Source organism: Cellulomonas sp. JH27-2, from assembly GCF_014837175.1.
In the GTDB taxonomy this organism is placed as follows: domain Bacteria; phylum Actinomycetota; class Actinomycetes; order Actinomycetales; family Cellulomonadaceae; genus Cellulomonas.
In genome coordinates this window covers 57,672-518,077 of the sequence record NZ_JACYFR010000003.1, presented here as the reverse complement: position 1 = coordinate 518,077, position 460,406 = coordinate 57,672, and the positions used below count along the sequence as shown (strand labels likewise).

The window sequence follows — 460,406 nt, the reverse complement described above, 5'->3', positions numbered from 1 at the left end:
GTCCGCACCGGCCTCGAGCAGGCCCAGCGTCAGCGAACCCAGGCCAGGACCGACCTCGACGACCCGGTCGCCGGGCTCCACGTCGCCCTGCCGGACGATCTTGCGCACGGTCCCGGCGTCGAGCACGAAGTTCTGCCCGAGCGTCTTGGTGGGGCGGATGCCGGCGGCGGCGGCGAGCTCGCGGATCTCCGCGGGACCCAGCAGGGCGGTCGTCGACATGGGCCGAGCCTATGCGAGACACGACGACGCCCGCCGCGAGGGGGTGCGGCGGGCGTCGTCGGGCTTGCGGATCAGGTCAGCGGAAGAGGTTCTTCCCGCAGACGGGCCACTGGCCCGCACCCGAGCGGTTGTAGAGCATCTTCGCGCGCGCGGTCTGCTCGGACGACGACGCGTTGGACGGGAGCCCGGCGCCGCCGACGGCGTGCCACGTGCCCACCGAGAACTGGTACAGGCCGTGGTACAGGCCGTTCGACGAGACGATGTGGGGGTTGCCGCCCGACTCGCACTTGGCCAGCGCGGCCCAGTTCAGCGAGTCCGCCTTGCCGCCGGCCTTGATCTTGCTGCCGGTGGACGACGACTTCGACGAGGACGACGACTTCGAGGACGACGTGCTCGTCGTCTCCTTCTTCACGACCGGACGCTCCTTGGTGCCCACCGTCGTGACCTGGTCGACCGCCTTCTTGGTGACCTTGTCGGACAGCTTCACCGTGTCGGTGACCTTGCCGTCCACCGTGGTGACGCGCTTGACGATCGTGCGCTCACCCTTCTTGCCCTCGGTGGTGACGGTGCTGGTGCCGACGTAGCTGTCGTCGGACTTCACGGTCTTCTTGTCGTAGCCGACCTTCTTGTGGCTCGTCTTCTCCTCGACCGCGACACGGTTGACGACCACCTGGACGCGCCCCTCGTCACTCTGCCCCACGGAGACGCGGTCCAGCGGCGCGAGCGTGATGTCGAGATCACCCAGCACGTCGCCGAGGGACGCGTCCGCGTCCGGCGCGTTCTTGGTCTCGCCGTCGGCGACCACGTCGACCGACCCGTGCAGGGCCAGGTCCAGCGGCAGCTCCGCGCGACCGGCCGAGCTGCGCGACGCCACGAGCGTGACGTTCTTGTCGCGAGCGGCGAGCGTGTCGAGGGCCTCGTCGGCCGTCAGCGCGGTGGTCCAGACGTCGTGGTGGACGCCGTCGGATGCGACCGTGATCTGGTGGGCGTGGCGGACCACGACGTCCTGGCCCTCGCGCAGGCCACCGGTGGCGGAGACGTCGTCGCGGGCACCGACCTTGACGCCCTGGTCGGCCAGGAGCTGGTCCACCGAGCCGGTGAACGTGCTGACGTCGCGGACCTGGCCGTCGACGTCGAGCGTCACGGTCTTGTGGACCCCCGCGTACGCGGCGGTGCCGCCGGCGAGGACGAGGACTGCGGCGCCCGCCACGATGGGCAGCGCACGACGACCGGATCGACGGTCCTCCTGCGGGGCGTCGGTGGATCGCTTGCGCGACGAAGGACCAAGGATGCGGGTCGTGAACTGCACGGGGCTCCAGCCGTCGAGGTGCCCGGGCACGGGGGCGGAGCGCGCACCGGTCCCGGCACACCCGGCGGTGGTCGCTGCCCGCGACCGCTGGTCACCTGGAGGGAGGTGGCCCCGTCGGTTCCCGGATCCCCGATCCGGCCGTCTCGGCGCCCGGGACTGCTCCCGGCGCCGGTCGCTCGTTAGCTCAACCAGGGAAGGTCGGGCCGAAGCGACACGCGACCGTAACCGAATCGTGACCGGTTTGCCAACCCCTGCGAGGGTGAGCCTGGTAGGCGGATCAGTACCAGCCCGACGACTGGGAGTGCGCCCAGGCGCCACACGGGGTCTTGTAGCGCGACTTGATGTAGCCCAGACCCCACGTGATCTGCGTGACCGGGTTGGTGCGCCAGTCCGCTCCGACGCTCGCCATCTTGGAGCCGGGCAGCGCCTGGGGGATGCCGTACGCGCCCGACGGGTTCGCGGCGCTCACCCGCCAGCCGCTCTCACGGTTCCACAGCGAGACGAGGCACGCGAACTGGTCGTCGCCCCAGCCGCGGTCGGCCGCGAGGCCCTTCGCGATGGCCTTCGCCGACCCGGGCGCGACCGTGATGCTGCTCGGGTCGGGCATCTCCATGGTCCCGATGTGCACCACCTGCGTGACCGGCTCGGTGGTGACGACCGACGACAGGACCGTGCGGTCGGTCACGACACCGCCCACCGAGTCGAGCTGGTACGTCGTGGTCCGGACGCCGGCCTTGCCCTTCGTGACGACGACCTTCTGCCCCTTGGTCAGGCCCGGGTCGTCGACCTCGTCCGTGTCGAACTTGACCGCCTCGGTCTTCGTCTGGGCGTCGGTCTGCGCCCTCGTGACGAGCACGACGAGGCCGTCGACCGCCGTCGCGTCGAGCGGCACCGAGACCTGGTCGCCCTCGTTGAGCACGAGCCCGACGTCCTTGAGCGCGTCGCGCACGTCGCCCGCGCTGCTCACGCCGTCGATCATCTGGCCGTCGACGACCAGGTGGATCGTCTTCTGCGTCGACACCCGCAACGCGTCCCGACCGAGCGGTGCGCTGCGCGACGCCGACAGGCGCACGTCCCCGTCGCGCAGGCCCATGCCGTCGATGGCCTCGCCCACGGTCAGCGCGGTCGTCCAGACCTTGTCCGGCTTGCCGTCGACGACGACGTCGAGGTCGCGACCGTGCCGCACGACGATCTGCTCGCCCTGCGTGACCGGGTCGTTCAGCGTCGGCGCGACGAGGTCACCGTCCCCGACCTTGATCTTCGCGCCCGCGAGGACCGCGCCGACCGTCCGGCCGAAGCCCTCGACCTGCACGGTCCTGCCGTCGACGTCGACCGTCACCTGCTTGTGCATGACGGCGAACGCGCTGGTCGCAGCCGCGACGACAGCCAGGACGGCGGCCTGCGAGACGATCTTGACCGCGCGCCGCGGGGACCGGCCCGCGGGCACGTCGGAGCGCTCCTGCGCGCTCGCGTCGTCCCGCACGTGGGTCCTTCCGCCGTCGTCGGCCCGGTTCGGGCTCGTCAGACCGTAACCGATCCGTGACCGACGCCGAAACCCGGGATCGGACAGGTCGGGCGTCCAGTTCGTCGGCCCGGCGTGTCGCACGGCGTGTCGCCGGCTGGTCGGCGCGGACTCACCACCCGCCGTAGACCGACTCCGCGGTGCGCGACAGGTCGGCGCAGACATCGACGAGCGGTCGGCCGGTCACCTCGGCGATCGCGCGGACCGTGCCGGGCAGGAGGTACGGCGCGTTGGGTCGGCCGCGGTACGGGTGCACCGTCAGGTACGGCGCGTCGGTCTCGACCATCACCAGCTCCGGCGGCAGCTCGCGCAGCGCCTCGCGCAGGCCCTCGTTGGCGGGGAAGCTCACCGGACCCGCGAACGAGCAGAACCAGCCGTTCTCGCGCGCCACCTGCGCCAGCGAGGTGTCGCCCGAGAAGCAGTGGAAGACCGTCCGCTCCGGGGCACCGTCGTTCAGCAGGATCTGCACCACCTCCGCGTGCGCGTCGCGGTCGTGGATCTGCAGCGCCAGCCCCAGCTCCTTGGCCAGTGCGATGTGCGCACGGAACGAGTCCCGCTGCACTCCCCGGCCCCGCGGGCCTGCCCGGAAGTGGTCCAGGCCCGTCTCGCCGATGGCGCGGATGCGGGGGTTGGCGCGCGCGATCAGCATGACCGTGTCGATCGCGTCGTCGAGCGACACCGCGTGCCGGGGCTGCGGGTCGGGGTCGAGCCCGTCGGGCGCGACCTCGTGGACCCCCGCGTGCAGCACCGCCTCGTTGGGGTGGATCGCGACCGCCCCCAGCAGCTGCGGGTGCTCGCGGACAGCACGATCGGTCCAGCGCGCCGCGTCGAGGTCGCAGCCCACCTGCACCATCCGCGTGACCCCGACGCTCGCCGCGCGCGCGAGGTGCTCGTCGACCCCGACCCGCCGTCCGGCGCCGGCCGGCGGGTCGGCGGGCCAACCGTCCGCGAGCCACTCCGCCACCGACTCCAGGTGCGTGTGGTTGTCGACCACCGGGAGGGGGAGCGGGTCCGGTGCCGGCGGCCACCCGCGCTCGCGCGTGCGTGCCACGTCAGGCCCTTCCGACCGGCACGACCGCGGCGACGGTCGTCGGGGCCTTCGTCGTGCTCACGCCTTGGTCGCGCGCTCGATCTCCTGCTCGACGACGTCGTCGTCGAGCTTGGTGAACACGGGCGTCGGCTTGCCGACGGCCGTGCCCGCGACGACGGGGACGGACTCGAAGCGCGCGGTCTGCGAGTAGTCGCCCGTGATGATCGGGTACGAGCGCGACGCGTCGTCCAGGTCCGTGACCTCCTCGATGCGCGGCTGCGGCGCGAAGGTCCCGGTGCCACCGAACGTCTCGTGCACCTTCTGCGCCGCGAACGGCAGGAACGGTGCCAGCAGCGTGTTCGCGTCGCAGACCGCCTGCGCGGCCGTGTTCAGCACCGTGCCCAGCCGCTCGCGGTCGCCCGTCAGCTTCCACGGCTCGGTCTCGGAGATGTAGCGGTTGGCCTCCTGGACCACGCGCATCGCCTCGCCGATCGCGGCCCGGTTGCGGTGCTCGCCCAGCAGCGAGCCGACGGTCCCGAAGGCCTCGCCGCTCGTCGCCAGCAGCGCGCTGTCGACCGGCTGCCGCTCGCCCGCCGCCGGGATCTCGCCGAAGTTCTTGGCGATCATGCTGGCCGTGCGGTTGACCAGGTTGCCCCAGCCCGCGACGAGCTCGTCGTTGGTGCGGCGCTTGAACTCGGCCCACGTGAAGTCGACGTCCTGCGTCTCCGGGCCGGCCACCGACAGGTAGTACCGCAGCGCGTCCGGCTGGTAACGGCTCAGCATGTCGCGGACGTAGATGACGACACCGCGCGACGAGCTGAACTGCTGACCGCCGACGTTCAGGTACTCGCTGGAGACCACCTCGGTGGGCAGCTGCAGCGTGCCGTACGGGCCGGGCGTGCCGCCCTTGTCGCCGCGACCGTCGTAGCCCATGAGCTCTGCCGGCCAGATCTGGGAGTGGAACGTGATGTTGTCCTTGCCCATGAAGTAGTAGCTCAGGGCCTGCGGGTCGTTCCAGAACGGACGCCACGCGTCGTCGTCGCCCGTGCGGCGCGCCCACTCGATGCTCGCCGACAGGTAGCCGATCACCGCGTCGAACCACACGTACAGGCGCTTGTTGGGGTTGTCCTCCCAGCCCTCGAGCGGGACGGGGATGCCCCAGTCGATGTCCCGCGTCATGGCGCGGGGGCGCATGTCGTCGATGAGGTTGAGGGAGAACTTCAGCACGTTGGGGCGCCAGCCCTGACGCGTCGACAGCCAGGCCTCGAGCGCGCTCGCGAACGCCGGCAGGTCCAGGAAGAAGTGCGTCGACTCGACGAACTTCGGCTTCTCGCCGTTGATCCGGCTGTGCGGGTTGATCAGGTCGATCGCGTCGAGCTGGTTGCCGCAGTTGTCGCACTGGTCGCCGCGAGCGCCGTCGTAGCCGCAGATGGGGCACGTGCCCTCGATGTAGCGGTCCGGCAGCGTGCGGCCCGTGCTGGGGCTGATCGCGCCCATGGTCGACTGCTCGACCATGTACCCGTTCTTGTGCACCGTGCGGAACATCTCCTGCACGGTGGCGTAGTGGTTGCGCGTGGTGGTGCGGGTGAACAGGTCGTAGGACAGGCCCAGCTGGGTCAGGTCCTCCACGATGACGCGGTTGTAGCGGTCCGCGAGCTCCTGCGGGCTCACACCCTCCTGCTCCGCCTGGACCAGGATCGGCGTGCCGTGCTCGTCGGTGCCCGAGACCATGAGCACGTCGTGCCCCGCCATGCGCATGTACCGGGAGAAGACGTCCGACGGGACGCCGAAGCCGGCGACGTGACCGATGTGGCGGGGGCCGTTCGCGTAGGGCCACGCGACGGCAGACAGGATGCGGGACATGAGCCCGATCCTAGGTGCCCGCACCACCGCCCTGCCGCGCCGCCCGGCTCAGCCCACGTCACCGGTTGCTCGGGAACGGAGGGGCGCCCGCGATTCGGCTGACCTCTGAATACCGCACGACCTGTGAACGACGGGTGCTCGAGGGACGCGCGCCAGCCCCGCTGCCGCACTTCTGTCACAAGTCGTGCGGGATTGCCCTGCTCACACCCGCCTGGGCGCAGGCACACGCCACGGCGGCGACCAGCTCGTCGGTGCGGTACAAGACATCCTCGGCGGCGAACCGGAGGACCAGGTAGCCCTCGGCCACCAGTGCACGATCCCTGCGGCGGTCCTCCCGGAACTGTGCTCTCGACCGGTGGAACTCGAACCCGTCCAGCTCGACCACGACACGGCCACCGACGACGAGGTCGACGTAGCCGACACCCGTGATGAACCGACCTGCGTCGACCTCGAAGCCCGCGGCCACGAGCGCCACGCGCGCCACGGTCTCGAGCGGCGACTGGCTGCGACCGTCGGCGCGGGAAAGGACGATGCGGGCGAGGGCCGGCGCATTGCTCGGCAGCGCTGCGGTGATGCGTGCGGCGGTGGTCCGGCGCTTGTTGAGGCCGCTGTCGATCGACACCAGCGCGGCCACGGGGTCGCAGCAGACCAGCATCCGGGCGAGTGCGTCGTCCACGGACGCCACCGCGACCCCGACCGCACGCCCACCGCGAACCCGACGCTCCTTGTGCACCACGGCTGGCATCGCCGTCCGCACCCCCGATGCCCGGCGTCCACGATCGAACGGAACCGAGACGTGCGGGATCCTCGACGGTCGCAGCACCGCGAGGCCGCTCAGCTCGACCGCCGACGTGCAACCGACCATCCCACCGTGAACCGCTGCGGCCACGACGGAGTCGACGGTGCCGGGCAGGGCATAGACGCCGCGTGTGGGACGCGTGATCGACCCACGCCTGAGCGCAGCCTGCACGGCAGCGGCGCTGCCGATGTCTTGCTGCCGCGCGGCGCCACCGAGCTCTTCGATGCGGTGCGAGATGCGGTCGAACACGGCCCCATCACCCCACGGCTGGGACACCGAACGGAGTGCTCGAGCCGATCCTGTGGATCGCGGTGCCACGCACAGGACGCGACGCAGCTTCGGCGGCGCACGAATGCCGCACGTGCTGTGACGGAAGTGGCGAGGGTGACAGCTTGGGGCGCCCGTCATCGCCCACCTGCCTCAGGACGTGCGGGATTCGTCGACCACCCTGCCTGGATCGCCGTCTCCGAGCGGCGAGGACATGGACAGCTCAGGAGATGTCGACGCGGGCGATGCGGTCGTCGCCGGCGCGCGGGGTGCCGCGGCCGTCCGTGTTGTTGGTCAGGACCCACAGCGATCCGTCGGGCGCCGGGGCCACGGCTCGCAGGCGGCCCAGCTCCCCGACCAGCAGCGCCTGCGGCTCACCGACACCGTCGGGATTGAGCGGGACGCGCCACAGCCGCTCGCCGCGCAGCGCCGCGAGGTAGACGGCGTCATCGGTCACCGCGAGCCCGCTGGGCGATGCGTCGGACGTCGCCCATTGCCGCAGCGGGTCGACGAAGCCGTCGGTGCCGGCCTGCCCCTCCACGTCGGGCCAGCCGTAGTTGGAGCCGGGCTCGATCAGGTTGAGCTCGTCCCACGTGTTCTGTCCGAACTCGGCCGCGAACATCCGCCCGTCCGGCGCCCAGCCGATCCCCTGGACGTTGCGGTGGCCGAGCGTCCAGACCGCCGTGCCGAACGGGTTGCCCGGCGCGGGATCGCCGTCGAAGGTCAGGCGCAGGATCTTGCCGTTGAGGGAGTCCTCGTCCTGGGCGTCGGCCCCGTGGCCCGCGTCGCCGGTGGTGACGTAGAGGAACCCGTCCGGACCGACGGCCACCTGGCCGCCATCGTGGTTGCCGGCCTTGCGGATGCCGGTCAGGATCGGCCGCACCGTGCCGAGCGACGTGCCGGAGAGCGTCGCGCGCAGCACGCGGTTGTCGTCCGCCGTGGTCGCGTAGAGCGCGATGTCCGCCTCGTCGCCCGTCGCGTCCAGGACCGCGACCCCCAGCAGACCGCCCTCGCCGCCCGGCTCCACCAGGTCGACGAGCTGGTCGGCGCCCGGTCCGTCGACCTTCCGGATCTTGCCGTCGGCGTTCACCAGAACCAGCCGCTTCTGGTCGCGGAGCGTGACGACCGCGTCGCCCGACGGAAGGAAAGCGATGCCCCACGGCGCGTCGAGCCCGGTCACGACGTCGGTGAGGGAGCGGGTCGCCACACCGGTCGAGGAAGCAGTGGCACCCGGGCTCGCGGGCCGGGTGCCCGTCGCCATCGCAGACGACGAGGTCGTCGGGCTGCTCGTGCCGTCGGACGTCGCCGTGCAACCCGCGAGCAGCCCGAGCGCGAGCACACACCCCGCGGAGGCGACCTTCCGCACGACGGCTCTGGGTACGACGACCATGCTCCAGCCCACCACCGCCGCGCCCCGCCCGCCACCGCGCGGCCCGGGCCGTCCGTCGCGCCGGGACGGCCGCCTGGTGCGAGGCTGGGCGCATGACCGATCGCCGCGCCCTGATCGTCGTCGACGTCCAGCCCACGTTCTGCGAGGGCGGTGCGCTGCCCGTCGAGGGCGGCAACGACGTCGCCCGGGCGATCGCCGAGCACGCCGCCGCGCACCGCGCGGAGTACGACCTGGTGGTGACGACGCAGGACTGGCACGTCGACCCGGGCGCCCACTTCAGCGACACCCCGGACTTCGTGGACACCTGGCCGCCGCACGGCGTCGCCGGCACCGAGGAGGCCGAGCTGCACCCGGCCCTCGCGGCGCTGGCGCCTGACGCCAGCGTCAAGAAGGGCGCCTACGAGGCGGCGTACTCGGGCTTCGAGGGGGTCGACGCCGACGGGCGCCCGCTCGCCGCGATCCTGCAGGAGTCCGGCATCGGCGCGGTCGACGTCGTCGGGATCGCCGAGTCGCACTGCGTGCGTGCGACCGCGCTCGACGCCCACGCCCTGGGCCTGCGGACACGCGTGCTGACCGACCTCACGGTCCCCGTCACGCCCGAGCTGGGCGCCGCCGCCCGCGACGAGATGTCCGCGGCCGGCATCGTGCTGACCCGCTCGAACCCGACCGCGTAGGACTCAGGCCGTGATCGGGCCGGCGGCGAGGCGCTCCAGCTCGGCGTAGGCGCCGTCGGCGGCCATGAGCTCGGTGTACGACCCGATCTCCACGAGCCGGCCGGCGCGCATCACCGCGATGCGGTCGGCGCCGCGGATGGTGGACAGGCGGTGCGCGACGACGAAGGTCGTGCGGCCCTGCATCAGCCGTCCAAGCGCCTCCTGGACCAGGCGCTCGGAGGCGTTGTCGAGCGCGGACGTCGCCTCGTCGAGCACCAGCACCCGCGGGTCGCGCACCAGCGCGCGGGCGATCGCGAGGCGCTGGCGCTGGCCCCCGGAGAGCCGGGCGCCCCGCTCCCCGATCACCGCGTCGAGCCCGCCCATCTGCGTCACGAAGTCCATCGCGTTGGCGTCCCGGAGCGCGTCCAGCACGTCGGCGTCGGACAGGTCCGGGTTCCCGTAGGTGACGTTGTCGCGGATGGACCCCTCGAACAGCAGCGACTCCTGCGGCACGACCGCGAGGAACCGGCGGTAGGTCCGCAGGTCGAGCTCGGCCATGTCCTTCCCGTCGAGCAGCAGGCGACCGCCGGTGGGCGCGAGGTACCCGATCACCATGTTGAGCACGGTGGACTTCCCGGAGCCGGACGGTCCGACGAGGGCCACGGTCTCCCCCGGCCGCACGTGCAGGTCGAGGCCGTCGATCGCGATCTCGTCGGGCGCGTCGGCGTACGCGTACCGGACCCCCTCGAACGACACCTCGCCGTGCACGGCCGAGACCGTCGCCTTGCCCGCGTTGCGCTCCACGTCGCCCTCGCTGAGCACCTCGCTCATCGACTTCACGGACTCCAGGCCCTTGGTGATGATGGGCGTCAGGCTCATGATCGCGGTGACGGCGCCGGTCAGTGCGACGAAGTACGACGACAGCATGGTCACGTCACCGGCCGTCAGCCCGAACTTCCCCGACCACGCGACCCACGCGGCGCCGATGAGGCACCCCACCGACAGCAGCTGCATGAGGATCCAGGACAGCGACCCGAACCAGCCGTTGGTCTTGTCGAGCCGGATCCCGGCGTCGCGCACGCCGACAAGTGTCGCGCCCATCCGCTCGAGCTCGCTGCGCTCGAGCGCGTGCGCGCGCGTGATGGGAATGAGGTGGGTCATCTCCGAGACGCGGGCGGACATGTTCTCCACCTCCGCGCGGAAGGCGGCGTTGCGCACGGACATGCGCCGGCGCATGGAGACGACGAGCGCCGCGGCGGCCGGGACCGCGACGGCGTACACCGGGAGGAACTCCGGGACCTTGAAGGCGGTGATGACGATGGCGCCGACGAGCGTCGTGATGGCGGCCATGCCCGAGTCGAAGGCCTGCCGCGAGCTCTCGACGACGTTCTCGACGTCGCGCACGATCTTGGCCTGCAGCACGCCCGCACTCACCCGGCGGTGGTAGCCGATGGACAGCTCCTGCAGGCGCCGGGACAGCGTCATGCGCAGGTTGGTCTCGACCGTGCGGACGGACACGGACAGCATCCGGATGTAGAGCTGGTGCAGCGGGAGGTTCTGCGCGATGAGCACGGCCATGATCACGGCGTTGACCCACAGCTCGTGCAGCGGCTTGTGCTGCACGACGATGTCGATCACGTTGGCCGTCAGCAGCGGGATGATCCAGATCGGGGAGTGCTTGACCGCGAACGCGACGGTCGCCACCGACAGCTTGCCGCCCTGGCCCCGGAACATGCGTGCCAGCGTGCGCACGGGGTGCGCGCGGTCGTAGATCTCCTCGGGACGGTGCGTCACGGCACCATCGTAACGATTCGATGTCCGACGTCGTCAGTCCCTCGCGCCGACGACCGCGGACGAGTCAGCGGGACCGGGCGGCGAGGGCGGCGGCGTACAGGTCGCGCTTGGGGACGCCGGCGGTGGTCGCGACGTCGGCGACGGCCTCCTTGAGCCGCTCGCCCGCGTCGGCGCGGGCCAGGACCTCCGCGACGAGGTCGGCGGTCGAGGCCGTCGGCGCCCGGTCCGCGCCGGCGACGACGACGACGATCTCCCCGCGCACCTCGCCGCCGCGCGCCCAGGCCACCAGCTCGCCGAGGCCACCGCGGAGCACCTCCTCGTACGTCTTGGTCAGCTCGCGGCACACGGCCGCCGGCCGCTCGTCGCCGAACGCCGCGGCCATGGCCTCGAGCAGGTCGCCGAGACGGTGCGGCGCCTCGAAGAACACCATCGTGCGGCGCTCGTCGGTCAGCTCCGCGAGCGCGCGCGCCCGCTCGCCCGCCTTGCGCGGGGGGAACCCCTCGAAGCAGAAGCGGTCCGTCGGAAGGCCGGACAGCGCGAGCGCGGTCAGCACGGCGCTCGGCCCGGGTGCCGCGGTCACGACGACGCCCGCGCCGACGGCCGCCGCGACCAGCCGGAACCCGGGGTCGGACACGGCCGGCATGCCCGCGTCCGTCACGACGACGACGGTTCCGCCGCCCCGGACCACCTCGAGCAGCTCGTCGGCCCGTGCCGTCTCGTTGTGCTCGTAGTAGCTGACCACCCGGCCTCCGACGGTCACGCCCAGCCGCGCCGCGAGCGCACGCAGGCGCCGCGTGTCCTCGGCCGCGACGACGTCCGCCGTCTCGAGCAGCCGCCGCAGGTGCGCCGACGCGTCCTCCGCGTTGCCGATGGGGGTCGCCGCGAGCACGAGCCGTCCGGTCTGGTCCACGCCCCCAGCCTGCCACCTGGCGGCCACCGCCCGGGTCCGGCCGGGATCAGCCCGGGACAGGCCGGCGGTCGCCACCGAATCGGCACACCGGATTCTGGGCCACGAGCCAGGGCCGACCCCTACGATGACCGTCGTGCCGCCTGCCACCGACGACGACGTCCCCGCCACGCCCTACCCGCCCCGCGGGGACGCGGCCGTCGACATCCCCGCACCCGAGCCCGCGACGACGGACGACCCGAAGATCGAGGGACCGGTCGACGACCCCGGGGCAGCCGACGCACCGGACGAGGCACCCCGCGCGGGAGCCGCGGCCGACGACGGGCCGGCCGACGACGAGCCGACCGACCCGCTCCCGACGCGCGACCGGCTGCTGCAGCGCCTGCTCGGCGAGGCGACGCTCACGATCGACGCGACGCGCCGCTCACGCGTGCTGGGCTGGGCGCTGCCGCTGGCGGTGATGCTCTTCGGCGGCATCCTGCGCTTCCTCCACCTCGGCACGCCGCACCAGCTGGTGTTCGACGAGACGTACTACGTCAAGGACGCGTACTCGCTGCTGCAGAACGGCTACGAGGCGAACTGGGACGACAACTCGAACCCCGCGTTCGAGAGCGGCGACGGGTCCGGGCTGCGCACGGACGCCGAGTACGTGGTGCACCCACTGGTCGGCAAGTGGCTGATCGCGCTGGGCATGCACCTGGGCGGCGGCATGGACAGCTCGGTGGCGTGGCGGCTGTCGGCGGCGGTGTTCGGCACGCTGGCCGTGCTGATGACGGCGCGCATCGGCCGCCGGCTGTTCGCGTCGACGGCCTGGGGCACCGTCGCGGGCCTGTTCGTCGCGGTCGACGGGCAGGCCATCGTGATGTCGCGCGTGAGCCTGCTCGACGGGTTCCTCATGTTCTTCTGCCTGGCGGCGTTCGGCTGCCTGCTGCTGGACCGCGACCAGGCCCGTCGACGCCTCGCGGACCGCATCTCGCCGTGGATCGACGAGGGCCGCGACCTGGCCGGCGGCCCCGGGCTGGGCATGCGCTGGTGGCGGCTGGCCGCCGCCGTGATGCTGGGCCTGGCCTGCGGCACCAAGTGGTCGGGCCTGTACTTCGTCGCCGTGTTCGGCCTGATGACGGTCGCGTGGGACATGGCGGCGCGCAAGATCGTCGGCGTGCGCGGTTGGGTGAGCGCCGCGGTCGTCAAGGACGGGCTCGTCGCGTTCGTCGTCATGGTGGGCGGCACGTTCGTCGTCTACCTCGCGACGTGGACGACGTGGTTCACGCACTCCGGCGGCTGGAACCGCCAGTGGGCGGCCCAGAACCCGGGCCAGGGCGTGCAGTGGCTGCCCGAGTCGCTGCGGTCGCTGTGGAAGTACCACCAGGACATGTGGGCGTTCCACACAGGCCTGGACACGCCGCACTCGTACGCGGCGCACCCGCTGGGCTGGATCGTGCAGTGGCGGCCGACGTCCATGTACTACCCGACCGAGATCTCCGGTCTGACCGGCCAGCAGGCGCAGGACGCGTGCGGCTCGACCGCGTGCTCGCAGCCGATCGTCGCGCTGGGCAACCCGCTGCTGTGGTGGGCCGCCGCCGCGGCCATCCTCGTGGCCGTCGTCTGGCTGCTGCGCTACCGCGACTGGCGCGCGTTCGCGGTGCTGTCCGGGATCCTGGCGGGCTGGGTGCCGTGGTTCCAGTACCCGCACCGCACGATCTTCACGTTCTACTCCGTGGCGTTCGTGCCGTGGATCGCACTGACGCTGGCGTACGTGCTCTCGCTCATCGTCGGGCCGCCGGACACCGACCCGCGCGGACGACGACGCGCGATCATCGCCGTCACCGCCGTCGTGACGCTCATCGTCGCCGCGGGCCTGTGGTTCTACCCCGTCTGGGCCGGCTGGATCATCCCGTACGACCAGTGGCACGCCCGCATGTGGCTGCAGTCCTGGGTCTGACGACCCCGACGGCTACGCGTGCTCCCAGTCCACCTGGGGGCTCGCGTGGTAGGCGAGGCCGAGGCGCTCCCACATGGGCGACTGCGACGCGACGCGGGCCCGGAAGTCGTCCCAGTCACGCAGCTCGGCGGCCGTCCAGGCCACCTCGGCGACCGCCGCGAGGCGCGGCAGCAGCATCGACAGCAGCTCGGGCAGGTCGCGCAGGGTCTCGGTCCAGACGGCCGCCTCGACGCCGATGACGGACTCGGGCGGCAGCCCCTCGATGACGGTGGTCGGCTCCCAGTCGTAGGAGTCGCGCAGCTCGATGTGCCCAGCCCACTCCAGGCCCAGCTTGGTGTCGCGGTCGTACTTCATGTCGAGGTACGCCTTGGAGCCGGGCGACATGAGGAACTTGGCGCCGGCCTTCGCGGCGGCGACGAACGGCGCCGGGTCGGGCCGCGGGTCCCAGAACTGCACGATCGTGCCGGGCGCGAGCGGCGTGTGGGCGATCTCCTGCCAGCCCACGACCTGGCGCCCCGTGGCGCGGACGGCCGCGGACGCGGTGGCGACCAGCGCCGCGTACTCGTCCGGGTCCATGGTCAGGACCTCGTCGCCGCCGATGTGGATGTAGGCGTCCGGGGAGACGGCCGCGACGTCGGCGAACACGTCCTGCAGGAACGGCGTGGTGGCCGGCAGGTCGGCGTGCAGGCGGCTGAAGCCGACCTCGATGCCCGTGTACTCGTCGGTCGGCTCGCCCGACGGCGTCAGCTCGCCGTACGCGTGCAGCGCCGCGTTGACGTGCCCGGGCACGTCGATCTCCGGGACCACGCGCACGCCGCGCGCGGCGGCGTAGTGCACGAGCGTCGTGAAGTCCGACGACGAGTAGAACCCGCCCGGGTCGCCGTCGACGGCGCTCGCCGCCGACAGGCGCGTGAGGTTGGGCCGCGACGGGATCTGCAGCCGCCAGCCCTGGTCGTCGGTCAGGTGCAGGTGCAGGACGTTGAGCTTGTAGTGGGCCATCAGCCCGATGACGACCTTGAGGTCGTCGACCCGGAAGAAGTGCCGCGCGACGTCGATCGACAGGCCCCGCCACGCGTACCGCGGCGCGTCCTCGACGCGGACCGCGGGCGCGCTCGTGACGCGCTGACGGTCGGTGGTCAGCAGCTGGCGCAGCGTGATGATCCCGTGGACCAGGCCGGCGATCGAGCGGGCCTCGAGGTCCACGCGGTCCGCCCGCACGACGAGGCGGTAGGCCTCGTCGCCACCGTCGAGCTGGTCGTCGATGCGCAGCATGACGACCCCGCGCTCGCCGGCGTCGCGGTAGCGCACCTGCACCGCCTGGTCACCGACGCGTCCCAGCAGGTCAGCGGCCAGGACGGCCACCTGGATGAGCTCGGGTCGGGGCTCGACGACGACGGTCGTCGCCTGGTCGAGCACGAACGGGGCGGCATCCAGCACCTCGACCGAGCGAGGGCGAGGGACCAGGGCGATCTGCGGCACGACGGGGTCCTTTGTGAGGGTTCCGAACGAATCGTGGACGAGGTTACTCGACGCGCGCGGACAACCGACGCGCCACGACCGCGCAGGTCGCGAGCTGGATCTGGTGGAAGGCGATCACCGGCAGCGCGACGCTCGCCGCGACCGCGGGTGTGAACAGCACGGCCGCCATGGGCAGGCCCGTGGCCAGGCTCTTCTTGGACCCGACCATGAGCAGCGCGATGCGGTCCGGCATGGCCAGACCCAGCCGTCGGCCGCCCCTCCACGTCAGGGTCAGCATGACCGCGAGCAGCACCGCGCACACGACCAGCAGCGCCACCAGCGCGCCGGCGGTCACGTGGTCCCAGGCCCCCGACGTCTGCGCCTCGCTGACCGCCGTGTACGCGACCAGCAGGATCGTCGCACGGTCGGTGAACCGCGTCAGCGCCGCGTGCCGCCGCACCCACGGCCCCACCCACCGCTGCACCGTCTGCCCCACCACGAACGGGAGCAGCAGCTGGAGCAGGATCCCGTCGAGCGACCCGCCCGCGCCGCCGCTGCCGCCCAGCACCAGCGCCACCAGCAACGGCGTCAGCACCACCCCGGCGACGTTCGAGATGGTCGCGCCCGTGATCGCGCCGGCCACGTTGCCGCGCGCGATCGACGTGAACACCACCGACGACTGCACGGTCGACGGCAGCAGCGACAGGTACAGCACGCCCTGGCGGAGCTCCGGCGCGAGCAGCGCGTCGGGCAGCAGCTGGGTGGCCAGTCCCAGCAGCGGGAAGACGACGTACGTCGAGGCCAACATCGAGCCCTGCAGACGCCAGCTGCGCAGCCCGTCGACGACCTCCGACGTGCGCATCTTCGCGCCGTAGAAGAAGAACAGGACGACGATCGCGGCCGTCCGCACGTCGTCGAGCACGTCGGCCGTCGTCCCCGACGCGGGAAGCACGAGGCCCAGGACCAGGACGGACAGGATGCCGACCACGAGCGGGTCGACCCACCCCCGGACCGCGGCCATCATCCCCCGACGGAACGGATCGGGTCTGGCCGGCACGGGGCCATCCTCCCATCCACCGTTCAGCGCGCGGAGCGGACGAATCACCCCTAGTGTCCGTCTGCAGCCACACGACCCCTCACCCCAAGGAGCCCCTCCCGTGACCGCAGACGGCATCATCAGCGCCATCATCATCGGCGCCGTCATCGGCGTCCTCGCCCGCATCATCCTGCCCGGCCGACAGAGGATCTCCGTCCTCGTCACGATCATCGTCGGCATCGTCGCCGCCTTGCTGGGCACCTGGCTCGCCGACATCCTCGGCGTCAAGACGACCGACGGCATCGACTGGATCGAGATCCTCATCCAGGTCGTCCTCGCCTGCGTCGGCGTCGCGCTCGTGGCGGGCCGCGGCCGCCGCTGACCGCCAGCACGGACGGCCGCGCCGCGGCTCCTGCACCTCGCGCCCGGGAGCCGCGGCGCAGCTGCGTGGACAGCCGAGGACGGCGGCAGGACGCGGTTGGTAGCCTCGGCCGCGCACCGGACAAGACGGACCCCAGGGGGCGACGTGGCACGGCTGGACCAGGTCAGGCAGCGGATCGAGCTGACGGACGACGAGCTCGAGACGATCCGACTCCTGCACAACGGCGAGCCCGTGAACGCCGCCACCCTCGAGGTCTTGCGCGCGGCGGGTGTGGTCGACGACGACGGCACGATCGACGCGCTGCTCCTGGACCTGGTCCAGACGGTGTCCGACCCCATGATCGAGTGCGCGATCGAGACGGCGGGGCCCCAGGGCCCCGCCCACGCCCTGCTCGCTGTCCGCGAGGAGACCGTCTGGTACACCGACCCGTGGCCGCAGGAGGGCCCGGGGGACCCGGTCGCCTACCACCGCGACGAGCTCCCGCAGCTGCTCTGGATCCTGGCGCGACTCGTCGGCCTGCGCCGTCACGACGTTCCACGTGCGGCGAGGCCGTTCACCGTCCCACTGAGCGCGATCGATGCGGTCGTGCAGACGATGGGCCTCACCGACGACAGCTGGGAGCCGGCCAAGGTCGTCGCGACGACGCAGATCGCCAGCCTGTTCTCGACCGTGCCGGAGCCCGACCGGGTCATGCTCATGGCCACGCTGTCGCACCTGGTCGCCACCACGCGCGTGACTCTCGTGTGGGGCCCCGACGTGACGACCGACGCGCGCGCACTCGCGCTGTGGAACTGCGGTGACGGCGGCTACTGGGTCCGCACGGCGCCGCCGGAACCCCTGCGCGGTGAGGACATCACACCCGACGCGACCGCGACGTTCCGGCCCGTCTCGGCCGGTCAGGTCTGGCGCGAGCTGGCGGACCTGCTGCCCTCGTCGGCGGAGCTCACCGCGTTGGTCGAGCGAGTGGCAGCCCACCCATGACGGTCAAGGTCGACAAGGACGTCCTGGCCGCGACCGTTGTCGCCCTGGACAACCTCGAGGCGCAGCTTCCCAGCCTGTTCTCCCGCGCGGCGAACCTCGACGCGCGGATCGACATGGCCGGGCTCAACGGTGCCGAGGCGTGGGCCGCCGAGACGTCGAAGGACCTGCGGGGCCGGATCGGCGTGCTCGAGCAGCTGGCACAGGCGCAGCCCACGTTCGGCGGCGTCCGGATGAACGCCGCGCAGGCGATCGAGATCGCCGGTCAGAAGATGCACGTGGAGGACGCGCTCCTCGCCCTGCGGGCCACGGGCACGGCAGCGGACGCCTGGGACAACGAGGACCCGGCGAACCTCAGCGAGTGGTTCGACCAGCTCGAGGCCGAGGCTCTCGACAAGCTCGCGCAGATGAACGACTCCGAGCAGGCGCAAGCGCTGGTCGACGGCTACCACGACATCCAGAACCTCATCAGCGCCAGCAACGCCGCCGTCGTGACGACCACCCAGATCCTGCTCAAGGGCGGTCCCGCGCTCGTGCGCTGGCTCGGCGAGCACCATGTGACGGCCGCCCTCGAACGCCTTGCACAGAGCAACCCCAAGCTGGCGAACTGGTTGTCGGGCGCGCTGCAGATGGCCGACACCCAGATCCTGCGCGCCAAGACGACGTTCACCTACCCGGGCGCCTTCGTGCCCAACCTGACGCAGAAGATGCTGCTCAAGGCCGCGCCCGTCGCGGAGAACTTCGACGAGTGGGTCGCGCGCATGGCGGCGCGCACCAAGCCGTTCGAGGTCATGGTGAACGGCGTGCCCGTCGAGCAGCCGACGTTGCTGGCCAAGCTCCTGCAGGGGCAGTCGGGCACCAAGGTGACGGCCTGGGTGTCGGACGTGCTCAAGACGACCAACCTCGGTCAGCTCACGACGACCGCCGCCCGGTGGGGGAACAACGTCTTCGGGCGAGCGTGGACCAACCCGACGACCGGCGCGACGTTCGGCCGCGGCGCGGGCAACCTGCTCACGATGGCCAACGAGTCCGGGCTGCGCACGATGGCGTCGAGCGCGGGAGCGTTGCGGATCCTCGGGGTCGCGGGAAGTGCGTTCGCGACGGCCGACGGCGTCGTGGGCCTGGTCAACAACTTCGACGAGAACAACAAGCTCTGGTCAGAGGGTGGGACGAAGGGCAAGGCGCACGTCGTCGGCGAGTACGCCGAGACCGCCTTCAACGCCTCCATGACCGCCGCACTCATCGCGCCCAACCCCGTGACGATCGGACTCGTGGCGGTGACCGGCGTGGTGTGGGCAGGTGCGGAGGTCGTCGAGCACTGGGACGACATCACGCACGCCGCCGACGAGGCCGTGGACTGGGCGGGAGATCGCGTCGACGACGCCAAGGACTGGGCGGAGGACCGCCTGGACGACATCAAGGACTCCAAGGTCAACCCCATGAACTGGTTCTAGGGAGGGCGACGATGACCTCGGCAGACCTGTACGAGAAGGCACGACTCCTGGACGCGCTCGCGGCCGACGTCGAGGACTGCGTCGACCCCGCCAAGACCGTCGCGAGCTCGCCCGACTGGGACTGCGCGAACGCCGACGACGTCCGCGCGGCGCTGAGCCACTGGCGCGGCAAGGCGCACGGCGCGGCGCGCAACCTGCGCGACGAGGCGGCGCGGGTGCGCAGCCAGGCCCACAAGGCGGCCGACCGCGAGGAGGAGCAGCGGGAACAGGACGCGCGAGACAGGCGAGCGCAGTGAGCGCGGTGAGCGCAGCCACCCACGCAGGACGACCGTGCGTCCCGTTCGTCCCCGTTAGTATCCCCCGGTGATCCGCTACCAGGAACGTTCCCCGTCCCGCCGGTCGTGGCTGGTGCTGCTGACGATCTGCGTCGTCGCCTGGGTCGGGCTCGCACTGAAGAGCTGGGTCCTGGCGACCATCCTCGTCGGGATGCTGGGGGGCATCGCCGCGATCACCATGTGGAGCACCGGGTTCTACGGCAACATCCGTCTGACGGACTCCGACCTGCGCGTCGGTCGGGCCAGGATCAAGCTCGCCGACCTCTATCCCTGGGGCGTCTCGCAGCCCGGCGAGAAGATCGAGGGCCGCATCATCGGCGGCGCCTACGGCTCGACGCTCGGCTCGCACGTCATCGGGCTGAGCCCGCGCCAGGGCGCCCCGATGCTCGTCCAGACCAAGGACCCGGACGCCCTGCGGGCGGCGCTGGAGAAGGCGCTGGCCCCGTACCGCGACGCGTCGTGACGCCGGACGCACAGGCCCTGTGGCGCCCGCTCGGGTCCGCGGGAGGCACACCGGTCGTCGACACCATGAGCCGGCAGGACTACGTGCACCTGCCGAAGCAGACGCCGCGGGCCCAGCGCTGCGATCTCGACGTGCAGGGCCTGCGCGTCAACCTGAGCTGGCGCGAGCGGGTGCTGGTGGCCGCCCTCGTCGACGACGACGGCACCGAGCACGACGTCGCCCGGTGCCGCGACGTGGACCAGGCCGGGCGCTGGTCCGTCGTCTGGCACTACGCCCTGCTCCCCCTGCAGGTGCTCGACGACCCGATCGACGTCGCACGCGAGCCGAGCGGCCGCGACCGGTGGGCCTGGGCGGTCGGCGGACCCGATGGCCGCGCCTGGCAGTGGCGCCCCGCAGGCCGGATCCTGGCCGACCGGATGGAGCTGACCCGCTCGGGAGAGAGCAGGCCGGCGGTCACCCACCAGCTCCGCCCCGTTCCGGCCCACCCCCGCTCGCCCGCCGGACCGCCCACGGTCTCCTGGGACGAGCGCGCGAGCCTCGCCGAGATCCTGCTGCCCGTGATGTGGGTCCTCCAGCACGCCTACGAGGACCTGCTGCCCAAGCAGCAGCGCGTCCTGCGCGCCGACTTCCTCTGATACCCCGGATCGGACTCGTCACCGTTGCGGCCGTGCCCTGGCCGTGCCGCCCAGAGACAGACCGGCGGCGCGCTGCGAGAATCGGGCTCATGGTCGACTTCGAGGTCACGGTCGCGGCCGGCACCCTGCGCAGCACGTCGGCCGAGGCGGTGAACTTCGCACACCGCTGGACCGACGCGGGCGTGACTGTCGAGGCACCTTTCACGGGAGGTCACCTGTGGGTTCTCGCCCCCGCCGGCTGCCTGCTCAACGACGTCTACCGCGAGGCGCGGGGACGTGACGTGGTGGTCGACGGCGTGCGCGTGAGAGCCGCCGGCGGGCTCGACGAGACCACGTGGGCGCCCACCGGGATCCGCTACTCGATCGAGGTCGACAGCCCCGCCGCCGACGAGACCGTCGCGGAGCTGCTGCGGCTGGTCGAATCCGTCGCCGAGATCCCCCAGGCGATGCGTCACGGTACGACGGTCCAACGGGAGTAGTCCCTGTACCTGAACCGGCAGCCCAGGACGCGCGCGGGCTCTGGTGTGGCGCGGTGCTCACCCACGTCCACGCACTCCGCGCACCGGTGCTCGAGGCTGTCCTGCCGGGAGCGACCGGCGTGGTCGGGCCGACCTCCGACGAAGGCTGGACGGTTTCGTCTTCGTGGTGCTCGCCGTGTTCAACGCACGGGCTGCTCGCCGGATGTTCCGCACGGGGCGCTTCTTCTGATTGGCACCGCCCGGTCCGACAACGCAACAGGCCGGACCCTGCGGGTCCGGCCTGTCGATCGGTGGAGCTAGGGGGATTCGAACCCCCGACCTTCTCATTGCGAACGAGACGCGCTACCAACTGCGCCATAGCCCCTCAAGCGGGGATCAGATTAGCACCCCGCGGCGGTGGAACCGAAACCGCCTACTCCCCCGACGCCCGGCGCTTGGCCAGGACGGCGTCGAGGTCGATGGAGCCGGTGGTCTCGACAGGCGCCTCGAGCGGCGCGGGCACGACGACGTCGGCCGGGCGGGCCGTCGTCGAGGCCTCGACCTCGCCCAGCGGGGCGGGCTCGCGGCGGGGCGCCGGAGCCTTCATCGTGTACGTCGGGCGGGGCACGGGGACGGGCGACCACGCCTCGGCGTCGGGCGCGGCGACGGCCTCGAACATCTGCGTGTCGGTGTTGGACGGACGCACCGCGCGGCCGAGGGCCGCGGAGCGGGGTTCGCGCTGGGCCGAGCGCGGCTCGCGGGCCTCGGCGACGGCGGACGTGCCGACGACGGGGGTCGCGGGACGGTGCGCGGCGCGACGCTGCTCGGCCTGGCGCTCCTGGGTGCGGCGCTGCTCGTAGGCGGCGTCAGCGGCGCGACCGGCCAGGACCGCTCGTCGGCCCAGCACGACGACCGTGCCCAGCAGGACGGAGGGCACGGCGCCGACCAGCCAGGACGCGGCGGGGGCGACGCCCACGACGACCCAGCCGACGACGGTGGCGAGGGTGAGCAGACCCGCGAGCATGCCGCGTCGACGCGCGGCGGCACCACGGCGCGCGGCGGCGGCCGCGTGGGCGGCGTGCGCCTGCGCGGAGCGGCGGGACGCCTCGGTGGCGATGCGGTCCTGGGTCGCGGTGGGTCGGTCCACGGTCGTGCCTCCTTCGTCGGGCACCGGTCGTCGCACCGGGACCCCTGCGCCCGGGGTCAGCAACCCCGAGGTACTGCGCGCCGCCGGGCGGGGCGCCTGCGCGGCGGTGCGGGCCGACCGGCCGTGCCGATCGCTCACCGCGACCACGCGGAGCGCCTCCGAGTACCGGTCGTCGGTCCGGGACTCGAGCAGCTGTTGGCGGTGTCGCAGCTTGTGCGGCACCAGGTACGCCACCCACAGGACCACCAGCGCGAGCGCGACGGGTCCTGCGAGATCTGTCACGGACCGACGGTAGGACGCGCGGGGCCCCGCCGGGCGGAGCCTGGCGGCGTGTCGCCCGACGAGCAGGTCAGACGCCGCTGCGCGAGGCCTTCCACCGGGCCAGCAGCCCGTCCGGGACCTCTTCGGTGGTGATGGCGAACGTCCGGTGGTCGCACCACTCGTCGCCGATGTGCAGGAAGCGCTCGCGCAGCCCCTCGTCGCGCAGCCCGAGCTTGCGGACGACCCGCAGCGACGGCGTGTTCTCGGGGCGGATGTTGATCTCGATGCGGTGCAGGCCCAGCTCGGTGAAGCAGTGGTCGGTCGCCAGGGCGACGGCCGTCGGGATGATCCCCCTGCCGGCCACGTGCTGCGAGACCCAGTACCCGACGCTCGCCGAGCGCAGCGAGCCGTACGTGATGGAGGAGACGGTGAGCTGCCCGACGAGGTTGCCGCGGTATTCCACCGCGAACGGGAGCGACGTCCCCGCGCGCGCCTGGCCGGCAAGGATGCGCACGAACGACGAGAACGACGGGCGCGGCCCCTCCTGCGGGACCGGGCTCGTGGCGTCCCACGGCTCGAGCCACGCGGCGTTGGTGGCGCGCAGCAGCATCCACGCGTTCTGGTCGCGCCGGTGGAGGGGACGCAGGCGGACGTCGCCGTCGACGAGCGTCGCGGGCCAACCGGGCGCCATCAGCCCTCCAGCACCAGGCAGTGGACGGTCTGGCCGGCGCGCACGGCCAGGTCCTGCTCGCCGACGACGGCCAGCGCGTTGGCCTGCGCGAGCGCGCTGATGCCCGGCGCGGCGGGGTCGCCGACGGGCGTCACGCGGTAACCCTCGTCGGGCGTCCCGAGGACGAGCGCGGGCACGAACTGCCGCAGCCCGGGGGGCGAGGACCAGCCCGCCGTCGCCTGCGCCGCGACCGACGGACGGAACACGTCCGCGTGGCCGGCCATGGACCGCAGCGCCGGACGGACGAACACCTCGAACGACACCTGCGCCGCCACGGGGTGGCCCTGCAGCGCGAAGATCGGCACCTCGCGGTCGCGGCCCAGGTCGGAGCCGACGGTGCCGAACCCGTGCCGTGTGCCCGGCGTCATGGCGACCTGGTCGAGGCGCACCGTGCCGAGCGGGGCCAGGACGTCCTTCACCGTGTCGTGCACCAGCTCGGACAGTCCGCCGCAGATGACGACGAGGTCGGCGCGCACCAGCTGGTCCTCGAGCGCCTCGCGCAGCAGGACGCGGTCGTCGCCCTGGATCGCCACCCGCACGGCCTGGGCGCCGGCGTCGCGGACGGCGGCCTCGAGCGCGTGCCCGTCCGCCTCGAACACCGCACCCTCGTCGGCCCCGCGGGCACCGGGCTCGACGAGCTCGTCACCGACGGAGATCAGCACGACGCGCGGCGTCGGGTGCACGTGCAGCCGGCCGAAGCCGAGCGACGCCGCGATCGCGAGCTGGCGGGCGCCCAGGCGGGTGCCCGACGCGAGCACGACGTCACCGGCGGCGACGTCGGAACCCGCCGCGCGGACGTGCTGACCGGCAACCGCCGCCCGCTGCAGCGTGACGCGGGCCGTGCCGCGGTCCGTCTCCTCCACGGGCACGACGGCGTCCGCACCCAGCGGGACGGGCGCTCCTGACGCGACCCGGACCGACTGTCCCGGGACCAGCCGCAGCGGGCCGCCCTGGCCGGGGCGGACGTCGTGCGCGACGGGCAGGGTCGTCTCGGCCGTCGTCGCCTGGTACGCCGTCTCGTGGGCCGCGACCGCGTAGCCGTCCCGCGTCGCGACCGCCACCCGCGGCAGGTCGTGCGGCGCCACCAGGTCGTGGGCGAGGATGCAGCCCGACGCGTCCCTCAGCGCGACGTCGATGGGCGCCACCGGGCCGACGGCGGCCAGCACGGTCGCCAGGTGGTCCTGCACCGATCTCATGCGCGCATTGTGCCCCGCCCGGCCCCCCGGCACGGAACCGGCCGCGCCGGGACGGGCGCCCATGCCCGACCTGCGCGGACCGTCGGGTCCGAAACCTCCCGGTCCGTCCGGTCAGCGGGGATCGGTCAGGCGATGCCGTCCGGGCCGACGGTCGCACCGTCGGGCACCTGTGCCGCCTCGCCGGGGTCGTCGAGCACGGCATCGCCCGTGACCTCGACGTCGGCGCCGAACGTCCAGTCGCCCCGCACGCGCAGCGACGACGCGCCGACGAGCGACGGCGTGGCGGGCACACGCTCGTCGAACGCGGCGATCGTCTTGTAGTGCTCGTCATCCAGGTCGACGAAGGGCGCGTCCACCTGCGCGGTCAGCCGGCCGTCGTCGTCGAGCCGGTACACGTCCGAGCGCAGCACCAGCAGGTCGTTGGTCGTCTTGACCGGCAGGAACCGCGACCGGTCGATCTCCAGGACCGCGGCCCCCTCGAACACCTCGATCGCGGCACCCATCGCCGACTCGATCTGGATCACCTTGGTCGACGACCTGTCGCTCGGGTCGACCGTCTTGTCGTTGCGGATGAGCGGCAGCTCCAGGACGCCGTCGGTGCGCGCGAGCTCGTCGGCCACCGCCCGCAGGTCGAGCCACAGGTTGTTGGTGTTGAAGTACAGGTGCCGGCTGATGTCGGAGGCCGCGTCGGCGTCCTGCGGCAGCGTCTGCGCCGTCTCGCGGAGCACGATCCGGCCGTCCGAGCGGCGCACCACCAGGTGGCCGCCCTTGCGGTCCGACGGGGTCCGGCGCGCGACCTCGGCCCCGAACGGGGCGCCGGAGGCGGCGAACCAGCCGGCGATCCGCGCGTCGGGCGCGGCACCGAGGTTGTCGGAGTTGGAGACCGTCGCGTACCGGAAGCCGGCGTCGAGCAGCGCCTGCAGCACACCCGACGCGTGCAGCGCCGTGTAGAGGTCGCCGTGACCGGGCGGGCACCACTCGAGGTCGGGGTCGGCCGGCCACTCGACCGGCGTCAGGTCGTCGGCCCGCAGCTTGGGCTCGCGGTTCTGCACGAAGTCGAGCGGCAGCCCCTCGACCGCCAGGTCCGGGTAGGCCTCGAGCGCGGACAGCGTGTCGTCGCGCGTGCGGAAGCTGTTCATGAGGACGAGCGGGAGCCGGGCGCCCGTCGCTCCGCGGGCCGCGAGCACCTGCTGGGCGATGACGTCCAGGAACGTCTTGTCGTCGCGCACCCGCAGCAGCGACTTGGCGCGGTCCATGCCCATGGACGTGCCCAGGCCGCCGTTGAGCTTGATCACCGCGGTCGCGGCGAGCGCATCGCGGGCGTCGTCGTCGGGCACGTCCACGTCGTCCAGGTGGGTCACGTCCGTCAGCGGCGAGACGTCACCCTCCGGGATGACCCCCGTCTCTCCGGACTCCAGGAGCCCGTAGAAGCGGGAGAACACGTCGACGGCGGTGGGGTGGACACCCCCGTCGATCATCTTGCGTCGGGCCTGTGCGAGTCCGTCGGCGCTCATGAGCCGATGCTAGGTGCGGGCCGCGGCCCGCGGGCTGTGGTGTGGGTCACGCGACGAGGCGGCGGCGCATCTGCGCAGGTCAGGACGTCGCCCGACGAGCGGAAGGCGGCAAATGGTCACGAACCGTTCACGATGGGCCACCGTCGCCCCGCCCGCGGTCCGAACTTTGCGACACTGGACCCATGAGCAGCGCCGCCCAGCCGTATCCGCACGCCTCCGAGGGCGACGAGGTCGAGGACGTCAAGGACCGGCTGCGCAAGGCCATCCGCGCGGCCCGCAGCACGCGCTCGCACCGGCTGCGCGACGAGGCCGCGGAGCACCTGGCCGACGTCGTGACCTCCATCCCGGCCGTCGCCGAGGCCCGCTGCGTGTCCGTCTACGCGGCCCGGCCCGCCGAGCCCGGCACCACGGTCCTGCTCGACCGGCTCGCGGAGCGCGGCGTCCGCCTGCTCCTGCCCGTGCTGGGCTCCGGCCTGCAGCGCGACTGGGCCGAGTACGGCGGGGCCGACGACCTGCGCGAACGCGCCCCGGGCCGGCCGCCCGAGCCCGGCGGGCCCACCCTGGGCGCCGAGGCGCTGGCGGAGGCCGACGTGATCGTCGCACCGGCCCTCGCCGTCGACACCGCGGGCGCCCGGCTCGGCCAGGGCGGCGGCTGGTACGACCGCGCGCTCGAGCACGCCCGGCCCGGCGCACCCGTCGTCGCCGTCGTGTTCCCCGAGGAGCTCTACGACGCGACCGTCCACCCGCTGCCGCGCGAGCCGCACGACCGGACCGTGGACATCGTCGCGACGCCCGAGGGCTGGCAGCCGATCGCGGGCTGACCTTCGTCAGCCCGTCGGGCGCCGTCAGGGCGTCAGCGTCAGCCGGTCGTGCGCGTCGGCAGCGACGCCCGCCGCGCTGAACGGCCAGGGGAACGTGGTCCCGTGCGCCCACGCGGAGAACTGGTCCGTGTAGTGCTTGCTGCCCGGGTGGCCCGACGAGCCCGTGAGGTTGACCCACGTCGACGAGTCCAGGTCCCCCAGGTCCACGACCATCCGCATGGACGGTGCGGACGTCACGTCGTAGCTGTCTTCGCTCGCGTCCCACGCGGTGGCGTCGACGTGCGACGACCCGCCGCCCACCGCGATCGGTGCGGGGTTGACCAGCTCACGCACCAGGGCAGGCACCGAGTCACCGCCGAGCACGGCGTGCTCGGGCGCGGCGTCGTGCAGCTTGCCCCACGACCAGTCCTGCGGGTTGCGCCCCAGGGTCGCAGTGAGCTGGCGGCGCGCGGAGATCATGGCGCGCGTGAGGATCTCGTCGCGCCCCTCCACCAGGCCCGGTGTGGTGCGGTCGTCCCACCACGGCGAGCTCGGCTCGTCGAGCATGGTGCGGACGACCTCGAGCCAGCGGGAGTCTCCGGTGGGCGACTCGCTGTCCGGCAGGTCGTCGTCGAACGTCGTGCGCAGGATGTTCCGCCAGACCGCGGCGAAGTACGCAGCGGCCGGGGAATCGGCGTCCGAGCTGCGGTCCCACGTGCGCAGCAGCCGCTGGCCGTCGGCGTCGAACGCGTCGGGGATGTTCTGCTTGAGCAGCTCCGGGACGAGGACGTCCGCGTACGGGTTGTGCTTGTCGTTCTGGAGCGCACCCATGTCGGCGACGTCGAGCTTGCCGCCGTCCTTCGTCCTGGCGGCCAGCAGGTCGGCGATTCGCTGGCTGCGGTAGCCGTAGTCCCAGTCCGACGTCAGGAAAGGGCCGGTCCCGCGCGGCGTGACCTGCTGGTTCGCGGCGACGATGATGCCGTCGTCGGGGTCGAGCGCGTGCGGCATGTCGCTCGGGTCGACGTACCCCTGCCAGTCGTACGAGCTGTCCCAGCCCGGCCGCGGCCACGTCCCGTCCGATGGCACCGCGCCCTGGATCTTGGCCCGCACCGGGATGCGACCGGGGGCCTGGTAGCCGATGTGCCCGTCCGTCGTCGCGAACACGATGTTCTGCGACGGCACCTCCAGGAGGCGCCCCACACGGGCGATGTCCGACGCGCTGTGCGCCACGTCGATCGCGAGCAGGGCGTCCGCCGTGTGGCCCGGCGCCAGCGCGGTCCAGGCGAGCGACACGGCGTAGGCGTGGGAGTAGGTCCCGTCGGGCCCGGGGGCGTCACCGAGCGCGGAGACGTCGTCCATGACATCCGAGATGATCGGGCCGTGCCGGGTCGCACGCACGGTGATGGTGACGTCGGCGCCGCCGTTGACCTTGATCGTCTCGGACCTGACCGTCATCGGTTCCGTGCCGTCGTCGCGCTGGACCACGTCACCGTTGGTCCGCTCCATGAAGAAGTCCGTGACGTCGGCGCCCAGGTTGGTCAGGCCCCACGCGAGCTCGTCGTTGTGCCCGATGACGACGCCGGGCATGGCCGCGAAGGAGAACCCGCTCACGTCGTAGGGGCACGCCTCGCTCACCTGTGCGCACCGCAGGCCGATCTGCTGCCAGATGCCGGGCGCCGAGATGGACAGGTGCGGGTCGTTCGCGAGCAGCGGCTTGCCGGACGTCGTGTGCGCACCGGCGACCACCCACGAGTTGGACCCGACGCCCTCCCCGTCGCCGACCAGGTGCGGGACCGCGTCGAGCGCCTTGTTGGCCGAGTCGATGGCACGCTGCAGGTCCGCGTCCTTCAGGTCGAGCGGCAGCTCGGCGGCGGTCGCCGTCGCGCTCGGGCTCGCCTCGGCCTTGCTCAGGATGGGGGCGTTCAGGTCCTGCGGGTAGGGCGGGAACAGCTCGTCGACCTTGTCCACGTCGCCCACCGACGTGAACGTCCGGGCGCGCGAGAGCTCGTCGTCGTAGTTGCCGCGCAGGTCCCAGGCCATCGCCTTGAGCCACGCGAGCGAGTCCACCGGGTCCCACGGCTCGGGCGCGTCGACGTCCACCTGCAGGCCCAGGACCGTGTACTCGACGGCGATCTGCGAGGGCGCCTTGCCCGCCAGGTACGCGTTGACGCCGTCGGCGTACGCCTGCAGCGCCGCCTTCGTCTCGGGCGCGATGATCGACCACTCCTGCTGCGCGACCCGCCGCCAGCCGAACGTGCGGATCACCTTGTCCGCCTCGAGCGCGTCCTCGTTCTTGCCCACCAGCTCCGAGAGCCGCCCCGCCGTCACGTGCCGGCGGTAGTCCATCTCGAAGAAGCGGTCCTGCGCGGCGACGTAGCCCTGCGCGCGGAACAGGTCCGCGCTGGTCGTCGCGGTGATCGTCGGGACCCCGCGGGCGTCGCGCGTCACGACGACGGGCGCGCTCAACCCGTCCAGGTGCAGCGTGCCGCTCGTCTGCGGCAGCGGGCGGCGCACGACGACGACCGCCGCGACCACCGACGCGACCAGAGCGACGACGAGGACGATGGCGACGGACAGGAGCGTGAGGCGGACTGCGCGGCGAGACACCCTGCGAGGGTAGTTCGTCGGCGCCTGCCCGCGGGCGATCCGTGCAGGTGGTGGGCGCCGGAACAACCACCGACGCTGTGCCGTTACGCTTGGCACTCGGAACTCGCGAGTGCCAGTCGGTTCCACCGGCAGCACCCGTTCCACCGTCAGTGCCCGCGGCCCCGGCCGCGTCCCCCGTCCTGGAGATCGCCCGTGCCTACCTATTCCTACGCGTGCACCGCCTGCGGCCACGCGTTCGACATCCAGCAGTCGTTCAGCGACGACTCCCTGACGGTCTGCCCCGAGTGCGAGGGCCGGCTGCGCAAGGTGTTCTCGTCCGTGGGCGTCGTGTTCAAGGGCTCGGGCTTCTACCGCAACGACGCGCGCGCCGGATCCGGGTCGGGGAAGTCGTCGTCGATCCCCGCCGAGTCGAGCTCGTCGGCTTCGTCGAGCTCGTCGGACACGTCGACGACGTCCGGGTCGACCTCGTCCACCTCCGCGACGCCCGCCCCCGCCCCCGCGGCGAGCAGCACCCCCGCCGCAGCCCCGGCCGCCTCCGCCTGACGGCCCGCGGGCTGTCGGGCGGCGGGCTCTCAGCGCGACGCGACCACAGCCACACCCCGGGCGCACGCTCGTCCACAGATCCGCCCACCCGGCCGCTGCGGCCTCGCCACGGCGCCTAGCGTCGCCGTCATGAGCACCTTCGCGGGCGGCGCACCGCCGCCCCTCGAACGCCGGCGCGCACCCCTGGGGATCACCGTGCGCGCCGTCCTGTGGCGCACGAGGTTCCTGGTCGCCGCGCTGTTCGTCGGCGTCGCCGCGTCCGTGGCGGCCGACGCCGCGCGCCCCGCACCCCCGCCGACCGTGCCGGTGGCGGTCGCCGCTCACGTGCTGGCAGCGGGTTCCGTGCTGCGGGCCGACGACGTCGCCGTCGTCCGGATGCCCGTCGCTCTCGTCCCCGACGGCGCCCCCACCAGCGCCGCCGCGGTGGTCGGAGGGTCCATCGCCGTCCCGGTGGCAGCCGGCTTGCCGCTGGCCACCGGGGTCCTGATACCCGACGACCTCGCCGGGCCGGACGGGACCGTGGTCGCCGCGGTCAGGCTCGCCGATCCGGCCGTGGCCTCGCTGCTCGGCACCGGCATGCGGGTCGACGTGCTGGCCGCGACGGCCGAGGGTGGTCGGGGCAAGGTCGTCGCCGAACGTGCCCTGGTGCTGCCCGCGCCCGCCGCGCGCGGTAGGGATGGCGCGACCACGGTGGGCGGGATCACCGGCGTCACCGGGTCTGCCTCCGACGACGACAGGCCCGTCCTGCTCGCCGTCCGGCCCGGCGAGGTCGCGGACCTCGCCGCTGCGTCTGCTGGGGCGCTGCTCTCGGCCGTCGTCGTGCCATGAGGGAGGCGAGTCAGGTGAGCCGAGCGGGGGTGGAGGTGCTCTGCGCCCTCGTGCCGCCGGAAGGGCCGTGCCATGATCGGGACGCATCAGCAGAGCCACCGAGGAGGCGCACGTGACGAAGTCGATCGATACCACCGCCGTCGGCGCGCGACTCAGCGGCGTGAGCAAGGTGCTACAGGGCTTCAAGGACTTCATCGCGCGGGGAAACGTCGTCGACCTCGCCGTCGGCGTGGTGATCGGTGCCGCGTTCGGCAAGGTCGTCACCGCGTTCGTCGAGGCGGTGCTCAACCCACTGATCGGCTGGATCTTCGGGCAACCCAACCTCAACAACATCTGGAACATCGGGCCCTACACGTGGGACGACGACGCCAAGGGCGTTCAGGCCATCCAGGTCGGCGTCGTCCTCACGCAGCTCCTGAACTTCGTCCTGACTGCGGCCGCCATCTACTTCTTCATCGTGCTCCCGCTCAACGCGCTCGCGGCGCGCCGCAAGCAGGGTGAGGAGCCCGAGCCCGCGGCTCCCGCCGAGGACATCCTGCTGCTGCAGGAGATCCGCGACCTGCTGGCCGCACGTCCCAACGCGGCGGTCGCCAACGACACCGGCGGCCCGACTGCCCCGCCGACCATCCCGCCGACCACACCGCCGGTGCCGCCGAGCTGAGTGGCCGATCGCCGTCCGCGCCGTCGTACGCAGCGCGGATCCCTGACTGATCCCGTGACGACCCGTGCGCTACCAGTGCGGGGGCTTGTCGCGGCGGAGTCGTTCGTCGTTGCCGTCGGTCGACTCGCCCCACCCGAGGTCGCTGTCGTCCGCGCTCCGGATCGGCAGCGCCGGTTCGTGTGCGTCCTCGACCTGGCCGCGCCGCACGGTCGGCTCCTCAGGCGTCGGCGCGGCCGCGTGCGTCGAGCGCAGGATCGCGTCGTCGGTGCCCACCGTGCCCGCGGGCCTGACGGCGCGCCGACTCGCACGTCGTGGGCTGGTCATCCTCCGATGATCCCACCGCTCTCGTCGAGCACCGAACCCGCGCAGGCGTCGCGGCCGGGATCAGGCGTCGGTGGCCACGCCCCGAGACACCGCACCGCGGATCGCCGTGTCGACGCGGTAGGACCGACGGGTGATCCCCAGCTCGTCGCGCAGCGCAGCCGCGAGCTGGTCGCGCGAGCGCTCCTGCCCGTCGGACCGCAGCCACGTGACCAGCTCGTCCAGCTGGTCGTCCGAGTAGGCGCCGATCGGCAGGCCGCGCCGGACGTCGGGCCGCTCCCGGGTCGGGACCGCGAGGGCGAGCTGCAACGGGCGTGACGTCACGGCCGGCTCGGGCGCGTGGGACGTGCTCGCTGTCGACTCCGCCGTCTCCACCTGCTCAGCGCCGTCGGTCGCCGGCCCGGCGGTGTCGACCGGCTGGGCGGCGGTGAGGTCGGCGCCGCCCGCGTCGTCGGCGGGCTGGGCATCGGCAGGCTCAGTTCCCGCAGGCTCGGCTTCAGCGGCCACGGCGCCGGCGGACCCGACGTCGCCCGCGTGCGCGGCGGGCTGGTCGTCCAGGTCGGCGTCGACGACGATCGCCGGGAGGCTCTGCGTGACGGGCCGGCGGACGTCGCCCGCGTCGGTCGGGACCAGCGCGTGGACGGCTCGGCGGATCCGGTCCACCTCGGCCTGCGGGTCGAGGAACGCGGCGGCGGACCACACCCGCAGCACCGACCAGCCCAGGTCGACGAGCCGGTCGGGGACCAGCCGCTCGCGGACACGGATGCTGGGCTCGGCGACGTAGGCCTCGTCGTCGGTCAGGACGGCCAGGAGCATGCGGTCCGGCAGGTCGGGGTGGCCGACGACCATCGGGATGCGGGCCCCACCGGGGATGCCGTAGTCGACCTCGACGGTGAGACCGTGGTGCCACAGGCGCTCGGCCAGGTCCAGCAGCAGGCGGTCGGGCTCGGGTCGGGCGTCGTCGGTCCGGACGTCGTCGGTCCCGGCGTCGTCAGTCAGCGCGCCGTCCCCCGGCTCGACCGCATCCACCGCGTCGACGCCGCGAGCACCGGCAGCGGGCTCGTCGCCGGACTCGTCCGCGGGTGCGTCTTCACGGGCGTCGGCCGACTCGCCGTCCGGCACGACGATCCCGGCGTCCGAGTCCCCGGGCCGCGGCGCGAACAGGTGCTCGGGCTCGTCGGGCTCCCACGACGCCCCCAGCTCGGTCCCGCCCGCGGCACGCGAACCGGCGAACGCGAGCAGGTCGCGCAGCAGGCGAGGTCCGGGGCCGCGCAGGCGGGCGGCGTCGAGGTCGTCGGCCGCGAACGACGAGACGACCGTGAGCCGGCGCGCGGTGGACCCGAGCGCGTCGAGCAGCAGGGCGTCGCCGCCGGGGCTGCTGATCGCGCCGAACGTGTGCAGCACGCGCCGGTGCGGCGTGCGACCGAGCCCGAGGCTGAGGACGACGGCGTCGCGACGCAGGCCACCGCCGTTGCTCAGGTCGGTCACGACGAACGGGTCGGCACGGCCGGCGTCGAAGAACGCGGCCAGCGCGGGGTTGGTGCGCACCTCGGCCAGGACGGCCTCGCGGACCGCCTCGGCGTGCTGGGGCGTCACGGTCACGACGGCCAGCGACTCGTCCGCGCGCATCACCGCGTGATCGAGCACCCGCTCGACGACGCGCTCCACCTCGGCGTTCGTCGTCGCGACCATGCCCGAGTCCGGGTCCGGCATTCCGGTGCCGTCGACGAGCTCGAAGCCGACCAGCGGCGCCTGCTCCGGCAGCGGCAGCGCGGCGAGGACGCCGTCGTAGCCGTGCCGGGCCAGGAACGCGGTCAGGTACGGGTCGCGGCGGGACGCGCGTGCGTGCAGGGCGACGCTCGGCAGCACGCCGGCGAGCTCGCGGACGGCGGACCCGGACGCGCAGCGGGCGTCGCCGACGACCACGATCTGCCGGCCACGCGCCACGGCGGCGAGCGCGACCTCGACGGGCAGGTGCGCGGCGGAGTCGATGACCACGAGGTCGACGGTCCGCGACGGCGGCAGCACCTGCGGGACCAGCATCGGGCTTGCGGCGATCACCGGGCGCAGGCGTCGGGCGACGTCGGGGTGGCGGCCGAACGTGTCGCGCAGCGAGGTGAGGCGCTCCTCGACGAGCTCCGCGAACAGGTCCTCGGCCTGCGCACGGTGCTGGCGCAGCACGGTGCTCACGTGCGCGACGGCACCGGCCAGCACCGGGCCGGACAGCCGGTCGATGTGCTCGCGGTCGAGGCGCGCGTACTGGGCGGCGAGCGCGCCGAGCGTGGACCCGTCGTAGCCGGCGAGCGTGGGCTCGGCCGTGAGGATCTGCTCGATGACGGTGCTCCACCACGCCAGGTCCAGCTCGGCGGAGGCGAGCGCGGGGTCGACCCGGCGCTGGGCCAGGTCGTCGACGAGGGCCTCCAGGCCGGCCTCGCGCAGCGTGTGCAGCAGCCCGGTCCGGTCCGGCAGCGTCTCGAGCGCGTCGGTCGTCGTGCGCAGACGCGTCAGCCGTTCGACGAGCGCGTCGATCGTCAGCCCGCGCAGCCCGGCGCCGTCGGGCGTCCCCGCGAGCACCTGCTCGAGCGCGTCGAGGTCCGCCAGCAACGGGCCCAGCTCGTCCTCGATCTGCTCGAGGCCGTCGGGCAGGCGCGGCCACCCGCCGCCCGGGCAGTGGTCGTGCCAGATCTGGCGCTGGCGTGCGACCTCGACGAGCGCCGCGTGCAGGTCGGGTACCGGACGTCCGGGCCGCACCATGTCCTTGGCCTGCTTGGCCAGCCGACGACGCACGCGCCCGCTCATCTCGACGCCGTGCTCGTCGCGCCACTGCGCGGTGGCGGTCGCGGCGACGAGGTCGTCGGCGGTGCGCTCGAAGACGACGGGCAGGAACTCGTCGAGGGCGCCCCGAACGCCGTCGAGCATCGCGAGCTGTTCGGTCCAGGCCGCGAGCGTCGCCGCGCGGTTGAGCCCGGTCTCGGTGGCGACCTGCTCGGTGCGGGCCGACAGGGTCGGCAGCGCCTCGTCGAGCAGCCGCTCGATGCGCCGCACCGTGTCGTCCGCGTCCGCACGTGTGCGCAGGTCTGCGCCGTACCAGGGCGTGTCGCCGGGCCGCACGGAGAACGCACCGAGCTCGCCCGCGCGCGTCAGCAGCGCGGCCAGCTCGTCGCGCCGGGTGCCGTCGATCGCGCGGGTCGCGGCGGCGCCCAGGCGGACCGTGGTCCGCGGGGTCGGACGCGTGGAGGTCAGTCGCGCCAGCTGCTGCAGCGCGTCGTAGGCGGACACGCCCCAGGGCTCACGGGCCGCGTGCAGCGCGACGACGTAGCTGCGCAGCTGCTCGCGGTGCGCCACGAGCTCCGCGCGCAGGGCGTGCGTTCCGTGTGCGTCGACCGTCGGCGCCTCGAACGTCATCGCCCCGAGCAGGCGACGCGCGGCGGCCGTCCGCCAGCCCGCCTCCGGCGCGACGTCGAGCAGCAGCGCGTCGAGGCCCAGGCGCCCGAGCCGCTCCCCGAGCGCCACCGCGGCACGGCGGTGCCCGGGCACGTACAGGACGGTCCGGCCCGACGCGGCGGCGTCCGCGACCAGTGCTGCCAGCGTGCCGGTGACGTCGGACCCCGTCGGCGCGTCGACGAACAGGTGCGTGCCGGTGGCGACGACGTCCAGCACGTGCTGCTGCGTCGGGTCCAGGTCGCCGACCCCGCGCTCGAGCGCCGGGTCGCGGTCCCCGCGTTCCGGCGCCGGCAGCTCCCGGGCGGCCAGCTCGTCGGCGCCCACGCCCGCGAGCGCGGCGACCACCTCGTGCCGGTCCAGCGTCCCGGCGAGCTGGTCGAGGTCGTCGACCAGCACCTGCCCGGGGTGGACGAACGCGCCGACGACCACGCGCTCCGCGAGCGTGAAGTCCTCCAGGACGGCCTCGCCCAGCGACGCGAGCCGCTGCAGGGCCGCACGCGGGTCGAAGCCGGACGGCGTGAACGCACCGCGCGCCACGGCCGCCGGGTCCAGCAGTGCTCCGCGCGAGCGCAGCGCACGCGCCAGGACCGGGTTCACCTCGAGCGACGGCTCGAGCGCGAGCTCGTAGTCGGCCTCGCCCGTCCCGCGTGCGTGCAACGTGACGGGTCGCAGCAGGACGGGCGCGCGGACCGTGCGGGGCTCGGGCGGTGCGACCTCGTCGTCGCGGGTGCGCTGCCTCGTGACCGAGGCGAGCGCAGCGACGTCGTCCTGGGCGACCTGGCCGGCGCCACGCTCGGTCCACGTCGCGACGCCGATCGCGAGCGACGTCGGGGCGATGCCGTACTGCTGGGCGTACGCGGCCGACCGCGCGCCGACCGCACGGGCGCGTCGTCGGGCGGTCGAGAGCGCCGTGCCCTCGCGCACGAGGTTGGACAGGCGGGTCTCCCGGCCTGCGAACAGCTGGGCCATGCCGGACGGGTGCGCGGCCGAGAGGTCGAGCGCGGCCTCGCCCAGCAGCTCGACGTCCGCGAGCGTGGACCCGCCGGCCGCCTCGACGAGCGCCGCCCGCCAGGTGGCGACGGCACCTTCCATCAGCTCGGCGGGCGACGGGGGTTCGACGAGGACGACGGGCGCGCTGTCACCTGCAGGCGCCGCCAGGGCGCCCGAGGGCGCGGCGCGAGGGTCGTCGGAGTCTGCTCCGGGAACCTGCACCTGGCCTGGTGTGGCTCCCGTGCCGGGCACGCGTGCGGGAACGGTCACCCATCGACGGTAACCGCGGCCCCGACGAACACGCGGAAGCCGCGCCGACGGCCTCCACCCGGGTCACCCGCGAGCATCTGCACCTCACCGCCGGACGTCGTCGGGGGAACGACGAAGGGCGGGACCCGGAGGTCCCGCCCTTCGTGAAGCAACGACGGTGCGCACCGCGCAGGGGGCAGGCGATGCGCACCGTCAGGTAAGAGTGTGCGGCACGAAACCCCTGTTGGTCAAACGTCCAGAGCAAACTTCTCTGCCTTCACCCGTCTCCTGCCACGTTCTCGCAGGACGAGTCGGACAACTGTCCGATTCGGACCCGCTCGCCGTCCTGCGGGCACCTGTTCGTCGCCCGTCCGACGACTGCCGTCCGTCGGCGCGCGGGACGGTCCAGTCGGTCGCAGAAGGCGGCCACGGCGCGAGCGTGCTCGCACGACGGTCAGGAGCAGCAGTGAGCGCCACCAGCGCGAGCACCGACGTCCCACGGCGGCTGGGCACGCGCAGGTCGTGGAGCGACCGCGCGTTCCGCGGCACGCTGGTCGCCGGCGGTGCCGCGGTCCTGGCGATCATGGGCCTGGTCGGGGTGTTCCTGCTCATCCGCGCCTGGAGCGCGCTGCACCGCGCCGGCTGGTCGTTCTTCACGACCGCCGCGTGGGAGCCCGACTCGGGCAACTTCGGCATCGCCGCGATCCTGGTGGGCACCATCCTCATCGCCACGGTGGCGGTGAGCGTCGCCGTGCCGCTGGCTCTCGGCGTCGCGCTCTACATCAGCGAGTACGCACCCGTCCGGCTGCGCCAGCCGCTCGTGAGCGTCGTCGACCTCATGGCCGCCATCCCCTCGGTCGTGTTCGGCCTGTGGGGCTTCTTCTTCCTGCAGGGCCACGTGACAGGGCTCGCGCGCTGGCTCTCGACGACCTTCGGCTGGTTCCCGCCGTTCTCCGTGCCCGGCTCGGACCCGCACGACCCGCTCGCGACCGCCACCGTCTACACGTCGTCGACCTTCATCGCCGGACTGGTGGTGGCGATGATGATCGCGCCCGTCGTCGCGTCCATCATGCGCGAGGTCTTCATGCAGGCCCCGGTCGGCGAGCGGGAGGGTGCGCTCGCGCTGGGGTCCACGCGCTGGGGCGTGATCCGCCGGGTGGTCCTGCCGTACGGCAAGGGCGGCATCATCGGCGGGACGATGCTCGGCCTGGGCCGTGCGCTGGGCGAGACGATCGCCGTCTACATGATCATCTCGCCGGTGTTCGCCGTGCAGTGGCACGTGCTCGCCAACGGCGGCAGCTCCGTGTCCTCGCTCATCGCGCTGCGGTACGGCGAGTCCACGCCGTTCGGCACCTCCGCGCTGATGGCCGCCGGGCTCGCGCTGTTCCTCATGACGCTCGTCGTCAACTTCGCCGCGTCGTCCGTCGTGGCCCGGTCGCGGTCGGGGGCGAGCAGCTGATGGCCGTCGTCGAGGTGACTCCTCCGATCGTGGGCACGACGACGCCCGCGGGCCACCCGAACGTCCCCGGCGGCCCCGTGGGCCCCGTGCCCGACGCGCCGGCCGTACCTGCCGCGCAGCCCGCCCCGCGGCGCGAGGTGCGCCGCCAGCTCAGCGGTGTGCGCGTCTCGGACCTGCTCAACGTCTGCGGGGCGGGAGTCGCGGCGTTCGCGCTCGCCACGCTCGTGTGCACCGTGCTGGCCCCGGTCACGAGCCCGCTGGGCTTCACCGCGATCACGGTAGGCCTGTTCCTCGCGCTGTACGCGTTGCTCGTGTCGCTCACGGAGAGCGGCGTCTCGGTCCGCGACAAGCTTGTGACCGTCGTCGTGCACGGCGCCGCCTTCACGCTGCTGGCCGGCCTCGTGTTCGTCGTCGTCTTCACGTTCTCCCGCGGTGCGGCCGCACTGCCGCACGTCAACTTCTTCACGCAGGACATGGCGCTCGCCGGCCCGCTCGATCCCCTGAGCGACGGCGGCATCCGGCACGCGATCGTCGGGACGCTGATCCAGATCTCGATCGCGCTGGTCATCACCATCCCGCTGGGCCTGCTCACCGCGGTGTTCCTCTCGGAGATCCCGGGCCGGTTCGCGCGGCTGGTCCGCACGGTCGTCGAAGCCATGACGGCGCTGCCGTCCATCGTCGCGGGACTGTTCGTCTACGCGACGCTCATCCTGGCCCTCGGCATCCCCAAGTCGGGCGTCGCGGCCGCCACGGCCATCAGCATCATGATGCTGCCGATCATGGTGCGGTCCGCCGACGTGGTGCTGCGCCTGGTGCCCGGGACGCTCAAGGAGGCGTCCTACGCGCTCGGCGCCAGCCAGTTCCGCACGGTCTGGCAGGTGGTCCTGCCGACGTCGCGCTCCGGCCTGACGACGGCCGTCATCCTGGCCACCGCGCGCGGCATCGGCGAGACGTCACCCGTGCTGCTGACCTCGGGCTTCACCGCCGCGATGAACAGCGACCCGACGAGCGGCCCGATGGTCAGCCTGCCGCTCGCGATCTTCCAGTTCGTGAAGTCCCCGGAGCCGACGATGGTCGCGCGCGGGTTCGGCGCCGCCGCGGTCCTGATGCTGCTGGTGCTGACCCTGTTCGTGCTGGCCCGGGTCGTCGGCGGCTCGTCGCCGCTGAAGAAGGACGCCCGCCGGCGCGCCCGGGAGCAGGCGCGCACCGAGCGACGGCGACGAGCCGCGGCGCGCGGCCCCCGCGGCCGCCGCCCCACCCCCACCCGCACCCCCCACCCGACCCACCGGCCCGACCAGGAGCAGTCATGAGACGCGTCCTCGCCCCGCTGATCGCCGCCGTGATCACCCCGCTGATCGCCGCGGGCGCGCTGCTCGCGACGGGTTCCGCCGCGAGCGCGGACTCCTACGTGCCGGTCAGCGGCGCCGGCTCGTCGTGGAGCTCGAACGCCGTGGACCAGTGGCGGCGCAACGTCGAGCAGTACGGCATGCGGATCAACTACGCCAACACCGGGTCGTCGGACGGCCGCAACCAGTTCAAGGCCGGGACGGTGGACTTCGCGATCACCGAGATCCCGTACGGCCTCAAGGACGGCGGCGTCGTGGACACCCCGCCCAGCCGCGGGTACGTCTACATGCCGATCGTCGCGGGTGGTACGGCCTTCATGTACAACCTGACCGTCGGCGGCCGGAAGGTCACCAACCTGCGGCTGTCAGGCGACGTCATCACGGGCATCTTCACCGGCACGATCACGAGCTGGGACGACCCCGCGATCGCCGCCGACAACCCGTCGCTCACGCTCCCCCAGCGCAAGATCGTGCCGGTGGTCCGCTCGGACGGGTCCGGGTCGACCGCGCAGCTCACCACGTGGATGGCGCAGCGCCACCAGAAGGCGTGGGACGCGTACTGCCAGGCCGCGGGCCGCTCGACCCCGTGCGGCGTGACGTCCAACTACCCGACGATCCCGGGCAAGGGCTTCGTCGCGCAGCCCAACTCCCAGGGCGTGTCCGGGTACGTCGCCCAGCGCGGGAACGAGGGCACCATCACGTACGTCGAGTACTCCTACGCGCTCAAGACCGGCTACCCCGTGGCCAAGGTCCTCAACGACGCCGGCTACTACGTGGAGCCGACCGCCTCCAACGTGGCCGTCGGGCTGCTCGGCGCCACCATCAACACGGACAAGGGCTCGGCGCAGTACCTCACGCAGAACCTCACGGGCGTGTACGGCAACACGGACAAGCGCGCCTACCCGCTGTCCTCCTACAGCTACATCGTGGTGCCGACCAGCACGCAGAACGGGTTCACGGACGCCAAGGGGCACACGCTCGGGGCCTTCGCCAACTACTTCCTGTGCGAGGGGCAGCAGCAGGCCGAGGTGCTCGGCTACTCCCCGCTGCCCATCAACCTGGTGCAGGCGGGCCTGGACCAGGTGAGCAAGATCCCGGGGGCGCAGGACCAGGACGTCGACATCAAGAAGTGCAACAACCCCACCTTCTCCGCCGACGGCAGCAACACGCTGGCCAAGAACGCCCCGCAGCCGTCCGAGTGCGACCACAAGGGCGACACGCAGTGCGACAGGCCGACGGGTGGCGCCGCGGGGTCGCCGGCCAACGGCGGTGGGAACGGACCGGGCACCACGACGTCCGGGGGCACCCCGACGAAGAGCGGCAGCAAGCCGGGATCCACGAGCGCGCCCACCACCGGCACGACGACGAAGGGCGGCGGGAAACCCGGGAGCAGCGCGCCCGGCGCGGACGGCTCGACCGGCACGACGGCCGACGACGGCGGCAGCACGGACCCCACGGGCACGGGGACCGGCGTCGGCACCGGGACGACCGTCGGCACGGTCGCCGCACCGAGCACGGGCGGCGGCCCGGTGGTGTGCGACGACGAGACGGGGACCTGCTCGAACGTCGTCGCGATGCCCGTCGAGACCGAGGAGACCGGCGGGAGCGGGATCGGTCCCTGGGCCGTCGTCGCCGCCTGCCTCCTCGCGGTCGCGCTGGTGGTCGCGCCGCCGCTCGTCGCGCGGGCGGCCGGCGGGAGCGCGCGTGCCGGGCAGGCGGGCCGCACGCGCCGGGCCGGCCGCGCCGGCCCGTCGGCAGCTCGACGGGCGCAGCGGTGAACGCCGCACGCCTGCGCCGCACGGGCGCGTGGCTGACGGTCGTCGGGCTCGCGGCGACCTCGCTGGGGGCGACGCTGCTGGTCGCCACGGGAGCGGCGTCCGAGGCGGCCGAGCGTGCGTCGTCGGCCGTCGTGCAGAGCGTCGCGGGCGACTCCCCTTCGACGCAGGCCTGGTCGGACCCGTCGCTCGTCGGCGACCGCGACCCGCACGACCCGGACTACGCGGCCTTCTCGCGCCTCGAGGTCACGGTCAGCCAGACGCGCAACCTGTCCCACCAGAGCGTCACGGTGGACTGGAAGGGCGGGCGGCCCACGTCGGCCGGCCAGTTCTCGTACGACTACCTGCAGATCATGCAGTGCTGGGGCGACGACGCGTCCGGCCCGACGCCCGATCAGTGCCAGTGGGGTGCACCCAACCCGGGCCTGAACAACCTGGTGGGCGAGCGCACCGCGCAGCGCGGCCTCAAGCGCGGCGAGGACCCGCAGCAGGCGTACGACGCCGCGCACCTCGTGCCCCCGCCGCTGACGAACCCGAACCTCAAGGCGTACACGGTCCCGTTCACGCCGGTCGGCGGGAGCCCCGTGACCGACGTGGCCGACTACTTCACGTCCGCCTCGACCAACGAGATCACCGCGGCCCGCACCGGCACGGACGGCACGGGTACCGCGAACATGGAGATCCAGACCTCCCTCGAGGCGCCGCACCTGGGCTGCGGCGAGGCGCTCGCGTCGGGCGCGCCGCGCTCGTGCTGGCTCGTCGTCGTGCCGCGCGGTGAGACCAACGCCAACGGGACGCTCGCCGAGCAGTCCCCCGGCGGCTCGATCGTCGGGTCGCCGCTGTCGGCGACGGCGTGGTCGCACCGCATGGTGTTCCCGCTGCAGTTCGCGGCCATCGGCTCGTCGTGCGCGCTCGGCAACGCCGAGCAGCGGCTGGTGGGCAACGAGCTGTTCTCCGACGCGATGACCTCCTGGCAGTCCGCGCTGTGCGGCACGGGGACGACGTACGGGTACTCGCAGATCGGCGACGACGAGGCCCGGTCGCAGCTCACGAGCACGGTGAGCGGCGCGTCGCGGTTGGCGGTGGTCAACGCCCCGCTGGACCCGGCCCCCGACGAGCCGGTCCGGTACGCACCCGTGGTGCAGACCGCCCTGGTCATCGCCTACACGATCGATCGGCAGTACAAGCTGGGCAGCTCGCTGAGCGAGCGCGACGGCACGGCGCTGGACGACCTGGTGCTGAACCCGCGTCTCGTGGCCAAGCTGCTCACGCAGTCCTACCGCGCGGACGTCCCGGGCGGCGGCTCCGGAAAGCCGCTCACCGACAATCCGCGCAGCATCGTCAACGACCCGGAATTCATCGCACTGAATCCCGAGCTCGAACAATTCGTGCACACCGCCGGGCCGGACGGCCTGATGGTCGGGCTGGGCACCTCCGACGCCTACGCACAATTGTGGCACTGGGTCATTGCGGACCCGTTCGCGCGCGCATTCCTGCAGGGCGAGCCCGACGAGTACGGCATGACGGTCAACCCCGTCTACGCCGACCTCGACCTGACGCACGACCCGAACCTCGACAGCTTCCCCAAGGCCGACCTGAGCACCTACCGGCAGGACGACAGCGTGCCCGCCCCCGGGTACGGCACGCTCGACCTGCGCCCCTACACGAACGACATGGCCGACGCCGCCAGCCGCACGCAGAAGGCCAACGCGGGCGCCAAGATCGTCTGGGACGTGAACAAGCTGCCCCCGGGCTTCACGTCGTCGGGCGCACAGCTGCCCGGCAGCCGCTTCTCGATGGCACTGACCGACCTGGCGTCCGCGCAGCGCTACGGCCTGCGCACCGCACGCCTGGTGAACGCCGCGGGCCAGGCCCTGGCGGCCGACGACGACACGATGCAGGCGGCCGTCGACGCGATGGTCAGGGTCGACGGCGTCCGCGTCACCGACGCCGACACGCGCGTGCGCGGGGCCTACCCGCTCACGCTCGTCGACTACGCGGCCGTCCCGGTCTGCTCCGCCAGTGCTGACCAGCGCAGCGACTACGCGACGTTCCTTCGGTACGCGGGCTCGACGGGTCAGGTGCCCGGTGAGAGCAAGGGGGCGCTCCCGCGCGGCTACCTGCCGCTCGGCGCCTCGCAGCGGGACGACCTGACGGCCGTGGCGGACCTGCTCGACGACCCGGCGGCGGTCGCGAAGCTGTGCCCGCCCGCGGCGACCGCGAGACCCACCGCGACCCCGTCGCCGACGCCGACCGCGACGGCCGCCGCGACGCCCGACCCGACACCGACATCGACCCCGACCGCGCCCGCGGCGGCGCCCGGCTCGCAGGACCCCGGCTCCGACCCGGCGCCCGTCCCCGTACCCACGACGCCCTCCGGGCCAACCTCGGCCTCGACCCCCGCACCCGACCCCGACACCGGCGAGAGCACGGCGGGCGACCCCATCCGCACCGGCGGCACCGACGTGGGCACCGCGCGGCTGGGCCTGGTGGGCTCGACCGGGCTGGGTGCCGCGTGCGCGGTGGCCGGGCCCGTCCTGATGCGCCGGGCGCGCGTCCAGGCATTGCGTGAGGGCGAATTCGAAACTGATTTCTCGTGACCGGCGGCCGGTGTTGTTCCGGTAGTCGTCGACTGTTTTCCCAGCCGTCCTAGATTCGGCCCTGCCGCGGGTCCCGCGCGCAATCTTTTCCTGCCTCGAGAGGAACAGTCAGATGAAGGTCACAGCCTTCGCGAAGGCCGGCCTGTGCGCCGGTCTCGCCGCGCTCGCGCTCGGCAGCATCGTCGCGCCCGCCAGCGCGGACCCGGCCACGGGGTCCTTCGGGACGCTCGCCGGCCTCGGCTCGGACACCACGCAGAGCGTCGTCGGCGGTCTCGCCACGGCCATCGGCGGCGGCGTCATCGCGTCCTACGACGCGACCGGCAGCGCCTCGGTGACGACGCGCACGGGCGGCACGGCCGTCCCCCGCGCCAACAACTCGGGCGGCGGCCGCGACCTGCTGCGCGTCGCCATCGGCCAGACGGAGACGGCCAACATCCCCGTCTTCAACAGCGCCGCGGTGCCTGTCACGACCTCCGCGATCGCCGGTCAGGTCCAGTTCGCCCGCAGCTCGGGCGGTCCCGGCGCGGCTGACGTGGCCCAGGACGGCGTGCTCACCTACGTGCCGTTCGCGCTCGACGCCGTGTCGTACGCCACCGCACCCAACAGCGTGATCCCGGCCAACCTGAGCAAGGCGCAGATCACCTCGATCTTCAAGGGCGAGCTGACCAAGGTCGTCGTCAACGGCGACAGCACGACGCTGCAGGGTCCGTCCTACGTGGCCGCGACCGGCGACGTCGTCACGGACATCACGACGTTCATCCCGGCAGCCGGCTCCGGCACGCGCAGCTTCTGGCTGGGCAAGGTCGGCGTCACCGAGTCGGACATCTCCGCCGGCACCTACGCCAACCTCAAGGACAAGGACTTCACCGGCACCGCCGTCCAGGAGCACCAGGGTGGCGCGCTCGTCAGCGGTACGGCCGCGCAGGACGCCGGCGCGATCGCGCCGTTCTCCATCGCGCAGTGGGTGGCCCAGGCCAACGGCGAGACGACGGACCTGCGTGACTCCGTCCGCATCAACGCGGTCGACGGCAACGTCGCCACCACCGGCTCGGGCACCTCGTACGCCCTGAACCCCGGGTTCAACGCGTACACGCGCCCGGTCTACAACATCGTCCCCTCGGTCCTGGCCGACGACCCGACCTCGGAGATCGCCAAGACGTTCGTCGGGACGGGTTCGCGGGTCTGCCAGCAGAGCGCGACCATCACGGCGTTCGGCTTCGGCCTGCTGGGCGACGGCTGCGGCGACGACTCGCTGCGCGCCTACAAGGCATCGGCCTCGGAGACCGGCCTGACGCTCGGCGCCAGCTCGGTCGCCGCCGGCAAGTCCGTCACGGCCACCGTGACCACGTCGTCCTACGGCCAGGGCGGCGGCACGGTCCGCATCTACACGGGCTCCACGCTCCTCGCGTCGGGCGCCGTGGCCGCCGGCAGCAGCACGGGCACGGTCCAGGTCCCGACGAAGACCGCGGGCTCGCTGCCGCTGTCGGCCGTCTTCCTGCCGAACCTGGCCGGTGTGGGCGCGTCGACCTCGCCGGTCGTGGACCTCACGGTCACGGCGCCGGTCACCCCGACCCCGACGCCCACCGCCACGACCAAGCCCGTCGTCGCGGTCGCGTCGACCACCAAGGCCACGGTCAGCGCGAAGCCCGTCGTCGGCAGGTCCTTCACGGTCACGGCCACCGTGTCCGCGAGCAAGACGCACGCCGGCTCGGTCGCGTTCTACGACGGCAGCAAGAAGCTCGGCACGATCAAGGTCGCGTCCGCCAAGGCGAAGCTGACCTGGAAGGCCACCAAGACCTTGTACGCGGTCAAGGCCGTCTTCACGTCCTCGAGCCCGTCGACGGTGAAGAGCAGCACCAGCTCGGTCGTGACGGTGAGGGTCGCCAAGGCGACCCCCAGCGTCTCGGTCGTCGCACCGAAGTCCGTGGCCAAGGGCAAGTACGCGACGCTGAAGGTCAAGGTCTCCGCGACCGGCGTCACGGCGACCGGCAAGGTCACCGTCAAGGACGGCAAGAAGTCGGTGAAGACGGTCACGCTCAGGAACGGCAAGGCCACGGTGAAACTGCCCAAGCTCAAGGCCGGCAAGCACAAGCTCGTCGTGACCTACTCGGGCTCCTCCACGGTCGCGGGCAAGTCGTCCGCCGCCAAGACCGTCACGCAGAAGCGCTGACATGACGACCACGATGCCCAGCCTGGACGCCGCGATCCGGCCCGTCCCCGCCAGCGAGCGCTCTCGCCTGGTGGGCACCAGCCTGCTGATCGTCGCGGCTCTGGCGCTGGGCGTCGTGGCGTATGCGCTGGTCCTCTCCCCGCTGCGCTACGAGCGGGACCAGCACGTGGCCGGCTGGGCATTCCGCGCCCAGCTGGCCGCGGGCACCGCACCCGTCGGCCAGGTCACCCCGGCCGACCACCTGATCGAACCGGGCGCGCCGGTCGCGACCGTCTCCATCCCGCGGCTCGACCTGGACGACGTGGTCCTCGAGGGGACGACGTCGACGATCCTGCAGTCCGGGCCCGGCCACCGGCGCGACACCGTGCTGCCCGGCCAGGCCGGCGCCGTGGTGCTGATGGGACGGCACGGAGCGTACGGCGGGGTGTTCGGCAGGATCGGCGAGCTCCGAGTGGGCGACGTCATCACCACGGTCACCGGCCAGGGCACCGCGACCTACGCCGTCGCGGGCCTGCGGCGCGCGGGCGACCCGCTGCCCGACGTGCTGCCCGCGGGCGCCGGGCGTCTGACGCTCGTCGGCGCGACCGGCCCGCGCTGGGCCCCCACGGGCGTGCTGCGGGTCGACGCGACACTCGTCGGCGAGGCCTTCCCCACCCCGCGCGCCGTCCTGTCGCGGACCGTCCTGGGCGACGACGAGGCCGCCTTCGCCGGCGACGCCGGCGCGTGGCCCCTGCTCGTTCTCGCGCTCGCCGCCCTGACCGCGAGCGCCGTGCTCGTCACGTTCCTGTCCCGCTGGTGGGGGCGGTGGCAGGCGTGGGTCGTCGGCGTCCCGCTCGTCCTCGTCTGCGCCACCCTCGTCGCCCAGCAGGTCTTCGTCGTCCTGCCCAACCTGGTGTGAAGGCCAACCGATGCCCGCTGTTCACCCTGACGCCACGTCCGTGCGTCATCGTGCGTCCATGACCGTGGACTCGTTCGTCGCCGTCGCCCCCGAGGCGCCCGCGCTGCCCGACGACGCGACGCAGCTGCTGCCCCCCGTCCCGACGGGCGTCCCCACGCCGACCGGCCTCGGGACCCGCGTGGCGCTCGACGCGCGATCGATCTCGGCGTGGTTCGGGACGCACAAGGTGCTCGAGCGCGTGTCGCTCGCCATGCCCGCGGGGCACGTCACCGCGCTGATCGGCCCGTCGGGGTGCGGCAAGTCGACGTTCCTGCGGATCCTCAACCGGATGCACGAGCTGGTGCCGTCCGCGTCGCTCGCCGGTGAGGTGCTCCTCGACGGGCAGGACATCTACGACCCCGCGCGCCGCGTCACCGACGCCCGACGCAGCATCGGCATGGTCTTCCAGAAGCCCAACCCCTTCCCCGCCATGTCGATCCAGGACAACGTCACCGCGGGGCTCGCGCTCACCGGCGTCCGGGTCTCCGCGGCCGACCGGGCCGCGCTCGTCGAGGAGTCGTTGACCCGCGCCGGCCTGTGGTCGGAGGTCAAGGACCGGCTCCGCTCCCCCGGTGGTGGCCTGTCCGGCGGGCAGCAGCAGCGCCTGTGCATCGCGCGCTCGCTCGCCGTGCGCCCCCAGGTGCTGCTCATGGACGAGCCGTGCTCGGCCCTGGACCCGACCTCCACCCGCCGGGTCGAGGAGACGATCGGTGCGTTGCGCGGCGAGGTGACGATCGTGATCGTCACGCACAACATGCAGCAGGCCGCCCGCGTCTCCGACCAGTGCGCGTTCTTCCTCGCCGAGCAGGGCACACCCGGCGGCATCGTCGAGCACGGCCCCACGGCGCAGATGTTCGGCTCCCCCGCCGACCCGCGCACCGAGGACTACGTCAACGGCCGGTTCGGCTGAGCATCAGCCCTTCGCGTCGGCGTACGAGCGGACGACGGCGAGGCTGAGGGGAAAGTCCACAGGGTAGTCGCGGAACAGCAGCCGGCCGGCGGCGACGGCCGCCTCGCGCACCTCGACCGCGACCGCGTCCGCGAGCTGCTCGGGCGCGTGGACCACCAGCTCGTCGTGCAGGAAGTAGACCAGGTGCGGACGGCGAGCGAAGGGAGCCGGCGCCCGGCTCGGCTCCCCCGCCTCACCGAGCGCCCACAACCTGCGGCGCACCTCGGCGATCCAGCACAGCGCCCACTCGGCCGCGGTGCCCTGAACGACGAAGTTGCGGGTGAACCGGCCCCACGCGCGGGACTGGGCGCGGGCCCTGGCCTCCTGGCCGGCCGGGTCGGCGGACCCTGCGGCCGCGGGACCGGCATCGTCGTCGCCCGGCGCTCCCCCGAGCGCTGCGGCCTGCACCTGCGCCCAGCCCACGCCCGGCCGGGGGGAGGTGCGGCCCAGCAGGGTGGTGACGGCCTCGCCGCGCTCCCCCGCACGAGCAGCGGCCTCGACGTGGCCGAGCGCGGCGGGGAACGCGCGCGTCAACCGCGGCAGGACCGCGGCCGACGAGCCCGTCGTCCCGCCGTACAGCGCGCCGAGCATCCCGACCTTCGCCTGGTCCCGGGACGCGACGACGCCCGCGTCGACCATCCCCTGGTACAGATCCCGGCCGTGGCCCGCCTCGGCCATCCGGTCGTCGCGCGCCAGCCCGGCCAGCACGCGCGGCTCGAGCTGCGCCGCGTCGGCCACCACCAGGCGCCACCCGTCGTCGGCACGGACGGCCCGGCGCACCTGCTTCGGGAGCTGCTGGGCGCCGCCGCCGCTGGAGCCCCACCGGCCGGTGACGACGCCGGCCACCACGTAGTCGGGACGGAAGCGTCCGTCCGGCACCCACCGGTCCAGCCACGCCCAGCCGTTGGCGGTGTGCAGGCGGGACAGCTTCTTGTAGGCGAGCAGGGGCTCGACCACCGGGTGGTCCACGCCTGCGAGCTCCCACTTGCTGGTGGAGGTGACGGGCAGGCCGTTGCGGCGCAGCTCGCGCAGCACGTCGGGCATCGAGTCGGGGTTGAGGCGCGGCGCGCCGAGCTCGGCACGGATCCGGGCGGCGAGCTCCTCCATCCGCGGCGGGCGCGCGTCACCCTGCCGCGGTCCGAGCGCGTCGGTCAGGAGCCGGTCGTGCACCTCCCGGTCCCACGGCAGGCCGGCGTGCCGCATCTCCGCGGCCGCGAGCGCGCCCGCCGACTCCGCGGCGACCAGCAGCCGCAGCCGCGCGTGGGCGGGGCCGACGTCGGGACCGGCGCCCCGGCCGGCGGCAGCCGCGCGCACGTCCGGTCCCGGTCCCGCGAGCGCGGCGTCCTGGTCCGCGACCTCCGCGAGCAGCGCGGCCTCGTCGGGCCGCTCACGCGGCGCGCGCACCTCGAACAGCGCGACCGGCGCGTCGGGCCCGGCGAGCGCGTCGCCCTGCTCGGCCGGGGCGTCGAACGGCCCGGACGCTCGCCGGGCCAGCACGGAGCCGGCCGACGTGAGCGAGTCGCGCAGCACGCGGTGCGCGAGCCGCAGGTCCAGGCAGCGCTCCACCCGGACGCCGTCGGCCAGCAGGCGCGAGTACCAGTGCGCGGTGTCGTCCCACACCCACCGCACGGACCGGTCCTCCCCGACCACACCGTGCGGCGCGACGTCCTGCCCGACGCGCCGGACGCCGACGAGGGGCGTCGCGTCGTCCGCGTCACCGCCCGCCGACGACGCTCCGGGCACGACGACGATCAGCACGCCCCCACCTTCCCCCATCCCACCCACAGCGGAACGTCAGAGGCGACTCCGTGGAGGCATGGCTAGGCTCGTGGAGCGATCCAGCTCGGCGTCCGTGCGCCGCGGCACGAAGGGGACCCGCATGGGTAAGGCCCACGGATGGCGCCGAGCACTCATCGTCGCCGTCGCCTACACGCTGACCTATCCGCTCATCCTCACACTGCTCCACACGCTCGACTCCGACCTTCTCCCATGGCTCATCTGGGTGGCGGCGATGGCACTGCTGGTCGCTGCAGGGAACTGGGCCGAACGTCGTCTGTGGCCGCCGACGCCCATCGACCATCTGCCCGACGCCGACGACAACGCCCTGGGACGCGTCACGCTCGTCGGTCTTGGGCCCGCGCCCGCGCGGGTCGCCCGAGCACTGCGCGCCCGCGGAGTCACCCGCGAGCTCGCCGAGCAGGTGACCGACGGGTCGCGGGCGCTGCCCGTACGCATCGCCACCGCACTGACCGACACCGAGGCGTCGGAGTGGCGCGCCGATCTCGAGCGGGCGCGCGCCGTCGTGACCGTCGAGCTCTGACACCTCGACGCCCGTCCGTGCGCGTCGCTCGACCCTCAGCCAACCCCGCTCCCCGCGATCCTCCAGCGGCCTTCCTCACCCCGCTCGAGGCCGTTGGCCTACGGTTGCCGCAGCCCGCGCGGCCCCCCAGAGCCAGGAAGGCCCCCCCCCCCGTGACCACACCACTCGAACCGCGTCACGCCGACGAGGTGCCTGGTTGGGCGCTCGCCAGCGCGCTCGCGGCGCCCGTCGCGATGATCGGAGGCTGGACGGTCGCCGCCTCCCGGCAACCGTCCTTCGACGCCGTCCGCGAGACCATCAGCGACCTGGCCGCGACGTCCGCGCACCAACCCGGGATCATGACCGCCGGCCTCGCCGTGACCGGGGCCGCGCACCTGGTCACGGCGGCGGGCCTACGACCCGTGCCGACCAGCGGGCGGCTGCTCCACGGGCTCGGCGGCGCCGCGACGCTGGCGGTGGCCCTCCTGCCCGTCGACGCGCACCCGCGGGCGCACGGGATCGCGGCCGCCGTGGGCTTCGGCGCGCTCGCGCTGTGGCCGGCGGCGTCGGCGCGGCGCGGGCAGCGCGGGATCCTGCACCCGGCGGTCGGTGCGGCGGCGTCGGCGGCGCTCGTCGGCCTGCTGGCGGTCTTTGTCGTCGAGCTGCAGACGGAGGGAACCGCCGTGGGGCTCACCGAGCGGGTCGTCGCGGGTGCGCAGGCGCTCTGGCCCCTCGCCGTCGTCGTCGCGCTACGCGGGGCCGGTCGACGGTCCACGCGCCGGAACCGACAGCCGACCGACCTCAGCCGGCCGTGACGCGCGGCTGCGACGCGCGCGCGACCGTGGTTCCCGTCGCGAGCACCAGGAACAGCAGGGTCGAGACCCCCGCCAGCGCCCCGGCCGCATCGGAGCCCAGTGCCCCCCACACGGCGGCGCTCGCCAGCAGGGAGACCACGGCGGCCAGCAGGCCGCGCCGGCTCGTCGGCCGGTCGAGCGTCAGGAACTGCACCACCGCACCCACCAGGGCGACGGCCCATGCGAGCAGCGCGAGCAACGAGCTCGACGTGGCCGCGCCGGCGGACGTCGCCGTCAGCAGACCGGCAGTGAGCATGGCGGCCGTCGCGGCCGTGAGCGCCGGCACCCGACCGGCACGCATGACGTCATTCATGTGGAGCCCCCTCCTGCAGCGACGCCCGCGTCGCCTCCCCGGAGACCTTTCGTACCAGCAACGAGAGGCGGTACGTCACCCTTGCGGGTGAATCGTGACCATTCCGCGACCTGAGACCGCCCGTCCGGCGGTCGGCACGGCGCCCCCGCCCGACCGCCTACGCTGGGACCGCGGGCGCGCAGCCCGGCCGACGACCGACCGAGGGACCCAGCCATGACGGGCGCACCACCGCCAGCGGGCGGTGCGCGCGCACCGGTCGGCGCCGCGCTCGTGTACGCGGCCGCGGTCACGGCCTACTTCGTCGGCGTCACGCACCGCAGCGCGCTGGGCGTTGCCGGCGTCGAGGCGATCGACCGGTTCTCGCTGTCCGCGACGGGCCTGGCCGCGTTCTCCGTGGTGCAGCTGACCGTCTACGCGGGCCTGCAGATCCCCGCCGGGCGACTCCTCGACCGGTTCGGGGCGCGGGCGCTGATCACGGTGGGCTCGTTCGTGATGGCTGTCGGGCAGATGGTGCTCGCGGTCGCGCACGACGTCCCGACGGCGCTCGTCGCGCGCGTGCTGCTGGGCGCGGGCGACGCCGCGATCTTCATCAGCGCGATCCGCCTGGTCGCCCAGTGGTTCCCGCCGCGTCGCGTGCCGGTGCTGGTGCAGGTCACGGGCCTGATCGGGCAGAGCGGCCAGCTCGCGTCGGCCATCCCCGTCGCGCTCGTCCTGCACAGGTACGGGTGGACCGCGGCCTTCGGGTCGCTGGCCGTGGTCGGGTTGGCCGCGACGGTCTTCGCGTTCGCATGCGTCCGCCCCGGACCGCTCGGCGGACGCACCGAGGAGGCGCCCGCACGGTTCCGACAGGCGGTGCGCGCGTCCGCCGAGCCAGCAGGGACCCGGCTGGGCTGGTGGTCGCACTTCGTCACGCCGTTCAGCGCCAACGTCATCGGGCTGCTGTGGGGCGTGCCGTTCTTCGTCACGGCCCAGCACCGCAGCAAGGCCGAGGCGAGCACGCTGCTGCTGGCGCTGACCCTCACCGCGATGGTCACCGGGCCGCTCGTCGGGCGTTTCACCGCGCGCCACCCGCTGCGCAGGTCCTGGTCGGTGCTGGCCAGCTGCGTGGCGACGCTCGTCGCGTGGATCGCACTGCTGGTGCCCTCGACGCCGCGACCCATATGGCAGCTGCTCGTGTTCGTCGTGGTGGTGGGGGCGGGCGGGCCCGTCTCCCTGGTCGGGATGGACTTCGCGCGGTCGTGGTCGCCGCCGCACCTGCAGGGCACGGCGACGGGCTTCGTGAACACGGGAGGGTTCACGTCGACCATCGGCGCGGTCCTGGCCATCGGGCTGGTCCTGCAGCTCGCGTCCCCCGCCGGAGCGACGTCCTACTCCCTGGACGCCTACCGGCTCGCGTTCTCGGTGCTGCTGGTGCCGTGGGTGCTCGGCGTCGCCGGCGTGCTGCGCAACCGCCGCCGCACCCGGGCGGACCTCCTCACCGTCGGCGTGACCGTCCCGCCGCTGCGTGACGTGTGGCGGCGCCGGTCGTCGTGAGCCGGTTCGTCGGGACGCGGCCTTTGCGTCCCGCGACGCAGGTCGTGGGACCTTCCGGCAGCGCGCACACGGATTCGAGGCATAGCGTGTGCCCATGAGCAAAACCCTCGCGGGTCGTCGCGTGCTGACCATCGTGTCCAACTACGGCGTGGAGCACGACGAGCTCGTCGTCCCCCTCGCGCACCTGCGGAGCTCGGGGGCCGCGGTGACGCTGGCCGCCGTCAAGAAGAAGAAGGTCCAGACGCTCGTCGGTGACAAGGAGCTGGGCGACCGGTTCAAGCCCGACGTCACGCTCGACGACGTCGACCCGGCGAAGTACGACCTGCTGCTCATCCCGGGCGGCACGCTCAACGCCGACGCGCTGCGGCTGTCGGAGCGGGCGATGAAGATCGTGCGGTCGTTCACGTCGTCGGGCCGACCGGTGGCGGCCATCTGCCACGGCCCGTGGGCACTGGTCACCGCCGACGCCGTCAACGGCAAGACGCTGACGTCCTACGCCTCCCTGCAGACCGACATCCTCAACGCCGGTGCCGCAGGCTGGAAGGACGAGCCGGTGGTGGTCGACGACGCCGGCGGGTACACCCTCATCACGTCGCGCGACCCCGACGACCTCGACGAGTTCCTGGGCGCGATCGACACCGTCCTGGGCTGACCGCCGGACGTCCCGGCGACACGATCGGAGCCACCATGGGCCGCCTGCACATCGACCTGTTCACCACCCTCGACCTCGTCGCCCAGGCGCCGGGCGGGCCCGACGAGGACACGTCGGGCGGCTTCCCGTTCGGCGGCTGGCAGGCGCCGTTCGCCGACGAGGCCATCGGCGCGCAGGTGGGTGCGGGCATCGCGGCGATGGACGCGCTGCTGCTGGGACGCCGCACGTACGACATCTTCGCGGCCTACTGGCCCCAGCACGAGACCGGGCAGGACGGGGAGATCGGCGCGAAGTTCGCCGACATCCCCAAGTACGTCGCGAGCCGCGGCACGCCCGAGCTCGGTTGGCGCGGATCGTCCCAGCTGGGGCCCGACCTGCTCTCCGAGGTGCGGGCCGTGCGCGAGCGGCACGAGAACGTGCACGTCATCGGCAGCGTGGACCTGGTCCAGACGCTGCTCGCGGCCGACCTGTTCGACGTGCTCACGTTGTGGGTGCACCCGATCGTGCTGGGGCAGGGAAAGAAGGTGTTCCCCGACGGCGCCGTTCCCGCCGCGCTGCGGCTGCTCGAGCCGGCCCTGACCGGCGACGCCGGCGTCGTCCAGCTCCGCCTGGGTCCCACCGGCTCGGCGCCCGTCACGGGCGACATGACCCGCCCGGACCGCGGGGTCGAGTAGCTACCCGACCAGCGACTGCGTGCCCAGCACGATCGCGAGCTGCAGACGCTCGGCGTCCTGCGTACCCGGCTCGGCCGTGTAGGCCATGATCCGCAGGTTGCTGCCGGCCACCACCAGGGTGTCGCACTCGAGCGCGACGCGGCCGACCGTCGGGTGGTCGACGACCTTGTGCCGCGACCCCTCGGTCGCCGGCGGCGCCGGGGGCGCCTCCCACAGCTCGGCGAACCGCGGGCTCGCGGCACGCAGCCGGGCGACGAGGCGTCGCACGCCCGCGTCGGCCGGGTAGCGCGCGGCGGTCGTGCGCAGATCCGCGACGAGGCCGACGACCTGCGCGTTGTGCTCGTCGGCGGTCAGCACCGCACGCGACCCGCCGCCGACGACGTTGCGCCACACGCCGTTGCGGTCGTCGGCGCTCAGCTCGGTGGTCGCGCCCATGAGCGCGTCGTAGGGCGCGTTGGCGACGACGAGGTTCCAGGCCGCGTCGTAGACGACGAGCGGCACGCCCGCGAGCCGGTCGAGCAGGCGCATGACGCCCGGCGTGATCCGCGTCGGGACCACGCCCGGCCCCGGCGCGGACAGTCCCGCCAGCTCGTGCAGCAGGTCCCGCTCGGGGTCCGAGAGGCGCAGCCCGCGGGCCAGGGCCTCGACGACCTGCGCAGACGGGGTCGTCGCGCGGCCCTGCTCGAGGCGCGTGAGGTAGTCCATCGAGATGCCCGCGAGACCGGCGAGCTCCTCGCGGCGCAACCCGGGTGCCCGGCGGCGCCCGCCGGCGGGCAGGCCCACGGCCTCGGGCGCGACGCGTTCGCGCCATCCGCGCACGGCCGCGCCGAACTCTGAGCTCATGCGCCCAGTCTGCTCGTCGGCCGGCGGCTTGTCCTGGTCCTGGCAGTCCTACGACGACGGGACGACTGCCTGCGCCGCCCGGTCAGGCGCACGATCGAGGCATGACCACCACATTGATCACCGGGGCCAACAAGGGCCTCGGCAAGGAAACCGCCCGCCTCCTGCTCGACGCGGGGCACACCGTCTGGCTCGCCGCCCGCGACGAGTCCCGCGGCCGCGCGGCCGCGGACGAGGTCGGCGCACGCTTCGTCCAGCTCGACGTCACGGACGACGCGTCCGTCGCGGCGGCGTTCGCGACGATCGCGGAGGCCGGCACCGGCCTCGACGTCGTCGTCAACAACGCCGGGATCGCCAAGCGCGACGGCGGCGGCAGCCAGCAGGAGGCGCTCGACGGGCCGAGCGTCCTGGGCGTCTTCGACACCAACGCGGTGGGGATCGTCCGCGTGACGGAGGCGGCGCTGCCGCTGCTGGAGCAGTCGTCGAACCCCGTCGTCGTCAACGTCTCGAGCGCACTGGGATCGTTCTGGGCGACTCACGAGCCGTCGCGGCCCGCGTCGCGGTTCGTCTCGATCGTCTACGGGTCGAGCAAGGCGGCCGTCTCGATGCTGACCGTGCAGTACGCGCGCGCCTACCCGGGCATCAAGGTGAACGCCGTGGAGCCCGGCATCACGGCGACCGAACTCGGCGGCGGCGACCCCGGCAGCCACCCTGGGCGCCCGGCCGCCGAGAGCGCGCGCGTCGTCGCGGCTCTGGCGACCATCGGGCCCGACGGGCCCACGGGGACGTTCCAGGAGGACGAGGGCGAGCTGGGCTGGTAGCCCTACATCTCCGCCAGCGTCACGATCCGGACCAGCTCCACCGGGTCGTCCTGGCCGGCCCATGTCCCGGTGAGCGATCCCGCCGGCGTGCTCGTCGCGCCCGCGGGGCTCGTGGGAAAGAGCTGGCGGGCGATCGACAGGTTCAGCTCGCCCACGGTAACCAGCGTCCGGCCGTCGTCGTCCCGCACCTGCGACGGAACGCCCGCGACCTGCGGCACCCGACCGTCGCGCGCACCTCCCCCGCGGACCAGAGCCGTCGGCTCGCGCCGCACGCGCTCACCGCCGGACTCGACCAAAAGCTCGGCCTGCTCGCCGGCGTTGCAGATCGTGGCGACCACCGTCGCGAGGTAGACGGGGTCGCCGACGCCGTCGTAGACCCACCGCTCGCCGAGCACCGAGTGCTCCATGGTCGTGACGAACCACGGCTCGCCGCCTTCGAGCGGGGCCGCGCGGTACGTCAACGGCACCTGCAGCACGGGCCCGTCGCCGGCGCGCACCAGCAGCGTCTCGACGCCGACCTCGCCGTCGGGGTCGTCGAACCGGAACGCGCCCACCTGCGTGAACGTCGCCGACGGGTCGCCGGCGAACCACGCCTGCCGTGGAACCCAGTCGGTGACGAGCTCGAGCTTGGTGGGTCGAAGAGCGGCCGAGTGCAGGATCGCCATGGGACGAGCCTAGGGGCCGCGGCGCACCTCGACGTGCGCCGTCTCAGTGCGTGTGGGCGATCCCCAGCTCGTGCATCCGCTCGTGCTCCTCACGCTCCGCCATCCGGCGCGCGATGCGCTCCTGCACCTCGGGGCGGCGCAGCGGCGGCATCGTCGTCGGCGGGTTGCGGCGGTCGGGGAGGTCGTCGAGCACGCTCGCCGTGGCGGCCGCGACCGCGGCGACCGCGGCCTCGAACGCGTCACGCGTCGCGTCGCTCAGCTTCTGGACGCCGGTCACCTTGCGCACGTACTGGCGCGCGGCGGCCTCGACCTCCTGGTCGGTGGCCGGTGGTTCGAGCCCGCGCAGGGTCGTGATGTTGCGGCACATGCCTCGACGGTAGGACGACGACGCCATCACGTCGAGGCCTTCACCTCAGCCGGTCAGCGGCAACCGCCGGACGCTCTCGAACCGCCGCGTCGTCCCGTCGACGGGATCGGTGAATGCCACCTCGCCGGCCAGGAGCTGCAGAGGGTGGCGGAAGTCGTCGACCTCCACGTCGCGGACCAGCGGGTACAGCGGGTCGTCGACGATGGGGATGCCGAGGCCGTTGAGGTGAACGCGCAGCTGGTGCGTGCGGCCGGTGGACGGCGTCAGGCGGTAGATGCCGCGCGCCTCCGGCCCCTCCCCCACCACGGACTCGAGGGCGATGCGCGTCACCGCGTTGACCGGCGCGTCCGGGACCACCTGCGCCTGCCACGACCCGCGCTCCTTGCGGATGTGGTTGCGCACGACGAGCGGCAGGTCCAGGTCGTCGCGCAGAGGCGCCAGCGCCCGGTAGGTCTTGTCGACCGCGCGTCGCTCGAACAGGCTCTGGTACGGCCCGCGCCAGCGCTGCTCGGTGGCGAGCATGAGCAGCCCGGACGTCACGCGGTCGAGCCGGTGCAGCGGCGACAGCTCCGGCAGGTCCAGCTCGGCCCGCATGCGCACGACGACGCTCTGCATGACGTGCCGCCCGCGCGGGATCGACGAGAGGAACGGCGGCTTGTCGACGACGACGAGCCGCTCGTCCCGGTGCACGACGTGGATCGGGGCCGTGACCTCAGGCTCGTCGCGCAGGTCGCGGTGGAACCAGACGAACGTGTGCGGTCGGTACGGGTCGTCGTCGCGCACCGCGCGGCCGGTCTCGTCGACAAAGCGTCCGTCCTCGAGCATGCCGGCGACGTCCACGAACTCGGGCAGCCGGTCGCGCAGCCACTCGCCCATGGTCGCCGGATCGTCGGCGCGTGGCCGGGGACCGACGCGGTCAGGTGTCCGCACCCACGCGGCGCTCAGCCCGTGACGCGGCGGCAACGGCGAACGGGGAGGCACCCGGCGATCGTACGGGCGGACCTCTCGGGTGACGTCGGTGCAGCGGCGGCCGCCCAGTGGCTCAGCGGGTTCAGAGCGCCGGTTCGGCGTCCGTCCCGACCGTCGCTCCGTCGGCCTCCAGGGCGTCGGTCAGCAGGGCGACGAGCGCCTCGAGCTGGACGTCCACCGACGCGGCATCGTCGACCTCCAGGCCGTCGAGGGCGCGAGCGGCGAGCGCCGACTTGCTGTCGATGAGCTCCGCGATCTTGGCGTCGATGGTCTGCGCGGCGATGACGCGCCAGGCCGTGACGGGCTCGGACTGGCCGATGCGGTGGATGCGGTCGATGGCCTGGGTCTGCTCGGCGTCGGTCCAGGACAGCTCGGCGAGGACCAGGTTGGACGCGACCTGCAGGTTGATGCCGACCCCCGCGGCGGTCAGCGAGCAGACGGCGATCTGCACCTCGGGGTCCTCGGTGAACGCCGTGACGTTCTTCTCGCGCACGCGGCTGGTCTGCTCGCCGCGGATCGAGGCGTACTTGATGCCACGGTCCGCGAACATCTGCTCGGCCTGGTCCATGACGTCGATGTGCCGCGCGAAGAACACGACCTTGCCGACGTTGCGCGCCAGCTGGGCGGCGTAGTCGGCGGCCAGCCCGGCCTTGGCCTGGCCGATCCGCCGGACCATCGTGAAGACGTTCTCGCCGCCGGCCTTCGAGCTCGAGTCCTTGAGCTCGCCCGCGGCGACCCGACGGGCCAGGTCGAGGTCGATGCCGGGGCCGACGCCCTCGGCGGCGCGCGCCTCGAGCGCCGCGCGGTACCGGCTGACGAGGCGGGCAGCCAGCGCGGCCTCGGCGGCGCGGATGGACCGGCCGACGGCGCCGTCGAGCTCGACGGGCAGGTCGGCGACCCGGCGCGCGGGGATGTCGGCGGCCACGTCGACCTTGCGACGCCGCACGATGCCCTGGTCGATCACGCTCTGCCGGGCGGCGGCGTAGAAGCCGGGCTCGGCCGGCGTCAGACCGGTCTCCTCGAGGCTCGTCATGAGGCCGCCCAGCGGGACCGTGTCGTCGATCCAGCCGAGGTACTGCCAGATGGCCCGGAAGTCCTCGATGTCGTTGATCAGCGGCGTGCCGGTCAGGGCCATGAGCAGCGGCTTCGCGGTGCGCTGCCGGATCTGCTCGGACAGTGCGAGCACGTGCTGCGAGCGCTGCGACGACTTGTTCTTGATGAAGTGCGCCTCGTCGACCACCATCCCGCGGAACCCGAGCGTGCCGAGCCAGCCGACGTGCCGGTCGAGGATCTCGTAGTTGACGATCACGACGTCGGCGAACGCGTTGACGTCGTCCCCGTCGCCGTGGATGACCGTCGCGTTCCGCAACGGCGCCCACATGCTCACCTCGCGCGCCCAGTTCGCCTTGACGACGTTCGGGACGACGACGAGCAGCGGGAAAGCGTCCGCGGCCTGCGCCGCCAGCAGCGCCTGGGCCGTCTTGCCCAGGCCGGGCTCGTCGGCCAGCAGGAACGTGCGGTGACCACGCGCGGCGGCCGCGACCACCTGGGCCTGGTGCAGCATGAGCTGACGGCCGAAGGGGGCGGACACGCCGCTGCCGTCGGGCAGCTCCATGCACGCCGGACGACCGTCCGCCGCGTACTCGAAGGACCGGAACAGGGGCTCGAGCAGCTCCCACCCGGCCAGCCGCTTGGGCCGGCTCGCGAGCCGCTCGGCGGCGGCCTCGTAGTCGGGTGCCAGGAACGGGTTGGACCGCTGGCGGGCGAGCACGGACACGGGCACCACCTGGGGCGTGGTCGCGACCGCCGTCGGCGCCGGGGGCGCGGGCTCCGGCTCGTCGGGCACCTCCATGCCCCCCGCGCGCATCAGGCTCGCCTTGTACTGGCGCGCCGCGTCGGACACGCGCGCGTCCTCGCGCAGCAGCTCGAGCAGAGACGTGTCCCGGGCGGCCGTCTTGGCGAGCAGGGTCGCGACACCGTCGAGCCGCTTCATCTCCTGTTCCCGCTTGCCCGCCGACAACGTCGTGTCGGCCTGCAGCCGGGCGCGCTCCTCACGCACCAGCAGCGCCACCACCTGGAACTTGGTGCGCAGTTCGGGCCGGGTGGGCGGACGGCGGACGATGCGGTCCACCTCGCTGGCGATCTCCGCGAGCACGGGCACGATGCCCTGCTCGACGGGACGCGCCGAACGGCGCTGGTTCCCGGACGTGCTGCGCCCGTTCCCGGACGAGCCGCGCCCGCGACCGCGCTGCCCTGCTCCTGCCACATCTCCTCCTTCAGCCGCCGTCCGCCCGTGCGGACGACGCAACCGCGCCGGGCGTCAGACGACGCGCGCTCACGCTCTCGCGCCGACGACGCCGATCAGGCGCCGCGCGACGCGACGTGGGTCCGCGTCCGCCGTCGGGTCCGCCGACGACTCGTCGGGAGCGACGCCTCGTCGAAACGCAGACGAGACGACGCGCAGACCACGGCAGGACACGCGACGGCGAGTGCGTGATCATCCATCCCGGCATACCTGCGGCATCGCGCCGGGCTGGGCAACGGCGTCCTCACGTGCTTCCCACTACCCAGGACTGTACCGGGCGGTACGCCGCGGCGACGGGTGAACCGCGCGACCGGCCCCGGCTCGCGGTGTGACGTTCCCGGCACGCCGCCCTGCACGGGGTCGAGTCGGTTGGTCGTCGCAGTGAGGTGCCTCAGATCCGGTAGTCGGGTTCGCGCGTGGGTCGTCGGTTTGCGTTGAGGTAGTCGGTTGCAACCGACTACCTCGTTGGTCGATCGACTACCGGAGCCAGGAACCCGACGACCGGCGCAGCACGGGGTCGATCCGGGGCAGACTCCACCCGTGGACGACGACCCGATCGGTCGGCTGCTGGCCGACCCGCCCGACCTGCCCGTGCGGCACGGCCTGGGTGAGATCGCCGACGCGGTGCGGTCGCGCGGTGTCGTCGTCGTGCAGGCGCCGCCGGGCACGGGCAAGACCACGCTGGTCCCACCGGCTGTCGCGGCGTGCGTGACCGGCCGCGTCATCGTCACGCAGCCGCGCCGGATCGCGGCCCGCGCCGCCGCGCGACGGCTGGCCCACCTGCTGGGCCAGCCCGTCGGGCAGACGGTCGGGTTCTCCGTCCGGGGCGAGCACGCGACGAGCGCGGCGACGCGCATCGAGGTCGTGACCACGGGTGTGCTGGTCCGGCGCCTGCAGCGCGACCCGGAGCTGCCGGGCGTCGGGGCGGTCGTGCTCGACGAGGTCCACGAGCGGCACCTCGACGACGACCTGGCGCTCGCGCTGCTCGCCGACGTGCGCGCCAACCTGCGCGACGACCTGGTGGTGGTGGCCATGTCCGCGACGGTCGAGGCCGAGCGGACGGCGGCGCTACTGGGCGACGCACCCGTGGTCACCGTTCCTGCTGCACTGTTCCCGGTCGACGTGGTCCTGGCGCCGCCCCCGGCGCGCGTGGCGCGGACCGACGAGCGCGGGGTGACGCATGCGTTCCTCGACCATGTCGCGTCGACCGTCGTACGCGCCCTGCGCGAGCGCGACGGCGACGTCCTCGTCTTCCTTCCCGGCGCGGGGGAGGTGGACGGCGTCGCGCGACGGCTCGCGGGTCTGGACGTCGACGTCCGTCCGCTGCACGGCCGCCTGGCCGCGAGCGCGCAGGACCTCGCGCTGACGCCGGGCCCTCGCCGCCGCGTCGTCGTCTCCACGGCGGTCGCGGAGTCGTCACTGACCGTCCCGGGCGTGCGAGTGGTGGTGGACGCGGGCTTCTCGCGCGAGCCCCGCACGGACCACCGACGTGGCTTGGCGGGACTGGTGACTGTGTCGGTGAGCCGCGCCGCGGCCGACCAGCGCGCCGGACGCGCCGGACGCGAGGGACCGGGTGCGGTGTACCGGTGCTGGTCGGAGGCCGACGACGCGCGCCTGGTGCCGCATCCCGCGCCGGAGATCCTCACCGCCGACCTCACGGCGTTCGCGCTCGAGCTCGCCTGCTGGGGATCGCCGGGCGGCGCCGGCCTCGCGCTGCTCGACCCACCGCCCGCGGCGGCGATGGCGGCGGCGCAGACGATCCTGGCCGACCTCGGAGCGGTCGATGCGTCAGGGGCGGTGACTCCCCGCGGCCGGACCGTCGCGGCCGTGCCCGCTGACCCCCGCCTGGCGCGAGCGCTGGTGGACGGCGCCCCTCTCGTCGGCGCGCAGCGGGCTGCGGAGATCGTCGCTCTCCTGTCCGACGACGCCCGCGCCCCGGGCGGCGACCTGGTCGCAGCCCTGCGCGCCACACGTCGCGGAAGCCCGCAGACGACGACGTGGCGCTCCCAGACCGCCCGCCTCCGCGCGCTGATCCCGGCCGCGGCGGGCGACCACCCCGGCAACCTGACCGACGACCTCGCCGTGGGCCTCGTCGTCGCGCTCGCCCATCCCGACCGCATTGCACGCCTGCGCCCCGGCGGCTCGACCTACCTGATGACGTCCGGCACCGGCGCCGTCCTCCCCGCCGGCTCGGCGCTAGCCGGCCTGCCGTGGCTCGCAGTCGCCGACGCCGACCGTCGCCCGGGCCACCGGGACGCCACCATCCGCTCCGTGGCACCGATCGACCTGGACGTCGCGAGCGAGGCGGCTCCTGCTCTGCTGCGCACCGACGACACCGTCGAGTGGACCGGAGGCACCGTCGTCGCGCGGCGCGTCCGGCGCCTGGGCGCCATCGAACTCTCGTCTGCGCCGCTGCCCAACCCACCGCGCGCCCTCGTCGAGCAGGCAATGCGGACGGCGCTGGAGCGCGAGGGTCTGCGCCTGCTGAGCTGGACCGAGGCCGCGACCGCCCTGCGCCGACGACTCGACTTCCTGTACCGCGCCCTCGGCGACCCGTGGCCGGACGTCTCCGACGAGGCGCTCCTCGCCGACCTGGACGCGTGGCTGGACCTGTCGGGAAAGCGGGACCTCGGCCGCGTCGACGTCCTGCAGTCGCTGCGCTCGCTCCTGCCGTGGCCGGAGGCCGCGCGTCTCGACGACCTCGCACCGGAGCGCCTGCCGGTGCCGAGCGGCTCGAACATCCGCGTCGACTACAGCGGCGAGCAGCCGGTCCTCGCCGTCCGCCTGCAGGAGACGTTCGGCTGGCAGGCGACGCCCCGCCTCGCGGATGGCCGCGTCCCCGTCCTGCTCCACCTGCTCTCCCCCGCCGGCCGACCCGCCGCCGTCACCGCCGACCTGGAGTCGTTCTGGCGCACCGGCTACCCCCAGGTCCGCGCTGAGCTCCGCGGCCGCTACCCCAAGCACTCCTGGCCGGAAGACCCCACGGCCGCCACCCCGGCCCGCGGCCTCCGACTCAAGCCATGATCAACGGGGCACGGCTTCCGAACATGCCGACCGGCGATCTGCAATTTGCTCGAAGCGGCGCGTTGCCACGTTTTGATAACAGCCACGCTCGCCACCGTCACCGTCGAGAGCAGAAGCTCTTATGGGTTCGACCCTAGGACTACAGAAATCGCATCGGTGCGTTAATGTACGGAACGACCGACGTCGACCACCGCAACCATCGAGAATTACCAATCACGACGGGAGCGCGCGGCGCTCCTGCACCACGATGTGCAATTCTTCGAGCGCGGCATTTACCCGCTCGCACTTCCCGGCTTCAAACTTGAGGAAATTCATATTGTACGTCTTTGCCGGAACCCTCTCGACCGCCGGGTGCCATCGATCCTCCACGATTGCATAATGCGGGTGCTGCGACGGTGCCGCGATGCTCGTCGTCTCGAGCAACAGCTGAACGTCGGATCCGAGTCCATCGAGCAGCCAACGAATAGAAGCGTATTGGTAAGCATCAGGGCATCTAGGACTGAGTAAAACGAAGGGTGGTCGCGGCGTGCTGTTAAATATTGCTCTCGCGTTAGAATGATGCAGCTTGGATCTGCGATACAGCCATGGACCTTCGAAATGAGACGACGATCCGATCGCAAGTCGTTCACTACGTGATCCTCGTAATATCGACAGACGTTGTATCCTTCCGTCGCGGCCCCCTGACAACACAACGCCTCGTACAGGTCGTCATGATTTGTAGTGATCACAACCTTGGGGTCGAGGTCTCGAATCAACTCGTGTATGCCTGAAGCCTCATAACGCGGCTTTTCGAAACACTCCCGAATGTACTTTGAGAAATCCCCCGGAGCGAGCCCATCGACGATGATCTGAGCGGCGTCTAGGTATCGTCGGATCGTGATCTGCTCGCGTGCAGCGACTCTGTCCTCGTCTCGCGGTAGGCGTCCGGCCGCACCTTCCAGGAAATCATTCCAGTCTGGCGGATGCGGTCGTCACCGTCTCCGCTCCGTCCAATCCTTCGGGCACGACCGAACCGCGGGCAGGCGACCCGGACAACGAGTCGACCGGCATCTCCGGTTTGAGCGTCGGCGACAATCACCGCATCGAGAACCGCTTCGACCGGGTCGACGAGGACGGCTCCGTTTACGTGCGTGACGACAGCGGCCACGAGACCTACATGGAGCCCAGCACCGTGTGGCCCCGCGTCGAGCTGATGAAGAAGTTCGGCTGGGCCCTGGGTGACGTCCTGGACGGCGAGCACGACGTCTTCACGGTGGCCGGCTCGTTCATCGCCGAGCGCTTCTCGTGGGACTACACCAACGGAGGGCTGTCCCACCTGACCGCGGCCCAGGAGCTGGCGGCCGGCGACGCGCTGCGCGACACGAAGGCCGCAGCGAAGGACATGACGAGCGTTGGCGTCCCCTACGGAGAGACGGTCCGCGAGAGCGACGTGCAGGCCGGAGCGGATGCTGTCTGGGCCGTGCGCGGGCGCGACGACGTGGGCCCGACCGACACCAACCGCGCCGTGCTGATGGTGCAGTACAGCCTCGACTCGAACATCGAGGAGTACAACGCCGGGGACCGCTGTTCCAGATGGTCACGGTCGAGCGCACCGCTGACGGCTGGAAGGTCACCTCGAGAGACAACCGCTCGGACGGCACGGGCAGCGACTGACCCCGGCGGAGCTTGGCACGGGTGTCGGTTGGCCTGCCGTGAGTCTGCGCGATGGAGTTAAGCCCCGCCCCGAGAAGAGCCTCCCGCCCGGGTCGCACATCACCTCGTCGCCCATCCGCCCGGGTGAATGTCCGGTCACAGCGGCGTGTCCTACGAATGCCCCGGGCGGGCAGAAGACGCACATCCGTACGATGCGACACCATGGAGCGAATCTTGAGCGTCGCCGCGTGCGCCGCAATGCTGGTCCTCACCGCGACCGCCTGCGCATCTTCATCGGGAGACGCGGCTTCGAGCGCGTCCTCTGCCACTGTGTCCGCCACCAGCTCTGAGTCGCCCTCGAACGACATCTCGATCTCTCCAGACGATCTGGAGTCCGCTGTCGCGGAACAGAATGCAGCGCCGAAGTGCGAAGACGTGTGGGTTGACGGTTCTCAGATCGACGCTGATTACACGATGTGCGCGAGCGACGACGGCAACTATGAGTTGCTCTCCGCTTTCGATTGCGAAGACGACACCAAGCTCGCATCCCACGATGCCAACCAGACGTGGGCAGTCATCCCGGGGCCGGTGCACGCCGCCGACGGTGAGATCGCCGCCGACAAGGCCTACGGGAAAGCCTTCGACGCCTGCAAGCCCAGTTGATGTGGCGCGTGGCTCAGACGCCGCGCGCGACCTGCCGGACTGCTCTCACTGGTGCTGACTCAGTCCAGACCGAGGTGGACCAAGACGGCCTCGTCTACGGCGCCCATGTGCTCGGCGGGGACCATGCCGATCTGGTCGCGCAACCGGCCGACATCGACGGCGCGTAGTTGTTCGGCTTGGGCCTTCGAGTCGTGCGGCAGTCCGGTGATCGTCGCGGGGAGCACGGCCTGGAACGGCCAGACGTGCTCGGTGTTCTTGGTCAGCGGGACGACGGTCACGACGCCGTAGCCGCGCTTGATCGCGGCACGAATGACGCCCGCGACGCCGACGATCACTGCTGGGCGGACCTTGCCGGCCTCAGCTCCGACGTGCGGCGTCAGATCCACCCAGTAGACGGCGCCCTTCACCCGAGCGCTTCCGCGGGACCGTGCTGTTCGTGCTCCCGCTCGTTCTCAGCCTGGAGCTGCGCCTGTAGCCGCTCAAGCACCTCTTGGTCCAGTGGCGCATCGAAGAAGGACACGCCCATCTCGGTGAAGACCTTCGGGACGGCGAAGCGCACGTGGTCGATCGCCAGCGGAGGCACCATCCATCTCTTGCCGGACCAGGACTCCTGCAACAGGTTGGTCAGCGCCTCTTCCCGGCGAGTCGGGCGCTCCTTCTCGAACAACGACAACGACCGCGCCGGCGCCACCGAGTCCCAGTCCTGTCCTTCCTCCGACTCGCGCCACTCCTCTGCGGCCTGCTCATAGGCGGCGATCAGATCCTGCTCGCGCAACGCAGCGATGGCGGCACGGAGTGCGGAGGATCGGTTCTGGCCGGGGTGCTCGTCGACGTACTTGTCGAGGAGCCTCACGTCGTCATCGGAGAGGCTGACGCTGAGCTTCATGCGACCCACGATACAACGGGGTGCCACCACCTTTGCCACCCGGTTCGGTGACCCCGCGCGAGCCTGCGACCCGAGGCCGTAGGAGCCGTTCTACGGGCCTGGGCCACGTGCCCCTCAAACCCCGGCTCAGGCGCCGTTAGGCCGCAGGCACCGCCAGGACACGCCGATCCGAGCCGATTCCGGCGGGCGGTCTACGGGCCATCGGCGCGCGTGACGTCAGCGCTCTGCTCGGCGGCTCGATGGGCGCCGCGAGGTGTGGCGTCTGCGATCCGCGCGCGAGCCTTTCGGTGAGCGTCTGTCGCCGGGAGACCGCCTTGCCCAGGGCTTGCCGGAGCTCTTCGGTGTTGCTCGTCTTCCGAGTCTCGGTGGCCCTGCTCAGCCCTCGCCGACGCCGGCTTCGTGTTCGAGTGGCACGAGGACCAGCACCCGATGAACCGTCGCGCCAACCGCCTCGGCGTGGAGATCCCCGGCTCGCTCGCCGCCCCTTCGTAGCGCGCCCCGCCTGTCGGTCAGTGCTTGGCGGACTTAGCCTTCGCCTTGGCGGCCTTGAGCGCCTTGGCCTTCGCGGCCTTGGTCGCACTCGCCTTCGCAGCCTTGGTCGCCGACGCCTTCGCAGCGGTGGTCGCCTTGGTCTTGGCGCTCGACTTCGCCTTGGCCGCGGCCGCGTCGTAGGAGTCGTCCCAGGCTGCCTTCTCGGCCTTGGTCGCCGCCTTGTCGTTGGCATCAGCCTGGGTGTAGCCGGTCGCCGTGGCCGAGCGGGTCAGCTTCACCGTGGCGGTCGCGGAGCGCGTCGCGGACTTCGTCGAGCTCGCCTTGGCGGTGGCGCTCGCCTTGTACTTGTGGCCGTGCGACTTGTACGTCGCGGTGGCCTTCGCGGTGGCGGTGCGCTTGACCTTGACGGTCGCAGAGCGGTCCAGCGTCCAAGTCTCGCTGGCCGACTTCGTCGCGCTGTACATGTGCACGCCGGCGCGCGTCGGGGTCCCGTTCCAGTTGAAGACGAAGCTGCGGGTGTCGTCACTCCCGTCGATCCAGGTGCACGTCCGGTAGCACGAGTAGTACCCGTCGACCTGGACCTCGAACTTGAGCGTGAGCTGACCGTAGGGCAGGTTCTCCAGAGTGAACTGGCTCAGCTCGGCGTAGGTCTGGCCGTCGTCGAGCACACCCGAGGTCGTCTCGGGGTACTGCACGTCGATGTGTTTGCCGGTCGCGTCGTAGGTGTCGGCGTACACGCGCACGGCGGGGTCGTAGGAGCCCTCAGAGTCCGGGATGCCGAACGGCATGAAGACGGTGATGTCGGCGCAGCGGTTGCCGGGCAGGTCGTTGCCGTTCGCGTCCGAGCACTCGGTCGCCGGCGTGAGCTTCATCGACCACGTCTCGTTGAGCTTGTACTCGACCGGCGGTGAGGCGTGCGCGCCGGTGGCGCCAGCGAGCACAGCGAACGACGCGACGACGATCGCGGCGAGGGTCTTCTTGAGCACGACGGACTCCCGGGAAAGGTGGCGGATTGCCGCCAGCGTAGTGGCCCGGGGCATCCGACCGGGAGGACAAGGGGCCTATCCGCGGGTGAGGTTTTCGTCGCCTGGAATGAGCGCTCCACGACCTTCACCCGGCACCTCGGCGTGGCGTGCTTCGCGTCTCGGTAGCGTGCCTCGAACGACCGGCGTCACGCCGCAACCGGGTGCGCATCCCGACGACATGAGGAGGCGAAGCCATGGCGCCAGAGCCACGCAAGTCCCGCCTCGGTTGTCTCGGATGGTTCACCATCTTGTTCTTCGGGCTCATCGCGTTCCTGGGCGCTATGCAGTGGATCGAGAACCGCTGGGATGACCACCAGGCTGGCGTGGCAGCGCGCGCGACCGCGAAAGCATCCGCGTCGAACGAGGCGCTCGCCGAACCGCTACGCGCGACCATCTCTGCGCACGGACTCAAGCCCACCCCGAAGGGCGACTTCTACTACGGCGGGTTCATCGCTGACGTGGGCAACACGGATTACCCCGAGGACTGCTACCCCGGGGGGGACTGCATGACGGTCTCGATCATGTCGGTCCGCGACTGCGGATACCTCGACGGGACCGTGACGATCGGACGAAGCGGCATGGGCCACCCCGAGACGGTGCCGGTGCAGTGGGAGGACGTGAAGGCGGGGGACGTCAAGACCTTCCAGCGGGCAACCTACGACCAGGTCTTCGTGCCCGAGCTCACGTGCACTCCCAAGCCTGCCCCGCCCGAGTAGCGAGCCCGGTTCAGCGGTCGAACGCCCGCGCCTGCACGTTTCGGCGCGCCGCTTCGCGCACTGCGCCCCGCAGGACATGGGGCTCACCGGCGTGCGGCATGTGCAACTAGCCCGTCGGCGTCGGAGAGGGCCGCTACTGTCCGAGCATGGAGATGATGGACACGTCGGCAGGCCGCCTTCACGAGATTCTCGTCGATCTGCGGAAGTGGGCCAACGCTCCGCTGCGGCAAGCCTGGGTCCGCGTGCTCGACGTCGATGACGAAGATCGAGCGGGGCTGTTCTCGGCGATCTCGATGGTCGTTGAGTTGCCAGCGACGGTCCAGGCTCAAGTCCTCTTGCTGCCCGACGTCAACCACGACCTGCTGCTGCGTTGGGTGCCCGCTGTCGACAGCGCGTTCGGCTTGGCGCACACCCTTGAGGGCTCGACGGGTCAGCTCACGGGGCAGTACGACGACACAACTCTGTACGCGCTGGAGTCCACAACCGACGCTCTGTCGCGTCACGGCAACGCACTGCACATGGAGCCTGACCTCGTCACGGACGCCGACGCGAAGGTCGCCGAGCTACTCACCGCCCTCGAAAATCTGGAGGGCTCCGAGGAGACCAAGGCGATGCTCGTGCGCCACGCTCTCCGTCTTCAAGCGGCTCTCCGCATGTACCGGGTCAGTGGACCCGACGGCGTCAAGGAGGCGCTCGTTGATGCCACCGCCGCGCTCATCGCTGCGAGAACCGCGGAGGACGATTCCCGGCCCGCGATCCGCAAGTTCGCCGACGTCGTGTCCTTCGTCGCCGACTCACTCCAGATCGCCGCGACGGGCGCGCCGCTCATCGCTCTCGGCGTCAACGAGATCATCCGCCAGATCTCATCGCACTGAGCCGGGGCCGGGTTTCGCGCGGCGGGCCAACGCACCGAACGGCGACCCGAGCCGCGCCGCGCACTGCGTCCCGAAGGACACGACGCACGCCGTCGCGCCCGCCTCGACGACCTTCGGCCCGGCTCGCAGCTAGGCGCCCGCGCTTCGTCAAGCGAGCCCGAGCGCATCCCAGGAAGTGGGCGTACTTGGTGCGCGATACGTCCATCGTTGCGGCGGCCGCTGCGCTGCGGCGCTACTCGAACTTCCACGTGTAGAAATTCACCAGGAGGGTGTAAAGGAGCTGGGTGACGCACTGCGCCGACATATGGGCCGGGTGATCGTTCCGCTCCCGGGTTCCCGGCCACGAACCAGGCCGCTAGGGTGCGGAGCATGTGGGGCATCCGGATCGAGACGGTAGGCGGATGCCCTTGGCTCTGGCCGGTGAAGCCGAAGCCCCCTCAGTGGTGGCAGCACACCCCGGTGCTGAACCGGTGCTGGCAGCCGAACTCGTGGGCTGGAATCCCCGTACTAGGGAAGGCCGGGTCGTTCAGGGAGTGGCTCCTGCTGATCCCCGTCTCGCTGTAGGCGATCGTCGGCATGGCTGACGCCGCGAGCAACGGCGAGTTCATCAACTTTGTCAACCGCATCGTGCAGGGGGTGAACAGTGCGTAGCCGCCCCCGACCAGCACCCCGCCGCCAGCTTCACCCCTCCAGATCTTCGGAGCACACCATGCGTAACCTCGTCCGCCCAACCCCCACCTCGTCCTGGCCCGCACCGAGACCGGGCTCGGCTTCACCCCGACCGGCGGTGTAGCCCTGACCCCGCTGCGAACAAGCCCCAGCGGCAGCCCGGTCATCACTGGCACCACGTTCGACCCTGTGCCCGACGGCATGCTCGTCAGCGCCTGGCAGCGCCTGAGCCGGCTCAACCACGATCGCTCGGTCCTGACGGTCTACGCCGACGACACGACCGAGGGAGTGAGCACGGCGGCCGGGCTGGTTCGACATGGACGACCCGGCACTGTTCCACCCGGTGGCTCGCGAGGGGTGGTGCCTCGTGTGACCCGTCGCGACTCTCGGGGCGTCCTGCATAGCGCGGGGCGCCCCGTTTTCGCGTCTGGGGTCCGTCGACCCCTGGGGTCAGCCTGGGGTCGAACTGGGGTCGAGCCACTTGACAGGTTCACAACAATCCTGGTCACAGCGACGCAGCCTCGACCCCTGTCGGACCCCAGATCGGATCCAGAAACCCACTGCCTGGGGCTCGGAAACCTGCCCTGACCTGCGTCTTCGTTCTCGTGCGCCTGGGCAGATTCGAACTGCCGACACCCGCTTTAGGAGAGCGGTGCTCTATCCCCTGAGCTACAGGCGCGCGGCCCGGGAGCCGGGCCGTGCGTCGCCGATCGCGATCGGCGCGGGGCCAGCCTACCGGCCGCGGGGGCGTCGGCCGAAGCACGCTCCACCCCGCTTCGATCCGCGCATCGTGCGAAGATCGGACGCATGACGACGCAGGACCAGACCGAGGCGACCACCCCGCAGAACGCGAACGGCACGCGCCTGTGGGTCGAGCGGACCGGCGGGCGCCGGTACGTCGGCCACAACTCGCGCGGCGCGCGCGTGGAGATCGGGGACATCTCCTATGACGAGGCGTTCACCCCAGGTGAGCTGCTGAAGATCGCGCTCGCCGGGTGCAGCGGGCTGTCCGCGGACAACGCGGTGGCGCGGCGCCTGGGCGACGACGTCGCGGTGACGATCGACGTCGAGGGCCTGGCCGACGACGACGAGGACCGCTACCCGCAGCTCGTCGAGCGATTCAGCGTCGACCTGTCGGGCCTGGAGCCCGACCAGCGCGAGCGGCTGCTGACGGTCATGCACCGCGCGATCGACCAGCACTGCACGGTCGGGCGGACGCTCAAGGCCGGCGCCGAGGTCGAGCTCACGGTGGTGGGGGAGCGCTGATGGCCCTCGTCGACGAGGCTCTCGCCAAGGCGGTCGCGATCCCGTCGTCGACCATCCACGCCCACGTGGAGAAGATCCGGGCTCGCAACCCCGAGGCCTCCCCGCAGCGGATCATCCAGCTCCTGGAGAAGGAGTACCTGATGGTCGTCGCGGGGGCCGGTGGGGCCGTCGGCGCCGCCGCTGCCGCGCCCGCCGTCGGGACCGGGGTCGCGCTCGCGCTGACCGCGAGCGACGTCGCGACGTTCTTCGGGGCGTCGGCCGCGTACGTGCTGGCGGTCGCGTCGGTGCACGGGATCGACGTCGACGACAGCGAGCGCCGCACAGCGTTGCTGGTGACCAGCCTGCTCGGCGAGTCCGGGGCCAAGGAGGTCGCCAACGTGACCGGCCAGGGCTCGGTGGGCGTCGCCCGCCTGCTGCTGACCCGCATGCCGATCGCCACCGTGAAGAAGGTCAACACGACGCTGACCCGGCGCATGGTGCGCAAGCAGGTCGCGCGCCAGGGCGGGCTCTTCTTCGGTCGCCTCATCCCCTACGGCGTCGGCGTGGTAGTCGGCGTCACCGGGGCGCGCGCGCTGGGCCGCACGGTAATCCAGGGCGCCCGCAAGGCGTTCGGTCCCGCGCCGACGACGTTCGGCCACGTGATCGAGCTGGAACCTGTGGCGCCGCGTCAGGTTGAGGGCTCCGAGCCAACGGCCCTGCCGCCCGCGCCCGAGGCGAAGGACGACAAGAAGAAGTGGCGCCTTCGCCGTTGACCCAGCCGGAGGTGTGGGACCGGGCCGCGTTCGACGAGATGCGGACCCGGCTGCACGCCCGGTTCGACCACACTGTCGCACCGGACGCTTTCACGGTCGAAGCCGTCCGCCGTCCGACGAAGAGCGGCCTGACCCGCGTCGTCCTGCTGAACCAAGGTGGCCACGGCAGCACGTGGGAGATCGACACTCGGACGTGGGCGGGCAGCCGCATCCAGCACCGCACGCTCGCCACGCTCGAGGCCGACCTGACGTCAGCGCTCGCCGGCTGATCAACGGCAATGGGCGCGCTCGCTACCTCCACGCCAGCTCGCTAGGTCGAGGTAGCGCAATCAGGTGGGAGTAGGGAAGTCAGCGGGAAGTAGCGAGCCGGTGCAGCCGCGAGTCGCGGAATATTGCCGGCCGGCCACGGACGGCCCCGCACCTCACCAGCGCGTGGCGACGTGCTCCGCGATCTGGTCGTCGTAGATGCGCTCCAGGCCGGCGAGGGTCTCCCCCGACAGCGGCGCCAGGTCCGCGGCGGCCGCGTTGGCGCGCGCCTGCTCCGCGTTGCGGGCGCCCGGGATCACCACGGACACGCCGGGCTGGTCCACGATCCAGCGCAGGGCGAGCTGCGCGGTCGAGGCGCCGGAGGGCGTGAACGCGGCGACGTCCTGCGCGGCGGCGACGCCCACCTCGTACGGCACACCGGCGAACGTCTCGCCCACGTCGAACGCCTCGCCGTGGCGGTTGAAGTTGCGGTGGTCGGAGTCGGCGAAGGTCGTGGACTCGTCGTATTTGCCGGACAGCAGGCCGGACGCGAGCGGGACGCGCGCGACGATCCCGACGCCTGCCTCGAGCGCCGCGGGCAGCACATCCAACAGCGGCTTGCGGCGGAAGATGTTCAGGATGATCTGCACCGTCGCGACGTTCGGGCGCGCGATGGCCGTCAGCGCCTCGTCGACCGTCTCCACCGAGACGCCGTAGGCAGCGATGCGCCCCTCGGACACCAGGGTGTCGAGGTCGTCGTACGTGGACTGCCGCTCGTAGACCGACGTCGGCGGGCAGTGCAGCTGCACCAGATCGAGGGTGTCGACGCCCAGGTTCTCCCGCGAGCGGTCGTTCCAGGCCCGGAAGTTGTCCAACGTGTACTGCTGGGCGGTGTGCGGGTCGGCTCGCCGGCCCATCTTGGTCGCGACCGTCAGGCCGGCCGACGGACGGGACCGCAGGAACTCGCCGACGAGCTTCTCGGAGCGGCCGTCGCCGTAGACGTCGGCGGTGTCCAGGAACGTGACGCCCGCGTCCACGGCCCCGCCGAGCACGGACAGGGCCGCGTCCGACGACACGTCGCCCCAGTCCCCGCCGAGCTGCCAGCAGCCCAGCCCCACGACCCCGACCGATCGTCCCGTCCGTCCCAGCACACGCGTCTCCATGGCCCTGACGCTACCGTGAACGGATGACTCCCCAGCACCCGGCAGGAGCGCGCCCGTGAGCACCACCCGCGTGCTGGCGGTGAACGCTGACGAGGCGTGGGACCTGGTGACCGACTCGCGCAACCACGCGCGCTGGATCCCGCTGACGCGCGTCGAGGCCAGCGGGCCGGCGCGGGTGGGCGACCGCGTCCGCGCGGTGTCGGGACCCGGCGCGACGAGGGGATGGCCGGGGCTCGTCGACGCGATGATCGTCACGCGCGCCGACCCCCCTGGGCCGACGAGGGTCGCGCTCTTCGTCAAGCAGGGCCCGGTGCTGCTGGGCGAGGCTCGCATCACGGTCATGGCGGCCGGGCCGCACTCGTCGCGCGTGACGTGGGACGAGGACGTGTACCTGGCGCACGTGCCGCCGCGGGTCGGGCGCACGCTCGTCGGCCCGATCCTGCGCGCGATGGTGAGCCGGGTGCTCACGCTCGTCGCCCGCGAGGCCGCGCAACGAAACGACGCCTGAGGCCCTCTACGCGCAACGGATCGCGCCCCCACACGCAACGCGGGTTGGCGGATCGTCGCCACCGCGACTCGTACGCTCGAACCGGACGTGTGCGCGACGGCGGGCACCCGGCCCCTGACCGCCCTCGAAGCCGCCCAAGGAGCCCCCATGACGCACCGCGCGCCCGGCCGTACCGACCGCCACTACCTGATGTGCGAGCCCGTCCACTACACGGTGTCGTACGAGATCAACCCGTGGATGGACAAGACCCGGTACACCGACGCGGACCTCGCGGTGCGGCAGTGGCGCACGCTGCGCGACACCTACCTGGACCTGGGTCACCGCGTCGAGACGATCGACCCGATCGATGGCCTGCCGGACATGGTCTACGCGGCCAACGGCGCGACGGTCGTCGACGGTGTCGTCTACTCCGCCAAGTTCCGCTACCCGGAGCGCCAGCCCGAGGGCCCCGCGTACCAGAAGTGGTTCGCCGACCGCGGCTACGTCACGCACACCGCAGCGCAGACCAACGAGGGCGAGGGCGACATCCTGGTGGTCGGCGACCTGATCCTGGCTGGCACGGGCTTCCGCACCGAGCGCTCCGCGCACGCCGAGGCCCAGGAGCTGTTCGGCCGACCCGTCATCTCCCTCGAGCTCGTCGACCCGCACTACTACCACCTCGACACCGCGCTCGCCGTGGTCTCCAGCGACCCCAGCGACCCGCAGGTCGCGTACTACCCGCCCGCGTTCTCGGCCGGCAGCCGTTCCGTGCTCGAGCAGCTGTTCCCCGACGCGATCCAGGCGACCGAGCGCGACGCCGTCGCCCTGGGGCTCAACGCGGTGTCCGACGGCGAGCACGTCATCGTCGCCCCGGGCGCGGTCGACCTGGCCGACGCCCTGCGCGACCGCGGCTACACGCCCATCCCCGTCGACACGAGCGAGCTGCTCAAGGGCGGCGGCGGCGCCAAGTGCTGCACGCTCGAGATCCGGGCCTGATCCGATGACCGCCGCCGTCGAGCACGCGCCGGCGCACCACTCCGCCCTCGCGCCCAACTACCACCCGCTGCCGGTCACCCTCGCGTCCGGCGAGGGCTCGTGGGTGACGGACGTCGACGGCCGCCGCTACCTGGACCTGCTGGCGGGCTACTCCGCGCTGAACTTCGGCCACCGGAACCCGGCGCTGATCGCCGCGGCGCACGCCCAGCTCGACCGGCTCACGCTCACGTCGCGGGCGTTCGACCACGACCTGCTCGAGCCGTTCGCCCGGGCGCTGTCCGAGCTGGTCGGGCCGCTGCTCGCCGGCACGCCCCTCGTCCTGCCCATGAACACGGGCGCCGAGGCCGTCGAGACGGCCATCAAGGCCGCACGCAAGTGGGGCTACGAGGTCAAGGGCGTGCCCGACGGCCGCGCGACGATCATCGTCGCCGCCGGGAACTTCCACGGCCGCACGACGACCATCGTCTCGTTCTCCGACGACCCCGACGCCCGCCGCCACTTCGGCCCGTACACACCCGGGTTCGTCACCGTCCCCTACGGCGACGCGGCAGCGCTGGCGGCCGCGATCGACGAGACGACCGTCGCCGTGCTGCTCGAGCCCGTGCAGGGTGAGCAGGGCGTCGTCGTCCCGCCCGACGACTACCTGCCTGCGGTGCGTGCCGCGTGCACGGCGGCCGACGTGCTGCTGATCGCCGACGAGATCCAGTCGGGGCTCGGCCGTACGGGCACGACGCTCGCCTGCGAGACGTGGGGTGTGCAGCCCGATCTGGTGACGCTCGGCAAGGCGCTGGGCGGCGGCATCGTGCCGGTGTCGGCGGTCGTCGGGCGCGACGACGTCCTGGGCGTGCTGACCGCAGGGACGCACGGGTCCACGTTCGGCGGCAACCCGATGGCGTGCGCGGTCGGGCTCGCCGTCGTCGACCTGCTGAGCACCGGCGAACCGCAGGCCGCGGCCCGCGCCCGGGGCGAGCAGCTCGGCGCCGGGCTCGACGCGCTCGTCGCCGACGGTGCGCTCGCGCGGGTGCGTCGGCTGGGCCTGTGGGCCGGGCTCGACGTCGCACCCGGTGCCGGCCCGACGAGCGGTCGTGACCTGTGCGAACGCCTGCTCGCCCGCGGCGTCCTGGCCAAGGACACCCACGGCCGCACCGTCCGCCTGGCCCCGCCGCTGACGATCACCGCCACGGACCTGGACGCCGCCCTGGACGCCCTCAGCGACGCCCTGCGCTGACCGCGCGTCATCACGTGCCGCGCACTCGGCGGCGCACGGGTGGTTGACGCGCACCGCTGTCGCTCCGTCGGCGGGGCGCGCGCTCCGTCAGGTGAACAGGACCGCGCCGAACAGCCAGCTGCCGTTGGCGGCGCCGCCGACCGACATGTGCTTCACATCCTTGCGCAGCATCTGAGCCTTGTGCGGCGCCGACTTCGACCACGCACTGACCATCGTCGTGGCACTGTCGTTGCTCACGCACGCGACGATGTTCTCGTGGCCGGAGTGCCAGATGCCGCCCGTCGTGGCCATCGTCTTGGCGTGCTTCACCAGGGTCGACGACCGCGAGATGCTGAGCTTCTTGAGCCCGTGCTTGGCCCGATAGGCGTTGATGGCCTTGCCGATCGCCGACACCTGCTGCTCCCCGGCCCCCGGGCCGCCCGACCCGCGGCACACCAGGCCACCCGAGGGGACCTTGGCCGGGGCCTTGATCGAAGCCCGGCTCGTCGATGCGCTCTTCTTCGCGGCAGCCTTCTTCGCCGCAGCCTTCTTCGCGGCAGCCTTCTTCGCGGCAGCATTCGCCGCCGCGGACTTCTTGGCGGCAGCCTTCTTCGCGGCCGCGGTCTTCGCAGCGGCTGGAGCCGCCTTCGTCACCGATGACGAGACACCGGAGCCCGCGGTCGCCGGCTTCGGAACCGGGGCCTTCGAAGCGACCGGCTTCGGCGTCGGCTTCGGGGTCGCCTTGGGGGCCGGCTTCGGGGTCGGCGTGGGTGTCGGGGTCGGCGACGTGGTCGGGGTGGCGCTCGGGGTCGACGTCGCCGACGGGGTCGCGGCCGCCTCGTCGGGCGCTGACCCGTCACTCCACGCGGCGCTGGTTCCCACCCCGACGACCACAAGGGTCGCCAGAGCCACGGCGGCGACCGACCTCGAACGCGAGTCCCACCTGCGCATGCTGCTCCCCTCGGCGATCCGGGGCCCATCGGCGGGGGCCCGGAAACCAGGTGATCGGCAGCACTCCGGTCGATCTTGAGTCCGACTGAGCACAAAGCGCGTGAGTGTCACACATGTGGACGAATGCGCAGGGCAACGACACGCCGGCCGTCGAGCGCGCCGGTCGGTGCGGCTCGGCCCGGTCCGTCAAGATGGAGTCGTGCCCGACATCGACGACCTCGACCTCGCCATCCTGCGCGCCCTGGCGCTCGACGCCCGCGCGACCTTCGCCGAGGTGGGACAGCAGGTGTCGCTCTCCGCCCCCGCGGTCAAGCGTCGCGTGGATCGCCTGCGCGAGCACGGCGTCATCCGCGGGTTCACGGTCCGGCTCGACCCGGCCGCGATGGGCTGGCACACGGAGGCGTTCGTCGAGCTGTTCTGCCACGGCTCGACCAGCCCCGCCACCATGCGCGCGGCGGTCGAGCACTACCCCGAGGTGGTCGCCGCCAGCACCGTCACGGGTGACGTCGACCTGGTCGTCCAGGTCCGTGCCCGCGACATGCGGCACCTGGAGCGCGTCGTCGAGCGGCTCGCGGCGGAGCCGTTCGTCGCCCGCACGCGCTCGACCGTCGTGCTGTCGGCGCTGGTCCGCCGCCCCGAGGTGCCCCAGCACCCCTGACGGCCGCGGCAGCCGCCGATGCTCACGCGCTCTGCGCGCCCTCGCGCACCGGCTCGCAGCGGTTCGTGACGACCATGACCGGGCACTGCGCGTGGTGCAGGACGGCCTGGCTGGTCGACCCGAGCAGCAGGCCCGCGAACCCGCCGCGCCCGCGCGACCCCACGACGATCAGGTCCGTGGCGACCGAGAACTCGGTGAGCAGCTCCGCACCCGTCCCGTCGAGCGCGTGCCGCTTCACGGTGACGTCCGGATGGTCGACCAGCGCCCGGTCGACGGCGACGTTGAGGCCTTCCTGCAGGTCCGCGAGCACCTGCTCGTGGTCGACGCTCGACGGCAGCCACGCGAGCACGCCCGTCATGGACCCGATCGGCACGCCCGCCACGGCGGTGAGGTCCGCGCCCCAGGCCGATGCCTCCGTGATCGCGTAGTCGAGCGCACGCGCGGCCGCGTCGGAGCCGTCCATGCCGGCGACGATGCGGCGCACGGGCCGCGCGGGGGGCAGCTCGGCATCGTCGGGCACGGGGTTGCCGTCGGCGTCACGCAGCGGAACGACGACCGTCGGGCAGTGCGCGTGCGCGGGCAGGGCCGACGAGACGGTCCCGAGCAGCCGGTCGGCGAACCCGCCCCGCCCTCGCGTCCCGACGACGACCATGCGGGCTTCGTGCGACAGGTCCACGAGCACCCCGGCCGCGTCGCCCGCGTGCACCTTGGTCGTCACCGCGAACCCACGGCCCTCGACGCGTTCGGCCGCCTCCGCGAGCACCGCCTGCGCGCCCTCCTGGATGACCGTGTCGTCGAGCGCCGCGTAGCCGCCGTCGAGCGACGCCGCCGTGGACGACGGCAGCGAGTACGCGCACACCAGGTGCAGTCCCCAGCCGCGGCGGCCCGCCTCCCCCGCCGCCCACTCCAGGGCGAAGAGGCTCGGCAACGAGCCGTCCACCCCCACCAGGATCACGTCGTCCCGTGACATGTCCGCTCCTTCGTCGTCACCCGTCGGAGCCAGTCTCTCGCAGAAGTCAGGCCGCGACGTAGGCCGCCCACAACGGATCCGCGCGCACCGCACCGGACCCGAACGCGATCGACCACCGCGGCGCCCTCGGGGTGAAGGGCAGCTCCCAACCGAGCTCGTGCAGCAGCCGGTCGGCCTTGCGGTGGTTGCACCGCACGCACGCCGCGACGACGTTGGTCCACTCGTGCCGCCCGCCCTTGGAACGCGGATGCACGTGGTCGACCGTGTCGGCCCCGCCGCCGCAGTAGGCGCAGCGGTGCGAGTCGCGCTGGAGCACGGTGCGCCGCGTGGGCGGGACCGGCCGACGCATCGGGACGTGCACGTAGCGCGTCAGCGAGATGACCACGGGCAGCGGCATCTCGACGTGGGCCGAGTGCAGCATGCGGCCGTCGGTCTCCAGGACCGTGGCCTTGCCGCACATCATCAGCAGGACGGCGCGGTGCACGCTCACGATGCACAAGGGCTCCAGGCTCGCGTTGAGCAGGAGCGTGCGCGCCTGGGCGGCGGGCGACGCGGGTGACGCCGCAGCGGGCGTCGTGGCGGACGTCATGGCGGACTCGGTGACGGCGCTGGTCAGCACGGCAGACTCCCAACCGGGGGTCGGACCGGCTGGCTGCCGGCCCGGCGGAGCGAAGAGCACGTGGAACGCGACCAGAGTAACCACAGGATCAACAGGAATTGGACAGGCGGTCCGATCGACCGGGGTGAAGCGCCCGACGGTCCCTCCGTCGAGCCCCCGACCCCCGGGAAGACGACGAGGCCCCGACGACCATGTCGTCGGGGCCTCGTCAGGCTGGTGCGGGCGTCAGCCGACGCGCAGGAACGTCGGCGAGCTCTGCCAGATGCTGCGGAACTGGATCGTCTTACCCGGGCGGGGCGCGTCGATCTGCTGGTTGCCACCGGCGTAGATGGCGATGTGACCGGGGGTCCAGATCAGGTCGCCGGGCTTGGCCTCGGAGCGCGAGATCACGTGGCCCACCGAGCGGATGCCGCCCGACGTGCGGGGCAGCGAGATGCCGAGCTGCTTGTAGACGTAGTCGACGAAGCCCGAGCAGTCGAAGCCGCTGGGGGTCGAGCCACCCGAGACGTACGGGACGCCGACGTAACGCGCGGCGATCTCCAGGACGGCGTTGCCCGAGACCGACTGCGGGACCGCGTGGTTCGGGGTGTCCTTGGTGCCCGAGTCGTCCGAGCTGTTGTCGTCGCCGTTGTCACCGTCGTCGTCCGAGGTGTCGGCGGCGACGCGGTCGGCGCTGCGCGAGATCGTCGTGGTCTCGCGGACGACGACCTTCTTGACGACCGGCTTCGGCTTGACCGCCTTGAGGACGGGGGCGTCGATGGTCCACTCGGCGTCCGCCGGGGAGCTCACGACGGGGGCGGCAGCCAGCGCGGCCTTGGCGGAGGCCGTCAGCGCGTCGGTGTCGACGGCGGCCAGGGCGCCGGTCACGTTGTCGTCGGTGTGGGTGGCAGCCATGGCCGGCGCGCCCATCATCGAGACGACCAGGCCGGACGACGCAGCCACGACGGCGGTGCGGCGACCAACGGTGCCGAGCTGGTCCGAGGCGACGCTCGCCAGCTCGGTCAGCGGCGTCGACGGACGCCGCGCGGCCCGGTGTCGGGCGCGGGTGGTGCTTTCGGTCACGCGCGTGCCTCTCCTGACGCCTACGAGGTGAGCTGTCGGGTTCGGGTGGGAGAACACCCGGCCTCGACGCCCGACCAGATGGTCGTTCGTCGGGGCTTCACCCCAAGGACACCAAGCTTTCAGGTGACCACGAATTGGGTCCCCCGCCCCTGCCGGCGGTTCGTACGGACCTCGTGGCGGCGGCAGGGTTCGGCGTTCCGCTCGAGGGCTTCGAGGAGGAGGGGTTCCTTGAAGCAGGATGAACGTACCTGACCCTCGTGGCGATTGTCACGTTCCGATCACAGAAAATCTGCGGGAATCTGAACATCCGACCAAGAGCGGCGCGTCACTCGCGCGTCGCCGCAGGTCACAGCCCTGGGTGCGATCCCATGTCGCCCTGCGGAACGTACATCCGATCGGGCGACACCGCCCCGTGCCCACGATCTGGGCACGCCACCGGACGGACCGGGCACGCACGAACGGCCCCCGCACCGCGGGGGCCGTTCGTGCATCGGTAAATCAGCAGAGCGCGGATCAGCGGGTCGTGACGAAGATGTGTCGCGCGACGTCGTCGGGAAGGTCCAGCACCGTGGCCGCACCGGGCGCTCCCACCGTCACCACACCCGCGCCCCGCTCCACGGCGATCTCCTTGCCGGGGACGACCCCGGCCTCCTGCAGCCGCGCCAGCAGCTCGACGTCGACCTGCAGCGGCTCGGCGATGCGCGCGACGGTCGCCCGACCGTCCGCGATCTCGGCGCGCTCGATCGCACCCAGCAGCGAGCCGACTCCGTCGAGGAACCCGACCCGCGTGACCTCCTCGCCGATCTCGGCCAGGCCGGGGATCGGGTTGCCGTACGGGTCGAAGTGCGGGTGGTCGAGCAGCGCGGCGAGCCGCTTCTCCACGCGCTCGCTCATGACGTGCTCCCAGCGGCACGCCTCCTCGTGGACGTACGGCCACTCCAGGCCGACGACGTCCGTGAGGAGCCGCTCCGCGAGACGGTGCTTGCGCATCACGCGCACGGCCTTGTGCTGGCCCAGGTCGGTGAGCTCGAGGTGCCGGTCGCCGGTCACGACGACGAGCCCGTCACGCTCCATCCGGGCCACGGTCTGCGAGACGGTCGGGCCGGAGTGGCCGAGCCGCTCGGCGATGCGGGCACGCAGCGGGGTGATGCCTTCTTCGGTGAGCTCGTAGATCGTCTTCAGGTACATCTCGGTCGTGTCGATCAGGTCGCTCACCGCTGGCCTCCGCGTCGTCTCGCCCATGCGGGTCCGTGCCTGTCACAGACGTCCGCGCGCCGGTGGTCCCGGCGCGCGCGCATGTCGTGCCCCAGGGTAGTTGGTTCAGCCGACGAACGAGGTCCGACTCCGCGGAGCGCCCGCCCCTGCATGGCAGGAGCGGGCGCCCGGGCGGCCTCGGACCGAGGTCAGGCTCCGCGGCGGCGCTGGCGGTTGACGAGCAGCACGACGAGCACGCCTCCGACCACCAGGACGGCCGCGCCGATCAGGATCGGGGCGACGTTCGAACCCGTGTGGGACAGCTGGTCGGGCGGCAGCGGGTTGTCGACGAGCACCTCGGTGTCCGGCGTGGAGGGCGACGGGGACGGGTTGTCGACCAGCACCTCGGTGTCGGGCGTCGTCGGCGAGGAGCCGGGCGTGGACGGCGACTCACCGGGCGTCGAGGGGGTCGGCGACGGCGTGCTCTGCGGCGGGTTGGTGGCGCAGTTCGGGCTCGACGGCGGGTACGCGACGTTCACCGTCATCTCGGGGTTGACCTGGAAGAGCACCTTGACCGACGGGCGCACCCAGTCCCACTCGTCACCCTGGACCCACACGCCGTTCTCGAGGCGCCAGCCCGGCCAGTCCACCGCGTTTCCGGCGGAGTCCTGCACCGCGCCGGGCCACAGGATCGTGCCTTCGAGCGGCAGGTCCGCCTGCACGTAGTTGGCCCCGCCCGGGTTGATCCACGTGATCTTGACCGTGGTGTTGGGCGACCCCACCGCGGTCACCTTGTACTGGAGCTTGGGGACGTCGTTGTCGCAGATGGGCGTGAGGATGTCGACCTTGAGCTCGCACGGCAGCGGTGCGCCGTACTCGTCCTCACCCACGAGGCACCCGTACACGGTCGGGCTCGGGCTCGGCGACGCGGATGCGGCTGCGAGACGGGACGGCGATGCGGCGGTGGCGGCCGCGGGCACCATGAGCACCAGGAGGCACGCAGCCAGCGCGGCCAGCGCGGCGCGCAGATGACGAGACATGTCGGTTCCCCCTGAGGGTGTCGGATTGCGGTGGTTCGTCCTCATCCTCACCCCGCGAGCCTCGCCACCCTAGCGGCAGATCGGGTGATTTCGGACAAGAAGGTCCCATTCGGGTGAATTCACCCGGCAGGGCACTCCGCCCGCACGAATCCGCCGCTGTGGATCGTCGGCGTCGTCCACACCTCGACGGCGCCGTGACGCACCGGGACGGTCGCCTCGTAGGTCGTCGTGCCGCCCGGTGCCAGCACGGACGTCGCGACGACGGCCCGCCGCCCGTCCTCGTCGGCCTGCGCACCCGCCACCAGGGTGCCGTCCTGGCGCAGCGCGTCCAGGATCGCCCCCACGGGCGCGTACACGAGCACGCCGGTGGCGACCGACCCGGGGGTGATCGCGTCGCCGCGCGCCCCGACGACGTACTCGGGCAGGTCCGTCACCTTCTTCGGCGGGTCGTACGTGAGCCTCACCCGCACGGTCGCGGTCGGGGCCGCACCGGTGCACACCAGGTTCTGGACCGTGACGTCGGTGTGCAGGTAGTAGTCGAGCTTGCCCTCGGTCGCGTCGTTGAAGAACACGCCGACGGCGTCGGGGTGGTCGCCGGACAGGAACGCGCCGCCCAGCTGGGCACCGGCGATCACGTCCTGCTCGTCGGCGTGCGCGGACCAGACCCGGAACCGGCCCTGCGAGGTCGCGCCCGAGACGGCGTCGAGCAGCGCCTGCGACGAGCCGGCACCGTCGGTCAGGGCGCCGAAGACCGCTCCCGCGGCCGAGGAGAACACCGCGTCGGCCTCCGCCCCTGTCGCCGAGGTGCGGTAGGTGTCGCGCAGGAGATAGGTGAGCAGCGTGTCGGCACGCAGCGTGGCTCCTGCCGACGTCTTCACCGGGCCGGTCGCCTCGAGGACGTCCTTGACCGCGACGGGGTCGGTCGCGATGACGCCGTCGACCTGGCCGCCGACGTCCTTGGTCCACCGGGCCGTGATGAGCTCCGCCGTCCGCGGGAAGTCGGGCGTCGACGCCGCGTTCTGGATCCACCGGCCGAGCGCCGTGCCGTGCAGCGCGGTCTCGGCGTCGGTCAGCGGGACCACGGGCTCGTCGAGCCGGCCCAGCTGCGCCGTCGTGACCTGCTTCCCGAGCTTCAGGTGCCCGTCGTCGGCCGTGACCTGCAGGATGCTCCCGACGATGCCACCGGCGCTGCGCAGCTCCGCGGAGTTCAGGGCCAGCACCAGGTAGGTGCGCTTGCCGTCCGCTCCGAGCATGGGCGGCACGAGGGCGGCCGCCCGGCTCACGCCCGTCAGGGTGCCGGAGATCCGGTCGAGGCCGTCCGACGTCGTCCGGACGGGGTCGACGAGCGGGCCGGCGAGCGTCACGGTGTCGATGCCCGCGACCTCGCGGTCCGCCCGCGCGGCGACGGCCGCCGCCGCCGTGAGCTTGGGGGCGGCGGCCGCGAGGGCCTGGACGTCGATCGAGCCGTCGTCGCGCCGCAGGTCGCCGGAGCCCAGCAGGTTGCCGATCTCGACGACCGCGGGCATCGCGTCGTGCGTGACGTCGTCGAGCGACGTCGACACGGTGCGCACCGCGTGGAGCTGCCGCCCCACCCACGGCACGTGCTCGGCGACGCGCCACACGGGGTCCGACGCGGCACGCCGCGCCCGCTCCGTCGCGTCCTGCGCCTGCGGGACGGCGGCGGTCAGGGCGGCGACGTCGGCGTCGTCGAGCGCAACACCGCCGACGACCCCGTCGACCGTGGTCACCACGTCCCGCGCGTCCATCAGCGCGCCGGCGGCCTGCACGGCGCGGAACGCGACCCACGCGGCGGCGAGCGCCACGAGCACCGCGACGAGCGCGACCCGGCGCCCGAGCCGGCGCGGCCGGCGCCCGGTCGTCGGCGCGTCCGGCGGCTGCGCGTCCGTCGCCCCCGCGCCCGTCGGGCCGCCCACCTGCGTGCTCACCGGTCGATCGTCACATACCGGACACCGCGTACAGCCGGCCGAGCCGAGGATTCACCCGACCGCCGCGTCAGGCCGCGCTCTGCTCGTCGGCCAGCTCGCGGGCACCCACCTGCGCGACCGCCGCCTCGTCGCGCCTCGCACGGACGGGCAGGTAGGCGACGTCGAGGTGCGGGCTGCGCAGGTGATAGCGGACGCGCAGGTTCCAGGCGCGCCGCGCCCACAGGGCGGCCCCGGCGGAGACGAGCAGCGCGGTGATCGAGCCGATGCCGATGGCCCAGCGCGGGCCGAACTGCTGGCCGATCCAGCCGACGATGGGTGAGCCGATGGGCGTCGCCCCGAGGAAGACCACCATGTACAGCGACATGACGCGGCCTCGCATGGCCGGCTCGACGCTCATCTGGATGGTCGCGTTCGCCGCAGTCATCATGGTGAGCGACGCGAGGCCGACGGGGATGCTCGCGATCGCGTATGACGGATAGGTCGGCATGAGTGCCATGACGCCGGTCGCGACGCCGAAGCCGAAGGCGGCCCCGATCACGAGGCGCACGCGCGGCCGGTCACGGCGCGCGGCGAGCAGGGCACCGGTGAGCGAGCCGATCGCGAGCACCGACCCGAGGATCCCGTACTGCCCGGCCCCCTTGCCGAACTCGGTGCGCGCCATCATGGCGCTGGTGAGCTGGAAGTTGAGGCCGAAGGTCGAGACCACCCCGATGACGACCATGATGACGATGATGTCGCTGCGGCCCCGGACGTAGGCGATGCCCTCGCGGATCTGGCCCTTGCTGCGCGGCGCGTTCGGCATCCTGTGCAGCTCCGAGACGCGCATCTGCGTGAGGGAGAAGATGGTCGCCGCGAACGTGGCCGCGTTGATGACGAACACCCAGCCCGTGCCGACGCCGGCGATCGCCAGGCCGGCGATGCCGGGGCCGATGAGCCGGGCGGCGTTGAAGCTCGCGCTGTTCAGGCCGACGGCGTTGGACAGCTTGCCGGCCGGCACCAGCTCGGCGACGAACGTCTGGCGCACGGGGCCGTCGATGGCCGAGACGCAGCCGAGCAACCCGGCGAAGACGTAGACCTGCCACAGCTGCGGGTCGCCCAGCAGCACCAGGAGGCCGAGCCCGAGCGCGAGCACGCCCTGCGCGGCCTGGGTGATCATCAGCAGCTTGCGGCGGTCGACACGGTCGGCGAGGAGGCCGGCGTACGCGGACAGCAGCAGCACGGGCGCGAACTGCAGCGCCGTGGTGATGCCGACCGCGACGCCGGACTCGTCGGACAGCTGCGTCAGGACCAGCCAGTCCTGCGCGACGCGCTGCATCCACGTGCCGACGTTCGCGACGAGGGCACCCGCGAACCACAGCCGGTAGTTGCGGAACTTGAGGGAGTCGAACGTGCTCACGAGGCCGCGATCCTGCGCAGCAGCGCGGCCGCGTCGGCCAGCGTGGCGCGTTCGTCGGGCGTCATCAGCTCCAGGACGCCGTCGAGCCAGACCGCCCGGCGGCGGCGGGTCTCGACGACCTCGTGCCGGCCGGCGTCGGTGAGGCTCACCATGACCAGCCGCCCGTCAGTGGGGTGCGGCTCCTTGCTGACCAGGCCGTCATCAGCCAGGCAGTTGACGGTTCGAGTCATGGACGGCGGCTGGATGCGCTCGGCCTCGGCCAGCTGGCCGGGCGTCATGGGGCCGTTCTTGTTGAGCCAGGCCAGGACGGTGAACTGCGGGTCGGTCAGCCCAGCCTCGCCACGCTGGGCGCGGATCCTGCGGGACGCCTGCCCGACGGCGACGCGCAGCTCGGACGCGAGCTCGGGGGCGGGATCGTTGGGCATGACAGTTACCTTAACTCATTACCTTGGGTAAGGAGAAACGGCCTCAGCGAACGACGAGGCCCCGGCGACCGTGCTGGTCGCCGGGGCCTCGTCCGTCAGATCAGGACAGCGTGAGCTTGTGCGAGCTCGCCGACCCCTTCGTCACGACCTTGGCCGTCGAACCCGACGGCGTGTACGTGACCGACACCTTGTAGGTGCCCTTCTTCGCCTGCTTCGGCAGCGTCACGACGACCTTGCCCTTGGCCGACGACGACACCGTCTTGGTGACGGTCTTCGAGCCGACCTTCACGGTCACCTTGCCGGTGGGCTTGGAGACGCCCGTCGCCTTCACGATGACCGTCACCTTGACCGTCGAGGTCCGCTTCGCCGACGACTTCGACAGCTTCGCCGACACCGACGGCTTGACCTTCGCGACCGTCTTCGTGGAGGCCGACGTCGCCGACGCCGAGAGGTGACCCGCCACCTTCGCGGTCACGCGGACCGACAGCTTCGCGCCCACGTCCTTCGTCGAGACCGTGTAGGACGACGACGTCGCACCCGCGATCGCCTTGCCGCCGCGCAGCCACTGGTAGCTCGCCGAGACGCCCGGCAGCGACCACGAACCTGCCGACGTCTTGAGCGTGTGGCCGACGGCCACGGTGCCCGAGATCTTCGGTGCCGACTTCACCGACGCCGACGGCCCGGCGGCGACGGTGGCCGTCTGCGCCGAGGTCACTGCGACGAGGCCGAGCGTGGGGCTGGACGGGTGCGCCGTCACGCGGACGGAGACCTTCTTGCCGAGGTCTGCCGCGACCTGCGTGTACGACGACGACGTCGCCCCGCTGATCGCCACGCCGTTGCGCAGCCACTGGTACGACGAGGTGCTCGTCGCCGACCAGCTCACGGCACCGGCGGTGAGCTTGGAGCCCACCTTCGCGGTCCCGCTCACCGTGGCGGCGTTCTTGGCGGTCGGGCCGGAGACGAAGCTCTTCAGGCCGGTCGTGCCCGCCTTGACGCGGACGGACCCGGAATGCAGCGTGGCCATCGCGAAGCCCTGACCGGCGTGGTACGCGAACTCGGTGAAGTCGTCGTTGGTCGGGATAGCCACGTCGTAACTCGCACCGGGCAACGCGCCGGACGCCGAGTAGGTGACGAGGTCGTCGAACGCAAGCTCCCCCGCGCCCGCGGGCCGGCCGAGCTCAGGGTCCAGCAGGTAGACGACGGGGTCCGCCGGCTCCCAGGAGTACTCCTCGCCCTCCGCCGGAGGGACGATGCCACCGGAGATTGAGGTGGACCCGACTGCCTTCACCGTGATCGGCGCAGCACCGGCGTGGACCAGCGTCGCCGCAGACGGGAGAGCGACCTCGGTCGCCCCAGCCTTGTAGTACCCCGTGGCGATCGCGCCGGGGTTGAAGCCGTTGTTCATGACGAACACCTGGTAGCCCACGTCTGGCGTGATGCCTGTGATCGCGAACGAACCGTCAGGCTGGACCGGCGAGACGCCCTTCGGGGCGAAGCCGTGCTCATCGGGCAGGAACGCCACGACCATCGTGCCCGAGATGTCGACGCCCGCAGGCGCCGTGACCGTGCCGACGATGGCGGGGTCGACGGCCGAGGCCGGCGCGACGGCCCCGAGCAGGGCGGTCGCGGACAGCGCCAGGGTCGCCGTCGTGGCGACCAGCGCCCGGCGACGTGTGCGGGTGACGTTCATCATGCTCCTCCGGTGGGGACCGCAGGGCATCCGACCCCGCACGCGCGAGGATCCTCCGAGCCGACGCACGCCAGATGACACGTCACCCGTTCGGCCGAACCCATCCGTCCGACCTGGCACGGTTCGCCGGGTCAACATTCACCCGCGGCCGTCCGGACGTCTCACGCTCTGGACACCCTCGGACAGGCGTTCGCCAGCGCACCTCGCCAGCCACCGCGGGTGGAACGGCGCGAGCGCGGGTCGCCCACCACCCGCGGTCGGGACCGCGCACCCGCGGTCGCGCGGGTTACGGGCGGCCCAGGGCTCGGTACGTCCAGCCCGCCGCGCGCCACCGGACCGGGTCCAGGACGTTGCGGCCGTCGAGGATGCGCTTGTGCGCGACGACGCCGGCGAGCGCGTCGGGGTCGAGCGCGCGGTACTCGTCCCACTCGGTGGCGAGCAGGACGACGTCGGCGTCGCGGGCGGCCTCGAGCGGGGACGCGGCGAAACGCAGGTCGGGCCACTTGGCGGCGGCGTTCGCGACGGCTTCGGGGTCGGTCACCGTGACGTGGGCGCCCTGGAGCTGCATCTGCGCGGCCACGGACAGGGCCGGCGAGTCGCGCACGTCGTCGGAGTTGGGCTTGAACGCCGCGCCCAGCACGGCCACGCGGCGCCCGACGATCGAGCCGTCGCACACCTCGCGCGCCAGGTCGACGACGCGGACCCGGCGGCGCATGTTGACGGAGTCGACCTCCTTGAGGAAGCCGAGCGCATCACTCACGCCCAGCTCGCCGGCGCGCGCCATGAAGGCGCGGATGTCCTTGGGCAGGCAGCCACCGCCGAAGCCGAGTCCGGCGTTGAGGAAGCGGCGGCCGATGCGCGCGTCGTAGCCGATCGCGTCGGCCAGCCTGGTGACGTCGGCGCCGGTCGCCTCGCACAGCTCGGCCATCGCGTTGATGAAGGAGATCTTGGTGGCGAGGAACGAGTTGGCGGCCACCTTGACGAGCTGGGCGGTCGCGTAGTCCGTCACGACGAGCGGGATGCCCTCGGACAGCGGCTCGGCGTAGACCTCGTCGAGCAGGGCCCGGGCGCGCGCGCCGTCGACCGTGGGCTCGCCGTCGGCCGACTCCAGCCCGTAGACCAGCCGGTCCGGGTGCAGCGTGTCCTGCACCGCGAAGCCCTCGCGCAGGAACTCGGGGTTCCACACCAGGCTCGCCCCCGTGCCGGCGAGGCGCTCGGCCAGGTCCTCGGCCGTACCGACGGGCACGGTCGACTTGCCGGCCACCACGTCGCCGGGGCGCAGGTGCGGCAGCAGCGCGGTGAAGGCGGCCTCGACGTACGCGAGGTCGGCGCGGAACTCGCCGCGCTTCTGCGGCGTCCCGACGCACAGGAAGTGGACGGTCGCGCCCGCGGCGTCGGCCATGTCGGTGCTGAAGCTCAGCCGCCCCGTCGCGGAGGCCGACGACAGCAGCTCCGGCAGCCCCGGCTCGAAGAACGGCGCCTTCGCCGAGCGCAGTGCCTCGACCTTCGCCTCGTCGACGTCGATACCGACGACCTCGTGCCCCAGCGACGCCATGGCGGCCGCGTGCACCGCTCCCAGGTAGCCACAGCCGATGACGCTGATCCGCACGGTTCCTCCAGTCGGTCGGGACGACGAGCCTATCGGGGGACGACGCAGGGCCGGACCCTCCCGAGCGGGTGGATCCGGCCCTGCGCAGTCGGGTACGTCAGGTGAGCCAGGTGTTGAGCGGCCCGCGGATGAAGTACAGGACGAACATGACGGCGATGAGCCACATGAGGGGGTGCAGCTTGCGCGCCTTGCCCACGACCACCTGCAGGATCACGTAGAAGATCACGCCCGCGCCGATGCCCGCGGTGATCGAGTACGTGAACGGCATGAGCACGATCGTGAAGAACGCCGGCACGGCGATCTCGTAGCTCTTCCAGTCGATGCCGGAGACCTGCGTGACCATGAGGTAACCGACGACGACGAGCGCCGGGGCGGCCGCCTCCGACGGGATGATCGCGACGAGCGGCGCCAGGAACGTCGCGAGCAGGAAGGCGATGCCCGTCACGACGGACGCCAGGCCGGTGCGCGCCCCCTCACCGACGCCCGCAGCCGACTCGATGTAGCTCGTGTTGCTGGAGATGCCCGCGGCACCACCGGCCGCGGCGGCCACCGAGTCGACGATCAGGATCTGCTGCGTGCGGGGCGGGTTGCCCTTCTCGTCGAGCAGGCCGGCCTCGGAGCCGACGGCGACCATCGTGCCCATCGTGTCGAAGAAGTCCGCCAGCAGCAGCGAGAAGACGAGCAGGACGACGGCGACGATCCCGAGCGTCCGGAACGAGCCCAGCAGGGAGAAGTGGCCGAGCACGCTGAAGTCGGGGGTGTCGACGATCTTGCTGGGCCAGTCGGGCACGTTGAGCCGGAAGCCGCCAGCGTTCGGCGAGCCGTCCGCGTTGAACGAGCCGCCGACCTTCGCGATCTGCTCGACGATGATCCCCACGATGGTCGTCGCGACGATCGAGATGAGGATGGCGCCGCGGACCTTCTTGGCCATGAGGATGACCATCAGGACCAGGCCGACGACGAACACGAGCAGCGGCCAGGTCGAGATGGACCCGTCGGGGCCGAGCTGGACGGGCGGGCTGTCCGCGCCGGTGCTGCGGATGAAGCCGGAGTCGACCAGGCCGATGAAGGCGATGAAGAGGCCGATGCCGACCGAGATCGCCGTCTTCAGCCACACCGGGACCGCGTTGAACACGGCCTGCCGGAACCCGGTGAGCACCAGGATCAGGATGATGACGCCCTCCATGACCACGATGCCCATGGCGTCGGCCCACGTCATGTCCGGAAGCGCGGCGATCGAGAACGCGACGACGGCGTTGATGCCGAGGCCGGCCGCGAGCGCGAGCGGGAAGTTCGCGACCATGCCCATGAGGATGGTCAGGACGCCTGCGACCAGGGCGGTCGTTGCGGCGATCGTCGGCTGCGGCGCCAGGATGTCGCCTGTGCCGTCCTTGCCGCTCAGGATGATCGGGTTGAGCACGATGATGTAGCTCATCGTGAAGAACGTGACGAGCCCGCCGCGGATCTCCGTACCGACCGTCGAGCCGCGCTCGGTGATCTTGAAGAAGCGGTCCAGGCCGTTGGTGGGGCGCGATTCGCGCGCGGGTTCGGGGGGCACCTTCGAGGTCGAAGCCATGGGCGAAGTGTGGCAGGCGGGTGATCGGACTGTGTAGCCCGGTCCGGGTGTCGATCACCACACGATCGGCCTGCCACGTCGCGGACGGGTGACACCTGCCCCCGTGCGGTCCCCCGATCGGGTCGCCCGCCCGCGGCCGACCTACGGCTTCGGCACAATGACCCCCATGGCCACCCCCGCTCCCCTGCGCGTGCTCGTCGTGTGCACGGGCAACATCTGCCGCTCGCCGGCGGTGGAGCGCCTGCTGGCGGCGGGACTGGGGGCCACGTACCGCGGGCAGTCCGTCGGGGGTCTCGCGCCCGCGATCGAGGTGGCGTCGGCCGGGGCGGGTGCGGTCGCCGGAGCGCCGATGACCGAGGAGATGGCGCGACTGGTCGCCGACGCCGGCGCCGACCCGAGCGGCTTCACGGCCCGCCAGCTGACGCCGCAGCTGATCGCCGACGCCGACCTGGTGCTGGCCGCGACCCGGCGGCACCGCACAGCTGTCGTCGAGCTGGTCCCCGCGGCCGTGCGCCGCACGTTCACGCTCCGCGAGCTGGCGCGCCTGGCCGGGACCGTCGAGCCGTCCGACCTGCCCGGCGCCGGCGCCACCACGGCCGACCGGCTCGCGGCGCTCGTCGCGCTCGCTCCGGCGCGGCGCGGCACCGTGCGCCCGGCCAAGCCGGAGGACGACGACGTCGTCGACCCGTACCGCCAGAGCGCGGGCGTCTACGCGCGTGCCTTCGCGCAGCTGCGCCCGGCCGTGCAGCAGATCGTCGACCTGGTGCGGCCCTGAACTACGCTGCTCGCGTGCCCCTGTTCCGCGTCACCAAGCCCGCGCCCGAGCCCGTCCAGGTGGACTTCGTGCGCGTGATGGTCGTCGGCACGCTCGTGTGGGCGGTAGCCGCGCTGGTCGCGGTCGTGCTGGGCGCGACGGGTGCGACGGGCTGGCTGCCGACCGCGGTGTGCGCGACGGGCGCCGCGCTCGGCCTCGTCGGCATCAACTGGGCCCAGCGCCACCGTCCGCGCGCGGAGCCGGTCCCGACGGACGCTGCTCCGACGGCCTGAGGACGTCCGCCAGCACCACCTCCGCAGCCCGCGACGGGTCGAGGAGAACGGCCTCGATCGCGTGCCGCGCCGGCCAGCGGTCGGCGACCTGCGCGAGCGCCGCCGCCAGCCCTGCCAGGTGCACCGCGTGCGGCACCCCGTCGGCGACCCACCAGTCCACCTCGACACCGTCGACCGTGAGCTCGTCGTGCTCGATCCAGGTCTCCGGCAGGCCGGGGTAGAGCCCGACGGCCGCGGCGGGCACCGGTACCGGACGCCCGTCGTCGTCCACGCGTCCTGCGGCCAGCTCGTCGGCGCGCGGCAGGTCGAGCAGGTGCGCGGTGCGGTCCGGGTCCGACGACGGCACCATCGCGGCCAGGTCGGTGCGCTGCCACCACATCGGCGCGGGCGCGACGGCTGCCTCGGCGGCGACGACAACCTCGAGCCGATCGTGCGCGGCCAGGGCCGGGAGCCGCTCGGGCGGCTCGTCGGGTGCCAGGAGCCGCCAGACGTCGACGGCCGTCGACGGCTCGACGACGGTGCCGACCGGCCAGGCGTCCAGCAGCCGCGACCACGCCGGGCCGTCGAGGTCGCCGGGGCCGTCCACGCCGCCGAGCGCGCGTTTCACGGCGGCGTCCAGCCCGACGACGACGTCCGGGGCGCCGCGCAGCAGCCGGTCCGGGCCTTCGACGGCGAACGGCTCGGCAAGGCCGAGCTCGGCCCGCTCCCGCAGCCACCAGGCCGTGTACGACGGCCCGACGGCGGCGCCCGCGCGCACGGGGTCGAGCAGGGCGCGGCGCAGGTCGGTCCGATCCGCGATGCGCGCCAGGACATCGGGCCAGCGCCCGTCGGCCACGGCGTCCAGGTCGGCGACGGCCGCGACCTGGCCGACGAACGCGTCGTCGCCCAGCACGTCGGCGAGGTGCTCGAGGTAGTCGGGCCAGCCGTCCAGCGACTGCGCGGCGAGCGTCGCGGGGTCGTCCCCGTCGTCGAGCAGCCCGCCACCTGCCAGCACGTCGTCGACGCGCACCACCACCAGGTCGCGCCGCACCCCGAGCGCGACCAGCACGTCCGCGCCCCAGCGGTCGATCTCCGCGAGCGCGACCGGCGCGACGACGCGGTCGTCGAGCAGGCCCGCGGCGGCGGATCCGGGCAGGACCAGACCGTCGGCCGGGGTCGGTTCCCCGTCCGCGGCCGACAGCTCGACGAGCCCGGTCCAGGCGCGGACGTCGTCGGGCAGTGCGTCTGCGCCCGCCGCCAACGCCGCGGTGACGAGCGTCAGGACGATCGGTGCCGCTTCCTCCGGCTCGTCGAGCGCCGCCCGCCGCACCTCCTGCCGCCGCAGCAGCGCGACCGCGTCCGCGGGCTCGGCGCCGAGCCGGACCAGCAGCGGGTGCGCATCGTCCGGCGCGACGAGCCGCACGCCCCACGCCGACAGCGTGCGGAGAACGTCGTCCGGCAGCGCGACCTCGTCGAGCACCGCGACCCCGCGGGCACCTCGGACCACGCGCCCGTCGGCGAGCGGCACGGGCAGCGCACCGAGCGCCTCGCGCGCGCCCGCGTCCTGCGTGAGCTGGTCCAGCGCGTCGTACAGCTCGCTCCAGCGGCCGGGCTCCGCGGCCGGGAGGTCGTCGACGAGGTCGGCGAGGCGTCGCACGTCGACGCCCAACGCTCGCGCCTGCGTCTCACGGCCGGGCGGGAGCACGACGAGCGAGGCGACGCGGCGGCCGAGCGCGGCCAGCGCGGCGGGCGGGAACGACCCGGCGACGGCGATGGCGACGCCCGCCGGGACCAGGTGGTCGTCCCCGTCTGCGGGGACCAGCAGCGGCCGGTGCGCCAGCGCGTCGATGATCCTCGGCCGCAGGGCCGCATCGATCGGTCCGGCGCCCCACCCGGTTGGCACCAGCGCGAGGGCGTCGCCGCCGGCGCGGGCCACGGTCTGCGCCAGGTCGGCGTAGACCCGGGCGGCGTGATCCAGCACGGCGTCGGTGAGGGGACCGGAGGCCACGTGCCGGCGGGTCGCGTCGAGCGGCAAGGTCGCGACGAGCATCGCGGGCAGGTCGAGCGGATCGTCGGTGGGCGTCGGGGCGTGGACCGCACGCGCCGACGACGGCAGCGGGCGCAACCCCGCGTCGCCTCGCGGCACCGCCCACGTCACGCGCCAGGCACGGGCGGACCGCTCCTCCACGGGCCGGCCGGCGAGCAGGGCCAGCGGCAGCTCGCCCTCGTCGGACGCCACCGTCCAGCGCGAGCCCACGTCCGCGATCCGGCGGGGCGCCGCGTCGTCGTCCTCGACCAGGACCTCCACGAGCGCGGGCAGCGCCAGCAGCAGCGCGTCGTCGATCCCGGCCAGCAGCGCGCGGACCTCGTCGGCCGCGACCTCGTCGCGCAACGTCGCGACCACGGCCGTGTCGTACCCGACGGGCGGGCGACCCTCCGCCGGGAACGGCAGCCGCAGCGCGGGCAGGGACCCGTCGCGACGCCGCACCTCGTCGTCCAGCGCCGGTGTCCCCGCCTGCGCGAGCAGTTCGGCGGTGTCGCGCACGCTGAACCGGACCCCGCCGGTCGTGGACAGGACGCTCACCTCGTCGGCCACGGCCCGCACGGCCGCGAACCCGACCCCGAACCGGCCGACCACGCCGCCGGCGTCGGACCGTTTGGCCGACGCCCGCATCGACGCGAGCGCCACGACGCCCGGCTCGTCGAGCGGCGCGCCGGTGTTGGCGGCCACGAGCGTGGTGCCGTCGGGCGTCGCAGCCAGCCGCAGCAGCAGCCGGCCCGGGACGCCTGCACGCACGGCGGCGTCCGCCGCGTTCTGCGCCAGCTCCACCAGCACGCGGTCGCGGTAGTACCCGCGGGCGTGGTCCTCCTCGACGTTCGCGTCCTCACGCAACCGCGCAGGAGACGCCTGCCAGGCCCCGACGGCAGCAGCGCGCAGCGCGGCCGTGCCGAAGGGGTCGGTGGTCACTCGGCCGAAGACTCCGACGTCGACTCGAGGGCAACGGGCTCCGAGGCGGGCCCGCCCAGATCAGGCAGCACGTCGATGCGCAGCTCGTCGATCAGCGGCGCGGGCTCGGGCCACTCGGTCGGCACGGGCTCGTTGCCCGTCTCGGAGTGGGCGCCGCAGCCGTGGTCGAGGCTGACCACCTTGCCGTCGTCGGGCGACCACTCGTTGGCGCAGACGCCGAAGACCGTGCCCAGCGCGCCCTGCAACGGGACCAGGAAGCCGCACGTGGTGCACGCGCCGGCGGATGCGACGGCACCGGCGCTCGTCGGGCCGCGCGACCCGCGGTACCAGCGGTCCGCGGCCTCGTCGCGCCCCTGCGGCGAGAGCACGCGCACGCGGGCCAGGGCCAGCTCGTCGATCGCGACCTCGTCGAGCTCGGGGTCGCCGGACGGCGTCCAGCCGGGCTCGAGGCGCGGGTCGTCGGCGCGGAACGGCAGCACGTCGCCGGGGCCCACGTCGCCGGGGCGCAGCCGCTCCGACCACGGCACCCACTCGGTGCCCAGGATCGCGTCGGACCCGGGCAGCAGCTCGGCCTCGCAGACCGTCGCGATGCGACCGCGCGGCACGCGCGAGACCGTGACGGTCCACTCCCAGCCGCGGTAACCCCGCGCGGCGGACGCGAACCGGTGCGAGACCAGGCGCTCACCCTCGACGACGACGCCCAGGTGCTCACCCACGTCGGAGGCGTTGCCGGCCAGCTCGACTGCCACCTCGCGCGCTAGGTCCACGGCGGAGCCGAGCACGGCGTCCTTCGTCGCGGTCGCCACGTCAGGCCTCGAGGTCGCCGGCGACAGCGCGCAGCAGGGTCGCGTACTGGGTGGCGCGGGCCTTCTCGGGGTAGCGGCCGCGGCGCAGGTCGTTGCCCACGCGGTCCAGCACCTTGATGAGGTCCTCGATGATCACGGCCATGTCGTCGGCCGGCTTGCGCGCGGCCTTCGCGACCGAGGGCAGCGGGTCGAGGAGCTTGACGGACAGCGCCTGCGGGCCGCGGCGGCCGTCGGCGACCCCGTAGTCGACCTTGCTGCCGACGGCGGGCGTCACGCCCTGCGGGAGTGCGGAGGCGTGCAGGAAGACCTCGCCGCCGTCGTCGCCGGCGATGAACCCGAACCCGCGCTCGGCGTCGAACCACTTGACCTTGCCGGTGGGCACGGCACACCTCGTTCTATAGGAAGACCACGTCAACCCCCTAGGCTACCGGGCCCGCGCCACCCTCGGCGCCTCGCACGTATTGTGGTGCGGATGTCCACCTTCACCGGCTTCCTGCGCACACGCGCCGACGACGACCTCGTCGCGCTGCTGCGCGGGCGCCCGGACCTGGCCGCACCGTCCCCGACGACCATGTCCTCGCTGGCCGTGCGGGCCACGAGCCGCGGCAGCCTGGAGCGGGCGCTGGCGTCCGTGGACGCGGGCGTGCTGCAGGTGGTCGAGGCCGTGGTCGCGCTGGGCGGTGCGACGCGCGATCGTCTGCGGACCGCGATCGCCGACGACGAGACCGGGTTCGCGCTCGTCGACGCGTCGGCCGATCGGGCCGTCGCTCTCGCCCTGCTCTTCGACTCGGCCGACTCCCCGGACCCCCTGCGCGCCGCCCCCGGCGTCGCGGAGCTGCTGGGCCCCTACCCCGCGGGGCTGGCGCCTGCGTCGTCGCACGACCCGGACGTGGCCGTCGTCGACGAGCTGCCGGCCGCTCCCGCAGGCGTGCAGCCCGTGCTCGACGCGCTGACGTGGGGGCCGCCCGTCGGCCTGGCCCCGTCGCACTCGACCGCCACCGCGGCGGCGGTCGAGTGGATGCTGCGCCGCGGCCTGCTGGTGCGCGGCGAGGGGCGGCACGTGATCCTGCCGCGCACGGTCGCGCTGGCGCTGCGTGGCGGGCGCACCCACCGGTCGGCCGCCCTGCCACCCGCACCGACCTTCCCGACACGCGCCGCCGCGACGGTCGCCGCGGAGTCCGCCGACGCCGGCGAGCGGCTGGTCCGCCTGGTCACGCGCCTGGCCCGGACCTGGGAGCGCAGCCCTGCGGGCGTGCTGCGCTCGGGCGGGCTGGGCGTGCGCGAGCTGCGGCGGCTCACCGCCGAGCTGGAGGTCGACGAGCGGACCGCCGCGCTGGTCGTCGAGCTCGCCGCGTCCGCCGGGCTGGTGGCCGACGACGGCGAGGAGGCGCCCTCGTTCGTCCCCACGGTCTCGTTCGACGAGTGGAGCGGCCAGCCCCTCGAGCAGCGCTGGCTGACGCTCGCCCGCACCTGGACGGCGACGACGCGCACACCCTGGCTGGTCGGCGGCCGGGACGACTCGGGGACCGTGCGCTCCGCCCTGGGCCCCGACGTCGCGCGGTCCTGGGCGCCGCGCCTGCGCCGCTCCGTCCTGAGCACGCTGGCTGACCTGCCCGGGCTGGCGGCGCCCGATGAGTCCACGGTCATGGAGCTGCTCGCGTGGCGGACCCCTCGGGCGGTGCCACCCGCGTCGGCGGTGTCCGCGGTCCTGGCCGAGGCCGCCGCGGTGGGTGCCCTGGGTGCGGGCGCGCTGTCCGCCGCCGGGCGCGCGCTGCTGGAGGCGCCCGACGACGGCCCCGACCCCGCGGCCGCCGCCCTCGCCGCCGACGTGCCCGCCGCCGTCGACGAGATGCTGCTGCAGGGCGACCTGACGGGCATCGTCCCGGGCCGGCCGAGCGACGAGCTCGAGGACCTGCTCGACCGGGCGGCCCGCGTCGAGTCGCGCGGCGGCGCGGTGACGGTCCGGTTCACGGCCGAGTCGGTGCGGGCCGCGTTCGACGCCGGCGCGACGGCCGACGGCCTGCTCGCCGACCTGACCCGGTTCTCGCTCACGCCCGTCCCCCAGGCGCTCGAGTACCTGGTGCGCGACGCCGCCCGCCGCCACGGCCAGCTCCGCGCCGGTGCCGCGTCGAGCTACCTGCGCAGCGACGACCCCGCGCTGCTGGCCGGGCTCGTCGACGACCCGCGCCTGGCCGGGCTGGGTCTGTTCGCGCTGGCCCCCACCGTGCTGGTGGCGCAGGCCCCGACGCGCGAGCTCGTCGACACCCTGCGCGCGCACGGGCTCGCGCCCGCCGCCGAGACCCCGGACGGGCACGTCCTGCACCTGGCGCGCGAGGTGCGCCGCGCGGGCCGCCGCGGGCGGGGCAGCGCCGGACGCCGGGAGGTCGCGACGCCCACGACCGACGCGGACGTCGCCGCCGTCATCCGCCGGTTGCGGGCGCCGGAGCCCGCGCCCGGGTCGGCGGGCTCTTCGTCGGGCGGACGCGAACGCGCGAACCGCGAGCCGGACGGCCCGCTGGACCCGACACCCGACGACCTGTCCGAGCACGGAACAGACGACCCGGGCGACGCGTTGCTGGTCCTGCGAGAGGCGGTCGCCGACAAGGCGAACGTGTGGGTCGACCTGGTCGGCCCCACGGGCCGTCCCGAACGTCGGCTGCTGCGCCCGCTGCGCGTCGACGGCGGGCGGTTGCGTGCCGCCGACGTCCAGCGCGAGTCCGAGCTGACCGTCGCGGTGCACCGCATCGCATCCGTACGCCGGGTCCGCCCGGTGACCGACGAGGAGAGTGCGTGACCAACGGTCCCCTGATCGTCCAGAGCGACAAGACCCTGCTGCTGGAGGTCGACCACGACCAGGCCGAGGCCTGCCGTCGGGCGATCGCCCCGTTCGCCGAGCTCGAGCGCGCGCCCGAGCACGTGCACACCTACCGGCTGACGCCGCTCGGGCTGTGGAACGCGCGCGCCGCCGGGCACGACGCCGAGCAGGTCGTCGACGTGCTGCTCGAGTACAGCCGCTACCCGGTCCCGCACGCGCTGCTCGTCGACGTCGCGGACACCATGTCCCGCTACGGGCGCCTGCAGCTGATCAAGGACCCCGTGCACGGCCTGGTGCTGCACTCGCTCGACCCCGCGGTGCTCGCCGAGGTGACGCGATCCAAGCGGACCGCGGGGCTGCTGGGTGAGCGGCTCGACGACACCGACGTGATCGTCCACCCGTCCGAGCGAGGGCACCTCAAGCAGGTGCTGCTCAAGCTCGGCTGGCCGGCCGAGGACCTGGCCGGGTACGTGGACGGCGAGGCGCACGCGATTGCGCTCGACCAGGACGGCTGGTCGATGCGGCCTTACCAGCAGCAGGCGGTCGACGGGTTCTGGCACGGCGGCTCGGGCGTCGTCGTGCTGCCCTGTGGGGCGGGCAAGACGATCGTCGGCGCCGGTGCCATGGCGAAGTCGTCGACCACCACGTTGATCCTGGTGACCAACACCGTGTCCGCGCGGCAGTGGCGCGACGAGCTGGTCAAGCGCACGTCGCTGACCGAGGACGAGATCGGCGAGTACTCCGGTGCCCGCAAGGAGATCCGCCCGGTCACCATCGCCACCTACCAGGTGCTGACCACGCGCCGGAAGGGCGTCTACTCGCACCTGGAGCTGCTGGACGCGCGCGACTGGGGCCTGGTCGTCTACGACGAGGTCCACCTCCTGCCGGCGCCCATCTTCCGGATGACGGCGGACCTGCAGGCTCGTCGGCGCCTGGGCCTGACCGCGACCCTGGTCCGCGAGGACGGTCGCGAGGACGAGGTGTTCTCCCTCATCGGGCCCAAGCGGTTCGACGCCCCGTGGAAGGACATCGAGGCGCAGGGCTACATCGCGCCCGCCGACTGCGTCGAGGTGCGCCTGACGCTCCCCGACCGCGACCGCATGCTCTACGCGACGGCCGAGCCGGAGGACAAGTACCGCCTGGCGGCGACCGCACCGGGCAAGAACCGGGTGGTCGAGCAGCTGGTCGCGCAGCACCCCGACGACCAGGTGCTGGTGATCGGGCAGTACCTGGACCAGCTCCACGAGCTCGCCGACCACCTGCAGGCCGACCTCATCACCGGCGAGACGACCGTGCACGAGCGGCAGCGACTCTTCGACGCGTTCCGGGCCGGTGAGATCCACAAGCTGGTGGTCTCGAAGGTCGCGAACTTCTCGATCGACCTGCCCGAGGCGTCGGTCGCGATCCAGGTGTCGGGCTCGTTCGGCTCCCGCCAGGAGGAGGCGCAGCGCCTGGGCCGGATCATGCGCCCCAAGGGCGACGGCCGCACCGCGCACTTCTACACGGTCGTCGCCCGCGACACGGTCGACCAGGAGTTCGCGGCCCACCGCCAGCGCTTCCTGGCGGAGCAGGGGTACGCCTACTCCATCGTCGACGCGGAGGACTTGGCCGGAGCGTAGCGAAAGGTGGGGCCGCGAAGCGGACCCGCCTTTCGCGACGCGCAGGCCAAGTCCGACCACAAGAACAGCGGATCTCCGCCAGCCGACGACGCAACGCGCCCACAGCTCACCCATCCAGCATGGCTGCACCGATGGTTGCAGCAGACGCGCCCTCCACGGGCACATCGTCCGCAACCATCGATGCATTCATGAACACCGTACGGCTCCGTGTCGCTCACCTCGCCACTCCAGGTTCCGCGCCAGCATGCTCTTGTCATGCTACGGTCCTGACATGAGCACGCTGCAGGTCAAGAACCTGCCCGACGACGTTCACGCCGCGCTCGCGAAGCGCGCGCGCGACGAGTCGACGACCATGTCCGAGCTGGTCACGCGCCTGCTGCGCCGAGAGCTGTCGCGCCCGACGTTCGACGAGTGGGACCGCCGACACCCAGCGGCAGGCACAACGCGGCCCCTCGACGTGGCGCATGCGCTCGATGAGGTCCGCGTGGAGTACGCGCCCGACGACGCTCCAGCGCGCGCCGCGACCGCGGCGAGCCCATCGGGCGGCGCGGGTCGCTCCGGCTCGTGACCCTGGTCCTCGACGCCAGCACGGCGGTCCATGCGCTGCTGGCGACTCCGTTGCGAGCGCCGACGCGCGCGCACCTGCGCGGGCACGACCTGGTGGCGCCGAGCCTGATCGACACCGAGGTGCTGTCCGCGCTGGCGCGGCTGGAGCGTGCGGGACAGATCACGGCCGACGAGGCCGGTGCGGCGGTCGCCGCGTGGCGGGACCTGCCGTGCGAGCGCGTGCCGTCGTCGGCGCTCATCGAGCAGGTGTGGTCGTTGCGGCACGCGATCCGGGTGGCCGACGCGCACTACGTCGCCGTCGCGCAGGCGTACGGCGTCCCGCTGCTCACCGCCGACGCGCGGCTCGCCCGCGCCAGGATCGGCGGCGTATCGGTCCTTCTCGTCAGCTAGGACCCGTCGCGACCCGGAAGACCGGGGTCCGTGGGACGCCCAAGACGCACCACCGCTCCCGGTCGTCGGTTGCCATGCCCCGGTAGTCGACCGGTGGAGCGGCCGGCCAGCCGCGAATCGCCGGAGCGGTCAGGCGTCGACGCGCTCGTCGGCGCGCTGCTCGGACGACGCGCGCTGCGTCGCGACCGTGCGGACGTGGTCGACGAAGCCGGCGGCGATGGTCGTGCGGATGCCGATCAGCTCGGTCTCGTGCTCGGCGTAGGACGCCAGCTCGGCGTCGACGTCCTCGACGCCGTCGTGCTCCATCCAGGTCCGCAGGGTGGCCGACGACGCCTCGGGGTGGAACTGCACGCCCCACGCGGAGCCGATGCGGAACGCCTGGTACGGGTACTGGTTGGACGACGCGAGCCACACGGCGCCGGCGGGCAGGTCGACGACCGCGTCGGCGTGCGACGTGGGCTGCAGCGTGACCCGGCGGTCGGACAGGCCGGCGACGAGCGGGCCGAAGACCGCGTCGGACACGGCCTCGCGGCGCCAGAAGATCGGCACGACGCCGGACTCGGGGCCGGGAGGCGCGGCCACCTGGACGCGTCCGCCGCGGGCGGCGGCGAGAAGCTGAGCGCCCAGGCAGATGCCGAGCGTGGGGATGCCGACGCGGGAGGCGTCGGCGAGCAGCGTGCGCAGCGCGGGGAGCCAGGGCGCGAGCTCGTCGTCGTACGCGTTCATGTGGCCACCCAGCACGACGAGGCCGTCGCCGAGCTCGTCGACGGCGGGCAGCGGCTCGCCGAGGTCGGGGCGGACCACCCGAAGTGTGGCGTCGGCGAAGTCGTCGGCCAGCAGGTCGAGCGGCACGTCGGACGCGTTCTGCACCAGGGTCAGCACGAGAGTCACGGCAGGACGGTACAACCGCTCCCGCCGAGGCCCGAAATCTCCACGATCCTCGCGCTCGCGGACGCCCGTGACACGCGCTCGGCTCACGTTCAGCGAACTCCCAGGGTTCGGCGCGATGATCGGCGGATGAGTGCGCACGAGCCCGAGGCGACGCTGCTGGTCGTCGACGACGAGCCCAACATCCGCGAGCTGCTGGCCACGTCCCTGCGGTTCGCGGGCTTCGAGGTCCACGCGGCGGCCGACGGTGGTCAGGCGCTGCGGCTGGCGCGCGACGTCGAGCCCGACCTGCTGGTGCTCGACGTCATGCTCCCCGACATGGACGGGTTCACCGTCACGCGGCGCCTGCGCGAGAAGGGGCAGCACACGCCCGTGCTGTTCCTCACCGCGCGCGACGACACCGCGGACAAGGTGCAGGGCCTGACGGTCGGCGGCGACGACTACGTGACCAAGCCGTTCAGCCTCGAGGAGGTCGTCGCGCGCATCCGCGCGATCCTGCGGCGCACGGGCGCCGAGCGCGACGACGACGCGCCCGTCCTGCGGTACGCGGACCTCGAGCTCGACGACGACTCGCACGAGGTCCGCCGTGCCGGGCACGACATCGACCTGTCCCCCACCGAGTTCAAGCTGCTGCGCTACCTGATGCTCAACCCGGGCCGGGTGCTGTCCAAGGCGCAGATCCTCGACCACGTGTGGCAGTACGACTGGGGCGGCGACGCCAACATCGTCGAGTCCTACATCTCCTACCTGCGTCGCAAGGTCGACCAGCTCGACGACGCGGACGGCAATCGCCTGCCCCCGCTCATCCACACCAAGCGCGGGGTCGGGTACCTGCTGCGCGCGACGCCGTGACGGGCCGACTCGCGCTGCGTGCCCGATGGGCCAGGGTCCCGCTCGTCGGACGGCTCGTCGCGATCACCACGTTGCTGCTCGCCGTCGGCCTGACCGTCGCCGGAGTCGTCACCACGACGCTGCTCGAGCGCAGCCTGGTCGCCCAGATCGACCACAAGCTGGAGACGGAGGGCGCGGCCGCGGCCCAGTCCTTGACCAGGTCGGAGTTCTCGGGGTGGGGCGGCGACGGCTCGCAGATCCCCACCGACTACTTCATCCAGCTGACGGCCGCGAACGGCGTCTCGCACGACTACGTGCGTCGCACGGTGCAGCAGGACAACGGCACACCCGAGCTGCCGAAGCTGTCCGCGCAGCAGGTCATCGACCGCACCGGTCAGCCGTTCACGGTCCCGTCCTCCAAGTCCGGCGCCCCGTGGCGCGTCGTGACCGGCCCGGTCACCGTCGACGGGCAGTACGTCGGCTCCGTGGCCATCGCCCTGCCGTTGAGCGGCGTCCGGGACACCGTCCACGACCTCGTGCTGGTCCTGGTGCTCAGCGGGCTCGTCATCGTCCTGGCGGGCGTGCTCGCGGGACGGTGGGCGGTCCGGCGGTCGCTGCGCCCGCTGCGGGAGATCGAGACGACGGCCGCCGCGATCGCCGCCGGCGACATGTCCCAGCGCGTGCCGACGGCGCCGCCGTCCACCGAGGTGGGGCGCCTCGGCGACGCCCTGAACGGGATGCTCACCCAGATCGAGAAGGCGTTCGACGCGCAGGCCGCCTCCGAGGCGCGGATGCGCAGGTTCGTCTCCGACGCGTCCCACGAGCTGCGCACGCCGCTCGCGGCGATCCGCGGGTACGGCGAGCTGTACCGGATGGGCGCGGTCAAGGAGACCGAGCAGCTCGACGACACGATGCGGCGCATCGAGGACTCCGCGACCCGCATGGGCGCACTGGTCGAGGACCTGCTGTCGCTGGCCCGGATCGACGAGGGTCGGCCGATGCAGGCCGGGCCCGTCGACCTCACGGTGCTGGCCGCCGACGCCGTCAACGACCTGCACGCCCTGGACCCGAGCCGCAGCCCGCGCCTCGTGCCGATCGCCCCGGGCGCACCGACCGGACCGTGCGTCGTGACGGGCGACGAGGCGCGGCTGCGGCAGGTCGTCGTGAACCTCGTCGGGAACGCCGCCCGCCACACCCCACCGGGCACGGCCGTCGAGATCGCGGTCGGGATCGTGGGCTCGTCGGGCGTGCTCGAGGTGCGCGACCACGGCCCGGGCATCGATCCCGAGCACGCGGCGCGGGTGTTCGAGCGGTTCTACCGCGTCGACGCGTCGCGCGGGCGCACGTCGGGCGGGTCCGGGCTGGGGCTCGCGATCGTCGCGGCGATCGTCGAGGCGCACCGCGGGTCCGTCGAGCTGACGCAGACGCCCGGCGGCGGCACGACCGTGCGCGTCACGGTCCCGGTCGACGGAACGTCCGTCCCGCCGACGTCGGCGTCCCCTGCGGCGACCGCGAAGGAGCCCGTGCCCGAGCCGGCGGCCGAGCAGGCACCGGCAGCGGTGCCGCCGTCGACGCCGGCACAGGCACCAGCACCAGCGGCGGGGTCGACGCCCCGACCGCCGTCGGCGCCGCTGTTCGCTCGCCCGACCGGACCGCCCGCGACGGACGCCGTCCGGGGCTACGATGGCGCGTCCGAGTCACCGTCGTGAGGTTCATCCATGGGCGTCCATGACGCACCACAGTGGTTGCTGTCCGCGTTCTACCGCAGTGCTCGACGCGCGGGTGCCAGCGCGCCCGACGACGAGGTGCGCGAGGTCGGCCAGGCGCTGGTGGACCAGTGGTCGGGGCCGGGGCGCGAGTTCCACAACCTCAAGCACCTGGTCGACGTGCTGGTCCGCGTCGACGAGCTCGCCGAGGAGACCCACGAGACCGACCTGGTCCGCCTGGCGGCCTGGTACCACGGCGTCGTGTTCGACTCCGCGGACGGCAAGGCGTACGCCAACAAGGGTGGCGAGGACGAGGCCGCGAGCGCGGTGCTGGCCCGGGAGCAGCTGACTGCGCTCGGGGTGCCGGACGCCGCGGCCGAGCGGGTGCACGACCTCGTCGTCGCGCTGGTCCGGCACTCGCCCGACCCCACCGACTTCGACTGCGCGGTCTTGTGCGACGCGGACCTCGCGATGCTCGCCGCCGAGCCGCAGCGCTACAAGGCGTACCTGCACGATGTGCGCGCCGAGTACGCGCACCTGCCGGTCGAGGACTACGTCCGGGCCCGCATCCGGATCCTCAAGAAGCTCCTGGCCCGGCCGGCGCTGTTCTCGTCGCCGCTGGGCGCCGCGTGGGAGGAGCCCGCGCGCCAGAACGTGTCCGCCGAGCTGCAGCGGTTGGAGAAGGAGCAGGCGAAGCTGCTGGCTGAAGCGGCGGCCTCCGACGAGGCTTCGGCCGACGAGCGCGCGTCCGACGATGCTGCGCCGACCGAGGACGCCCCCGCAGGTCCGGTCGTCGACGGTCAGACCTCACAGCCGGACACCGCAGCGAGCTGAGCCGCCGTCGCAGGTCGGTCGCCGAGCCGACCGCAGCCACGCGTCCGCGCACGGTCGTCCACAGATTCGTTCCGCCGCCACCGCCGCGCGTCCGACGGCTCGTACGGTCGACCCGGTCGGCGCCACGCGGGCGCCGCGACGCGGGAGGCGGACATGAGCAGGTACGAGGTCGACAGCGCGGCGGTCACAGCGGCGGCGGGAGCGGTCCAGACGCGCGCCGCGAGCATCCGGTCCGAGGTGGCGGCGATGCAGCGCCAGCTCACGGCGCTGCAGGACTCGTGGCGAGGGTCGGCAGCCACACAGTTCGCGGCCGTGCTGCACGAGTGGACCACCGCGTCGACGCGTCTGGACCACGCCCTGGGCCAGATCAGCCACGCGATGAGCACCGCCGGCCACACCTACGCCGAGGCCGAGACCCAGGCGGCCCGCCTCTTCACACCCTCGTGACGGCTCAACTCATCGTGAACTCGCCGACGACCGTGACACCGTCGGACTCGTACACCGGGATGCTGACGGGTGGCTGACCCTCGCGGGCCTTCTGGCGTGCAACCGCGTCGGCGGGGGACGTGGGTTCACCTCCCCCGCCGTTCTCGGCCCAGCGAAGGTCGCGGTTCCAGGCGTAGCCGGCTCGTCCGTTCGTGGCCATCACCGAGACGAGGTCGGGCATCCCGGCGTCGTTGGCGACGCCGTACGTGTACCCGTCGGCGTTGGTCGCCCACGCGGTGGCGTGAGCCTCGACGTACTGGGTCACCGCGCGCCAGCGCATCCCGGCGCTGGCGTCGATGGTGATCGTCGTGTCGTCGGGTCCGAGCGGCAGCTGGTAACCCGTCCACGCGCTCGTCGTACCGACGTCGGCCGCCGAGCACTCGCTCCAGGCGCCGTCGGGGAACCGGACCGTCCCGGCGTCGAGGCAGGTGATCTGCACGTCGACGGCGTTCGCGCCGTCGACGTGCGGCCCCAGGTCGAGCGTCGCCGGTCCCGTCCGGGTCACGGTCACGGGTGCCGCCTTCTGCGTGACGGCCGTCCCTCCGGGCAGCAGGCCAGTACCGCCGACGGCGGCGGCACCTCCGGCGATCGACAGGCCGGCGACCACGGCCAGCACGGTCGTCGCCCGACGTCGCCACCACGGCCGCCTCGGCGCACGGAGCGACTCGGCCACCAACGAACGGCGTAGCGCCGCCGCGAACTCAGGATCGATCGTGGCCGTCATGCGAAGCCCCCTCCCTCGGCCGTGTCTCGCACGAGTCCGGCACGCACCTTCGCGCGGGCCCGCAGCAGCCGCGACTTCGCCGCCGCGAGGCTCAGCCCCAGGACGGCCGCTGCCTCGACGACGGCGTAGCCCTCGATGTCGACGAGCACCAGGATCTCCAGGTCGGAGGCACGCAGCGCCGTCAACGCGTCGTGCATCGCGGGGGACAGGTCGCTCTCGACGGGCACGGCCGCGTCGACCGGCCTCGGGAGCGCGTCGATCAGGCGACGGTAGCGCTGCGTCCCGCGCCGCACGTTGCGGGCGACGTTCGTCGCGGTGACCAGCGTCCACGGCAGCACGGACCCGCCGACGACTCGCACGTCCGCCCGGCGCCGCCAGAGCTCGAAGAAGGCGGCGGCCGTCACGTCCTCGGCGTCGTGCACGGTCGCCACGAGCCGGGAGGCGTGCCGGAAGACCCGGTCCGCGTGCAGGTCGTAGACCAGCGCGAACGCGGACCCGTCTCCTGCCACGGCGGCAGGCCAGGCGACAGCCTCGTCGACGCCGATCTCGGTCCTCACACCTGACAGTGTCCGGCAGCGCCGGATTCGATTCACCGACGCGGCCACCAAGCCGTCAGCGTGTCTGTGCGGCGCCTAAGGTGGCCGGGTGAGTGTGCTGGTGGATACGCCGATGTGGCCCAACCACGGGCGACTGTGGGCGCACCTGGTCAGCGACTCCTCGCTCGACGAGCTGCACGCGTTCGCGGAGCGAGCAGGCATCCCGCGGCGCGGGTTCGACCTCGACCACTACGACGTGCCCGACGAGCGCATCGACGAGCTCGTCCGGCTCGGCGCGGAACGGGTCAGCGCGGGCGACCTGATCCGGCGCCTGCGCGCGTCGGGCCTGCGGGTCCCGGCCCGGGATCGCCCGGCGCACACCCGTCACTGAAGGCCGGCAGCCAGCGCGGCGACCCAGCCGCCGTGCGCGGTGAGGTCGATCCCGCCCGCACCGGCGTCGGCCGCGCAGCCGAACCCGACCACCCAGGTCCCGTCCTCGAGCTCGACGCGCCCCAGCGCCATGGGGGCCGGCAGCGCTGCGAGGAATCTGCCCAGCGCGCCCGACGAGACCCGCCACACCTCGCCGACGATCGGCGCTCCGTCGCCGGTCCGGACCAGGCCGGGCTTGCGGGGTGTCGTGTCGAGCGCGACCAACCGGTACGCGGCGCTGGTGCGGACGGAGTCGACGAAGCGGGCGCCCAGCGCCTCCAGCTCCGGGTTCAGCGGCTGCCCGCGCAGGTGGGCGCCGACGACGAGCAGGTCGACGCCGCCGTCGACGATGGATGCATCGCCGGACCCGAGCAGACGCGCCGCGAGATCGATCGCGCGCTGGTCCTCGAACGCGCGCGCCAGCACGGTGACCCCGAACGGTCCACCGTCCACCTCACCCGCCGGGATCGCGACCGCCGCGAGGTCGAGCATGTTGACGAAGTTCGTGTAGGTCCCGAGCCGCCGGTTGATGGCCACCGGATCGGCCTGGACCGCGGCGATGGTCGGGTGCTCGGTGGTGGTGGGCAGCAGCAGCAGGTCGGCACCGTCGAGGATCTCGAGCGTCTCTGCCGTCGCCGCCGCCAGGGTCGCGCGGTCGGCCACGTAGTCCGCGGCGCTGACGTCGCGTCCGGCGGCGATGATCGCGGCGACGGTCGGGTCGGCGTCGGGCGGCGACGAGGCCAGGAACTCGCCCACCGCCTCGTACCGCTCGGCGACGATCGCACCCTCGTACAGCAGCCGAGCGGCGGTCAGCATCGGCGAGACGTCCACCTCGACGGTCCGGGCGCCGGTGGCCCGCACCGCCTCGACGGCGGCGGCGAAGGCGTCACGCCACGACGGCGACAGCGGAGCGAGGTCCTCGTCGCGAGGGATCGCGACGACCGGCGCGGCCCGCAGCGCGAGCGGCACGTCGGCGGGCCACGCGCGCCCGGACGGATCGGTCTCCGAGGGCCCGACCATGAGCCGCGTCGCGAGCGCGCCCAGCGCCAGGTCGCGCGTGAACGTCGTGACGACGTCGTAGGAGCGGCAGGCGGGCACGACGCCCGACGTCGGCACCAGTCCGACGGTCGTCTTGATCCCGACGAGCCCGTTGAAGGCCGCTGGCACGCGGCCCGACCCAGCCGTGTCCGTCCCAATGCCGATGTCCGCGATGCCGAGCGCGACCGCGACGGCCGAGCCGGAGCTGGAGCCGCCGGAGACGCGGTCGGGCAGCGTCGCGTGCCGCACCGCGCCGTACGGGGACCGGGTCCCGACGAGGCCCGTGGCGAACTGGTCCAGGTTCGTCTTCCCGATCACCACGGCACCGGCGGCGACGAGCCGCGCGACGGCCGGTGCCGACACAGCGGCGGGGCCCGGACGGCCCAGCGGCGACGTCGCGTACGAGGGGCAACCGGCGGTCGTCGGCAGACCGACGACGTCGACGTTGTCCTTGACCGCGACGACCGTGCCCGCGAGCGGCAGGTCGTCGCCGGCGGCGAGACGCGCGTCGACGTCGCACGCCGCCGCGAGCGCGACGTCCCGCGGCACCAGCGCGATCCACACCTCGGCCCGATCCACCTCGGCGATGCGCGCGTACGCCGCCTCGACCCGCGCGACCGCACTGCGCGCACCCGCAGCCCCATCCGGGCCCGACGCGGCCGTCTCCGCCCCCATCGTCTCCAACCCCAGCGCCTCGTCCACCGCTGATCGCCTCACGCACCCACCTCCAGGATCGCCAGCGCGGCGCCGGGCTTGACGAGCTCGCCGGGCGCGACGAGCACCCGCAGCACCCGGCCGTCGGACGGCGCCGTGACGCCGAGCTCCAGCTTCATCGCCTCCAGCGCCACCAGCAGGTCGCCCTCGCGCACCTGCTCGCCGGCCCGCGCCTCGACCCGCCACACGCTGCCGACCATCGGCGCCTCGACGAGCACGTGCCCGTCCAGCAGCTCGATCTGGCCCGGCCCCGCGCCCGCGTCGACCGCCGGCGCCGCCTCGTCGGGCGCGTCGAACTCCCCCGCCGCCGCCCAGGCGTCCCGCTCCGCCGCGAACGCCGCCGCCTGCCGCGACTGGAAGGCCGCGATGTCGTCGGCGTGCGAAGCCAGCAGCTCCAGGTGCTCGGCGTAGGAGAAGGTCCCGTGCTCGACCTCGACGTCCAACCGCCCGGCGGCGAAGGCCGCACGCTGCTCCAGCAGCTCCGCGGCGGACACGGGATGCCACACCACCCGGTCGAAGAACCGCAGCAACCACGGCTTGCCGGGCTCGAACACGCCGCGCTGGCGGTGCCCGGACCAGATCGGCACGGTCCGCCCGACCAGCTGGTACCCGCCCGGCGAGTCCATCCCGTAGACGCACAGGTACTGTCCGCCCAGCCCGACGGTGTCGGCGGCGGTCCAGGTGCGAGCCGGGTTGTACTTGGTGGTCATCAGGCGGTCGCGCGGGTCCAGCGGCACGGCCAGCGGCGCGCCCAGGTAGACGTCGCCCAGGCCCAGGACCAGGTACTCGGCGCGCAGCATGGTGGCCAGGACGTCGTCGGTCGAGCCCAGCCCGTTGACGCGCCGGATGAACTCGATGTTCGACGGCAGCCACGGCGCCTCCGGCCGCACGCCCGCCTGGTAGCGGGCCACCGCCTCGGCGATGACCGGGTCGTCGTACGAGAACGGCAGGTGGATGCGACGGCTCGGCACGGTGAGGTCGGCGGTCGCCGGGAGGGCGGCCTCGAGCCCGACGAGGACGTCGACGAGCCCCCGCACCGACAGCACGCCCGGGTCGACGTGCACGTGCAGCGACCGGACACCGGGCGTGATGTCGACGACGCCCGGGACCCCGGCCGACCGCAGCGCCTCACCCAGCGCGTGCACGCGCATCCGCAGCCCGAGATCCAGCACCATGGGCCCGTACTCGACCAGCACGTTGTCGTCGCCGCCACGCAGGTAGACGACCTCGGGCACGCCCAGCGGGTCGTCGGGGTCGCCGGGCACGCGCGCCAGCACGCCGTCGTCGCCGTCGGTCCCGGTGGGGACGTCGGCGCCCAGGTAGGCGGCTGCGCGCAGCGCGTTCGACGAGCGCAGCTCGGCGGCCGTCTCGTCGGGCACCGGCAGCAGCCGCACGGTGTCACCGGGCCGGATCTGGCCCATCTTCCAGCGGTGCCCGACGACGACGGTCACGGGGCAGGCGAACCCGCCGAGCGACGGCCCGTCCGGGCCCAGCAGGATCGGGGTGTCGCCGGAGACGTTGAGCGCGCCCACGGAGTACGGGTTGTCGTGCAGGTTGGACGGGTGCAGGCCCGCCTCGCCGCCGTCGGGTCGCGCCCACTGGGGCTTGGGCCCGGACAGCCGGATGCCGGTGCGGTTGGCGTGGGTCTGCACGTGCCAGGTGGCGGAGTACAGCATCGCCATGTCGTCGTGCGTGAAGTACGACGGGGCCGGCTGCGGCCCCTCCTGGACGGCGATCTCCCAGTCGTGCACGAGCTGCGGTCGGACGTCGAGCGGCACCGCGGCGACGGCCGGCGCGGAGTCCGGCACGGCCGCGGGGACAAGCGTGTCGCCGACGACGAGCGCGCGGCCGGTGTAGCCACCGAAGCCGCCGAGCGAGAAGGTCGACGCCGAGCCCAGGTACGTGGGCACGTCGAGGCCGCCCCGGATCAGCACGTACGTCCGCAGCCCGGCACCGGCGGGCGCGCCGACGTCCAGCACCGACCCGGCCGGCACGTCGACCGGCTCCCACTGCGGCACGGGCTCGCCGTCCACGGTCACGGGCGCGTCGGCGCCGGTCACGCAGACGACGGCCGCGTGGCTGAACCGCAGCCGCGGCCCGGCCAGCGTGCATTCCAGGCCGGGCACGCCCTCGGGGTTGCCGAGCGCGAGGTTGCCGAGCCGGAACGACAGGTCGTCCATCGGGCCCGACGGGGAGATGCCGACGTCCCAGTGCCCGAGGCGCCCGGGCCAGTCCTGGATCGTGGTCATGACGCCTCCACGCAGCACCTCGACGTACGGCTCGTCGTCCCGGACGTGCGCGAGCGTGCCCGTCGTGTGCGTCGCGTCCAGCACGGTCTCCAGCTCGACGATCGTCCGCAGCAGCGGCAGGTTCGTCTGCAACCCGCTCATCCGGGTCTCGCCGAGCGCGGTCGACAACGCCGCGAACGCCTCGGTCCGTGTGGGCGCGTGCGTGATGACCTTGGCCAGCATCGGGTCGTAGTGGCTGCTGACCTCCTGGCCCGTCTCGGCCCAGGCATCGACGCGGGCGCCGGACGGGTAGACGACCTCGGTGAGCAGACCAGCGCTGGGCTGGTAGTCCTTGCGCGGGTCCTCGGCGTAGACACGCGCCTCGACGGCGTGGCCGGACACGACGGGCCCGGTGTCCGGCACGGCGTCCAGGAAGTCCGACGACCCCTGCGCGAGGCGGATCATCCACTCCACCAGGTCGACGCCGGTGACGGCCTCGGTCACCGGGTGCTCGACCTGAAGCCGCGTGTTCACCTCGAGGAACGAGATCTCGTCGCGCTCCACGTCGTACACGTACTCGACCGTCCCGGCGGACCGGTACGCCACCGAGGCCGTCAGGTCCCGCGCGGAGGCGTGCAGCCGCGCGCGGATGTCGTCGGACAGCCCGGGCGCGGGCGCCTCCTCGACCACCTTCTGGTTGCGTCGCTGCAGCGAGCAGTCGCGGTCGGCCAGGCTCACGACGCGCCCGGCACCGTCGCCGAACACCTGCACCTCCAGGTGCCGGGCCCGGGCGACGAACCGCTCCAGGAACACTCCGGCGCTGCCGAAGCTGGCGGCGGCGAGCCGCTGCACGCGGTCGAAGGCGGCCACCAGCTCGTCGTCGTCGGCGCACGCCTGCATCCCGATGCCGCCACCGCCGCCGACGGCCTTGACCATGACCGGGTAGCCGACGGCGGCGGCCGCCGCGAGCGCCTCGTCGACCGACCCCAGCAGTCCGGACCCGGCGACCAGGGGAACACCCGCGGCCCGCGCGGCCTCGCGGGCCTGGTGCTTGTCGCCGAACACGGACAGGTGCGCGGGCGTCGGCCCGACGAACGCGATCCCGGCGGCCTCGACCTCGGCGGCGAACGTCGCGTTCTCCGACAGGAACCCGTACCCGGGGTGGATGGCGCCGGCGCCCGTCTCCGCGGCCGCCGCGAGGACCAGCTCGGGACGCAGGTAGCTCTCGGCGGCGGGTGCGGGGCCCAGGCGGACGGCGACGTCGGCGAGGCGGACGTGCGGGGCGGCGGCGTCCGCGTCCGAGTAGACGGCGACGGTCCGCAGGCCGAGGGCGGTGGCGCTGCGCAGGATGCGGACGGCGATCTCGCCACGGTTGGCCACGAGCAGGGTGTCGAACACGATCACTCCCGGACGGTTGCTGGGTCCCGGGCGTATACACCCCGGTATCCAGCACGTTAGGAGGGTCGTGTTTCCCGTCCGCCGTCCGGGCGTAAACGGTGCGTTACGGGCGCGAGAGGAGGCGGGCCTCAGCCCGCGAGCGCCATCCGCGTCATGGCCTGCGTCGCCCGCTCCATGACCACCTCGAGCGACTCGCCGACGTGCTTGTGCAGCGCGGTCAGCGCCTCCGGCAGCTCGCGGGCGATCACCAGGCGCAGGATCTCCATGTGCTCGTCGATGGTGGCCGTCACGCGCCCCTCCTCGACGAAGTCGTGCATCCGCACGGCCCGGATCTTCTGGTTCACGGTCACCAGGGCGTCGGTGAGCTGGGCGTTGCCCGACGAGCGCGACAGGACCTGGTGAAAGCCCTCGTCCTTCACGACGAACGACGGGTCCGGCTCGGGCGGCGTGTCCCGCATCTCCTGCCAGCGCTCGAGCTCGGCGGCCAGCGCGGCCTCGTCGTGCCGCACCTGCGGGTTCTCGATGGCGCGGCCGATGCCCCGCAGCTCGAGCGTGATGCGCAGCTCGTAGAGGTTGCGCAGGTCCTCCAGGCTCGGCACGACGACGGCATACCCGAAGTCGGTGCGCTCCACCAGTCCGTCGGACAGGAGCCGGGACAGCGCCTCGCGCACGGGGGTCCGCGACACCTCGTAGGCCTTGCCGAGCTTGGGCTCCGTGAGGCGCTCGCGCGGGGAGATCCGACCGTTGAGGATCTCGTCCCGCAGCCGGTGGTAGACCATCTCACGCAGCGACGAGCTGTCGGCGGGGGTGAGCCCCTCGGTCAGGCCCGTGCTCATGGTCACGAAGCGTAGTCCTCTCGTCGGTCCGAGCCGTTCAACGAACCGGCCTACAGTGCCATCGCCGCGCGGACGTCCTCCTCGGACGCCGCACCCCCGTCGCCCTGCGACGTGACGCGCCCCGACTCGAGCACGTAGTACCGCTCGGCGGCGCCCAGGGCGAAGCCGACGTGCTGCTCGACGAGCAGCACCGACAGCCCCTTGGAGGCGGCGAGCGTGACGATCGCGTCCTCGATCTCGGCGACGACCGACGGCTGGATCCCCTCGGTGGGCTCGTCGAGCACCATGACGCGCGGCCCTGTGATGAGCGCGCGGGCGATCGCGAGCTGCTGGCGCTGGCCGCCCGAGAGCAGCCCGGCGCGCCGGCCGAGCAGCCCCCGCAGGGCGGGGAACAGGTCCAGCGCCTCGTCCATCCGCCCGGCGCCGGCGGGACCGGCGCCGTCGACGACGAGCTGCAGGTTCTCGCGCGCGGTGAGCTGCCCGAACGACTGCTGACCCTGTGGCACGTAGGCGAGCCCGCGCCGCACCCGCTGGTGAGGGCGCATGCGGGTCACGTCGGCTCCGTCCAGCGTCACCTTCCCGCTGCGCACCGGCAGCAGACCGACGGCGGCGCGCAGCAGCGTCGTCTTGCCGGCGCCGTTGTGCCCCATCACCGCGGTGACGGACCCGGCACCCACCTCGACGTCGACCCCGTGCACCACGGACGTGCGCCCGTAGCCGACGTGCACCCCGGTGAGAGTCAGCATCATGCCTCCTTCGACGAACCCGACGAGCCGGCACGCGCCGAACCCGACCCCAGGTACACCTCGACCACCCGTGGGTCCGCCTGGACCTCCGCGACGGTCCCCTCGGACAGCACGCGCCCCTGGTGGAGCACGGTGACCGACGAGGCGAACGAGCGCAGGAACTCCATGTCGTGCTCGACGACGACGACCGTGCGCTGCTCGCCGATGCGCTGCAGCAGCTGCCCGGTCTCCTCGCGCTCGGCCTGGCTCATCCCGGCGACAGGCTCGTCGAGCAGCAGCAGGTGGGCGTCCTGCACCAGCAGCATCCCGATCTCGAGCCACTGCTTCTGCCCGTGCGCCAGGATCCCGGCGGGAGTGGCGGCCAGGTGGGTCAGGCCGACCGTCTCCATCGCCGCGGCCACGTCGTCGGGCACGCCCGACCGCCGCCGCAGCAGCGTCCGCATCCCCCGCCCCGCGCCGGCGGCGATGTCGAGGTTCTGCAGGACCGTGAGCTCGTCGAACACGCTCGCGGTCTGGAACGTTCGGCCGACGCCGGCGCGCGCGATGCGGTGCGACGGCTTGCCGAGCAGGTCGACGCCGCCGAACCGCACCGAGCCGGTGGCGGCAGCGAGCCCCGTGATCGCGTCGACGATCGTCGTCTTGCCCGCGCCGTTGGGCCCGATGAGGAAGCGCAGGTCGCCCTGCGTGACCGTCAGGTCGACCCCGTCGACGGCGACGAACCCGTCGAACGAGACGCGCAGGTCGCGGATCTCCAGGTAGTCGTGGCGGAACCGGGACTCCGGCGCGGCGAGCACGGTCTCGAGCGCGTCGGGGTCGAGCTGGCCCTCGCCGAGGATCGCGGCTGGCGACCCCGGCGTCTTCTCGGCGTTCATGCGGACCTCCCGGAGGTGCTGGGCTCGGGCTCGGCGACGACTGCGGCCGGGTCGTCGGCCTCGTCGTCGGGCGGTGCCTCGACCGCCCGACGCTTGCGCCACACCTGACCCAGCGACGCGAGACCGCCGGGCAGGAACGCGACGACGACGATGAACAGGCCGCCCTGGAAGTAGGTCCAGAACGAGGGGAACGACTCGGACAGGGACGACTCGGCCCAGGAGACGGCGATCGCCCCCAGCACCGGCCCGAGCAGCGTGGCCCGGCCACCGATCGCGACGCCCACCAGGAAGACGATGGACGGCACGACGCCCACGTCGGCAGGCGAGATGATGCCGACGATCGGCACGAACAGCGCGCCGCCGATCGACGCGAAGCACGCGGCAACCGCGAACGCCGCCGCCTTGACCAGCGCGGGGTTGTAGCCCAGGAATCGCACGCGGTTCTCCTGGTCACGGACGGCCACCAGCAGCTCGCCGTAGCGGGAGCGGTACAGCAGCCGGACCAGCAGCACCATCACCAGCAGGGTCCCGGCGGCGATGAAGTAGAGCATCTGCTTGTTGGCGGGGTCGGACAGCGCGAACCCGAAGAAGCCCTGGAAGCCGTTGAGGCCGTTGGTGCCGCCGGTGACCTTCTGCTGCCCGATGAGCAGGATCGCGAACGCGGCCGCGAGCGCCTGGGACAGGATGGCGAAGTACGCGCCGCGCACGCGCCGAGTAAACACCGCCAGCCCCAGCAGCGCGGCGATCAGCGTCGGCAGCACGACGATCGCGACGATCGTGAACACCGGGCTGCGGAACGGCTCCCACCAGCCGGGGACGGTGCCGTCGCCGTACAGGGACATGAAGTCCGGAACGCCGCCCGGACCGGCGTCGGCGAGCTTGAGGTGCATCGCCATCATGTAGCCGCCGAGACCGAAGAACACGCCCTGGCCGAGCGTCAGCATGCCGCCGCGGCCCCACGCCAGCCCGATGCCGACGGCGACCATGGCCAGGCACAGGAACTTGGCCAGCAGGTTGAGCCGGAACACGGACAGCGTCCCCGGCGCGACGACGAACAGCACGACCGCCGCGATCGCGACCCCGACCCACAGACGCGCCGTGGGGTTGCGCCACAGCCCGCTCATGCGAGGCTCCGCGTGCGCACGGAGACGATGCCCTGCGGCCGGACCTGCAGGAACGCGACGATGACGACGAAGACGAGCACCTTGGCGATGCTCGCCGTGGACGAGTACTCGATCGTCGCCTGCAGCAGCCCGAGCGCGAAGGCCGCGATGACCGCGCCCTTGAGCTGGCCGATGCCGCCGACGACGACCACGAGGAACGCGTCGACGATGTAGTTGGTGCCGAGCGTCGGGCCGATGGACCCGAGCAGCGTCAACGCGACGCCCGCGATGCCGGCGACGCCGGAGCCGATGAAGAACGTGAGCCGGTCGGTGGCCCGCGTCGAGATGCCCGATGTCTCGGCCAGGTCGCGGTTCTGGACCGTGGCCCGGATGCGGCGGCCGAGCGGCGTGAGCTTGAGGACCAGGGACAGCGCGACCACGCAGGCGATCGACAGGCCGAGGATGAAGACGCGGGTCTTGGGGACGTCGACCCCGAGGATCGGCACCGCACCCGACAGCCAGGCGGGAGCGCGGACGTCGACGTTGGGGGCGCCGAAGATGTCGCGGGCCAGCTGCTGGAGCACGAGCGCGACGCCGAACGTCACGAGCAGTGTGTCCAGCGGCCGGGTGTACATCCGCGAGATCAGCGTGACCTCGAGCAGCAGGCCCAGCAGGCCGCCGACGAGGAACCCGATCAGCAGGGAGACGAGCAGCGAGAGCCCCGCGTCGGAGACGACCTTCTGCACGGCGAAGGCGGTGTACGCACCGGCCATCATGAACTCGCCGTGCGCCATGTTGATGACGCCCATCTGGCCGAACGTGAGCGCCAGGCCGAGCGCCGCGAGCAGCAGCACCGACCCGAGGCTCAGCCCGGCGAACGTCTGGGAGATCACGGCATCCACGCGCCGTCCCCTTTCGTGACCGGCGGTGGCCCGACGAGTGCTCGTCGGGCCACCGCACCGCGGATCAGGACAGGCCGGCGGCCCAGTCGTAGCCCTTGAGGAACGGGTCCGGCTCGATGGGCCCGTCGGACTTCCACTCCGTGTAGATCAGGCCGTCCTTCGCGATCTTGCCGATCAGCGCAGTCTTGGCGATGTGGTGGTTCTCGCCGTTGACGGTGACCTTCCCCTCCGGCGCGTCGAACGAGACACCACCGGCAGCCGCCTGGATGTCCGGCACCGCGAACGACTTGGCCTTCTCGACCATGCCCTTCCAGAGGTAGAGCGACGTGTACGCCGCCTCCATCGGGTCGGACGTGACGCGGTCGTCGCCGTACTTGGCCTTGAAGTCCGCGACGAACTTCTTGTTCTCGGGGCTGTCGACCGTCTCGTAGTAGTTCCATGCGGTGAGCTGGCCCTCGACGTTGTCGACGCCGATGCCGCCCACCTCCTCCTCGGCGATGGACACCGAGACGACGGGCAATGAGTCCGCCTTGAGCCCGGCGTTCTTGTACTCCTTGAAGAACGCCACGTTGGAGTCGCCGTTGAGGGTGTTGAACACCGCGTCGGCGCCCGAGCCCTTGAGTTTGTTCACGATCGTCGAGAAGTCCGTGTGGCCGAGCGGCGCGTACTCCTCGCCCACGATCTCGATGCCGTTGGCCTTGGCGTAGGCGTCGATCTCCTTGTTGGCGGTCCGCGGGAAGACGTAGTCGGAGCCGACGAGGAAGACCTTCTTCTTACCCTGCTCCTTGAGGTAGTCCATCGCGGGGATGATCTGCTGGTTCGTGGTCGCACCGGTGTAGAAGATGTTCTTCGACGCCTCGAGGCCCTCGTACTGCACGGGGTAGAACAGCAGCGCGTCGTTGCTCTCGAAGACGGGGAGCATGGCCTTGCGCGACGACGACGTCCAGCCGCCGAAGACTGCCGCGACACAGTCGGAGGTGATGAGCTTCTCGGCCTTCTCAGCGAAGACCGTGGGCTCGGACGCCCCGTCCTCCGCGACGACCTTGAGCTGCTTGCCCATCACGCCGCCGGCCGCGTTGATCTCGTCGGCCGCCATGTCCAGGGAGTCGCGGACCGTCTGCTCGGAGATGGCCATGGTGCCGGACAGCGAGTTGAGGAAGCCGATCTTGATGCTGTCGCCCGACGTGTCGACGCACGACGAGCCGGTGGCGGCGGCGGAACCGCTGGATCCGGCCGAGGCGTCGGTCTTGGCGCCGCAGCCGGCGAGCCCGACGGTGGTGGCGAGCGCGGCAGTCAGTGCGAGTGCGCGCGTGGAGGTTCTGGTCAACGGGGTGCCTTTCGCTGGGGAGGAGCGGAGCAGATCCGGACTTCGTGGCTCAGGCAGCACGCGCACCGCGCTGTGTCCCGCGCTGTATACATCCCTGTGCCCATGCCTGAGAACGCTAGGGACCGGGTGTTTCGGACAAAGGAGCGGTCCGGTAAACGCCGCGTTTCGACCCGATCCCGATTCGGCGACGGCCACGAGAGCCCGGACTACCCTTCGAGGCATGCCCCTGCGCGCGCTGGACCAGTCCTCCAAGCTGAAGAACGTCCTCTACGAGATCCGCGGCAAGGCGTTGGAGGAGGTCGCGCGCCTGGAGGCTGACGGCTACGAGGTGCTCAAGCTCAACACCGGCAACCCGGCGGCGTTCGGGTTCCAGGCGCCGCACCAGATCGTCCGCGACGTCGTCGCCGCGATCCCCCAGGCGCACGGCTACACCGACAGCCGGGGCATCCTGTCGGCTCGTCGGGCCATCGTCACGCGCTACGAGACCGAGCCCGGCTTCCCGGAGATCGACGTCGACGACGTCTACCTGGGCAACGGGGTCTCCGAGCTCATCACCATGGTCATGCAGGCGCTGCTCGACGAGGGCGACGAGGTGCTCATCCCCTCGCCCGACTACCCGCTGTGGACGGCGATGACGTCGCTGTCCGACGGCAGGCCGGTGCACTACCGGTGCGACGAGAGCAACGGCTGGGCCCCCGACCTGGACCACATCCGCGAGCTCATCACGCCGCGCACCAAGGCCCTCGTCGTCATCAACCCCAACAACCCCACCGGCGCGGTCTACTCGCGAGAGGTCCTGGAGGGCATCGCCGCCATCGCGCGCGAGCACAGCCTGCTCCTGCTGTCCGACGAGATCTACGACCGGATCCTGTTCGACGGCGCCGTCCACACGCCCATGGCGACGGTCGCGCCCGACCTGCTCTGCCTCACGTTCAACGGCCTGTCCAAGACCTACCGCGTGGCCGGCTACCGCTCGGGCTGGCTCGTCATCACCGGCCCCCGCGACCACGCCACCGGCTTCCTCGAGGGCATCACGCTGCTGGCCTCGACGCGGTTGTGCCCGAACGTCCCCGCCCAGCACGCCGTGCAGGCCGCGCTCGGCGGCGTGCAGTCGATCGACGGACTCATCGCCCCCGGCGGACGCCTGCACGAGCAGCGAGAGATCGCCTGGAAGGGCCTGACGACCATCCCGGGCGTGACGTGCGTGCGCCCCGACGGCGCCCTGTACCTGTTCCCGCGCCTGGACCCTGAGGTGCACGAGATCCACGACGACGCCCGCCTGGTCTACGACCTGCTGGTGAGCGAGCACATCCTGCTGGTGCAGGGCACGGGCTTCAACTGGCCCGACCCGGACCACCTGCGCATCGTCACGCTGCCCGAGGCCCGCGTGCTGGCCGAGGCGGTCGAGCGGCTGGGCAACTTCCTGTCGTCGTACCGCCAGTAGGCGCTGCCGGCCGGTGCGGCCTCGTCAGGCTGCGGACTGGGCGTGGTCACGGGGCATCGCCAGCGCGGCGACGATCATGAGGACCGCGACGACGAGCACCGCGACGAGTGCGTCGCGGACGGCGACCTGCAGCGCGGCCGGGTGCGTGTCGCCGTCCACCCCGCGCAGCGCGGCGTTGACGATCGCGCCCATGACCGCCACGCCCACCGCGGAGCCCATCGACCGGGCGAACATGTTGGCGCCGGTGACGACGCCGCGCTCGCCCCACTCGACGCTGGACTGCGCGGCGATGAGGGTGGGCGACGCCGTCAGGCCCATCCCCAGCCCGACCACGAGGCACGCGCCGCCGACCGCCCACAGCGACGGGTGCTTCGCAGCCACGAGGAGCGCGACGCAGCCGACGACGACGATCGCCGTGCCGAGCAGCGCGGTGAAGCGGAACCCGCGACGCAGGTAGAGCCTGCCCGACTGCGAGGCGGCGATCGGCCAGCCGATCGTCAGCAGGGCCAGGGTTAGGCCGGACTGGAGCGGGGTCACACCCAGGATCGCCTCGAGGAACGACGGGATGTAGGAGGTCAGGCCGATGAGCACGACGCCCACGCCGACCGAGATCGCGGCCGTCGTCGCCAGCAGCCGGCGGGACAGCAGGCGCAGCGGCAGTACGGGCTCGTCGGCCCGCTGCTCGACCACCAGGAACACGCCCAGCAGCACGAGGCCGACGCCCAGGACGGCGACGCTCGGCACCGAGACCCACGCCCACTCGTTGCCGCCCTCGAGGATGCCGAGGATCAGCAGGCTCACGGACGCGGTGAGCAGCGCGCCGCCCGCCCAGTCGATCCGGTGCTGGCGCCGCTCGATGTCCTCGTGCAGGCGGCGCCACAGCAGCCATGCCGCCAGCAGGCACAGCGGGATGTTGACGAAGAAGATCCACCGCCACGAGAACAGGCTGAAGACGCCGCCGAGCGTCGGGCCGACGACCGACGAGATCCCCCACACGCTCGCGATGTAGCCCTGCACCTTGGCGCGCTCGGCGACGGTGTAGATGTCACCGGCGATCGTGACGGCCATCGGCTGCACCGCCCCGGCGCCCAGGCCCTGCACGGCGCGGAACGCGATGAGGGCGGGCATCGACCATGCGAAGCCGCACAGCAGCGACCCCAGCCCGAACAGTGCGATCCCGATCAGGACCACCGGCTTGCGGCCCCACGTGTCGGCGAGCTTGGAGTAGATCGGCACCGACACGGCCTGCGTCAGCAGGTACAGCGAGAAGAGCCAGGGGAACGACGAGAACCCGCCCAGCTCGCGCACGATCGTCGGGACCGCGGTGGCGAGGATCGTCGAGTCGATCGCGACGAGGCCCGTCGTCACCATGAGGGCGACGAGCACAGGCCCACGCTCGGACCGGAAGCCCACGTCGGCCCGGTCGACCTGGGCGCTCAGCGCAGGATCCAGAGCAGCACGTTCACGTCACCACTGAACGCCCACCCGCTCGTCGCGGCAACCGCGTCTCACCATCACCGGGTCGAACCTGGTGCATAGTGGGAGCAACCGCACCACCAGGAGGTCGCGATGCCCGAGCCCGACGCCGCAGAGCCGACGTCGCCGACCTCCCCGGACCCGGCAGCGCAGTACCGCGTCCTGCCCGCACCGATCCGGGTCGCCGACACCGTCGCGCTCGTCGACACGACCGTCGCCCGCGACCCCGAGGGCGGCCGCGACACCGACACGGACTTCCTCCTGCGCCACGCCTCCTGAGATCGCCGGGACACCGCGCACGATCGCCCAGGACGCCTCGGACAGCCGGACGGGCCGGCCACCCGAAGGTGGCCGGCCCGTCCGTGGAACTGCGTGCGGCCGTCAGGCCGCGAGCGGGTGGCTCAGAAGCCGCCGCCGAAGTCCTCGCCACCGCCGGGAGCGGCCGGCGCGGCCTTCTCCGGCTTGTCGGCCACGACGGCCTCGGTGGTGAGGAACAGCGCCGCGATGGACGCGGCGTTCTGCAGGGCGGAGCGCGTGACCTTCACCGGGTCGTTGACGCCCGCGGCGAGCAGGTCCTCGTAGGTGTTGGTCGCGGCGTTGAGGCCGTGACCGACGGGGAGGTTGCGCACCTTCTCCGCGACGACGCCACCCTCGAGGCCGGCGTTGATCGCGATCTGCTTGAGCGGGGCCTCGATCGCGAGCTTCACGATCGCAGCACCGGTCGCCTCGTCGCCCTCGAGCTTGAGGCCCTCGAACGCCGTCTTGCCGGCCTGGATGAGCGCCACGCCACCACCGGCGACGATGCCCTCCTCGACGGCCGCCTTCGCGTTGCGCACGGCGTCCTCGATGCGGTGCTTGCGCTCCTTGAGCTCGACCTCGGTGGCCGCGCCCGCCTTGATGACGGCCACGCCGCCGGCGAGCTTGGCGAGGCGCTCCTGCAGCTTCTCGCGGTCGTAGTCCGAGTCCGAGTTATCGATCTCGGCACGGATCTGCGAGACGCGGCCGGCGATCTGCGCGGCGTCGCCCGAGCCCTCGACGATGGTCGTCTCGTCCTTGGTCACGACGACCTTGCGGGCCGTGCCCAGGACCTCGAGGCCCACGGTGTCGAGCTTGAGGCCGACCGTCTCCGAGACGACCTGACCACCGGTGAGGATGGCGATGTCCTGCAGCATGGCCTTGCGGCGGTCGCCGAAGCCGGGCGCCTTGACGGCGGCCGACTTGAACAGGCCACGGATCTTGTTGACGACGAGCGTGGCCAGGGCCTCGCCCTCGACGTCCTCGGCGACGATGAACAGCGGCTTGCCGGCCTGGATGACCTTCTCCAGCAGCGGCAGCAGGTCCTTGACGTTCGAGATCTTGCCCTCGACGAGCAGGACGTACGCGTCCTCCAGGACGGCCTCCTGACGCTCGGGGTCGGTCACGAAGTACGCCGACAGGAAGCCCTTGTCGAAGCGCATGCCCTCGGTGAGCTCGAGCTCGAGGCCGAGCGCGTTGCTCTCCTCGACGGTGATGACGCCCTCCTTGCCGACCTTGTCGAGCGCCTCGGCGATGAGCTCGCCGATGGAGGTGTCGCCGGCGGAGATCGCGGCGGTCGCGGCGATCTGCTCCTTGGTCTCGACGTCACGCGCCTGCGAGAGCAGGGCGCCGGTGACGGCCTCGACGGCGGCCTCGATGCCCTTCTTCAGGGCGATCGGGTTGGCGCCGGCAGCGACGTTGCGCAGACCCTCGCGCACGAGCGCCTGGGCCAGGACCGTGGCGGTGGTGGTTCCGTCACCCGCGACGTCGTCGGTCTTCTTGGCGACCTCCTTGACGAGCTCCGCACCGATCTTCTCGAAGGGGTCCTCGAGGTCGATCTCCTTGGCGATGGAGACACCGTCGTTGGTGATCGTGGGGGCGCCCCACTTCTTGTCCAGGACGACGTTGCGGCCCTTGGGGCCCAGGGTGACCTTGACGGTGTCGGCGAGGGTGTTGAGACCCCGCTCGATGCCGCGACGGGCCTCCTCGTTGAAGGCAATGATCTTGGCCATGGGGCTGTGATCCTTCACTTGTTCGTGGGTGGGCCGACGATGCCCGCGACGGACGGACCGGGGCGCACGGTCATGTCCCGTGCTCCCGCAGCCCTCATCGGACGGCCGGGTGATTCTGTCACTCTCAACCCGAGAGTGCTAAGTCAATGGTTAGCACTCGACCCACGAGAGTGCAAGACGCGTTCGCTCCGCGCGGAGGATCGGACCGCGCGGCGATGCCGGCGTCGGGCCGGCGTCAGGCCGGGCGGACCTGCTCCGCCTGCGGGCCCTTGGCGCCCTGCCCCACCTCGAACTCGACGGCCTGCCCCTCCTCGAGGGTGCGGTAGCCGTCCACCTGGATGGAGCTGAAGTGGACGAACAGGTCAGCGCCGCCGTTGTCCGGGGTGATGAAGCCGTACCCCTTCTCGGCGTTGAACCACTTCACGGTGCCCTGTGCCATCGGGTCTCCTCGACGAGTGCTGCGCAGGGGCTCCCCGGCACCCTGGTGCGGCGAGCCTAGTGCGCGGTGCGTCCGCCTGACCAGGGTCGATGCAGATCCTGCGACTGCCGGGCGGTCAGCCCTGCGGAGCCGTCCGCAGGACGACGCTGATGCCGGCGCCTGCGTCGGTCGCCGACTGCTGGACGTCGTCGATCCCGAGCGACGACGCGACCTTGTCCGCGGTGGGCTTGAGGTCGTCGCTCGCGTAGTAGACGACCGACGCGTCCGGCTTGGTCCCCGAGAAGTTCTCGGCCTTGGCCGCGGTGAACCCGTCGCCCTTCAAGGCCGTCACCGTCTTGGCGGCCAGGCCGTTGATGCCCGCAGCGTTCAGCACGACGACCGGCGTGTCGAGCTGGACCTCGGCGGTCGCCGTGTCGTCCGTGGGCTCGTCGCTCGGCTCGGTCGCATCGTCCGTCGCGTCGTCCGTCGCCTTGTCCGTCACCTTGACGGACGAGCCGGCCGACGGGGTCGTCGCCTTCGGCGTCGCGGACGTCGTGGTCCCGGTCGTGGTCGTGTCGTCGTCCGTCCCGTTGTCCCGCGACGCGTACGTCACGAGCGCGTAGGCGACGAGGGGGACGATGACGATGACCGCGACGAACGGCCACCACCTGCTCCACGCCGAGCGGGGTGCACGATGGACACCTCGGGGGACATCCGGCCCCGTGGGTGCGTCGAACTCGTCGTCGGCGTAGGGGTAGTCGGCCTTGCTCACGGCCGCAAGGTTACTTGCTGCACCCGTGAGCTCGTGTCAGCGCAGGCCGCAGCGCCCGCGTGGCGTGTCCGCGTGGCACGTCCGCAGGGGCTCGCTTCAGCCCTGCGAGCCCAGGCGACGCGCGGTGCGGGCCCGCTGGCGCGACGAGCGCATCCGGCGCAGGCGCTTGACGAGCATCGGGTCGTGCGCGAGCGCTGCCGGGTCGTCGATCAGCGCGTTGAGCACCTGGTAGTACCGCGTGGCCGACATGTCGAACAGCTCACGGACCGCCTGCTCCTTGGCGCCGGCATACTTCCACCACTGCCGCTCGAACGCGAGGATCTGCTCGTCACGCTCGGTCAGCCCGGGTTCCGTGAGGGTAGGCAGCGACTCGAGCCGCATCGTCGCGCCGTCCATCGAACCTCCCGTGATCGTCCTGCCGTCCGTGCTCGCGCCATCGTACGACCCGAACGACATCCATGTCATTCGCCGGACGGGCGATCCTCGCGACCTGGTGGGCGCCGCCCTCGCACGCACCCTCTCGTCAGCCGGGCGAGACGGTCGCCACGGAGGTCGATAGCGTTCCCGGGTGACGTCCACACCGTCGAGCCCAGGTGCCACCCGACCTCTCGAGGAGGTCATGGCCGCCGACTGGGCCCGAGCTCTCGCGCCCGTCGAACCGCAGATCCACGCCGCGGGAGCATTCCTGCGCGCCGAGGTCGCATCCGGTCGTACGTACCTCCCGGCGGCCGACGCGATCCTGCGCGCCTTCGCCCGGCCGATGGCCGACGTGCGCGTGCTCGTCGTCGGCCAGGACCCGTACCCCACCCCCGGCCACCCGATGGGGCTGTCGTTCTCCGTCCAGCCCGACGTCCGTCCCGTTCCCCGCTCGCTCGCGAACATCTACCGCGAGCTCGGCACGGACGTCGGAGCCCCGATGCCGACGTCGGGCGACCTGTCCCCCTGGGCCGACCGCGGCGTCATGCTGCTCAACAGGGTGCTCACCGTGCGCCCCGGCGAGCCGGCGTCCCACCGTGGACGCGGCTGGGAGGCCGTGACCGACCGGGCGATCGCTGCGCTCGTCGAACGTGGTGGTCCGCTGGTCGCGCTGCTCTGGGGGCGCGACGCCCAGAGCCTGACGCCCGCACTCGGGTCGGTGCCGATCGTCGCGAGCGCGCACCCGAGCCCGCTGTCGGCGTCGCGCGGGTTCTTCGGGTCGCGGCCGTTCTCCCGGGTCAACGAGCTCCTGGTGCAGCAGGGCGCCGACCCGATCGACTGGACGCTCCCGTAGCCCACGCCCGCGTCGGCCACACCGAACGTCGAGAATGCGCACCGGACGGAACGGCGGGCAGGGTCAGGCAGGCGGCGTCGGGCAGGCGGCGTCGGGCAGCGGCGTCGGGCAGCGGCGTCGGGCAGGCGGCGTCGGGCAGCGGCGTCGGGCAGGCGGCGTCGGGCGGCGGCGTCGGGCGAGCGGGCTCAGAAGGGGGGCGAGTCGTCCTCGGGTGCGGGCGGCGGCGGTCGGTGGACCAACCCGGAGGGCGCCATCTCGAACACCATCGGCGAGCGCGAGTACGTGATCCCCGCCGGGCTGGTCCAGACGCAGTTGCCCGTCACCGGATCGCGCGTCGCGTGCCAACGCTTCCGGGTCTTCTGCTGATGGTGGTGCTTGCACAAGGCCTGAAGGTTGTCCACGGTGGTCTGGGTGTCGGCGGGGCGGGTGTCGTCGAAGGGGGCGACGTGGTCGAGCTCGCACCGGGCCGACGGCTGCTGGCAGCCAGGGAACGTGCACGTCACGTCCCGCGCCAGGACGGTTCCCGTGAGGTCCGCACCCGGGCGGTACCTGACCCGTCCCCGTTCGACGAATGCGCCGTCGGCCGGGTCGGTGAGGATCCGGGTCCACGTCGCGTCCTGGGCGAGCTCCCGCGCGACGTAGGCCGGGATGGGGCCGTAGCCGGCCAGGTCGCCGGGTAGGTCGTCGAGACCCAGCAGCGTGTTGGCTCCGACGGTCACCTGCAACGAGGTCCGCTTGCCGTGCCGCGTCGGAACCAGCGTGCCGTCCGGCGTCGTGCCGGAGTCGAGGATGCCCTTGAAGACGTCCGCGAAGGCGTCCGCGCGGCGCTGGTCGATCGTGCGGTCGTCGGTCGCGGACTTCGCGCCCGCGGCGAGGGCGTCGATCGCCGTCATGGCCGCGACGGCGTCGGCCGCCGGCAGGAAGGCCGAGAGGCTGGCCATGTTGTCGTTGATCCAACGCAGCCGGACGTCGCGATCCTTGCGGGCCCGCTGCGCGCGCTCCTTGCCGTTCGCCGGGTCGTTGATCAGCACCAGCTTGCGGACGTACCGGGCGAGCTGCGGGGCCGTCATCCCGGCACCGGCTGCGGCCGCATCGGCCACCACGGACTCCCGGCAGGTGCGGTCGTGCAGCACCAACGTCTCGTCGAGGATCACGTCCACCTTGCGGGCGTCCAAGGTCCCTGCCAGGAGCGCGTCCTCGAGCACGGGCGACGTCGCCAGACCCGCCGCACGACCGACGACGACCCCTGCCGCGCGGCCCGTGGTGACCAGCGCGCACGCGATCTCGTCGACGACCGCCTCACCCACGCCCGTGTCCCGGTTGAGCATCTCGCCGACGGCCCGCGCCTGGTACGCCGCCGCCATCGCCATGACCTGCGCCCAGCCGGCCGCCACCTCGACGAGGTCGAACGCACCGAGGTCCGCGACCTCGAGCTCCGCCAACCGGCCGGCAATCTCTGCGATCGAGGCACCACCGGGGGACGTCGGCACGGGGAAGGTCGGCAGCTCGCGCCCGTCGTACTCGGGCACCAACGCCGCGAGGGGCGCACCGGGCCGGGTGACGGTCACGTAGCCGCCAGGCTTCACGCTCAACGCGCCGGTCACGCTCACCACCCCCTCTCGATCATCGCGGTCGTCGTCGTCGGGAAAGGACCCAACCACTCGAACAACTGTACGACCGACCACCGACACGACGACCGCGAGCCGACCCGGAGTGCACAATGACGAGGTGAGTTCGACGCCCGAGTCCCCCCGCTGGTCCCGCTACGTCGCCATCGGCGACTCGTTCACGGAAGGCCTCTGGGACTCACCCGACGGCCCGGACGCCCCGACCCGCGGCTGGGCCGACGTGCTCGCTGCACGCCTCTCCGAGCGCCGCGTCGCCGCCGGCCAGAGCCCGCTCAGCTACGCCAACACGGCGATCCGTGGCCGGCTCCTGAAGTCGATCGTCGTCGACCAGGTCCCGGCCGCGATCGAGATGACGCCCGACCTCGTCAGCTTGGTCGGCGGCGGGAACGACATCCTGCGCCCGGCCGCCGACATCGACCGCCTGGCCCGCAATCTCGAGCACGCCGTCGTCCGGCTGCGCGAAGCCGGTATCGACGTGCTGCTGGGCACCGGGGTCGACGCGGCAGGAAGCCCCCTGGTCCGCGCGACGCGCTCACGCGTCGGCATCTACAACGCGCACATCTGGTCGATGGCCCGTCGGCACGGTGCCTACGTCGTCGACCTGTGGGGCATGCGTTCGCTGCTGGACTGGCGGATGTGGGCCGAGGACCGCATCCATCTCACCACCGAGGGCCACGCGCGCGTCGCGCAGGCCGCGCTCGTCGGCCTGGGCCTGACGCCCGACGACGAGGCCTGGGACGACCCGCTGACGCCCCTGCCCCCGACGCCCCGCACGCAGAAGATGCGCGAGGACGCCGCCTGGGTCCGCGAGCACGTCTACCCGTGGGCGACCCGCCGCCTGCGCGGCCGGTCGTCCGGCGACCTTCGCGTCCCGAAGCGCCCGGACCTCACGCCGGTGGAGTGACCCGTCAGTAGTGGTACGCGCAGACCGTGAAGGAGTACGCACTAGACCCCTTGATCGCCGAGGCCGTCTGGCTCGACGCCGTATAGGAGCTCACCGCCCCCGACAGTGCGGGGCTGAAGGCGAGGGGCACGCCGTCCGCACGGATCTGGCTGACGCCACCGACCAGTCTCGCGATCGCCGGCTGCATGTCGACCGACGCCGCCCAGTTGAAGTAGAAGGGCTGGGAGCCGTTGCCCGTCACCGTCGTGACGATGCACGCCTGCGAATCGGTCCAGGTACCGTGCTCGGATGCCGTCGTGAACGCGGCCGTGGCCTTGGATGCAGCGATCGGCTGCAGCGACGAGTTGCACACCGACACGGTTCGCGGCTGAGTCGCCGATGCTCCCATGTTGTCCGTGTAGCCGCCGGAGATCTGGATCTTGCCTGCCGAGGGCGTGTTGTCCGCCCAGCTGTAGCCGTCACCCTGCTGGCTGTAACCCGTGGTCACGCCGTTCCACGGCGGCTGCGACGTGTCGATGACGATGGCCCACGCCACTGGCGTAGCCGAGGCCGTCGTGACCTGGGCACTGAAGCACACGCTGATCGACGACGTGTAGTTGTTCTGCGTCCAGGCGATGTTGCTGACCGACGTGGAGCTGTTCCCGGGTACGACCGGGTTGCCGGTCGTCGAGGTCCACGAGGTGGAGCTCGCCATGGCCACCACGACCGCGGGGTCGGTCCAGGCCGCGGAGGTCGGGGCCGTGGCACGCGTCGCGACGACGCCGGCGACGACGAGCAGCAGGGCGACGAGCCCCGACAGCCGGCGCAGCCGGCGCTCCCTCCCGGGAGGCCGGCCGGCGGTCGTCACGGAATTCACGAGACCTGCGCCGTGCCCGTAAAGGTGACGATGAGCGACCCGGCCTTGTTGGCGTAGCTCGACGGCCAGGCAGCGGGGACCGTCACCTTGAGCACGGTGGTCTGCGCCGTGGTGCTGCCCGCGGCGAACGTCAGGGTCTTGGCGCAGTTGGTCGCCGTCGTCGCGGTCGCGTCGAACGTCACGATGAGCGGCGTGCTGCCGGCGAAGAGGTCCCCGCTCGCCGTGCACGCCGTGGTGACCGTGATGGCCGACGATCCCGTGTTCTTGAGGTACAACGTCACGGACTTCGTGACCTGCGACGTGTTGTCGGGGTTGGGGACCAGGCCGGAGAACGTCGCCGCCGGGATCGAGATCGCGAGGTCCGCGGTCACTGTCGTCGAGGTGCTCGACGTGTTCGCGTCCGACCACGACGTGCCGTTCAGCGAGCCCTGCAGCCCGACGGAGGCGCTCCCGGCACTGGCGACGAAGTAGGCGGGATCCGTCCATGCGGCCGACGTGGCTGCCGCGCCGATCCCGAGAAGTGCCAGACCTGCCAGAACCAGCTTGAGCACACCGGAACGGCGACCGCGGAGCCACGACGTCGTGGCGGCGGGACGCGCGGCGCGGGCAGCGGTCGTCGTGGGGGACTCGTCGGGGGTCATGCGCGGATCTCCAGGCTGCTCGTGGCGTCACGTTCGCGGCGGCGCGCCGCGAGGACCATCAGGAGCCCGAGCAGACCCAAGGCGACCGCGGAGGTCACGAGGGGCAGCACGGCGCTCCCGGTGTGTGCGAGGGCACCTGAGGGGCGTTCCACGAACACGATGCGACCGGCGAGCGAATGACGTTCGTCGGGTCGGATGGCACCGGCGGTCACGCCGACGGTGAGGGTGTAGTCGCCGGCGGCGATCTCGTCGCCGGCTCGGACGTGCAAGAGGTCGACGCACGAGCCGGCCGAGCCGCACAGGCTCGCCCGCCACGTCACGCTGGTCGAAGCGGTGGTCACTGCCGCCCGCTCGACCGTGGCGTCCCGGGCGAGGTGGTAGGGCAACGACCTCGCCCGTGCATCACCGGGCATCAGGCCGGCGAAGGAGTACGACAGAGGCATCTCGCCGGGTGCTGCCGTGGCGCCCGTCGGCCACGCGAGCGCGCCGAGCACGGCAAGCACGACCGCGAGGGTCAGGCTCGCCGTGACGGCGGTGCGCAGCCGGTGCGTCATGTGCCGACGTGTTCCTTCTCGGGCTCAACGACCTCTTCGGTGAGCTCGTCCCCACGGGACGAGGGCAGCAGGGTCAGCCCGACGAGGCACAGGAGCGTGATCCCGAGCGGCACGACGACGGAACGCTGCGTCAGCTTGGTGACGAAGGTGCCACCGCCCGCGATCTGGACCTTGGGGGTCCAGACCTCCGCACCGACCTCGTACGGCGCGGCGTCCTCACCGTCGTTCGCGTCACCCTTGAGCCGGATCTCCCAGCGCTCGTCGCCGACCTTCTCGATCCCGACGATGCGATGGGAGACCAGGTTCTGCGTCAACGGGTTGTAGATCGACGCGACGTCGCCGACCTCGAGCTCACCGGTCGGGGTCTTCACGTCGACCAGCAGGTCGCCGGTCATGATCCCGGGCTCCATGGAGCCCGAGATCACGACCAGCGGCTTGATGTATTCGAGCTGCGAGGCCCCCCAAACGAGCACGCTCAGGACGCCGACGACCGCAAGCAGGGTCAGGACGGCGTTACCCACGAATCTCAGCGCACGCATCGGGGATCCTCAGTCAGGGCATTCTCGGGTGTCAGTTGGCGACGCTGGTGCCCGTGAACACGATCGCGAGGCTCTCCGACTTGCCCTGGTTGGCGGACGACCAGTCCGACGGAGTCGTGACCGTGACCGTGATGTCCGCGTTGGTGCCGGCGTGCAGGTCGTTCGGCGTGCCCGTGATGGCCACCGTGGGTGCCGCGGCGAAGTCGTTCGCGGGGCTGGCGGACCGCCACTCGTAGTTCTTGGCGATCGTCTGGTCGACCGTGCCGGCGTTCTTGATGTTCAGCGTGAACGTGCGCGTGGAACCCGGCACGAGGTTCTTGAGCTTCTCGTCGGGGATGACGATCGCGGCGGTCGTACCGTCCGCGTCGGCGTCCTCGTAGGAAGGGGTGGACGCGAAGTTCAGGCCCTGAAGCTCGAACGTCGCACCCGTGGCGGTGGCGGTGAACCACGCGTTGTCGGTCCAGGCTGCGGACGTCGCGGCGGCCGCGATGCCCAGCAGCGCGCCGCCGGCGAGCGAGAACTTGAGGATGGCGCCGCGCTTGCGCTTCTTGCGCTCGTCGGCCGACTGCGTAGCGGGGGTCGAGGTTGCCATGGGGAACTCCTGGAGAGGCGATGAACCGACGGGACGTTGGAGTCCCCGACGCCTTGCCGAGAACCCGTTCGAGCTCGTGAGCAGCGTTGCTACGAGGTGCGAACGTAAGAGTTATCGGCTACTGGACGACCGTCCGACTGGGTGCTGGCACCTACACCGCCGGAATCGCCGGTTTCTTTCACCCGCCCGGTATACGCACGGAACGGACAAGCAGGTCAGAGCCTATGCGCACCCTGTGGGCGACGTCCCTCCGCCGAACGGGTGAAGCATTCACTCAGTCAGTGCGGACAAGGGGATCCGGGCGTCGAGAACGGCGCCGATCTCGTCTCCAGGAGCGATCTGGACCGTCCCGCCGACGAGCTCGAGACGCTCGCGCAGACGCGCCGTCCCGGAGGCCGACCCTGCCGACGCGGGGTCGTACAGCTCGCCGTCGTTCTCGACACGCACCATGAGGGCAGATCCCGCCACCTGGAGGTGGACCTGGACGATCGTCGCCGGACCGTGCTTGAGCGCGTTGGTGATGCCCTCCTCGACGACGCGCACGGCGAGCAGGCGCTCGCTGACCAGGACACGGCTCCCGACGGGGTCGTCGACCTCGCGCACCTCGTCGCCGACGACCAGCCGCGTCGCGATCGTGGACGGGAGCCGGCCCAGCAGCGCACGGACCGCCGGGACGAGGCCCAGCTCGAGCCGCTCCGGGTAGAGCAGGCGGCTCATCTGACGCACGTCGATCTCACGGGCCACCTGCAGCTCGTCGCGCACCCAGCGCAGCGCCTCGGCGTCCCGTTCGCACAGGTCGCCGGAGTGCTCGAGCACGCTCTGCAGGCGCGCGTCGACAACGACGAGCTTGTTCTGCAGCGTCCCGTGCAGTCCTTCGGCGACCTCACGGCGGACGCGGATCTCCTCCTGCTCCAGCGAGGAGACAGCCATCTCGGCGTGGACGGTCCGGCGCTCGGACTCGCGGATCGCGGCTCGCGCTCGTCGCCGCGAGATGAGCGACCACACACCGATGCCGGAGGAGACGAGCGCGACGACGAGTCCACCGAAGAGCTCGGCACCCTGGGTGCTCGGGGAGGGATCGCGGTAGACGTCGAACGCGATCTGCGCACCCCAGCGCGCGACCGCGCACGCGAGCGACGCCGCGACCGCGCCGGCGACGAGCCGTGCGAGCGAGTGCACCCGGTAGACCCGCAGCACCCACATGACCCCGACGAGCACGCAGACCCCGACGGCGTTGGCGGCAAGCCTGCGCCAGACGGACACGTCCGCGAACGCCGGGATCGCCTGGCCGTACACGTATGCGGCCTGCAGCGCGGCACCGAACGCGTACCCGAACGCCACGATGGCTGTCCCGCGCAGCAGCACCACGCGGTCGCCGCGGACGTCGCGGGCCCGTCGCGCCTGCGCCAACGCCGTGTCGTTCACCGCCCGCTCCCCTCGCCACGCACCGGTGCGTCTCACCCGCCGCGTCCCGCTGCGTCGTCCAGCCGCAGACCATACTGGTGCCGATGAGCATCCCAGGCACCCGGCACCTTCGTGTCGCCGTCGTCGAGGACCAGCCGCTCTTCCGCTCCATGCTGGAGCGAACCCTGGGCGGCACCGCCGGCATGCAGGTGGTCGCGGCCGTCGGCACGACGAGCGAGGCGCTGCGGCAGTTCCGGGCCGGCTTCGCGGACGTCGTCGTCCTGGACATCGACCTGCCGGACGGCAACGGCATCGCGCTCGGCGTCTCGTTGCGCCGACGCCAGCCCTCGCTGGGCATCCTGCTGCTGTCCGCGCACGATGCGATGGACCTGCTCCTCGACCTCCCGCAGGACGTGGCCGCAGGGTGGGGGTACCTGTCCAAGACGTCGACGACGACGGAGGAGGTGCTCGTCGGCGCCGTGCGCGCGGCTGCCGTCGGCGAGACCGTCCTGGACCCGGCACTGCTGGCGCGGATGACGCCGCGCGCGGGCTCGGACGTCGCCCGGCTCACTGACCGTCAGTACGAGGTGCTGAGGCTGCTGGCCGCAGGCCTGTCGAACGCCGGCATCGGCGAGCGTCTGGGCATCACCGAGAAGTCTGTACAGAACCACGTCAACGCGATGTACGCGACGCTCGGCATCGACGCCGACCCTCAGCGCAACCCCCGCGTCAGCGCGACGCTGCGCCTGCTCGAGGAGACCGGCCCCGCGCACTGAGCGCCGAACCGTCTCGTCCTGTTCGCCCGGTTCTCACCCGATCGTCACCTTCACCCGGTCAACTGCTCCGGGCGACGAGCGTCGCCTTGCACCCCCGGAATGCCAGCACCCCCGGAAAGGGAACACGATGAGGACACGAGCAGTCCGCCCCCTCGCCGCGACGGTCGTCGCCGGCGCGCTCGTCCTGGGCGCCACCACCAGCTGGGCCGTCACCACCCAGCTCACGGGTCACGGCGACGCCCGCCGCCTGGACGGCGACCAGACCGCGGCCGTGAAGTCGCAGATCAAGGGCGGCCACGCCAAGAACGTCATCCTGCTCATCGGCGACGGCATGGGCGACTCCGAGATCACGGTCGCCCGCAACTACGCCAAGGGCGCCGCGGGCCGGTTCGCCGGGATCGACGCGCTGCCGCTGACCGGCCAGTACACGACGTACGCGCTGGACAAGAAGGACGGCCTGCCCGACTACGTGACCGACTCGGCCGCCTCCGGGTCGGGCTGGTCGACAGGCACCAAGACGTACAACGGCGCCATCTCCGTCGACATCAACAACGTGCCCCAGCGCTCCCTGCTCGAGATCGCTCGCGCCAACGGCCTGCGCACCGGCGACGTCAGCACCGCCGAGCTCCAGGACGCCACCCCCGCCGTCCAGGTCGCGCACGTCCCCGACCGCGGCTGCTACGCCCCGTCGTCGACCCTGGCCAAGTGCCCGGGCAGCGCGCTGCAGAACGGCGGCCTCGGTTCCATCACCGAGCAGCTCCTGGACGCCCGCGCCGACGTCACCCTGGGCGGCGGTGCGACGTCGTTCAACGAGCAGGCCGCGGCCGGCCAGTGGTCCGGCAAGACCCTCCTGCAGCAGGCCAGCGCGCGCGGCTACCAGGTCGTCACCGACGCCGCGGGCCTCGACGGCGTGACGTCCGCCGACCAGAACAAGCCCGTCCTCGGCCTGTTCGCCCCCGGCAACATGCCGGTCCGCTGGGTCGGCCCCCTCGCCACGCACACCGGCGGCACCGAGGCCCCCGCGACCTGCACGGCCAACCCGAAGTACGTCGCGACGACGCCCACGCTCAAGGCCATGACCACCAAGGCGATCAGCCTGCTGAACCGTTCGGGCAGCAGCAAGGGCTTCTTCCTGCAGGTCGAGGGCGCGAGCATCGACAAGCAGGACCACGCCGCCGACCCCTGCGGCCAGATCGGTGAGACGGTCGACCTCGACGAGGCCGTCCAGGTGGCGCTGAACTTCGCGAAGCAGGACGGCAACACCCTCGTCGTCCTGACCGCCGACCACGGCCACTCCAGCCAGATCGTCTACCCCAACACGACGACGCCCGGCCTGACCCGCACCCTGCTCACGGCCGACAACAAGCCGATGACCGTCGCCTACGGCACCGCCGACACGGGCGGCTCGCAGGACCACACCGGCACCCAGGTGCGCATCGCCGCCTATGGTCCGCGCGCCGCGAACGTCGTCGGCCTCACCGACCAGACGGACCTGTTCTTCACCATCCGTGACGCCCTCAAGCTGAACCCCGACGCCCCCACCCCCGGCGCCCCGGTCATCGAGAACGTGTCCGTCATGGACGGCGCGATCCTCAAGGGCAAGCAGACGGTCCGCGTCACGCTCGACACGACCCCGAAGTACACGTACATCGAGCTCAACCGGGCCGGCACGTGGCTGACGGACAACACCAAGGCCCCCGGCAGCACCAACGCCGGCAAGAAGCCCACCCTCGTCATCGACACCCGGGACTACCCGAACGGGAAGTACCAGATCAAGATCGACGCGGTCGGCATCGACGGCCGCACCACCGAGAAGGTCGTCGGCTTCACGATCGCCAACAAGTAGCGCACCCGCGAAGGCCCCGACCACCCCGAGGGGTGTAGGTCGGGGCCTTCGTGGTGCGTACCCTGGGGCGGTGGAGGCCTGGTTCGAGGCGGCGACGGCCGGGAGCGACAGCGGTGCGGTCGCGCGTGCGGTCACCTGGGAGTCCACGCCCCTCGGCCCTCCCGCCACCTGGCCGCCCTCGCTGCGCACGGCTGTGAATCTCTGCTTCAGCACCCGGTTCCCCGTGATGATCGCGTGGGGCGACGAGCTCACCATGATCTACAACGACGGCTACCTGCCGATGCTGGGCACCGAGAAGCACCCCGCCGCCATGGGAGCGCCCGCCAAGGAGGTGTGGGGCGAGATCTGGGACGACATCGAGCCCAGCTTCCGCCAGGTGCTCACGACGGGCGTCGCCACGTGGGTCGTCGACCAGCCGCTGCTGATGGACCGCTCGGGCTTCACCGAGGAGACGGCCTTCAGCTACTCCTACAGTCCCCTGCTCGACGACCTCGGCCACGTGCGCGGCGTCCTGGACATCGCCACCGAGACCACGGACCGCGTCGTGGCGGCGCGGCGGCTGTCCACCCTGACCACGATGGCGACGGCGCTGGCGGCGACCCTCGGCGGTCCCGACGACCAGGTGCACGCAGCCCTGCGGGCCCTGGGTGCGAGCCCCGACGTCGCGTACGCGGCGGTCCACCTGCGCGAGGACGACGACCTCCGGCTGGTCGGGAGCACCGGCACGCCTCGACGCGAGATCCCCGGACCGCAGCTGGCGGCCGTCGCGGACGGCCGGGGTGCCTTGACCGTGGGTACGACGGTCGCCACCGCGCTCACGGATGCCCGCGATGCCGAGGCCTCGGGCGTGATCGTGCTCGAGGCGGCGCCCGGGCGCCCGTTCGACGACGCCAACCGTGAGTTCCTGCACCTCGTCGCGGCCGCGGTCGGCAGCGCGCTGACCGCGACCATCCGTCGGATGCGCGAGCTCGACGAGGTCTCGACCGTGAGCCGCGCACTGCAGGAGGCCATGCTCCCCTCGCCACGCGACCTCACCGGCGCCGTGGTGCGGTACCGGCCCGCCGACGGTCGACTCACGGTGGGCGGCGACTGGTTCGACGTCGTCGAGCTGCCCGGGGGCAGGCGCGGCCTCGTGGTCGGCGACTGCGTCGGGCACGGGCTCGCCGCCGCAGCGGTCATGGGCCAGCTGCGCAGCGCGGCACGCGCCCTGCTCCTCGAGCACGGCGGACCCGCGGCCACGCTCTCCGGGCTGGACCGCTACGCCCGCACGCTGGCCGGAGCGGAGTTCACCACCGTCTTCGTCGGCGTCCTCGACGAGGCCGCCGGCACCTTCACGCACGCCGCCGCGGGACATCTTCCCCCCGTCCTGGTCACCGCCACCGGGGCCGAGTGGGTGCTGGGCGGACGCGGCACCCCGCTCGGGCTGGACGGTGGCGAGCGCGTCGACGCCACGGCCGCGGTCACGACGGGTGACCTGCTCCTGCTCTACACCGACGGCCTGGTCGAACGTCGTGGCACCGGCCTGCGAACCGACCTCGCCCGACTGCGCGAGCACGCCCCCGTTCTCCGGGATACCGGTCTCGACGACGCGGTCGACGGGCTGCTCGATCACTTGCTCACGGGCGACGTGCGCGACGACGTCGTCGTGCTGCTGTGCCGCGTGGGCTGATCGGCTCGCGTAGGCGAGACGTATCGGAGCCCCCTGTCGGATTCGAACCGACGACCCCCTGTTTACAAGACAGGTGCTCTGGCCGACTGAGCTAAGGAGGCGGGCGGGGCAAGCGTACCGAGGCCCGGCCCCGCGACGAAGCGGGGCCGGGCCTCGGAGAGCGTCAGCCCTTGGCGGCGGCCTCGACGGCCGTCTTGAGCGCGCCGGGCGTGCTCCAGTTCTCGAACTTGGTGTCGTTGATCAGCACGTACGGCGTGCCGAACTTGTCGATCTTGTCGGTCAGGCCCGTGTTCGCGGCGATCCACGGCGCGAAGGTGCGCCACGTGCCCTTCTTCTCCGCGTCGGAACCCTCGACCTTGTACGTGCCGTCGACGGTGTCGGTGAACGTGTCGGACACTGACGACGGGACGCCGGCCTCGGTGGCGATCTCGGCGATCTTCTCGTCGGTCAGCCCGTCCGTGTTCTCGGCCGGCTGCTGCTCGTAGAGCTTGGTGATGAACGGGGAGAAGTGCTCCGGGTCCTTGTCGGCGACGATCGACGCCGCGTTGGCCGCGCGGTTGGAGTAGTGCGTGCCGTTCGATGCACTGTCGAGGAACGAGACCGGGAAGTACTTGACGGTGATCCCGTCCTCCTTCGCCAGCGCGTCGAGGTCGGCGCCGTTGATGGAGTCGAACTGCGCGCAGATGGGGCACTGCAGGTCGAAGTAGATGCTCAGCGTCGCCGAGCCGCCGGCTGCGGCCTTGCCGACGCCGTCCTTCGACACGGGGATGAAGTTGCCGTCGGCGGTGGACGGTGCGGTCACGTCGGCCGTCGCGGGCGCGACGACGTCGGACCCGCCGCCGCCGTAGGCGACGTTGGCGTACTGCTCCGCCTTGTCGGAGTTCTGCTTCATGATGAAGGCGACGACGAGGCCGAGGGCGACCAGAGCGACGGCGCCGACGACGATGACGGCGATCCGGGTGCGCTTGGCCTTGCGCTCCTGCGCGATGCGCAGCTGGCGGGCCTTCTCGCGCGCCTCGTCGCGGCGCTGGTTCTTGCTGGGCTTGGGGTCGTTGGTGGGCATGATGCTCCTGGGTCTGGAAGTGCAGGTCTGAGAGGGCAGGGCGGACGAGCGGGCGGGTGTCAGACCGCGAGCGGCGGTCCGCGGCGCGCGATGCTCGCCACCAGCTCCCGCCGCAGCGGCGGGTGGACGACGGCCGCCGGCGCGGCGGGCCGCCACGCCGGGAAGGTCAGGGTGGCGACGACGAGCGCGACGAGCGGCCGCAGCAGGTGCTGGACCGCGCGGGCGGCGCGTCCGACGAGCGCCAGCAGGCTCAGGCCCGCGAGCGCGACCGCGGCGGACGCGACGACGAGCGGGACGGCGACGCTGAGGAGCATGACCGCGCCGGCGCCGGTGGGCGCGAGGCCCAGCGAGCCGTCGGGGCAGTCGGCGACGCGGCGCAGGATCGCGAGCCGCATCCCGAGCATGCCGGTGGCCCCGTCGGCCGCGACGCAGCTGTGCAGCACGATCCGGCTGGACACCACGCTGACGGCCCCGAGCAGCAGCGCGGTGAGCCCGACGAGGCCGGCCAGCACGGGGCGCGCGGGGGCCAGACGTGGCCCTCGTCGCGCGCGCATGGGGGACAGCGTAGGGGTACGACTTGAGGGGCGGGACCCGTGGGCGTCAGGGATAGGTGGGTGCGTCGAGCGGCCACCACGTGATGTCGGCGCCGTTGACGGCCAGCGAGACGAAGATCGCGGACCCGATCAGGCACACCAGCACGAGCACCGCCGCCCCCAGCCGGCCGGGGGCCACGACGTGCAGGACCCGCCTCGCGCCGGTCCGCGTCATGTGCGACAGCGGCCCGAACCACACGATGAGCACCGCGAGCAGCACCAGGGACCCGCACAGGATCGACGCCTCGAGCCCGGTCACGACGTCGCCCGACGTCAGGTCGCCGAGCACCCACGTGCCCTGGTCGAACAGCCACCACACGACCCCGACCACGATGACGAGGACGCTGCCCGCCACCAGCAGCGCCGGGACCAGCCCCAACGCCGCCCGCAGCAGGTGCCAGGGGCTCGCGGCCGCCGCGCGTGCGGCGTCGGAGCGCCGCACCCCCGCCCGTTCGCGGCGCGTGTGCATCGCCTCGACCGTCGAGCCGATGGCCCGTTCGACGAGCAGCAGCGCGCCGACGACGAGCAGGACGACGAGCGGGAAGAGCATCGCGGCCGTCCCGACCAGCAGGCCCAGCGCGAGGACAGAGCCCCAGCGCCGCCGGGCCGGGGGCCGCACGTAGCCGGAGCCCTCCGGGCCACGGCCCTCGCTCGCGTCGAGGTCGTCCTCGATCCAGTCGACGCTGTCGGGATCCTCCTCGCCGTCCTCGTCGAAGTCGTCGACCTCGTCAGGCTTGGTGAGATCCACCGGCATCGCGACCGTCCGGCCGTCGTGCGCGTCGGCGGTGTCCGGGGCGACGAGCACCGTCGTCTCACCGGCCGGCAGCGCGACCTCCGCCGTCGGCGGGTCCTCGGCGGCGATCACCGTCGTGGCGCCGGCCAGCGGCACGGCGGCGGCGATCCCCGCGTCCATCACGACGGTGCCGTCCTCGTCGGGCGGCAGGTCACCCTCGGCCGCGACGGCGGTGAGCGCGGCGATCACGTCGTCGGGCGACGTCCGTTCGTCGGCGTCCGGCGCGAGGGCACCGTGCAGCGTCGCGGCGGTCAGGACGCCGAGCCCGTCGACGTCCACCTCCCCGGCGCTCGAGCGCGCCAGGACCCCCTCGAGCCGACCCGACCCGAACGGGGGCCGACCCGTCGCCGCGAACGCGAGCACCGCGGCCCACCCCCACAGGTCGCTGCCCGCGGACGGTTCGCCGCCGTCCAGCAGCTCGGGCGCGAGGTACCCCGGCGAGCCGACCACGAGCCCGGTCGACGTGATCTCGGGGTCGTCGGCCGCCTGCGCGATGCCGAAGTCGATGAGCACCGGGCCGTCGTCGGTCACCAGGACGTTCGACGGCTTGAGGTCGCGGTGCACCACGCCCGCCCCGTGCACGGCCGTGAGCGCGTCGAGCAGCCCGGTCGCGAGCGTCAGGAGGTCGTCGGCGTCCAGCGGCCCGCGCTCGCGCACGTGGTCGGCCAGGTTCTCGCCGTCCACCAGCTCGGTGACGATGAACGCCTCGGTCGAGTCGGCCTCCGCGTCCAGGACCGCGGCCACCGCCGGGTGCCGCAACCGCTGCAGGGCGGCGACCTCGCGCCGCAGCCGCTCGCGCGCCGTCGCGTCGGCCCCCACGTGCGGGTGGAGCAGCTTGAGCGCGACGGCCGTGCCGCCGCCGTCGACCGCCCGGTACACCGTCCCCATGCCGCCCGAGCCCAGCGGAGCCACGACGGTGTACCCGCCGATCTCCGACCCCGGCGTCAGCCCGATCCGCTCCATGGCCCCTGACCGTAGCGGGACCGGGCGCGAATCCCCGGGAGCCCGGGCAGGGCCGGCGTCGGGAGACTAAGGTCGACGCAGATCCCAAGGAGTTGATGCTGTGCCCTCGGCTGCGCCCACAGGCCGTTATGACTTCGTCGTCGTCGCCAACCGACTGCCCGTCGACGCGTCGGTGGACGACGACGGGAACGTCAGCTGGACCCGCTCGCCGGGAGGTCTCGTCACCGCGATGGCCCCTGTGATGGCCGCCGCCGACGGCGCCTGGGTGGGCTGGGGCGGCGCGCCCGACCAGGAGGTCGAGCCGTTCGAGGTGGACGGCACCGAGCTGGTGCCCGTCATGCTGACTGCCGAGGACCTGGAGAAGTTCTACGAGGGCTTCTCCAACGACACCCTGTGGCCGCTCTACCACGACGTCATCTCCCCGCCGACCTTCCACCGCACCTGGTGGGAGGCGTACCAGCGGGTCAATCGCCGCTTCGCGCAGGCCGCCGCCGACCAGGCCGCCGAGGGTGCGACCGTCTGGGTGCACGACTACCAGCTGCAGCTGGTCCCCAAGATGCTGCGCGAGCTGCGGCCCGACGTCCGCATCGGCTACTTCCACCACATCCCGTGGCCGCCGCTCGAGCTGTTCCTGCAGCTCCCCTGGCGCAAGCAGGTGGTCGAGGGGCTGCTGGGTGCGGACCTCGTCGGCTTCCAGCGCGCGGGCGACGCGTCGAACTTCGTCCGCGCCGTGCGCCGCCTGACCGAGCTGACCACGCGCGGCCAGGTCATCACGTTGTCCAAGAACGGCCGCACCGAGCGCCACGTGCGCGCGGCCGCGTTCCCGATCTCGATCGACTCCGGCACGTTCGACGAGCTGGCGCGGACGCCGGAGGTGCAGAAGCGCGCCAAGGAGATCCGCCACGAGCTCGGCGACCCCGACGTCCTGCTGCTGGGCGTGGACCGCCTCGACTACACCAAGGGCATCCGGCACCGCATCAAGGCGTACGGCGAGCTGCTGCACGACGGCCGCCTGTCCACCATCTCGACGACGCTCGTGCAGGTGGCGAGTCCCAGCCGCGAGAACGTCGATGCCTACGCGCAGCTGCGCGACGACGTCGAGCAGCTGGTGGGGCGGATCAACGGCGACTACGGCCAGGTCGGCCACGCGCCCGTGCAGTACCTGCACCAGTCGTTCCCGATGGAGGAGATGGCGGCCCTGTACCTCGCGGCCGACGTCATGCTCGTGACGGCCCTGCGCGACGGCATGAACCTGGTGGCCAAGGAGTACGTCGCCGCCCGGTCCGACGACCAGGGCGCGCTCGTCCTGTCGGAGTTCACGGGCGCGGCCGACGAGCTGACCGGCGCGGTGCTCGTCAACCCGCACGACATCGACGGCATGAAGGACGCCATCACCTACGCCGTGCACATGGACCCGCGCGAGTCCCGCAAGCGCATGCGCCGCCTGCGCCGGCGGGTGCTGGGGCACGACGTGAACGCGTGGTCGCAGGAGTTCCTGGCCGTGCTGACCGCCGTACCGAGGAGGGACACGCATGTCTGAGCTCACGACGGCGCTCCGTGAGACCGGTCGCCCCCTGCTCGTCGCGCTCGACTTCGACGGGACGCTCGCCCCGCTGCAGGACGACCCCTCGCTGTCCCGGATCGTCCCCGCCGGCGTGCCCGTGCTCGCGTCGATCGCCGATCGCCCCGACGTGTCCCTCGCGCTGGTCTCCGGCCGCGCCCTGCAGAGCCTGCACGCCCTGGCCGAGGTCCCCGAGGGGACCTTCCTGATCGGCAGCCACGGTGCCGAGCGCGCCCGCGTCACGCGGTTCGGCCTGGACCGCGACGTCGCCCAGCTGGCCGACGACGAGGCCGACCGTCTCGCCGCGCTGGGAGCCCGGGCCGCGTCGATCGTCCGCGGCCGCGACGGGGCATGGGTGGAGACCAAGCCGACGGCCGTCGTCGTGCACACGCGTCTGGCGGCCGACGAGGACGCACGCGCCTGCGAGCAGGCGGCGCTGGAGCTCGGCGCCGAGCTGGGCTCCGGGGTGCTGCACGGCAAGGACGTCGTCGAGATCTCCGTGCTGCACGCGAGCAAGGGCGAGGCGCTGGCCGCGCTGCGCGACGAGCTGGGGGCGACCTCCGTCGTCTACGCGGGCGACGACACCACCGACGAGCACGCGTTCGCGGTGCTCGGCGAACGCGACGTCGCGATCAAGGTGGGTGCCGGCGACACCGCAGCCGGGTACCGCGTCGACGGTCCCGACGAGCTCGTGGAGGCCTTGATCACGCTCTTGTGATCCTCCGCCCCAAAGACATGAGAGAGCGTTCTCCCGGAATTCACCGGAATGTGCCATAGTGCGCTACCTGCTGAACCTCGGAGACCCCTGTGAACGCCTCTCGCACGCGCCACCTGCGGCGCCCCGTCGCGGCCCTCGCGACCGTCCTCGCCCTCGTCGCGGCCGCCCCCGCCGCGCACGCCGCCGACGAGCCGACCCCGTCCGTCTCGCCGTCCGTGAACGCGTCGGCCACCGCTGACCCGTCGGTCACCGCAACCCCGTCGGCCACCGCCACCCCGTCGGCCACGGCTGCCGCGACCCCCGCCCCGGACCGCCCGGCCGCGAGGTCCGCCGGCATCGCGCCCGCGGGCGAGGCGCCCGCCGGCGACGACCCGTCGCAGGAGGCCCTGCAGCCCACCAGCAAGAGCACCCTCGCGGTCCCGGTCTCGGCCGTCGCCGGTGACCACGTGGACGCGACACTGACCGTGACGTCCGACCCCGGCACGGACCTGAGCGGCACGGCCCAGCTGCTCGTGGCGGGCAAGGCCGTCGGCAAGGCCGTCGACGTCACCGGAACGGGCGACGCCACCGTGACGCTGCCCGTCCCCACGAGCGTGACCGGCACGGTCGGCGCGTACCAGCTCACCGCGACGTTCACCGGCACCCCGGACTCGATCGACTCGGCGGCCGACGCGCAGCCGCTGACCGTCCTGCCGGCGACCCTGCCGTGGTCGCTGGTCGACGAGAACGGCAAGGCCGTCACGAACCCGATCTCCTCGCCGGAGGTCTACGGCCACGCCACCGGCCAGCTGCCGGGTTCGACCGTCCACGCCGAGGTGTTCCAGGACGGGAAGCGGGTCAACGACGACGAGCTGGGTGAGCTCGAGAGCGCGGACGTCGCGGCCGACGGCACGGTCGACGTCCCGATCGTCACCCCGGTCCTTCTCACGATGGGCGAGGACGACATCTCGAAGGACCAGACCTTCTCGGTGGTGCTCGTCGCCGAGCTCAAGGTCGGCGACACGACCACGACCCTGCGGAGCGCGTCGAAGGACCTGACGGTGGGCGGGCTGAAGGCGCCGATCGACCTGGCCGTCGACCCGGGCCCGTACCGTGCGGGCGAGGGTGTCGAGAACCTCGTGCGCGTCTCCATCTCGTGGATCGGCTTCACGCTCGTCGCCGAGCCCCAGGACATCGCCGACATGATCGACGCCGGAGAGCTGAAGATCTACGTCGACGGCAAGGCGCTCAAGGCCAAGGACGTCGACATCGAGACGGCCGACGACGAGACCGCCGTCGTCACGTTCGCGGCGCCGACCACGGCGGGCGACCACACCGTCCAGGCCGTCCTCGAGGAGACCGAGCCCGACTTCCGCAGCGCGTCCGAGGTCGGCCACTTCGTCGTCGCGCCCAGCACGTTCGACGCGGCGCTGCTCGACGAGGACGGCAACGAGGTCACGGAGATCCACCGCGGGCAGGAGCTCGAGGCCGTCGCCGCCGGGCTGCTGCCGGGCACGAAGGTCTCGTTCGTCCTGCACTCGTCGCCCACGACGCTCGGCACCGCCACGGCCGACGAGGACGGCATCGCCGCGGTGGCCGTGACGATCCCGTCGGACGTGACGGCCGGCGACCACACCCTGGTCGTGACGGCCACCGACGTGCTGGGCGACGAGCACGTCGAGAAGGTCGCGCTCGTGGCCGTCGTCCCCGTGGACGACCCGACCGGCGAGCTCGCGGAGACGGGCTCGAACGTCGCCCCGCTCGTGATCGGCGGCGCGCTGCTGCTGATCGTCGGCGCCGGCCTGGTGCTGGTGCGGCGCCGCCGGGCCTGACGTACCACCGGGGCCCGACCCCGGATCACCCCCTCCTCCGCCCCGTGCGGCCTGCCGGCCTCGCGGGGCGGAGGTAGTTTCGAACGCATGCGCACCTCGATGACCGAGGTCGACCTGCAGGACGGTGGCGCGGCGACCGATCTGGCGCCGGACCGGCCCTCCGTGCTGCGCCGGTATCGGTGGTGGGCACTGGGTCTGGTGGTGGCGATCGTCGCGACGGCCGTCGTCGTCCAGCAGCGCGGTGACGCGCGCGCGGCGGACCGCCTGGCCGCCCTGGCGCAGGTTCCCGGCGTGCTGGCGCCGCTCGATGCGCACGTCGCGGCCCGGTGGACGCTGCCTGCCGACCAGGCGTCGGTGGTCTACGGCCGCCCGGTGGCGGGCGTCCTGCTGGGTGGCAGCTCCGGCGCCGACGGCTTCCACCTGCAGGGCGTCGACTCGGCAAGCGGGCGCCTGCTGTGGCGCACACCCGTGGACGTCCCGAACGACGAGACGTTGTGGTCGTGGTGCCGGCCGGTGACGTCGTCGTCGGGCACCCCGCTGGCCGTGTGCACCGCCGGCCCGGACGCCCCGGCCGCCCTGATCGCGCTCTCGTCGCGCACCGTCTGGACCGTCGACCCCACCACCGGGACGGTGCTGACCTCCCGCCGCGTACGCGGCAACTCGACGATCCTGGTGACGGACGACCAGCTGCTGGTGACCTCGGGCACGGTCGACGGCGACTGGGACGTCACGTCCGTCGACCCGAGCGACGGCGGCGCACGGTGGTCGTACCGACTGCCGCGGGGCCAGCGAGGGACGGGCCAGGTGCAGCCGCAGCTCCTCGACGCCGGGTCGGGGCGCGTGCTGGCGTCGATGGCCGGCCAGGCGTCGGTGCTGGACCGCAGCGGCCGCGCGCTGACCACCCTGTCGACCGACCCGGGCACGTGGTGGGTCGCGCTGCGCTCCGGTGCGCAGATCGGGCGCGGCTCGTCGGCCGGGACGGGCCCACGGTCCGTGCTGCTGCTGCCCGACCTGACCACGGTCCCGGTGTCCGAGCAGCCCCTGGCCGTGACGATCGACGACGGCAGCGCGCCGGACGTCCTGCTGACCCGGTCGGAGGACGGATCGGCAATGGTGGCGCGGTCCGTCACGACGGGCGACGCGCTGTGGCGCGCGGCGCTGGAGGTGCAGTCGACGATCGTGGTCCAGGGCAGCGTCTACGTCGGGACGAGCACGGGGATCGTCGCGCTGGACGCCGGCACGGGGGCGGTGCGCTGGACGCGGGACCTGGACCGGCCGGCGGAGACGCTGAGCACCGACGGCGACGACCTCGTGACCGTCGTTCCACCGACCTCCCTCGCGGCGTACTCGCGCGTCGACGGCACGCCCTCGTGGCACGTCGACCTGAGCGCGGCGGACCTCCCGACGCAGGTCGCGTCCGTCGCGCTCTCCACCGGCGTCCCACACCCGCTCGTCTGGGGCACCGACGGGTCGGTGGTCGTGGTGGGCCGCGCGACGGCGGGCACGGGCTAGATTCACCGCGTGGCCGTCGTGGACGTCGAGCTGATCGAGGGTGACCCTGCGCCGCCGCCGCGAGCGCGGGAGCGGCACCCGTGGCGGATCGCTGCGGCCGTCGCCGTCGTGCTGCTGCTCGCGTTCGCGGGGCAGGCGTGGCTCGACGCCCGCCACCGGGCGCACCTCGCACAGTTCGACGCGGTGTCCGGGGTGCTGCTGCCGCCGTCGGCGACGGCACGCGCGCGATGGACGGTCGATCCGCGCGACGACGGCCTCGACCGGGCTGCGAACGTGCACGGCCACCTGGTCTCGGGATTCGTCGACGCCGGTGGGTTCACCGTCCGCGAGCTCGACCGGGCGACCGGTGCCGCGCGGTGGACGACGACCGTCGACGTCCCGGCCGGTACCGCGGGCGACGTGACGTGTGCCCCGGTCGGCGAGGACGACCTGGTCGTCTGCGCCCTCGGCGCCACGACGCCGTCATGGACCCCTTCGGAGCCTGTGCGGACGCGGCTGCTGGTCCTCGACGCCGCCACCGGCACGCGGGTGGACGACCGCAGCGCGAGCATCCGGACCTGGGTCGCCGCCGGCGGCCACGTCGTCACGGCGACATCGAGCACGCAGGCGGGCACAGTGACGTGGACGCTGGAGTCCCGCGGCACGGACGGGACCACGCAGTGGCGCACCACGCTGGACCCCGTCACGGTGCAGCCTGCGCCACGCCAGTCCGAGGACTCCTACACCCCGGGCCTCCCGCTGTGGCTGTCAGCCGCGCGCGACCGGGTGGCGTTCACCGACCAGGGCACGGTCTGGGTGCTCGACGCGGGCACCGTCACCGACCGCCGCACCGTCAAGGCCGGGGCGAACGTGGCGGTCGTCGAGCCGGGCGTTCTGGAGATCGCCGAACCCGTCAACGACACGAACGCCGACTCGTGGGGCGTCGATGCCACGCTCGTGCCCCTGGACGGCGACCCGGTGAAGTTCTCGGGGTGGCCGGTGACCGGCTTCGTCGACGACGGCAGCGCCCCCGACACCCTCGTCGTGCAGGAACCGCGCGACGGGCTCGTCGGCCTGGACGCGCGCACGGGTGAGCGCCGCTGGGCCGTCCCGGTGACCGACGTCTACTCCGGCCTGGTCCTGGGCGGCACGCTGTACGTCAACCCCTCGACCCACACCGGTAGGGGCGCCAGCGGCCCTTCGGTCGACGCGATCGACCTCCGCACGGGTACAACCCTGTGGAGCCAGGACGCGGTCGCCACCGGCAACCTCGCCACCGACGGCCGCGCCGTCTACCTGATCGAGAACACCAGGATGGAGGCGTTCGCGATCGACGACGGCACCCGCCTGCCGGCCGTGTCGCTGGTCGCGCCGCCCCTGGACGCCGGCTCGGACGCGAACGAGTGGTACACGGCGTCGGACGGCGTGCTGATGCGCGTCGCGTACGACGAGGAAGGGAACGAGTTGTCCAGGATCATCCTCGGTTGAGGCCGCCGACCGCTACATTGCGTCGACATGGGGGGACTCCGGGACGTCGAGCTGCTCGAGGACGAGGTGGCGGCAACGGCCCTGCCGCGGGTGCGTCGGCGCTGGTGGTGGGTTGCGGGCGCGATCGTCGTGGTCGGTGCGCTGGTGCTAGCCGGTCAGGTGGTCCTGGACCGGCGGCACCGCGAGCACGAGGCACGGTTCGACGACGTGCCGGGCGTGCTGCTCCCGGTCCCGCGCCGGCCGCAGGTGGTCTGGGCGGTTGACGACGACACCCGACGCAGCCTCGCGAACTCCGTCGAGGTGGGCGGCGTGCTCGTCGGCGGCACCCTCGGCGAGGCCGGGTACTCGATCTCGGGCACCGACCGTGCGACCGGCAAGGCGCGGTGGACGGTCACAGGTCCGCTCGGCGACCCGAGCGAGGCGGCGACCTGGGTGACCGACGACTACACCCCGACGGCCCAGTGCGTGCCGATGGGCACGCTCGTCGCGTGCGGGGTCGACGAGGTCGGACCCCGCTACATCGCGAACGACCCTCGCTCGACGCGCATCCTGGTGCTCGACCCCGTCGACGGCACCGTGCTCTCGGACATGGTGTCAACGATCCGGACCTGGACCGCCGACGACGGGAAGGTCGTGACCGCGACCTCGACGACGGTGGGGCAGAACGTCACGTGGACGCTGACGGCCCACGACCCGCAGGGCAGGCAGACGTGGGCGCGCGCGCTGCCGCCCGTCTACTTCTTCCAGAACCCCGACGGCAGTCCCGCCTACAGCTCCCGCCTGAGCGCCGACGACGGTCTCGTCGCGCTCGCCGCCGAGGGTCACCTCTGGCTGCTCGACCGCGGCGGTGCCGTGACCCGGTCGCTGCGAACCCAGGACCGACGCTTCTACGGGCTGGACCGCGGCGTCGTGGTCAGCTTCCCCTACGCGAACGAGGACGGATCCCCGTCGTCCGAGCCCGCCGGGTTCGTCACCCGGGACGGCCGCTGGAACCCCCTGGCCGGCATCCCCCTGCAGATCGGCGTGGACGACGGAAGCGCGGACGCCGTGGTGCTCTCCGCCCAGCGCACCGACGAGCCCACCAGCCAGGGGCCCCTCGAAGCCCACGACGCGACCACAGGCGACCTGCTCTGGTCGCACCCCGCCGCCGCCGTGGACAGCGCGCTGCTCCTGGACGAGACCGTCTACGCGCTGGTCCTGACGCGTCCCGACGGCGACACGCAGGCGGTCGTCGCGCTGGACGCACGCACGGGGCGGGAGCGATGGACCAGCGAAGCCGTGCGCGGCATCAGCCTCGTCGGGAACCTTGAGCTGGCCACCGACGGCCGCGCGATCTACCTGCTCGGGCCGGCCGTGGCCGGCGCTCTCTCGCTCGACGACGGTCGCCCCGCTCCCTCCGTCGACCTGGCGCCACTGGGCCCGGTGAACCACGTGTTCGCCGGGGACGGCCTGCTCCGCGTCGTGCTGGACGTCGGCAGCAAGCCCGACTCGGGAGACGGTGTGCTCGGCTGACCGCGTCGCCCGGCGTACGCCCGGCGCCGGGCGTACGGTCGGAGCATGTCCGCAGCGTTGCGGTCGGTCGACCTCGTCGAGTCCGACGAGTTCGTCGGTGCGCCCGGCCCCGTCGCTGCGGTGCCGTCCCCTCCCTGGTTGCGCCGGCACGTGCGCGCGGCGGTCGCCGTCGGTGCGGCGGTGGTCGTGGTCGTCGTCGGGCTGCAGGGCGTGAGCGACGCCCGCGAGCGCGCGCAGGTGGCCGCGCTCGCGTCGGTGCCGGGGATCGTCCGTCCGCTGTCGTCGGACCTGCGGGTGGCGTGGCGCCTGCCCGCCGAGCAGGCGAGCGCGGTGTGGAGCGCACCGGCGCAGGGCGTGGTGGTCGCGGGCTCGTCGCGGCAGGAGGGGTTCCGGCTGATCGGTCGCGACGAGGCCACGGGCGCGGTGCTGTGGACCACGCCCGTGGTCCCGACCCCCGGGCCGGGCGCCTGGACGTGGTGCCTGCCCGTCGCGCGCGCCGGCGGGGACGTGACCGTCTGCACCGCCGGTTCCAACTCGGGGCTGTGGGAGGTGACGGGCCCGGACCGGCACCTGTGGGTGCTCGAACCGCACACGGGCGAGGTCCTGGCCGAGCGCACGCTGCCCATGACGGCCCAGCTCGCGGTACACGGCGGCGACCTGCTGGTCGCGCAGCCCGCCGACGACGACCGGTGGCGGCTCGACGCGACGGATCCCGTCACCGGCGCGTCACGGTGGACGTTCACCACCGACCCCGTGACGAGCACGTCGACGTTGATGCTCGACACGCCGCAGCTCGTCGACGTCGACGACGGCGTCCTGCTCGTCGTGCCCGGGCACATGTGGTCGGTCGGCGCGGACGGGCGTCTGCGCACCGAGGTGAGCAACGACGGGGCGTGGTGGACGGGCCTGCGCGGCGGGGCTCTGCTCGGCTTCCGGCAGGACGGCACCGGGACCGGCGGCTACCGATCGACGGTCGTGCTGGCCGACGGCACGCAGCTGCCCGGCGCGGACCGCGACCTGGACGTCTCGCCCGACGACGGGTCGGCGGCCGACGTCGTCGTGACGGCCGGTGCCGCGGCAGGGGCCGGACAGGTCGTCGCGCGCTCCGCCGACGACGGTCACGTGCTCTGGACCGCCGCCGGCAGCCCGAACGCGGCGATGATGCTGCGTGGCCGGCTGTACCTGGGCTCACCCGAGGCGATCGAGGCCCGCGACCCACGCACGGGCCGCCTCATCTGGCACCGGACGCTCGACCACCGCGCCCAGCAGCTCGCCACCGACGGCCGGTCGCTCCTCGTGACCAGCGGCTCGTCGACGGTCGACGCCTACGCGATCGACGACGGCACACCGCGGTGGTCGGCGTCGGTCGCCGACGTGCCGGGCATCGGCGCGTCGGTCGTCTCGCTCGGCTTCTACGGCCGCACCGGCCACCTGCTCGCCTCGCTGGAGGACGGGTCGGTCGTCGCCCTGCGCTGACATGTCGGTAGATTGCGCGCGTGGCGCTGAGCGAGGTCGAGCTGGTCGAGGGGGACGCCGAGCCGTCCGCCGGGGCCCCTCATGCCCAACCGCGCCGACGCGGGCGCTGGCTCGTCGCGGCCGGTGCCGTTGTGGTCGTCGGCGGCCTGCTGGCCGGTGGCCAGGCCGTGCTCGACGCCCGCGAGCGCGCGCACCAGGCTCGCTTCGACGACGTGCCCGGCGTTCTCGCGCCCGTCTCCGCCACCCCGCGCGTGCTGTGGTCGCAGGACGTCGACGACAGCGGGAGTGCCCCGCTGGACGGCGCGATCGTCGCAGGGAGCCGACTGGTCGTGGCGAAGACCGAGGGGGACACCTACACGATCCGGGGCGTCGACCGCACGTCGGGCCACGACGCATGGACCGTCTCCGGGACGGTCGACCTGCCCCCGGACAACGACGACTCGTACGTCGAGTGCCAGCCGGTCGGGGGCGGCCCGCGCGTCGCCTGCGTGGTCGAGCCGGACCATCGCAGCGACCAGATGCCCCGTCCCGCGCTCGTCGTCGTCGATGCGACGAACGGCGCCGTGACCGCACGGCGCCCGGTCTCCGAGGAGCTGTGGGCCGCAGGGAACGGTGAGATCGTCACCGCCACGTCGACGACTGTCGGGAACGAGGTCACCTGGACTGTGGAGGCCCGCGACACCAGCGGTGAACCCGTCTGGCACCGCACGCTCGCCGCCGTTGCGGTGCCCGCCCCGACGAACGACCCGGACAACTCCCACTTCGACGAGACCGCCCTGCATGCGTCGGGTGGCATGGTGGTCCTCGCCGCGGCGCGCCATCTGTGGTGGCTCGACGGCGGTGCGACCGTCGCCGAGGACGTACTGGCGCGGGACACGACCACGGAGCTGCTCGATGGCGTGCTGCTCCGCACCCCGTGGGAGATCGCAGTGCTGCCGGACGGGTCGATCACCCAGGGCCCGAGGTCCACCGTGACGCTGCAGCCCCCGGGGCACACGCAGACGCGCGTCGACGGCGACCTGGTGCGACCGTCGGTCGACGACGGGTCCGCCGACGCCGTGCTGACGCGGGACGGCACCGGACTGATGACCGCGCACGACGCGACGAGCGGGCGCGTGCGCTGGACGCTGCCCCAGGGGTGGATCACTCCCATGATCCTCGGGGGCGTCGTGTACGCCCTGGTCGGCGACGACGGCCTCTCGCTCGTCGCCCTGGACGCTCGCACGGGAGAGCGCCGCTGGACCCAGGACCTGACCCGGTCGGGCTGGAACCAGCTCCAGACGCTCGCCACCGACGGCAGGTACGTGTACGCAGCCGGACCCGACTCGATGGTCCCGTTCGCGATCGACGACGGTACGCAGCAACCCGTCCGCGACCTGCCGGCGACATCGGGCAGGTTCCCGATCGCCGACGCGAGCAGCGGCATGCTCACGGTCAGGACGGCAGACGCGGACGGGAACGTGAACCGGATCACCGCGGTGGGCTGACCCGGCGCTACGTTGGGCGCCATGGGGGACCTGCTGGAGGTCGAGCTGGACGAGGACGACGTACCTGCGCAGCCGCGGCCGGGATCGCGGCGGCGGCGCTGGTGGATCTTGGCCTGTGCGATCGTCGTCGTCGGTGCGCTCATGGGCGTCCAGACGACGATGGATGCCCGGCGCCACGCGCACGAGGCCCGGTTCGACGACGTCCGCGGCGTGCTGCTGCCCGTCCCCGACACGCTGCGGGTGGCCTGGACACGGCCCGATGCGCAGACCTTCGCGTACTCGTCCGCCGAGGTGGACGGGTGGATCGTGCACGCCGCCGTCGACGACGGCCACCGGAGCTTCACGATCAGCGTCCTCGACCGGTCGTCGGGGGATGTGGTCTGGAGCGTGCACGCGGCGCTCGACCCGAGCGTGGTCGACGCGATCGCTACGGGTGCGGCGCGGGCCGCGCGCGCCGCGGGAGGCGGGGTGGACGAGTCCGACGAGACGGATGACGGCACTGCCGACCTGGGAACGGACGCCGGCGGCGCGGCGGCCGTGTGCGCGCCGATGGGGACCCGCTACGCGTCGTGCGCAGTCGGCTGGTTGACGCCGTGGGGTGAGGCCGCCGAGCCCGAGGCGACGCAGCTCGTCGTCGTCGACGTCCCTGCACGGACCTTCACCTCCAGCCGCGCGGCCCCGCTGCAGGTCGGCAACGTCGTCGGGGACACGATGGTCGTCGCGACCTCCGCGGCCCGCGACGGCGAGGTCGTGTGGTCCCTCGACGCCCGTGCCCCGGACGGAGGGACGCGATGGGCGTTGACACTCGACCCGGTCCGGGTCGTCCCGACCGAGGCCGGCTATCAGGCGCAGACGAGCCTGACGGTGCTCGACGGCAATCTCATGCTCGTCGACCAGGGGCACGCGTGGGTGGTCGCCGACGGCGCGGTGGTGCGTGAGGCCGACGTCGGCACCGACCACTACGTCATGCCCGCCCACGGCGGAGCGCTGCAGGCGATCCCTCAGGCAGCTGGCTCGGACGACCTCCAGTACGGCCGCATCCTCCTGACGGACGGCCAGTGGCTCACGGCCCACGGGTACGCGGTCACCGCGACGGTCGACGACGGCAGCGCCCCGGACCTGCTGCTGGTCGACGACGACGAGCGCGAGCGGCTCGTCGCGCGCAGCGCCCGCACGGGCTGGGAGCTGTGGTCGGTGCCCGCAGGCAGCGTGGGACCGGCGACGATCCTGGGGGGCGTGATCTACCTGTCGGTCGGCAACACCTCGGACGCGACGGCACCGTCGATGACGCTCGAGGCGATCGACGCACGCACGGGCGACGTGCGCTGGGCGCAGCCGCTGATGGACAGCCCGGCGCAGGTGCCCCAGCCCGCCGAGGCCCTCACCGACGGGCGCGCCGTCTACGCGCGATGGGGCTCGCGGCTCAAGGCCTTCGCGCTCGACGACGGCGCCCCGCTGGCCGGTCGTGACCTGCCACCGGGCACAGGGCGCAGCGACACGTTCGTCGCGTCGTCGCTCGGCTTGCTCACCTCGATCGACTACAGCACCGACGCGAGCAGCGCCGGCTTGGACGTGCTGGGCTGAGCCGACGAGATGACCGGGGCATCGATACCGCCTTGTGACCTGGTGTGGCCGAGGTCATAGCAGGCGTGTGCGAGACTGGGTCCAGACCGAGGGGGGCCGCACGGCCCGCCTCGTTCTGTGTCAGTGAAGACACTTGACACCTTTCACAACGGATCGTCCGGCACGTACCTGCCGGTGAAGGGAATGGTTCAACCATGGCTTCGGTCACGTTCGACCACGCAACCCGGGTCTACCCGGGCACGGAGCGCCCCGCGGTGGACGCGCTCAACCTGCACATCGAGGACGGCGAGTTCCTCGTCCTCGTCGGCCCCTCGGGCTGCGGCAAGTCGACCTCCCTGCGCATGCTCGCGGGTCTCGAGGACGTCAACGCCGGCAGCATCCGCATCGGTGACCGCGACGTCACCGACGTGCAGCCCAAGGACCGCGACATCGCGATGGTCTTCCAGAACTACGCGCTGTACCCGCACATGTCGGTCGCCGACAACATGGGCTTCGCCCTGAAGATCGCGGGCACGCCCAAGGCGGAGATCCGTCAGCGTGTCGAGGAGGCTGCGCAGATCCTCGACCTGTCCCAGTACCTCGACCGCAAGCCGAAGGCCCTCTCGGGTGGTCAGCGTCAGCGTGTCGCCATGGGTCGCGCCATCGTGCGTCAGCCCCAGGTGTTCCTCATGGACGAGCCGCTGTCGAACCTCGACGCCAAGCTCCGTGTCCAGACGCGTACGCAGATCGCGTCGCTGCAGCGCCGCCTGGGCGTCACCACGGTCTACGTCACGCACGACCAGACCGAGGCCCTGACGATGGGTGACCGCATCGCGGTCCTCAAGGACGGCCTCCTGCAGCAGGTCGGCACGCCGCGCGAGATGTACGACACCCCGCAGAACGTGTTCGTCGCCGGCTTCATCGGCTCGCCGGCCATGAACATCGCGACGTTCCCGGTCATGGACGGCCACGCCAACCTGGGCCGCACGCGCATCCCCGTCGAGCGCTCGATCATCGACGCGTTCACCGAGGAGGACCGCAACCACGTCACGATGGGCTTCCGCCCCGAGGCGGTCGAGGTCGTCCCCGCGAATACGCCCGACGCGATCCCGGTCATCGTGAACATCGTCGAGGAGCTCGGCTCCGACGCGTTCGTCTACGGCTCGCTGACGAACGAGTTCGGCGGCGCCGCCAACGTCCACTCGGGCGCCGGCGACGCGCAGCTCATCGTCCGCGTCGACCCCCGCAAGGTCCCGGGCAAGGGCGAGACCATCGGCATCAAGATCCGCGCCGGTGAGCAGCACCTGTTCCACGCCGGCTCGGGCGAGCGCTTCTGACGCAGCGCACCACCTGATCCACCCGCGAACGGCGGGCCCGCACCGCGGGCCCGCCGTTCCGCTGTCACCAGGAACTGTCAGGATGGGGTCATGAGCCCCACCCCGCAGCGGCTGCAGATTACCGCGGCCTCGCCGGACCCCGCCCTGCTCGACCTGCCGTGGCACGTCCCGCTCGAGGAGTGGCCCGCGGAGACGCTGGCAGCGCTGCCGCGAGGCATCTCGCGCCACATCGTGCGGTTCGCCCGGCTGTCGGGGCGCGTCATCGCCATCAAGGAGATCGGCGAGACCGTCGCGTACCGCGAGTACGAGCTGCTGCGCCAGCTCAGCCGCATCGACGTCCCGTCGGTCGAGCCGGTCGGAGTCATCACGGGGCGCCGCGCACCGGACGGCGAGCCGCTCGAGGCCGTGCTCATCACCGAGCACCTGCAGTTCTCGCTCCCGTACCGCGCGCTGTTCAGCCAGTCGCTGCGGCCCGACACCGCCACGCGGCTCATCGACGCCCTGGCCGTGCTGCTGGTGCGGCTGCACCTGACCGGCTTCTACTGGGGCGACGTGTCGCTGTCCAACACCCTGTTCCGCCGGGACGCGGAGACGTTCGAGGCGTACCTGGTGGACGCCGAGACGGGCGACCTGCACGACAAGCTGTCCGAGGGCCAGCGCGCGTACGACCTGGAGGTCGCGCGCGTGAACATCATCGGCGAGCTCATGGACCTGCAGGCCGGCGAGTTCCTGGAGGACGACGTCGACGCCGTGGCCATCGGCAACGCCCTCGCCGAGCGCTACACCGACCTGTGGCGCGCACTGACCGAGGTCGAGACGTTCGGCTACGGCGAGCGCTGGCGCGTCCAGGCACGCATCGACCGCCTCAACGACCTGGGCTTCGACGTCGGCGAGCTGGACATCACCACCGACGTCGACGGCACGACCGTCCACATCCAGCCCAAGGTCGTCGACGCCGGCCACCACTCCCGCCGCCTCATGCGCCTGACCGGACTGGACGTCGGCGAGAACCAGGCCCGCCGCCTGCTCAACGACCTCGACGAGTTCCGCGCCGCCACCGACCGCCAGGCCGAGGACGAGTCCTTCGTCGCGCACGACTGGCTCACGGGCGTCTTCGAGCCCGCCGTCCGACGCGTCCCGCGCGAGCTGCGCGGCAAGCTCGAGCCCGCGCAGGTGTTCCACGAGCTCCTGGACCACCGCTGGTACCTCTCGCAGCAGCAGCAGCGCGACGTCCCCATGAAGGAGGCCGCCAAGAGCTACGTGAAGAACATCCTGCCCAACCGCCCCGACGAGCAGTCGATCCTGGGCGTCCAGGCGGGCGACATCCGCGAGACGTCGCAGTTCCCGCAGGTCCCGGACATCGAGCTGGGCTGAGTCACCGCGTCACGTCGGCCAGTCCTCGCGACGTCCAGGGTCGGCCGCTGACCGCAGGTGCGCCGTCGTGCCGTACTTCTCGGCCGCACGGACCACCCGCTCGGCCTGCCGCCGGGGCAGTGGCCTGGAAATGGTGTTCGCGTGGCGGTGCTGGTACGCGTCGATCGCGGCGTCGTCGGGGTCAGGCTCGCTGGCGGCTGACCTCGTACAGCGCGATGCCGGCGGCGACGCCGGCGTTGAGGGACTCGACGGCCGACGCGATCGGGATCGACGCGATGGCGTCGCACTGCTCGCGGACCAGGCGGGAGATGCCCTTGCCCTCGGAGCCGACGACGAGCACGAGCGGGTCGGTCGCGTACGGCAGGTCGGCGATCGCGACGTCGCCGTCACCGGCGAGGCCGACGACGAACGCACCGGCCTGCTTGTAGGCCTGCAGCGTGCGGGTCAGGTTGGTGACGCGGGCGACGGGCACGCGGGCCGCGGCCCCGGCGGACACCTTCCACGCCGACGCGGTCACGCCGGCGGCGCGACGCTCGGGCACCAGCACGCCGTGCGCGCCGAACGCGCCGGCGGAGCGGAGCACGGCGCCCAGGTTGCGGGGGTCGGTGACGCCGTCGAGCGCGACGATCAGCGGCGCCTGGCCGACGGTCTCGGCGATGTCGAGGAGGTCCTCGTCGTCGGCGTACGCGTACGGCGGGACCTGGATGGCGACGCCCTGGTGGACGGAGCCGTCGGTGAGGCGGTCGAGCTCGGTCTTGGAGACCTCGAGCATCGGGTAGTTCTCGTTGCCGGCCACCGAGATGATCTCGCGCGTGCGGTCGTCGGCCTCGAGGCGCGACGCGATGTAGACCGTCGAGACGGGGATGCCGGCGCGCAGGGCCTCGACCACGGAGTTGCGGCCGGACACGATCTCGTGGGTCGACGACGTGCGCCCGCCGCGGCCGCCGGCCGCGCTGCGGGAGGCGGACCCGGCCAGGCGGCCGGAGGTCGCCCGCTTCTCGGCACCCGGCTTCTTGTAGGCCTTGTGGTAGGTGCGGTCCTCCGCCTTGGGCGTCGGGCCCTTGCCCTCGAGCGACTTGCGCCCGTGCCCGCCGGTACCGACCTGGGCGCCCTTCTTGGAGCCCGCCTTGCGGGTGGCGCCTCGGCGCTGGGAGTTGCCGGCCATGAGATGTCTTCTTTCGTCTACGGATGAGTGCGGGAAGGACCCGCTGATCAGGCGTCGGGGCGCGCGGCGAGTGACCAGCGGGCGCCGGTCGGGGAGTCCTCGACCACCACGCCGGCCGCGGCGAGGCGGTCGCGGATGGCGTCGGACGTGGCGAAGTCGCGTGCGGCCCGGGCGGCGGCACGGGCCTCCAGCTCGGCGGCCACGACGGACTCGAGGGCGGCCGCGTAGCGCTCGTCGGCCCCGCGCGAGCGCCACTGGGCGCCACCCGGGTCCAGGCCCAGCACGTCGAGCATGGCCCGCAGCACCACCATCGCGGTGCGCGCACCGTCCAGGTCGGCGGCGGCCAGCGCGGTGTTGCCGGCGCGCAGGTGCTCGTGCACCACCGCGAGCGCGGCGGGCACGTTGAGGTCGTCGTCCATCGCCGCGACGAAGTCCGCGGGCAGCTCGACCTTCGCCACCTCGTCGTCGTCCGCGACCCCGACCTTCTCCGCGGCACGCTCGACGAAGCCCGCGAGCCGGTCCCACGTCGCCTCGGCCTCGACGAGCGTCGCGTCCGACCACTCGAGCATGGAGCGGTACTGCACGGCCGTCATGGCGTACCGCAGCACGGCCGGCCGGGTCGTGGCGAGCACGGCCGTCACCAGCAGCCCGTTGCCCAGCGACTTGCTCATCTTGGCGCCGCCCTGCGTCACCCAGCCGTTGTGCAGCCAGTACCGCGCGAACGGGTAGCCGGCCGCGCGCGACTGGGCCTGCTCGTTCTCGTGGTGCGGGAACCGCAGGTCCAGGCCGCCGCCGTGGATGTCGAACGCCTCGCCCAGGTAGCGCAACGACATGGCGGAGCACTCGAGGTGCCAGCCGGGGCGGCCGCGGCCGTACGGCGTGTCCCACGACGCCGTCTCCGGCTCGCCCGGCTTGTGGGCCTTCCAGAGCGCGAAGTCGCGAGGGTCGCGCTTGTCCGAGCCCTCGGGTGCCGCGTCGGGCGCGGGGACCATGTCCTCGACGCGCTGGTTGGTCAGCGAGCCGTACTCGGGGAACGAGGCGACGTCGAAGTACACGTCGCCGGTGTCCGCCGCGTACGCGTGCCCGCGCTCGATGAGGCGCGCCATGAGCTCGACCATGCCGGGGATGTGCCCGGTCGCACGCGGCTCGTAGGAGGGGGGCAGGACGCCGAGCGCGTCGTACGCTGCGGTGAACGCCCGCTCGTTGGTCGCGGCCCACGCCCACCACGGCTCACCGGCGTCGGCGGCCTTGGCCAGGATCTTGTCGTCGATGTCCGTGACGTTGCGCACCAGCGTCACGCGGTGGCCCGTGCGCCGCAGCCAGCGGACCAGCACGTCGAACGCGACGCCCGAGCGCAGGTGCCCGATGTGCGGGGGCGCCTGGACGGTCGCACCGCACAGGTAGATGCCGACCTCGCCCGCGGTGAGCGGGACGAAGTCGCTCACCTGGCGGGTGGCGGTGTCGAACAGGCGGAGGGTCACCGGGCAAGGTTACCGGGCGCCCGGCCTGCGGCTCAGCCGAACGTGCCGCCCTCGCCCCGGTAGGTGGGCACGCTCGCCTCAACCGCCTCGCCCCGCACCAGGTGCACGGTCGCGAACCGCTCCATCACCTCGCCGGACTTGGCGTGCCGGAACCACACGCGGTCGCCGACGCGCAGGTCGGAGCGGGCGGGCACGCGCAGCGGCGTCTGCACCTCACCGGCGCCCTCGCGGTCGGTCAGCGACAGGCCGCCGGGGAACACCGGCCGCGGCTGGCGCGACTTCGTCGGCGGGCCCGACGCGATGTAGCCGCCGCCGAACGCGGTGGCGTAGCCGGGCGCGGGGATCCGGACGACGTCGAGCCCGAAGAACGCGGCGGGCCGGGGCTCGAACGAGCGGTAGTCGTCGAACAGCGTCGGGACGAACAGGCCGGAGCCCGCGGTGACCTCGGTGACCGACGGCGCCGCGGCGCTGGTCTGCACCGAGCCCGACCCGCCCGAGTTCACGAGCTCCAGGCGATGCCCGACGGCCGCCTCGACAGCCTCGACCACGGCCGTGCGCCGCGTCGCGAGGTCCCGGATCGACAGCTTCTTCACCGCCCGCACCGCGGGCGAGGAGTCAGGGAGGCCGGCCACCTGCGCCTCGTAGAACATGACGCCGCGCACGTCGATGCCGTCGCGCTGCGCGATGTACGCCGCCAGCTCGCCGGCCTGCTCGGCGGTGTGGACGGGCGAGCGCCGCACACCCAGGTGCGCGCGGATCGGGCCGAACCGCACCTGCAGCGACGCGTCGACGTCGAGGCAGACGCGGATCGTCGTGCCGTGCGCCGCGGCGGCCTTTGCCGCGAGGTCGACCTGGGCGACGTCGTCGACCATGAGCGTGATCGCTGCCGCGGCAGCGGGGTTCGCGGCCAGGTCGTCCAGGGCCCCGACGTCGACGGTCGGGTAGCCCAGCAGCACGTCGTCGACCCCCTGCGAGACGAGCCACAGCCCCTCGCGCAGGGAGTAGCCCATGACGCCCGCGAAGCCCGGGCGCGCGAGGACGCGGTGCAGCACCTCACGCACGCGCACGGACTTGCTGGCGACACGGATGGGGGTGCCGGCCGCGCGGCGCACGAGGTCGTCGGCGTTGGCCTCCAGGGCGTCGAGGTCGACGACCGCGAGAGGAGCGGGCAGGTGGCCCGTGGCTGCGTCGAGGCGTGCGCCGAGCGTCATGCGGAGACCTCCTGAGGGGTCGTCGATTCCGGGCGGGCCGCGGGCGTGGCGAACCGGCCCGCCAGCACGGCCACCACGAGGACGAGCGCGACGGGGATGAGGAAGCCGATCCGGAACGACGTCGCGCTCCCGATCGCCCCCACCATCACGGCGCCCAGCAGCGTGCCCAGGTAGTTGAAGACGTTGAGCCGCGCGATGACCGCGTCGGCGTGGTCGGGCGAGAGCGCGCCCGCCGCGGAGAAGCAGAGCGGCACGATCAGGCCGAGACCGGCGCCGGCCACCGAGAAGCCGACGGTCGCGGCGACGACGCCGTGGGCGAGCACGACGAGCAGCAGGCCGGCGGCGCCGATCAGCGACGCGACCCGCACCACCCGCACCCGTCCCCAGCGCCGCACCAGCGAGTCCCCGACCAGCCGGGAGACCAGCGTCGCGGCGAGATAGGGCGCGATGACGAGCGGCGCGACCCAGTCGGCCGCGTCGAGCGCGTCGAGCAGGTAGATGGTGCCCCACGTCTGCGTCGCGTTGTCGACGGCGAAGTACGCGACGACGGCGACGGCGAGCACCAGCATGGGGCGCCACGGCACGTGGTTGCGCGGGTGGTCCCCGGTCGGCTCCAGCGGCGCGTCCTGCGTCCGCAGGCCACAGCGGGCGACGAGGACGGCCGACACCCAGGTGACGGGCGTGGCGAGCAGGAACACGACGTGCACGGGCTCGAGCCTCAGGTCGAGGGCGATCCCGGCAGAGACGACGAAGGATGCGACCACGGCGCCGACGGACCAGGCCGCGTAGAAGCCCGCGGTGAGCGGCCGGCCGTAGGCGCGCTGCACGGCGACCGCCTGCATGTTCTGGGACGCGTCCACCATGCCGAGCGCCAGGCCGTAGATCGCGAAGGCCCCGATGACCAGCCCGAACGTCGGCGCGCTGGCCGCGAGCGGGACGGCGACGCCGATGAGGGTCAGCCCGGTGACCAGCGCGACCCAGCTCCCACCGCGCCGGCTGATCGCGTCCGCGACGAACGTGCCCGCCGCCGCCGCGAGGAGCACGCCCGCGACCGCGACCGTGATGAGGTCGTCGTCGACGCCGTACCTGGTCTTGAACGAGTCCAGGCTCAGCAGCAGCAGGAGCAGCACGAAGCCCTGCGCGGTGAACGCCAGGCTCGTCGCCAGGCGCGCGCGCCGGGACGACTCCGCCGGTGCGCCCGTCACGCAGCGCCTGCCGGGTCGGCGGCGGGGGCGGCCAGAGCAGGGTCCGTCGCGGGCTCGGTCGCGGCCGCACCGTCGCGCGGGACGGTGAGGGTCGCGAGGTACCCGCCCAGCCCGTGCAGGCCGCGGAGCGCCTTCTCGGCGTCACCGTCCACCAGCCAGGCGAGCGAGTAGCCGTCGACGACCGCGACGACGATGCGTGCGATCTCCTCGGCGTCCATGGACCAGCTCACGTCGGCGGCGTGCCCGATGGCCTCGAGCACCTGCGTCGCGGCCGCCCACTGGCCCTCGTACTGCTCCATCGCGACCTTGTTGAGCTCCGCGCTGCGCAGCGAGGCCGTGGTGAGCTCGTAGCTGAGCAGCTGGGACCCGCGCGTGCCGGAGATCGACGCCCAGACGGCCTCGATCGCGTACTCGATGGCGGTCGCCGGCGGCAGCCCCTGCGGCAGGTCCTCCAGGCCGCGGACGGTGTTCCGCTCCGTGATGGCGTGCGCCATCGCGCGCAGCAGCTCGTCCTTGTCCTGGAAGCAGTAGTGGACGACGCCAAGCGACACGCCGGCCTCGGCCGCCACGGCTCGGACGGTCGCGGCCTCGATCCCGTCGCGGCTCGCGACGGTCAACGCCGCCTCGACGAGCTGTTCCCTGCGTTCCGCCACAGGCATGCGGTTCATCTCGGTCCCCTCCCTGCGCGCGCCCGACCCGTGGTCGTGCGCACTCCCCCGCCCTCACTGCGCCCAGTGAAGCACGTCACCACTTGACTTGGACAGATGTTCAAGTCACTCTCTGCTGTTATGGGGACCAGACGAGGCGCGACCTGGCAGAACTGGGCGCGCACCGCCGTCGCCACTCCTCACCGTAGCGAGACCCCTCGTGACCTGCAGGAATTGTCTCGCACCGTGCAGGGTGCGGCGCGCGACGCGCTGCGCGTCCGCGCGGTCGGTGGCGGACACTCGTTCACTCCCGCCGCGGTCACCGAGGGCGTTCACCTGCACCTCGACCATCTCGCGGGTCTCGAGAGCCTCGAGCGCCGGCCCGACGGGACCGCGTACGCGACCGTCGGCGCGGGCACCCGGCTCCACACGCTGAACTCTCTGCTGGCCGCGCACGGCCTGGCCATGCGCAACCTGGGCGACATCGACCAGCAGACCGTGGCGGGCGCGATCTCGACCGGGACGCACGGCACAGGCGCCCGCCTGGGCGGCCTCGCGACGCAGGTCGTCGGCGTGCGGTTGGTCACGGCGACCGGCGACGTCGTCGACGTCTCGCGCGACGAGCAGCCCGAGCTCTTCGCGATGGCGCGCCTGGGGCTCGGCAGCGTCGGCGTCCTGGCGGCGGTCACGCTCGAGGTGGTCCCGGCGTTCCGGCTGGAGGCCCGCGAGGAGCCGTGGTCGCTCGACGCCGTGCTGGAGGGGCTCGACGACCTGGTCGACGGCAACGACCACTTCGAGTTCTACTGGTTCCCGCACACCCGCCGGACGCTGACCAAGCGCAACAACCGGGTGGCCGCCGACGTCGTCGAGCCACTGAACCCCGTGCGCGCCTGGATCGACGACGAGCTGCTGTCGAACGGCCTGTTCGGCCTGACGAACCGCCTCGCAACGCTGGTCCCGGCCACGACGCCGCGGATCAACGCGATCGCGGCGCGCGCGCTCAGCGCCCGCCGCTACGTCGCCCCGTCGCACGAGGTGTTCGTCTCCCCGCGGCGGATCGTGTTCCGCGAGATGGAGTACGCGATCCCCCGTCGCGAGCTCCCGGCCGTGCTGGGCGAGATCGAGGCGTGGCTGCGCTCGTCGGGCGAGCGCGTCCCCTTCCCGCTGGAGATCCGCTTCGCCGCGGCCGACGACCTGTGGCTGTCCACCGCGCACGGCCGCGAGACCGCGTACGTGGCCGCGCACCAGTACGTGAAGATGCCGTTCCGCCGGTACTTCGACGCGGTCGAGGCGATCATGCGCCAGGTCGACGGTCGCCCGCACTGGGGCAAGATGCACTGGCTCGACTCCGAGCGGTTCGCCGAGCTCTACCCCCGGTTCGCAGACGCCCAGCGCGTCCGCGCGACGGCCGATCCCGACGGGCTGTTCGGCAACCCGTACACCGACCACGTCTTCGGGGCTCGTCACCCGCAGGTGTGAACCACGGCTTTCCCGGACTTCGGACCCTGGCGCCTCACAGTCGGGCGGTGCAATCTGTCCCCGTGACCCAGAACCGTGTCGTCGTCGCTGCCGCATTCGGGGGACCTGAGGTCCTGCAGGTCGTCGACGGGCCGCGCGTCGAGCCGGGACCCGGCAACGTCGTCGTGCAGGTCCGCGCGGCCGGCGTGAACCCGATCGACTGGAAGACCTACGCCGACTCCCCGGGTGCGGACGCCTCGCGCCTGCCCCTGCGGCTCGGGCTGGAGGTCGCGGGGGTCGTCTCCGCCATCGGACCCGGCGTGCGCTGGCTCGCCGAGGGCGACGAGGTGATCGCCTGGCGCGTCCGCGGCGGCTACGCCGACCAGCTCGAGGTCTCCGAGCAGGTCACCGTCCGGCGTCCGGCGGACCTGAGCTGGGCTGCGGCGGGTGGCCTGATGCTCGCGGGAACGACGGCCGTGCACGCCCTGACCGCCGCGTCGGTGCACCGCGGCGACGTGGTGCTGGTGCACGGCGGCTCTGGCGGGGTGGGGCGCATGGTCGTCCAGCTCGCCGAGCTGCGCGGCGCGGCGGTCGTCGCGACGGCGTCCCCACACGCGCACGACGACCTGCGCAGCCTCGGCGCCATCCCCGTCGAGTACGGCGCGGGCCTGATCGAGCGCATCCGCGCCGTGGCGCCGGGACCGGTCACCGCCGCGATCGACACCGTCGGCACCGACGAGGCCCTCGACACGTCCGTCGCGCTGGTCGCCGACCGCGGCCGCATCGCGACGATCGCCGGGTTCGCGCGCGCGTCGTCGCTCGGCATCCTGGCGCTCGGCGGCGGCCCCGGCGCCGACCCCGGCACGGACATCCGTGAGGCGGCCCGCGGCCAGCTCGCCGAGCTGGCCTCCGACGGCGTCCTCGACGTGCGCGTCGCACGGACGTACGCGCTCGACGACGTGGCGGACGCCCACCGCGAGGGCCGCGGCGGCCACGCGGGCGGCAAGCTCGTCCTGCTGCCCTGAGCCGTCGCGAGAGCACTTCAGCGCACGACGTCGGCCGCGACCTCCCGGAGCTCGTCGAGCACCCGCCGCACGACGAGCCGCTCGGCCCGGTCCGGGCGCAGCAGCGCGTCGATGCGCCGCCCGGCCCGCACGCCCGTGAGCGGCACCAGCCGCACGTGGGGCGCGCCGCCGAACGTGTAGCGCGGCAGCAGCGAGACGCCGTGCCCCGCCGCGACGAACGCCGCCGCGACGTGGAAGTCGTTGATGCGGTGGGCCACGCGCGGCTCGGCGCCGGACGCCTCACCGATCACGGCCAGGACGGACCAGACCGGGAAGCCCTCCCGCACCGCGATCCAGCGCTGCCCGGCCAGCTCGGCCGCGTCGACGCCGGGCCGGTCCGCGAACGGGTGGTCGGGCGCCACGGCCAGGTCCAGGGGTTCGCGCAGCAGCGGGACCGCCCGGACGCCGGCCCAGGCGCGGGAGCCGTCCGGACGGTGCGCGACGACGATGTCGTAGCGGTCGGTCAGGCCCACGAACTCGTCCTGGGCCACGTCCTCGTCGGTGCAGTCGGCGTCGACGCCGTCGAACGCCGCGACTCGGCTCAGGAGCGCGGGCAGCAGCAGCTGGGCGCCGCTCGCGAAGGCGCTCACGCGCACGGTGCCGACGGGGCTGCCGGCGAAGTCGTCGACCGCGGCCCGGGCCCGCTCGAGCGCGACGGCCACGTCGAGCGCCGCATCGGCCAGCGCCTCGCCCGCCGGTGTGAGGCGCAGCCCGCGCCCCACCCGCTCGGTCAGGGGCAGCCCGACCTCCCGCTGCAGCCCGGCCACTTGCTGCGAGACCGCCGACGGCGTGAGGTGCAGCGCCGCCGCCGCACCCGTGACGCCGCCCTGCGACCGGACCGCACGGAGCGCCTCGAGGCCGCGCACATCCATGCAGCGATGCTACAAGGACGCGTCAGTTCTTTTCGATGGTGCTGGAGTGTTGGTCGGGCTCATGCTCGACCCGTGAGCACCCGTGACCGCCTCCTCGCCGCCCTCGTCGCCGTGTGCTGGGGCCTCAACTTCCCCGCGATCCACCTGTCGCTGCAGCAGTTCCCGCCGTTCTTCCTCGTGGCCCTGCGGTTCGCGCTCATCGCCGTGCCGACCATGCTGCTGGTCCCGCGCCCCGCGGTGCGCGTGCGGTGGCTGCTGCTGTACGGGCTGGGGTTCGGGATCCTGCAGTTCGTGTTCCTCTACTGGGCGATGTCCGCGGGCATGCCCACCGGCCTCGCGTCGCTGGTGCTGCAGTCGTCGGCGCCGTTCACCGTGGTGCTGGCCGCGCTGCTGCTGCGCGAGCGGGTCTCGGGGCGCCAGGCGCTCGGGATCCTGGTCGCCGCCGCGGGCCTGGCGGGCATCGCGCTGCACCGCGCCGACGTCGCCGGCGGCACCACCCTCGTGCCCGTGCTGCTCACGCTGTGCGGCGGGCTGGGCTGGGCGCTGGGCAACCTCGGCAGCCGCCTGGCCGTGCGCACCGCGCCCGACGAGTCCTTCCGGCTGCTGCTGTGGATGTCCGTCGTGCCGCCCGTGCCGCTGCTCGCGCTGTCGCTCGCCGTCGAGGGGACCGCGCGGATCGGCGACTCGTTCACCGGGCTCGGTTCCCCGACCGGCCTGGCGGCGCTGGGCGGGCTCGCGTTCACCGTGCTGATCGGGACGCTGCTCGGATCGGGTCTGTGGACCTCGCTCATGTCGCGGTACCCGGCCGGCGTCGTCGCACCGTTCTCGATGCTCGTTCCCGTCGTCGGGATCGGCTCGGCGTGGCTGATCCTCGGCGAGCGCACGGCTCCCGTCGAGCTGGCGTGCGGTGCGCTGGTGGTCGGCGGGGTGCTGCTGGGGAGCGTGCGGGTGGGCGCCGGACGCGGCCGTCAGGACCGCGCGACGACGAGCGCCGTGGCGATCGCCGCGACGCCCTCCCCTCGCCCCGTCAGCCCCAGTCCGTCCGTCGTCGTGGCGGACAGCGCGACGGGCGCACCCACAGCCTCCGACAGCACGGCCTGGGCCTCGTCGCGCCGCTGACCCAGCCGGGGGCGGTTGCCGATCACCTGGACCACGACGTTGCCGACGTCGAACCCCGCGTCCCGCACCCGGCGGGCCGCCTCGGCCAGGAGCACCGCTCCGGCGGCACCGGCCCACTGCGGCTCGGCCGTGCCGAAGTTCGAGCCCAGGTCCCCCAGGCCCGCCGCGGAGAGCAGCGCGTCGGCGGCGGCGTGCGCGGCGACGTCCGCGTCGGAGTGACCCGCCAGCGGTCGCTCGCCCGGCCATGCGAGGCCGGCCAGGTGCAGGACCGCGTCCGGCGCCGGGTCTGGATCGTAGGCGTGCACGTCGACACCGATGCCCGTGCGCGGAAGGTTCGTGGGCATGTGTCAGCGCTCCGTCGGGAAGGAAGGGTCGACCGTCAGCTCCGCGATCGCCAGATCGCGTCGCGTCGTGATCTTCGCGGCGTCGTCGTCCCCGGGCACCACCCAGACCGGCAGACCGAGGCGTTCGACCAGGCCGGCGTCGTCCGAGGCCGCGAGCGACTCGTCGGCCGCGTCGTCGGCCGCCGCCGCGTGCGCGCGCGCCAGCAGCGCACGCGTGAAGCCCTGCGGGGTCTGCACCGCGCGCAGCGTGGCGCGGTCCACCGTGCCGAGGACCGGCCACCCCTCGGCCGGCCCGCCGTCGTCGGTCGGTCCCACGCGCTTGATCGTGTCCGTGACGGCGAGCCCGGGGACCACCGCCTCGTGCCCCGCCGCGACGGCTGCGACCACACGCTCGATCAGCGCGGGCGGCGCGAACGGGCGCGCGGCGTCGTGCACCAGCACCACGTCGACGTCGTCGGGCACCGCCGCCAACGCCGCGGCCACCGACGCCTGCCGCGACGGACCGCCGGCCACCACCGTGACGCGCACGGGGAGACCGTCCAGCAGACGCACGAATCCCTCGACGTGACCCGCGGGGGCGGACACGACGAGGGACTCGATGGGCCGGTCGTCGAACCGGGATGCGCACAGCCGCCGGGCGGCGTGCAGGACGATCGGGTCGCCTGCCACCGGCACGAGGGCCTTCGGCAGGGCGTGCCCCAGCCTGGCGCCGCTGCCTGCGGCCGTCAGGATCGCGGCGGTCCGCAGCTCAGGAGCCGTCCGCACCTCAGGAGGCGAGGACCTCGTCGAGGATGGCCTCGGCCTTCTCCTCCTCGGTGTGCTCGGCCAGCGCGAGCTCCGAGACGAGGATCTGACGAGCCTTGGCCAGCATGCGCTTCTCGCCGGCCGACAGACCGCGGTCCGCGTCACGACGCGACAGGTCACGCACGACCTCGGCCACCTTGATGACGTCGCCGGAGGCGAGCTTCTCGAGGTTCGCCTTGTACCGACGCGACCAGTTGGTGGGCTCCTCCGTGTACGGGGCCCGCAGGACCTCGAACACACGGTCCAGACCCTCCTGACCCACGACGTCACGCACGCCGACGAGGTCGACGTTCTCCGCCGGGACCTCGATGGTGAGATCCCCCTGGGCCACCTTGAGCTTGAGGTAGATCTTGTCCTCTCCGCGGATGGTCCTGGTCTTGATCTCTTCGATCAACGCTGCACCGTGGTGCGGGTAGACAACGGTCTCCCCAACAGTGAAAGTCATCTGCAGGTGTCCCCTTTCGCGGGGTCCTACCTTATCACGGCACAATTCGCCCGATTCCGACGGCGCGTGTCGCGCGCACACCGTCTGCGCTGGTCAGGGAGCGGTCGGTCCACCCCTCCGGCGGGACGGCCCGGGTGGCCGCCGCCACACGCCTCGGAGGCGGCCCGACGACGCCTCGCCCGCTAGTCTTTCCAGTGCAGCGTCATGCGCTGCGCCGATCCACCCCGACGCCCCTGGAGTCCCCGTGACCTCGCTCCGCCCCCGCACCCTCCGGCTCTGGTCCGCCACCGGCCTGTGCGTCGCAGGCCTGATGCTGGCCGGCTGCTCGGCCACCAACCCGATGACCACGGAGAAGGAGTACAGCGCGTCGGACGGCGTGCGTGCGACCCTCGGTGACGTCCGGGCCTCCAACCTCATGGTGCTGTCGTCGGCCAAGGGTGCGCCCGGCGCCGTGCAGGGTGCGCTGACGAACGACGGCGCGACGACCCGCACCGTGACGCTCACGGCGGGCGACGACACGGCGACCGTGAACGTCGAGCCCGGCCAGACCGTGCTGCTGACCGAGGACACCACCGGCGGGGCACCCGGCGACGGGCGCGAGAACTTCACGATCCCGGCCGTCAGCGTCGCCCCCGGCGCGCTGCTGCCGATCACGATCGCCACGGACACCGCGGGCAGCCAGGACCTGGCCGTGCCGGTCCTCGACGGCTCGCAGCCCGAGTACGCGACGCTGATCCCCACACCGACCCCGTCGGCCTGACGCACACGCGCAAGAGCCCCGGACCGCCGAAGCGGTCCGGGGCTCTTCTGCGTCGAGGTCCCGATCAGCCGAAGCGACCCGAGATGTAGTCCTCGGTGGCCTGCTCGTGCGGGGCGGAGAAGATCGTCGCGGTGTCGTCGACCTCCACCAGACGACCTGCCTGACCGACGCCGGCCAGGTTGAAGAACGCCGTGCGGTCGGAGACGCGGGCGGCCTGCTGCATGTTGTGGGTCACGATCACGATCGTGTACTGCGACTTGAGCTCGGCGATCAGGTCCTCGATGGCGAGGGTCGAGATCGGGTCGAGGGCCGAGCAGGGCTCGTCCATGAGCAGCACCTGCGGCTTGACGGCGATCGCACGGGCGATGCACAGACGCTGCTGCTGGCCGCCGGACAGGCCCGAGCCCGGGCGGTCGAGGCGGTCCTTGACCTCGTTCCAGAGGTTCGCGCCCTGGAGCGACTGCTCGACGAGGTCCTGCGCGTCGCCCTTGGAGATGCGCTTGTTGTTGAGCCGCACGCCCGCGAGCACGTTCTCCGCGATCGACATCGTCGGGAACGGGTTGGGGCGCTGGAAGACCATGCCGACCTGGCGGCGCACCGCCACCGGGTCGACGTCCGCGGCGTACAGGTCCACGCCGTCCATCGCGACGGTGCCCTCGACGTAGGCACCGGGGATCACCTCGTGCATCCGGTTGAGCGTGCGCAGGAAGGTCGACTTCCCGCAGCCGGACGGGCCGATGAAGGCGGTCACGGACCGAGGCTCGACGGCGATCTGCACGTCCGCCACGGCCTTGAAGTCGCCGTAGAAGATGTTCAGGTCCTTGACATCGATGCGCTGAGACATGGGGTGCGGGCCTTTCAGGGATACCAGGAGGTGGGGGGTCAGCGGGACTTCGGCGCGAAGAGCCGCGTGATGAGCCGCCCCACGAGGTTGAGCAGCATGACGATGATGATCAGGACGAGCGCGGCCGACCACGCACGGTCGAAGTTGATGGTCGGCACGCAGTTCGTCGCCGTCGGCGAGCAGGGCACCAGACCCTGCTGGAACTGCCGGTAGATGTAGACGGGCAGCGTCATCATGCGGCCGTCGACCATGTTGTAGTTGATGGAGTCGGCCACGCCGACCGTCACCAGGAGCGGTGCCGTCTCGCCGATGATGCGAGCCACGGCGATCGTGATGCCGGTGACGATGCCCGCCACGGCGGTGCGCAGGACCACGCGGACGGTCACGAGCCACTTGGGCACCGCGAGCGCCAGGGCCGCCTCGCGCAGCTCGTTGGGGACCAGGCGCAGCATCTCCTCCGACGAGCGGACGACCACCGGGATCATGAGGACCGAGAGCGCCACCGATCCGGCGATGCCCATCCGGACGCCCGGCCCGAAGAACAGCGCGAACAGCGCGTAGGCGAACAGACCGGCGACGATCGACGGGATGCCCGTCATGACGTCGACGAAGAACGTCACGGCGCGGGCCAGCCGGCCACGACCGTACTCGACCAGGTACACGGCCACCATCAGGCCGATCGGCACCGAGATGACGGTAGCCCACAACGTGATCAGGAGCGTGCCGATGATCGCGTGGTAGATGCCGCCGGCGTCCATGCCACCGAACACGCCGCGCATGGAGTGCAGCAGGAAGTACGAGTTCAGGTGACCGATGCCCTTGGACACCACGGTCCAGAGCACGGAGACCAGGGGGATCATCGCGATCGCGAACGCCGCGTAGATCAGCACCTTCATGGTGCGGTCCGTGCGACGCCGGCGCGGGTCGGTGTTCGTCAGGATCTCGCGCAGCCCGGAGGGGGCGCCGGAGCTCGGGGTGGCCGTGGTGGTGGTCATGTCAGTTGGCTCCCGAGAAGTCCTTGCGGCGCGCGACGATCGCGCGGGCGGCCATGTTCACCGCGAGGGTGATGACGAACAGCGCCAGGCCGGTCGCGATGAGCGTCGAGACGCCGATCGGGTTGGCCTCCGGGAACTGCGACGCGATGTTGGCCGCGATGGTGTTGTGCTTGCCTGCTACCAGCAGCAGGAAGGAGTACGTCGCGCCGGGCGACAGGATCATGACGACGGCCATCGTCTCGCCGAGCGCGCGGCCCAGGCCGAGCATCGCGGCCGAGATGACCCCCGAGCGGGCGAACGGCAGGACGGCCATCCGGATCATCTCCCAGCGCGTCGCGCCGAGCGCCAGGGCGGCCTCCTCGTGCAGGCGCGGAGCCTGCAGGAAGACCTCGCGGGAGACCGCCGTGATGATCGGCAGGATCATGACGGCCAGCACGATCGCGACCGACAGGACGACGCGACCCGTCGGCGACGCCTCACCGCCGAAGAACGGGATCCACGACAGGTGCGTGTTGAGCCAGAGCCACAGCGGCTTGACCACGTTGACCAGCACCGTCGCGCCCCACAGGCCGTAGACGACCGACGGGATCGCGGCGAGCAGGTCGACGACGTAGCCGAGCGCGCTCGCGATCCGGCGCGGGGCGTAGTGCGACGTGAACAGGGCGATGCCCATCGCGACGGGGGTCGCGAACAGCAGCGCGAGCGCCGCAGCCAGGACCGTGCCGAAGACGAGCGGGCCGATGTAGGCGAGCAGCGAGCTGCCGTGGAGCGCGCTGACCTGGGCGGCCAGCTCGTCGGTCGGCATCGAGATGGCCGGCCACGCCTTGACGATCAGGAACACGGCCACGGCGGCCAGCACGACGAGGATGAAGGCGCCCGCGCCGGTCGCCGCCCACCGGAACAGGCGGTTGGCGCCTCGGTCGGCCGGCGCCTTGTAGGCACGCTTCTTCTTCGCGCGCGGCGGCGCACTCTCCGGCCCCGGGCCCGGTCGTTCCGACCGGGGTGCCGCAGGGGTCTGTGTGCTGGTCACGTCTCTCCAGGTAAGTCAGCTGTGGTGCTGTGCCGACGGTCGGCCCGCGTCCCCCCGGGGCGGGCCGACCGTCGGCGGTCAGCGTCGTGCACCCGGCCAGGCCGGGCCGAGCTCAGGAAGCGAGCTTGATGGTGTCGATCGACGCCTTGACGTCGGCCGCGAGCTTGTCCGAGATCGGGGCCGAACCCGCCGCACCGGCAGCGGCCTGCTGGCCCTCGCTGCTGGAGATGTACGTCAGGAACGCCTTCACGTTGTCCACGTCGGCCTGCTTGTCGTACGCGCCGCAGGCGATCGCGTAGGAGACCAGGACCAGCGGGTAGGCCCCCGCCGCCGTCGTGGTGCGGTCCAGCTTGATCGCGATGTCGTGCTCGGTGCGCGTGTCGTCACGCGGCGACGCGTCCAGCGCGGCGGCGGCGCCCTCGGCCGACGGGGCCGTGAAGGTGTCGCCGACCTTGATCGACGCCTGGCCCAGCGTGCCGGCCTGCGACTCGTCGGCGTAGCCGATCGTGCCGTCGCCGCCCTGCACGGCCTGGATCAGGCCCTGCGTCTGCGCGCCAGACTCGCCGCCCTTGATGGGCCACACCTTGTCGGCGTCGTAGCTCCACGCGCCCTCGCCGGCCTGGTTCAGGTAGTCGGTGAAGTTCTTCGTGGTGCCCGACTCGTCGGAGCGGTGGATGGGCGTGATCTTCGTCGACGGGAGGTCGGCGTCCGGGTTGTCGGCCTTGATGGCCGCGTCGTCCCAGGTGGTGATCTTGCCGTCGAAGATCTGCGCGATCGTCTTGGCCGACAGGTTCAGCTTGTCGACGCCCTTGAGGTTGAAGACGACGGCGATCGGGCTGACGTAGACCGGCAGGTCGATCGCGTCGGTGCCGAAGCAGCGGTCCTTCGCCTTGTCCGTCTCGTCGGGGTTCACGAGCGGCGAGTCGGAACCCGCCCACTGCACGGCGCCGCTGAGGAACGCAGTCACGCCACCGCCCGAGCCGATCGGGTCGTAGTTGACCGTGACGCCCGAGTTCGTCTGCTGGAAGCCGGCGCGCCACGCGTCCATGGCCGAGGTCTGGGTGCTGGCGCCCGAGCCGTTGAGCTGGCCGCTGAGGTTGGAGCTTCCGCCGTCGGCCGATGCGCCGCCGCTGGGCGAACCCGCGTCCGCGACCGGGTCGTCCGATCCGCACGCCGTCAGCGAGACGGCGATCACACCGGCAAGGGCGACCGCACCGACGCGGCTGGGAAGGGAGAGCTTCACTGTGGAGTCCGTCCTGTTCGTCTGTCGTGCGCCCGGGTGTCGAGCGCAGCGATGCCGACGTTAGGAAGCGGATGTGACCTGCCGGTCGGAGCCAGTTGAACCCCAGGTGAACGCTGGCCGACAGTTGTTCGCGCGTCCAGCAACGCACGACGTCCGAGCAAGTGGCCGCTGTAGCAGCCACTTGCTCGGACGCTGGGGGTGAGTCGGGGTCAGCCCTCTGTGCCTCTGGTCGGGCTGAACCTCCGCTCCGCGGTTGGCGGGTGCTTCGCCCCCACCATCCGCTGCGCTCCGGTTCAGCCCTCCGGCGTCAGCTTGTAGCCCAACCCGCGGACCGTCACGAGGAGCGTCGGGTTGGCCGGGTCCGGCTCGACCTTGGCGCGGACGCGCTTGACGTGGACGTCGAGCGTCTTGGTGTCGCCGACGTAGTCCGAGCCCCAGATGCGGTCGATCAGCTGGCCGCGCGTCAGGACACGCCCGGCGTTGCGCAGCAGCAGCTCCAGCAGCTCGAACTCCTTGAGGGGGAACGCGACCAGCTCGTCGTGCACGCGCACGGTGTGCCGCTCGACGTCCATGCGGATGGGACCGGCGACGAGCAGGTCGTCGTCGTCCTCGTCGTCCGACGCCTCCGCACCGGGCGACGGGACCGCGACGATCGAGCGACGCCGCAGCACCGCGCGCACGCGGGCCAGCAGCTCGCGCGACGAGTACGGCTTGGTGACGTAGTCGTCGGCGCCCAGCTCCAGGCCGACGACCTTGTCGATCTCGTCATCCTTGGCCGTGAGCATGATGACCGGCACGTCGCTGGTCAGCCGGATCTGCCGGCACACCTCCGTGCCCGGCATCCCGGGAAGCATGAGGTCGAGCAGGACCAGGTCCACGCCGCCCTCGTTGAAGCGGTCGAGGCCGTCGGTGCCGGTCGCGGCGGAGACCACGTCGTAGCCCTCGCGCTGCAGCTGGTAGGTCAGGGGGTCGCGGTAGGACTCCTCGTCCTCGACCACGAGGATGCGCGTCATGACGCGTTCCGGTGCACGTGTGCTCCTTCTTCGGACGATGCGGGGGCGGCCGCGCAGGGGAGGCGCAGCGTGAACGTGGAACCACGGCCGGGCCGCGACCAGACGGTCACGTCCCCCCCGTGGTCGGCGGCGACGTGCTTGACGATGGACAGACCCAGACCGGTGCCACCGGTCTCGCGCGAGCGCGCAGGGTCCACGCGGTAGAAGCGTTCGAAGACGCGTTCCTGGTCGGCGGCGGAGATGCCGATGCCCTCGTCGACGACGGCGATCTCGACGATGTCGTCGGCCATCCGCACCCCGACGCCCACGCGCGACGCCTCACCCGAGTACGCGACCGCGTTGTCGACGAGGTTGCGCACGGCCGTCACGAGCAGGTCGTGCTGCCCCGAGACCTGGACACCGCTCTGGCCGCCGACCTCCAGGCGGACCCGCTTGGCGTCGGCCGTGGTCCTCGCGCGGTCCACGGCCTCCTTGACCACGTCGTCGAGCTCGACCGTCGACACCTCGGTCAACGCGCCGGCGACCTGCAGCCGGGACAGCTCGATGATCTCGTGGACCAGGGCGGACAGGCGGACGGCCTCGGTCTGGATGCGGCCCGCGAACCGGCGCACCGCCTCGGGGTCGTCGGCCGCGTCCTGCACGGTCTCGGCCAGCAGGGTGAGGGCGCCCACGGGCGTCTTCAGCTCGTGGGAGATGTTCACGACGAAGTCGCGGCGGATGGCCTCGAGTCGCTTGGCCTGGGTCTGGTCCTCCGCCAGCACGACGACGTGCCGCGGCGTCACCTGCGCGACGCGGACCTGCAGCAGGAGCGTGCCCTTGCCGAGCGGGCCGCGCGCGACCTCCAGCTCCTCGTCGCGGATCACTCCGTCGCGGCGGACGCTCTCGATGAGCTCACGGATCGCGGGTGGCACCACGAGGCCGTCTCGCACCAGGCCGAGCGAGTACGCGGGCGCGCTCGCACGGACCACCGTGTCCTCGGGGTCGAGCACGATCGCCGCCGAGCGCAGCACCGCAAGCATCCGCACCAGGCCCTCGTCGAGCTCCGGGGCGGGGGTCTGCGGCATCCTGTGCATGGAGCGCTGGCTGATCCAGTAGGCGATCACGGCGAACGCGCCGACCAGGATGCCCAGGCATCCGGCGACGATCAGCTCCCACCCGTCGGCACTCACGCGACCAACCCTAGGGCGACGCACGGCCCCGATCGGACCTTTCCGGGTCGCCGTCGGCCACCCGCCGCCGAGCATTCATCTGTCGTTCACGGACATGCACGAGGCCCCGGCCTGCGTCAGGGCAGGTCCGGGGCCTCGTCGGCCGAACGATCAGGCGAGCAGCTTCGCCTTGGCGGCGGCGAACTCGTCGGCGCTCAGCACGCCCGCCGCCTGGAGCTGGGCGAGCTGGTTGAGCTTGCTGATGATGTCGTCGCCACCAGCGGCGGGAGCAGCGATGGCCGGTGCCGATGCCGCGGCAGCCTGCTGGGCGGCAGCCTGGCGGGCCGCCTCCTCGATCTGGCGCTGCTGCTCGGCGGCCTCGTACTGCTGCTGCTCGTAGCTGGCCTGAGCGCTGGCCTGCGCGCGACCAGCCTGGCGGCGCGCGACGTTGCCGGTGACGGCCGTGGCGGTGCCGGCGATGACGGCGGTGCGGGCGGCGGTCCCGATCAGGCCGGGACGGCCCATCCGACGGAAGGGGGGCATGCGAACTCCTTGGGGTTGAGAAGAAAGGTGGGAGCGGGCGTCAGGCCGACGCGTCCTCGAGCTCGGCGATGGCCGCGACGACCTCGGCCGGGATGCGCTCCGCGGCGAGCAGCACGCCGCCCGTCTCGCGGATCGCCTGCGCGATGCCGTTGGACCAGACGTGCTCGAAGACGAGCACGAGCGCCGACGTGCCGGCGGGAACGGCCTCGGCGATGTCGGCGATGTCCTCGTCGCCCGCCAGACCGCCGCCCTCGAGCTCGACGTCCGTGATCGCGAGCTCGTCGCCCAGGTCCTCGAGCTCGATGATCTCGAGGTCGCCCTCCAGCGGGCGGCGGACGACGACGAGGTCGATGATCCGCACCTGCTCCGAGACCACCAGCGCAGCGAGCTGCGCCTTGACCTCGTCGGGGATGCGGTCGTCCGGGAAGCCGAGCGCGATGAGCTCGACCGGACCGAAGGTGGAAGCCATCAGTTCTTCTCTCCTGTGTTCGGGTGCTGCTGATCAGATGGAAAGCGTCAGGCGGCGGCCCGCTCGGCCTCCTCGCCGTGCACCACCAGCGCCCACAGGACCACGATGTCCAGGCCGATGACGACGAGCGACCACCACGGGGTGACGGGCAGCGAGACGAACTGGGTCACGAGGTTCACGACCACCAGGAGGATCGCGACGAACCGCGCCCAGCCGGCACCACCGAAGAGCGCGAACCCGGTGAGCAGGATCAGCACGCCGACGACCAGGTGCACCCAGCCCCACGTGGAGACGTCGACGATCGCCAGACCCGAGTTGGTCCACGCGACGACGTCCTTGGTGTTGAACACCGCCACGAGCCCGGTGGTGATGTTGAACAGCCCGAGGGCGATGAGGGTGAACGCCGCGAACCACACCCAGCCGACCCACGCCGTGACCTTGCCTGCCATGTGTGCCCCTCCACGTCGTGCGCGTGCGTCCTGGCCGTCAGTCTTGCACCCTAGTCATGCGTCTGTGCAGGCGACGAGGCTTCGCCCTGCGTGAACGGTCCGAACATCCAACTGCCGCCGCGCGTTCACCTGGCGGCGCACGGTTGTTCACCTGCCGGTGCGAACCTGGCCGTCGCCACCCGGCAGCAAGCACCGAGAGGGATCACATGCGGGACATCTTCGAGGCCGAGCTCACCCAGCTCGGCGAGGACCTCGTGGCCATGAGCCACCTGGTCGAGCACGCCGTGACGAACGCCGGCGTCGCCCTGCTCACGGGGGACCTCGGTCTCGCGGAGTCGGTGATCGCCGACGACATCGCCATCGACGCCCTGGAGCGTGAGGTCGACGAGCGCTGCGTCGGGCTGCTGGCGCAGCAGGCGCCGGTCGCCACCGACCTGCGCGTCGTGGTCACCGCGCTGCGTATGAGCGCCTCGCTCGAGCGCATGGGCGACCTGGCCCGGCACGTCGCCCAGGTGGCCCGCGGCCGCTACCCGCGCCAGGCCGTCCCGCAGAGCCTCGCGGGCACGTTCGCCGAGATGCACGACGCCGCCGTCCGCGTCGCCCGACGCACGGCGACGCTGCTGGAGAGCCGCGACCTGGCGCTGGCCGAGAGCATCGAGACGGACGACGACCTGCTCGACGAGCTGCACGAGGACGTCTTCACCGCGATGCTGGGCGGCTCCTGGTCCGCCAGCACGCAGGAGACGATCGACACCACGCTGCTCAGCCGCTTCTACGAGCGGTTCGGGGACCACGGCGTCTCCGTCGCCCGTCGCGTCGTCTACCTCGTCACCGGCGTCTCCGCCGACGACCTGGACCGCTCCGCGATCTGACCTGGTCGCCCACCGGACCAGCCGTAGACGCACGTCGTCTGCGGCTGGTTCGCTGTGCGGCGTGACCACCACGACACCGACGCACCCCGCGCCCCGATCTCTCGGGACGGCCGCGGTCGCCACGACCATCGCGATCCTCGCCCTGTGGTGCATCCGATACTTCGCCGGTGCCTACCCGTGCGCCGTGGAGGAGCTCGTGGGCGCATCGGTCAGGGACGGGGCGCTCGACGCGGTCTCCGCGCTGCGGCCTGACACGTGCCCGCCCGAGTACACCCAGCCGAGCATCGTCTGGCCCGCCCTCACCGTGCTGGCGGGCGCCGCCGTCGTCGTCAGGCTCGGGATGCGACGGTCGAGTCGCAGGATCCGTGCGCTCGGGGTCTCGGTGCTGGTCGTCCTCGCGGTGGCCTGCGTGCTCGTCGCCGCGTGGACGCCGTACCGACCCTGACGACGGCGGCACGAAGCCCCGGTCACCTGTGCGGTGACCGGGGCTTCGCGATGTCTCAGCGACCCTGGTTGGCGACGGCCTTGATGGCCTCCGCGGCAGCCTCCGGGTCGAGGTACGTGCCACCCGGGTTGGTGGGCTTCAGCGTCTCCTCGTCGAGCGTGTAGAGCAGCGGGATGCCGGTGGGGATGTTGATCCCGGCGATCGTCGCGCTGTCCACGTCGTCGAGGTGCTTGACCAGCGCGCGGATCGAGTTGCCGTGCGCCGCGACGAGCACCGTCTTGCCGGAGCGCAGGTCCGGGACGATGTCCGACTCCCAGTACGGCAGCGCCCGCTCGAGGACCTGCTCGAGGGCCTCGGCGCGCGGGATCGGCTCGCCCGCGTAGCGCGGGTCGGCGTCCTGCGAGAACTCCGAGCCGAGCTCGATGTCCGGCGGCGGGAAGTCGTAGGAGCGGCGCCAGAGCATGAACTGCTCCTCGCCGTACTCGTCGAGCGTCTGCTTCTTGTCCTTGCCCTGCAGCGCGCCGTAGTGGCGCTCGTTCAGGCGCCACGAGCGGCGGACGGGGATCCAGTGCCGGTCGGCGGCGTCGAGCGCCAGGTTGGCGGTGGTGATCGCCCGGCGGAGCAGCGACGTGTGCACGACGTCCGGCAGCACGCCGGCGTCGGTCAGCAGCGTCCCGCCGCGCTTGGCCTCCTCGACGCCCTTCTCGGACAGGGCCACATCCACCCAGCCGGTGAACAGGTTCTTGGCATTCCACTCGCTCTCGCCGTGGCGGAGCAGCACGAGGGTGTAGGTCATGGGTCCATCCTGCCGCAGCGCCCGGTGCCGGGCGACGGGACGTCAGTCCCTGGGACGGAGCCTCTCGCCCGCCACGGCGTAGACCTTGAGCAGCTGGTCGGCGGCCGCGTCCCAGCCGAACCGCTCGGCCGCCGGACGTGCCGCGACGCCCATCGCGGCGAGCCGGTCGCGGTCGGCGAGCAAGTCGGCGATCTCGTCGGCCCAGCGCGCCGGGTCGTGGCCGCGGACCAGCCGGCCGGAGACGTCGTGGTCGACGATCGAGCGCAACCCGCCGACGGCCGCGGCGAGGACGGGGACGCCCGCGGCCTGCGCCTCCGCGGCGACCAGCCCGAACGACTCGGAGCGCGACGGCATCGCCACGAGGTCGGCGGCGTGGTACCAGTCCGCGAGCGAGTCGCGGTCGGCCGGCGGGCGCAGGAGCACGTCGTCCTCGACGCCGGTCACGTGCGTGAGCGCACGCAGCTCGCGCACCGACGTCGAGCGACCCGACGGGCCACCGAGCACGACGAGGAGCGGGACGGGCCTGCCCGTCGCCTTGAGGACGCCGAGCGCGCGGACCAGCACGTCGGGGGCCTTGAGCGCCTGGATGCGGCCCGCGAACAGGACCACGTCACGGTCGGCGGGCAGGCCGAGGTCTCGTCGGGCGGCCGCACGCTGCTCCGGCGGCACCGGCGCGAACCGCCGCAGGTCCACACCCGGCTCGACCACGTGCACGCGCTCCGGGTCGGCGCCGTAGAGCTCGACGAGCTCGCGCGCCTCGGCCGGCGTGGACGCGACCAGCGCGTCGGCCTCCGCGACGACGTGCTCCTCCCCCAGCTCACGCGCCGCGGGCTCGGCCTCGTCCCCGGGGGCGAGCGCCGCGTTCTTCACGCGCGCCAGCGTGTGCGCGGTGTGGACCAGCGGCACCTCCCAGCGGTCGGCCGCGATGCGCCCCACCTGCCCGGACAGCCAGTAGTGCGAGTGCACCACGTCGTACCAGCCCGGCCGCCGCGCCGACTCTGTCCGGAGCACGCCCGCCGCCATCCCGCACAGCACGCCCGGCAGGTCGTTCTTGTCGAGCCGCTCGAACGGGCCGGCCGGCACGTGGTGAACCAGCACGGGCGGCACCACGCCCGGCGCGACGTCCTGCGCCAGCAGCACCTCGCGCGAGGCCGCCCGGTCCAGCTCGCGGCCGTCCGCGTCCGTCCCCGGCAGCACCACGGTCTCCGGCAGGTCCGACGACGTCGCGCGCGTGAACACCTCGACCCGCGCACCCCGTGCCGCGAGCGCCTTCGACAGCTCGAGCACGTAGACGTTCATGCCGCCCGCGTCCCCCGTGCCCGGCTGCTCCAGCGGCGAGGTGTGCACGCTGAGCATGGCGACACGCGGGGCGTGGGTCACGTGGGCTCCTTGCGGCGGGCGGGTGGTCTGGTGCCCATTCTCCCGCACGATCCCGCGCTCGGGCGACCGCTCGGCGCCCTCACGGGGCGCGTCCTGCGTCAGACGACCCGCGCGATGCACGCCGCGGCCGGCAGGGGGAGCCGGTCGACGACGGACCCGTCGGCCGCCAGCACCGTCACCGCGCCGCCGATCTGCTCGGCGACGACGGTGCGGCCACCGACCACCAGGTGGTGGCGCGGCCACGACCCGGGCAGGTCGTCCTCGGCGATGGGGGCGACCATGCCGTCGTCGGCCACCCGGAACCGCGCGATCACGTCCGCACCGCGAGCGCCGACGAGCAGCCGGTCACCGTCCAGCGTGACGTGCGACGGCAGGCCGGCCGGGAGCGGCGCGGTCTGGAGCGCCACCCCTTCCGCGTTCTTCCAGCTCAGGACGTGCAGCGTCGCGTCGAGCTCGCCGACGACGTACGCAAACCCGCCGCCGAACGCGACGTGCCGTGGACCGGTGCCCGGCGGGAACGACGCAGCGATGCCGTCCTCGGCGAGGCCGTCGGGGGTGCGGCGGTAGCGGCGGATCTGGTCCGTGCCGAGGTCGACGACCAGGACGTGCTCGCCGGCCGGGTCGAGCGCGACGAAGTGCGCGTGCGGACCCTCCTGGCGGTCCTCCCGCGGGCCGGACCCGGTGTGCGCGAAGACGCGTGAGCTGCCGGTCAAGGCGCCGTCCTCGGCGAGCGGGAACGCCGCGAGCGTGCCGCTGGAGTAGTTGGCGACCAGCAGGGTCCGGGCGTCCGCGTCGAGCAGCACGTGGCACGGGTCGTCGCCGCCGCTGGGGGTCTGCGCCTGCTGGGTCAGCGTGCCGTCGTCGGCGACCGCGAACGCCGTGACCGTGCCGGCCGTGTGCTCGTTGACCGCGTAGAGCACACGGCCGTTCGGGTGCGCGGCGACGAACGAGGGGGACGGGGTGGTCGCGACCTGGACCGCGTCGTGCAGCGTGCCGTCGTCATCGAGGCGAACGCGCCAGATGCCTTCGCCGAGCCCGACGGGGGTGCCGGAGCCGGCGGCCGGGTAGGTGCCGATCCACAGATGAGTCACCGGCCCAGCCTAGGGTGCCCGTTCGCGTCGGACGCGAGAAGGCGGAGGACCCGCGCGAGGCCGGTGCGGCACTCGTCTCTGTACCGGTCGTACAGGTCAGGTCGGCGGTCCGCCGCCCAGCGGACCACGTCGAGCAGCTGCAAGATCGTCATGGCGGCGAGCGTGGCCACGTCGTCGGGGCCGTCCAACCCTGCCGCGCGCGCGAGCTCGTCGAACTCCGCCCACGTGATGGTTCGGTGGCAGACCGCCCAGACGAAGACCCGCTGCACGTCGGTCCACGGCGTCGGGCCCGTCGTGACGTTCCCCCAGTCGATCAGGACAGGTACGTCCGTCCCCCGCGCGACGAGGTTGCGGGGCGCGAGGTCGCCGTGGGCGAGACCGAACGTGAACGGACGCTCGCGCAGCGCCCGGATCGCACGAGCCAGCACCGGCTGGTCGGCAGCGTCGTAGGCTCCGTCGACCAGGAGCCGGTCGGCCGCGCCCAAGCAGGCGAGGTTGTAGTCCAGGTGTGCGCGCCACGCCTCAGCCAGGTCCCGACCGAACCGTGTGAAAAGGTCCGTCGGCGCGCCGTCCAGCTCGATCCGCGCCAGGTCGCGCGCGTAGGCACCGAGCCACCGCCACGGGTCCGCCACCTGGCCCACCTCCGCGACGTATCGCGCGACGAGGAACGGGACGCCGGCCTCGACGCCCGTCGCGACGACGTCCGCCACCGGTATCCCGGCGCGCTGCGCTGCGCCGATCGCCCAGGCCTCCCGCGGGTAGGCGTCGTCATGACCGCGCTCGACGGGGAGCCGGACCACCCAGTCGAACCCGTCGCCCTGCACGCGATGGACGCGGTTCACGACGCCGCTCAGCGGGGTGCTCGACGATGCCGCAGCGCCCAGCCGGCGCACCACGTCGTCGACGATGCGCGCGTCCTCGACTGTCACGGGGATGCGACCTCCGGCGCGAGCCAGCCCGACGGGTCGTCGATGACGCCGGCCAGGACCGTGAGCGCTGCGCCGTCGAGCGCCGGGACGGAGGCAGCACGGGCGACGTCGACGGTCGGCGGAGCCCAGGGGGCCGCGAGGACGTGTGCTCCGAGCGCGGCGAGGACGGGTTCGCGCAGGTGGCTGGCCAGGCGGGCATACGAGCCACCGAGCACCACGTCGGAGATGTCCAGCAGGTTGACGACATTCGCCAGTGCGTGGCCGAGCAGCTCACCCGCCGCTGCGATCGCGCGCAGCGCCGCCTCGTCGCCGTCGTCGGCCGCCGCCGCCAGCGCGTCGATGCCCGCGACCGGTTCCATGCCCGCCGCGCGGAGCATCGCGTCCTGGCCGGCGACGGCCTCGAGCGGACGGCCGTCGGCGACCAGCGTGTGGCCCAGCTCTCCGGCCCAACCGTGCCGACCGGCCAGGATGCGGCCGTCGAGCACCATGGCCGCACCGATGCCGACCTCGCCGGAGACGTAGACAAACGTCGGGTCCTCACGGCGGGCGGCGGCCTCGGCGCGGGCGGCCAGGTCGGCCTCGTTGGCGAGCGCGGGCGGGTGGGCCGCTAGCACGTCCGACGACGCGGCGAGCAGCGTCACCACGTCGACGTCGCGCCAGCCGAGGTTGGGGGCCAGGCGCAGCGGGCCGACGCCGCGGTCGACGAGGCCGGGCAGCGCGAGTGCGGTGCCGGCCAGGCGGGTGCCGGAGGTGGCCGCGGCCGCCTCGTCGACCAGGCCCGCGAGCCGCGCCAGCACGGTGGCCGGGTCGCTCGACCGGTAGTCGCCGTGCACCAGGCGTTCGTGGAGCACGGCACCGGACAGGTCCAGCACGCGCACGCCGAGGTAGTCGACGTTCACCTCCGCCCCCAGGGCGGCGACCGTACCGACCGGGGCAGCGAGCGGGACGGCCGGGCGACCGGCGCGCAGGGCGGGGGCGGGAGCCAGCTCGGCGAGCAGGCCGCCCGCGACGAGGCGGTCGACGAGCGCCGAGACCGTCGCCTTCGTCAGCCCGGTGGCGGCGGCGACGTCGGCGCGGGACGGTGAGGCGTCGGACTCCAGCACCGTGCGCAGCACCAGACCCAGGTTGTGCTCACGCAGGCTGCCCTGCCGTGCCGCCGTGGGTCTCATGGGGCTTGACCCTAGCCGGTTCCGGCCTTAAGTTCATTCATACAACTAATCCCGTCTCAACGCTGAGAGGTTCGTGATGGTGCGCAAGCCCACCCCCGCAGACAAGTTCTCCTTCGGACTCTGGACCGTGGGCTGGAACGCCCAGGACCAGTTCGGCTCGGCCTCGCGGCCGTGGCTCGACCCGGTCGAGTCCGTGCACAAGCTCGCCGAGCTCGGCGCCGCGCACGTGACGTTCCACGACGACGACGTCGTCCCGTTCGGCTCGTCGGACACCGAGCGCGACAAGATCCTCGATCGCTTCCGCGGGGCGCTCGAGGAAACCGGCATCACGGTCGAGATGGTCACGACCAACACGTTCAGCCACCCGATCTTCAAGGACGGCGCATTCACGTCGAACGACCGCCGCGTGCGCCGCTACGGCCTGCGCAAGGTGGTCCGCAACGTCGACCTCGCCGCCTCGCTGGGCGCCGACACGTTCGTCATGTGGGGCGGCCGTGAGGGCGCCGAGTACGACTCGGCCAAGGACCTCAACGCCGCGCACGACCGCTACGCCGAGGGCATCGACACCGTCGCCGCCTACATCAAGGAGAAGGGCTACGGGCTGCGCATCGCCATCGAGCCCAAGCCCAACGAGCCCCGCGGCGACATCCTGCTCCCGACGATCGGGCACGCGCTGGCGCTCATCGCCAAGCTGGAGCACGGCGACATCGTCGGCCTGAACCCCGAGGTGGGTCACGAGCAGATGGCCGGCCTCAACTACACGCAGGGCATCGCGCAGGCGCTGTGGGCGGGCAAGCTCTTCCACATCGACCTCAACGGGCAGAAGTCCATCAAGTACGACCAGGACCTGGTGTTCGGCCACGGCGACCTGTTCTCCGCGTTCGCCACCGTGGACCTCATCGAGAACGGCTTCCCGGGCGGCGGCCCCCGCTACGAGGGCCCGCGCCACTTCGACTACAAGCCGTCGCGCACCGAGGACTTCGGCGGCGTGTGGGACTCGGCCGCGGCCAACATGTCCACGTACATCCTGCTGGCCGAGCGCGCCAAGGCGTTCCGTGAGGACCCCGAGGTCAAGGAGGCGCTCGAGCAGTCCGGCGTGCTCGAGCTCTCGCAGCCGACGCTGGCCGAGGGCGAGACGCTCTCCGACCTGCTCGCCGACACCTCGGCGTTCGAGGAGCTCGACGTCGATGCCGTCGCCGAGCGTGGCTTCGGTTTCGTCCGCCTCAACCAGCTGGCCCTCGAGCACGCGCTCGGCGCCCGCTGACCCATCCCACCGACAAGGTCCGGGCGCCCGCTGCGGGGCGCCCGGGCCTTGTCTGATGCGAAGGAGCATCGACATGACGCTTGTTGCCGGGATCGACTCCTCCACGCAGTCGTGCAAGGTGGTGGTCCGCGACGCGGAGACCGGGGCGCTCGTGCGCCAGGGCCGTGCGTCGCACCCCGACGGGACCGAGGTGGACCCGCGGCACTGGTGGGACGCGCTGCAGACCGCGCTCGACGAGGCCGGCGGGATCGACGACGTCGAGGCCGTCTCGGTCGGCGGCCAGCAGCACGGGATGGTCGCTCTCGACTCGTCCGGTGAGGTGGTCCGCGACGCGCTGCTGTGGAACGACACGCGCTCGGCACAGGCGGCGCTGGACCTGATCGACGAGGCCGGCGGCCCGCAGGCGTGGGCCGACGCGGTCGGCTCGGTGCCCGTCGCGTCGCTGACCGTGACCAAGCTGCGCTGGCTGCGCGACGCCGAGCCTGAGAACGCCGCGCGAGTCGCCGCAGTCGCGCTCCCGCACGACTGGCTGACCTGGCGGCTGTCGGGCTCGACGTCGCTCGACGACCTGGTGACCGACCGCTCGGACGCGTCGGGCACCGGGTACTGGTCGCCGACGACCGGCGAGTACCGCACGGACCTGCTCGAGCTGGCCCTGGGGCACGGAGCACACCTGCCCCGCGTGCTGGGTCCCACGGAGTCGGCGCTGCGCACACCCGGCGGCGTGTTGCTGGGCCCTGGTGCCGGCGACAACGCCGCGGCAGCGCTCGCCCTGGGCCTGCGCCCCGGCGACGTCGCCGTCTCGATCGGCACGTCGGGCGTCGTCAGCGCGATCAGCGGGACGCCGACGAACGACGGGTCCGGCCTGGTGACCGGCTTCGCCGACGCGACGGGCGCCTTCCTGCCGCTGGCCTGCACGCTCAACGCGTCGCGCGTCCTGGACGCCGCGTGCCGGATGCTGGGCGTCGACCATGCGGGCCTGTCCCGGCTCGCGCTGTCCGCCCCCGCCGGCGCCGACGGACTGGTGCTCGTCCCCTACCTCGAGGGCGAGCGCACCCCCAACAAGCCCGACGCGACGGGCGCACTGCACGGCATGCGCCTGGCCAACACGACGCCCGCCCACGTCGCGCGCGCAGCGGTCGAGGGGATGCTCTGCGGACTGGCCGACGGGATCGACGCGCTGCGGGCCCAGGGCGTCGCGGTCGAGCGGCTGTTCCTCATCGGCGGCGGCGCGCAGTCGCAGGCCGTGCGGGAGATCGCGCCGTCCGTGCTCGGGGCCGACGTCCTGGTGCCGACGCCGGGTGAGTACGTGGCCGACGGGGCCGCACGCCAGGCCGCCTGGGTGCTGTCAGGCGCCGACGAGGCACCCGCGTGGAGCGCCACCGCCGACGCGCAGCGCTTCACCGCGCCGGCCGCGGAGCACGTGCGGGCGCAGTACGCCGCCGTGCGCGAGCTCACCGGCACGCGCGCCTGACGCGCACGCACGAGGGGGCCCCGGCGGATGCCGGGGCCCCCTCGTGCGTGCGCGAGATCAGTTCGCGGCCTCAAAGGCGGCGCGGACCTCGGCCGAGATGCGGCCGCGCTCGGAGACGGCCAGCCCCTGGGACTTGGCCCACTCGCGGACGGCGTGCGCGTCCGAGGCGGTGCGGCGTCCGCCGGAGCGGGCGGGACGGGCGGTGGTGGAACGCGCACCGACCTTGCGGGCGTGACCGACCCAGGTGGCCAGGGCGTCACGCAGCTCGGCGGCGCGGGCGGTCGTGAGGTCGATCTCGTAGGTGACGCCGTCCAGACCGAAGGTCACCGTCTCGTCGGCGTCGGTGCCGTCGACGTCGTCCACGAGCAGGACCTGAACCTTCTGTGCCATGTGAGCTCCGATTCACGAATACGGTCGATGCGCCCGACGGGATATGCCGGGGCACCGCTACTATCGCACCGGAATCGGACAATCGTCAAACGTTCGGCGTATTCTTTTCCGCATCGGCACGCTCGGCGTCCCGTTCCGCGGCATCCATTCTCGCCAACGCCTGCCGCTCCGTCCGGTCAGCGTTGATGACGGCGCGCATCCCGAACCAGAACAGGACACCGACGCCGATCGACGGAATCAGCGCGGCGAGAGCCGGTCCCCACTCACCCATGGCGCTCAGACCTGCGGCTTCACGAGCGGGAAAAGGATGGTGTCGCGAATTCCGCGACCGGTGAGCGCGATGAGCAGGCGGTCGATGCCCATGCCCATTCCGCCCGACGGTGGCATCGCGAACTCCATGGCGGTCAGGAAGTCCTCGTCGATCCGCATGGCCTCGTCGTCGCCGCGGGCGGCGAGCGCGGCCTGGGCCTCGAAGCGCTCCCGCTGGATGACGGGGTCGACGAGCTCGGAGTACGCGGTGGCGAGCTCCATGCCGCGCACGTACAGGTCCCACTTCTCGACGAGGCCACGCTTGGTGCGGTGGTCGCGCGTCAGGGGCGACGTCTCCACCGGGAAGTCCCGGACGAACGTCGGCGCCACGAGCGTGGAACCGACGTGGTGCTCCCAGAGCTCCTCGACCATCTTGCCGTGGTTGCGCTGCGCGGGCGCGAGCTCGATCTCAGCCTTCTCCAACAACCGCAACAATGTCTCGTCGTCGGTGTCGTGCGTGATCTCGTTGCCCAGCGCATCACTCAACGAGTCGTACATCGTCAGGTGCGTCCATTCGCCACCGACGTCGTACTCGCTGCCGTCGGCAAGCGTCAGGACGGTGGACCCAAATGCTTCGGCAGCGGCGGTCTGCACCAGGTCCTGCGTCATCGCGGCCATGGTGTCGTAATCGCCGTAGGCCTCGTACGCCTCGAGCATCGCGAACTCCGGCGAGTGCGTCGCGTCGACGCCCTCGTTCCGGAAGTTGCGGTTGATCTCGAAGACGCGCTCCACACCACCCACGGCCGCACGCTTCAGGAACAGCTCCGGCGCGATACGCAGGAACAACGGGATGTCGAATGCATTCATGTGCGTCTCGAACTGACGCGCCGCGGCGCCCTCCGGCCGCACCTGGAGCATCGGGGTCTCGACCTCGATGTACTGACGGCGGTAGAGGTTCTCGCGCACCGAGCGCAGGACGGCGGCCCGCTGGCGCACCATGTCGCGCGAGCGCTGGCTGACCACCAGGTCGACGTAGCGCTGGCGGACCCGCGCCTCCTCGGACAGCTCCGTGCCCTCGTACAGGTTGGGCAGCGGGCGGATCGCCTTGGCGGCCAGGCGCCACTCGTCGGCGAACACCGACAGCTCACCGCGACGCGACGCGATGACCCTGCCGTGCACGAACAGGTGGTCGCCCAGGTCGATGTCGGTCTTGAACGCCGCCAGGCTCTCCTCGCCCACGGCGGCCAGGCTGAGCATGGCCTGCAGGCGGTTGCCCTCACCGTCCTGCAGCGTCGCGAAGCACAGCTTGCCGGTGTTGCGCAGGAAGACGACGCGACCGGCCACGCCCACCTCGTCGTCCGTCTCGGTCCCCGGCTCCAGGTCCGGGTAGTCGGCACGGACCTGAGCGATGGTGTGCGTGCGCGGCACGGAGACCGGGTAGGCCTCGGTGCCCTCCGCCAGCAGCCGGGTGCGCTTGTCCCGCCGGATGCGGATCTGCTCCGGGGTGTCGTCCTCGGCCGGGATCTGGGGTGCTTCGCTCACCCCGTGATCCTACCGACGCCTTCTGGGCGTCCCGGCCCCCGGCGGTGTCTGACCCGTCACGGGGTGGGCGCCAGGTCCAGGGCCAGGTCCAGGATGGGCGAGCTGTGGGTCAGGCCGCCGACGGACAGGTAGTCGACGCCCGTCGTCGCGACCTCCCGCGCCCGGTCCAGGGTCAGGTTGCCGGTGGCCTCGAGCTCGACGGTGTCGTCGACGGCCCGCACCGCGGCGACCACGTCGCCGAGCAGCGGGGTCGGCATGTTGTCGAGCAGCAGGAAGCGCGCGCCGGCAGCGACGGCCTCGAGCGCCTGCTCGGCCGTGTCGGCCTCCACCTGGATCGCGACGTCGGGGAACCGCTCCTGCACGGCCCGCACGGCCGCGGTCACCGAGCCTGCCGCCGCGACGTGGTTGTCCTTGACCATCGCGACGTCGTACAGGCCCATGCGCTTGTTGGTGCCGCCGCCGCAGCGCACGGCGTACTTCTCGAGCGCGCGCAGGCCGGGCGTGGTCTTGCGGGTGTCGAGGACGAGCGCGCCCGTGCCGGCCAGCGCATCGGCCCAGCGGCGCGTGTGCGTGGCGACGCCCGACGCGCGCGACGCGAGGTTGAGCAGCGTGCGCTCGGCGACCAGCAGCACCTGCACCGGCCCGCGCAGGTGCGCGAGCACGTCGCCGCGCGTCACGGCGGTGCCGTCGGGGACGACGACGTCGACGACGGCCCGGGCCAGGCCGAGCCGCTCCGCGACGGCATCCAGCACCACGGGCACGACAATGAGCCCCGCGACGACGCCGTCGGCCCGTGCGACGAGATCCGCCACGCCCTGCTCGTCGGGCGAGATGGTGGCCTGGGACGTCACGTCACGGCCGGGGGCCGCACCCAGGTCCTCGTCGAGCGCAGCCGTCACCACCCGATCGATCGCCGCGGGGTCGGGACCAGGATCGCCGGGCAGCACGGCAGACGCATCGAGCACCCGCCCACGCTACCCGCCACGCCGCACGACCCCGCACCGACCGCCCCCTGCACCGCGTTCCGCCGCCCATGGATGCAGGGATGGTTGCATCGGGCGCGACCGCCAGGGGCGTGCGTGCTGCAACCATCCCTGCATCCACGTGCCGCGCGGGCGCCGTGAGCTACGCGGGCGCAGTCAGGCGAGCGGGGCGCGGGTGGCCGAGAGGGTGCCCGTCGGGGTGAGGGACAGGTTCAGGCGTTCGCGCCAGGCCTCGACCGGCTCGGGGAAGTCCGTGCGGGAGTGCCCGCCGCGGCTCTCCTCGCGCAACAGTGCCGCGTAGGACAGGACGGTCGCGACCTGGTGGATGTTGGTGGTCTCCCACTCGGCGACCTGGGGCGCGGCCAGCCGACGACCGTCGTCGTGCCGGTCCTGCGCGTCGGTGGGGACGCGCCCGAGCGCGCCGAGCGCCGTGCGCAGACCGTCGCCGGAGCGCACCACGCCCGGACCGTCGGAGGCGATGCGCTGCACGCGCGCGCGGGCGGCGGCAGCCACGAGCGCCTCGTCGCCGGTCCGCGGCGACGGCTCGACCTGCGGCAGCGAGCCGTCGGCGACACGTCGGGCGATGTCCCGCGCGGCCCGCGTGGCGAAGACCAGGCCCTCGAGAAGTGAGTTGGACGCGAGCCGGTTGGCGCCGTGCACGCCCGTGCACGCGACCTCACCGACGGCGTACAGGCCGCGCACGGACGTCCGCCCGACGAGGTCCGCGACGACCCCGCCCGAGTGGTAGTGCTGCGCGGGGGCGACGGGGACGAGCTCGGTGGCCATGTCGATGCCGTGCTCGAGAAGCCGCTCGTTGATCGTCGGGAACCGCTTGCGCAGGAACTCCCCACCCAGGTGGCGGGTGTCGAGCCAGACGTGGTCCGAGCCGGTCTCCGCCATGCGGCGGACGATGGCGTGCGCGACGACGTCGCGCGGGGCGAGCTCGGCCATGGGGTGCACGTCGGGCATGAACCGCACGCCGTCGGTGTCGAGGAGCAGCGCACCCTCGCCGCGCACGGCCTCGGACACGAGCGTGAGCTGTCCCTTCACCCCGGAGCCGAGCCACAGCACGGTGGGGTGGAACTGCACGAACTCGATGTCGCCCAGCACGGCGCCCGCGCGCAGGGCGGCCGCGATGCCGTCGCCCGTGGCCTGGACGGGGTTGGTCGAGGAGCGGAACACCTGCCCGATGCCGCCGGTGGCGAGCACGACCGCGCGGCCCAGCGCAGCCCCGACGCCGTCGCGCTGCCCCTCACCGATGACGTGGAGCGTCACGCCGCACGCGGCGCCGGGCGTCCCGTCCGGACCCGGCGGGCCCGTCAGCACGTCGAGCACCAGCGCGTGCTCGATGACCTCGATGCCCGGGTCGTCGCGCACGGCCTCGATCTGCGCGACGAGCGCGCGGGAGATCTCCGCACCCGTGGCGTCACCGCCGGCGTGGGCGATGCGATCGGCGTGGTGGCCGCCCTCGCGGGTCAGGGAGATGCTGCCGTCGGGCGTCGTGTCGAAGACCGCGCCGCGCGCGACGAGCTCGCGCACGCGCGCCGGGCCCTCGGTGACCAGCACCTCGACCGCGCGCGGGTCGCACACGCCCGCGCCGGCCACGAGCGTGTCGGCCAGGTGCGCGGCGGGCGAGTCCGACGGGTCGAGCGCCGCGGCGATGCCGCCCTGCGCCCACACCGTCGAGCCGGACGCGAGCGTGTCCTTGGTGACGAGCAGGACGCGCGGCACGCGCGTGCGCAGCTCGAGCGCGGCGGTCAGGCCGGCGATCCCGGAGCCGACGACGACCGCGTCGGCCTGGACGGTCCAGCCGGGCTGCGGCGCCGCGAGGCGCCGGGCGAGCCGGGGTGCCACAGGTGGTGCGGCGCTCACCGAGCGGTGCCGGAAGGCGTGCCGGAGGCGGTGCCCGAGTGCTGGCCGGGAGTGAGCTCACGCGGGTGCTCGACGAGCTCACGCCCGCGGGCGAAAGGGACGCCGCTGCCCACCAGACCGGACTGCTCGGTCCACTCGGGCGGCACCTGGCCGGGGTCCTCGGACATGTCGACGATCCGGTTCTCGGAGTCGACCAGCACCACGTGCGGGGAGTACGTGCGCGCCTCGGCGTCGGACATCAGCCCGTAGGCGATGAGGATGACGACATCGCCCGGGTGCACCAGGTGCGCGGCGGCGCCGTTGATGCAGATCTGCCCGGAGCCGGCCTCGCCCGCGATCGCGTACGTGATCAGGCGGGAGCCGTTGGTGACGTCGACGATGTCGACCTGCTGCCCGGGCAGCAGGTCCGCCGCGGCGAGCAGGTCGGCGTCCACGGTGACCGAGCCGACGTAGTGCAGGTCCGCCTGGGTCACCGTCGCGCGGTGGATCTTGCCGGTCATCATCGTGCGCTGGAGGGTGGTCATGAGCGGGCCTCCCCGTCGTCGGCGCCCAGCACGAGCGCGGTGTTGTCGATCAAGCGGGTGGCGCCGACGCGGGCGGCGAGGAGCAGGAGCGCGGGGCCCGTGGTCGCGTCGGTGAAGGTGTCGGGGTCGACGAGGGCCACGTAGCCGATCTCGTCGACGGGTGCCAGCGCCGCGCGGGTGGCGTTGAGCACGGCGTGGCGGCCTTCGTCGGACGCCGCCACGCCGGCCCGCAGCGCGGCGGACAGCGCCAGCGCCTGTGCGCGCTGCTCGGCCGACAGGTAGGCGTTGCGGCTGGACAGCGCGAGGCCGTCGTCGTCGCGCACCAGCGTGCCGCCGACCACCTGCACGCCCACCTCGAGGTCGCGGACCATGCGCCGCACCGCCGCGAGCTGCTGGGCGTCCTTCTCGCCGAAGATCGCCACGTCCGGCTGCGTCAGGTGCAGCAGCTTGAGCACGACGGTGAGCACGCCGTCCAGGTGCCCGGGACGCTCCGCGCCCTCGAGCACGTCGCCGATCGCACCCGCGGTGACGCGCACGATCGGGTCGCCGCCCGGGTACATGACGTCGACGTCGGGCGTGAAGACGACGTCGTCGGCGCCCAGCAGACCTGGACCGGTGAGCAGCTCCAGGTCGCGGTCCAGGTCCCGCGGGTAGCGGGCCAGGTCCTCGGTGGGCGCGAACTGCAGCGGGTTGACGAAGATGGTGACGACCACCTGGTCCGCGAGCGTGCGGGCCTGCTCGACGAGCGAGAGGTGGCCGGCGTGCAGCGCGCCCATGGTCATGACGACGGCGCGGCGGTGGGGGTTGCCGCGCACGGGCGCCAGGTCCTGCGCCGCGAGCGCGGCGGCGAGCTCGTCGCGCGTGCGGGCGAGCGTAGGCGTCCCGGTCACTCGTCGTCCTCCGGTCGGTCGGTGGTCTCGTCCTGGTCCAACGATCCCAGACCCGGATCGATGCCCGTCGGGCTCTGCGCGGCGGCTGTGTCCTGCGTCGCATCGTGGAGCGCATCGAGGACGTCCGACGCGGCGGCCGGGGAGATCAGGCCCGCGGCCAGGGCTCGTCCGGCGGCGGACCGCGCCAGAGCACGGTACCCGGCCACGACGTCGACCGCCCCGCTGGCGGCCGCGAGCGCGCCCAGGGCGACCTCGTGCTCGCGCACCGTCCCGGCGTCGCCGCGGCGCACGGGACCGGTCAGCGCGCTGATGGCCCCGACGCCCCGCTCGGCGGCCGGGCCGGACTCGGCGCGCAGCGCACCGTCGAGCGCGGCCTCGAGCAGGGGCGCGAGCATGCGGCCGGGGTCGTCGACGCCCGCGGCGGCCAGCGCCTGCGCGGCCTGCGCGACGAGGACGACGAGGTGGTTCGAGCCGTGCGCCAGCGCCGCGTGGTAGAGCCCGCGGGCGTCCTCGTCGAGCACCACGGGTTCCGCGCCGATCTCGACGACGAGCGCCTGGCCGATGGGCAGCACGGGCGCGGGGGCGGTGACGGCGAACGACGCCCCGACCAGCCGCGTCAGGTCCAGCGAGGTGCCCGTGAACGTCATCGCGGGGTGCAGCGCCAGCGGGATGACGCCGGCGGCGCGCGCCGGGTCCAGGACACCCACGCCGAACCGGCCGGACGTGTGCGCGACGATCTGCCCCGCCTGCCACGCGCCCGTCTCCGCCAGGCCGGCGACCAGCGGCCCGAGCGCGTCGTCGGGCACCGCCAGCAGCACCAGCTCCGAGCGCCGCACCACCTCGGGGACGTCCAGGACGGGTACGCCGGGCAGCAGCTGCTCGGCCCGCTCGCGCGACTCGGCGGACACCGCGCTGACGGCGACGACGGGGTGGCCGGCCGCGCGCAGCGCGGACCCCAGCACCGCTCCCACGCGACCCGCGCCGACGACCCCGACGCCGAGCCGCCCAGGACGGCGGGACGGCTCGCTCATGCGGCCGGTCCGGGATGCACGTCGGGCGCCGTCATCCACTGCTCCGGGGCCGCGACCGCGCGCGCGGTGCGGGCCCGCGCGGCCTGCTCGTCGAGCAGCGCGGCGGCGACGTGCCCGTCGAGGTGCGAGACCGAGGCGCTGACCGGCCCGGGTGTGGAGTGGACGACGAACGACGCGAGGCCCAGCCGGCGCTGCACCGGCCCCTGCGCGAGGCCCAACGACTGCGTGCGCTCGTGCGGGACGAGGTCGAGCTGCCGCGTGAACCGGCCCGAGCGGGCCAGCAGCGCGCGCTCGGTGACCAGCACGCCGTGCCGGCGCCAGCCCAGCGGGTCGACCCAGCGGGCGCGGCGCGGGGCGGGGGTGAAGCCGCCGTCGTCGTCGCGGCCGTGCAGGGCGGCGTCGAGGGTGGCCTGCGGGTCGGGCACGCCCAGGTCGGGGAGCACGAGCCACACGGCGGTCATGGCCTCGGCGAGAGTCGCGACCGGGTGCAGGACCGTCTCGCTGGCCTGGTCCTTGCTCTGGCCGTACCCCGCCACGTTGATCTCGATGCGCCACCAGTCCGGCCCGCGCCACCACAGGCCCTGGCTCAGCCGGATCGCCTGCACCCGCCCGGGCGGGACGGTCTGCGCGCGCGACTCGGTCAGGCCGTGCCGCAGCCGGATGCCGTCGGGCGAGATCGCGGCACGGAACCCGGCGCCCTGGTTGATGCGCGTCCACATGAACCCGGCCGAGCCCAGCAGCGCGGGGAACAGCACGAACGCGGCGCCCACGTCGCGCGCCAGGATCATCGCGACCACCGTCGCGACGACCACCACGACCAGCGCCACCGCACCCCCCGAGCGCAGGCTCGCCCACAGCAGGCGCGGCATCGGCAGCTCGTAGACCGGGCGTTCCGGAGCCTCGCTGAAGACCGTGCGGATCGGGTCGGCCGGCGCGCGACGCTTGGTGAGCGACGGCCTCGTCGGCGGGACGTCCTGCGCGGCGTCGACGGCGGACTTGATCGGTGCGTCGGCCTCGGCGACGCCGGGCTCATCTCCTGTCGTCGGCCGCTGCAGCCCGGCCGCGAGCGCGAGCAGCTCGGTGCGCAGCGCGTCGGCGTCCGCCTCCTTGAGGAACGCGAGCGACACCGCGGACCCGTGCCCGCCCGCGACCTCGAGCTTGAGCTCGGACAGCCCGACGAGGCGCGCGAGCAGCGGCTGCACCACGTCGACGGCCTGCAGCCGGTCGAGGCGCGCCTGTCGCTGCTGGCGGAACACGATGCCCGTCTGCAGGTGCACGGCGTCGTCGGTGACGTTGAACCTCGTGGCCCGCCACGCCAGCGCCGAGTACACCGACACGATCAGCGCGACGACGACCAGGCCCACCAGGATCCACGCCCACACGTGCACGTCGTGCACCTTCGACAGCTCGCGCAGGTTCTCGCCGAGCTGGTACCAGGACACGGCCAGGACCGCGACGACGATCTTCCAGCCCTTGATCGCCGGGGTCGTCGGGTGCATGCGACGCCAGTGACCGTCCTCGGCCGGTGTCGGCACCCGCCCCGAACGCCCGAGGCCGACGTCCGGCAGACGCCCGTCGCTCACAACCCCGCCAGCCGCGCCTCGCCGCGCGACGCCAGACGCTCCCGCAACCGCGCCGCCTCCTGCGGCGGCAGCCCGTGGATCGTCGCCGAGGTCGCCGACGCCGCGGTGTGCAGCTGCACCGACGCGATCCCGAACTTGCGCGACAGGGGCCCGGCCGTGACGTCGATGTACTGCATGCGGCCGTACGGCACGACGACCATCTGCCTGAACATGATGCCGCGCCGGATCAGCAGGTCGTCGGCGCGCTCCGCGTAACCCATCGCGCGCACCTGCCGCCGCGTCACCACCGCGATGCTCACGCCGACGACGAGCACGACGACCACCGGCAGCCACAGCCACGGCCCGCCCACAGCGATCGCGATCACGACGATCACGATCAGCAGCGGGAGCAGCACGAACGCCGCCGACGTCAGTCGCGCGGCCGCCAACCGCGGCGACACCGCCGTCCACGTCACGTCGGCCGGGGCGAACGGCTCGCTCGGAGAGGTCATGGGGCCATCCTCGCACCGCGACCAGCTCCGCTGGACGAGCCCGTCGAGCGGTCGACGTGGCTGCGTCTCCGGCATCCTCGACGTGATACCTGATCTGATATGTTTTTGCGATGTCCGGTGCCCCACTCATCCACGACGTGCGACGTGCTGCCGGCCTCACCCAGCGAGAGCTGGCCGAGCTGGCGGGTACGTCGCAGCCCGCTGTCGCACGGTACGAGGCGGGCGTCTCGTCCCCGACCGTCGCGACTCTCGAGCGGCTCGTCGCGGCAGCCGGCGCGCGGCTCCAGCTGGACGCGATCCCGTCCCGCCACACGCTGAATTCCCGCACTCCTCGCATGACGCAGCTGCGTGCGCGGCGCGCGGAGGTCCTCGCGGCAGCACGCCGACACGGCGCACGGAACGTTCGCGTGTTCGGCTCGGTCGTTCGCGGCGAGGACGGTCCCGACTCCGACATCGATCTGCTGGTCGACATGGACGTCCAGCGCGTCGGTCTGTTGCCCGCCGACGACCTTCGGCTCGAGCTCGAGGAGATCCTCGACCAACGCGTCGACGTCGCTGTGGAGTCGATCCTCGCTCCCCACGTCGCGCCATCCGCACTCGCCGAGGCGGTCGCGCTGTGAGCCGAGGTCGGACGCAGGAGCAGTGGCTCACCGACATCGTCGTCGCCGTCGCCGCGATCCGCCGCGCCGAGGCACTCCAGGAGCACCTGGACGCCCTGGTGCCCGACGACACCGCGGACCTCCAGTCCGTCGTCGCCGACACCCTGACCTTGCGGATCATGGCGATCGGCGAGGCCGTCAAGCACCTGGACGCAAACCTGACCGCGCAACGACCCGAGGTCTCGTGGCAGTCGATCGTGCGCATGCGCGACCTGCTCTCGCACCACTACCACCGCCGTGACCTGGCGGTCGTCCGCGCAACCGTCGACGACCACCTGGGCCCGCTGGGTGCCGCCGTGGAGGCCCTGCTCGCCGCCATCGACGTGCCGCGGGAGTCCTCCGACGACTGACGCCCTCGGTCGTCAGGAGTGCGTCGGCGTGGACGGGCGCTTCTCCGCGTCGGGCTCGGCCGGGGGGATGCGGCAGAACGCCTCGACGACCAGGCCGACGACGAGCATCGCGACCGCACCCAGCGCGGCGAGGGCGGCGGCCCAGGCGCGCTGGCCGGTGTTCGCGACGTCGCCGAGCTGCGTCAGGCGCACCGTGAGCTGACCGCCGTACCAGCCGACCAGCAGCGCGCCGGTGTAGCACGCGGCCTTGGCCAGCACGGCTGTGCGGGCCGCGCGGATCGGGTCCAGGCTGGGGCGCTTGCCTCGCAGGTACTGGCGCACGTGCCAGCCCATGACGAAGACGACCGCGGCGATGACCAGCTCCACGCCGCCCACGAGCCACGACACCTCGGGCAGCGTGGCCCCGCGGTCGTACATGGCGTGCATGAGCAGCCACGTGACGACCCCGACGACGAGGGCGACCGCGACGAGCGTCTGCCAGCGGGTGCGGCTGATCACGCCGGCGCCACCGGGTTGCCGTCGTGCGATGCGTGCTGGGCGGCGGGCGCGGGCTGGTGCGCGTCCGGTTCCGGTGCCGCGGCCGGGACCGGAGCGGTCAGCCAGTCGAGCGCCAGCCAGCGCACACCGTCGCGGTCGGGTGCGGTCGCGGCCAGCGCTGCGACCGGGCCGCCGCCCAGGCCGGGCAGCGTCGCGTCGGGCGCCACCTGCGCCCAGGGCTGCAGCACGAACGCCCGCTCGTGCGCACGCGGGTGCGGGACCTCCAGGTCGTCGGACACCGCCGTGAGCGTTCCGTACACGATGATGTCGACATCGAGGGTGCGCGGGCCCCAGTGCTCGATGCGCTCGCGGCCGTGCAGCTGCTCGACGGACTGCGTCGCACGCAGCAGGTCGCGCGCGGACAAGGTGGTGCGGGCCAGGACCACCGCGTTGAGGAAGTCGGGCTGCTCCGGTCCGCCGACGGGTGCCGTCCGGGCCAGCGGCGAGACGTCGACGACCTGCACGCCGGGCACGTCGCCCAGGTCGCTGACCGCGCGGCGCAGCGTGTCCTGCGGCGCGCCCAGGTTGGAGCCGAGCGCGAGCACCACGTCGACGGGCGCGTCCGGGGTGCGGTCGAACTGGTCGGTGATCACCTCGCCGGTGGCGGGGCTCGGGACCTGCTCCTGCTCCGGGCTCGGGGCGCCGATCGCGTCCGGGCCTTCGTCCGGCACGACCGAGGGGACCACGTCCGGCACCGTCGCGTGCACGCCGTCCGGCAGTGCACCCTCGGGCGCGGGCGCGACCAGGAGGCCGGCGCCCACGGCCGCGACGGGCGCGGTGCCGGGAGCGATCGCGGGAGCCTCCAGCGGCGCAGGGACCGGGGGCAGGGCGGGAGCGGCGGGCGAGCCCGGCGCGGGCGTCACGGGGAACGCGGCCGTGGGCGTCGGTCCGGAGCGGGTAGCGGCGGGTGTGGGGTGCCGGTCCGACGCGGCCACGTACGGCTCGGCGGCGGGCAGCTTGGTGCGGTCGCGGCGGATCGCGACGACGACGTCGCCGAACGGCACCTCGATGGGCGCCTGCGGCTTGTGCACGGCCACGTCGACGGCCTGAACGATGGGGTGCGCCAGCACGGTCGCGGCGATGCGCTCGGCGACCGTCTCGATGAGGTCGACCGGTTCGCCCTCCAGGACGGCCGCGATCTCGATCGCGAGCTCGCCGTAGTGCAGCGTGTGCGTGAGGTCGTCGCGCGCGGCGGCACGGCGGGTGTCCAGGTGCACGACGACGTCCGCGACGAACGTCTGCCCCTCGCGGCGCTCGTGCTCGAACACGCCGTGGTAGCCGGTCGCGGTGATGCCGCTCAGGCGGATCTGGTCCAGGCGGCGACGCTGGTCGTCGACCACGGCCCCTTCGTCGAACTGGCTCACCGGCCCGTCCCTCCCGTTCGTGCGTCCTCGTCGACCGCAAGCTCGTCGTCCGATCCTTGCGCAGCCTGCCACGCACCGGCGACACGCACAGCATCCACCGACGCCGGCACGTCGTGGACGCGCACGCACCAGGCGCCGTTCGCCGCGGCGAGCGCACTGATCGCGGCCGTCGCGTGGTCACGCGCCAGCGGCGGCGCCGGGGTGCCGTCCGAGCCCGCGAGCAGGTGGCCGAGGAAGCGCTTGCGGCTCGCGCCGACCAGCACGGGGTAGCCGTCGGCGACGAGCTCGGGCAGTCGGGCCAGCAGCGGCCAGTTGGCGGCGCCCGGCTTCGCGAAGCCCAGGCCCGGGTCCAGGACCAGCTGGCCGTCGTGCACCCCGGCGGCCCGCAGCGCGGCGCGCCGGTCCGCCAGCTCGCGGCGCACGTCGGCGACCACGTCGTCGTACTGCGCGTGGTCGTCCATGACGTCCGCGTGGCCGCGCCAGTGCATGACGACGTAGGCGACGCCCGTGCGCGCGACGACCTCCGCCATGTCGTCGTCGGCCAGCCCGCCCGACACGTCGTTCACCAGGACCGCGCCCCGCTCGACGGCCGCGGCGGCCACCTGGGCGCGCGTCGTGTCGACGCTCACCGCGGCGCCGCGCTGCGCGAGCGCCTCGATCACCGGCAGCACGCGCTCGAGCTCCTCCTCGACCGGCACGCGTCGCGCGCCCGGCCGGGTGGACTCCCCGCCCACGTCCAGGACGTCCGCACCCTGCTCGAGCATCGTCAGCCCGTGCGCGACCGCCGCATTCGGCGTGTACCAGCGACCACCGTCCGAGAACGAGTCCGGCGTCACGTTGACGACGCCCATCACCAGCGTGCGGTCCGCCGCGCGCAGGCGGTCCGGCAGCGGAGCCGGTCCTCGGGGTGTCACGGGAGCGATCGTAGGCGTCGGCGACGACGGACGGGAGACCGCGTCAGCGGCCCAGCACCAGGCTCATCGCCTCGGCGCGGGTGGCCACGTCGCGCATCTGCCCGCGCACGGCCGACGTCACCGTCCGCGAGCCGGGCTTGCGCACGCCGCGCATCGACATGCACAGGTGCTCGCACTCGACGACGACGAGCACGCCGCGGGGCTGCAGCCCCTCGACGAGCGCGTCGGCGATCTGCGACGTCAGCCGCTCCTGCACCTGCGGGCGACGCGCGTACACGTCGACGAGCCGCGCCAGCTTGGACAGGCCCGTGATGCGGCCGTCGGCGCCGGGGATGTAGCCGACGTGCGCGACGCCGTGGAACGGCACCAGGTGGTGCTCGCACGTCGAGTACACCTCGATGTCCTTGACCAGCACCATCTCCTCGTGACCGAGGTCGAACGTGGTGGTCAGGACGTCGGCCGGCTCCTGGAAGAGCCCGGCGAAGATCTCCCGGTAGGAGCGTGCGACGCGGGCCGGCGTCTCCTTGAGCCCCTCCCGGTCGGGGTCCTCGCCCACCGCGAGCAGCAGCTCGCGGATGGCGCGCTCGACGCGGTCCTGGTCGTACTCCCCGACCGCCCCGTCCGGGAACCCGATGGGGTCGACCATCACGCCTCCGGCATCTCGTTCGGCGGCACCTCGACCGCCTCGGCGGCGGGGTGCTCGGCGTGCGCGGCGGCGGCCTCGTCCTCCGGGATGATCGTCTTGCCGTTGGTCAGGGACTTCTCCCCCTTGCCGAGCACCGGCGGACGGTCGGAGACCGCGCGCTGGTCGCTGGACAGCCACACCTGGCGCGCGTCGCGCTTGACCACCGGCTTGAAGATCTCGGCCAGCTCCTCCGCGTTGAGCGTCTCCTTCTCGAGAAGCTCGGTGACGAGGTGGTCGAGCACGTCGCGGTACTGGACCAGGACCTCCCACGCCTCGTCGTGCGCGCGCTCGACGAGCGCGCGCACCTCGAGGTCGATGGAGCCGGCGATGTCCTCGGAGTAGTCGCGCTGGTGGCCGACGTCGCGGCCCAGGAACATCTCCGACGACTCCTGGCCGAACTTGATCGCACCCAGGCGCGAGCTCATGCCGAACTGCGTCACCATGCGGCGCGCCGTGGCGGTCGCCTTCTCGATGTCGTTGCTGGCACCCGTGGTCGGGTCGTGGAAGACGAGCTCCTCCGCGACGCGGCCACCCATGGCGTAGGCGAGCTGGTCGAGCAGCTCGTTGCGCGTCGTCGAGTACTTGTCCTCGAGCGGCATGACCATCGTGTAGCCGAGCGCGCGGCCGCGGGGCAGGATCGTCACCTTGGTCACCGGGTCGGTGTACCGCATGGCCGCCGCCACCAGGGCGTGGCCGCCCTCGTGGTACGCGGTGATCTTCTGCTCCTTGATGTTCATCGCGCGCGTCCGCTTCTGCGGGCCGGCGATGACGCGGTCGATCGCCTCGTCGAGGGCCTTGTCGTCGATGACCTGCGCGTTGTTGCGCGCGGTGAGAAGCGCGGCCTCGTTCAGCACGTTGGCCAGGTCGGCACCCGTGAAGCCGGGGGTGCGGCGCGCGACGGCCGTCAGGTCGACGTGCGGCGCCATCGGCTTGCCCTGCGAGTGCACCGTCAGGATCCGCTCGCGGCCCTTGAGGTCCGGCGGCTCCACGGCGACCTGGCGGTCGAAGCGGCCCGGACGCAGCAGGGCCGGGTCCAGGATGTCCGGGCGGTTGGTCGCGGCGATGAGGATGACGTTCGTCTTGACGTCGAAGCCGTCCATCTCGACCAGCATCTGGTTGAGGGTCTGCTCGCGCTCGTCGTGCCCGCCGCCCAGGCCGGCCCCACGATGGCGACCCACCGCGTCGATCTCGTCGACGAAGATGATGGCCGGGCTGTTCTCCTTGGCCTGCTGAAACAGGTCGCGCACGCGGCTGGCGCCGACGCCGACGAACATCTCGACGAAGTCCGAGCCGGAGATCGAGTAGAACGGCACGCCCGCCTCACCCGCGACGGCGCGGGCCAGCAGCGTCTTGCCGGTTCCCGGCGGGCCGTACAGCAGGACGCCCTTGGGGATCTTGGCACCGACCGCCAGGAACTTGGCGGGCTCGGCGAGGAACTCCTTGATCTCCTGGAGCTCGTCGAGCGCCTCGTCGACCCCCGCCACGTCCGCGAACGTGACCTGCGGCGACTCCTTGTTGGCCAGCTTGGCGCGCGACTTGCCGAAGCTCATGACGCGCGAGCCGCCGCCCTGCATGTTGGACATGAGGAACCAGAAGACGGCCAGGATGATGACGAACGGGATGACGATGCTCAGCAGCCCGGACCACCACGACGGCTGCGGGTTGATGGAGTTGTAGCCCTTGGGCGGGTCGGCGTCGGCGACGGCCGTGACGACCTTCTCCCCCTCGGGCGCGGTGTACCCGAAGTACACGCGCTTGCCGAGGTTGTCGTCACCCTGCTTGTAGTCGTCCTTGAGCGTCAGGTCGACCCGCTGCGTGCCGTCGGTGATCTTGGCCTGCTCCACCGCCCCCTGCGTGGCCAGCAGCTTGAGGCCGTCGGAGGTGTCGATCGCGGAGATCTTGGGTGAGGCCAACGTGCTCATGCCGATCCAGATGAGGATCACGGCGATGAGGACCCACAGGAAGGGGCCACGGGCGAGGCGCTTGAAGTTCATCGGCGGTCGGGACGAGCCCTTCCTCCTGTGTTCGCGGGGACGGTCTGCTCGAAAGTACACGCAGAATCTGTCAGGACCCGTCCCTGTTCGCCCAGGGCACAGGTCACGCCCCGTACACGTGCGGCGCGAGCGTCCCGACGAAGGGCAGGTTGCGGTACTTCTCGGCGTAGTCCAGGCCGTAGCCGACGACGAACTCCGGGGGGATGTCGAACCCGACGTAGCGCACGTCGACCTCGACCTTGGCGGCCTCGGGCTTGCGCAGCATGGTCGCGATCTCGACGCTGGCCGGGCCGCGGCTGCGCAGGTTGGACAGCAGCCAGGACAGGGTGAGGCCCGAGTCGATGATGTCCTCGACGACCAGCACGTGGCGTCCCGTCAGGTCCGCGTCCAGGTCCTTGAGGATCCGCACGACGCCCGACGACTTGGTGCCCGACCCGTACGACGAGACGGCCATCCAGTCCATCTGCACCGACGAGTGCAGGCGCCGCGCCAGGTCCGCCATCACCATGACCGCGCCCTTGAGGACGCCGACGAGCAGCAGGTCCTTGCCGGCGTAGTCGGCGTCGATCTGCGCCGCGATCTCGTCGAGCCGCGTGTGCAGCTGCTCCTCGGTGAGCAGCACCCGCTCGAGGTCGTCGCCCATGTCCGCAGGATCCACCGTTACTCCTCGTCGTCGTTCCGGGCGAACCCGCTCTGTACCTTGCTCGCCTGCCCCGGCACGTCGGCGGGCTGGACGGGAGCGACCGGCCCCGGAGGGCCGATGACAAGCCTGCCACACGCACGCGTGGCCGCCAGCCCGCCCGGCAGGTCCACCGGCCCCTGCCCGCGCCAGTCGACGACGAGCGCGTCGAGCGCCAGCACGTGCACGCGCAGCAGCGCCCCCGCAGGACTGCCGGCGGCGACGGCGGCGGCCCGCACGGCCCGCCGCCGCACGGCGACCGGCGCCTGCGCCAGCACGCCGACGTCCAGCACCGCCGGCGGAGCGACCCGAGCGGCGGCGACGAGCTCGGCCGCCTGGGCGTCCAGGGTGTCCGCGTCCTCGGCCAGCTGGGCCGCAGTGCGGGCGAGGGCTGCCGGGACGCCCGGACCCAGCACGCGTCCCAGCAGCGGCATCACCTCCGCGCGCAACCGGCTGCGCAGCGGGTCGCCCGGGGCGCCGGCGTTCGTCGGGTCGTGCCACGGGTCCAGGCCCTGCGCCTCGCAGGCGGCGGCCGTCTGTGCGCGGGTCAGGCCCAGCAAGGGCCGACGAAGGATGCCGCGGACCGCGGGCATCCCCGCGAGCGAACGCGCTCCCGAGCCGCGGGCCAGGCCCAGCAGCACCGTCTCGGCCTGGTCGTCGAGGGTGTGCCCGACGAGCACGGCGGCCGCACCCTCGTCGGCCGCCGCCTTCTCCAGCGCGGCGTAGCGCGCACCGCGGGCCGCGGCCTCCGGGCCGCCTGCGGTCCCGACGTCCACGCGCACCACGAGCACGGGCGCCAGCCCCAGCGCGCGGCAGGCCTCGGCCGCCCGCTCGGCGACGGCGGCAGAGCCCGGTTGCAGCCCGTGGTCGACGACGACCGCACCGGCCCGCAGCCGCGCACCGGCGACGAAGGCCGTCGCGGCCGCCAGGGCCAGGGAGTCCGTGCCGCCCGAGCAGGCGACCAGCACCAGCGAGCCCGGCGCCAGGTCCACGACCGACGAACGCACGGCGCTCCTGGCCGCCGCGACGGCGGGGTGGGGTCCGGCCATCGCGTCAACCGTGCACGCGGGCGACCCAGGTGGCCGGGTCGGCGATCTCCGTGGCGCGGGGCAGGTTCTCGGGGGACGCGAACACGGCGTTGAACCCGTCGCGTCCCACGCGCTCCTGGACGGCGCGCACGAACGCGGCGCCGTCGCGGTACTGGGCCAGCTTGGTGTCCAGGCCCAGCAGCCGGCGCAGCACCCGCTGCCCACCGCCGGCGGAGGCGCCTTCGTCGCGCTTGGCCTCGAACTTCTTGCGGATGGTCGCGACGGTGGGCACCACCGCCGGCCCGACCTCGTCCATCGCGACGTCGGCGTGGCCCTCCAGCAGCGCCATCACGGCACCGACCTCCTCGAACACCACGCGCTGCTCGTCGGACAGCACGTCCAGCACGGACCCGCCGCGCAGCACGTTCGCGACCGACGCGACCAGCTCGCTGCGCCGGTCCTCGTCGAAGTCGTGCAGCAGCGACGCGGACCTGGTGCGCAGGTGGTCGGCGAGCCAGGGCGCGGCGGCGAACTGCAGCGCGTGCGTCTGCTCGTGCAGCGCGACCCACAGGCGGAAGTCGGCGGGGTCCACGCGCAGCGTGCGCTCCAGGTGCAGGACGTTGGGCGCGACGAGCAGCAGGCGGCCCCGGCCGTCGGGCCCGGCCGTGAACGGGTCGAACTGGCCCAGCACCTTGCCCGCCAGCAGCGCGAGCACGCCGCCCACCTGCGTCGCCGCGGCCAGGCGGGAGGCCGCGGTGTTGCGCTTGTCGCCGATGATCGCGGACAGCGGCTCGGCCATCGTCGCGAACATCTGCGTGTTGGCACGCGCCCAACCGGGCCGGTCCACGACCAGCACGCGCGAGACGTCGGCCGGCGCCCGACCGTCCGCCGGCACCAGACCCGTGCTGGCCGACGCGTGCTCGGCGGCCGGCGCCGCGACGCCGCGCAGCCCGGCGACGAGCTCCTCCAGCTCGGCGCGGTCCGCGCGCGGGCCCGGGGGCGCCAACCGCCCGGCGACCTTCGCGGCGGCGTCCCAGTCGACCGGCGGCTGCTCCATCGGGCCAAACTAACCCGAGCCCGCACGCACGCGACCGGATTGCGCCCAGCGCGCAACCGGGAACTCGGCGGGACTCGGCGGCGCCCGGCGAGCACGCTCAGCGGCAGCCGCACCTCGACAGCGTCGTCGCGAACGCGTCGATCGCCTGCCGCGGCGCCCACTGCCCGCCGTCGGGCGTCCCGTCCGCGATCACGGAGAACACGAGCTGGCGCCCCTCGCTGTCCAGGATGGTGCCGGACAGCGCGGTGACGTGCTTGAGGCTGCCGGTCTTGGCGCGCAGGTAGCCGCGGGCGGGGGACAGCGTGAAGCGGTCGGTGAGCGTGCCGGTCAGGCCCGCGATGGGCATCCCGATGGCGACCGAGCGCAGCTCGGGGTGGGCGGGGTCCGTGGACAGCTTCACCAGGTCGGCGAGCACGCGCGCCGGGAGCTTGGAGTCGTAGCCGAGGCCCGACGCGTCCGCGAGGTGCGCACCCTTGGTGTCGACGCCCGCCAGCTGCACCGCACGCAGCACGGCCTGCGTCCCGCCGCCGAAGCTGGCCGGCAGCTCGGCCTGGATCGCGACGAGCCGCGAGACGACCTCGGTGATCGTGTTGTCGGAGGTGTCGAGGAAGAAGTGGACGATCTGCTCGAGCGGCGCGGAGCGCACCACCGCGAGCTGCTGCGCGCCGCTGGGGGCGGTGATGCGCGTCGGAGTGCCCTGCACCGTGATGCCCGCCGCCTCGAGCCGCTGCGCGAACGTCCGTGCGGCCGCGGCCGACGGGTCGGGGTAGCGCGGCGGGTAGTCCTCGATGCCCTGGAACGGGCGGGTCGCGGCGATGTTCACGGCGAGCGCGGTCACGGGCGCGACGTACCCGGCGGCGATGTCGTTGTCGTCCCAGCCAGGGCTCAGCGTCGGGCCGGTGAACAGCGAGTCGTCGAACCCCAGACTCACGCTCGTCGTGCCCGCGAGCTTGAGCTTCTTGGCCGTCGCCCGGGCCAGGTCGCCGATCCCGGCGTGGCCCAGGACGGCGTCGTCGTCGCCCCTGTCCGACCCGAGCATCATGTCGCCGCCGCCCACCAGCACGATCTGGTCCGCCGACCCCCGCACCACGCGCGTCGGCAGCGTCGTGTCGCCGGGCAGCGCACTGAGGGCGCCGACGGCCGTCACGAGCTTGGCGTTGGAGGCGGGCGTGCGTCCGTCGTCGGGCAGGTGCGACCCCAGGACGTCGCCCGTGAGCTGGTCGGAGACGACGATGCCGACGTGCTTGGCCGACCCGAGGCGCTCGTCGGACGCCAGCGCGTTCACCAAGGGCTGGATCTTGGCGGCCGTCGGGACCGGCGCCTGCGGGTCGAGGTCCGCCAGGGCCGGGTCGGGATCGGGAGCCTCGACCGCCCCGGGCGCCGTCGGGAACGGCGGCGGGGGCGACTGGACCGGCTCGAGCGTCAGCGGCCCGGGCACCACGTCGTGCGCGTCCGCGGTCAGGTACGCACCCCCGCACAGCAGCAGGATCAGCGTCGTCGCGCCGACGACGCGTGCGCCTGTGGCCATGATCACCTGATCTTCTGCGGAACTTCGGGGCAAGTCCCCCGGCGGTGCGTCAGACTACTGTGCGAGACAAAGGCGCCCCCGACACCCAGGCGCGCCGTCACCACGAGAGTGTCGCGTCGAGCAGTCCCGGGACCCGGGCGCCGTCCAACGCGGTGGAGGAGAGCTGTGGAGTTCGACGTCACGATCGAGATCCCCAAGGGGCAGCGCAACAAGTACGAGGTTGACCACGCGACCGGCCGCATCCGGCTGGACCGCATGCTGTTCACCTCGACCCGGTACCCGGACGACTACGGGTTCATCGAGGGCACCCTCGGCGAGGACGGCGACCCGCTGGACGCGCTGGTGCTGCTCGAGGAGCCCACGTTCCCCGGCTGCCTGATCCGGTGCCGCGCTCTCGGCATGTTCCGCATGCGCGACGAGGCGGGCGGCGACGACAAGGTGCTCTGCGTCCCGACGGGCGACCAGCGCGCCGCGTGGCGTCAGGACATCGACGACGTCTCCGACTTCCACCGCCTCGAGATCCAGCACTTCTTCGAGGTCTACAAGGACCTGGAGCCCGGCAAGTCGGTCGAGGGTGCGCACTGGACCGGTCGCGCCGAGGCCGAGGCCGAGATCGAGCGGTCGCGCCAGCGCGCGATCGACGCGGGCTACAACCACTGACGCAACCGAACGCCCTCGCCCGGACCAGGTCCCGGCGGGGGCGTTCGTGCGTCCATGGCTGCAGCGATGGTTGCGGCGCACGTGCCCGCGCAGGTCACGTCCGGTGCGACCACGGCTGCACCCATCGGCCGCGACGCACGCCGACCGGCGTTACGGGCGGCCGGCGTACGGCATCGTGTTGGCCCAGCGCATCGACGTGATGCGCAGCGGCTTGCCCGGTGACGGCGCCTCCATGATCTGACCGTTCCCGGCCCACATGGCCACGTGATAGACCGCATTCGGGTTGCTCGGGTCCGTGGACCAGAACACCAGGTCACCGACGCGCAGGTTGTCGTAGCTGATCTTCAGGACCTGCTTGTACTGGTCGCGCGAGGTGCGGTTGAGGTAGACGCCCGCGGCCTTCCACGCCGACATCGTCAGGCCGGAGCAGTCGTACCCGTCCGGTCCCGCGCCACCCCAGATGTACGGCAGCCCGATCTTGGTCTTGGCCCAGGCGAGCGCCGCCCGCCCCTCGGACGCCGAGCCCTGCGACGAGCCGGTGCCGAGGCCGTAGGGGGTCGTCGGCTTGGGCGTCGACGTGGGCTTGGGCGTCGGCTTCGGCTTCGGGGTCGACGTGGGCTTGGGTGCCGTCGTCGGCTTGGGGTTGCTCGTGGGCTTCGGGGAGGACGACGGCTTCTGGGCGGTCGTCGGCTCGGGCGCCTTGGTCGGCTTCGGGGCCGTCGTGGGCTCCGGGTCGGACGTCGGGCTCGGGTCCGAGGACGGCTGCGTGGGCTCGTCGTCCGGGCCCTGGTCGTCGGCGGGGTCGTCCGCCGGGTCGTCGGCGGGCGCCGGGTCGGAGGAGTCGTCCTGCGTCTGCTGCTCGCGCTGCTTGCGGGCGTCGTCGTTCTCGCGCTCGCGGCGGTCGTCGTCGAGCTTGTCCTGACGTGCCCGCTCGACGTCCACGCTGGTCTTGCGCGCGTCGGCGAGGTTCTGGAGCAGCTCGTCGCGCTCGACCGCGGCCGAGGCGACGGCCTGGTCGGCGTCGTCCTGGGTCTTCTGGGCCGCCTTGAGCGACTTCTTGGCGGTCGTGGCCGCATCCGCCGCCGTCGCCGCCGTGTCCTTCGCGTGCTGCTGCAGCGTGTCCGCGACGAGCAGCGCCGCACGGTACTCCTGCACGGTGTCGTCGGCCTTGCCGGTCACACGGTCGAGCGCGCTGGTGCGCTCGGCGACCTCCTCGAACCCGTCGGCGGAGAGGAGCGACTCGATCGCGTCCGCGGAACCACCGGAGCGGGCCATCTCCCGGGCCAGCGCGACGAGGCGACGGCGCGCCTGCTCGGCCTCGTCGGCCGCCTTCACCGCGGCGTCAGCGGCCGCGTCGGCATCGTCCTGCGCGTCCTGCGCGTCGACGAGCGCCTGCGTGTACGCCTCGCCGGCCTGCTGCACCTTGAGGTCGGCCTGGTCGCCCGCGACGCTGAGCTGCGCCAGTCGGACCTCCATCGAGGCCACGGAGTCGGAAGCGGCGTCGACGGCGGTGCGCGCGTCTTGGACGTCCTGGTCGGAGGGCGACGAGGGGTCGGCCTGCGCGAGCGGCGCACCGCCGACGAGCAGCGCGCCGAGCACGACGGCCGTCACCAGGCCACCCGCGAGGGTGCGGCGGTCGCGTCGCATCACCGTGTGCTCCTTCGTCGTCGTCCGGCACCCGGACCGCGCCGGTTCCGGCGCCTGCCCGTCAGACGCCCCGCGCCGCCTCATGGCCGCGGCGTCGTCTGCCGATGGATCGTCCTCGGGGGACGCTACCCAACCGAGTCCCATAAGTGAACACCAGTCACACGAGTCACACCCGTCACACGAGTCACAGGCAGGACATACCGGACATCGCGTCCCCGAATCACCCGTTCGCCACACCGCGCCCAGGGCACGCACCCAGCGCACGCACCGCGCGCGGCTCGGGGCGGACGGTCGCAGCGCGAGCGTCAGCGGGGGCGGCTCGGAGCGCCGACGCGCCGGAACGTGACGAGCGCCGGGTCGATCGCGGCCGTCAGGGCCAGGGTCGAGAACGTGCGGCACGCGTACTCGCAACGCACACGTCGGTCCTGGTCGCCGATGCCCTGCGCTACGGGCACGCCGTCAAGCTGCACCTGCCACTGCCAGCGGTAGGCGTCGGTGAGGCGCAGCACGGTGGTCAGGTCGCCGACCCGCGCGACGATGGTGTCGACGGCTTCGCGCGCCTCGTCGAACGTGTCGACACCGTGCGGCATGCGCGCGACCCCGCGCCCGTTGGGGCTGACCAGCCGCCACCAGACGAGGTCGTCGTCGGAGAACTGGTACAGCTGGAACGTCGCCGGCACAACGCGGACCCCTCCGTCACGGCCGCCGATCCCCGCAGCCCAGGGGAACCAGTGCACCCTGCCCCTCCGGTCGGCAGGCATCGCCGGGGCGACGACTGGACGAACGCCGGGTGACGATCGGCCGACGACCCTGGCACAGCGCGTCGCGCGGCCCCGCAGGCGAGGCGCGGCAAGCAGGAACGAGACGGATTGCGTCCACATCATGAGACATCAGTTCCACCATCAGGGATGGACGTCCTATGGTCGCGACATGACCTGCCGAATGTGCCGCTGACCAGCGCACGTTCGGCTGTGCCCGCGGGCAGGTCGTCGACGTCGATGCCGACGGTCTGACGACGACGCCCCCGCCACGAGCCCAGGCTCGAACCGTGCGCCCCACTCATCCCTCCGCGGGACGAGCAGCCGTGCGCGCACAGCTCCCCCGCGACCCCACCCCACGCGAGGAGCAAGCCATGAGCAACGACAGCTGGAACTTCGAGACCCGCCAGATCCACGCCGGCCAGGAGCCGGACCCGGCGACGGGTGCCCGCGCCCTGCCGATCTACCAGACGACGTCGTTCGTCTTCCCCGACGCCGAGACCGCGGCCAAGCGGTTCGCGCTGCAGGAGCTCGGCCCCATCTACACGCGCATCACCAACCCGACGCAGGAGGTGGTGGAGAACCGGATCGCGAGCCTCGAGGGCGGCGTCGGTGCGTTGCTGCTCTCATCGGGCCAAGCGGCGGAGACGTTCGCCATCCTCAACATCGCCGAGGCCGGCGACCACGTCGTCGCGAGCCCGTCGCTGTACGGCGGCACGTACAACCTGCTGCACTACACGCTGCCCAAGCTGGGCATCGAGACCACGTTCGTCACCGACCCGCACGACCCGCAGGCGTGGCGCGACGCGGTCCGCCCCAACACCAAGCTGTTCTTCGGCGAGACCATCCCCAACCCGAAGGCAGACGTGCTGGACATCGAGGCCGTGGCGACCGTGGCGCACGAGGTCGGTGTGCCGCTGGTCGTCGACAACACGGTGGCGACGCCGTACCTCATCAACCCGCTGAAGTGGGGCGCGGACATCGTCGTCCACTCCGCGACCAAGTACCTGGGCGGGCACGGCTCGGCGATCGGCGGCGTCATCGTCGACGGCGGCTCCTTCGACTTCGCACAGCACCCCGACCGGTTCCCCAACTACAACACCCCGGACCCGTCGTACAACGGTCTGGTGTATGCGCGTGACCTGGGCGTGGGCGGCATCTTCGGCGTCAACCTCGCCTTCATCCTCAAGGCGCGCGTGCAGCTGCTGCGCGACCTCGGCTCGGCGATCAGCCCGTTCAACGCGTTCCTCATCGCCCAGGGCATCGAGACGCTGTCGCTGCGCGTGGAGCGGCACGTCGAGAACGCGCAGAAGGTCGCCCAGTGGCTGGAGGCGCGCGACGACGTGAACTTCGTGCACTACGCCGGCCTCGAGTCGTCGCCGTGGCACGCCGCCCAGCTCAAGTACGCACCGCGCGGCGGCGGAGCGATCATCGCGTTCGAGGTCGACGGTGGGTCGGCGGCCGGTCAGGCCTTCGTCTCGGCGCTCGAGCTGCACTCGAACGTCGCGAACATCGGCGACGTCCGCTCGCTCGTCATCCACCCGGCGTCGACGACGCACAGCCAGCTCACGCCCGACGAGCAGGCGCAGTCCGGCATCACGCCCGGCCTGGTCCGCCTCTCGGTGGGCATCGAGCACATCGACGACATCCTGGCCGACCTGGACGCGGGCTTCCGCGCCGCCAAGTCCGCCTGACACCCGCAGCACACCCAGCGTCCGAGCAAGTGGTCGCTGTAGCAGCCACTTGCTCGGACGCTCGGGGAGGTTGTGGCGGGTCCGGAAGGTGGGCGGCGCGGACCCGTCGTCGCCCGACGCACGTAGATTGGTGAACCATGTCCGACGAGCAGCTGTTCGCGCCCTCCCGCGCCCGCGCCTTTACGCGCGCCAGCCGGGTGCCGGTGCCGGCTCGCCCGCCCGTCCCCGCGTCCTCCGCGTGGCGCTCCGGCGACCCCGTGGGCCGGCGGCACTTCGCGGACCTCGGACCGTTCGCGCTCGAGTCCGGCGGCCGGCTGCCGGCCGTGCGGCTCGCGTACGAGACGTGGGGCACGCTCAACGAGGACGGCACCAACGCGGTCCTCGTCCTGCACGCGCTGACCGGTGACTCGCACGTGACCGGCGACGTCGAGGACGGGCACCCCACCGCCGGCTGGTGGTCGACGATGGTCGGGCCCGGCGCCCCCATCGACACCGACGAGTGGTTCGTCGTCGCCCCCAACGTGCTCGGCGGCTGCCAGGGGTCGACGGGACCCGCGTCGCCCGCGCCCGACGGTCGCCCCTGGGGCAGCCGCTTCCCGCTGGTCACCACGCGTGACCAGGTGGCGGCCGAGGTCCGGCTCGCCGACCTGCTCGGCATCGACACGTGGGCCCTGGTCATCGGCGCCTCCATGGGCGGGCTGCGCGTGCTCGAGTGGGCCGCGTCCGAGCCGCAGCGGGTCGAGGCCTTCGCGGCCATCGCGACCGCCGCGCAGACGTCGGGCGACCAGATCGCGTCCTTCCACACCCAGCTCGCGGCCATCGCCGGGGACCCGGGCTTCCGCGGCGGCGACTACTACGACGCCGCCGACGGCGAGGGACCGCACGTCGGCCTGGGCCTGGCCCGGCAGATCGCGCACCAGACCTACCGCAGCGCGTTCGAGCTAGACGAGCGGTTCGGCCGCATCCCGCAGGGCGGCGAGGACCCGCTCGAGGGCGGCCGTTTTGCGGTGCAGTCCTACCTGGACCACCACGGCGACAAGCTCACGCGCCGGTTCGACGCCAACACCTACGTCGCTCTGACGCGGTCGATGATCACGCACGACCTGGGCCGCGACCGCGGCGGGGTGGCGGCCGCGCTCGCGTCCATCACGGCGCGCGGGCTCGTCATCGCCGTCGACTCCGACCGCCTCTTCCCGCCCGCGCAGTCCGAGCGGATCGCCGCGGGCGTCCCCGGCGCCGGACCTGTCCGCACGGTGCACTCCGACTACGGTCACGACGGCTTCCTCATCGAGGAGGACCAGGTGGGCCGGTACGTGCAGGAGTTCCTGGGCGAGCACGTCCGCCAGTCCTGACACGGCGCGCGTCGCGCGCCACCGCCCGCCCACCCGGCAGGATGGCGCCATGAGCATCACCCTCGCGGAGGCATCGACCGCCCTGCACGCCCAGTGGGACCGCCTGCGCCGGTGGGTCGCGGAGGTCGTCGACGACGACGTCGCCGCGGAGCCGTCCGTTCTCGACGGGTGGACCGTCGCCGAGCTCGTCGCGCACATCGGCCGGGCCATGGATGCGCTCGCGTTCTGCACCCCCAGCCCCGCGGGCACGGTCCCGCTCAGCCTGGCCGAGTACCTCGGCACCTACGTCGCGCGGGCCACGGACATCGCCGAGACCACGCGCCAGCTCGCCGCCGAGATCTCGGGCGACCCGCTGCGCTGGGTCGACTCACGCGCAGCAGCCGCCTTCGCGCAGCTCGACGAGCTCGGCCCGCGCGACCTCGTGGTCGAGGCCCGGCGAGGCCCCGTGCTGCTGTCCACGATGACAGCCTCGCGCGTGATCGAGCTCGTCGTGCACGCCGACGACCTGGCCCGGTCCGTGCGGCGGGCGCCCGGTGCCGGGTCGGGTCCGGACCCGCTCGATCCCGGCGCGCTCCGCCTGGTCGCCGACACGCTGCTGGCGATCGTCGTCGCACGCGGCGGCTGGGACCTGGAGGTCGCCGACGAGCGACGCTGGGTGCGCCTGGCCGCAGGACGCACCGCGTACGACGTCGACGAGCTGGCCGACGCCCTGCACGCGCGGTACACGTCCGAGGGCGTGCCCGACCTGGGCCGCATGCTGCCGGTTCTGTAGTTCAGGCCGGCCCTGTAGCTCAGGCCGCTGGGACGCTGACCAGCAGCTGCCGCCCGACCAGACCGACCGTCCGCGCCAGTGCGTCGCGCGCGACCCTGGCCACAGGGCTGCGACGCACCGCCCAGAGCAGCAGCGCCGACGCCCACGCGGCGTCGCGTGCCTTGTCGATCGAGAAGTTCGACACCAGGTCCGCGACCGGAGACAGCGGTCGGCCCGCGGCCACCACGTGCTGGTCGAGGAAAGACTGCCGGATGGGCCGCACCACCTCGGCCAGGACGCCGTTCACGCGCTCGAAGTCGGCGTGGACGCTCCCGTCGTCGGGACTCACCCCGCGCGCCTCGCACGTCGCGACCACCGCGAGCGCCAGGTCGTGGTTGATGTGCGCGTTCATGCCCGCGAGTGCGAACTGCACCGGGAGGATGCCGGCCAGGGCGCGGCGCTCGACCAGCGGCGCCCACGCCTTGTTCACCGGGCGCTGCGCGTCGATGTCGCGTGGGACCGCCAGGAACAGGTCGGCGAAGCGGACGTCGAGGTCCTCGGTGAACGCGGGGTCGTGGAACGTCGCGTCGGTGACACGCACCGCGACGAGCGCCGTGACCGTGCGGTAGACGTCGAGGAACACGCGCAGCCCGTCCGTCGGCGGCCAGCCGTCGCGCAGCCCGTCCATGGTCGCGACGACCTCCCCGATCACCGCCGAACCGGGGACGAGCTGCCCGCCCGCGCCCGACGCGCCGCCACCCGACCCGTCGTCGGCCGCTCCGCCGCCACCGTGCGTCATGCCACCACCCTGGCGCGCCGGGCCTCGCACCACCAGACCCGCGTCCGCCCGGTTACGTTGGACCCATGATCGCCGCCTACGCCGCCCGGTTCGCCGACGATGCCGTCTCAGGCCTGGAGGTCGGCGAGCGGCCGGCACCCGAGTCGCGCGAGAACTGGTCGGTCGTCGACGTCCGCGCCGCCGCCCTCAACCACCACGACCTGTGGTCGCTGCGCGGCGTGGGCCTGCGGGCCGAGCAGCTGCCGATGATCCTGGGCACCGACGCGGCGGGCGTCACGGCGGACGGCCGCGAGGTCGTGGTGCACGGCGTGATCGGGGGCGTGTCGGGGCACGGCGTGGGGCCCGACGAGCCGCGCTCGCTGCTGTCGGAGCGCTACGACGGGACACTCGCCGAGCAGGTCGCGGTGCCCACGTGGAACCTCGTCGACAAGCCGGCCGAGCTGTCGTTCGAGGAGGCCGCGTGCCTGCCGACGGCGTGGCTGACCGCGTACCGGATGCTGTTCACGACCGGCGCCGCGACGCCTGGGCAGCGGGTGCTGGTGCAGGGCGCGGGCGGCGGGCTGGCGACGGCCGCGATCACGCTCGGCGCGGCGGCGGGACTGGAGGTCGTGGTGACCAGCCGCTCGGCCGATCGTCGGGAGCGGGCTCTGGGCCTGGGCGCCGCGCAGGCCGTCGAGCCCGGCGCGCGCATCGGGCGCGTCGACCTGGTGCTGGAGAGCGTCGGGCAGGCGACGTGGGCACACTCGATCCGCTCGCTGCGGCCGGGCGGCACCGTCGTGGTCGCGGGCGCGACCAGCGGCGACGCGCCGCCCGCCGAGCTCACCCGCATCTTCTTCTCCGAGCTGACCGTGCGCGGCACGACGATGGGTTCGCGCGACGACCTGCGCCACCTGCTCGCGTTCCTGGCCCGCACCGGCGTCCGGCCCCTGATCGACTCGACCTTCGCCCTCACCGACACCCGCTCCGCGCTGAGCCGTCTGGCCGACGGCGAGCAGTTCGGCAAGATCGTCGTCGTCCCCTAGGAGGCGTGGTGCTCGAGTGGGTCCCGGACGTGCTGGGTGACGGGTACGAGGTCACCACGCTCACCCTCGCGCCCGACGACGAGGGGCCGGTCGTCGTCTCCGTGGTGCGCTACGCCCCGCCGACGCCCGAGCCCCTGCGCCCGGCGCGGGCCGTGCTCTACCTGCACGGCTGGTCCGACTACTTCTTCCAGACCGGGCTCGCCGAGTTCTGGCACGCGCGCGGCGTCGCCTTCTACGCGCTGGACCTGCGCAAGTACGGCCGCAGCCTGCGCCCGCACCAGACGCCCGGGTACGTCGACGACCTGTCCGCGTACCGCGAGGACCTCGCGGCCGCGCTGTCCGTGGTGCGCGCGGAGATCGGGCTGCACGGGCGCGTGATGGTGATGGGGCACTCGACGGGGGGCCTGGTCGCCGCGCTGTGGGCGCACCACTACCCCGGCACGATCGACGGCCTGATCCTCAACAGCCCGTGGCTCGAGCTGCAGGGGTCGTCCGTGATCCGGCACCTGTCCGGGCCGGCCGTCGGGCAGCTCGCGCGGTTCCAGCCCAAGGCGCCGCTGCCCAACGTCGACCCCGGGTTCTACTCGCGCACGCTCGCGGTGTCGTCCGGCGGGGAGTGGACGTTCGACGAGCGCTGGCGGCCGACTCCCTCGTTCCCTGTCCGCGCGGGGTGGCTGCGGGCCGTCATGACCGGGCACGCGCAGGTGGCGCGCGGGCTGGCGATCTCGGTGCCGGTCGTGGTGCTCGCCTCGGCACGCTCGCTCATCAGCCCGCGCTGGCACGACGACATGCGGCGTTCCGACGTCGTGCTGGAGGTCGACCAGATCGCGCGCCGAGCGGTCCAGCTGGGGCCGCAGGTCACCGTGGTGCGCATCGACGGCGGTGTGCACGACCTGGCGCTGTCGGCGCAGCCGGCCCGGGACCGCTTCTACGCCGAGGTGGACCGCTGGACAGCGGCCTACGGCTGGGGCTGACGGCACCCACCCTCCGCGGCTGCGACAGGATCGAGGGCGACATCGCTGTCAGGGTTGTCTTCGTCGTATCTTCGATATATCGTTAACGCGTCCGGTCGAGTCCTGCCCCCTCGGGCACGCACCTCCCGGACCGGTCGCCGGCACCTTCGCCGCGGCCCACGAACCCACATCGAGGAGAACCCCCATGAAGCACGACCACATCACCTACTCCGGATTCCGTCCCTTCGGCCCCGGCTCACGTCGCCGCGACGACCGCCGCCCGCAGGCCTCCGACCCAGTCAGCGACCGCACGTGGGAGCGCCGGATGCGGCGCCCCGAGGACCTCGGCCCGCGCGGCCCCTTCGGCCCCCGCGGCGAGGGCGTCCCCGGCGGCCGGCCGTTCGGTCACTCGTTCGAGGGCGCCGCGTTCGACGGCCCGTCCTTCCGTGGCCCCTCGTTCGAGGGCGCGCCCTTCGACGAGCGCGGCGACGGCCGCCGCCACCGTGGCCCCGGCCGCGGGCCCGGCCGACGAGCCGGTCGCGGCGACATCCGCGCCGCCGTCCTTCTGCTGCTCTCCGAGCAGCCCATGCACGGCTACCAGCTCATCCAGGAGATCGCGGAGCGGTCGGGCGGCCGGTGGCGGCCGTCGCCGGGCGCCATCTACCCCGCGCTGGCCCTGCTCGAGGACGAGGGCCTGGTGCGCATCACCGCGGAGGGCGGGCGCAAGCTGGCCTCGCTCACCGAGGCCGGCACCACGTACGTCACGGAGAACGCCGAGCACCTCGGCACCCCGTTCGACGACGCCGCCACCCGTCCCCAGCACCCGGGCCGCGCGCTGCGCGGCGCGATGGAGGCGCTCGGCGCGGCGGCCGGCCAGGTCGCCCGCACGGGCACCGAGGAGCAGACCACCGCGGCGCTGGCGGTCCTGGAGGCCGCCCGCCGCGACCTGTACCTGATCCTCGCCGGCGCTGCGCCGACGGGCACCGAGCCGACGGACACCAAGACCACGGACACCGAATCGTCCGGTCCCGAGTCCTGACGACCGGGTCGTCGGTCTCCCTTCGCCGGTAGTCGATCTCCTGCGAGGTAGTCGGGTGCAACCGACTACCTCGCGGGGAACCCGACTACCGGCGAAGCCGTATCCGGGCGCGGGTGCGCGGGGCCGCGTCAGGGGGTGTCGAGCAACTGGTGCAGGCGGGTCAGGAAGGTGGGTTGGCCGCTGACCAGCAGCGTCGCGGCCTCGTCGAGGGGGAGCCAGGCGGCGCGGTCCAGCTCCGGGACCTCCATCGTCCGACCCGATCGCGGCGGCCACTCGATCACCGCCAGGTTGCTGGTGATCGTCGTGACGTCCAGGTCGCCCTCGCGCGCCCAGCAGCGCACCACCTTGCCGGACTTCTGCCGTACCTCACCGAGATCGAGGTCCGGCCCGTCCGACGACGGCGCCGCCACCCCGATCTCCTCGGCGAACTCCCGCAGGGCAGCAGCGTGCGGGTCCTCGTCGGGCTCCGGCTCACCCTTGGGGATCGTCCACGCGCCCGCGTCCTTGCGCGCCCAGAACGGCCCGCCCATGTGCCCGACGAGGACCTCGAGCCGGTCGCGGCGCCGGAACAGGAGCAGCCCCGCGCTGGTGCGGGCAGCGGCCATCGTCAGGCGATCGTCGCGGCGTCGATGACGAACCGGTAGCGCACGTCGGAGTGCACGACGCGCTCGTAGGCGTCGCCCACCTCGTCGGCCTTGATGGTCTCGATGACCGCGCCGATGCCGTGCTCCGCGCAGAAGTCGAGCATCTCCTGCGTCTCGGCGATGCCGCCGATGTTGGAGCCGGCGAGCGAGCGCCGCGCACCTGTCAGGGAGAACACGCGGAAGGTCTGCGGGTTCTCGGGCAGGCCGACGAAGACCATCGCGCCGTCGAGCCGCAGCATCCCCAGGTAGGCGTCGAGGTCGAGGTCCGCCGAGACGGTCGTCAGGATGAGGTCGAACGAGCGGCGCAGGTCGCGAAACGTGGCCTTGTCGCTCGTCGCGAAGTAGTGGTCCGCACCCAGCCGCAGCCCGTCCTCCTGCTTGGACAGCGACTGCGACAGGACCGTGACCTCGGCGCCCATGGCGTGCGCGATCTGCACGGCCATGTGCCCCAGCCCGCCCATGCCGACGACCGCGACGCGCGAGCCGGGCCCGACGCCGTGGTGGCGCAGCGGCGAGTAGGTGGTGATGCCGGCGCAGAGGAGCGGCGCGGCGACGTCGAGTTCCAGGCCCTCGGGGATGCGCAGCACGTAGTTCTCGTCGACGACGATCTGCGTGCTGTAGCCGCCGTACGTGCGCTCGCCGTCGTAGAACTTGCCGTTGTACGTGGCGACCATGCCCCGCAGGCAGAACTGCTCCTCGCCGTCCAGGCAGTTCTCGCACTCGCGGCAGGAGTCGACGAAGCAGCCGACACCCACGCGGTCGCCGACCGCGTACTTCGTGACGTCGGAACCGATCTCGCTCACGACGCCCGCGATCTCGTGGCCCGGGACCATCGGGAACAGGCCGGCGCCCCACTCGGCGCGCGCCTGGTGGATGTCGGAGTGGCAGATGCCGGAGTACGCGATCTCGATGCGGACGTCGTGCTCGCCGACGTCCCGGCGTTCGATGGTGGTGCGCTCGAACGCGGCACCGGCGGACGGGACGGACAGAGCGGGGACTGCGACGGGCACGGACGGACCTCCAGGGTGTCGGGGAGGCGACCGTCAGCTCGGGTTGAACCCGGTCGCCTCTCCCAGTGTCGGCCCACCGTCGCCCAGGCGCCACGCGCGCCAGCCGTCGATCTCGCCGTCGGTGCCGATCGCGGCCGCCGCGGCGTGCCCCGGGTCGGCGAACACGCGGCCGGCCTCGAGCTGGATGAGGCCGTCGCGGCGCAGCATCGCGAGCACGCGCTGGTTGCGTCGCTCCCGGTGCCAGACGAGCGTCGTCATGGCCCGCCGCTGCTTGGCGAGCGTGGCCAGGCGGGGGTTGGGGACGTCGACGAGACCGGCCTCCGCGATGGGCGGCAGGCTCGCGCGCTGCGCGGGCGTGGTCGGGACGGCCGGCACCAGGTCGTGCTCGGTCGGTGTCACGGGCTCGGGCTCCGGCTGGCGGGCCGAGGGGTCGGTGTCGGGCCGCGGCACGATCGGCCCGGGGACCACCGGCAGCGCCGCGGGCGGCTGCGCGCCGCCGCGCGGGTGCGAGCGGCGCTCGGGCACGTACGGCTGGTTCGGCTGCGCGACCGGCGGGGCCGCCGGGAACGCACCCGGTCCCGCGCCCGTCGTCGGCCGGGCCTGCGTCGGCTGAGCGGGCGACGGCTGTGCGGGCGGCTGAGCGACTGGCGAGGACACGAGGCCGGTCGCGGGCTGCTGCGGCGGCTCGACGGTCCGGTTGGGACGCGTGTCGGTGGTCCGCGGCGTGAGCGGGCTGGGCGCCGCGGGTCGCGGCATCGGCGGCGGCGACGGGACGGACCGCAGCTCGCCCGAGGACGGGTGGTCGGTCCACGGCTTGGTGTTCACGGGCGGCTTGTTCACGGGCGGCTTGCTCACCGGCGGCAGGCTCGGGGCGCCCCGGCGTCCGTCGTCGTACGCCATCGCGTCCGCGAACGTCGACTCGCTGGCCCGCACGAGCCGCAGCGCGGTCGGCTCGACCGCGCGCCGGCTGGCCTCGTGCTTGGCCAGCGGGCTGACGTCGAGCAGGCGACGGTCGTCGGCCCCGCGGACCACGCCGATCTGCAGGATGTCGACGTGCCGGCCGGGCCCACGCAGGAAGCCGAGCGTGTCACCGGCCTCCGCGGCGACCTCCGAGCACAGCAGCAGGAGTCGGACGCCCTCGCGTCGGCTGGTCTGCGCACCGAACGCGACCTGCTCGCGGAACGCCGCGAACTCGACGCCGAACCGGCTCGGGTCGGCGTGGTAGGCGCGGCTGAGGTCCGTCATCGTCATGCGCGCGGCCGCGCCCGCGTGCCGCAGGGCGGTCACGACGGCGTCGTCGTCGACGACCTGCACGATCTCGACGACCACCGGGCGGCCCGTCGCGTCGAGCGCGAGCAGGGCGGGCAGGTGGGCATGGTCGGGGGCACCCGTGCGGGACCGGACGGGGAACAGAGGTTCGCCGGCGATGGCCGTCAGGTGGTGCGCGACGAGCGCCTCGCACTCCTGCGCGAACGAACCGGCCAGCGGCTGCATCGGCTGGACGAGGCGCGGACGCCCCTCGTCGAGCTCGAAGATCGGCATGGCTCCCGGCCCTTCTGCGCGCGCTCGTGACTGCTGGTCTTCCCGACCGGAGGGCGGCACCGCCAGCCCCTCGTGCACCGGGGCGGCACGCACCGCTTCACGCTCCGGCGCCCACACTCTGGCACAGCGGGCAGGGCCACGTCAGCCCGCCGGACGGGTGCGTCTGCGCCCGGTTGATCACAATCTGGTCAAGCGTCCGAGAGACCCGCCTCGACGCGCGCAACCTTGGCGTCCAGCTGGCCCGTCCAGCCCGGCCGGATGTCCGCCTTGAGCACCAGGCTCACGCGGTTGCCGTGCCTGCCGACGGCCTCCGTCGCGCGCTTGACCACGTCCATCACCTCGTCCCACTCACCCTCGATCGTGGTGAACATGGCGTCGGTGCGGTGCGGCAGCCCGGACTCGCGGACCACGCGCACGGCGTCGACGACGGCCTCGGACACGGACTCGCCCGCACCGAGCGGGGCGACGGAGAAGGCGACGAGCATGGAGCCACCATGTCGCGTCGCGGTCGCCGATGTCCACCCGGGTGTCAACCACGGCGCACCGTGGCGCGTGTACCTGACATGGCGAAGATCCTGCGGTTGCTCGCGCCCGGCATCGTCCTGCTCGGCGGCTGCGCGTCGGGCGTGACGTTCCCCGACCCGCCGCAGGCACCGCCGACGACGACGAGCGCGACGAGCTGGTCGACGGCCTCCTACCGCTACACGATCACGTCGAGCTGTGGCGAACGGGCCATGCTCGGGACGTACCACCTCACGGTCGAAGACGGTCGGATCACGCAGATCGAGCCGGCCGACCCGAACGTGCAGCTCATCGACTGGTACGAGGGCGACCTCCCCACGATCGCCGACCTCCTGAGTCGAGCCCAGGCCGGCGGCGACGGCGCACCCAGCGAGCTGGTCGTCGACCCCAGCACGGGGGTGCCGACGCGCGTGGCGTTCGACGGAGACCCGAACGCCATCGACGACGAGGAGTGCTACACGATCACCGACTACCGCCCGGGTGTCGGACCCGGGGAGTAGAACGGGGGCCATGAACCCACGCTGGAAGGACGTCCGCGCCGAGGTACCCGAGCTCGCCGACGCCGTCGCGGCGCTGTTCGCGTCCGGGACCAACAAGACGATGGCGACGCTGCGGGCCGACGGGTCGCCGCGCATCAGCGGGACCGAGCTGGAGGTCGGCGACGACGTGACGCTCGGCATGATGCCGGGCTCGCGCAAGCTGGCCGACGTGGTGCGCGACCCGCGCGTCGCGTTCCACTCACCCACCCTCGAACCGCCCAAGGACTGGACGACGTGGGCCGGCGAGGCCAAGCTCGCGGGGCGTCTGGTCCCGGGCGAGCAGCCGGAAGGCGGCCTGCCGGGATCCTATTTCGCCCTCGAGGTCAGCGAGATGGTGCGCACCACCGTGGCGAAGACACCCGACGGTGACCGGCTCGTGGTCGAGTCGTGGCACCCGGGCCGCGGCTACGAACGGGTCGAGCGGGAGTGACGTCAGGCGCGGGTGCGCGACGCGACGCGGTCGGCCAGCAGCTCGGCCAGGTGGACGCCCGCGACGCCCGCGAGCTGCTCGCCCTGCGTGCGGCAGGAGAACCCGTCCGCGAGGTAGACGTCGCCGGGCTCGGCCGCGCGCAGCGCCGGCAGCAGGGAGTTCTCCGCCACCGCGACCGACACGTCGTAGTGGCCCTTCTCCATGCCGAAGTTCCCGGCCAGGCCGCAGCAGCCGGCCATCGCGGAGAACTGCGCGCCCGCGTCGGTGAGCAGGCGCCGGTCCGCCGTCCACGTCATGACCGAGTAGTGGTGGCAGTGCGGTTGCACGACCGCCGTGACGTCGGACAGGTCCGGGACCTGCCAGCGATCGCCGGGGCCGATCGGGGTCGGGGCCGTGAGGAGCTCGGCGAGCGTGCGGGTCTCGCGTGCGACGGCGACCGCGCGCGGGTCGTCGGGCAGCAGGTCCAGCAGGTCGGAGCGCAGCACCGCCGTGCAGGACGGCTCCAGGCCGACGATGGGGATGCCGTTGACCGCGAACGGGCCCAGCACCTCGAGCAGGTGGGTGAGCTGCTTCTTCGCACCGTCGAGCTGGCCGGTGCTGATCCAGGTCAGTCCGCAGCAGGCCTGGTGGTCGGGCACCAGCACCTCGTAGCCGGCGTCGCGCAGCACGGTCACCGCGGCCTGGGCCACGGACGGTGAGAGCGCGTCGGAGAACGAGTCCGTCCACAGCAGCACGGGCGGTCGCCGGTCGTCGCCCGACGAGGACGGCACGCCACCCCCGACGGTCACCTGCTGCGCACCGGTCCCGCGCACCCATGCTCGGAACGGCTCCGGCGCGAACGTGACCATCGTGCGGCGCGTGTCCATCCCGCCGCCGGCGAGCACGGCCTTGGCGATCGGCCGGACGCGCAGCACGGCGTTGGCGAGCGTGGCCAGCGTCTTCGACGACGTGACGAGCCGTGCCCAGCGCGGCAGCCAGCCCAGCGCGTAGTGCGACATCGGACGCAGGCGGCGCCGGTAGGTCTGGTGCAGCACCTCGGACTTGTACTGCGCCATGTCGACGCCCGCGGGACAGTCCGACGAGCACGCCTTGCAGGACAGGCACAGGTCGAGCGACTCGCGGACCTCGGGCGCCGACCAGCCGCCCGTGACCAGCGTGCCGTTCGCCATCTCCTGCAGCACGCGCGCGCGGCCACGGGTGGAGTCCTTCTCGTCCTTCGTCGCGAGGTACGACGGGCACATGAACGACCCGGCCGCCGTGTTGTCGGCGCGGCACTTGCCGACGCCCACGCAGCGGTGGACGGCCGTGGTCAGGTCCCCGGCGTCGTGCGCGAACGAGAAGCCCGTGGTGGCGAGCAGGGGTCGGGCGTGGGGCCGACGAAGGTCGGCGTCGACCGCCGCCGGCCGCACCAGCACGCCTGGGTTGAGCAGGTCGCGCGGGTCGAACAGGCCCTTGAACTGGCCGAACAGCTCGATCGCGCGCTCGGAGTACATGACGGGCAGCAGCTCGGAGCGGGCGCGGCCGTCACCGTGCTCGCCGGACAGCGATCCGCCGTGCGTGGCCACCAGGTGCGCGGCGTCGGTCATGAACGCGCGCAGCGGGTCGCCCGAACGCTCCATCGGGATGTCGAGCCGCAGGTGCACGCAGCCGTCGCCGAAGTGCCCGTAGGCCAACCCGTCGACGCCGTGCGCCGCCATCAGCGCCTCGAGCTCGCGCAGGTACGCGCCCAGACGCTCCGGGGGAACGGCAGAGTCCTCGAACCCGGGCCACGCCTGCTCGCCCGACGGCGTGCGGCCGCCCAGCCCGGCGCCGTCCTCCCGGATCCGCCACATGGCGGTCGCCTCCGGTCCGGGCGGGAAGACCGCGACGGCCGTCGTGCCGGCGTCGGCCGCGAGCGCGCGGGCCGCGTCCATCGCCGCGTCGAGGGTCTCGCCACCCATCTCGACCATGAGCCAGCCGGCGCCTGGCGGGAGGTCGGGGACGGCGGACGCCCCGCGGACGCGACGGACCACGTCGACCAGGCGCGAGTCCATGCCCTCGATGGCCAGCGGTGCGTGCGCGAGCAGGGCGGGCACCGCATCGGCGGCCGTGGGCATGTCCGGGTAGCCGAGCACGACGAGCACGGGCGCGGCGGCGATCGGCACCAGCCGAACCGTCGCACCCAGCAGCGTGCCGACCGTGCCCTCGGTGCCGACCAACGCCTTGGCCAGATCGGTCCCCTTCTCCGGCAGCAGGTGCTCCAGGGAGTAGCCCGACACCTGCCGGCCGAACCGGCCGAGCTCGGTGCGGATGATGTCGAGGTTGCCGCGGACCAGGTCGGCGAGACCGAGGACGGGGTCCAGCGTGCCTGCGCCGGCGGCGATCCGTCGGCCCGTCCCGTCGACGAGGTCGAGCGCTAGCACGTTGTCCGCGGTGCGCCCGTAGGCGACGGCGCGCGGCCCGCACGCGTTGTTGCCGATCATGCCGCCGAGCGTCGCCCGTGCCTGCGTGGACGGGTCGGGGCCGAAGCGCAGCCCGTGCGGGGCGGCCGCCTTCTGCAGCGACGCCATCACGACGCCCGGCTCGATGCGGGCCGTCCGCGCCTCCGGGTCGATCTCGAGGATCCGGTTCACGTGCCGCGAGAAGTCGAGCACGACCCCGGGTCCCACGGCGTTTCCCGCCACGGACGTGCCGCCGCCGCGCGACGTGATCGGCGCACCGGCGTCGCGCGCCACGGTCAGTGCGGCCTCCACGTCGTCGGTGTCCTGCGGGAACACGACGACCTGCGGGACCACGCGGTAGTTGGACGCATCGGTGGAGTACTCGGCACGTCGGCGCGTGGAGTCGTCGACCGCACCGCGCACGGACGAGCGCAGCGCGGCCACGACGTCGGTGTGAGTTCGCAGGTCCTCGGTCACGGCAGCCACGGGTGCATCTTCGCACCGCCCGCCCGGGGTGCTTGCGCGCCGTCCGCGAGGTGACTGTCGGTGGGTGCATCCGCGCGGGGCGCCCGGGCGGAAGACATCCGGACGCGCGCCCGTCCGGGGTCCGCGCCGACCGATGGAGGTCAACCGTGATCCGCAGTCGCCTGCTCGCCCGAGCCCTTGCCGTCACCGCCGCCGCGACGCTGGCCGTCGCCCTGGCCGGCCCTGCCCAGGCCGCCGCGCCGACGGCATCGCCCGCAGCGGCACCCGCCGCCGCGCCGCAGCCCGTCGCGTCGGTGGACCTCAGCCGGTACGTCGGGAGCTGGTACCAGGTAGCGGCCGTGCCCGCGATCTACGAGGTCCAGTGCGCCAAGAACGTGACGGCCACGTACGCGGCCAACCCGGACGGCACGGTCGCGGTGACGAACCGGTGCGCGACGTGGTTCGGCGGCACCAGCACCGTCAAGGGCAACGCACGCGTGGGGAACGCACCGGCGAACAGCTCGCTCACCGTGTCGTTCGTCAAGCTCGGCGGGAGCTGGCTCTACTTCGGCGGGCCCAACTACCAGGTGCTGGGGCTGGGGACGTCGTACGACTGGGCCGTCGTCGGCGACCCGAGCCGCGTCAGCGGGTTCGTGCTGAGCCGCACGCCTGCGCTGACGGCCGCTCAGCTGGCCGACGTCCGCGCCACGCTGGCCGCCAACGGCTACGACGCGTGCGACCTGAAGCTGACCAAGCAGGACGGCGGGAGCTCGAGCCGCGCCGCGCTCTGCTGACCGCACGCCGACGAACGCTCGAGATCGACTTCCGCCCCGGCTCGCGGGACGAGTCCGCGGCGGAGGTCGATCTCGACGCGTCGGGGCCGCTCAGGAGCCGGCGATGTTGACCAACCAGCTCACGCCGAACCGGTCGACGAGCATGCCGAACGAGTCGCCCCACGGCGCCTGACCCAGCGGCATCGTGATCTGCGCGCCGTCGGACAGCTTCTCCCAGTAGCCCGTCAGCTCGTCGGAGTCGTCGGCCGGACCGCTCAGCGACACCGAGATCGCACTGCCGGGCGCGTAGTCCATCGAGTTGGGCGTGTCCGCCGCCATCAGCACCAGACCGCCCGGTGTCGAGAGCTGCCCGTGCATGATCTTGTCCGCCTCGGCCGGGTCCTCGCTGGCGTGGAACTCACCGAACGTGCTGGTGGTGAGCTCGCCGCCGAACACGCCCTGGTAGAACTCGAGCGCCTCGCGGGCGTTGTCGCGAAACCCCAGGTAGGGGTTGAGCGTGGTCATCACGACACCTCGAGCGTGATGTCCGTCCCGGTCAGCGCCTTGCTGACGGGGCACGTCTCCTTGGCCTTCTGTGCGGCGGCGCGGAAACCGTCGTCGTCGAGCCCGTCCACCTGACCGCTGACCTTGAGCGCGATCCCGGAGATGCGGAAGCCGCCGGCGGGGTCGGGTCGAAGCGTGACGTCGGCTGAGACGTCGAGAGAGACGGGTGTGCCGCCCGCCTCCGCGACGAGCGCGGACAGCTGCATGGCGTAGCACGACGAGTGGGCGGCCGCGATCAGCTCCTCCGGGCTGGTCACACCGCCGGCCTCGTCGGCCGCACGCTTGGGGAACGAGACGTCGAACGACGACGCACCCGAGCTGGTCAGCTCGAGGTGGCCGCCGCCCTCCTCGAGGGTGCCCTTCCAGGCGGTGCTGGCGGAACGCGTAGGCATGTCGACTCCTGGCTGCAGGGGGTGGGATGGTCGGTCGACCACCCGGTCCACGCTAGGAGGCGTTGCCCGGATCCGCGCGTCAGCCGGTGTACTCCCAGTGCCAGGGCTCGAACTTCGTGGACGTCGCCCAGGACGGGTGGTGCCAGTCGTAGGTCGCCGCGTGCGCGACCATCCACGCGTAGGCGGCCGTCCCCGACGTCTGGATGCCGCCGCCGAAGTCGACCGCGATGCCGGTGCCGTGGTTGGACGTGCCGGGCGTCGCGCACAGCGAGCCCTTGGTGGCCCGGCAGGAGATCTGCCCTGCGAGCGAGCGGTACGAGTCGGTGATGGTCAGGTCGCGGCCGAACGCCTTGCGGTACGCCGTGTTCAGCTTCTCGAGGTCCTGGGCGGCGTCGCAGCGCAGCCGCGCGCTGGAGTCGAACGACAGCGCGCACAGCGCGCTCGCGGGGATCTGGCCGTTGGGGTAGCCGAGCAGGGACTTCTTCCAGGCCGCCATCTGCGCGGCCTTCTCGTCCGCGGCCTTCTTCGCGGCCGCCTTTTTCTCAGCGGCCTCCTTCTTCTTCGCGGCGTCCGCCTCGACGTCCGACGAGAGGTCGACGACCTGCTGCAGCGCCGTGCGCAGCGCGAGGGTCTGCGAGTCCTCCGCGCCGGTGATGGCGGGGACGACGAGGTCGTCGGCCGACGCGGCGCCGTCGTCGGCCGTCGGCGCGGTGTCGTCGGAGCTCGCGGTGTCGCTCGTCGCCGGCGCGGGCATGTCGGGGGACTCCGCCAGTGACGTCAGCGGACCGTCGGCGGCGACGTCCTGGGAGCCGGTGGACGCGTCGGACGTTCCGGTTCCGGCTTCGTCGGCTGACGCGGTCGCGTCGTCGGAGGCCGCGTCGGACGAGGTGGCGTCTGTGGCGTCCGACGTCGTCGTCTCCGACGTCGCCACGCCCGACTTCGCGGTGTCGGACTTCGCGGTGTCGGTCTTCGCGGCGTCGTCGGACGTCGTGCCGTTCGCGCCGGCGGTGGCTGACGACGACGGCGTGGCGCCGGTGGAGGCTGCGGCCCCCTCCTTCGTGGCGGTCGACGAGACGTCGTCGCTGTCGCCCCCGGCGGTCGTCGCCGGTGCGGCCGCACCGACCTTCGACATGAGCGTCTTGAGCTTGGCGGCGGCCTTGTCGAGCTTCTTGAGGCTCGCGCTGTCGACCTTGGTGGACTTGCCCTCGGTACCCACCGTGTCGGCGACGACGATCGCGTCGGCGGCGACGTCGACCATCGCAGCGCGCGCGCGCTGCGCCCGGCTGGACTGGGTGGCGGCCGCGCGGTCGGCCGCGCTGGTTCCCGCGGTGGCGTCCTCGTCGGCCGAGGCCACCAGCTGGTGCAGAGGGCCGTTGTCGCGGGCGGCGGCAGCCGTGACGGTCAGCGATCCTGCGAGGACGGCGACGAGCGCGCCCTTGGTCAGGCGGGTCGCCGACCGCGGCGCGGCGCGGTGGGCAGCACGGTGGGCAGCGCGGGTTCCGTTGCTCATGCGTGACACCGTACGTGACTTGTACATGTGTCCGAATCGGACAAAGTGCCTGATCAGGAGGCCAAACGGACGTGATCGCCGTCACGTTCGCGTAACGCATTTGTGAATGTTCGGCGCCGCTACGCTTCTCACCGTGCACGACAGCCTCGACAACGCCGAGAACCCCGACAACTCGGGCGGGCTCGACGACCTCTACGACATCGGCCGCCTCGCCCGGCGGCTCGGCGTCGAGACGGCGACGGTCCGCGTGTGGCTCTCCCGCAAGGTGTCCTGGCTCCCCCGGCCCGACGGACGGCTCAACGGCGGCGCCGTCTGGCGGGCCACGACGCTCGAGGGCATCGAGCAGCGCCGCGTCAAGGGCCGCCCGGGCCCCAAGCCCGCGGCACAGAAGTACGCACACCTCGACGCCCCGATGCCCACCGCCCGCTGACCCGCACGCGCCAGACTCCGGAATCCGCGCCGCCCTCCGCGGTCGGCCCACGGACGCCGGGGCTCGGGTCGCGGGTTCCTCGTCGGGTCGCGGGTTGCAACCCGCGACCCGACGAGCAATTCGCGAGTTGACCAGCAGCCCGTACGGCGACCGACGGGCGGCACCGCCTCAACCCGGCAAGCGCGGCGACCGATCGTCTCGACATGCCGTTCGTCACCGACCACCCGTGGGTGCTCGTCGCCGCGCTCGCGGCGCTCTGCGCGATCCTCGCCGCCCTCCGCACCGGCCGTGCCCGGCCACGACCGGGCCAGGTCTGGTTCGCGCAGGTGCCGTTCGACGACGGGTCGGGCAGCAAGGACCGGCCTGTGCTGATCCTCGAGGTGCACGGACGGTCCTGCACGGCAGCCGCCTTCACGTCGCAGTCGTCGGCCGAGCGGCACCACGCCGTCCGTGTGCCGCACGGCGTCCCCGGCCTCGACCGCGCGAGCTGGGTGAAGCCCACCCCCACCACCCTCCCGGTCCGGTCCCTGCGCCGGTGCGCCGGCGACGCAGGCCCTGGCCTGGTCACCTGGTACGCGCAGCACCGTCGGGGCTGACGGCCATCGGTGGCGACCGGGTCCGCCGCGCGGTGATCGAGAGCGGGGCTAGCGTCGGGTACGTGGCAGGGGACCTGGACGACGATGTCGCGCGCGTGATGCGTGCGGTGCCGCGCGTCGACTTCCTCACCGCCGAGCAGCGGCAGTTCGCCGACCGTGACCGGGCGCTGCCGCTCTGGCACGGCCAGACCGGGTCGCAGCCCAGCACGGTCGCCGCGATGCTGCGGCTCCTGGCCGTCCCACCGGGAGCGCACGTGCTCGACGTCGGCGCCGGGTCGGGCTGGACGACGGCGTTGCTGGCCCATCTCGTCGGCTCGTCGGGCGAGGTGCTGGGACTGGAGCTCGACGCCGAGCTCGCGGCATGGGGCGCGGCGAACGTCGCGCGCCACGACGTGCCGTGGGCGCGGATCGAGGCCGCGGACCCGCGGCACCTGGGCCGCGAGCGCCCCGGTGGCTGGGACCGGATCCTGGTGTCCGCGTCGCCCCGTCGGCTGCCGCGAGCGCTCGTGCGTCAGCTCGCACCGGACGCACGGATGGTCATCCCGGTCCGGACGACGATGACGCTGGTGGTCAGCACCGCCGGCCGGATCGGCACCAGCGCGCACGGCGCGTACACGTTCGTACCGCTGCGCGCCGGTCGACGAGGCTGACCTCGCGCGCGTCTGCCGAACGGGGGATCCGGCACACGCAGGTCAAGCGGCGGTCACGACGGGCCGATGCATCGCCATGGACATCCCCTCGCCGCACGCCCCGGGCGACGAGCAGCGAGCAGGCACCACCGCACCGCTCAACGACGCGGAGCGGGTGTGGGCCGCCCAGCACCGCGGCCTCGTCGCCGAGCTGTGCGACGGCGACGTCGACGCCTGGACGGTCGGAGAGCTGTTCGACCGCGTGCACGGGACGTGGCTGGCGTCCGACGAGCGGCCCGACCCGCGCCCCCTCGTGCAGGCGTTCGGGCTCGCGCTCGGCGATCTCGTCGTCCGTGAGGTCCCCGCGCTGGCCTGGGTGTCCTACCGGGACGACGACGACACGGAGCTGGCTCTCGCCTCGGACGACCACCCCCTGGTCGTCTTCCCGCTGTCGTCGGTCGACGAGCACTGGGGCGAGGTCGGCGCGGGCTGGTTCACCGGCCACGTGCACCAGGTGGTGGACCAGACCGTGCGGCAGCTGAACGTCACGTCGGCTCAGTCCTAGCCTGCAGGCACGCCTGACACGGGTGCTCTCACCCATGCCGAGGCGACCCGCGCGGGAGGATGCTGGCCTGCATGACGTCCGTCGACGACGGCACGGTCCTCGGGCGCGCGACGCTCGTCCTCGAGCTGGTGGAGTCAGCCGGGTGCATCACCCAGGCCGACCTGGCCCGCCGCTCCCTGCTGCCCAAGGCCACGGTGCGCCGCATCGCCGGGGACCTCACGCGCCGCGGGCTGCTGACCCGGTGCCTGGACGGCTACGAGCTCGGTCCGCGCCTGGCCAGCCTCGGTGCCACCGCCCTGGCCCACCACCCGTTGCGCTCCGTGTCGACGCCCCACCTGCAGGACCTGCTGGAGCGCACGAGGCAGGTGACGTTCGCGATGGTCGTCGAGCCCGACCTGGCGATGATCACCCTCCACCTCGCCTTCGGGCACGAGCGGGCGGCGTCCGGGACGGAGACGCTCGCCCGGTGGCCGGGCGTCGAGCATGCGGAGCCCGCGCTTCTCTTCAAGGCCGCCGGCCGCGTCGTCTATGCCGACCATCCCGACCGGGTCGACGCGCTCCTGGCCGCGGGGGTGCGCCGACCGACCCGGTACTCGGCACCGACCCGCCGGGCGCTCCTGGCTGCGATCCAGGAATCGCAGCACGACGGGTGCGCGGTCGAGCGGCAGGAGCACACACTCGGGTGGTCGTGCGTCGCGGCGGGGATCCGCGACGGCGAGGGCCGCGTGGTCGGCGTCGTCGGCGTGACCGGGCAGGGCGCCTGGGAGCCCGACCGTTTCCGGCGCCCGCTCGTCGAGGTCGCGACCGCCCTGCGGGCGGCGGTCCCGCTCGCAGGGCCCGAGGCCCGTCGCGTGCTCGCGCACCACAGGGCCACCCAGTGACCCACCACCGACGACGCGTCGGCCGCACAGGGCCACGCTCGGAGCATGCGTGGTGGCCGATCGCGGCTCCGCCAGGGTGTGACGCCGGGCGCCGTGGACATGACGACGGTCGTCGAGTTCCCGTACGAGCTCGACGACGACCGCGCCAGGCCCCGAGCCGTTCGTCCGCGGTCCGTGCGCCGGATCCGCGCGGCGCTCGGCGTCGTGGCACTCACCGTCGTCGCGACCTTCGCACCGGCACCGGCACCGGCACCGCCTCCTCGCCTCACACCGCCCGCCGTGGAGCCCGCCACGACCGTCTGCCCCTGCACGGTCGTCGGGCCCCGCTACGACGCCCAGACGTTCCAGGTAGCGCGGCTTGGACCGCAGCGCATGGGGTCACCGTGACCTGTGGACGACCGGGTCGGACACGCGGGGCCGATGGGCTCAAGGTGACACAGGTTGACGTCCGATACTTCACTGTATGACGACGTTCGAGGACCTCGACCTGGCGGATGCGTTCGGTGACGACTTCTCGTCGCAGGAGCAGCCCGTCCGACGACGTCGCGGCCTGATCAGCGCGATCGTGCTCGTCGTCGCCGTCCTCCTGCTCGGCGGCGGCCTCGTCTACCTCGCGACCGCCAGCACGTCGTCGTCGACCGTGGCCGACATCGCCGCAGGTGAGGCGGCCCCCGCGCTCGACTCCCCGCAGGGCGCCGTCGACCTGGTCAGCCAGGTGGGACTGGACGGCACGGGCATCACGTCGGCGAGCACGCGGTACCTGGCGGACACCGACCTCGGGCGCGTCTACCTGGGCACCTCGACGAACGGGAAGGTCTGCCTGCTGGCCGTGCCGACCGGCGACCTGCCCACCACCGAGTGCGCGAAGCCACGCACCGACACCGTGCTCGTGCTGCGTCCCGACGACGACGGCCCGGGCGTCGCCTACGTGACGGGCGACGGCGAGGCCCCGGCCAAGGCCGACGGCTGGCACCAGACCCAGCCCGGCCTGTGGGTCGTCGCCGGCTCCTGACCGGTCAGCCGGCCAGCGCGTCGACCAGACGCTTCACGCTCGACGACAACCCCCACCGCTCCGCGAGCGCGACCAGCGCCTGCGGGTCCGCGGGGGTCGCGGGCAGGCGGTCGTCGGCGTCCGCGACGGGTGCGTCCGGCGCCACGCGGACGACCGCGGGTGCGACCCGCAGGTAGTCGGCGGACTCGGTCAGCCGCTTGAGCTGCGTCGCGGTCAGGCCCTTGTCGTGGGCGTCGCGCGCCGCGAGGATCCCGTCGAGCGAGCCGTACCGGTGCACGAGCGCGGCGGCGGTCTTCTCGCCGATGCCGGGCACCCCGGGCAGCCCGTCGGACGGGTCGCCGCGCAGGACGGCCATGTCCGCGTACCCCTGCCCGGTCGCGACGGCGTAGCGCTCGGCGAGGCGAGCCTGGTCGACGACCTCGAGGTCCTTGATGCCGCGCACCGTGTAGAGGACGCGCACGTGGTGCTCGTCGTCGACGAGCTGGAAGAGGTCCCGGTCCCCCGTGATGACGTCGACCGCGTCGCCCGCGCCCGCGCGCTCGCGTGCGACGAGCGTGCCGATGACGTCGTCGGCCTCGAACCCCGGCGCACCCAGGCGCGCGATGCCGAACGCCGCCAGCACGTCGACGATGATGGGGACCTGCGGAGCGAGCGTGTCGGGGATCTCCTCGACGTCACCGTCAGCGCGCTCCTGCGCCACCCGGTGCGCCTTGTACGACGGGATGGCCTCGACCCGGAACGCCGGGCGCCAGTCGTCGTCCCAGCACGCGACCAGACGCGTGGGCCGGTGGTCGGTGACCAGGCGGGCGATCATGTCGACCAGCCCGCGGACCGCGTTGACCGGTGTGCCGTCCGGCGCCTTCACCGAGTCCGGGACACCGAAGTACGCGCGGAAGTACAGCGACGCGGTGTCGAGCAGGAGCAGCTTGCCGGACGGGTTGCTCATGCGCCGAGCATACGGACCCAGAGATCACACCGCGTGACCCACCGCTGTGCCCCGCAATTCATTCCGGCACGAGAGCGCGCCATCGCGAGAAGGTAACCAGGGGCCGTCGTCAACGATCCACATCGGGACCGGCCGAAGGTGTCGAGGCACCGAGACCGAGATCCCTCTGGTAGGCGATCAGCTCCGTCCCGCGCGTGTCTTTCCCACAAGGGCCGAGCACGAACTTGTCCCACGTCGAACTGAAGAACTGACCATCGGGCCAGATCCAGATGTCGCCGGCGGGTGCACCGATGACGATTGCGCCATCCTTGTTGCGCGACCACTGGATGATCCCGTCGAAGGGCACGGTGTTCGCCAGGGAGCACGGGTCCGTGCCATTCCACAGCGGTAGTTGCTCGGCCATTCCGACGCCGTCCTCCTGAAGGACCAACGACGCCCCGTCGACGTTGAACGCCTCCCACTTGGCTGGAACAGGAAGCGCCGGCTGCTCGCTGCAGCCGCCGACGAGCAGCGCTGTCGACAGTGCGACCAGCACGGTTGCGACTGCACCCGGCCGCATGTCTGTGATCAACGCGCCGCCCCTGTCGACTGGTCCCGGCGCGATTGGTCGCACGCGCTCCAAGAAACCTAGCGCCTGGCGGTCGACCGGGCTTGCGATTCTGGTGGCGCCGCCCGCTCAGCGACGCGCCGTGCCGCAAAGTCGGGTCAGGAGAGGGTCAGGTCCCAGCCGGCGAACTTCGCGGTGCGCTCGATGCGCTCGATGACGAGCGTGCGGGACAGCCACGGCGTGTCCGGGATGCTCTCGCGGCGGACCTCGACGGCCGAGCCCTTGCCCTGCTGCGCGTCGACGAGCAGCTCGCCGTACTGGTCGAAGTACCGCAGCGTCGTCTTGCCCTGCAGCTTGATCTGGTACCCCTCGGACGAGGTCAGCTCGCCTCGCAGGGACTTCTTGAACTGCTCGCTCACGCTCGATCCAACTTCGTCGCTCGGGTTCGTGGGGCGACGCGGGAGGCGGGTTGGCGTCGAACCGCACCCAGGGCCACGGCGTCCCGACGTCGGGCATGAGCCTACGGGGCCGCGCCGGCGTCGTTACCCGCGAGTAACCGTGACGACGGTCACGTCCGCCGACGGTCGGTCGACGCCCCTCCGCGTCGACCGACCGGCGACGTGCGCGTCAGCGCGACGCGAGGTCGAGCTCGTCGTCGGCCACGGCGAGCACGGTCCACGTCGAGCCGTCGTCGCCGCTCAGCTCGTAGGTGGGCAGGAGGGTGGTCGCGCCGTCGGGGGCGGTCTGCTGCGCGACGCCGAGCCGCGCCTTCGTGATCGTCACCCGGTCGACCGGCCACGGGATCGCGGTACCGGGGGTGGGCGTCGCCGGGACGGTCGGGGCGACGGGCGTCGCGGCCGCCGTCGGGGCGTCGGCCGTCGACCCTTCCGCCGTCACCATCCCGCGCGCGGCCAGCGGGGTCACTCCGCTGACGGTCGCACCGAAGCGGGGGTCGCCGAGGCGCTCGACGGCCGCCGCGGGGCTGATCACGTCGTAGCTGCCCATCGCGACGAGCGGGGCGAGCGGACCGTTGAGCGAGACGAGCCCGTCGTGGCCCAGCTGCACGGACCACACCGCGCCCGTGCGTTGCCCGTCCACCACCTGGTAGCCGAGCACCGTGGTCTGCTCAACGCTGCCGTCGCCGCCCTGCTCCTCGAGCTCGAGGTCCGCGACGTCGGCGCCGACCGACGCGATCGCGGCCTTCGCGCGCTTCACGGCCGCGGCACCCGTCGGGGCGTCCGCAACGTCGGCGCAGTCCCACAGCCCGTCGGCGCCCGGGCCGGCCTGCGCGCCGATCCCGGTGTCGGGCGTGGCGCCACCCTCCGCGCCGCTCTCCGCGCCGCTGTCCGCGGCGGGACCGCCGCCTGCGCCGCCCGTCTGCTCGGGCACCGGTTGGACGGAGTCCGCGGTACCGCGGTCGATGCACTTGGCCGGCTCGGCCGTCGGGTCGTAGTAGCTCAGCGACGAGAGTCCGTCGGGCACCAGCGAGACGGTCGGACCCGTGCCGTCGTCCGGGCCGACGGTCCAGCCCCACGACTCGCGCGCGGACCCGCGCACGCCGAGCGCCTTCGCCGCCGCCTCCGCGGTCGCCTTCGAGTACGTCCCCGCGGCGTCGTACGCCCATGCGTCGTGCTCGCCGTCGGCGCCGGACAGCCCGCGCGCCGTGAAGACCGTGCGCCCGGAGGACCAGCCCGGCAGGAACGTCGAGCCCGCCGCAGACGCGGGCAGCGACGCCGCCTTCAGGCCGTCGGCGGGCGCGGCCGCACCGAACAGCTCCGTACCCGTCGACGACGCGCCCCCCGACGAGTCACGGCTGCCACCCCCGTCGAGCGACATCGCCGGCGCGGCCGAGCCGCCCGCCGTCTCGTCGGCCCCGCGCCCCGCACCCAGCGCGTACCCGGCGGTGCCGACGAGCGCGACGCCCGCGACCGCCGCCGCGACCTGCACCCACCGCGGCGTGCGACGGGAACGACGGGCGGCCAGCTCGTCCGTCCCGCCCAGCGGCACGCCCGTCGAGGCGGCCAGTGCCGCACGCAGCCGGTCCAGATCCGGCTCCGAGCCGACTGCCGGGTCGGCGGCGCGCACGGCAGCCATCGGGTCGGGTCGGTCGATCGGGCCGGGCTGCTCGCTGGTCATGGTCTCGCTCCGGGGTCGCTGGTTCGCGTGGGGTCGTCTGCCCCGTCTGTGTCGCCAGGGCGTCCCCGCTTGCAGCCCGCGCGTCAGTCGGTCGACGACCAGGCGGCGGCCAGCCGCGACCGGGCTCGCGACAGGGCCGCGTCCGCACCGCCGCGGCCGATGCCCAGCACCTCCGCGAGCGCCTCGCCGGTCAGCCCCTCCCAGGCGTGCAGCAGGACGATCTGCCGGTCGCGCGGGCTCAGGGCCGCGAGCGCACGGCGGGCGTGGTCGTCGCGGACGGCGGCGAGCGCGGGGTCGTCGTCGGACGCCTGCTCGGGGACGTCCCCCACGGGCACCGGCCGGTGCTTACGGCGGTGGTTGGCGACGACGAACCCGGCCGTCCGGTAGAGCCACGGCAGCTCCGCCGCGTTCGGCACCTCGTCGCGCCGCCGCCACGCGACCGTCAGGACGTCGGCGGTGAGGTCCTCGACGTCGCTCGGGGCGACGCGGCGCACCAGGTACCGGTGCACGGCGGTCGCGTGGTCGGCGACGAGGCGCTCGAACCATGCAGCGTCGCGCGGACCCACGGGCGCGCCGGTCGACGCGTCGTCGGGCGCATCGTCGACGCGCTCGTCGGGCCGTCCGTCGGTCACTGCACCCGTCCTCACGTCGCCCCCTCGCACCGGCGACGACGGTCGTCACCCCACCTGCTTGTGTCGCAGGGTGAGGAGATCTTGCACGACGACACCGACAGGAAGGCGGTCTCCTACAGCCCGTCGGCGACGACGGCGGACGCGCGCAGCCAGGCGTCGCGCGTGCCGGCGTCGAGCGAGTCGTAGTCGATGGGGCCGCCGGCGACGAGCGCGTTGTCGTGCGGCACCTCGACGATCGCGCGGGTCAGGGCGCCGAAGTGGGTGCGCAGCCGGCGACGCAGGTCCTTGTCCACCTTGCGGTCGGGCTCGGACAGGATGGTCACGGCGCGGCGGACGGCGTCCTCGTGGCCCGACGAGCGCAGCGCGTCGAGCGCCCACGCGGCCGACTGGGCGGTGTCCTCGCGAATGGTCGAGACCACGACGATCTGGTCCGCCGCGGCGACGGCCGCCTGCCAGTTGGAGGCGCGCATGTTGTTGCCGGTGTCGACGATGAGCACGCGGTAGAAGCGCGAGAGCACGTCGTGCAGGGACGTGAAGGCGGACGCGTCGACGGAGGCGGCGGAGGCGGAGTCCTCGTCGGACGCCAGGACGTCGAACTGCTGGGCGGCCTGCGTGCGGACGAACGAGTCGAGATCCCCCACACGCACGGTGCCCTGGTCGCCGAGCGTGGGCAGAGCGTGCAGCAGGTCGACGGCCGTGCGCGAGTGGTCCGTGTGCGCCGAGCGCCAGCCCAGCGTCCCGCGCGTCTCGTTGTTGTCCCACGCCAGCACGTAGCCGCCACGCTCGAGGCCGAACGTCGCGGCGAGCATCATGGTCGCGGTCGTCTTGTGCGCCCCGCCCTTGGGGTTGATGACGACGATCGTCTTGGGGCCGTCGAAGCCGCGCCGCACCGCGGCCTGCTGCACGCGACGACGCTGCTCGGCGCGGCCCGGGCCCGGCTTGATCGCGCCGAACGTCACGCGGCGCACGCCGCCCCGGAAGCCGTGCTCCGCGGGGCCGGGCGAGACGGGGTGTCGGGCGGCCAGCAGGTCGTCGAGCGTGGGCAGCGTGGCCGACGAGCGGTCGCGGCCCGGCGGCGAGGGCGGGATGAGCCCGGCGGGCGGCTCGTCGGGCAGGGCGTCCGACGACTCCGCAGACGGTGCGAGGGCCGACGAGCCGGACGTCGGACCCGCGTCGGCCGCCGCGGGCTCCGCTGCAGGGGTGCCCTCGGGCGGGCCGACGGGCGCACCCGCGTCCGTCGCGGCACCGTCCGCCGCGGACTCGTCGGGCGCCTCGTCGACCGTCCCGTCCGGGTGGATCAGCAACGACCACACGCCCTCGGGGTCGCGGACCTGCACGGGCAGGGGCTGCCCTGCCTCGTCGGCGAGCTCCGCGATCCGTGTCGTGATGGCCGCACCGGCCTCCTGGAGGGTGTCCCGACGCACCCGCTCGATCCGCCCGTCCACCGAGATCTCACCGGTGCCGTCCAGGCGCACCTCGGCCGTGATCTGAGGCACGCGTGTCACCGTCGCCACGCTGTTGTCGTCGCCAGCCATCGAGAACCACCCCACTAGATCCGCACCCACCTGGAGCCGAAACTACGCGAAACCGGGCGATTGTCCAGGCCAGAGCGTGCGGGAGAGGGAGGACTCACCCCTCACGCATCGGTGTCGACCTCGAACCAGACGGTCGTCCCGGCCTCGTCGGGCCGCGTCCCCCAGGACGTCGCGAGCGCCTCGACCAGCAGCAGGCCGCGCCCGTTGGGGGCGGTCGGCTCCGGGTGGCGCACCGTGGGCGACCCGTGCCCGGTGTCCGTGACCTCGACGCGCACGCAGGGACCCGCGACGCGCAACCGCACGCGGATCTCGCCTTCCGAAGGGCCGTGCACGACGGCGTTCGACACGATCTCCGCCGTCAGCAGCTCGACCACCTGGTTGCCCGCACCGGTCACACCGAGGCCCGCGACCGTCCGCATCACCCAGTGCCGCACGGCGCGCGGCGCACGTGGCTCGGCCTGCACCACCATCTCGTCGTCGAACACCGCGGCGGCCTGCTCGGCACGTCGCACGCTCGGTGCGCTCCGTAGATGTCTGACCTCTCCCACCCGTCCAGGGTGCCCGACGTCGGGCCGTTCCGCCGGGTGGAGTCCACGACACGCACGTCTGAGGTACCTCAGGGCGACCCGCGACGACGGGATGGCCAGGACTGGTCGATCGACCGATCCGTCGCCCGTCACCTCGGGAGGAACGTCAGGGTCAGCCGGAGGAACGACCTCCGCGGGACGAGAGGGACGATCATGCGAGAGCTGTGGGGAGCAGGCATGAGCGACGTGTGGGCGGGGTCGTTCGACACGGACCTCGACGCGCGGCGGCAGCGAGTCCAGCAGGGCATCGCCGAGGGGCGGGCGCGGTCGGCCCGGCGCCGCCAGTCGCGCGCGGCCCGCGCGGCCCGGCGGCGAAATCACGACGCGGCGCGTGGGTGGCTGCTGCGAGTATCGGGGGCATGGCACGTGGCCCGATGACAGCACCGTTCATCGCCCGCGAGGGCGAGGTCGAGACGCTCGACCTCGCCCTCGCGGACGCGCGTGCGGGCACGGCCCGCGCGGTCCTGCTCGCGGCGGACGCAGGCGTAGGCAAGACCCGGCTGCTGCAGCACGTGACCGAGCGCGCGGCTGCCGGCGGCGCGCAGGTGGTGGTGACGCACTGCGTCGACCTCGGGGACGTGGGCCTGCCGTACCTGCCCTTCGCCGAGATGCTGTCCCAGCTGCGCGAGCTGGACCCGGGCCCCGTGGACGCGATCGTCGCGGCCAGGCCGGCGCTGGCTCGCCTCCTGCCGGGCAGCGCCCCCGCGGACGGGCCCGCCAACCGGCTGCAGCTCTTCGAGGGCCTGCTCGACGTGCTGGGCACGCTGGGCACGGCCGAGCGGCCGCTGCTCGTCGTGGTCGAGGACCTCCATTGGGCCGACGCGTCCAGCCGCGACGTGCTGCGCTTCCTCGTCTCGCGCCTGCGCCGCCAGCACCTGCTGCTCGTCGCGAGCTACCGCACGGACGACCTGCACCGTCGCCACCCGTGGCGCGCGGCCGCCGCCGAGCTGGTGCGCCACCCGCGCGTGATGCGCCTGGACCTGTCGCCGTTCACGTCCGACGAGCTGCGCGCCTTCACCGTCGCGGTGACGGGTTCGGCCGTGCCCGAGCCGGCGCTGCGTCGCGTCGTCGAGCGGTCGGAGGGCAATGCGTACTTTGCCCAGGAGCTGCTGGAGGCCGGGGCCGACGACGACGTGCTGCCGTGGTCCCTCGCGGACGTGCTGCGCTCGCGCCTGGAGGTCCTGGACCCGGACGTGCAGCAGCTCGTGCGCGTCGCGTCCGTCGCGGGGCGGCTCGTCGACGAGCGGCTGCTGCGGGCCGCCGTCGGCTCCGGTCTCACGGGGTTCGACGCGGCGCTGCGCGACGCGGTCGCCCACCACGTGCTCGCCGTGGAGGACGGCCACCTCGCCTTCCGGCACGCGTTGCTGGCCGAGGCGGTCGCCGCCGACCTCCTGCCGGGCGAGGTCTCCGCGCTGCACCGCGCCTACCTGCGGGCCCTGCTCGCCGACCCCTCCCTGGGCCCGGCGTCCCAGCTCGCCTCGCACGCGCTGCGCGCCCCGGACATCCCGGTCGCGTGGGCAGCGTCCCGCGAGGCGGCCCACCAGGCGCACTGCGTGCTCGCGCCCGCGGAGGAGCTGCGGCACCTGGAGGTGGTGCTGCGGCTGTGGGACGCCGTGGGGGAGGAACGGACGGCGCACGGTGAGGACCACGTCGCTCTGCTCAGCTCCGCGGCGTCGGCCGCGAGCGCGGCCGGGTTGGTGGACCGCGCGGTGCAGCTCGCGCGCGCCGCCGTCGAGGCGTCGGCCGACGAGCCGGACCGCCAGGCCATGCTCCGCACCCGGCTGGCCCGGCTGCTGCTCGCCGCCGAGCAGCTCGACGCGGCCATGCAGCAGGCGCGGCAGGCGATCGAGGCAACCGGTACCCAGCCGTCGCCGGCGCGTGCCTGGGCGCTGGCCACGTACGCGCGGTGCGCGCTGAACGTCGACCAGGACGACGAGGCGCGCGTGGCAGGCGAGCAGGCCGTCGAGGTCGCGCGTGCCGTGGGTGCGTTCGACGCCGAGGCCGACGGGCTCACCACGCTCGCGGTGCTCGAGGTCGACGAGGCCAACCAGGCGGCCGACCTGCTGGCCCAGGCGCTCGCGCGCGCGCAGGAGGCCGAGGACCTGGACACCGAGCTGCGCAGCCGCTTCAACCTGGCGGGCAACCGCTGGTACGCGGGCCACCCCGGCTCGGCGGCGGAGGTGGCGGCCGAGGGCGTCGCCCGCGCACGCGAGGTGGGCATGGCCACCAGCACGTACGGGCTCGAGCTGGCGATGCTCGTCCGGCTGCTGCGGTACGTCAGCGGTGACCTGACGACACTGCCGCCGGTCCCCGACGTGCCCGACGACCGCGCCCGCGTGCTGAGCGCCGTCGACCTGTTCGCGGCGACCGCCCGCGGCGACGAGGACGTGCCGACCCGTGCCGCCGCGCTCGAGGCGGACTGGGAGCTGGACGGCCTGGTCGCGCTGCAGGCCGGCGGGTGCGCGGTGGACGCACTGACGATGCGGGGCGACGCCGACGAGGCCGTCGCGCTGGCGATGCGCATCATCGACTTCCTGGGCCGCGCGTGGACCGACTACTTCCTGGGCGGCATCTACCTGTCCGCGCTGGGGCTGGCAGCGCTGGCTGACGCCGCCGCGGCGGAGCGCCTGCAGGGCCACGACGTCCGCGATCGCGTGGCGCTCGGCGACTCGCTGCTGGAGCGCGCACGGTCGACGGCGCGGCGCGGCCGCCCGCGGGGTGGGCGACTGGGGCCGGAGGGTCGCGCGTGGCTGGCCCGGGCGCACGCCGAGCACGGGCGGCTGCTGGGCGGTGCGCACAACGAGGTCGGACCCTGGCAGGAGGCGCTCGACGAGTTCGGCTTCGGCCACCGCTACGAGCAGGCGCGCACCCGCTACCGCCTGGCCGAGGCGCTGCTGGAGCAGGGCGAGCGGGACACCGCGCGCGAGCACGCCGCCGTCGCGCTGGCCGAGGCCGACGCGATGGGGGCCGCGCCCCTCGCCGCGGCCGTGCGCGGGCTGTCGCGTCGTGGACGGCTGGGGCTGACCGGGGTGGCCGAGGGCGGCGGCGACGTGCTCACGTCGCGCGAGGCCGAGGTCCTCACGCTCGTCGCGCAGGGCCTGTCGAACCGGCAGATCGGGGAGAAGCTGTTCATCTCCGGCAAGACCGTCTCCGTGCACGTGTCCAACCTGCTGGCCAAGCTCGGCGCGTCCGGCCGGGCCGAGGCGGTGTCGATCGCGCACCAGCGGGGGCTCATCGGGTCGTGACCGCCGTCGTCGTGACCGCCGCGGGCCGTGGCCAGTGTCGGCGGTCGGGCCTACGGTGGGCGCATGCCGACGAAGACGCCCGCGGTGGAGCTGCAGGTCGACGACCGGACCGTGCGCGTGAGCAGCCCAGACAAGGTGTACTTCGCCGAGCGGGGACTGACCAAGCTCGACGTCGTCCAGTACTTCCTCAGCGTGGGCGGCGGGATCCTGGGCGCGCTGCTGGACCGGCCGACCACGCTCGAGCGCTGGCCCAAGGGGGTGTTCGAGGGCGCGAAGCTGGCCACCCGGATGGACTCGTCGGGCGACGCGTTCTACCAGAAGCGCGTGCCCGCGGGCGCGCCGGAGTACGTGAAGACGGCCCGGATCGGGTTCCCCAGCGGGCGCACGGCCGACGAGGTCGCGCCCAGCGAGCTCGCCGTGGTCGCGTGGGCCGCCAACCTGGGCACGCTCACGTTCCACCCGTGGCCCGTGACGTCGGCCGACGTGGACCGGCCCGACCAGCTCCGCATCGACCTGGACCCGCAGCCGGGGACCGACTTCTCCGACGCCGCGCGCGTCGCCCCGCACGTCCGCGAGCTGCTCACCGAGCACGGCCTGACCGGCTACCCCAAGACGTCCGGCGGGCGGGGCATCCACATCTTCGTGCCGATCGAGCCGCGCTGGACGTTCGTCGAGGCGCGGCGCGCCACCATCGCGCTGGGCCGCGAGCTGGAGCGGCGCCTGCCGGACCAGGTCACGATGAAGTGGTGGAAGGAGGAGCGCGGGGTCAAGATCTTCGTCGACTACAACCAGATGGCGCGCGACCGCACCATCGCGTCGGCGTACTCGATCCGTACCAACCCGCGCGCCACCGTCTCCGCGCCGCTGACCTGGGACGAGGTCCCGGACGTGCACCCCGACGACTTCGACGTCCTGTCCATGCCCGCGCGGTTCGCCGAGGTCGGCGACCTGTTCGCGCCGCTCGTCGCCGGGGCGGCGCCGCGCGGCGTGCTGGACTCCGTGCTCGAGCTCGCGGACCGGCAGGAGGCCGACGACGGCCACGGCGACCTGCCCTACCCGCCCGAGTACCCCAAGATGCCCGGCGAGCCCAAGCGCGTTCAGCCCAGCAAGGACCGTGACCGGCCCCGCTGACGGCGACCCGTCCCCCGCCGTCGACCCGCCCGCTGCGTTCGCGGATCCCGCCGACGCACCCGCGTACACCTCGGCGCGCGGGCGCTGGGTCCTGCTCGCCACCGTCCTCGGCTCGGCGATCGCGTTCATCGACGCCACCGTCGTCACCATCGCGCTCCCGGCGATCGCCGACGACCTCGACGCCTCGACCGGCGACCTGCAGTGGACCGTCAACGGCTACGCCCTGACCCTGGCGGCGTTCCTGCTGCTGGGCGGCTCGCTCGGGGACCGCTTCGGGCGGCGGCGCGTGTTCCTGGTGGGTGTCGTCTGGTTCGGGGTCGCGTCGCTGCTGTGCGCGGTCGCGCCGGGGATCGGCACGCTGATCGCGGCCCGCGTCGTGCAGGGGGTCGGTGCGGCGCTGCTGACGCCGGGATCGCTGGCGATCATCCAGTCGACGTTCGCCGGCGAGGACCGCGGGCGGGCGATCGGGGCGTGGTCGGGGTGGTCGGGCGTCGCGGGCGCCGTGGCTCCCTTCCTGGGCGGCTGGATCGTCGAGGTCGCGTCGTGGCGGTGGATCTTCGCGATCAACGTGCCGATGGTGGTGGTCGTCGTCGCGGTGACGCTGCGGCACGTGCCCGAGTCGTCCGACGCCGACGCGGTGCGCCGCCTCGACGTGCTCGGCACGGTGCTCGGCGCCCTGGGCCTGGCCGGGCTGACGTACGGGTTCACGGTGTGGACGGACCACGGGTCCGCGACGACGGCGGTCGTGGTCTCGCTCGTCGGCGGCGCGCTCGCGCTCGTCGCGTTCGTCGTCGCGGAGGCCCACCACCCCGCGCCGCTGCTGCCGCCCGCGCTGTTCCGCTGGCGGCCGTTCGCGGGCGTCAACGCTGCCACGCTGCTGATCTACGGCGCGCTGTCCGGCGTCTTCTTCTTCGTTGTCGTGACGCTGCAGGTGGTCTCCGGGTACCCGCCGCTGACCGCTGGCCTGGCACCGTTGCCCGTCACGATCCTCATGTTCCTGCTGTCCCCCCGCGTCGGGGCGCTGGGCCAGCGCATCGGGCCGCGGCTGCCGATGACGCTCGGCCCGCTGGTGTGCGCGGGGGCGGCCGTGCTCCTGTCGCGGATCGGCGCCGACTCGCCCTACTGGACGTCGGTGCTGCCGGGGATGGTGCTGTTCGGCCTGGGACTGTCGATCACCGTCGCGCCCCTGACCACCACCGCCCTGGCCGCGGCGCCCGACCATCTCGCGGGGGTCGCGAGCGGCGTGAACAACGCCGTCGCACGCATCGCAGGGCTGCTCGCCATCGCCGTGCTGCCGCTCGTCGCGGGCGTCGGGTCGTCGCTCACCGACGCCGCCACGCTGGGCCCCGCGCACCGGACCGCGCTGCTCGTCTGCGCCGGTCTGCTCGCCGCCGGCGCGCTGACCTCGGCACTCACCATCCCCCGGCGGTCCCAGGACGTACGACCCGGGTGATTCCCGCCCCGACGGGCCGCCGGCCAGGGTTCGAGTGCTCAAGATCACCCCCGTCCGAGCCGATGCAACGGGCATGGTCCGCACTCCTGCCGTCGCCGGGATGCGGCCCCTCACGCCGGTCGAGCAGGGCCACCTGGCGCGGCTGCGTGGCCACGTCGCGGCCGCCGGCATCGACGTCACCGACCCGGCCGCCGTCGGGGCGCTGCTCGACGCCGAGCGGGCCCGGTGGTCCGCGGCCGGCGGGGGAGAGCTGCCGGCCGGGATGCTCGCCGCGCTGGGCGTCGGCATCGGCGACCTGGTGATGGCCCGGGCCGGGAACGCCCACTGGGTGCTGCGCACCTCCATCGAGTCGCCTGCGCCCGCGCTGCTGTCCGCCGACGGCACCGCCGCCGTGGTCCCGTTCGACGACGTGCGCATGCGCTGGGAGGCCGGCGTGCGCGGCTGGGTGGTCGACTACGTCGACGCCGCCGCCGAGCACCTCGACGAGGCCGACCCGGCGCCGGCGGAGTCCCCTGCTGCCGACGCGGCACAGGCGCCAGCTCCCGAACCGGCGGAACCCGCGTACGAGCCGACGTCGGTCGCACCGCTTCCCACGCGCCGCGGTGCGGCCGCACCTACGCCGACGGCGACCCTGCCGACCCGGCAGCGCCCGGTCGCCCCGCCGCCTGCGGCCGCCTCGCACCCGTCGGCCGCACCGTCAGCCCCGGCGCCGTCCGCTGCCGAACCCACGCCTGCGGCTCCGCACGTCCCGGCGCACCAGCCCCCGCTCACCGGGCGTCGCGCGCTGCGGGTGCCGCGCCCGCGGATCCCCGGCGACCTCGCGTCCCCGCCGTCCACCGAGGTGCAGATCCTCGCGCTGTCGCTCCTCGACGCCGTCCTCGAGCTGGCCTGCGCGGCCGCGGAGCCGAGCACGGTCGTCGTCGTCGCTTTCGACGCCGGTGCGCCGGTGCAGCGGGTCGGTGACCTGGCCGAGGCCCAGAGACTCGTCGCGACGTCGGGCCGGCCTCGCGGGGCCGTGGCCTGGGTCGCGGCGCTCGACGAGCACGGCTACGTCGTCGAACCGTCCGCCGGCACTCCCGCGGTGCTGGTGGAGGCGGGCGACGCGGGACGCGAGACCCTCGTCGTCGGGCACCGCTTCACCACCACCCCCGTCGAGGACGTCGTCATCGTCGGCCAGGGCGCCGCGCTGCTGTGAGGCTCACCCCCGCAGCGGCAACCAGCGGGCTCCCCAGCGGCGGGTCACGCGCCGACCGCTGATGTCCGCGAGCTCGTCGAGCCGCGCGAGCACCGCCCACCCCGCCTGCCGGGCGGTCGCGTCGTCGTCTGCCTCGTACCGCACGGTCACCCGCGCCTCGCCGCGCACGACCGCGAGGTCGAACGCCTCGACCACCACCCGCTCGCGCGCCACCGCGACCGCCTCCGGCAGCACGTCCTGCGGCTGCGTCCCCGGCTGCAGCAAGCCGACGGCTGCGGACACGCGATACGACGGCACGGCTCCATTCTCGCGGCAGTCCGGGTGATCACCGTCCCGGCGCGATGCGCGCCCCGGAGCCTGCGCGAAGATGGGACCGTGAGCACCGCACCCACCTGGACGCCGGCCGAGACGGACGAGGGCGGACGCGCGTTCGCGACCACGATCGGTGGCGTCGATGTCCTGGTCACCTTCGCGGGCGACTCGACGGGCCGGCTCAACGGCGCGTGGGAGGTCCGGAGCGCGGACGACGACGCTCTCCTCGAGGGGAGGGACGAGGACCTGGCGGGCTCACGCTCGGCGGTGGGCCTCTACGCGTCGCTGGTGTCCATCGCGGACCAGCTCACCGATCTTCTCGCCCCTCCGCCGCCCTCGACGGAGGTGCGACTCGAGTACAAGCTCCTCAAGCTGGACGCCGCCGACGACGACGCCACGTTCGCGCGACAGGTCGAGGCACTGCTCGCCCAGTACGCCGCCGCCGGGTGGCGCCTGGTGTCCGTGGACGATCGGTGGGCCTACCTCGAACGTCCCGCCCGATGACGAGGCGTCACGTCCGTCGGCCCTCGTCGTGCCCGGCACGGGCGGTGCGTCCAGGAGCGCCGCACCGCGCACGTTCGATCAGCCAGGCGACCCAGCCTGCAGCCACTCAGCCGCCTCGCCCTTCGTCGCCGTCCTCAACGGGCGGAGCACCAGGGCGTGGGGGCGGCCGCTGAACACGAGGACGAGCGCCAGCACGCCAAGAACCGCAAGCCCGCCGACCATGGTCGCGACGACGGCGACCCCGGCATCGGTTGCACCGGTGGAGTCCTCGCGCAGCATCTCCGGGTCGACCACGACCATGGCCGCGAAGCAGACGCCCATCCAGACAAGGAAGACGCCGGCGCAGAGCGCGACCCTCGCGAACCCGCGAGGACTGAGCCACCTGGCCTGAAACACGGCCGCCCGCGACAGAAATGCACGCCAACGTTCGGCTCGCGCCGCAGCCCAGATCTGGAGAGCCCCTAGACCGATCAGCAGGATGCTGAGCACCCACACCACGAGAACCACGCGATGAGCATGGTGGACCGACAGCGAGGGGAGGCGGGACGCGCCGGGCGGCCTCCGGCAGGACCAGCGGGCGGCTCGGCCGGCGGGGGATCGGCAGGCCCGGGCCTTCCACCGACTCGCCGGAGAAGGCACGGCGAGACGACGAAGGCCCCGGACCGGTGGTCCAGGGCCTTCGGAGGGAGCCGCCTAAGAGAATCGAACTCTTGACCTTCTCATTACGAGTGAGACGCTCTGCCGACTGAGCTAAGGCGGCATCGTCGGGACGCGGACGACCCGGCGAGCGCGCCTACTGTACCCGCCCGCGGCGCGAGGACCAAAGCGGGTCAGCAGCGGGTGCCGTCGGCGGGCACCGTCCCGCCGATCAGGTAGGAGTCGACGGCGTTCGCGATGCACGTGTTGCTGCTGCGGTAGGCGGTGTGGCCCTCGCCCTCGTAGGTGAGCAGGACGCCCGACGAGAGGGTCGTGGCGAGCTTCTCCGCCCACGCGTACGGCGTCGCGGGGTCGTTGGTGGTGCCGACGACGAGGATCGGCGGCGCACCCTGCGCGCTGTAGTCCTGCAGGCCGCCCACCTCGGGCACCGCCCAGTCGGCGCACGTGGTGCCGCCGTAGGAGAAGAACTGACCGACCGTAGGCGCGACCTTGCCGATCTGCTTCGCCTGGGTGCGCATGGCGTCGAAGTCGGGATCGCCGCGCTCGTCGAGGCAGGTGATGCTGCGGAACGCCTCGGTGGTGTTGGTGGTGTACGTCCCGTCCGCGCCGCGGTCGTAGTAGGCGTCGGAGTAGCTGAGCAGCAGCGTGCCGTCACCCTCGTGGATGGCCGCGTTGAGGCCGTCGGTCAGCGCCGACCAGTAGCTCTGCGAGTACAGCGTCAGCGCGATGCCCGAGAACGCGAGGGCCTGGGTGAGCGGGCGGCCGTCGCTGGTCTGCAACGGCTGCTTGCGGGCTCGGTCCAGCAGGTCCCCGATCTGCTGCATGCCGTCGTCGACCGACCCCGACAGCGGGCACTTGGACCCCGCCTGGCAGTCCGCGACGTAGGCACGCAGGGCCTTCTCGAAGCCGCCGGCCTGGCCCTCCTCGACGTCGCCGTCGGTCAGCGTCGGGTCGAGCGCACCGTCGAGGACCATGCGCCCGGCCTGCTTCGGGAACAGCGCCGCGTACGTGGCGCCCAGCTTGGTGCCGTAGGAGAAGCCCAGGTAGTACAGCGACGCGTCGCCGAGCGCCGACCGCATGATGTCGAGGTCCTTGGCCGCGCTGACGGTGTCGATGTGGGCCGGCACCTCGCCGGAGGTGTTCACGCACTCCTTGCTGAACTTCGCCGACTCGTCGATCGCCCCCTGGAGGCTGTCGTCGGAGCCGTCCGGCGGGTTGATCGCCGTGATCCGGTCCATCTCCGCGTCGTCGACGCACCGCACGGGCGACGAGCGCTGGACGCCGCGAGGGTCGAACGAGACGACGTCGAAGTTCTTGAGCAGGTCGTCGGTGGCCTCGCCGACGAACCCGTTCAGGAAGTCGACGCCCGACGCACCCGGGCCGCCGGGGTTGACCAGCAGCGAGCCGAGCGGCGTGCCCGGTGCCTCGTGCCGCGCGAGCGCGAGCTGGATGGTCCGCCCCGCGGGGTCGTCGTAGTCCAGCGGGACGCGGACCTTGGCGCACTGGCCCTCGTCGCACGTCGACCACTCGAGCTGCTGGCCGTAGAACGAGGCGAGGTCGCCGTGGTCGGGTTCGGCCGTGGACGCGATCGGGCTGGGCGCGCTGACCTGGTGCTTGGCGGGTGCGCAGCCGGTCAGGACGACGGCGACGACGGCGAGTGCCGCGACGGCGCGACGCAGGAGGCGGGCGGGCGGCATGCGACGAGGGTAGTCGGCGAACCCGACAGTCCGGTCCAGCACCCGCCGCCGTGCGCCGTCAGCCCTGCGGGCGCAGCGCGATCGCCATCGCCTCGACCGCGAGCAGCGGGGCGACGTTGCCCGCCAGCCGCGTGCGGGCCTGGCCGACCGCGTCCATCCGGCGCAGCGTCTGCTCCGGCGTGCTCTGCTCGGCGAGCCGGCGGACGTCGTCGGCGTGCTCGACGTTGACGAGCTCCACCTGCGCGCCCAGCTGCGCGACGAGCACGTCGCGGTACAGGGAGAGCAGGTCCACCATCGCGCGGTCCAGCACGTCGCGCTGGGAACGCGTGGCCCGCCGCTTCTGCTCGTCCTCCAGCGCCTTGACCTGCGAGCGAATCGCGGGCGGGAGCGTCGCCGCCCCCTCGGCACCCAGCGAGTGCAGCAGCGAGGCGCGCTCCGCGGCGTCGCGTTCCTCGGTGGCCGCCTTCGCGTCCGCCTGCGCGGTCGCCACCAGGTCACCGGCGGCGAGCACCGCGTCGCCGACGCCGCGGATGCGCGTCGCGACGGAGAGCACCGCGTCGCGCCGCTCGCGCGCCTGCGGGTCGCGGGCCAGCCGGCGGGCGATGCCGACGTGCGACTGCGCGGCGCGGGCCGCCACCGCCGCGACATCGGGCGCGATCCCGTCCCGGGAGACGAGCAGTGCAGCGACCGCGTCCACCGGCGGCACGCGCAGCGCGACGGAGCGGCTGCGCGAGCGCAGCGTGACCAGGACGTCCTGCGGGCTGGGGGCGCACAGCATCCAGACCGTGCGCGCAGCAGGTTCCTCGATGGCCTTGAGCAGCGCGTTGCCGCTGGTGTCGTTGAGCCGGTCGGCGTCCTCGATGATGATCACGCGCCAACGGCCCTGCGACGGGGAGCGCTGGGCCAGCTCGACGAGCGGACGCGCGGTCTCGGCGCGGATGAACACACCCTCCGTCGCGACGACGGTCACGTCCGGATGGGTGCCGCCGAGCGTCGTCGTGCAGTCGTGGCAGAACCCGCAGCCACCGTCGCGGCACTGCAGCGCCGCCGCGAACGCGCGCGCCGCGTTGGACCGGCCCGAGCCCGGCGGGCCCGTCAGGAGCCACGCGTGCGTCATCGCGCCCGGGTCCGCGACTGCGGCGCGCAGCACGTCGACCGTGGGCTCCTGCCCGACGACGTCGTCCCAGACGCTCACGCCGACGCTCCCGTCAGGAGCCCCGCGACGCGGCCCCGGATCGCGGCGGCGAGCTGGTCGGCCGGTGCGGTCGCGTCGAGCACGAGCCAGCGGTCCTCGTCGGCCGCGGCCCGGTCCAGGAACGCCTGCCGGGTGCGCGCGTGGAACTCGTCGCCCGCGCTCTCCAGGCGGTCCAGGTCCCCCGTCAGCCGCGAGCGGCCCACCACCGGGTCGAGGTCCAGCAGCACGGTCAGCGCGGGCAGCAGCCCCTGGGTCGCCCACATCGACAGCGCCTCGACCTCGTCGGCGCCCAGGTCACGGCCGCTGCCCTGGTACGCGACCGACGAGTCGAGGTAGCGGTCCGTCACGACGACGGCCCCGCGCTCGAGCGCCGGCCGGACGAGCGAGGCGACGTGGTGCGCGCGGTCGGTCGCGTACAGCAGCGCCTCGGTGCGCGGGTCGACGTGGTCGCCGTGCAGCACCGCGTCCCGCAGCAGCCGACCCAGCTCCGTGCCGCCCGGCTCTCGCGTCAGCACGACCTCGCGGCCGGCCTCCTCGAGCCAGTCGCGCAGCATCGCGGCCTGGGTCGACTTGCCCGCACCGTCGCCCCCCTCGAGGGACACGAACAGGCCGGTAGTCGTCACGCCGCAAGGGTAACCGTGAGGGCGGACACGACTCACTCGCCCGGGTAGACGACCCCCACCTGCGCGCGGATCTGGTCCATCGTCCGCATGACGTCGAGCGTGCCCTGCCACGACATGCGCGGGCTCTCGGTCTCCCCGGCGGCGACGCGGCGTGCGACCTCGGCGGCCTCGAACTGCAGGCCCTTGGGGCTGGGCTGGTCGAACTCCCAGATGCGTCCGTCGCGTCGCTGCACGCGGAACGACGTCGGCCCGTAGAAGTCGCCGCGCACGGAGATGAACCCCTCGGTGCCGGAGATCGTCGCGATCGTCGGCGTCTTGGCCCACAGCGTCGTCGCGAGCGTCGCCTGCGTGCGCTCGCCGTAGGACAGCACCATCGAGATCTGCCCGTCGACGCCCGTCTCGGTGAGCGTGCCGACCGCCTGCACCGCGTCGGGCACGCCCAGGAAGTCGTGCGCGAACGCGACGGGGTAGACGCCCAGGTCCAGCAGCGCACCACCCGCGAGCGCGGGGTCGTACAGGCGCGACCTCGGGTCGAAGGCCATGAACTGGCCGTGGTCGGCGGACAGGTTGACGATGTCGCCCACCTCGCCCGCGTCGATGACCTGGTGCAACGCGTCGACGTGCGGCAGGAACCGCGTCCACATGGCTTCCATGACGAACACGCCGGCGGCCCGGGCGGCGTCGAAGACCTCGCGCGCCTCGGCCTCGTTGCGCGTGAACGCCTTCTCGACGAGCACGTGCTTGCCGGCCTTGATCGCCAGCAGCGCGTGCTCGCGGTGCTCGGAGTGCGGGGTCGCCACGTAGACGGCGTCGACCTGCGGGTCCTCGACCAGCTCGCGGTAGCCGACGTGCGTGGTGGGGATGCCGTGCGCGGTGGCGAACCGCTCGGCGCGGTCGCGGTGGCGGCTGCCCACGGCGACCAGCTGCGCGCGCGTGTGCTGGGTGACGCCGGTGGCGAACGTGGAGGCGATGCCACCGGCGCCGAGGATGCCCCAGCGGATGGGAGGTGCGGTACGGGGATCGGGGGTACGAGCCATGGCGCCCAACGTAGTGCCAGCCCGCGGCCCGCGTCGGCCGGGCGGACGCGGGCAGGACGATTCGCCACAACTTACTCGCTTCACCCTCTATTTTCAGCGGCTTAAGTAAGTTACGGTCGGGCCCCATCGGCCCGACGAGGGGTCGCGCAGGTCGCCCGGCGCAGGGCCGGGACGTTCAACGGAGAACTCGATGACCAGAGCCACCAGCCATGCCCGACGATCGCGGGCTGCCGCGATCCTGGCCGCCGCGGCCTTGACCTTCACCGGTCTGACGAGCCTCGGCACCGCCGCGCACGCGGCCGACGACGACACCGTCGCGATCGTCGACACCGACGCGACCGCCCCCACGCGCTCGCTGTTCCAGTACCTGCGCGACCAGGAGTCCGGCGGCGTCCTGTTCGGCCAGCAGCACCCGGTCGACGAGTCCGTCTCGGCGGCCGCGCCCGGCCCCGACGGCCAGCCGGTCAAGTCCGACGTCCACGACGTCACCGGGGACCTCCCGGGCGTGTTCGGCTTCGACGGCCTCGCGCTCAAGGGCGACGAGAAGCCCGGCTCGCACGACAACACCGACGAGCAGAACGCCGAGGCGCTCGCGGAGCAGTTCGTCCGCGCCGACGCGCTCGGCGGCATCGTCACGCTGTCGGCGCACATGCCCAACTTCGTCACGGGCAAGGACTTCTACGACACCAGCGGCCGCGTCGTCAGCCACATCCTCCCGGGCGGCGACAAGAACGCCGAGTTCCGGGCCTATCTCGACCTCGTCGCCCGGGCCGCCACGGACGCGAAGCGCGACGACGGCTCGCTGGTGCCGGTCGTCTTCCGGCCGTTCCACGAGAACACGGGGTCGTGGTTCTGGTGGGGCGCCGCGCACGCGACCACGGGCGAGTACAAGGAGATCTTCCGGTACACGGTCGAGTACCTGCGCGACGTGAAGCACGTGCACAACCTGCTCTACGCGTTCTCCCCCAACGGCTCGTTCGACGGCGACAGCGCGCGCTACCTGGAGACGTACCCCGGCGATCAGTGGGTCGACGTGCTGGGCTACGACAACTACGAGAACTCGAACGCCGACGACGACTCGAGCGCCTACGTCGACGCCGTCGTGACCGACCTCGACATGGTCGTCGACCTGGCCGCGGCCCGGCACAAGATCCCCGCGTTCACCGAGTTCGGCCGCAACGGGGACCGCACCATCAAGCCGTCGGGCAACAAGTCGCTGCACTACTACACCGAGCTGATGGACGGTCTGAACGCGAGCCCGAAGGCGAGCAAGGTCGCGTGGATGCTCACGTGGGCGAACTTCGGCTCGGGCCAGATCTACGTGCCGTACGCGGGCCACGAGATGGCGTCGGACTTCCAGGCGCTGTACGACGACCCGCGCTCGATCTTCGCGTCGCAGACCGGCGACCCGTACTCGTCGGACCCGCCGGCCGCCGCTCAGCAGCCGTTCCTGCGCCTCGTCACGCCCGCGGACGGCACGCGCATCACCACCCCGACCGTCACCGTGCGCGCCAAGCTCACCGCGGCGCCGGGCGTCGACAGCGTGACGTTCACGGCCGACGGCTTCGACCCGGTCGCCCTGACGAAGGACGACGACGGCTACTGGTCGGGCACGTGGGACATCGGCGCGGACGCGCTGACCAACCGGACGGTGGGCGCCACGGTCACCGCGACCGGCGGCGGCCACGACCTGACCAGCAGCGTCTCGGTCATCCTGGGCGCCGCCCCGGTGCTGCCCGAGGGTACGGTCGACGACTTCGAGGGCTACGGCGACGACGTCGCGCTGCGCGCCGCGTACACGGTGGCGAACGCAACCTCGTCGGCACTGGCGCTGGGTGAGCACGGCGATGGCAACGCGGCGAAGCTCAGCTACGACTTCCCCGCGTCGCGCACGGGCTACCTCGGCTTCGGCAAGTCGTTCGCACCCACGCAGAACTGGTCCGCGTTCGGCCAGCTCGACCTGTGGATCGACCCCGACGCCTCGGGCCACAAGCTCGTCGTGCAGGTCCAGGCCGGCGGCGTCACGTTCGAGGCGTACCCGTCGCTGGCGGGCGACGACTCGTACGTCACGCACATCCCCTGGACCGAGTTCAAGCCCGCCCCCTGGGACACCGCCAACGCCGGAGCGACCCTCACCTGGGAGCGGCTGGCCAAGGTCAGCCAGTTCTTCGTCTACCTCAACGACGCGGGCGGCGACGCCCCGCTGAAGGGCTCGATCCAGGTCGACGACATCAAGGCGTCCGGCGAGGGCGAGTACGTGGACCCCGAGCCGACGGCCGAGCCGATCGTCGTCGACGACTTCGAGGGCTACGCCGACGAGGCCGCGTTCGACGCGGCCTGGGGCAACCGCGGCAAGACCGACCTGATCTCGCTCGGCACCGACGCGGGCCAGGGCGCGCAGGCGCTGTCGTTCAGCTACGACAACCCGAACGGCGGCTGGCAGGACGTCTCCCGCTGGCTGGGCCAGGACTGGTCCGGGCGCGATGCGCTGTCGCTGCGGGTCAAGGGCGACGGGTCCAGCAACCAGCTCGCCATACAGATCAGCAACACCACCGGCAGCTACTGGCTGGCCCAGGTGCCGCTGACCGACACGTCGTGGCACACCGTCGAGATCCCGTTCTCGTCGTTCGCGCCGTCGTGGCCCGCCGACCTGACGGACCCGCTCGACGACACGCAGCTCGGCTCGATCGGCGAGCTTGTCCTGGCGTCGAACTCGACCAGCGGCTCGGGCACGTTCGGTGTCGACGACATCCAGGCCGTGGGCGGCGAGCCCGCCCCGGAGGTGCCCGACGGCTCCGCCGAGGTGCTCGACACGTTCGACACCTACGCCACGACCACCGACCTGCGCGCCGGCTGGAGCAACATCGCCGAGCAGGACTGGGGCGACGGCTGGCAGCTCGCGCTCGCGCCGGGCAAGGGGTCGGCCGGGTCCAAGGCCGCGCAGTTCGTCTACGACTTCGGCTCGACCACGTACCTGCAGGAGTCGCGCTGGCTGGGCGGCCACTCGTGGGCCGGGCTCGACGGCATCACCGCGTGGGTCGACCCGAACGGGTCGGGCCAGAACCTGTCGTTCCGGTTCCGGACGCCGTCGGCCGACGGCACGGGCGACGACTGGTACTGGGACCTGCCCGTCTCGCTGACGGGCACGGCACGCACGGTCCAGCTGGCGTTCGACGACGCCGTCGTCACCTACCCGAGCGGAATCAGCTCGACGCTGCGCCCCACCCGGGCCCAGCTCGCAGGAGTGAACGAGTTCATCATCATGGCGACGCAGTCGGACGCCTCCCTGCCGAAGACCGGCTCGTTCTACCTCGACGACATCGCGGTGGGCGACTTCCCGGCGACGCCCGCGGACGTGGCCCCGGAGGTCACCGACCAGCCCGCGGACGCATCGGGCACGCTCGGTGAGACCGTCACGCTGACGGCCGCGGCGTCCGGCTCCCCGGAGCCGACCGTGCAGTGGCAGAGCAAGGCGGCGGGCTCGTCGTCCTGGGCCGACGTCAGCGGCGCGACGTCCCCGTCGCTCGACGTCACGCTCAGCACGGCGGTGAACGGCTCGTCGTACCGGGCCGTGTTCACCAACGCGGCGGGGACCGCGACGACGGACGCGGCGACGGTCACGCTGAAGGCCGCCGAGCCGGTCGTCACGACCCAGCCCGCGCCCGTCTCCGGCAAGCTCGGCGCGATCGTCAAGGTCAAGGCGGCCGCCACCGGCTACCCGGAGCCGACCAAGGTCCGCTGGGAGCTGCAGCGCAAGGGCTCGACGACGTGGACGAAGATCCCGCTGGCGACGTCGAGCACGCTCACGCTGGTGCTGATCCCCGCGCTCGACGCGGCGCAGGTCCGCGCGGTGTTCACCAGCACCGCCGGCTCCACGGCGTCCGACCCGGCGACCGTCACGGTGACCGGGATCGCCCCGGTGATCGTCGGGCAGCCCAGCGCGCAGACGGTGAAGAAGGGGTCGCGCGCGACCTTCACCGTCACGGCCCTCGGTTATCCCACGCCCACGTACCAGTGGTACCGCCAGCACGGCGGCACGTGGGTGAAGGTCGCGGGCGCCACGTCGGCGTCGTACTCGGTCACGGCGACGACGGCCGCGGACTACCGCGTGGTCGTGTCGAACGCCGCCGGGTCCGTGACCAGCAAGGCGGCGAGCCTGCGCCTGCGCTGACGCGCCGGCCGTGCCCCGGGTCGTCCGTCCGGCCCGGGGCACGGCCGACCCGTACGGTGGGGCGATGGGCTGGGTCGAGCACGCGGTGTGGTGGCAGGTGTACCCGCTGGGTTTCGTCGGGGCGGCCGACGAGGCCCCCGAAGGATCCGATCCGCGCGATGCCCATCGGCTGCGGCGTCTGATCGACTGGCTCGACTACGCGCGCGACCTGGGCGTCAACGGGCTGGCACTCGGGCCCGTGTTCGCGTCCAGCACGCACGGCTACGACACCACCGACCACCTGCGCATCGACCCGCGGCTGGGCGACCGGTCGGACTTCGACGCGCTGGTGACAGCCGCCCACGAGCGCGGCCTGCGCGTGCTGCTCGACGGCGTCTTCAACCACGTCGGGCGCGCGCACCCGATGTTCACCGCAGCGCTCGCCGGCGGGCCGGAGGGGGCGCTGTTCCGCATCGACCGCAGCGGCGACGAGCCCACGTGGGACTGCTTCGAGGGCCACCGCGACCTGGTCACGCTGAACCACTCGTCGCCCGCCGTGGCCGACCTCGTGGCCGACGTGATGATCCACTGGCTCGACGCGGGCGCGGACGGCTGGCGCCTCGACGCCGCCTACGCGGTCCCGCCGGCCTTCTGGGTGCCGGTGCTGGAGCGCGTGCGCGCGGCGCACCCCGACGTCTACGTCGTCGGCGAGGTCATCCACGGCGACTACTCCGCGATCGTGGCCGAGTCCGGCTTCGACTCCGTCACGCAGTACGAGCTGTGGAAGGCGATCTGGTCGGCGCTGTCGTCGGCCAACTTCTGGGAGCTGGCGTGGTCGCTGGACCGGCACTCGGCGTTCGTCGAGCAGTTCGCGCCGTGGACCTTCGTCGGGAACCACGACGTCACGCGCATCGCGACCCAGGTCGACGACGACGGGCTGCTCGCCCTGGCGCTCGTCGTGCTCTTCACCGTCGGCGGCACACCCGCCGTGTACTACGGCGACGAGCAGGCGTTCCGCGGGCTCAAGGAGGAGCGGTTCGGCGGCGACGACGCGATCCGTCCCGCGTTCCCCGCGTCGCCCGACGACCTGGCGCCCGACGGAGCGTGGGCCTACCGGCTGCACCAGGAGCTGATCGGCCTGCGCCGTCGGCACCCGTGGCTGCACCGGGCCACCACCCGCACCGTGGAGCTCAGCAACGAGCACCTGCTCTACGAGGCGAGCGCCGGGGGCGACGCGCTGCTGGTCGCCCTCAACCTGGACCCCGACGAGCCCTGGGACGCCCCAGCGACGGGCGAGCTGCTCGCGGGCCCGTCGACGGTCACCGCCACGACCACCACCGTCCCCGCACGCGGCTGGGCGGTCCTGGCCCCCTGACCACACGCCCGTGGATGCAGGGATGGTTGCACCAGACGCGCCCGCCACGGGCACGCGCCATGCAACCATCCATGCATCCACACGCCGGGCTGACGCGGGCGGGGGCGACGCGAGCGAGAGAGGCGACCTGCCAGAGCGCGCAGGTGCGAGCCGCCCCGGCGAGCTACTTCTTCGCGGACGCCTTGGCGCGCGCCGGGGCCTTGCGGGCGGGCGCCTTCTTCTTGGCCGGGCCCTGAGCGCGCTTCTCCGCGAGCAGCTCGATGGCCTGCTCGGGGGTGATCGACTCGGGCGTCACGTCGCGCGGCAGCGTGCGGTTGGTGGTGCCGTCGGTGACGTACGCGCCGAACCGGCCGTCCTTCACGACGATCGGCTTGCCCGACGTGGGGTCGTCGCCCAGCTCGCGCAGCGGCGGAGCGGCCGTCGCCCCACGACCTCGCTTGGGCTGCGCGTAGATCGCGAGCGCCTCGTCGAGCGTCGTCGTGAACAGCGCCTCCTCCGAGGCGAGCGTGCGCGAGTCCGTGCCCTTCTTCAGGTAGGGCCCGTAGCGACCGTTCTGCGCCGTGATCTCCGTGCCCGACTCGGGGTCCGTGCCCACGACGCGCGGGAGCGACAGCAGGCGCAGCGCGTCGTCGAGCGTGATCGAGTCCAGCGACATCGACTTGAACAGCGACGCCGTGCGCGGCTTGGGCGCGGCGGCCAGCGCCTTCTTCCGCGCAGCGGCCGACAGGCCCTCGTCGAGCTCCGGCTCGGGCAGCAGCTCGGTGACGTACGGCCCGTAGCGGCCGTTCTTCGCGACGATCGTCGTGCCCGTGCTCGGGTCCTGGCCGAGCACGAGGTCGCCCTCGGGCTCGGACTCGAGCAGCTCGCGGGCCCTGGCGGGCGTGAGCTCGTCGGGAGCCATCTCCTCGGGCACGGACGCGCGGCGCGGCGTGCCGTCCGCGGCCAGCACGGCCGGGTCCTCGAGGTACGGGCCGTAGCGGCCGACGCGCAGCGTGATGTTGTCGCCGATCGGGATGGAGTTGACCTCGCGGGCGTCGATCTCACCCAGGTTCGCGACGAGGTCCCGCAGGCCTTCGCCCTCCTCGTTGCCGGTCCCGTCGCCGAAGTAGAAGCGCGTCAGCCAGGCCACCCGGTCCTTGTCGCCGGCGGCGATGGCGTCGAGGTCCTGCTCCATCTCGGCGGTGAAGTCGTAGTCGACCAGCCAGTCGAAGTTCTCCTCCAGCAGCCGCGTCACGGCGAACGCGAGCCACGACGGCACGAGCGCCTGCCCGCGGGACGTCACGTAGCCGCGGTCCTGGATGACCGAGATCGTGGCGGCGTAGGTGGACGGTCGGCCGATGCCGCGCTCCTCCAGCGCCTTGACGAGCGAGGCCTCCGTGTAGCGCGGCGGTGGCGACGTGCGGTGACCGGCGGCCGCGAGGTCGGTGCCCGTCAGCGGGTCGCCCTCGGCCATCCGCGGCAGGCGCGCGTCGCCCTTGTCGTCGTCGCCGGTCGCGTCGCGCGACTCGTCGCGACCCTCCTCGTACGCCGCGAGGAAGCCGCGGAACGTGATGACCGTGCCGGACGCGGAGAACACCGCGTCCTGCCCGTCGGACGCCACGGCGCCCAGCCGCACCGAGGCCGTCGACCCGCGCGCGTCCGCCATCTGCGAGGCGACCGTGCGCTTCCAGATCAGCTCGTACAGCCGGAACTGGTCGCCCGACAGCTCGCGCGCCACCTGTGCCGGCGTGCGGAAGTGGTCACCGGCGGGGCGGATGGCCTCGTGCGCCTCCTGGGCCCCCTTGGCCTTGCTCGTGTAGACACGCGCCTTGTCCGGCACGTACTCGGCTCCGTACAGCTCCGCAGCCTGGCGGCGCGCGGCGTCGATCGCCTGCGTGCTCAGCACGGGCGAGTCGGTACGCATGTAGGTGATGTAGCCGTTCTCGTACAGGCTCTGCGCGGTGCGCATCGTCTGCCGCGACGCCATCCGGAGCTTGCGCGAGGCCTCCTGCTGCAACGTGGAGGTGGTGAACGGCGCCGCCGGACGGCGGGTGTAGGGCTTGGTCTCCAGGGACCGGACCTCGTACGACGAGTCCGCGAGCGCGGCAACGAGCGCCGTCGCGTTCTCCTCCGTGAGGTGGGTCGTGTCCGCCGAGCGCAGCACGCCGCGGTCGTCGAAGTCGCGCCCGCTGGCCACCCGGCGGCCGTCAAGCTGGGTCAGCCGGGCCGGAAAGGCGGGCTGGTCGGCGTCCGCCACCGCGAACGTGCCGTTGACGTCCCAGTAGTCGGCGGCGACGAATGCCATGCGCTCGCGCTCACGCTCGACGACCATGCGCGTGGCGACCGACTGCACGCGGCCGGCCGACAGACCCTGACGCACCTTGCGCCACAGCACCGGGCTGACCTCGTAGCCGTACAGGCGGTCCAGGATGCGGCGGGTCTCCTGCGCGTCGACCATGCGGTCGTCGATCTCGCGGGTGTTCTCCAGTGCCCGGCCGATGGCCTCGCGGGTGATCTCGTGGAACACCATGCGCTTGACGGGGACCTTGGGCTTGAGCTCGGAGAGCAGGTGCCACGCGATGGCCTCGCCCTCGCGGTCCTCATCGGTGGCGAGGAAGAGCTCGTCGGACTCCTTGAGCAGTCGCTTGAGCTCGCTGACCTTCTTCTTCTTGTCCGAGTCGACGACGTAGTAGGGCGCGAACCCGTTGTCGACGTCGACGGCGAACTTGCCGAAGGGGCCCTTCTTCATGTCCGCGGGCAGCTCCGACGGCTGGGGCAGGTCGCGGATGTGCCCGACGCTCGCCTCGACGTCGTACCCGTCACCCAGGTACCCCGCGATCGTGCGCGCCTTGGCGGGCGACTCCACGATGACGAGCTTGCGCCCTGCAGACATTCCACGGCCTTCCTACCGGTTCACGAGCCGGACGGCCCGCGATCACTCCACCGCTGCGGACTCTACGACCTTCCGTCAAGCCCGCGGCAATCCCGACGCCGCGGCCTGCCGCAGCCAGAGCATGATCGTGAACGCCCAGAACGCCGCCGCCCCGGTGCCTGCGGCGCCGCCCAGGTAGGCGGTCAGCAGGTCGGAACGGGTGGTCAGGTCAGCTGCGTGGGACCAGCTCGACGACAGGGCTGCGCCCGCCACGACGGCGGCCGCTGTCCCCAGCGCGGAGAGCACCACGAGCATGGCACGGGTTGCTGGGGGAACGGGCGCACGATCCACAGGAACGTCCCAGCGAGGTGTCAGGACGGCCAGCGCGCACGTCGCGGCGGTCCACGCCAGGACGACGAGCACCGCGGCCACCACGTCGGACGGGCGGTGCCACTGCCCGACGAGCGTGGAGACGCCCGTCGCCGTCGTGTAGAGCGCACCCAGCGCCGCGGCCCACGGACGGACGCGTGGCGGCACGACGAGCATGAGCACCACGGACGCGGACGCCGCGACAGTCGTGTGGCCGCTGGGCAGCGTGTTGCCGTAGCCGCCCGGGACGCCGAGCTCGGGCCGGTCGAGGACCCACTTCTTGAGCACCTGCGTCGTGAGGTTGGCGCCCACCATCACGATCGCCGCCTGCACCGCGAGCTCCCACCGCCGCCGGACCACCGCGATCACCACGGCGGAGAGCAGCACGACGACGATGAAGCTGACCGAGACCACGTCGAGCAGCGGCTCGGCCACGCGCCACAGCTGGTTCTGGCCGTACGCGGCCCCCGTCAGCGCCGCCTGGTCCACCGTCTGCCCCGTGAAGGTATCGACGAACACGCGCCACAGCACCCACACGCCCACGACCGACACGAGCACGACGGCGGCGCACAGCGCCACCAGCGGTGCTGCTCGTCGTGCGCTCATGGAGGAAACCGTAGGTCAGTGCACCCACCGTCGCGGCACACGCCCACGCCCAGTCGGGCCGCGGGCCGGTGATGGCAGGGATGGTTGCAGCGGTCGTGCCCGTCACGGGCGCGTGCGCTGCAACCATGCGTGCAACCACCGAATGCAGAGCCGGATGCAGAGCCAGGTGCGACGGGCTGGCCCGGGACCTGAGGAATGGGGTGCTGAAGTGACGCGGTGGGCGCCCACGAGGGGTGTGGTGGTGCCGCCCCGCCCTGCTGCACAGGCGGGGGCGGGACGGCACCCGTTCAGCGGAGCGCCAGGCGCTCCGGGACCGGCTTCGGCTCGAAGCCCGCGGCCTGCACGAGGTCCGGGGTGTGCCGCAGGCAGGCGACGGTCCGACGAGGGTCGTCCCCCGCCACGGCCGTGCCGGTCAGCTCCGGCGTGATCGCCGCGCACGCGTCCCACGCGAACTCGCAGCGGTCCCGGAACGGGCACCCGGTCGGCAGCTTCGACATGTCCGGCGGCGAGCCCGGGATGCCGCCCAGCTCGCGGCGCGGGCCGCGCAGCGGGGGGAACGAGTGCAGCAGGCCGTCCGCGTACGGGTGACGCGGGCGCCGGTAGACGTCCTGCGACGAGGCGTCCTCGACGATCTCCCCGGCGTACATGATCGCGATGCGGTCCGCGATCTCGATCAGCAGCGACACGTCGTGCGTGATGAAGATGACCGAGAAGCCCAGCCGCTCGCGCAGCTCGGCGATCTGCTCGACGATCTGGCGCTGCATCACCACGTCCAGGGCCGTCGTCGGCTCGTCCATGATGAGCACCTGCGGGTCGAGCGCGAGCGCCATCGCGATCATGACGCGCTGGCGCATGCCGCCCGAGAGCTGGTGCGGGTAGTCACGCAGCCGGTCGGCGGAGATGCCGACCATGTCCAGCAGCTCGCCGGCGCGCTCCAGCGCTTCCTTCTTGCTGATCCCCGGCTTGTGCGCCTGGATGCCGTCGGCGATCTGCCGCCCGATCCGGAACACCGGGTTGAGGGAGTTCATCGCACCCTGGAAGACGATCGCCATGTCCTGCCAACGCGACGCCCGCAGGTCGCTGTCGTTCATCGCCAGGATGTCCGACTGCGTCCCGTCCCGGTCGGTGAACAGCACCTGCCCGCCGGTGATGAGGCCCGGTGGCGGCAGCAGCCGGGTGGCGGCGTAGGCCAGCGTCGACTTGCCGCAGCCGGACTCGCCGGCCAGGCCCAGCACCTCGCCGCGGTTCAGGTTCAGCGACACCTGACGCAGCACGTGCGTGGGGTCGTCGTACCCGTAGTCGACCGACAAGTTCTTGATCTCCAGCACGGGGTCGTGCGCCGGGCGAGCGGCGCGCTGGAGCTCGGGCACGGCGCTCATGACCGGTCCTCCTTGGCCTCGTGCACCACCGGCGTGAAGCCGATGCGGGGGCGGATCTGACGCTTGCGGAGCTTGCGGGCGTTCAGGCCCGTGCTGCGCAGGCGGGGGTTGACGAACTCGTCGATGCCGAAGTTGATCAGCGTCAGGCTCATGCCCAGCAGCGCGATGCACAGGCCGGCGGGGACGAACCACCACCACGCTCCCTGCTGGAGCGCGAGCTGCGCCTGCGCCCAGAAGAGCACCGTGCCCCAGTTCCACTCGCTGACGCTCGTGATGCCGATGAACGACAGCGTGATCTGCGACAGGACGGCGAAGCCGACGGTCCCGACGAAGCCGGCGGCGATGATGGCCGTGAGGTTGGGCAGGATCTCCGCGGTGATGATGCGCCAGGACTTCTCCCCGTTGGCGCGGGCCGCCTCGATGAAGTCCCGCTTGCGCAGCGACAGCGTCTGCGCGCGGAGCACGCGAGCACCCCACGCCCAGCCGGTCGCCGCGATCACCAGCGCCACGGTCAGACCGCCGGCCGACGGCAGCTGGCCGGCGATGATGATGATGAGCGGCAGCTGGGGGATGACCAGGAACACGTTCGACAGCGCCGACAGGCCCTCGTCGCCGAACCCGCCGATGTACCCCGCCGTGACGCCGATCAGCACGCCGATCGTGGTCGCCACGATGCCGGCGACGAAGCCGACGACCATCACGCCGCGCGTCCCGACCAGGATCTGCGAGAACACGTCCTGGCCGATGTGCGTGGTGCCGAACAGGTGGTCCCACGACGGCGGCTGCAGGACGTCCTTGCTGCGCGCGTCGGGGTCGTACGGTGCGATCCACGGGCCGATGATCGCCATCAGCGTGAAGAACCCGAGGATCACCAGTCCCGTCAGCGCCTTGGTGTTGCGCATGAACAGGAACTTGCGCCGCGGCGAGGTGGGCGCGGCGGCCTCCTGCGCGACGTCCAGGTCCCTCTCCAGGACCTCTGAGTCGATGCTCATGTCAACCCTCCTGACGGGTGCGCGGGTCGAGCGCGCCGTAGACGAAGTCGGCCAGGATGTTGGCCGCCAGGACGGCGATCGTGATCACCAGGAAGCAGCCCTGCATGAGGGGGTAGTCCTTGGCGTTGACCGCGTTGAACAGCAGGAACCCGATGCCCTGGTAGGAGAAGACGATCTCCATGATCAGCGTGCCGCCGACGATGAAGCCGAGGGACAGCGCGAAGCTGGAGACCTGCGGCAGGATCGCGTTGCGCGCGGCGTAGCCGAACAGCACCTTGCGCTCCGAGAGGCCCTTGGCCTGGGCGACGGTCACGTAGTCCTCCGACGAGACCGTCACCATCATGTTGCGCATGCCCAGGATCCAGCCCGAGATCGACGAGATGACGATCGTCAGCGCAGGCAGGGTGCCGTAGTAGATCACCGAGCCGATGAAGTCCCAGGACAGGTTGGGCACCATGTTGCGGTCGTAGGACCCGCTCGACGGGAACCAGCCCAGCGCCACGGAGAAGATCGCGATGGCGATCAGGGCGAGCCAGAAGTACGGCACCGCAGAGAAGAAGGTCGAGATCGGCAGCAGCGAGTCGGCCCACGTTCCGCGGCGCCAGCCGATGCCGCTCCCGATCAGCGTGCCGATCACGAAGCTGATGATCGTCGCGATGCCGACCAGCCCGATGGTCCACGGCAGCGCCTGCTTGATGACGTCCAGCACGGGCGAGCCGATGTACGTGAACGACGTGCCGAGGTCGCCGTGCGCGAGCATCTGCAGGTAGTCGACGTACTGCGACCACAGCGACTGCGTCGGGTCGATGCCGAACAGGGCCTGCAGCGCGGGGATGGCGTCCGGGCTGATGGTCCCGCCGCCCGCGGCGATCGCGGCCTGCACCGGGTCGCCCGGCATGACGCGCGGGATGAAGAAGTTGATCGTGATCGCTGCCCACAGCGTGATCGCGTAGAAGATGATGCGGCGGACGAAGAACCTCATCGGTCGTCCCCCTTCCTCGGGCCGGGGACGGTCGCGTCCAGGGCCTCGATCACGGAGACGTCGACGGCAGGCCGGTCACCGTAGACGTCCAGCAGCTCCCCGAGCTCAGGCCGGTCGCCGCGGTCGGCGTAGCCCCAGCACGCGGCCTCGCGGCCCTCGCCGACGGCGAGCAGCGGCGGCACCTCGGTGCGGCACAGCTCGTTGGCGAACGGGCAGCGCGGGTTGAACCGGCAGCCCGTGGGCGGGCGGACGAGGCTCGGGGCCTCGCCGCGGGCGCCGCGGGCGCGGGCGTCGAGGTCGTCGGGGTCCGGCGCGGACCGCACCAGCAGCTGGGTGTACGGGTGCTTGGGGTCCTGCGTCACGGACTCGGAGTCACCGGTCTCGACGACGCGGCCGGCGTACATGACCATCGTGCGGTCGGCGAAGTACCGGGCCGACGCGATGTCGTGCGTGATGTAGAGGATGGCGATCTGCAGCCGGTCGCGCAGGTCGCGCAGCAGGTTGAGGATGCCGAGGCGGATCGAGACGTCGAGCATCGAGATCGGCTCGTCGGCCAGCAGCACCTCAGGGTCCGCGGCCAGCGCGCGGGCGATGGCGACGCGCTGACGCTGACCGCCGGACAGCTCGTGCGGGAACTTGTCGATGTAGCGCGACGGAGGCGTGAGCTGCACGCGCTCGAGGAGCTGGGTGAGCGCCGCCTCCAGCTCCTTGCCGCGCAGGTTGCCCTGGTGGATCTTGACGCTGCGCGTGAGCGTGTAGCGGATCGTGTGGATCGGGTTCAGCGACCCGAAGGGGTCCTGGAAGATCATCTGGACCCGGCGCACGTACCGGCGGAAGCCGCGGCGGTTCTTCACGCGCGCGTCCTCGCCGTGCAGCAGGATCTGGCCGCCCGTCGCCGGCATGAGCTGCGCGAGCAGCCGGGCGATCGTCGACTTGCCGGACCCCGACTCGCCGACGAGGGCGACCACGCGCCCGCGGTGCAGCTCGAGGTTCACGTCGTCGACCGCGTGCACGACCTGCTGCGACCGGAAGCCGCGCACGGGGAAGTGCTTGCGCAGGTCGACCGCGGCCAGCACGGGGACGTCGTCGGAGGGTCCGCCACGCTGGGGTGACGGCGGGGGGGCCGGGGGCTGAGTGCTCATCGGAATCACCTGGGGGAGAGTTCGGTCTACAGCGAGGGCACGCCGGTGCGGCGGGCGCAGGTTCACGCCCGCCGCACCACGTGCTCAGGTCGTCAGGACGACGTTCAGTCCTGCGTCGGGACGAGCTTCGACAGGATGAGCGCCGCCTGCGGACCCGTCGGCTGCGGGTTCGCGTACGGGTCCTTGTCGGTCGGGAAGCCCGTGTAGTTGACCGTCGAGTACTGCGCGACGGCGGGACGCGACCAGATGACCAGGCCGGGGACGTCCTCGACGAAGTGCTTCTGGACCACGTCGAGCGCCTTCTGGCGGTCGGCGTCGTTGGTCGCGGCCTTGTACGAGGCGAGCGCCTGGGTGACCTCGTCGTTCTTGTACCGGCCGAAGTTCCACGTGGCCGGCTTGCCCAGGTCGGCGTACGAGGCGCCGTCCATGATGTTCGAGTACATGTTCCACGGCGTGCTGCCACCGTCGGTCCAGTGCAGCGTGGCGTCGAAGTTGCCGTTGGGGATGATGTCGTTGAACCAGGTGTCCTGGACGGCACCCTTGACGTCGGCGACGGCGCCCAGCTTGGTCGCCCCCTCCTTGATGATGCCCAGGGCGTCGAGGTAGTCGGTCCAGCCCGTCGGGTCGGTCAGCGTGAACTTCACCGCGGCACCGCTCGGGTCCATGAGCGCACCCTTGCTGTCCCACGTGTAGCCGGCGTCCGTCAGCACCTTCTTGGCGCCGTCGACGTCCACCGAGAGCTCCTGGCCCTTGTAGGCGTCGGAGATGAACGCGTCACCCGACGGCTGCGGCAGACCGGTCACGCTCTTGATCTGCGGCCACACGCCGTAGCCGGCCGTCACCGAGATGTCCGCGCGGTCGACGACCATGTTGAGCGCCTTGCGCAGCGCCGGGTCCTTGAACGGGCCCTTGGCGTTGTTCAGGAACAGGACGTCGACGCCGAAGCCACCACCGGCGACCTGGGCGTAGTGCTCCGGGTCCTTGGCGATGAACGTCTTCTCGTAGTTGGGGATGAAGGTCCAGCCCCACTGCGCCTGGCCGGTGGTCAGGGCGGTCGTCAGACCGTTGTTGTCGTTGAACGCGTCGTAGCGCAGGCCGCCGACGAGCGGCTTGGTGCCCCAGTAGGTGTCGTTGGGCTCGAGCACCTGCGACTGCGGCGTGAACGACTTGAGCTTGAACGGGCCGGTCCCGATCATCTCGTCGTCGGTCCACTTGACCGGGTCCTGGCCCTCCCAGAGGTGCTTGGGGACGATCAGGAGCTTGAGGAGCTTGTCGCGGTTGACGTACTCACCCGTGGTGAACGTCACCGTGACGGTCTTGCCGTCGGTCTCGATCGACTTGTACTGGTCGGGGAAGTCGGTGTTCAGCTCCTTGTGGTCCTTGCGGAGCTGGATCGAGAACGCGATGTCCTCGGCCGTGAAGTCCTGACCGTCCGACCACTTCACACCCGCGCGCGGCGTGATCGTGGCGACCGTCGAGTCCTCGTTCCACTCGACCGACTGGGCCAGCCAGGGGGTCGGGGGGTCGGTCGGCTTCAGCTCGTTGATCTGCATCAAGGACTCGTACACCGCGAAGGCGTAGCCCTGGGACAGGGATGCCGAGCCGGTGGCGAGGGGGTTCTGGTTGGCCTTCTGCTGGCCGTTCGGCATGCCGACGACCAGGACCTTGTCCGAGCGGGTCGCCTTGGCGGCGTCGCCCGACGAGCTGGAGCTGGGCTTGTCGCCGGACTTGTTGTCGTCCGACGTGCAGGCCGTGGCGAGCAGCGAGATGGCGGCCACACCGGCCACGATCCCGACGAGCTTGCGCTTGATCACGAGTGCCTCCTTGCACTTTCTGTCTCCTGCGGAAACTGCGATGACGGTAAGTCGTGAGATGCGTCGTTGGGGCAACGAACACGTCTCGGTTCGATGTCGACGTGACTGCGGACCACGTCGAGACTGCGTGGGTCGTGCGGGCCTAGCTGTCGGGGCGCGTCGCGACGGAGTCTTGGAGCTCCACCTCGACGGTCTGGCGGAGGTCGCCCGACGAGCGGCCGACCCTGATCCGGTACGTCCCGGGCGGGGTGACCCACCCGGACCGTTCGGTGTCCCAGGTCCGGAACGCACGTGCGTCCACCCGGACAGGGATGGTCGTGCGGGTGCCGGGTTCGGCGTGCACGACGGCAAAGGCGCCGAGCCAGCGCACCGGACGGTCGCCCGTGGGCGTCCCCTCCGGGGGCTCGACGTAGACCTGCACGACCTCGCGGCCCGCGCGGCGGCCGGTGTTGCGCACGGTGGCGGTCACGACGACGCTGCCGTCGGCCTCCACCACCGCGGACGCCTCGTCGTGCTCCCACGTGGTCCAGCCCAGGCCGTGCCCGAAGGGCGCGGCGGGCGTGCGGTCCAGGCGCAGCCACGAGCGGTACCCGACGTGGACGCCCTCGTGGTAGTCGACGACGCCGTCCACGGGGATCGCGTCGGGCACCGGGACGTCGGCCTCGTCCGCGGGCAGCGTCCAGGGCAGGCGGCCCGACGGCTCGGTGCGTCCGACCAGCACGTCGCCGAGCGCCTCGGGCCACTCCTGGCCGCCGAGCCAGCCCCACACCACGCATGGTGCCTCGTCGAGCCACGGCAGCAGCACGGGTGCGCCGGCGTTGACGACGACGACGGTGTTCGGGTTGGCCGCCAGCACGGCGCGGACCAGCTCGTCCTGCGTGCCGGGCAGCGCGAGCGAGGTGCGGTCGTAGCCCTCGGACTCGATCTCCTCGTTGGTCCCGACGACGACGACCGCCAGGTGGGCCGCGGCAGCAGCCTCGACGGCCGCGGCGAGCAGCTCGTCGGGCGACGTGCCGGGCGTGCGGTGGACCAGCTCGGCGCGGGCGAAGGACGCGTACCCGACGGGGTGCACAGCCTGGACGGTGGCATCGATGTCGATGGTCGTCGGCTCGTCGACCCGGACCTTCAGCACCACCGGGGTCGGGGCGTTGACGCTCGAGTCGAGGATGACCTCGGCGCCCACCAGGTGCTCGGCGCTGGACAGGACCTCGCCGCCCACCGTGATGCGGTGGAAGCCGACGGTCCCGACGCCCACCTCGTGCTCGCCGGGCTCCTCGAGCGCGACGGTGGCGCGGATGCGCAGCGTCGCGGCCTGCGGCGCGGGCTCGCGGAACCACCCGTTCCACGCGGTCATGACGTGCGACTCGACGACGTCACCGGCCGCGTCGAGCACCTCGACGAGCGCACCCGGCCGGCCGTCAGGGGTGCGGCACCGGCCGGCCAGGTCGAGCTGGGGAGGCAGCATCCGGGAGACGGCACCCGCGTGCACGGACACCTCGGCGCCGAGCGCCTCGCGCAGCGCGGCGGCCGGGGTCGAGGAGCGGTCCGGGCGGACGTAGGCGGACCCGCCGCCCTGCACGAACGGTGCGACGGCGTTGGGGCCGACGAGCGCGACGCGCTCGACCTTCTCGACCAGCGGCAGCGCGCCTCGCTCGTCGCGCAGGACGACCATCGAGCGCCCGACGAGGCGGCGCAGCACGTCGGCCACGTCGACCGCGAAGACCTGGTCGCGCTGCTCGCCCGCGCCGTCCTGCCCGGCGAGCGCACCGACGCGCGCCGCCATGAGCAGCATCCGGTCGACCTTCTCGTCGATGGCCGCCTCGTCGACCTCGCCGGCCAGGACGGCAGCCAGCAGGCCGTCGCCCCACGGGCCGTCGGGGCCGGGCATCTGCAGGTCCATGCCGCCGTCGACCGCGCCGGTCACGGACTTGGTGGCGACCCAGTCGCTGACGACGACGCCGTCGAAGCCCCACTCCTCCTTGAGGACGCCGGTCAGCAGCGGGCGGTGCTCGAGGGCCGGCGCGGCGGTGGTGCCGTCGTCGATGCCGGAGTAGGCGCCCATGACCGACCATGCCTGTGCGTCGTGGACCAGGCGCTCGAACGGCGCCAGGTAGACCTCGCGCAGCGTGCGCTCGTCGACCTTGGCCAGGTAGGACGTGCGCTGCGTCTCGGAGTCGTTGGCGACGAAGTGCTTGACGCACATGCCGACGCCGCGGTCCTGGGCGGCGCGGACGACGTGCACGGCGATGTCGCCGGTGAGGACCGGGTCCTCGGAGTAGCACTCGAAGTGGCGGCCGCCGACGGGCGTGCGCTGCAGGTTCACCTGCGGGGCGAGCACGAGGTCGACGCCGTGGCGGCGGGCCTCGGACGCGAACAGCGCGCCCACCTCGTCGGCCAGGTCCACGTCCCACGTCGCGGCCAGGGCGCTCGGCGCGGGGAACGACGCGGACGTCTCGGAACCGTCCTCGGAGACGCCGCGCACGCCGGCGGGGCCGTCCGAGACGTACATCGCGCGCAGCCCGATGCTGCCGATCGCGGTGGTCGACCACAGGCCGGCACCAACCAGGAGGCTGACCTTCTCCTCGAGCGTGAGCTGCTCACGCAGCTCCGCGAGGGAGGTCGCCGGCCGGTCGGCCGTCGGCTGGGTCGTGGTGTCGAGTGACACGGGGTGGTGCTCCATCCAGGACGTCGTTGTCTGCTGCGTGGTGGGTGCTGCGAGATGAATGTAAGCACATGTTGCTGACTTGTCAGTAAGTACTTCGGTCACGATATGGTTTCGGTCATGGACGACGACGTGCCACCGGCCCCGGCCACCGCCACCAAGCGGTCGGGCGCCCGCAACCCGCGCAAGGGGACCGCCGAGCGCCGGGCCGAGATCCTGCGCGCCGCCTCCGCGACCTTCGGCGCCAAGGGCTACAAGAACGGGTCCTTGGCCGACGTCGCCGAGCAGGTGGGGATCACCCACGCCGGCGTGCTGCACCACTTCGGCACCAAGGAACAGCTGCTCATCGAGGTGCTCGAGTACCGCGACCTCGAGGACGTGCGCGAGCTCGAGGGACAGCACATCCCCGACGGCATCGAGCTGTTCCGCCACCTCATGCGCACCGCGCGCATGAACGTCGACCGCCGCGGCATCGTGCAGGGCTACACCGTGCTGACCGCCGAGTCCGTCACCGAGGACCACCCCGCCCGCGACTGGGTCACGCACCGCTTCGCCATCCTGCGCGGCGAGATCGCCGACGCGATCCAGTCCGTCGCCGGCTCGGCCCCCGTCGAGCGGGAGCAGGCCATGCGCGCCGCCAGCGCGATCATCGGCGTCATGGACGGTCTGCAGGTCCAGTGGCTGCTCGACGGCGACGTCGACCTGTCCGAGTCCACGACGTTCGCGATCGAGGCCATCCTGTCCGCCGTCCTGCACCCTGCCGACGTCGCCCACCTGGAGCTGTAGCGAGGCTCAGGAAGTTCACAGACTTCCCTCAGGAGAACAGCAGGAGACGGGGCCATGCTGGACGCATGACGATCACCGCCCCCTCCCGCCCGCAGGTCCTGACGCGCCCCGACGGCTCACCGGTGCGCGCCCTCGTCGTCGACGACGAGCCGACGCTGGCTGAGCTGCTCTCCACCGCCCTGCGGTACGAGGGCTGGCAGGTCCAGCACGCCCTCACGGGCACCGCCGCCGTCAAGCAGGTCAAGGAGACCGACCCCGACGTCATCGTCCTGGACGTGATGCTCCCCGACCTGTCCGGCCTGGAGGTGCTGCGCCGTGTGCGCGCCACGCACCCCAACGTGCCGGTCCTGTTCCTCACCGCCAAGGATGCCGTCGAGGACCGCATCGCCGGTCTGACGGCCGGCGGCGACGACTACGTCACCAAGCCGTTCAGCCTCGAGGAGGTCGTCGCCCGGCTACGTGCGCTGCTGCGCCGGACCGGCGCCTCGACCGCACGTGACGACGCGGTGCTCGTCGTCGGCGACCTGGTCATGGACGAGGACAGCCACGAGGTGAGCCGTGGCGGGCAGGACGTGCGCCTCACGGCCACCGAGTTCGAGCTGCTGCGCTACTTCATGCGCAACCCCAAGCGGGTCCTGTCCAAGGCGCAGATCCTGGACCGCGTGTGGCAGTACGACTTCGGCGGCCAGGCCAACATCGTCGAGCTGTACGTCTCCTACCTGCGCCGCAAGATCGACAAGGGTCACGAGCCGATGCTGCACACGCTGCGCGGCGTCGGGTACGTCCTCAAGCCCGCGTGATGGGTCGGATCGCCGCGCGCCTGCAGCGATGGACGCTGCGACGACGACTCGTCGTGGTGGTCGTCGCGCTCGTCGCCGTCGTCGCCGCGGGCATGGGTGCGGTCTCCGCGCTCGCGCTGCGGTCCTCCCTCATGGACCAGGTGGACAGCCGGCTGGTCGCCGCGAACGAGCGGGCCGCCACAGCGCCCGCGCGGTTCAACCCGGACTTCGCCGGCGACGGTTCCGGCCAGACGGGCTCCGGGAACGGCTCCGGCCAGGCTGACGACTGGCGTCCCTCCCCCGGCAACTCCCAGCCCGGCCAGTCGACCGGCACGGTCAACGTGTACGCGCCCGACGGCGCCACGGACGTCCGCGCGGACTACATCGACGACTCAGGCACGCTCCGGGAGCTCACGGACTCGCAGGTCAGCGCGCTGCTCGCCGTCCCGACGGACGGGCGCCCGCACCCCGTCGACCTCGGCGGCGACCTGGGCGCGTACCGCGCCATCTCGTCCACGACGACCACGGGCGCGACGGCCGTCACCGCGCTCCCCACCAGCTCGATCACCGAGACCGTCACGCGGTTCGTGGTGGTCGAGGTGGTCATCGGTGTGCTCGCGGTGCTCGCGACGGTCGTCGTCGGGCTGATGCTGGTGCGCCGCGAGCTGCGGCCGCTGGACCGCGTGGCCGCGACCGCGACGCGCGTGTCCCGCCTGCCGCTGGACCGCGGCGAGGTGGTGCTCGCCGAGCGCGTCGCCGAGCGCGACACCGACCCGTCGACGGAGGTCGGCCAGGTGGGCGCCGCCCTCAACGAGCTGCTCGGCCACGTGCAGGAGGCGCTCACAGCGCGGCACGAGTCCGAGTCGCAGGTGCGCCACTTCGTCGCCGACGCGAGCCACGAGCTGCGCACGCCGCTGGCCTCGATCCGCGGCTACGCCGAGCTGGTGCGCCGCTCCCCCGAGGTGCTGCCCGACGGCGCGGTCACCGCGCTGAGCCGCATCGAGTCCGAGGCGTCGCGCATGACGGCGCTCGTCGAGGACATGCTCCTGCTGGCGCGCCTGGACGCCGGCCGCCCGCTCGAGTCCGAACCCGTGGACCTCGCCGTGCTGGCCATCGACGCGGTCGGCGACGCGCACGTCGCAGGCGCGGACCACACGTGGCGCCTCGACCTGCCGGAGCTGGACGAGGACGACGAGGGTCCCCTGGTGGTCGGCGACGAGCACCGCCTGCGTCAGGTGTTCGCGAACCTGCTGGCCAACGCGCGCGTGCACACCCCGGCGGGCACCACCGTGACGGTCGGCGTGCGCAACGTGGGCGAGTCCGTGCAGGTCAGCGTGGCCGACGACGGGCCCGGCATCCCCGACGAGCTGCGCGACCGGCTGTTCCAGCGGTTCACGCGCGGCGACTCCTCCCGCACGCGCGGCACCGGCTCGACCGGGCTGGGCCTCGCGATCGTCGCCGCCGTGGTCGGGGCGCACCGCGGCACCATCACCGCCGGCAGCGGACCCGCCGGCGGCACCGTCTTCACCCTCACGCTGCCCGCGGCCTGAGGCCGCGGGCCGTCACATCGGGTACGACCTGTACGCCGCCACGATGTCGCCGACGGGTGCCGTCATGCGGAACATCGCGGTCCCGTTGGTCCAGATCGCGAGGCCCTTGCCGTCGCCGGCGTCCACGATCGCGTAAGTGCCGACCTTCTGTCCGCCGGCGGTCACGTCGCCCTGCTGGGGCAGGCCGGCGGCCGGGGACGTCGGCTCGACCTTCGTCGCTCCGGCGGCCTCCTTGGCGGCCGCTGCGGCGGCGTCCGCCGTCTCGAACTGAGCGGCGTCGACCGTGAGGGTGCCGGTCCCGCCGTCGGCGTAGGTGTCGGTGACGGCCTCGACGGCGCCGGCCTGGAGCAGGGCGTCCGCCTTCTTCTCCGACTGGAACGCGTACTGCAGGATCGTGGCCGGCAGGAGCTTCGTGAAGTCCGTCGGGTCGGCGCGCTGCTCGGGCGCGACCGTCGGCGTCGGGACGGGCAGCACGACCGTCGGCGTGACGGTGGGCGTGGCCGCCGCGTCGTCGCCGCCCCCGGACGTCACGATCGCGATCACGATGCCGACGACCACCAGGACGCCCACGCCGATCGCCACGGGCAGGAGCCACGCCGGTCGACCACCGCCGCCCGACGATCCGTCCGACGATCCGGTCTGTGCCTCGTCGGGCGTGGTTCCCGGGACCGTGCCCGGGGTGCCGGGCGTTCCCGCGGCCGAGGCTCCGGGGCCTGACGGGGTCGTCGGTGTTCCTCCTGCGCCCTGCGCTGCACCCTCCGCGCCTTGCGCTGTACCCCCCGCGCCCTGCGCCCAGGCCGGCGTCCCACTCGTGTCGCTCATCGTCGTCCCTCGTCGCGGTGACCAGCAGCAGCACGCAGCCTATCCAGACGCCCGAGACCTCAGGACGCCATCGGCGGGCATGTCGTGGAGCGTGATCAGCCCTGCAGGTCCCGACGACGGAACGCCACGATCCCGAGGGCGAGCGCGCCCAGCCCGACGAGCGTGCACGCGACGACCGGCGGCCAGGACATCGGCTCGGCCGGCAGGGCGGGCAGGTACGTGAACGGGGACGCGGCGCCGGCCCCGTCGGGCAGGATGTCACCGAACATCGCCATCACACCCACGTAGGCGACGTACGCCCACACGACGACGAAGGCGCGCGGCGCCAGCCCGAGCACCAGCACCGCGACGCCGAGCACGCACGCCACCCCGGGGATCGTCACCGCGGCGGCGCCGACCAGGGGCACGATCCGGCTCGCGTCGCCCAGGCTCGCGGCCGCCGTCAGCCCCATCACCAGGCCCGCGACCAGCAGCATGGCGGCGGAGGCGACGGCCGCGACGCCGACCTGCGCCCCCAGCCAGCGCGTGCGCGAGACGGGCAGGGCCAGCAGCGTCGCGCCACGGCCCGAGAGCTCCTCGCCGTGAGCCGCGCCCACGGCCGTCGTCGTGTAAGCGAACGCGAGGACCGCCAGGAACACGCTGTACAGCGCAAAGGCGCCGGCGGTGGGGTCACCGCCGCCGAAGAGCTCGTCGAACGTCGGCTGGTCGGCGACGAAGTCGGTGATCGCGTCCGCGAGCAGCCCGACGAGCGCCCCACAGAGGACGACGGCTACGGCCCAGGACAGGACGGACGTGCGCTGGCGCCGCCACGTGAGCCCGACGATGCCGCGCAGCCGCCCGGTCGCACGGCCCGGCCGCTCGTGCAGCAGCCCGCGGCCCAGGTCTCGTCGGCCCGCGAGCGCGAACGCGACCGCGACGCTCACGGCCGTCGCGACCAGCCCGATCGCCAGCGGCCACCAACGGTCCTCCGTGTAGGGGGCGGTCGCCTGGGACCAGCCGAACGGCGACAACCACGTCCAGACGCTGGTGCTCTGCGGCCCGCGCACGTCGCCGACCGCGCGCAGCACGAACGCCACGCCGATCGCCGCCATGCCGAGCGACGACGCCGTGCGCGCGTGCCCGGCGAGCTGGGAGGCGACGGCCGACGCGCCCGCCAGGACCAGCGCGACGACGACGACCGACGCACACAGGAGCGCGGAACCGACCGGGTCCAGGTCCGTGGCGAGCAGCCCCACGAACGTCGTCGCACCGACGGCCAGCACGCCGACGACCGCCGCGAGCAGCCCGGCGACCACGGGCGCCGCCGCCCCGACGGGCGCCGAGCGCACCAGCTCCAGGCGTCCGTCCTCCTCGGGCTGGCGCAGGTGCCGGGTGACCGCGAGGACGGCCATGATCGCGACGGGGATCATGATCCACAGCGCCAGCTCGTTGGCCGTCATGGCCCCGATCGTGTAGTCGTCGAGCCCGTACCCCGGTCCGGCCATCGCGGTGGCGGCGGGCGACGCGATGAGCCTGGCGCGGGACGCGCGGGCCGCCAGGGTCCCGAACAGGTCGTCGTACGACTGCACCGAGACGACCGTCAGCCACGCCACCGCGAGCGCCCAGACGACGATGCGCCAGCGGTCGGCCCGCAGCGCGAGCCGCAGCAGCGGGCGGGTGCCGGTCAGCGCGCCCGCTGTCCCCTGCGTGGCCGGGCGCACGGCCGTCGTCGTCATCGCCCCGGCACCTGCAGCGCGTCGAGCTCGTCGCTGTACTGCCGCAGGAACAGGTCCTCGAGCGTGGGCGGGTGGGCGACGAGCGACGTCACGCCGTGCGCGGGCAGCGCAGCCAGCACGTCGTCGAGCGCGGTTGCCTCGACGTCGAACGTCAGGTGACCGTCGTCGGCCCGCAGGTCGTGCACCCGCTCCGCGAGCACCGCTCCGGCCCCGTCGGCGTCGCGCAGGCCCACCTGCACCGTGGTGCGGGTGAGGGAGCGCAGCTCCGTGAGCGTGCCGGTCTGCACGGTCCGGCCGGCGCGGATGATCGTGACGCGCTGCGCCAGCGCCTCCACCTCGGCCAGGATGTGGCTGGACAGCAGCACGGTGCGCCCGTCGGCCGCCGCCTCGCGCACGACCTCCTGGAACAGCGCCTCCATCAACGGGTCCAGCCCGCTCGTCGGCTCGTCCATGAGCAACAGCTCGACGTCCGCGGCCAGCGCGGCGACGAGCGCGACCTTCTGCCGGTTGCCCTTGGAGTACGCGCGGCCCTTGACGGTGGTGTCGAGCTCGAAGCGCTCGACGAGGTCGGCGCGCCGCCGCGGGTCGAGGCCGCCGCGCAGCCGGCCCAGCAGGTCGATCGACTCGCCGCCGGACAGCGTCGGCCACAGCGTCACGTCGCCAGGGACGTACGCCAGGCGCCGGTGCAGCGCGACGGCGTCGCGCCAGGGGTCGCCGCCCAGCAGGGTGACCTCGCCCTCGTCGGCCCGGATCAGCCCGAGCAGCACGCGGATCGTCGTCGACTTCCCCGCACCGTTGGGTCCCAGGAACCCGTGCACCTCACCCGTCGCGACGCGCAGGTCGAACCCGTCGAGGGCGCGCTTGGCGCCGAAGGTCTTGACCAGCCCTGTCGCGGTGATCGCGTCGGTCATGCGTCCTCCTGGTGCTCGCGCAGGTAGGCCTGCAGGTAGCGGTCGTCGGTGAACAGGCCGTGGGTGTAGAGCTCGAGGCCGGGCACGATCGTGGCGCCGGACATGGCGACGACGGCCGTCGCCGGGTCCTGCGTGGGGGCGACGCCCCGGCCGACGGCGGCGTCCAGCTCCGTCATCAGCAGGGTGCCGACGGTCATCGCCGCGAGCGCCCGGGCACGACCGTGCGGGTCGCGGCTGGGACGGACCGTGCCGGCCTCGACGCCCGCGGCCAGGTAGGCCTCGGCGTCGTCGACGAGGCGGTCGACGAACGCCGCCGCGGGCGGCCCGCCGGCCATCAGGCTGCGGACCATGTAGGCGAAGACCGGCGCGTACTGCTCGATCGTGGCGAGCTGGGCGATCACCGCGGCCGGCGACGCCTCGCGCATCGCGTCGGACTTCGCACCGACGAGGACCGCGTGGACGTGCTCGTCGCACGCGGCGCGCAGCGCGTCCTTCGAGCCGAAGTGGTGGATCACCAGCGCGGCGCTGACCTGCGCGTCCGCCGCGATCTCGCGGAGGCCGACGTCGAAGCCGTCCCGCCCGAACCGCGCGACGGCCGCGTCGCGGATCCGCTCGGGCGCTCCCGAGCCGGCGGGGCCCTCGTCCCCAACGCTGAACCGCCGTTCAACCACCACAGAACGACTAAACACCCGTTCAACACCCCTGTCCACCCTCCACTCACCTCACAGGGTGCGCAAAGGGGGGACCGGGCGGCCGCCGAGGTTGCGCGCGGATCGTCGTCGGCATGGACCTCTTCGACGCACCCCGCACGCAGGAGCTGAGCGCACCCCCGCGCATCGGCGCGCCCGTGCTCGACCTCGTCATCCCCGTGTACGACGAGGAAGCAGGACTCGAGCGGGCCGTGCGCGCCGCGCGCACGTTCCTCGACACGCAGTTCCCCTACCCGGCGCGCCTGACGATCGCCGACAACGCGTCCACCGACGCGACGCTCCCGATCGCGCGCCGCCTGGCCGACGAGCTGCACGGCGTGCGCGTCGTGCACCTCGACGCCAAGGGCCGCGGCCGCGCGCTGCACACCGCCTGGCTCGGCTCCGATGCGGCCGTGCTCGCCTACATGGACGTCGACCTGTCGACGGACCTCGGCGCGCTGCTCCCCCTCGTCGCGCCGCTGGTCAGCGGGCACTCGCACCTGGCGATCGGCACGCGGCTGTCGCGCACGTCGCGCGTGGTGCGGGGGCCGAGGCGAGAGCTCATCTCCCGCGCGTACAACCTGGTGCTGCGCGGTGCGCTCGCCGCCCGGTTCTCCGACGCGCAGTGCGGGTTCAAGGCCATCCGGGCCGACGCGGCGCGCGAGCTGCTGCCACTCGTGGCCGACACCGGGTGGTTCTTCGACACCGAGCTGCTGGTGCTGGCCGAGCGCGCGAACCTGCGCATCCACGAGGTGCCCGTCGACTGGGTGGACGACCCGGACTCCCGCGTCGACGTCGTCGCGACCGCGAAGGCGGACCTGCGCGGCGTCGTGCGCGTCGGCCGCGACCTGGCTGCCGGCCGCATCCCGCTCGCCGACCTGCGCGCGCACCTGCCGCTCGTCGGGGACGCCCGGCCCGTGACCCCCGTCGAGCCCGGCAACGTGCTGCTGCGCCAGCTGGTCCGGTTCGCGCTCGTCGGCGTCGCGTCCACGCTGGCCTACGTCGTGCTGTACGCGCTGCTGGCCGGGCCCATGGGCGCGCAGGTCGCGAACGTCGTCGCGCTGCTGCTCACCGCCGTCGCCAACACCGCGGCCAACCGGCGTCTGACCTTCGGCGTCCGCGGGGCCGGTGGCGTGCTGCGCCACCACGGGCAGGGCCTGGCCGTCTTCGGGCTGGCCTGGGCACTGACCGCGTCGTCGTTGGCCGTCCTGCACGCGACGACCGCCCCCCCGCGCGCGCTCGAGCTCGCCGTCCTGGTGGCGGCCAACCTGCTCGCGACCGTCCTGCGCTTCCTGCTGCTGCGCAGCTGGGTGTTCCGCCCGGCGCCCACACCCGTGACTCCCTCGGAAGGGACGCTCCGATGACCACCACGCACCCCGTCCACGACCTGGACTCGATGGCCGAGGCTCGGCCCGACGACGACCGCCTCGACGAACCGCTGCCCACCGCCCGCACGCGCGCCCGCTGGGAGATCCCCGCGCTCGTCGCGCTGCTGGTCGGCACGGCCGTGCTGTATCTGTGGGACCTGTCCGCGTCCGCCTGGGGCAACTCCTTCTACGCCGCGGCGTCGCAGGCCGGGTCGCAGTCCTGGAAGGCGTTCCTGTACGGGGCGTCCGACGCGGCCGGGTCCATCACGGTCGACAAGCCGCCCGCCTCCCTGTGGCCGTCCGCGCTCGCCGTGCGGGTCTTCGGGCTGTCGTCGTGGTCGATCCTGGCACCGCAGTCACTCATGGGTGTGGCGTCCGTCGCGCTGCTGTGGGACAGCGTGCGGCGGCGGTTCTCGGCTGCCGCGGGCCTGCTCGCCGGCGCGGCCCTCGCCCTGACGCCCGTCGCGGCGCTCATGTTCCGGTTCAACAACCCCGACGCGCTGCTGGTGCTGCTGCTGATCGGGTCGGTGTGGGCCACGATGCGCGCCGTCCAGGGCGGCCGCACGACGCGGTGGATGGCCGTCGCGGGGGTGCTCGTCGGGTTCGCGTTCCTGACCAAGCAGCTGCAGGCGTTCCTGGTGCTGCCGGGTCTGGCGCTCGCGTTCCTGTGGGCGGCTCCCGTGTCGTTCGCCCGACGCGTGCGCGACGGGTTCGTCGCCGTCGGGGCCATGGTCCTTGCCGCGGGCTGGTGGATCGCGCTCGTCGAGCTGGTGCCGGCGTCCTGGCGACCGTACGTCGGCGGCTCGCAGGACAACTCGTTCCTGGAGCTGACGTTCGGCTACAACGGGTTCGGGCGGATCACGGGCGACGAGACCGGGTCCGTCGGAGGCGGTCGCTCGTCGCAGTGGGGCACGACGGGTCTGGGCCGGCTGTTCGGCACGGACATCGGCGGTCAGATCGCCTGGCTGGTCCCCGCCGCGCTCGTGCTGGGCGTGGCGGCGCTGTGGCTGCGCCGCCGCTTCGGACGCACCGACCCCGGCCGCGCCGAGATCCTGGCCTGGGGCTCGTGGCTCGTCGTGACCGGCGTCGTCTTCTCGTTCATGGGCGGGATCTTCCACCAGTACTACACGGTCGCCCTCGCACCGGCGGTCGCGGCGCTCGTCGGGATCGGCGCGGTCGAGGTGTGGCGCCGGCGACCGGCCTTCGAGGCGTTGCTGCTGCTCGCGGTGGTGACGCTCGGGACTGCCGCGTGGTCGTTCGTCCTGCTCGGTCGTTCCGCCGACTGGATGCCGTGGCTGCGCGGGGCCGTGCTCGTGTTCGGTGCGCTCGGTGCCGTCCTGCTGCTCGTCGGGCACGTCGCCGGTCGGGCCGTGCTGGGCGCAGGCGCCGTCGCGTCGCTCGTCGCCGGCCTCGCCGGGCCGACGGCCTACACGCTGCAGACCGTCTCCACACCGCACACCGGCTCCATCGTCACCGCCGGGCCGTCCGTCTCCACCGGAGGCAACGGCGGACCCGGGTTCGGCGGCGGTCGCGGTGGCGGGCCTGGCGCACAGGGAGGCGGCCAGGGCGGACCGAACGGCCAGCAGGGTGGGCGGCCCGGCCAGGGCGGTTCGACGCAGGGCGGCAACGGCTTGGGCAACGCGCCGGGTGGACAGGCCCAGGGCGGACAGGCCCAGGGCGGTCGCGGCGGCATGGGCGGCCTGCTCAACGGGTCGTCGGTGAGCACCGAGGTCGAGCAGCTGCTGCTCGAGGACGCCGACGAGTACACGTGGGTCGCGGCGACCGTCGGCTCGCAGAACGCGGCGAGCTACCAGCTCGCCACGCAGCACTCGGTCATGCCGATCGGTGGCTTCAACGGGACCGACCCGTCGCCGACGCTCGAGCAGTTCCAGCAGGACGTCGCCGACGGCACGATCCACTGGTTCATCGGGAGCGGCAGCCTCGGCAGCCAGAACGGCGGGTCCAGCGCGGCCTCGGACATCGCAGCCTGGGTGGCGGACAGCTTCACGGCCCAGACCGTCGACGGCACGACGATGTACGACCTGTCCGGGGGCGCGTCGTCCGCCTCGTCGGGCACGTCGACCTCGTCGGGCGCATCGCTCGACACCTGAGCGCCGCCCCGTCCGGCCATGACAGCTGTCTGACACCCGCCCGCGGGGCCGTGGCATCCTGTGTGCCGCAGGCCCCGCGCGGCGGTGGTCGCGACCGACCCGAGGGGACCCATGACGCGGCAGACCGGCTCACGCTGGGACGCGCGCACGCGCGCCGGGGTGGTTCCCTCGTTGGGGTTCTTCGGGGCCAAGAACGTCGACCGGCTCGAGGTCTCGCTGCCGCCCGACGTCACCCAGCTCCGGCTCTCGCTGCCCCGGTCCGTCGTCGACGTCCTCGAGCTCAAGGTGATCGAGCTGGTCCGCGGCACCAAGGTGCTGCCCGTGCCCGGGCCCGCGGTCACGGCGAAGGCCAGCTCGCGCGCCAAGAAGCGTCTGCCCGACGACGCCGCCCCCCTGACCCAGCGCACGCCGGTCACGACCCAGCGCGAGGCAGGCCCGTGGTGGCAGGTGACGTTCGTCGAGCCGCTGGGTGCGACGACGGTGCGGCTCTACAACCGTCGCGACGGGCTGGGGCGCCGCTCGCGCACCCTGCTGGTACGTGGCCGTTCGGGCCCCGACGCCCCGTGGCAGATGCTGCGCAGCCTCCAGGTCGACGACCTGCGGGAGCTGCTGGCTGTCCTCGAGGCGCGGACCGGCGAGACCCTGCAGCCGCCGGCTGCCCGGTTGCTGCGCGCACGCTGGGCGCGTCGGACCCACGCACGGGTCGTCGCGCGCGTGCTCGAGATCGCGACGGACGGAGGTCTGCGCGGTGCCACCCGCGAGGAGCTGCGGCTGCTCCTCGCGCTCGTGCCGAGCGTCGCGCCCGCGCGTGGACCGGCACTGACCGACGACGAGGCGCACCTGCTCGCGGCGCTGCTCGTGGCCCAGCGCGCGGTCGTCCCCGGGACCGCGACGAGCATCCGCTCGTTCGGCCTGGTCCTGCCGGACCGGGCAGCCCTGCGCCGGCTCGACCAGGACGTCAACCGGTTCGCGCAGCTCGCGGGCCTGCCGCCGCACGCCATCACGCGGCACGGGCTGTCGGAGCTGGGCGCGCTGCGCACCGACGCGAGCGGCCACCTGGACCTCGTCGGGCGGGTCGGCGACGTGTTCACCGAGCTCGGGCACCCGCTGGTGCTGGCGTACGGGACGCTGCTGGGCGCGGTTCGGGAGGGGGACTTCCTCCAGCACGACGACGACATCGACCTGCTGTTCCGCCTGGACGCCGCCGACGCGGCCGCCGCGCGGCAGCCGCTCGACGCCCTCAAGGCCCAGCTGCGGTCGCGCGGGTTCGGCATCTGGACCAACCCGACGGGGCTGAACTTCCACGTCGTCGACCGCGCGACCAGGCGGCACGTCGACGTGTTCCCGTACCTCGTCGACGGCGACACCGCGACCCTGCACATGGCGTCGATGAAGCTGGCGCCGATGCGCCTGGACGTGCTCGAGCCGCACGGCCGCCGCGACCTGCTGGGCCGGTCGGTGCCGGTGCCGCACCGGCCCGAGCAGTTCCTCGAGGAGCGCTACGGCAGCGGGTGGGGTGTCGAGGACCCGTACTACGACTGGACCTGGCCGCTGTCGTCGTGACCCGTCGCGCCGGCGTCGGTGCCGGTTCGTGTCGGTGGGGGCGGTTACCGTCCGTGGCATGAGCTCGCCTGCCGCACGTCGCGCTGACAAGGTCGCCCGCCCGGGGTTCCGCTGCACCGAGTGCGGGTGGACCGCCGCCAAGTGGGCGGGGCGGTGCGGCGAGTGCCAGGCGTGGGGGACGGTCGTGGAGGACACGGGTCCCGGCGGTGGCGCACCCCGGACCGTCGCGGCCGCGCCGACGAGGGCGCCCGCGCGGCCCATCAACGAGATCCCCGTCGAGTCCGCGCAGGCGCGGCCCACGGGGGTCGACGAGCTGGACCGGGTGCTGGGCGGCGGTCTGGTGCCCGGCGCCGTGGTCCTGCTGGCCGGCGAGCCCGGCGTGGGCAAGTCGACCCTGCTGCTCGACGTCGCCGCGCGGGCGGCCCGGGGCGGGCGCCGGGTGCTCTACGTGACGGGCGAGGAGTCCGTGGCCCAGGTGCGCCTGCGCGCCGGCCGCATCCGGGCTCTCGACCCGAACCTGCTGCTCGCGGACGAGAACGACCTGGCGACGGTCCTCGGGCACATCGAGCAGGTGCAACCCGACCTCTTCGTGCTGGACTCCCTGCAGACCGTGGCATCGGCCGCGATCGAGGGTGCCGCCGGCGGCGTCGCGCAGGTCCGCGAGGTCACCGCGGCCGTGATCCAGGCGGCCAAGTCGCGGGACATGCCCGTGGTCCTCGTCGGGCACGTCACCAAGGACGGCTCCGTCGCCGGGCCGCGCACGCTCGAGCACCTGGTGGACGTGGTCTGCCAGTTCGAGGGCGACCGGCACTCGCGGCTGCGGATGCTGCGCGCGACCAAGAACCGGTACGGCCCCACCGACGAGGTCGGCTGCTTCGACCTGTCGGAGCTGGGCATCGTCGGCCTCGCCGACCCGTCGGGCCTGTTCATCTCCCAGGCCCTGCACCCCGTGCCCGGCACGTGCCTGACCGTGACGCTCGAGGGTCGTCGGCCGCTCGCCACCGAGATCCAGGCGCTCGTCGCGCCCAGCCAGGTGCCCAACCCGCGCCGCACCACCAGCGGAGTCGACTCCTCCCGCCTGGCGATGGTGCTCGCGGTGCTGCAGCGCCGGCTCGGGGCGCGGCTCGCCGACCAGGACGTGTACGTCTCGACGGTGGGCGGCGCGCGCGTCGTCGAGCCGGCGGCGGACCTGGCGCTCGCGCTCGCGGCCGTGGGCTCACGGGAGAACGTGTCGCTCCCGCGCGGCCTGGTCGCCGTGGGCGAGGTGGGGCTGGCAGGGGAGATCCGGCACGTGTCGGGCGTCGGTCAGCGCCTCGCCGAGGCGGCGCGGCTCGGGTTCACCCACGCGATCGTGCCGCACGGGTCGATGGCCGAGCTGACCGCGCCGGACGGCATGCTCGTCGTCGGGGCGACCGACCTCGCGCACGCCGTCCAGGCGGCGACGATCGCGGGCGACCGTCCCGCCTCCCGCGCCTGACCGGGCCGGCTGGCCACGTGGAACGACGCCACGAGCGTCAGCGACGCCATTCGTACGGGGTCGTCGTCGAGACCTTCACGAAGCCGTAGCGCTCGAGGATCGGGCGGGAGTACTCGGTCGAGTCGCTGTGGATCAGCGTCTTGCCGGCCGCGAGCGCGGAGTGCGCACGCGCCGCGGTGAGCGCCCGGTAGATGCCGCGGCCGCGCCATTCGGGCAGGGTGCACCCGCCCCAGATGCCGGCGAACGCCGTGCCCGGCACGGGCTCGAGACGGCCGGCGCTGACCATCGCACCGTCGGCCTCCGCGACCCACAGCTCCATGCCGTCGGCGCGCTCCAGGCGGCTCAGCAGCGCGGTCGCGATCTCATCGGCCATGGACGAGCCGAACGCGACGTCCGACATCACCGCCATCGCGCGCACGTCGTGGTCACCGGACACCCGGCGCAGGCTCACGCCCGCCGGCAGCGGCACGTCGACGTCGAGCCGGCTCGCCTCGCCGATCATGATCGACTCGGTCTCGTCGGGCTCGAACCCGTGAGCGAGCAGCGCGTCGTGCAGGCCGGGGGCGCGGTCGTGGCCGCGGGTCTTCCACTCGACACGGTCCACCTCGGGCGCCGCGCGGAAGTGCTCGACGACGTCGGCAACCCAGCCCCGGATCGTCGCCTCGTCGGCCCCGGCGAGGTCCTGGTACGTCACGAAGCCGCGGCCGCCCGCGAAGGTGACGAGCCGCAACGGACCGAGCACCACCACGTCGATCGCGCTTGGCGTCTCCGCGTCCGTGCGGAGCTGGGTGTCGTAGGCGTGCAGGAGCTCGGCGGGAGTCGGCATGCTCGCCACCCTGTCATGTGGCCCCGCGGGCCGGTAGCGGATTTGTCGACCGGGCGCGAGCACCCTTGTCCACCGCCGCTCCGGGTGCCAAGGTGACCGGATGGCGAAGCCTGGTGGCGTCGTCGGCGTCTTCGACCGCGTCGCCGACACCTACGACACCGTGGACGTGCCCTGGTTCGGCCCCATCGCGGCCGGACTGGTCGACGAGCTGCGCGTCCAGCCCGGCGAGCGGGTGCTCGACATCGGCTGCGGCCGCGGGGCTGCGCTGCGCCCGCTCGCGCTCGCGACGGGCCCGCGGGGGCGCGCGGTCGGCTTCGACCTGTCACCCCGGATGGTGGAGCTCACGGCCCGCGACCTGGCGGACCTGCCCCAGGTCACGGTCGAGCTCGGCGACGCGAGCGCTCCCCAGCAGCCCGCGGGCACCTTCGACGCCGTCGCGTCGTCGCTCGTGCTGTTCTTCCTGCCCGAGCCTGGCGCGGCGGTGCGGGCGTGGTCGGCACTGCTCGCCCCGCGGGGGCGGCTCGGCGTCGCGACGTTCGGCGAGCAGGACGAGCGGTGGCGCTCGGTCGACGAGCTGTTCACGCCGCACCTCCCGCCGGCGCTGGCCGATGCTCGGACCACCGGCACGCGAGGACCCTTCGCATCCGACGAGGGCATGGAACGACTGCTCGTCGATGCGGGCCTCGATGACGTGCGCACCGTTCGACGCACCGTCGAGGCGGTCTTCCGGAGCGCGGAGCACCTGGTGACGTTCACGTGGTCGCACGGTCAGCGAGCGATGTGGGAGCACGTGCCCCCCGACCAGCACGAGGAGGTGCGCCAGGCCATCCTGACGCGCGCGGGCTCGTGGGCGGACGCCACCGGGGGCTTCGCCCTGAGCCAGGTGGTGCGCTACTCGTTGGGCGTCCGAGGAGGGTGAGTGCACCGGCGCCCGCCCGCGCGGGCGCCGGCTGGCTCGTCACGGGGCCTTCGTCGGCTCCCCGTGGCCCGACTCCGCCACGTCGGCGGTCTCGCCCTCGTCGAGCACGTCGGTCGTCCCACCGGTCGTGGCGCCGTCGGAGACCTCGCCCTCGACGATCTGGGCCGTGCGGCCCTCGTCCAGAACGCCCTCGGTGCCGCTGTTCGTCGTGTCTTCGCTCATGTCCGTCGTCCTTGCGTGGTGCCGTGCGCCCAGGAAGGTCGGCGCCCTCCCAGGGTGCGCCCCCTGAGTCGGTCGTGCCCGGCGAGAGCACCCCGGCCGAGGCACGCCCCCGCTCAGGGCGCGGGACCTGCGACCGCGGGTCGAGCAAGGACGACGTTGCGCCGCTCGTTACGATGCACGCGTGGCGACGATCCCGAACACCCCGGACGACCTGCTGCGGTCGACCCTGGCCGCCGTGGCGCCAGGCGGTGCGCTGCGCGACGGCCTCGAGCGGATCCTGCGCGGGCGGACGGGCGCTCTGATCGTGCTCGGCATGGACCCCGTCGTGGAGAGCATCTGCTCCGGCGGGTTCGTGCTGGACGTGGAGTTCTCCGCCACCCGCCTGCGCGAGCTGGCCAAGATGGACGGCGCCGTCGTGGTGGACCAGGACGTCAGCCGCATCGTGCGTGCCGCCGTCCAGCTCCTGCCCGACGTGACGATCGAGACCAGCGAGTCCGGCACGCGCCACCGCACGGCCGAGCGCGTCGCGAAGCAGACGGGCCTGCCGGTCATCTCCGTGTCCGCGTCGATGCAGATCATCGCCCTGTACGTGGGCAACCAGCGGTACGTGCTCGAGGGTTCGACGACCATCCTGTCGCGCGCCAACCAGGCCCTGGCCACGCTCGAGCGGTACAAGTCCCGGCTCGACGAGGTCAGCGGGACGCTGTCGGCGCTGGAGATCGAGGACCTCGTCACCGTGCGCGACGTGTCGTCCGTGGTGCAGCGCCTGGAGATGGTGCGCCGCATCTCCGAGGAGATCGAGGGCTACGTCGTGGAGCTCGGCACCGACGGGCGTCTGCTCACGCTCCAGCTCGACGAGCTCGTCGGCGGGGTCGGCTCGGACCGTGAGCTCGTCATCCGCGACTACGTCGACACCTCCCGCCGCGACATCGAGTCCGTGCAGGCCGCGCTCGCCGAGGTCGACTCCACCGAGCTGCTCGACATCGCGCACATCGCACGCGTGCTCGGCCTGCCGGGCGGCGGCGACGCGCTCGACGCCGCCGCGGGACCCCGCGGCTACCGGCTCCTGTCCAAGGTGCCGCGCCTGCCGGGGACCATCGTCGACCGGCTCGTCGCGCACTTCGGCGGGCTGCAGAAGCTGCTGGCTGCGGGCATCGACGACCTCATGGCCGTCGACGGCGTCGGCGAGCAGCGCGCTCGTGCGGTCCGCGAGGGACTGTCCCGGCTCGCCGAGTCGAGCATCCTCGAGCGCTACGTCTGACTCGCGTCTGAGCGGGTCAGCGCGGGATCACTTGAGCGTGAAGACCGCCGGCGCCGCGTTCTCGTCGGCCACGGTGTAGGTCGCCGCGTACGTGCCCGCCTTCGGGGCCGGCAGATTCTTCGGGCAGCCCGGCTCCGAGCGCACCCGCTTCCACGTGACCTTCGTCGTGCTCTTCTCCCCCGGCGCGAGCAGCAACGGCTTGGACTTCGCAGACGCCGCCGCACAGTCGGCGCTCGACCACACCTGGTCCGCGCCGGACGTGATGACGAGCGTCGCGTTCTTGGTGCCGGCGTCGACCAGGCAGGCGACGTCGCCGGCGTTGGTGATGGTGGCGACGAGGTGGACGTTGGCGCCCGCGGCGTAGGACGTGTCGTCGGCCGTCAGTCCGACGTCGAGGGACGCGCAGCCGGGGACGGCGGAGCTCGCGGTCTGCGTGGTCGACGGCTTCGGCGTCGTCGTCGGCTTCGCTGCCTTGGTGGTGGCCTTCGCCGTGCTCGGGACGGCCGTCGGCTCGTCGGCGGACCCGCGTCCGGCCAGCAGCCAGACCACCAGGACCACGAGCGCCAGCGGCACGCCCAGCACCACCAGGCGCCGACGCCAGTAGACGCTCTGCGGCAGCGGTCGCCCCGCCCTGACCTCACCCATGTCCCGACCTCCCGGGCCTCACGGTACGAGCGCCGCGGCGCCCGCACCGCGACCGTCCTCGGCGTGCCGCGGATCGACCACGTCGCTGCCCGGGTACGGGTAGCCTCCGGGCCATGACGATTCCCGCCGCACTTGTGACAGAAGTGCACTCCTGGGATGCCGACGGGCCCCACGAGTCGACTCCAGTCACAGGTGCGGCGGGTTCCGGCGCTGACACCGTCGTCCGGGTCGTCGCTTGGTTCGACGAGCACGCGCGGGACCTGCCGTGGCGAGCCCCCGACCGCACCCCGTGGGGCGTGCTGGTCAGCGAGGTGATGCTGCAGCAGACGCCGGTGGTGCGCGTCGAACCCGCGTGGCGCGCCTGGATGCGGGCGTGGCCGACCCCGGCCGACCTGGCCGCCGCGCCCACCGCGGACGTGCTGCGCGCGTGGGACCGGCTCGGCTACCCGCGCCGGGCGCTGCGGCTGCAGGAGTGCGCGCGAGCGATCGTCGAGCGTCACGGTGGGGCGGTGCCCGACGACGAGGCTGCGCTGCTGGCGCTCCCGGGCATCGGCTCGTACACCGCCGCCGCGGTGCGGGCGTTCGCGTTCGGGCGGCGTGCGGTGGTGCTCGACACCAACGTGCGGCGCGTGCTGGCGCGCGCGGTCGGCGGCGAGGCGTTGCCTGCGCCGTCCCTCACCGCCGGGGAGGTCCGCCGCGCGGCCGCGCTCGTCCCGGCGTCCGACGGCGACGCGGCGCGCTGGGCCGCCGCGTCGATGGAGCTCGGGGCCCTGGTGTGCACGGCCCGGACGCCGGCGTGCGAGCGGTGCCCGCTGCGCTCGTCGTGCCGGTGGCTCGCGGCGGGCCGGCCCGTCGACGCGCACGCGCACCGCCGCCGCACCCAGGCGTGGGCGGGCACCGACCGGCAGGTCCGCGGCCGCATCATGGCGCTGCTGCGCGACGCCGTCGGCCCGGTCCCCCGGCACGTGGTCGACGAGGTCTGGCCGGACGCCGCCCAGCGGCGGCGCTGCCTGGACTCGCTGCTGGCCGACGGCCTGATCACGGCACCGACCCCACCGACGGATGACGCCGAACCGACGTACGCCCTCCCGCACTGACCCGCACCGCCCGGGCGCGTGCGGGCTACAGCTCGATGAGCATGCGGGTGTTGCCGAGGGTGTTGGGCTTCACGCGGGCGAGGTCCAGGAACTCGGCGACGCCGTCGTCGTGCGAGCGCAGCAGCTCGGCGTAGACGTCGGGCGTGACGGGCGTCCCCTCGATCTCGTGGAAGCCGTGCCCGACGAAGAAGTCGACCTCGAACGTCAGGCAGAACAGCCGCCCGAGCCCCAACGACCGCGCCCGCGCCATCAAGCCGTCCAGCAGCGCGTGTCCCACCCGCTTGCCGCGCACGGACGCGTCGACGGCGAGCGTGCGGATCTCGGCCAGGTCGTCCCACATGACGTGCAGCGCGCCGCAGCCGACGACGACGCCGTCGACCTCCGCGACCAGGAACTCCTGCACGGCCTCGTAGTACCCGACCCATTCCTTGGCCAGGAGGATGCGGCGGTCGGCGTACGGCTCCACCAGCGAGCGGATGGCCCGCACGTCGGCGGGCAGCGCGGGACGGATCAGGACGTCGGCTGAGCTCACGGACCCACGCTAGCGGCGCGGCCCGCGACGTCAGTACACGTCACGCGCGTACCGACCCTCCGACGACAGACGACGGACGTATGCCCCGGCCTCCTCGGGCGTCAGCCGACCGTGCGCCACGGCGATCTCGCGCAGCGCCGCGTCCACGTCCCGCGCCATCCGGCTCGCGTCGCCGCACACGTAGAAGTGCGCGCCGTCCTGCAGCCAGTCCCACACCTGGGCACCGTGCTCGACCATCCGGTGCTGCACGTAGACCTTCTCGCGGCGGTCCCGCGAGAACGCGGTGTCGAGCCGGGTCAGGGTGCCGTGCCGGTGCAGGTCGGTGAGCTCGGAGCGATAGAAGTGGTCGGTGGCCTCGCGCTGCTCGCCGAACAGCAGCCAGTTGCGCCCCTCGTGGCCCAGCACCCGACGATGGTCGAGGAAGCCGACGAACGGCGCCACCCCCGTCCCCGGGCCGACCATGATGGCCGGCACGTCCGACGCCGCCGGGGGCCGGAAGTGCCGCGAGCGCTGCACGAACGCGGGCACCTGCGTCCCCGGCTCGGCGGCGGCCAGGTGCCCGGAGGCGACACCGGACCGCGCGATCCCCGTCGGGCCGTTGTAGCGCACCACCGAGACGGTGACGCTCACCTCGCAGGGGTCGACGAGCGGGCTCGACGAGATCGAGTACAGCCGCGGCTGGAGCGGCCGCAGCGTGTCGGCCCACTCCTGCGCGGACAGGCGCAGCGGCAGCCCGGCCAGCACGTCGGGGAGCTGCCGGCCCCACTGCCAGGCCTCGAGCGCGTGCCGGTTGCCGGGTCGTAGCAGGGCCTTGAGCGCGCGGTCGTCGGTGCGCTCGAGGGCCAGCTCCAGCAGGTCGTTGCCGATGCGCGTGATGTCGAGGTGGGAGGCGAGCGCCTGCGCGAAGGGCATGGTGCGCGACCCGACGAGCACCTCCTCGTCGCCGGACAGCCCGCTGACGCCCAACCACTCGGCGACGAGATGCGGGGCGTTGGTGGGCCAGACCCCCAGCGCGTCGCCCGGTTCGTAGGCGAGCCGGGCGTCGACCTCGAACGTGAAGCGGCGCACCTCCTTGGCCGACCCCGGCGCCGACAGCAGCCGGTTCCCGACGAGCGTCGCGGGCTGGGGCCGGGCACGGGTCGCGCCGGTCGCTGCCGTCGCCGCCAGGGAGCCGCTCTTGGGACGGGTGTCACCATCTGAGTCGGATCGGTCGTCCCTCTCGTCCACTTCTGTCACAGGTGCGGCTGGTTGGTGATCGGCGGACACCTGGGGCGCGAGCGCGGCTGCGAGCGCGTCGAGCCACGCCGCAGCCGGTTCCTCGAAGTCGGGCTCGCAGTCCTGGCGGGCCAGCAGGCGCGTCGCCCCCAGCTCCGCGAGCCGCTCATCGACGCGGCGGCCGAACCCGCAGAAGTCCGCGTAGCTCGAGTCGCCGAGCGCGATGACGGCGAAGCGCAGGCCATCGGACACCCGCACGGCGTCCGCCTGCAGTGCCGCCCAGAACTCGGTGCCGTTGTCGGGTGAGTCGCCGTCGCCGAACGTGCTGGTCACGACCACCAGGTCCGCGCCGCCGGTCAGCGCGCCCACGCCCGCGGCGTCGAGCTCCGCGACGGTCACCGGGTGCGTCGCGCCCAGCAGCGCACCGGCCTGCTCGGCGACCTGCTCCGCGTTCCCGGTCTGCGACGCCCACAGCACGACGACGGGCCGGGTGGACTCCTCGACCGCCGCACCGACCCCCGGCACGTCCGAGGGGTGCGACGACGTGGACGCCGGCACCGCGCCCGGTGCAGGAGACGCTCCGCCCCCGACGCGGGCGAACACGCCCGCGAGCATCCCGTCCACCCACATCCCGGTGACCCGGTCGAACGGCGCCCGCTCGGGCAGGAACGGCACACCCGCACCGGGGGACGTGGCGATCCCCGCCAGCATGCCCGCGAGGTACGCCTGCTGGGGCGCGTCGAGGGTGGGTGGTGCGAGCCCCGAGACCCCGAACGCGCGCGCCAGCAGCGTCACGGCCTCGAGCCGGTCGGCGCCCGGGGCCGTCTGGCCTTCCGCTCCGCCACCCGCCCCGCCCAGGTCCCCCACCTCGGCGAGGTCCGCGGAGAGCGACGTCGCCGATGAGGTCCCGGCGCCGCTCGGCTCCGCAGTGTCCGCCGGCCCGCCGACCCGGGTCAGCGCGACGGCGCACACCTTGAGCTCGGGTTGGAAGGAGATCGGGTCGACGGCGTCGCTGGTCACGGCGTTGACGGCCAGGTCGTCGCCGAAGACGTCGGCCCAGTGGAAGGGCGCGAACGCGCACCCGGGCTGCACGCGCTCGGTGACGACCGCGGGCAGAACGGCCCGCCCGCGGCGCGAGGCGATCTCCACCCGGTCCCCCTCGGCGATCCCCAGGGTGTCGGCGTCCGACGGGTGCACCTCGACGAACGGCCCGGGCGCCAGCTTGTTGAGCTTGGCGACCTTGCCCGTCTTGGTGAGCGTGTGCCACTGGTGCTGGACGCGCCCGGTCGAGAGCACCAGCGGGAAGTCGTCGTCGGGCAGCTCGGCCGCGGGAAGGTGCGGACGCGCCAGGAACTGCGCGCGGCCGGACGGGGTCGGGAACGCGAGGCGCGGCTGGCGGCCGGCGTCGTCGACGAGCAGCGCCTGGCTGACGCCGTCGTTGAGGTACCGGATCGGGTTGCGGTCACCGGCGCCCGGCGGGCACGGCCACTGCGCGGGTCCGGCCCGCAGCCGGTCGTGGTCGACACCGCGCAGGTCCCAGCCGGTGACGGGGTTCCAGGCGGACCGCAGCTCGTCGAACACCTCCTGCGCGGAGGCGTACGTGAAAGCATCTGCGAACCCCAGCGCGCACGCGACCTGCGCGATCAGCCGCCAGTCGGGGGTCGCGGAGCCGGGTGCGTCGAGCACGCCCGGCACCAGGGTCAGGTTGCGTTCGGAGTTGATCATGACGCCGTCGGACTCCGCCCACAGGGTCGCGGGCAGCACGACGTCCGCGTACGCGTTGGTCTCGGTGACCTCGTAGACGTCCTGGGTCACGACGAGCTCGGCGGCCTGCAGCGCCCGCACGACGGTCGACCGGTTCCCGACGGACGCGACGGGGTTGGTGCAGATGATCCACGCGGCCTTGATCTGCCCGCCGGCCATCCGCTCGAACATGTCCACGGTCCCGGCGCCGGACTCGGTCCGCAACGTGCCGGCGGGCAGCCTCCACAGCTCCTCGACGAACGTCCGGTCCCGCTCGACGAGCACCGACCGCTGCCCCGGCAGCCCCGGCCCCATGTAGCCCATCTCCCGCCCGCCCATGGCGTTGGGCTGGCCGGTCAGGGAGAACGGCCCGGCGCCGGGCCGGCAGATCGCACCCGTCGCGAGGTGCAGGTTGACCAGGGCGTTCGTGTTCCACGTCCCGTGCACGGACTGGTTGAGGCCCATGGTCCAGCAGCTCGTCCACGCGCCGGCCTCGCCGATCCAGCGGGCGGCGGTGCGCAGGTCGTCGGCCGCGACGCCCGTGATGGCGGCGACGACGTCCGGCGGGTAGTCGGCCAGGAACGGGAGCATCGCGTCCCAGCCATCGGTGTGCTGCTCGACGAACTCCTGGTCCACCCAGCCGCCCTCGACCAGCAGGTGCAGCAGCCCGTTGAGCAGGGCCAGGTCGGTGCCGGGCCGCAGCTGCAGGAAGAGGTCCGCCTTGTCCGCGGTGGCGGTGCGGCGAGGGTCGACGACGATCAGCCGGGCGCCGGCCTTGACGCGGTCCATCATCCGCAGGAACAGGATGGGGTGGCAGTCGGCCATGTTGGCGCCGGTGACGAGGAAGACGTCGGCGTGGTCGAGGTCGTCGTACGACCCCGGCGGCCCGTCAGCCCCCAGCGAGAGCTTGTAGCCCGACCCCGCGCTGGCCATGCACAGCCGCGAGTTGGACTCGATGAACTGGGTGCGCAGGAACCCCTTGGCCAGCTTGTTGGCCAGGTACTGCGCCTCGATCGACATCTGCCCGGACACGTACAGCGCGACGGCGTCCGGCCCGTGCTCGTCGACGATCGCGCGCAGCCGGGCGGCGACGTCGGCGACGGCCTCGTCGACCGGCACGGCGACGGGGTCCGCACCCCGCTCGGGCCGCACGAGCGCTGTCGTCAGGCGTCCGGGCGCCGCGAGCAGGTCGGCGTGCGTCGCGCCCTTGGTGCACAGGCGCCCCGCGTTGGCGGGGTGCGCCTTGTCGCCGGTGACCTTCAGGGCCCGACGACGACCGTCCGGCCCGACGGCCACGTCGATGACCACCCCGCACCCGACACCGCAGTACGAGCACACGGAGCGGGCCGACGTCCCCACGTGCCCTCCCAGGTCCCGGTCGGTCGAGGCCGACGACGACAAGGCCGCGCACCCACGCTGCCGAGCACGACGCTACGAAGCGGGTGTTGCACCGCCGTTCCTCACGCGGGCCGCCGCCGTAACGAAGTCCGCACACCGCGGCGCCGCGGTCCGTGAGAGCACAGGTGCCCGACGACGCGCGGGAGCGCCCGCCACACACGGCGACGGGCGCTCCGCGAGAACGAGCTGCGACCCCTCAGGCGACCGGGGCAGCCACCTCGACGCTCTCGCTCTCGGGCTCCGCCGCGGCGTCCGCGGGGACGTCGGTGTCGGTGATGACCCACGCCTCCTCGGAGACGGTCCGCGGGCGCACCGCGGCGACGACGAGGTAGGCGAGCAGCGACGCGGCCAGCCCGTAGAACGTGGGCCACCCGTCGAACGAGGCGTGGACCCAGTCGTTGCTCACGTACGCCAGGTCGTTGGGCACGCCGTAGATCGTCGGCGTGAGGACGAACAGGCCGGCCCGGACGACGAACCCGACACCCATCGCCGCCCACGCCGCGGCCGTGCCGCCGCGCTTCCAGAACAGCCCCAGGATGAACGGCACGAGCAGGCACGCGAGCATGAGGTCGAACGCGAGCGTGAGCAGGATGCCGGTCTGGGCGACCTTGAGCGCGATCGCGATGCCGACGCCGACGATCGGGAACATGGCGACGCGGGTCCAGCGCAGCAGCGGGTCCTTGACGCCGGGCTCGTCGACGATGCGACGGACGCCGAAGATGTTGCGGACGGCGACGGCGCTCGTCGCCAGGATCGCGCCGGACGCGGTGGAGAACGACGCGGCGACGATGCCGGACAGCACCAGGATCGCCAGGCCCGGGGGCGCGTAGTCGTCGAGCAGGGTGAACAGCACGGGACCGTCGTCGGCCGACAGCCCCAGCACCGAGGCGGCGGTGAGCGCGACCATCGCGTACGCGACGCCGATCGCGAACGTGCCCGCAGCGCCGGTGAAGCACGCGCGCCGCGCGATGGTCGGGTTCTTCGCGGCGAAGATCCGCTGCATGAAGTCGATGGCGACGATGTCGCCGATGCCGAGCGCGACCAGCGTCGCCCAGTTGATCGGCGCACCGGCCGACGTCGACGTGAGCTGCTCGGTGTCGAAGGGGCCCATGCCGGGCTCGATGTGGAAGCCGTACGTCGCGCCCACCCACCACAGCAGCCCGACCGTCGCGCAGCCGGTGATCGTGATCTGCACCGCGGCGGTGTACGCGTCGGAGAACATGCCGCCCGCGATCGTGTAGACGAGGACGAGCACGACGGCGATCACGACGCCTGACCAGTACGGGATGCCGATGAACTTCTCGAGCAGGAACCCGCAGGCCACGAGGTTGCCGGCCATGAGGATGGCGAACGCGAAGATCATGAAGACGGACGCCGTGATCTCGACGCCGCGGCTGTAGCGCGCGCGGTAGAAGTCGGCGAGCGTGAACAGCTTGAGCCGGTTCATGGGCTTGGCCAGGAACAGGCCGGTGAGGAACAGGCAGACGGCCAGGCCGATCGCGAGCGAGGCGCCGGACCAGAACCCGAACGCCGACGAGAGGTCGGTGTTCCCGACCGTCGCGTTGGAGTCGACGGCCGACGCCATCAGGGTCGCGGCGACGAGCGGCACGCCCAGTCGGCGGCCGGCGACGAGGTAGTTGGCGCTGTCGCCGTCGATCTTGCGGGCGACGATGATGCCGACGAGGACGACGGCGAGGACGGACAGTCCTACTCCGGCGATGATCATGTGGGCTCCGGGAGGTTGGCCCGCGGGGCTTCGGGCGCGTGGTCGACAGGTCGAGGTCGGTGCGCCGGGGAGTTTCTGTCACCCGACAGGATCATTGACCTCTCACGCTGTGTCGCCCGCGCGGCAGTCACGAAACGGCTGTGTTAAATCCGAGCCCGCTGCTCTCGCGCACCCGGGGGCACGCGCGAGCAGGCGCGCGTAGGACCGCCCGACGAGGGCTCCGCGGAGCGGCTACGGCAGACGGGCGGCCGCGACCTGCGCGGGCGTGCAGCCGACGAGGCGCAGCACGCCGTCGGCCACGGCATCGGCGACGCCCTCGAGGTCGACGTCGGGCTCGTCGCGGCGGCGCAGGATGACGGACTCGACGAGACCGAAGACCAGCGGTCCCGGCCCGGGCGCCGCGGAGCGCTCGCCCGTCACGGCCTCCTCGGCCTGAGCCGCGAGGTCGGCGTACCGCGCCCGGAGCTGGTCGCGCAGGGCGTGGAACGCGACGAACTGCTCGCCCGCGACCTCGGGCAGCACGTAGAGCGCCCCCAGGTTGAGCTCACCACCCAGCAGCAGCTGCACGTCCGCGCGGGCCAGCGTCCACAGCCGTCGCGCGGGGTCCTCGGTCGATTCCGCGAGCGCGTCGGCGAGCTCCACGGACGGCCGCACGGTGCCGAGCAGGAGCTCGAGGAGCAGCGCGTCCTTGCCGGCGAAGTGGTGGTACATCGTCGCCTGGCGGACCCCGGCGCGCTCGGCGATCGCGCGCGTGCTGGTCGCGGTGAAGCCGACGGTGCAGAACAGCGCCGCTGCGGCGGCCAGCACGTCCTGGCGGGTGTCGCGATCACCGCTCGGGTCGCCGCTCGCTCGCGGTCGTCCGGGTCTGCGTGCCATGGCCTGCCGAACGTACCACCGCGGGCCGAACGCCGGCCGGACCTCCCCGCAGCGCCGCCCGCGACGTCCGCGGTGGATGCGTAACACGGTGTTTACCCCCCAGAGACCGCCACGAAAGGCCCGCTGCGCATCCTATTTCTGTCAGACGACAGAAATGAGACGACGATGAGCGACCGACCCGACGGAGCCCGGTGATGGGGACCGCGACGACCACCGGAGCACGCGAGCACGCCCGCACCCAGGAGGCTGCCGCCGACGTGGCCACCATGCCGACGCGCCCCGCCGCGGCCAGCGCGATCGCCCGCCCCGACGGCGTCCTCGCCGCCGACCTCGTCCACGCGGAGGTCGTCGCCGGCGGCGGCTACACGCACCTGGCCGTGGCCCGTGGGACGCACGTCCGTCTGACCGACCTCACGGGCGACGCGTGCGCGCACGTGCTCGCCTACCGCAGCGACCGCCCGTTCGAGCGGCTCAACGTCGCCGACACCGTCAAGGTGCAGTGGCAGGCGTACCTCACCGCCGGCCACCTGTTGCTGTCCGACCAGGGCCGCGTGCTCGCGTCGATCGTCGCCGACACGTCGGGCCACCAGGACGCGCTGTTCGGCACCACCACCCGCGCGCGCAACGAGCAGCGCTACGGCGACGGCAGCGCGCAGGGCCCGTCGCCCGCGGGCCGCGAGCTGCTGGCCCTCGGCGCCGCCAAGCACGGCCTGGCCCGGCGGGACCTGCCGCCGAGCATCTCCTTCTTCCAGGGCGTGCGGGTGGACGACGAGGGACGACCGACGTTCCTCGGCTCGGCCGGAGCGGGCGCGGCGGTCACGTTCCGGGCCGAGGTGCCGCTCCTGCTGCTCGTCGCCAACACCGCGCACCCCCTGGACCCGCGGCCCGCGTTCACGGTCGGGGACCTCGAGGTGCTCGCATGGCGCGGAGCGCCGACGGACCCCAAGGACCCGTTGTGGACCGCCACACCCGAGGGTCGTCGGGCCTTCACCAACACGCTCGCCGACCTCACCGCACGGGGGATCGCATGACCACCACCGCACCCACCAGCCAGCTCCCCGCGGGGACCGTCGTCCGTGACGACGTCGTCGCGGCGCGGGCGCCGTGGTCGGCCGTCGTCGCCGCGGGCGACCTGCTGACGATCGTCGACCTGCAGGGCAACCAGGCCGTCGACTTCCTCGTCTTCGACGCGCACGACACCGACCTGCGCTACAGCGCGCCCGACACCATCCAGGCGCAGGACTCGATCTTCCTGACCACCGGCTCGGTGCTGCGGGACTGCGAGCACGGGCCGCTCATGACGGTGGTCGCCGACGACTGCGGCCGGCACGACACGCTCGGCGGTGCGTGCTCCAAGGAGTCGAACACCCTGCGGTACGGGATGCACACGTGGAGCCAGCACGCGTGCGCGGAGAACTTCCTGGCCGAGGCCGGCCGGTACGGGCTGGGCAAGCGCGACCTGGTCAGCAACATCAACTGGTACATGAACGTCCCCGTCGACGCGGACGGCGCGCTGGGGATCGTCGACGGCATCTCGGCGCCCGGCCTGTCGCTCACGCTGCGCGCCGAGCGCGACGTGCTCGTCGTCGTCTCCAACTGCCCGCAGATCAACAACCCGTGCAACGGCTTCGACCCGACGCCCGTCCGCATGATCGTCACCCGACCCGAGGACGCCCGATGACCTTCGACACGCTGCTCGTCGCCAACCGTGGCGAGATCGCCGTCCGGATCCTGCGCACCGCGCGCGAGCTGGGGCTGCGGACGGTCGCCGTCTACTCCGACGCCGACGCCGGCACCCCGCACGTGCACCTCGCGGACACCGCCGTGCGGATCGGACCGGCCCCCGCGGCCGAGTCCTACCTGCGCGCGGACGCCATCCTCGAGGCCGCGCTGGCCACCGGCGCGGGCGCGATCCACCCCGGCTACGGGTTCCTCTCGGAGAATGCCGGGTTCGCGCGCGCGGCCGAGGCAGCCGGGATCGTCTTCGTCGGCCCGACGCCCGCACAGCTCGAGCTGTTCGGCTCCAAGCACACCGCGCGCGACGCCGCCCGGGCCGTGGGCATGCCCATGCTCGCCGGGACCGGCCTGCTCGACTCGCTCGACCACGCGCTCGCCGAGGCCGACGCGATCGGCTACCCCGTCATGCTCAAGGCCACGGCCGGCGGCGGCGGGATCGGGATGCGCGCGTGCCACTCGCCCGCCGAGCTCACGGACGCGTGGGAGGCGGTCCGACGCACCGCCGGGGCCGCGTTCGGCAGCGCCGGCGTGTTCCTGGAGCGCCTCATCACCGCGGCCCGGCACGTCGAGGTGCAGGTGTTCGGCGACGGGCACGGCCGGGTCGTCACGCTCGGCGACCGCGACTGCTCGCTGCAGCGCCGGCACCAGAAGGTGGTCGAGGAGGCACCGGCCCCCGCGCTGCCCGACGACGTCCGCGCCCAGATCGCCGACGCCGCGCGCGACCTGGCCGCGTCCGTCGACTACCGCTCTGCGGGCACGGTCGAGTACGTCTACGACGCCGAGCGCCAGGAGGCCGCGTTCCTCGAGGTCAACACGCGCCTCCAGGTCGAGCACCCCGTCACGGAGTCCATCTACGGCGTCGACCTCGTCGCCTGGATGCTGCGGCTCGCACAGGGCGAGCGCGAGGTGCTCGACACCCCGCTCGTCGCGCGCGGCGCGGCCGTCGAGGTCCGCGTCTACGCCGAGAACCCCGACCGCGACCACCTGCCGTCCGCCGGCACCGTCACGGCGTTCGAGCCGCCCGTCGGCGCCCGCGTCGACACGTGGGTCGAGCCGGGCCTCGAGGTCTCGACGCACTACGACCCCATGCTCGCCAAGGTCGTCACGACGGGCGACGACCGCGACGCCGCCTGGGCGGCGCTGTCCGACGCGCTCGCGACGACCCGCCTGTCCGGCGTCGCCACGAACCTCGGTCTGCTGCGTGCGATCACGGGCCTGGACGACGTGGCCGCCGCGTGCCACCACACGGGCACGCTGGCCGACGTCCGCGACGCCGACCCGCGCGTCGAGGTGCTGCGCCCCGGCATGCTGACCACCGTGCAGGACTGGCCCGGCCGCACGGGACTGTGGCACGTCGGCATCCCGCCGTCGGGCCCCATGGACGACCTGTCCTTCCGCCTGGGCAACCGTGCGCTCGGCAACCCCGAGGGCGCCGCCGGCCTCGAGTGCACGATGCTCGGCCCGCAGCTGCGCTTCCGCACGGCCGCGACGGTGCTGGTGGCGGGCGCGCCCGCGCCGGTCACGCTCGACGGCGCGCCCGTCGCTCAGTGGGAACCGGTCGACGTGCCGGCGGGCTCGGTCCTGGACGTCGGCTCCCCGACGGCCGGGATGCGCACGTACGTGCTGGTGCGCGGCGGCCTCGACGTGCCCGCGGTCTTGGGCTCGGCCGCGACGTTCGACCTGGGCCGGATCGGCGGCGTCACGGGCAGCCCGCTGCGGCTGGGCGACGTGGTCCCGCTGGGCACGGCCGCCGACGACGCGCCCGCACCTGCTCCCGTCGCGCCCGCGGACCGCCCGGAGATCACCGACACCTGGCGCATCGGCGCCCTCGAGGGTCCGCACGCCGCCCCGGAGTTCTTCACGCCCGACGACGTCGAGGAGTTCTACGCCGCCACGTGGGCGGTCCACTTCAACTCGGCGCGTACGGGCGTGCGGCTCGTCGGCCCGCGCCCGCGCTGGGCCCGGCCCGACGGCGGCGAGGCCGGCCTGCACCCGTCGAACATCCACGACACCCCGTACGCCGTCGGCGCGGTCGACTACACGGGCGACCTGCCCATCCTGCTCGGCCCCGACGGACCGAGCCTGGGCGGCTTCACGTGCCCGGCCACCGTCGCGCTGGGCCAGGTGTGGAAGCTCGGCCAGCTCCGCCCCGGCGACAGCGTGCGGTTCGTGCCGGTCGACGAGGCCCAGGCGGCCCGGCTGCGCACCCGCCCGCAACTGCTCCCCGCGCCCAGCCGCGCGGCCCACACCGACGGCGGCGTCCTGGCCCGCCGCGAGGCGCAGGCCGACGGCACCCAGGTCACCTACCGCCGCAGCGGCGACGACAACCTGCTGGTCGAGTACGGCGCCATGACCCTGGACCTGGCGTCGCGGATGCGCGTGCACGCCCTGGCCCAGGCGGTCCAGGAGCGCGTCGACGCCGGGGAGCTGCGCGGAGTCGTCGACCTGACGCCCGGCATCCGCTCGCTGCAGCTCCACGTTGACCCGGACACCCTGCCGCTGCGCACGGCGTTCGACCTGGTTCGCGAGATGGAGGACGAGCTCCCCGCCACCTCCGACCTGGTGGTCCCCAGCCGCACGGTCCACCTGCCGCTCTCCTGGGACGACCCCGCGACGCGCGAGGCGATCGAGCGCTACATGGCCGGCGTGCGCGACGACGCCCCGTGGTGCCCGTGGAACATCGAGTTCATCCGCCGCATCAACGGCCTCGACTCGGTCGACGACGTCTACCGCACGGTCTTCGACGCGAGCTACCTGGTCATGGGCCTGGGCGACGTCTACCTGGGCGCGCCCGTCGCGACCCCGCTCGACCCGCGCCACCGCCTGGTCACCACCAAGTACAACCCCGCCCGCACGTGGACGCCGCAGAACGCGGTCGGCATCGGCGGCGCGTACCTGTGCATCTACGGCATGGAGGGACCGGGCGGCTACCAGTTCGTCGGCCGGACCATCCAGGTGTGGGACACCCACGCTCGCCGACGCCCGTTCGAGCCGGGCACGCCGTGGCTGCTGCGCTTCTTCGACGTCATCCGCTGGTACCCGGTCGGCGCCGACGAGCTGCTCGACCTGCGCGCCGACATGGCCGCCGGCCGGCACGAGGTGCAGATCGACCCGGGCACGTTCTCGCTCGCCGAGCACGAGCGCTTCCTGGCCGACAACGCCGATGACATCGCCCGCTTCCAGGCCACGCAGGCGGTCGCGTTCGCGCAGGAGCGGTCCGACTGGGAGGCCGCGGGCGAGTTCGACCGCCAGCCCGAGCCGGAGCCCGCGCTCGGCTCGGCCCCGGCCACCGACGTGCCCGACGGCTGCGAGGGCGTCTCGGCACCGTTCGTCGCAACCGTCTTCCGGGTGGACGTCCAGCCCGGCGACCGCGTCGACGAGGGCCAGACCCTCCTGGCGCTCGAGGCCATGAAGATGGAGGCCCCCGTCGCGTCGCCCGTCGCCGGCGTCGTCGTCGAGGTGACCGTCACACCCGGCGACCAGGTGGGCGCCGGCCAGGTCCTGGTGATCGTCGACCCCGGCACCGACGTCCCCGACCCGGACCTCACGCCCGTCGGAGCCGCGACCGCACGCTGACGCGGCACCGGCACGCGCGCGGCTTCAGGCCGCGCGCGGGCCCTGCGAGCCGAGCAACGCGGTTGCGGTGATCTCGTCGACCACCAGGTCCGTGACCACGCCGGCGCGCAACGCGGCCAGCAGCGGGACGACCTTGTTGTCGCCGGCGACGACGCACAGCCGGCGCGGCACGTGCTGGAGCTGCTCGGGGTCCGGGCCGGTGGCCCGGTCGTTGAGGGCGACGTCCTTCCAGGAGCCGTCGCCGCGCAGGAAGACGGTGCACACGTCGCCGACGACGTCCTCGCGGTGCAGCAGGTCGACGTCGGCGTCGTCGAGGTACCCGGCGGAGTACACGTGGGACGGGACAGCCCCCGCGACGGCGCCCACGGAGAACACGACGATGTCCGCACGCTCCTGCATGTCGAGCACGCGCCGCACCGACCGTTCGCGCCACATCGCGGCCTTGGTCTCGGGGTAGTCGAAGAACGCCGGGACCGAGAAATGGTGCACGGCGGCGTCGAAGGCTGCTCCGAACGTCGAGATCAGGTCGCTCGCGTACTCGACGCCGCTGGTCCGCATGTTCGCGGCGCCGTTGAGCTGGACGACGGACGCGCCGCGGGTCGGTTTGGGAACCAGGAACCGGGAGACGGCCGCGAGGGTGGTGCCCCAGGCGATGCCGAGGACCATGTCGGAGTCGAACCACGAGGACAGCAGCCGAGCCGCGGACATCGACACCTGGGTCTGGCGTTCCAGGTGCGTCGCGGAGTCCGGAACAGGGACGACGTACGCGTCGATGCCGTACGCGGCGGAGATGGAACGGCCCAGCCCGGGCGCTCGCGTGCTCGACGGACGCAGCGTGATCTCGACGAGGCCCTCGGCCCGCGCCTGCTTGAGCATGCGCGAAACGGTCGACCGCGACGTGCCCAGGTGCCGCGCGATGACCTCCATCTTGAGGTCCTGCAGGTAGTACATCGACGCCGCGCGCAGCTGGTCCTGCTCCCTGTCGAACTCCATGCCCTCCCCCTGCACGTTTGTGCGCACCGGTTGCGCGTTCGTTCCGACACCCAGACGATAGCCATCAGACGCGACATTCGCACCGCCACCGGAGGACGCCCAGATGAGGACCGCACCGCTCACCGCCCAGGCACGGACCGACGCACTGGCGGCCCTCAAGGCCAGTGCGTCCCGCGACGAGGAGCTGGACGTCCTGGTCATCGGTGGCGGGGTGACGGGCGCGGGCATCGCGCTCGACGCCGTCACGCGCGGGCTGAACACCGCAGTGATCGAGGCGCAGGACTGGGCATCGGGCACGTCGTCGCGCTCGTCGAAGCTGGTCCACGGCGGCCTGCGCTACCTGCAGATGCTCGACTTCCACCTGGTGCGCGAGGCCCTGACCGAGCGCGACCTGCTCATCAACCGGCTCGCCCCGCACCTGGTCAAGCCCGTCAGCTTCCTGTACCCGCTGGAGAACCGGGTCTGGGAGCGCGCGTACGTCGGCGCGGGCGTCGCGCTCTACGACACGCTGGCCTCCGTCAACGGCGGCAAGCGCGCGCTGCCCATCCACCGCCACCTGTCCCGCAAGGGCATGGAGCGCCTGTTCCCGGACCTTCGGCACGACGCGGCCATCGGGGCCGTCCGCTACTGGGACGCGAGCGTCGACGACGCGCGCCTGGTCGAGACCCTCGTCCGCACGGCCGTCAGCTACGGCGCGCACGCGGCCAGCCGCACGCAGGTGGTCGACCTGCACACGACGACGGGCGGCGCGGTGACCGGCGCGGAGCTCGTCGACCTGGAGACGGGCGAGCACTTCAACGTCCGCGCCCGGGCCGTCATCAACGCGACCGGCGTCTGGACGGAGGCGACCCAGTCCCTGGCCTGCGCCGAGGGCGGGCTGCGCGTGCTGGCCAGCAAGGGCGTCCACATCGTCGTCCCGCGCGAGCGCATCTCCGGCGACGTGGGGCTGATCCTGCAGACCGAGAAGTCCGTGCTGTTCATCATCCCGTGGTCCCGCTACTGGGTCATCGGCACCACGGACACCCCGTGGGAGCAGGAGCTCACGCACCCCGTCGCCACCAGCGCGGACATCGACTACGTGATCGAGCACGCCAACGCCGTGCTGTCGCGGCCCATCACGCGCGAGGACGTCATCGGCACCTGGGCGGGCCTGCGGCCGCTGCTGCAGCCCGGCACCAAGGAGGGAACCTCGTCGGCCAAGGTCTCCCGCGAGCACACGGTCGCGTCCCCGACGCCCGGCCTGACGGTCATCGCGGGCGGCAAGCTCACCACCTACCGCGTGATGGCCAAGGATGCGGTCGACTTCGCGATCGGCTCGCGCGCCACGTCGCTGCCGTCCATCACCCACGAGGTCCCGCTCGTCGGTGCCGAGGGGCTGCGGGTGTTCCAGCGCCAGGCCCGCGCCCTGGGCGCTCGCTACGGCTGGGACCGCAAGCGCATGGACCACCTGCTGCACCGGTACGGATCGCTGCTCGGCGAGATCGTCGACCTGTGCGACGCGACGCCGGACCTCGCCAAGCCCCTGGAGCACGCTCCCGCGTACATCGGCGCCGAGGTCGTCTACGCCGCGAGCCACGAGGGTGCGCTGCACCTCGACGACATCCTCATGCACCGCACCCGCCTCAACTACGAGCAGGCGGACAAGGGCGTCGGCGCGCTCGACGAGATCGCCGACCTGGTCGGGCCCGTCCTGGGCTGGGACGACGCGACGCGCGCGAAGGAGATCGAGGCGTACCGCGCACGTGCCGCCGCGGAGGAGGCGGCGGCCGCGGAGTCCGACGACGCGGGCGCGGAGGTGGCGCGCCTCGCGGCCGACGACCTCGCCCCCATGATCCCCGTCGGCGAGCGCGTCGGCGCCGGCACCAAGCCCGCCTCGCCCGCCGGGCGCGGAACCTCAGGCCCCGCCGGGACCTGACCAGACCCCCGCGCCCGGTGCGCGGGGTGCACGTGACACCGTCGTCCGTACAGAAGGGATACCTCAGTGAGCACACTGATGTCTCACGCGTTCGTCTCCGAGATCATGGGCACAGCGATGCTGATCCTGCTGGGAGCCGGAGTCGTCGCGAACGCGATCCTGCCGAAGACCAAGGGCTTCGGCGGCGGCTGGCTGATGATCAACTTCGGGTGGGGCCTCGCCGTGTTCGCGGGCGTGTACGTCGCCTTCAAGTCCGGCGCCCACCTCAACCCCGCCGTGACCATCGGCCTGTGGACGGCGGACCAGCCGTTCTACAGCGTGACCGGCCCGGACGGCATGGTCACGGCGAGCATCAACCCCACGTTCGGCAACGCCATGTGGTACATGCTCGCGCAGCTCATCGGTGCCTTCATCGGCGCCGTCCTGTGCTGGTTCGCCTACAAGAAGCACTTCGACGAGGAGGCCGAGCCCGGTGTGAAGCTGGGTGTCTTCTCCACCGGTCCGGAGCTGCGCTCCTACGCGTGGAACTTCATCACCGAGGTCATCGCGACCTTCGTGCTGGTGTTCGTCATCCTGTGCTTCGGCAAGAACCCGGCCCAGCTCGGCGCCCTCCCCGTGGCGCTCCTCGTGGTCGGCATCGGCGCCTCGCTCGGTGGCCCGACGGGATACGCGATCAACCCGGCGCGTGACCTCGGCCCCCGCATCGCGCACGCCGTCCTGCCCATCCCGGGCAAGGGCACCTCCGACTGGGCGTACTCGTGGGTGCCGGTCATCGGCCCCGCGGTCGGTGGTCTCCTCGCCGGCCTGCTCGCCACCGCGTACGTCTTCTGACCGACCCGAACCAGCACCGCAGATCGACCCGGACGAGCCGCGCCGCAGGGCAGCCGCGCGGCTCGTCCGGCTCCCAGCAGACCATCCACACGGAGGAAGCCACCATGGCTGACAGCAAGTACGTCATCGCGATCGACCAGGGCACCACCAGCAGCCGGGCGATCATCTTCGACCACGGCGGCCAGATCGTCGCGACCGGTCAGAAGGAGCACGAGCAGATCTTCCCGCGCGCGGGATGGGTGGAGCACGACGCCGCAGAGATCTGGGTCAACGTCCGCGAGGTCGTCGGCCTGGCCCTCACCAAGGCCAACCTGACGGGGCGCGACATCGTCGCGGTCGGGATCACCAACCAGCGCGAGACCGCGGTGGTCTGGAACCGCAAGACGGGCGACCCGGTCTACAACGCGATCGTCTGGCAGGACACGCGCACGCAGAAGATCGCCGACGAGCTGGGGGCGCTGGGCGGGGGCGCAGACCGCTACAAGGACAAGGTCGGCCTGCCCCTGGCCACCTACTTCTCGGGTCCCAAGGTCCGCTGGATCCTCGACAACGTCGACGGCGCCCGGGAGGCCGCCGAGGCCGGCGACCTGGCGTTCGGCAACACCGACTCGTGGGTGCTGTGGAACATGACGGGCGGGGTCGACGGGGGCATCCACGTCACCGACGTCACCAACGCGTCCCGCACCATGCTGATGAACCTCGACACGCTGACGTGGAACGAGGAGATCGCCGGTGAGATGGGCATCCCGCTGTCGATGCTCCCGGAGATCCGCTCGTCGTCCGAGGTCTACGGCACCGGCCGCGAGGGCGGCCTCCTGGCGGGCGTCCCGATCGCGGGCATCCTCGGCGACCAGCAGGCGGCCACGTTCGGCCAGGCCTGCTTCGAGGTCGGGCACGCCAAGAACACGTACGGCACCGGCAACTTCATGCTCCTCAACACGGGCACCGAGCCGATCCCGTCGAAGAACGGGCTCCTGACGACGGTCTGCTACAAGATCGGCGACCAGGACGCGGTCTACGCGCTCGAGGGCTCGATCGCCGTGTCAGGCTCGCTGGTGCAGTGGCTGCGCGACAACCTGGGCATCATCTCCTCGGCCCCGGAGATCGAGAAGCTCGCCGAGACGGTCGAGGACAACGGTGGCGCGTACTTCGTGCCGGCGTTCTCGGGGCTGTTCGCGCCGTACTGGCGCTCGGACGCGCGCGGCGCGCTCGTCGGGCTGACGCGGTACGTCAACAAGGGCCACATCGCGCGGGCCGCCCTGGAGGCCACGGCCTTCCAGACCCGCGAGGTCCTCGACGCCATGAACGCCGACTCCGGCGTCGACCTGTCCGAGCTCAAGGTGGACGGCGGCATGGTCGCCAACGACGCGCTCATGCAGTTCCAGGCCGACATCCTGGGCGTGCCCGTCATCCGGCCGAAGGTCGCCGAGACGACCGCGCTCGGCGCCGCCTACGCCGCGGGCATCGCGGTCGGGTTCTGGTCCGGCGAGCAGGACGTCATCGACAACTGGGCCGAGGACAAGCGCTGGGAGCCCTCCATGGAGGCCGACGAGCGCGACCGGCAGTACCGGCTGTGGAAGAAGGCCGTCACCAAGACCTTCGACTGGGTCGACGACGACGTGAGCTGACGCCCGAACGGCGGAGGGTCGGGATCGGCGGCTGCGGATGTCTCGCAGCCGCCGATCCCGTCTGCAGCATCTGTCTCGTCGTCCTAGGTGGGTGACCTATCCTGTGCCGCGCGAGCGGACAGGACGACGACGTCCGGGGCCTCGCCCGGTGCGGGACGATTCGCGCCGTCTCACACCTCGGAAGGCAAGGCAGCATGACCCGCAGGCGCACGATCGCCATCGCCGCGACGACGGTCGGTGCCGTCCTCGTCGTCGGCGTCACCGCCGGCTACTGGTACGAGCGGCCGATGCTGCTCACGGGCACCGGCTACGCCGCCCACAACGCGTGCGCGCTGCACACGATCGCGGGGCGCGACGACGCGGCCGACGACCTGCCACCCAACCCGCTGGTCCCCGTCCTGAGGACGAAGGTCACGGACGACGGCACCGCCGCGCAGTCCTCGATCCTGGGCGTGCTCGCCAAGCAGAAGGCGTGGGAGACGACCGGGTTCGGTTGCACGCTCGCCGACGAGCGGCCGACGACGCTGCCGACGCCGACCGCCGTGTCCGCGGACGCCAACCCGTACACGGCGCTGCCGGCGACCACCGGCTCGCCGGCCGTGGAGAAGGCGCTGGACCACGCGTTCGGCACGGACCTGTCCGACGACGCCCGCAAGGAGCTCGGCACGCGCGGTGTCGTCGTGCTCAAGGACGGCAAGCTGGTGGGCGAGCGGTACGCCGACGGCTTCGACCGGTCCACGCCGCAGCTCGGCTGGTCGATGACGAAGTCCGTCACCAACCTGATGGTCGGGCGGATGGTGCAGGAAGGACAGGTCAGCCTCGACGACGACCACCTGCGGCCGGAGTGGACGGACGACCGCGCGAACATCACGCTGCGCCAGCTCCTGCAGATGACCAGCGGGCTGAGCTGGGACGAGACCTACTCGCTGGGCACGCCCATCACGAAGATGCTCTACCTCGAGCCGGACATGGGTGCCTACGTCGCGTCACGTCCGCTCGCCCACGATCCGGGCTCTTACCTGCAGTACTCGAGCGGCAGCACGACGCTGGCGTGCGCGGTCGTGACGAAGGACCGCGGCCTCGCCGACGCGCCGCGGCGCGAGGTCTTCGCGCCGCTCGGCCTGTCGTCGGCCGTGCTCGAGGCCGACGCCGCCGGCACGCCGGTGTGCAGCTCCTACATGTGGGCCACGCCGCGCGACTGGGCGTCGGTGGGGCAGTTCGCGCTGCAGAACGGGTCGTGGGGCGGCCGGCAGCTGCTGCCCACCGACTGGATGGCGCAGTCGACCAAGGCCGTCGACACGACGGTGGAAGCCGGATCCGACGGGTACGCCACGGGCTGGTGGTCGAACGCGCGCCCCGACGGCTCGGTGGTGGAGCAGGGCATCCCCGCGGACGCGTACTTCGCCGAGGGGCACGACGGGCAGTGGGTGGCGGTCGTGCCGTCGGAGCAGCTCGTCGTCGCACGCCTGGGCTTCACCCCGGAGGCCGACGACGACCGTGTCGTCTCGTCGGTCGCGGCCCTGATCACCGCCTTGCACTGACCCGACCGAGCCCGGACGCCCCGCACACCTCGCGGGCTGCGTGGGTGCGGGCAGGTAGCGTGACCGCCATGCTCGTCGCCACGTGGAACATCAACTCGATCCGTGCCCGCGCGCACCGCGCGCTGGCCTTCCTGGAGCGCACCGGGGTGGACGTCCTGGCGCTGCAGGAGACCAAGTGCAAGGACGAGCAGTTCCCGCGCGAGGAGTTCGGGGCGCTCGGCTACGAGGTCGTGACCAGCGGGTTCAGCCAGTGGAACGGCGTCGCGATCCTGTCCAAGGTCGGCATCGAGGACGTTGAGATCGGCTTCGATGGCATGCCCACGTGGGGCGACCCAGCCGCCGCGGAGGCGCGGGCCATCGGCGCGACGTGCGGCGGTGTGCGTGTGTGGAGCCTGTACGTGCCCAACGGTCGGGAGATCGACGACCCGCACTACGCCTACAAGCTCGACTGGCTGGCCCGGCTGCGGGACACCGCCAGCGGCTGGCTGCAGGCCGACCCCGACGCGCAGGTGGCGCTCGTCGGCGACTGGAACATCGCCCCGCTCGACACCGACGTGTGGGACATCGACTACTTCGCCGGCCGCACCCACGTCACGCCCGCCGAGCGCGACGCGTTCACGGCGATCGCGTCCGCCGGGTACACCGAGGTGAGCCGCGAGCACATCCCTGCCGAGCACACCTACACCTACTGGGACTACCAGCAGCTGCGCTTCCCCAAGAACATGGGCATGCGCATCGACCTCACCTACGCCTCGCCCGCGCTGGCCGCGCGGGTGACCGGCGTGACGATCGAGCGCAACGAGCGCAAGGGCAAGCAGCCCTCCGACCACGTCCCCGTGGTCCTCGAGCTCGCGGACTGAGTCGCACCGCGAACGGGCCACCATTCGGTAGGTTGCGCACATGAGCACCGGGCAGAGCGACGACAACCCGTTCGCACCACGAGGCGACGACGCCGGTGGCGCGCACCCCGAGCCGGGCCGCCCCGACGTGACCAAGCCGCAGCAGCCGACCGGCATGCCGGTGCCGCCTCCGCCCAGCGGGTACGAGGCCGTGCTCCCTCCGACGGCTCCCTACGTGCAGCCGAGCCAGCAGCCTCAGCACGGTCAGCAGCCCTACGGCCAGTCATCCGGGCAGCCCTCCTACGGCCAGCCGCAATACGGCCAACCCCAGTACGGGCAACCGCAGTACGGGCAACCGCAGTACGGTCAGCCTCAGTACAGCCAGCCCGGCTACCCGCCGCCGTACGGTCAGCCCGCGTACGGTCAGCCGACGTACCCGAGTCCCGGGGGCACGTATGCGCCCGCGGGGTACGGCTCGCGCGGGACCGACGGACTGGCCATCGCGTCGTTCGCGACGAGCCTCGGCGGCCTGGTCGTGCTCGCCGGCATCCCGTGCCCGGTCGGTCTCGGCCTCGGCATCGCGTCGCTGCGCCGGATCAAGCGCAACGGGACCGACGGCCGGGGCTTCGCGATCGCCGGCATCGCGATCGGCGCGTTCGGGACGCTGCTGATCCTGGCCTTCATCGCGCTGATCATCGGCCTCGCGATCTGGGGCTCGAACACCTACGACGACTCGGACTGGGACTACAGCACCTCCGACGTCAGCGTGACCACGCAGGCCCCGGCCGTGCCGTCGGCCGATCCGCTCGCCCTCGTCTGACCGCACCGTGTCCTCCACGCCCGGGTACGCGGAGCCGTACTACGCGCCGGGCTGGCAGCCGCCACGGCCACGGACCGAACCGACGGCCGTCGCGGCACTGGTCACAGGCCTCCTGGCTCTCGGACCGGTCGCGCTGGTCCTGGGCCTGGTCGCCCGACGACGCATCGCGTCCCGGAGCACACGGGGACGTGGGCTCGCCGTCGCCGGCATCGTCCTGGGCATCCTCGGGACTCTGGCGTGGGCCGCGATCCTGCTCGTCGTCGTGCTGACGGACCGCACCACGTCGCCGCTGCCGACCGACGTGTCCGCGCCGCGAGACGCGCACGTCGCCCAGCTCGTCGTCGGCAACTGCCTGGCTGACCTGCCACCGGACGGGGACGTCGACACCGTGCGCGTGGTGCCGTGCGCCGACGAGCACGCGGCGAGCGTGGTCTCGGAGTACCGGTTCGGCGACGACGCCGTCTGGCCCGGTCAGGCAGGGGCGGACACCCGCGTCGCGCAGGCGTGCGTGCTGAGCAGCGACGAGCAGAAGGCGGGCGACGAGGTCGTCACGTGGGCGCCGACGCACGACGGCTGGGCCAGCGGCGACCGCACTGGCCTGTGCCTGGTCGCCACCGGCTGACGCGTCCCGTCGGCCGCGCCGAGGCCGGGCGCGTCTGGCGCACCTGCAACGGCAACCGGTGGCGCGAACAGGGCCCGCGGGTCAGGGCACGTACCTCGCCGACGTGATCGCACGGAAGGCGGCGACGTCCGCGCCGCCCTTCGCAGCCGGGTCCTCGTCGAGCCACTCCCACGAGAGCAGCTGGCCGGTGGTCGGGGAGATGATCAGGACGTCGGCCCGCGTGTAGTCGGGTGTCGCGGGCTCCATCACCGCGACGGCGACGCCCTTGCGGCCCACGCGGTCGGTGGTGTCGCCCAGCAGGTAGACGTCCTTCTCGGCGGCGAACGTCCGCCACATCGTGGCCGAGACGTCCGGCGGTACCACCCAGAACGACGTCACGTCCCCCGTGAGCTCCGAGGACAGGCACCCCGCCACGTCGAGCCCGCCGTCCTTGCCCGAGCACGCCTCGGGTCCGCCGATGCGGTCGAGGAGCGCAGCGCGCATGCCGTCGACGTCGCGGGGGAGGTTGCGCACCCACGCGGGGTCGAAGGTGCCCGGTGGCAGGTCGTCGCCCGTGACCTTCCCCGTCGCACGGTCGACGCGACGGTCGACCACCTTGCCGTTGACGTCGAGGCCCGAGGACCGGTCCTGGGAGGTGGTCGCGGACCCGTCGGGCCGCAGCACGTTCTTCTCCGTGACTGGCTCGACCACCTTCTGGTCGACCCCGTCGACCTCGGCGCCGCTCGAGTACCAGGCGTACGCGCGCACCTCCTGGTCGCCTTCGGTGGCGATGGGGGGCTGCGCGTCCGCGACGTCCGCGAGCTTCAGCAGCGCGCTCGAGGCCGACGGTGCGGTGCCCGCATACACCTCGGCCAGGCTCGACGAGCCGTACGTCATCAGCGCCGGCGGCCCCGCGACCGCGGCGTCGTGCCGGGTGCCGAGGACCGTCGACGAGGTCAGGACCACGAGGGCGGCGCAGGCCACGGCGGCGAGCTGGATGACGCGGCGCCGCACGAGGCGCGAGCGCCCGGGCGCCGGTGCGGCCGTCGTCTCGCCGGCCAGGATGGCGTCGAGCAGGAGGCGATCGGCGGCAGAGACCTCGGCGGGGCCGGCCTCGGGCGCAGCATCGGGAGCCACGTCGCGCGGCTCGATCCCGTTCTCGAGGAGCAGGGCGGTGAGCGCGTCGACCTCTGCCTGTGCGCGTTCGAAGGCGGTCATCGGTTCACCTCCTGGGCCACCCGGTCGGCCAATATCACGGTCAGCCGCTGCCGTGCCCGGCTCAGGCGGGTGGTCAGCGCGCTGGCCGAGCAGTCCAGGACGAAGGCCGCGTCCTTCGGGGTCAGCCCGACGCAGACGACGAGCCACATCGCCTCGCGCTCGGCCGGCGGCAGCAGCGCGAGCACGGCGGCGACGTCGGCCTCGTCGGTCACGTCCGCCGCGTGGTCGGCGACGTCGGTCCGGACGGGCGCGAGCCGCCGGTTCAGGCGGACGTCCCGCTGCTTGGCCTCGTACCAGTGCTGCACGCGGTGGTGCGCCACCCGGAACGTCCAGGCGCGGCGCGGCGCCTCCTCCGTCGGCACGTCCACCCAGCGCTGCCACACCAGCGTGAACGTCTCCGAGACGATGTCGTCCACGCTCGCGGCGTCGACCATCCGGTGGGCGTACCGCCGCACCTGGGGTGCGGTCGCCACGAAGAACGACTCGAACTCCCCTGCGGCACTCTGCTCGGGCACGACGACGACCGACGGTTCCGTCAGCAGCTGGACGTGGAGAGAAGGCGGAACGACGCGGCGGCGACGGAGGTCGCCGAGATCTGCGTACCGGGGGCGTAGCACGTGGCGGCGCCCGAGCCCGACAGCCCGGAGTACACCGCGGCGGCCTTGCCCGAACGGTTCCAGACGCTGCGCGCCACGGGCATCGCGGTGGCCTTGACCGTGGTCGAGCCCACGGACTGGAACGTCCCGACGTAACCCGCCGATGACCACACGCAGAACTGGCCCGCCTCGCACTGCCCGGCCGACGCAGGCACGAGGTCCACGTCGTCGGCCACGGCAGCCGGCGCTAGCGCCGCCCCCGCGACGCACAGCGTCAGCGCAGCCGCTGCGCGCGCGATGCGCCCCATCGTCCCGGTCTCCGTTCCCGTGTTGTGCGCGCACAGCGTACGGGCTCTTCACGGCTGCTCCTGCATCGGTACCGGTTGCCGCCGCGTCGCGGCGGCCGGGACGTGCCGCCCGCCGCCGCCCGCCGGACCCCCCTCCGAGGTCACGACGAACGGCGGCACGGGCTGCCAGACCGGGGACGGCCCCTTGACGCCCCTGGTGCACGGTGACTAAGTCCCGCCAGGAGCGTCAGACGTCACATCGGTGACGTGTGACGTGCATCACACGCCGGTGAGGTCCGTCAGCAGCGAGGCGTGCAGCGCGCGGATCGCCGCCGCCATGTCCACCCGACCGTCGGGCGCGTCGGCCGCCATGAGCCACTGCACCTGGAGCCCGTCCATGCCGGCGACGGACAGGCGCGCGGCCGTCGCGGCGTCAAGGCCGGGCCGCAGACGGCCCTCGCTCTGGAGCGCCTCGAACGCCGCCGTCGTCTGTGCCAGGACCCGCACGTAGCGGGCGCGGAAGTAGTCGTGCGCGGGGTGCTCGGGGGACGTCGCCTCGGCAGAGAGGGTCGCGTACAGCTCGACGATGCCGGGGCGGGCTGCGTTGCGGTCCGCGAGCCGCGCCAGCGCCTCGAGGAAGTCGCCGCTCGTGGCCACGTCGTCGTCGAACGCCGTGCCGTCCACCTCGTCGCGCCGCTGCAGCACGGCCTCGAGCAAGGCGGCCTTCGTGGGGAAGTGGTGCAGCAGGCCGGGGTGGGAGATGCCCACGCGCGCGGCCACGTCCCGCAGGGACGTGGTGTGGTAGCCGACGTCGCCGAACAGGCGCATCGCCGCGTCGAGGATCTCCTCGCGCGTGGCCCGGCCGCGGGCGTAGCCGCCGGCCCGCGGCGACGTCGACTGCACTGTCATGGCGTCAGCATCCCACGCCGCGTCCTCCTCACCCGCGACCGGCCACGGCCGACGGCTCGAGCGACACGTCGAGCGCGCGAGCCCCCGGGACGGTGACCCGGTAGTCACCCGCGAAGCCGTGCACCGTCACGCGGCCCTCGTCGTCGGTCGTCATCCGGGTCGGCGGCAGCCACCACTCGCCGCGCACCAGCCCCCGCAGGGCGTCGTACGCCGGCTTCGGGGTCCCGTCCGCGCGGACCAGCCCCGCCGGGGCCCCCAGCCACGCTCCCTCGTCCGTCAGGCCCCAGTAGGTCGCGGACTCCACCGCCGGATGGCCGAACAGCGTGCGGTAGTGCCGCTCGATCTCGTCGGCCTGCCGGTCCTCGCCCTGCGGCGTCGAGGGCCATGACGAGACCTGGTGGTCGTTGAGGTCGACGATGTGCGCCGGCATGAGGTCGCCCGACACCAACGTCGTCTCGGTGAGCTGCAGCGGGAGGCCGAACCGCGCGAAGCGGTCGAGGATCGCGAGGATCTGGTCCTCGCCCCGGTAGCCCTGGTGCATGTGCGTCTGCAGACCCAGCGCGTCGATCACGATGCCCGCGTCGAGGCACTCCTCGATCAGGTGCTCGTAGTCGGCGGACAGGTCGAAGTCGTTGAGCACCAGCCGGGCGGCCGGGTTGGCCGCGCGCGCCTCGTCGAACGCGAGCCGGACCATCGCGACGCGGCCGCGCGCCTGCGCCAGCCGCGTCACGGCGTTGTCCTCCTTGTCGAAGACCGGCATGATCACGACCTCGTTGATGGCGTCCCACAGGTCGACGACGCCGGCGAAGTCCGTCACCTCGCGGCGCACCCGCGCGCGGATCGCGGCCTCGACGTCGTCGTCGGACCGGCGCAGCAGCCAGCGCGGTGCGAGCGTGTGCCAGACCAACGGGTGCCCCTTGACGGTCGCCCCGCGCTCGACGAACCAGCGCGCGGCCCGCAGCAGCCGGTCGGTGTCGGGAGCACCCTCGCTCGGCTCGAAGCCCGACCAGTAGAACGGCAGGGTCGCCGTGTCGAACAGGTCGAACCACAGCTCGGCCAGGCGCTCGCGGTGCGCGGCCCCGGCGCCGCCGAACACCTGCGGACGGTCGTCGCGCCCGCCGTTGGCCAGGCTGATCAGGTCGAAGCCGATGTTGCCGAAGCCGAACGCGTGCCGGGTCTGCTCGACGACGACCTCCGTGCGGGCGGCAGGCGTCCCGTCGTCGTGCGTCACCCGCACGACGGCCGATCCGGTGCGGTGGGCGGTGGGTGACGTCATCGTCTCTCCTGGTCGGGCCGGGGTGCGGCCAGTGATCTTCGCGGGCGGACACGGACGGACGTCCGTTATCGATAACGTTATCCGAGCGTTATGCTCCGGGCGTGGAGACCGTCGCTCGCGTCAAGATGGAGGACGTCGCGCGCGCAGCCGGCGTCTCCGTGGCCACCGTGTCCAAGGTGGTCAACGGACGCTACGGGGTCTCCGCCTCGACCTTCGCCCGCGTGTCCGCGGTGATCGAGGAGCTGGGCTACGAGACGAGCCTGGGCGCGCAGAGCCTGCGCAGCCACAAGACGAACGTCATCGGCGTCCTGGTCGCCGAGTTCGAGCCCTTCAGCGCCGAGCTGCTCAAGGGTGCGTCGGAGGCGATCGGCCCGACGGGGTTCGAGCTCCTCGCCTACTCCGGCGGCCACCCGCGCGGCGCCGTCGGCTGGGAGCAGCGCTCGCTCAAGCGACTGGGCGGCACGCTGATCGACGGCGCGATCATCGTGACGCCCACCGTCGTCGCGGCGCAGAACGGGATCCCCGTGGTCGCGGTCGACCCGCACACGGGACCGTCGGGCGCGCCGACCGTCGACTCCGACAACTTCGCCGGCTCCGTGCTGGCCACCGAGTACCTGCTGGGCCTCGGCCACCGGCGGATCGCTCTGCTCGGGGGGCGCCCGGACCTCGAGTCGGCCCGCCTGCGCGAGGACGGCTTCCGGCACGCGATGGCCGCCGCGGGCGTCCCCGTCGACGAGGCGCTCGTCCGCAACGGCGACTTCCGCCCCGACTCGGCGACCGCCCCTGCCCACGACCTGCTGACGCTCGACGACCGCCCCACCGCGATCTTCGCCGCCAACGACCTCTCCGCCATCAGGACCATGGAGGTCGCACGCGAGCTGGGTCTGCGGGTGCCCGACGACCTGTCGGTGATCGGCTTCGACAACGTGCCCGAGTCGGCCCTGGCCAACCCGCCTCTCACCACCATCGCGCAGCCGCTGCAGGACATGGGCGCGACCGCGCTGCACATGCTCGTCGACCTCATCGCCGGCCGCGACGTCGCGTCCACGCACGTCCGCCTGTCGACGTCGATGGTGGAACGCGCCAGCTGCCGCGCGATCTGAGCATCTGACCACCCCGGCCCGCAGCACACCACGCGCCCCAGCGCACCACGCGCCCCGCGCCCCCTCCCACCCGGCCCGCGAGTAGTCGGGTTCCAGCGAGGTAGTCGGTTGCAACCCACTACCTCGAGGGGAGACCGACTACCGGCCGCGGGAAACCGACGACTCGCCGACGCACGCCGGCTGGCCGCGCGATCGGGGTGTGGACCGGCCGCCGCAGCAGGCTCGCTTCGATAACGTTATCCGTATCGTTATCGAACTCCCTGGCATGCGGCACAAATCCCCCGTAGGGTCCGGTCCGGGGTGGGACCCGCATCGTCGCGCAAGGGAGCGCTGATGAGATCCGTACGCATGCTCACGAAGGCAGGCACAGGGGCGCTCGCGCTCGCCGTCGCCGCCACGACCGCAGGACTGACTCTGACCGGCCTCGCCACGACGGCATCGGCCGACGAGACCACCACGCTGCTCAGCAACGACTTCGAGAACGGCAGCGCGACGCCGTGGGGTCCGCGCGGCTCCGTCACCGTCGCGACGACGACTGCCGAGGCGCACGGCGGCACGCACGCGCTGTCGATCACCGGTGCGACGGCCGACTGGAACGGCGCCGCCACCAACGTCGCCACCCTCTTCCCCGGCGACGCCGCCGTGAGCGTGAGCGCGTGGGTCAAGCTCCCCGCCGGCACCACCGGCACGTCGGGCGTCCACTTCACGGTCGAGTCGAAGACCACCGGCGCCACCGACAACACGTACACCTGGGTCGGCAGCCCCATGACCGCGAGCGCCGACGGCTGGGTCCACCTGACCGGTTCGTACACGCGCGCCACGAACGTCGCGACGGCCACCCTCTACCTCGAGGCTGCCGCGATCGACGGCAAGCAGCCCGACCTGCTGCTCGACGACGTCGACATCACGTCGACGACGGGCGGCAGCACCGACCCCGGCGACGTCACCTCTGGAGGTGCCGTGAACCCCACCACCACCCCCGTCACCGCGGCGCGCGGCACGGGTGACGTGGCCGCGTTGACGTTCGACGACGGTCCGAACCCCGGCACCACCGAGAAGCTGCTCGACTTCCTCAAGGACCAGGGCATCCACGCGACGTTCTGCGTGATCGGCCAGAACATCCAGCAGAACGGCGGCGCCGAGCTGCTGCGCCGGATCGTCGCCGAGGGCCACACGCTGTGCAACCACTCGACGACGTATGCCGACATGGGCAGCTGGACCCCGGCCGACGTCCGCGCCGACCTGGTCAAGAACCTCGGCATCATCCGCGACGCGCTCGGCGACCCCGACGCCGCCGTCCCGTACTTCCGCGCCCCCAACGGCAGCTGGGGCCAGACGGCCCAGGTGGCCGTGGACCTGGGCATGCAGCCGCTGGCCGTGGTCAACACCATCAGCGACTGGGAGACGCAGGACGTCCCCACGCTGACCACCAACCTGCGTGCCGCGATGAAGGCCGGCCAGGTCGTGCTGACGCACGACGGCGGCGGCGACCGGTCGGGCACGCTCGCCGCGGTCAAGACCGTCGTCACCGAGCGCCTCGCGGCGGGCTGGACGTTCACCCTCCCGCAGGGCGGCCCGGCTGACGACACCCCGTCCGGACCGAGTCTGAGCACCGGCTTCGAGGACGGCCTCGGGCTGTGGGCGGCGCGCGGCAGCGACAACGCACCGGCCGTCGCCATCTCCGACGTCGCCCACGGGGGCGCGGCCTCCGCGAGCATCACGGGCCGCACGCAGTCGTGGCACGGCCTCGGCGCGTCGGTCAGCTGGACGGCCGGCCGCACGTACGACGTGTCCGCGTGGGTTCGCCTCGCAGCCGACGAGACCGCCCCGGCCGACGTCCGGCTCAGCGTGCAGCGCACCACCGACGGTGAGTCGCAGTACGACACGGTGGCAACCGCCACCGGAGTGACGTCCGGCGCGTGGGTGCAGATCAGCGGGAGCTACGCCATGACGGCCGCCGACTCCGCGTTGCTGTACTTCGAGACCGCATCGGGCACCGCGTCGTTCCTCGTCGACGACATCGTCGTCTCCGGCTCCACCGCCCCGCCGGTGCAGACGGACATCCCGTCGCTCAAGACCGAGGTGCCGTGGCCGATGGGCGTCGCGATCGACGCACGCGAGACCACGGGCTCGGGCAAGGAGCTGGTGACGAAGCACTTCGCCCAGTTCACGCCCGAGAACCAGATGAAGCCCGAGGCGATCCAGCCGGAGGAGGGGAAGTTCACCTTCGAGGCCGCCGACCAGCTCGTCGACTTCGCGGTCGCCAACCACCTGCGCGTCTGGGGGCACACGCTGGTGTGGCACAGCCAGACGCCGGACTGGTTCTTCCAGCACGAGGACGGCACGCCGCTGACCGACAGCGCTGCGGACCAGGCGTTGCTGCTGGACCGGATGCGCACGCACATCACGACCGTCGCCGACCACTTCCGTGACAAGTACGGCGAGTACGGCACGGCCGGCAACCCCATCGTCGGCTTCGACGTGGTCAACGAGGCCATCGCCGAGTCGGAGAGCGACGGCCTGCGCCGCAGCGGCTGGTACGACACCCTGGGTCCGGACTACCTGAAGGACGCGTTCGAGATCGCGTCGGAGGCGTTCAACGGCGGCGAGAAGAGCGGTCCGGTCAAGCTCTTCATCAACGACTACAACACCGAGCTGCCCGCCAAGCGGCAGGCGATGTTCGACGTCGTGAAGGGCCTCCTCGACGACGGCGTCCCGGTGGACGGCGTGGGGCACCAGTTCCACGTCAGCCTGGCGCAGCCGGTCGACCAGATGAAGGTCACGCTGGAGAAGTTCGCGACGCTCGGGATCCTGCAGGACGTCAGCGAGCTCGACGTGCAGATCGACGGCACGGTCACGCAGGACAAGCTCGTCGAGCAGGGCTACTACTACCAGTCCGTGTTCGACATGCTCCGCGAGTTCCCGGACCTGTTCTCCGTGACGGTGTGGGGTCCGTACGACAGCCGCAGCTGGCGGACGGGTGCCCCGCTCCTGTTCGACGACGACCTGCAGGCCAAGCCGGCCTTCTGGGGGATCGTCGACCCGTCGAAGCTGCCGACGCTGACGCGCCAGGTCGACGCGCGCGCCGCGTCGGGCGACGACTGGAACCTGATCCCCGACACGGCGATCAGCGGCGACACCGGGTTCCAGCTGCGCTGGACGTCGTCGGGCCTGCAGGCCCGCGTGCACGTGGCGGACGCGACCGACGACGGCGACGACGACTCGGTCACGCTGTTCGGCGGCGCCGACCCGGTCGTCGTCGAGCGGCCCGACGCCACGGCGACGGCCGACGGCTACGTCGCGACCGCGACGATCCCGCTCGACGCGCTCGAGCAGGGCGACACGGTCCCGTTCGACGTGCGCGTGGCCGACGGCAGCGGCAGCACGCACTCGTGGAACGACCTGACCAACAAGCAGGAGACCGGCGGCGCGCTCGGCGTCGCGACGCTCATCGAGGCCATCAGCCGGGTCACCGTCCCGGAGGCGTCCAGCGCGCCGACGATCGACGGCGACATCGACGCGGTCTGGGCCGACGCGCCGTCGGTGACGACGAACACGCAGGTGGAGGGCACGGGCGGCGCGGTCGCCACGGTCCGTCTCCTGTGGCACGACGACAAGGTCGACGTGCTGGCGCAGGTCGCCGACCCCACCCTCGACGCGACGTCGTCGAACGCGTGGGAGCAGGACTCGGTCGAGATCTTCCTCGACCCGGTCAACGCGAAGTCCGGGGCGTACAACCCGGTCGACGGCCAGTACCGGATCAACTACAAGGGCGCGCAGTCGATCAGCGGTGACACCACAGTCATCGGCGATCGGCTGACCTCCGCGGCGAAGATCGTCGACGGCGGGTACGTCGTCGAGGCGTCGCTGTCCCTGGGCCACGAGGTCACCGCCGGTGACCTCGCGGGCATGGACTTCCAGGTCAACGACGCCGCCGCCGGTGTGCGTCAGGCCGTGCGGATCTGGTCCGACCCGACGGGTCGGTCCTACCAGAACACCGCCCGGTGGGGTGTCGCTCAGTTCGCCGGCGAGGTGGCTCCTCCCACCTCGGCGCCGGTGGTCACGAGCCAGCCCCAGTCCGTCACCGCGAAGCTCGACTCCACGGTGACCCTGACGGCCGCGGCCTCCGGGCTCCCGGCGCCGACGGTCGCGTGGCAGCGCCGCGCCGCGGGCTCGTCGACCTGGAAGTCCGTCGCCGGTGCCACCACCGGGGCCCTGAAGGTCAAGGTCTCCGCAGCCAACGACGGGGCCGCCTACCGGGCCGTGTTCACCAACTCGGTGGGGACGGCGACGTCGTCGGCCGCCACCGTGCGGGTGCGCGCCGTGGCGCCGGTGATCACCAAGAACCCGTCGTCGACCCAGGCCAGGGCGGGACGCTCGGTGACCCTGAGCGCCGCCGCCAACGGCTACCCGGCACCCACCGTGCGCTGGGAGCAGCGGACCGCGGGCTCGTCGACCTGGAAGGCGATCAAGAACGCCAGGGCGACCTCGCTCAAGGTGACCGTCGGGGCGACGAGCGTGGCCTACCGGGCCGTGTTCACCAACACGGCGGGCTCGACCACGACCAAGGCGGCGACGGTGTCGGCGACCCCGGTGAAGCCGAGGATCACCAAGCAGCCCCGCTCGGCGACGGTCAAGGCCGGCAAGAAGGTGAAGCTGTCGGTCACCGTCACCGGTACGCCGGCGCCGAAGCTGCAGTGGTACGTGAAGAAGGCCGGCTCGTCGAAGTGGACCGCCGTGCGCGGCGCCACCGCCCGCACGCTCGTCGTGAAGGCGAACAAGGCCTCGTACCGCGTCGTCGCCAAGAACAAGGCCGGGACGGTCACGTCCCACACCGCGAAGGTCAACGTGAAGCGGTAGGCCGCACCGACCGCCGAGGGCCCCGGGTCACCCCCCACCCCGACCCGGGGCCCTCGGCTCATGTCCAGGATCAGCGCACGGTCATCGAGACGATCTGCCCGGCACCGAACACGCCCGTCGAGGCGTACAGCTTGCCGTTCGCCCACTCGAGGCCCGCGGGCTGCTCCAGCGAGGTCAGGACCCGCACCTTGCCACGGCAGTCCACCGAGCTGACCTGGTTGCCGTACAGCTCGGCGACGAACACGGTGCCGCCGCGACCCACAGCGAGGCCGGTCGCCCCCGCGAAGCCCGTCGCGATCGTCGTGACCTTGCCGGACGACGGGTTGACCTTGACCAGCTTGCCCAACGCGCCCAGGCTGCCGTCCTCCGGACCGCCGGGGAGCAGCGTCACGAACAGCGCGCCGCCGGGGCCCACCTCGACGTCGGTGGGCACGGGCTCGAAGGCGTAGTCGTGCCCGACGACGCAGTCGGGCAGCCCGAACGCAGCCGCGGCCTCCGCGGTGATCGTCACCGGCACCGGCTTGAGCACGGCGACGGTGCTGACCTTCCCCGTGCGGTCCACCTTGAGGATCGCGTTGGCGCCGGCATCCGCCACGTACGTGGTCCGGCCGACGTTCACCGACCCGTACGCGTGCGAGTCGACCAGGCCGGTATACGGCTGGAACATCGCCGGGACCTGCGCGAGGCATGCGTCGTCGAGCCCCCGCAGGCCGTACTTGTTGCCCTGGTCTGGGTTGTTGCTGGTCTCGTAGGCGAGCAGGTCGATGTTCGCGACGCCGTCGCGCGTCTGGCGGTGCAGGACCGACGACGTGACGCTCTCCTGGTCGCCGCCGCGCTCGGCCCACGTGAGGACGCCGGGGGCGACGTCGACGGCGGCAGCGTCCGCACCCGGGACGGCCGCGCCCACCACGACGGGGTCGGCGTTCTTGCTGTGCTTGGTGACGATGCCGGCGAACGCCTGCCCGACGTACAGCGAACGGGCGCCGACGGCGAACGTCAACGGCCCGGCCAGGTCGGAGGCGACGACCGTCGGCGTCCCTGCCGTCGGCCTGTGCTTGGCGGGGTGCCACCCCTTCGACCAGACCGACCCGTGCCCGAAGTGCGGGCCGCGGTCGGCGTGCTGGGTGGCTGACGCCGGGGCGCTCCCCGCTGCCACCAGACCTGCGGCCGCGACGAGCGCGACCACACCTGCGCGAAGACCTGCGCGAACATCACGCATGAGGTACCTCTTCCCCTGACGCGCGCCCGCACCGCGGCTCCGGAGCGGAGTCTGTCCAGAAGCGGACGAACTACCCGAAAACGGGCGCCATCCACTGTCCTCTCCCCACCCGCCCGCGTCCAGAACGTTTCTGCAGGCACTCCCGCGGGGTGGTTGCAGCAATGGTTGCAGCGGACGCGCCCCTGGCGGGCGCGAAGGCTGCAACCATCCATGCAGCCACCAGGCGGTCAGGCGAGGGCGGCGCGCACCATCGTCGAGAGCTTCTTGCCGTCCGCGGAGGCACCGGCGCGGGCGGTGGCCTCCTTCATGACGGCGCCCATGTCCTTCATGCTGCTCGCGCCGGTCTCGGCGATCACGGCGCTGACCAGCGCGGACAGCTCCTCGTCGGACATCCTGGCGGGCAGGTACGTCTCGATGAGGTCGGCCTCGGCGGTCTCGGTCTGCGCGCGCTCGTCGGCGCCCGCGTCGGTGTAGATCTGGGCGCTGTCGCGGCGCTTCTTCACCTCGCGCGTCAGCACCTTGAGGACCTCGTCGTCGGACAGCTCACGGGCGACCGAGCCGGCCTTCTCCTCCGCGCGCACGGCACCGATCACCTGGCGGATGGTGCCGGTGCGGAACGAGTCGCGCGCCTTCATGGCGGTGGTGAGGTCGGCGGTCAGCTGCTCGAGGGTGCTCATGGGTCCATCGTCGTCGTCGGACGCGCGCGGAGCCAACCCGATTGCCACGTGAGCGCTCACAGCCCCTTGTGGGACCCTGGTCGCGACCGTGGCGGCCACCCACTGCGGAGGCGGCCGCCACGGTCCCACCCACCCACGACGTCCGAGCAACTGGTCGCTGTAGCGACCAGTTGCTCGGACGTTCCGGGGGGAGTGCGCGTCAGGAGACGACGAGTGTGTCCCCGGACCGGTCGACCGTCACCTGCTGGCCGTCGCGGAGCTCGCCGGCGAGCAGCGCGCGGGCCAGGCGGTCGCCGATCTCGCGCTGGACCAGCCGGCGCAAGGGCCGGGCACCGTACGCCGGGTCGTAGCCCTCGAGCGCCAGCCAGTCGCGGGCGGCCGGCGTCACGTCGAGCGTCAGACGACGGTCGCGCAGCCGGGCCGCGAGCGCGGCGATCTGCAGCTCCACGATGTGCCCGATCTCGTCGAGCGACAGCGGGTCGAAGAGCACGACGTCGTCCAGCCGGTTCAGGAACTCGGGCTTGAACGAGACGCGCACGGCGCCCATGACCGCCTCGCGCTTCTCGGCGTCGGACAGCATGGGGTCGACGAGGAACTGCGAACCCAGGTTCGACGTCAGCACCAGGATGACGTTGCGGAAGTCGACCGTGCGACCCTGCCCGTCGGTCAGGCGACCGTCGTCGAGCACCTGCAGCAGGATGTCGAAGACCTCCGGGTGCGCCTTCTCGACCTCGTCGAGCAGGACGACGGAGTACGGCCGACGGCGCACGGCCTCGGTGAGCTGGCCGCCCTCCTCGTACCCGACGTAACCGGGAGGGGCGCCGACGAGGCGCGCCACCGAGTGCTTCTCCGAGTACTCGCTCATGTCGATGCGGACCATGGCGCGCTCGTCGTCGAACAGGAAGTCCGCGAGCGCCTTGGCGAGCTCGGTCTTGCCGACGCCGGTGGGGCCCAGGAACAGGAACGAGCCCGTGGGACGGTCGGGGTCGGAGATGCCGGCGCGCGCCCGACGAACGGCGTCGGACACCGCGGCGACGGCGGCCCGCTGGCCGATCAACCGCTCGCCCAGCACCTCCTCCATACGCAGCAGCTTGGCGGTCTCGCCCTCCAGCAGCCGGCCGGCGGGGATGCCGGTCCACTGCGCGACCACCTCGGCGATCTCGTCGGGCCCCACCTTCTCCGCGATCATGGGTGTGCCCTGCTGCTCGACGGCCTCGTCGACCTGCGCCTCCGACGCCTCCGCCGCCTCGATCTCGCGCTCGAGCGCGGGGATCTCGCCGTACTGGATGCGGGCGGCGGCCTCGAGCGACCCCTCGCGCAGGAGCCGCTCGGCGTCCGTGCGCAGCGTGTCCAGGCGCGCCTTCAGGTCGCCGACGAGGTTGTGCCCCGCCTTCTCCTTCTCCCAGCGCGCGGTGAGCGACGCGAGCGCCTCGCGGCGGTCGGCCAGGTCGGCGCGCAGCTTCTCGAGCCGCTCGGCCGATGCCTCGTCGTCCGACTCCTGCAGGACGACCTCCTCCATCTCGAGGCGCGTGACGGCTCGCTGCAGCTCGTCGACCTCCACCGGGCTCGAGTCGAGCTCCATGCGCAGACGCGAGGCCGCCTCGTCGATCAGGTCGATCGCCTTGTCGGGGAGCTGGCGGCCCGTGATGTAGCGGTCCGACAGCGTGGACGCGGCGACGAGCGCGGCGTCGCTGATGGTCACCTTGTGGTGCGCCTCGTAGCGCTCCTTGAGCCCGCGCAGGATCGCGACGGTGTCCTCGACGGACGGCTCGCCGACGTAGACCTGCTGGAACCGCCGCTCCAGGGCGGGGTCCTTCTCGATCCGCTCGCGGTACTCGTCGAGCGTCGTGGCACCCACCAGGCGCAGCTCGCCGCGCGCCAGCATGGGCTTCAGCATGTTGCCCGCGTCCATGGCGCCCTCGCCGCCGGCGCCCGCGCCGACGACCGTGTGCAGCTCGTCGATGAACGTGACGACCTCGCCGTCGGAGCTGGTGATCTCCTGGAGCACGGCCTTGAGCCGCTCCTCGAACTCGCCGCGATACTTGGCCCCGGCCACCATCGCGGCCAGGTCCAGGCTGATCAGCCGCTTGCCGCGCAGGGACTCCGGGACGTCGCCGGCGACGATGCGCTGGGCCAGCCCCTCGACGACGGCGGTCTTGCCGACGCCGGGCTCGCCGATCAGCACCGGGTTGTTCTTGGTGCGGCGCGAGAGCACCTGCACGACGCGGCGGATCTCGGAGTCGCGCCCGATGACGGGATCGAGCTTGCCGTCCCGCGCCCGCTCCGTCAGGTCGACACCGTACTGCTCGAGCGCCTTGAACGTGCCCTCCGGGTTGGGGCTGGTGACGCGGCTGCTGCCGCGCACGTTCGGCAGCGCCGCCGCGAGGGCGTCGCGCGAGGCGCCGGCGGCGCGCAGGGCGTCGGCGATGCCGGACTGACCGGCGGCAAGGCCCATGATCAGGTGCTCGGTCGAGACGTAGTCGTCGCCGAGCGCGCGGGCCTCGGTGTTGGCGGCCTCGAGCGCGGCGGCGGTCGCGCGGCTGGCCGTGGGCTGGCTGGTGCTCGTCGTCGTCGGCAGGTTGACCAGCACGGCGCGCGTGGTGCGGCCCAGCGCCTGCCGGTCCGCGCCGACGGCGTCGAGAAGCGCGCCAGCGACGCCGCCCTCCTGCTGCAGCAGCGCGTTGAGCAAGTGAGCCGGCTCGAGCTGCGGGTTGCCCGCGGCGGTGGCCTGCTGCAGGGCGTCGCCGATGGCCTCCTGCGAGCGGGTGGTGAACTTCGCGTCCAACGGTCCTCCAGATGGGGTCAAGGAAATGTCTACCCTGAGCAACACGATCCAGAGTTGAGCCTATTCCACTCAACCTTCGGTGGCGCACCAGCATCCGATCGTGCATCGCTGGTCGAACGTCGCGCCGTGTGCCAGCGGCCCGATCATCAGCGCGTCGTTCAACCAGGGGTTCACCGGCTGCCGACCCGAGCCCGTGGCACGATCGGGCCATGGACGCTGTCGTCGACATCCTCGGCCCCGAGTGGACCGCCCGGACTCTGCCGTTGCGGGCCGACGGCCGCGATCCTGATCCCGTCGCGACGCTCGTCGGGCGCGCGCCCACGCAGCGCCGCGCCGTGCTCTACCTGCACGGGTTCGTCGACTACTTCTTCCACCCGCACGTCGCGGATGCGCTGGCCGACGCGGCCGACGTCTACGGCCTGGACCTGCGCGACTACGGCCGCTCGATCCGACCGGGCCGCGAGCCCAACTTCACCACCGACCTGTCCGTGTACGCGGAGGAGATCGACGCCGCCTACCGGCTGCTGCGCCAGGACCACGACGAGATCGTGCTGCTGGGCCACTCGACGGGCGGCCTGATCGCGGCACTGTGGGCCGACGCGCGACCCGGGCTCCTGGCCGGCGTCGTGCTCAACTCGCCGTGGCTGGACCTGCGCGGCAGCTGGGCGGAGCGGGTGCCGCTGACGCGGGTGCTCGACGTCGTCGGGCGAGCGGCGCCCAACCTCGTCGTCAGTCATCTGGGCGAGCACTACGGCACCGCGCTGCACGAGCAGTGGGGCTACGACCTGGCCTGGAAGCCGCTGCGCGGGTTCCCCGTGCGGGCCGGCTTCGTGCGGACGGTCCGGCAGGGGCACGCCCGCGTGGCGCGCGGGCTCGACATCGACTGCCCGGTGCTGGTGCTGACGTCGGACGCCAGCGGGCCCGACGACCGCTTCCACGACCATGTCCTCACCACCGACTCCGTGCTGGATGTCGAGCAGATGGCCGCCCGGGCGCCGCTGCTCGGTCCGGACGTCACGCTGCGCCGCGTCCCGGGCGGCGCGCACGACCTGGCGCTGTCACCCGAGCCGGCGCGCGGGCAGTACCTCGACGCGGTCCGGGCATTCCTGCACAGGCTCTGATCACCCGACGAGCGACGGCTCCTCCGGCTCGGAGAGCGAGAGCACCGCGCGCACGACGACCGGGTTCTCCGCGATCCGCTTCTCGAGCTTCGCCAGCACGTGCGATGCCTCGGTCTCCCCGGGCTCGCCGGTGATGTCGACCGCCGCAACCAGGAACAGACGCTGCGCGCCCACGTACTGCAGGCTGATCGAGGTGACCCGCTCGATCTCGGGCTGCTCCAGCATCATCCGCACGACGCCGCGCACCACCTTCGGCTCGGCGGCCTCGCCCACCAGGAAGCGGCGGTTGCGCTGGATGAGCAGCACGGCGACGACGCCCAGCAGGACGCCGACGAGGATGGACCCGATCGCGTCGGGCACGGCAGACCCGGTGGCCTGGTGCAGCCCGATGCCGGTACCGGCGATGACGATGCCGATCAGCGCCGCCGCGTCCTCGAAGAACACCGCGCGGACCGTCGGGTCGGACGTCGCGAGGATGTGGTCGATGAGGTCCCGGTCGCGGTCGTGCGCCTCACGCCGCGCCTGCCGGTTCGCCTGCAGGAACGACGTGCCCTCCAGCAGCGCGGAGACGGCGAGCACTGCGTAGGCGATGCCGAAGTCCGTGGCCGGCTCAGGGTGGATCAGCTCCTGGACGCCGTGCGTGATCGAGACCCCCGCACCAACGGCGAACAGGCCGATCGCCGCGAACATCGACCACACGTAGACCTCGCGCCCGTACCCGAGCGGGTGCGTGTCGTCGGCAGGGCGGTCGGCCTTGCGCTGCGCGATGAGCAGGAACACCTCGTTGCCCGTGTCGGCCCACGAGTGCGCGGCCTCGGCGAGCATCGACGCCGCGCCCGTGATGATCGCCGCCGCCGTCTTGGCCACCGCGATCAGCAGGTTCGCCCCGAGCGCGACGACGACGGTCAGCCCGCTCTCGCCTTGCGGCGCGGCGTCTGCGGAGGCGGGGTCGGCCTCGCGGCCCGGTGCAGTCGGTGCCATGTGTCGTGACTAGCACACGGCCCGACCCCCTGTCGCGTGGTGTCGGTGGTGAGGTGTCTGATGGGGACATGACGACGCACCCCGGTCCCTGGCCTCCCGGCACGCCGGCGTGGGCGGACCTCACCGTCCCCTCGCTGGCCGATGCCCACGCCTTCTACGGGCCGCTGCTCGGCTGGGGCTTCGACGTGGGCGGACCGGAGGTCGGTGGGTACACCCAGGCGACGCTCGACGGTCGCCGGGTCGTCGGGATCGGCGAAGGGCCGGGAGACCCTCGGTGGTGCGTGTACCTCGCCACGGACGACATCGCCGGCGCCGCCCAACGGGTCGGTGCGAGCGGCGGGCAGGTCCTCGTCGGGCCGACCGCGATCAACGACGCCGGGTCGATGGCCATCGCGGCCGATCCCGCCGGCGCGCCGTTCGGGCTGTGGCGGGCGCACGAGCACACCGGCTGGGACGTCGTCGCTGAGCCCGGGGCCATGGCGTGGGTCGAGGTCATGGCGCCCGACCAGCCGACCGCGTTGGCCTTCTACGCCGCGGTGACCGGCCTCGAGGCGCAGGACATGAGCGGCGACGGGTTCGTCTACGCGACGCTGCGGCCGGGCCAGGGGCACGACCCGGTGCTGGGCGTGGGGCAGGCGGCCGAGGACAGCCGAGCCGGCTGGACGCTCTACCTCGCCACGGCCGACACCGACGCGACGGCGGCGCGTGCCGTCGAGCTGGGCGGCGAGGTGGTCGTGGAGCCGACCGACTCGCCGTTCGGGCGCGTGGCCGTGCTGCAGGGTCCGTTCGGGGAGACGTTCGCGGTGATCGCGTCGGCGTGGTGAGGGCGCGTCCGTAGGCTGGGGTCCGTGACCCTGCCCTCCGACGCGTTCCGGCACGTCGCGTCGCGGCCGCACGAGCCGCTGCGCACGTTCCACCCGCGCCGCGCACCGCTGAGCGCGGAGCGCGAGGGCGCGTTGGACCGGCTCTGGCCGCGGTGGGGCTTCTCCGTGCACGACGAGGCGCACCCGTTCCCGGCGACGGCCGACGGGCTGCTCGACACCGCTGCGCTGTTCGGCCGCTCCGCGCCGGTGGTCGTGGAGATCGGCTCCGGCATGGGGGACGCGACCGTCGCCATGGCGGCCGACGACCGAGGACGCGACTACCTTGCGATCGAGGCGCACCTGCCGGGCATCGCGCAACTGCTCGGGCTCGTCGAGGAGCACGGGCTGACCAACGTGCGCGTGGCGCACGGGGACGCGCTGGACCTGCTGCGCCGCGCCGTCGGGCCCGACAGCCTGGACGCGATCCACGCCTACTTCCCCGACCCGTGGCCCAAGGCTCGCCACCACAAGCGCCGCCTGATCCAGCCCGCGCACGTCGAGCTGCTGCGCTCGCGGCTGCGCATGGGCGGCACGCTGCACGTGGCCACCGACTGGCCCGACTACGCCGAGCAGATGCGCGACGTGCTGGACGTCGACCCGGGCCTGGACAGCTCGGGCCTCGTCGCCCGGCCGCCGCACCGCCCCGTCACCAAGTTCGAGCAACGCGGCCTGGACCTGGGCCACCCCGTCGCCGACGTGATCGCCGTGAGGACCCGATGACCGACCCGACCAACCAGCCCAGCACCGGCCAGCCCAGCACCGACCCAGCCCGGACGCCGGCGACCTTCCGCATCCTCATCGTCCCGGGCGTGAACCCGGACCGGTGGCTGCGCGTGTGGGCGGAACGGCTCCGCGACGTGCCCGCCGAGCTGGTGGTCGCCGAGCCTGCCGACGCGGAGGCCCGGCTGCGTGCCGGAGACGCCGACGCGGCCCTGGTGCGGCTCCCCGTCGACCGCGACGGGCTCGGCGTCATCCCGCTCTACGACGAGGCGACCGTGGTCGTCGTCCCCAAGGACCACGTGCTCACGGTGGTCGAGGAGGTCCCGGTCGCGGACCTGGCCGACGAGGTCGTCGTCGTGCCGGGCGACGACCTGCTGGGCTGGTCCGACGCACCCGGCACCCCGTTCAGCGGCGGCGACGTGCCGACGACGGCCGACGCGATCGACCTGGTCGCGGCCGGCGTCGGCGTCGTACTGCTGCCGCAGTCCGTCGGACGCCTCCACCAGCGCCGCGGGCTGACCGCGCGGCTGGTCCCCGAGGCGCCCGGCTCGACCGTCGCGCTCGTGTGGGTCGAGGACCGCTACGACGACCTGACCGAGGAATTCATCGGCATCGTCCGGGGCCGCAAGGCGAACTCGTCGCGCGGCCGCGGCGCTGCCCCCGAGGAACCGCCGAGCAAGAAGTCCGGTACGGAGTCGGGCCGGAGCCCGCGAGCGAAAGCGAGCAGTGGCGCCGGGTCGGGGAAGCGTGGTGCGGCCAAGGGCAAGAGCTCGGGAGGCGGCGCCGCGGCGTCCCGGACGTCGGGACGCAGCACGACCAGGCGCCCACGCAAGGGTCGCTGAGCACTCACCCTCGGGGGCGTCCGCTCTCGCGGGCTGCTCTTCGCTCGAACAGCGGGAGAAAGGCAGCACGCCGGACCGACATGCTGGGCGCGACGCCCGAGAGGGAGGTTCAGGCGTCGCGGGCGGCGGCCGCGCGGCGGTCGGCCTCGCGCGACTCGAGGCGGCGCTCCTCGCGGCGGACCTCCTCGTACGTCTGACGCTCGCGCACCAGCCACTCGGGCGGTTCGGCGATGAGCGCGGAGATCTCGTCCGTCGTCAGCGGCTCCGTCATGCCCGCGCGCGCCAGACCGCTGGTCGAGACGCGCAGCCGGGCGGCCACGACCCCACGCGGGTGCGGACCGTTGCGGCGCAGCTCGGTCAGCCACTCCGGCGGGTTCGCCTGCAGCTCGGCCAGCTCGTCACGCGTGACGGCGCCGTTCTGGAAGTCCTCGGGCGTCGCCGGGAGGTACACGTCGAGCTTGGCGGCGGCGGTGGACGCCTTCATCTCCTGCGGCTTCTTGGGACTCACCCGCCCAGGGTACTCAGCCCACGCCTCAGCGGCGCACCGGGCGGGTAGCATCACGCCACCCGGGCCGTCGCCTCGTCCCGGCGCAGGCCGCGAACACCGGAGGAGACCCGTGGCTGTTGCCGAGCTGCGCGAGCGGATCGATGCGCTGCGGCGCCGGTACGAACCCGTGGTCGAGCGCTGGCGCGCGACCCCGTGGGGCAGGTACGTGGACCGGGCCATCGAAGGCGTCGCCGAGATCGAACCGTTCGACCGCGGCATGACGCTCGCAGCCCAGGCGTTCACGTCGATCATCCCGATCATGGTCGTGACCGCGTCGTACGGTCGCGCCCGCAACGGGTTCGGCACAGGCCTGGCGGACTCCCTCGGTCTGCCCGACGACGTGCGCAGTGTCCTGACCGGCAGCGTCCCCAGCGGCGCCGACCTGGGCCGCAGCTTCGGCATCTTCGGCCTCCTCGTCGCGCTCGTCAGCGCCACCGCCTACTCACGCGCGCTCGAGCGCATGTACGCGCGCGCCTGGGCGGTCCGCAAGCCCAGCCTGCGCACGGCCTGGCGGTGGCTCGCGGCGGTCGTCGCCGTCGTCGTCGCGCTCGGCATCCTCAATCTCACGGCCGCCGCCACGAAGGGATCGCCCCTCCAGGGTTGGGTGGAGGTGCTGGCGCGCCTCGTGGTGTGGAGCGTCGTCTGGACCGGCGTGCCCTACCTGCTGATGGACCGCCAGGTGCGGTTCCGCGTGCTGGCGTTCCCCGGCGTGCTGACGGCGGTCGCGCTCGCGATCCTGCAGGCCGCGGGCGGCATCTACCTGCCCATCGCGCTGACCAGCGGTGCCAAGCAGTTCGGTGTGCTGGGCATGACCTTCACGTACATCGGCTGGCTGTTCGCCCTGTCGTTCGTCATCGTGGTCGCCACCGCGCTCGGCCGCGCGGCGTCGCTCGACGACGGTCCCGTCGGCCGGCTGGTCCGCGGCGGCGCCCCCATCGAGGACGCCCAGGGCGACGAAGCGGCCGACGACGACGCGGCGCCGGCCCCCGCCCAGCGGGAACCGGCGCCGTGAGCCGTCGCCCCGTCTACGCCGGGAGCACCGGCTGCGTGTGCCAGATGCGCTCGATGTAGTCGCGCATCGAGCGGTCGGAGGAGAAGAACCCGGCGCGGGCGACGTTGAGCACGGCCATCCGCGTCCACTCGTCGGGGTCCGCGTAGGCGACGTCGACCCGCGCCTGCGCGTCCATGTACGCCTGGAAGTCCGCGAGCGCCAGGAACCGGTCCTCGTTGAGCAGGTTGGACACGACCGGCTCGAACACGGCGCGGTCGCCGCCGGAGAACGTGCCGCGGGCGATCAGGTCGAGGGCCGCGCGCAGGTCGGCGTTCGTCTCGTAGTACGCGGACGGGTGGTAGCCGCGGTCGACGACGTCGGACACCTCCGGCTCGGTGAGCCCGAACAGGAAGAAGTTGTCGTCGCCCACCAGGCGGCGGATCTCGACGTTCGCGCCGTCGTCGGTGCCGATGGTCAGCGCACCGTTGAGCGTGAACTTCATGTTGCCGGTGCCGGACGCCTCCTTGCCGGCCAGCGAGATCTGCTCGGACAGGTCGGCTGCGGGGATGAGCGTCTCGGCGAGCGTCACGTTGTAGTTGGCCGGGAACGCGACCTTGAGGCGGCCCTGCAGCGCCGGGTCGGCGTTCACCGTCTTCCCGACGGCGTTGATGAGCCCGATGATCTGCTTGGCCAGCAGGTAGCCGGGTGCGGCCTTCGCACCGAACGCGAACGTCCGCGGCGTGACGTCCTCGATCGCGAGCTTCCCGGACCTGACCTGCTCGTACAGCGACACGATGTGCAGCAGCTTGAGGGTCTGGCGCTTGTACTCGTGCAGCCGCTTGACCATGACGTCGAACATCGTCTCGGGGTTCACGACGATGCCGTCGCGGTGCTCCAGCACCTCCGCGATGCGCAGCTTGTTGGCGTGCTTGATCTCGCGGAAGCGGGCGCGGAACTCGGCGTCGTCGGCCAGCGGCTCCAGGCCCTGCAGCTTGTCGAGGTCGGTGACCCAGCCGTCGCCGACGGCCTCGGTGATGAGCGACGACAGGCCGGGGTTCGCGAGGCGCACGAACCGGCGCGGCGTGATGCCGTTGGTGACGTTGGTGAACTTGTCCGGCCAGTAGTCGGCGAACTCGTTCAGCACCTTGTCCCGCAGCAGCTGGCTGTGCAGCTCGGCGACGCCGTTGACCTTCGTGCCGGCCACCGTCGCGAGGTACGCCATCCGCACGGCGCGCACGGGGTACTCCGCGATGATCGACATGCGGCGCACGCGCAGCTCGTCGTCCGGGTAGGTCTCGCGCAGCTCGTCGAGGAACTCCTCGTTGATGCGGTAGATGATCTCCAGGTGCCGCGGCAGCAGGCGGCCCAGCAGCTCGACCGGCCACACCTCGAGGGCCTCGGGCAGCAGCGTGTGGCAGGTGTAGGCGAAGCACTGCTTCACCACGCCCCACGCCTCGTCCCAGTCCCAGCCCTTGTCGTCGACCAGGATGCGCATGAGCTCCGGGACGGCGATGACGGGGTGCGTGTCGTTGAGCTGGAAGACGATGCGGTCGGGCAGGTTGTGCAGGTCGTAGTCCTCCGGCAGCACCTCCTCGATGAAGTTCTTCAGCGAGCAAGCGACGAAGAAGTACTGCTGCTGCAGGCGCAACTCCTTGCCCTGCGGCGTCGAGTCCTCCGGGTAGAGCACCTTGGAGATGTTCTCGGCGAACGTCTGCGACCGCACGGCCTCGGCGTAGTCGCCCGAGTTGAAGATCTGCAGGTCGAACGCGTGCGTCGCCTCCGCGCTCCACAGCCGCAGCGTGTTGACGCGGCCGTTCTCGTACCCGGGGACCATGTAGTTGTACGGGATGCCCAGCACCGACCAGCCCGGCACCCAGCGGCGCTTGATGACGCCGTCGTCGTCCTGGTAGTTCTCGACCTGCCCACCGAAGTTCACGCGTACCGCGGCCTCCGGGTGCGGGAACTCCCACGGCGAGCCGAGCGAGAGCCAGTTGTCCGGCTGCTCCACCTGCCAGCCGTCGACGAACGTCTGCTGGAAGATCCCGTACTCGTAGCGGATGCCGTAGCCGATGCACGGCACGTTCATGGTGGCGAGCGAGTCGATGAAGCACGCAGCGAGCCGGCCCAGGCCGCCGTTGCCGAGGCCCGGCTCCTGCTCGGCGTCGCGCAGCGTGTCCAGGTCGATGCCCAGGGTGGCCAGCCCCTCCTCGACGATCTCCTCGAGCCCGGAGGCGAGCAGCGCGTTGTCGAGCTGGCGTCCCAGCAGGAACTCGGCCGACAGGTAGGCGACCGACTTGGCCTGCAGCTCCTTCTGACGACGCAGGGTCTCGAGCCAGCGCACCATCAGGTAGTGGCGGACCGTGCGGGCCATGGCCAGGTACTGGTCGTTGACGGAGGCGCGGGTCAGGTCGACGCCCTGCCCGAAGTTCAGCTCGCGCAGGAACTCCCGCACGAAGCCGTCGACGGTGCGCTCACGAGTGGCGATGGGGGCTGGTGTCTCGGTCACCCTTGTCACCGTAGCCGCGTCACGTGTCCAGGTCATCACGTGGGTGTGACCTGGGGGTGCATTCAGACCCAGCGCCAGACGACGGGTGGGCGGCCGCCGCCGTTCAGCTCACGCACCCGGCGCACCGCGCGGTGCAGCAGCCGGAAGCGCTCGTGCTCCTCGGCCTCCGGCGTGAGCACCAGGACGGTCCACGGGATCACCCCCGTGAAGCGCGCGACGATCACCAGGGCTCCCAGCACCAGCACGAGCCCGGCCTCCACGGGCAGGAACATGATCGACAGGACGACGGCGACGATCGGCGCGAACACGAAGACGAGGACCGTGACGAGGATCCCGACGACGAGCACGACGCCGCTGTCGTCGCCGTCCGCGAAGTCCATCGCGTCGCTGCTCATCTCGCGCAGGTCGTCCGGCTTGATCTTGCGACGACGCGGTCGCCACGGCAGCACGCGGATCTCCAGCGCGGCCGGCTTCGGCTTGCCCATCTCGTCCCCTCGTCGTGCGCGTCCTGGCGGGCTCTCCGTGAGCACGGCACCCGGAGGGTATCGGCACCGGGCGCCACCCCGATGAGCGCCCGCACGCCCGATCGCTGCATACGTGGTTGCAGCGCGCGTGGCCTCCACGGGCACGTCAGCTGCAGCCACGGCTGCATCCACTGACGGGGGACAACCCCAGTGCGGTTCGGCGGGCAGCACCGTGGGCAAGGCGGCGCCCGACGACGAGGCTTGTCATCATGACAACCGTGACGCAGCTCCCCGACGCCCGCGTGGTCGACCACCGTCGGCAGGTCTCCGCACTGCGGGCACCCTTCGACAGGCGCACCTGGAACGAGCTCGGCTACCTGTGCCTCGCGCTGCTCGTCGCGCCCGTCGGCTTCGCGTACGCCGTCTTCACGGTCTCGTTCACCGCCGGGATCGCGGTGACCGTCGTCGGGCTCGTCCCGGCCGGCTTCGTCGTGCTCGGCGGTCGCGGGTGGGGCGCGGCCTACCGCAGGACGGCCCGTTCGATGCTCGCCGTCGACGTCGCGGCGCCCGCGCCCTACCGCTCGCCGCGCGGGTTCTGGCGCTCGCTCGTCGCGCGGTTGGCCGACGGGCCGTCGTGGCGGGCGCTGCTGTTCGCCGTGATCACGTTCCCGCTGGCCATCGCGTCGTTCGTCGTCAGCATCACGTTCTTCTTCGTCTCGCTGGGGGCGATGACGCACTGGATCTGGTCGCGGTACCTGCCCGAGCAGCTGGGCAGCGACGGGCAGCTGCACCGCGGCGCGTCGTTCGGGGACTCGTACTTCGTCGACACCCCTGCGCGTCAGGTCGCGCTCGTCGCCGTCGGGCTGGCGCTGTGGTGGCTGTGGCCGCAGCTGGTCCGCGGGTTCGCGCAGGTCTTCCGGCTGCTGACGGTCGCCCTGCTGGCCCCGACGCGCGCGAGCCTGCGCGTCCGCGAGCTCGAGGACCAGCGCGGCCGTACGGTCGAGGACGCCGACGCCAAGCTGCGCCGCATCGAGCGCGACCTGCACGACGGCACCCAGGCCCGCCTCGTCGCGGTCGCGATGCAGCTGGGCGAGGCCAAGGAGCAGCTCGCCGCGGGCGAGGACGGGGACGCGCTCGCGCTCGTCGACAGCGCGCACGCGTCGACCAAGGAGGCGCTCGTCGAGCTGCGCGAGCTGGCGCGCGGTATCCACCCGCCCGCGCTCGACGACGGGCTCGCGGTGGCGCTCGAGACGCTCGCGGCCCGCTCCCCGCTGGCGGTCACGGTCGACGTCGACGAGGCCGTCTCGGCATCACCGGCGGTCGAGACCATCGTCTACTTCTGCGTCGCCGAGCTGGTCACCAACGCGGTCAAGCACGCACGCGCCACCGGCGTGTACGTGCTCGTCGAGCAGGTGGGCGCCGACGTCCGCGTCCGGGTGCGCGACGACGGGCAGGGCGGGGCGCGCATCTCGTCGGACGGCTCGCCGGCCGAGCGGACCGGGCTCGCCGGCCTGCTGGAACGCGTCGGCTCGGTGGACGGGTCGATGAGCATCACCAGCCCCGTGGGTGGGCCTACGGTGGTCACCGTGACCGTGCCGAGCCGGGTGTAGCGCGATGCGACTGCTGATCGCCGAGGACTCGGCCATCCTGCGCGACGGGCTCGTCGCCCTGCTGACGCGCCGCGGTCACGAGGTCGTCGGTGCGGTCCCGGACGGCGCCTCGCTCGTCGCCGAGGTCGCGCTGCTGGCCGACGACCCGCCGGACATCGTCGTCGTCGACATCCGCATGCCGCCCACGTTCACGGACGAGGGGCTGCGGGCCGCGCTCGACATCCGCCGCACGCACCCGGAGGTCGGCGTCCTGCTGTTCTCGCAGTACGTCGAGACCCGCTACGTCAGCGAGCTGCTGTCCGGCGGTGCGCAGGGCGTCGGCTACCTGCTCAAGGACCGCGTCGCCGACGTGAGCGAGTTCCTCGACGCGCTCACCCGCATCGCGTCGGGGCAGACCGTCCTGGACCCGGAGGTCGTCAGCCAGCTCATGGGGGCGTCGCGGGCCGACGACGGGCTCGCGCAGCTCACCCCGCGCGAGCGCGAGGTCCTTGCGCTCATGGCCGAGGGGCGCTCGAACACCGCGATCGCCGAGTCGCTCTTCCTCTCCTACGGCGCGGTGGAGAAGAACGTCACATCGATCTTCCAGCGGCTCGGGCTGCCGCAGGACGCGGGCGACCACCGCCGCGTGCTGGCCGTGCTGCGCTACCTGCGCGGCGAACGCGGCTGAGGTCAGGCGGGCGTGTGCCCGGCCGGGACGCGCTCGCCGTCCCGGACCGGTCCCGGCGGCGTCCCGTCGCCGAACGGTCGTCCGCCCAGCGCCTCGCGACCGTGCGGCGTCAGCCAGCCGGACAGGTCGGGCCCGGCGGGGACGATCCGGGTCGGGTTCAGGTCCGCGTGGACGATGTAGTAGTGCTGCTTGATCTGCACGAAGTCGACCGTGTCGCCGAAGCCCGGGGTCTGGAACAGGTCGCGCGCGTACGCCCACAGCACCGGCATCTCGGTGAGCTTGGAGCGGTTGCACTTGAAGTGCCCGTGGTAGACCGCGTCGAACCGCGCCAGGGTCGTGAAGAGGCGGACGTCGGCCTCCGTGATGGTGTCGCCGACGAGGTAGCGCCGGTCGGTCAGGCGCTCCGTGAGCCAGTCCAGCGCGGTGAACAGTCGCTCGTAGGCCGCGTCGTACGACTCCTGCGACCCGGCGAAACCCGCGCGATAGACGCCGTTGTTGACGTCCGTGAAGACGCGGGCGTTGACCTCGTCGATCTCCGCGCGCAGGTGCTGCGGATACAGGTCCGGCGCGCCCTCGCGGTGGTACGTCGTCCACTCGAGCTCGAGATCGATGGACATCTGCGCGAAGTCGTTGGTGACCAGCGCGCCGTCGCGCTCGTCGACGATCGCCGGGACCGTGACGCCCAGCGGGTAGTCGGGGACGCGCTTGTCGTAGGCCTCGCGCAGGCGCTCGATGCCGAGCACCGGGTCCCGGCCGCCGGGGTCGAGGTCGAAGGTCCACGACCGCTCGTCGTGCGTCGGACCGCACAGTCCCAGCGAGATCGCGTCCTCCAGGCCCAGCAGGCGGCGGACGATGACCAGCCGGTTGGCCCATGGGCACGCGCGCGCGGCCACCAACCGGTAGCGACCCGGCTCGACCGGGTAACCGTCGCGGCCGTCGGCCGTGATGCGCGTCGAGACGTACCGCTGGTCGCGCGTGTACTCCGCGCCCGGCGTGACGTAGGTGCCCTGCTGCTCCTCGGTGCTCACACCGCCACGGTAGGTCGCTCCTAGCGGATCTGCTCGATCCCAGCACCGTCGCCCCAGGCGGCGTCCGCCGTGACGGCCGTCGCATCGAGCCTCGCGGCCAGCGCCAGGCAGAACCTGTCCCCGAGCGAGAGGCCCTCCCCGCTCTTCCACCGGCGCGCAGCCCACTCGGCGTCCTGTGCGGTCGCGGGGTGCACGGTCAAGGGAAACGAGAGCAGGACCTGCGCGGCGAGGGGCCAGCTTCCGCCGCGCGCGATCACCTTCTGCGCAACCTCGGACCAGGTGACCGTCCCGATGTGGGCGCCTGCCTCGAGGCGCTCACGGACCACGCCGGAGCCGGGTTCGTCCTGCAGGAACGCCAGCACGGCGGACGCGTCCAGCACGCTCAACGGCGGTCCTCGGCCGACGCTGCCGTGCGTCGTTCTCGCACCAGCTCGGCGACGAGCGACTCGCCCGTGAGCTGCGCACGCACCTGCGCGAGGGCCTGGTCCCGCGTCATCATCACGACGCCGGCGGACGTCTCGAGCAGGATCAGCGGATCACCCGCTGCGAGGCCAGCGTGCTCGCGCAGCTCAGCGGGCACGACGAGGCGCCCGCGGTCGCCCATCGTGACGGCGTACGTCCCACTCACGAGCCGAACGTACCACTCGGTGCGTGCGTGTGGGATTCGACCAGGTTTTCCCGTCACGCGCAGTGTCCGGTCCGGCGACGACGAAGGCCCGGTCTCACGAGGAGACCGGGCCTTCGGTGTGTGCGCCCGAAGGGACTCGAACCCCCAACCTTCTGATCCGTAGTCAGATGCTCTATCCATTGAGCTACGGGCGCATGGCTCTTGACGAGCCGCGGTAGACGATACCGGGTGATCGGGTGCTATCCCAAACCGGATGCGCGTGACCCCGCCCACGTCGCCTGGCAGGATCGCGCCCATGGCGCTGGTGGACGGGTCGTGGGGGATGCGGTCCGACGTGCTGCGGCACGGTGACGGACACCGGGTCGGGTACGTCGAGCTGTTCTTCGACCTCGTCTTCGTGTTCGCCGTGACGCAGCTGTCGCACAGCCTCATCGCGCACCCGGACGGGACCACGCTGCTCCATACCCTGGTGCTGGGCTGGGCCGTGTGGTGGCTGTGGATCGACACGACCTGGGTGACCAACTGGCTGGATCCGGAGACGGTTCCGGTCCGCACGATGCTGCTCGTGCTCATGCTGTTGGGCCTGCTCATGTCCAGCGCGATCCCCGAGGCGTTCGAGGGCAAGGCGCTGCTGTTCGCGCTGCCGTACGTCGCGATCCAGGTGGGGCGCTCCGCGTTCGCCGTGTGGGCGATGGGGCGCCACTGGCCTGACAACGCACTGAACTTCGTCCGCATCACGGTGTGGTTGATGGTCTCGGGGGCGTTCTGGGTGGTGGGCGCGCTGGTCGAGGACGCGAGGCTGTGGCTGTGGGTGGTCGCGGCGCTGATCGACGTCGTCGGGCCGCGAGCGCTGTTCCGGGTGCCGGGCCTCGGCGCGACGGACCCGCGCACGTGGGTGGTGCGCGGGGCGCACATGGCCGAGCGCGTCGCCCTGTTCATCATCATCAGCCTGGGCGAGTCGATCGTCGTGACCGGCGCAGCGTTCGCCGAGCTCGAGGTGTCGTCGGCCGTCGTCTGGGCGTTCCTGGCCGCGTTCGCGTCCACCGTGCTCATGTGGCTGCTGTTCTTCGATCGCGCCGAGCAGTCCGCCGCCGAGTACTTCGAGTCCCGTGACGAGCCGGGGATGGTCGCCCAGACCGCGTACACGTACATCCCCTTCCTGCTGGTGGCGGGGATCGTCCTGACAGCCGTGGGCGACGAGCTCGTGCTGGCCCATCCGTCGGGTCACACTGCGCCCTGGACTGCCGGCCTGGTGTGCGGCGCCGCGGCCGTCTACCTCCTGGGCAACGCCCTGTTCCGGCGCGCGACGGGCGGTCCGTGGTCGGTGCCGCACCTCGTCGGGGCGCTCGTCGCGGTGGCCGTCGTCGCGCTGCGCGACGCCGTGAGCCCGCTGGCGCTGAGCTGGATCACGAACGCCGTCATGCTCGCGGTGCTCGTCGGCGACGTCGGCCTGCAGCGCCGGCGCAGCTCCGGGAACGACGAAGGCCCGGTCGGATGACCGGGCCTTCGGAACGCGGAGACGGTGGGATTTGAACCCACGGAAGGGTTGCCCCTTCACGACCTTAGCAGGGTCGCGCACTAGACCTGGCTATGCGACGTCTCCAGGCCAGCACAGGGTACCTGGGCGGGTCGTCGGGCAGCAAAACGCGCTCGGACTGCCGCGCTGACCTGCGCGTTCAGCGTTCGAAGCCCCACGTCGGGTCGGTCAGCATGCGCGCGACGGCCAGGCCGATGGACAGCGCCACGACGACGAGCGCCGCCTGGACGCCGTAGGCGAGCGCCTGCACGGTCTGGCCCTCCGACAGGAAGAAGACGGCCCGGTAGGCCGCGGCACCCGGGACCATGATGACGACGGCCGGCACGGCGATCGTCACGCGCGGGACGTGGATGCGCGGCGCGACGTAGGCGGCGAGGAGGCCGACGACGAGGGCCGCGCCGGCCGCGGCCGCCTGGATGGCGACGCCCGCGTCGACCAGGCCCAGGCGCGCCAGGTTGGCGACCGCGCCGACGGAGGCCGCAGTCACCGCCATCCGCCACGGGCTGTTGAACATGAGCGCGAACCCCAGGACGCCGGCGAAGCTGGCCAGCGAACGCAGCACCCACAGCAGGAAGGTGGGCAGGTCGAGCGGCGCGGGCGGCACGGGGGCCAGGCCGACGACGCTCGAGACACCCCACACCGCGAGCGCCGCCGAGGTGAGGATCATGAGGGCGTAGGTGAGGCGGGAGACGCCGGCCGAGAAGTCCAGGCGGGCGAGGTCGAGTGCGCCCGTGACCAGCGCGAACCCCGGGATGAGGAACAGCACCGCGGAGACGTAGCCCGCCTCGTGGCGGGTGGTGATGACGTCGGCGCCGTGCAGTGCGGTGACCAGCGCCAGGTACGTGAAGCAGGCGACGGCGGCGGCCAGCATCGTGACGCCGAACTGGTTCCAGCCGCGGTGCAGCAGGGCCCGGCGCACGGCCTGCCCCAGGCTCGCGGCGACGAAGACGCCGGCGACCTCGACGACGCCGCCGTTGTTGAGGAACGCGAACGCGGCACACGCGATGCCGGACCACAGCGCGTTCAGCAGCGGGCGGTACAACGGGCCGACGGCCTCGATGTCGTCGAGCCGCGCTTCGACCTCGTCGGGCGCGGCCTCCGCCTGGCGCGAGCGCTGCTCCACGTCCGTGACCATGAGCTCCAGGCGAGCGAGGCGGTCGGCGTTGATGCCGACGTTGCGGACCTCGGCGACCTCCGTGCGGAACGAGAGGCCGCGGTGCGAGGTCGCCGTGATCTCCGTGAGGGTCACGTGGGCCTGGTGGCGCTCGACGCCCATCGCGTGCGCGAGGCGCGCCATCGACGCCTTGACGCGGTAGCTCCCGGTGCCCGCCGCGAGGCTCAGCCGGCCGGCGCGCAGAGCTGCGCCCGAGCGGCGGATGAGGTCGAGCTCGTCGTCGTCCGGCGTGGTCGGCACCGGTCCATCATCGCGCGCCGCGCCGGCGATGCGCAGGACCTCGGTCCGGCGGCACAGGTGCGGACGAATCGTTCAGGCAACCTTTTTTCGCAGGATGACCTGCGATTTCGCTCACAGCCAATCCGCTTGACGGAACCGGCCAGTCTCGGATTGGGTGGACCGAGTCCGCCGGGGACAGGCCGGCGGCTCGCGCGACACGTCGTGTCAGTGGCTCGTGACAGAGTCTGGCAGCACAGTCCCGCACTCACGTCCTCGGACCACGCGAGGACCATCCGCAGCACGGCGACGTCGCCTCCCCACTCGTTTCCCCTTTGGAGTACCCGTGTCCGAACCCGTCGCGGCAGTCGCCGTCACCAAGCCTCCCGTCGAGGCGCATCACGAGGAGCCGGACCCGCGTCGGTGGATCATCCTCGCGGTCATCGCCATCGCACAGCTGATCATCGTCCTCGACTCGTCGATCATGAACATCGCGCTGCCTGACGCAGCGAACGACCTCAAGATCGCGCCGCAGAACCTGCAGTGGGTCATCACGGCCTACACGCTGGCCTTCGGCGGCCTGCTGCTGCTCGGCGGCCGCATCGCCGACTACATGGGCCGCAAGCGCGCGTTCATCATCGGCCTCATCGGCTTCGCCGGCGCGTCCGCGCTCGGCGGCCTGGCCCAGAACGAGGGCATGCTCTACGGCGCCCGCGCCCTGCAGGGTGCGTTCGCCGCGCTGCTCGCGCCGGCGGCCCTCTCGCTGATCACCGTCACGTTCTCCGAGGGCAAGGAGCGCGCACGCGCGTTCGGTGTCTTCGGTGCCATCTCCGGCGGTGGCGCGGCCATCGGCCTGATCGCCGGTGGCGCCCTGACCGAGTACCTCGACTGGCGCTGGTGCCTGCTGGTCAACCTGCCGATCGCGGCTGTGACGGTCGCGTTCGCGATCCCGCTGCTGCGTGAGTCGAAGGCGCACGGCGACACCCGGTTCGACATCCCCGGTGCGGTGCTGTCGATCGTCGGGCTCGTCTCGCTGGTGTACGGCTTCACCGAGGCCGCCAAGCAGGTCACCGACGCGGACGGCACCGTCCACACGCAGGGCTGGACCGACCCCGTGGTGCTCGCGTGGCTGGGTGCGGCCGTGGTCGCGCTCGTCGCCTTCGTGATCGTCGAGCGCAAGGTCGCCAACCCGCTGCTGCCGCTGCGGATCGTCCTGAACCGCAACCGCGGTGCGTCCTACCTGATCTTCCTGCTGGTGGGTGCCGGCCTGTTCGGCATGTTCCTGTTCATGACGCTGTACCTGCAGCGCGTGCTCGGGTACGAACCCCTCAAGGCGGGCATGGCCGTCCTGCCCTTCTCGTTCGGCATCATCATCATGGCCGGCGTCGTCGCCCAGCTGCTCCCGCGCGTCGGCCCCAAGCCGCTGATGCTCATCGGCCTGGTGTTCGCCTCGACCGGTCTGCTCCTGCTGCTGCGCACGTCGCCCACGTCGTCGTACTGGGGCGCGGTGTTCCCGGGCCTCGTCGTGATGAGCCTCGGCATGGCCGCGGTGTTCATCCCGGCGTCCAGCACGGCCCTCATCGGGGTCGGTGGGCACGACGCCGGCATCGCCTCGGCGGTGCTGAACACGTCGCAGCAGGTCGGTGGCTCGCTGGGCCTGGCCCTGCTGAACACGTTCGCTCTCACGGCGACCACGAACAAGGTGGCCGACCTCGTGGCCGCCGGTGGGGACCCCGCGTCCAAGGCGCTGCAGGCGACCGCCGAGGTGGCCGGGTTCCACGTCGCGTGGATCGGGTCGGCATGCATGCTGATCCTCGCCCTGATCATCGCGGCCGTGATGATCACGGCCAAGAAGGACGAGCTCCCGGCCGAGGGCGCCATCGCGGCCTGACGCCGCAGCACGACCGCGAGGCCGGCCCCGGGACAACGGTCCCGGCGCCGGCCTCGCGTCGTCCCGCGCCGATGCGTGGATCAGTCGCGGTGGCGGGCAGGGGTCAGGGGCTCGTACGGGGCCACTGGTTGGCGCGGATGCCGTTCGCCGCGTCCGTGGCGATCTGCTCGATGCGGGATGCGCGGGTCGCCGGACGCTTCGCCTGCACCAGCCACTCCAGGTGGGCACGGCGGACGCTCTTGGGGAAGTCGTTCCACGTGGAACGTGCACCGGGGAGCGCATCCAGCGCGGCGGCCAGGTCGGGCGGCACCTCCAGCGCCTCGACCGAGTCGAGCAGGGTCCAGGACCCGTCGGCCTTCGCGGCGTCGATCATCGCGCGCCCCGCCGGCCCCATGAGCCCCGCAGCCTCGAGCCGCTCAATGCGCGCCTTGTTGGTCGCCGCCCAGCCGCTGCCCCGCTTGCGGCGCGTGAACCACAGCATCGTCTGGCGGTCATCGAGCGACTTGCCGGAGGAGTCGATCCAGCCGAAGCACAACGCGCCCTCGACCAGCTCCTCGTAGGTCACCACGGACTCGCCCGACGAGGCGCGCCACGTCACGGCCCAGCAGCCGGGCGGCTCGTCGGCGTGGTGCTCGGACAGCCATTCCCGCCACTGCTCGACCGACTCCACGAGCACCCGCGGCGCCGTGTCGCGGGCGGACGCCATCACGCGAGGGAGGCGACGACGGCCGCGATGCGTCGGTCGCGGGTCGCCTCAGCCTTCGCGTCGACGACCGACCGGACGGCCTCCTTGCGGCGCGACGGCGCGAGCTTGTCGAAGGCCTCGCGCACGCCTGCGGCGTCCAGCGCCCGCGCCAGCTCGTCGGGGACCTCGACGGTCCGCGGCTGGTCGTCGAGCGTGAGCGTGATCTCGTGCTCCTCTCCACCCGCAACGCCGGCGGACGCACGGATCGCCGCCGCGACCGGGATCAGCGAGCGCCCACCCATGACGCCGACGGTCGAGCGGTAGGTGAAGCCGTTGAGCGTGACGACGACGGGCGGTCGCTTGCCGGCGCCGAGCTCCGCGATCACGTCGTCGGGCACCTCGATGCCCACGTTGTTGCCCATCTGCGCCAGGACGGTGGTGAAGGTCGCCATGCGCTCAACGTGCCACGCCGGCGCGTCCGCGGGAAGACGTCAGGCGCAGTTGTCGCAGACCCCGGTGGCGGGCAGCTGTGTGAAGCACGTCGGGCAGACCGCGGGTGCGGGGGGCTCGGGTGCCGCAGCACGCGTCGCGGTGGTCTTGCGGGTCGGGGCCGACGAGGGGTCCTTGGCGGCCCGCGCCGCGGTCGACCGACTCGTCGCCGTCCCTGCGGACGACCCACCGGCCGACGCACCGTCACGCGACGCGGCACCCGCCGACGCCCGCGGCGAGCCGGGCACGCGGGTCGCGGACGCACGCACCGGCGCCTGGCGCAGCGCGCTGGTCGGGCGGCCCGCGACCCCGCCACCGGCGGGAAGCTCGGCACCGAACGCCTGGTAGCAGCGCAGACGCTCGTCAGCCGCGTGCTGGTCGGGGTCCGACGGTCGCCGGCCGCTCGACGCCGTCACCGCGCGCGCGTAACCGGGTCCCATGGAACCGTCGGCTCGCACGCACAGGGAGGAGAGCAGCGGCTCGTCGCGGGCGGCACACTCCGCCGAGACGCGCAGCAGCACCTCGTCGACCCACTGGAACACGGACTTGGTGGTCCGCACTCCGGACGCCGTCTGCACCCGCTCGCCGAGCTCGGGGTAGCGGACCACGGCGTGATACTCGCCCGCCGTCTCGACGAGCACGTCACGGGCGGCCAGCGCCCACATGCTCACGGCCTCCTCGAAGGCCACCGGCTGCTCGTCGCGTTCGTCGTACGTCCCGGTCTGCACGGTTCGAGTCTGCACCGTCCGAGTCTGCCTCACCCGCGGAGGTGGTCCGGCACGGGGCGGGTGACTCCCGCGTCACACGAGCGCGAACTCCACGCGACGGTCCGGCACGGACACCGCGGAGAGCCGCACCCGCACGGCGTGGCCCAACGGCAGGTCGGCCCCGTCGATGCGGGCGCGGACCACGGGGTCGGCCAGCTGGACGACACCGACGCGCCCGTCGTCGCGCCGGTCGACGACCACCCCGTCGAACTCCTGCCCCACGTGCCCGTCGAGCAGCACGGCCTCGACGAGGTCCAGGCAGCCGCGCTCGTAGGCGGACGCGCGCCGGTCGCCGCCGGCCATGAGCGCGGGCAGGCCGGGCAGCGCTTCGCGGACCCAGTCGGCGGGCTCGTCGCCCGCGGCCAGCGACACGCACAGGGTCTCGACGAACCGGTCGACCAGCCGGCGCAGCGGCGCGGTCGCGTGCGCGTACTGCGCGGCGATCGCGGCATGGGTCGACGCGTCGGGAACCGAGCCGTCGAACGCGACGTAGGCGGCACCGCGCAGCAGCGAGGTCGCCTCAGTCAGCACGGCCGCGTGGGCGGGAACGGCCGCATCGAGGCCGCGCAGGAACGCGCCGGGCTCCTGGCCTGCGGGCCAGGCGACGCCGAGCGCGGCCGCCACGCGGCGCAGGCGGTCCACGTCCCGCGGGTCCGCCGGCGGCAGGGTGCGCAGCACGCCGATGCGGGCGTCAACCATGATCCGCGCCGCGCTCATGCCCGTCAGCAGGGAGATCTGCGCGTTCCAGTCCTCGACGGGCAGCGTGGTGCGGCTGCGGAGGACCCATTGGTCGCCGTCGCGCTCGACGACCTGCTCGGGCGTCGGCAGGGTGATGCCGCCGCGCGCCTCCTCCGCCGCCTGGCGGAGCTTCCCGATCACCGGCAGGAGCGCGAGGGACTCGTCGGCCGTGCCGGCGTCGAGGTCCTTCTGCACGTCGTCGTAGGCGAGCTGCGCGCGGCTGCGGACCGTCGCGGCCGCCACCTCGACGTGCTCCGGCATCCCGTCCGCGTCGAGGTCGATGGTCCAGAGCACCGCCGGGGCGTCCTGGCCCGCGAGCAGGCTCGCGGCACCCTCGGACAGCTCCGTGGGGTGCAGCGGTGTGCGGCCGTCGGGCGCGTAGAGCGTGACGACGCGCTTGCGGGCCTCGGTGTCGATCGCGCCGCCGGGGACCACCCATGCGGCGACGTCGGCGATCGCGTACCGGACCCGGAAGCCGGGGCCGCGCCGCGACAGGTGCAGCGCCTGGTCCAGGTCCGTGGACCCCGCGGGGTCGATGGTGACGAACGGGACGTCGGTGGCGTCGATGCGCTTCGCGGGCAGCGGGCCCGAGCGGACGCGCTCGCGCGCCTCGTCGACGACCGCCGCGGGCATCTCGTCGGGGATGTCGAGCTCGGCCCGCAGGGCGGCGAGGCCCGCGCGGACGGCGTCGTCGGCGGCGGTGAGGTGGATCCGGGGACGGGGCACGGCCCGAGCGTAGGTGCGTCCGCGCCCGCCCGCGCGGCTACAGGTGCTTGGTCACCCGGGCGGGGTTGCCGACGGCGACGACGTTCGCGGGCAGGTCCTTGGTGACGACAGATCCTGCGCCGACGACGGTGTTGTCGCCGATCGTCACGCCGGGGCACACGATCACGCCGCCGCCCAACCAGACGTTGTCGCCGATCGTGATCGGTCGGGCCGACTCGAGCTTGGCGCGGCGGGGCTCGGGCTCGACCGGGTGGATCGGGGTCAGGAGCTGGACATTCGGGCCGATCATGCAGTCGGCGCCGATGTGGACCGGCGCGACGTCGAGCAGCACCAGGCCGAAGTTGATGAACGTGCGCGGGCCGATGTGGGTGTGGCGACCGAAGTCGACGTGGATGGGTGGGCGGATCCAGCCGCCCTCGCCGAAGGTGCCGAGCAGGTCCGCGAGCGCCTCGCGCGCCGCGTCCTCGTCGGTCGCGGCGAGCTCGGCGAACCGCGCAGCTCGGCGCTGCGCGGCCGCCGTCAGGGCCGCGATCTCGGCGTCTCCCTCGTACCAGTCGCCCGCGAGCACCCGCTCGTACTGGGTCCGGGTGTCCGTCGGCTCGCCGTCGCTCATGGACGACGAGCCTAGGACCGCCGGCGTCAGACGCGGACGACGACCTTGCCGCGCACGTGCCCACCGGCGCTCGCGTCGTGCGCCGCGGACGCGTCCGCCAGGTCGAAGACCTCCGCGACGTCGACCACCAGGTCGCCGGACTCGACGAGCGCGGTCAAGGAGTCGAGGTCCGCGCTGCTCGGCCGCACCCACACGTAGTGGCCGCCCAGCTCGTCGCGGGCGGCGGCGTCGACGATGGACGCCACGGTCCCACCCTCGGCGAGCACGGCACGGGTGGTCGCGACGAGGTCGTCGGAGCCGTAGTCGAGCACCACGTCGACGCCGTCGGGCGCCAGCTCCCGCACGCGGTCCGCGAGGCCGTCGCCGTACGCGACCGGCTCCACGCCGCGGGCGCGCAGGTGCTCGTGGTTGCGCTCGGACGCGGTCCCGATGACGCGCGCGCCGCGGGCCTTGGCGATCTGCACCGCGAACCCACCGACCCCGCCGGCCGCGGCATGGACCAGGACCGTCTGGCCGTCGCGCACGCCCGTGCGCTCGATCGTCTGGAACGCCGTCAGCGCGGCCAGCGGCACCGCGGCCGCCTCCTCGAAGTTCAGCGACGCAGGCTTGTGCGCGATGGTCCGCACGGGGGCCGCGACGAGCTCGGCGAACGTGCCGCCCTGCAGCCAGTCCTTGCGGACGTACCCGTACACCTCGTCGCCGACCTTGAACTCCGGTGTGTCCAGGCCGACGCGCTCGACGACGCCCGCCACGTCCCAGCCCGGGATCGCCGGGAAGTCGACGTCCATGATCGCGTCGAGGTAGCCGGCGCGGACCTTCCAGTCGACCGGGTTGACCGACGCGGCCTTCACGCGGATCAGGACCGAGTCGGGGCCGACCTTCGGGTCGGGGAGGTCGGTGAGCTCGAGGACGTCGCTGCCGCCGTAGCGGTTGTAGGTGATTGCTCGCATCTTCAGGGCAACGGCGGACGGCGCCGATTGCTTCCGACGCCCTGTGGGAGACTCGGGGGCCGGTTCCGCCGGCACGGAGGGCTGGCTGAGCGGCCGAAGGCACTGGTCTTGAAAACCAGAGAGGCGGTATCCCCGTCTCCGCGGGTTCGAATCCCGCGCCCTCCGCCCATCGCGGTCAGGCCGGGACGTGCTCGCGCGGGGCGTCCGGGGTCGCCGCGAGCGACCAGCGGATGGCGCGCGTGGCCAGCCGGCCCGCTCGCCGGCCGCCGCGCGGGTGCCAGCCGATCATGTCCTGCGCCCAGTCCGGCATGGTCGTCACCGCGCACGACGTCAGGCCGCGGTACCCGGGTCGCAGCGCCCAGGGCAGCGGCGGCTGGTGCAGCAGGAAGTCGATCGTGTCGCTCGCCTGCGGGCTGACGCGCAGCTCGGGGCGGTAGGCGTCAAGCTGTGCGGCCAGCTCCGCGAGGCTCGTCGGCGGGTCCATGACGCCCAACCGCTCGGCGACCGTCGCCATCTCCTCCACGTACGTGTCGTACCCGGCGTCGCTGAGCGGTTGGTGGCCGACCGTCCGGTGTGCCGTGACGAAGCTGTCGATCTCCGCGTCGTGCACCCACCGCAGCAGGTCGGGGTCGCTGGCGCGGTAGCGGACACCCTCGGGCGACGTCCCGCGCACGCGTTCGTGGATGGCGCGCACACGGTCGACCGCCGCCTGCGCGTCGTCGGCCGTCCCGAACGCCGTGACCGCCAGGAACGTGCTGGTGCGCGCGAGCCTCCCCCACGGGTCGCTGCGGTAGCCGGAGTGCCCCGCCACGCCCGCCATGGCGGCCGGGTGCAGCGCCTGCAGCAGCAGGGCGCGGACGCCGCCGACGAACATCGACGCATCCCCGTGCACGATGCGAACCGGCGACCCTTCCGCGAACCAGCGGGGCCCGGGTGCGTTGTGGATGCGGTCGCGCGCGGCCGGACCGTCCGGCCCCGCGACGCGCGCGAACAGCGCATCACCGGCCCGTTGCCGCAGGGAGCTGAGGTTCACGGCTCCATCGTCGCCCGCGCCGACGTCATCGGCAGCCCACAGAGACACTTCCTCAGCCGTGGCTCAGCGGCGCCGGCCGTCGAACCAGCGATCCTGGGGCGGTCAACGGCCGCGAGGCGTGCGTGATCGCTGGTTCGCGCAGCGGTCAGCGGGTCCACGGGGTCGGATCGCGGTCCCACCAGCGGTTCTCGCGGCCCGGGGTCACGACGCGGACGCCGTACAGGGCCGTGACGCGGGCCAGGTGGACGTCGTAGGTCGCCACGGCCGTGACCTGCGGATATGCGCGGACTGTCCCGGCGTGCAGGGCGACGAAAGGTGGCAGGACGCCCGCGACGTCGGTGGCCCGCGACACCGACTGGTCCGAGAAGCGCAGGACCTCGATGCGACCGGCCACCTCGAAGGCCTTCCCCGGTGCGGAGCCGCCGCGCATCCTGGCGATGCCGCGCAGCTCGCTCAGGCCCAGCGGCGACGTCACGAGCTCGTCGCCGTGCTCGTCGGCCCAGGCCTTCCAGGCCTCGCCGAACGGTGCTCCGTCGAGGTAGCGCGAGAGCGCAGACCCGTCCGCGTAGATCCGCGCGTCGGGGTCGGTCATCACGTCCTCATGATCCCGTATCGGCGCTCTGGCGTGGGCAGACGTCGGCAGGACGGGTGCGACGGCCTCGGGTCAGGACCGCCCGACGATGGCGGGTGCGTGCTCGGTGACCCAGTCGACCAGCGGGAGCAGCCGCTCGACGAGCTCGCCGCCGGACCCGGTCAGGGAGTAGTCGACGCGCGGCGGGATGCTGGCTGTCACTTCACGATGGACGAACCCGTCGGCCTCGAGGGTCCGCAGGGTCTGAGCCAGCATCTTCTCGCTGATGCCGTCGACGACGCGGCGCAGCTCGCCCCAGCGCGTCGGGCGGTCGGACAGCGCGACGAGGATGAGGACGCCCCACCGGCTCATGACGTGGTCCAGGACCACGCGGGTGGGGCATCCGCTGGAGAAGTTTCCGCTGTCGAGCATGCGCTCCAGCGCGCTGACCTGCTGACTCACCATGAGGTGCGTACCTGACGTAGAAGTGGGTACCGACGATCCGGAAGGTTCGACGACATCGGCAGGTTACGCCCCCTGAACACATCAGCACCATGGAGGAGCACGTCATGACCGTCGTCGTCACCGGAGCCACCGGACACCTGGGCGACCTCGTCGTCGAGCACCTGCTCGCGGACGGGACCGCGCCCGACCAGATCGTCGCCACCGGCCGCAACACCGGGCGCCTCGCGGAGCTCGCCGAGCAGGGCGTGCGGACCGCCGCCGTCGCGTACGACGACGCCGCGGGTCTCGACGCGGCCTTCGCCGGCGCCGACGTGCTGGTCCTGGTCTCCGGCTCCGAGGTCGGTCAGCGCGTCCCGCAGCACGCCGCCGCGATCGATGCTGCCCGCCGGGCCGGCATCGGCCGCGTCGTCTACACGAGCGCACCCCACGCCGACACCAGCGACCTGCTGCTGGTCCCCGAGCACCGCGAGACCGAGCGCCTGCTGCGCGAGTCCGGCCTGGCGTGGACGATCCTGCGCAACAACTGGTACTCGGAGAACTACCTCGGCACGCTGGACCAGGCGCGCCAGACGGGTGTCGTCCTGACCAGCACCGGGACCGGTCGGGTCGCCAGCGCCGCGCGCGACGACTACGCCGCTGCCGCCGCTGTCGTCGCGGTCGGCACCGGCCACGAGGGCCGCGTGTACGAGCTGAGCGGCGACGTCGCCTGGACGTTCGACGACTTCGCCGCGACGGCCGCCGACGTGCTGGGCCGTCCCGTCGAGCACCGGTCCGTCTCCGGCGACGAGCAGGCGGCGATCCTGCGGGAGGCCGGGCTCGACGAGGGCACCGTCGGGTTCGTCGTCGGCCTCGACGCCGGCATCGCGCGCGGCGACCTCGCGGACGCCACCGCGGACCTGCGCACGCTCATCGGACGCCCGACGACGCCGCTCGCGGACACCCTCGCCGCGTCGCTCTGACGCCTCGATCCGGCTAGCCGCCCGGGAGCGCGTCCCGGGCGGCGGCCGCCGCGTCGCGGGCACGCTCGGCCCTGCGCAGCTCCCGGTCGACGGCTGCGACCTCGCGCTCGTCGCGCCGGAGCGCCTGGCGCGCGGCATCGGCGTCCCGGTCGGCCGCGGCCGACGCCTTGCCGGCCGCAACGAGCCGGCGCCGGGTCTCGGCGAGCTCGCGGACCAGGTCGTCCTCTGCCGTGTGGGCGGCCTCCGCCGCCGCCTCGGTCCGCTCGAGGTCGGCGGCACTGTCGTCGCGGACCCGCGTCGCCTCGGCGCGCCGCTCGCCCACCTCGGTGGCCGCGCGCTCCGCCGTCTCGAACGCGGCCTGCGCTTCCTCGCGAGCGCGGCGCTCCCGAGCCTCGCGGCGTGCACGGCGTTCGGCGGCTGCCGCGTCGGCCGCCGACTGCGGCGTGGCGTCGTCGGCAGTGATGGGTCTCCCGCCGTCTCGAGGCGACCCGCCTTCCGCGTCTGCGCGCTGCTTCCCGCGGCCCGGTCCACGTGCCGTGCCCGACGAGGGCTTCGGCGACTCGTCGGGGCGCACGAGCCGAAGCCGTGGCGGCGCAGCACCGTCGGGCGCAGCACCGTCGGGCGCAGAGCCGTCAGGAGCAGAGCCGTCGGGCACGGCACCGTCGGGCGCTGAGCCGTCGGGCGCTGAGCCGTCGGGCACGGCACCGTCGGGCACAGCGCTGCCGAACCCGACGAAGGCGCGGGGGGACGTCAGCCGGCCGGAGACGACGTCCCTGGCGGTCGCGGCGTCGGCCAGCGCGGCGGTCAGCGTCGCGTCGAGCTCCTGCACGGCCGCGTCGCTGATTCGCTGCCCGGCGGGTCGCGCGAGCCTGCGGGCCTCGCCCACCAGCGAGCGCACCAGTGCCCGTCGCTGGGACGACAGCTCACGCAGCGCAGGGCCGTCGAGCGACCGTTCGGCGGCACGCAGACCCTCGCCCAGCGACATGAGCTGCTCCGGGAGGTCCGGGTCGGCGCGCACGAGCAGGTTGACCAACCACGCGGAGACGGTGGGTCGGCGGAGTGCGGCGACCCGCTTGGCCAGCTCCTTGTCCCCCGATGTCCGGGCGGCCTTGACCGCGGCGTCCCGCGCGGCGATGAACTCAGCGGGAGGTCGCGCGTAGAGGTCGTCGGCGACCTCGTCGAGCTCGGCCATCGCATCGTCCGTCCGGGCGGCTCCCGCCCGTGCGAGGCGGCTGTCGAGCCGAGCCTGCCGCGCTCCGCCGCCCGCGTCCATCCCGGATGGCGGTCAGGGTGGTCCGACCACGCGGGCCGGACGCGCGGCACTATCGGATTCTGGTCTAGACCACTACAGTCGTCTAGGTCATCGTCGACCCGTCCCCTGGAGGCACAGGCCATGCAGCGTTCCGTCGTCGTCGCACTTCCCGAGGGCCTGCACGCCCGGCCTGCCGCGCAGTTCGTCGCGGCCGCCGCCGAACAGCCCGTGAAGGTGACCATCGCGAAGGGCACCGGGCACCCCGTGGCCGCCGCGTCCATCCTGGCCGTGATGACGCTGGGCGTCGCGGCCGGCGACGAGGTGGTCCTGGGCACCACGGACGACGGCGCAGACGCCGCCGCATCCATCGACGCCCTCGAGCAGTTCCTGCGCCAGCCGGCCTGACCTCCGCGTCGCCGACCGCGCCTCGTCCGCGCCGACCGCGCCCCATCCGTGGGGTGCGGTCGGTGCGTCTGGGGTGCGGTCGTGGCTTCTGCGGTGCGGCGCGCGTCAGGTTGGGGGCCGGTCAGAGGCCCAGGTCGGCCAGCACCCGGAGCCGGGAGCGGACCGCCGCGCGGGCGTCGTCCGCAGTGCGGGACGCCCGTGCGACGTCGGCCAGGTCCCGGCACTCGTCGAGCGTGACGGTCTCGAGCACCGCGGCGACGTCCGGCAGGGCCCGCGCGGTCATCGACAGGGACGAGACCCCCAGCCCGACGAGCACCGGCGCGAGCGCCACGTCGGCCGCCGCCTCCCCGCAGACCCCGACGGGGCGGCCGGTGGCGGCGCCGCCGGCGCACGCCGCGGCCACCAGGTCGAGCACCGCCGGCTGCCACGCCGTCGACAGCGGCGCGAGCTCGGCCAGCTCGCGGTCCGCGGCCATCGCGTACTGCGTGAGGTCGTTGGTGCCGAGGCTCGCGAAGGTCGCACGCTCGAGCAGGTGACGGGTCCTCAGCGCCGCGGCCGGCACCTCGACCATCACCCCGGCGCGGCTGAGCCCGTGCGCCGCGCAGCGCTCGACGAAGTCGTCGGCCTCCTGCGCGGTCGCCACCATGGGCGCCATGACCCAGACGTCGGCCGACGACGCCTCGGCCGCACGCGCGATCGCGGCGAGCTGGTCCTCGAGGACGTGGGGATGCGCGAGCGACGTGCGCAGACCTCGGACGCCCAGCGCCGGGTTGGCCTCGTCCTGCGGTGTCACGAACGGCAGGGGCTTGTCCGCTCCGGCGTCGAGCGTACGGACCACAACCCGCCGGCCCGCGAACGCCTCGAACACCGCCGCGTAGGCCCTGACCTGCTCCTCGATCCCCGGTGCCGCGGCCCGGCCCAGGTAGCCCAGCTCGGTCCGGAACAGGCCGATGCCCTCGGCGCCCCCCGCCGCCGCGGCCACCGCCCCCGCGGCGTCCCCCACGTTGGCGAGCAAGGGGACGCGATGACCGTCCGCCGTCGCGCCCGGCCGTTCCAGGCGGGTGGGCCTGGGCCGCTGGTGCGCGACGCGGTCGACGAGCGCGGTGTCGGGGTCGCGCACCACCTCGCCCGACGACCCGTCGACCAGCACGTGGTCGCCGTCGACGAGCGTGTCGGCGCCGGGCGCCGCGACCACGCACGGGATCCCGAGCGAGCGCGCCAGGATGGCGGTGTGCGACGTCGGTCCGCCGCCCGACGTGACGATCGCGACGACCCGGTCCGGGTCGAGCCGCGCCGCGTCGGCGGGGGCCAGCTCGCGGCCCACCAGCACGAAGGGATCGGGCAGGTCGGGGACACCGGGCGGACGGACGCCCTGCAGCTCTGCGACCAGACGGTCGCGCACGTCGCGCACGTCTCCGGCTCGGTCGGCGAACATCCCGCCGAGCGCGCGCAGCTGCTCCGCGACCAGCTCGGCCGCGTCCCACACCGCCCGCGCCGGGCTCGCGCGCTGCTCGACCACCCGCCGCCGCGCCTCGTCGGCCAGCGAAGGGTCCGCGGCCATCGCGGCGGTGACGCCGAGGATCTCCGCGGCCTCACCCGTCGCACCGGCCGCCGCGGCGGCGAGCTGGTCGCGGACCCGCGCCGCGGCGTCGTCGACCGTCGTCGCCGCGGCCGCCAGGTCGACGGACGTGGCGAGCGGCTCCGGGGACGGCGCGGGCGCCGGGTCGGCGATCCGCGCGACCACGCCGACCCTCCGACCCGGGCTCGCCGCGACCCCCCGCAGCACGGACCGGTCCGTCACCGCCGTCATCGCACCGTCGTCGGTTCGTCGGCGCTCGACGACGCGCCGTCGGCCCGTCCGTCGTCGGCCGCCCGACCCGACCGGGCGCGCGGGGCCGCCTGGTCCTCGACGGCCTGCTCACCGAGCGCGGCGGCCTCCTCGTCGTCGTCCTCACGCCCGGGCGTCCGCAGGTTCCAGCGGGTGATGACGAACCGGAACAGGACGTAGTAGATGACGCCGTACCCGAGGCCGATGAGGATCAGGAGCACCGGCATCGTCGCGATCCGGAAGTTCAGCAGGTAGTCGATCGCGCCTGCGCTGAAACCGAACCCGTCCTTGATGCCGAGCGCGTTGACCAGCGCCATCGACGTGCCGGTCAGGATCGCGTGGATGACGTAGAGCGGGTAGGCGACGTAGACGAACGCGAACTCGAGCGGCTCGGTGACGCCCGTGACGAAAGAGACCAGCGCAGCCGAGCCCATGATGCCCGCGACGACCTTGCGGTTCTTGGCCTTGGACGTGTGCACGATGGCGAGGGCCGCGGCCGGCAGGGCGAACATCATGATCGGGAAGAAGCCGGTCATGAACGTGCCCGCGGTGGGGTCGCCCAGCAGGAAGCGGTTGATGTCGCCGTGCGCGACGGTCCCGTTCGCGGAGGTGTACGTGCCGAACTGGAACCACGGCAGCGAGTTGAGGATGTGGTGCAGACCCAGCGGCACGAGCAGGCGGTTGAGCGTCCCGTAGACGAAGGCGCCGAGCGGCCCGGAGCCGGTGACCCAGTCGCCCACGGCCGTGAAGCCCGAGTTGAACGCGGGGTAGATGATCGCGCCGACGACGGCGATGAGCAGCGAGACCCCGGCGGTGACGATGGGCACGAAACGGCGGCCGCCGAAGAACGCGAGGTAGGCCGGCAGCTTGATCCGGTAGTAGCGCTGGAACAGCAGCGCCGCGGTGAGGCCGATGACGATGCCGCCCAGGACGCCGTAGTCGATGAGCTCCTGGTCCTTGCCCTCGGCCGGCTTGCCGAGGACGTGCGGTGACAGCGCGTCGCTGACGCCCTTGAACACCAGGTAGCCGACGACGGCGGCCAGGCCCGTGGAACCGTCGGACTTGCGGGCGAAACCGACGGCGACGCCGATGGCGAACAGGAGCGGGAGGTTGGCGAACAGCGCGTTGCCGGCGGCGGCGAGCACGTCCGCGACGGGCAGGAGCCAGGACGCGTGCGCGCCCAGGCCGTCGGCGCCCAGCATGTCCGGCTGGCCCAGGCGCAGCAGCAGCGCGGCGGCGGGCAGGGACGCGATGGGGAGCATCAGCGATCGGCCGATGCGTTGCAGCTGGGCGAGGCCGGGGAAGCCGCGCTTCTCCTTGGTGGCGTCTGCGGTGACGGTGGTCATGGAGCACTCCTCGGGTGTCGACGACGTGCTGGGGGTTCCTGGTCTAGGCCAGTTGCGAGCAGAGTGGTCTAGACCTCATGATGTGTCAAGGGTCACGTTCCGACCAGTGCGGATCGGACGTCCCGGACGCAAGGCTGGAGGGGCCGACGACGGCGAGAAGTCGACGCGGCCACGACACGAGGGAGTGAGGCGCCATGGACGAGGCCGAGCAGGGCAGCGCGCACAAGTACCTCGTGGTGCGCGACCACCTGGCGGGCCTCGTTGCGCAGGAGCTCGCCGTCGGCGACGCGATCCCGTCCGAGCGTCACCTGAGCCAGCAGTTCGGCCTGTCCCGGATGACCGTCCGCCAGGCCGTCGACGCCCTGGTCACCGAGGGTGTCCTGGTCCGCGAGCAGGGACGCGGCACGTTCGTCGCGCCGCAGCGCATCGACTTCGAGATGCGTCTGACGACGTTCGGCGAGGAGATGCGCCGCCGCGGCCTCGAACCCGCCACCACCGTGCTGACCGCGCAGACCGTCGCGGCGACCCCGGACGTCGCGACCGCGCTGGAGATCGAGCCGGGCGACAAGGTGCACTTCCTGTACCGCGTCCGCAGTGCCGACGGCGCCCCCATCTGCATCGAGCAGGTCTGGGTGCCCGTCGCGCAGGCCCCCGACCTGTTCGACGACGGCGCCCCGGCGAGCATGTACGACGCGCTGCGAGCCCGCGGCCTGGCCCCCGAGTGGGGCGAGGACACGCTCGCCGCCGGCGACGCGACCGACACCGAGGCGTCGCTGCTGGGCCTCGCGGACGCCCGGGCCGTGCTCCGCGCCGAGCGCCGCACGTACTCCGTCGACGGCGCCGTCATGTTCTCCCGCGCGAGCTACCGCGCCGACCGGTACAGCGTCTGGGTCCCGCTGCGCGCGCCGCGACCCACGCTCGTCCCTCGCCGCCGCGACGCCGCGGCCACCACCACCCCCGGACCGGCGACCGCCGGCGCCGACGACGTGACTGCAGCACCGGGAGGACGGCGATGAAGCCACAGGGCAAAGATCAGGCGACAGCGATCCTGGCCGCGCTGGGAGGTGTCGACAACATCGACGAGATCGAGCCGTGCACCACGCGGCTGCGCTCGCTGGTCCGCGACGCGAGCCGCGTGGACGCGGCCGGGCTGCGGGCGGCCGGCGCGTTCGGGGTGATGATCTCGGGCCGGGTGGTCCAGGTGGTCGTCGGGCCGCACGTGGACCTGATCGCGACCGATCTCGACGAGCTGATGTGACCAGTCTTTTCGCAGGAGAGGGGCCCACCGCATGAGCAAGGCAGAGCAGATCCTGACGGCGCTCGGAGGGGACGACAACGTCCTCGACCTCGAGCCGTGCATCACCCGGCTGCGGATCGAGGTGGCGGACGCGTCGCTCGTCGACGAGCGCGCCCTCAAGGCGGCCGGCGCGATCGCCGTGGTCCGCTCCGGGGTGGCCGTACAGGTCGTCGTCGGGCCCGAGGCCGACACCCTCGCGTCCGACATCGAGGACCTGCGCTGATGGGCGCACTGACCGTGCTCGCCCCGGTCACCGGCCAGGTCCTGGGCCTCGGCGACGTGCCTGACCCTGTGTTCTCCGCCGAGCTCGTCGGACCCGGCCTCGCCCTGGACCCCTCGCGCGAACCGCGTTCGCAGGTCATCGCCCCGGTCGCGGGCGCGCTGCTCAAGCTGCACCCGCACGCGTTCGTCGTCCAGCACGGCGACGGTCGCGCCGTGCTCGTCCACCTGGGCATCGACACAGTCGAGCTGGGCGGCTCGGGCTTCGAGCTGCACGCGGCGGAGGGTGACCTGGTGGAGGCCGGCCAGGTGATCGTCAGCTGGGATCCCGACGACGTGGCCGCCGGAGGCCGGTCGGCCGTGTGCCCGGTCGTGGGGCTGGAGGCGCCGCCTGACGACGTCACGCTACTGGTTCGGCCTGGTGACACCGTGACCGCCGGGGAGCCGCTGCTCAGCTGGGCCTGACCGGCGGCCGACCCGGCACGCGCGGACCGGCGCTCAAGCCGGGGCGATGCGCACGATCACACGCCCCGGCTTGCCGCGCTTCTCCCCACGGCGCTCGAACCACAGCGCGATCCGGAACTGCCAGCCGTACTTGGCGCGGAAGAGCGCGTTCGCGCGGGCGCTCGTCGCCTCGTCGGTGCGCAGCTCGGCCGTGCCCGCACCTGTCGGCGCGTCCTCGGCCACCTTGCCCGTGCGCGTGCTGGGCCGGACCGTCACCCGCGGGTCGTTGCGCAGCCGCTTCACCTTCCCGCTGCCGCCGGGCGTCGTCACCAGCAGGTGGTCGTCGTCGCGCACCACCCACACGGTCGTCGGCACCCCCTCGCCGGAGCGACGGAACGTGGTCAGGGAGACGAAGTCCTCGGAACCGAGGTTCAGCAGATCGGTCATGCGCCGATCATGCGGCATCGCCGCCGTCCGCACACGCCGACGGCCGGTCCCCCGACGATGGGGGCCGGCCGTCGGCGTGAGCAGGACTCAGCGGTTGCGCAGACGCTCCATGGCGAGCTGCACGAGCGAGATGAGGGCCTGCTTGGTGGCCGCGCGCGAACGCGCGTCCGTGTAGAGCACCGGGACGTGCGCCGGGATGGCGAGCGCCTCGCGGACGTCCTCGAGCTGGTGCTTGGCGACGCCGTCGAAGCAGTTGACGCCCACGACGAACGGGATGCCACGGCTCTCGAAGTAGTCCACGGCCGGGAAGCACTGGTCCAGGCGGTCGGTGTCGACCAGGACGACGGCACCGATGGCGCCGCGGACCAGGTCGTCCCACATGAACAGGAAGCGGTCCTGGCCGGGCGTGCCGAACAGGTACAGCCACAGCGACCCCGGCAGGGCGATGCGACCGAAGTCCATCGCCACCGTGGTGGTGGTCTTGCGGTCCGACACACCGCCGGCGTCGTCGACGCCGACCGAGTGCTCGGTCATCGCGGCCTCGGTGTTCAGAGGCTCGATGTCCGAGATGGACCCGATGAAGGTCGTCTTGCCGACGGCGAACCCGCCGGCGACGACGATCTTGACGGTGGTGGGGGCAACAGACGCGGCGGCACCGGCCGGAGCGGCCACCGCGGCGTCAGAGGGCGGAAATGCCATTGAGAACACTCTCCAGCACGCTCAGGGACAGGGCGGGGGACTCACCGGTGTTGACCTCGACCGGCTGTGAGGTGTGCACACGCACAAGCTGCTGGTCGGCCATGTCGGACACGAGGATCCGGATCACGCCGAGCGGCAGGTGAAGCAGCGCCGAGAGCTCGGCGACGGAGATGTAGTCGTGCGCGGCGTGCTGCACGATCGCGCGCTTCTCGGGTGTCAGACCATGACTGCCCACGGCGTCCGGCAGTGCTTCGACCAGCGCCTCGAGAGGCAGGTCGGAGCGCGCCGAGCGCACGCGGCCACCGGTCACGGCGTAGGGCCGGACCGTTCTGGCCTCGTACTCGATGTGCTCACTCATGGGGCGGTCCTGTTCAGGCGACCGGTGCCCGGACCGCACCGTCGACGGGGAGCTGGCCGCGCATCTCGGAGATGAGCTGCGGGGTCAGCGTCGCCTCGGTGCGAGAGACGAGCATCGCCATCTCGTAGCCGATGAGCCCGACGTCGCAGGTCGACTCGGCCACCACGGCGAGGACGGAGCCGTTCGAGACGCTCATGAGGAAGAGGAACAAGTTGTCCATCTCGATGATCGCCTGACGCACCTCCCCCGCACGCAGCTGCCGCGAAGCCCCGCGGGTCAGGCTCGACATGCCGGACACGATGGCTGCGAGCTGGTCGCCGCTGGTGCGGTCGAGCTGCTCGGACATCGCCATCAAAAGGCCATCCGCCGACACCACGAGTGTGTGGCGAGTGCCGGGCACGGTCCGGACGAAGTTGTCCAGGAGCCAGCCGAAGTTGGCTGCCTCGGTGCTGAGCGCGGTCACACTTCCTCCTTGCTGGTGCAGTCGATGACTGCGGTTTCAGACGTCTCCGTGGTGGAGGCGGCGGTTGGGCGAATCATGAGTTGTTGCTCTGCTCCGCCGAGTCTCCCGCAGCACGACGGCCGCGTGAGGTACCCGACTGGAAGTTGGACAGCCGAGACCGCAGCTCGGCGGCGTCGCGCTGCACAGGTGTGGCGGACTCCTCGGTTCCGAGCGTCGACGCCGGCACGGACGTCGGGACACGCTTGGTGAGGCGCTCGGACTGGGCCACCGTGCTCGGACGGTAGGCCGAGAGCTGGCTGAGCTCCGACAGCGCCTGCTCCTGGATGTCGGAGCGGAGCGCGAGCATCGCCGCGACGTCGTCGTCCAGCGTCCCGATCCGCGGCGCCACCGACGGCGGCAACGACGGGGTGGGAACCGACGACAGCGGTGCGGCTCCACCGGCCGCGGGCCGGGCGGCCCACTCCGGTGCGGTCCACGAGGGCTGCGCCGCGGGGGCGGCGGCAGCGGGCGGGGCAACAGGTGCGGCCTCGGGTGCGGCGGGGGCGTTCCAGCCGCCGGCCCACGCCGGGCTCGGCGCGGACTGCTGCTGGGCGGGCTCCTCCACCGCGGGTGCGGCGGGCTGGGCCCAGGCCGACGACCGCACCACCGGGTCCGGCGTGACGGGAGCCTGCGCGGCGGGCTGCTCGACGACCTCGTCGGACTTGCGGCGCCCAAACAGGCCCCAGCGCTTCTTGCCACGGTCGGTGCCCGCGGGGGCGACGACGTCCGCGAAGCCCTCCGGCGCCTGCGCCGTGCCGACCGACGTGGGCGCCCACTGCTGGGCGAACGCCGGCGCCTCCGGGGAAGCCTGCTCCTCGAACACGGGGGCGGCCTGCTCCGCAGGCTGCGCGACGTTCTGCTCGACGGGCTGCTCGACGTCCTCGACGCTCGTGACCGAGCGACGCGTGACGAGCGGCTCGACGGCCGCAGTTGCCTCGACCGGAGTGAACAGCTGCGTGGCGTCGTCCTCGACGAGGGCCGGGACCTGGTTGTGGTCGGCCCACGCGGGCGTCGTGGGCGCCCAGGCGGGCTCCTCGGCGACCGGCGCGGCGACGGGCTCGTCCTGGACCGGCGCGGCCTGCTCGGCCACCGGCTCCTCGACCACGGGCTCGTCCGCCGGCGCGGGCGTCTCGTCGGCCCAGCTCGGCGTGGAGTCCCACGTCGGGATCGGCCATGCCGGGGCAGCGTCCAGCGGAGCCTCGACGACCGAGGCCTCTGCGACGGGCTCGGCAGCGGGCTCCGGCACCGTCTCGATCGCACCGGTGTGCCAGGCGCGCGCCTCGTCGAGCGTGCGCTCGAAGTCGGCGTCCTCCGGCTGCGCGGCGGCACGGCGGGCCGTCCAGCCCGAGTAGCCGCTGTAGGACGTGAATGCGCGGGTGGGCGCGACGACCGGAGCAGCGACCTCGGGTGCGGTCCACTGCTCGGCGGGCTCGGCCACCTCGGGCGCCGTCCACTCGGCAGCAGGCTCGGCCACCTCGGGCGCGGTCCACTCAGCAGCGGGCTCAGCGACCTCAGGGGCCGTCCACTGCTCGGCGGGCTCGGGCACCTCGGGCGCGGTCCACTCGGCGACGGGTGCGGCGACCTCAGGAGCGGTCCACTGCTCGGCGGGCTCGGCCACCTCAGGCGTCGTCCACTCGGCGACGGGTGCGGCGACCTCAGGAGCCGTCCACTCGGCGGCAGGCTCAGCAACCTCAGGCGTCGTCCACTCGGCGGCAGGCTCAGCAACCTCAGGCGCCGCCCACTCAGCAGCAGGCTCAGCAACCTCAGGAGCCGCCCACTCAGCAGCAGGCTCAGCAACCTCAGGCGCCGCCCACTCAGCAGCCGGCTCAGCAACCTCAGGCGCCGCCCACTCAGCAGGCTCAGCAACCTCAGGCGTCGTCCACTCGGCAGCCGGCTCGGCAACCTCAGGCCCCGCCCACTCAGCAGCAGGCTCGGCGACCACAGGCGTCTGCGCGACCTCGTCGTGCGACGTCGGCACCCACGGCTCGTCGTCGTCGTCCGCCAGACCGGGCACCACGATGGGCGCCTCGGGTGCGGCGTGCGCGCCACCCAGGCCCATCCACGGGGCACGGACGTTGTCAGCGGGGGCAGACTCGGTGCCGGTCTCGGCCTCGTCGGCCGCGGAGCGACCACGGAAGCCGGAGAACAGACCCGCGCGAGCTGCAGGCGACGCCGGTGCCGCGGAGGCGGCGGGCGCCTCGTCGGGGTTCTGCCACGCGGACGTTCCGGCACGGGTACGGCTGGGCAGCCCACCGGCCCCCGGGGCCACGGTGGCCGGCGACCAGTCGGACGCGGTGGCCGAGGAGAAGTCGGCGGACAGGTTGCCGTCGGGCGCGTCGGGCAGGACGAGGTTGTCCTCGTCGAACGTCTTGCGGGGACGGGTCGGCATGCCCGCGATGCTGGGCACCGGGATCGGGGCCGAGTCGGCCGACGGCTCCTCGCCCTCGCCACGGCGGCGACGCGGCAGACCCAGCGACGTCTCACCGTCGGTGAGCGCGGCCAGGTTCACCTCCTCCGCGACGGGCGCCTCGGCCTCGACGATCGCCGTGAGCTCGGCGGCCGAGTCCGGCACGGAGCCGTACATCGACGTCTCGTTGACGGCGAAGAGGTGGGCGGGGAACAGGACGGTCGTCTCGGTGCCGGTGCCGGTGGTCGACTTGGCGAGCTGCACCGCGGCGCCGAGGCGCTGGGCGATGCGGCCCACGACGAACAGGCCCAGGCGCTGGGCGCCGAGCATGTCGCCGGCGCCCGTGGACGCGATCTTGACATTGGCTGCCTCGATCTCGGCGTCCGTCATGCCCAGACCGTGGTCGACGATGCGGACGGCGACGAACTGGCCGTTGATGCCCGTCGAGACCGTGACCGGCGTCTCCGGCTCCGAGAACACCGTGGCGTTCTCGAGGAGCTCGGCCAGCAGGTGGGCGGCACCGAGGGCGTTGAAGCCCAGCATGTGGGGGTCGGTCTGCAGGTCCAGCTCGACGCGGTCGTACTGCTCGATCTCCGAGGAGGCGGTACGGATGACGTCCGACAGCGGCATGGCGTCGCGCAGGCGACGACCGGAGTCGATGCCGGCGAGCACCAGGAGGGACTCCGCGTTACGACGCATTCGCGTGGCGAGGTGGTCCAGGCGGAACAGGTTGGCCAGCGTGCTCGGGTCCTCCTCGGAACGCTCGAGCGAGTCGATGAACGACAGCTGGCGGTTGAGGAGGACCTGGTCGCGACGGGCGACGTTGACGAACATCTCAGCGATGGAGCCACGCAGGGCGGCCTGCTCCTGGGCGACCGAGACGGTCGTGGCGTTCACCGAGTTGAACGCGGCGGCCAGTCGGCCGACCTCGTCCATGGACGTCACGGGGATGGGCGCGATGGTGATCTCGGGGCCCTCGCCAGGGGTGGCCACCTGCTCGACGAGGCGAGGCAGCTGCTCACGGACGTTCGAGGCTGCCGAGGTCAGGCGACGCAGCGGGGTGACGATGGTCCGGGCGACGAAGAGGGCGAAGAGCAGCGACAGGATGGCGGCCGCGATCACGATGGCGATCGTGAGCAGTGCGGTGGAGCGGGCGCTGGACACGTCGGCGGCGGCCAGCTTCTGCGACTGGGCGAGCACCTGGTCGCTCGTCGAGACGAAGTGCTCCTGCTGGGCCTGGACCTCGGCGAGGTACTCCTCGGGCACGAGCTGGTTCACCAGCGTCTGGCTGCCGGACGTCAGGCGCAGTCGCTGCTGGGTGAAGCGCGACGTCGGGTCACCGGCGGGGAGCTCGATGTCGGAGTCGAGGCGGTTGAGGGCGAGGGTCGCACCGCTGCGCGCCTGCTCGGTGGCGTTCACCGCCGCCTGGTAGGTGGCACCGGTCAGGGTGGTGACCGAGTCCCCAGCGTGCTCCTGCAGACCGTTGATCATCTCGGAGATCAGCCGGTTCGACAGCAGCTGGATCTGGCCGAAGGCACTGATCGAGGCGCCGACCTCGCGGTCCGTCAGGACCTGGCCGATCTCGTCGACGAGGTCGAGCTCACCGGTGGTGATGGCGGCGTAGTTGTAGGCGACGTTGCCGGCCAGGCCGTTGTCGGCAGCCGCGCGGGCGTCCGGGAGGTTGGTGTTGTAGCTCTCCTGCACGTCCGTGAAGTGCCTGACGACGGTGGGCGGGAAGTTCCCCAGGTCGAGGTCCTTGGTGACGTCGCGGACCTCGGACAGCGCCTTGTCGGTGGCCGCACGCGCCGCGGCGACCTCCTCCTTCGACCCACCGGTGATCGTGACGACGCGCTCGTTCTCGATCGCGGCCGACAGCGGCTTGTACGCGTCGAGCGTCTTGATGACGGCCTGGGCCGCGCTCGCGTCCTGGTACTTCTGCACCGCGCCGTACGAGATGTACACCCCGGCGACAAGCAGCACGATCATGGGGACGGCGAGAACCGCCATCACCTTGGCGCGGATGCCAAACCGTCGCAGCATGTCGTTCCCTTCCTTCACCCGACCTTGGGTGTGTCCGCGTCCCACCAGTCGTCTGGTCGATCCACGGGTGCCCCGTTCGCACTTCATCGGCTCCTGGACACGGGACCATTAGCCGTCGGCAGAGTTTGCCATGGACACGGCCGATGTCGATACGTCGGTTTCACACCGGCGTGTGGTAGTCCGTCCTGGGGATACGGTCGTGCTCATGCGCGCGATCGTCGTCGAAGAACCCGGTGGACCGGACGTCCTGGCACTGCACGACGTGCCCGATCCGGCCGTTCGGCCCGGGGATCTTCTCATCCGGGTGGCCGCTGCGGGCCTCAACCGCGCCGATCTGCTTCAGCGTGTCGGGCACTATCCGCCTCCCCCGGGCGCGCCCGAGTGGCTCGGGATGGAGGTCTCCGGCACGGTCGTCGTCGGGACGCCCGACGTGCCCCCCGGCACCCGTGCTGCCGCGCTGCTGGCCGGCGGTGGGTACGCGGAGCTCGTGGCGGTCCCGGCGGAGCTGGCGCTCGTGGTCCCGGACGCGCTCACCGACCGCGACGCCGCCGCGCTCCCGGAGGCGCTCGCCACGGTCTGGTCGAACTTCGACGCCGCGCACCTGGACGCGGGTCAGACCGTCCTGGTCCGCGGTGGCTCCGGTGGCGTCGGGTCGATCGCCGTCCAGGCGGCCCGCGAGCACTACCGCTCCCGCGTGCTCGCCACCGCCGGCGGACCCGAGCGGGTCGAGCGGCTGCGGGAGCTCGGCGTCGACGTCGCACTGGACCACCGCGCCGACGACCTCGTCGAGCAGGTCCTGGCGGCGACCGACGGGCGCGGCGTCGACGTGGTCCTGGACGTCGTCGGTGCCGCGGCGCTCGCCGACAACCTGGCGATGCTCGCCGATGGTGGGCGCCTGGTGGTGATCGGCATGCAGAAGGGCCGACGCGCCGAGCTCGACCTGGCGGCCCTGATGAATCGACGGTCGTCCGTGATCGGCACGACGCTGCGGTCGCGCGCTCCCGCGGACAAGGCCCGAGTCATGGCGGGGGTGCGCGAGCACCTGTGGCCGCTGGTCGCCGCCGGTCGCATCCGGCCGATCGTCCACGCCGCGTTCCCGCTCGCCCAGGCCGCGGACGCGCACCGTCTGCTCGAGTCGGGCGCGGTGTTCGGCAAGGTGCTGCTGGAACCGTGACAATGCGGGGATGACGGACGAGACGACTCCGGACCGCCCCCGCGTGGTGGTCGTTCCCCCCGACGACGAGCAGGGCGAGGGCCTGGCGGGCATGGTGGACGAGCCCGCCAAGGTCATGCGGATCGGGACCATGCTCAAGCAGCTGCTCGACGAGGTGCGCAGCGCTCCGCTCGACGACGCAGCCCGCGCGCGGCTGGCCGACGTGCACGAGCGCTCGATGCACGAGCTCGAGGACGGCCTGTCGCCCGAGCTCGTCGAGGAGCTGCACCGCATCACGCTCCCGTTCGCGGACGACGGCACGCCGCCGTCCGACGCGGAGCTGCGGATCGCGCAGGCGCAGCTGGTCGGGTGGTTGGAAGGCCTCTTCCACGGCATCCAGACCGCGCTGGTGGCGCAGCAGATGGCGGCCCAGGCGCAGCTGGGCCAGCTCCGCCGCGCGCTCCCGCCGGGCCACGACGCCGAGGGCCCGGCCGCCGGCCCGGGCCAGTACCTCTGACCGACCCGAGTTCGATCGCCGCGGCGCCAGGGTTCAGGCGGGCGGCGGAGCCTCGTCGGGAGCGTCGGCCGCCCTGGCGCTGAGCACGATCCCGCCGGAGACGAGCAGCAGGCCGACGATCTCGAGCCCGTGCGGCACCTGGCCCAGCCCGACGGCACCGACCACCGCGGCGGTCGCGGGCAGCAGCGCGAGCAGGACGGCGAACGTGGCCGGCCGCACGCGCCGCAGCACCACCTGCTCGATCGCGTAGGGGATCACCGACGACAGCACCCCGACCCCCACCACCGTGAGCGCCAGCCCGGCATCGCTGAGCACCGGGGCCGCACCCGTCGCGAGGAACGGCGCGAACACGAGCGCCCCGGCGCTCATCGCGACGGAGAGACCGGTGACGCCGCCGGTCGTCGCGGTGGCGACCCGCCGCCCGAGCAGGATGTACGCGGCCCACAGCACGGCCGACAGCACGGCGGCGGCGAGCCCGACCCGCGCGTCCTCGTCCGTGCTCAGGCTGACCCCGGCGAGGAGCACGACACCGACGGCGGCCACGCCGATCGCGGCACGGTCACGCCAGCCACGGCCGGTGACGGCCGCCACGGCCACGGGTCCCGCGAACTCGATCGCGACCGCGGTCCCCAGCGGCAGGTGGTCGATGGCGACGTAGAAGCTGACGTTCATCCCCGCCAGCACGACACCGAAAAGCGCGGCGCGGGCCAGGTCCCGCCGCGACCAGCGCTCTCGCCACGGCCGCCGCCAGCCGACCAGCACGAGGGCGGCGACCAGGATGCGCAGCCACGCGACGGTCGGCGCGGCGATCGTCGCGAACAACCCGACCGCGAGCGCGGCGCCCACGTACTGCGTCAGTCCCGACAGGACGAACAGCAGCGGCGCGGGCACGCGCCCAGGGTAGGCCGACCTGCCGCTCAGACCAGCAGGCTGCGCAGCACCGCGACGGCGCCGTCGTCCTCGATCGTCCCGGTGACCTCGTCGGCGGCCGCGCGGACCTCGTCGCGCGCGTGCCCCATGGCGACGCCCCGCGCGGCCCAGCGCAGCATCTCCAGGTCGTTGCCGCCGTCGCCGATCGCGGCGGTGGCGAACGGCTCGACCGCCAGCTCGCGCCGCACCACCTCGAGCGCGCTGCCCTTGGACACACCCGCGGGCGTGAGGTCCAGCCACGCGGTGTAGCCGACCGCGTAAGACACCTCGTGCAGCCCGACACGCTGGACGAGCTCGTGGAACTCCTCCTGCGTGGAGGCCGGGTGCCGGATGACGACGCGCGTCGTCGGCGTGGACGTCAGCTCGTCGAACGGCATGGGCGTAAGCGTGCCGCCGATCTCGCCCGGCGGGAACTCGCCGGACACGAAGAACCCGTTGCCGACGTCCTCGATCGCGAACAAGGCGTCGGGTACCTCGAGCGCGATGGCGCGCAGCGCAGGGCCGGGCTCGAAGGTCACGGTGTCGACGATCGTCAGGTCACCGTCCGACGACAGCCGCGCGGTGACCGCCCCGTTGGAGCAGACCAGCCACGTGTCCGCCAGCCCGAGCTCGCGGGCGACGGGCCCGGCGGAGTGCACGCCGCGGCCGGTCGCGAGGACCACGTGGATGCCGGCGTCGACGACGTCGCGGACCGCCGCGTGGACGTCGGCCGAGATGGTCCCGTCGTACGACATCAGCGTGCCGTCGACGTCGAGCGCGATCATCCGCGTACGGCTCAACGCACGGGCTCCAGCACCTCGAGCCCGCCGAGGTACGGCCGCAGACCCACCGGCACGCGCACCGACCCGTCCTGCTGCTGGTGGTTCTCCAGCAGCGCGACGAGCCACCGCGTGGTGGCGAGCGTGCCGTTGAGGGTCGCGACGGGCCGCACCGATCCGTCGGCGGTCCGTTCCCGCACGCCCAGGCGGCGGGCCTGGAACGTGGTGCAGTTGGACGTCGACGTGAGCTCCAGCCAGCGCTGCTGGCTGGGCAGCCAGGCCTCGCAGTCGAACTTGCGCGCGGCGCTCGAGCCCAGGTCGCCGGCGGCGGTGTCGATCACGCGGTAGGGCAGCTCGGCGAGCGCGAGCATCTCCTGCTCCCAGCCCAGGATGCGGCGGTGCTCGTCGGCCGCGTCCTCGACGGTCGTGTAGACGAACGCCTCGACCTTGTGGAACTGGTGCACGCGGATGATGCCGCGGGTGTCCTTGCCGTACGAGCCGGCCTCGCGCCGGTAGCAGGCCGACCAGCCCGCGTAGCGCAGCGGGCCGCTCGACAGGTCGACGATCTCGCCACCGTGGTAGCCGGCCAGGGCGACCTCCGAGGTGCCGACCAGGTACAGGTCGTCGGCCTCGAGCCGATACACCTCGTCGGCGTGCGAGCCGAGGAAGCCGGTGCCCGCCATGACCTCCGGCTTCACCAGCGTGGGCGTGATGACGGGCGTGAAACCGGCGGCCAGCGCGCGGTCGACGGCCGCGTTGAGCAGCGCGAGCTCGAGGCGCGCGCCGATGCCGGTCAGGTAGTAGAAGCGTGCGCCGCTGACCTTCGCCCCGCGCTCGGTGTCGATGGCCTTCAGGCTCTCGCCCAGGTCCAGGTGGTCGCGTACGACGAAGTCCGCGCCGTACTCGGCGGCGAAGTCGCGCGGCGTGCCCACGTGGTCGAGCACGACGTAGTCGTCCTCGCCGCCGGCCGGGACGCCGTCCTCGATGACGTTGCCGATGCGCCGGGCCAGCTCGGTGGCCTTCTGCTCGGCGGCTTCCGCGTCGGCCTGGAGCGCCTTGACCCGCTCCGAGAGCGCCTTGCCGTGCGCCAGCAGCGCCTGCTTCTCGTCGCCCTTCGCGGCAGCCACCAGCTTGCCGTGCGACTTCTGCTCGGCGCGCAGCGTCTCGAACTCGGTGAGCGCGGAACGGCGGCGGGCGTCCGCGTCCAGCACCTCGTCGACGAGGTGGGGGTCGTCGCCGCGCGCGGTCTGGCTGGCGCGCACCAGGTCGGGATCCTCCCGCAGGAGCCTCAGATCGATCACCCTGCGAACCCTACCGACCCCTGGCGACACGATTCTTCCTGGCCCGTGTCGGCGCCTCCCAGTAGGTTGCGCATGTGACGGGAGTCGAGTGGGCGGCGCTGATAGCGGTCGTGCTCGCGCTCGTCGCGATCGGGCTCGCGGTGCAGGTGCGTCGCCAGCAGACCAGGCTGCACCGCCGGCTGGAGGCCGTCGGTGTCAGTCCCGAGGCGCGCGGGCTGGCCCAGGAGGTCGACGACGGCGGACTGCTCGTCGCGTTCGTCGCGAACCCGTCCAAGCCCGATGCGGCCGAGCTGCGTGCGGCCGTCCACCGCACCGCCGCCGAGCTGGGCGCGGCGGACCCGCTGTGGCTGGAGACGACCGTCGATGACCCGGGGGTCGGGCAGGCGCGAGCCGCGCTCGAGGCCGGCGCGGACGTCGTCGTCGCGGTCGGGGGCGACGGGACGGTCCGGGCCGTCGCGGAAGGGCTCGTCGGCTCGGGGGTCCCCATGGGCCTGGTGCCCATCGGCACCGGCAACCTGCTGGCCCGCAACCTCGACATCCCTCTGGGCGACCCGCTCGCCGCGCTGCGCATCGCGCTGACGGGCAACGACCGGCCCATCGACGTCGGCTGGATGCGCGTCCTGCGGTTCGAGGACGACGTCGAGGACAAGGTGGCCGAGGCGGCCGACGACGTGCCGCACGCCCCCGACCAGCCGCGCGACCACATCTTCCTGGTCATCGCGGGCCTCGGCTTCGACGCCGCGATGGTCGCCGACACCAACCCGCAGCTCAAGGCGAAGGTGGGCTGGATCGCCTACTTCGTCGCGGGCTTCAAGCACCTGCGCGGCGACCGCGTCCGCGTGCACGTGCGCGTCGACGACGAAAAGACGACGACCGCCCGCATGCGCAGCCTGCTCGTCGGCAACTGCGGTCGCCTGCCCGGCGGCCTGACCCTGATCCCCGACGCGGTGCTCGACGACGGCTGGCTCGACCTGGCCGCCATCGACACCCGCGGCGGCATCGCCGGCTGGGCACAGCTGTTCGGCGAGGTGGTCCTGCAGGGCTGGGGCATGAGCAACGACCTGCCCCACAAGATCGGTCGGATCGACCACCGCCGCGCGCAGACCGTCCGCATCGTCGTCCCGTCCGGCGAGTACGCCCAGGTCGACGGCGACATCATCGGCCGCGTCACCGAGGTCGCGGCCCGCGTCGACCCGGGCGCCCTGGTTGTCCGGACGGCATAGTGATCTCGCGACGCGCCCGGTTCTGATCATGGGGCGGCACCGACACGACGCCGCCCGCATATGCCATACTTGTTCAGTCGACGAACGGGCGAGAATAACTATGGCATATCCGCTCTACCACGAGGCCGGGCCGCGCGACCTCCCCATGACGATGGTCGGCGAGGAGTTCAGGTCAGCCTTCCCCTGCGAGAGCGATTACATCGAGTTCAAGCAAGGTCTCCCCGAGACGAAGATCCGCGAAGCAGTCACCGCGTTCTCGAACTCTGATGGCGGGGTCGTCCTGCTCGGCGTGCGCAACGACGGCGTTCCTCAGGGGATCTCCACCGACGGCGAGACGGTCGCGCGTATCCACCGCATGGTCACCGGCGTGCGCAACCCCGGCCGTTACGACATCCGCGCTCTCCTTGTCGATGACAAGAGCGTGCTCGCCCTCTCCGTGCACCGACGGCGCGAAGGCTTCGCGCAGATGAATGATGGCCGAGTGATGGTCCGGCGCGGAGCCATGAACACCCCTCTCTTCGACGCGGAGCTTGCAACCTTCATCAGTTCCAGGGCGCTTGCACGGTTCGAGTCGACCGCTCTGAAGATCCGCCTCCGGGACGCGCAGCAGGCCCTCATCGAACGGGTGCGTGCCGCGTCCGGGTGGTCGGGCGACGACCTCAACAGCCGGCTCCGTGAGGCGGGCCTCATCGACGCAGCGACCGACGACCCCGCTCTGACCGTCGCCGGCGCGCTCTACCTTCTCGACCGTCCCGCCGACGTGCTCGGCAAGGCGTACGTCGAGGTTTTCCGATACCGAGACGGGTCCGACACCTATGACCGTCGGCTCGAGATTGCTGGACCGATCGACCAGCAGGTCGAGCAGGCGACCCAAGTCCTCCTGTCCGAGCTCGGTGCTGATGTCGTCATCCTCGGTGTTCATCGCCACGAACTGCCCCGCGTACCGGAAGCCGTCCTTCGCGAAGCCGTCGCGAATGCTGTCGCCCACCGGACGTACGAGACGACCGGTCAGGCAGTGCGGATCGAGATCCGCCCGGATCGCCTCATCATCCGCTCCCCCGGAGGCCTCCCAGAGCCTGTGACGCTCGCGAACATCCGCGAACAGAACGCCGCCCGGAACGTCGACACCATCAAGCTCCTGCGCAGGTTCAGACTCGCCGAGGACGCCGGGCTCGGGATCGACGTCATGCAGGACGCGATGGAAGCAGCACTTCTCGAGCCGCCGGCATTCAGCGCAGACCAGAGCCACGTCGCGGTCACACTGCCATTGAACTCGACCGTGACACCTCAAGAAAGGGCGTGGATCTCTGAGATCGAGCAAAGAGGGGACATCCGATCGAAGGATCGAGTCCTCCTGCTCCACGCCGCCCGGGGCCAGGTCTTGACGAACGGCGCCGCGCGCGACCTGCTCGGTGTCGACAGCGTGCATGCACGGAACTCATTGCAGCGCCTGCGCGATCAGGGCTACCTCGAGCAGTCTGGAGAGCGTGGAGGGGCGTCGTATGTCCTCGCCAGTGGCCTCGGGCCTCCGGCCGGGCTCCGACTTGATCACGAAGGACTTGAGAACGTCGTGCTGTCCATGGCGGCCGTTGGGCGGATCACGAATGAGGACGTGCGCGCTCGCACGGGGCTTGATAGGGCCCGGGTCCTCACGCTGCTCACCGGACTGGTCGAACACGGCCGCCTCACTCGGCATGGTCAGCGCCGGGGTACCTACTACACGCTGCCCTGACGGCAGCCCAGTGCGCGCAGCTCAGGTCGCCGAGCCGTCGCGGACGCCGCGCAGCCACGCGCGCGCCTCGACGAAGTCGGCGTCGGCGGTCCCGACGTGCACGGTCGGCGCGACGGCGTCGGCGCGCGGGTAGGACCCGAGGAACCGCACGAACGGGCAGCGCCGACGCAGGCCCATGATGGCCTCGCCGACGCGCTCGTCGAGCACGTGGCCCTCCGCGTCGAGGGAGAACGAGTACCGGCCGAGCGCGTCGCCGATGGGCCGCGACTCGATGCGGGACAGGTTCACGCCGCGGGCGGCGAACTGCTCGAGCATGGCCAGCAGGGCGCCGGCCTCGTTGTCGGGCAGGTGCACGACGAGGGTCGTCTTGTCGGCGCCGGTGGGGGCGGGGACGTCGCCGGGGTGGCCGACGAGCACGAATCGCGTGACGGCCGTCGCGTTGTCGGCCACGTCGTGGGCGAGCGCGGTCAGGCCGTAGGTGTCGAGGGACGGCGGCGGGACCAGGGCGGCGTCGAACGGCAGCGGGCCGTCGGCCTGGGCGATGAGCGCGGCGGGCGCGGTGTTCGACGTCGCGGGCACGTGGACGGCGTCGGGCAGGTGCTGCGCGATCCAGCGTCGGCACTGCACCCACGCGTGCGGGTGGGCGGAGATGCGACGGACGTCCGCCAGGGTGCGCCCGGGCGCGGCGGCCAGCGTGAACTGCACCGGCACCAGCATCTCGCGCAGCAGCACCAGCGGCTCGCCCGTGGACAGGCTGTCGAGCGTGGCCGTGACGCCACCCTCGGCCGTGCTCTCGATGGCGACGACCGCGAAGTCCGCGTCCCCGGAACGGACGGCCGCGATGGCGGACGTGACGTCCGTCTGCGGGAGGTACGTGGCCTCGTCGGGCCCGACGACCTGGCGCAACGCGGCCTCGGTGAACGTGCCCGCGGGTCCCAGGTACGCGTAGCGCGACCCGACGATCGGTGCAGACATGACCCTCCTCACACGGTGCCCGCGCCTCGGTCGCGCACCCCGGGTCGAGGGTAGTGCGCACGTAGGCTTGGGCGGTGCCCTGTCCCGCGAGTCGTCGAGCCGCCCGTCCCGGGGTGCGCAGCGCGCTGGTGCTGCTCGCGGCGCTGCTGGCCGTGCTCGTCGCGCCGACGACCGCTTGCGCGGCCACCCCGGACGACCATCCGGTCCTGCTCGTCGGCGTCGCGGGCGTGCGCTGGGACGACGTCGACCGGACCACGACGCCCGCGCTGTGGGAGCTGTCCCGCACCGCCTCGGTCGGCCTCGTCGCGACGCGCGCCATCTCCGCGCGCTCGTGCCCCGCGGACGGCTGGCTCACGGTCTCGGCGGGGATCCGTGCGGCCGACGAGCGCACGGACGACGGTGCCTGCCTGACGCTCGACGAGCCGGCCGGCGGTGACGTCCCGCGCTGGTCGGACTACGTCGCGTCCGCGTCCTCGCAGTCCTACGGCGCGAAGCCCGGTCTGCTCGGCGACCGGCTGGAGGACGCGGGCACCACGACGACCGCCATCGGCCCCGGCGCGGCGATCGCGCTGGCCGACTCCGACGGCAGCGTCGCCGGTGGCTACGAAGCCCTGCCCGACGACGCGACCGGGATCACCGACGCGGTCCGAACGGCGCTCGGCTCGTCGCGTCTCGTCGTCGTCGACGCCGGGGCTGTGCAGGTGCCCGTGAGCGGCGAGCCGCTCGGCGAGGAGGCGCTGGCGGCCGCGCGCGCGCCGCAGGTCCACGCGGTCGACGAGCGGATCGGCGCCGCGATCGCTGCCGCCCCCGCCGACACGACGGTCCTGGTCGTCTCCCTGGCCACCGAAGGGCGGTCCACGCTCCAGCTCGCCGCCGCGACCGGGCCCGCGCCGCGCGGCGGGACGTACGCCGACGACCTGCTGACCTCCGGCTCCACGCAGCAGGACGGGCTGATCCAGGTCATCGACGTCACGCCCACGATGCTCGAGTCGGTGGGCCTCGGCGAGGGCACGCTGCCGGGAGCCACGATCTCTCCCACCCCCGGCCCGACGAGCGCCGACGAGCGTGTCGACGGCCTCGTCGACATCCAACGGCACGCCGGGTACGCGTCGTACGTGTCCGGCGGCTACACGACGCGGATCGTCGTCCTCGACGCGCTGCTGTTCGCCGCCGCGGCGGCGGTCCTCCTGGTGCTCGGGGGCGCCGGCCGCACCCGACGCGCGCTGCTCCGCGTCCTGCAGGTGGCCGCGACCGCGCTGGCCGCCGGGCCGGTCGCGGGCTTCCTGGCCGGGCTGGTGCCGTGGTGGCGGGCCGAGCACCCGACGCCGGCGTTCCGCTGGACGGTGCTGGGCATCACGGCCGTCGTCACGGCGATCGCCCTGGCGGGGCCGTGGCGACGCGTGATCTGGGGTCCGGCCGGGGTCGTCGCCGGGCTGACGGTCGGCACGCTCGCCATCGACGCCGTGACGGGCTCGCACCTGGTGATCGACGCACCGTGGGGTGCGCAGCGCCTGGTCGCCGCCCGCTTCTACGGCATGAGCAACCAGGGCTTCGCGCTGCTCGTCGCCGCCGGTCCGATCCTCGCGGCGGCGGTCGCAGCGCCCTTGCTGCGCCGCGGGAGGCGTGGCCTGGCGGTCGCGTGCACCGCCGGACTCGGCCTGGTGCTGATCGTCGTCGACGGCGCCCCGGGCCTCGGCAGCGACTTCGGCGGTCCGCCCGCCCTCCTGGTCGCGTTCGCGCTGCTCACGGCCGTGGTCGCGGGTCGGCGCGTGACGTGGCGGGCCGCGCTGACGGTCTGCGTCGTCGGCGCGCTCGTCGTCGGCGCCTTCGCCTTCGCCGACTACCTCCGGCCCGCCGACTCCCGCACGCACGTCGGCCGGTTCGTCGCCACCGCGCTCGACGGCGGGTTGTGGGACACGCTCGACCGCAAGATCTCCACGAACATCAGCCTGCTGACGAGCTGGCGCTACCTGCTGCTGACGCTCAGCGGCGTCGCGATCACGTGGCTCGTGCTGCGCGCGGCCCGCCGTGGACCCCTGGCGGGCCTCGACGACGCCGTCCCGCTGCTGCGCGCGACGGTCGCGGCCATCGGCGCCGGGCTCGGGGTCGGGTTCCTCATCAACGACTCCGGCATCGTCATCCCCGCCGCGGGTTTCTCCGTCGCGGTCCCGTGCCTGGTCGCCCTGGTCGCCCAGTGGCGTCGCACGACGCCCGTGCCGCCGAGCGCTGACGCTCCAGGGTCACGCGCCGACGAGTAGCAGCGCCACCGTCCCGGCGAGCACGACCGCCGCAGCGACGAGCGCGAGTCGCGCCCGTCCCGCGCGTCGCAGCACCTCACGGACCACCCACGCCGTCGCGATGCCGGAGAACCCGACCACCACGACGATCGCCACGGCGGGCCGCCCGGTCGCGGTCGGCGCACCCAGCAGACCGCCGCGCGTCAGGCGGCCGCCGAGCGGCACATCGAGGACCAGCAGCACCCAGGTGAACACAGCGACGGTCGCGGCGGGCGCCCAGCGCACGCGCCGTCCGACGAGCCCGGCGCCGCCGGCCACCGCCGCCGTGCACAGCGTCAGCGACACCCACAACCCCACGGTCGCGTGGTCCCCGCGCCACCAGCCCGTGCTCGCCGTCACCACGGCCCCCGCGGGCAGGCACGCCAGCACGACGAGCGCCACGTCGACCGCGGACCGCACGCGCGGACGTCGTCGGGCCGCGACGTGCGCCCAGCCCAGCAGGAGCGCCAGGGCGCCCGCCGCGACGGCGAGCGGGACGGTCGCGTCGTGGAGCAGGTGCGTGCGCACGTTGACACCCGCCAGCTGGTCGACGGTGACGTCGACCTGGGAGGGGCGCTCCTCGCCGATCACGACGGACGAGCCGAGGACCGAGCCCGGGACGTCGGCACCGACGTCGGTCAGCAGGGTCGCCGTCGTGTCCGTCAGGCGCACCACGCCCGTGGACCGCGTCGACGCCGAGGTCAGGTAGGTGGCCGTCGCCGGGCGGCCGATGCGGGCGGCACCGACGCCGAGCGCCTCGGTGCCCGGCTCGGCCCGCGCCGTGTCGACCACCAGCACGGTCGTCGACGTCGGCACGACGGCCAGCAGCTGCCGGAGCACGTCGTCGACGACGGCCGCGTCGCCGGCCGTCCCCGCGTCGACCAGCGTGACCGGGCACGCGAACGCATCGGACGGGTCGGCGAGCGCGGCGTCGAGCGTGCGGTACCGGGCGACGGTCCCGTCCCCGCGCGCGAGCCCGAGGGCCGCGCCGGGCCCGACGGCCGTGCTGCACGCGGTCAGGCCGTCGCCCAGCACGCCCAGGTGGGCCGCGCCGGGCTGCGCGCCGAGCAGCTCGCTCCAGCCCTGCACGCTCGCGCCGTCGCCGTCGGGCACCACGGCCCAGCTGCGGCACACGTAGGTGTCGCCGGACTTCTCGTCGGCGACGGTCGTGGCGCCCGACGAGATCGACAGCCAGCCCTGAGCCGGGCACTTCTCGACGCCGGCGGCCATGACCCCCGCGGCCGGGGCGCCCTCGCGCAGCAGCCCCCACAGGGTCGGGGTGTGCGAGCGCGTGACGTCGTCCCAGCTCACGCCGCCCGTCCCGACGACGACCACGGGGGAGCCACCGGCCAGGAGCGCGGGCCCGTCGGCGCGCGTGGCGCCTCCGGCCTGCGCGGCCAGCGGGAAGGCCGACGTGGTGAGCAGCAGCAGGACGCCGAGCACGCCGCCCGTCGCGACGACGACCGCGGGCATCGCCCGCAGCACGGGCTCGTCGGCGACCTCGAGGGCGGGGGCGCGCCGCCCGGCCCACGCGTCCGCCATCGCCGAGGCACCCAGCAGACCGCCCGCGACACCCAGCAGGACGACGGCCACGACCACGCCGGAGTCGTTGACGAGCGAGCCCGCCACCGCGGCGACGACGACCGCCCGCAGAGTCGCGCGCAGGCCGACCCACTCGTCGTCGAGCCGCCGCAGCACGGCGGGCCGCCACCGGTCCGGGCCGACGAGGACCGCGCAGATCCCGAGGCACGCGAGGGCGGCGGCCGCTCCGGCGGGCTGGTCCACGGTCGCCCAGGCGCCGGCCGCCTTGCGCCCCACGACGTCGAGCGCGTCGCCGTCGATGATGCGCTGTACGAAGAGGCCGAGGTGCGTGCTGCGTCCGGGCCGGGCCCAGTCGACCACGGCGACGGCGGCCACGACGGCCACGGCTGCGACGACCGCGACGACGACCCGACGCGGCGAGAGCGCGACGCCGCTGAGCGGCAGCAGCAGCACGGCGAACGCGAGCACCAGCGTCAGCGCACCGCCGAAGTCGGCACCGAACGTCGGCCAGCCGTCCACCAGCACGGACAGGGCCGCGACGACGACGGCGGCCACAAGGCCCGCTCGTCGTCGGCCGGCCCGCCGGCCGCCCACCGCGAGCGCTCCGGCGAGCACGAGCGCCGCCGCCGCGTAGGCGCCGAACGTGGTGTTGCCGAAGCCGAAGTACCGGGCCCCGGAGGTCGGCGTGATGCCGAAGACGGAACCCTGCTGCAGGACGGTGCCGGTGACGCCGTCGACGGTCGTGAGCAGCCAGGACACGCCCGCTGCCACGGCCGCGAGCCGCCACGGGCCTCGCGGAAGCAGTCGGGACACCAGCCACGACACGAGCGCGACCGCGACCGTGCCGACCGTGAACCAGACCGTCGCGGCGACCAGGGGCGCAGGCCGCACCCACCATCGCGACAGCACCGAGAGCTGCGCGCCGGCGGGCATCGCCGCCCCGAGCAGGACGACCGCGATCGCGACACGCCCCAGCGCCCGCCCCGGACCGCGCGGCCGCCGCCGGCGCGACACCAGGACGGCGCCGACGACGAGCCCGACCGCGACGCCCACGACCGCCAGGACACGAGGCAGCAGGTACGGCGTCACCGTCGTCATCTCGGCGAGGTAGCGGCGGTTGTCGAGCGTGCGCTGCGTGGACATGCGCCGCTCGGACCCGGTCTCGAGCGGTGCGCCGTCCAGGTCGGCGGTCTCGCCGCCCACCCGCTGGACGACCGTCGCCGAGAGGTCGGTGAGCGTGACGACGCCCGGCAGCCGGGTCGACGCCGATGTCAGCCACGCGACCGGGCCGCCGCCGCGACGCCAGTCGACGACCGCCTGCAGGCCGGCCTCGCCCGTCGGGCTGTCGGAGACGCCCGCGACGACGACGTCTGTGCCGATCGGCACCTGCGCCGTGATGGTGCGGAGCTGGTCGTCGAGCGCGGCGAGGGCGGCCAGGCGCGCCGCCCGGTCGGTGGGCAGCTCGCCGACGTCGAGCACGGTCACCGCGCACGACCGCAGCACGCTGCCGTCGTCGTCGAGCGCGTCGAAGTAGCGCGTGACCTGTCCGTCCGGCCGCGCGAGCGCGACGGCGGCGCCGGGTCCGACGGCGTTGGCGCACCGCTCGGAGTCGTCGACCCGCTGCCCCACGGTTCCCGGTGTCCCCGCGACACCGGGCTGCGCGGCGGGGTCGACGAGGTCCGCCCACCCCCGCACCCGCGCCCGCGGATCGGTCGTCGTGCGGACGTCGGGCAGGTCGTCGCACGTCGTCGTGCCGGCGGCCTCGTCGGCGGGCGCGGAGACGCGGCTGGCCGCGGAGATCGTCAGCCACGCGTCCAGCGGGCAGGTGACCTTGGCCAGGGCGTGCACGGAGATCGAGCCGACCGAACCCTCGGAGACCATCCCCCACAGCCGCGGCGTCGTGGTCCGGTCGATGTCCGACCAGTGCAGCCCGCCGACGCCGACGAGCACGAGGCCGTCGTCGTCCGCTGCGTGCGCCGCACCCGCGGGGACGACCAGCGCGAGCAGGGCCAGGACACCGACAGCAAGCGTCGCGAACCACGCCCGGACGCGGGCTCGGCTCGGCGCGGCGGGCAGCACGGCTCCAGGTTACGGGTCGCCTGCGGCGACGATCAGCGGTGCGTGGGTGATGCGGGCCTGGGCGCGATCTTGCGCTTGACGGCGCCCGCGACGGACCGCGCCCGACGAGCGCTGACGGCGAGCTGCACGTCCTTGTACTGGGCGGCGCGGTGGAGCTGACCCTTGAGGTCGGTTCCCGACGGCCGGTGCCGCAGGTCGCACGGCACCTCGACGACGCGGAACCCGCGCCGCAGCAGGTCGATCGTCATGCCCGTCTCGACGCCCCAGCCGTGCGCGAGCGGCGTAGCGGCCTCGAACGCCTCCCGCGTCAGGCAGCGCATGCCGGACAGCGGCTGCGTGGGGGTCCAGCCGGTCAGCGACGCGATGGCCCGACGAGCGGCGCCGACGACGATGCCGCGGCCGCCCGCACCGGGCTGCGGCGGGATCAGCGCGATCGCGAGGTCGGTGTGGCCCTCGACCACGGGCCGGACCAGGGGCGCGGTGTTGACGGCCGTCTCGCCCAGGTCGCCGTCGATGAACAGCAGGATGCGCGGCTCACGGTCCGGGGCGTCACGCATCGCGACGACGGCCGCGCCGGTCTCCATCGCCGCGGCCTTGCCCCGGTTGTGCGAGTGCCGGACGACGACCGCGCCGGCCTCCCGGGCGACGTGCTGCGTGTTGTCCTCGGAGCCGTCGTCGACCACGAGCACCAGGTCGACGTTCGGGATCGCCTTGGCCGAGCGGACGGTCGCCGCGATGCGGCGGGACTCGTCCTTGGCGGGGATGACGACCGCGACGCGCTGGCGAGACGCCCTGCGGGGGACGCGGGCATGACCCTCCGCGCCCGCGGGGGTGGAGGCGCCCTGGTCCGTCACGACGATCAGCCTATCGAGGTCGGTTGCTCGTTCGCGTGTCAGCGGAGGGTGACCTGGCGGGCCACCAGGCCCGCGCGAGCCCGACGCTCGTTGGCGTCGAGCGGGTTCGTGTCCTCCAGCGCTGCGGTGAACGAGGGCGCGAACGCGGCGACGGCGTCCTGGATGTCGTCGGCCTCGGCACCGCGCGGCAGCTCCCACACCGGCACGACGAGACCCGACGAGCGGAAGTAGCCGACGAACTTGGCGCCCTCGAAGCCGGACGCCCGCTTGGCGTGCAGGCGGGCGAGCCCGTCCAGGACCACCTGCTCCTCGTGCGGCTGGGCCCAGCGCAGGAACTCGCGCGCTCCCATGCGGCACCAGTAGGCCGACTCGACGCCCTCGAGCTTGACCGTGTCGATGATGCCGGCGTCGGCCTCCTCGATCGCGGCTGCCAGGTCGTCGGTCCGCTCGACGTCCGGCGCGAGCCAGTACGCGAACGTGTCGTGGACGGTGACCTCGAACGGGACGCTCAGGTCGAGCACGTCCTGGAGGCGCGGGCCGGCCTCGGGCAGGCCGGTGAGCTCGATCGCGGTGCCGGGCTCGGCGTCCACGGCCTCGAGCAGCGCGGCGGCCAGGTCGCGGCTCGCGTCACCCGAGCTGTGCGCCGTCTGCAGGGCCAGCAGGATCACGCCGTCGGCGCGGTGCAGCGCGGGCCACGCCTGCGGCAGGACCGTGGTGACCAGCACCTCCTTGGCGCCGTGCTCCGTGGTGGTGCGGGCCGTGGCGGTCGCGGCGGGCACGACCTCCTTCAACGCCACCCAGTCGGGCTCACCGGGGAGACCCTCGAAGGGACGCAGGACGAAGTCGCTCGTAGCCATGCGCGCAAGGCTACCGGCGGCGCGGCCGACCGTCGGACCGTTGTCGTGCCGGTGGGCGCGTTGCTAGCGTCCTGACCTGCGCAGGGGCCGCTTCGACGACGAGGGACGACGACATGAGCCTGGGCTGGCGTGTGCACGGAGACGGTCGGACGATCCCGCCGGGTCAGGTGGTGGCGCCCGACGAGCGCCTCAGCTGGCCGCGCACCGTCGGGATCGGGATGCAGCACGTCGTCGCGATGTTCGGCGCGACGTTCCTGGTGCCGCTGCTGACCGGCTTCTCGCCGGCGACGACGCTGTTCTTCTCCGCGATCGGCACGGCGCTGTTCCTGCTGATCACGCGCAACCGGCTGCCCAGCTACCTGGGCTCGTCGTTCGCGTTCATCGCGCCCATCACGGCGGCGACAGCGAGCGACGGCCAGTCGGTCGCGCTCGGCGGGATCGTCATGACGGGTCTGCTGCTGGTGATCGTCGGCGTCGTCGCGCACCTGGCCGGGACGGGCTGGATCAACGCGCTCATGCCGCCCGTCGTCACGGGCACGATCGTCGCGCTCATCGGCTTCAACCTGGCACCGGCCGCGTGGGGCACGTGCACGCAGAGCGTGGTCGACGGGAAGATCGTGGAGAGCTGCACCAACGGCTTCCGCGCCGCACCCGTCACCGCGCTCGTCACGCTGCTGTCGATCATCCTGTGCACGGTGCTGTTCCGGGGGATCCTGGGGCGCCTGTCGATCCTGGTCGGCGTGCTGGTCGGGTACGCGGTCGCGTCGATCCGCGGGGAGGTCGACTTCAAGGCGGTCAAGGGTGCGGACTGGGTGGGCTTCCCGCACTTCATCGGGCCGTCGTTCGACGTCAGCGCGCTCGGCCTGTTCGTCCCCGTGGTGCTCGTGCTCATCGCGGAGAACATCGGGCACGTGAAGTCCGTCGCCGCCATGACGGGCCACGACCTGGACCCCGTGGCCGGCCGCGCGCTGTTCGCCGACGGCCTCGCGACGACGCTCGCCGGGCTCGGCGGCGGGTCCGGCACCACCACGTATGCGGAGAACATCGGGGTCATGGCCGCCACCAAGGTCTACTCGACGGCCGCCTACTGGGTGGCCGCCGCGACCGCCCTCGTGCTGTCGCTGTGCCCCAAGTTCGGCGCGATCGTCGCGTCCATCCCGGCGGGCGTCCTGGGCGGGGCGACGACCGTCCTCTACGGCATGATCGGCATCCTCGGCGCACGGATCTGGGTGCAGAACAAGGTCGACTTCTCCGACCCCAAGAACCTCACGACGGCCGCCGTCGCGCTCGTCGTCGGCATCGCCAACTTCACCTGGCTGCCCGGCGACCTGATCTTCAGTGGCATCGCACTCGGCACCGCCGCCGCCCTGGGCGTCTACCACCTGATGCGCGTCATCGAGACGTGGCGCGGCACGGGCCAGGAACCGGCCACCCCGGCCTCGGTTCCGCAACCGAAGGACCCTGACCCGGTCCACTGACAGCGCAGCCGTGGTGGCAACCGTCGTGCGCTGCGTTTCGTTCGTATAGCGGCAGGAACGCAGCACGCGACGAGTGAGGCAGCCGACGCCAGGCGGGGGCTGCAAATCGGCGTCGGCTGCGGGAGGATCGAGGCATGCACCCGCGCGCCGGAACACCTGCCCTGCCCGAGGACCTGATCGACGTCGACGCGCTGGTCGCGGCGTACTACGACGACGAGCCCGACGTCACGAACCCGGACCAGAAGGTGGTGTTCGGCACCAGCGGCCACCGCGGGTCCGCGTTCAAGAAGGCGTTCAACGAGGCGCACATCGTCGCCATCACCGCCGCGATCATCGAGTACCGCCGCAGCCAGGGCACCGACGGCCCCCTGTTCATCGGCCGCGACACGCACGGCCTGTCCGAGCCGGCCCAGCGCACGGCGCTCGAGGTGCTGGCCGCGGCCGGCGTCGAGGTGCACGTCGACGCCCGCGACTCCTACACCCCCACGCCCGCCGTGAGCCTCGCGATCCTGCGGCACAACGGCGCCGGCACGTCGGAGGGTGTGCGCACGCAGGGGCCGGGGCTCGCGGACGGCATCGTCGTGACCCCGTCGCACAACCCGCCCACAGACGGTGGCTTCAAGTACAACCCGCCGCACGGCGGCCCCGCGGGCTCCGAGGCGACGGGCTGGATCGCCGACCGCGCCAACGAGATCCTCGCGTCGGGCTGGCGCTCGATCCCCCGCGTCCCGTACGAGCAGGCCGCGCGCGCGGCCACGGTCCGCAAGCACGACTACCTGACGATGTACGTCGACGACCTGGCGACGGTCATCGACTTCGACGCGATCCGGTCCGCCGGCGTCCGCATCGGGGCCGACCCGCTGGGCGGCGCGATGGTCGAGTACTGGGGCGTCATCGGCGAGCGCTACGGGCTGGACCTGACCGTCGTGAACACGGTCGCCGACCCGCGCTGGCCGTTCATGACGCTGGACTGGGACGGCAAGATCCGCATGGACTGCTCGTCGCCGTACGCGATGGCATCGCTGGTCAACCGCATGACGGCCGGCGACGGGCCTGCGCCGTACGACATCGCGACGGGCAACGACGCGGACTCCGACCGGCACGGCATCGTCACGCCCGACGGCGGGCTGATGAACCCCAACCACTACCTCGCCGTGATGATCGACTACCTGTACGGCGGCGCGCGTCCGCAGTGGCCGTCCGACGCGGGCATCGGCAAGACCCTCGTCTCGTCCGACCTGATCAGCCGTGTGGGGGCCCGGCTGGGCCGGCGCGTCATCGAGGTGCCGGTCGGGTTCAAGTGGTTCGTGCCCGGGCTGATCGACGCGTCCGTCGGGTTCGGCGGCGAGGAGTCGGCGGGGGCCAGCTTCCTGCGCAAGGACGGGACCGTGTGGACCACCGACAAGGACGGGCCCATCGCGTGCCTGCTCGCGTCCGAGATCCTGGCCGTCACCGGCAAGTCCCCCTCGCAGCGGCACCGCGAGCTGGTCGACGAGTTCGGCGAGTCCTGGTACGCCCGCATCGACGCCGAGGCGACGCGCGAGCAGAAGGCCACGCTCGCTGCCCTCTCCCCGGAGCAGGTGGCCGCGACGACGCTCGCCGGCGACCCGATCACCGCGCGCCTGACCAAGGCGCCGGGCAACGATGCGTCGATCGGCGGCCTCAAGGTCACCACCGCCAACGCCTGGTTCGCCGCGCGCCCGTCGGGGACCGAGGACGTCTACAAGATCTACGCCGAGAGCTTCGTGTCGGAAGACCACCTGAAGCAGGTCCAGGCGGAGGCCAAGGACGTGGTCTCGGCGGCCCTGGAGGGCTGACCGGCACACCAGCAACGTCCGAGCAAGTGGTCGCTATAGCAGCCACTTGCTCGGACGTTGGGGTCTTAGGTGGTTTCGCGGACGACGAGGGTCGTCGGGAGGGTGATCGCCGCCGGGTCGGCGCCGTCGACGACGTCGAGGAGCAGGCGCACCATCTCCGAGCTGATGCGCTCCAGGGGCTGGCGCATCGTCGTCAGCGCGGGGTCCAGCGTGGCCGCGAGGCCGGAGTCGTCGAACCCGCCGACCGCGACGTCGCCCGGCACGCTGCGGCCGGACTCGCGGAGCACCTGCAGCGCGCCGGTGGCCATGAGGTCGGAGGCGACGAAGACGGCGTCCAGGTCCGGACGGCGCTCGAGCAGCTCGCGCATGCCCGCGGCGCCGCTGGCGCGCGAGTAGTCGCCGTGCACGACGAGGCTCTCGTCGTACGCGTCGCCGAGCTCGGCCCGGTAACCCTCCAGGCGCAGCCGTCCGCCCGACGTGTCCGGGGGGCCGGTGATCGTCGCGATGCGCGTGCGTCCGCGGTCCAGCAGGTGCCTCGTCATGCGGCGACCGCCACCCAGGTCGTCGGCCGCGACGTGCCCGATGGTGGACTCGAAGCCCAGCGGGATGCCGCACGCGATCGTCGGGATGTCCTGCTTGATCAGCGACTTCAGGACGGGGCTGCCGGAGTGCGAGGAGATGAGCAGCACGCCGTCCACGTGCCCGGCGCCGACGTAGTCGAGCACCTGCTTCTGCTCCGCCGGGGTGCCGGCCACCATGAGGAGCAGCGGCATGCCCCGCGCCGCGAGCGCCGTGGCGGCGCCGCGCAGCAGGATGGAGAAGTTGGGGTCCTCGAACAGCAGGTGCTGGGCCTCGGTGAGCAGGAACGCGACGGAGTTGGACCGGCCGGTGGCCAGGCTGCGCGCGTGCTGGTTGAGCGAGTAGCCGGTGCTGGCGATGGCCTCCTCGACGGCGGCCAGGGCCTGCGGCGAGACCCAGTGCCCGCCGTTGATGACGCGCGAGACCGTGCCGCGGGACACGCCGGCCGCGGCCGCCACGTCGCGGATCGTCGGGCGCTTGCGCCCAGCTCCTGTCGGTTCCATGTCGAGTGAACTCTAGGGGCGATCAGGCCTTGACCGCGCCCGCGGCGAGGTCGACCTGCCAGTACCGCTGCAGCAGCAGGAACAGCGCGATCAGCGGGATGATCGACAGCAGCGCACCGGTGATGACGGCCGTGTACATGGCCGGCTGCGAGGCACCCTGGTTCAGCAGGCCCGACAGCCCCACGGTGATGGGGAACAGGCGGTCGTTGCCGAGCATGATGAACGGCAGCATGTAGTTGTTCCAGATGGCGACGAACTGGAACAGGAACACCGTGACGAGGCCCGGGACCATCATCGGGACGGAGATGCGCGTGAAGATGCGCGCCTCGCTGGCGCCGTCGGTGCGGGCCGCCTCGAGGACGTCGTCGGGCACCGAGGCCGCCGCGTAGATGCGCGCCAGGTAGATGCCGTACGGGCTGATGATGCTGGGCAGCAGCACCGACCAATACGTGTTGGTCAGGCCCACCTGGGCGAGCAGCAGGTACTGCGGGATGGCGAGCACGACACCGGGCACCAGCACGCCGGCCAGGATGACGTTGAAGATGGCCTTCTTGCCCGCGAAGCTGAACTTGGCCAGCCCGTAGCCGGCCATCGCGGAGACGATCACCGACAGCAGGGCGCCGACGCCCGCGTACAGCGCGGTGTTGGCCATCCACCGCCAGAACAGGCCGCCGCGGTAGGCGGACAGGTCCTGGATGTTGTCCCACAGGTGCGTCGACGGCGCGAACGTGAAGCTCGAGAACAGCTCGCCGGCGCTCTTCGTCGAGGCGATCAGCACCCACGCCACGGGGAGCAGGCAGTACAGGGCACCCACCAGCAGCACCAGCGTGGACGTGGTGCTGCGCTTGTTCGTCGGGCCGGTCGCGCCGGTCGTCGCGCGGACCTGGGGCGGGTTCTTGACGGGCGTCAGCGTGAGGGTCGTCATGTCAGCTGTTCTCCTGGCTGAAGGCACGGCGCTGCACCAGACGCAGGAAGCCGAACGAGAGCGCGAAGGTGGCGACGGCGATGATCACCGAGGTCGCGGCGGCGGAGTAGATGTCGTCGCGCGTGAAGGCGTCGCGGTACACCTTCATGAGCGGGCTCCAGGTCGACGAGATCGTGTTGGTCAACGGCTTGAGGGTCATCGGCTCGGCGAAGACCTGCAGCGTCGCGATCATCGAGAACAGGAACGTGAGGATGAGCGAGGGCATCACCACGGGGATCTTGATCCGCCAGGCGATGGCCACCTCGGAGGCGCCGTCCAGGCGGGCGGCCTCGTAGAGCTCGGTGGGGATGGCCTTGAGCGCCGTGTAGATGACGATCATGTTGAAGCCGACGCCGCCCCACAGGCCGATGTTGGCGATCGCGAAGATGATCCACGGCGACGACAGCACGTCGGGCACGTCCCAGCCCAGCTTGTCGAAGACGTAGTAGAACGGGCTGACCCGTGGCAGGTACAGGAAGCCCCACAGCAGCGACGCGATGACGGCGGGCACGGCGTAGGGCAGGAAGATCGAGACGCGGGAGAAGCCGCGGCCGCGCGTACGACGAGAGTCGAGCAGCAGCGCGAACAGGAGCGCGAGCCCCAGCATCGTCGGGACCAGGATGAGGCCGTAGATGCCCACGCGGATCACAGACGAGATGAAGTCTGGGTCCGTGAGAGCGCGCGAGTAGTTGGAGAAGCCGGCCCACACCTCCGTGCGGGCCCCCTTGCCGAGGCCCAGGCCGCTGACCTTGACCGAGCGGAAGCTCAGGTAGATCGCGTAGCCGATGGGCAGGGCGAGGAAGAGGGTGAACAGCGTCATCGCCGGCGCGAGGTACACGTACGGGGCGAACCTGCCGCTCCTGCGCCGCGCGGGGCGGGCGCTGGTGGTGGGCGTCTGGACGGTCACGTCCTGGCTCCTGTCGGGGTGGGGCGGGCTGCGGTTGTCGAGGGAATGCGGTTCTCGACGGGAGGCTCGACGAGCGTGCGGGGTGGCCGCCCGGGGGATCGGGCGGCCACCCGCGACGGTCTCACTCCTTGACGTTGAACCCGGAGTTCTTCAGGTCGTCAACCGTCGTCTTCTGCATCGCGGTGAGCGCGGTGAGGAAGTCGGCGGCCTTCTTGGACTCGGCGGCCTTGCCGAACTCGTCGTTGTAGGCCGAGAACGCGACGTTCACGTTCGGACCGTACGTGAACGGCTGCACGGACTTCGCGATGTCCGTGGCCGTCGTGTAGAAGTCGGGCTGGTTCGGGAAGAACGCCGGGGGCTCCGACAGCGCCTGGGCCTGAGCCGGCAGGTCGGCCGGGTAGAGGCCGCCCTTGGAGACCAGGATGTTGACCGCGTCCTGGCTCGTGTTCATCCACTCCGCGAACTTCGCGGCCGCCTCGGCGTGCTTGGACTGGCTGGTCACCGAGGTGGCGGAGCCACCCCAGTTGCCCGTGGCGTCGTCGCCCGCGTTCCACTGCGGCATGGGCGCCATCTTCCACTTGCCCTGGGTGTCGGCGGCGTTGCCCGCCAGCACACCGGGAGCCCAGATCGCGGAGACCCAGCCGGCCTGCGTGCCGTCGTTGAGCGCGGCGTTCCACTCGGGCGTGTACATCGGCTTGTTGTCGATGACGCCCTTCTCCACCAGGTCACCCCAGTACGAGGCCACCTTCTGGGAGGCGGCGCTGTCGATGTCCACCGACCACGCGTCGCCGTCGATGCCCCACCAGGAGGCGCCGGCCTGCTGCGTCAGGCCGGTGAACCAGCCCGCGTCCGTGGCGGAGAACGTGCCGAGGTAGGCCTTCGGGTCCTTCTTGTGCAGCTCGGCGGCGACGTCGGCGTACTCGGCCCACGTCGTCGGGACCTTGAGGTCGTACTTCTTGAAGATGTCCTCGCGGTAGTAGAACTCCATGGGGCCGGAGTCCTGCGGGATGCCGTAGACGGCGTCGCCGCCCAGGGTGACCGACTGCCACGTGCCGTCGGCGAAGTGGCTGGACAGGTCGTCGCTCACGTCGCCCTTGATGTCGGCGAGCGCGTCGGCCGCGACCAGGGTGGGGATCTTCTGGTACTCGGTCTGCATCAGGTCGGGCGCGCCCGATCCTGCCTTGATCGCCGTCAGCAGCTTGGTGACGGCGGGGTCGCCGCCGTCCTGCTTGTTGACGGTGACGTGGATGTCGGGGTTGGCGGCGTTCCACGCCGCGACAACCTCGTCCATGCCCGGGGCCCAGGTCCAGAACGTGAGGTCGACCTTCGCGGCCTTCTCGGTGGTGCTGGCGCCTGCGCTGGGGGTGGTGCTGTCGTCGTCGCCGGACGTGCATCCGGTGGCGAGCAGTGCGGTTGCGGCAACGACCGCCGCGACTCTGATGCCTGACTGCAGGCGCATCTGACCTCCTCGTCATGGTCCGTCGCAGCCTTGCGACGGAGGGTGGCGTCCTGGGACGCCTTGCCTGTGCCCGGTCACAGTAGCCCCGATCGTCGGGGACTTGTCAACACCGGCCTCCAGGGTGTTATCTCGTCGTTGTGAACGGTCCCAGTGCTGGGAACGCGCACAGCCCGTTCGTTGACCACTGACCCGATGGAGAGTCATGCGCGCCGCTCCCGGCCCCCACACGCCGTCCTGGCCCCTCGGCCTCGACGGCATCGCCTACGGCGGCGACTACAACCCCGAGCAGTGGCCGCGCGAGGTCTGGGACACCGACATCGCCCTCATGCACGAGGCCGGCGTCAACCTGGTCAGCATCGGCATCTTCTCCTGGGCGCTGCTCGAGCCGCGCGAGGGCGAGTTCGACTTCGCCTGGCTCGACGAGCTCATCGAGCTGCTGCACGCCGCCGGCATCCGCGTCGACCTGGGCACGCCCACCGCCTCGCCGCCCGCGTGGTTCTTCGCCACCTACCCGCAGGCGCGGGTCGTGACGCGCGACGGCACCGTGCTGGGCTTCGGCTCGCGCGGCATGGCCGGACCCTCGTCGCCCGAGTACCGCGCCGCGTCCGTCCGCATCACCACCGAGCTGGCCCGCCGCTACGGCCAACACCCGGCCATCGCGCTCTGGCACGTCCACAACGAGTACGGCGCCCCGGTGTCCGACGACTACTCGCCCTCGTCGGCCGCCGCCTTCCGCGCCTGGCTGCAGGACCGCTACGGCACGCTCGACGCGCTCAACCAGGCGTGGGGCACGGCGTTCTGGGGTCAGCGCTACGGCGAGTGGGCGCACGTCGGCGCGCCGTCGGTCGCCGCGAGCGCGGTCAACCCGGCGCAGCGCCTCGACTTCGCGCGCTTCACCGACCACGCGCTGCGCGAGTGCTACATCGCCGAGCGCGACGCGATCCGCGCGCACTCGTCCGTGCCGATCACCACCAACTTCATGGCCGCGTCCTGCCCGGCCACGGACCTGTGGGCCTGGGGGCGCGAGGTGGACGTCGTGTCCAACGACCACTACCTGACGGCGGCCGACGAGCACCCCGAGGTCGGTCTGGCCCTCGCCGCCGACCTCACCCGCTCGGTGGCCGGCGGCAAGCCGTGGATGCTCATGGAGCACTCCACGTCGGCCGTGAACTGGCAGCCGCGCAACGTCGCCAAGCGCGGCGGGGAGATGCGCCGCAACTCGCTGTCCCACCTGGGCCGCGGCGCCGACGCGATCCTGTTCTTCCAGTGGCGCGCCTCCCGCTCGGGGGCGGAGAAGTTCCACTCCGCGATGCTGCCGCACACCGGGACGTCGTCGCGCGTGTGGCGTGAGGTCGTCGAGCTGGGTGCCGAGCTGGGGCGCCTGGCGCCCGTGCTGGGCTCCCGCACGCGAGCCGACGCCGCGATCCTGTGGGACTGGGAATCGTTCTGGGCGCAGGACCTGGAGTGGCGTCCGTCGGACGACCTCGACCACCGCGAGCGCGTCGCCGCCTTCCACGAGCGCATGTGGCGCGACGGGCTGACCGTCGACATGGCCCACCCCGAGGACGACCTGTCCCGCTACCCGCTGGTCGTCGCGCCGGCGTCGTACCTGCTCACGGCTGCCGGCGCCGAGAACCTGACCCGGTACGTCGCCGGCGGCGGCACGCTCGTCGTGTCGTACTTCTCCGCGGTCGTCGACGAGTTCGACGCCGTGCACGTGGGCGGCTACGGCGCCCCGCTGCGCGACGCGCTCGGCATGAGCGTCGAGGAGTTCCTGCCGCTGCGCGCCGGCGAGCGCGTGCACGTCGGTTGGTCCGGCAGCGAGCTGACGGGTGACGTGTGGGCCGACGACATCGCGCTGGCCGGTGCCGACGTCGTCGCGAGCTACGTCGACGGCCCCGCGGCAGGCCGGGCGGCGATCACCCGGCACACCCACGGCTCCGGGCACGGCTGGTACGTGTCCACCCGCCTGGACGTCGCGGCGCTCGCGCCTGTGCTGGCGGCCGCCTACCGCGACGCCGGCATCACGCCCCCCGGCCTGCCCGAGGGCGTCGAGGTGCTGCACCGCGAGAGCGACCACGCCACGTTCACGGTGGCCATCAACCACCGCGACGAGCCCGTCGAGATCCCGGCCACCGGCACCGAGCTGCTGAGCGGCGACACGCTGACCGGCGCGCTCAAGGTCCCCGCCGGCGCCGTCCGCGTGGTGCGCACACCCCGCTGACCGCCCTTCCCCAACAACGTCCGAGCACGTGGTTGCCATTGCAGCCACTTGCTCGGACGTCGTGGCTCAGGGGTGCGTCGTGAGGAGGTCCTGGTAGTCCGGGTGGCGCTCGATCCACGACTTCACGTACGGGCACAGCGCCGCGACGCGGCGGCCGCTGCCCCGCACGTCGTCGAGCGCCGCCCGGACCAGCGTCGACGCGACGCCCTTGCCCTCGACGGCCTCGTCGACCTCCGTGTGCGTGAAGGCGACCGTCCCGTCGACGACGTCGTACACGCTGATGCCCAACAAGGTCCCGTCGCCGTCGCGGGCCTCATAACGGCTCTCGTCGGGAACGTCGGTCACATGGATGTCCATGCGGTCGATCCTGCCCCCGACAGCCGGACCACGCGCTACGGATGACAGACTGGGCGGGTGCTGGGGCCCTACAAAGACGTGCTGTCGCGCCCCGGCGCGCTCCGCTTCTCGGCCGCCGGGACCCTGGCGCGCCTGCCGATGTCGATGGTGGGCATCGGGATCGTGCTCATGGTGCAGTCGCTGTACGGGTCGTACGGGCTGGCCGGGCGCGTCTCGGCCGTGTACGTCGTGGCGCAGGCGGTCTGCTCGCCCCAGCTCGCGCGGTTCGTCGACCGGTACGGGCAGGCGCGGATCATGCGGCCCGCGGTCGGCGTCGCCGCCGTCGGGCTCGTCGGGCTCGTGACGGCCGCCGTCCTGTCCGCGCCCGAGGCCGTGCTCTACGTCGCCGCGGCCGTCACCGGTGCGGCCATCGGGTCGTTCGGGTCGCTCGTGCGCGCGCGGTGGTCGTTCCTGCTGGGCGACGACGAGCGACGCATCCACACCGCCTACTCGCTGGAGTCCGCGCTCGACGAGCTCGTGTTCGTCATCGGCCCGGTGGCCGCGACGCTGCTGGCCACGGGCGTGACGCCGTCGGCCGGCCTCGTCGTGCCCCTGGTCGCGATGGTCGTCGGTGGGTACTGGTTCTGCTCGCTGCGGGCCACCGAGCCGCCGGTCGCGCCGGCCGACGCGCCGCGGCCCCGCGGGTCCGTGCTGCGCAACCCGGCGATGCTCGTGCTCATGCTGGTCTTCGTCGGGATGGGCTCGTTGTTCGGCGCCAACGACGTGTCCACGGTCGCGTTCGCCGACGAGGCCGGCAAGAAGAGCCTGGCCGGCCCCGTGCTCGCGGTCTTCGCCGCCGGCTCGCTGCTGTCCGGCCTGCTCTACGGCACGCGGCACTGGAAACGGCCGCTGCACCAGCGCTTCGCGACCGGCACCGTGGCGCTCGCGGCCGGGGTCACGCTCTTCTTCTTCGTGCACTCGCTGCCCGTGCTGGCGGCGGTCATGTTCGTCACCGGGTTCGCGATCGCGCCGACCCTCATCAACGGCAACGGGATGGTGCAGCAGCTGGTCGCGCCCGAGCGGCTGACCGAAGGCCTGACCTGGGTGGGGACCTCGCTGGGGGTCGGGGTCTCGGTGGGGTCGTCGATCGCCGGGGCGCAGATCGACGCGCACGGGTCGCACGGCGGGTTCCGGGTGGCGATGGTGTCGGCGGCGGTCGCGGTGATCGCGGTGCTGGCCGGCTACCGGACCCTGCGCGGGCGGCACGACGGCCACGTCCACGACGCGATCGAGCCCGAGTCTCCGTCGGCGACGGGCGGGGCGGCGGTCGCTGCCGCCGAGCTGGCCGAGTGTGTCGAGCACGACCGCACGCGCCCCCAGCCCTGACCCCCTCGCCGCCGCCCACCCGCCCACCGGCGGCCACCGCGCCGGCGGCCAACCATCCGCTCCGTCTGCCTCCCTCCCGGGACCGGCCGCGCGCAGCAACCTGCGCGCCCGTTCGATATCGATATCGAACTAATCGTTTAGCTCCCTCTCGCGGCGGGCCGCGCTGTGCCAGCGTGAACCGTCGGCCGGGGTGGGGAACCACGAGCCGGCCCGGCGGTCGACGAGGACCGCCGAGACAGCGGCCCGTGCGGCCCCGACCGTACGGCGCCCCACAGAGAGGTCCTCCATGAGCACACCACGACGCGGACGGCTGGCACTGGCCGCCGCGACCCTGACGGCGAGCGCGGTCGTCGCCGCCGTCGCCGTCTCCGCACCCGCGCAGGCGGCCTCGACCACGCTCGGTGGCGCAGCCGCGCAGACCGGGCGCTACTACGGCGCGGCGATCTCGCCCTCCAAGCTCTCCGACTCGACGTACGCCGCCATCGCGGCACGCGAGTTCACCATGATCACGCCCGAGAACGAGATGAAGATGGATGCGACGGAGCCGTCGCAGAACCAGTTCAACTTCACGCAGGGCGACGCGCTGCTGACCTGGGCGACGCAGCACAACATCCCGGTGCGCGGGCACACGCTCGCCTGGCACCAGCAGCAGCCCGGGTGGATGCAGAACCTGTCCGGCACGGCGCTGCGCAGCGCGCTCGTCAACCACATCACGCAGGTCGCGACCCACTACAAGGGCAAGTTGTACGCCTGGGACGTGGTCAACGAGGCGTTCGCCGACGACGGCCAGGGCAACCGCCGCGACTCCAACCTGCAGCGGACGGGCAACGACTGGATCGAGGTCGCGTTCAAGACCGCCCGCGCCGCCGACCCGAACGTCAAGCTCTGCTACAACGACTACAACACCGACGGCATCAACGCGAAGAGCACCGCCGTCTACAACATGGTCAAGGACTTCAAGGCTCGCGGCGTCCCCATCGACTGCGTCGGCTTCCAGTCCCACCTCAACACGTCGGTCCCGTCCGACTACCAGGCCAACCTGCAGCGCTTCGCCGACCTGGGCGTCGAGGTGCAGATCACCGAGCTCGACGTGCAGCAGGGCTCCAGCCAGGACGCCATCTACACCGCCGTGACCAAGGCGTGCCTGGCGGTCAGCGCGTGCAAGGGCATCACCGTCTGGGGCGTGCGTGACTCCGACTCGTGGCGTACGGGCGCCAACCCGCTGCTCTTCGACAACAGCGGCAACAAGAAGTCGGCGTACACGTCCGTCCTGAACGCGTTGAACGCGAGCAGCCCGACGACGACACCCACGCCGACCCCCACGCCGACGGTCACCCCGACGCCCACGCCCACGCCCACGCCCACGACCACGACGACCCCCACACCCACGCCGACCACCACACCGACGACCACCCCCACGGGCGGCTGCAAGGTGGCGTACTCGGCACCCAACCAGTGGCCGGGCGGCTTCACGGCCAACGTCACCATCACCAACCTGGGCAGCGCGATCAACGGCTGGACGCTCAAGTGGACCTGGCCCAGCGGCCAGACCATCCAGCAGGCCTGGAGCTCGACCGCCACGCAGTCCGGCAGCAACGTGACCGTCACCAACGCGGCCTGGAACGGCTCGATCGCGGCGGGCGGGACGGCCTCGTTCGGGTTCAACGGCGGCTTCGGCGCCACCAACACCGCGCCGACGAGCTTCACGCTCAACGGGACCCTGTGCTCGTGAGGTGAGCACGGCAGGCCTGGGCACATCAGGCCTGAGCAGGACGAAGGGCGGGTGTGGTGCGTGGGAGGTCCACGCACCACACCCGCCCTCGTGTCGTCGTCGGCCGCGCACGCCCCCTCCGGCGCGTGCGACCCCAGGTTCTGGTCCGGTCACCACCCCCACGACGAGTCGGGATGCATCTTCTTGCACGTCGTCCGGCCGGCGGGCAGCTTCTCGAAGTGCCACACCTCGTTGGCATAGGTGCGGCACAGCCCGAACGCGAGCCCGTGCTCACCCAGCCAGAGCGCACCCTCGGTGGGGCCGACGTCCACGGCCAGTCCCTGCACGTGTGACGACTTGTCCGGCGGCAGCACGAACCGGTGCGCCTTCGCGGTGCTGCCGTACTTCTCGACGGCGTCGGCGACGAGCTCGTCCTGCTTCGCGGCGCTCCGCTTGCCCGACGTCAGCGTGAGCGTGACCCCGTCGGCCGCCGCCGCGACCTGCGCGCGTGCGAACCGCAGCGCGAGCGTCCGGTCCAGCGCCGCGAGCTGCGGGTCTCGGGCGACCGCGCGCTTCGCCGCGGCCTTCTGCGCCGACGTGAGCGTCACCGCCTCCGCGGCGGACACGGGCGCGGCCGAGGCGTCGTCCGCTTCGGCGCGTGCCGTCGACCCGAGGTGCCAGCCACCCGCCAGGAGCCCGGCGACGACGAGCACGACGACGACCGTCGTCGTGCGCCGACGCCGGCGGAGCTGGCCCTCGGAGCGGCCGTGCACGTAGATCGTCATACCGACCACGATCGCCGCCGGCGGCCCGCCGCGTCGTCCCCCTCCGGTCGCGACGTGCATCCACCCGTGGTCGCGTCCGCGGTACGCCCGCGGGCGGATCGATCCGCCGGGCTGTCAGGAGAACAGCAGGTCAGGGAACCGGGTGGCGCGCATCGTAGTTCCAGAACGACCGCTGGCTGCGCACCAGCAGCCACAGGAGCAGCACGCACAGCACGCCGCCGATCACGACCGCCCACCCCTCGCCCACCCACTCGGACATCGACCCGATCCACAGGTCACCCAGGCGCGGGCCACCCGCGACGACCACCAGGAAAACGCCCTGAAGCCGCCCGCGCATGTCGTCGGGCGTGGCGGTCTGCAGGATGGTCTGGCGGAAGATCGCGCTGATCTCGTCGGACGCCCCGGCGGCCACCAGCGTGCAGCACGCGATGGCGAGCGCGGCCCACAGCACGTGGTCGGGCTTGTCCCGACCCACCGCCACGAGCACCAGCCCGAACGCCGTCACCGACAGCCCCCAGCCGGTGATCGCGCCGGTGATGACGCGCCCCTGCCAGCGCACGCGCGCGAGGCCGCCCGAGAACAGGCCGGACGTCACGGCGCCGACCGCGATCGCGGCGGTCAGCACGCCGGTCGTCGTCGCGCCGCCGCCCAGGTACCAGATCCCGACGGCCGGGAACACGACTCGGGGCATCGCCACGACCATCGCGATGAGGTCCACCGCGAACGTCATGCGCACGTTGCGCTGCGTGCCCAGGTAGCGCAGGCCGTCGAGCACCGACCCGAGCCCGACGCGCTTGCGACGGTTCTCCGACGGCTCGGGCGGGACCGGCGGCAAGCGGAACACGGCGCTGAGCGCGAAGGTGAACAAGATGGCGTCGGCGGTGTAGGCGACGCCGTAGTCGAACGCGGCCACCAGCGCGGCGCCCAGCAGCGGGCCGACCGTCAGCGCGGTCTGGAAGCCGATGGCCTGCAGCGCGTTGGCCGCGGGCATGAGCTTCGGATCCAGCAGCCGCGGGATGATCGCGCCGCGCGCCGGCGAGTTGACCGCGTTGGCGCCCGACTGCAGCGCGACCAGCACGAACAGGATCCACACCTGCTGGTTGTCGGCCCACCCCTGCACCGCGAGCGCGAGGATCACCACCCAGCTCACCAGCGATGCGACGAGTGCCACCTTGCGGCGGTCGTAGTGGTCGCTGATCGCCCCGCCGTACAGCCCGAACACGATCAGCGGGAACAGCGCGAACAGCCCCAGGATGCCGACGGAGAACGTGGACCCGGTGATGTCGTACACCTGCAGGCCCACCGCGACGACCGTGAGCTGCGTGCCGAGGTTCGAGATCGACAGCCCCCACCACAGGCGGCGGAACGGCGGGCTGATGCGAAGCGGCGTCGTGTCGACGACGAGGGAAGGCACCGACCGAGTTTAGTTCCGGCCCCCGGACGGCCCGGCCGCGGGCGGCGCCGCCAACCCGCCCCACCTGTGACGTGAGTGAACGGGTGTGACGCCGATCGCGTCCCAGAAGGGCACTTCTGTCCCAAGTGGGGCGGGTTGGCGGCGGCTCCGGCAGGATGCGCCCTGTGACTGACGCCACCGCGACGGCGCGCTGCGGTCACGGCGACCGCGACGTGGCAGGGTGTGGGGCGTGGCGGAGCACGTGGTGGTGATGGGGGTGTCCGGGACCGGGAAGTCGACGGTGGGCCGGTTGCTGGCCGACGAGCTGGGGTGGTCGTTCCTCGAGGGCGACGACGTGCACCCCGCCGCCAACGTCGCCAAGATGCGCGCCGGTATCCCGCTGACCGACGACGACCGCGCCCCCTGGCTGGCCGCGATCCGCGACGAGCTCAGCGCGAACGCCGACGACGGCCGTTCGACCGTCGCCACCTGCTCCGCCCTGCGCCGCGCCTACCGCGACGTGCTGCGTGAGGCCCGCGGGCGCGTGCGGTTCGTGCACCTCGAGGTCGCACCCGACGAGCTCGCCCGACGGATGACGCAGCGCGAGGGCCACTTCATGCCCGCCAGCCTGCTCGCCTCCCAGCTCGCGACGCTCGAGCCGCTGGATGCTGACGAGGACGGGGTCACCGTTCCCGCGGGCCACGACGCCGCCGCGACGGCCGCTGCCGCTCGCGCGGCGCTCGATGTCTCCGGGCGTGGATAGGTTCGCCACCGTGAAGGTCGTGGTCGCGGGTGGGAGCGGGGCGCTCGGGCGCGCGCTGTGCCGGTCGTTGGTGGCGCAGGGCCACGACGTCGTCGTGCTCACGCGCCGCGTCCGGGACAGCCCCGACCGGCAGGTCGTCTGGGACGGACGAACGGTCGGTGCGTGGGCGTCCGAGCTCGACGGCGCTGCCGTCGTGAACCTGGCGGGCGAGCTGGTGGACCGCCGCCCGACCACGGAGAACATCGCGCTGCTCACGCGGTCGCGGGTCGAGCCCACCCGCGCGCTGGTCGAGGCTTCGCAACGCGTCGACACACCCCCCGTCGCCTGGTTGCAGGCCAGCACCCTGGCGCTGTTCGGCGACGCCGGTGAATCGACGATCACCGAGGACACCCGCGTCCCTGCCGACGGGCCGCCGCAGATGACCGGTGTCGCCACGGCCTGGGAAACCGCGACCGCAGGTGCCCGCGCGGACCGGATGGTGGTGCTGCGCACCAGCATCGTGCTCGATCGCGACACCCCGGCGCTGAGCAGGTTGGCCGGGCTCGCACGGTGGGGGCTCGGTGGACGTGTGGGCAGCGGGCGTCAGTGGTTCAGCTGGCTGCACGTCGACGACTGGCTGCGGATCGCGCACTGGGCTCTCGACGACCACGCCGCCGGTCTCGAGCTCCCCGCGGCCGGGCCGCCGTCCGGCGTCCTGGTCGCCACCGCACCGCATCCGGTCCGCAACGCCGAGCTGATGGCGACCCTGCGGTCCGTGGTGCACAGGCGGGCGGCACCACCGACGCCGGAGTGGGCCGTGCGGGTCGGGGCCCTCGTGCTGCGCACCGACCCCGCCCTCGGGCTGACCGGACGGCGTGCCGTCTCGACGACGCTCTCGGACGCCGGGTTCACCTTCCGTCACCCCGAGCTGCGCGAGGCCCTGGAGGACCTGCTCGACGAGCACTGAGGCCCGGCGGCGCGGGACGCGCCCTCCGCGCGCGCCCCGAGCCTCAGAAGCGTCGAGCCTCAGAAGCGGCGCGCGTTCGGGTCCAGGTCGTCGGGCAGCGGCTCGAGGATGATCTCGTCGGGGTCGACGGGACGCGACGACGGTGCCGGCGTGCCGGTCATCGCCTGCTTCGCGGCCTCGAACGCCTTGTCCCGCAGCACCGCGCCCTGGTCCTTGGCGAACTGGGTGGCCTGCGCCTGCGCGTCGGCGACGTAGCCCTGGACGCGCGGGTCGTGCCAGACGTCGTCGGCCCAGGCCTTGATCTTCTCGAACTGGCCCCGCCCGGCCCGGGTGCCGAGCAGGTAGCCGAGCCCCGCTCCGGCGACGAATGCGACCTTGCCCCTCATGCGCTCCTCCTTGGTCGAGAGAGGTCGAGCGTAGGCAGCGAGGACCCCACGCGCCCGACGAGCGCGATCCGCGCACAGGGAACACACTGTCTGCACCCAGGAACCCCGGCGGCGGCGCGGAGGTACGGCGATGAGCACGGAGACGACCCAGACCGAGTCCAGCCCCACGCTGCGGCGGGCTATCGGGCGCAAGGTGCTGCTGCTGTTCGTGGTCGGCGACATCCTGGGCGCGGGGATCTATGCGCTCACGGGCAAGGTCGCCGGCGAGGTGGGCGGGGCCATCTGGATCCCGTTCGTGTGCGCGTTCGTGCTGGCCACGCTCACGGCGACCGCGTACGCAGAGCTCGTCGGACGATTCCCGCAGGCCGCGGGAGCGGCGCTGTACACGCAGAAGGCGTTCCGGAAGCCGTTCTTCACGTTCATCGTCGCGTTCGCGGTGCTGATGTCCGGGATCACGAGCGCGGGCGCCGCAGCGCGGGCGTTCGGGGGCGACTACCTCGCCGAGTTCATCAGCGTGCCGACGCTGCTGGCGGCGTGGTTCTTCCTGCTGGTCATCACGGCGGTCAACGTCATCGGCATCTCCGAGTCCGTGAAGGTCAACGTCGTGCTGACGCTGATCGAGGCGTCCGGGTTGATCGTCATCCTGGCCATCGGCGTGTTCGCGCTGATCCAGGGCGACGGCGACCCGTCGCGCACCATGCAGGTCGATACGGACGGCACCCCGTGGATCGCGATCCTGGGTGCGACGGGCCTGGCCTTCTACGCGCTGCTCGGGTTCGAGGACTCGGTCAACCTCGCCGAGGAGACGCGCCATCCGCGCCGCGACTTCCCGCGCGCGCTGTTCGGCGGCCTGATCATCGCGGGCCTGATCTACCTGGGCGTCGCGCTCACCACGTCGATGCTCGTCGACACCGAGACGCTGACCGAGTCGACGGGGCCGCTGCTCGAGGTGGTCAAGGTGGCCGGGCTGACGTTCCCGCCCAAGCTGTTCGCGCTCATCGCGCTGTTCGCCGTCACCAACACAGCGCTCATCAACATGATCATGGCGTCGCGGCTCGTCTACGGGATGTCGAACGAGGGCATCGTGCCCGCGATCTTCGGCCGCGTGGGCGCCCGGCGGCAGACGCCGTACGTGGCCATCGCGTTCACCGTCCTGATCGCGATGACGCTGGTCGCGACGGGCGACCTGGCCGGGCTCGCGGACACGACCGTGCTGCTCTTGCTGCTGGTGTTCGCGGTCGTCAACATCTCCGTCCTGGTGCTGCGCAAGGTGCCCGACGAGGACGACGAGAAGATCGAGGGCGACAGCGAGAAGTCGTTCCGCGCGCCCACCTGGGCTCCCGTCGCGGGGGCCGTCGTGTCGCTGGTGCTCGCCTCACCGCTGACCGGCCGCGAGGCGTCGGTGTACCTCCGCGCCGGCATCCTGCTGGCGATCGGCGTGGTGCTGTACGCGATCAACGCGTGGGTGGTGAAGCGCACGGGCCCACGCGCGGAGTCAGCCAACTGAGGCGGCGGCGGCGGTGTATCGGGCCGCGAGCGCGCGCAGATGCTCGGCCAGCGCGAGCGGGGACTCGACCGTGAAGTCCAGGCCGAGCATCCCGATCCAGACCGCGACGACCTCCAGGCTGTCGCCGCCCGTGATCAGCACGGCCCGCCCGTCGGGCAGCGGCTCGACGGTCCCGACGGTCGGGTTGATCCGGGCGATGACCTCGTCGGCCGAGGCCTCGATCACCAGACGCGCGTGCACGGCCCAGCCCGTGCGCGCCACCTCACGGACGACGAAGTCGGTCAGGTCACCGGGGAAGTCGACCGGACGGAACGGCCGGCCACCCGGCGTGCGCAGCGTGAGCCAGTCGGCGCGGTACGGCGCCCAGGCCCCCGTCCCGGGGTCGCGGCCGACGACGTACCAGCGCCGCTGCCAACCGACGACCCGGTACGGCTCGATCTCGATGCGCTCGTCGTCGCGGAAGAACGCGCGCAGCCCGCGGTGGTCGCGGATCGCGGCCGCGATCTCGGTGAGCACGGCCGGGGCCACGGTCGGGTCCTCGACGTTGGAGTCGGTGTTCGCGGGTCCCGCGCTGGTCGCGTCGCGCAGCGCGACGAGCTGGCGGCGGAGCCGGTCGGGCAGCACGTGCTCGAGCTTCGCGAGCGCACGCGCCCCGCTCTCCTCGAACCCGGCGACGCCTGTCAGCGTGCGCAGCCCGACGGCGACCGCCACCGCCTCCTCGTCGTCCAGCAGCAGCGGTGGCAGCTTGGCGCCCGCACCCAAGCGATAGCGCCCCTCGCGCCCGCGCGTCGCGTGCACGGGGTAGCCGAGCTCGCGCAGCCGGGCGACGTCGTTCCGCACGGTGCGGTCGGTGACCCCGAGCCGGGCAGCGAGCTCCGGGCCGGTCCAGTCGGCGCGTGCCTGCAGCAGTCCGAGCACCTCGAGGAGCCGGCGTGAGGTGGATTTCATCTGGTCGGTATATCAGGAATCAACTGTTCCGCACAGGCCTCTAACGTCGTTCTCACCAGCAGGAAGACAACCAGGAGGTCACCGTGAACATCTCGCCCTTCACCGTCCACGTCCCGCAGTCCGAGCTCGACGACCTGCACGCCCGCCTCGAGCGCACGCGCTTCGCACCCGCCGTCCCGGGCGACTCGTGGGAGTACGGCACGCCCGAGTCCTACCTGCGCGACATGGTCGAGCGGTGGAAGGCCTTCGACTGGCGCGAGGTCGAGGCGCGGATCAACGCGCACCCGGGCTTCGTCGCCGAGATCGACGGGCAGCGCATCCACTTCCTGCACGTCCGCTCGGCCGTCGAGGGCGCGACGCCGCTGCTGCTGGCGCACACCTACCCGGGCTCGGTGCTCGACTACATCGACCTGATCGACCGCCTCGTGGACCCCGAGGCGCACGGCGGCAGCGCGCAGGAGGCGTTCCACGTCGTCGTCCCCTCGATGCCGGGCTTCGGCTGGTCCACGCCCGTCGTCGACACCGGCTGGACGATGGCGCGGGTCGCGACGACGTACGACGCGCTGATGCGCGAGCTCGGGTACTCCTCCTACGGCGTGCACGGCAGCGACGCGGGTGCGCTCGTCGCCCGCGAGCTCACCCTTCTGGAGCCCGAGGGCTTCCTGGGCGCGCACGTCCTGCAGCTGTTCTCGTTCCCGTCGGGCGACCCGAGCGAGTTCGCCGGCTTCGGCCCGAAGGAGTACGCCGCGCTCGAGCACATGCAGTGGTTCCAGTCCGTCGGCGGCTACAACGCGATGAACGCGTCGCGCCCGCAGACGATCGCCGCGGCGCTGGCGGACTCTCCCGTCGGCGTGCTGGCGTACAGCGAGCTCCTGGAGAGCTTCGGCAACGGGACCAGTCTGCTGACCCCTGAGCAGGTGCTCGCGCAGGCGAGCCTCTACTGGTTCACCAACACCTACGGCTCGGCCGCGCGCTACTACTACGAGGCGCAGCGCGCTGGCGCGGAGCCTGTCGTGAGCCACGCCCGGATCGGCGTGGCGGTCTTCCGCGACGACTTCCAGACCATCCGCTCGCTCGCCGAGCGCGACAACACCAGCATCGCGCACTGGTCGGAGCACGAGCGCGGCGGTCACTTCGCCGCGATGGAGGTTCCCGACGACGTCGCCGCCGACCTCCGCACGTTCTTCGCCTGAGGGCGGCGCGCCCGCGACCACGACCGGTCGCGGGCGCGTCCACCATCCGAGATATACGACTGGATCGGTACGAAAATACTGATCCGCTGCTAGACCGTTCCCCCGGGCACCGGAGCAGGCCCGCGAGGAACCGATCGAGAGGCAGCAGTCATGGGCAGCAGCACACCATCCGTCGTCGTCGTGGCGGGCAACCCCCGCCCCGGCTCCCGCACGCTGGGCGCGGCCGAGCGCGTCGGGCACGCGGTCGCCGGGCTCGTCGGCGGGCAGCTCTCGGAGCCCGTCGACCTCGCGACGTTCGCCGGCGAGATCCTGACCGCCGAGCACCCGACGGCCGACGAGGCCCGCGCGCGGCTCGCCGCCGCCGACGTGGCCGTGATCGCGACCCCGGTCCACAAAGCGTCCTTCACGGGCCTGCTCAAGGCGTTCCTCGACCTCTACGGCCCGGACGGGCTCGGCGGCGTCGTCGTCGTGCCCGTGGTGGTGGCCGGCTCTCCGGCGCACGCGCTGGTCGGCGAGGTGCACCTGCGGCCCGTGCTCGTCGAGCTCGGCGCGGTGGTCCCCACCCGCTCGCTCGTCCTGACGGAGCCGGACCTGGCCGCGCTCGACGACGCCGTCGACACGTGGCTCGCCCGAGGCGGTGACGCGCTGCGGCGCGCCGTCGCCATCGATCTGCAGGCCGACGAGCTCGTGGGAGCCACCCGATGACCGCGCAGCCGGAGGTCAGGTTCGACGCGCTCGACGACACCGACCCGACCTTGTCCCCCGACGACTACAAGGCCGTGTTCCGTGGCCACCCCGCCGGCGTCGCGGTCGTCGCGCTGCACGACGAGGCCACAGGCCGCCCGGTCGGCTTCACCGCCACGTCCGTCATCTCGGTCTCGGCCGAGCCGCCGCTGCTCGCGTTCTCGCTGGCCGCGACCTCCTCGTCGTGGGCCGCGGTCCAGCGCGCCCGCACGCTGACCTTCAGCTTTCTGGCCCACCACCAGGACGACGTCTCCGCGCGGTTCGCGACGAGCGGCATCGACCGGTTCGCCGCCGGCGGTTGGAGCGTGCTGCCCACCGGCGAGCCCGTCATCGACGGCGCCCTGTCCTGGGTCCGCGGCCGCATCCTGCAGCGCGTGCCCGTCGGCTCCAGCTTCCTGGTCTCCGTCGAGGCGCTGTCGTCGAGCGTCCGCCGACCCACCGAGTGCGCGCACCGCGACGGCCTGGACACCCCGTCCCCGCTCGTCTACCACGACCGCACCTACCACCGCCTGGGCGACCACTCCGCCCTCTGACGACACCGAGCGCGCCCCTTGCGCAGCGAGCGCACCTGTTGGATCGGGTGCGCTCGATGCGTTTGGGGCGCGCTCACCGTCAGCGGGTGCGCGCGGCGGGGGCCGGGGTGAGGGACCAGGCGTCGGCCAGGAGGGCGAACGAGCAGCGGCTGTCCGCGGGGTCGTGCGTCTGGGTCGTCACCAAGAGCTCGTCGGCGCCCGTGGCGCGCTGGAGCACCGCGAGGCGATCGACGACGGTCGCCGGACCGCCGACGACGCGCGTCTCCAGGCGGTCCCGCACCAGCGCCCGGTCCGCGTCGGACAGCGCCGACGACGTGCCGGGCCGCGGGTACGTCGACGCGCCCGGGCCGCGGCGGATGGACAGCACCCAGTCGGCGAAGCCGTCGGCGAGGCGCTCCGCCTCGGCATCGGTGTCCGCCGCGAGCACGTCGACGGACACCGTGACGTACGGCTGCGCCAGAACGCCGGGGCGGAACGCCGCCCGGTAGGACGCGACGGTCTCGACGATCGACGACGGGCTGACGTGGAAGTTCGCTGCCAGCGGCAGGCCCAGCTCGCCCGCCACCCGGGCGCTCTCGCCGCCGCTGCTGGCCAGCACCCACAGGTCCAGGTCGGCGTGCTGCACGGGCGGGGAGACGAACGGGCGCCCCTCCGCCTGCAGCTCGCCCGCCCGCAGCGCGAGCACCACCTCGAGCTCGGAGCGGAAGTCGGCGGACTGCCGGCCGGTGGCCAGGACGCGGGCGTGCGCCAGGAACCGCTCGCGCAGCTCGGAGTCGTTGTAGTCGAACGGCGGGCTGGCGGGCACGTGCAGGCCGTCGACGACGCGGGCCGGCGTGGGCTCCACGCGACGCGCCGGGGCACCGGACGACGTGGGCGGCGGTGTGAACGCGCGCCCGAGGCCCAGGTCGACGCGGCCCGGGTGCGCCGCAGCGATCGCACCGAACTGCTCGGCCGCGACCAGCGGGCTCGTGGTGCTGAGCAGCACCGCGCCCGATCCGACGCGGATGTTCGTCGTGCGGGCCGCCGCGAGCGCCGCGAGCACGGCCGGCGACGCCGACGCGACCCCTGGCGCCAGGTGGTGCTCGGCGTACCAGACGCGGCGGTAGCCCAGCCGGTCCGCCTCGACGGCCAGGTCCAGGCTGGCCCGGATCGCGTCCGCGCCCGTGCTGCCCTCGCCGACCACGGCCAGGTCGAGGATCGACAGCGGCACGCGGCCGTCCGCGGGGGCGGAGGCGGTGCCGGATGAGATGGCGGCCTCGTCGATGGTCAGGGTCATGGCGTTCTCCTCAGGGTGCGGATGGGGGAAGTCAGGCGGGGACGCCGGCGCGGCGGCGCAGCGCGAAGCGGCGGGATGTGCGGACGTCGTCGTCGGTGGCCAGGTCCGCGAGCAGCCGCCCGACGGCAGGCGCGAACTTGAAGCCGTGCCCGGAGAACCCGGCCGCGACGACGACCCGCCCGACCCGGTCGAGCACGAAGTCGTGGGTGGGCGTGCAGGTGTAGGTGCAGGACACGGGCTCGAGCCGGTCCGCGTCGGCGCCGGGGAGCCACTGCTCGACGTAGCGGCGCAGGGCCGCGAGCTGGCCGGGCTCCGGCTGGTACGTGCGCCGGTCCGGGTCCGTGACGGGACCGACGGCGTGGAACCCGACCTTCACACCCTCGGGCGCAACCAGGCCGTACGTGCCTGACGGCCACGGGTGCGGCTCGGCGGGCTGGTGCGTGAACGCGGGCCAGTCGGCGCCGACGCCGGGCCGCAGCGCAAAGTGCGCGGGCTGCTCCTGGGTCACGACGAGCGCAGGCAGCAAGATCTGCGGCGACAGCAGCCGCGACGTCCAGGCCCCTGCGGCGACCACGACGCTCCCGGCATGGACCGTCCCGTGCGAGGTCTCGACGACGACGCCGTTCGAGCGCTCGCGCACCGCCAGCACCTCGGTGTCGTGCCGCACGACGGCCCCGCGCGCGACGGCAGCGGCCTGCAGCGCGGCCACCGACGCGTCCGCGTCCAACCGGCCGGCGGTGACCGGCTCGTGCAGGACGCGCCCCTCGAAGCGCATCCCCGGCCAGCGCTCGTCGGCCTCCTGCGCGGTGAGCCACGCGTACGGGATGCCGCGGCGGTCGAAGGCCGCGGTGATGTCCTCCAGGTCGCCGCGCCCGGCGCCGTGGCTCACGGCACCGGTGACGGTCAGCAGCGACGCCCCCGTCTCCGCCTCCAGCCCGCGCCAGAGCCCGAGGGCCTCCTGGGCCAGGTCGAGGTAGTCGTCGGCCGCGTACGTGTTCCGGTAGATCCGCGCGGACCCGTGCGAGGCGCCGTGCGCGTGGCCCGGACCGAAGCGCTCGAGCAGCAGCACGTCGCGCCCGCGCGCGGCGAGCCGCCAGGCGGCCGCCGACCCGACGACGCCGCCACCGACGACCACGTGGTCGACGTGCATGAATGTTCCCTTCGCAAGGTGCCGCGCCGGCCGGACCACCCCCGGGGGTCCGGCCGGCGCAGCGGTCACGAGGTCAGGACTTCGGCAGTCCCGGCGGGTTGGTCTGCGACGCGTCGATCGCCTCGGCCGTCAGGCCCCAGCGCTCGAGCACCTTGGTGTAGGAGCCGTCCTTGAACGCGTGGTTCAGCGCGGCCGTGACGGCGGGGGCCAGCTCGTTGCCCTTCTTGGTTCCGACGGCGATCTGGGCCGTGTCGGGCCAGCCGCCGTTGAGCGTGCCGATGACCTTGAACTCGTCCGGCTCGACGGCGGCCTTGTACGCGGCGGTCGCGTTGGGCCCGAAGGACGTGTCGATGCGACCCGACTTGAGCGCCAGGATCGTGTCGCCGTCGTTCTCGAAGTACTCGATCTTCACCGGCTTCAGGCCCGCGTCGGTGTTCTCCTTGTCCCAGGCCAGCAGGATCTTCTCCTGGTTGGTGCCCGAGCCGACGGCCACGGTCAGGCCGGCGATGTCCGCGGGCTTCGTGATCGTCGCCGGGACCTTCTTGTTGCTCGTCGTGACGAGCCAGCCCAGCTGGTCGTTGCGGTAGGAGGAGAAGTCGATGGTCTCCTTGCGCTCCTCGGTGACGGTCACGTTCGAGACGATCGCGTCGACCTTGCCCGACGAAAGCGCGAGCGGCCAGTCCGCCCACGCCGTGACCTCGAGCTCGAGCTTCTTGCCCAGCGCGTCGGCGACGAGCTGCGCGATGTCCGGCTCGTTGCCGATCGGCGTCTTCTCGTCGTCGGCCAGGAACGCCAGCGGCGCGACGTACGCCGACACCGCGACCTTGAGCGTGTCCTTGTCCTTGTACTCCGCGGGCAGCAGCGCGATCGCCTCCGGGTCCTCGGTGGTGTGGATGCGGTCCTGGTCCGGGCTCGTGTTGACCTGGAGACCGGCCTTCTTGGCGGCGGACTGCAGGTCGCTGTCGCCGTCGCCGTCGCCGTCGGCCGCGGCCGAGGAGCAGGCCGCGAGCCCCGCGAGCAGCGGGAGGACGACGGCAGCGGCGAGCAGCCTGCTGCGGCGGTGGTCGATGGTGCGGTGCATGGTGGTGCCTCTCCTGATGGGTGGGTGGGGCTACAGGACCTTGTCGAGGAACGCTCGGGTCCTGGGGTGGGTGGGGTTGTCGAGCACCTGCGCGGACGTGCCCTGCTCGACGATCCGGCCGGCGTCCATGAACACGACCTGGTCGGCGATCTCGCGGGCGAACCCGATCTCGTGCGTGACGAGCAGGATCGTGGTGCCGCCGCGGGCCAGGTCCTTGATGACGTCGAGCACCTCGCCGACGAGCTCGGGGTCGAGCGCGGAGGTCGGCTCGTCGAACAGCAGCACCTTGGGCCGGGTGGCGAGCGCGCGGGCGATGGCGACGCGCTGCTGCTGCCCGCCGGACAGCTGGCGGGGCCGGGCGTCGGCCTTGTCGGCCAGGCCGACGCGGGCCAGCAGCTCGCGCGCCTCCGCCTCGACCTCGGAGCGTCGACGACCCTGCGCGGAGACCGGCGCCTCGACCACGTTCTCCAGCGCCGTGAGGTGCGGGAACAGGTTGAAGGACTGGAACACGAACCCGATCTCGGTCCGCTGCCGCAGGATCTGCTTCTCCTTGAGCTCGCGCAGCGTCTCACCGCGCCGCGCGTAGCCGATGAGCGTGCCGTCGATCGCGACGAATCCGCGGTCCACCTTCTCCAGGTGGTTGACCACCCGCAGCAGCGTCGACTTGCCCGAGCCCGACGGCCCGATGACGACGGTCACGCCGCCGGGCGGGACCACGAGGTCGACGTCGTGCAGGACCTCGAGCGTGCCGTAGCTCTTGCGCACGCCGTGGACCTCGACGAGTCCGCCGGTCGCTGCCGCGCTCACAGTCCGCTCCCTTCCGTGGGGCGCGGAGAGCGCGCGGTGCGGAACAGGTGGCCGCCCCGGTTGCCCGACGACCATCCGGCGGGCACCGCGGATGACACGGGCCTCCCGGTGGTCCCGGCCCACGCGGTCAGCGCCGTCCAGCGCGCCTTCTGCAGCGGCGTGGGCGGCAGGGTGCGCAGCGCGCCGCGGGCGTAGTACCGCTCCAGGTAGAACTGCGCAACGGTCAGCACCGTCGTCAGGATCAGGTACCAGATGCCCGCGACGAGCAGCAGGGCGACCACCTTGAGGTTGCGGCCGTAGATCACGCCGACGGTGTAGAACAACTCGCCGTACGCCAGCACGTAGACGACCGAGGTGCCCTTGAGCAGGCCGATGATCTCGTTGATGGACGTCGGGACGATGGTGCGCATGGCCTGCGGCAGGACGATGCGCCACTGTTGCCGGGCCCGCGGGATGCCGAGAGCGGCGGCGGCCTCGTGCTGACCCTGGTCGACGCCCAGGATGCCGGCGCGGACGATCTCCGAGGAGTACGCGGCCTGCGAGAGGCCGAGTCCCAGGATCGCGGCCCCGAACTTCCCGACGATCGACCCGGTCTCCACGTCGGTGAACGACGGCCCGAACGGGATGCCGAACGACAGCGTCGGGTACAGGTACGCGAGGTTGTACCAGAGCAGCAGCTGCAGGATCAGCGGCACCGAGCGGAACACCCACACGTACAGCCACGCGACCGACTGCAGCAGCGGCGAACGCGACAGCCGCATGAGCGCCAGCACCGTGCCGAGCCCGAACCCGATCGCCGCAGCGGCCACCGTCAGGCGGATGGTGCCCCAGACCCCGGACAGGATCGACGGCCACGTGAGGTATTTGCCCACCACGGCCCAGTCCCAGTGCGGGTTGGTGACCAGCGAGTTCACGACCATGGCGAGGAGCACGGCGACGACGGCCGTCGCGACCCACCGCCCGGGGTGCCGGGCCGGCAGGACGCGCAGGCTCTCGAGCTCGGCGCGGCGTTCGGCGGACGTGAGGTGCGTCGACGCGGGTGGGCCCGACGTCGCGGCGGGGGCCGACGGGCGCGCGGAGATGATGGTCATGACGTCCTCAGCCACTTCTCGAAGGGCAGCGGACCGGTGCGGTCCGCCTCGGTGTCGAACAGGGGCGTGTACCCGGCGGACAGGTACAGGCCCACGGCCTCGGGCTGGCGCGGGCCGGTGGTCAGGTAGAGCCGGGCGTACCCGGCCGCCGCGGCGCGGGCCTCCAGCTCGACGAGGACGCGGCGCGCGAGCCCCTGCCGTCGGCGGGTCGACGACGTCCAGATCCGCTTGAGCTCGGCCGTCGGGACCGCGGGCGTGCCGTCGGTGTGCCGGACGTGCCGCTCGGCGAGGCGCTCGACGTCACCGAGCTCCGGCTCGGTCCGCCGCCGGAACGCACCGCCGGCCACGGGCTCCCCGTCGTCGAGCAGCACCACCAGGTCGCCGTCGGGCGCCGCGAGCTCGTGGGCCGGGTAGGCCTCGAGCTCGGCGCGCAGCTCGTCGGCGTCCAGGAGGTCGCGGTACCGCGTCGCGTACTCGTACGCGAGCTCCGACAGCAGCGGGCTGACGAGCGGGTCGCCGAGCCCGACGGTCCGGACCTCGAACGTCGTCGCGGTCACGACGCACGCTCCGGGCGACGCTCACCGGCGGGGACCGCGAACGGCAGGTGGTTGCCCGGCACGGGCGCCGGGCACGTGCCGTGGTCGCTGAACGCGTACGGCAGGTTGACGGCACGGTTGAGGTCGATGCGCAGCGTCGCGTCGGTCGGGCCGGCGGGCACGACGACGATGCGCCACGGAGCCACGTCGGCCGAGTCGTCCGAGAACAGGAGCGCCACCTGCCCGTCATGGGCCGCCGTGAGCACCACGGTCGCGGACCGGCCGTCACGCTCGAGCGTGACCTCACCGACGGCCGTCACCTGGTGCACGAGCCCGGGCTGCGCGGCGCCGACGGTCACCGGCCGTGGCTCGTCGTACCAGCGCACGGGCACGTCCAGCACCCAGGACGCGTCGTACGGGCCGACGGGTACGCCCGTGAACCCGGCGAGCGCGACAGCGCGCGGGTCCCGCACGCGCAGCGCGGTCCGGCCCGTGCGGCGGATGACCTCGACGACGACGAGCGTCCCGTCGTGCGCCGTGAAGGCCAGCTCGCTCGACGACTTGCCCTCGTCCACCCGCACACTCGCCTGCAGGTCCAGCGGAACACCGTCGCGCTCCAGCCGGTCCTCCGGCGTGGCGGCGACACGGGCGGCGCCGTCCGCGTCCACCGACCAGCGACCGGGCAGCCCGGCCAGCGCGGTCGGCCGCGCGGCCAACCAGTGCAGCGCGACGAGCGTCAGCCACCCGTGCTCGGTGGCCAGGGCGCGCTCGCGCTCGGCGTGCCACTGCTCGTGCAGCAGCGCGGGATCGGTCGTCTCCAACGTGGCGGTGCTCATGGGGTCTCCTGCCGAGAGGGGTCGTGTCAGCCGGCGACGGCTGCGGGACGAAGCCCGCGCGCGAGGTCGGGGTGGGCGAGGCCGAGGTGGTCGCGCAGGGTGGTGCCGCTGTACTCGGTGCGGAACGAGCCGCGCTCCTGCAGGAGCGGGACCACCGTGTCCAGCACGTCGTCCAGGCCGTGCGGCGTCAGGTGCGGCACGAGGATGAAGCCGTCGGAGGCGTCCTCCTGCACGTACCGGTCGATCTCGTCGGCCACCTGCGCAGCCGTCCCGACGAAACCGCCGCGCGAGGTCACCTGGATGACCAGCTCGCGGATGCTCCACCCGTGGGCGGCCGCGAGCTCACGCCACTGCGCGACCACCGGACGCGGGTCCTTGATGTGGCGCACACGTCCGCGCGTGATGTTCGCGCCGTCCACGTCGGGCTCGACGTCGGGCAACGGTCCCTCGGCGTCGTAGGCCGTCAGGTCGACGCCCCACACCTGCTCCAGGAACGCGATCGCCGTCTGCGGCGAGACCTGCTGCCGCCTGATGATGCGCGCCCGCTCGGCTGCCTCGTCGGCCGTGTCCCCCAGCACCACGGTCGTCGCGGGCAGGATCTTGAGCGAGTCGCGCGATCGTCCGTACGTGGCCAGCCGGCCTTTGACGTCGTCGTAGAACGTGCGGCCCGCGTCGAACGTCGAGTGCATCGAGAACACGACGTCCGCGGTCGCTGCCGCGAAGTCGCGGCCGTCCGCGGAGTCGCCCGCCTGGAACAGGACGGGGTGGCCCTGCGGTCCGCGCGGCGTCGTGAACGTGCCTTCGGCGTCGACGTGCGCGCCGTGGTGATCGACGGGCCGCACCGAGCCGGGGCGCAGGAACTGCCCCGCGTCGGCATCAGCCGCGACGGCGTCGTCGTCCCACGAGTCCCACAGCGCCCGCGCGACGTCCACGACCTCACCGGCGCGCGCGTACCGCTCCGCGTACGGCAGGTACCCGCCGCGCCGGAAGTTCTCGCCGGTGAAGGCGTCCGAGCTGGTCACGAGGTTCCACGCGGCCCGGCCACCGGAGAGCACGTCAAGGGTCGCGAACTGGCGGGCCAGGTCCCACGGCTCGTTGAACGTCGTGTTGATGGTGCCGGCCAGGCCGATCCGGTCGGTGACCGCCGCGAGCGCCGCGAGCAGCGGCAGCGTGTCGGGACGGCCGACGACGTCCAGGTCGTGGATGGCGCCCTTGTGCTCGCGCAGGCGCAGGCCCTCGGCCAGGAAGAAGAAGTCGAGCTTGGCGTCCTCGGCCCGGCGGGCCAGGTGCTCGAACGAGGCGAAGTCGATCTGGCTGCCGGAGTCGGGCTCGGTCCAGACGGTCGTGTTGTTGACCCCGGGGAAGTGGACGCCGAGGTGGATCTGCTTGCGCGCCATCGTCGCCCGTCCCTCAGGCCGTCGCGGCGGCGTAGACGTTGGCGGGGCGGTGCAGGCCGAGCGTGTCGCGCAGCGTGCTGCCCGGGTACTCGGTGCGGAAGAGGCCCGCCTCCTGCAGCGCGGGGACCACCTCGTCGACGAACAGGTCGAGGTCGGTGGACAGCGACGCCGGCCGCACGTGGAAGCCGTCGACGGCGCCGGCGTTCACCCACTGCGCGACGGTCTCGGCCAGGGCGGCGGGCGTGCCGACGTGCGTGAGCGAGTCGGTCTGCCACTCGACGCCCTCGAGGTCCTGCAGCAGCCAGAGCCGGGACTCGGCCGCGGCCTCCTGCTGGGCGAGCACGACGAAGACGTCCACGAGGACGATCACGTCGCGCGGGTCGCGGCCGGCGGCACGGGCCGCGTCGTGCACCTGCGTGCGCTTGTCGCGGGCCTCCTCCAGGGTGCGGGCGTGCACGCGGACGACGTCGGCGCGTCGGCCGGCCAGCTCGATCTCCCCGTCCTCGTCCGCCCGCACCACCACCGGCGGGCGCCCCTGCGGCGGGCGCGGCGTGATCGACGGACCCTTCACGGCGAACCGGATGCCCTCGTAGTCGACGTGGTGCAGCTTGTCGCGGTCGACGAACCGCCCCGTGGCGACGTCGCGGATCTCCGCGTCGTCCTCCCACGAGTCCCAGAGCCGGCCGACGACGTCGGCGGCCTCGTCGGCCTGCTCGATCGCGTCCGCCGCATCGCGCGGGGCCTTGCGGCCGAACGCCGATGCCGCCGCCTGCTCGGTGGACCACGCGACCTGCCAGGCCGCGCGCCCGCTGCTGACGTGATCGATCGTCGCGAGCGCCTTGGAGACGTGGAACGGCTCGGTGTGCGTGGTGTCGACGGTCGCCACCAGGCCGATGCCCGCGCTGCGGGGAGCCAGGCGGGACGCGACGAGCGCCGCGTCGAGCCGCCCGCGGACCCCCCGCTCGTGCGGCTGCAGCGAGAAGCCGTCGTCGAACGCGACGAAGTCGAGCCGGCCGCGCTGGGCCGTCGCGACGAGTGCGACCAGGCGGTCCACGTCGAACAACCGCGCCGCCTGCGAGCCGGACGTGCGCCACGCGGCGGGGTGGGCGCCGGCGTCCGTGAGGTCGACGCCCAGGTGGAGGGCGGTCGGGCCGTGCAGGGCGGTGAGGTTGTTCGGGGCGTGCGGGGACATGGGGGTGCTCCGTTCAGGGAAACGACGGACAGGCTGCAGGGGACGACGAGGTGGGCTCGCCGGGGTGGCGCGCGAGGCGCGGTGCTGCCCGGCGTCGAGGACGCGGGATCAGCGGGGGCGCCGGAGCCGGCTCAGGGCCGCTCGCTCCGCGCCGAGGGCGTGCTCAGCGACAGAGCTGGGCCGTGCGACAACACATTCGCCCGGCGGCTGCGCCGGGTGCGGGACGGGCCGACGGCATGACGAGGCGCACCTGCGTGAGGTTCGTCGCCATCTGCCGTCTCCTGTCCGTGTCGTGGCGTCCGGAGACGCCGTGCGCGCTTGCCCGACGACGACGCCGCCGGACCTGGTCCTCACCCGGGGCACCCCGCCGCGCGGGAGGGTTGCCGTCCGACCAGCCGGGGCTACACGTCGGAACTCGTGACCAGCATCGACACTCAAAACCGGACTGCCGATGTCGGGAAATCTAGGAAGGTGCCACCGCCCTGTCAACGAAGGTCGGGGCGGATCTCGAATACTGGACCGAATCAGTCGTCTTTATGCTCACGACGACATCCGCTCCTCCCCGGAGCTCAGGCCTCGCCGAGCACCCGCGCCCGCGCCGCCGACCGCTCGGCCCGGTCGATCACGCCGCGCCGCTCGAGGTCGTCGATCTCCGCGAGCCGCTGCTCGATCGTCTTGACGGCGGGCTCGGGCGCCATCCACCGGCTGTCACGCGCGGCCACCATCATCTGCGCGTCGGCCGCGAGCGGGTCCATCCCCGCATCCCGCAGCACACGCGACTTGCGGCGCGTCGAGACGACGATCAGCACGACGACGGCCACGAAGAACACGCCGAAGACGGCGAACATCACCGCCATGAAGGCGGGTACAGCAGTGAACGGGTCCACGTCGCTCCTTCGTCGTCGTCGGTCGGCAACCTAGCGGAACGACGACGCCGGCGGGCGCGAAATCCTTCACCGCGCCGACGCGCCGTGCGGGTGCGACGATCGCCCGATGGATCTGTCCGTCCTCACGCGCCCGTCCCCGCCCACGTCACTGCCCCGCACGCTGACCCGGATCGGCCTGGGCGCCGGCCTCGTGTTCGCCGGCGTCACCCACCTGACCGTCGCGCGCGACGAGTTCCAGGCGCAGGTCCCCGACTGGTTCCCGGTCGACGCCGACCTCACGGTCCTGGTCTCCGGAGCCGTCGAGATCACGCTCGGCGCGGCACTGGTCACGCTGGCGCGGTGGAAGGTGGCCGTCGGGCTGGTCGCCGCCGCGTTCTTCGTCGTCATCTTCCCCGGCAACATCGGCCAGTGGCTCGAGCACAAGGACGGCTTCGGGCTCGACACCGACACCAAGCGCCTGGTCCGCCTGTTCTTCCAGCCGGTTCTGGTCGCTCTCGCGCTGTGGTCGACGGGCGCGGTCAGCGCGCTGCGCGAGGCAGCCCGCAGCTGAAGCCTCGCAGCGCCGGTGCGGCGGAGCCCTTCGGGGCGGCGTGGTCGGTCCCGGCCAGTAGTCGGGTCGCCCTCGAGGTAGTCGGTTGCAATCGACTACCTCGAGGAAGGTCGACTACCGAGCCACGGCAACCGACGACCGGGCACAGGCGGCCCGGGTCAGCGCGCGAGCAGCTCGTCGGTGGTCAGGTCCGGCAGCGCGATGGTGACCTGGGTGCCCCACGGGTCGCGCACGACGACGGACCGGCCGTCCCCCGCGAAGTCGATGTTCCGCGCGCGCAGCCGGGCACCCAGCGCCTCGATCTCGCCGGCCGTCGGAACGGTGATCGCGACGTCCCCGAGGCCGAGGCGGGCGGCCCGCGGACCGGCACCGCGGCTGTTCCACGTGTTCATCGCGATGTGGTGGTGGTACCCGCCGGCCGACGCGAACAGCGCGCCCGGGTACCCGGTCACGGTCGCCTCGAAGCCGAGCGCGTCGACGTAGAACTCGCGGGCCGTCGGCACGTCGCCCACCTGCAGGTGGACGTGCCCGACGACGCCCGCGCGGCTGGGTCCCGCGTCGAACGTCTCCTGCGTCAGGTGGTCCTGCAGGTACAGGTTCGGGTCCAGGTACTCGGTCGCCATCGCGATCTGACCTGCGGTGATGGTCCACTCGCTGCGCGGGCGGTCGGTGTAGAGCTCGACGCCGTTGCCCTCCGGGTCGGTGAAGTAGAACGCCTCGCTGACCAGGTGGTCGCTGGAGCCGACGAACTGGCCGCGACGGTCCTGGGCCGCGCGGTAGACGGTCGCCGCCAGCGCGGGGGCGTCCTCGAACAGGAAGGCGGTGTGGAACAGGCCGGCCTGTCGGGGGTCGACGCCCGGCAGGTCCGGCGTGTGCACCAGCCGCACGAGCGGCGTCGTCCCGCGCCCCAGGACGCGGTGCACCTCACGCTCGCGGGTGCGCTCCTCGAGCGGCGCCATGCCGAACGCGCGTGCGTAGTAGTCGGACATGAGCTCGAGGTCGCCGACCCGCAGGGTCACGGCGCCCATCGAGGTGTCGGCGGCGAGGATGCGGTCGTCGGTCATGGTCTCTCCAGCGTGGTTCAGTGGTGTCAGCGGGCGACGGCGAAGCCGCCGGTCCATGCGACCTTCTCGCCCACCGCGAGGGTGAGCTGCAGGAAGCCGAGGGCCTCGAGCTCGTGTGCGCGAGCCAGCATGCCGGCGTCCAGGGCGGCCACACCACCCGCGACGACGGCGTCGACGAGCGCCTGCTTCGCGTCCGCGTCGTCGCCGGCCACCAGGACCGTCGTCGGGAGCCCGCCGACCTGCTTGCTCGCGAGCGTCGCGGCGAAGTTGGTGTTGAACGCCTTGAGGACCCTGCTGCTGGGCAGCTTGGCCGCGAGCTCGGCGGCAGCGGAGCTACCCGCGGGAACGACGAGGGAGTCGAACGTCTCGAAGTTCAGCGGGTTGGTGATGTCGACGACGACCTTGCCGGCGAGCTGGTCGCCGTAGGCCTCGACGATCGCGTCGAGCGCGGGGTACGGGACAGCGAGGACGACGACGTCGCCCGCGATCGTCGCCTTGCCCGCGTCGGACGTGTTCACGTGGGTGACGTCGGCACCGCCCGCGGCGAAGATCCCGCCGATCGCGCTGCCCATGTTGCCCGTACCGATGATCGTGAAGCCGGCCATGATGCGTCCCTTCGTCGTTTGCTTGTACCTGAAACTAACACCCATTACTTGTAGGTGCAACCTACGCGTAGGATGGGCGACATGACGGAGCTCCAGCACGACGAACGCGTCGCGGTCGCGCGCCTGCACGCGCTGCTCGAGCTGCTGCCGACCGCCCTGGACCGACGGCTCGCCGGCACGGGCCTGACGTCGTTCGAGCTCACGCTGCTCGAGGCGCTGCACGAAGCCGACTCCCACCGCCTGCGCCTGTCCGCCCTGGCCTCCCGCACCAACGCGACCCTGCCGCGGCTGTCCCGCGTGGTCTCCGGCCTCGAGCGCAAGGGCCTGGTGCTGCGCGCGCCGTGCGAGCAGGACGGGCGCGCGACCAACGCCGTGCTCACGGACGCGGGCACCGCCGCCTACGAGGCCGCCCGCCCGCTGTACGACGACGCCGTCCGCACGATGGTCCTCGACGGCCTGGACGACGGCGGCGTCGACCGCCTCGCGTCGCTCTGCCTCGACATCCTGACCCGCCTGGACCCGGACCGTCGCCTGACGGTCACCGCCGACGGTGCCCCCACGTGAGCCGCCGACCCCGCGCCGCCGACCTGCCCGGCCGACCCGCGCTGACTCCGACGCCGACCACCGCGCTGTGATTGTTCGCATCACGCCGACAAACGCAGAGCGATGCGTCGTAGCGTCACGCGATGCTCAGCGCAGCGAGCGCATCCCGCGAGCCCACCGCCGCATACTGGGCCGATGACTACCATCGCGATCACCGGCGCGACCGGGAACGTCGGTCGAGCGGTCGCGGAGCACCTCGCGGGTACGCCGGCTGACCTGCGTCTCGTCGTGCGCGACGCGTCCCGCGCACCCGACCTCGCCGCGGACGTCGCGCAGACCGGCTACGGCGACCGGGCCGCCGCCGCGCGCGCCCTCCGCGGCGTCGACGTGCTGCTCATGGTCTCGGCCGCGGAGAGTGCCGACCGGCTCCAGCAGCACCGCACCTTCGTCGACGCGGCCGCCGAGGCGGGCGTCCGGCACGTCGTCTACACGTCGTTCCTGGGCGCATCGCCCGATGCGACGTTCACCCTGGCCCGCGACCACTGGGCCACCGAGCAGCACCTCCGCGGCAGCGGGATGGCGTGGACGTTCCTGCGCGACTCGTTCTACCTGGACTTCCTGCCCGCGCTCGCCGGTCCCGACGACGTCATCCGTGGCCCCGCCGGCGACGGGCGCGTCGGGGCCGTCGCCCGCGCCGACGTCGCCCGCAGCGCCGCCGCAGTCCTGGCCGCGCCCGACGACCACGCCGGGCAGACCTTCGACCTGACAGGCCCCGCGGCGCTGACGCTCGAAGAGGCCGCGGCGATCATCACCGAGGTCACGGGCCGCCCGACGACGTACCACCGCGAGACCGTCGACGAGGCGTATGCGTCCCGCCGGCAGTACGACGCCCCGGACTGGCAGCTCGACGCCTGGGTCTCCACCTACACCGCGATCGCCGCAGGCGAGCTGGCCGCGGTCACCGACGCGGTCGAGCGGCTGACCGGCCGCGTCCCCGTCGACCTGCGCGACCTGCTGCGGTCGTCGTGACGGCATCGATCCCCTACCAGCCGCTCCCCGTCGACCTCACGGACGTCCGGTACGAGCACGGCCGGAGCTCGCGACGCCAGACGGACGTGCCGGCCGGCGAGACCGTGGAGCTGACCTGGTCGGACAGCCGCGTCTATCCCGGAACGACCTGCAGCCTCAGCCTACGGACCGGACGCGCCCGCCCGAACTCCTCGAACGCCGGATCCGACCGCGGCCCTCTGTGCCGGCCTCGCCTTGACCCGCAGCGTCGCTTGTTCCTAAGATTGAATCGATTCATTCACTTCTTTGGGAGACACCGATGTCGAACCCCGCGGTCCAGTCCTTGGTCGCCCGCTCCAACCGCCTGGGCGCCGATCCGCGCACCACGAACTACGCCGGGGGCAACACCTCCGCGAAGGGCGTCGAGGTCGACCCCGTCACGGGCGGCGACGTCGAGCTGCTCTGGGTGAAGGGCTCGGGGGGTGACCTGGGGACGCTGACAGAGAAGAACCTGGCCGTCCTGCGCCTCGACCGCGTGCGCGCGCTCGTTGACACCTACCCGGGCGTCGAGCGCGAGGACGAGATGGTCGCTGCGTTCGACTACTGCCTGCACGGCCGCGGCGGTGCCGCCCCGTCCATCGACACGGCCATGCACGGGCTCGTCGACGCGGCGCACGTCGACCACCTGCACCCCGACGCGGGGATCGCGATCGCGACGTCGGCCGACGGCGAGAAGCTCACGACCGAGATCTTCGGGGACGCCGTCGTATGGGTGCCCTGGCGCCGCCCCGGCTTCCAGCTCGGCCTCGATATCGCCGCCATCAAGGAGGCCAACCCGCAGGCAGTCGGCTGCATCCTCGGCGGGCACGGCATCACCGCCTGGGGCGACACGTCCGACGAGGCGGAGCAGCGGTCGCTGTGGATCATCCGCACTGCCGAGGCGTACATCGACGAGAAGGCCGCCCACCTCGCCGAGCACCCGTTCGGCGCGGTCCGCGCAGGGTTCGAGGCGCTGCCCGAGCAGGAGCGTCGCGCACGTGCCGCCGCGCTCGCGCCCGTGATCCGTGGGCTCGCCTCGACCGACAAGCCGCAGGTCGGCCACTTCACGGACGCCGACGTCGTGCTGGACTTCACCGCCCGCACGGAGCTTGCACGTCTTGCCGGGCTCGGCACCTCCTGCCCGGACCACTTCCTGCGCACGAAGGTCAAGCCGCTGGTCGTCGACCTGCCCGCCACGGTCCCGGTCGAGGACGTCGTCGCGCGACTGCACGAGCTCCACGCCGCCTACCGCGAGGACTACCAGGCGTACTACGACCGCAACGCAGACGCGAACAGCCCTGCGATCCGCGGGGCCGACCCGGCGATCGTTCTCGTACCAGGCGTGGGGATGTTCTCGTTCGGCAAGGACAAGCAGACCGCACGCGTCGCCGGGGAGTTCTACGTCAACGCGATCAACGTGATGCGCGGCGCCGAGGCCATCAGCACCTACGCACCGATCGAGGAGTCCGAGAAGTTCCGGATCGAGTACTGGGCGCTGGAGGAGGCGAAGCTGGCGCGGATGCCGAAGCCGAAGGCGCTCGCGACCCGCGTCGCCGTCGTTACCGGCGCCGGTTCGGGGATCGGCAAGGCGATCGCCGAGCGCCTGGCGGCCGAAGGCGCGTGCGTCGTCATCGCCGACCTGAACCTCGAGGGCGCCCAGGCAGTCGCTGACGAGCTCGGTGGTCCTGACGTGGCCGTCGCCGTCCAGGCTGACGTCACGGACGAGGACCAGGTCGCAGCCCTGATCCAGGCGGCATCTCTCGCGTTCGGTGGCGTCGACCTCGTCGTGAACAACGCCGGTCTGTCGATCTCCAAGCCGCTGCTCGACACGACGACGAAGGACTGGGACCTGCAGCACGACGTCATGGCCCGAGGCTCCTTCCTGGTGGCGCGCGAGGCGGCCCGCGCGATGGTCGCCCAGGGCATGGGTGGCGACATCGTCTACATCGCGTCCAAGAACTCCCTGTTCGCCGGGCCGAACAACATCGCGTACTCCGCGACCAAGGCCGACCAGGCACACCAGGTGCGCCTCCTGGCCGCAGAGCTCGGCGAGCACGGCATCCGCGTCAACGGCGTCAACCCCGACGGCGTCGTGCGAGGGTCCGGCATCTTCGCCGGTGGATGGGGCGCCAAGCGTGCGGCCGTCTACGGCGTCGCGGAGGACAAGCTCGGCGAGTACTACGCGCAGCGCACGCTCCTGAAGAAGGAGGTCCTGCCGGAGCACGTCGCGGCGGCCGTCTTCGCGCTGACCGGCCCTGACCTGGTGCAGACGACTGGGCTGCACGTGCCCGTCGACTCCGGCGTCGCCGCCGCCTTCCTGCGCTGAGCCCGAACCAGAAAGAGCACCTCGTGGTCAACCGTCAGATCCCCCAGTGGTCCGAGCTCAAGCCGCTGATGCGGCCCAAGCCGATCACGCTCAACTCGACCGACCGCAGGCTCGCCGACGCCCTGACGATCGCCGACCTGCGCACCCTGGCGCGCAAGCGCGCGCCGCGCTCCGTCTTCGACTACACCGACGGAGCAGCAGAGGCGGAGATCAGCCTGCAGCGGGCGCGCAGCCTGTTCCGCAACCTCGAGTTCCAGCCGTCGATCCTGCACGACGTGTCGTCGGTCGACACGACGACGAACATGCTCGGCAAGCCGGCATCCGCCCCGTTCTCCTTCGCGCCCACGGGCTTCACCCGGATGATGCACCACGAGGGTGAGCGGGCCGTGGCCCGGGTCGCCCAGCGCCGGGGCATCCCGTACGCGCTGTCGACGATGGGGACGACGTCGATCGAGGACGTCGCGGCCGCTGCTCCCGACGCGCGCAAGTGGTTCCAGCTCTACGTCTGGAAGGACCGCTCCGCAGGCGAGGACCTCATGGCTCGTGCCAAGGCGGCCGGGTACGACGCGCTCCAGCTCACCGTGGACGTCCCTGTCGCCGGGGCGCGCCATCGCGACGCCCGCAACGGGTTCTCCATCCCACCGGCGCTGAGCGTGAAGACCGTCGCGGGTGCCGCCATCCACCCCTCGTGGTGGATCAACCTCCTGACCACAGAGCCGCTCACGTTCGCGTCGTTGTCGTCGTGGAGCGGCACCGTCGCGGACCTGCTCGACAAGCTCTTCGACCCGACCATGACGATCGCCGACCTCGAGTGGCTGCGCTCCGTGTGGGACGGGCCGCTCGTCATCAAGGGCATCCAGACGGTCGAGGACGCCAAGCTCGTCACGGACGCCGGCGCCGACGCGATCGTGCTGTCGAACCACGGCGGCCGCCAGCTCGACCGTGCACCCGTCCCGCTTCGCCTGCTTCCGGACGTCGTCGAGGCTCTCGACGGCCGTAGTGAGGTGTGGGTCGACACGGGCATCACGTCGGGCGCCGATATCGTCGCCGCCCTCGCTCTGGGTGCCGACGCCACGATGGTGGGCCGCGCGTACTTGTACGGCCTCATGGCCGGGGGTGAGCGCGGCGTCGACCGCGCCGCCGAGATCTTGACACGCGAGGTTCGCCGCACGATGGCGTTGCTCGGCGTCAGCACGGTGGACCAGCTCGGCTCCCGGCACGTCCGTCTGCCGTGACCTCGTCGAGGGTGGGGTCACGACACACGGCCTCACCCCCGACGACCGGTTCATCCGCCTGGGAAGATGCGCACGTGGCACAACAACGGCGACGACCGTCCGTCAGCGACGTGGCCCGTGCTGCGGGCGTGTCCGTCGGCACGGTGTCGAACGTCTTCAACCGTCCCGACGTCGTCGCGCCGGAGACCCGCGACCGGGTGCAGACCGCGATCGACGAGCTCGGTTTTGTCCGCAACGGCTCGGCGCGTCAGCTGCGACGCGGGTCGATCACGACCGTCGGCGCGCTGCTGCTCGACATCCGCAACCCGTTCTTCACCGACGTCGCACGCGGTGTCGAGGACAGGCTGACGCTCGACGACCACACGTTGATGCTGGCCAGCTCGGACGACGACCCCGAGCGCGAGGCGAAGTACCTGCGCCTGTTCGAGGAGCACGGCGTCCTTGGCCTCCTCGTCGTCCCGACGAGCCGCTCCACCGAGCACCTGGTGGCACTGCACGGTCGCGGCGTGCCCGTGGTGCTCCTCGACGCGCCCTCGTCGACGCCAGGCATGTCGTCCGTCTCAGTCGACGACGTCGCCGGCGGGGAGCTCGCCGCCGCACATCTGCTGGACCAGGGCTTCGCCACGATCACGTTCCTCAACGGCCCGCACTCGATCCGTCAGTGCGAGGCCCGACGAGCGGGTGTCGACCGCGCTGTGCGGGCCCGAGGCCTCGACCCCGCCGACGTGGTGCACGAGGTCCCGCTCGCCTCGCTCGACGCCGTAGGCGGCGATCAGACGCTCGGAGCCTGGATCGACGCGCACGGCGGAGCCGCGCCCGAGGCCATCTTTTGCGTGAACGACCTCGTCGCCGTCGGCGCCCAACGGTGTCTACGCAAGCGCGGAGGCAACGAGCTCGTGACCGGCACGGCGATCGTCGGCTACGACGACATCGACGTCGCCGCCGAGCTCGCGCAGCCGCTCACGTCGGTTCGCCAGCCCACCCACGAGATGGGCTACGAGGCCGCCGACCTTCTGCTCGGCCGCGCTGCCGGCGGCCCGGTGCGCCACACGATCTTCCAACCCGAGCTTGTCGTTCGCGCCTCGAGCCTGCGTTCTTAGCCTGAGTGGCCCCCAGCGCCGACCCATCGAGTCGTAGACAGCCTGCGAGCACGAGGAGTCCGGGCCGCGGTTTCGCGAACGTCGTATCCTATGATTGAATCGATTCATACCACCGGCCCAACGAGGGGACGACCGTGAGCACCATCGACCAGCCGACGCTGGACATCCTCGCCACCCAGGCGATCGAGCTGCCTTCCTGGGCGTTCGGCAACGCGGGTACCCGCTTCAAGGTGTTCTCCACACCGGGCACCCCACGGACCATCGAGGAGAAGCTCGCCGACGCGGCTCAGGTCAACGCCCTCACAGGCCTGGCGCCGTCGGTTGCGCTGCACATCCCGTGGGACCTGGTCGACGACTACGAGGCGCTGTCGCGCTATGCGCAGGACCTCGGCGTCAGCCTGGGGACGATCAACTCGAACACTTTCCAGGACGACGACTACAAGTTCGGGTCGCTGACGCACTCGGACCCGCGCATCCGCCAGAAGGCGATCGACCACCACTTCGCATGCATCGACGTCATGGACGCGACCGGTTCGCAGGACCTGAAAATCTGGCTGCCGGACGGCACCAACTACCCGGGACAGGGCGACATCCGGGGGCGGCAGGACCGTCTGGCCGACTCGCTGGAGAAGATCTACGCCCGCCTGTCGGGCGAGCAGCGCCTGGTGCTCGAGTACAAGATCTTCGAGCCGTACTTCTACACGATGGATGTCCCGGACTGGGGCACGTCGTACGCGCACGTGACGCAGCTGGGCGAGCGGGCGTTCGTCTGCCTCGACACGGGCCACCACGCGCCCAGCACCAACATCGAGTTCATCGTCGCCCAGCTCCTGCGCCTGGGCCGGCTCGGCTCCTTCGACTTCAACTCCCGGTTCTACGCGGACGACGACCTCATCGTCGGGGCCGCGGACCCGTTCCAGCTGTTCCGCATCCTGTTCGAGGTCGTGCGCGGTGGCGGCCTGGAGGCCGGCTCGCCGGTGCGGTTCATGCTCGACCAGTGCCACAACATCGAGGACAAGATCCCCGGCCAGATCCGTTCGGTGCTCAACGTCCAGGAGATGACGGCCCGCGCTCTGCTCGTCGACCTCGACAAGCTGCGCGACGCCCAGGACTCCGGTGACGTGCTGACCGCGAACGGGCTGTTCATGGACGCCTTCTACACCGACGTGCGCCCGGCACTGGCCGGCTGGCGTGAGGAGCGAGGCCTGCCTGCCGACCCGATGGCTGCGTACGCGGCGTCGGGCTATGCGGCCCGGATCGCCGACGAGCGCGTCGGCGGGACCCAGGCCGGCTGGGGCGCCTGACACCGACCGATGACCACGTACGCAGCCGTCGACCTCGGCGCCACGAGCGGGCGAGTGATCACGGGAAGACTCGACGACGGCCGGTTGGTGACCGAGGAGGTCGCCCGGTTCGCCAACACCCCCGTCCGTGTCCCGGCGGGCGGGCGGCAGGAGCTGCACTGGGACGTGCTCTCGCTCTGGGAGAGCACGCGAGCCGGTCTGGACCGGGCGCACCGCCAGCACGGGATCGACAGCATCGGCGTCGACACATGGGCGGTGGACTACGGGTTGGTGGACCGCGACGGTGCCCTGCTGGGCAATCCCATGCACTACCGCGACGAGCGAACGGCCGGCGTCCCCGACCGGTTCTTCTCGGTGCTGCCCGCGCAGGAGCACTACGCGATAGCGGGCGTGCAGGTTCAGCCGTTCAACACCGTGTTCCAGCTGACCGCAGCCGCCGACTCCGCCGCGGTCCGCGCCGCCGACACGATGCTCCTGATGCCCGACCTGCTCACGTCCTGGCTGACGGGCGAGCAGGTCGCCGAGGTCACCAACGCGTCGTCCACCGGTCTGCTGGACGCCGGCTCGCGCACGTGGAGCCCGCAGATCCTGTCGGCCCTCGACAGGGTCGCCACACAGGACGTGTCCCGGTTGCTCCCACGGCTGGTGGAGCCCGGCACGCTCGTCGGGACGACGAGGCGCGACCTCGGATGGGGAGATGCGTCGGTCTTCGCGGTGGGGTCGCACGACACCGCCTCGGCCGTCGCGGCCGTGCCGATGGCCGACCCGGAGCACGCCGCCTACATCTCGTCGGGCACGTGGTCGCTCGTGGGCGTCGAACTGCCCTCGCCCGTGCGGACGGAGGCGTCCCGCCTCGCGAACGTGACCAACGAGCTGGGCGTGGACGGCACCGTGCGGTACCTGAAGAACGTCGCCGGCCTGTGGCTGCTGTCCGAGGCTCAGCGCACGTGGGCCGCGCGCGGCGCGGCGCGCGAGCTCGGCGATCTCCTGGATGCGGCCGCGGACGTGCCGGGTTTCCGCACCCTCGTCGACGTCGACGACCCGGCGTTCGCGGCTCCTGGAGACATCCCGGCGCGCATCGCGGCGGCCGCTCGGGCGAGCGGTCAGCCCGTCCCCGAGGACGACGCGAGCGTCACACGCTGCATCCTCGACTCGCTCGCCCTCGCCTACCGACGCGCAGTCCGCACGGTCGCGGACCTGGCCGGGCGGGACGTCCGCGTCGTGCACGTCGTCGGTGGCGGGTCCCGCAACTCGCTGCTGTGCCAGCTGACCGCCGACGCGACAGGGCTGCCCGTCATCGCGGGCCCGACGGAAGGGACCGCGATGGGGAACGTCCTCGTGCAGGCATGGGCGACCGGCGAGCTCGACGGCGGCCTTCCGGCCATCCGCGAGGTCGTGCGCAGCTCCAGCAACCTCGTCCGGTGGGAGCCCACCGGGGACACCAGGGCCTGGGAGCGGGCCGACAACCGGCTGCGGGACATGTTCGCGGCCTCCCACTGAATGGACACGACCATGTCCGACTCACCCCTGAGGCCCTCGCTCGACGAGATCCAACGGGTCCACTGACGATGGAGCACTGACCTACGGGTCGGCGCGTCGTACCACCGCAGGCGCGTCCTTCCCGGTCGTCGCATGGTCAACTGAGGGCGGCGACGCACCGCCCCACCGCACCGCACTCAAGGGGCTCGACGATGAACCTCGGCAACCTCAACCTCAACCTGCTGACCGCGCTCGACGCGATCCTGCGTGAGCGCAGCGTCACCGGCGCGGCGGCCCGCCTCGGGCTGACCCAGCCGGCGGTGAGCGCGTCGCTCAGCCGCTTGCGTCGGCATTTCGGTGACCAGCTGTTGGTCCGTGCCGGCAATGCCTACGAGCTGACACCGTTCGCGCAGCAATTGCGCGAACCGGTCGCGGCTGCCATCACGCAGGTCGAGCAGGTCTTCGACCCCGGCCGCGCCTTCGACCCGCACCGGTCTGACCGGGTGTTCTCCGTCCTCGCGTCCGACTACGTCGTCGCTACCCTCGGCGCGACCGCCAGCCGGATGCTCTCGGCTGTCGCACCCGGTGCCCGGTTGGACTTCCATCCCCACACCCCGTCGATGATCGAGCGCATGGAGCCCACGCTCCGCGAGGTCGACGGCGTCGTGCTGCCGCGCGGATTCGTCGCCGACCTGCCCCACCGGGACCTGTACTCCGACACGTGGGTGTGCATCGTCGACGAGAACAACCGGCGCATCGGCGACAGCGTGACGCTGGATCAGCTCGCCGCGTCTCCGTGGGTCGTGACGTTCCGCTCGATGACCGCCTTCACCCCGCCGATGCGGCACCTCGAAGGTCTCGGTCTCGACCTGAACGTCCAGGCCGTCGTCGAGCACTTCTTGGCGCTACCCAGCCTGATCGTCGGGACGAACCGCGTCGCCATCGTGCAGAAGCGCCTGGTCGACCTGATGAAGGATGCGTTCCCCATCCGGTCTGTGCCGTGCCCTTTCGACGCGCCGCCGATCGTGGAGGCCCTGTGGTGGCACCCGACGCGCGAGGGCGACCCGGCGCAGCGATGGCTGCGGGGGCTGCTCACTCAGGCGGGCAAGCAGATGTCGTCGGCGGGTTGAGCTCGTTCACCATCGCGGACCGCGGCGACGGCCGAGGCCGCGGGATGTCTCGTGCAGGAGCTCGCGGCTGAGGGCCTGCGACGGGTCGCCGAACAAGCGACGGATCGGCAGGTCGCCGATCATCAGAGTGATGATCGGGTTCGTCAGGAACGCTGTCGTTCCACCGCTCAGGTCAGCCGCGGCGGCCTCGTCGAGCAGGCGTGGTCCGAGCCGGTCGTGCGTGAGCCACTCACGAAGGGTCGACGACTCGTCCAGGACGACCTCGGGGAGCCGCGCGTCGCGCTGTACGACGACGTGCCCACGCAGGTCCCGCGACGAGGCACCGACCTGGATCTCGTACGCCCCGCCGTCGCAGACCCAGCCGGACCGCGTGACGTCCCAGCGTTCGAACGCGCGGGCGGGTACGACGGCTTGTACCACCCGCTCCTCGCCGGGCCCGAGCACGACCTTGCCGAACGCTGCCAGCGCGCGGACGGCACGGAACCGGTGCCGCTGCGGGTCGCTGGGCCCGACGTAGACCTGCCAAACCTCGCTGCCCGTGCGGGCGCCGACGTTGCGGACAGAGAACTCCACGACGACCTCGTCGGGCGACTGCTCGAGCAGCGCGACCTCGCCGTACATGAAGGTGGTGTAGCCCAGGCCGTGACCGAACGGGAACGCCACGGGACGCTCGTCGTGGTCGTACCAGCGGTAACCGACGAGGAGCCCTTCTGCGTGGTACGCGTGCCCAGGCTGGGGGAAGCTCGCCGCGGTCGGGGTGTCCTCGAGCCGCAGCGGGATCGTCTCGGTGAGCCTGCCTGCCGGTTCGACGGCACCGGTCAGCACGTCGGCGAGGGCCTGTGCGCCCGCCTCACCCGGAAGCCACCACGCCAGCACTGCACACGCGTGGTGGGACCACGGCTCCGTCAGGACGACGGCCCCGGCGTTCAGGACGACAACGGTGGGTGTCCCCGTCGCGAAGACGGTCTCGAGCAACGTCAGCTGGGCGGCGGGCAGGGTGAGGGTCTCGCGGTCGCGCCCTTCGGTGTCGGCTCCCTCCCCCGGACCCACGACGACGACGGCGACCTGCGAGCGAGCAGCGAGTTCTACGGCCTCGTCGCGCAGGTGCTGCGCGTCGTCGCCGTCGAACGCGTACCCCGCGGCGAACTCGACGGTGGAGGTCGTGCGCGCCGTCAGTTCTGCCACGAGGTCGTCGTGCGTGCGCGCGTGGACTCCGGCGCTCCCGCCGCCTTGGCGGTGCGGTTCGACGGCGAGCGCGCCGATCAGCGCGATCGTCGTGCCGTCGGCGAGAGGCAGGACGCCGTCGTTGGTCAGCATCGTGATCGACGACGCGGCGACGCTCCTGGCCAGGTGGTGGTGCGCGTCGGCGTCCACGTCCGCGGGTTCCACGCCCGCCCAGCGTCGCGCGGCGGCCGCGATGCGCTCACCCGCCTGCAGGACAGCGGAACGCACGGCCGGGTCGATGCACGCCTCGGTGAGCGCTGCGCGTGAGCCGAGTGCCGGTCCCGGCATCTCGAGGTCCAGTCCGGCCAGCACAGCCGCGACGGGGTCGTCGACCGCACCCCAGTCCGACACGACCGCCCCGTCGAAACCCCAGTCGTCACGCAGGATCGAGGTCAGGAGCTCGCGGTGCTGGCTCACGTACGTGCCGTTGACACGGTTGTAGGAGGCCATGACGAACGCGGGGGCCGCGTCGCGGACGATGCGCTCGAATGCCGTCAGGTACATCTCCCGCAGCGTGGCATCGTCGAGCTCGGCGCTGACGCGCATGCGGTCGGTCTCCTGGCTGTTCACGGCGTAGTGCTTCACGCACGCCGCGACCCCGGCCGACTGGACCCCACGCACGAACGAGGCCCCGACCGCGCCCGACAGTGCCGGGTCCTCCGAGTAGTACTCGAACCCGCGGCCGCCGAGGGGCGAGCGGCGGATGTTCACCGACGGCGCGAGCAGCACGTCCGCACCGGCCGCACGCGCCTCGGCCGCGATGGCCGACCCGACCTTCTCAGCGAGGTCGATGTCCCACGTCGCGGCAAGGGCACCCGGAGAAGGGAAGCATGTCGCCGGGACCTTGCCCGAGAAGTCGGGCAGGTTCATCGCCAGCCCGTTCGGGCCGTCGCTCATCGTCAGCGACGGGACGCCTTCGACCTCACGCGTGCGCGACAGGTCCGCGCCCGTGACGAGGTCCAGCGCCTGCTCGAGCGTCAGCCTCGTCACGCCTCGGCCCCCGCCGCGATCATCTCGAGCCGGTCCTCGGGGTTGTGCACGTTCCAGAGGCGCGGCATCGGTGGGTCGTCGTCCGCCGACCGGAACGGCACTTCCACGACGGTCGTCCCGCCGGCGAGCTCACGAAGACCCGCCTCACCCGGGACCTGCAGATCACCGGCGACACCCGCCGGCAGGGTGACGGTGATCCGCAGGGTCTCGGCCGTCCGCTTCCACCCGACATCGATCAGGCCGTGCGGAGACAGATGGCGCGCCTGGGCACACGTCAGTCCACCACCGGGGACTGGTGCGACTCGGACACGCGCGTAACCGGGTGAGGCGGGGGCAAGACCAGCGACGACGCGGTGCAGGAAGTCCGCGACGGCGCCGAGGGCGTAGTGGTTGAACGACGTCATCTCACCGGGGTTGACCGTGCCGTCGGGCAGGAGGCTGTCCCACCGCTCCCACACGGTCGTCGCGCCCATCGTGACCGGGTACAGCCAGGACGGGCACTGCGTCTGCAGCAGCAGGTGGTAAGCGGTGTCGACCGCCCCTGTCGCGACGAGCGCGTCGCAGACGATCGGCGTCCCGATGAAGCCGGTGGCGATCCGGTGGTCGTTCGCCCGGACGAGCTCGGCCAGGCGCCGGCCGGCGGCGTCACGCTGCGCGTCGGTCTCGAGCAGGTCGAAGTGGATCGCCAGCGCCAGCGCCGTGACGGTGTCGCTGACCACTCGACCGGACGGTGCAACGAACTCGCGGCGGAACGCGCGCAACGCACGGTCGGCGACGGCCTCGTAGCGCACGGCCATCGCGCTCTCGCCCAGCACGTCGCACGCGCTCGCTGTGAGACGTGATGTGTAGGCGTGGTAGGCCGTGGCGACCAGATGCGGATCGGTCGCGGAGTCGCCTGGGCGGTCCGGCGGTGCCGCCGGGTCGAGCCAGTCACCGAGCTGGAAGCTCTCGTTCCACAGTCCGGTGCCGTGCGTCAGAGCGGAGACCTGGTCGACCCAGGCCGTCATGCTCGTGAGCTGGTCGCGCAGCACCTGCTGGTCGCCGGTGCGCTCGAAGATCGTCCACGGCACGATCACGGCGGCGTCGCCCCACCCGGCCGCCGGCGGCGGGGGGAACCCGCAGTCGAGCCACGGGTGGAAGTTGCGCATCGTGCCGTCGGCCGCCTGCTCGACGGCGACGTCGCGCAGCCAGCTGCGCAGGACACCGGTCGAGTCGTAGAGGAACGCGGCGGTCGGTGCGAACGCCTGGATGTCACCGGTCCAGCCGAGCCGCTCGTCGCGCTGCGGGCAGTCGGTCGGGAGGTCGACGAAGTTGTCGCGCATGCTCCACACGACGTTCTCGTGGAACCTGTTGAGCAGGGGGTGCGACGACGCGAACCAGCCGGTGCGACGCATGTCCGAGTGCAGGACGCGCGCGACGACGTTGATCGGCTGCCCCTCGGGCCACCCGTCGATCTCGGCGTACCGGAACCCGTGAACGGTGAAACGAGGCTCCCAGGTCTCCGGGCCGGTGCCTGCGAAGACGTACTGGTCGACGGAGGTCGCCGAGCGCAGCGGCCGCAAAGCCAGCTCGTCGTCCTCCAGGACCTCGGCGTGGCGGATCGTCAGGTGGTGGCCGGCGGGCGCGATCGCCGAGAGCCGCAGCCGGCCCGAGACGTTCTGACCGAAGTCGAGGCGGACACGACCGCCGGGGCGAATCTGCACGTCGACGGGAGCCAGCTCCTCGGTGCATCGCACTGGCGGCCCGAGAGGCCCTTCCAGCGCGGCGTCGAACAGCGTGGCATCCAGGATCGTCGCGAGCGTCCAGTCCTGGTCGTTGAGGCCGGGCTGAGACCAGGCGGACTGCTCCAGCCGGGCGTCGTAGGACTCCCCCTCGTACAGACCGGCCGAGACGATGGGCGCCGGCGCCCAGCGCCACGCCAGCTCGGGCTGTACGCGCGTGCCGTCGGCGAGCAGGATCTCCACCTGCACGCGGGCGGCGACGTCGCTGCCGTACACGTCCCACAGGCCGCCGTTGAAGCCGAGCCGACCCCGATACCAACCATCGGCCAGCCAGAGGCCGAGCGCGTGCCGGCCCTCTGCCGTGTGGTCCAGGTCGATCGTCTGGTACCGGAGCCGATGCTTGAAGCTGGTCCAACCCGGAGCCAGCGCACCGTCGCCGGCGACCTCGCCATCCAGCTCCAGCTCGTACACACCGTGGACGGCGATATAGGCACGCACGCGGACCGCGTCGGCCGGACGGTCGAACTCCGCCCGCATCAGGTATGCGGGCCGCGGACCGTCCGATGTGGCCTGTGACGACGGGCTGACCCACGGCGCGCACCAGTCTCCGGACGCGATGCCCCGCTCGACATGCGCAGGCGTCGACCACGGCCCCTCGACCCCGTCCACCGCGAGCGCGCGCACGCGCACCACGGCCCGCTCACGGAAGCCGAGCGGCTTGCCCGGCCACGGGACGAGAGAAGCCGTGCGGCTGACCGCACGCTCAGCGCTGCCGTCCTCCCGGTCGATCGCGATCTCGAAGCCTGCGGGCTCCTCACGCTCATCGACCTGCCAGCTGAGCCTGGGACGGGCCTCGTCGATACCGAGAGCGGCGTCGAGGTGCTCGACCCGCACATCGGAGACTGCGGGGCTCATCCCTTCACCGAGCCCGCCGTCAGACCCTTCATGACCCGCTTGTTCAGGAACAGGTAGATGACGAGGGTCCCGAAGACGTTGAGGCAGATGGCCGCGAGCGTCGGCCCGTACTCGATCTGGCCGAACTGGCCCTGGAAGTTCAGCAGACCCACCTGGATCGTGCGCAGGTCGTCGCTGCTGGTGAACGTCAGCGCGATGAGCAGGTCGTTCCAGAGGAAGAAGAACTGCACGAGGGCGACGGTGAAGATGGCGTTGCGGACCATCGGCAGCCCGATCGAGAAGAACTGCCGCACGATGGTCGCACCGTCGAGCGTCGCGGCCTCGAAGATCTCGCGCGGGACGCTGCGGAAGAACGTGGCCATCATGAAGACGGTCAGCGGGAGACCGATCGCGGTGTACGTGATGATCAGCGGCAGCAGCGTGCCCGTCAGGTGCAGCTTGAAGTAGATGGTGAACAGCGGCAGAAGGATCATCTGGCCCGGGACCATGATGCCGGCGAGGAACGCGATGAGGACCGTGCCGCGTCCCTTCCAGACCATGACCTCGAGCGCGAACCCGGCGGCGACGCCGAACAGGATCGTCAGGAACAGCGCCGGGAAGACGGTGAGGATGCTGTTGCGGACGTAGGTGCCCAGGTGGCCTTCGGTGATCGCGGCCGAGTAGTTGCTGAAGTTCGTCCAGCTGTCGGGCAGCGCGAAGGCCGGGTTGTTGAGGAACTCGGACTGGGTCTTGAAAGACCCCATCACGAGCCAGACGAGCGGGACCAGGACGATCAGGAGGAGCAGCGCAGCGAGGACGACGTTCCCGATGGTGCGCATCGGGCGACGAGCGCTGCGGCGACGACCGGAGACCGACGATGCCTTGACGGCCGGGCGGAGCTCGGAGGGGTGTTGGATGACAGTCATCGATCAGGCCTTGGTCAGGTCGCGGCGCGAGGAACGGAAGATGAAGATCGTCACGATGAGGCACAGCATCGTCAGCAGCAGCGCGATCGCACTGCCGTAGCCGTACTCGCCGTACCCGAAGGACGTCTGGAACATCAGGACGGTCAGGGGTGTCGTGGACGTTCCTGGGCCGCCGTTGGTCAGTGCGATGACCGAGTCGAAGATCTTCAACGTCCCGTTGATCGAGAAGATGATCGACGAGAGCAGCACGGGCATCGACAGCGGAATGACGATGTGGCGCACCAGCCGGAGGCCCGAGGCACCGTCCAGGCGGGACGACTCGAGGACCTCCTCGGGGATGTCCACCAGTCCCGCGTAGAGCAGGACTGCGTAGAACCCCATCGAGCGCCACGTCTCCATGAGGATGAGCACCCAGAACGACGACGTGCTCGTGCCGAACCAGTCGACGCTGGGGATCCCGAAGACGTTGAGGATCGAGTTCACGGGACCGTTGCGGGGGGCGTACTCGAACAGCTGCTGGAACAGCAGCGAGACCGCGACCGTCGGGAGGACGACCGGGAAGAACACGAGGGTGCGGATCAGGTTGGACGCCTTGCGGAGCACGAAGACGTACAGCAGCGCCAGCAGGTAGCCCAGTGCGACCTGCACGGCCGTCAGGACGAGGGCGAACCGAACCGTGAACCAGAGCGCCTGGTGGACGTCAGGGTCGCTGAACAGCTGCTTGATGTTGTCCAGTCCGACGAACGAGAACCCGTTGATCGCGTTGCCTTCGAACACTGTGTAGCCCAGTGACCAGAAGACGGGGATGAGGATGATCAGCGAGTAGACCGTGAGGGCCGGCGCCAGGAGCAGGAAGATCGCACGGCGATCGCCGAGGACGGACTTCATGGGATTTCACACCTTCGTGACGAAGTTCGCGCCGCGGCGCCGGGTGCACTGGTCTTCGTGCGCACCCGGCACCGCGCCGGGGGTGGGTCAGCCGAGGTCGGCCTGGATCTTGGACATGTAGTCACTCGGGGACAGCTGGCCCGTGGCGAGCAGTGCGGCGTTCGTCTGGCTCGTCGTGGTGGCCTTCGGGGAGAAGAGGGCCTCGAACCACAGGACCGTGTTCGACGTGTGCGCGATCGTGTCCTGGACGCTCTTGGTCAGCGCCGGGACGTCGGTCGAGTCGTCGTTGACCTTGAAGCCGGTGATGACGCCGCCGGTGTTGAGCGCGGCCGCCCCGTAGTTGTCGGCGATGCAGCCGAGCCACGCCTTGGCGCCGTCGTCGAACTTCGACTTGGCCATCGCGAGCGGGACGCCGACGTTCGCGGCCAGCTCGTCGGCCGAACCCTTGCCACCGGTGACGGCAGGGAACGGGACGAAGCCGATGTTGTCCGCGCCGATGACGTTCTGCTTCGGGTCGTTGAAGTTCGACAGGGCCCAGCTGCCCATGTAGTACATGGCGGCCTTGCCGGTGAGGAACTGGTTCATCGCGGTCGTGTAGTCGATGGACCCGACGGACTTGCCGAAGTAGCCGGCCTTGCCCAGGTCGGCGACCTTCTGCGCTGCCTCGACGTAGCCGGAGTCGGTCAGCTTGGCCGTGCCGTCGGCCACCGCCTGCAGGGCGTCGGCGCCGAGCGACCGGTAGATGTAGTTGCCGACGAGGCGGCTCAGCGGCCACCCGTCCTTGCCGTCAGCGGCGAACGGCTGGATGCCCGAGGCCTTGAGCGCGTCGGCGTCCTTGACGAGGTCGTCCCACGTGGTGGGCGCCTCTAGCCCCGCCTTCGTGAAGATCTCCTTGTTGTACCAGAAGCCCTCGACGTTGAACTCCGTCGGCAGGACGTAGTCCTTGCCGTCGTAAAGCTTCTCGATGGTCGACTTCGCAGCCGGGATGATGTCGTCCTGCTTGCCGAGGGCCTTCAGCTCGTCACCGATCTGAACGAGGTTGCCCGCCTTGTCGAGGCTCTTCGCCACGTCCGGCGAGTTGCCGGCCGGGAAGATCGACGGCAGCGCACCCTGGCCCGCGAGGAGCTGGATCTGCTGGTCGAAGCTGGCCTGCGGCTGGGTCGTGACCTTGAGCGGCGAGCTCGCGTTCTCGTCCTTGCAGGCGTCCGACGACAGGCTCTCCAGGGTGCCCTTGATCGCCGTGTTCTCAGCGAACGACAAGTAGGTGAACGAACCGGACTTGCCGGCGGTCGACGAGGACGAACCGTCGGTGGCGTTGTCGTCCGAACTGCTGCATGCAGCAAGAGCGAGCGCCCCCGCTGCCACGATGCTCACGCCGGCGATGACGCGAGTCTTGCTTCCACGCTGCAACATCCCACTTCCTCCTTGAAGCGTTGGCTGGCGCTCGTCTTAAAGCGCTTCAACGGGGGAGGCTAGGTCTGCCGAATCCTCGAGTGCAACGAGATCGTGGGCTGTTGCAGAACTATCGATGCCCACCATCACCGTGGTCGATACTCTGGATTTGAGCGCTTCACCAACCTGCTAGCGTCACCTCACCACGACCAGCTTGAGGAGGAGCGCGTGCGACCCACCAGCAGTGACGCTGGCCGCGGCCGGGCGGGGATGAGCGACGTCGCTCAGCTCGCCGGCGTCTCGATCGGCACCGTCTCGAACGTGCTCAACCACCCCGCACGCGTGTCAGGCACGACCCTGGAGCGAGTCCAGCGAGCCATGACGATGCTCAACTACACGCCCAACGTGCTCGCGCGTTCCCTCGCGGCGGGCAACAGCCCGATCCTCGGCCTCGTCCTGACCGACCTGGCCAACTCGCTGTTCATCGACATCGCGCGGGGAGCCGAGCTCGGCGCCGAAGCGGCCTCGATGGCCCTCATGATGAGCAACAGCGACGGAAGGCTCGACCGCGAGGCCAGCTACATCGCGACGTTCGCACAGTCGCGTGTCGCGGGTGTGCTGCTCACTCTGAACGACGAGCAGCACTACGGCGAGCTCGTCGGCCGCACGCCACCGGACACCCCGATCGTGGTGCTGAACTACGCGGCGCCCACCACCCACTTCTGCAGCGTCTCGGTGGACAACGAGCACGGGGGCTACCTCGCGACACGGCACCTGCTCGACATCGGCCGTCGGAGGATCGCGTTCGTCGGCGGCCCCGAGGCGCTGCGCCCGGTCCGGGACCGCGAACGCGGATTCGTTCGCGCGATGCGCGAGGCTGGCGTCACGCCGGCGCTCGAGCTCATGCCCGACGGCGTGAACAGGGCCGACGGGTACGCGGCCGGAGTCCGCCTCGCCGAGCTCGTGAGCCGTGCCGAGGTCGATGCCGTCTTCGCGGCGACGGACCTGCTGGCGGCCGGGATCGCGCAGGCAGCCGAGTCCCGCGGCGTCACCATCCCGGCGGACCTGGCGATCGTCGGCTACGACAACAACCACGCGGCCTGGGACAGCCCTATCCCGATCTCGACCGTCGCCCAGCCGGGCGAGGAGATGGGGCGTCGCGGCGTCGAGATGGCCACCGCCGAGACCCGCGGCGGACCCCACGAGCACGGCGCCACCGTGCTGACGCCCACGCTGGTGGTCCGACGGTCCACCACCGGTTGAAGGCTCGCCGCGCGGAGGAGGCGCGCGTCGGGTCAGTTGATCTCCGACTTGCCGCGGCGCCAGTAGCCCATGAAGGCGACGGCCTTGCGGTCGACGCCGCACTCGGTGACCAGGTGGCGGCGCAGGGTCTTGATGACGCCGGACTCCCCCGCGAGCCACGCGTACATGGCGGCCTGCTCGCGCAGCGGCCGGCCGAGCTCGTCGACCGGGACCTCCCAGAGCAGGTCCTCGTCGACGTCCTCGAGCTCGATGTCGGCGGCGGGCGCCTGGCCCGGGAGCATGCGCGCGCACGCGGCGCGGACGGCGGGGACCAGCAGCTCGCCGTGCTCGCGGCCGTCGCGGCCGTACCAGCGCACGGTGACGCCTGCGGGGGCCGCCAGGTCGAGCCGGTCCTGCGACGACGGCATCTCGATGAGGACCTCGCCGCGCGCGTCGGCGGGCAGGCGCTCCAGGATGCCGGCGATGGCGGGCAGGGCCGTCTCGTCGCCGACGATGAGCATGCGGTCGGTGTGGGCCGGCGGGACGAAGTCGACGCCGCCGTGCGGACCGGTGCAGCCGGCGTTGGGACCCAGGATGACGAGCTCGTCGCCCGGCGCGGCCGTCGTGGCCCAGCGCGACGCGGGGCCGACGTCGCCGTGCAGGACGACGTCGACGTCGACCTCGCGGCGGTCGTTGCGGACCGATCGGGCCGTGTAGGTGCGCATCGGGTGGCGGCGCTCGTCGGGCAGCGCACGCCAGGTGCCGTACCAGTCGGCGCTCGCGCCCAGGTCCAGCAGCTCGGCGTACGGGGCGCCGGCCAGCGGGAGGAAGAACTTGATGCGCTGGTCGAACCCGTTGTCGGCGAACTGGTCCAGGTCGTCGCCCGTGAAGGTCAGGCGCAGGACGCTGGGGCACAGCCGCTGCACTCCGCTGACCTGCACCGCGAAGAACTTGAACGCGGGCTCGGTCGCGGCGGGTGCCTCGATGGTCGTCGTCACGACACCCAGCATATGCACGAGGTGAGCCTTACCTAAACCCCTCCGGGGAGTGAGACGCGGCACGATGTGCGCATGGCAGCCATCCAGCGCACCGCGGGTACGCGCACGATGCCCGACGTCCTGAAGTCATGGCTGGGCAACCGCCGCGAGCCCGAGCAGGACCTGGCCGACCTCGACTCCGGTCGCCAGCTCTCGCTGGTGAGCTACCTGGTGGGTGAGCGCGGCCGGTCCAAGCGGCACTACCTGGTGCTGGGCGGGTCGCCCGACGACCTCGCCGCCGTCATCGGGCCCGGCCCGCACCGCATCTACCGCACCGACGGCACCCGGCCGCGCGGTGTCGAGGCCGCGTTCACGACGATCGACGGCGCCGACGCGACGGGGCACGACTGGCAGCTCGCGATCCCCAAGGTCGACGTGCGCACGTTCCGCCGAGCGCTCGACCTGGCCTGGCCGCACCCGGAGCGCCGCAGCACGGACGACCCGTCGACGGACCACTACTGACGCCCGTCTACCGGCTAGACCACGCCGCCGAACGCGAGGCCTAGCAGGTAGGTCGCCGCGGCGGCGCCGTAGCCGATCGCGAGCTGGCGCAGCGCGCGCTTGCCGGGCGAGGTGCCGGAGAGCAGACCCACCGTCGCACCAGTGCCGAGCAGCGCGACACCGACGAGCCCTGCGGCCCACGCCACCGCGACGAAGCCCTCGGCCCCGAGCAGGTAGGGGATCACCGGGATGAGCGCCCCCGAGGCGAAGAAGCAGAAGCTCGCCACGGCGACGCCCATCGCGCTGCCGATGACCTCGTGCTCGTCCACGTCGGGCACGGCCTGGTCCGATCCTGCCGGCACGCCCAGCGCCGTGTGCGCGGAGAGGCCCTCCAGGGAGCCGAGGACCTCGGTGGCGCGCGTCTGCGCCTCGCCGGGCTCCATCCCCCGCGCGCGGTAGACCAGGGCGAGCTCGTTGGCGTCGACGTCGAGGTGCGGGAGCGCCGCGCCCGCTGCCGGGCCGGGCCGGGAGGCCTCGAGGAGCTCGCGCTGCGAGCGGACGGAGACGTACTCGCCGGCCCCCATGGACAGGGCGCCCGCCAGGAGCCCGGACAGGCCCGTGAGCAGCACGGTCGCGGACGAGGCGCCGGACGCCCCGATGCCCAGCACCAGGGCCAGGTTCGAGACGAGGCCGTCGTTGGCGCCGAACACCGCTGCGCGGAACGTCCCCGACATCCGGTTGCGGCCACGAGCCGCCAGCCCGCGCACGACCTCCTCGTGGATGCGCTCGTCGGCGGCCATCTGCGGCGTCGCGTCCTCGTCGTCGTCGTACTCCGAGCGCGCCTCCGCGCGCTGCGCGAGCGCGAGGACGAACACCGAGCCGAACCGCCGGGCCAACCAGCCGAGCATGCGGGTGCGGACGTCGCCGCGCACCGGGCGACCGGCGTCGTCGCCCAGCAGGTCCAGCCAGTGCTGCTCGTGGCGCCCCTCCGCGTCCGCGAGCGCGAGCAGGATGTCCCGCTCCTCACCCGTGCGCCGGGCGGCCAGGTCGCGGTAGACGGCGGCCTCGGCGCGCTCGTCGGCCAGGTACTGCCGCCACCGACGGATCTGCGGCTTCGAGGGGGTCATGGCACCCATGGTGACAGCGAGTATCCGGACATCTTGGACATCGGACCGAGTTCGAGTTGCCGAATCGACGGGTCCGTTCCACCGTTGCTGATCGACACAACCTGATCCAGGGGGCTAGGCCATGCGCGCCGAACGGACGGTGGACCCGCACTACCGGGCTGTCGCGCCCGCGCGGCACTGGGCAGCGGACCGCCTCGCCGAGGCCGGGATCCCGGCCGAACGTCGCGACATGCTCGTGCTGCTCGTCAGCGAGCTGGTGACGAACGCCGTCGAGCACGCGTGGCCACCGGTGGTCCTCCGCGTGGACGTCGACGACGAACGCATCCGCGTCGAGGCCACCGACAGCAGCCACCGCGAGCAGCCGATCCTTCGGGACGTCCCCAGCTCGCACGTGGGCGGGCGCGGCGTCTGGCTCATCGACCACCTGGCCAGCGCCTGGGGCTCGGGGGTGGACCCCAGCGGCGACTGCAAGACCGTCTGGTTCGAGGTGCGGACCGACGACGACCGCGGCGTCACCGCCTACGGGGCGTGACTCACTCCCAGGGCGGCGTCTCGCCGAGCTTGGCGTAGTACTTGGCCAGGTGGCTCTTGACCCGGTCGCGGTCCGTGGCGGGCAGGTCCACGCCTCCGCGGGAGCCCTGCATGACCGCCGCCGCCGCGAAGAAGCCCCGCGGCACCGCCTTCAGCCGACCGTCGACGACGTCGGCGATCAGAAGCTTGTAGGCGGTGAAGTTCTCCTTGGCGTCGGCGTCGTACCAGACGTGCGCGTCGCGGTACTTCGCATTCGGCTCGTCCTGCGCGCCTGCCCACTCCCGCACACGCTTCTCCGCCGCGGCGCCGTCCCACTCACGGTCGCGGTCGGCGAGCGGCAGGTCCTGGAAGCTGGTGACGGCCACGGTCAGTGTCCCTTCGATGCGTCGCGGAGCGCGGCCAGCAGCGGCTCCGCGGCCTCGTCGAGGAAGCGCTGCTGGCCCTCGTCGCCGATCTGGACGATCGCGACGTCGGTGAATCCGGCTTCCCAGTACGCGGCGACGGCCTCCACGTGCTTGTCGAGGTCTGGTCCGCAGGAGATCGAGCCGGCGACGTCCTCGGGCCGGACGAACTGGCTCGCGGCCGCGAAGCCCTCGGTCGTCGGCAGGTCCGCGTTGACGCCCCACCCGCCGCCGAACCAGCGGAACTGGTCGTGCGCCCGGGCCACCGCGACGTCCTCGTCGGGGTCCCAGCAGATGGGCACCTGGCCGATCTTGCGAGACGGCTCGGCGCGCTCGGCATCCCACCGGCTGACCAGGTCGGCGTCGGGTTCCACGGCCACCAGATGGTCGGCGAGCGGGGCGAAGCGCTCGACCGACTGTTCGCCGCTCACCGCGACCGCGATCTCGACAGCCCGCTCCGGCAGGTCCCAGAGCCGGGCCTGGTCGACGCGGAAGTGGTCGCCCTCCCACGTCAGCCGCTCGCCGTCGAGCAGGCCGCGGATGATCGTGATCGCCTCCTCCAGCATGTCGTGCCGCTCGCCGACGGCCGGCCAGCGCTCGCCCACGACGTGCTCGTTGAGGTTCTCGCCCGCGCCCAGACCCAGCACGAACCGGTCCTGCGACAGCAGCGCCAGCGTCGCGGCCTGCTGCGCGACGACGGCCGGGTGGTACCGGATCGTCGGGCACGTCACGTACGTCATGAGCTCGACGCGGCTGGTCACCTGCGCCACCGCGCCGAGCATGGTCCAGGCGTTCGGGGCGTGACCCTGGCTGTCGAGCCACGGGAAGTAGTGGTCGGAGGAGACGAGCAGGTCGAACCCCGCCTGCTCCGCGTCCCGGGCGTAGCCGACGAGCTCGCGCGGGCCGGACTGCTCGGTCATGAGGGTGTAGCCGAATCGGGTCATGCTCCGAGGCTCACCCCGCGGGGCGTCGACCGCACCTCGAACGTGCTCAGCGGCCCCAGGGCTCGACGACGGTCCGGACGGGCTCGCCCGTGCGTGCCGCCTCCTCGATGGCCAGGCCCAGCAGGTGGTCCTGGCAACCGTCGGCGAGCGGATACGGCGCCGGCCCCTCGTCGCGCACCCACGCGGCGGTCGCCGCCATGAGGCCGGCCACGGCGAGGTCGTCGTCGGCGAGGCGCGCGCCGTGGAACTCGTTGCGGTACCGCACCCGGCCGTCCAGGGAGATGTGCTCCAGGTCGAAGCCGTCCAGGTTCTGCTCGAGGCCGGAGACGCGGCGGTTGAACGTCGACGTGAGGACGGTGCGCTCGTCCACCCAGCGCGTGACCGCGTCGTCGACGATCTCCCCGTGGCTACCGCGGACCACGATCCGGTTGGTGCGCAGCGGGTTGTGCCACTGGTTGTCGGTGAAGTCGTACAGCGCGCTGCGGCCGTCCCCGAAGTCGAGCGTCGCGAGGATGTTCCACGCGTCGCGGGGCTCGATGGCGCCGGTGAAGCCGTCGCGGGCGACCGGGTCGAGCAGGGGTGCCGTGGTGGTCACGGCTCGCACGGAGACCTCGTCGAAGCCCACGCGGAGCAGCCTGCGGACGAGGCCGACCGCGTGGTACAGGTGCGTGGACGAGATCTGTACAGAGGTGGGTGTGCCGATGATCCCGTCCTCGACGGCCGCGATCCTGGCCGCGTGCGCGGGCATGAACGGGCTGTGCTCGGCCACCTGGACCAGACCGGAGTCCCCCACCTGCTGCCACAGCGCCCGCAGCCCGTCGGCGTCCGGCGCGGGCGGGGTCTCGGCGAGCACGGGCACGCCGCGCGAGACCAGCTCGGCGGTCGCCTCCGGCGTCACGGGCCAGGGCGTCGCGACGACGACGAAGTCCGGGCGGTCGAGCGCGGCCGCCGTGCGGACCGTCGGCACCGACCACTCGCGCTCGACCTGCTGTCCGCGCTCGGCGGACCGCGTGACGACGCCGACGCACGTGAACCGCTCCGGGAGCAGGCGCGCGACGCGGACGAAGAACTCCGCGCGCCAGCCGCTGCCGATCACGCCGAACCTGATGGGAGCCATGAACCGTCCTCGCTTCATCGAATCGTTCCGACCAACCTACGCCCTCCGCCCGGTCCGGCTCACCGCCCTGGGCCAGCTCCGCCTCAGCGCAGCGTCGCCTCGAGCTGCACCTCGTCGAGAGGGCGGTCGGCGAAGACCAGCCGGACGGCGCCCGGGTCGGGGTTACCGCTGTCCGGCGCGCGGTGCACCAAAGTCAGCCCGACGCGCTCCGCGACGCGGGCCGACGCGGTGTTGTGCTCGAGCAGGTACGCGACCACCGGAACGTCGGGCGCGAGGTCGTTCGCCCGGCGGATCGCCTCGCGCGACAGCTCGGTGGCATAGCCCTTCCCCTGCACGTCCACAGCCAGGCGATAGCCCAGGTTCCAGAACGTGTCCCGGACGAGCGTGCAGCCGCCGTTGCCGACGATGCGCTCGTCGCCACGCTCCCGCACGGCCCAGGTGCCGAGACCCGCCTCCCGCCAGCTGGTGCCCCACTCGCGGATCCGCGTCACGGTCTGGTCGGGCGACGTGTGGCGCAGCGTCGGGAAGTGCTGCCACAGCCGGGGGTCGCTGGTCACGGCGAAGAGGCCGTCGAGGTCGGTCTCGAGCGGGGGACGCAGGTCGAGGCGATCGGTCAGGACACGGGTGGGGTCGTCGGGCATCGCGCCACCGTACGTCCCCGCGCCGACGCGACCACAGCCACACTCTCGGTGCGGCCTCATCCCCAGAGCCGCACGCCGTCGGGCCGCTCGTCAGGGCCTGCGGCCAGGATGGTCGCATGAACCCACGAGCGCGATCGCCTGCTGTAGCACAAGTGCTACGGTTGGCCGACATGGAGACCGTCGGCGTCCGCGAGCTGCGTCAGAACGCGAGCGCGTTGCTGCGCCGCGTCGAGAACGGCGAGCGGCTGCAGGTGTCCGTCAGCGGTCGACACGTCGCCGATCTCGTTCCCGCGGCCGTCGCGCAGACAGGTCGGCGCACGTGGTTGACGTACGACGAGATCGCCGACGTCCTCGGGACGGATGCACGTCTCGACCGGCCGGCCGACGACGAGCTCGACCACGGGCTGCGTGACCCGTTCGCGACGCCATGAGAGCCGTCCTGGACACGAGCGTCCTCGTCGCGGGCGAGCTGGCGCCACTCGATGGCGAGCTCGCCGTCAGCGCGGTCAGCGTCGCAGAGCTCCACTTCGGTGTGCTGGTAGCCGCGGACTCCGTCGACAGAGCCCGGCGCCTGCGGGTTCTCGCATTTGTCGAGCGTCAGTTCGACCCCCTGCCCGTCGACGCGGCCGTCGCCGCGAGCTACGGGCAGGTCGCCGCCGCGGTGGCCGAGGCCGGTCGCCGACCCCGCGCACGCAGCTTGGACCTCCTCATCGCAGCCACCGCCCACGCGCACGGTGCCGCCCTTCTCACCCACAACGTGTCGGACTTCGTCGGCCTCGAAGCGATCCTGCAGGTGGTCGACGCCCGCTGACGTCGTGTCGGTGCGTCGACCTACGGTTCACGCGACGCGCACGCCGGCACCCGACCGGCACCCGCCCGACAGCCCCGCACCATCTGGAGAGGACGACCATGCCCAAGTCCGACGACGAGCGGCTCGCGCTCATCCGCACGCTGCTGGCGATCGCGGACGGCGGCTCACCGCACCAGCCGGAACGGGAGCTGGCCCGGGCACGCGCCGAGAAGCTGATGCTGCGGCACAGCCTCGACGAGGCCGCCGTGCGCATGACGCACGAGCAGGCTCACGAGCCGGTCCGGGTCGACACACCCATGACGGGCTCCTGGGTGCTGGACCGGATCTCGTTGCGCTCCGCCGTGTACGCGGCCTTCGGCTGCCAGGCGCTGCGGGTGCGCCGCGGAACGGTCACGGAGCTCGTCGCGTTCGGGTTCGCGGCCGACGTGTCGATGGCGACGGTCCTGGCCGACTCGCTCGAGCCGCAGATGCTCACCGAGATGGCGGCGCACGGTGGCCGCCCCGCCGACAAGCGCGCGTTCGCCGCGGGTTTCACGATGGTCGTCGCCCGGCGGCTCGCCGCCTTCTACGCCGAGGTGCTCACCGAGGCCGAGTCGGAGGGGACGTCCAGCGCGCTCGTGGTCGCCGAGCGAGGTGCGCGGGTCGGTGCCGCGGTCGCGCGAGAGTTCCCGCACGTGCGTCAGTCGACGCGTCGCCTGACGGGCCGCGGGTGGGACGCGGGCGCGCAGGCCGGATCTCGGGCGGACATCGCCGTGAGCGGCCGCAAGGTCGGCCACGGCACGAACCGGGCGATCGGCGCGTGATCACCGGGTGAAACCGCTCAGCGCGCGTCCAGGTTGATCGCGTACCGTGCACGGGTCCGCCGCCTCGTCGCCCGGGGTGGAACCCCCGAACGACGGAGTCCCTCGTGCGCCGCACGACTCGAGCCCGCGGCCTGGCCGCCGGAGCCCTCACCCTGACGATGGCCGTCACGCTGGTCGCGTGCAGCACCGACGACGACGCGTCGAGCAGCCCGTCGGCCTCGTCGACCGCGAGCGCGTCGGCAGAGCCGACCACGACCGCCGCGCCGACCGCGAGCGCCGAGGACGTCGCCGCCGTGGCCAAGATCAAGGTCACCGGCGAGACGGGCAAGGAGCCCAAGGTCACGCTGCCCGAGACGCCGTTCACCGTGGGTGCCCTGGTGATCCGCAACGAGTCCGACGGCAAGGGAGACGAGATCAAGGCCGGTGAGCGCCTCAGCGTCCTCCAGCTCGCCGTCTCGGGAGCCGATGGCAAGACCCTCGGTTCCACGTACCCGGACAAGGAGCAGGCCCTCCTGCTCGGCAGCATCAACGAGAACCTGGAGAAGGAGCTCGTCGGCAAGCACGTCGGTACGCGCGTCGTCGTCGCCTCGCCGGAGACTGCCGACGGCACTGCCACCGGCGCGCCGCAGACCAACGTCTACGTGCTCGAGGTGACCGACGCGAAGGTCGTCCCGGACCGCGCGACCGGCGAGAAGCAGGCGCCGAAGGACGGTCTGCCGACCATCACGCTGGACTCGAAGGGCAAGCCTTCCATCACGCCGTCGAAGGCCGACAAGCCGACCTCGCTGGTGGTCCAGCCGCTGATCAAGGGCTCCGGGCCCAAGGTCGAGGCAGGCCAGACGGTCACGGTGAAGTACTCCGGCTGGCTGTGGGACGGCACCGCGTTCGACTCGTCGTGGGACCGCGACCCGTCCACCTACGCGGTGCAGAACATCGGTCAGGGTCAGGTCATCACGGGCTGGAACGAGGGCCTCGTCGGGCAGACCGTCGGTAGCCAGGTGCTGCTCGTCGTGCCGCCGGACAAGGGCTACGGCGACAAGGAGTCGGGCACGATCCCGGCCAACTCGACGCTCGTCTTCGTCGTCGACATCCTCGACGCCGCCTGACGCGATCCACAGGCCGGAACGGCCACCGACCTCCCGAGCAGGGGAGTTCGGGGGCCGCTCCCGTTCCGGGCGCGCGAGCCCGAGCCCGTCGCTAACCTCGGTGGCATGGCGCGCTACCTGGACGTCCATCCCGTCGACCCGCAGCCGCGGTCGATCGGGCAGGTCGTCGACCTCCTGCGTCGCGACGGCGTCATCGCCTACCCGACGGACTCCTGCTACGCGCTGGGCACGCGCATGGGGAACCACGACGGCGCAGAGCGCATCCGTCGGATCCGGCACCTCGACGACACGCACCACTTCACGCTCGTGTGCGCGGAGTTCGCGCAGCTGGGACAGCTCGTCCACCTCGACAACAACGCGTTCCGCGCTATCAAGTCCGCGACACCGGGACCGTACACGTTCATCCTGCCCGCGACGCCGGAGGTCCCGCGCCGGCTTGCGCACGCGAAGAAGCGGTCGGTAGGGGTGCGCATCCCCGATCACCCGGTGGCGCTGGCGATCCTGCGCGAGCTCGGCGAGCCGCTGCTGTCCAGCACGCTGCTGATGCCGGGGCACGAGTGGCCCATGACGGAGGGCTGGCAGATCAAGGAGGAGCTGGACCACGACCTGGACGCCGTGGTCGACGCGGGGGACTGCGGCATGGTCCCGACGACGGTCGTCGACTGGACCAGCGGCGGCCCGGAGGTCGTGCGTGAGGGCGCGGGAGACCCCGACCGGTTCTGATGGCCGGTGCGAAGCGGGCTGGACCGCAGGAGGCCGACTCGCTCGCGGCGCTCGACGCGGACGTCGTGGCGTGCCGCGCGTGCCCACGGCTGGTGGCGTGGCGTGAGGAGGTCGGGCACGTGCGTCGGGCGGCCTTCCGGGACGACGACTACTGGGCGCGACCGGTGCCGAGCTTCGGCGACCCGGCCGCGCGCGTCATGGTCGTGGGGCTCGCGCCGGCCGCGCACGGCGCCAACCGCACGGGTCGCATGTTCACCGGCGACCGATCCGGCGACTTCCTGTTCGCCGCGATGCACCGCACCGGCTTCGCGTCGCAGGCCACGTCGACGCGCATCGGCGACGGCCTGACGCTGACCGACATCCGCACCACCGCCCCCGTGCACTGCGCGCCGCCGGCCAACAAGCCGACGCCCGACGAGCGCCGCCGTTGCGCCCCGTTCCTGGCGCGCGAGCTCGAGCTGGTCCAACCGGTGGTCGCGGTGGTGCTGGGCGGGTTCGGCTGGCAGGCGCTGCTGACGACGCTGCGCGAGCTGGGCTGGTCGGTGCCGCGTCCGCTGCCTTCCTTCGGGCACGGCGTCGAGCTCGTCGTCGGGCGTGACGGACGCACCCTGACCCTGCTCGGCTGCTTCCACGTCAGCCAGCAGAACACCTTCACCGGCCGGCTCACGCCCGCGATGCTCGACGCGGTGCTGCTGCGAGCGCGGGCCCTGTCGGAGGCGTGAGCCAGGCCGGCGCGATCGAAATCTCGTTCGTGGCGTCGGTCCCCTCACCCGTGACCAGTCGTCGGTCGGTTGCTGGTCGGACGGCGGTCTCGGCATCCCGCTCCAGGGGCCTGAGCCTGGCTACCTCACCAACGACGGCCTGGACGGTGTGAAGGCGTGGCACCGGTGGCCAGGGAATGCGGGCCGCCGCCCGGGGGGTTGCGCACTGCATGCCGATCACCGCCGAGTACCAGCCCAGCACGTCCGACCACGCCCGCGAGCAGGTCGAGCTCTTCGAGGCCACCGACGGCCGCGAGGGGAACACGATGCGCGGCAAGCCGATCATCGTCCTGTGGACGCTGGGGGCCACCAGCAACAAGCTCCGCAAGACGCCACTGATGCGCGTGGAGCACGACGGCGAGTACGCCGTGGTCGCGTCGAAGGGTGGGGCCCCCGAGCACCCGCTCTGGTACCACAACCTCGTCGCGAACCCGCAGGTCGAGCTGCAGGACGGCGCGGTCCGGCGCGACTTCGTCGCCCGCGAGGTCAGCGGTGCCGAGCGCGAGCAGTGGTGGGAGCGGTCCGTCGCGGCGTGGCCCGACTACGCGAGCTACCAGACCAAGACCGACCGGCTCATCCCGGTCTTCGTGCTGACCCCGGCCTGATCAGCCGAGCAGCAGCTTCCAGCCGCCCACGCCGATCACTCCGGCGAGGATCGGCGCCGCGACCGGCACCCAGCCGTAGCGGAAGTCGGACCCGCCCTTGTTCTTCAGAGGCACCAGCGCGTGCACGACGCGCGGGCCCAGGTCGCGGGCGGGGTTGAGCGCGGGGCCCGTCGGCCCGCCGAGCCCCGCGACGAGTCCCCAGACCAGGAATCCGATCGCCACGTGCGCGACGCCCGGCTCGTCCTCCGTCAGCGGTGAGTGGACCAGCGCGAGCGCGCACGAGAACAGGACCACCGAGCCGAGCAGCTCGTTGGCGAACCCGTTGAGCCGGGACATCGCGGCGTTCATCGTCGAGAAGGTGGCCAGCACGTCGTCGGGGTTCGTCGTGCGGTCGTAGTACGGCTTGTGGGTCACGACGATGGCGAGCTGGCCGGCCATGGCGCCGAGCATCTGCGCCACGATGTACGGCGCGACGTCCGACCACGGGAACAGCCCCCACGTGGCCAGGCCGAGCGTGAAGGCCGGGTTGATGTGGTTGCCGCTGATCCCGCCGAACATCACCGCCGGGATCATCACGCCGAACCCGTAGCCCATCGCGATCAGTGACCAGCCCCCGCCGTAGCCCTTGGACCCCCTGAGGTGGACGTTCGCGACGGTGCCGTTGCCCAGGATGATGAGGATCGCCGTGCCGATGAACTCGCAGGCCATCCGCGTCGCGAGACTGTAGGACGGGTCCATGCCCGCAAGCCTGGCAGTGCTGGGCCAACCAGTCCACGGCTGGGCGCTCCGGGCGCCCGACCTGGCGCGACCGTACGGCCGGCAATATGGTCGTGACGAAGAGGCAGTGCGCTGGCACCCGCATCACCTGTTCGATCGGGTGCGTTCGCTGACGACGATGTCAGCCACGAACATGCACGATTCGTCAGGGGGAAGGCACTCTCCATGCGTAGAACGCTCGCGCCATCAATCGGACCGCTGATCCTCGGGCTGACACTCGTCACCGGGTGCTCCAGCTCCGACACCCCGTCAAGCTCGGACCGCGTCGACTCGACCGCGACGACGGGCACGACGTCATCGCAGGACTCATCGAAGAACGACGCCGCGGAGGTCACCATCGGTTCGGTCGGCTTCGTCGCCGACGACATGCTGCCCACGGCCTATGCCGTCGTCGACAACCCGACGAAGGACATCGCCAGTATCGAGGTCAACTTTGCCGCCTACGACAAGAGCGGGGACGTCGTCGCGACGGAGACGACATACGTCATCGCCCGGTCAGGGTCGAAGATGCAGGTGGCAACATACGTCTCCGTCCCCGAGGACTCGAAGGTCGACAAGGTCGACGCCCAGGTCAACGTCTCCGACTCGCAGGCGGACGACCATCCTGAGAGCAAGATGACGGCGAAGAAGGTCAAGGTCCACGTCGACGAGTTCTCCTCGACGGCGACCGGAACCATCGACTCCACGTACGAGCAGTCGGTGACGAACGTCGAGGCGGTGGCCATCTGCACCGACAAGAGCGGCAAGACGGTCGGCGCGGGGAGCACCTATCTGGACGGGAAGGTCGTGCCAGGGACACCCGCACCGTTCGAGATCCCGTTGTCCGTCGACGGGAAGCCCACCGCTTGCACCGTGACCGCCGGCCTCTCGTCGCTGTCTGAAGGTTCCTGACGGGCGCGGCGCACTCCGCCCACCGACCCGACCACAGGTGGACGGCCGGGGCAGGTGGCGCCGAGGTCCGATGATGCTCGGAGCGTGCGCGGGTGGTGGGTGTGGGCGGCGGTGCTGGTGTGCTGCCTGGTCGTCGGGCTGGGCGGCCCGTGGTGGACGCGGACGCGGGCGGCGGCGCAGTACCCGGTGTCCTCGTCGGACCTCGCCGCCGCACGCGGCGCGCTGGCCGACCTGACGGTCCGCGAGGCGTCGCCCGACGACTACGACCGCGCCGCGTTCGGCACGGCCTGGGCCGACGAGGACCACAACGGCTGCGACACGCGCGACGACATCCTGCGCCGCGACCTGACGAACGTGGTCGCCGACGGGTGCACGGTGCTCAGCGGTGCGCTCGCCGACCCGTACACGCGCACCGACATCCCGTTCGCGCGCGGGCCGTCGTCGGCCGACGTCCAGATCGACCACGTCGTCGCCCTCGCGGACGCCTGGGCCACCGGGGCGCGCGACTGGTCGGCCGCCCGGCGCCGGTCGTTCGCCAACGACCCCGCCAACCTGCTGGCCGTCGACGGCGGCGCCAACCAGGACAAGGGCTCGTCGGACGCGTCCGCGTGGCTGCCGCCGTCGGTCGGCTACCGGTGCGTCTACGCCGTGCGGCAGGTGCGCGTGAAGGCGGCGTACGGGCTGTGGGTCACGCCCGACGAACACGCGGCGCTCGCGCGCGAGCTGGGTCGATGCGTCGTCGGGCGGTGATGCTCAGCCCAGCAGCCACCATCCGCCGAGCGCGAGCGCGCCGAGGCAGACCAGCAGCAGGACGGTCACCCAGAAGCCGCCCGGCAGGTGCGTGAGCGCGCCGAGCGTGCCGGCGTCCGACGTGTCGGGACGACCGCGTCGTCGCAGGTCACGGCGCTGCGACTGCATCTCCATGACCGCGCGCGGCGCACCGAGCAGGAAGAACCACGTCAGCGCGTGCGCCACGACGCCCTGCACCAGAGCCGAGCCCCACTGCGTCACGACGACGAGCACCGCACCGCTGACGAGCACCGCCCACAGGCCGTACCAGTTCCGGATCTGCACCAGCACCAGCACGACCAGCACCAACAGCGCCCACAGCACGGCGAGCGTGTACCCGTGCGCGAGGAGCGCGGCAGCGCCCAGCCCGACGACGGCCGGCCCGGGGTACCCGGCCGCAGCGGTCGCGACCATGCCCGGACCGCGCGGCTTGCCGACGGACAGTGTGAGGCCCGAGGTGTCGGAGTGGACGCGGATGCCGGACAGGCGGCGCCCGACGAGCAGCGCGACGAACCCGTGCGCTGCCTCGTGCACGATGGTCAGCGCGTGGCGGGCGACGTGCCACACCGTCGGCACCACGAGGCACACGACGACGACCGCGGCGGTGATCAGTGTGGCGGTCGTCGACGGCGCGGGCTGCGGGCTGGTGACGTCGTGCCAGACGCCGGAGATCCAGTCCACCGCCGTCAGCCGGTCGGCGCGTCGGAGGCCGCGGGCGCCTGCAGCACCACGCCCGCACCGTCGGCCTCCACGCGCAGGCCGTCGCTGACGACGGTTGCGTCGGTGAGCACGATCCCGTCGGGCAGGCCCTCGACCGGGACCGTGATGTCCCGCAGCTTGTCGCCGAGGCCGCCGGGCAGCTTGCTCGGGTCGACAGACAAGCCACCGAGCGAGACGTCGTGCACGCTGACCTGCAGCATCCCGTCGGAGACTGCCGGCGTCACACCCGCCGAGAGTGTCACGCCCAGCACCTTGCCGCTCGCGACGACCTGGTCGCCGTCGATGGTCAGCGTGACGTCGAGGCCGGTGCGGTCGTCGACGATCTTCTCCAGCGACGCCGTGGGGATGGTCGCCTCGATCGTCGCGGTGCCCGCGGTGTACGGCTCGCTGGTGGTGATGTCCCGCGCGTCGACGTGGACGTCGGTCGCGTCGATGCCGCCCAGGGACACGCCCTCGACCTCACCCGTCACGTGGTCGACGGAGCCGGCCCACACCTGGGTGAGGAACGGGAACCCGCCGACGTCGACGGTCGGGGTGCCGACCACGTCGTCGAGGTTCTCCACGATCGCGTCCGCGGCGCGCTGCTGCGTCTCGTGCGCCGCCCAGCGGTCGGCGCCGACCGCACCCGCACCGACGACCACGACACCGACCAGCAGCCCGACGACCACCCCACGCGCGCTCATGCGCTCCACCTCTGGCTCACGCGGACACCGTAGGGGAGCCGGCTGGGAGATGCCTGGCGGCGCCGGCTCAGGGCCGGTACTCGCAGCCCACCCCGTCGCCGTCGCGGTCCAGCTTGCGGCTGTAGCCGGGGTCGCCCGCGTAGATCGGGCCCGCACCCGCGTCCCACACCGCGGTGCAGTTCTGGTAGTACACGTCGGCGGCGGGCTGCTTCGCCGCCTTCTTCGTCGGCTTCGGGGTGGCCTTCGGCTTCGGTGTCGGCGCGTGCGACGGGCCGAGATCCGCGCCGCCCGGGCCGGGGACGGGGTCGGACTTCGGCAGCTTCTCCGCCGGGCACGTCGTCAGCACACGCACCATCGCGGCCTGCTCCGCCGCGGTCACCCACAGGCCGTAGCCGCGCTTGACCGCCACCTGCCTCGCCACGTAGTCGCAGCGGAACTTCTTGTTGGGCGGGAGCCAGGTGGCGGCGTCGCCGTCGCCCTTCGACTGGTTGAGCGGGCCGTCCGCCGCCAGCAGGTTGAGCGGGTCGTTGGCGAGCTGGGTGCGCTTGGCCTCGGCCCAGCCCTGCGCACCCTTCTGCCAGGCGTCCGAAAGCGCGACGACGTGGTCGATCTGCACCGCCGCCGACGTCGTCGCCCCGCGCACGAAGTCGATGTCCGTGCCCGAGTAGGGGTCGTGCAGCGTGCCCCACGCCACGACGCACTCGCGCGTCCCGCCCTTGTAGCCGACGTCGGCGAGGTCCCGACCCAGGATGTCGTTGCGGGTGTCGCACCCGTTGCGGTCCACGTCCTGCCAGGCCGGCCCGAACTCGTCGCGGTCGTAACCCGTGCGCGGCGCACGGCCCTTGACCGTGAGCAGCTTCGCCGCGGCGAGCGCGGTCCCGGGGGCCGCCTCCTTCGGCGTCGCCGTCGGCTTCGGGGCGGGCTTCGGCGTGGGAGACGATGCCGGCGTGGTCGACGGTGCCGCGGTCGACGGCCCGGGTGACGCAGCGTCCTGCGTGGTCTCGGGGCTCGCGGGTGCGCTCGAGGTGGTGCCCGACGACGAGGCCGCCGACGCGTCCGCGGCCGTCGAGCTGGCCGTTGTCGGCTCGCAGCCGGACAGCACGGTGACCGCGAGCCACGCCGCGGCGACCACCACGGTCGCGACGCGCCACGGCCGGGGGAGCAAGCGAGTCATAGGTTCATCATCGGCGCCGGACCCCCGCCTGATGACCCGGGTCGCTCGGATCCTCGTCACACTCCGCATCAGCGGCGGCCTCGCCTCGAGCGAGATCACCCCTCACCGACATCGTCTCCTCTGGCGAGCCGCACAGGGCGGACCTAATCTGTGGGACACAGCGCGACAAAAGGACACGCGATGACGTGGGTTCTGCTCGGGGTCTTCTGCACCTTCCCGGCGTTCGTCTTCTGGCTGATGTTCTCCTGGATCCCCTCGCCGGACGAGACGCCCCGATGGCGCACGATGCTCGCTGCCCGGCTCGAGCTGTGGGCCGCCCACCTGCGCCGCCGCCCGGTCCCGCCGACCGACAACCCGTTCGAGGCGCTCCGCGTCCAGTCGCGGCTCGGCGTCGTGGCCGACCACGTGCGCGCGCTCGAGGTCGACGTGCACACCTTCGCGCGGGCCGAGCGGATCATCGCCTCGCAGCTCGCGTACGACCACCTGCTCGCGGAGGCGTGCCACATGGCCGGCATCGAGGTGGAACCCGCCGCGCCCGGCGATCCCGCGGAACGCTTCCGCGAGGAGGTCGAGCTGACCTCCCGCGGCTGGTCCTGGTAGTCGGCAGCACCGCCGCCGACGCACGTCCGGTCGAGTCGGTCGCTGCCGCCCGTCACGAGGCCAGGACGCGCAGCGTGCTCGGCCCGTCGGCACCCGGCCGCACCTCGATCCGGTCGGCGATCGACGCCTTGAGCGCCTCGACGTGCGAGACCACGCCGACGACGCGACCGCCTGCACGCAGCCTGCCGAGCTCGGCGACCACCTGCTCCAGCGCGTGCGGGTCCAGGCTCCCGAAGCCCTCGTCCACGAAGAGCGTGCCCAGGTCGATCCCGCCCGCTTCCGCGGTGACGACGTCGGCCAGTCCCAGCGCGAGGCACAGGGAGACGTAGAAGCTCTCGCCGCCCGACAGGGTGCGGGGATCGCGCTGCTGATCGGTCCAGTGGTCGACGACGCGCATCGCGAGGCCCGTCCGGCGCGAGCCGACGTCCTCCTTCTGCTCGGACCGCACCAGCTCGTAGCGGCCGTCGGACATGCCGAGCAGGCGGTCGTTCGCCGCGGCGACCACGTCCTCGAACCGGCGGGCCAGGACGTAGGTGGCCAGGGACAGGCCACGCCCGTTGTCGGACCCCGTCCCGGATGCCAGGCCGGCCAGGCGCGTGACCGGACCGCCCTCGGCCCACACGGCCGCCAGCCGGTGCGCCGCGGTGAGGACCGTCCGAGCCGCGTCGGCGACGGCCGCGGCACGCTCGGCGGTGGACCGGGACCGGGCCTCCGCCACGACGAGCGCCTCCTGCGCATCCCGCTCCGCCGTCCGCGCACTCGCCACGTCAGCGGCCGCATCGTCCGGCAGGCCGGCGACGTCCGGCTCCGCCAGCCCCGCACGCACCGCCTCGACGGCACCCGCGTAGGCGGTGACGGCATCAGCCAGCGCCTCGGTGGCCGTCCGGTCCAACAGCGCGGCCGTCACATCCCTCGTGGAGGAGAAGCCGCGTTCGACGAGCGCCGCATCGAGCTCGGACGCGCGGACGGCGACATCCTTGTCCGCGGCAGCGAGGTCGTCCACGGCCGCCATGAGGTCGTCGGCGGCGTGGACCAGGTCGCGCAGCTCGGAGCGACGCGCGACGACCGTCGGGTGGCCGGCGCACGCGAGCGTCACCTCGGCCTCGTCCTCGGCGAGCGCCTGCTGCAGCACCCCGATTCGACCCTGCACGTCGGCGAGCTGTGCGACGGAGGTCGCCCGCTCGGCCGTCCGCGCCTCCGTGGCCGCGGCGTGTGCGTCGAGCGCCCCTGCCAGCTCCGTGCCCAGGGCCTCCGCCGCCCGGGCCGCGGCGAGATCCGCCGCTGCGGCCGTGAGGTCGACGACCACCTGCTCCGCGGTCGAGTCGCCGAGCGCTTCACGGGCCGCCTCCACGCGGGAGGCAAGTGCTGCGGCAGCCTCGCCCGCACGGGCGAGGGTGCGCTCCGCCGAGACGCGGGCCTGCTCGGCGCGCTCGACCGCGTCGGCTGTGGGGTGATCCTGGGCGAGAGACGCCTTGTGCGGGTGCTCGACCGCGCCGCACACCGGGCACGACTCGCCGTCGCCGAGCGCCTGGGCCAGCTCCCCGGCCAGCCCCGCGATGCGCGCAGCCCGCAGCGCCGCCTCGGCGACGACAGCGTCCTGGGCCTCCCGGCCGGCCGTGGCCCGCGTCGCATCGGCGGACGACGACTCGCCCGTCAGCCGCTCGAGCTCGAGGTGCGCGGCGGCGGCCGCCTCCAGTGCCGCGACGCGTGCGCGGTGCTCGCCGGACCGCGACGCGGTGGCGGTCGCCAGCGAGAGCCGCGCCAGGAGCTCGTCTCGCTCCGCGGGTCGTGCCGCCAGCCAGGCTTCGTCGGCGGCGATCTGGTCGCGGAGCGTGTCCGCCTGGTCGCGACTGTCGCGGACCGCGCGTCGCTTGTCGTTGAGCGCCGCCTCGAGCCCCACCACCCGGTCGAGGGCCGCGGCGTCGTCCGCCGCACCGTTCCGCAGCTCGACCAGGAGCCGCCGCGGCGCCACGAGATTCACCGCACCACGCGCAATCAGGGCGTCGGGACCGCCATCGTGCGGTCCGTCGCCGTCGCCGAGGGCCGCCACGACCTCGCTCACCATGGCCGCGACCGCCGAGGGAGCCGCATCGGCCGCGGCGAGGAGTGCCTTGCGGGCCGCTCCCACGTCGGCCAGCGACCGGTCCAGCGCGTCCAGCATCGGCCGGACGGCGCCGGCAGCCCGCGCGCGGTCGAGCCGCGCCACACCGTCGACGTGGGCCGCACGCGCCCGGTCCAGCTCCTCCTGCTCCGCGACGAGGCGCGACCGCCGTGTGATCAGCTCTGCCAGGCGTGTCTGCTCGGCGAGCACGGCCGCGGCGGCGTCACGACGGGCACCGGCAGCCTGTGCGAGCGACCGATCCGCGTCGGCCTGCTCAGTGAGCGCCGTCGTCCGCCCGCTCATCAGCGCGGTGATCGCCTCGAGGTCCGGACCACCGGACGGCGCTGCCGCGGCGAGCGCGGCGATCTCGTCCCGCAGCGCCACGGCCTCGTCGTCGGGCAACCGGACGGCACCGACGAGCTGCGCCGTCGCGGTCAGGACCGCGCCGTGTGCGGCCTCGACGTCCCGCGCCACCTGCGCGCGCAGCTCCACGAGCCGCTGTTGCATGCGCTCGTAGACCTCGGTGCCGAAGATCTTCTGCAGCAGCCCGCGCCGGTCCTCGGGCTTGGCACGCAGGAACTTCGAGAACTCGCCCTGCGGCAGCACGATCGTCTGCACGAACTGCGTCCGCGACAGCCCGACGGCCCGCTCGATCTCGAGCCCCGCCTCGTCGAGCCTGGTGACGGGCACGGACGCCGGCTCGCCGTCGACGTCGTCGGGCGTCACGCGCCACAACCGCACGGACGCCTGCTGTCGCACGGTTCCGTTCCCGCGCTTCTTGGCCCGGTCGTACGCCGGTGTGCGGCGCACGCGGTAGATCCCGGACGCGACCTCGAACGTGAGGTCGACGAAGCTCTCCGTGTCCTCGGCGGCGAAGGCGGATCGCAGGCGGTCGTCGCTAGCCTCGTCGGAGGCGACCTTGCCGTAGAGCGCGAAGACGACGGCGTCGATGAGCGTGGACTTGCCCGAGCCGGTGGGCCCCTCGAGCAGGAACAGGCCGGACGACGACAGCGCCGCGAAGTCGACGGTGTGGGAACCGGCGAACGGGCCGATGGCCTGCAGGGTCATGGTGCGCAGCTGCATCAGGCGCTCCGCTCGCCGGCGAGCACGTGCTCGTACGCCGAGCGCAGGACGGCGACCTCGTCGGGCGTCGCGTCCGCGCCCGTCACGTACCGCACGAAGTCCCCGCCGACCGCCACCGGGTCGTGCGCCGCGGTCACGGCCGCGGCGCGCACGGCGGCCGACGACGACGGCGCGTGGTGCTGCACGACGAGCGCGTGCGGGAATCGCTCGCGCACGCGTCGGTACAGGTCCGCGGGCCGGTGCGCGTCGGTGACGGTGACCCGCGTCCAGTCGTCGACGTGTGCCTCACCGGCGACGCCCAGCAGCTCGTCGAGCGTCCCGGAGACGTCCGAGAGGCGCCTCGGCACGGGCGCCGCGATCAGCGCGGTCCGCGCCTCTGCCCCGGACAGGTCCACGAGCACCGACGACTTCGCGTGGTGCTGCTCCGAGAACGAGTACGCCAGCGGCGATCCCGAGTAGCGCACGACGGTGCCGTCGGGACCGGCTACCCGCTGCGGTCCGTGCAGGTGCCCGAGCGCGACGTAGTCGACCCCCGCGAACGCGCCGGCGGCGACGTGGTCCACGCCGCCCACGCGGATGTCCCGCTCCGACTCCGACGCCTCGCCGCCGATCACGAACGCGTGCGCGGCCACGACCGTCCGCCGCGCGCCGGGCCGGGTGGCCAGGTCCGCGCGGATGCGCGCCATCGCCGCATCGGTCACGGCCTGGTGCGAGCGGGCCGGCACGCCGTGCTCGTCGTCAGCCAGCGCATGACGCACCGAGTCCGGGTCCAGGTACGGGATGCCGTAGACGAGCAGGCCACCGGGTAGCACGACGGGCTCGGCAAGCCCGGCCACCCGGGTGCGCAGTCGCACCCGCTCACGCATCAGCGCGGAGCCGAACCCCAACCGCGTCGCGGAGTCGTGGTTGCCGGACGTGACGACGACGGTCGTGTGCTCCGCGAGCTGCGCGAGGGTGTCCGACAGGAGCGTGACGGCCTCGACCGGCGGGATCGCCCTGTCGTACACGTCCCCCGCGACCACGAGGGCGTCGACGGACTCCGAGCGCACCACGTCGACCAGGTGCGCGAGGTGCGCGGCCTGGTGGTCCAGCAGGTCGACGCCGTGCAGCGTCCGGCCCAGGTGCCAGTCGGAGGTGTGCAGGATCCGCATGCTCGGACCGTAACCCGAGGCACCGACACGACCCGTGCGACGGGCCGAGGGTCAGGCGACGACGGCGTCCGCGTCCCGGATCTGGTCGCCGTAGCCGATCATGTCGAGCACGTCGCGCAGCACGCGACGGGGATCACGCAGGGCGACGTCGATGCCGGCCTCGCTTCCCGCGTGGTGCAGCTGCATGACGAAAGCGATGCCCGCGGAGTCGATGAACGTCACCTCGGAGGCGTCGATGACCACCGGCGTGCCGGCGGTGAGCGCGACGGCCATCGACTCGCTCGCCTGCGGCCGCAGCGCGGCGTCGATCTCCCCCGCGAGCCGCAGCTCGAGAACCTCGGGGCCCGCCTCGGTGCGGATGCTGCCCATTGCAGCCAGCTCGATCACGTCTACCTCTTCGTCGTTCCTACCGGATCGGGTGTGCCCACATCCGGCGACCTGACGGTACGCCGCTCTTCGCCGCGCGCCACTCGAAAGGCCCAACGGTCCGGACGGACCGGACGTTCCCGACGATCAGGCCGGCTGCTCGGGCTCGGTGACGTCGGCCACCGTCGCACCGAGCGCCCGAACGAGCGCCGACCCGTCCAGCCCGGCGGCGACCCCGTGGGCCCCCGCGCCGATCGAGACGAACCCGCCCGGCACGCGCGCGTCGGCGACCACCGGCCACGCCCGCAGCGACCCGAACGGTGTGATCGTGCCGCGCTCGTAGCCCGTCACGTCGCGCGCGACGGTCGCGTCCGGCATCGAGATCCGGTTGACGTCCAGCAGCTCGCGCAGCTTGGGCCACGCGATGGTCCGGTCGCCCGGGACGAGCACGAACACGTAGTCGTCGTCGCCCCGCCGCACGACGATCGTCTTGACGATCCGCGCGGGCTCGACCCCTCGGGCCGCGGCCGCCTCGGCCAACGACGAGACGCGACCGTGCCGCGTCAGGCGGTACTTCAGGCCGCTCGCGTCGAGCGCGGCCACCGCACGCCGCTCGCCGTCCGTGACGTCCACGGGCTCGCTGTTCTCCACGGGTCCACCGTACGCACGTCTCGGGGCGTGTCCTACTTGCGCCGGTTCGTCCCGATGAGCGACAGTGTCGGCGCGGCACCGGGAGCAGGGGCGACCGGCCGCACGACCCAGGGGGAACACCGTGACTTCACGTCCACGTGCTCGTGCGCTGACCGCAGCGCTCACGGCCATCGGTCTCACGCTCGTGGGGGGTGCGCTGACGGCGACGTCGTCGTCAGCCGCCACGACCACGTCGACCACCAGCACCACCGAGTCGACCCGGGTCGACCGGGTGAAGTCGACCATCGACTGGTTCGACTGCAGCGCGGTCGTCGGTCCGCGCTCCGACTGCGGGACCATCCAGCTGCCGGTCGACTACGACCAGCCGACGGGTGCGAAGACCGAGGTCTCGCTCCTGCGGGTCCGGGTCGCCGACCCGAAGAAGAAGGTCGGCACCCTGTTCATCAACCCGGGCGGGCCGGGCGGGTCCGGGGTCGACATCGCGGCCAACGCGTCGGCCTTCCTGTCCCCCGCGCTGCTCGCCAAGTTCGACATCGTCGGCTTCGACCCCCGCGGCACCAACTTCAGCGACAACGTGAAGTGCTTCAAGAACCTGGGCGAGCAGGCGACGGCGCTGAGCGGGCTCAACACCGCGTTCCCGTACGGGACGAAGGCGACCACCGCGTACGTCTCGTCGGCCGAGAAGTTCGGCAAGGCCTGCTCGACGACGGGCAAGCCGCTGTCGGCGTCGATGTCGACCGCCGAGGTCGCCCGCGACATGGACGTGCTGCGTCGCACGCTCGGCGACAAGAAGCTCACCTACCTGGGCTTCTCCTACGGCACGTACCTGGGCAACGTCTACGCCAACCTGTTCCCGGACCGGGTGCGTGCGCTCGTCATCGACGGTGTCCTGGACCCTGTCGCGTGGGCGGGCACGACGTCCACGGCGAGCATCCCGCAGACGCAGCGCCTGCGTTCCGGCGAGGGCGCCGACAAGGCGCTGCAGGAGATCCTGCGTCGCTGCGACCAGGCGGGCAAGGACTACTGCAACCTCGCGACGACGGGCGACCCGCAGCTCCAGTACGCCAAGCTGGTCGCCGCCGTGAAGAAGAAGCCGATCCTGCTGTTCAGCGACCCGGACTACGGCGACGAGTACCTCGACTACCCGACCCTCGTCTCGTGGCTGCTCGGTGACCTGTACGCACCCGACGCCGGGACGTACGTGGACTGGGACCTCAGCGGCATGGTCTCGCTGACCCAGCCCGCGACGACCGTGAAGGCGAAGGCGGCCCAGGTCGCCGCGCGCAAGGCTCTGCAGGCCCGGTACGACGCCAAGCAGGCGGCGGCGACGAAGGCCGGTGCGCCCTCCGTCAAGCTCGCGAAGAAGCTGGGCTTCGGCTTCCCGTACGACAACTCGCCCGAGGCGTTCCAGTCCGTGCTGTGCACCGACGGCCTCAACCCGGCCAAGGCGTCGAGCTGGACGTCCGCCGCGGCCTACGCCGAGAACAGCGCACCCGGCTTCGGCCCGCTGTGGACGTGGGCGTCGGCACCGTGCGCATCGTCGACGTGGACGGCGCGCGACGAGGACGCCTACGCCGGCGCCTTCACGCACACCACGTCGGCGCCCGTGCTGGTGGTCGGCAGCTTCTGGGACCCGGCCACCAACTACCAGGGTGCGGTGAAGGCAGCCTCGCTGCTGCCGAGCAGCCGCCTGCTGTCCAGCGACAACTGGGGCCACACCGCCTACGGCACGTCGGCGTGCGCGACGAACGCCATCGACGCCTACCTGACCTCCGTGAAGCTTCCCTCGGCGGGCAAGGTGTGCAAGGGCGACTCGCAGCCCTTCACCACCAAGCTCGAGGATCAAGGATCGGACGATGCGGCTCTGAAGCTCCAGCGTCTGGCCCCGCAGCAGCCGGTGTCGCCGATCGTCGCGCCTCTGCCCGGCGACCTGCCGCGCTACTGACCGCACCAACCTTGAGCCGCCCGCTCCACGCAGGAGCGGGCGGCTCACGCAATTGCGTGCGCCTGTCACGCGACTGGCTGGGACAATGGGCGATCATGACGTCCAGCACTCCGCCCGCGACCGGCGGCGACCGGCGACCGCGGCGGCGCGGCGGGTCGTCGCGACGGGGTGGCGGCGGTCGCCCGAAGGCCGGCGCAGGGGTGCAGGCCGACGAGCAGCGGCGGGCCGCTCGGCGGGAGCGCGACGCCCAGAAGCGCGCGGCGGTCGTCGTCGGCGGCCTGCACTTCCCGGAGCAGCTGCCGGTCAGCGCGCGGCGCGACGAGATCGCGGCGGCGATCCGCGACCACCAGGTGGTGATCGTCGCGGGCGAGACGGGGTCGGGCAAGACGACCCAGCTGCCCAAGATCGCCCTCGAGCTGGGGCGCGGCCGAGCGGGGCAGATCGGCCACACCCAACCGCGCCGGATCGCGGCCCGCAGCGTCGCGGAGCGGATCGCCGAGGAGGTCGGCACGCCGCTCGGCGAGATCGTCGGGTACCAGGTGCGGTTCACCGACCAGTCGTCGGAGTCCACGCTCGTCAAGGTGATGACCGACGGCATCCTGCTGGCGCAGATCCAGCGCGACCCGATGCTGCGCTCCTACGACACGCTCATCATCGACGAGGCGCACGAGCGCTCGCTCAACATCGACTTCATCCTGGGCTACCTGACCCGGCTGCTGCCGCAGCGGCCGGACCTCAAGGTCGTCATCACGTCCGCGACCATCGACTCCGCCCGGTTCGCCGAGCACTTTGCCGGACCCGACGGCACGCCCGCGCCCGTCGTCGAGGTGAGCGGGCGCACGTACCCCGTCGAGGTCCGGTACCGGCCGTTGT

At 72.7% G+C, this 460,406-nt stretch carries 416 protein-coding genes, 7 tRNA genes, 2 pseudogenes and 2 riboswitches (2 of these 427 cut by a window edge); of the genes and pseudogenes, 180 read left to right on the top strand and 245 right to left on the bottom strand.

Going from position 1 to position 460,406, the window contains the following annotated elements; genetic code table 11:
* The 7 genes from rsmA to IC607_RS11405 form a co-directional block, all read right to left on the bottom strand.
* Positions 1-219 carry the start of a 16S rRNA (adenine(1518)-N(6)/adenine(1519)-N(6))-dimethyltransferase RsmA gene (gene rsmA, locus IC607_RS11435; RefSeq protein ID WP_191787488.1) on the bottom strand. It extends 750 nt beyond the left edge of the window, so only the first 219 of its 969 coding nucleotides appear in the window; it begins with the start codon at positions 217-219; the stop codon falls past the left edge of the window.
* Between the two features lie 76 nt (positions 220-295).
* Positions 296-1,528 (bottom strand): transglycosylase family protein, encoded by a 1,233-nt coding sequence (locus tag IC607_RS17485; RefSeq protein ID WP_370526156.1) that lies wholly within the window; start codon positions 1,526-1,528, stop codon positions 296-298.
* A 277-nt stretch (positions 1,529-1,805) separates the two neighbouring features.
* Positions 1,806-3,011, bottom strand: a complete 1,206-nt coding sequence (locus IC607_RS11425) for a ubiquitin-like domain-containing protein (RefSeq protein ID WP_370526154.1) — start codon at positions 3,009-3,011, stop codon at positions 1,806-1,808.
* A gap of 151 nt (positions 3,012-3,162) precedes the next feature.
* Entirely contained in the window at positions 3,163-4,101 is a 939-nt protein-coding gene (locus tag IC607_RS11420; RefSeq protein ID WP_191787486.1) for a TatD family hydrolase, read from the bottom strand.
* A 57-nt stretch (positions 4,102-4,158) separates the two neighbouring features.
* Positions 4,159-5,943, bottom strand: a complete 1,785-nt coding sequence (metG, locus tag IC607_RS11415; RefSeq protein WP_191787485.1) for a methionine--tRNA ligase — start codon at positions 5,941-5,943, stop codon at positions 4,159-4,161.
* 175 nt (positions 5,944-6,118) lie between these two features.
* A complete protein-coding gene (locus IC607_RS11410; protein ID WP_191787484.1) occupies positions 6,119-6,619 on the bottom strand; it encodes a DUF559 domain-containing protein in 501 nt (166 codons plus the stop codon).
* A gap of 613 nt (positions 6,620-7,232) precedes the next feature.
* Positions 7,233-8,375, bottom strand: a complete 1,143-nt coding sequence (locus IC607_RS11405; protein ID WP_370526153.1) for a sorbosone dehydrogenase family protein — start codon at positions 8,373-8,375, stop codon at positions 7,233-7,235.
* A 116-nt stretch (positions 8,376-8,491) separates the two neighbouring features.
* Here IC607_RS11405 and IC607_RS11400 point away from each other — a divergent pair, with 116 nt between their 5' ends.
* Positions 8,492-9,073 carry an isochorismatase family protein gene (locus IC607_RS11400; protein ID WP_191787482.1) on the top strand — a complete coding sequence of 194 codons (582 nt, stop codon included), beginning with the start codon at positions 8,492-8,494 and terminating at the stop codon, positions 9,071-9,073.
* A 3-nt stretch (positions 9,074-9,076) separates the two neighbouring features.
* On the opposite strand, the gene IC607_RS11395 is transcribed toward IC607_RS11400, so the two are convergent.
* Positions 9,077-10,786 (bottom strand): ABC transporter ATP-binding protein, encoded by a 1,710-nt coding sequence (locus tag IC607_RS11395; protein ID WP_191787774.1) that lies wholly within the window; start codon positions 10,784-10,786, stop codon positions 9,077-9,079.
* A 124-nt stretch (positions 10,787-10,910) separates the two neighbouring features.
* Positions 10,911-11,756: a 16S rRNA (cytidine(1402)-2'-O)-methyltransferase gene (gene rsmI, locus IC607_RS11390; RefSeq protein ID WP_191787481.1), complete on the bottom strand. Its 846-nt coding sequence runs from the start codon at positions 11,754-11,756 to the stop codon at positions 10,911-10,913.
* 124 nt (positions 11,757-11,880) lie between these two features.
* On the opposite strand from rsmI, the gene IC607_RS11385 reads away from it, so the two are divergent.
* Positions 11,881-13,695: a dolichyl-phosphate-mannose--protein mannosyltransferase gene (locus tag IC607_RS11385; RefSeq protein ID WP_191787480.1), complete on the top strand. Its 1,815-nt coding sequence runs from the start codon at positions 11,881-11,883 to the stop codon at positions 13,693-13,695.
* 12 nt (positions 13,696-13,707) lie between these two features.
* On the opposite strand, the gene IC607_RS11380 is transcribed toward IC607_RS11385, so the two are convergent.
* Entirely contained in the window at positions 13,708-15,174 is a 1,467-nt protein-coding gene (locus tag IC607_RS11380) for a family 20 glycosylhydrolase (RefSeq protein ID WP_191787479.1), read from the bottom strand.
* A 43-nt stretch (positions 15,175-15,217) separates the two neighbouring features.
* Positions 15,218-16,210: a bile acid:sodium symporter family protein gene (locus IC607_RS11375; protein WP_370526152.1), complete on the bottom strand. Its 993-nt coding sequence runs from the start codon at positions 16,208-16,210 to the stop codon at positions 15,218-15,220.
* Between the two features lie 100 nt (positions 16,211-16,310).
* Between IC607_RS11375 and IC607_RS11370 the strand changes: the two genes are divergently transcribed.
* From IC607_RS11370 to IC607_RS11340, 7 genes are all read left to right on the top strand, one after another.
* Positions 16,311-16,571, top strand: a complete 261-nt coding sequence (locus IC607_RS11370) for a GlsB/YeaQ/YmgE family stress response membrane protein (protein WP_191787478.1) — start codon at positions 16,311-16,313, stop codon at positions 16,569-16,571.
* Between the two features lie 144 nt (positions 16,572-16,715).
* Positions 16,716-17,552 carry a hypothetical protein gene (locus tag IC607_RS11365; RefSeq protein ID WP_191787477.1) on the top strand — a complete coding sequence of 279 codons (837 nt, stop codon included), beginning with the start codon at positions 16,716-16,718 and terminating at the stop codon, positions 17,550-17,552.
* A complete protein-coding gene (locus tag IC607_RS11360) occupies positions 17,549-19,003 on the top strand; it encodes a hypothetical protein (protein ID WP_191787476.1) in 1,455 nt (484 codons plus the stop codon). Before IC607_RS11365 ends, IC607_RS11360 begins: the two co-directional genes overlap by 4 nt.
* Positions 19,004-19,014: 11 nt before the next feature.
* A complete protein-coding gene (locus tag IC607_RS11355) occupies positions 19,015-19,299 on the top strand; it encodes a hypothetical protein (protein ID WP_191787475.1) in 285 nt (94 codons plus the stop codon).
* Between the two features lie 67 nt (positions 19,300-19,366).
* Complete coding sequence (locus IC607_RS11350; protein WP_191787474.1) at positions 19,367-19,801, top strand: DUF3093 family protein; 435 nt, start codon at positions 19,367-19,369, stop codon at positions 19,799-19,801.
* Positions 19,798-20,436 carry a hypothetical protein gene (locus tag IC607_RS11345; RefSeq protein WP_191787473.1) on the top strand — a complete coding sequence of 213 codons (639 nt, stop codon included), beginning with the start codon at positions 19,798-19,800 and terminating at the stop codon, positions 20,434-20,436. Before IC607_RS11350 ends, IC607_RS11345 begins: the two co-directional genes overlap by 4 nt.
* A gap of 89 nt (positions 20,437-20,525) precedes the next feature.
* Positions 20,526-20,915 carry an OsmC family protein gene (locus IC607_RS11340; RefSeq protein ID WP_191787472.1) on the top strand — a complete coding sequence of 130 codons (390 nt, stop codon included), beginning with the start codon at positions 20,526-20,528 and terminating at the stop codon, positions 20,913-20,915.
* A gap of 291 nt (positions 20,916-21,206) precedes the next feature.
* Here the strand turns inward: IC607_RS11340 and IC607_RS11335 are convergent.
* The 5 genes from IC607_RS11335 to IC607_RS11315 all read right to left on the bottom strand — a co-directional run bounded on the left by IC607_RS11335 (position 21,207) and on the right by IC607_RS11315 (position 25,742).
* Positions 21,207-21,279: transfer RNA gene (locus tag IC607_RS11335), tRNA-Ala, on the bottom strand.
* A 48-nt stretch (positions 21,280-21,327) separates the two neighbouring features.
* Entirely contained in the window at positions 21,328-22,323 is a 996-nt protein-coding gene (locus IC607_RS11330; RefSeq protein WP_191787471.1) for a hypothetical protein, read from the bottom strand.
* Between the two features lie 67 nt (positions 22,324-22,390).
* Entirely contained in the window at positions 22,391-22,993 is a 603-nt protein-coding gene (locus IC607_RS11325) for a GNAT family N-acetyltransferase (protein ID WP_191787470.1), read from the bottom strand.
* On the bottom strand, positions 22,993-24,228 hold the full coding sequence (glp, locus tag IC607_RS11320) for a gephyrin-like molybdotransferase Glp (RefSeq protein ID WP_191787469.1): 1,236 nt from the start codon (positions 24,226-24,228) through the stop codon (positions 22,993-22,995). Before glp ends, IC607_RS11325 begins: the two co-directional genes overlap by 1 nt.
* A 125-nt stretch (positions 24,229-24,353) precedes the next feature.
* Positions 24,354-25,742, bottom strand: coding sequence for a UTP--glucose-1-phosphate uridylyltransferase (locus IC607_RS11315; RefSeq protein ID WP_191787468.1), 1,389 nt, complete (start codon positions 25,740-25,742; stop codon positions 24,354-24,356).
* Between the two features lie 182 nt (positions 25,743-25,924).
* On the opposite strand from IC607_RS11315, the gene IC607_RS11310 reads away from it, so the two are divergent.
* Positions 25,925-26,563: a 5-formyltetrahydrofolate cyclo-ligase gene (locus IC607_RS11310; RefSeq protein WP_191787467.1), complete on the top strand. Its 639-nt coding sequence runs from the start codon at positions 25,925-25,927 to the stop codon at positions 26,561-26,563.
* 24 nt (positions 26,564-26,587) lie between these two features.
* Here IC607_RS11310 and IC607_RS11305 read toward each other — a convergent pair whose 3' ends face one another.
* The gene (locus IC607_RS11305) at positions 26,588-29,149 is read right to left on the bottom strand and encodes a penicillin acylase family protein (RefSeq protein ID WP_191787466.1); all 2,562 of its coding nucleotides are present in this window, start codon (positions 29,147-29,149) and stop codon (positions 26,588-26,590) included.
* A 192-nt stretch (positions 29,150-29,341) separates the two neighbouring features.
* On the opposite strand from IC607_RS11305, the gene IC607_RS11300 reads away from it, so the two are divergent.
* The 3 genes from IC607_RS11300 to mscL all read left to right on the top strand — a co-directional run bounded on the left by IC607_RS11300 (position 29,342) and on the right by mscL (position 31,181).
* Positions 29,342-29,692, top strand: coding sequence for an FmdB family zinc ribbon protein (locus tag IC607_RS11300; protein WP_191787465.1), 351 nt, complete (start codon positions 29,342-29,344; stop codon positions 29,690-29,692).
* Positions 29,693-29,821: 129 nt separating this feature from the next.
* Positions 29,822-30,520: an SAF domain-containing protein gene (locus IC607_RS11295; protein ID WP_191787464.1), complete on the top strand. Its 699-nt coding sequence runs from the start codon at positions 29,822-29,824 to the stop codon at positions 30,518-30,520.
* A 112-nt stretch (positions 30,521-30,632) separates the two neighbouring features.
* The gene (gene mscL / locus IC607_RS11290) at positions 30,633-31,181 is read left to right on the top strand and encodes a large conductance mechanosensitive channel protein MscL (RefSeq protein WP_370526151.1); all 549 of its coding nucleotides are present in this window, start codon (positions 30,633-30,635) and stop codon (positions 31,179-31,181) included.
* A gap of 69 nt (positions 31,182-31,250) precedes the next feature.
* On the opposite strand, the gene IC607_RS11285 is transcribed toward mscL, so the two are convergent.
* Together IC607_RS11285 and IC607_RS11280 are read right to left on the bottom strand one after the other, a co-directional pair.
* Complete coding sequence (locus IC607_RS11285) at positions 31,251-31,505, bottom strand: hypothetical protein (protein ID WP_191787805.1); 255 nt, start codon at positions 31,503-31,505, stop codon at positions 31,251-31,253.
* Between the two features lie 60 nt (positions 31,506-31,565).
* Positions 31,566-36,206 (bottom strand): hypothetical protein, encoded by a 4,641-nt coding sequence (locus IC607_RS11280; RefSeq protein ID WP_370526150.1) that lies wholly within the window; start codon positions 36,204-36,206, stop codon positions 31,566-31,568.
* A 445-nt stretch (positions 36,207-36,651) separates the two neighbouring features.
* Here IC607_RS11280 and pstC (IC607_RS11275) point away from each other — a divergent pair, with 445 nt between their 5' ends.
* The 7 genes from pstC (IC607_RS11275) (at position 36,652) to IC607_RS11245 (ending at position 47,382) form a co-directional block, all read left to right on the top strand.
* Positions 36,652-37,644 carry a phosphate ABC transporter permease subunit PstC gene (pstC, locus tag IC607_RS11275; RefSeq protein ID WP_191787463.1) on the top strand — a complete coding sequence of 331 codons (993 nt, stop codon included), beginning with the start codon at positions 36,652-36,654 and terminating at the stop codon, positions 37,642-37,644.
* Positions 37,644-38,954 (top strand): phosphate ABC transporter permease PstA, encoded by a 1,311-nt coding sequence (gene pstA / locus IC607_RS11270; RefSeq protein ID WP_191787462.1) that lies wholly within the window; start codon positions 37,644-37,646, stop codon positions 38,952-38,954. Before pstC (IC607_RS11275) ends, pstA (IC607_RS11270) begins: the two co-directional genes overlap by 1 nt.
* Positions 38,951-40,768, top strand: a complete 1,818-nt coding sequence (locus tag IC607_RS11265; protein ID WP_191787461.1) for a phosphate ABC transporter substrate-binding protein PstS — start codon at positions 38,951-38,953, stop codon at positions 40,766-40,768. The genes pstA (IC607_RS11270) and IC607_RS11265 overlap by 4 nt, the downstream gene beginning before the upstream one ends.
* The gene (locus tag IC607_RS11260) at positions 40,765-43,365 is read left to right on the top strand and encodes a hypothetical protein (RefSeq protein WP_191787460.1); all 2,601 of its coding nucleotides are present in this window, start codon (positions 40,765-40,767) and stop codon (positions 43,363-43,365) included. Before IC607_RS11265 ends, IC607_RS11260 begins: the two co-directional genes overlap by 4 nt.
* 112 nt (positions 43,366-43,477) lie before the next feature.
* Positions 43,478-45,535 (top strand): Ig-like domain repeat protein, encoded by a 2,058-nt coding sequence (locus tag IC607_RS11255; protein ID WP_191787459.1) that lies wholly within the window; start codon positions 43,478-43,480, stop codon positions 45,533-45,535.
* Between the two features lies 1 nt (position 45,536).
* Positions 45,537-46,433 (top strand): sortase, encoded by an 897-nt coding sequence (locus IC607_RS11250; protein WP_225224826.1) that lies wholly within the window; start codon positions 45,537-45,539, stop codon positions 46,431-46,433.
* A 58-nt stretch (positions 46,434-46,491) separates the two neighbouring features.
* Complete coding sequence (locus IC607_RS11245) at positions 46,492-47,382, top strand: phosphate ABC transporter ATP-binding protein (RefSeq protein WP_191787458.1); 891 nt, start codon at positions 46,492-46,494, stop codon at positions 47,380-47,382.
* Between the two features lie 3 nt (positions 47,383-47,385).
* Here IC607_RS11245 and IC607_RS11240 read toward each other — a convergent pair whose 3' ends face one another.
* Positions 47,386-49,197 carry a bifunctional 3'-5' exonuclease/DNA polymerase gene (locus IC607_RS11240; protein WP_191787457.1) on the bottom strand — a complete coding sequence of 604 codons (1,812 nt, stop codon included), beginning with the start codon at positions 49,195-49,197 and terminating at the stop codon, positions 47,386-47,388.
* A gap of 103 nt (positions 49,198-49,300) precedes the next feature.
* Here IC607_RS11240 and IC607_RS11235 point away from each other — a divergent pair, with 103 nt between their 5' ends.
* Entirely contained in the window at positions 49,301-49,741 is a 441-nt protein-coding gene (locus IC607_RS11235; protein WP_191787456.1) for a hypothetical protein, read from the top strand.
* Positions 49,742-49,893: 152 nt separating this feature from the next.
* A complete protein-coding gene (locus IC607_RS11230; protein ID WP_191787455.1) occupies positions 49,894-50,535 on the top strand; it encodes a DUF998 domain-containing protein in 642 nt (213 codons plus the stop codon).
* Here the strand turns inward: IC607_RS11230 and IC607_RS11225 are convergent.
* The gene (locus IC607_RS11225) at positions 50,522-50,887 is read right to left on the bottom strand and encodes a hypothetical protein (protein ID WP_191787454.1); all 366 of its coding nucleotides are present in this window, start codon (positions 50,885-50,887) and stop codon (positions 50,522-50,524) included. The two genes, IC607_RS11230 and IC607_RS11225, sit on opposite strands and share 14 nt — an antisense overlap.
* Positions 50,888-51,100: 213 nt before the next feature.
* Between IC607_RS11225 and IC607_RS11220 the strand changes: the two genes are divergently transcribed.
* From IC607_RS11220 to IC607_RS11210, 3 genes are all read left to right on the top strand, one after another.
* Positions 51,101-52,420 (top strand): nitrate/nitrite transporter, encoded by a 1,320-nt coding sequence (locus IC607_RS11220; protein ID WP_191787453.1) that lies wholly within the window; start codon positions 51,101-51,103, stop codon positions 52,418-52,420.
* Between the two features lie 94 nt (positions 52,421-52,514).
* The gene (locus tag IC607_RS11215) at positions 52,515-53,072 is read left to right on the top strand and encodes a DJ-1/PfpI/YhbO family deglycase/protease (RefSeq protein ID WP_191787452.1); all 558 of its coding nucleotides are present in this window, start codon (positions 52,515-52,517) and stop codon (positions 53,070-53,072) included.
* Positions 53,073-53,107: 35 nt separating this feature from the next.
* Entirely contained in the window at positions 53,108-53,746 is a 639-nt protein-coding gene (locus IC607_RS11210) for a dihydrofolate reductase family protein (protein WP_191787451.1), read from the top strand.
* On the opposite strand, the gene IC607_RS11205 is transcribed toward IC607_RS11210, so the two are convergent.
* Complete coding sequence (locus IC607_RS11205) at positions 53,747-54,589, bottom strand: helix-turn-helix transcriptional regulator (protein ID WP_191787450.1); 843 nt, start codon at positions 54,587-54,589, stop codon at positions 53,747-53,749. It abuts the gene before it with no gap.
* A gap of 101 nt (positions 54,590-54,690) precedes the next feature.
* Here IC607_RS11205 and IC607_RS11200 point away from each other — a divergent pair, with 101 nt between their 5' ends.
* Positions 54,691-55,407 (top strand): SDR family NAD(P)-dependent oxidoreductase, encoded by a 717-nt coding sequence (locus tag IC607_RS11200; protein ID WP_191787449.1) that lies wholly within the window; start codon positions 54,691-54,693, stop codon positions 55,405-55,407.
* Positions 55,408-55,409: 2 nt separating this feature from the next.
* On the opposite strand, the gene IC607_RS11195 is transcribed toward IC607_RS11200, so the two are convergent.
* From IC607_RS11195 to IC607_RS11180, 4 genes are all read right to left on the bottom strand, one after another.
* Positions 55,410-56,072 carry a hypothetical protein gene (locus IC607_RS11195; RefSeq protein ID WP_191787448.1) on the bottom strand — a complete coding sequence of 221 codons (663 nt, stop codon included), beginning with the start codon at positions 56,070-56,072 and terminating at the stop codon, positions 55,410-55,412.
* 43 nt (positions 56,073-56,115) lie between these two features.
* Entirely contained in the window at positions 56,116-56,439 is a 324-nt protein-coding gene (locus IC607_RS11190) for a DUF2277 domain-containing protein (protein ID WP_191787447.1), read from the bottom strand.
* Positions 56,440-56,484: 45 nt separating this feature from the next.
* Complete coding sequence (locus tag IC607_RS11185; protein WP_225224824.1) at positions 56,485-57,315, bottom strand: pseudouridine synthase; 831 nt, start codon at positions 57,313-57,315, stop codon at positions 56,485-56,487.
* A 175-nt stretch (positions 57,316-57,490) separates the two neighbouring features.
* Positions 57,491-59,674, bottom strand: a complete 2,184-nt coding sequence (locus IC607_RS11180) for a DEAD/DEAH box helicase (RefSeq protein WP_191787445.1) — start codon at positions 59,672-59,674, stop codon at positions 57,491-57,493.
* A gap of 579 nt (positions 59,675-60,253) precedes the next feature.
* On the opposite strand from IC607_RS11180, the gene hrpB reads away from it, so the two are divergent.
* Positions 60,254-62,737, top strand: coding sequence for an ATP-dependent helicase HrpB (hrpB, locus tag IC607_RS11175; RefSeq protein ID WP_370526149.1), 2,484 nt, complete (start codon positions 60,254-60,256; stop codon positions 62,735-62,737).
* Positions 62,738-62,950: 213 nt separating this feature from the next.
* On the opposite strand, the gene IC607_RS17480 is transcribed toward hrpB, so the two are convergent.
* Together IC607_RS17480 and IC607_RS17880 are read right to left on the bottom strand one after the other, a co-directional pair.
* Positions 62,951-63,160, bottom strand: coding sequence for a hypothetical protein (locus IC607_RS17480; RefSeq protein ID WP_225225015.1), 210 nt, complete (start codon positions 63,158-63,160; stop codon positions 62,951-62,953).
* Positions 63,161-63,189: 29 nt separating this feature from the next.
* Positions 63,190-63,465, bottom strand: a pseudogene (locus IC607_RS17880) (SIR2 family protein); the annotation flags it as partial.
* Positions 63,466-63,893: 428 nt separating this feature from the next.
* Between IC607_RS17880 and IC607_RS11165 the strand changes: the two are divergent.
* Together IC607_RS11165 and IC607_RS11160 are read left to right on the top strand one after the other, a co-directional pair.
* Positions 63,894-64,451 carry a hypothetical protein gene (locus tag IC607_RS11165; RefSeq protein ID WP_191787443.1) on the top strand — a complete coding sequence of 186 codons (558 nt, stop codon included), beginning with the start codon at positions 63,894-63,896 and terminating at the stop codon, positions 64,449-64,451.
* A 140-nt stretch (positions 64,452-64,591) separates the two neighbouring features.
* Positions 64,592-65,032: a hypothetical protein gene (locus tag IC607_RS11160; protein WP_191787442.1), complete on the top strand. Its 441-nt coding sequence runs from the start codon at positions 64,592-64,594 to the stop codon at positions 65,030-65,032.
* Between the two features lie 59 nt (positions 65,033-65,091).
* On the opposite strand, the gene IC607_RS11155 is transcribed toward IC607_RS11160, so the two are convergent.
* The 3 genes from IC607_RS11155 to IC607_RS11145 all read right to left on the bottom strand — a co-directional run bounded on the left by IC607_RS11155 (position 65,092) and on the right by IC607_RS11145 (position 67,396).
* Positions 65,092-65,439, bottom strand: a complete 348-nt coding sequence (locus IC607_RS11155) for a type II toxin-antitoxin system PemK/MazF family toxin (protein WP_191787441.1) — start codon at positions 65,437-65,439, stop codon at positions 65,092-65,094.
* Positions 65,436-65,918, bottom strand: coding sequence for a ribbon-helix-helix protein, CopG family (locus IC607_RS11150; protein ID WP_191787440.1), 483 nt, complete (start codon positions 65,916-65,918; stop codon positions 65,436-65,438). The genes IC607_RS11155 and IC607_RS11150 overlap by 4 nt, the downstream gene beginning before the upstream one ends.
* 509 nt (positions 65,919-66,427) lie before the next feature.
* On the bottom strand, positions 66,428-67,396 hold the full coding sequence (locus IC607_RS11145; protein WP_191787439.1) for a hypothetical protein: 969 nt from the start codon (positions 67,394-67,396) through the stop codon (positions 66,428-66,430).
* A gap of 233 nt (positions 67,397-67,629) precedes the next feature.
* Between IC607_RS11145 and IC607_RS11140 the strand changes: the two genes are divergently transcribed.
* Both IC607_RS11140 and IC607_RS11135 read left to right on the top strand, forming a co-directional pair.
* Positions 67,630-68,151 carry a hypothetical protein gene (locus IC607_RS11140; RefSeq protein WP_191787438.1) on the top strand — a complete coding sequence of 174 codons (522 nt, stop codon included), beginning with the start codon at positions 67,630-67,632 and terminating at the stop codon, positions 68,149-68,151.
* Positions 68,152-68,297: 146 nt separating this feature from the next.
* Positions 68,298-69,026 (top strand): hypothetical protein, encoded by a 729-nt coding sequence (locus IC607_RS11135; protein ID WP_191787437.1) that lies wholly within the window; start codon positions 68,298-68,300, stop codon positions 69,024-69,026.
* Positions 69,027-70,301: 1,275 nt separating this feature from the next.
* Here IC607_RS11135 and IC607_RS11130 read toward each other — a convergent pair.
* Positions 70,302-70,374, bottom strand: a tRNA-Arg gene (locus tag IC607_RS11130).
* A gap of 128 nt (positions 70,375-70,502) precedes the next feature.
* Between IC607_RS11130 and IC607_RS11125 the strand changes: the two genes are divergently transcribed.
* The 3 genes from IC607_RS11125 to IC607_RS11115 are packed head-to-tail and all read left to right on the top strand — an operon-like array spanning position 70,503 to position 71,982.
* Positions 70,503-70,961: an OsmC family protein gene (locus tag IC607_RS11125; protein WP_191787436.1), complete on the top strand. Its 459-nt coding sequence runs from the start codon at positions 70,503-70,505 to the stop codon at positions 70,959-70,961.
* Complete coding sequence (locus tag IC607_RS11120) at positions 70,961-71,713, top strand: hypothetical protein (protein WP_191787435.1); 753 nt, start codon at positions 70,961-70,963, stop codon at positions 71,711-71,713. Before IC607_RS11125 ends, IC607_RS11120 begins: the two co-directional genes overlap by 1 nt.
* A complete protein-coding gene (locus IC607_RS11115) occupies positions 71,710-71,982 on the top strand; it encodes a hypothetical protein (protein WP_191787434.1) in 273 nt (90 codons plus the stop codon). Before IC607_RS11120 ends, IC607_RS11115 begins: the two co-directional genes overlap by 4 nt.
* A 153-nt stretch (positions 71,983-72,135) precedes the next feature.
* Here the strand turns inward: IC607_RS11115 and IC607_RS11110 are convergent, their stop codons facing one another.
* Positions 72,136-73,122, bottom strand: a complete 987-nt coding sequence (locus tag IC607_RS11110; RefSeq protein ID WP_191787433.1) for an aldo/keto reductase — start codon at positions 73,120-73,122, stop codon at positions 72,136-72,138.
* A gap of 55 nt (positions 73,123-73,177) precedes the next feature.
* Here IC607_RS11110 and IC607_RS11105 point away from each other — a divergent pair, with 55 nt between their 5' ends.
* The 3 genes from IC607_RS11105 (at position 73,178) to rocD (ending at position 75,833) form a co-directional block, all read left to right on the top strand.
* Positions 73,178-73,630: an SRPBCC family protein gene (locus tag IC607_RS11105; protein ID WP_191787432.1), complete on the top strand. Its 453-nt coding sequence runs from the start codon at positions 73,178-73,180 to the stop codon at positions 73,628-73,630.
* 147 nt (positions 73,631-73,777) lie between these two features.
* Positions 73,778-74,605: a dimethylargininase gene (ddaH, locus tag IC607_RS11100; protein WP_191787431.1), complete on the top strand. Its 828-nt coding sequence runs from the start codon at positions 73,778-73,780 to the stop codon at positions 74,603-74,605.
* 4 nt (positions 74,606-74,609) lie between these two features.
* Positions 74,610-75,833: an ornithine--oxo-acid transaminase gene (gene rocD / locus IC607_RS11095; RefSeq protein WP_191787430.1), complete on the top strand. Its 1,224-nt coding sequence runs from the start codon at positions 74,610-74,612 to the stop codon at positions 75,831-75,833.
* A gap of 87 nt (positions 75,834-75,920) precedes the next feature.
* Here rocD and IC607_RS11090 read toward each other — a convergent pair whose 3' ends face one another.
* Positions 75,921-76,763 carry a CAP domain-containing protein gene (locus IC607_RS11090; RefSeq protein WP_191787429.1) on the bottom strand — a complete coding sequence of 281 codons (843 nt, stop codon included), beginning with the start codon at positions 76,761-76,763 and terminating at the stop codon, positions 75,921-75,923.
* Between the two features lie 208 nt (positions 76,764-76,971).
* Between IC607_RS11090 and IC607_RS11085 the strand changes: the two genes are divergently transcribed.
* Positions 76,972-77,421 carry an Lrp/AsnC family transcriptional regulator gene (locus IC607_RS11085; protein WP_370526205.1) on the top strand — a complete coding sequence of 150 codons (450 nt, stop codon included), beginning with the start codon at positions 76,972-76,974 and terminating at the stop codon, positions 77,419-77,421.
* A gap of 22 nt (positions 77,422-77,443) precedes the next feature.
* Here the strand turns inward: IC607_RS11085 and IC607_RS11080 are convergent, their stop codons facing one another.
* From IC607_RS11080 to IC607_RS11030, 11 genes are all read right to left on the bottom strand, one after another.
* Positions 77,444-78,391 (bottom strand): universal stress protein, encoded by a 948-nt coding sequence (locus IC607_RS11080; RefSeq protein WP_191787427.1) that lies wholly within the window; start codon positions 78,389-78,391, stop codon positions 77,444-77,446.
* A gap of 46 nt (positions 78,392-78,437) precedes the next feature.
* Positions 78,438-79,010, bottom strand: coding sequence for an HNH endonuclease (locus IC607_RS11075; protein ID WP_370526147.1), 573 nt, complete (start codon positions 79,008-79,010; stop codon positions 78,438-78,440).
* Positions 79,011-79,235: 225 nt separating this feature from the next.
* Positions 79,236-80,072 carry a C40 family peptidase gene (locus IC607_RS11070; RefSeq protein WP_191787426.1) on the bottom strand — a complete coding sequence of 279 codons (837 nt, stop codon included), beginning with the start codon at positions 80,070-80,072 and terminating at the stop codon, positions 79,236-79,238.
* 3 nt (positions 80,073-80,075) lie between these two features.
* Positions 80,076-80,277: riboswitch (cyclic di-AMP (ydaO/yuaA leader) on the bottom strand.
* Positions 80,278-80,585: 308 nt separating this feature from the next.
* Positions 80,586-81,287, bottom strand: a complete 702-nt coding sequence (locus IC607_RS11065) for a metal-dependent transcriptional regulator (protein ID WP_191787425.1) — start codon at positions 81,285-81,287, stop codon at positions 80,586-80,588.
* Between the two features lie 188 nt (positions 81,288-81,475).
* On the bottom strand, positions 81,476-82,306 hold the full coding sequence (locus tag IC607_RS11060; protein ID WP_191787424.1) for a peptidase: 831 nt from the start codon (positions 82,304-82,306) through the stop codon (positions 81,476-81,478).
* A 119-nt stretch (positions 82,307-82,425) separates the two neighbouring features.
* Complete coding sequence (locus IC607_RS17875; RefSeq protein ID WP_191787423.1) at positions 82,426-84,252, bottom strand: DUF4012 domain-containing protein; 1,827 nt, start codon at positions 84,250-84,252, stop codon at positions 82,426-82,428.
* Positions 84,253-84,319: 67 nt separating this feature from the next.
* Positions 84,320-85,648: an MFS transporter gene (locus tag IC607_RS11050; RefSeq protein WP_191787422.1), complete on the bottom strand. Its 1,329-nt coding sequence runs from the start codon at positions 85,646-85,648 to the stop codon at positions 84,320-84,322.
* A complete protein-coding gene (locus IC607_RS11045) occupies positions 85,645-86,073 on the bottom strand; it encodes a MarR family winged helix-turn-helix transcriptional regulator (RefSeq protein ID WP_191787421.1) in 429 nt (142 codons plus the stop codon). Before IC607_RS11045 ends, IC607_RS11050 begins: the two co-directional genes overlap by 4 nt.
* Positions 86,074-86,173: 100 nt before the next feature.
* A complete protein-coding gene (locus tag IC607_RS11040) occupies positions 86,174-87,763 on the bottom strand; it encodes a hypothetical protein (protein ID WP_191787420.1) in 1,590 nt (529 codons plus the stop codon).
* 286 nt (positions 87,764-88,049) lie between these two features.
* Positions 88,050-89,372, bottom strand: a complete 1,323-nt coding sequence (locus IC607_RS11035; RefSeq protein WP_191787419.1) for a UDP-glucose/GDP-mannose dehydrogenase family protein — start codon at positions 89,370-89,372, stop codon at positions 88,050-88,052.
* 97 nt (positions 89,373-89,469) lie between these two features.
* A complete protein-coding gene (locus IC607_RS11030; protein ID WP_191787418.1) occupies positions 89,470-90,948 on the bottom strand; it encodes an NCS2 family permease in 1,479 nt (492 codons plus the stop codon).
* Positions 90,949-91,114: 166 nt separating this feature from the next.
* Here IC607_RS11030 and IC607_RS11025 point away from each other — a divergent pair, with 166 nt between their 5' ends.
* Both IC607_RS11025 and IC607_RS11020 read left to right on the top strand, forming a co-directional pair.
* Complete coding sequence (locus tag IC607_RS11025) at positions 91,115-91,723, top strand: low molecular weight phosphatase family protein (RefSeq protein WP_191787417.1); 609 nt, start codon at positions 91,115-91,117, stop codon at positions 91,721-91,723.
* A gap of 14 nt (positions 91,724-91,737) precedes the next feature.
* Positions 91,738-91,995 (top strand): DUF2530 domain-containing protein, encoded by a 258-nt coding sequence (locus IC607_RS11020; protein WP_191787416.1) that lies wholly within the window; start codon positions 91,738-91,740, stop codon positions 91,993-91,995.
* On the opposite strand, the gene IC607_RS11015 is transcribed toward IC607_RS11020, so the two are convergent.
* Genes IC607_RS11015 through IC607_RS11005 form a run of 3 tightly spaced genes read right to left on the bottom strand, consistent with a single transcriptional unit; the run spans position 91,928 to position 96,130 of the window.
* Complete coding sequence (locus tag IC607_RS11015) at positions 91,928-94,942, bottom strand: sacsin N-terminal ATP-binding-like domain-containing protein (protein ID WP_191787415.1); 3,015 nt, start codon at positions 94,940-94,942, stop codon at positions 91,928-91,930. The genes IC607_RS11020 and IC607_RS11015 overlap by 68 nt on opposite strands.
* Positions 94,939-95,748 carry a DUF3027 domain-containing protein gene (locus tag IC607_RS11010; RefSeq protein WP_370526146.1) on the bottom strand — a complete coding sequence of 270 codons (810 nt, stop codon included), beginning with the start codon at positions 95,746-95,748 and terminating at the stop codon, positions 94,939-94,941. Before IC607_RS11010 ends, IC607_RS11015 begins: the two co-directional genes overlap by 4 nt.
* Position 95,749: 1 nt before the next feature.
* On the bottom strand, positions 95,750-96,130 hold the full coding sequence (locus tag IC607_RS11005; RefSeq protein ID WP_191787414.1) for a cold shock domain-containing protein: 381 nt from the start codon (positions 96,128-96,130) through the stop codon (positions 95,750-95,752).
* Between the two features lie 90 nt (positions 96,131-96,220).
* Here IC607_RS11005 and IC607_RS11000 point away from each other — a divergent pair, with 90 nt between their 5' ends.
* The 4 genes from IC607_RS11000 to IC607_RS10985 all read left to right on the top strand — a co-directional run bounded on the left by IC607_RS11000 (position 96,221) and on the right by IC607_RS10985 (position 101,139).
* The gene (locus IC607_RS11000) at positions 96,221-98,542 is read left to right on the top strand and encodes a helicase-associated domain-containing protein (protein WP_191787413.1); all 2,322 of its coding nucleotides are present in this window, start codon (positions 96,221-96,223) and stop codon (positions 98,540-98,542) included.
* Entirely contained in the window at positions 98,539-100,182 is a 1,644-nt protein-coding gene (locus IC607_RS10995; RefSeq protein WP_191787412.1) for a DNA repair helicase XPB, read from the top strand. Before IC607_RS11000 ends, IC607_RS10995 begins: the two co-directional genes overlap by 4 nt.
* Before the next feature lie 271 nt (positions 100,183-100,453).
* Complete coding sequence (locus IC607_RS10990; protein ID WP_191787411.1) at positions 100,454-100,750, top strand: hypothetical protein; 297 nt, start codon at positions 100,454-100,456, stop codon at positions 100,748-100,750.
* The gene (locus tag IC607_RS10985; RefSeq protein WP_191787410.1) at positions 100,747-101,139 is read left to right on the top strand and encodes a type II toxin-antitoxin system VapC family toxin; all 393 of its coding nucleotides are present in this window, start codon (positions 100,747-100,749) and stop codon (positions 101,137-101,139) included. Before IC607_RS10990 ends, IC607_RS10985 begins: the two co-directional genes overlap by 4 nt.
* Positions 101,140-101,268: 129 nt before the next feature.
* Here IC607_RS10985 and IC607_RS10980 read toward each other — a convergent pair whose 3' ends face one another.
* A complete protein-coding gene (locus IC607_RS10980) occupies positions 101,269-102,030 on the bottom strand; it encodes a type 1 glutamine amidotransferase (RefSeq protein WP_370526145.1) in 762 nt (253 codons plus the stop codon).
* Between the two features lie 126 nt (positions 102,031-102,156).
* Here IC607_RS10980 and IC607_RS10975 point away from each other — a divergent pair, with 126 nt between their 5' ends.
* The 4 genes from IC607_RS10975 (at position 102,157) to IC607_RS10960 (ending at position 105,845) form a co-directional block, all read left to right on the top strand.
* On the top strand, positions 102,157-102,879 hold the full coding sequence (locus IC607_RS10975; RefSeq protein WP_191787409.1) for a response regulator transcription factor: 723 nt from the start codon (positions 102,157-102,159) through the stop codon (positions 102,877-102,879).
* Positions 102,876-104,567, top strand: a complete 1,692-nt coding sequence (locus IC607_RS10970) for a sensor histidine kinase (protein WP_370526144.1) — start codon at positions 102,876-102,878, stop codon at positions 104,565-104,567. Before IC607_RS10975 ends, IC607_RS10970 begins: the two co-directional genes overlap by 4 nt.
* 9 nt (positions 104,568-104,576) lie before the next feature.
* On the top strand, positions 104,577-105,398 hold the full coding sequence (locus IC607_RS10965; RefSeq protein ID WP_225224821.1) for a hypothetical protein: 822 nt from the start codon (positions 104,577-104,579) through the stop codon (positions 105,396-105,398).
* 153 nt (positions 105,399-105,551) lie between these two features.
* Positions 105,552-105,845 (top strand): WXG100 family type VII secretion target, encoded by a 294-nt coding sequence (locus IC607_RS10960; protein ID WP_191787408.1) that lies wholly within the window; start codon positions 105,552-105,554, stop codon positions 105,843-105,845.
* 4 nt (positions 105,846-105,849) lie between these two features.
* Here the strand turns inward: IC607_RS10960 and IC607_RS10955 are convergent, their stop codons facing one another.
* Together IC607_RS10955 and IC607_RS10950 are read right to left on the bottom strand one after the other, a co-directional pair.
* Entirely contained in the window at positions 105,850-106,608 is a 759-nt protein-coding gene (locus tag IC607_RS10955) for a peptidase M56 family protein (protein ID WP_191787407.1), read from the bottom strand.
* A complete protein-coding gene (locus tag IC607_RS10950; RefSeq protein ID WP_370526143.1) occupies positions 106,605-107,165 on the bottom strand; it encodes an RNA polymerase sigma factor in 561 nt (186 codons plus the stop codon). The genes IC607_RS10955 and IC607_RS10950 overlap by 4 nt, the downstream gene beginning before the upstream one ends.
* Before the next feature lie 88 nt (positions 107,166-107,253).
* On the opposite strand from IC607_RS10950, the gene IC607_RS10945 reads away from it, so the two are divergent.
* Entirely contained in the window at positions 107,254-107,535 is a 282-nt protein-coding gene (locus tag IC607_RS10945; RefSeq protein WP_191787406.1) for a DUF4031 domain-containing protein, read from the top strand.
* Here the strand turns inward: IC607_RS10945 and atzF are convergent.
* The 8 genes from atzF to urtA all read right to left on the bottom strand — a co-directional run bounded on the left by atzF (position 107,529) and on the right by urtA (position 118,737).
* A complete protein-coding gene (gene atzF, locus IC607_RS10940) occupies positions 107,529-109,328 on the bottom strand; it encodes an allophanate hydrolase (RefSeq protein WP_370526142.1) in 1,800 nt (599 codons plus the stop codon). The genes IC607_RS10945 and atzF overlap by 7 nt on opposite strands.
* The gene (gene uca / locus IC607_RS10935; RefSeq protein ID WP_191787763.1) at positions 109,325-112,951 is read right to left on the bottom strand and encodes an urea carboxylase; all 3,627 of its coding nucleotides are present in this window, start codon (positions 112,949-112,951) and stop codon (positions 109,325-109,327) included. Before uca (IC607_RS10935) ends, atzF begins: the two co-directional genes overlap by 4 nt.
* A 128-nt stretch (positions 112,952-113,079) precedes the next feature.
* The gene (locus IC607_RS10930; protein ID WP_191787405.1) at positions 113,080-113,787 is read right to left on the bottom strand and encodes a GntR family transcriptional regulator; all 708 of its coding nucleotides are present in this window, start codon (positions 113,785-113,787) and stop codon (positions 113,080-113,082) included.
* A 50-nt stretch (positions 113,788-113,837) separates the two neighbouring features.
* Positions 113,838-114,533: an urea ABC transporter ATP-binding subunit UrtE gene (gene urtE, locus IC607_RS10925; RefSeq protein WP_191787404.1), complete on the bottom strand. Its 696-nt coding sequence runs from the start codon at positions 114,531-114,533 to the stop codon at positions 113,838-113,840.
* Positions 114,533-115,405 carry an urea ABC transporter ATP-binding protein UrtD gene (gene urtD, locus IC607_RS10920; RefSeq protein WP_191787403.1) on the bottom strand — a complete coding sequence of 291 codons (873 nt, stop codon included), beginning with the start codon at positions 115,403-115,405 and terminating at the stop codon, positions 114,533-114,535. Before urtD ends, urtE begins: the two co-directional genes overlap by 1 nt.
* Positions 115,402-116,529 carry an urea ABC transporter permease subunit UrtC gene (urtC, locus tag IC607_RS10915; protein WP_191787402.1) on the bottom strand — a complete coding sequence of 376 codons (1,128 nt, stop codon included), beginning with the start codon at positions 116,527-116,529 and terminating at the stop codon, positions 115,402-115,404. The genes urtD and urtC overlap by 4 nt, the downstream gene beginning before the upstream one ends.
* A complete protein-coding gene (gene urtB, locus IC607_RS10910) occupies positions 116,526-117,410 on the bottom strand; it encodes an urea ABC transporter permease subunit UrtB (RefSeq protein ID WP_191787401.1) in 885 nt (294 codons plus the stop codon). The genes urtC and urtB overlap by 4 nt, the downstream gene beginning before the upstream one ends.
* Before the next feature lie 64 nt (positions 117,411-117,474).
* Complete coding sequence (gene urtA / locus IC607_RS10905) at positions 117,475-118,737, bottom strand: urea ABC transporter substrate-binding protein (RefSeq protein ID WP_225224820.1); 1,263 nt, start codon at positions 118,735-118,737, stop codon at positions 117,475-117,477.
* Positions 118,738-118,957: 220 nt separating this feature from the next.
* Between urtA and IC607_RS10900 the strand changes: the two genes are divergently transcribed.
* A complete protein-coding gene (locus IC607_RS10900) occupies positions 118,958-120,181 on the top strand; it encodes a pyridoxal phosphate-dependent aminotransferase (protein WP_304516314.1) in 1,224 nt (407 codons plus the stop codon).
* A gap of 24 nt (positions 120,182-120,205) precedes the next feature.
* On the opposite strand, the gene IC607_RS10895 is transcribed toward IC607_RS10900, so the two are convergent.
* Complete coding sequence (locus IC607_RS10895) at positions 120,206-121,552, bottom strand: MDR family MFS transporter (protein WP_191787761.1); 1,347 nt, start codon at positions 121,550-121,552, stop codon at positions 120,206-120,208.
* Positions 121,553-121,750: 198 nt separating this feature from the next.
* Between IC607_RS10895 and IC607_RS10890 the strand changes: the two genes are divergently transcribed.
* Positions 121,751-121,936, top strand: a complete 186-nt coding sequence (locus tag IC607_RS10890) for a heme biosynthesis protein HemY (protein ID WP_191787399.1) — start codon at positions 121,751-121,753, stop codon at positions 121,934-121,936.
* A gap of 122 nt (positions 121,937-122,058) precedes the next feature.
* Here IC607_RS10890 and groL read toward each other — a convergent pair whose 3' ends face one another.
* The 4 genes from groL to IC607_RS10870 all read right to left on the bottom strand — a co-directional run bounded on the left by groL (position 122,059) and on the right by IC607_RS10870 (position 125,270).
* Positions 122,059-123,684 (bottom strand): chaperonin GroEL, encoded by a 1,626-nt coding sequence (groL, locus tag IC607_RS10885; protein WP_191787398.1) that lies wholly within the window; start codon positions 123,682-123,684, stop codon positions 122,059-122,061.
* Between the two features lie 235 nt (positions 123,685-123,919).
* A complete protein-coding gene (locus IC607_RS10880; RefSeq protein WP_191787397.1) occupies positions 123,920-124,123 on the bottom strand; it encodes a cold-shock protein in 204 nt (67 codons plus the stop codon).
* Between the two features lie 115 nt (positions 124,124-124,238).
* The gene (locus tag IC607_RS17870; RefSeq protein ID WP_191787396.1) at positions 124,239-124,874 is read right to left on the bottom strand and encodes a LytR C-terminal domain-containing protein; all 636 of its coding nucleotides are present in this window, start codon (positions 124,872-124,874) and stop codon (positions 124,239-124,241) included.
* A gap of 96 nt (positions 124,875-124,970) precedes the next feature.
* On the bottom strand, positions 124,971-125,270 hold the full coding sequence (locus tag IC607_RS10870) for a DUF3263 domain-containing protein (RefSeq protein ID WP_191787395.1): 300 nt from the start codon (positions 125,268-125,270) through the stop codon (positions 124,971-124,973).
* A gap of 172 nt (positions 125,271-125,442) precedes the next feature.
* Between IC607_RS10870 and IC607_RS10865 the strand changes: the two genes are divergently transcribed.
* A complete protein-coding gene (locus IC607_RS10865) occupies positions 125,443-126,144 on the top strand; it encodes a uracil-DNA glycosylase (RefSeq protein WP_191787394.1) in 702 nt (233 codons plus the stop codon).
* Between the two features lie 185 nt (positions 126,145-126,329).
* On the opposite strand, the gene IC607_RS10860 is transcribed toward IC607_RS10865, so the two are convergent.
* A complete protein-coding gene (locus IC607_RS10860; protein WP_191787393.1) occupies positions 126,330-127,754 on the bottom strand; it encodes an HNH endonuclease signature motif containing protein in 1,425 nt (474 codons plus the stop codon).
* Between the two features lie 118 nt (positions 127,755-127,872).
* Between IC607_RS10860 and IC607_RS10855 the strand changes: the two genes are divergently transcribed.
* Entirely contained in the window at positions 127,873-128,676 is an 804-nt protein-coding gene (locus tag IC607_RS10855) for an SGNH/GDSL hydrolase family protein (protein ID WP_191787392.1), read from the top strand.
* A 4-nt stretch (positions 128,677-128,680) separates the two neighbouring features.
* On the opposite strand, the gene IC607_RS10850 is transcribed toward IC607_RS10855, so the two are convergent.
* The 6 genes from IC607_RS10850 to IC607_RS10825 form a co-directional block, all read right to left on the bottom strand.
* On the bottom strand, positions 128,681-129,523 hold the full coding sequence (locus IC607_RS10850) for a hypothetical protein (protein WP_191787391.1): 843 nt from the start codon (positions 129,521-129,523) through the stop codon (positions 128,681-128,683).
* A gap of 5 nt (positions 129,524-129,528) precedes the next feature.
* Complete coding sequence (locus IC607_RS10845) at positions 129,529-130,173, bottom strand: hypothetical protein (protein ID WP_191787390.1); 645 nt, start codon at positions 130,171-130,173, stop codon at positions 129,529-129,531.
* Positions 130,170-130,727: a hypothetical protein gene (locus tag IC607_RS10840; RefSeq protein ID WP_191787389.1), complete on the bottom strand. Its 558-nt coding sequence runs from the start codon at positions 130,725-130,727 to the stop codon at positions 130,170-130,172. Before IC607_RS10840 ends, IC607_RS10845 begins: the two co-directional genes overlap by 4 nt.
* Positions 130,724-131,266, bottom strand: a complete 543-nt coding sequence (locus tag IC607_RS10835) for a signal peptidase I (RefSeq protein ID WP_225224819.1) — start codon at positions 131,264-131,266, stop codon at positions 130,724-130,726. Before IC607_RS10835 ends, IC607_RS10840 begins: the two co-directional genes overlap by 4 nt.
* A gap of 31 nt (positions 131,267-131,297) precedes the next feature.
* Positions 131,298-131,858 carry a hypothetical protein gene (locus tag IC607_RS10830; RefSeq protein ID WP_191787388.1) on the bottom strand — a complete coding sequence of 187 codons (561 nt, stop codon included), beginning with the start codon at positions 131,856-131,858 and terminating at the stop codon, positions 131,298-131,300.
* Positions 131,859-132,128: 270 nt separating this feature from the next.
* Complete coding sequence (locus tag IC607_RS10825) at positions 132,129-133,283, bottom strand: sensor histidine kinase (RefSeq protein ID WP_370526141.1); 1,155 nt, start codon at positions 133,281-133,283, stop codon at positions 132,129-132,131.
* Positions 133,284-133,366: 83 nt separating this feature from the next.
* Here IC607_RS10825 and IC607_RS10820 point away from each other — a divergent pair, with 83 nt between their 5' ends.
* The 3 genes from IC607_RS10820 (at position 133,367) to IC607_RS17865 (ending at position 137,553) form a co-directional block, all read left to right on the top strand.
* Entirely contained in the window at positions 133,367-134,038 is a 672-nt protein-coding gene (locus IC607_RS10820) for a response regulator transcription factor (RefSeq protein WP_191787387.1), read from the top strand.
* 127 nt (positions 134,039-134,165) lie between these two features.
* Positions 134,166-135,884: an alkaline phosphatase gene (gene phoA / locus IC607_RS10815; protein WP_191787386.1), complete on the top strand. Its 1,719-nt coding sequence runs from the start codon at positions 134,166-134,168 to the stop codon at positions 135,882-135,884.
* A gap of 70 nt (positions 135,885-135,954) precedes the next feature.
* Positions 135,955-137,553 (top strand): SpoIIE family protein phosphatase, encoded by a 1,599-nt coding sequence (locus tag IC607_RS17865; RefSeq protein ID WP_191787385.1) that lies wholly within the window; start codon positions 135,955-135,957, stop codon positions 137,551-137,553.
* 27 nt (positions 137,554-137,580) lie between these two features.
* Here the strand turns inward: IC607_RS17865 and IC607_RS10805 are convergent.
* From IC607_RS10805 to IC607_RS10790, 4 genes are all read right to left on the bottom strand, one after another.
* Positions 137,581-137,654 (bottom strand) — tRNA-Thr (locus IC607_RS10805).
* 62 nt (positions 137,655-137,716) lie between these two features.
* Positions 137,717-138,616, bottom strand: coding sequence for a thioredoxin domain-containing protein (locus IC607_RS10800; RefSeq protein ID WP_191787384.1), 900 nt, complete (start codon positions 138,614-138,616; stop codon positions 137,717-137,719).
* 59 nt (positions 138,617-138,675) lie between these two features.
* Positions 138,676-139,170, bottom strand: coding sequence for a hypothetical protein (locus tag IC607_RS10795; protein ID WP_191787383.1), 495 nt, complete (start codon positions 139,168-139,170; stop codon positions 138,676-138,678).
* A gap of 46 nt (positions 139,171-139,216) precedes the next feature.
* Positions 139,217-140,965, bottom strand: a complete 1,749-nt coding sequence (locus IC607_RS10790; protein ID WP_191787382.1) for a serine/threonine-protein kinase — start codon at positions 140,963-140,965, stop codon at positions 139,217-139,219.
* 100 nt (positions 140,966-141,065) lie between these two features.
* On the opposite strand from IC607_RS10790, the gene IC607_RS10785 reads away from it, so the two are divergent.
* The 11 genes from IC607_RS10785 to IC607_RS10735 all read left to right on the top strand — a co-directional run bounded on the left by IC607_RS10785 (position 141,066) and on the right by IC607_RS10735 (position 156,783).
* Positions 141,066-142,505, top strand: coding sequence for a trehalose-6-phosphate synthase (locus IC607_RS10785; protein WP_191787381.1), 1,440 nt, complete (start codon positions 141,066-141,068; stop codon positions 142,503-142,505).
* Positions 142,498-143,244, top strand: a complete 747-nt coding sequence (gene otsB / locus IC607_RS10780) for a trehalose-phosphatase (RefSeq protein ID WP_191787380.1) — start codon at positions 142,498-142,500, stop codon at positions 143,242-143,244. Before IC607_RS10785 ends, otsB begins: the two co-directional genes overlap by 8 nt.
* Positions 143,245-143,333: 89 nt before the next feature.
* Positions 143,334-145,055, top strand: coding sequence for an Ig-like domain repeat protein (locus IC607_RS10775; protein ID WP_191787379.1), 1,722 nt, complete (start codon positions 143,334-143,336; stop codon positions 145,053-145,055).
* Positions 145,056-145,142: 87 nt separating this feature from the next.
* Entirely contained in the window at positions 145,143-146,567 is a 1,425-nt protein-coding gene (locus IC607_RS10770; RefSeq protein ID WP_191787378.1) for a PQQ-binding-like beta-propeller repeat protein, read from the top strand.
* A gap of 9 nt (positions 146,568-146,576) precedes the next feature.
* Positions 146,577-148,034: a PQQ-binding-like beta-propeller repeat protein gene (locus IC607_RS17860; RefSeq protein ID WP_191787377.1), complete on the top strand. Its 1,458-nt coding sequence runs from the start codon at positions 146,577-146,579 to the stop codon at positions 148,032-148,034.
* Between the two features lie 27 nt (positions 148,035-148,061).
* The gene (locus IC607_RS10760) at positions 148,062-149,546 is read left to right on the top strand and encodes a hypothetical protein (RefSeq protein ID WP_191787376.1); all 1,485 of its coding nucleotides are present in this window, start codon (positions 148,062-148,064) and stop codon (positions 149,544-149,546) included.
* A 45-nt stretch (positions 149,547-149,591) separates the two neighbouring features.
* Positions 149,592-151,022, top strand: coding sequence for a PQQ-binding-like beta-propeller repeat protein (locus IC607_RS10755; protein WP_191787375.1), 1,431 nt, complete (start codon positions 149,592-149,594; stop codon positions 151,020-151,022).
* Between the two features lie 20 nt (positions 151,023-151,042).
* Complete coding sequence (locus tag IC607_RS10750; protein ID WP_191787374.1) at positions 151,043-152,509, top strand: PQQ-binding-like beta-propeller repeat protein; 1,467 nt, start codon at positions 151,043-151,045, stop codon at positions 152,507-152,509.
* 21 nt (positions 152,510-152,530) lie between these two features.
* On the top strand, positions 152,531-154,093 hold the full coding sequence (locus tag IC607_RS10745) for a PQQ-binding-like beta-propeller repeat protein (protein ID WP_191787373.1): 1,563 nt from the start codon (positions 152,531-152,533) through the stop codon (positions 154,091-154,093).
* 194 nt (positions 154,094-154,287) lie between these two features.
* Positions 154,288-155,409, top strand: a complete 1,122-nt coding sequence (locus IC607_RS10740; protein WP_191787372.1) for an ABC transporter ATP-binding protein — start codon at positions 154,288-154,290, stop codon at positions 155,407-155,409.
* Between the two features lie 90 nt (positions 155,410-155,499).
* The gene (locus IC607_RS10735) at positions 155,500-156,783 is read left to right on the top strand and encodes a DUF4032 domain-containing protein (protein ID WP_191787371.1); all 1,284 of its coding nucleotides are present in this window, start codon (positions 155,500-155,502) and stop codon (positions 156,781-156,783) included.
* A 181-nt stretch (positions 156,784-156,964) separates the two neighbouring features.
* Here IC607_RS10735 and rlmB read toward each other — a convergent pair whose 3' ends face one another.
* Genes rlmB through IC607_RS10710 form a run of 5 tightly spaced genes read right to left on the bottom strand, consistent with a single transcriptional unit; the run spans position 156,965 to position 162,513 of the window.
* Complete coding sequence (gene rlmB / locus IC607_RS10730) at positions 156,965-157,948, bottom strand: 23S rRNA (guanosine(2251)-2'-O)-methyltransferase RlmB (protein ID WP_191787370.1); 984 nt, start codon at positions 157,946-157,948, stop codon at positions 156,965-156,967.
* Between the two features lie 47 nt (positions 157,949-157,995).
* Entirely contained in the window at positions 157,996-159,429 is a 1,434-nt protein-coding gene (gene cysS, locus IC607_RS10725) for a cysteine--tRNA ligase (protein WP_191787369.1), read from the bottom strand.
* 32 nt (positions 159,430-159,461) lie between these two features.
* Positions 159,462-160,640 carry an amino acid deaminase/aldolase gene (locus tag IC607_RS10720; protein WP_191787368.1) on the bottom strand — a complete coding sequence of 393 codons (1,179 nt, stop codon included), beginning with the start codon at positions 160,638-160,640 and terminating at the stop codon, positions 159,462-159,464.
* The gene (locus IC607_RS17855; RefSeq protein ID WP_191787367.1) at positions 160,637-161,845 is read right to left on the bottom strand and encodes an MFS transporter; all 1,209 of its coding nucleotides are present in this window, start codon (positions 161,843-161,845) and stop codon (positions 160,637-160,639) included. Before IC607_RS17855 ends, IC607_RS10720 begins: the two co-directional genes overlap by 4 nt.
* The gene (locus tag IC607_RS10710) at positions 161,842-162,513 is read right to left on the bottom strand and encodes a TetR/AcrR family transcriptional regulator (RefSeq protein WP_191787366.1); all 672 of its coding nucleotides are present in this window, start codon (positions 162,511-162,513) and stop codon (positions 161,842-161,844) included. Before IC607_RS10710 ends, IC607_RS17855 begins: the two co-directional genes overlap by 4 nt.
* A gap of 120 nt (positions 162,514-162,633) precedes the next feature.
* Here IC607_RS10710 and IC607_RS10705 point away from each other — a divergent pair, with 120 nt between their 5' ends.
* Both IC607_RS10705 and IC607_RS10700 read left to right on the top strand, forming a co-directional pair.
* The gene (locus IC607_RS10705; protein WP_191787365.1) at positions 162,634-163,971 is read left to right on the top strand and encodes a D-arabinono-1,4-lactone oxidase; all 1,338 of its coding nucleotides are present in this window, start codon (positions 162,634-162,636) and stop codon (positions 163,969-163,971) included.
* 62 nt (positions 163,972-164,033) lie between these two features.
* Positions 164,034-164,975, top strand: a complete 942-nt coding sequence (locus IC607_RS10700; RefSeq protein WP_191787364.1) for an NADP-dependent oxidoreductase — start codon at positions 164,034-164,036, stop codon at positions 164,973-164,975.
* Between the two features lie 17 nt (positions 164,976-164,992).
* On the opposite strand, the gene IC607_RS10695 is transcribed toward IC607_RS10700, so the two are convergent.
* Positions 164,993-165,886 carry a LysR family transcriptional regulator gene (locus IC607_RS10695; protein WP_191787363.1) on the bottom strand — a complete coding sequence of 298 codons (894 nt, stop codon included), beginning with the start codon at positions 165,884-165,886 and terminating at the stop codon, positions 164,993-164,995.
* Positions 165,887-165,892: 6 nt separating this feature from the next.
* On the opposite strand from IC607_RS10695, the pseudogene IC607_RS10690 reads away from it, so the two are divergent.
* Positions 165,893-166,810 (top strand): annotated as a pseudogene (locus tag IC607_RS10690) (EamA family transporter); the annotation flags it as partial.
* A gap of 44 nt (positions 166,811-166,854) precedes the next feature.
* On the opposite strand, the gene ispF reads toward IC607_RS10690, so the two are convergent.
* The 3 genes from ispF to IC607_RS10675 are packed head-to-tail and all read right to left on the bottom strand — an operon-like array spanning position 166,855 to position 168,598.
* Complete coding sequence (gene ispF, locus IC607_RS10685; RefSeq protein ID WP_191787362.1) at positions 166,855-167,349, bottom strand: 2-C-methyl-D-erythritol 2,4-cyclodiphosphate synthase; 495 nt, start codon at positions 167,347-167,349, stop codon at positions 166,855-166,857.
* Positions 167,350-167,352: 3 nt separating this feature from the next.
* Entirely contained in the window at positions 167,353-168,114 is a 762-nt protein-coding gene (ispD, locus tag IC607_RS10680; protein WP_370526140.1) for a 2-C-methyl-D-erythritol 4-phosphate cytidylyltransferase, read from the bottom strand.
* A 1-nt stretch (position 168,115) separates the two neighbouring features.
* On the bottom strand, positions 168,116-168,598 hold the full coding sequence (locus IC607_RS10675) for a CarD family transcriptional regulator (protein WP_013769765.1): 483 nt from the start codon (positions 168,596-168,598) through the stop codon (positions 168,116-168,118).
* A gap of 244 nt (positions 168,599-168,842) precedes the next feature.
* Between IC607_RS10675 and IC607_RS10670 the strand changes: the two genes are divergently transcribed.
* On the top strand, positions 168,843-169,358 hold the full coding sequence (locus tag IC607_RS10670) for a hypothetical protein (protein WP_191787361.1): 516 nt from the start codon (positions 168,843-168,845) through the stop codon (positions 169,356-169,358).
* A 64-nt stretch (positions 169,359-169,422) separates the two neighbouring features.
* Here IC607_RS10670 and pstB read toward each other — a convergent pair whose 3' ends face one another.
* From pstB to IC607_RS10625, 9 genes are all read right to left on the bottom strand, one after another.
* Entirely contained in the window at positions 169,423-170,202 is a 780-nt protein-coding gene (gene pstB / locus IC607_RS10665; RefSeq protein ID WP_191787360.1) for a phosphate ABC transporter ATP-binding protein PstB, read from the bottom strand.
* Between the two features lie 38 nt (positions 170,203-170,240).
* Positions 170,241-171,197 carry a phosphate ABC transporter permease PstA gene (gene pstA / locus IC607_RS10660; RefSeq protein ID WP_191787359.1) on the bottom strand — a complete coding sequence of 319 codons (957 nt, stop codon included), beginning with the start codon at positions 171,195-171,197 and terminating at the stop codon, positions 170,241-170,243.
* Position 171,198: 1 nt separating this feature from the next.
* The gene (gene pstC / locus IC607_RS10655; RefSeq protein ID WP_191787358.1) at positions 171,199-172,227 is read right to left on the bottom strand and encodes a phosphate ABC transporter permease subunit PstC; all 1,029 of its coding nucleotides are present in this window, start codon (positions 172,225-172,227) and stop codon (positions 171,199-171,201) included.
* A 112-nt stretch (positions 172,228-172,339) separates the two neighbouring features.
* Positions 172,340-173,470: a phosphate ABC transporter substrate-binding protein PstS gene (gene pstS, locus IC607_RS10650; RefSeq protein ID WP_191787357.1), complete on the bottom strand. Its 1,131-nt coding sequence runs from the start codon at positions 173,468-173,470 to the stop codon at positions 172,340-172,342.
* A gap of 293 nt (positions 173,471-173,763) precedes the next feature.
* The gene (locus tag IC607_RS10645) at positions 173,764-174,483 is read right to left on the bottom strand and encodes a response regulator transcription factor (protein ID WP_191787356.1); all 720 of its coding nucleotides are present in this window, start codon (positions 174,481-174,483) and stop codon (positions 173,764-173,766) included.
* Positions 174,480-175,652, bottom strand: coding sequence for a sensor histidine kinase (locus tag IC607_RS10640; RefSeq protein ID WP_370526138.1), 1,173 nt, complete (start codon positions 175,650-175,652; stop codon positions 174,480-174,482). Before IC607_RS10640 ends, IC607_RS10645 begins: the two co-directional genes overlap by 4 nt.
* A 150-nt stretch (positions 175,653-175,802) precedes the next feature.
* Positions 175,803-176,174, bottom strand: coding sequence for an SHOCT domain-containing protein (locus IC607_RS10635; RefSeq protein WP_225224818.1), 372 nt, complete (start codon positions 176,172-176,174; stop codon positions 175,803-175,805).
* 40 nt (positions 176,175-176,214) lie between these two features.
* A complete protein-coding gene (locus IC607_RS10630) occupies positions 176,215-176,643 on the bottom strand; it encodes a DUF6325 family protein (RefSeq protein ID WP_191787354.1) in 429 nt (142 codons plus the stop codon).
* Between the two features lie 47 nt (positions 176,644-176,690).
* Positions 176,691-177,092 (bottom strand): hypothetical protein, encoded by a 402-nt coding sequence (locus IC607_RS10625; protein WP_191787353.1) that lies wholly within the window; start codon positions 177,090-177,092, stop codon positions 176,691-176,693.
* A gap of 206 nt (positions 177,093-177,298) precedes the next feature.
* On the opposite strand from IC607_RS10625, the gene phoU reads away from it, so the two are divergent.
* Complete coding sequence (gene phoU / locus IC607_RS10620) at positions 177,299-177,964, top strand: phosphate signaling complex protein PhoU (RefSeq protein WP_191787352.1); 666 nt, start codon at positions 177,299-177,301, stop codon at positions 177,962-177,964.
* Positions 177,965-178,025: 61 nt separating this feature from the next.
* The gene (locus tag IC607_RS10615) at positions 178,026-178,409 is read left to right on the top strand and encodes a hypothetical protein (protein WP_191787351.1); all 384 of its coding nucleotides are present in this window, start codon (positions 178,026-178,028) and stop codon (positions 178,407-178,409) included.
* Positions 178,410-178,464: 55 nt separating this feature from the next.
* Here IC607_RS10615 and IC607_RS10610 read toward each other — a convergent pair whose 3' ends face one another.
* The 5 genes from IC607_RS10610 to IC607_RS10590 form a co-directional block, all read right to left on the bottom strand.
* Positions 178,465-179,205, bottom strand: a complete 741-nt coding sequence (locus IC607_RS10610; protein WP_191787350.1) for a phosphoglyceromutase — start codon at positions 179,203-179,205, stop codon at positions 178,465-178,467.
* 42 nt (positions 179,206-179,247) lie between these two features.
* The gene (locus tag IC607_RS10605) at positions 179,248-180,561 is read right to left on the bottom strand and encodes a glycosyltransferase (protein WP_191787756.1); all 1,314 of its coding nucleotides are present in this window, start codon (positions 180,559-180,561) and stop codon (positions 179,248-179,250) included.
* A gap of 122 nt (positions 180,562-180,683) precedes the next feature.
* Complete coding sequence (locus IC607_RS10600; protein WP_191787349.1) at positions 180,684-181,676, bottom strand: lactonase family protein; 993 nt, start codon at positions 181,674-181,676, stop codon at positions 180,684-180,686.
* On the bottom strand, positions 181,673-182,605 hold the full coding sequence (locus IC607_RS10595) for an aminoglycoside phosphotransferase family protein (protein WP_191787348.1): 933 nt from the start codon (positions 182,603-182,605) through the stop codon (positions 181,673-181,675). Before IC607_RS10595 ends, IC607_RS10600 begins: the two co-directional genes overlap by 4 nt.
* The gene (locus tag IC607_RS10590; protein WP_191787347.1) at positions 182,602-183,774 is read right to left on the bottom strand and encodes an ROK family transcriptional regulator; all 1,173 of its coding nucleotides are present in this window, start codon (positions 183,772-183,774) and stop codon (positions 182,602-182,604) included. The genes IC607_RS10595 and IC607_RS10590 overlap by 4 nt, the downstream gene beginning before the upstream one ends.
* A 76-nt stretch (positions 183,775-183,850) precedes the next feature.
* Between IC607_RS10590 and xylA the strand changes: the two genes are divergently transcribed.
* Both xylA and xylB read left to right on the top strand, forming a co-directional pair.
* Positions 183,851-185,038 carry a xylose isomerase gene (xylA, locus tag IC607_RS10585; RefSeq protein ID WP_191787346.1) on the top strand — a complete coding sequence of 396 codons (1,188 nt, stop codon included), beginning with the start codon at positions 183,851-183,853 and terminating at the stop codon, positions 185,036-185,038.
* 73 nt (positions 185,039-185,111) lie between these two features.
* Complete coding sequence (gene xylB, locus IC607_RS10580) at positions 185,112-186,512, top strand: xylulokinase (RefSeq protein ID WP_191787345.1); 1,401 nt, start codon at positions 185,112-185,114, stop codon at positions 186,510-186,512.
* 57 nt (positions 186,513-186,569) lie between these two features.
* On the opposite strand, the gene IC607_RS10575 is transcribed toward xylB, so the two are convergent.
* From IC607_RS10575 to IC607_RS10530, 10 genes are all read right to left on the bottom strand, one after another.
* Complete coding sequence (locus IC607_RS10575) at positions 186,570-186,902, bottom strand: Lsr2 family protein (RefSeq protein WP_191787344.1); 333 nt, start codon at positions 186,900-186,902, stop codon at positions 186,570-186,572.
* Between the two features lie 85 nt (positions 186,903-186,987).
* Complete coding sequence (locus IC607_RS10570) at positions 186,988-187,173, bottom strand: hypothetical protein (protein ID WP_191787343.1); 186 nt, start codon at positions 187,171-187,173, stop codon at positions 186,988-186,990.
* A 5-nt stretch (positions 187,174-187,178) separates the two neighbouring features.
* Positions 187,179-188,693, bottom strand: coding sequence for a lysine--tRNA ligase (gene lysS, locus IC607_RS10565; protein WP_191787342.1), 1,515 nt, complete (start codon positions 188,691-188,693; stop codon positions 187,179-187,181).
* A 56-nt stretch (positions 188,694-188,749) separates the two neighbouring features.
* Positions 188,750-189,658: a carboxylating nicotinate-nucleotide diphosphorylase gene (nadC, locus tag IC607_RS10560; protein WP_191787341.1), complete on the bottom strand. Its 909-nt coding sequence runs from the start codon at positions 189,656-189,658 to the stop codon at positions 188,750-188,752.
* Between the two features lie 174 nt (positions 189,659-189,832).
* Positions 189,833-191,548: an L-aspartate oxidase gene (locus tag IC607_RS10555; protein ID WP_191787340.1), complete on the bottom strand. Its 1,716-nt coding sequence runs from the start codon at positions 191,546-191,548 to the stop codon at positions 189,833-189,835.
* The gene (gene panD / locus IC607_RS10550) at positions 191,545-192,072 is read right to left on the bottom strand and encodes an aspartate 1-decarboxylase (protein ID WP_191787339.1); all 528 of its coding nucleotides are present in this window, start codon (positions 192,070-192,072) and stop codon (positions 191,545-191,547) included. The genes IC607_RS10555 and panD overlap by 4 nt, the downstream gene beginning before the upstream one ends.
* The gene (gene panC / locus IC607_RS10545; protein ID WP_191787338.1) at positions 192,069-192,962 is read right to left on the bottom strand and encodes a pantoate--beta-alanine ligase; all 894 of its coding nucleotides are present in this window, start codon (positions 192,960-192,962) and stop codon (positions 192,069-192,071) included. Before panC ends, panD begins: the two co-directional genes overlap by 4 nt.
* Positions 192,959-193,993, bottom strand: a complete 1,035-nt coding sequence (locus tag IC607_RS10540) for a Rossmann-like and DUF2520 domain-containing protein (RefSeq protein WP_191787337.1) — start codon at positions 193,991-193,993, stop codon at positions 192,959-192,961. The genes panC and IC607_RS10540 overlap by 4 nt, the downstream gene beginning before the upstream one ends.
* Complete coding sequence (locus IC607_RS10535) at positions 193,990-195,492, bottom strand: PH domain-containing protein (protein ID WP_191787336.1); 1,503 nt, start codon at positions 195,490-195,492, stop codon at positions 193,990-193,992. Before IC607_RS10535 ends, IC607_RS10540 begins: the two co-directional genes overlap by 4 nt.
* Positions 195,493-195,572: 80 nt before the next feature.
* A complete protein-coding gene (locus tag IC607_RS10530; protein ID WP_191787335.1) occupies positions 195,573-196,067 on the bottom strand; it encodes a PH domain-containing protein in 495 nt (164 codons plus the stop codon).
* Between the two features lie 110 nt (positions 196,068-196,177).
* Here IC607_RS10530 and IC607_RS10525 point away from each other — a divergent pair, with 110 nt between their 5' ends.
* Together IC607_RS10525 and IC607_RS17450 are read left to right on the top strand one after the other, a co-directional pair.
* Positions 196,178-196,687: a helix-turn-helix domain-containing protein gene (locus IC607_RS10525; RefSeq protein WP_191787334.1), complete on the top strand. Its 510-nt coding sequence runs from the start codon at positions 196,178-196,180 to the stop codon at positions 196,685-196,687.
* Complete coding sequence (locus IC607_RS17450; RefSeq protein ID WP_191787333.1) at positions 196,684-197,076, top strand: HepT-like ribonuclease domain-containing protein; 393 nt, start codon at positions 196,684-196,686, stop codon at positions 197,074-197,076. Before IC607_RS10525 ends, IC607_RS17450 begins: the two co-directional genes overlap by 4 nt.
* A 12-nt stretch (positions 197,077-197,088) precedes the next feature.
* Here the strand turns inward: IC607_RS17450 and IC607_RS10515 are convergent, their stop codons facing one another.
* From IC607_RS10515 to dacB, 9 genes are all read right to left on the bottom strand, one after another.
* The gene (locus IC607_RS10515; RefSeq protein ID WP_370526136.1) at positions 197,089-197,574 is read right to left on the bottom strand and encodes a DUF3180 domain-containing protein; all 486 of its coding nucleotides are present in this window, start codon (positions 197,572-197,574) and stop codon (positions 197,089-197,091) included.
* On the bottom strand, positions 197,571-198,977 hold the full coding sequence (gene folK, locus IC607_RS10510; protein ID WP_370526135.1) for a 2-amino-4-hydroxy-6-hydroxymethyldihydropteridine diphosphokinase: 1,407 nt from the start codon (positions 198,975-198,977) through the stop codon (positions 197,571-197,573). The genes IC607_RS10515 and folK overlap by 4 nt, the downstream gene beginning before the upstream one ends.
* Positions 198,974-199,891, bottom strand: coding sequence for a dihydropteroate synthase (gene folP / locus IC607_RS10505; RefSeq protein ID WP_370526134.1), 918 nt, complete (start codon positions 199,889-199,891; stop codon positions 198,974-198,976). The genes folK and folP overlap by 4 nt, the downstream gene beginning before the upstream one ends.
* A gap of 43 nt (positions 199,892-199,934) precedes the next feature.
* A complete protein-coding gene (gene folE / locus IC607_RS10500; protein WP_191787332.1) occupies positions 199,935-200,537 on the bottom strand; it encodes a GTP cyclohydrolase I FolE in 603 nt (200 codons plus the stop codon).
* The gene (ftsH, locus tag IC607_RS10495) at positions 200,537-202,570 is read right to left on the bottom strand and encodes an ATP-dependent zinc metalloprotease FtsH (protein WP_191787331.1); all 2,034 of its coding nucleotides are present in this window, start codon (positions 202,568-202,570) and stop codon (positions 200,537-200,539) included. Before ftsH ends, folE begins: the two co-directional genes overlap by 1 nt.
* A 103-nt stretch (positions 202,571-202,673) precedes the next feature.
* Positions 202,674-203,228 (bottom strand): hypoxanthine phosphoribosyltransferase, encoded by a 555-nt coding sequence (gene hpt, locus IC607_RS10490; RefSeq protein WP_191787330.1) that lies wholly within the window; start codon positions 203,226-203,228, stop codon positions 202,674-202,676.
* 2 nt (positions 203,229-203,230) lie between these two features.
* Positions 203,231-204,298, bottom strand: coding sequence for a tRNA lysidine(34) synthetase TilS (gene tilS / locus IC607_RS10485; protein WP_191787329.1), 1,068 nt, complete (start codon positions 204,296-204,298; stop codon positions 203,231-203,233).
* Between the two features lie 4 nt (positions 204,299-204,302).
* Positions 204,303-205,334 (bottom strand): zinc-dependent metalloprotease, encoded by a 1,032-nt coding sequence (locus IC607_RS10480; RefSeq protein WP_191787328.1) that lies wholly within the window; start codon positions 205,332-205,334, stop codon positions 204,303-204,305.
* A 97-nt stretch (positions 205,335-205,431) separates the two neighbouring features.
* A complete protein-coding gene (gene dacB, locus IC607_RS10475; protein WP_191787327.1) occupies positions 205,432-206,862 on the bottom strand; it encodes a D-alanyl-D-alanine carboxypeptidase/D-alanyl-D-alanine-endopeptidase in 1,431 nt (476 codons plus the stop codon).
* A gap of 165 nt (positions 206,863-207,027) precedes the next feature.
* Between dacB and IC607_RS10470 the strand changes: the two genes are divergently transcribed.
* The gene (locus IC607_RS10470) at positions 207,028-207,522 is read left to right on the top strand and encodes an inorganic diphosphatase (RefSeq protein ID WP_124344043.1); all 495 of its coding nucleotides are present in this window, start codon (positions 207,028-207,030) and stop codon (positions 207,520-207,522) included.
* Positions 207,523-207,672: 150 nt separating this feature from the next.
* Here the strand turns inward: IC607_RS10470 and IC607_RS10465 are convergent, their stop codons facing one another.
* Both IC607_RS10465 and IC607_RS10460 read right to left on the bottom strand, forming a co-directional pair.
* Positions 207,673-209,169 carry an NlpC/P60 family protein gene (locus IC607_RS10465; RefSeq protein WP_225224895.1) on the bottom strand — a complete coding sequence of 499 codons (1,497 nt, stop codon included), beginning with the start codon at positions 209,167-209,169 and terminating at the stop codon, positions 207,673-207,675.
* Between the two features lie 305 nt (positions 209,170-209,474).
* Complete coding sequence (locus tag IC607_RS10460; RefSeq protein WP_191787325.1) at positions 209,475-209,849, bottom strand: hypothetical protein; 375 nt, start codon at positions 209,847-209,849, stop codon at positions 209,475-209,477.
* 452 nt (positions 209,850-210,301) lie between these two features.
* Here IC607_RS10460 and IC607_RS10455 point away from each other — a divergent pair, with 452 nt between their 5' ends.
* The 3 genes from IC607_RS10455 (at position 210,302) to IC607_RS10445 (ending at position 213,745) form a co-directional block, all read left to right on the top strand.
* Positions 210,302-211,621, top strand: coding sequence for a bifunctional o-acetylhomoserine/o-acetylserine sulfhydrylase (locus IC607_RS10455; RefSeq protein ID WP_191787324.1), 1,320 nt, complete (start codon positions 210,302-210,304; stop codon positions 211,619-211,621).
* A 137-nt stretch (positions 211,622-211,758) separates the two neighbouring features.
* The gene (locus IC607_RS10450) at positions 211,759-212,973 is read left to right on the top strand and encodes a homoserine O-acetyltransferase (RefSeq protein WP_191787323.1); all 1,215 of its coding nucleotides are present in this window, start codon (positions 211,759-211,761) and stop codon (positions 212,971-212,973) included.
* A gap of 49 nt (positions 212,974-213,022) precedes the next feature.
* Entirely contained in the window at positions 213,023-213,745 is a 723-nt protein-coding gene (locus IC607_RS10445; RefSeq protein WP_191787322.1) for a maleylpyruvate isomerase N-terminal domain-containing protein, read from the top strand.
* Positions 213,746-213,764: 19 nt separating this feature from the next.
* Here the strand turns inward: IC607_RS10445 and IC607_RS10440 are convergent, their stop codons facing one another.
* Positions 213,765-214,523, bottom strand: coding sequence for a DUF5995 family protein (locus tag IC607_RS10440; RefSeq protein WP_191787321.1), 759 nt, complete (start codon positions 214,521-214,523; stop codon positions 213,765-213,767).
* A 65-nt stretch (positions 214,524-214,588) separates the two neighbouring features.
* Here IC607_RS10440 and IC607_RS10435 point away from each other — a divergent pair, with 65 nt between their 5' ends.
* The 3 genes from IC607_RS10435 (at position 214,589) to IC607_RS10425 (ending at position 217,537) form a co-directional block, all read left to right on the top strand.
* Complete coding sequence (locus IC607_RS10435) at positions 214,589-215,545, top strand: zinc-binding dehydrogenase (RefSeq protein WP_191787320.1); 957 nt, start codon at positions 214,589-214,591, stop codon at positions 215,543-215,545.
* A gap of 8 nt (positions 215,546-215,553) precedes the next feature.
* Complete coding sequence (locus IC607_RS10430; RefSeq protein WP_191787319.1) at positions 215,554-216,519, top strand: alpha/beta hydrolase; 966 nt, start codon at positions 215,554-215,556, stop codon at positions 216,517-216,519.
* 184 nt (positions 216,520-216,703) lie between these two features.
* Complete coding sequence (locus IC607_RS10425; RefSeq protein WP_191787318.1) at positions 216,704-217,537, top strand: PadR family transcriptional regulator; 834 nt, start codon at positions 216,704-216,706, stop codon at positions 217,535-217,537.
* A gap of 128 nt (positions 217,538-217,665) precedes the next feature.
* Here IC607_RS10425 and IC607_RS10420 read toward each other — a convergent pair whose 3' ends face one another.
* The 4 genes from IC607_RS10420 to IC607_RS10405 form a co-directional block, all read right to left on the bottom strand.
* On the bottom strand, positions 217,666-218,142 hold the full coding sequence (locus IC607_RS10420; RefSeq protein WP_191787317.1) for an NUDIX domain-containing protein: 477 nt from the start codon (positions 218,140-218,142) through the stop codon (positions 217,666-217,668).
* A gap of 2 nt (positions 218,143-218,144) precedes the next feature.
* Positions 218,145-219,191: an NAD(P)-dependent alcohol dehydrogenase gene (locus IC607_RS10415; RefSeq protein ID WP_191787316.1), complete on the bottom strand. Its 1,047-nt coding sequence runs from the start codon at positions 219,189-219,191 to the stop codon at positions 218,145-218,147.
* 33 nt (positions 219,192-219,224) lie between these two features.
* Positions 219,225-220,733 carry a hypothetical protein gene (locus IC607_RS10410; protein ID WP_191787315.1) on the bottom strand — a complete coding sequence of 503 codons (1,509 nt, stop codon included), beginning with the start codon at positions 220,731-220,733 and terminating at the stop codon, positions 219,225-219,227.
* A 188-nt stretch (positions 220,734-220,921) separates the two neighbouring features.
* The gene (locus IC607_RS10405; protein WP_191787314.1) at positions 220,922-221,218 is read right to left on the bottom strand and encodes an MTH1187 family thiamine-binding protein; all 297 of its coding nucleotides are present in this window, start codon (positions 221,216-221,218) and stop codon (positions 220,922-220,924) included.
* Positions 221,219-221,296: 78 nt separating this feature from the next.
* On the opposite strand from IC607_RS10405, the gene IC607_RS10400 reads away from it, so the two are divergent.
* On the top strand, positions 221,297-221,755 hold the full coding sequence (locus IC607_RS10400) for a DUF6174 domain-containing protein (protein ID WP_191787313.1): 459 nt from the start codon (positions 221,297-221,299) through the stop codon (positions 221,753-221,755).
* A gap of 10 nt (positions 221,756-221,765) precedes the next feature.
* The gene (locus tag IC607_RS10395; protein WP_191787312.1) at positions 221,766-222,224 is read left to right on the top strand and encodes a pyridoxamine 5-phosphate oxidase; all 459 of its coding nucleotides are present in this window, start codon (positions 221,766-221,768) and stop codon (positions 222,222-222,224) included.
* 2 nt (positions 222,225-222,226) lie between these two features.
* Here the strand turns inward: IC607_RS10395 and IC607_RS10390 are convergent, their stop codons facing one another.
* Positions 222,227-225,121 (bottom strand): FAD-linked oxidase C-terminal domain-containing protein, encoded by a 2,895-nt coding sequence (locus tag IC607_RS10390; protein ID WP_370526204.1) that lies wholly within the window; start codon positions 225,119-225,121, stop codon positions 222,227-222,229.
* 155 nt (positions 225,122-225,276) lie between these two features.
* Between IC607_RS10390 and IC607_RS10385 the strand changes: the two genes are divergently transcribed.
* Entirely contained in the window at positions 225,277-225,903 is a 627-nt protein-coding gene (locus tag IC607_RS10385; RefSeq protein WP_191787310.1) for a lipocalin family protein, read from the top strand.
* Positions 225,904-225,993: 90 nt separating this feature from the next.
* Here the strand turns inward: IC607_RS10385 and IC607_RS10380 are convergent, their stop codons facing one another.
* The 3 genes from IC607_RS10380 to IC607_RS10370 all read right to left on the bottom strand — a co-directional run bounded on the left by IC607_RS10380 (position 225,994) and on the right by IC607_RS10370 (position 228,348).
* The gene (locus IC607_RS10380) at positions 225,994-226,410 is read right to left on the bottom strand and encodes a VOC family protein (protein ID WP_191787309.1); all 417 of its coding nucleotides are present in this window, start codon (positions 226,408-226,410) and stop codon (positions 225,994-225,996) included.
* Positions 226,407-226,838 (bottom strand): OsmC family peroxiredoxin, encoded by a 432-nt coding sequence (locus tag IC607_RS10375; RefSeq protein WP_191787308.1) that lies wholly within the window; start codon positions 226,836-226,838, stop codon positions 226,407-226,409. The genes IC607_RS10380 and IC607_RS10375 overlap by 4 nt, the downstream gene beginning before the upstream one ends.
* Positions 226,839-226,917: 79 nt before the next feature.
* Complete coding sequence (locus tag IC607_RS10370) at positions 226,918-228,348, bottom strand: D-alanyl-D-alanine carboxypeptidase family protein (RefSeq protein ID WP_191787307.1); 1,431 nt, start codon at positions 228,346-228,348, stop codon at positions 226,918-226,920.
* 133 nt (positions 228,349-228,481) lie between these two features.
* On the opposite strand from IC607_RS10370, the gene IC607_RS10365 reads away from it, so the two are divergent.
* The 7 genes from IC607_RS10365 to IC607_RS10335 all read left to right on the top strand — a co-directional run bounded on the left by IC607_RS10365 (position 228,482) and on the right by IC607_RS10335 (position 232,461).
* Positions 228,482-228,778, top strand: a complete 297-nt coding sequence (locus IC607_RS10365) for a hypothetical protein (RefSeq protein WP_191787306.1) — start codon at positions 228,482-228,484, stop codon at positions 228,776-228,778.
* A 203-nt stretch (positions 228,779-228,981) separates the two neighbouring features.
* A complete protein-coding gene (locus IC607_RS10360; protein ID WP_191787305.1) occupies positions 228,982-229,374 on the top strand; it encodes a type II toxin-antitoxin system PemK/MazF family toxin in 393 nt (130 codons plus the stop codon).
* A gap of 62 nt (positions 229,375-229,436) precedes the next feature.
* Positions 229,437-230,024 (top strand): protein-L-isoaspartate O-methyltransferase, encoded by a 588-nt coding sequence (locus IC607_RS10355; protein ID WP_370526133.1) that lies wholly within the window; start codon positions 229,437-229,439, stop codon positions 230,022-230,024.
* A 76-nt stretch (positions 230,025-230,100) separates the two neighbouring features.
* Positions 230,101-230,568, top strand: coding sequence for a DUF3806 domain-containing protein (locus tag IC607_RS10350; RefSeq protein WP_191787304.1), 468 nt, complete (start codon positions 230,101-230,103; stop codon positions 230,566-230,568).
* A gap of 71 nt (positions 230,569-230,639) precedes the next feature.
* Positions 230,640-231,449, top strand: a complete 810-nt coding sequence (locus IC607_RS10345) for an IclR family transcriptional regulator C-terminal domain-containing protein (RefSeq protein WP_191787303.1) — start codon at positions 230,640-230,642, stop codon at positions 231,447-231,449.
* Positions 231,450-231,494: 45 nt separating this feature from the next.
* Complete coding sequence (locus IC607_RS10340) at positions 231,495-231,836, top strand: hypothetical protein (RefSeq protein ID WP_191787302.1); 342 nt, start codon at positions 231,495-231,497, stop codon at positions 231,834-231,836.
* Positions 231,837-231,912: 76 nt separating this feature from the next.
* Positions 231,913-232,461, top strand: a complete 549-nt coding sequence (locus IC607_RS10335) for a hypothetical protein (RefSeq protein ID WP_191787301.1) — start codon at positions 231,913-231,915, stop codon at positions 232,459-232,461.
* A gap of 4 nt (positions 232,462-232,465) precedes the next feature.
* Here the strand turns inward: IC607_RS10335 and IC607_RS10330 are convergent, their stop codons facing one another.
* From IC607_RS10330 to IC607_RS10300, 7 genes are all read right to left on the bottom strand, one after another.
* Complete coding sequence (locus IC607_RS10330; RefSeq protein ID WP_191787300.1) at positions 232,466-233,407, bottom strand: 5'-3' exonuclease H3TH domain-containing protein; 942 nt, start codon at positions 233,405-233,407, stop codon at positions 232,466-232,468.
* 109 nt (positions 233,408-233,516) lie between these two features.
* A complete protein-coding gene (locus IC607_RS10325; protein WP_191787299.1) occupies positions 233,517-233,978 on the bottom strand; it encodes a hypothetical protein in 462 nt (153 codons plus the stop codon).
* 134 nt (positions 233,979-234,112) lie between these two features.
* Positions 234,113-234,373, bottom strand: a complete 261-nt coding sequence (locus IC607_RS10320) for a hypothetical protein (protein ID WP_191787298.1) — start codon at positions 234,371-234,373, stop codon at positions 234,113-234,115.
* A 208-nt stretch (positions 234,374-234,581) separates the two neighbouring features.
* Positions 234,582-236,090 carry a hypothetical protein gene (locus IC607_RS10315; RefSeq protein ID WP_191787297.1) on the bottom strand — a complete coding sequence of 503 codons (1,509 nt, stop codon included), beginning with the start codon at positions 236,088-236,090 and terminating at the stop codon, positions 234,582-234,584.
* Between the two features lie 83 nt (positions 236,091-236,173).
* Positions 236,174-236,737, bottom strand: coding sequence for an RNA polymerase sigma factor (locus IC607_RS10310; RefSeq protein ID WP_370526132.1), 564 nt, complete (start codon positions 236,735-236,737; stop codon positions 236,174-236,176).
* Between the two features lie 98 nt (positions 236,738-236,835).
* Positions 236,836-238,218, bottom strand: coding sequence for a MinD/ParA family protein (locus IC607_RS10305; RefSeq protein ID WP_370526131.1), 1,383 nt, complete (start codon positions 238,216-238,218; stop codon positions 236,836-236,838).
* A gap of 140 nt (positions 238,219-238,358) precedes the next feature.
* The gene (locus tag IC607_RS10300; RefSeq protein WP_370526130.1) at positions 238,359-238,769 is read right to left on the bottom strand and encodes an ATP-binding protein; all 411 of its coding nucleotides are present in this window, start codon (positions 238,767-238,769) and stop codon (positions 238,359-238,361) included.
* Positions 238,770-239,021: 252 nt separating this feature from the next.
* Here IC607_RS10300 and IC607_RS10295 point away from each other — a divergent pair, with 252 nt between their 5' ends.
* From IC607_RS10295 to IC607_RS10275, 5 genes are all read left to right on the top strand, one after another.
* The gene (locus IC607_RS10295; RefSeq protein ID WP_191787295.1) at positions 239,022-239,222 is read left to right on the top strand and encodes a hypothetical protein; all 201 of its coding nucleotides are present in this window, start codon (positions 239,022-239,024) and stop codon (positions 239,220-239,222) included.
* Positions 239,219-242,089, top strand: a complete 2,871-nt coding sequence (locus tag IC607_RS17735) for a helix-turn-helix transcriptional regulator (RefSeq protein WP_191787294.1) — start codon at positions 239,219-239,221, stop codon at positions 242,087-242,089. Before IC607_RS10295 ends, IC607_RS17735 begins: the two co-directional genes overlap by 4 nt.
* Before the next feature lie 63 nt (positions 242,090-242,152).
* Positions 242,153-243,220, top strand: a complete 1,068-nt coding sequence (locus IC607_RS10285) for a DNA polymerase domain-containing protein (protein WP_191787293.1) — start codon at positions 242,153-242,155, stop codon at positions 243,218-243,220.
* Positions 243,204-244,673: an MFS transporter gene (locus tag IC607_RS10280; protein ID WP_191787292.1), complete on the top strand. Its 1,470-nt coding sequence runs from the start codon at positions 243,204-243,206 to the stop codon at positions 244,671-244,673. The genes IC607_RS10285 and IC607_RS10280 overlap by 17 nt, the downstream gene beginning before the upstream one ends.
* Positions 244,674-244,746: 73 nt before the next feature.
* Positions 244,747-245,868, top strand: coding sequence for a hypothetical protein (locus IC607_RS10275; RefSeq protein ID WP_191787291.1), 1,122 nt, complete (start codon positions 244,747-244,749; stop codon positions 245,866-245,868).
* Positions 245,869-245,871: 3 nt separating this feature from the next.
* Here IC607_RS10275 and IC607_RS10270 read toward each other — a convergent pair whose 3' ends face one another.
* Positions 245,872-246,165 (bottom strand): hypothetical protein, encoded by a 294-nt coding sequence (locus IC607_RS10270; protein ID WP_191787290.1) that lies wholly within the window; start codon positions 246,163-246,165, stop codon positions 245,872-245,874.
* A 78-nt stretch (positions 246,166-246,243) separates the two neighbouring features.
* Here IC607_RS10270 and IC607_RS10265 point away from each other — a divergent pair, with 78 nt between their 5' ends.
* On the top strand, positions 246,244-246,684 hold the full coding sequence (locus tag IC607_RS10265; protein WP_191787289.1) for a hypothetical protein: 441 nt from the start codon (positions 246,244-246,246) through the stop codon (positions 246,682-246,684).
* Positions 246,685-246,762: 78 nt separating this feature from the next.
* Here the strand turns inward: IC607_RS10265 and IC607_RS10260 are convergent, their stop codons facing one another.
* From IC607_RS10260 to IC607_RS10235, 6 genes are all read right to left on the bottom strand, one after another.
* Positions 246,763-247,191, bottom strand: a complete 429-nt coding sequence (locus IC607_RS10260) for a hypothetical protein (protein ID WP_191787288.1) — start codon at positions 247,189-247,191, stop codon at positions 246,763-246,765.
* Between the two features lie 180 nt (positions 247,192-247,371).
* A tRNA-Thr gene (locus IC607_RS10255) sits at positions 247,372-247,444 on the bottom strand.
* A 70-nt stretch (positions 247,445-247,514) separates the two neighbouring features.
* On the bottom strand, positions 247,515-249,038 hold the full coding sequence (locus IC607_RS10250) for an alpha/beta hydrolase (RefSeq protein ID WP_191787287.1): 1,524 nt from the start codon (positions 249,036-249,038) through the stop codon (positions 247,515-247,517).
* A 58-nt stretch (positions 249,039-249,096) separates the two neighbouring features.
* A complete protein-coding gene (locus IC607_RS10245) occupies positions 249,097-250,233 on the bottom strand; it encodes a DNA polymerase III subunit delta' (RefSeq protein WP_191787286.1) in 1,137 nt (378 codons plus the stop codon).
* Positions 250,230-250,856 (bottom strand): dTMP kinase, encoded by a 627-nt coding sequence (tmk, locus tag IC607_RS10240; RefSeq protein WP_191787285.1) that lies wholly within the window; start codon positions 250,854-250,856, stop codon positions 250,230-250,232. Before tmk ends, IC607_RS10245 begins: the two co-directional genes overlap by 4 nt.
* A 32-nt stretch (positions 250,857-250,888) precedes the next feature.
* Positions 250,889-251,893, bottom strand: coding sequence for a Gfo/Idh/MocA family protein (locus IC607_RS10235; RefSeq protein ID WP_191787284.1), 1,005 nt, complete (start codon positions 251,891-251,893; stop codon positions 250,889-250,891).
* A gap of 190 nt (positions 251,894-252,083) precedes the next feature.
* Between IC607_RS10235 and IC607_RS10230 the strand changes: the two genes are divergently transcribed.
* On the top strand, positions 252,084-256,064 hold the full coding sequence (locus IC607_RS10230; RefSeq protein WP_191787283.1) for a CIA30 family protein: 3,981 nt from the start codon (positions 252,084-252,086) through the stop codon (positions 256,062-256,064).
* A 64-nt stretch (positions 256,065-256,128) separates the two neighbouring features.
* Positions 256,129-257,418 carry an alpha-amylase family protein gene (locus tag IC607_RS10225; protein ID WP_191787282.1) on the top strand — a complete coding sequence of 430 codons (1,290 nt, stop codon included), beginning with the start codon at positions 256,129-256,131 and terminating at the stop codon, positions 257,416-257,418.
* A 163-nt stretch (positions 257,419-257,581) separates the two neighbouring features.
* Here the strand turns inward: IC607_RS10225 and topA are convergent, their stop codons facing one another.
* The 8 genes from topA to IC607_RS10185 form a co-directional block, all read right to left on the bottom strand.
* A complete protein-coding gene (topA, locus tag IC607_RS10220) occupies positions 257,582-260,290 on the bottom strand; it encodes a type I DNA topoisomerase (protein ID WP_191787281.1) in 2,709 nt (902 codons plus the stop codon).
* Between the two features lie 75 nt (positions 260,291-260,365).
* Positions 260,366-261,244 (bottom strand): phosphatase PAP2 family protein, encoded by an 879-nt coding sequence (locus IC607_RS10215; protein WP_191787280.1) that lies wholly within the window; start codon positions 261,242-261,244, stop codon positions 260,366-260,368.
* A gap of 287 nt (positions 261,245-261,531) precedes the next feature.
* Positions 261,532-262,623, bottom strand: a complete 1,092-nt coding sequence (locus IC607_RS10210; RefSeq protein WP_191787279.1) for an ABC transporter ATP-binding protein — start codon at positions 262,621-262,623, stop codon at positions 261,532-261,534.
* Entirely contained in the window at positions 262,620-263,615 is a 996-nt protein-coding gene (locus IC607_RS10205) for an ABC transporter permease (protein ID WP_191787278.1), read from the bottom strand. The genes IC607_RS10210 and IC607_RS10205 overlap by 4 nt, the downstream gene beginning before the upstream one ends.
* A gap of 1 nt (position 263,616) precedes the next feature.
* Complete coding sequence (locus IC607_RS10200) at positions 263,617-264,597, bottom strand: ABC transporter permease (protein ID WP_191787277.1); 981 nt, start codon at positions 264,595-264,597, stop codon at positions 263,617-263,619.
* Positions 264,594-265,739, bottom strand: coding sequence for an ABC transporter ATP-binding protein (locus tag IC607_RS10195; protein WP_191787276.1), 1,146 nt, complete (start codon positions 265,737-265,739; stop codon positions 264,594-264,596). The genes IC607_RS10200 and IC607_RS10195 overlap by 4 nt, the downstream gene beginning before the upstream one ends.
* Positions 265,740-265,843: 104 nt before the next feature.
* Positions 265,844-267,553, bottom strand: a complete 1,710-nt coding sequence (locus IC607_RS10190; protein ID WP_191787275.1) for an ABC transporter substrate-binding protein — start codon at positions 267,551-267,553, stop codon at positions 265,844-265,846.
* Positions 267,554-267,695: 142 nt separating this feature from the next.
* Positions 267,696-270,218 carry a beta-glucosidase gene (locus IC607_RS10185; protein WP_370526129.1) on the bottom strand — a complete coding sequence of 841 codons (2,523 nt, stop codon included), beginning with the start codon at positions 270,216-270,218 and terminating at the stop codon, positions 267,696-267,698.
* Positions 270,219-270,335: 117 nt separating this feature from the next.
* On the opposite strand from IC607_RS10185, the gene IC607_RS10180 reads away from it, so the two are divergent.
* From IC607_RS10180 to IC607_RS10170, 3 genes are all read left to right on the top strand, one after another.
* Positions 270,336-271,001, top strand: coding sequence for a TetR/AcrR family transcriptional regulator (locus IC607_RS10180; protein ID WP_225224815.1), 666 nt, complete (start codon positions 270,336-270,338; stop codon positions 270,999-271,001).
* Positions 271,002-271,066: 65 nt separating this feature from the next.
* The gene (locus IC607_RS10175; RefSeq protein WP_304516312.1) at positions 271,067-271,801 is read left to right on the top strand and encodes a response regulator transcription factor; all 735 of its coding nucleotides are present in this window, start codon (positions 271,067-271,069) and stop codon (positions 271,799-271,801) included.
* Positions 271,801-273,330: a cell wall metabolism sensor histidine kinase WalK gene (locus IC607_RS10170; RefSeq protein WP_191787272.1), complete on the top strand. Its 1,530-nt coding sequence runs from the start codon at positions 271,801-271,803 to the stop codon at positions 273,328-273,330. Before IC607_RS10175 ends, IC607_RS10170 begins: the two co-directional genes overlap by 1 nt.
* 12 nt (positions 273,331-273,342) lie before the next feature.
* Here the strand turns inward: IC607_RS10170 and IC607_RS10165 are convergent, their stop codons facing one another.
* From IC607_RS10165 to IC607_RS17850, 4 genes are all read right to left on the bottom strand, one after another.
* The gene (locus IC607_RS10165) at positions 273,343-273,912 is read right to left on the bottom strand and encodes a hypothetical protein (protein ID WP_191787271.1); all 570 of its coding nucleotides are present in this window, start codon (positions 273,910-273,912) and stop codon (positions 273,343-273,345) included.
* A gap of 335 nt (positions 273,913-274,247) precedes the next feature.
* Positions 274,248-275,867 carry an ABC transporter permease gene (locus tag IC607_RS10160; RefSeq protein WP_191787270.1) on the bottom strand — a complete coding sequence of 540 codons (1,620 nt, stop codon included), beginning with the start codon at positions 275,865-275,867 and terminating at the stop codon, positions 274,248-274,250.
* A complete protein-coding gene (locus tag IC607_RS10155) occupies positions 275,864-276,778 on the bottom strand; it encodes an ABC transporter ATP-binding protein (protein WP_191787269.1) in 915 nt (304 codons plus the stop codon). Before IC607_RS10155 ends, IC607_RS10160 begins: the two co-directional genes overlap by 4 nt.
* Complete coding sequence (locus tag IC607_RS17850) at positions 276,775-277,452, bottom strand: TetR family transcriptional regulator (protein WP_370526128.1); 678 nt, start codon at positions 277,450-277,452, stop codon at positions 276,775-276,777. Before IC607_RS17850 ends, IC607_RS10155 begins: the two co-directional genes overlap by 4 nt.
* A gap of 110 nt (positions 277,453-277,562) precedes the next feature.
* Here IC607_RS17850 and IC607_RS10145 point away from each other — a divergent pair, with 110 nt between their 5' ends.
* From IC607_RS10145 to radA, 4 genes are all read left to right on the top strand, one after another.
* Positions 277,563-278,831 carry a bifunctional glycosyltransferase family 2/GtrA family protein gene (locus IC607_RS10145; RefSeq protein WP_191787268.1) on the top strand — a complete coding sequence of 423 codons (1,269 nt, stop codon included), beginning with the start codon at positions 277,563-277,565 and terminating at the stop codon, positions 278,829-278,831.
* Positions 278,828-280,945 (top strand): glycosyltransferase family 39 protein, encoded by a 2,118-nt coding sequence (locus IC607_RS17730; protein WP_191787267.1) that lies wholly within the window; start codon positions 278,828-278,830, stop codon positions 280,943-280,945. Before IC607_RS10145 ends, IC607_RS17730 begins: the two co-directional genes overlap by 4 nt.
* A 111-nt stretch (positions 280,946-281,056) precedes the next feature.
* Positions 281,057-282,508 (top strand): LicD family protein, encoded by a 1,452-nt coding sequence (locus IC607_RS10135; RefSeq protein ID WP_191787266.1) that lies wholly within the window; start codon positions 281,057-281,059, stop codon positions 282,506-282,508.
* Between the two features lie 58 nt (positions 282,509-282,566).
* On the top strand, positions 282,567-283,985 hold the full coding sequence (radA, locus tag IC607_RS10130; RefSeq protein WP_191787265.1) for a DNA repair protein RadA: 1,419 nt from the start codon (positions 282,567-282,569) through the stop codon (positions 283,983-283,985).
* 37 nt (positions 283,986-284,022) lie between these two features.
* On the opposite strand, the gene IC607_RS10125 is transcribed toward radA, so the two are convergent.
* On the bottom strand, positions 284,023-284,811 hold the full coding sequence (locus tag IC607_RS10125; protein WP_191787264.1) for a GNAT family N-acetyltransferase: 789 nt from the start codon (positions 284,809-284,811) through the stop codon (positions 284,023-284,025).
* A 100-nt stretch (positions 284,812-284,911) separates the two neighbouring features.
* Here IC607_RS10125 and IC607_RS10120 point away from each other — a divergent pair, with 100 nt between their 5' ends.
* Positions 284,912-285,730 (top strand): class I SAM-dependent methyltransferase, encoded by an 819-nt coding sequence (locus IC607_RS10120; RefSeq protein WP_191787263.1) that lies wholly within the window; start codon positions 284,912-284,914, stop codon positions 285,728-285,730.
* A gap of 39 nt (positions 285,731-285,769) precedes the next feature.
* Here IC607_RS10120 and IC607_RS10115 read toward each other — a convergent pair whose 3' ends face one another.
* Positions 285,770-285,952: a hypothetical protein gene (locus tag IC607_RS10115; RefSeq protein ID WP_191787262.1), complete on the bottom strand. Its 183-nt coding sequence runs from the start codon at positions 285,950-285,952 to the stop codon at positions 285,770-285,772.
* Between the two features lie 181 nt (positions 285,953-286,133).
* Between IC607_RS10115 and disA the strand changes: the two genes are divergently transcribed.
* Positions 286,134-287,213 (top strand): DNA integrity scanning diadenylate cyclase DisA, encoded by a 1,080-nt coding sequence (gene disA, locus IC607_RS10110; protein ID WP_370526127.1) that lies wholly within the window; start codon positions 286,134-286,136, stop codon positions 287,211-287,213.
* A 27-nt stretch (positions 287,214-287,240) separates the two neighbouring features.
* Here the strand turns inward: disA and IC607_RS10105 are convergent, their stop codons facing one another.
* Positions 287,241-287,858, bottom strand: coding sequence for a hypothetical protein (locus IC607_RS10105; RefSeq protein ID WP_191787261.1), 618 nt, complete (start codon positions 287,856-287,858; stop codon positions 287,241-287,243).
* 113 nt (positions 287,859-287,971) lie between these two features.
* On the opposite strand from IC607_RS10105, the gene IC607_RS10100 reads away from it, so the two are divergent.
* Positions 287,972-288,955: an A/G-specific adenine glycosylase gene (locus IC607_RS10100; protein WP_191787260.1), complete on the top strand. Its 984-nt coding sequence runs from the start codon at positions 287,972-287,974 to the stop codon at positions 288,953-288,955.
* A gap of 25 nt (positions 288,956-288,980) precedes the next feature.
* On the opposite strand, the gene IC607_RS10095 is transcribed toward IC607_RS10100, so the two are convergent.
* From IC607_RS10095 to IC607_RS10080, 4 genes are all read right to left on the bottom strand, one after another.
* Positions 288,981-289,487, bottom strand: coding sequence for an amino-acid N-acetyltransferase (locus IC607_RS10095; protein ID WP_191787259.1), 507 nt, complete (start codon positions 289,485-289,487; stop codon positions 288,981-288,983).
* A 30-nt stretch (positions 289,488-289,517) separates the two neighbouring features.
* On the bottom strand, positions 289,518-293,783 hold the full coding sequence (locus tag IC607_RS10090) for a molybdopterin-dependent oxidoreductase (protein ID WP_370526203.1): 4,266 nt from the start codon (positions 293,781-293,783) through the stop codon (positions 289,518-289,520).
* A gap of 256 nt (positions 293,784-294,039) precedes the next feature.
* Positions 294,040-295,569, bottom strand: a complete 1,530-nt coding sequence (locus IC607_RS10085; protein WP_191787258.1) for a sodium:solute symporter family protein — start codon at positions 295,567-295,569, stop codon at positions 294,040-294,042.
* A gap of 231 nt (positions 295,570-295,800) precedes the next feature.
* Positions 295,801-296,445 carry a TetR/AcrR family transcriptional regulator gene (locus tag IC607_RS10080; protein WP_191787257.1) on the bottom strand — a complete coding sequence of 215 codons (645 nt, stop codon included), beginning with the start codon at positions 296,443-296,445 and terminating at the stop codon, positions 295,801-295,803.
* A gap of 194 nt (positions 296,446-296,639) precedes the next feature.
* On the opposite strand from IC607_RS10080, the gene IC607_RS10075 reads away from it, so the two are divergent.
* From IC607_RS10075 to uca (IC607_RS10065), 3 genes are read left to right on the top strand one after another with little or no spacing between them, the layout of a single operon-like run.
* Entirely contained in the window at positions 296,640-297,476 is an 837-nt protein-coding gene (locus tag IC607_RS10075) for an urea amidolyase associated protein UAAP1 (protein ID WP_191787256.1), read from the top strand.
* Complete coding sequence (locus tag IC607_RS10070; protein ID WP_191787255.1) at positions 297,473-298,126, top strand: urea amidolyase associated protein UAAP2; 654 nt, start codon at positions 297,473-297,475, stop codon at positions 298,124-298,126. Before IC607_RS10075 ends, IC607_RS10070 begins: the two co-directional genes overlap by 4 nt.
* Positions 298,123-301,758, top strand: a complete 3,636-nt coding sequence (gene uca, locus IC607_RS10065; RefSeq protein WP_191787254.1) for an urea carboxylase — start codon at positions 298,123-298,125, stop codon at positions 301,756-301,758. The genes IC607_RS10070 and uca (IC607_RS10065) overlap by 4 nt, the downstream gene beginning before the upstream one ends.
* 24 nt (positions 301,759-301,782) lie before the next feature.
* Here uca (IC607_RS10065) and IC607_RS10060 read toward each other — a convergent pair whose 3' ends face one another.
* Complete coding sequence (locus tag IC607_RS10060) at positions 301,783-302,751, bottom strand: sugar-binding transcriptional regulator (protein WP_191787253.1); 969 nt, start codon at positions 302,749-302,751, stop codon at positions 301,783-301,785.
* A gap of 103 nt (positions 302,752-302,854) precedes the next feature.
* On the opposite strand from IC607_RS10060, the gene IC607_RS10055 reads away from it, so the two are divergent.
* From IC607_RS10055 to IC607_RS10025, 7 genes are all read left to right on the top strand, one after another.
* Positions 302,855-304,666, top strand: coding sequence for a glycerol-3-phosphate dehydrogenase/oxidase (locus tag IC607_RS10055; RefSeq protein WP_191787252.1), 1,812 nt, complete (start codon positions 302,855-302,857; stop codon positions 304,664-304,666).
* A gap of 78 nt (positions 304,667-304,744) precedes the next feature.
* Positions 304,745-305,497, top strand: a complete 753-nt coding sequence (locus tag IC607_RS10050; protein WP_191787745.1) for an MIP/aquaporin family protein — start codon at positions 304,745-304,747, stop codon at positions 305,495-305,497.
* A gap of 104 nt (positions 305,498-305,601) precedes the next feature.
* Entirely contained in the window at positions 305,602-307,125 is a 1,524-nt protein-coding gene (glpK, locus tag IC607_RS10045) for a glycerol kinase GlpK (protein WP_191787251.1), read from the top strand.
* A gap of 194 nt (positions 307,126-307,319) precedes the next feature.
* Positions 307,320-308,666 carry a serine hydrolase gene (locus IC607_RS10040; protein WP_191787250.1) on the top strand — a complete coding sequence of 449 codons (1,347 nt, stop codon included), beginning with the start codon at positions 307,320-307,322 and terminating at the stop codon, positions 308,664-308,666.
* A gap of 68 nt (positions 308,667-308,734) precedes the next feature.
* Positions 308,735-309,526 carry an exodeoxyribonuclease III gene (locus IC607_RS10035; RefSeq protein WP_191787249.1) on the top strand — a complete coding sequence of 264 codons (792 nt, stop codon included), beginning with the start codon at positions 308,735-308,737 and terminating at the stop codon, positions 309,524-309,526.
* Between the two features lie 40 nt (positions 309,527-309,566).
* Entirely contained in the window at positions 309,567-310,325 is a 759-nt protein-coding gene (locus IC607_RS10030; RefSeq protein ID WP_191787248.1) for a DUF4190 domain-containing protein, read from the top strand.
* Between the two features lie 7 nt (positions 310,326-310,332).
* Positions 310,333-310,947, top strand: coding sequence for a DUF4190 domain-containing protein (locus IC607_RS10025; RefSeq protein ID WP_370526125.1), 615 nt, complete (start codon positions 310,333-310,335; stop codon positions 310,945-310,947).
* Positions 310,948-311,028: 81 nt separating this feature from the next.
* Here IC607_RS10025 and IC607_RS10020 read toward each other — a convergent pair whose 3' ends face one another.
* The 5 genes from IC607_RS10020 to IC607_RS10000 all read right to left on the bottom strand — a co-directional run bounded on the left by IC607_RS10020 (position 311,029) and on the right by IC607_RS10000 (position 315,212).
* On the bottom strand, positions 311,029-312,144 hold the full coding sequence (locus IC607_RS10020) for a CU044_5270 family protein (protein WP_191787247.1): 1,116 nt from the start codon (positions 312,142-312,144) through the stop codon (positions 311,029-311,031).
* Entirely contained in the window at positions 312,141-312,659 is a 519-nt protein-coding gene (locus tag IC607_RS10015) for a sigma-70 family RNA polymerase sigma factor (protein WP_191787246.1), read from the bottom strand. Before IC607_RS10015 ends, IC607_RS10020 begins: the two co-directional genes overlap by 4 nt.
* Positions 312,660-312,679: 20 nt before the next feature.
* Positions 312,680-313,048: a peptidase inhibitor family I36 protein gene (locus tag IC607_RS10010; RefSeq protein WP_191787245.1), complete on the bottom strand. Its 369-nt coding sequence runs from the start codon at positions 313,046-313,048 to the stop codon at positions 312,680-312,682.
* A 258-nt stretch (positions 313,049-313,306) separates the two neighbouring features.
* A complete protein-coding gene (locus tag IC607_RS10005; protein ID WP_191787244.1) occupies positions 313,307-313,936 on the bottom strand; it encodes a TetR/AcrR family transcriptional regulator in 630 nt (209 codons plus the stop codon).
* Positions 313,937-313,964: 28 nt separating this feature from the next.
* Positions 313,965-315,212: an endo-1,4-beta-xylanase gene (locus IC607_RS10000; RefSeq protein WP_191787243.1), complete on the bottom strand. Its 1,248-nt coding sequence runs from the start codon at positions 315,210-315,212 to the stop codon at positions 313,965-313,967.
* Between the two features lie 101 nt (positions 315,213-315,313).
* Between IC607_RS10000 and IC607_RS09995 the strand changes: the two genes are divergently transcribed.
* On the top strand, positions 315,314-316,315 hold the full coding sequence (locus tag IC607_RS09995; RefSeq protein WP_370526124.1) for a LacI family DNA-binding transcriptional regulator: 1,002 nt from the start codon (positions 315,314-315,316) through the stop codon (positions 316,313-316,315).
* A 333-nt stretch (positions 316,316-316,648) separates the two neighbouring features.
* Positions 316,649-321,175: an endo-1,4-beta-xylanase gene (locus IC607_RS09990; RefSeq protein WP_191787242.1), complete on the top strand. Its 4,527-nt coding sequence runs from the start codon at positions 316,649-316,651 to the stop codon at positions 321,173-321,175.
* A 70-nt stretch (positions 321,176-321,245) separates the two neighbouring features.
* Here the strand turns inward: IC607_RS09990 and IC607_RS09985 are convergent, their stop codons facing one another.
* The 3 genes from IC607_RS09985 to clpB form a co-directional block, all read right to left on the bottom strand.
* On the bottom strand, positions 321,246-322,394 hold the full coding sequence (locus IC607_RS09985; protein ID WP_191787241.1) for a ScyD/ScyE family protein: 1,149 nt from the start codon (positions 322,392-322,394) through the stop codon (positions 321,246-321,248).
* Positions 322,395-322,621: 227 nt separating this feature from the next.
* The gene (locus IC607_RS09980) at positions 322,622-323,071 is read right to left on the bottom strand and encodes a GatB/YqeY domain-containing protein (RefSeq protein WP_191787240.1); all 450 of its coding nucleotides are present in this window, start codon (positions 323,069-323,071) and stop codon (positions 322,622-322,624) included.
* 199 nt (positions 323,072-323,270) lie between these two features.
* Positions 323,271-325,856 carry an ATP-dependent chaperone ClpB gene (gene clpB, locus IC607_RS09975; protein ID WP_191787239.1) on the bottom strand — a complete coding sequence of 862 codons (2,586 nt, stop codon included), beginning with the start codon at positions 325,854-325,856 and terminating at the stop codon, positions 323,271-323,273.
* 209 nt (positions 325,857-326,065) lie between these two features.
* Between clpB and IC607_RS09970 the strand changes: the two genes are divergently transcribed.
* The gene (locus tag IC607_RS09970; protein WP_191787238.1) at positions 326,066-326,977 is read left to right on the top strand and encodes an alpha/beta hydrolase; all 912 of its coding nucleotides are present in this window, start codon (positions 326,066-326,068) and stop codon (positions 326,975-326,977) included.
* On the opposite strand, the gene IC607_RS09965 is transcribed toward IC607_RS09970, so the two are convergent.
* Positions 326,978-327,958, bottom strand: a complete 981-nt coding sequence (locus tag IC607_RS09965) for a cation diffusion facilitator family transporter (protein ID WP_191787237.1) — start codon at positions 327,956-327,958, stop codon at positions 326,978-326,980. It lies immediately after the preceding gene.
* 68 nt (positions 327,959-328,026) lie between these two features.
* Here IC607_RS09965 and IC607_RS09960 point away from each other — a divergent pair, with 68 nt between their 5' ends.
* The 3 genes from IC607_RS09960 to IC607_RS09950 are packed head-to-tail and all read left to right on the top strand — an operon-like array spanning position 328,027 to position 330,383.
* On the top strand, positions 328,027-328,782 hold the full coding sequence (locus tag IC607_RS09960) for a VOC family protein (RefSeq protein WP_191787236.1): 756 nt from the start codon (positions 328,027-328,029) through the stop codon (positions 328,780-328,782).
* Positions 328,783-328,806: 24 nt separating this feature from the next.
* A complete protein-coding gene (gene trmB, locus IC607_RS09955; RefSeq protein WP_191787235.1) occupies positions 328,807-329,541 on the top strand; it encodes a tRNA (guanosine(46)-N7)-methyltransferase TrmB in 735 nt (244 codons plus the stop codon).
* Complete coding sequence (locus IC607_RS09950) at positions 329,538-330,383, top strand: LysR family substrate-binding domain-containing protein (RefSeq protein WP_191787234.1); 846 nt, start codon at positions 329,538-329,540, stop codon at positions 330,381-330,383. The genes trmB and IC607_RS09950 overlap by 4 nt, the downstream gene beginning before the upstream one ends.
* Before the next feature lie 109 nt (positions 330,384-330,492).
* Here the strand turns inward: IC607_RS09950 and IC607_RS09945 are convergent, their stop codons facing one another.
* On the bottom strand, positions 330,493-330,891 hold the full coding sequence (locus tag IC607_RS09945) for a DUF5997 family protein (RefSeq protein ID WP_370526123.1): 399 nt from the start codon (positions 330,889-330,891) through the stop codon (positions 330,493-330,495).
* Between the two features lie 109 nt (positions 330,892-331,000).
* Between IC607_RS09945 and IC607_RS09940 the strand changes: the two genes are divergently transcribed.
* Positions 331,001-331,942: a YhjD/YihY/BrkB family envelope integrity protein gene (locus IC607_RS09940; RefSeq protein WP_191787233.1), complete on the top strand. Its 942-nt coding sequence runs from the start codon at positions 331,001-331,003 to the stop codon at positions 331,940-331,942.
* Between the two features lie 13 nt (positions 331,943-331,955).
* Here the strand turns inward: IC607_RS09940 and IC607_RS09935 are convergent, their stop codons facing one another.
* Together IC607_RS09935 and IC607_RS09930 are read right to left on the bottom strand one after the other, a co-directional pair.
* On the bottom strand, positions 331,956-334,463 hold the full coding sequence (locus IC607_RS09935) for a glycogen/starch/alpha-glucan phosphorylase (protein ID WP_191787232.1): 2,508 nt from the start codon (positions 334,461-334,463) through the stop codon (positions 331,956-331,958).
* Between the two features lie 26 nt (positions 334,464-334,489).
* Complete coding sequence (locus IC607_RS09930) at positions 334,490-334,912, bottom strand: hypothetical protein (RefSeq protein ID WP_191787231.1); 423 nt, start codon at positions 334,910-334,912, stop codon at positions 334,490-334,492.
* Positions 334,913-335,160: 248 nt separating this feature from the next.
* Here IC607_RS09930 and IC607_RS09925 point away from each other — a divergent pair, with 248 nt between their 5' ends.
* Together IC607_RS09925 and IC607_RS09920 are read left to right on the top strand one after the other, a co-directional pair.
* Entirely contained in the window at positions 335,161-336,501 is a 1,341-nt protein-coding gene (locus IC607_RS09925; RefSeq protein ID WP_191787230.1) for a sensor domain-containing protein, read from the top strand.
* Between the two features lie 4 nt (positions 336,502-336,505).
* The gene (locus tag IC607_RS09920) at positions 336,506-337,168 is read left to right on the top strand and encodes a response regulator transcription factor (RefSeq protein ID WP_191787229.1); all 663 of its coding nucleotides are present in this window, start codon (positions 336,506-336,508) and stop codon (positions 337,166-337,168) included.
* A 2-nt stretch (positions 337,169-337,170) separates the two neighbouring features.
* Here the strand turns inward: IC607_RS09920 and IC607_RS09915 are convergent, their stop codons facing one another.
* From IC607_RS09915 to IC607_RS09900, 4 genes are all read right to left on the bottom strand, one after another.
* Entirely contained in the window at positions 337,171-338,196 is a 1,026-nt protein-coding gene (locus tag IC607_RS09915; protein ID WP_191787228.1) for a glutathione S-transferase C-terminal domain-containing protein, read from the bottom strand.
* A 20-nt stretch (positions 338,197-338,216) separates the two neighbouring features.
* Positions 338,217-338,576, bottom strand: a complete 360-nt coding sequence (locus IC607_RS09910) for a PIN domain-containing protein (protein ID WP_370526201.1) — start codon at positions 338,574-338,576, stop codon at positions 338,217-338,219.
* 2 nt (positions 338,577-338,578) lie between these two features.
* Positions 338,579-338,824: an AbrB/MazE/SpoVT family DNA-binding domain-containing protein gene (locus tag IC607_RS09905; protein ID WP_191787226.1), complete on the bottom strand. Its 246-nt coding sequence runs from the start codon at positions 338,822-338,824 to the stop codon at positions 338,579-338,581.
* A 121-nt stretch (positions 338,825-338,945) separates the two neighbouring features.
* Positions 338,946-339,018 (bottom strand) — tRNA-Arg (locus IC607_RS09900).
* 101 nt (positions 339,019-339,119) lie between these two features.
* On the opposite strand from IC607_RS09900, the gene IC607_RS09895 reads away from it, so the two are divergent.
* The gene (locus IC607_RS09895; protein ID WP_225224813.1) at positions 339,120-340,322 is read left to right on the top strand and encodes a low temperature requirement protein A; all 1,203 of its coding nucleotides are present in this window, start codon (positions 339,120-339,122) and stop codon (positions 340,320-340,322) included.
* 16 nt (positions 340,323-340,338) lie between these two features.
* Here the strand turns inward: IC607_RS09895 and IC607_RS09890 are convergent.
* Both IC607_RS09890 and IC607_RS09885 read right to left on the bottom strand, forming a co-directional pair.
* Positions 340,339-340,427, bottom strand: a tRNA-Ser gene (locus IC607_RS09890).
* Positions 340,428-340,500: 73 nt separating this feature from the next.
* Positions 340,501-341,775: a threonine/serine exporter family protein gene (locus IC607_RS09885; RefSeq protein ID WP_191787225.1), complete on the bottom strand. Its 1,275-nt coding sequence runs from the start codon at positions 341,773-341,775 to the stop codon at positions 340,501-340,503.
* 322 nt (positions 341,776-342,097) lie between these two features.
* On the opposite strand from IC607_RS09885, the gene IC607_RS09880 reads away from it, so the two are divergent.
* Complete coding sequence (locus tag IC607_RS09880; RefSeq protein ID WP_191787224.1) at positions 342,098-343,642, top strand: MFS transporter; 1,545 nt, start codon at positions 342,098-342,100, stop codon at positions 343,640-343,642.
* A gap of 103 nt (positions 343,643-343,745) precedes the next feature.
* On the opposite strand, the gene IC607_RS09875 is transcribed toward IC607_RS09880, so the two are convergent.
* The 6 genes from IC607_RS09875 to IC607_RS09850 are packed head-to-tail and all read right to left on the bottom strand — an operon-like array spanning position 343,746 to position 348,610.
* The gene (locus IC607_RS09875; protein WP_191787223.1) at positions 343,746-344,348 is read right to left on the bottom strand and encodes a YdeI family protein; all 603 of its coding nucleotides are present in this window, start codon (positions 344,346-344,348) and stop codon (positions 343,746-343,748) included.
* Positions 344,348-344,779, bottom strand: a complete 432-nt coding sequence (locus IC607_RS09870) for a YdeI/OmpD-associated family protein (protein WP_191787222.1) — start codon at positions 344,777-344,779, stop codon at positions 344,348-344,350. The genes IC607_RS09875 and IC607_RS09870 overlap by 1 nt, the downstream gene beginning before the upstream one ends.
* A 39-nt stretch (positions 344,780-344,818) precedes the next feature.
* Positions 344,819-345,559 (bottom strand): hypothetical protein, encoded by a 741-nt coding sequence (locus IC607_RS09865; RefSeq protein ID WP_191787221.1) that lies wholly within the window; start codon positions 345,557-345,559, stop codon positions 344,819-344,821.
* Positions 345,560-345,616: 57 nt separating this feature from the next.
* Positions 345,617-347,047 carry an RNB domain-containing ribonuclease gene (locus IC607_RS09860; RefSeq protein WP_370526121.1) on the bottom strand — a complete coding sequence of 477 codons (1,431 nt, stop codon included), beginning with the start codon at positions 347,045-347,047 and terminating at the stop codon, positions 345,617-345,619.
* 37 nt (positions 347,048-347,084) lie between these two features.
* Positions 347,085-347,660 carry a sugar O-acetyltransferase gene (locus IC607_RS09855; protein ID WP_191787220.1) on the bottom strand — a complete coding sequence of 192 codons (576 nt, stop codon included), beginning with the start codon at positions 347,658-347,660 and terminating at the stop codon, positions 347,085-347,087.
* 26 nt (positions 347,661-347,686) lie between these two features.
* Complete coding sequence (locus IC607_RS09850) at positions 347,687-348,610, bottom strand: NADP-dependent oxidoreductase (RefSeq protein WP_191787219.1); 924 nt, start codon at positions 348,608-348,610, stop codon at positions 347,687-347,689.
* 75 nt (positions 348,611-348,685) lie between these two features.
* On the opposite strand from IC607_RS09850, the gene IC607_RS09845 reads away from it, so the two are divergent.
* Positions 348,686-348,775: transfer RNA gene (locus IC607_RS09845), tRNA-Ser, on the top strand.
* 10 nt (positions 348,776-348,785) lie between these two features.
* Here the strand turns inward: IC607_RS09845 and IC607_RS09840 are convergent.
* The 3 genes from IC607_RS09840 to IC607_RS09830 form a co-directional block, all read right to left on the bottom strand.
* Complete coding sequence (locus IC607_RS09840) at positions 348,786-349,643, bottom strand: oxygenase MpaB family protein (RefSeq protein ID WP_191787218.1); 858 nt, start codon at positions 349,641-349,643, stop codon at positions 348,786-348,788.
* 145 nt (positions 349,644-349,788) lie between these two features.
* On the bottom strand, positions 349,789-350,235 hold the full coding sequence (locus IC607_RS09835; protein WP_191787217.1) for a PIN domain-containing protein: 447 nt from the start codon (positions 350,233-350,235) through the stop codon (positions 349,789-349,791).
* A 72-nt stretch (positions 350,236-350,307) separates the two neighbouring features.
* Positions 350,308-350,679: a helix-turn-helix domain-containing protein gene (locus IC607_RS09830; RefSeq protein WP_191787216.1), complete on the bottom strand. Its 372-nt coding sequence runs from the start codon at positions 350,677-350,679 to the stop codon at positions 350,308-350,310.
* Between the two features lie 104 nt (positions 350,680-350,783).
* Between IC607_RS09830 and IC607_RS09825 the strand changes: the two genes are divergently transcribed.
* Positions 350,784-351,638, top strand: coding sequence for an SDR family oxidoreductase (locus IC607_RS09825; protein ID WP_191787215.1), 855 nt, complete (start codon positions 350,784-350,786; stop codon positions 351,636-351,638).
* Between the two features lie 13 nt (positions 351,639-351,651).
* On the opposite strand, the gene IC607_RS09820 is transcribed toward IC607_RS09825, so the two are convergent.
* Entirely contained in the window at positions 351,652-352,830 is a 1,179-nt protein-coding gene (locus IC607_RS09820; RefSeq protein WP_191787214.1) for a hypothetical protein, read from the bottom strand.
* A gap of 201 nt (positions 352,831-353,031) precedes the next feature.
* Between IC607_RS09820 and IC607_RS09815 the strand changes: the two genes are divergently transcribed.
* A complete protein-coding gene (locus IC607_RS09815; RefSeq protein ID WP_191787213.1) occupies positions 353,032-353,295 on the top strand; it encodes an HPr family phosphocarrier protein in 264 nt (87 codons plus the stop codon).
* Between the two features lie 121 nt (positions 353,296-353,416).
* Here IC607_RS09815 and ptsP read toward each other — a convergent pair whose 3' ends face one another.
* Both ptsP and IC607_RS09805 read right to left on the bottom strand, forming a co-directional pair.
* Positions 353,417-355,105, bottom strand: coding sequence for a phosphoenolpyruvate--protein phosphotransferase (gene ptsP, locus IC607_RS09810; protein ID WP_191787212.1), 1,689 nt, complete (start codon positions 355,103-355,105; stop codon positions 353,417-353,419).
* Positions 355,102-356,469, bottom strand: coding sequence for a PTS transporter subunit EIIC (locus tag IC607_RS09805; RefSeq protein ID WP_191787211.1), 1,368 nt, complete (start codon positions 356,467-356,469; stop codon positions 355,102-355,104). The genes ptsP and IC607_RS09805 overlap by 4 nt, the downstream gene beginning before the upstream one ends.
* Positions 356,470-356,663: 194 nt before the next feature.
* On the opposite strand from IC607_RS09805, the gene IC607_RS09800 reads away from it, so the two are divergent.
* Genes IC607_RS09800 through IC607_RS09785 form a run of 4 tightly spaced genes read left to right on the top strand, consistent with a single transcriptional unit; the run spans position 356,664 to position 358,450 of the window.
* Positions 356,664-357,485 (top strand): GntR family transcriptional regulator, encoded by an 822-nt coding sequence (locus IC607_RS09800; RefSeq protein WP_191787210.1) that lies wholly within the window; start codon positions 356,664-356,666, stop codon positions 357,483-357,485.
* Complete coding sequence (locus tag IC607_RS09795; RefSeq protein ID WP_191787209.1) at positions 357,482-357,727, top strand: glucose PTS transporter subunit EIIB; 246 nt, start codon at positions 357,482-357,484, stop codon at positions 357,725-357,727. The genes IC607_RS09800 and IC607_RS09795 overlap by 4 nt, the downstream gene beginning before the upstream one ends.
* Positions 357,728-357,758: 31 nt before the next feature.
* Positions 357,759-357,989 (top strand): glucose PTS transporter subunit EIIB, encoded by a 231-nt coding sequence (locus tag IC607_RS09790; protein WP_191787208.1) that lies wholly within the window; start codon positions 357,759-357,761, stop codon positions 357,987-357,989.
* Positions 357,989-358,450: a PTS glucose transporter subunit IIA gene (locus IC607_RS09785; RefSeq protein WP_191787207.1), complete on the top strand. Its 462-nt coding sequence runs from the start codon at positions 357,989-357,991 to the stop codon at positions 358,448-358,450. The genes IC607_RS09790 and IC607_RS09785 overlap by 1 nt, the downstream gene beginning before the upstream one ends.
* Before the next feature lie 33 nt (positions 358,451-358,483).
* Here the strand turns inward: IC607_RS09785 and IC607_RS09780 are convergent, their stop codons facing one another.
* The 6 genes from IC607_RS09780 to IC607_RS17845 form a co-directional block, all read right to left on the bottom strand.
* On the bottom strand, positions 358,484-358,876 hold the full coding sequence (locus tag IC607_RS09780) for a PPOX class F420-dependent oxidoreductase (RefSeq protein WP_191787206.1): 393 nt from the start codon (positions 358,874-358,876) through the stop codon (positions 358,484-358,486).
* A gap of 87 nt (positions 358,877-358,963) precedes the next feature.
* The gene (locus IC607_RS09775) at positions 358,964-359,575 is read right to left on the bottom strand and encodes an ATP/GTP-binding protein (protein ID WP_191787205.1); all 612 of its coding nucleotides are present in this window, start codon (positions 359,573-359,575) and stop codon (positions 358,964-358,966) included.
* The gene (locus tag IC607_RS09770) at positions 359,556-359,933 is read right to left on the bottom strand and encodes a DUF742 domain-containing protein (protein WP_191787204.1); all 378 of its coding nucleotides are present in this window, start codon (positions 359,931-359,933) and stop codon (positions 359,556-359,558) included. Before IC607_RS09770 ends, IC607_RS09775 begins: the two co-directional genes overlap by 20 nt.
* Positions 359,934-359,946: 13 nt before the next feature.
* Positions 359,947-360,396 carry a roadblock/LC7 domain-containing protein gene (locus IC607_RS09765; RefSeq protein ID WP_191787203.1) on the bottom strand — a complete coding sequence of 150 codons (450 nt, stop codon included), beginning with the start codon at positions 360,394-360,396 and terminating at the stop codon, positions 359,947-359,949.
* A 73-nt stretch (positions 360,397-360,469) separates the two neighbouring features.
* Positions 360,470-364,882 carry an ATP-binding protein gene (locus IC607_RS09760; RefSeq protein WP_191787202.1) on the bottom strand — a complete coding sequence of 1,471 codons (4,413 nt, stop codon included), beginning with the start codon at positions 364,880-364,882 and terminating at the stop codon, positions 360,470-360,472.
* A gap of 160 nt (positions 364,883-365,042) precedes the next feature.
* Positions 365,043-365,237, bottom strand: coding sequence for a hypothetical protein (locus IC607_RS17845; protein ID WP_370526207.1), 195 nt, complete (start codon positions 365,235-365,237; stop codon positions 365,043-365,045).
* On the opposite strand from IC607_RS17845, the gene IC607_RS09755 reads away from it, so the two are divergent.
* Both IC607_RS09755 and IC607_RS09750 read left to right on the top strand, forming a co-directional pair.
* Positions 365,145-366,056 carry an NAD(P)H-quinone oxidoreductase gene (locus IC607_RS09755; protein ID WP_370526200.1) on the top strand — a complete coding sequence of 304 codons (912 nt, stop codon included), beginning with the start codon at positions 365,145-365,147 and terminating at the stop codon, positions 366,054-366,056. The genes IC607_RS17845 and IC607_RS09755 overlap by 93 nt on opposite strands.
* Positions 366,057-366,066: 10 nt before the next feature.
* Complete coding sequence (locus tag IC607_RS09750; RefSeq protein WP_191787200.1) at positions 366,067-366,552, top strand: bacterial proteasome activator family protein; 486 nt, start codon at positions 366,067-366,069, stop codon at positions 366,550-366,552.
* A gap of 33 nt (positions 366,553-366,585) precedes the next feature.
* On the opposite strand, the gene IC607_RS09745 is transcribed toward IC607_RS09750, so the two are convergent.
* Genes IC607_RS09745 through serS form a run of 3 tightly spaced genes read right to left on the bottom strand, consistent with a single transcriptional unit; the run spans position 366,586 to position 369,541 of the window.
* A complete protein-coding gene (locus tag IC607_RS09745; RefSeq protein WP_191787199.1) occupies positions 366,586-367,443 on the bottom strand; it encodes an EamA family transporter in 858 nt (285 codons plus the stop codon).
* A 26-nt stretch (positions 367,444-367,469) separates the two neighbouring features.
* Positions 367,470-368,261, bottom strand: a complete 792-nt coding sequence (locus IC607_RS09740) for an HAD family hydrolase (RefSeq protein WP_191787198.1) — start codon at positions 368,259-368,261, stop codon at positions 367,470-367,472.
* Positions 368,258-369,541 carry a serine--tRNA ligase gene (gene serS / locus IC607_RS09735; protein ID WP_191787197.1) on the bottom strand — a complete coding sequence of 428 codons (1,284 nt, stop codon included), beginning with the start codon at positions 369,539-369,541 and terminating at the stop codon, positions 368,258-368,260. Before serS ends, IC607_RS09740 begins: the two co-directional genes overlap by 4 nt.
* A 74-nt stretch (positions 369,542-369,615) precedes the next feature.
* Here serS and IC607_RS09730 point away from each other — a divergent pair, with 74 nt between their 5' ends.
* The gene (locus IC607_RS09730) at positions 369,616-370,764 is read left to right on the top strand and encodes a diacylglycerol kinase family protein (RefSeq protein ID WP_191787196.1); all 1,149 of its coding nucleotides are present in this window, start codon (positions 369,616-369,618) and stop codon (positions 370,762-370,764) included.
* A 100-nt stretch (positions 370,765-370,864) separates the two neighbouring features.
* A complete protein-coding gene (locus IC607_RS09725) occupies positions 370,865-372,496 on the top strand; it encodes an ATP-binding protein (RefSeq protein ID WP_191787195.1) in 1,632 nt (543 codons plus the stop codon).
* A 21-nt stretch (positions 372,497-372,517) separates the two neighbouring features.
* Here the strand turns inward: IC607_RS09725 and pheA are convergent, their stop codons facing one another.
* Positions 372,518-373,471, bottom strand: a complete 954-nt coding sequence (pheA, locus tag IC607_RS09720) for a prephenate dehydratase (RefSeq protein ID WP_191787194.1) — start codon at positions 373,469-373,471, stop codon at positions 372,518-372,520.
* 74 nt (positions 373,472-373,545) lie between these two features.
* Between pheA and IC607_RS09715 the strand changes: the two genes are divergently transcribed.
* Positions 373,546-375,729 carry a hypothetical protein gene (locus IC607_RS09715; protein WP_191787193.1) on the top strand — a complete coding sequence of 728 codons (2,184 nt, stop codon included), beginning with the start codon at positions 373,546-373,548 and terminating at the stop codon, positions 375,727-375,729.
* On the opposite strand, the gene IC607_RS09710 is transcribed toward IC607_RS09715, so the two are convergent.
* Genes IC607_RS09710 through IC607_RS09700 form a run of 3 tightly spaced genes read right to left on the bottom strand, consistent with a single transcriptional unit; the run spans position 375,712 to position 381,079 of the window.
* Positions 375,712-379,368 carry a hypothetical protein gene (locus tag IC607_RS09710; RefSeq protein WP_191787192.1) on the bottom strand — a complete coding sequence of 1,219 codons (3,657 nt, stop codon included), beginning with the start codon at positions 379,366-379,368 and terminating at the stop codon, positions 375,712-375,714. The two genes, IC607_RS09715 and IC607_RS09710, sit on opposite strands and share 18 nt — an antisense overlap.
* Before the next feature lie 32 nt (positions 379,369-379,400).
* Positions 379,401-380,222: a glycosyltransferase family 2 protein gene (locus IC607_RS09705; protein WP_370526120.1), complete on the bottom strand. Its 822-nt coding sequence runs from the start codon at positions 380,220-380,222 to the stop codon at positions 379,401-379,403.
* A gap of 38 nt (positions 380,223-380,260) precedes the next feature.
* Positions 380,261-381,079, bottom strand: coding sequence for a DUF5926 family protein (locus tag IC607_RS09700; protein WP_191787191.1), 819 nt, complete (start codon positions 381,077-381,079; stop codon positions 380,261-380,263).
* 113 nt (positions 381,080-381,192) lie between these two features.
* Here IC607_RS09700 and IC607_RS09695 point away from each other — a divergent pair, with 113 nt between their 5' ends.
* Positions 381,193-382,557, top strand: coding sequence for a uracil-xanthine permease family protein (locus IC607_RS09695; protein ID WP_191787190.1), 1,365 nt, complete (start codon positions 381,193-381,195; stop codon positions 382,555-382,557).
* A 134-nt stretch (positions 382,558-382,691) separates the two neighbouring features.
* Positions 382,692-384,374 (top strand): phosphoglucomutase (alpha-D-glucose-1,6-bisphosphate-dependent), encoded by a 1,683-nt coding sequence (gene pgm, locus IC607_RS09690; protein WP_191787189.1) that lies wholly within the window; start codon positions 382,692-382,694, stop codon positions 384,372-384,374.
* A 65-nt stretch (positions 384,375-384,439) separates the two neighbouring features.
* Here the strand turns inward: pgm and IC607_RS09685 are convergent, their stop codons facing one another.
* The 4 genes from IC607_RS09685 to IC607_RS09670 all read right to left on the bottom strand — a co-directional run bounded on the left by IC607_RS09685 (position 384,440) and on the right by IC607_RS09670 (position 388,786).
* The gene (locus IC607_RS09685) at positions 384,440-385,456 is read right to left on the bottom strand and encodes a LacI family DNA-binding transcriptional regulator (protein WP_191787188.1); all 1,017 of its coding nucleotides are present in this window, start codon (positions 385,454-385,456) and stop codon (positions 384,440-384,442) included.
* 22 nt (positions 385,457-385,478) lie between these two features.
* The gene (locus IC607_RS09680; RefSeq protein WP_191787187.1) at positions 385,479-386,381 is read right to left on the bottom strand and encodes a carbohydrate ABC transporter permease; all 903 of its coding nucleotides are present in this window, start codon (positions 386,379-386,381) and stop codon (positions 385,479-385,481) included.
* A 1-nt stretch (position 386,382) separates the two neighbouring features.
* The gene (locus IC607_RS09675; RefSeq protein WP_370526119.1) at positions 386,383-387,327 is read right to left on the bottom strand and encodes a carbohydrate ABC transporter permease; all 945 of its coding nucleotides are present in this window, start codon (positions 387,325-387,327) and stop codon (positions 386,383-386,385) included.
* Positions 387,328-387,448: 121 nt separating this feature from the next.
* Positions 387,449-388,786 carry an ABC transporter substrate-binding protein gene (locus IC607_RS09670; protein WP_191787186.1) on the bottom strand — a complete coding sequence of 446 codons (1,338 nt, stop codon included), beginning with the start codon at positions 388,784-388,786 and terminating at the stop codon, positions 387,449-387,451.
* Between the two features lie 202 nt (positions 388,787-388,988).
* Between IC607_RS09670 and IC607_RS09665 the strand changes: the two genes are divergently transcribed.
* Positions 388,989-391,010 (top strand): beta-galactosidase, encoded by a 2,022-nt coding sequence (locus IC607_RS09665; protein ID WP_191787185.1) that lies wholly within the window; start codon positions 388,989-388,991, stop codon positions 391,008-391,010.
* Between the two features lie 66 nt (positions 391,011-391,076).
* On the opposite strand, the gene IC607_RS09660 is transcribed toward IC607_RS09665, so the two are convergent.
* A complete protein-coding gene (locus tag IC607_RS09660) occupies positions 391,077-391,367 on the bottom strand; it encodes a GNAT family N-acetyltransferase (protein ID WP_191787184.1) in 291 nt (96 codons plus the stop codon).
* A 57-nt stretch (positions 391,368-391,424) separates the two neighbouring features.
* Here IC607_RS09660 and IC607_RS09655 point away from each other — a divergent pair, with 57 nt between their 5' ends.
* Both IC607_RS09655 and IC607_RS09650 read left to right on the top strand, forming a co-directional pair.
* Positions 391,425-392,732 (top strand): MFS transporter, encoded by a 1,308-nt coding sequence (locus IC607_RS09655; RefSeq protein ID WP_191787183.1) that lies wholly within the window; start codon positions 391,425-391,427, stop codon positions 392,730-392,732.
* Between the two features lie 286 nt (positions 392,733-393,018).
* On the top strand, positions 393,019-394,464 hold the full coding sequence (locus tag IC607_RS09650) for an endo-1,4-beta-xylanase (RefSeq protein WP_191787182.1): 1,446 nt from the start codon (positions 393,019-393,021) through the stop codon (positions 394,462-394,464).
* Between the two features lie 149 nt (positions 394,465-394,613).
* Here IC607_RS09650 and IC607_RS09645 read toward each other — a convergent pair whose 3' ends face one another.
* The gene (locus IC607_RS09645; protein ID WP_191787181.1) at positions 394,614-395,228 is read right to left on the bottom strand and encodes a M15 family metallopeptidase; all 615 of its coding nucleotides are present in this window, start codon (positions 395,226-395,228) and stop codon (positions 394,614-394,616) included.
* A gap of 130 nt (positions 395,229-395,358) precedes the next feature.
* Complete coding sequence (locus tag IC607_RS09640; protein ID WP_191787180.1) at positions 395,359-396,642, bottom strand: MFS transporter; 1,284 nt, start codon at positions 396,640-396,642, stop codon at positions 395,359-395,361.
* 250 nt (positions 396,643-396,892) lie between these two features.
* Here IC607_RS09640 and IC607_RS09635 point away from each other — a divergent pair, with 250 nt between their 5' ends.
* Both IC607_RS09635 and IC607_RS09630 read left to right on the top strand, forming a co-directional pair.
* The gene (locus IC607_RS09635) at positions 396,893-397,384 is read left to right on the top strand and encodes a gluconokinase (RefSeq protein WP_191787737.1); all 492 of its coding nucleotides are present in this window, start codon (positions 396,893-396,895) and stop codon (positions 397,382-397,384) included.
* A gap of 10 nt (positions 397,385-397,394) precedes the next feature.
* Entirely contained in the window at positions 397,395-398,330 is a 936-nt protein-coding gene (locus tag IC607_RS09630; protein WP_370526118.1) for an epimerase, read from the top strand.
* Positions 398,331-398,389: 59 nt separating this feature from the next.
* On the opposite strand, the gene IC607_RS09625 is transcribed toward IC607_RS09630, so the two are convergent.
* Positions 398,390-398,716, bottom strand: a complete 327-nt coding sequence (locus IC607_RS09625; protein WP_191787178.1) for a YtxH domain-containing protein — start codon at positions 398,714-398,716, stop codon at positions 398,390-398,392.
* A 130-nt stretch (positions 398,717-398,846) separates the two neighbouring features.
* On the opposite strand from IC607_RS09625, the gene IC607_RS09620 reads away from it, so the two are divergent.
* On the top strand, positions 398,847-400,223 hold the full coding sequence (locus IC607_RS09620; protein WP_191787177.1) for an APC family permease: 1,377 nt from the start codon (positions 398,847-398,849) through the stop codon (positions 400,221-400,223).
* On the opposite strand, the gene IC607_RS09615 is transcribed toward IC607_RS09620, so the two are convergent.
* Positions 400,212-401,171, bottom strand: a complete 960-nt coding sequence (locus IC607_RS09615; protein ID WP_191787176.1) for a YafY family protein — start codon at positions 401,169-401,171, stop codon at positions 400,212-400,214. The two genes, IC607_RS09620 and IC607_RS09615, sit on opposite strands and share 12 nt — an antisense overlap.
* Positions 401,172-401,254: 83 nt before the next feature.
* Between IC607_RS09615 and IC607_RS09610 the strand changes: the two genes are divergently transcribed.
* The 3 genes from IC607_RS09610 (at position 401,255) to IC607_RS09600 (ending at position 403,641) form a co-directional block, all read left to right on the top strand.
* Positions 401,255-402,364, top strand: coding sequence for an epoxide hydrolase family protein (locus IC607_RS09610; RefSeq protein ID WP_191787175.1), 1,110 nt, complete (start codon positions 401,255-401,257; stop codon positions 402,362-402,364).
* A 150-nt stretch (positions 402,365-402,514) separates the two neighbouring features.
* On the top strand, positions 402,515-403,069 hold the full coding sequence (locus IC607_RS09605) for an NADPH-dependent FMN reductase (RefSeq protein WP_191787174.1): 555 nt from the start codon (positions 402,515-402,517) through the stop codon (positions 403,067-403,069).
* Entirely contained in the window at positions 403,066-403,641 is a 576-nt protein-coding gene (locus tag IC607_RS09600) for a flavin reductase family protein (RefSeq protein WP_191787173.1), read from the top strand. Before IC607_RS09605 ends, IC607_RS09600 begins: the two co-directional genes overlap by 4 nt.
* A 79-nt stretch (positions 403,642-403,720) precedes the next feature.
* On the opposite strand, the gene IC607_RS09595 is transcribed toward IC607_RS09600, so the two are convergent.
* The 10 genes from IC607_RS09595 to IC607_RS09550 form a co-directional block, all read right to left on the bottom strand.
* Entirely contained in the window at positions 403,721-404,917 is a 1,197-nt protein-coding gene (locus IC607_RS09595) for an LLM class flavin-dependent oxidoreductase (protein WP_191787172.1), read from the bottom strand.
* Between the two features lie 31 nt (positions 404,918-404,948).
* Positions 404,949-406,067: an FAD-dependent oxidoreductase gene (locus IC607_RS09590; protein WP_191787171.1), complete on the bottom strand. Its 1,119-nt coding sequence runs from the start codon at positions 406,065-406,067 to the stop codon at positions 404,949-404,951.
* 73 nt (positions 406,068-406,140) lie between these two features.
* Positions 406,141-407,148 carry an ABC transporter substrate-binding protein gene (locus IC607_RS09585; protein WP_191787170.1) on the bottom strand — a complete coding sequence of 336 codons (1,008 nt, stop codon included), beginning with the start codon at positions 407,146-407,148 and terminating at the stop codon, positions 406,141-406,143.
* A 30-nt stretch (positions 407,149-407,178) separates the two neighbouring features.
* Entirely contained in the window at positions 407,179-407,955 is a 777-nt protein-coding gene (locus IC607_RS09580) for an amino acid ABC transporter ATP-binding protein (protein WP_370526117.1), read from the bottom strand.
* Entirely contained in the window at positions 407,952-409,046 is a 1,095-nt protein-coding gene (locus IC607_RS09575) for an amino acid ABC transporter permease (RefSeq protein ID WP_191787168.1), read from the bottom strand. The genes IC607_RS09580 and IC607_RS09575 overlap by 4 nt, the downstream gene beginning before the upstream one ends.
* Positions 409,043-409,603 carry a GNAT family N-acetyltransferase gene (locus IC607_RS09570; protein ID WP_191787167.1) on the bottom strand — a complete coding sequence of 187 codons (561 nt, stop codon included), beginning with the start codon at positions 409,601-409,603 and terminating at the stop codon, positions 409,043-409,045. Before IC607_RS09570 ends, IC607_RS09575 begins: the two co-directional genes overlap by 4 nt.
* Positions 409,600-410,418, bottom strand: a complete 819-nt coding sequence (locus IC607_RS09565) for a DUF1684 domain-containing protein (protein WP_191787166.1) — start codon at positions 410,416-410,418, stop codon at positions 409,600-409,602. Before IC607_RS09565 ends, IC607_RS09570 begins: the two co-directional genes overlap by 4 nt.
* A 26-nt stretch (positions 410,419-410,444) precedes the next feature.
* Complete coding sequence (locus IC607_RS09560; protein ID WP_191787165.1) at positions 410,445-411,815, bottom strand: NtaA/DmoA family FMN-dependent monooxygenase; 1,371 nt, start codon at positions 411,813-411,815, stop codon at positions 410,445-410,447.
* Positions 411,816-411,828: 13 nt separating this feature from the next.
* Positions 411,829-413,007 carry an LLM class flavin-dependent oxidoreductase gene (locus IC607_RS09555; RefSeq protein WP_191787164.1) on the bottom strand — a complete coding sequence of 393 codons (1,179 nt, stop codon included), beginning with the start codon at positions 413,005-413,007 and terminating at the stop codon, positions 411,829-411,831.
* A gap of 309 nt (positions 413,008-413,316) precedes the next feature.
* A riboswitch (SAM riboswitch) is annotated at positions 413,317-413,430 on the bottom strand.
* 146 nt (positions 413,431-413,576) lie between these two features.
* On the bottom strand, positions 413,577-413,894 hold the full coding sequence (locus tag IC607_RS09550; protein ID WP_191787163.1) for an SHOCT domain-containing protein: 318 nt from the start codon (positions 413,892-413,894) through the stop codon (positions 413,577-413,579).
* Positions 413,895-414,000: 106 nt separating this feature from the next.
* Here IC607_RS09550 and IC607_RS09545 point away from each other — a divergent pair, with 106 nt between their 5' ends.
* Complete coding sequence (locus IC607_RS09545) at positions 414,001-414,444, top strand: hypothetical protein (protein WP_191787162.1); 444 nt, start codon at positions 414,001-414,003, stop codon at positions 414,442-414,444.
* A 158-nt stretch (positions 414,445-414,602) separates the two neighbouring features.
* Here IC607_RS09545 and IC607_RS09540 read toward each other — a convergent pair whose 3' ends face one another.
* Both IC607_RS09540 and IC607_RS09535 read right to left on the bottom strand, forming a co-directional pair.
* Positions 414,603-415,508: a VOC family protein gene (locus IC607_RS09540; protein WP_191787161.1), complete on the bottom strand. Its 906-nt coding sequence runs from the start codon at positions 415,506-415,508 to the stop codon at positions 414,603-414,605.
* Between the two features lie 26 nt (positions 415,509-415,534).
* Entirely contained in the window at positions 415,535-416,113 is a 579-nt protein-coding gene (locus IC607_RS09535) for an NADPH-dependent F420 reductase (protein ID WP_191787160.1), read from the bottom strand.
* An 81-nt stretch (positions 416,114-416,194) separates the two neighbouring features.
* On the opposite strand from IC607_RS09535, the gene IC607_RS09530 reads away from it, so the two are divergent.
* The 8 genes from IC607_RS09530 (at position 416,195) to IC607_RS09495 (ending at position 426,277) form a co-directional block, all read left to right on the top strand.
* Positions 416,195-416,677: a MarR family winged helix-turn-helix transcriptional regulator gene (locus IC607_RS09530; protein WP_225224812.1), complete on the top strand. Its 483-nt coding sequence runs from the start codon at positions 416,195-416,197 to the stop codon at positions 416,675-416,677.
* 174 nt (positions 416,678-416,851) lie between these two features.
* Complete coding sequence (locus tag IC607_RS09525) at positions 416,852-417,685, top strand: SDR family oxidoreductase (protein WP_191787158.1); 834 nt, start codon at positions 416,852-416,854, stop codon at positions 417,683-417,685.
* Between the two features lie 298 nt (positions 417,686-417,983).
* Complete coding sequence (locus tag IC607_RS09520; RefSeq protein WP_191787157.1) at positions 417,984-420,029, top strand: bifunctional aldolase/short-chain dehydrogenase; 2,046 nt, start codon at positions 417,984-417,986, stop codon at positions 420,027-420,029.
* Between the two features lie 23 nt (positions 420,030-420,052).
* A complete protein-coding gene (locus tag IC607_RS09515; protein WP_370526116.1) occupies positions 420,053-421,264 on the top strand; it encodes an alpha-hydroxy-acid oxidizing protein in 1,212 nt (403 codons plus the stop codon).
* Between the two features lie 74 nt (positions 421,265-421,338).
* Entirely contained in the window at positions 421,339-422,364 is a 1,026-nt protein-coding gene (locus tag IC607_RS09510) for a LacI family DNA-binding transcriptional regulator (RefSeq protein ID WP_370526115.1), read from the top strand.
* Between the two features lie 134 nt (positions 422,365-422,498).
* Entirely contained in the window at positions 422,499-423,668 is a 1,170-nt protein-coding gene (gene rhaI / locus IC607_RS09505; RefSeq protein ID WP_191787156.1) for an L-rhamnose isomerase, read from the top strand.
* 9 nt (positions 423,669-423,677) lie between these two features.
* Positions 423,678-425,168 carry a rhamnulokinase family protein gene (locus IC607_RS09500; RefSeq protein ID WP_191787155.1) on the top strand — a complete coding sequence of 497 codons (1,491 nt, stop codon included), beginning with the start codon at positions 423,678-423,680 and terminating at the stop codon, positions 425,166-425,168.
* Positions 425,169-425,359: 191 nt separating this feature from the next.
* Entirely contained in the window at positions 425,360-426,277 is a 918-nt protein-coding gene (locus tag IC607_RS09495; RefSeq protein ID WP_191787154.1) for a LysR family transcriptional regulator, read from the top strand.
* A gap of 6 nt (positions 426,278-426,283) precedes the next feature.
* On the opposite strand, the gene IC607_RS09490 is transcribed toward IC607_RS09495, so the two are convergent.
* The 5 genes from IC607_RS09490 to IC607_RS09470 form a co-directional block, all read right to left on the bottom strand.
* A complete protein-coding gene (locus IC607_RS09490; RefSeq protein ID WP_191787153.1) occupies positions 426,284-428,491 on the bottom strand; it encodes a glycoside hydrolase family 3 C-terminal domain-containing protein in 2,208 nt (735 codons plus the stop codon).
* On the bottom strand, positions 428,488-431,127 hold the full coding sequence (locus tag IC607_RS09485) for an alpha-L-rhamnosidase (RefSeq protein WP_191787152.1): 2,640 nt from the start codon (positions 431,125-431,127) through the stop codon (positions 428,488-428,490). Before IC607_RS09485 ends, IC607_RS09490 begins: the two co-directional genes overlap by 4 nt.
* Entirely contained in the window at positions 431,124-432,032 is a 909-nt protein-coding gene (locus IC607_RS09480) for a carbohydrate ABC transporter permease (RefSeq protein ID WP_191787151.1), read from the bottom strand. The genes IC607_RS09485 and IC607_RS09480 overlap by 4 nt, the downstream gene beginning before the upstream one ends.
* A 3-nt stretch (positions 432,033-432,035) precedes the next feature.
* A complete protein-coding gene (locus IC607_RS09475) occupies positions 432,036-432,920 on the bottom strand; it encodes a carbohydrate ABC transporter permease (protein ID WP_191787150.1) in 885 nt (294 codons plus the stop codon).
* Positions 432,921-433,007: 87 nt separating this feature from the next.
* Positions 433,008-434,333 carry an ABC transporter substrate-binding protein gene (locus IC607_RS09470; protein ID WP_191787149.1) on the bottom strand — a complete coding sequence of 442 codons (1,326 nt, stop codon included), beginning with the start codon at positions 434,331-434,333 and terminating at the stop codon, positions 433,008-433,010.
* Positions 434,334-434,582: 249 nt separating this feature from the next.
* On the opposite strand from IC607_RS09470, the gene IC607_RS09465 reads away from it, so the two are divergent.
* Positions 434,583-435,575 carry a LacI family DNA-binding transcriptional regulator gene (locus IC607_RS09465; RefSeq protein WP_191787148.1) on the top strand — a complete coding sequence of 331 codons (993 nt, stop codon included), beginning with the start codon at positions 434,583-434,585 and terminating at the stop codon, positions 435,573-435,575.
* A gap of 32 nt (positions 435,576-435,607) precedes the next feature.
* Here IC607_RS09465 and IC607_RS09460 read toward each other — a convergent pair whose 3' ends face one another.
* Complete coding sequence (locus IC607_RS09460; RefSeq protein ID WP_370526114.1) at positions 435,608-436,552, bottom strand: siderophore-interacting protein; 945 nt, start codon at positions 436,550-436,552, stop codon at positions 435,608-435,610.
* 72 nt (positions 436,553-436,624) lie between these two features.
* On the opposite strand from IC607_RS09460, the gene IC607_RS09455 reads away from it, so the two are divergent.
* Complete coding sequence (locus tag IC607_RS09455) at positions 436,625-437,053, top strand: hypothetical protein (protein ID WP_191787147.1); 429 nt, start codon at positions 436,625-436,627, stop codon at positions 437,051-437,053.
* Between the two features lie 14 nt (positions 437,054-437,067).
* Here the strand turns inward: IC607_RS09455 and IC607_RS09450 are convergent, their stop codons facing one another.
* Positions 437,068-438,159: a VIT1/CCC1 transporter family protein gene (locus IC607_RS09450; protein WP_191787146.1), complete on the bottom strand. Its 1,092-nt coding sequence runs from the start codon at positions 438,157-438,159 to the stop codon at positions 437,068-437,070.
* Positions 438,160-438,280: 121 nt separating this feature from the next.
* Here IC607_RS09450 and IC607_RS09445 point away from each other — a divergent pair, with 121 nt between their 5' ends.
* Positions 438,281-438,691 carry an ATP-binding protein gene (locus IC607_RS09445; RefSeq protein WP_191787145.1) on the top strand — a complete coding sequence of 137 codons (411 nt, stop codon included), beginning with the start codon at positions 438,281-438,283 and terminating at the stop codon, positions 438,689-438,691.
* A gap of 1 nt (position 438,692) precedes the next feature.
* Here the strand turns inward: IC607_RS09445 and IC607_RS09440 are convergent, their stop codons facing one another.
* The 4 genes from IC607_RS09440 to IC607_RS09425 form a co-directional block, all read right to left on the bottom strand.
* The gene (locus tag IC607_RS09440) at positions 438,693-439,055 is read right to left on the bottom strand and encodes a hypothetical protein (protein ID WP_191787144.1); all 363 of its coding nucleotides are present in this window, start codon (positions 439,053-439,055) and stop codon (positions 438,693-438,695) included.
* Between the two features lie 2 nt (positions 439,056-439,057).
* Positions 439,058-440,035 (bottom strand): TIGR03557 family F420-dependent LLM class oxidoreductase, encoded by a 978-nt coding sequence (locus tag IC607_RS09435; protein WP_191787143.1) that lies wholly within the window; start codon positions 440,033-440,035, stop codon positions 439,058-439,060.
* 46 nt (positions 440,036-440,081) lie between these two features.
* Positions 440,082-441,152, bottom strand: a complete 1,071-nt coding sequence (locus IC607_RS09430) for a Gfo/Idh/MocA family protein (RefSeq protein ID WP_191787142.1) — start codon at positions 441,150-441,152, stop codon at positions 440,082-440,084.
* 83 nt (positions 441,153-441,235) lie between these two features.
* Positions 441,236-441,793 (bottom strand): GNAT family N-acetyltransferase, encoded by a 558-nt coding sequence (locus IC607_RS09425; protein ID WP_191787141.1) that lies wholly within the window; start codon positions 441,791-441,793, stop codon positions 441,236-441,238.
* 170 nt (positions 441,794-441,963) lie between these two features.
* Here IC607_RS09425 and IC607_RS09420 point away from each other — a divergent pair, with 170 nt between their 5' ends.
* The 7 genes from IC607_RS09420 to IC607_RS09390 all read left to right on the top strand — a co-directional run bounded on the left by IC607_RS09420 (position 441,964) and on the right by IC607_RS09390 (position 446,602).
* Positions 441,964-442,224: a type II toxin-antitoxin system Phd/YefM family antitoxin gene (locus IC607_RS09420; RefSeq protein WP_191787140.1), complete on the top strand. Its 261-nt coding sequence runs from the start codon at positions 441,964-441,966 to the stop codon at positions 442,222-442,224.
* Positions 442,221-442,604 (top strand): PIN domain-containing protein, encoded by a 384-nt coding sequence (locus tag IC607_RS09415; protein WP_191787139.1) that lies wholly within the window; start codon positions 442,221-442,223, stop codon positions 442,602-442,604. Before IC607_RS09420 ends, IC607_RS09415 begins: the two co-directional genes overlap by 4 nt.
* A gap of 98 nt (positions 442,605-442,702) precedes the next feature.
* Positions 442,703-443,407 (top strand): hypothetical protein, encoded by a 705-nt coding sequence (locus IC607_RS09410; protein WP_191787138.1) that lies wholly within the window; start codon positions 442,703-442,705, stop codon positions 443,405-443,407.
* A gap of 104 nt (positions 443,408-443,511) precedes the next feature.
* Positions 443,512-444,513, top strand: a complete 1,002-nt coding sequence (locus tag IC607_RS09405) for an FKBP-type peptidyl-prolyl cis-trans isomerase (protein ID WP_191787137.1) — start codon at positions 443,512-443,514, stop codon at positions 444,511-444,513.
* Positions 444,514-444,618: 105 nt separating this feature from the next.
* A complete protein-coding gene (locus IC607_RS09400) occupies positions 444,619-445,236 on the top strand; it encodes an L-threonylcarbamoyladenylate synthase (RefSeq protein ID WP_191787136.1) in 618 nt (205 codons plus the stop codon).
* A complete protein-coding gene (locus tag IC607_RS09395; protein WP_191787135.1) occupies positions 445,236-445,958 on the top strand; it encodes a uracil-DNA glycosylase in 723 nt (240 codons plus the stop codon). Before IC607_RS09400 ends, IC607_RS09395 begins: the two co-directional genes overlap by 1 nt.
* 209 nt (positions 445,959-446,167) lie before the next feature.
* Positions 446,168-446,602 carry a nitroreductase family deazaflavin-dependent oxidoreductase gene (locus IC607_RS09390; RefSeq protein ID WP_191787134.1) on the top strand — a complete coding sequence of 145 codons (435 nt, stop codon included), beginning with the start codon at positions 446,168-446,170 and terminating at the stop codon, positions 446,600-446,602.
* On the opposite strand, the gene IC607_RS09385 is transcribed toward IC607_RS09390, so the two are convergent.
* Entirely contained in the window at positions 446,603-447,340 is a 738-nt protein-coding gene (locus IC607_RS09385) for an MIP/aquaporin family protein (protein ID WP_191787133.1), read from the bottom strand.
* A gap of 204 nt (positions 447,341-447,544) precedes the next feature.
* Here IC607_RS09385 and IC607_RS09380 point away from each other — a divergent pair, with 204 nt between their 5' ends.
* Both IC607_RS09380 and IC607_RS09375 read left to right on the top strand, forming a co-directional pair.
* Complete coding sequence (locus tag IC607_RS09380) at positions 447,545-448,270, top strand: hypothetical protein (RefSeq protein WP_191787132.1); 726 nt, start codon at positions 447,545-447,547, stop codon at positions 448,268-448,270.
* Between the two features lie 84 nt (positions 448,271-448,354).
* The gene (locus IC607_RS09375) at positions 448,355-449,020 is read left to right on the top strand and encodes an HNH endonuclease family protein (protein ID WP_370526113.1); all 666 of its coding nucleotides are present in this window, start codon (positions 448,355-448,357) and stop codon (positions 449,018-449,020) included.
* Positions 449,021-449,023: 3 nt separating this feature from the next.
* On the opposite strand, the gene IC607_RS09370 is transcribed toward IC607_RS09375, so the two are convergent.
* The 3 genes from IC607_RS09370 to IC607_RS09360 all read right to left on the bottom strand — a co-directional run bounded on the left by IC607_RS09370 (position 449,024) and on the right by IC607_RS09360 (position 451,636).
* Positions 449,024-449,740, bottom strand: a complete 717-nt coding sequence (locus IC607_RS09370; RefSeq protein WP_191787131.1) for a M50 family metallopeptidase — start codon at positions 449,738-449,740, stop codon at positions 449,024-449,026.
* A 5-nt stretch (positions 449,741-449,745) separates the two neighbouring features.
* On the bottom strand, positions 449,746-450,462 hold the full coding sequence (locus IC607_RS09365) for a DUF2993 domain-containing protein (RefSeq protein WP_191787130.1): 717 nt from the start codon (positions 450,460-450,462) through the stop codon (positions 449,746-449,748).
* A 67-nt stretch (positions 450,463-450,529) separates the two neighbouring features.
* Complete coding sequence (locus IC607_RS09360) at positions 450,530-451,636, bottom strand: DUF1524 domain-containing protein (RefSeq protein WP_225224811.1); 1,107 nt, start codon at positions 451,634-451,636, stop codon at positions 450,530-450,532.
* Between the two features lie 180 nt (positions 451,637-451,816).
* Here IC607_RS09360 and IC607_RS09355 point away from each other — a divergent pair, with 180 nt between their 5' ends.
* Entirely contained in the window at positions 451,817-452,236 is a 420-nt protein-coding gene (locus IC607_RS09355) for a hypothetical protein (protein ID WP_191787128.1), read from the top strand.
* A 52-nt stretch (positions 452,237-452,288) separates the two neighbouring features.
* Here the strand turns inward: IC607_RS09355 and IC607_RS09350 are convergent, their stop codons facing one another.
* From IC607_RS09350 to IC607_RS17420, 4 genes are all read right to left on the bottom strand, one after another.
* A complete protein-coding gene (locus IC607_RS09350; protein WP_191787127.1) occupies positions 452,289-455,420 on the bottom strand; it encodes an AAA family ATPase in 3,132 nt (1,043 codons plus the stop codon).
* The gene (locus IC607_RS09345; protein ID WP_191787126.1) at positions 455,420-456,571 is read right to left on the bottom strand and encodes an exonuclease SbcCD subunit D; all 1,152 of its coding nucleotides are present in this window, start codon (positions 456,569-456,571) and stop codon (positions 455,420-455,422) included. Before IC607_RS09345 ends, IC607_RS09350 begins: the two co-directional genes overlap by 1 nt.
* Positions 456,572-456,622: 51 nt before the next feature.
* On the bottom strand, positions 456,623-456,958 hold the full coding sequence (locus tag IC607_RS09340) for an STAS domain-containing protein (RefSeq protein ID WP_370526112.1): 336 nt from the start codon (positions 456,956-456,958) through the stop codon (positions 456,623-456,625).
* 126 nt (positions 456,959-457,084) lie between these two features.
* Entirely contained in the window at positions 457,085-457,588 is a 504-nt protein-coding gene (locus IC607_RS17420; protein ID WP_370526111.1) for an aminoacyl-tRNA deacylase, read from the bottom strand.
* Positions 457,589-457,709: 121 nt separating this feature from the next.
* Between IC607_RS17420 and IC607_RS09330 the strand changes: the two genes are divergently transcribed.
* Both IC607_RS09330 and hrpA read left to right on the top strand, forming a co-directional pair.
* Complete coding sequence (locus IC607_RS09330; protein ID WP_191787124.1) at positions 457,710-459,533, top strand: alpha/beta fold hydrolase; 1,824 nt, start codon at positions 457,710-457,712, stop codon at positions 459,531-459,533.
* Between the two features lie 95 nt (positions 459,534-459,628).
* Positions 459,629-460,406, top strand: the 5' end (the start) of a protein-coding gene (gene hrpA / locus IC607_RS09325) for an ATP-dependent RNA helicase HrpA (protein ID WP_191787123.1). Its footprint extends 3,431 nt past the window's final position; 778 of the gene's 4,209 nt are visible here — the first part of the coding sequence; it begins with the start codon at positions 459,629-459,631; its stop codon lies off the right edge, out of view.

Excerpts from the sequence above, each read along its gene's own strand:
- IC607_RS10570 (WP_191787343.1), bottom strand. The coding sequence starts at position 187,173 with ATGGGTGAGTGGGGACCGGCTCTCGCCGCGCTGATTCCGTCGATCGGC.
- tilS (WP_191787329.1), bottom strand. The coding sequence starts at position 204,298 with ATGGCCGGACCCCACCCCGCCGTCGCGGCGGCCAGGAGCGCCGTGCGT.
- IC607_RS09925 (WP_191787230.1), top strand. The coding sequence starts at position 335,161 with ATGACAACCGTGACGCAGCTCCCCGACGCCCGCGTGGTCGACCACCGT.
- IC607_RS10975 (WP_191787409.1), top strand. The coding sequence starts at position 102,157 with ATGAGTGCGCACGAGCCCGAGGCGACGCTGCTGGTCGTCGACGACGAG.
- IC607_RS09425 (WP_191787141.1), bottom strand. The coding sequence starts at position 441,793 with ATGCCCGACGACCCCACCCGTGTCCTGACCGATCGCCTCGACCTGCGT.
- IC607_RS10125 (WP_191787264.1), bottom strand. The coding sequence starts at position 284,811 with ATGCCGACTCCCGCCGAGCTCCTGCACGCCTACGACACCCAGCTCCGC.
- IC607_RS11165 (WP_191787443.1), top strand. The coding sequence starts at position 63,894 with ATGGAGCCCAGCACCGTGTGGCCCCGCGTCGAGCTGATGAAGAAGTTC.
- IC607_RS10055 (WP_191787252.1), top strand. The coding sequence starts at position 302,855 with ATGAGGACCGCACCGCTCACCGCCCAGGCACGGACCGACGCACTGGCG.
- IC607_RS10010 (WP_191787245.1), bottom strand. The coding sequence starts at position 313,048 with ATGGGGCGCATCGCGCGCGCAGCGGCTGCGCTGACGCTGTGCGTCGCG.
- IC607_RS09585 (WP_191787170.1), bottom strand. The coding sequence starts at position 407,148 with ATGCACCGCACCATCGACCACCGCCGCAGCAGGCTGCTCGCCGCTGCC.
- IC607_RS10210 (WP_191787279.1), bottom strand. The coding sequence starts at position 262,623 with ATGAGCGCCGTGCCCGAGCTCCAGCGCGCCGCTCGCCCGGCGCACGAC.
- IC607_RS09530 (WP_225224812.1), top strand. The coding sequence starts at position 416,195 with ATGACGGAGCTCCAGCACGACGAACGCGTCGCGGTCGCGCGCCTGCAC.
- IC607_RS10590 (WP_191787347.1), bottom strand. The coding sequence starts at position 183,774 with ATGAGACCCACGGCGGCACGGCAGGGCAGCCTGCGTGAGCACAACCTG.
- IC607_RS09575 (WP_191787168.1), bottom strand. The coding sequence starts at position 409,046 with ATGACCATCATCTCCGCGCGCCCGTCGGCCCCCGCCGCGACGTCGGGC.
- IC607_RS11040 (WP_191787420.1), bottom strand. The coding sequence starts at position 87,763 with ATGAACGTCACCCGCACACGTCGCCGGGCGCTGGTCGCCACGACGGCG.
- IC607_RS10350 (WP_191787304.1), top strand. The coding sequence starts at position 230,101 with ATGGACATCCCCTCGCCGCACGCCCCGGGCGACGAGCAGCGAGCAGGC.
- IC607_RS11340 (WP_191787472.1), top strand. The coding sequence starts at position 20,526 with ATGGTCGACTTCGAGGTCACGGTCGCGGCCGGCACCCTGCGCAGCACG.
- IC607_RS11240 (WP_191787457.1), bottom strand. The coding sequence starts at position 49,197 with ATGGGGGAAGGTGGGGGCGTGCTGATCGTCGTCGTGCCCGGAGCGTCG.
- IC607_RS10155 (WP_191787269.1), bottom strand. The coding sequence starts at position 276,778 with ATGACCGACGCGATCACCGCGACAGGGCTGGTCAAGACCTTCGGCGCC.
- IC607_RS09355 (WP_191787128.1), top strand. The coding sequence starts at position 451,817 with ATGACGTGGGTTCTGCTCGGGGTCTTCTGCACCTTCCCGGCGTTCGTC.
- IC607_RS09700 (WP_191787191.1), bottom strand. The coding sequence starts at position 381,079 with ATGGCTACGAGCGACTTCGTCCTGCGTCCCTTCGAGGGTCTCCCCGGT.
- IC607_RS09415 (WP_191787139.1), top strand. The coding sequence starts at position 442,221 with ATGAGAGCCGTCCTGGACACGAGCGTCCTCGTCGCGGGCGAGCTGGCG.
- IC607_RS10175 (WP_304516312.1), top strand. The coding sequence starts at position 271,067 with ATGACGATCACCGCCCCCTCCCGCCCGCAGGTCCTGACGCGCCCCGAC.
- IC607_RS09760 (WP_191787202.1), bottom strand. The coding sequence starts at position 364,882 with ATGCTGCGACGGTTTGGCATCCGCGCCAAGGTGATGGCGGTTCTCGCC.
- IC607_RS09590 (WP_191787171.1), bottom strand. The coding sequence starts at position 406,067 with ATGCACGTCGACCACGTGGTCGTCGGTGGCGGCGTCGTCGGGTCGGCG.
- uca (WP_191787254.1), top strand. The coding sequence starts at position 298,123 with ATGACCTTCGACACGCTGCTCGTCGCCAACCGTGGCGAGATCGCCGTC.
- rlmB (WP_191787370.1), bottom strand. The coding sequence starts at position 157,948 with ATGGCCGGCAACTCCCAGCGCCGAGGCGCCACCCGCAAGGCGGGCTCC.
- IC607_RS10085 (WP_191787258.1), bottom strand. The coding sequence starts at position 295,569 with ATGATCATCGCCGGAGTAGGACTGTCCGTCCTCGCCGTCGTCCTCGTC.
- IC607_RS10230 (WP_191787283.1), top strand. The coding sequence starts at position 252,084 with ATGACCAGAGCCACCAGCCATGCCCGACGATCGCGGGCTGCCGCGATC.
- IC607_RS10675 (WP_013769765.1), bottom strand. The coding sequence starts at position 168,598 with ATGACTTTCACTGTTGGGGAGACCGTTGTCTACCCGCACCACGGTGCA.
- IC607_RS10830 (WP_191787388.1), bottom strand. The coding sequence starts at position 131,858 with ATGGCAACCTCGACCCCCGCTACGCAGTCGGCCGACGAGCGCAAGAAG.
- IC607_RS11315 (WP_191787468.1), bottom strand. The coding sequence starts at position 25,742 with ATGAGCGCCGACGGACTCGCACAGGCCCGACGCAAGATGATCGACGGG.
- IC607_RS09870 (WP_191787222.1), bottom strand. The coding sequence starts at position 344,779 with ATGGCGACCTTCACCACCGTCCTGGCGCAGATGGGCAACAACGTGGGC.
- IC607_RS09855 (WP_191787220.1), bottom strand. The coding sequence starts at position 347,660 with ATGAGCGACGGCGAGCCGACGGACACCCGGACCCAGTACGAGCGGGTG.
- IC607_RS09360 (WP_225224811.1), bottom strand. The coding sequence starts at position 451,636 with ATGACTCGCTTGCTCCCCCGGCCGTGGCGCGTCGCGACCGTGGTGGTC.
- IC607_RS09930 (WP_191787231.1), bottom strand. The coding sequence starts at position 334,912 with ATGGGCAAGCCGAAGCCGGCCGCGCTGGAGATCCGCGTGCTGCCGTGG.
- IC607_RS10755 (WP_191787375.1), top strand. The coding sequence starts at position 149,592 with ATGTCCGCAGCGTTGCGGTCGGTCGACCTCGTCGAGTCCGACGAGTTC.
- folE (WP_191787332.1), bottom strand. The coding sequence starts at position 200,537 with ATGGTCGACCCCATCGGGTTCCCGGACGGGGCGGTCGGGGAGTACGAC.
- IC607_RS09665 (WP_191787185.1), top strand. The coding sequence starts at position 388,989 with ATGCGCGCCGCTCCCGGCCCCCACACGCCGTCCTGGCCCCTCGGCCTC.
- metG (WP_191787485.1), bottom strand. The coding sequence starts at position 5,943 with ATGTCCCGCATCCTGTCTGCCGTCGCGTGGCCCTACGCGAACGGCCCC.
- xylB (WP_191787345.1), top strand. The coding sequence starts at position 185,112 with ATGACGCTTGTTGCCGGGATCGACTCCTCCACGCAGTCGTGCAAGGTG.
- IC607_RS09980 (WP_191787240.1), bottom strand. The coding sequence starts at position 323,071 with ATGAGCACCCTCGAGCAGCTGACCGCCGACCTCACCACCGCCATGAAG.
- IC607_RS09380 (WP_191787132.1), top strand. The coding sequence starts at position 447,545 with ATGCGTAGAACGCTCGCGCCATCAATCGGACCGCTGATCCTCGGGCTG.
- IC607_RS10075 (WP_191787256.1), top strand. The coding sequence starts at position 296,640 with ATGGGGACCGCGACGACCACCGGAGCACGCGAGCACGCCCGCACCCAG.
- IC607_RS10330 (WP_191787300.1), bottom strand. The coding sequence starts at position 233,407 with ATGAGCAACCCGTCCGGCAAGCTGCTCCTGCTCGACACCGCGTCGCTG.
- IC607_RS09595 (WP_191787172.1), bottom strand. The coding sequence starts at position 404,917 with ATGACCCTGACCATCGACGAGGCCGCCATCTCATCCGGCACCGCCTCC.
- IC607_RS10795 (WP_191787383.1), bottom strand. The coding sequence starts at position 139,170 with ATGCGCGCGCGACGAGGGCCACGTCTGGCCCCCGCGCGCCCCGTGCTG.
- IC607_RS10965 (WP_225224821.1), top strand. The coding sequence starts at position 104,577 with ATGGGCGTCCATGACGCACCACAGTGGTTGCTGTCCGCGTTCTACCGC.
- IC607_RS10215 (WP_191787280.1), bottom strand. The coding sequence starts at position 261,244 with ATGAGCGCACGACGAGCAGCACCGCTGGTGGCGCTGTGCGCCGCCGTC.
- IC607_RS10030 (WP_191787248.1), top strand. The coding sequence starts at position 309,567 with ATGAGCACCGGGCAGAGCGACGACAACCCGTTCGCACCACGAGGCGAC.
- IC607_RS09825 (WP_191787215.1), top strand. The coding sequence starts at position 350,784 with ATGACCGTCGTCGTCACCGGAGCCACCGGACACCTGGGCGACCTCGTC.
- IC607_RS10100 (WP_191787260.1), top strand. The coding sequence starts at position 287,972 with ATGACGATTCCCGCCGCACTTGTGACAGAAGTGCACTCCTGGGATGCC.
- IC607_RS09770 (WP_191787204.1), bottom strand. The coding sequence starts at position 359,933 with ATGAGTGAGCACATCGAGTACGAGGCCAGAACGGTCCGGCCCTACGCC.
- rocD (WP_191787430.1), top strand. The coding sequence starts at position 74,610 with ATGACCGCCGCCGTCGAGCACGCGCCGGCGCACCACTCCGCCCTCGCG.
- IC607_RS11295 (WP_191787464.1), top strand. The coding sequence starts at position 29,822 with ATGAGCACCTTCGCGGGCGGCGCACCGCCGCCCCTCGAACGCCGGCGC.
- groL (WP_191787398.1), bottom strand. The coding sequence starts at position 123,684 with ATGGCCAAGATCATTGCCTTCAACGAGGAGGCCCGTCGCGGCATCGAG.
- IC607_RS10135 (WP_191787266.1), top strand. The coding sequence starts at position 281,057 with ATGACGCGGCAGACCGGCTCACGCTGGGACGCGCGCACGCGCGCCGGG.
- IC607_RS09660 (WP_191787184.1), bottom strand. The coding sequence starts at position 391,367 with ATGGACATCCATGTGACCGACGTTCCCGACGAGAGCCGTTATGAGGCC.
- IC607_RS10440 (WP_191787321.1), bottom strand. The coding sequence starts at position 214,523 with ATGACGCACGGTGGCGGCGGAGCGGCCGACGACGGGTCGGGTGGCGGC.
- IC607_RS09385 (WP_191787133.1), bottom strand. The coding sequence starts at position 447,340 with ATGGACCCGTCCTACAGTCTCGCGACGCGGATGGCCTGCGAGTTCATC.
- IC607_RS10040 (WP_191787250.1), top strand. The coding sequence starts at position 307,320 with ATGACCCGCAGGCGCACGATCGCCATCGCCGCGACGACGGTCGGTGCC.
- IC607_RS11220 (WP_191787453.1), top strand. The coding sequence starts at position 51,101 with ATGACGGGCGCACCACCGCCAGCGGGCGGTGCGCGCGCACCGGTCGGC.
- panD (WP_191787339.1), bottom strand. The coding sequence starts at position 192,072 with ATGACCACCCTCCAGCGCACGATGATGACCGGCAAGATCCACCGCGCG.
- IC607_RS09620 (WP_191787177.1), top strand. The coding sequence starts at position 398,847 with ATGAGCACGGAGACGACCCAGACCGAGTCCAGCCCCACGCTGCGGCGG.
- IC607_RS11150 (WP_191787440.1), bottom strand. The coding sequence starts at position 65,918 with ATGAAGCTCAGCGTCAGCCTCTCCGATGACGACGTGAGGCTCCTCGAC.
- IC607_RS10880 (WP_191787397.1), bottom strand. The coding sequence starts at position 124,123 with ATGGCACAGGGCACCGTGAAGTGGTTCAACGCCGAGAAGGGGTACGGC.
- IC607_RS11090 (WP_191787429.1), bottom strand. The coding sequence starts at position 76,763 with ATGCGCAGGTGGGACTCGCGTTCGAGGTCGGTCGCCGCCGTGGCTCTG.
- IC607_RS11030 (WP_191787418.1), bottom strand. The coding sequence starts at position 90,948 with ATGGCTTCGACCTCGAAGGTGCCCCCCGAACCCGCGCGCGAATCGCGC.
- IC607_RS10450 (WP_191787323.1), top strand. The coding sequence starts at position 211,759 with ATGTCCGACGAGCAGCTGTTCGCGCCCTCCCGCGCCCGCGCCTTTACG.
- IC607_RS10845 (WP_191787390.1), bottom strand. The coding sequence starts at position 130,173 with ATGACCCCCGACGAGTCCCCCACGACGACCGCTGCCCGCGCCGCGCGT.
- IC607_RS09500 (WP_191787155.1), top strand. The coding sequence starts at position 423,678 with ATGACCACGTACGCAGCCGTCGACCTCGGCGCCACGAGCGGGCGAGTG.
- IC607_RS10900 (WP_304516314.1), top strand. The coding sequence starts at position 118,958 with ATGCCCCTGCGCGCGCTGGACCAGTCCTCCAAGCTGAAGAACGTCCTC.
- IC607_RS09985 (WP_191787241.1), bottom strand. The coding sequence starts at position 322,394 with ATGCGTGATGTTCGCGCAGGTCTTCGCGCAGGTGTGGTCGCGCTCGTC.
- IC607_RS10050 (WP_191787745.1), top strand. The coding sequence starts at position 304,745 with ATGTCTCACGCGTTCGTCTCCGAGATCATGGGCACAGCGATGCTGATC.
- IC607_RS10770 (WP_191787378.1), top strand. The coding sequence starts at position 145,143 with ATGCGCACCTCGATGACCGAGGTCGACCTGCAGGACGGTGGCGCGGCG.
- IC607_RS10160 (WP_191787270.1), bottom strand. The coding sequence starts at position 275,867 with ATGACGACGACGGCCGTGCGCCCGGCCACGCAGGGGACAGCGGGCGCG.
- IC607_RS09435 (WP_191787143.1), bottom strand. The coding sequence starts at position 440,035 with ATGACCCGATTCGGCTACACCCTCATGACCGAGCAGTCCGGCCCGCGC.
- IC607_RS10890 (WP_191787399.1), top strand. The coding sequence starts at position 121,751 with ATGCCCGAGCCCGACGCCGCAGAGCCGACGTCGCCGACCTCCCCGGAC.
- IC607_RS09400 (WP_191787136.1), top strand. The coding sequence starts at position 444,619 with ATGGCGCGCTACCTGGACGTCCATCCCGTCGACCCGCAGCCGCGGTCG.
- IC607_RS09790 (WP_191787208.1), top strand. The coding sequence starts at position 357,759 with ATGAGCAAGGCAGAGCAGATCCTGACGGCGCTCGGAGGGGACGACAAC.
- IC607_RS09920 (WP_191787229.1), top strand. The coding sequence starts at position 336,506 with ATGCGACTGCTGATCGCCGAGGACTCGGCCATCCTGCGCGACGGGCTC.
- IC607_RS09795 (WP_191787209.1), top strand. The coding sequence starts at position 357,482 with ATGAAGCCACAGGGCAAAGATCAGGCGACAGCGATCCTGGCCGCGCTG.
- IC607_RS10820 (WP_191787387.1), top strand. The coding sequence starts at position 133,367 with ATGAGCATCCCAGGCACCCGGCACCTTCGTGTCGCCGTCGTCGAGGAC.
- IC607_RS11210 (WP_191787451.1), top strand. The coding sequence starts at position 53,108 with ATGGGCCGCCTGCACATCGACCTGTTCACCACCCTCGACCTCGTCGCC.
- IC607_RS09470 (WP_191787149.1), bottom strand. The coding sequence starts at position 434,333 with ATGTTGCAGCGTGGAAGCAAGACTCGCGTCATCGCCGGCGTGAGCATC.
- IC607_RS09725 (WP_191787195.1), top strand. The coding sequence starts at position 370,865 with ATGGCATATCCGCTCTACCACGAGGCCGGGCCGCGCGACCTCCCCATG.
- IC607_RS11225 (WP_191787454.1), bottom strand. The coding sequence starts at position 50,887 with ATGAATGACGTCATGCGTGCCGGTCGGGTGCCGGCGCTCACGGCCGCG.
- IC607_RS17730 (WP_191787267.1), top strand. The coding sequence starts at position 278,828 with ATGACCACCACGCACCCCGTCCACGACCTGGACTCGATGGCCGAGGCT.
- IC607_RS10105 (WP_191787261.1), bottom strand. The coding sequence starts at position 287,858 with ATGGGTGAGGTCAGGGCGGGGCGACCGCTGCCGCAGAGCGTCTACTGG.
- IC607_RS10340 (WP_191787302.1), top strand. The coding sequence starts at position 231,495 with ATGCGTGGTGGCCGATCGCGGCTCCGCCAGGGTGTGACGCCGGGCGCC.
- IC607_RS09835 (WP_191787217.1), bottom strand. The coding sequence starts at position 350,235 with ATGACCGACCCCGACGCGCGGATCTACGCGGACGGGTCTGCGCTCTCG.
- IC607_RS09395 (WP_191787135.1), top strand. The coding sequence starts at position 445,236 with ATGGCCGGTGCGAAGCGGGCTGGACCGCAGGAGGCCGACTCGCTCGCG.
- IC607_RS10705 (WP_191787365.1), top strand. The coding sequence starts at position 162,634 with ATGGGGACCAGACGAGGCGCGACCTGGCAGAACTGGGCGCGCACCGCC.
- IC607_RS09830 (WP_191787216.1), bottom strand. The coding sequence starts at position 350,679 with ATGGTGAGTCAGCAGGTCAGCGCGCTGGAGCGCATGCTCGACAGCGGA.
- IC607_RS10695 (WP_191787363.1), bottom strand. The coding sequence starts at position 165,886 with ATGGATGTGCGCGGCCTCGAGGCGCTCCGTGCGGTCCGGTCGCAGGGC.
- IC607_RS11140 (WP_191787438.1), top strand. The coding sequence starts at position 67,630 with ATGGCGCCAGAGCCACGCAAGTCCCGCCTCGGTTGTCTCGGATGGTTC.
- IC607_RS11185 (WP_225224824.1), bottom strand. The coding sequence starts at position 57,315 with ATGGGCGAGTGGCTGCGCGACCGGCTGCCCGAGTTCGTGGACGTCGCC.
- IC607_RS10610 (WP_191787350.1), bottom strand. The coding sequence starts at position 179,205 with ATGACCTACACCCTCGTGCTGCTCCGCCACGGCGAGAGCGAGTGGAAT.
- IC607_RS11195 (WP_191787448.1), bottom strand. The coding sequence starts at position 56,072 with ATGGCGATCCTGCACTCGGCCGCTCTTCGACCCACCAAGCTCGAGCTC.
- phoU (WP_191787352.1), top strand. The coding sequence starts at position 177,299 with ATGCGGGACATCTTCGAGGCCGAGCTCACCCAGCTCGGCGAGGACCTC.
- IC607_RS10525 (WP_191787334.1), top strand. The coding sequence starts at position 196,178 with ATGTCCGGTGCCCCACTCATCCACGACGTGCGACGTGCTGCCGGCCTC.
- IC607_RS09350 (WP_191787127.1), bottom strand. The coding sequence starts at position 455,420 with ATGCAGCTGCGCACCATGACCCTGCAGGCCATCGGCCCGTTCGCCGGT.
- IC607_RS10405 (WP_191787314.1), bottom strand. The coding sequence starts at position 221,218 with ATGCTCGTCGCCTTCTCCGTCGCCCCGCTCGGTGCGGGCGAGTCCGTG.
- IC607_RS09695 (WP_191787190.1), top strand. The coding sequence starts at position 381,193 with ATGAGCCTGGGCTGGCGTGTGCACGGAGACGGTCGGACGATCCCGCCG.
- IC607_RS09565 (WP_191787166.1), bottom strand. The coding sequence starts at position 410,418 with ATGAGCACCGCCACGTTGGAGACGACCGATCCCGCGCTGCTGCACGAG.
- IC607_RS09970 (WP_191787238.1), top strand. The coding sequence starts at position 326,066 with ATGGACGCTGTCGTCGACATCCTCGGCCCCGAGTGGACCGCCCGGACT.
- IC607_RS09785 (WP_191787207.1), top strand. The coding sequence starts at position 357,989 with ATGGGCGCACTGACCGTGCTCGCCCCGGTCACCGGCCAGGTCCTGGGC.
- IC607_RS11360 (WP_191787476.1), top strand. The coding sequence starts at position 17,549 with ATGACGGTCAAGGTCGACAAGGACGTCCTGGCCGCGACCGTTGTCGCC.
- IC607_RS11285 (WP_191787805.1), bottom strand. The coding sequence starts at position 31,505 with ATGACCAGCCCACGACGTGCGAGTCGGCGCGCCGTCAGGCCCGCGGGC.
- IC607_RS09990 (WP_191787242.1), top strand. The coding sequence starts at position 316,649 with ATGAGATCCGTACGCATGCTCACGAAGGCAGGCACAGGGGCGCTCGCG.
- IC607_RS09635 (WP_191787737.1), top strand. The coding sequence starts at position 396,893 with ATGGGGGTGTCCGGGACCGGGAAGTCGACGGTGGGCCGGTTGCTGGCC.
- IC607_RS11400 (WP_191787482.1), top strand. The coding sequence starts at position 8,492 with ATGACCGATCGCCGCGCCCTGATCGTCGTCGACGTCCAGCCCACGTTC.
- IC607_RS09480 (WP_191787151.1), bottom strand. The coding sequence starts at position 432,032 with ATGACTGTCATCCAACACCCCTCCGAGCTCCGCCCGGCCGTCAAGGCA.
- IC607_RS10005 (WP_191787244.1), bottom strand. The coding sequence starts at position 313,936 with ATGACAGTGCAGTCGACGTCGCCGCGGGCCGGCGGCTACGCCCGCGGC.
- IC607_RS10870 (WP_191787395.1), bottom strand. The coding sequence starts at position 125,270 with ATGGACGGCGCGACGATGCGGCTCGAGTCGCTGCCTACCCTCACGGAA.
- IC607_RS09485 (WP_191787152.1), bottom strand. The coding sequence starts at position 431,127 with ATGAGCCCCGCAGTCTCCGATGTGCGGGTCGAGCACCTCGACGCCGCT.
- IC607_RS10180 (WP_225224815.1), top strand. The coding sequence starts at position 270,336 with ATGGACGACGACGTGCCACCGGCCCCGGCCACCGCCACCAAGCGGTCG.
- phoA (WP_191787386.1), top strand. The coding sequence starts at position 134,166 with ATGAGGACACGAGCAGTCCGCCCCCTCGCCGCGACGGTCGTCGCCGGC.
- IC607_RS10790 (WP_191787382.1), bottom strand. The coding sequence starts at position 140,965 with ATGGAGCGGATCGGGCTGACGCCGGGGTCGGAGATCGGCGGGTACACC.
- IC607_RS10425 (WP_191787318.1), top strand. The coding sequence starts at position 216,704 with ATGAAGCACGACCACATCACCTACTCCGGATTCCGTCCCTTCGGCCCC.
- urtE (WP_191787404.1), bottom strand. The coding sequence starts at position 114,533 with ATGCTGACTCTCACCGGGGTGCACGTCGGCTACGGGCGCACGTCCGTG.
- IC607_RS11200 (WP_191787449.1), top strand. The coding sequence starts at position 54,691 with ATGACCACCACATTGATCACCGGGGCCAACAAGGGCCTCGGCAAGGAA.
- IC607_RS09670 (WP_191787186.1), bottom strand. The coding sequence starts at position 388,786 with ATGCGCCTGCAGTCAGGCATCAGAGTCGCGGCGGTCGTTGCCGCAACC.
- IC607_RS10205 (WP_191787278.1), bottom strand. The coding sequence starts at position 263,615 with ATGAGCATCGACTCAGAGGTCCTGGAGAGGGACCTGGACGTCGCGCAG.
- IC607_RS10625 (WP_191787353.1), bottom strand. The coding sequence starts at position 177,092 with ATGGCAGGCAAGGTCACGGCGTGGGTCGGCTGGGTGTGGTTCGCGGCG.
- IC607_RS10455 (WP_191787324.1), top strand. The coding sequence starts at position 210,302 with ATGAGCAACGACAGCTGGAACTTCGAGACCCGCCAGATCCACGCCGGC.
- IC607_RS10480 (WP_191787328.1), bottom strand. The coding sequence starts at position 205,334 with ATGGAGCAGCCGCCGGTCGACTGGGACGCCGCCGCGAAGGTCGCCGGG.
- IC607_RS09410 (WP_191787138.1), top strand. The coding sequence starts at position 442,703 with ATGCCCAAGTCCGACGACGAGCGGCTCGCGCTCATCCGCACGCTGCTG.
- IC607_RS09520 (WP_191787157.1), top strand. The coding sequence starts at position 417,984 with ATGTCGAACCCCGCGGTCCAGTCCTTGGTCGCCCGCTCCAACCGCCTG.
- IC607_RS11125 (WP_191787436.1), top strand. The coding sequence starts at position 70,503 with ATGACGACGCAGGACCAGACCGAGGCGACCACCCCGCAGAACGCGAAC.
- IC607_RS09445 (WP_191787145.1), top strand. The coding sequence starts at position 438,281 with ATGCGCGCCGAACGGACGGTGGACCCGCACTACCGGGCTGTCGCGCCC.
- IC607_RS10635 (WP_225224818.1), bottom strand. The coding sequence starts at position 176,174 with ATGCCCCCCTTCCGTCGGATGGGCCGTCCCGGCCTGATCGGGACCGCC.
- IC607_RS09965 (WP_191787237.1), bottom strand. The coding sequence starts at position 327,958 with ATGGCACCGACTGCACCGGGCCGCGAGGCCGACCCCGCCTCCGCAGAC.
- IC607_RS10745 (WP_191787373.1), top strand. The coding sequence starts at position 152,531 with ATGGGGGACCTGCTGGAGGTCGAGCTGGACGAGGACGACGTACCTGCG.
- pheA (WP_191787194.1), bottom strand. The coding sequence starts at position 373,471 with ATGTCTGCACCGATCGTCGGGTCGCGCTACGCGTACCTGGGACCCGCG.
- IC607_RS09935 (WP_191787232.1), bottom strand. The coding sequence starts at position 334,463 with ATGACCTGGACACGTGACGCGGCTACGGTGACAAGGGTGACCGAGACA.
- IC607_RS09450 (WP_191787146.1), bottom strand. The coding sequence starts at position 438,159 with ATGACCCCCTCGAAGCCGCAGATCCGTCGGTGGCGGCAGTACCTGGCC.
- IC607_RS09420 (WP_191787140.1), top strand. The coding sequence starts at position 441,964 with ATGGAGACCGTCGGCGTCCGCGAGCTGCGTCAGAACGCGAGCGCGTTG.
- IC607_RS09950 (WP_191787234.1), top strand. The coding sequence starts at position 329,538 with ATGACCGACCCGACCAACCAGCCCAGCACCGGCCAGCCCAGCACCGAC.
- IC607_RS10000 (WP_191787243.1), bottom strand. The coding sequence starts at position 315,212 with ATGACGTCACCCACCGCCCACCGCACCGGATCGGCCGTCGTGCGGGTG.
- IC607_RS09775 (WP_191787205.1), bottom strand. The coding sequence starts at position 359,575 with ATGGCATTTCCGCCCTCTGACGCCGCGGTGGCCGCTCCGGCCGGTGCC.
- IC607_RS10275 (WP_191787291.1), top strand. The coding sequence starts at position 244,747 with ATGGTCCGCACTCCTGCCGTCGCCGGGATGCGGCCCCTCACGCCGGTC.
- IC607_RS09820 (WP_191787214.1), bottom strand. The coding sequence starts at position 352,830 with ATGGCCGAGCTCGACGAGGTCGCCGACGACCTCTACGCGCGACCTCCC.
- IC607_RS10235 (WP_191787284.1), bottom strand. The coding sequence starts at position 251,893 with ATGGCTCGTACCCCCGATCCCCGTACCGCACCTCCCATCCGCTGGGGC.
- IC607_RS09815 (WP_191787213.1), top strand. The coding sequence starts at position 353,032 with ATGCAGCGTTCCGTCGTCGTCGCACTTCCCGAGGGCCTGCACGCCCGG.
- pgm (WP_191787189.1), top strand. The coding sequence starts at position 382,692 with ATGCACCCGCGCGCCGGAACACCTGCCCTGCCCGAGGACCTGATCGAC.
- IC607_RS11025 (WP_191787417.1), top strand. The coding sequence starts at position 91,115 with ATGGCCACCCCCGCTCCCCTGCGCGTGCTCGTCGTGTGCACGGGCAAC.
- IC607_RS10335 (WP_191787301.1), top strand. The coding sequence starts at position 231,913 with ATGACGACGTTCGAGGACCTCGACCTGGCGGATGCGTTCGGTGACGAC.
- IC607_RS11045 (WP_191787421.1), bottom strand. The coding sequence starts at position 86,073 with ATGCCCAACGATCCCGCCCCCGAGCTCGCGTCCGAGCTGCGCGTCGCC.
- IC607_RS11325 (WP_191787470.1), bottom strand. The coding sequence starts at position 22,993 with ATGGCGCCCGGTTGGCCCGCGACGCTCGTCGACGGCGACGTCCGCCTG.
- pstB (WP_191787360.1), bottom strand. The coding sequence starts at position 170,202 with ATGTCTCAGCGCATCGATGTCAAGGACCTGAACATCTTCTACGGCGAC.
- IC607_RS10800 (WP_191787384.1), bottom strand. The coding sequence starts at position 138,616 with ATGCCCACCAACGACCCCAAGCCCAGCAAGAACCAGCGCCGCGACGAG.
- IC607_RS09800 (WP_191787210.1), top strand. The coding sequence starts at position 356,664 with ATGGACGAGGCCGAGCAGGGCAGCGCGCACAAGTACCTCGTGGTGCGC.
- IC607_RS11310 (WP_191787467.1), top strand. The coding sequence starts at position 25,925 with ATGAGCAGCGCCGCCCAGCCGTATCCGCACGCCTCCGAGGGCGACGAG.
- IC607_RS10835 (WP_225224819.1), bottom strand. The coding sequence starts at position 131,266 with ATGCGTGCGCTGAGATTCGTGGGTAACGCCGTCCTGACCCTGCTTGCG.
- IC607_RS10035 (WP_191787249.1), top strand. The coding sequence starts at position 308,735 with ATGCTCGTCGCCACGTGGAACATCAACTCGATCCGTGCCCGCGCGCAC.
- IC607_RS09605 (WP_191787174.1), top strand. The coding sequence starts at position 402,515 with ATGGGCAGCAGCACACCATCCGTCGTCGTCGTGGCGGGCAACCCCCGC.
- IC607_RS09615 (WP_191787176.1), bottom strand. The coding sequence starts at position 401,171 with ATGAAATCCACCTCACGCCGGCTCCTCGAGGTGCTCGGACTGCTGCAG.
- IC607_RS10955 (WP_191787407.1), bottom strand. The coding sequence starts at position 106,608 with ATGACGGCCACGATCGATCCTGAGTTCGCGGCGGCGCTACGCCGTTCG.
- IC607_RS10445 (WP_191787322.1), top strand. The coding sequence starts at position 213,023 with ATGAGCATCACCCTCGCGGAGGCATCGACCGCCCTGCACGCCCAGTGG.
- urtC (WP_191787402.1), bottom strand. The coding sequence starts at position 116,529 with ATGAGCGGGCTGTGGCGCAACCCCACGGCGCGTCTGTGGGTCGGGGTC.
- IC607_RS09545 (WP_191787162.1), top strand. The coding sequence starts at position 414,001 with ATGGATCTGTCCGTCCTCACGCGCCCGTCCCCGCCCACGTCACTGCCC.
- IC607_RS17735 (WP_191787294.1), top strand. The coding sequence starts at position 239,219 with ATGACAGCACCGTTCATCGCCCGCGAGGGCGAGGTCGAGACGCTCGAC.
- glp (WP_191787469.1), bottom strand. The coding sequence starts at position 24,228 with ATGAGATCGGTGCAGGACCACCTGGCGACCGTGCTGGCCGCCGTCGGC.
- IC607_RS09895 (WP_225224813.1), top strand. The coding sequence starts at position 339,120 with ATGGCGCTGGTGGACGGGTCGTGGGGGATGCGGTCCGACGTGCTGCGG.
- IC607_RS10375 (WP_191787308.1), bottom strand. The coding sequence starts at position 226,838 with ATGCCTACGCGTTCCGCCAGCACCGCCTGGAAGGGCACCCTCGAGGAG.
- topA (WP_191787281.1), bottom strand. The coding sequence starts at position 260,290 with ATGTCTGCAGGGCGCAAGCTCGTCATCGTGGAGTCGCCCGCCAAGGCG.
- radA (WP_191787265.1), top strand. The coding sequence starts at position 282,567 with ATGAGCTCGCCTGCCGCACGTCGCGCTGACAAGGTCGCCCGCCCGGGG.
- IC607_RS10145 (WP_191787268.1), top strand. The coding sequence starts at position 277,563 with ATGGACCTCTTCGACGCACCCCGCACGCAGGAGCTGAGCGCACCCCCG.
- IC607_RS10465 (WP_225224895.1), bottom strand. The coding sequence starts at position 209,169 with ATGCGACGCGACCGCCGCACCCTCGCGGGTGGCCTGGTGACGGCCGTC.
- IC607_RS09750 (WP_191787200.1), top strand. The coding sequence starts at position 366,067 with ATGACGGACGAGACGACTCCGGACCGCCCCCGCGTGGTGGTCGTTCCC.
- IC607_RS09600 (WP_191787173.1), top strand. The coding sequence starts at position 403,066 with ATGACCGCGCAGCCGGAGGTCAGGTTCGACGCGCTCGACGACACCGAC.
- IC607_RS10930 (WP_191787405.1), bottom strand. The coding sequence starts at position 113,787 with ATGAGCACGGGCCTGACCGAGGGGCTCACCCCCGCCGACAGCTCGTCG.
- IC607_RS09560 (WP_191787165.1), bottom strand. The coding sequence starts at position 411,815 with ATGGCGCGCAAGCAGATCCACCTCGGCGTCCACTTCCCCGGGGTCAAC.
- IC607_RS10250 (WP_191787287.1), bottom strand. The coding sequence starts at position 249,038 with ATGCCGCCCGCCCGCCTCCTGCGTCGCGCCGTCGCGGCACTCGCCGTC.
- IC607_RS10020 (WP_191787247.1), bottom strand. The coding sequence starts at position 312,144 with ATGACCGCCTTCGAACGCGCACAGGCAGAGGTCGACGCGCTCACCGCC.
- IC607_RS11000 (WP_191787413.1), top strand. The coding sequence starts at position 96,221 with ATGTCCACCTTCACCGGCTTCCTGCGCACACGCGCCGACGACGACCTC.
- IC607_RS10735 (WP_191787371.1), top strand. The coding sequence starts at position 155,500 with ATGAGCCCCACCCCGCAGCGGCTGCAGATTACCGCGGCCTCGCCGGAC.
- IC607_RS09625 (WP_191787178.1), bottom strand. The coding sequence starts at position 398,716 with ATGAGGGGCAAGGTCGCATTCGTCGCCGGAGCGGGGCTCGGCTACCTG.
- IC607_RS10120 (WP_191787263.1), top strand. The coding sequence starts at position 284,912 with ATGGCGAAGCCTGGTGGCGTCGTCGGCGTCTTCGACCGCGTCGCCGAC.
- IC607_RS10410 (WP_191787315.1), bottom strand. The coding sequence starts at position 220,733 with ATGCCGATCTTCGAGCTCGACGAGGGGCGTCCGCGCCTCGTCCAGCCG.
- IC607_RS10740 (WP_191787372.1), top strand. The coding sequence starts at position 154,288 with ATGGCTTCGGTCACGTTCGACCACGCAACCCGGGTCTACCCGGGCACG.
- IC607_RS09805 (WP_191787211.1), bottom strand. The coding sequence starts at position 356,469 with ATGACCACCGTCACCGCAGACGCCACCAAGGAGAAGCGCGGCTTCCCC.
- IC607_RS11250 (WP_225224826.1), top strand. The coding sequence starts at position 45,537 with ATGACGACCACGATGCCCAGCCTGGACGCCGCGATCCGGCCCGTCCCC.
- IC607_RS09685 (WP_191787188.1), bottom strand. The coding sequence starts at position 385,456 with ATGGAACCGACAGGAGCTGGGCGCAAGCGCCCGACGATCCGCGACGTG.
- IC607_RS09535 (WP_191787160.1), bottom strand. The coding sequence starts at position 416,113 with ATGGCCGGCTTCACGATCATCGGTACGGGCAACATGGGCAGCGCGATC.
- IC607_RS09390 (WP_191787134.1), top strand. The coding sequence starts at position 446,168 with ATGCCGATCACCGCCGAGTACCAGCCCAGCACGTCCGACCACGCCCGC.
- IC607_RS09345 (WP_191787126.1), bottom strand. The coding sequence starts at position 456,571 with ATGCGGATCCTGCACACCTCCGACTGGCACCTGGGCCGGACGCTGCAC.
- IC607_RS10225 (WP_191787282.1), top strand. The coding sequence starts at position 256,129 with ATGGGCTGGGTCGAGCACGCGGTGTGGTGGCAGGTGTACCCGCTGGGT.
- IC607_RS10990 (WP_191787411.1), top strand. The coding sequence starts at position 100,454 with ATGAGCACGCTGCAGGTCAAGAACCTGCCCGACGACGTTCACGCCGCG.
- IC607_RS09650 (WP_191787182.1), top strand. The coding sequence starts at position 393,019 with ATGAGCACACCACGACGCGGACGGCTGGCACTGGCCGCCGCGACCCTG.
- ftsH (WP_191787331.1), bottom strand. The coding sequence starts at position 202,570 with ATGAACTTCAAGCGCCTCGCCCGTGGCCCCTTCCTGTGGGTCCTCATC.
- IC607_RS10080 (WP_191787257.1), bottom strand. The coding sequence starts at position 296,445 with ATGGCACGCAGACCCGGACGACCGCGAGCGAGCGGCGACCCGAGCGGT.
- IC607_RS10645 (WP_191787356.1), bottom strand. The coding sequence starts at position 174,483 with ATGACGCGCATCCTCGTGGTCGAGGACGAGGAGTCCTACCGCGACCCC.
- IC607_RS11190 (WP_191787447.1), bottom strand. The coding sequence starts at position 56,439 with ATGTGCCGCAACATCACGACCCTGCGCGGGCTCGAACCACCGGCCACC.
- IC607_RS11255 (WP_191787459.1), top strand. The coding sequence starts at position 43,478 with ATGAAGGTCACAGCCTTCGCGAAGGCCGGCCTGTGCGCCGGTCTCGCC.
- IC607_RS10200 (WP_191787277.1), bottom strand. The coding sequence starts at position 264,597 with ATGAGGTTCTTCGTCCGCCGCATCATCTTCTACGCGATCACGCTGTGG.
- IC607_RS09850 (WP_191787219.1), bottom strand. The coding sequence starts at position 348,610 with ATGCGAGCAATCACCTACAACCGCTACGGCGGCAGCGACGTCCTCGAG.
- IC607_RS10285 (WP_191787293.1), top strand. The coding sequence starts at position 242,153 with ATGCCGACGAAGACGCCCGCGGTGGAGCTGCAGGTCGACGACCGGACC.
- IC607_RS11080 (WP_191787427.1), bottom strand. The coding sequence starts at position 78,391 with ATGTCACGGGACGACGTGATCCTGGTGGGGGTGGACGGCTCGTTGCCG.
- glpK (WP_191787251.1), top strand. The coding sequence starts at position 305,602 with ATGGCTGACAGCAAGTACGTCATCGCGATCGACCAGGGCACCACCAGC.
- IC607_RS09525 (WP_191787158.1), top strand. The coding sequence starts at position 416,852 with ATGACTACCATCGCGATCACCGGCGCGACCGGGAACGTCGGTCGAGCG.
- IC607_RS09465 (WP_191787148.1), top strand. The coding sequence starts at position 434,583 with ATGAGCGACGTCGCTCAGCTCGCCGGCGTCTCGATCGGCACCGTCTCG.
- IC607_RS10395 (WP_191787312.1), top strand. The coding sequence starts at position 221,766 with ATGAACCCACGCTGGAAGGACGTCCGCGCCGAGGTACCCGAGCTCGCC.
- IC607_RS11245 (WP_191787458.1), top strand. The coding sequence starts at position 46,492 with ATGACCGTGGACTCGTTCGTCGCCGTCGCCCCCGAGGCGCCCGCGCTG.
- ddaH (WP_191787431.1), top strand. The coding sequence starts at position 73,778 with ATGACGCACCGCGCGCCCGGCCGTACCGACCGCCACTACCTGATGTGC.
- IC607_RS10195 (WP_191787276.1), bottom strand. The coding sequence starts at position 265,739 with ATGAGCACTCAGCCCCCGGCCCCCCCGCCGTCACCCCAGCGTGGCGGA.
- IC607_RS10720 (WP_191787368.1), bottom strand. The coding sequence starts at position 160,640 with ATGACGCTCGGCGCACGCCTCGACGCAGCCACGGGCCACCTGCCCGCT.
- IC607_RS10345 (WP_191787303.1), top strand. The coding sequence starts at position 230,640 with ATGACGTCCGTCGACGACGGCACGGTCCTCGGGCGCGCGACGCTCGTC.
- IC607_RS10630 (WP_191787354.1), bottom strand. The coding sequence starts at position 176,643 with ATGGCTTCCACCTTCGGTCCGGTCGAGCTCATCGCGCTCGGCTTCCCG.
- IC607_RS09495 (WP_191787154.1), top strand. The coding sequence starts at position 425,360 with ATGAACCTCGGCAACCTCAACCTCAACCTGCTGACCGCGCTCGACGCG.
- IC607_RS10710 (WP_191787366.1), bottom strand. The coding sequence starts at position 162,513 with ATGAACCGCATGCCTGTGGCGGAACGCAGGGAACAGCTCGTCGAGGCG.
- IC607_RS10760 (WP_191787376.1), top strand. The coding sequence starts at position 148,062 with ATGGGGGGACTCCGGGACGTCGAGCTGCTCGAGGACGAGGTGGCGGCA.
- xylA (WP_191787346.1), top strand. The coding sequence starts at position 183,851 with ATGGTGCGCAAGCCCACCCCCGCAGACAAGTTCTCCTTCGGACTCTGG.
- IC607_RS10360 (WP_191787305.1), top strand. The coding sequence starts at position 228,982 with ATGCCGTTCGTCACCGACCACCCGTGGGTGCTCGTCGCCGCGCTCGCG.
- IC607_RS09680 (WP_191787187.1), bottom strand. The coding sequence starts at position 386,381 with ATGACGACCCTCACGCTGACGCCCGTCAAGAACCCGCCCCAGGTCCGC.
- IC607_RS11135 (WP_191787437.1), top strand. The coding sequence starts at position 68,298 with ATGGAGATGATGGACACGTCGGCAGGCCGCCTTCACGAGATTCTCGTC.
- IC607_RS10840 (WP_191787389.1), bottom strand. The coding sequence starts at position 130,727 with ATGACGCACCGGCTGCGCACCGCCGTCACGGCGAGCCTGACCCTCGCG.
- IC607_RS11120 (WP_191787435.1), top strand. The coding sequence starts at position 70,961 with ATGGCCCTCGTCGACGAGGCTCTCGCCAAGGCGGTCGCGATCCCGTCG.
- IC607_RS09780 (WP_191787206.1), bottom strand. The coding sequence starts at position 358,876 with ATGACCGATCTGCTGAACCTCGGTTCCGAGGACTTCGTCTCCCTGACC.
- otsB (WP_191787380.1), top strand. The coding sequence starts at position 142,498 with ATGTCTGAGCTCACGACGGCGCTCCGTGAGACCGGTCGCCCCCTGCTC.
- pstA (WP_191787359.1), bottom strand. The coding sequence starts at position 171,197 with ATGACCACCACCACGGCCACCCCGAGCTCCGGCGCCCCCTCCGGGCTG.
- IC607_RS10420 (WP_191787317.1), bottom strand. The coding sequence starts at position 218,142 with ATGGCCGCTGCCCGCACCAGCGCGGGGCTGCTCCTGTTCCGGCGCCGC.
- IC607_RS09475 (WP_191787150.1), bottom strand. The coding sequence starts at position 432,920 with ATGAAGTCCGTCCTCGGCGATCGCCGTGCGATCTTCCTGCTCCTGGCG.
- IC607_RS09430 (WP_191787142.1), bottom strand. The coding sequence starts at position 441,152 with ATGGCTCCCATCAGGTTCGGCGTGATCGGCAGCGGCTGGCGCGCGGAG.
- IC607_RS11060 (WP_191787424.1), bottom strand. The coding sequence starts at position 82,306 with ATGTCTCGTCATCTGCGCGCCGCGCTGGCCGCGCTGGCTGCGTGCCTC.
- IC607_RS11205 (WP_191787450.1), bottom strand. The coding sequence starts at position 54,589 with ATGAGCTCAGAGTTCGGCGCGGCCGTGCGCGGATGGCGCGAACGCGTC.
- IC607_RS09960 (WP_191787236.1), top strand. The coding sequence starts at position 328,027 with ATGACGACGCACCCCGGTCCCTGGCCTCCCGGCACGCCGGCGTGGGCG.
- IC607_RS09540 (WP_191787161.1), bottom strand. The coding sequence starts at position 415,508 with ATGACCGACGACCGCATCCTCGCCGCCGACACCTCGATGGGCGCCGTG.
- IC607_RS10575 (WP_191787344.1), bottom strand. The coding sequence starts at position 186,902 with ATGGCACAGAAGGTTCAGGTCCTGCTCGTGGACGACGTCGACGGCACC.
- ptsP (WP_191787212.1), bottom strand. The coding sequence starts at position 355,105 with ATGACGGCGGTGACGGACCGGTCCGTGCTGCGGGGGGTCGCGGCGAGC.
- IC607_RS10315 (WP_191787297.1), bottom strand. The coding sequence starts at position 236,090 with ATGACCAGCGAGCAGCCCGGCCCGATCGACCGACCCGACCCGATGGCT.
- pstA (WP_191787462.1), top strand. The coding sequence starts at position 37,644 with ATGGCCGTCGTCGAGGTGACTCCTCCGATCGTGGGCACGACGACGCCC.
- IC607_RS10960 (WP_191787408.1), top strand. The coding sequence starts at position 105,552 with ATGAGCAGGTACGAGGTCGACAGCGCGGCGGTCACAGCGGCGGCGGGA.
- IC607_RS09455 (WP_191787147.1), top strand. The coding sequence starts at position 436,625 with ATGGCAGCCATCCAGCGCACCGCGGGTACGCGCACGATGCCCGACGTC.
- IC607_RS10535 (WP_191787336.1), bottom strand. The coding sequence starts at position 195,492 with ATGCACCCGACGACCCCGGCGATCAAGGGCTGGAAGATCGTCGTCGCG.
- IC607_RS10115 (WP_191787262.1), bottom strand. The coding sequence starts at position 285,952 with ATGAGCGAAGACACGACGAACAGCGGCACCGAGGGCGTTCTGGACGAG.
- IC607_RS11355 (WP_191787475.1), top strand. The coding sequence starts at position 19,015 with ATGACCTCGGCAGACCTGTACGAGAAGGCACGACTCCTGGACGCGCTC.
- IC607_RS10605 (WP_191787756.1), bottom strand. The coding sequence starts at position 180,561 with ATGCTCAGCGTGCACACCTCGCCGCTGGAGCAGCCGGGCACGGGGGAC.
- ispF (WP_191787362.1), bottom strand. The coding sequence starts at position 167,349 with ATGCCCACGAACCTTCCGCGCACGGGCATCGGTGTCGACGTGCACGCC.
- IC607_RS10170 (WP_191787272.1), top strand. The coding sequence starts at position 271,801 with ATGGGTCGGATCGCCGCGCGCCTGCAGCGATGGACGCTGCGACGACGA.
- urtD (WP_191787403.1), bottom strand. The coding sequence starts at position 115,405 with ATGAACGCCGAGAAGACGCCGGGGTCGCCAGCCGCGATCCTCGGCGAG.
- IC607_RS11395 (WP_191787774.1), bottom strand. The coding sequence starts at position 10,786 with ATGTTCCGGGGCCAGGGCGGCAAGCTGTCGGTGGCGACCGTCGCGTTC.
- IC607_RS10895 (WP_191787761.1), bottom strand. The coding sequence starts at position 121,552 with ATGGTGACGACGGGCCTCGTCGCGATCGACTCGACGATCCTCGCCACC.
- IC607_RS11385 (WP_191787480.1), top strand. The coding sequence starts at position 11,881 with ATGACCGTCGTGCCGCCTGCCACCGACGACGACGTCCCCGCCACGCCC.
- IC607_RS11160 (WP_191787442.1), top strand. The coding sequence starts at position 64,592 with ATGGAGCGAATCTTGAGCGTCGCCGCGTGCGCCGCAATGCTGGTCCTC.
- IC607_RS11235 (WP_191787456.1), top strand. The coding sequence starts at position 49,301 with ATGGGTAAGGCCCACGGATGGCGCCGAGCACTCATCGTCGCCGTCGCC.
- IC607_RS11265 (WP_191787461.1), top strand. The coding sequence starts at position 38,951 with ATGAGACGCGTCCTCGCCCCGCTGATCGCCGCCGTGATCACCCCGCTG.
- IC607_RS09875 (WP_191787223.1), bottom strand. The coding sequence starts at position 344,348 with ATGGCGTCCGCCCGCGACACGGCGCCGCGGGTGCTCGTGGAGTCGGTC.
- IC607_RS11110 (WP_191787433.1), bottom strand. The coding sequence starts at position 73,122 with ATGGAGACGCGTGTGCTGGGACGGACGGGACGATCGGTCGGGGTCGTG.
- IC607_RS10400 (WP_191787313.1), top strand. The coding sequence starts at position 221,297 with ATGGCGAAGATCCTGCGGTTGCTCGCGCCCGGCATCGTCCTGCTCGGC.
- IC607_RS10370 (WP_191787307.1), bottom strand. The coding sequence starts at position 228,348 with ATGAGCAACGGAACCCGCGCTGCCCACCGTGCTGCCCACCGCGCCGCG.
- IC607_RS10295 (WP_191787295.1), top strand. The coding sequence starts at position 239,022 with ATGAGCGACGTGTGGGCGGGGTCGTTCGACACGGACCTCGACGCGCGG.
- dacB (WP_191787327.1), bottom strand. The coding sequence starts at position 206,862 with ATGGCCACAGGCGCACGCGTCGTCGGCGCGACGACGCTGATCCTGCTG.
- IC607_RS10070 (WP_191787255.1), top strand. The coding sequence starts at position 297,473 with ATGACCACCACCGCACCCACCAGCCAGCTCCCCGCGGGGACCGTCGTC.
- IC607_RS10530 (WP_191787335.1), bottom strand. The coding sequence starts at position 196,067 with ATGACCTCTCCGAGCGAGCCGTTCGCCCCGGCCGACGTGACGTGGACG.
- IC607_RS11215 (WP_191787452.1), top strand. The coding sequence starts at position 52,515 with ATGAGCAAAACCCTCGCGGGTCGTCGCGTGCTGACCATCGTGTCCAAC.
- IC607_RS10540 (WP_191787337.1), bottom strand. The coding sequence starts at position 193,993 with ATGAGCGAGCCGTCCCGCCGTCCTGGGCGGCTCGGCGTCGGGGTCGTC.
- IC607_RS10060 (WP_191787253.1), bottom strand. The coding sequence starts at position 302,751 with ATGGAGTTCGACAGGGAGCAGGACCAGCTGCGCGCGGCGTCGATGTAC.
- IC607_RS09645 (WP_191787181.1), bottom strand. The coding sequence starts at position 395,228 with ATGACGATCTACGTGCACGGCCGCTCCGAGGGCCAGCTCCGCCGGCGT.
- IC607_RS09555 (WP_191787164.1), bottom strand. The coding sequence starts at position 413,007 with ATGTCCCCGCACGCCCCGAACAACCTCACCGCCCTGCACGGCCCGACC.
- IC607_RS09365 (WP_191787130.1), bottom strand. The coding sequence starts at position 450,462 with ATGAGCGCGCGTGGGGTGGTCGTCGGGCTGCTGGTCGGTGTCGTGGTC.
- IC607_RS10435 (WP_191787320.1), top strand. The coding sequence starts at position 214,589 with ATGATCGCCGCCTACGCCGCCCGGTTCGCCGACGATGCCGTCTCAGGC.